The following is a 461,373-nucleotide window of genomic DNA, read 5'->3' on the forward strand; positions in this document are numbered from 1 at the left end:
CGCGGAGGGATGCGCATCGTTCATGCAGCCAGTCTCGGATCGACCGGCTCCCTCGCCGCACCGACACGCCCAGTACGGATCAGCCTGCGGCGCGCCCTGCCGAGCCCGCCTCGAGCGCGTGCTCGATCTCCGGGGTGACGACGGCCGGATCCTCCAGCGTGGTGCAGTGCCCCAGCCGTGGGAACTCCACATAGCGCGGCTCGGTTCCATTGGCGCGCAACAGTTCCACGATCCGACGGGAGGCACTCGGCGGGGTCAGCCGGTCGGAGACGCCCACGAGGACGGTGGTGGGGACCTTCATGTGCGCCAAGCCCGCCGACACGTCGAGGCCGGCCAGGACGCCGGGCGCACGGGTGCGGAAGGGATTGGGGCAGGCGGCGATCAGGGCCTCGGTGAAAGCGGTCTCCGCGCGCGGCGTCGACGCTGCCAGCACCGTGAAACGGAACAGCGGGCCCAGGAACCTGGGGTGCGGCACGGGCATACGGCCCAGCAGATAGTTGAGAAAGCGCTCCCGGCGCGCCCGATCCAGCCCGGGGAAGGGCAGGATCAGGGTGTTCGCCGAGAACCGTTCCGCCACGGTGTCGATGAGCAGCACGGCGCGGGCGTAGCGCTGCACCTGCTCGGGATGCCGTGCCGCCCAGGACATCATGGCGATGCCGCCCAGGCTGTGCCCGGCGATCACGGCCTGCTCACCGGCCGGGACCAATGCGGCCAGCACCTCCGAGAGATCGTCTCCCAGGGCGTCCACGCTGAACTCGCGCGCCCCGTGCGTGCTGCGCCCGAACCCGCGCTGGTCGTACACCATCACGCGGTAGCGATCGGCGAGCTGGTTGATCTGCGGATTCCAGTACTCGATCCGGCACGCGTAACCGTGGATCAGCACGATGCGCGGTGCGCTGCGCGGCCCGTACTCGCGGACATGGATGCGCGCGCCGTCTGCCGTCTCGACGGTGGTGACATCGACCGGCAGCGCCGGATTGCGCAGCAGTCCGGGCGCGGTCGCACCGTGCGCGAAGACGTCCGCGTCACCCGCGATCGGCGGAAACCAGGTCCGGACGATCCGGGCCGGTCGGCCGTCGACGCCGAACTGCGCTCCCAGGCGAGTCCACATCATGGGCAATACGCTCCTTTGCGTATCTCGTCGGCCGCGCATCTCCTCGACGCAGCGGGTGGTGGCTACCGGTACATCTCGTCGATGCTGTCGGCGTATCCGGCGGCGATCGGCTTGCGCTTCAATTTCGTTGTGGGGGTGAGGTAGTCACCGCCCGGCTCCCACACCTCGCCGACCACGGTGAACTTCTTGATCTGCTCGACCCGGGACAGCGTGGCGTTCGCGGCGTCGACGCCCTCCTGGATCGCCGACCGCACAATGGGGTTCGAAGCCAGTTCGGCAATGGATACCGGTAGCCCGTGCCGCTCGGCGAAGGCGGCGGCCGCTTCGGCGTCGAGGCTGCCGATATCCCCGGTGTGCAGCCAGCCGTCGGAATCGATGGCCTCGGCGGTCTTCCCGGGATCCTTGCGATACCCGCGCATGATCATCGGGCCGCGGGCGAGCACCTCGCCGTCGTCGCCGAGCTTGATCTCCGCACCGGGCACCGGCGTGCCCACGGTGCCGAGGCGGTAGCGGCCGGGACGGTTGACGGTCAGCCGCGCAGGCTCGCGGGCGCGCGGAAGCGGGCGCCGTAGCGCTCGGCCAGTTCTTCGGCGCGGGCCAGGAAGGCCGCGTGGCCGCCCGGGTAGCCGGTGACGAACTGCCGGACGCCGCCGGTCCAGGCCGGGAAGCCGATGCCGAAGATGGAGCCGATATTGGCGTCCGCGTCGGAGGCGATGACGCCCTCGTCGAAGCACTTCTGGGTTTCCAGCACCTGGATGAACAGGAGCCGGTCCTGGAGCTCCTGGAACGGGACCGTCAGCTCGCGAGTGGTTTCGTACTCCGTGCGCAGGGTGTCCCAGAGCCGGGTGCGCTTGCCGTCGGCGTAGTCGTAGAAGCCCGCGCCGGCGAGCTTGCCGGTGCGTTCGAAGCGGTCCATGAGGGTCCGGATCACGTCGCGCGCAACGGGAATGGACTCCGCGAGGGCGACGCCCTCGGCCTCGGCGGCCGCGATGGTCTCGTCCATGATCTTGCGGATGGTGCCGAAGGAGAGCTCGTCGGCGACCTGCAGCGGCGCGGCGGGGTACCCGGCCTGGAAACCCGCCTGCTCGATGGTGGCCGGATCGATGCCCTCGGCGAGCATGTTCATGGCCTCCAGCAGCCAGCTGGAGAACACCCGGGTGGTGTAGAAGCCGCGACCGTCATTGACGACGATCGGGTACTTCTTGATCGCCAGGGCGTAGTCGATGACCCGGGCCAGGGTTTCGTCGGAAGTCTTTTCGCCCCTGATGATCTCGATGGGCTGCATGGCTTCCACCGGGGAGAAGAAGTGGATGCCGATGAAGTCCTCCGGCTTGTTCACGCCCTCGGCGAGCCCGGTGATGGGCAGCGAGGAGGTGTTGGAGCCGAGCACCGCGCCGGGTTCGACAATGTCCTGAATCTCTTGGAACACCGTGTTCTTCAGCTCGGTGTTCTCGAAAACGGCCTCGATGACGAAGTCCACGCCCGCGAAGTCGGCCGCGTCCGCGGTCGGGTGGATGCGGTCGAGCAGCGCCTTGGACTTCTCCTCGGTGGTGCGGCCCTTGGCCAGGGCCTTGGCCTCGAGGTTCTCCGAGTACGCCTTGCCCCGCTGTGCGCCCTCCAGCGAAATGTCTTTGAGCACAACGTCTATGCCCGCCTTGGCGGTGACATAGGCGATGCCCGCGCCCATCATGCCCGCGCCGAGAATGCCGACCTTCCCGATCGGCTTCTTCTCGATGCCCTCCGGCCGGGCCGCGCCGCCTTCGACCTGCTGGAGGTCGAAGAAGAACGCCTGGATCATGTTTCGCGCCACCTGGCTCTTGACCAGGGACACGAAGTAGCGCGATTCGATCAGCTGCGCGGTCTCGAAATCGACCTGTGCGCCCTCGAGCGCGGCGGCCATGATGGCGCGCGGCGCGGGCATGTGGTCATTGCCCTCGAGCTGCTTGTGCAGATTCGCCGGGAAGGCGGGCAGGTTGGCGGCGAAGGCCGGGGTGGACGGGGAGCCGCCCGGAATCTTGTAGCCCTTCGCATCCCACGGCTGCACGTTCCGGTCCGGGTTGGCCTTGATCCACGCCTTCGCGGCGGGCACCAATTCCTCTACGCTGCCGACGATTTCATCGATGACGCCGACCTTCAGCGCCTTGGCCGGGTTCATCCGCGCACCGGTGAGCAGGACCTGCATGAGCGCGCCCTGAATACCGAGCAGGCGCACGGTGCGAGCGACACCGCCCGCGCCCGGCAGCACGCCCAGCAGCACTTCGGGCAGGCCGATCTGATTGCCGCGCACGTCCGCCGCGATTCGGTGATGCGTGGCCAGGGCCAGCTCGAGGCCGCCGCCGAGCGCCGCGCCATTGATGGCCGCGACGACCGGCTTGCCGATGGTCTCCAGGCGACGGAGCTGCGCCTTGAGTTCCCCGGCGATGGCGAGTATTTCGGCCGGATCGAGCGGAATCACGTGCTCCAGAAGGACATTCAGGTCCATGCCCGCGAAGAAGGTCTTCTTGGCCGAGGTGATCACCACGCCGGTGATCTCGTCCCGTTCGGCCTCGATGCGGTCCAGCGCCGCGCCCAGCGACGCCTGGAACGCCTCGGTTATGGTGTTGGCCTGCTGGTTCGGATCGTCGAGCGTGAGGGTGACGATGCCGTCCGCGTCGCGGTCCCAGCGAATGGTGTTGTCGCTCTGTGCTTTGTCCGACACGGTTCTCAGACCCTCTCGATGATGGCGGCGACGCCCATGCCACCGGCGACGCACAGCGTGATCAGGCCGTAACGGCCGCCGGTGCGCTCGAGCTCGTCGAGCACGGTGCCGACCAGAATGGAGCCGGTCGCGCCCAGCGGGTGGCCCATGGCGATCGCACCGCCATTGACGTTGTATTTCTCGTCGGGAATCCCGAAGTGCGCCTGCACTTTCAGCGCGACCGCGGCGAATGCCTCGTTCATCTCGAACACGTCGATCTGATCGACGGTCAGCCCCGCCAGCGCGAGAGCCTTGTCCACGGCCGGGATCGGCCCCTCGAACATGAGCACCGGATCGGAGCCACTGGTGGCGTAGGAGACGATGCGCGCCCGGGGCACGAGGCCACTGGCCTCACCGGCCTCCCTGCTACCGATGAGGACCAGGGCCGCGCCGTCCACGATGCCCGAGCTGTTGCCGCCCGTATGCACGTGGTCGATCTTCTCGATGAAGTGATACTTCTGGGTCGCGACGGCATCGAACCCGCCGAACTCGCCGACCATGGCGAAGGCCGGCTGCAGCTTGCCCAGATCGGCGACACTGCTGTTGCGGCGAATGTGCTCGTCGTGATCGAGGATGGTGACGCCGTTGACATCCTTCACCGGCACAACGGATTTGGTGAAGTAGCCGCTGTCCCACGCCGTGGCGGCGCGCTCCTGCGAGCGCACCGCGTAGGCGTCCACATCATCCCGGGTGTACCCCTCGATCGTGGCGAGCAGGTCGCACGCGACACCCTGCGGGATGAAGTAGTTGTCGTAGGCGGTGGCGGCGTCGTAGGCCATTGCCCCACGGTCACTGCCCATTTCGACACGCGACATGGATTCCACGCCGCCCGCGATCACCAGCTCCTCGAAGCCACCGCGCACACTCGAGGCCGCCATGCCGACCGCCGACAGGCCCGACCCGCAGAACCGGTTGATCTGCACGCCCCCGACGGTGTCGGGCAGACCCGCCAGATTCACTGCGGTGCGGGCGATATCCATGCCCTGATCCCCGACGGGGGTTACGCAGCCGAGCACGATATCGGAGATGCGGTGCTCGTCCAGATCCGGAAACCGCACGCGCAGTTCGTCGATGAGCCCGACGACCAGCGAGATCGGCTTCACCCCGTGCAGCGAGCCGCTGCTCTTGCCCTTGCCGCGGGGGGTGCGGATGGCCTCGAAAATATATGCGTCAGTGGTCATTCCGACCCTCCAGCGGTCGAAGAAGCGGGGTTGGGGAGTGCGCCTAGAACGAGCGCGAGATGATTTCCTTCATGATTTCGCTGGTGCCGCCGTAGATGCGGTTCACGCGCGAGCCCACGTACATGTTCGCGATCGGGTACTCCATCATGTAGCCGTAGCCGCCGAACAGCTGCAGGCACTTGTCCACCACCTTGTCGGCGGTCTCGGCCGCGAACAGCTTGGCCATGGAGGCCGTGGCCGGATCGTTCTTCCCGTCGATGTACTGCGCAATCGCGTAGTCGACAAGGGTTTTGATGGCCAGCGCCTCGGTCTTGGCCTCGGCCAGGGTGAAGGCATTGTGCTGGAACTTGCCGATCGGGCGACCGAATGCCTCCCGCTCCTTGGAGTAGCGCATGGCCTCGAGCACGGCGGCCTCGGCCAGCGCCGAGCACAGCGACGCGATGATCAGCCGCTCCCGGGCCAGCTGTTCCATGAGCTGGTAGAAGCCCAGCCCCTCCTGCTCGCCGAGCAGATTCGCCACGGGCACACGCATATCCGAGAAGAACAGTTCCCGGGTGTCCTGCCCGTGCTGACCCATCTTCTCCAGCACCCGGCCGCGTTCGAAGCCCGGCAGATCCTTGGTCTCGGCCACGATCAGCGAGACGCCGGCCGCGCCCTTGGACGGGTCGGTCTTGGCGACGATCACCAGCAGATCGCAGTGAGTGCCGTTGGAAATGAAGGTCTTCGAGCCATTGATGACGTAGTGGTCGCCCTCGCGGATCGCAGTGGTGCGCACCGACTGCAGGTCCGATCCGGTGCCCGGCTCGGTCATGGCGATGGCCAGCACCAGCTCACCGGAGATGATGCCCGGCAGCCACTTCGCCCGCTGCTCCTCGTTGGAGTACTTGTAGATGTAGTGCGCCACGATCGGCGAGTGCACGGAGAAGCCGAACGCATTGTCGTGCGCGTAGATCAGCTCCTCCTGCACCACCGCCTGGTAGCCGAAATCGCCTGCCATACCGCCGAATTCCTCCGGCAGGTCCAGGCCCAGCAGGCCCGCCTCGCCGGCTTTGTTCCAGAATTCGCGGTCCACCATGTGCTGCTTGGACCAGCGCTCCCGGTTCGGCGGGATCTCCTTGGCGAAGAACTCGGCGGCGTGCTTGCGCAGCTCGCGGTGCTGATCGGTCTCCCAGGTGGGGCGGTAGTCGGGGAAGAGTGCGGACATCGGTGTTCTCTACTTTCCGGTGGTCGGGGCGACGACCCCGTTGATCGGGAGGTCGTGTGCGGCCGCGATGGCCTCGAGTTCGGCGATGGTCTTGTCGGCGAAGGCTTTCCGAAAGGCTTCGTGGGTGCCGTCGGCTTCGAAGACGCCGAGCGCGCCCATGAAGAAGTGCGGTTCCACCGCGCCGAGTGCGATGTGCCCGTCGGCGCATTCGTAGATGCCGTAGCCGGGGAACGCGCCGCCGAGAACGGCGTCCGGTCCCATGAGCCGGTAGCGCACGGCATCCCCGGCCCGCGCGGCGGCTTCCTCCAGCGCGACCCGATAGGGCTGTCCCACACCGGTTGTCGCGCGCGCGACCAGTGCCGCGAGCGCGGTGGACACGGCCCGCTCCGCGCCGAGCATGTCGGCGATGGGCACGGTCGGCATCTGCGGCGGAGTCAGCGTGGCATGTACGGCCTGATAGTTCAGGTCATGCCCCGGCACCTCGGGATCCTCGGCGTGCCCGACGATTTCGATGAGCGACAGCTCCGGGAACCGCTGCTGCGGCTGCGCCAGACCGAGTTTGGCGAGCGCGCTCGGCCGCATCGAGGTGATGAGCAGATCCGCGGTGGCCAGCAGCTCGTCGAGCTTGCCCCGATCACCGTCCTGCTTGATGTCGAGGGTGACCACGGTCTGCCGCGCGACCAGCTTCGCGTACCACTCCGGCGCGGCGGCCGCGAGCGGGTCACCGCTGGGCGGCTCGACCTTGGTGACGGTCGCGCCGAGTTCGGCGAGCCGGGCCGCGGCCAGCGGGCCGGGCAGATTCACGGCGAGTGAGACGACCTCGACTCCGGCGAGGGGATGCGTCATTGCTACCTCCATTCCCCAGCGAACGATACAGTTGTATTGCCAGGTTGTCGACTGTAGCAACTACTGGTGCATAAGACCCGCTCGCTACCACGCGGCCTACAATTGCCCGAATATCCGCACGAAACCGAGGGCCGATGCTGAATCCACGCGCCACCAACGACGACCTGACCGCCAAGGCGCGCATTCGCAATGCCGCCATGGATCTGTTCGCCCAGTACGGCGAATCCCGGGTCTCGCTGCGCGCGGTCGCCGCCGAGGCGAGCGTCACCCTCGGCCTGGTGCAGCACCACTTCAAGACCAAGGCCGGCCTGGTCGAGGCCGTCGATCAGCTCATCGTCGACTACTTCGACGCCGCCGTCTCCTCGGTTCCCCCCACCGGCACTCCCGGCGAGGTGGCCGCCGCTCGTGACGAAGCGGTGCGAAAGATGTTGCACGACAACCCCGCCGTGGTGAACTACGTCCGCCGCGTGGTCCTGGAGCCCGGCGAAACCCAGCTGCGCCTGCTCGAATCACTGGTCGAGCTCACCCGCCGCGAGGTCGGCTCCCTGCGCGAAGCGGGCCTGGCCTCCACCACCCGCCGCGAATCCGCGCAGATCGTCGAGGTGCTGGTCCGCCAATTCGGCGAACTGCTCCTCGCCCCCATGATCGACGCCGTCTGGGAGCGGGTGGCCGGACCCGACGACGAAGCCAAACCGCGCCTGTCGATCAACGTCGAAGGCTGACGCACTCCGAAATCCGCGCCGCGCCGCGCCGTGGCCGGCCTCACAATGTCCGCCCAGGTGAGGGTGGGTTGGCGGGATCGAGGAAGATGTCTGCCGAGACATTCGAGTGCGAGGAGAGTTGCAAGTGGAACGCATCGGCGTGATCGGCGGCGGCACCATGGGTGCCGGTATCGCCGAGGTGGCTGCCCGCGCGGGCGGATCGGTCCTGGTCCTGGAACGCGATCAGGAGTCGGCGGACGCGGCCGCGGCGCGCATCGAGAAGTCCCTCGCCCGCGCGGTGAAGTCGGGGCGGCTGGAGCAGGCCGACGCCGACGCGGCCAAGGCGCGGGTCACCGTCACCACGTCGATCGATGATTTCGCCGACCGTGAGCTGGTCATCGAGGCCGCACCGGAGATCGAGTCGCTCAAGGCCGATTTCTTCGCCAAGCTCGACGCCATCGTCTCCCCCGAGACGATCCTGGCCACCAACACCTCCTCCATTCCGGTGATCCGGCTGGCCAATGCCACCGTGAACCCGGGCCGCGTGGTGGGCGTGCACTTCTTCAACCCGGTGCCGGTGCTGCCGCTGGTCGAGATCGTGGTGACGCTGAAGACCGATCGCGCGGTTGTCGACAAGGTTACCTCCTACGCCCGCGACGTGCTGGGCAAGCGCACCATCGAGTCCAAGGATCAGGCCGGGTTCATCGTGAACGCGCTGCTGATTCCGTACCTGTGCAATGCGATTCGCATGTTCGAGACCGGTTTCGCCAGCGCCGAGGACATCGACGAAGGCATGGTCAGCGGCTGCGCGCACCCGATGGGCCCGCTGCGCCTGTGCGACACCGTCGGCCTGGACGTCACCCTCGCGGTCGCCGAATCCCTGTACGCCGAGTTCGGTGAGCCGCAGTACGCGCCGCCGGTGCTGCTGCGCCGCATGGTCGACGCCGGCTACCTGGGCCGCAAGACCGGCCGGGGTTTCTACACCTACTGACGCGCCGACGCCGCGGCGCTACGACGAGGTCCCTGGGAAGGCTTCCCGGGGACCTTCCTCCGCTGTGCGCAGAATCCGCCGGTCGGCGGCCTTATCGGCACGATCGATCTCGTTCTGCTGCCGTAGGTTTCGCTCCTCGGTCCGCATCACCGACGCCTCACTGCGATCGAGCCGCGACGCGCTCGCCGCCAGCAGTTCCCGCGCCCGCGCGATCGCCTCCCGCGCCCGCTGTTCGGTGGCCGGAACCGTGACCCCCTCGGCTCGCTCCCGCCGATCCAGCCGCTGCTCCCGCGCGTTCAGCCTCTGCTCCCGCCGGTCGGCGTCGGATTCCCGCCGATCCGCCTCCCGCTCGCGCTGGTCCGCGACGAATTCGCGCCGATCCGCGCTCCGATCTCGCGCATCGGCCGCGGCCTCCCGCCAATCAGCCATCTCATCCCGCGCATCCGCCGCGGCCCGTCGCTGCTCGAAGGCCACCTCCTGCGCATCGGCCACGGCTTCTCGCTGAATCACCGCCTGCTCTCGCTCCCCCACCTCCTCGACCCGGCGCGAATCCGCTGCCCGCGCCCGAGGATCCGGAGCGTCCGCATCCGATCGCATGCCTGCCACACTTCACCGTACGTCAGATACCCGCCACCGCGTCGGCCCTCGCACCCTCCAATCGCCATCTCGTTGACCGCAGCCGCCAACGGGCGGCGGCGGGGCAGGTGGGGATTTACAGTCCGATGCATGGAATTCGCGGAAAGTCCCGCGCGCGGGGTGGAGTTCCCGCGCGCTACACCCGAGGCGGTCGGGCTGGATCCGGTGGCGGTGCGGGATGCGGTCGCGTTCAGCGAGCGGCGGTCCACCCGGTCGATCCGGATCTACCGGTACGGGCAGCTGGTGGCGACGGGTGAGCGGGACGCTGTGCGGGCGCACGCGGTGCGGCCGGTGTGGAGCGCGTCCAAGAGCATCCTGGCCATGGTGACCGGGCGCGCGGTGACACTCGGGCTGCTCGAATTGGATGATCCGATCGGGCGGTATGTGCCCGAAGCCGATGCGCGGCATCGGGATATCACCGTGCGGAACCTGCTGAATCAGAGCTCGGGGTTGGCCTTCCGGACCATGCGGGAGCTGGCGATTCCGGCATACGACCAGGTGCGCCTGGCATTGACGGCCGAGCCGAAGCACGCGCCCGGAACGTATTTCGAGTATGCGCAGGCGCCGCTGAGTCTGCTCGGGCACGTGGTGGCGCGGGCCGCCGGGACCGATTCGGTGACGTTCGCGCAGCGCGAGCTGTTCACCCCGCTGGGTATCGGGGCGGACCGCTGGCGGGTGGTGAAAGACCGTGCGGGCCACCCCTATTGGGCCGGGCTGGTGTTCGCGACCGCACATGATCTGGCGCGGTTCGGGCACACGCTGCTGCGGGACGGGAAATGGGCCGATGAGGATTTGCTGAGCCCCGATTTCGTGCGCCAGGCCCGGACCCCGGCGCCGACCAATCCCGGCTACGGATTCCTGGTGTGGCTCAATGCATCCATCGACACCATCACCTGCCGCGCCCCCGGACGCTCGATTCTGGATCGCCCGGTCATCGCCTCGGCGCCGGCCGACACCTACCTGTTCTCCGGCATGTTCGACCAGATCGTGGCGATCATTCCGAGTCTGGACATGGTGATCGTGCGCACCGGGCAGGTGCCCAACCGGACCGCCGACATCACCGGAATGATGAGCGTGATCACCGCCGAATGGGCGCACGAGTTCTTCCGCCGCCTGTTCGCCGGGCATGCCGATCCCGCGGTGCCCGCCGACCCGGGTCCCTTCCGAGCCGACGGGCTGCGTCCGCTACTGCGTGGCAGGGGGTGACTGCCGGGTCACCCCGCCTGCCGTTCAGGCCGCGGGCGGGGCGACCGTCGCCCGGGTGGTCCGGGCCGACGGCGGTGGCGTGCTGTTGACCAGGACGCGGTATTGCTGTGGCGGACAACCCTTCCAGCGCCGGAAGGCGCGGATGAAGGCCGCGGGCTCCGCGTAGCCGAGCCGATGACTGATCTGGCCGGTGGTCAGGTCGGTGTGGTGGAGCAGCTGTTCCGCCACCGTCTCGCGCACCTCCTCGAGCAGGGCGCGGAAACAGGTGCCCTCGTCCTGGAGCCGCCGGGACATGGTGCGGGAGCTGATGTACAGCTCGGCGGCCACCGTCGCCTGCACCGACATCTGCCGGGGATCCCGCATGAGCACCTCGCGGACGGTATTGGTCATGTCGCCGCGGGAGGGCCGCCGGGCCAGCCGGCGGCGCAGCAGCATGTCCTGGCACAGCCGCTCGTAGGTGCCGCGCACCCATTCGTCGGCCTGCGGTAGCGGCAGGTCCAGGAAGCCGGCGTTGAACGCCGCCTCGGTGGCCTGGGCCTCGAAAAGCGGGTCCACACCGAAGATTTCGCGATGCCGGGTGAGATCGGACGGCGTGGGATGCCGGAAGGACACCCAGTCGGCCGGGACGCCGAGGCCGAACAGCTCCCGGCCCAGCACCTGCACCGCGGCCATGGTCCGCTCGGTGAAGAACGGCCGCACGTCCTCGGGGATGTCGGTGTCGTCCAGGCGCAGCCGCGCCTGGCCGTCGGCCTCGTACAGGCGCATGGGGCCGACGGCGAAGGCGAGCTCGAGGTAGTCCAGGGCCGTGCGCAGCGCATCCCGCAGGGTGGCGCTGCTCAACAGCGCCAAACCCCAGTTGCCGTACAGGGATACGTGCATGCGGCCGCCCGCCGCCACCCCGAGGCCCGGTTCGTCGCCGAACCGGGCCAGCAGGTTGCGCACCACCGCCAGTTCCTGGCGGGCGGTGATCTCGGTCCGGGGATCGATCACCGCCGACGGCTTCACCCCGGTGCCGGCCAGGCAGGCCGCGACCGGCATCCCCCGCTCCTGCGCCAGCTGGGTCAGCACATGGACGCTGGCCGTGCTGCGGCGCAGGTCCCAGTCGAAACGTGTTGGCGTGCTCATGATCTCAGTTGATGAATCGGAAGCAGGCGCGCTCGCCGCGATCGCCGACGGTGGCCGAGGACAGGCACACCGACTGATAGTCCTTGGCGGGCCGCTCGCTCAGGAAGCCGTAGATGTAGCCGTTGGAGCACATGTTCGCCAGCGGATACACCTCCTGCTCACCGGTTTTCGTCTCGAACACGACCGAGCCCTCGGCGCAGTTGGCGTCGATGAACGGGGCCATGTCGGCCAGCCAGCCCAGCGTGAACACCCGCCATTCGGGGTTGAGCGCCCACACCGCGCCGTCGTAGGTCACCCCCGCCGGGAACTGATTGGTGTGCTTGAAGTCGAATCCGAGCACGTTCACATTGAAATTGAACGGTGGAAGCAGTGGCGGCGCATTGGTTTTCGCGCCGTCACCGGTATCGCCCTGGTCGTTCGGGAACCGGAAACAGGTCTCGGTGCGCTGGGCGTTCGCCGGGTCGGTGCCGGGTGCGGAGACGTCGACGACCCCGCACACCTCGGCGTAGTCACCCGCCGGACGCGGGGCGGCCACCAGGTACGGGAACGGCAGACCGCACGAGGTGCCCACCGGAACCTCGTCCACCGCACCGGTTTTGGCATGGAAGACGAACTTGCCGGTGGCACAGGTGTTGTCCAGCGGTGTCGCGTCGGCGAGCACCCCGATCACCCCGGCATTGATGCCGGGCTGCAGCGTGATGATGTCCCCGTCGAACAGCGCGCCGCTGGGCACCGTGGTGAAGTGGTTGACGCTGGTGCCACCGAAGCTGGTGCCGAAGGACAGCGTGGGTTCCAGCGCCTGGGCGCTGGGAGCGGTGACGCCGACGGCGAGCGCCACGGCGCCTCCCAGCGCGGCCATGGAAATGGTTGTGCGCACTACTCAGCCTCTCTGCGCGGAACGGTTCATGAGCACGGCGACGTCCTCGGACAGGCTGCTCATGGTGAGCAGGTCCGGGTGTCCGTCGTTGTCCAGGTCGGCGACCGCCGACGCCTGCGGGCCCAGGCCGATGGTGTGCTGTTCGGCGTAAGTGAAGCCGCGCCGCCCGTCTCCCGTGAAAATCATTGCGGTGGAAGGGATGTACTGCCCGGCGGCGATATCGTTGACGCCGTCGCCGTCGAAATCGCCGATGGCCACCGTGCACGGGGCGACGGCGGGGCCGACCAGATTCGGCGGGCTGAAGTTGCCGTGCCCGTCGCCGTAGTGGATGCCCGCGCTGAAGCCGGCGATATTGGCCGTCACGAAGTCCAGATTGCCGTCGGAGTCCACATCGGCGAGCTTGAGGTCCTCGCTCGGCAGCGTGGCGAGATTCCAACGCGGAGACTGGAATCCGCCCCGCCGGTCATTGATCATGATCCAGACGCCGGAGGTGGCCAGATCATGGAACGCCAGATCCGGATACCCGTCGTTGTCGAGGTCCCCGGCGAGCACGCTGGCCTTGGAGATGCCGACCCCGTACCACTGCGCCGCGCCGAAGTGCCCCTGCCCGTCACCGCGCATGATGCCCACGCCGCCGGGCACCGGCACCACGGTGTTCACCGCGAGATCCACCGCGCCGTCCTGATCGAAGTCGGCCAGCGCCACACCGAAGGGGATGCCGCCGGTGCGGGTGGTGACATTCGGATTGAAGTCGGTCGAATAGGTCCGGTCCACCCGGAAGACCCCGCGCCCGTCATTGATCAGCACCGCCAGGCTCAGGAAGTCGCCCACCACGAGGTCCGGGCTGCCGTCGCCGTTCAGGTCGGCCGAGGCCACCGCGTTCGCGCCGATCTCGGTGTTCACGAACTGATTTCGCCGCAGCCGCCCGGTGCCGTCACCGAACAGCACGCCGACGCCGTCGACGAGTCCGGTGGCCGCCACATCGGCGAACCCGTCGCCGTTGAAGTCGCCGGTAGCCATGGTCTGCGAGCCCACACCGGGGCCGAGGCCACCCACGTTGTACTGCACCGATTCATGGAAGATGGGATTGGGCCCGCCCGACCCCGACGCGGAGCCGGAGGACAGTGGTTCGGCGCCGGCGGTCGCGGCGACGCCCAGGCCCAGGGTGAGGGCCGCGCCCGCGGCGCACAGGCGCCGCAGGCGAGTGTTGCTGTTGGACAAGGCTTTTCCTCAGTCTTGACGGGTGCAGTCGTACCAGCCGGGGCTGGAGGTCAGGTTCTGCAGGAAGATCTGCGGCCGGATGATCTGCTCGATGGTGGCGCGGTCCGGAATGGTCACGCAGTAGCTGGGCCCGTAGTGCCCCTGCGGCGCGTATTCCGTTGCGACAGCGCGGGACAGCCCGTCGCGCGGCTTGCTCAGGTTGTCGCAGGCGGTCTGGTCGGCGTCGGCGCGGCCGTAGCAGTTGAACCAGCTCATCGTGTAATGCACCGACAGCGCAGGCGATTTCGGGTTGTGCGGCACACCGAGCCAGTTGATGGAGTCACCGTGGCTGCCGGACTCGTAGGTGATGTACATCATCGGATTGGTGGAGCGCGGGTCGCGGCGTTCCATGTCGTAGAGGTCCTTGGTGCCGATCGGACCGTCGGTGGCCTGGAACAGCGGATTCGGGAAGATGATGCCGTACTGGTTCAGGCCCGGAATGTCGATGTCCGCGGTCTGCCACTGCACCGCCGCCGACGCCACGTGCTGGGTGAAGCCCGACATGAGCGAGGCCGCCGAGACCCGGGGCAGCGGACGGCCGTCGTAGCCGCGGCCCTTGTCCTGATAGTTCAGGTAGGAGGACATGCCGATCGAGCCGACCGACTGGCCCCACAGGTTGATGTGCTCGGTGTCGATGGCGTCCAGCCACGGGTTGCGCTTGTTCTCCCCCGCCGGCTCGTAGGCCGGATTGATCCGCACCAGGCGCGGATTCTGCAGGCGGATGATATTTCCGATCTCATTGTTCAGATCGGAGATCGGCAGGATGTCGTCACCGGCGACCCAGCGCGTCACGTCCTGCGCGTCCAGGCAGGAGCCGGGCGCGAAGCAGTTCTCCACCTGCAGGAACGGCGTCAGCAGGTCCAGCGCGTTGCCGTCACTGGCGGGCTGGCCGGCCTGGGCGAAGGTGAAGCTGATGTACCCGTTGCGCGCCGCGCCCTGGGCGTACATGGCCACATCGTTCTGCGATTCCGAGGCTCCCGGGAATCCGATGGTCGCCGGACGCTTCTCGGAACCGGGATTGTCGGGATCGACATCGGCCGGGAAGAAGACCTTGCCCGCCAGCGTGATACCGCGCGCATTGACGATCTGGATCTTCTTGACCGTGCCCAGCTTGAAGGCCACGCCGGAATCGCCAGGGGCACAAGAACCGTCGGCGGTCTCGTACCAGATGCTGCCGTCCGGGTTGTTGCACGGCAGCCGGAATTTCGCCGTCTCGTAGGCCGGATCGTCATAGGTGTCGTCGTGCATGGCGTCGTCGATATCGGCGACGCCGAACAGACCGTTGTTGTTCCAGTCCGGCGTGTATCCCGGGTGCGGCGGAAACCCGAGATTGAACGGCGCGATATGGGTGAGGGCATCCCAGAGTTGCTGGGCGGCGGCGAGCGCTCCGACAGCTCCGTCCGGGGTGTGCCAGGTTTCCGGCTTGCTCAAATTGACGAACGGTTCCGCGAGCCGCCCGACATTGGTGAGAATGCCCGCCTTGACCAGGTATTCGAACTGCCCGGGCGTGAGGAGGTCGGTGAACGTTCCGCTGAAGAGCTCGACGACCTGAGCGAAGACATAGGTGGGATCCGGTGCGGCCGGAGCCGGATAGGGATCCGCGTGTGCCGGGGTCAACCCGGAGGCCGTCACCGATAGCGACAAAGCCGCCCCAACGGTGAACAAAGCGCGTGTAAGACGACGTGGGCGAGGCACCCGACCCTCCTTTGGACCGAACAGCAGCATTCGAGTTAGACCGTAAGAGCGGAATGTGATCGCGGTCATGGCCGCAATCGCCAGAGGATTGATTTCCCGCGCCAGGCCGCGGTCGCGCGGAAACGCCGGTCGCCGCGCGCGCTATTGGCGACACCGGTCAAGTGCACGGCCGCCCATGCCAATGCCTCCGCGACTTTCCGGCCCTAATGTCCGCATCATGAGGTCTCATGTCTTGGTCTGTGCCGCCCTGGTCGCGGGCACGACGTTCGCCGCGGGGCAGGCGGTCGCGGCGCCATCGACCGGGTCGGGTGGCGGGGCGGGTACACAGTTCTCCGGTCCGCACTACTTCGATACCGGTACCGCGCCCTGGGTGACACGGGCGGGAGATGTCAATGGCGACGGCAGGCCGGACATCATCACCGCGAATGCCGGGTCGACCACCATCAACGGCACCACCTACGGTGGGTTGAAGGGTGTTTCGGTGCTGCTGAACACCACCGCGGACGGCGCCGCCGCACCGTCGTTCACCGCGCCGAAGCAGTTCGTCGCGGGCGTGGGCACGCTGTCGGTGGAGCTGGCCGATCTGGACGGCGACGGCGCACCGGAAATCATCACCTCGAATTTCTTCGACACCGGGACCAATGGCGTCTCGATCCTGCGCAATCTGACGCCGGCGGGATCGACCGCCGCCGCCTTCGCGGAGCCGATCAATCTGGCCACCGGCGCGTTCCCGTCGCTGGTGCGAACCCTCGACATCAATGCCGACGGCAAACTCGATCTGGTGACCGGTGATGCCGGTATTCCGTTCGGACTCGGAATCTCGGTGCTGCTCAATACGTCCCAGCCGGGCGGGCCGCTCACCTTCACGCCGCCGACGCAGTTCCTGGGCGGCAGTGTCGCCGAGGGGCTGGCCGTCGGCGACATCAACAATGACGGGCTCGAGGACGTCATCGTCGCCAACACCACCACCAGCAATGTGGCGGTGCTGGTCAACACCACCGCGCCCGGCTCGTTCACCCCGACCTTCAATGTCACCCAGGAATGGGTGGTCACCAGTACCGACGCCCAGCTGGCGGATCTGGACGGCGACGGCCGGCTCGACATGATCGTGTCCCGCACCGCGGGTGGTTTCACCGTTCGCCTCAACCGCACCGCGCCCGGTGCGCCGACCGCCGAATTCGGTGAGGACATTGTCGGCGACCTGGTGGGCGAGGTGACGCGCGCACAGGGCACGATGGGTGTGGTCACCGAAGGCGTCGCCATCGCCGACTTCGACGGCGACGGTATCGCGGATATCGCGGTGAACAACGACTTCCCGATTCCGGGCTATGGCATCAGTGTGTTCACCAACCACACGCAGCCGGGTGCGCGCACGATCAACCTGTCCGGGCCGGACGGATACAACGGCTCGTCCTGGATCATCGGCACCAATTCCATTGCCGCCGCCGATTTCAACGGTGACGGCAAACTGGACCTGGCCACCGGCAATGTGCCGAGCCTGGCCGTCGAGGACAATGTTCTCGTCCACGGCGGCATTTCGGTCCTGCTGAACACCCACCCGTAAGCCGAGAAACCAGAAACGGCCCGCGCTTTCCGGCGCGGGCCGTTTCTCGTTCTGCCGGAACGTGGATCGTCAGGCGTAGGTGTAGTCGCCGATCGGGAAACGGCCCTTCTTCAGGATCGCGCCATTGGCCCCGAACCGAACCAGGGACGGATCACCGTTCGGGTCCAGATAGTAGGTGTTGGACGTGTAGCAGCTGGGATTGATGATGATGCTGTCGCCGGTCAGTTCGGTCATGCGTTCCAGGTATCGGGCATTGGCCGCCTCGGTGACCTCGAAAACCTTTGCGCCGCGCCGTTTCAGCTGTCCGAAAAGGTGCTTCAGATGACCCATCTGTTCTTCGATGGTGTAGAAGTACGACAGGATGTTGAACGAGTAGGGATTGGCCAGGCCCAGGAAATTCGGGAAATGCGGCACGGTGACGCCCTCGTAGGCCTGGAAGCGGTTCTCCCGCCACCATTTCCCGAGATCGCGGCCGTCCCGCCCGATGATCTCGAAGGCCGGGAAGTTGGTCTCCCACAAGCTGAATCCGGTTGCCAGCACCAGGGTGTCGACGACGATCTTGTTGCCGTCGGTGGTGACGACGCCGTCGGATTCGATGCGCGCGATGGAGGTGGTCTCCAGGCGCACGTTCGGACGGTTGAACATAGCGAAGTACAGATTCGAGAACGTGGGCCGCTTGCAGCCGAATTCGTAGTGCGGCTGGAGCTTTCGGCGGACGGCCGGATCACTGACCTGCATGCGCAGGTGCGCGCGGCCGATGGCGGCGGCGGTCTTGTTGAGGAACCGGAACTGCCGGTAGTGCAGCATGCCGGCGATCAGCGTCTGCAGCATCGCGGTATTGGCCACCCGCATGACCCGCTGCGCGGCAGGCGCTTTCGCGAACAGGGTCTGCACCGCCGGCGGGATCGGAGCGTCGATCTTGGGTACCACCCAGATCGGGGTGCGCTGGTACACGGTGAGTTCGGCGGCCGTGCGGGCCAGTTCGGGTGCGAGCTGCACCGAGGTCGCGCCGGTGCCGATCACCGCGATGCGCCGGCCCGCCGGATCGTAGGAGCCGTCCCAGTCCGCGGTGTGGATCACGGTGCCCGCGAAGCTGTCCAGGCCCTCGATATCCGGATTGCGCGGCTGTGACAGGTAGCCGGTCGCGCCGATCAGATAGCGCGCCGTGATCGGTTCGCCCTCGGCGGGCGTGACGACCCAGTACCGGTGCTCGGCGTCCCAGCGCGCGCCCTGCACCGAGACTCCGAACCGCATGTGCCTGCGCAGATCGTATTTGTCCGCGATGTGCTCGGCGTAGCGCTTCAGCTCCGCCCCGGGCGCGAACAGCCGAGACCAGTTCGGATTCGGTTCGAAGGAGAACGAATACGTCACCGAGGCGATGTCCACCGCGATCCCCGGGTACCGGTTCACATGCCAGGTGCCGCCCAGATCCTGCTCGCGGTCCAGAATGAGGATGTCGTCGATGCCCTCGCGCCGCAACTGGATCGCGGCTCCCATCCCGCCGAACCCGGCGCCGACGATCACCACCTCGTGCTGCGGCATACCCATGCGAGTTCCCTCCATCATCATTGATGCAATGCGGCACTTTTCCGCACTCTCGACGGTAGAATTCACCGGTCTCCGCGGGCATTACAGAACTCGCCAGGGAATATGCCGAACCCGCCGCGGCGGTCTCCGACTCTGGCGTCCCGTCCCCTGTTCGGCCTTCGATCTACTCCAGACCGACCGCACGTCCGAGATGCTGGAGATCGCGATGGTGCTGGAGCATCTGCGCTGGGTGGGCCGCAACGCGCCGAAGGCTCTGGGCCGCAAGCCGGTTCGGACCGGGCCGCTGCCGCTCACCAGTTTTCAGCGCGGGCCCGGGCTGGACCGGTTGATCGTGCGGGCCATCCGGCTGGTGTACGGCCGCGGGTAGGTGAGTGCGCCGGAGCGGGCCGATCCCCACTCCGGCGCACCCGGATTCAGGACCGCGTCGCCGTGCCGAATCGGATGGGCTGCGCGGCAACAGCATTGGGGGCGGCGTCCACGAAACTCATGGCGCGTTCGGCCAGGGCGGCGATGGTGAGGCTGGGGTTGACGCCGATATTGGCGGGCAGCGCCGCGCCATCGGCCACGAGCAGGTTCCGGTAGCCGAAGACGCGGTGGCGGGCATCGATCACGCCGTGTTCCGGGTCGGCGGCGATGGCCGCGCCGCCGAGGATGTGCACGGTGCTGGGGATCGAGAAGATCGCTTCGGAGACAGCGGCTTTCACCACGCCGCCGGTGCGCTGGGCGATCCAGTTCGCGGCGCGGTATCCGGCCTCGACATAGGTCGGGATCGGGTTGGCCGGGTCCTGTTCGGTGGTGAGGACCGGGTAGCCGCCGGGCAGCCGGAAACGCACGCGCAGGGCCATGGCGTTGTCGTACGCCTGCATGGTGGTGAGCACGATCGAGCGGGCGGCCGAACCCTTGATGCGGTTCGCCCGGGCGAACCGCACGGGATTGCGCAGCGCGTCGAGCACGAAGCGCAGCGGGCGGGTGCGGCGATTGCCCTGTGTCACAGCCGGTGTCGTGATCAGCGACATGACGTCGCTGTGCGCGCCGTAGGTGGCGGGCTGAATGTGTGTGTCCTGGTCCGGTTCGTAGTCCGACATGACCGCCACGCCGCGCGTGAAGTCGCGGCCGTCGTCGGGGGTGCGGACCACGAGCACGGTTTCGCTATTGGTGCGCACCAGCTCGCCGGTCCGCTCCGACAGGTTGGGCAGGGAGCCGTTTCCCTTGCAGCGCAACAGCAGTCGCACCGTGCCGAGCGCGCCCGCGGCCAGCACCACGCCGCGCGCGGTCACCGTCCGCCGCTCCTGCCGGAACCAGCGGCCGGTGCGCACGGTCGTCACCGCGTAGCCGTCCGCGCCGGACGGATCGTCACCGAGCGGGCGGATATCGATCACCGTGCGTTCCGGCTGAATATCCACGCCGCGGCGTTCGGCGAACCACAGGTAGTTCTTGTCGAGGGTGTTCTTGGCGTCGTACCGGCAGCCGATCAGACAGGAGCCGCAGCGGGTGCAGCCGATCCGGTCGGGGCCGTCCCCGGCGAAGTAGGGATCGGGTGCGGTCTTGCCGGGCTCGCCCAGGAATACCGCGACATTGCTGCGAGTGTGCTTGTCCCCCAGTCCGTTCGACTCCGCGTATTCGCGCAGCAGCAGTCCGGCCGGGGTGTCGGCGTCATACGGCGTGACGCCGAGCATGTGCTCGGCGGTGCGGTAATGCGGATCGAGTTCGGTCTCCCAATCGGCCAGTTCCGCCCACTGCGGGTGGCGCAGGAAGCCCGGCTGCGCCCGGTACAGCGCATTGCCGTAGACCAGCGAACCGCCGCCGACGCCCGCGCCGGTGGCGATCAGCACATCCTTGAACAGCGTGGTCCGGACGATGCCGCGCAGGCCGAGGCGCGGGGCGAAGTAGTACCGGCGGATATCGGACGCACTCTCGGCGTAATCCCCGGCCGCGAACCGGTAGCCCGCCTCCAGGACGGCAACCCGGTGGCCCTTCTCGGCCAGTCGCAACGCGCTCACGCTGCCGCCGAAACCGGAGCCGACGACGATCCAGTCGTAGTCGAACTGATTCACAACACCATTCCTTCTCTCTGCGCCTCAGCGTCGCAGAGAGCGGGTCGTCCGCGGTTGGCCGGAAACGTCAAGGCGTTGATCCCAGCGGCCACTGTTCGCGGCACCCCTGGCGGCCGCCCGGCCTCGGCGTTTTCACTGTCGACCGTGAACGCTCATCGCCCCGCGGAACTCGTCGGCACCTGGAAACTGCTGTCCCTGCGCCAGGAACGCGCCGACGGTTCGACCGCCGAGCCGATGGGCAGCGACCCGCTCGGCTACATCACCTACACCGAGTCCGGATATGTGCAGTGCATCCTCGGCCCGGCGCAGCGCCCCAAGCTGGGTGCGCAACCCGACGAGTTCGCCGCCCGCGACGGCCTGGCCCGGGTTCTGTTCACCGTGCCCAAACTGCCGGGGCTGCTGCGTCTGGGCGTCTCCGCGCTCCAGACGGTGGTGTACGCCGGCACCTGGGAGGTCGAGGGCAACACCGTCATCCACCACGCCGAGCTGGCCGGACTGCCGGACTGGGACGGCACCGATATCGTGCGCGAGTACGAGGTGGAGTCACAGCGCCTGCGCCTGATCGCCCGCTTCCCCACCAACCGTGTCGTCGTCGACTGGCAGCGGGCCTGAACCATGGCCACACCGCGCATCTGGGGCTCGCACGCCCGCCTGACCGGGCCCGGCACCGCGATCCTGCGCCCCACCACCCAGGACGAACTCGTCACCGCGGTGCGCGCCGGCCGCCATCGCCACCTGCGCCCCATCGGTTCCGGGCACAGCTTCAACGACATCGCCTCCGCCCCCGCCGATTCGGCCGCGCTGCTGCTCGACCGGCTGAACCGCGTCCTCGCGGTGCGCCGCTACGACATCGAACGGCCCCGCCCGCCCATGCCCGCCACCGTGGGCACGGTCACCGTCGAGGCGGGCATCACCATCGACGCCCTGCTGCGAGAACTCCAGTCCCGCAACCTGACCCTGGTCAATGTGGGCGCGATCCGGGAACAGACCATCGCCGGAGCCCTCAGCACGGGCACCCACGGCGCGAGCATCCACGTGGGCTCGCTCAGTTCACTCGTGGTGTCCCTCAAGCTCTTACGCGCCGACGGCAGCGTCACGACGGTCACCCGCGACGACGCCGGCCACGCCGATCTCTTCCGCTCGGCCTGCGTGGGCCTGGGAGCTCTCGGCATCCTGCTCGAGGTGGAACTCGAAGTGGTGCAGGCCCTCACCCTGCGCCCGGTGCGCCGCATGCTCACCCTCGACGAGTTCCTCGCCGAGGGCGAAACCATCGCCCGCACCCACCCCTACGCGCGCTTCTACTACTTCCCCTACACCGATCACGTAGAGTGCGTCACCGATATCCCGACGGACGATCCGATTGCCCCGCAAGGCTTTTCCCACTCCCTGCAACGCTGGGTCCGCGGCACGCTGCTCGACCGCCACCTGGCCGGCGCGCTCTTCACCGCCGCCTCCACCGTGCGCCCGCGGCAGTCCATCCCGGCGGCCATCCGGCTGGCCGCCTCCAGCCGCGAATCCGGCACCGGCCCCGCCGACATCTCCTGGCGCTGCCTGACCCTCCCCGACCTGCCACCCCGGCACATCGAGATGGAATGGTCTGTCCCCCTGCAGGATTGGCGTGCGGCCGTGCGGGCCCTGCACACCACCATCGGCCCTCGGCCCACCCCCGCATTCTTGGCGGGCTTCGTCATCTCCCTCCGCTTCGTGGGCAGCGACGGCGACATCCCGCTGAGCAACAACTACCGCCGCGAGAGCCTCACCATCGACATCATGCAGTTCCACGCCCTCGACCCCTACCCGTACTTCGCCGCCACCACCCGAGCCATCCGCACCGCCACCACCGAGGCCCGCCCCCACTGGGGCAAGTACTTCGACCTCACCGCCGCCGACCTCGCACCCCGCTACCCCGAGTTCGAGGTCTTCGAGCAGGTCCGTGCGGCACAGGACCCCGACGACGTCTTCACCAACCCCTGGCTCACGCGCGTCCTCGGCTCCTGAAAGGCGCGTGCTCCTGAAAGAGACGCTGTGCTCCTGGATGATCCGGGCTGGTAGACAGGTGTCATGTGGAGGTCCTGTATCGCGGTGGGTACGGCGATAGGTGTGCTGCTGATCGCCGCCGGTTGCGGCAGGGACTTCGGCCGCGCTGCCTCGGTGCCGGACGAGGATATGACCGTCTCGATGGAATCCGGTGGGCGGCAACGGGAATACGTCGTCCACACGCCATCGCGGCCGGGGAGCGGGAAGCTGCCCGCGGTGCTGATCTTTCACGGTGGCGGTGGATCCCCGGCCGACATGATCGACGGCACCGGGTTCGACGACCTCGCGGATCGGGAGGGGTTCGTCGCGGTCTATCCGGCCGGGTACGAGCACTCGTGGAACGACGGGCGCGGCGAGGACACCAAGGCCGGGGCGGCGGGAGTGGACGATATCGCTTTCGTGAGCGCCGTGATCGATCGGATCATCGCGGAGCACGGCGTCGACCCTGCCCGGATCTATGCCACCGGATTGTCCAACGGCGGCATGTTCACTCAGTTTCTCGGGTGCGCGCTGGCGGGGCGGCTCGCGGCGATCGCACCGGTATCCGGAACCTTGCCGCAGGCCGACGAGCACGGGTGCACACCGGGCGTACCGTTGCCGGTGCTCGAGATTCACGGCACGGCAGACCCGATCGTCCCCTACAACGGTGGTGTGGTGCGGGTGACCGGAGGCCATCGCGGGGGCTCGGGAACCGCACCGGTGTTGTCGGTCGACGCGACGCAGGCACTGTGGCGCGGCCGCAATCGGTGCGACGGCGAGCCGGTGCGGACCAGCCTCCCGCCGCTGACCAACGACGGAACCTCGGTGGTCACGGAGATCTCCGCGAAGTGTGCGGCGGGCAGCAGGGTCGAGCTGTATTCCGTTGTGGGGGGCGGGCATACGTGGCCGGGCCGGGACCAGCGCCTGCCGGAGTCGCTGGTGGGCACGGTGACCCGCCAGTTCGATGCCGCCGAGATCATCTGGCGGTTCTGCAGCGGATTTCAGCGCTGAGCGACGACTTGTTCGATGACCTTCACCGCAACGCCCGCACCGTCCTCCTGCGCGATGCGGGATGCCAGGCGGGCGGCGTTGTCGCGGTAGGAGTCCACGGTGGTCAGTTCCCGTAGAGCCTCGACCAGGGCATCGACCGAGAGTTTCCGGAGCGGGATGGTCGCGGGGCTGACGCCGAGGACGCGCATGCGGTGGGCCCAGAAGCCCTGGTCCGCCTGGCCCGGGACGGCGGCGAAGGGGACACCGGCGCGCAGGCTGGCGGAGGTCGTCCCGGCGCCGGCGTGGTGGATGGCGGCCGAGATGCGGGGGAACAGCCAGTCGTAGGGGACGCTGCCGATGGGGAGGACATTGTCACCGGTGATGTCGAGGTTCAGCCAGCCCGCCTGCACCAGCGCCCGCCCGCCGTAGCGGCGCAGGGCCGTGCTGACGATCTCGGAGAACTCGGCGCGGCGGTCGATGCCCTCGGTGGTGCTGCCGAAACCGACGAAGACCGGAGGCGGGCCGGCGTCGAGGAAGTCCACCAGGTCGGCGGGCGGCTCCCAGCCGACGGGACGCGGGGGCCACCAGTAGCCGGTCACCTCGAGACCCGGACGCCAGTCGGCCGGGCGGGGTGAGACGCTCGGCGAATAGCCGTGCAGGGCAGTCCATCCCGCTTCGGTGCGGCGGCGGCGCAATTCCCTGGCGGAGACCTTGGGCAGGCCCAGGTCGCGACGGAACTCCGCCACGGGTTCGCGGTAGAGGGTGTCGAAGAACCAGGCTCCGGCGTCGGCGGCGAGCCGGTTGCCCAGGCCGCCGAAATGCTTGCCGCCGAAGTGGCTCGGGGCGTGGTCGGCGGTCGCAGACTGCGGGAACAGTCGAAGGCCCAGCGCCGGAATACCTTTGGCCTCCGCCAGCTGGAAACCCGAGTATTCGGCGAGCGGGCTGAGCAGCAGGGCGTCGGCGGGTTCGTCGGCGAGGGCCTCGAGCAGGCCGTTGCCTAGGAAGCGCTGACCTTCGGGCCAGGCCAGCCTGGTCACGTCCGACAGGCCGTGGGCGCTCAGGTCGACCGCGTACGGGTCGGACATGTCGACCTCGATATCGGCTCCCATGAGCCGGTATTCGAGACCGCACTCGGTGACCAGGTCGCGGAACAGGCAGTGGGCGGCCACCACCACCTCGTGGCCGGCGTCGCGCAGACGCAGGCCGACATCCAGTAGTGGGGCCACGTCGCCACGGGTGCCCATGGAGGCGATGACGAACCGGCTCATGCGTGCACTCCCGTCAGGCGGGCTTCGATGGCCCGTACGGCGTGGCCGACACCGTCTTCGGCGTCGATGCGGGTGGCGAGACGAATTGCGTTGCCGCGCAGGGTGCTGTCGGTGGTGGCGCGCCGGATGGCGGTCGCCAGCCGGTCCACGGACAGCCTCCGGTGCGGAATGGTCGCGGCGCTGACGCCGAGAGCCTGTAGCCGCTGCGCCCAGAAAGGCTGGTCCGAATAGACCGGTACGCCGACGGCGGGCACACCCGCGCGCAGGCCCGCGGCGGCGGTGCCCGCGCCGCAGTGATGCACCACGGCCGACATCTGCGGGAACAGCCAATCGTGCGGGACCTCGCCGATGGTCAGCACGTCGTCGGCGGTGACATCCATTCGCAGCCAACCGGATTGGACGATGCCGCGCACTCCCGCCCGGCGCAGCGCCGCACCCACGAGTGCGGAGACCTCGGCGCTGCGGGCGGCGCTGTCGACCATGCTGCCGAAGCCGACGAATACCGGCGCCGGACCATCCGCCAGAAATCGCACGAGCTCGGCGGGCGGCTCCCAGTCGATGGGACGCGGCGGCCACCAGTAGCCGGTGACTTCCAGGCCGGGCCGCCAATCGGCGGGACGAGGCAGAACTTCCGGCGAATAGCCGTGCAGCACGAGCCATTCCGACGCGGTGCGGCGACGCCGCAGTTCCCGGGCGGAGACGGCGGGCAAGCCCAGATCGCGGCGGAAGCCCGCGACGACATCGGCATAGACGCGATCCACGATCCAGGTGCCGAACTCCGCGGCGAGCCGATTACCCGCCCCGCCAAGGGAATACGGCCCCATATTGCTCGGCAGATGAGCGGCGGTCGCGGAGGTCGGCTGGAAACGCAGTCCGACGGCCGGAATCCCCTTGGACTCCGCGAGCTGGAAACCGGCGAACTCGGTCAGCTGCCCGAGCAGCAGCGCATCGGCGGGGACATCGCGCAGGGCCGCGATCATCCCCTCACCCATGGCCCGCACGCCCTGCGGCGACGCGAACGCCCATCCGATGCCGCGCCGATCGGAGATGTCGGTATTGGTCATATCGATGTCGAGATTGGTTGCCATGGGCAGGAATTCGAGCCCGGACCCGATCACCAGATCGGCGAAGACCTCGTGGGCGGCCACCCCGACCTCGTGCCCGGCCGCACGCAATCCCGCCCCGAGCCCGAGCAGCGGCGCGATATCCCCGCGACTGCCGATGGCGGTGATGATCAGCCGGCTCATCGGGCCGCCACCGTCTCGATGATCTCCCGCCACCGGTCCACGATCTCGCGCACCCGCTCGGCCCCCAGCCCGCCATCCGGCGAGTGCACCGAATAGTGCACCTGCTCAACGCCTTCCGGTTTGCTGGTCCCCAGGAACAGACTCATATCGAACATGGTCAGCCGCGCCTGCTCACGCGAATGCGCTCCCGGAATCCACACGCCCACATCACCGAGGAAGTTGAAGTAGAACTTGGGGAAGTTGAAAGTCATGAAACGCGGCCAGCTTTCGGGATGATGCCAGCACAGCAGCGTGAAGTCCTCGGGATGCGCCGGATAGGTGGCGATGGCATCGCGCAGCCGCGTCTCGAGGGTGCCGGGCACCGGCCGCAGCAGCCACGGGTAGTCGTCGGACAGCCACGCCACGGTGCGCGCCAGATCGGTGCCGGGCCGCAGGCGGCTGTAGCGGCCGTGCTTCTGCACCTGGATGGACCGGGCCACCCCGGTCACGTCCTCGATGGCCAAACCCAGTGTGACGAGCAGGATTCGGGTGTAGCTGGCCTCGTACGCGGCGGGCAGGTCCACCAGCAGCCGCTGGGCCGCCGCACCGTCGATGACGCCGTCCAGATGCACCGACTCCGGGGTGACCTCCCGGCTGAACACATTCGGTTCACTGTCGGTGGCGGACAGCCAGTAGTCCAACTCCCCCGCCCGGCTCGGCGCGAGCTCGTCCAGGAACTCGGCCCACTCCGACCCGGTGATGGCTTCAGGCGGCAGCGAAATCGGTTCGCCCGCTTCCCATTGCCGCACATAGGTGGCGACGTCGTCCCACAGCACCCACATGGCCACCCCGTCGATGGCGATGTGGTGAGCGGTGAGCAGCAGAATGCTCACGTCGTACGACCGGGTCAGCAGCACCGCCGTCACGATCTTCCCGGCGGGCGGATCCAGCCGCATATTGTTCTTGATCGACTCCTCTTCCATCAGCGCCACCAGCGCATCGGGTTCGAGGCCCTCGATATCGACCGTGCGCACATCCAGGCGGGCCGGGTCGAGCTCACCGCCCGACTCGGGTTCGATGAGGCACCCGGCGTTCTCGCCGTAGCTGTACCGGCTGCGCAGCGCCTCATGATTGTCGATCAGGGCATTGACCAGCCGCTGCGCATCCTCCAGCCGCATGGCCACCGGCACCGGGCAGGGGATGGTGATGCCGAAGACCGCCGGGTTCGCATCCCAGGTGAGGAATTTCTTCGCGGCGGCGGTCAACCGCCCGGGACGTAGATCTGACATGGCTGTCCTCATGCTCGGTGGATCAGAAGGGAGTGATGTTGAAGGGCCGCTGAGCCGGGGCCAGTGCGGCGTCGAGGGCCCGCACGACACCGGGGGTGATTTCCTCGAGCCGCCCGGCGCGATGCAGTTCCTGCGGGGTGTACGCGCCGAAATAGGCGCTCGCCAGCTCCATCGGCCCGATCCGCAGGTCGGCTCGCGCGGTGTCCGGAGCGGGTTCCCAACTGCCCTGTCCCACAGTGACATCGAGGGTGAACAGGCCCGGCGTCAGACCGTAGGGGTCGACGATCTCGATCACGCCGTGGAAGTCGGCGCGATAGGACCGCACCTGAAAAGCCTTCGCCGCAGCAAGAATCCACATCCACACCCCTGGATCGACCGCAGTGGTCGCCGCTCCGCGCGGATCCTCCAGCAGCAGCGGGGTGGGATCGTCCAGTGCGGTCTCCATGAGAATCTCGGCGTACTCGCCGTGACCGAGCAAGCAGCGCAACAACTCCCGGTGCGCCGCCAGGGTGACCGCGCAGAAATCGCGCACCAGCACGGTGTCGCCGACCAGGTCGTAGAGCACGTACCCATCCGGGTGAACGATGACGCAGGAGCTGTCGTCATAGGTCGCGGGCCAGTAGTGCTCGCCCCGGCTCAGCGCCCCGGGCGTCGCGCGCTGCCACCGGTCGTAGATCTCGCGCAGCAGCTCCCGCGCCGCACCCGGCCGCATCTCCCGCGCCGTCGGCAGCCCGTTCGAGCCGGCCGTCTGCGCCGCGCGCCCCGTCCTCCCCGCTGGAAGCGATTCCGCTACTGCCGCACCGAGTTTCGCTCGCCGCCGGTCGATGCGCAGTCGCCGGGTGTGGCCCGCGACGCCGACATAGCTGTAACTGGCACCGGGGCCGGGCATGGCGGCGAAGACCTCCGCGCCGGATTCCACCGCGATGTACATGGTTTCGGCCTGCAGTTTGGCGTAGAGGCCGCGCTTCTGGTGGGTGGTGGCCACCATCCCCTGCGCACAGGCGGCGACCTTCAGCTGCCCGCCGCCGGGGACCGACACGGACATGCGCACGACTGCCACCGTGCCGACCACGAAGGGCGCATCGGGCTCCGAGACGTCCTCGGCCACTACGACATCCGAAAGCAGGAACTGCCGCTTCCAAGCCTCGAAGTCGGCCGCCCGCACGCCACCGAAAGCACGGTCATAGCAGTCGCGCAGGGCATCCCAGTCGTCCTCGCGCGCCCGGCGCAGGCGGATGCCGTCCACCACCCGCCCCTCCCAGTCCGTCATCAGATCGGAAGTCGTCATGGGCGAGCGCCTTTCGTGAGCGAGCAGCCGGAGGCGGCGGACAGGGCGTCGGAGCGGGTACGGACCTTGTCGAGCGCGGTGAGGATGCCGTCGATGTCGGCCGTATCGCCCAGCAGGACGCTGTGGTGCAGGAGCAGGGTGTGATCCCGGTAGTGGTCTGCCCCGGGGAAATCCCGGCCGGTCATGCGATCCCACGTGGCATCGGGCAGGCGCGCGAAACGCGGCTTCGTCCGGGGGCGCAGCAGGATGCTGCGGTGCAACGGATCTCGCGGCGGATAGACGCGGGTACCCAGCTCGGCGGTCAGTGCGGCGGCAACCGCCTCGACCGGCGCGGCGCCGAAAGCGCCGGGACACACACGGATTCCGTACTCGTAGATGGCCCGTCGATCGACCGGCGCGGGCACGGGCACGGGCGCGAGCCCGGGGATGTCCGCGAGCCCGGCCTCGAGTTCCTTGGCGCGCTGCTCCCGCAGTTCGTTCTGGGCGTCGAGCCGGGGCAGCTGATCCAGCAACACCGCCGCTGTCAGTTCCGACATGCAGTAGTTCGCGCCCATGATCTCACCGCGTTCGACCAGCTCGTACTCGCCGACCCCGGGTACGCCCGGCGTGTAGCCGCGAGAATCCGCGCGCAGCTGAAGCATTCGCTGATAAAGGTGCTGCCGGTCGGTGATCACCGCGCCACCCTCGCCGCCCGCCAGGGTTTTGGCCGCGCCGAGGCTGAACACGCCCGCATTGCCGAAGGTGCCGACCGCACGGCCCGCCCAGCGCGCGCCGTGCGCCTGTGAGCAGTCCTCGATCAGCGGCAGCCCCGTGGCGAGGGTGGCCGCCGGGACATCGTCGAGATCGACGGTGGTGCAGGCGAGATGGACCGCGATCACGGCCCGCGTCCGCGCCGAGAGCCCGTCGCGAATGGATTCGCCGGTGAGGCAGCCGGATTCGGGATCCACATCCACCAGCACCGGTGTCGCACCCACGCGCAGCACCGCCGTGGCCGGAGCCACCCAGGTGACAGCCGGAACGATCACCTCGTCGCCGGGGCCCACGCCCAGTGCTTCCAAAGCGATCACCAGTGCACTCGAGCCGTGGTCGACGCTCACCCCGTAGGCCGCGTCGTGGTAGCGCGCGAACGCCTCACCGAACAGCCGCTCCCGGGATTTGCCGCCGTCGGGGGCGTACCAGCTGACCGACCAGCGCTCGGAGCGCAAGGCGGCGAGCAGTTCTCGCTCGGTGCTCTCGTCGTACTGCGGCCAGCGCGGCCAGGACGCGGCGCGGCGGACCGGTGGGCCGCCATGAATGGCCAGCATGGAACCTCCGTGGTCGTCGGGAACAGCGGGCCGTCAGATCAGCTGTCGCGCGGCGGGATTCGCCGGGCGCGCTGGACGCCGGGCGATCACCTCGAGCGCTTCGCGCAGCTCCGGCAGCGCGACCGGGACCAGCGGCAGGTCACCGGTCATCGCCGGTCGCCCCGGTGCGCGCAGCAGCACGAAGGGCAGGGCGTCCGTGGGCGTTTCGAGGTGGCCGCGCTTGTTGTCGTCGGCGGCGACCCGCAGCACCTGTTCGACGGTCATCCCGGCGGGTAGGCACGGTTCCACGCCCAGCCCGGTCACCAGCTCGTAGTGCAGACTCACGGCATCGTCGGAGAGCCATCCGCGCGCGTGCGAGATGTGCGCGGCCACCAGCATTCCCAGTGCGATGGACGCGCCGTGCGACAGTCCGGCCGCCCCGCGCGCCCGGTGATCACACAGTTCGATGGCATGCCCGGTGGTGTGCCCGTACTCCAGTACCAGTCCCGAGCCGCGTTCGAAGGTGTCGCCCTGCGTCACCGCCGTTTTCGCCGCGATGCTGGCGTCCAGCAGCCACCGCAGCGCCCGGGGCGCGGCCAGGTCGCCGCCCGCGATCACCGCCCGCAACCCGTCGATCGCCTCCGGCTGGATCGCCAGGCAATTCTTCGCCATTTCGCACAGGCCGGAACGCAATTCGCGCACCGGCAGGGTTTCGAAGAATCGCACATCGGTGTACACGGCGGTCGGCGCGTAATAGGTGCCGAGTGCGTTCTTCCCGATCGGGCTGTTTATCGCCTGTTTCAACGACAGCACCGAATCCATGGCGGCAATGGTCGTGGTGGGTACGTGCACCAAGCGCACGCCGCGGAAAAGCAGGCTCGCCATGAGCCCGGCCAGGTTTCCCGGCACCCCGCCGCCGAAGGACACCACCACCGAGCGCCGGGTGGCGCCACCTCGCAACGCTGCGTCCAGATGCCGGGACAGACAGGTCATGGTCTTCATGGACTCGCCCGCGGGATGGGACAGCAGCAGGAACGGCGTGCGCCCGGCCAGGCGCGCAGGCATATCGGCGTACACCTCGCGCACCCGGTCGTCGGTCACGATTATCAGCAGATCGGCATTCAATTCGGCGAGCCGGTCCGCGATTTCCCCGGCGCAGTCCGCGCCGAATTCGTAGGGAAAGGCGGAGTCGCCGATTCGAATGGCACGCGAATGCAGTCCCCCATGTTCCGGCCACATCGAATTCACCTTGCCAATATCGAATGTGAAGTGGCACTTGGCAACTTCTCGGATACCCCAGTCAGATGCTCTCCGCGCAGGCGGCGCCACCGCCCGGAGCCGCACCCGGCACCGCTACCACCGCCAGGGGCACCGAGATGTGAAACACACATTTTCAGTATCTGACCGCAGGCGCGCGATCACTCCGCGTGCCTATCCTCGACAAGACGAGCGAAAGGACACCCGTTGGCAGACAACACCGTTGGCGCACCCTCCGACGGCCCGCTACGCGTCCCCACGCTGGCCGAGTTCATCCGCGACCGCCGCGCCCGCGCCACCACAGCGCACCCGGCCGGTCTCACCCGCAAGGAACTGGCCGAGGCCACCCACGCCAGCCTCGGCTATATCGCCAAGATCGAACAGGGCGAGGCGCTCAATCCCGGTGCGGCCATTCTGGATTCCCTGGCGACGGTTCTGGAGCTGGACCCGGCCGACCGCACGCACCTGTATCACCTGGCCCAGCAACGCCCTTCGGCTCCGGCCGCACCGCCGCTGCGCACCGCCGACCCCACCCTGCGCGCCACCCTGGACGGCCTGCTCCCGCACCTGGCCGCGGTCCTGGACGACGGCTGGCGAATCGTGGACCACAACAGTGCATTCGACGACGCCCTGCCCGGTCTCACCGGCACCGGCCACGTGCTGCGCTGGATGTTCACCGACCCCCGCGCCCGCATAGTGGTCGAGGAGTGGGAACGCGAGGCACATCTGATGGTCGGCCGCTTCCGCGCCTACGCCGCGCTGGCCCGCGACCCCGGCGAGGTGGAAGCGGTGCTGCGCGAGCTCAGCGAGCACCCCGACTTCCGGCGCATGTGGACGGCCGGGCACGTGTGCATCGGCCGCAGCGATCCGGCCTTTCTGCTCCGGAATCCGCGCACCGCAACGATTTTCGAGGTCCGGGTGCAGCGCTACCGCAGCACCGCCCCCGGCCCGGCGCATCAGCTGTTCATCGGGCTGACCGACCAGGCCCCGGTCGGTTGAGGGAGTCCCGCGCCAGGAATGATCGCAGCAGCGCGTTGAATTCGCGCGGATGCGTCAGATTCGGCGTCATGGCCGCACCGTCGATCGCGTGCACCGGCACCCCGAAAGCCGCTGCCAGCTCGGCGGACTCACCGGCATCGGTGTCGTGGTCGCCCGTGCCCCGGATCACGAGCACCGGGCAGCGCACGGCCTCGAGCAGCTCGAGCACCGCATCCCGATTGACCGCGCACTCCCCCGCCCCGCGCAGGCGCGTGCGATCACCGGCCAGCCACCTGTCCCGCCACGGCCGCACCTGCGCCACATCGTTTCCGATGATCAGCGACGACACCGTGCGCGCCACCGGCCCGAACGGCTCCCCGTCCGTCCAGGCCGTGATCACCTCCCGATATCCGGCCCGCCGCTCCGCGGTCAACGCGTTCGCCCCCGACCCGACCAGGATCAGCCCGTCCACCCGCGACTGCGCCAGCAGCGCCATGCGCACCGCGGTGGCCGCCCCGTGCGAAACCCCGCCCACCGTCACCCGATCCAGGCCGAGGGCATCCACCACGGCCCACGCGTCCCGCGCCAGATCCCAATAGCTGAACGGCGTTCCGTCGTCCTCGCTCGGCCCGTGCCCGCGCGAATCGATCAGGATGATCCGATACTTGCGCCCGAACTCCGCCACCTGCGGCTCGAACATCCCCTGATCCAGAAACAGCGTGTGCGCCAGCACGATCGGCGGCCCGCTCCCCCCACTGTCGCTGTAGTGGATCCGTACGCCCCCGCGCGTAACAAACGGCATCTGCTCCGTATTCTTCTGTGTCTCCACGACCGAGCTGTGTCTCCGGCCGAGCTACCACGCTAACTCAGGCCAGTGGTTCACCGAAGGTTTGGCGGCCCATCAGGTAGGTGGCCTCGACCTTCAACTCGCGCAACTGTTCCGGTGGCGTGCTGCGCGGATTGCCGGACAGCACCACCAGATCGGCGAATTTGCCCTGCTCCAGACTGCCGGTGTCGCGATCGAGATGCAATTGCCAAGCGGCATCGATGGTTTGGGCGCGCAGGGCCTCGTCGACCCCGATGCGCTGCTCGGGAGCCAGCACCTGCCCGCTGCCCCTGGCGGTCCGGGTGACGGCGGTGGCGATATTGCCGATCGGATCGGGCGGGGTGACGGTGCCGTCATTGTGGAAGGAGATGCGCACACCGGCGTCGAGCGCCGCCTTGGCCGACATCCAGTGCCCGCCGTACTCCGGCCCGAACAGCTCGTCGACCAGCACATCGCCCCAGTAGTAGACGTGCTCGATGAAAAGGCTGGTGGTGACGCCCATCCGGGCGGCGCGAGCGAACTGGTCGGGCCGCATGGCCCCGACGTGCTCCAGTCGCAGCCGCGCATCGGCGATCGGACTGGCGGCGAGCGCGCGCTCGTACGCGTCGAGCACGCTGTCGATGGCCGCGTCCCCGTGCACATGCGTCGACAGCTGCCAGCGCTGTGCGATGAAAGCCTGTGCCAGCCTGTCGAATTGCTCCGGCGTGTAGTTCATTCCGCCGTGATGGTCCGGGCCGAGACCCATGCGCGCGGTGGTCTCGTCGGTGAGGTACGGAAAGGTGGTGTCGATATTGCCCTGCCACGGTGAGCCGTCCGCCCACAGCTTCATGCCGATCTGCGCGAAGAGCTGGTCGCCGCCAGAATAGCCGCCACCCAGATGCTGTGCCTTCGAAGCCAATTCCGGTGTGCCGATCTCGTATCCGCGCACCCGCAGCTTGCAGTCGGCCTCACCGGAGATCGTCTCGTACAGCTCGGCGAGTGTGGCCGAGTAGGTGTGCTCGCTACAGGTCGCGATGCCCGCCTGCGCCAATTGCCCGTAGGCCCAGCGCATATTGTCGGCCATCTTGGGCGCGAGCACCTTCTCGTACGGCGCGACCAGGGCCAGAATGGCCGGAGTTTCGGCGGCCTCGCCGGTCAGCTGCCCGTCGGCATCGCGCCCGTACTTTCCGCCAGTGGGATCGGGGGTGTCGGCGGTGATCCCGGCCTGTCGCAGCGCAGCCGAATTGGCGTAGGCCGCATGCCCGCTATTGGCCACGATCACCACCGGGTTGTCGGGTGCGCGCTGATCGAGCTGCTGCCGTGTCGGCAGCTCCAGCCCCGGTTGCAGCAGAATATCGATGCCGTACAACAGAATCGGCGTGCCCTTAGGCGTCGTCGCCACGGTGTCGGCGAGTGCGCTCCACACCTGCGCCCCGGTCGGCACGGTGAACGGCCGCACATCCACGGCGGGCGGCGCGAGCGCCGAGGCGATCTGCGAGGGATGGCTGTGCGCCTCCACGAAGGCCGGGAGCAGCGTCCTCCCAGCCAGATCCACTGTCCTCGTGGCGGATCCGCGCAATCCGAGCACATCCGCCTCCGACCCGACCGCCAGAATCCGCCCGCCGGCCACCGCCAGCGCCTCCACCTCCGGAGCGCCACCGGCCACCGGCAGCACCGATCCGCCCCGGAAGATGTAGTCCGCCTTGCCGTTCGAGGATCCGCCCGGCGAGCAGCCCGCCATGGCTGCCGTCGCCGCGAGGGATGCTCCAGTCAGAAAACCACGCCTGCTCACCCGCATTCCCACCCTCTCGACGTGTCGATCAGTGCGGAACCAGCGTGCCGTTCAAATGGTCGTAGGCCACGTAGGCGTGCAGGCGCACGCCGGTGACCAGTGTGTCGTCATCGGCGTAGAAGTGCGGGTTGTGGTTGACGAACAGGCCGCGCCCGCCCGGAACCGGGAAGGGCATGCCGTTCGGGTCGAGTTCGGCGTCCTGTACGCCGAGCGTGACGTAGAGTCCGCCGAACTTGTTCACGAATTCGGAGACGTCGTCGTAGCCGAGGGTTGGGATGCTGGGCACCACCTTGTCGACGCCGACCACCCGCTGGAAGGTGGGCAGGCCCGCGTCCAGCCATGCCTTCGAGTTGTGCACCGCGGGCACGTCCTGGAGGAATTCGACCGTGGCCGAGCAGTTGTAGGCCTGCGCGGTGTGGGTGGCGAGCGTGTCCAGCCGCTTCTGCACCTCGGTCATGTCGTTCTCGACGGCGCAGCGGATGGTGCCCCACAGGGTCACGGTCTGGCCGATGATATTGAACCGGCCCACATCCTCCACATGCCCGATGGTGACCGTCACCGGGTCGAAGGCGCTGATCTGGCGGTAGAGCTGGCCGATGCCGGTCATGACGGCCCCGGCCGCGGGCATGGGGTCGATGCCCATCCACGGGGTGGACCCGTGCACCTGCTGACCGGTGATGGTCAGCTTCACCAGACAGGACGCCCCGAACTGATTGCCGACGCGATACCCGATGTAGCCCTTGGGATACGGCGTGACATGGAAGCCGAAGGCCATGGTCGGCGCGGGATCGTCGAGCGCGCCCGCGTCGAGCATGGCGCGCGCTCCGCCCTTCTCGTCGACCGGCGGCCCCTCCTCGGCGGGCTGGAATACGAAAAGCACTGTGCCGGGCAGCTGTTCGCGCACGCCCGCCAGCACGGTGGCCGCGCCCATGAGCATGGCGGTGTGGCAGTCGTGCCCGCAGGCGTGCGAGACCGGGAACGGCCCGCCCGGATAGTTCTCGTCCACCACGGTCGAGGCGAACGGCACCCCGCACTGGTCCGGCACCGGCAGCGCGTCGATATCGGCGCGCAGCGCGATCACCCGATCCCCCGGTTTGCCGCCACGTAGCACGCCGACCACGCCGTGTCCGGCGATCCCGGTGCGCACCTCGTCGAGCCCGAGCGAGTTCAGGTGATCGGCAATCAGCCTCGCGGTGTTCACCTCGCGGTTCGACAGCTCCGGATACTGGTGCAGATGCTGCCGCCAGGCGATCACCTGCGGCGACACCGCGGTCGCCGCAGCGTCCAGACCGGGGTGGATCGTGCCGTCCGTCATCGGAGCTCCGTTCTGTCGGTCGCTACAACCAGGCCGGATCCAGATCGAGGGTGGTGCGGTCGCCGGAGTCGAGCAGATCGAACATGGGACCGGTGCGCGGCAACTCCCAGCGATAGAAGTATCGAGTAGCTGCGCGTTTGCCATCATAGAACGCGCCGCGCTTGCCGACGGTCACCACAGCCTGCTCCAGCCAGATCCAGGCCAGCACCACATGCCCGGCGGCCTCCAGGTAGACCGCCGAATTGGCCAGCGCCGCGGCCGGGTCGGCCCCCGCCCAGAGGGTGGCGGTGGTCGCGGCGAGCCGGCCGGCGGCGCGGGCCAGCGCGTCGGCGAACTCGGCCAGTTCCCCGTCACCACCGACGCGGGCCGTGGCGGCGGTGCGATGCACGGCCTCCAGCAGCAGGCGCAGCGCCTTGCCGTCCTCGGCGACGACCTGGCGACCCAGCAGATCCAGGCTCTGAATCCCGTGCGTGCCTTCGTGAATCGGGTTCAGTCGATTGTCCCGGTAGTGCTGTTCCACGTCGTAGTCGCGGGTGTAGCCGGCCCCGCCGTGCACCTGGATGGCGAGATCATTGGCGGCCAGGCACCATTGGCTCGGCCAGCTCTTGGCGATCGGCGTCAGAATGCGCAACAGCGTGGCGGCCCGGTCGCGTTCGGAATCATCGGTGGCACTGTGCTGTTCGTCGACCAGGCGGCCACAGTACAGCTCCAGCGCCAGCGCGCCCTCCACATAGGCTTTCTGCGCCAGCAGCATTCGCCGCACATCCGGATGCTCGACGATGGGCACCTGCGGGGCGTTCTGATCGTGGGCGGTGACCGGGCGGCCCTGCGGCCGATTGCGGGCGTACTCGAGCGACTTCAGATAGCCGGTGTACCCCAGTGCGGTGGCGGCCAGGCCGACGCCGATGCGGGCCTCGTTCATGAGGTGGAACATGTAGGACAGGCCCTTGTTCGGCTCGCCCACCAGGTAACCCACCGCACCGGCCGCCCCGTACGGCTCGAACGCTCCGTCGCCGAAAACCGGTGCGGTATTGACGGTTCCGCGCCATCCCAGCTTGTGGTTGATGCCCGCCAGCACCACATCGTTGCGTACGGTCGCCGCGCCCTGCTCGTCGTCCAGATACTTGGGGACGATGAACAGCGACACCCCGCGGCTGCCCGCGGGCGCGCCCGGAATCCGCGCCAGCACCAGATGAATGATGTTGTCCGACAGTTCGTGATCACCGCCGGAGATCCACATCTTGCGCCCGAACAGCCGGTAGGTGCCGTCCTGCTGAGCCACGGCGCTGGTGGTCAGATCCCCGACGCTGGACCCGGCGTGCGGCTCCGACAGCGCCATGGTGCCGAAGTGCCGGCCGTCCAGCATGGGCAGCATGAACCGCTCGATCTGCTCCGGACTCCCGTGCGCGGCGATCAGATTGGCATTGCCGATGGTCAGCAGCGCGTATCCGGCGGTGGCCACGTTCGCGGCGTGGATCCAGGCCATACACGCGGTGTGCACCGTGTACGGCAGCTGCATACCGCCGACCTTCGCGTCCATGGCCGCACCGATCAGGCCCGCGTCGGCGAAGGCGCGCAGCGCCTTCCCCACCTCGGGAATCACATGCACCCGCGTGCCGTCGAAGCGCGGCTCCTCCAGATCGGACGCTCGATTGTGCGGCGCGAAGTACTTGGTGGCCAGATCCCGGCTCAACTCCAGCGCCTGATCGAAGGTCTCCCGCGAATGCTCGGCGTAACGCGCACGCGCGGTCAGGGATTCGACCTCGAGCCACTCGTAGAGCAGGAACTCGAGGTCGCGGGCGGACATGATGAGAGCAGAATTCATGGTTCCTCGCCGGCAGGTCAGCATCGATCACAGGTTGGGCACTACCCCGACCCTATGCCTGCCGCGCGCGCTCAGCCGAGACTGCGCAGGAACAGAGCCAGCTGCCAGCCGCTGTGATCGGGCTGCCCGTCGTTCAGCACGGCGGCGGCGCCGATGGTGTCCACGTGGGTGTAGCCGGGCAGCGACACCACCTGCGCCAGCGCCGGTGTCGGAAACAGTGTCCCGGTGGCGGGCTGGACCGGGCTGTCGCCCGCCCAGGCCACGAAATTCGGCTTCAAGCGCGCCATTCCGTGATACCGCAGCCCGGCCAGATCACCGGTGCGGGTGCCACCGTAGCCCGCGCCGATATCGACCACGAGCCGCAGCGGGAAGTAGGTCTCCCAGTACGCGGTGGGCGCGCCCATGGCCAATTGCCGTGCCACATCCCGGATATCGGCGACCTCGTGATTGGGCGCGGTCCACGGGACACCGGCGACATCGTCGTAATTGCGCCAGGTGTAGAGCGCGCCGCGATCGGTGGGCGCGACGCGGCGCTGATTGCCCGCCGAAACGCGCAGGAAGTTGCCGAGCAGCGGAAGCTGGGTCAGCTCACCGGGATTCGGGAAGGTCTTCTCCTGCACCGGACCACCCGACAGCGCCCCGATCCCCTGCTGGAAGAGCGAGAAGTTCGACGAGTTGTTGTCGATGAGCACGCCGAGCAGCGCCGCGTTGGTGAGGCGGTAGTCGCGAATCGACCCGGAACCGTCGCCGCCATTGCTCGCCCACGCCGCCCAGGTGGGAGCGGCGAAGGTGTTCAGCGTGCCCTCGATATCGGTGTCGCGCGGAAGGTGCGCCAGCAGTTGGCTCTCCCCGTCCGGATCCAGATGCGCGGCCAGCCCGGCCAGACGCAGCAGCATGAACGCCCGGGTGCCCAGCCCCGGCGCGGAACCGAAGGTGCGGGGCAGCACATTCGCGGTGAATCCGGCCTGCACCACCGAATCCAGCGGTCCCACAATGGCATTGGTCAGCGCGGCCAGGAACGGGGTGTTCTGCAGGGCGACCGGGTCCGAGGAGATCATCGAGTCCTGCGCCGCGAACGCCACGCACTGGTCGGCGCCGGGCCGGCCGTCGAACTCCCAATCGGAGAAGAACCCGGTCACCAAGCCGCCCAGCGAGATTCCGGTGCACACGAACTTGCGCTGCCGCACCTCCTGCTGCGGAATCTCGTGCAGCATGAGCTCGTACTGATCGCGCACCACGCGCTCGAGGCCCATGAAGTCCAGCACCCCCAGCTCCGCGGAGGTCTTGAATCCGGGGAACCGCTCGCCGTCGATCGGCATCCCGTTGAAGTAGTAGTCGACCGCGTCGAGATAGTTGCCCGTTTCCAGCGCGCGATCGAACCCGCGCTTCTCGTCCAGGCAACTACTGCGCCGCGCCAGCGCCCAGTACTCGATGTGCTGCCCCTGCGCCTTGGCCGAATGCACGGTATTGAAGGCGACGCTGTCGGAATTGACCGCGCCGCCGTGCAATCCCTGCTGCTGGACGACCACGTGGTCGGCGTCCACCGCGTCGGCGGGCCCGTCGACCGGCCGATACCGCAGATAGCCGATTCGATCGCAGGCCGCCGGATGCGCGGGCGCGGCGGCGGGCAGCGGCAGTGCCAGGCTCACATACGAGGTGACGATGCCGTCCCGCGTCGAGAGCACCTCCTCCTGCCGATCCCCCGCCGCGCTCACCGGCTCGGCCTGCGCGCTTCCCGTTCCGGTCTGCGCCATACCCGCGGCCAGCACAGCGGCCACCGCCGCGCGAACAACCTTGTTCATGCACTGCACGCTGCCAGTCAATGTCCTTGTCAGCCATGGGATATGGCATGAAGAACCACCGTCGTGCCAGGGCAGTGTGCCCAATCAACCGGCCAGGGCGGCGACCATCCACTCAGCCGTGGCGGCATGCCCGAACTGATTGGGATGGAACTGAACTCCTTCGCCGTTGTCGACCGAAGTCCCGTTCACCCAGCGATCCGCCACCGGCGCGCAGACTCCGTGCCCCTCGTACAGCTCATAGGTGCTGACATATTCGGTACCGGCCTGCGCGCGCAGCATGGCGTTCAAGCCCTCGATGACGACAGCACGCGCCCACTCGATGTCCTCGGCCAGCGCCGGCTGCTGCCCCGCGCACTCGGCAGCGTTGTCCGGCAGTATCTTCGGATACCCCACGAGCACGATGCGAGCCTGCGGGGCCCGCGCCCGAATCTCCGACACCAGCGTCGACACCTCGGCCGAGACCTTCGCGAGCCGAGCCGGCATCACACTCTCGAATTGGCTCTTGCACCCCACCGCCGGGTCCGCGCTCCCGGAGGCGAGCACCCCGGCCAGTACGCACGCCGCGACGATATCGGTGAAGCCGACATCATTCCCGCCGACGCCGAGCGTCACCAGCGCCGTATCGGCGGTGACAGCGGACAGTTGGCTGCCGGTGACGGTCTCGGTGGTGGCTCCTCCGCAGGTGACATCGGCGAGGCTGTATCCCAGCCGCCCCGCGATCACATGCGCGTAGTTGCGATCCGACCGCTGACACCCCAGATCGAGAATATTGGAGATTCCGACGCCCGCGGCGAACGAATCCCCCAGGGCGACATACTTTTCGCCGCTTTCGGCGGTGGCGGGAGCGGCGGTGCCGAGGATTCCGGCGGCGGCGATGGCCAGAACGGACAGGCAGTGCTGAAGCTTCACGAACAGTCCTCGTGGTCGAGCTCGAGTGATCCGGCCCAGACCCTAAGGTTCTACCGAGTACTCAGTAGGTAAAGTTACCGGACCGTTACCTATTAGGCGGATGTCCAGCCCTGCGGGAGAGCCGCATCCGCGGTGCCTCGCCGCCCCAACTAGAACAAGTTATAGTTTTTCGTGCCTCGGCAGCGACGTCGGGGGATCATCCGTTCGGAAGGCGGTTGCGAGGATGCGGAGCTGGGACGCCTCGGCCGATGTCGTCATTGTCGGATACGGCGGCGCGGGGGTCAGTGCGGCACTCGCGGCGCGCGCGGGCGGAGCCGAGGTGCTGGCCATCGACCGGTATCTCGGAGGCGGGGCGACCGCACTGTCGGGCGGGATCGTGTACGCGGGCGGCGGAACCTGGGTCCAGCGGGCGGCCGGAGTCGAGGACGACGCCGAGAACATGCTGGCCTATCTGCGCGCCGAGGTCGGGGACGCGGTGAGCGAGCGGACGCTGCGGCAATTCTGCGAGGAATCGGCCGGCATGATCGATTGGCTGTCCGCACACGGTGTTCCGTTCGACGCGTCACTGTGCCCGTACAAGACCTCCTACCCCACCGACGACTACTACCTGTACTACTCGGGCAGCGAAAACTCCGGCGGCTACCGGGAATTGGCGACGCCGAAACAACGCGGGCACCGGGCGCACGGACGCGGCGTCTCGGGGAAGAAGCTGTTCGGGCCGCTCGCGGCGTCGGCGGCGCGGCTGGGCGTCAAGGTCCGGACCGGTACTCGCGCAACGCGACTCGTGGTCGAGGAGGGGCGGGTGATCGGCGTGGAGGCGATCACCCTCGCCGACGCGCCCGCGGCCGTGCAGCGGCGCTTCGCCGCACTGGCCCGCATCTCGGCGAAACCCGGTGTGTACCACCAGGGTTTGCGCCGCGCCGTACAACTGCTGCTCGATCGCATCGAGCGCAAGCACGGCCGGAGCATCCGCATCGAGGCTCGATCCGGTGTCATCCTCACCACCGGCGGATTCATCGCCAATGGTGCGATGGTGGCCCGGCACGCACCGGAATACCCCTGGGCCGAAGGGCTTCCGCTGGGCACCGCCGGTGACGACGGCAGCGGCATCGCCATGGCGGAATCGCTGGGTGCGGCCACCAGCAAGATGAGCACCATCTCCACCTGGCGGTTCATCGCACCGTCCAGCGCCTTCTTCGGCTCGCTCGCCGTCAACTCCCTGGGCGAGCGCATGATCGACGAATCCCGCTACGGCGCGGCCCTGGGCGCGGCCATCGCGACCGCACCGGGCAACCGGGCCTGGCTGCTCGTCGACGCCGAACTCGAAGCCGAGGCGCGCCGCCAGATCGGGCCGCAGTCGGTGTGGTTCCAGCGCATGCAGGGCGAACGCCTGCTGCGGGCCGGACGCCACTCCGGGCGCACCATCGAGGAGGTGGCCGCCCGCGCCGGCATCGAACCCGCGGCGCTGCGCAAGACGGTGGACGCGCACAATCAGGCCATCGCGGAGAACCGGCCGGACCCGCTGGGCAAGCCGGACGACATCCGCCGCCCGATTCACACGGGCCCCTTTGCGCTGCTGGATATTTCGTTCAAGGCGCGGCTCACCTACCCGACGCCCATGCTCACCCTCGGCGGGGTCGTGGTCGACGAGGACACCGGCGCGGTGCGCACCCGGGACGGCGGCGTCATCCCGGGCCTGTACGCCGCCGGTCGCGCGGCCGCGGGCATCTGCTCCAACTCCTATGTGAGCGGGCTGTCGCTGGCGGACTGCGTCTTCTCCGGCCGCCGCGCGGGCGCCCACAGCGCCCAGCTCGCTCGCCCCGCCCGCACCGCCTGAGCCCCTACCAGCCCCCTATCGCCGCCGGGCCCACACCCGCTGCACTGCCGGATCACCCGATTCGGCGGTGCGGCGGGTCCCGGCGGATGTGGCAGCGTGGGCGCCATGAAGACGATCCTGATCACGGGGGCCACATCGGGCATCGGTCTCGAGGCCGCACAGCAGCTCGGCGCGCAGGGCCATCACCTGGTGCTCATCGGCCGCGACCCCGGCAAGCTCGCCGACTCCCGGCAACTGGTCCAGAACGCGGGCGCACCCGAAGTCGACACTCTCGTCTGCGATTTCGGCTCACAGACCTCGGTGCGGAAGCTGGCCGCGGCCATCCAGTCCGATTACGACCGCATCGACGTCCTCGCCAACAATGCCGGCGGCTACTCCAAGGAGCGCGTCGAAACCGAGGACGGCATCGAATCCACGTTCGCGGTCAATCATCTCGGCGGTTTCCTGCTCACCGAGCTGCTGCTGGAGTTCCTCGTCCAGGGCGCCCCCGCGCGGGTCGTGTTCACCTCCTCGGTCATGCACTACAGCGCCACCATGGATTTCGACGATCCGACCTTCCGGCGGAACTACTCGGGCGAAAGGGCCTACAACCGTTCCAAACTGGCGAATGTGCTGTACACGCGCGCTCTGGCACAGCGCCTTTCGGGAACCGCGCTGACCGTCAACTCCTTCCATCCCGGCGCGGTGGCCACCCACATCTGGGACTCCATGCCGTGGTACGGAAAACCCTTGGCGGCCATCGCCAAACAGCTGTTCATGATCTCCCCGGCCGCGGGCGCGCGGACCCTCACACACCTGGCCGTCGCCCCCGAGGTGGCGCATCTGTCCGGACATTACTTCCAGCACAATCGGATCAAGACCCCGTCGCGGCGCGCCCTGGACGACGAGACCGCGCAGCGGCTGTGCGAGATCAGCGCGGAACTGGTCGGCCTGCCCGACAGCTGGCGGGTCGACACCTCCCTGTGAGCGAATCGCTCAGGGCCGAAAGGACTTCGCGCGCAACCGCAGGGCGGTGCGCGCGGCCAGCAGCGTCGAGATGCCGGTCGGATCCTGCGGGTCGTAGCCGGTCAGGTCGGTGATACGGGCCAGCCGGTAGGTCACCGTATTGCGGTGGATGAACAGGGCGCGGGCCACCGCATTGTGGTTGAACTGATTGTCGATGTACGCATCCAGCGTCTCCGACAGCAGCGGCTGATCCGCGAGCGGGGCGAGGATGGCGGCCAGGGTCGGGAGCGCTTCGCTGCCGGAGGCGATGGCGTACTCGAACATCATGTGCTGGCGGTGGCACACGGTTTCGGGCCGGGCCAGGCAGCGCGCGGTCTCGGCCACCGTCCGGGCCTCGGCGTGCGCCGCCGGAATGTCGGCATGTGCGGGCGCGGCGGCCACGCCGATCCAGAACTGCGGATGGGATCTGTTGTCGCGCAGGGATAGTCGCGAGAGCAGGGCACGCACCGGATCGGCCGGATCGGCGGGACGGATGGGCACCAGCGCGGTCCAGCCGCCGCTGTCGCGATGCAGGAAGGTGCCCGACAGCCCGCCTATGCGAGCGCGCAATCCGGTGAGAACGCCGGGGCTGGGGTCGCCCATGCGGATCACGGCGACGAAAAAGCCGTCGGCAATGGGGATTTCGGAGTCCCGGGCCCAGCCGCTCGGATCGCGGCCCGCGAGCAGATCGGCCGCTATCTCGCTCTGCCGGACCAGCAGATCCCAGCGCGGCTGGCGGGCGTCACCCACCAGCGCGCTCGCTATCCGCGAGATCACCAGGCCCGCATGGTTGGTGATCCGCAGCCCGAGTTCCGGAATGAGCGAGTACTCGTCGGCCTCCAGCAGCGGGACCAGCTGCGACCAGAAGAAGGCGATGCCGTGCCGGTAGTTGGCCAGCACCTCCTCGATGGGCATGCCGTCGCGCACCAGCCGCACGGCCCGATCGACCAGCGGCTGGGTATCGGTCTCCGAGAGCTCGACGCCCTCGGAGACCGATCGGAAGAACAGCTCCACATTCAGCTGGACGGCCGGCATGAAGTCGGCGTCCAGCATGGAGTTGGGCAACACGTCGTAGGGCGGCAGCGCGATGTCGAATCCGGCCGCCAGCTCGGCGGCATGCGATCGCATTCGCTCGATCGCCGCCGGCCAGAGCCGTTTCCCGGCGTCCGCGTCGGTCATGCCGGCAAGGGAGATGTGCGTCATCGGACTTCCACCTTTGCTGCGTGCTGTGGCCCCACCCTATGCAGCGGGAGCGTCAGCGGCCAGGGAAGCCCTCGGGCAGCACCTGGTAGTCGGCTTTGAAGGTCGGGCCGGGACCCAGTCCGCGCAGCAGCGCGCTGATCCAGGCCACCGCGGGAATCCACCCGGTCACCGCATTGGTGATGTGCTCGGGCACCGGCACCGTGTAGAAGCGCAGGTCCGCGCCGCGCTCCCAGTAGGAGTTCACGGTCGGCAGCACCGTCGACGGCGGGATGAGCTCGTCCCACATGCCGTGCCACCACAGGATCGGGGTGTCGGGGATGTGGTGGCCGAGGCTGTTGTCCTCGAGCACCTTCAGCACCTCGGGGGCGCTGTCGAGCGACTTGCCCGGCTGGAAGTAGTCGCTGATCGGGCGGTACACGCCCGACATGGCGATGGTGGCGTAGCAGCGGCTCTGGAAATCCTTCACCAGCGTCTGGCCTTCCGCGGTCAGGAAGTCCTCGGGGCGGAAGGCGTCCGGGTATTCGCGGGCCAGCGCCGCCCAGCCCAGCCACATGGTGAAGTTGGAGGTGCCGGCCAGACCCGGCTGCTCCTGGATGGCGTAGCGCGCGATGGCCGTCAGGTCACCGGGGGTGCCGCCGATGGAGGTCCCGAGAATCCGCACGTCCGGGGCGTAGGTGGCGCGCAGTTCGGCCGCGCGGATGGAACCCGAACCGCCGCCGGAGTACCCGTACAGGGCGATCCCGGAATCCGTGAGGCCCAGTCCCGCATCGTTTTTCATGGCGCGCAGGCTGTCCAGCACCATCTTGCCCTCGGCGTAGGTGTTGAACGTATTGAACTTGCCGTCGAAGTCCGGGACGTTGATGGCGAAGCCCTGCATCAGCCAGTAGACGGCGAGCGCCGACTCCTTCATGGTGCCGACCTGCAGCGTGTACGACGGATTGCAGGACGAACTGGTGGAGTCGATGGCCTCCTGGAACGACACCACCGGGCGGGCGCTGCCCTGCCACGGAATGCCGGGCACGATGACGGTCGTGGCGGTCACGATGGGGTTGTCGTGCACATCGTTCGACCGGTACAGCAGCTGCTTGGTGTACACCGGGAACGGAATCCCCAGCAGTCGCGTCTGCACCTCGCGCGAACGCACGATCTGCCCCGGCGCGTACGACTCCAGGTCGGCCGGATCGTCGTACCAGGGATCCTCGGACGGCGTCGGAATCGGCAGCAGGTCGTAGATCTGCGGCTCGGTCGGCAGCTGCGGCAGCTGATTCTGATCCGGCGGGAAACTGGGATAGGGATCGGCCGCGGCCACCCCCGCTCCGCTCATCGCCATGAGCGCCGACATCGTCAGAACGACGAGCGGGCGCACCCGAGACTTGCCCATGTGGTCCTCCAGCATCATTGCTTCGCGTGACCGATCTCACCTGCCCGGTCATTACCGAACAGCTCATCGCATACGAGAGCCGCGCGCTATCGGCAGACCGCCGAGGCTGGAGGCGGGTGCTAGTGCATATGCACTATTCGAGCGACCGGCCGGTCACGCTTCACGGGGAGAGCAGTGGCAGTGTGCCAAACACCGAGGATTTCCGCAGCGAAAAGGCCCCACGTCGGATAGGGCGGGCACTGCTCTCCCACACCCGCACGGTCCCGTCGTAGGACGCGCTGGCCACCCGCCCGTCCGGCAGCGCGGCCAGCCCGCGCACGAAATCGTCATGCCGATGCACGGCCAACCGACCCACACCCCGCCACACCCGGACCGCCCCGTCCTCCCCACCGCTGGCGACCCGCCCATCCGGCAACACCACAACCGCGCACACCGCGCCGATGTGCGCCCGCCACGCCACCCGATCCCGCCACCCGGAAGCCGTTGCCTCCCACCGCCGCAACCAGCCCCCGGCGTCGCCGGTGATCACCGCACCGCCCGTATCGACGGCAAGCGCCCGCAACGCGTACGGCGTCCACGCCGCGTCCTCCATCCCCGAGGCATTCCGCCACCGCAGGCTGCCATCCTCACAAGCCGCGAAAACACGGTCACCGATCGAGGCCAGCCCCCACACCCAACTGCCCACCGCCCATTCGTGGCCGGGCGCGGCGGGCGAGCCTCGCAGGGACCACCACCGAACGTGGCCGTCTGCGCCGCCGCTGAGGATTCGGTTGTCCGGCAGCGCTTTCAGGCTCAGGACAGCGCCGTCGTGACAGCCGACCGTGCGGGGCGTGCCGTGCTGCCATGCGCGGATTGCGCCCGCACGGCAGCCGCTCACCACGATGCCGTCGTCGAGGGCGAGCAGGGCGGTGACCGAGCTGTCGTGGCCGCGCAGAACGTGGTGTGGCGCATAGCCGTTCGGGGTGCGATCCCAGATTCGCACGGTGCGGTCGCGAGACGCGGAGGCCAGCGCGCCGCCGGGTAGGGCCACCACGCTCCAGACGTAGCCGTCGTGGCCGCGCAGGATGTGCTCGGTTGCCGTCGAGCCGGTTTCACCGGTTTCCAGGTCGTCGAGGGCGGCGGTTTCGCGCTCGTAGAGGACGTCGGTGCGCATCACCCACTTGGTGCCCGCGGTGACCGGTTCGCCGGTGTGCCAGAGGGCGTGATCGAATACCACGATGGTGCCGCGTTCGGGGCGGATGTCGCCCAGGACGGGCGAGCGGGGGTCGCCGTTGGCGTGGAATCGGGTTGTGCCGCCGGTGAATTCCGTCTCGTCGTTGAGGTAGATCATGCAGGTGAGGCGGGAGACGACGGTGGCGCTGCGGGCGTGCGCGCCGTCACGGTGGATGCCGAAGCGCTGGCCGTCGCGGTAGCGGCAGTAGCGGAAGCGCTCGTTCAGGCCGTGTAGTCGCCAGACCACGCCGTCGGCTTCGATGCGCTGTGGCAGCAGGGTGCAGATCCGCGCGTAGAGGGCGTCCGCCAAGGCCGGGTCGTCGCGGACCAGGCGGTCGTTGTCCCGATAAGACGGCGGGTAGTGCGCACCGGTGGGACCGAATCCGGCGGCGGTGGCGGTGTCGATGACGCGCGCGCATTCGGCGGCGTCCAGCACCCCGCGCAGCAGAAAGCAGATGCGCCCGCTCGCGTCGCCGATCCCGTTCTCTACCTTGATGATCGGAGCCGCCGGCGGATCTGCAAACATCACCTAGTTCAGCCTGGGGCGGCCGGTGATGTCAACCGCCTGCACGCAGTTCCGGCCAGGTTGCGTAGGGTTTCGCTATGTTCGTGAAGCTGTGCGGCCTGCGCACCGAGCAGGATGTGGCCGTCGCCGTCGAGGCGGGCGCCGACGCCGTGGGATTCGTATTCACCACCAGCCCACGGCAGATTCCCGTCGAAGAAGTCCGGCAGCTGCTCGAGGGCGTCCCGCCGCACGTGCTCTCGGTCGGCGTGGTCCACGGTATTTCCGCGGCCGAGGCCGGCGAACTCGCCGAGGCGGCGGGCGTGGACGCCCTCCAACTGCACGGCGACTACCCCCGCACGGCCTTCGCGGAACTGTCCGGCCTGCGCCTGCTCCGTGCCACCTCCCTCACCCCCGAAACGGACATCCACACCGGCGCCTACGGCGAGGAGTGGCTGCTCCTGGACTCCCCCGTCGCGGGCTCCGGCGAACGCTGGGACCTCGCGGCCCTGCACATCGCCCCACCGACCGGCCAATGGCTGCTCGCGGGCGGCCTGTCCCCCGACAATGTCGCCGAAGCCATCGCGGCCGCGCGCCCCTGGGGCGTCGACGTGTCCAGCGGCGTGGAATCCAGCCGCGGCGTGAAGGATCACGGCCGCATGCGCGAATTCGTCGCCGCAGCACGGGCGCAGCGGTGATACGGGCACAGCCGTGACGGAACGCCGCTGATTGACAGCCGCCCGGCACAGCGAGAACCATTGCGGCATGGCAGGCTTCGATCGCTCGCTCGATCAACTGATCGACACCTACTGTGCGGCGTGGAGTAATCCCGATCCGGCGCATCGGCGCAAGCTCATGGGCGAGGTGCTCACCGAGACGGCCACCTACACCGACCCGACCGTCCACACCGCCGGCATCGCGGAATTGCTCGCCCATATAGACATCGTGCTGGCCCGTCGCCCCGGCGCGACCGTGGTGCGCACCAGCCGCGTCGATACCCATCACGGCCTGGCCCGCTTCTCCTGGCACGTCGTGCAGAGCGATGGCGAGGCGCTGCCCGACGGCCTGGACCTGGTCGAACTCGCCGAGGACGGGCGCATCCAGCGCATCATCGGCTTCTTCGGGCCGCTCTAGCCGTCAGGCGGGCACGTGAGCGGTGGCACGCTGCCAGATGCGGTGGCGGGCAAGCAGTTCGGCGAAGGTCGTGGTGAATTCCTCCAGGGTGTCGCCGCCGTCGGATCCGGCCAGCACCACCCCGTCCGCTTCGGCGAGCTGCCCGTACGGCGGGATGTCATCGGCGAGACGCACGCCGCGCAGCACGGCGGCTCCGCCGCCCAGCGCCCCGATCGGCTTGCCGTGCTTGTACGCCTCCAACAGGAAGTGCAGCACGAACCCGTTGCCGGACAAGGCTTTCGCGGCCTCGTCCCCGCCCGCGACGACGACGGCGTCGTAGAGCACCGAGGCGGTGGTGGGCAGGGCGCGGTCCACCGTCAGATCGCCGCCATCGGCGCCGCGCACCTGCCCACCGTGCGGTGCGAGTACCTCCGGCACCGCATCGCGCTCCATGAACAACGCGCGCAGGCGTTCGACACCGGGCGCGTCCACCCCGTCCTCGGTCAGAATGGCGATCTTGCGGGTCGCGATCGAATCCACCGGCATCGCCAGCTGTGACAGCGCCGGGGAGACCGGCACCTGCTCGGGTTCTCCGGGCGGATTCGGCGGCGGCATACCGAGTTTCGCCGCGACCCGGGTGGCCAGCACCGGATCCACCCGCACCAGATGCTCGAGCACGTGGGCGCGAATGGCGGGCGTCTCGACCTTGCCGAGTTCGAAGCCGAAGGCGTCGACGATATGGTCGGCCTCGGGTGCGGACATGCTGCGCCAGAACATGCGCGGCTGCCGATAGTGGTCGGCGAAACTCTCGGCCCGTTTGCGAACGGCGGTGCCGGACACCGTTTGCGGATAGTGCCGGAAGCCGCCGTCGCCGAGTGCGGGGCAGCCACCGCCGAGGCTGTTGACCGTGTAACTCGCCCGCCCCTGCGGAATCGCGTGCTGCCCGTACCCGTCCTGCTGATGGTTGCGCACCTCGGCGACCGGCCGATTCACCGGCAGCTGGGCGAAATTCGGCCCACCCAGCCGAATCAGCTGGGTGTCGAGATAGGAGAAATTGCGCAGTTGCAGCAGCGGATCGTCGGAGAAGTCGATGCCCGGCACCAGATTCGCGGTGTGGAAGGCGACCTGCTCGGTCTCGGCGAAGAAGTTTTCGGGATTGCGGTCGAGCACCAGCCGACCCACCGGCTGCACCGGAACCTGTTCCTCGGGGACGATTTTCGTGGCGTCCAGCAGGTCGAAGTCGAAGTCGTGTTCGCGTTCCTCCGGAATCAGCTGCACCCCGAGCTCCCACTCCGGATACTGCCCGGCCTCGATGCTCTCCCACAGATCACGCCGGTTGAAATCCGGGTCGCGCCCGGCGATCTGCTGGCATTCGTCCCAGATCAGCGAGTGCACCCCCAGCTTCGGCGTCCAGTGGAATTTGACGAATGTGCTTCGGCCCCCGGCATTCACGAGCCGGAAGGTGTGCACCCCGAACCCCTGCATCATGCGGTAGCTGCGCGGCAGCGCTCGATCCGACATGAGCCACAGAATGGCGTGCAGCGTCTCCGGCTGCATGGCCACGAAATCCCACAGGGTGTCGTGTGCCGACGCCGCCTGTGGAATCTCATTGTGCGGCTCGGGTTTCACCGCGTGCACGAAGTCCGGGAACTTGATGCCGTCCTGAATGAAGAAGACCGGGAAGTTGTTGCCGACCAGATCGTAATTTCCCTGTGCTGTATAGAATTTGGTGGCGAATCCGCGCACGTCGCGCACGGTGTCCGCCGAGCCGCGCGATCCGGCCACGGTGGAGAAGCGCACGAACACCGGCGTCCGCACCTGGGGATCGATCAGGAATTGCGCGACGGTGTGCGCCGACAGCCGGCCGTCATAGGGCTGGAAATACCCGTAGGCCCCGGCCCCGCGCGCGTGCACCACCCGCTCCGGTATCCGCTCATGATCGAAATGCGTGATCTTCTCGCGCGCATGGAAATCCTCCAGCAGGGTCGGCCCCCGCTCCCCTATGCGCAGCGCATTGTCGGTGTCGTCGACTCGGACGCCCTGCTGGGTGGTGAGCCGGCCGTGTTCACGGTCGACCCGGTGGGCTTGCAGCTGTTCCTGTTTGGGATCGCGGTCCGTGCTCATATAACCCTGCCTCCAATCACCGGCACCTGTGCACACACAGCCCGCTTACCCGGTCACTCGAAGCTCAATCGCGTACCACCGGGAACGGCGTAACCTGGAGAGATCCCGTTTGGCGTAGCAGGGGAATGATCATGGCCAAGATGACGATCGATGAATTGCTCGATGTGTTCAAACAGATGACCCTGCTCGAGCTATCGGAATTCCTGAAGGCGTTCGAGGAACAGTTCGGCGTGACGGCGGCGGCGCCGGTGGCCGTCATGCCCGCCGTCGACGCCGGTCCCGCCGAAGCCGCCGAGGAGCAGAGCGAATTCGATGTGATCCTGGAATCCTTCGGGGACAAGAAGATTCAGGTCATCAAGGCCATGCGCGAGGTGATTCCCGGCCTGGGTCTCAAGGAGGCCAAGGATCTGGTCGAAGCCGCGCCCAAGGCGGTGCTGGAGAAGATCGAGCAGGGCCCGGCCGAGACCGCGAAGCTCAAATTGGAGGCGGCCGGCGCCCGCGTCAGCCTGCGTTGAGCTCCACCGCGGCGAGCATGCCGCGCGCGAGCTCTTCCGGATCCGCGCCACCCAGCTCGGAGCCTTCCAGCGCGCCCTCGCGCCACAGTGACGCGAACCCGTGCACCAGCGACCAGGCGGCCAGCCGAGCCGCGCGTTCACCCTGCGTGGAAACACCGAGTTCGCTGACACCGCTGCGCAATTCGCGCCCCGACAGCTCTCGCGCGGCCGCCAGCCGTTCGTCGTCGGCGCGCAGCAGCTCCCGCCGGAACATGACATCGAAGTGTCCGGGATAGCGCCGCGCGAATCGAATGTAGGCGACCGCGACCTCTCGGAAATCGCCTGCGGCGGAGCGTAGTTCGTCGGCGAGCAGCCCGTGCCCCTCGATGGCGAGCTCGGTGAGCAGCCCCTGCCGGTTCCCGAAGTGGTGCGCGGGCGCCGCGTGCGAGACCCCCGCGCGCTGCGCCAGCGCCCGCAGCGAGATCGAGTCCACGCCCTCGGCGGCCACCTGTTCGGCCGCGGCGTGCAGCAGCGTGGCTCGCAGATCCCCGTGGTGATACGCGCTCTTGGTCATGCCCCCAATCCTCGACCACAATCTAGACGTTGACAAGTTTAGCAGGTCACCCTTATCTTGCCAGTGTCAAGATCCACCGCCACCGCTTCAGGAGCCCCTCATGGCACCGCTCATCGTTCTCCTCGTCGTCACCGGCTCGACCCGCCTCGCAGGGTGGCTCGGACTCACCGACTGGCTGGATTCCTGGCCGCACGCCGCCCGCCTCGGCCTGGCCGCCATGTTCCTGCTCACGGCCAGTGCGCACTTCCTGCAGCCGCGCCGCAATGCCCTCATCGCCATGCTGCCGCCGCGGCTGCCCGCACCCGCCGCCCTGGTCACGCTCACCGGCGTACTCGAAACAGCCGGAGCGGTCGGCCTTTTGATCCCGTTCTTCGCACCCGCGGCCGCCCTCTGCCTGGCGGTCCTGATGGTGGTCATGTTCCCGGCCAATGTGCACGCCGCCCGCTCGGGTCAGGGCATCAAGACCATGCCGCTACCGTTGCGCACCGTCGTCCAAATCGTGTTCATCGGGACCTGTGTCCTGGCGGCATTCTGAGAACCTCCGGGCCTCGCGCCCGTCACAATGGACACAGATCGCTACGCCGCGACCGGAATCCGTACGTGCGCAAGGGCAAAGGGGTCGATGCTCATGGCACCGGTCAGCTCCCGTCCCCGCTTCTATCACGCGGCACACCTGGACGCCCTCACCGCCCGGGCCGGACTCTCGGCCCGGGAACGGCTGAGAACCCGGGCCGCCGCGACCGTACTCCCCTTCCACGTCAACGACTACGTGATCGACGAGCTCATCGACTGGGATTCCGCCCCGGACGATCCCATCTACCGGCTCGTCTTCCCACTGCCCGAGCTGCTGCCGGCCGAGTACACCGAACTGCTCGTCCGGCTGCTGCGGCGCAATGCGTCCACCGATGAGATCCACAGCGCCGCAAAGGCAATCCTGCACAAGCTCGACCCGTACCCGATCGGCCGGCCGGATTCGAACATCCCCATGCTGAATGGTGAACGCCTGCACGGGATCGCACACCGATACCCCGAGACCGTGCTGTTCTGCCCGAGCCAGGGCCGCAAGAACTCCGCCCGCGACATCGACCGGCTCACCACCTACCTGCGCGCCCACCCGGCCGTCACCGATGTGCTGCTCACCGGCGGCGACCCCATGGCCCTGTCGGCGGACTCCCTGTCCCGCTGCGTGATTCCGCTGCTGACGGCCCCCGGACTCGGCCACATCGAGTCGATCCGCATCGCCACCCGCTCGCTGGCCCACTGGCCCGCCCGCTTCCTCTCCGCCCCCGATACCGGCGAGCTGCTACGACTGTTCGATCGCATCGTGGACAGCGGCCGGAATCTGGCCATCCTGGCCCGCTTCACCCATCCCCGCGAACTGCGCACCGACCTGGCCGCCCAGGCCGTCCGCCAGCTCCTCGGCACCGGTGCGAGCATCCGCACCCAGGGCCCGATCGTCCACTCGGTCAACGACTCTCCCGAGATCTGGGCCGAAATGTGGCGCACCCAAACCCGAATGGGCATGGTGCCCTACTACGCCTTCGTCGAACGCGAGACCGGTCCGCGCGAATACTTCGAGGTCCCGCTCGTGCGCGCACACCAGATCTTCACCACCGCCTACCGCGCGGTCTCCGGCCTCTGCCGCACCGTGCGCGGCCCGGTCATGTCCACCGGGCCCGGCAAGGTCGTGCTGGACGGCATCCCCCGCATCCACGGCCACCGCTACCTGTCGTTGCGCCTGCTGCAATGCCGGGACCCGGACCTGGTGAACCTGCCGTTCCTGGCCCAATACGACCAGGCCGCGCGTTGGCTCGACGATCTGAGACCCGCATTGGGCACCGCGCATCAGCCGCCCTGGCCCCTGCTGCTCGGCACACAGATCTCACCCCCGCGTAACAATCCGGCCGCATCGTGGTGAGTTCATGGATACGACGCGCTGATCGCCCCGAAAATCGGGAACTCATCTCGCGAGAGATGTGCGTGCAAAGGGGCACAGCGCGTAGGACCGAGGAGGCCGTCATGGACGAGCGAGTTTGTGTCGATTGCTGGCGCCGGGACAATCTCACCTTCGTGCAACGCCTGGACCCGGCCTTCGTGAAGCCCGGACCGGTACACCGGTGCGCCATTCACAAGGCCTACCACGAGCAGCTGCACGGCGAGGGTGGCGGCGAATCCACCCAGCGCGCAGCATGATTCAGCGCTCTGCCGGGATCCGGCCGAGTTCGGCGACCGGCAGGCCGGTGTAGTTCCGCGCGAGTTCGGTTGCCGCCGAACGGGGCTGCGCACGCAGCCGCGCCCGGATCGCGGCGAACCCCTCGCGGCGCAGGAACTCACCGTCCCGCCACACCTCCGCCAGTTCGCTCGCCGCCTCCTGCTCGGGCGTGGCCTGCTGCTGGACGTACAGCTCGCCCGCGTCGTCGCGCAGCACCGCCAGCCGTCCGCGCGCCGAGCGCTTGGTGCCCGAATCGGTGACCGGATCCTTGAAGATGTCGCGCCCCCGCCCGTCGATCTCCACATAGGTGGCCTTCACCGCCGAGGAGAAGGTGTCGCGGGTGACGTACTGATAGGTGTACGACCCGACGCCGAAAACCACTGTGGTGGAGACGAATCCCAGGCTCGCCAGCCGGGCGGTGATGGCGTCGGCGCGATCGTGGGTGATCGAATCGCCGTAGATGACACCGACATGCGGGTCCAGCACCCGGTAGCCGGCCTCGTTCACGGTGCCGCCGAAGGTCTCCCACAGCAGTCGCACCACGCCGCGTCCGGCGGGGCTGTCGTCGATCCCGGTCCCGCACAGAATGGTCTCCGGATCGCCCGAGTCGGGCCGGATCACCAGGGTGCCGTCGCGGCCCATGATGCGCTCGCGCAGGGCGGGCAGGGTTTCGGTCAGCACCCGCCACAGGTCGAAGGTGTCGCTGACCACCGACACGATGCCGTTCGGGTACAGCTCCAGCAGTCGCCGGTAGGTGTCGTCCTCCGATTCCCGGGTGCCCGCGCACATGACCGAATGTTCGGTCGCCGCAACGGAAGCCAGGATCGGCTCGCCCGAGTCGTCGGGGTAGAAGTAGCGGATCCAATCCTCCGACACCAGCGAATCCGAGCCGGTGAACGACAGCAGGTGTGCCGCGCCCGACGCGGCGGCCGCCTCCAGGCCGGGCATGCCGCGGAAGGAGAAGTCGTGGCCTTGGAAGTCCACGGCCGCGCTCGGCGCACCGGTGGCGCGGGCGCGCTCCTCCAGCAGCCGGCGCAGCCGCCAGGCGGTGGTGGCCGAGGTGGACGGTTGCCAGACGGCCGCCGACAGCGCGGTCTCGATGTAGTTGGTCAGCCAGAAGAAGTCCGGGTGGGTGTTCTCCACGGTCAGCACCGGCACCTTGATCGGGACGGCCGTCCCCTCCGGCAGCGAGCGGATCGACAGCGGCAGGTAGCCCAGTGCGTGCAGGGCGCGAATGTGCGCACTGCCAATGACATTCGGTCCCACGACGGCGGTGACGCGGCGCTCGTACTCGGCGCACACCTGCTCGACGTCGGCGGCGAAGAAGCGGCCGAAGGCGTCGGTCAGCACATCCTGGATGAAGGCTTGCAGACCGAAGTGCACGACCTGGCCGACACCGGGGATGCGCGAGGCGCGGTGGGTCAGATTGGAGTACACGCGGGTGGTGCCCGGCGGGTACTGGCGGCGGTGGTCCAGCTTGTAGGCGTCGGTCAGGAACAGGGGGTCGACGATATTGCGAAACATCACAGGATTCCTTGTGTGAGAGCGTGTTCGACGATGTCGGTCACGGAGATCAGGTCGAAGTGGCGGGCGGCGGCCCGCGCGCCGGGATGGGAGTCGGTGGTGTAGATCCGCGCGAAGGGCGCGAGATTGGCGGCCAGGCGGGGGCCGCCGGAGAAGACACCGTGGGTGACCCACAGGTCCACCCGTTCGGCGGCCGAAAATTCGCCTGCCGCAGCCAATCCGGCGAAGGTGCCGCCGCCGTCGCACACATCGTCGACCACGAGGGCGCGCCGACCGGCGACCAGCGCGGGGTCGAACTCGAAACCGCCCAGCTTCCCGGTCGCGGGGTCGCGCCGCTTGCGGCCGTGGCCCACCGGCAGCCCGCCCAGCGCCGCGGCAACCTCGGCCGCCCGGCCGGCCGCGCCTTTGTCGGGGGCGACGACCAGGTCGTAATCGGCCGGTACGGCAGCGGAAACCAGAGTGCCGAGCGGGATTTCGGCCGTCTTGATCCCGGTCAGCTGCTGCTTCGCGAGCTCGGAATGGATATCGGCGTAGATCAGCTCGTCGGCGAAGGCCCCGATGACTGCCGCGTAAACCTTTGCGCCACAGGGCACATCACGATCGGTCCGGGCGGCCGGAGTGTAGGGCATGAGCACCCGTGCCGCGTGTCCGTGATGGCGAACCAGATCGGCCCACATACCCAGGGCCAGCAGGTCGTCCGGGAATCCGCCGCGCACCACCGCGAAGCGCTCGGCGCGCGGGTCGAACTCCGATCCCGGCTTCACGAACCACTCCCCACCCGGGAAGCGCATGAACTCGACATCATCGGGCCGGGCCCCAGAGTCGGTTCGCACCATCGCTTCGATCATGCGACCACCGTAGCATGGTTTTAGTAGATCTGACTAAAACTTTTTTTCAGGCCCTGAGCTGCGACACTGAATCCGGTCGCGATTCCGAATCCAGGGGGAGGAGTTCGACGATGACAGTCGAACAACCCAAGATCGCCCACCTCGGCCTCGGCGAGATCCGACGAGCCCTCATCGGCAGGCGGATCACCGCCACCCAGCTGGTGGCCGAGACGCTCGAAAGGATCGAAGCCGCCCAGGCCACCCTCAATGCGTTCCGGCGCATCCGCCGCGACGCCGCCCTGATCGAGGCGCGCGAGTCCGATCGGCGCATCGCCGCCGGTGCGACCGCTCCCCTGCTGGGCGTTCCCATCGCCATCAAGGACGATGTCGATATCGCCGGTGAGCCAACGGCATTCGGCTGTGGCGGCGAACTGCCGGCCAAGTCGGAGGATTCCGAGGTGGTGCGCAGGCTCCGGGGCGCGGGCGCCATTGTGGTGGGCAAGACCAACACGCCCGAACTCGGCGAGTGGCCGTTCACGCACGGAGATGCCTTCGGGCACACCAGGAATCCGTGGCAGCTCGAGCACACCCCGGGCGGCTCCTCCGGCGGGAGCGCGGCGGCCGTCGCGGCGGGTCTCGTGCCCGCCGCGCTCGGCTCGGACACCGGCGGCTCCATTCGCATCCCGGCCGCCTGGACCAATCTGGTGGGTATCAAGCCTTCTCGCGGCCGGGTGCCCGCGCCTCCGGTCGATGCGTACGGGCTGACCGTCATCGGCCCGCTGGCGCGCACGGTGTCCGATGCCGCTCTCGTCCTGGATGTGCTCGCCGACTCCGGCGAAACCTTCTCCGCCGCAGCCACTCACGATCCCGGATCGCGGCGGATCGCGCTGTCGCTGGCCATCCCGTACACGCCATTCCCGGCGACGCTGTCCCCGCCGGTCCGCACCGCGGTGCAAGCCGTGGCCGAGGCGCTGCGCGACCTCGGGCACCGGGTCACGGCCGCCGATCCCGCCTACGATCCGCGCCTGATCCTGTGCTGGGGCACGCGCTCGGGGCGAGGCATCGCGGAGGCTTTCGACAGTCTCGGGCCCGGAGCCCGCATCGACGCCCACACCCGCTGGAATGTGCGTATGGGCCGCCCGGGAGCACTCGCCGCCCGGGTCGCTCAGCAGCGGGTGGAACCGATCCTGGCGCGGCGCATCGGGCGCATCTTCGACGAGGTGGATCTGATTCTCGCCCCCACCACCGCGACTCCCCCGCCGGCGATCGATGTCATCGACAGCGCAAGCACTTTCACCGCCTATCGCGCGGCCATCGCGACCAGTCCCTACAACTTCCCGTGGAATACCCTGGGCTGGCCCAGCATCGCCGTCCCCGCCGGATTCACCGCCGACGGACTACCTCTCGGCGCTCAGCTCATGGGCGGACCCGACAGCGAAGCGCTGCTCATCTCCGTTGCGGCGCAGCTGGAATCGCGTCTCCAATGGCATCGGCGCCGGCCAGGTTGAGCGCCTCGGCCAGTCGGCGGTGCGAGTCGAGGCGGGCCGCGCGGTCGTACGTGCTGGTGTGGACCAGGATTTCGTCGGCACCGGTGCGATCCACCAGCGATTCGAGTGCGGGCAGGACCACCTCCTCCGGACCGTGGATGTGGCCGCGCATGGACTCATCGAAGATCCGGCGCTGACGGTCGGTCATCGTCAGAGCCTCGATGCGCTCGGGTGGGAGCAGCGGCGGGAACTCACCCTGGGTGCGGGAGTACGCGGCGGACCACGCTTCCGGCATGAGCAGCCGGCGCGACTCCGCCACGGTGTCGGCGACGACCACCGAGCTGGAGACGATCACGTACGGTGCGGCCGACCAGGCGCTGGGCCGGAAGTCGTTGCGGTACCGGGTGATCGACTCGATCATGGCGGCCTCGGTCGGGAAGGCCGCGATCACCAGCGGCAGTCCGAAGCGGGCCGCGCGCGCCGCACCGGAACCGGTGGCCAGCAGGTAGGCCGGAATGTGCAATCCCTCGGCGGGCCAGGCGTGTACGCCGCTGCGGCCCTTGGTGACGAAGTCGAGCAGTTCGCTCAACTGCGCGTCGAAATCCTCGGCGTCGCGCTTGTCATGTCCGAGCGCACGGCGCACCCCGTCGGTGAATCCGACCGAACGCCCCAGACCCATGTCGATGCGCCCCGGATACAGCGACTCCAGCACCCCGAACTGTTCGGCCACCACCAGCGGCTGATGATTCGGCAGCATCACCCCGCCGGTGCCCACCCGAATATGCCGGGTCGCGGCGGCGACGCCCGCGGCCAGCACCGTCGGCGCGGACCCTGCCACGCCCGGGACGCTGTGATGCTCGGACACCCAGAAGCGGTGATACCCCCACTGTTCGGCGAGCTGCCCGAACTCGACGGTTTCGCGCAGGGCTTCGGGATACGCCTGATCCTGTCGCACGCGTGACCGGTCGAGGATGGAGTAGGGGATCGCCTGCGGTGCCGTGCTCATATCTGCTGCCAACGTTCCCGGCGGCGGTTGATTCCACCCGCCCGGCCAGGTCGTTCGCCGCCTCCGGGTGATCTCCCCATAGGCTGCGATCATGGTCGACAGTGATGTGACGCCCGCCGCACTGGGCGCGTCCCCCTTCGGGTCGCGCCTGCTCGGCCCCGCCGACGAGGGTGCGACGACGCGGCGGCTGCGTCTCCAACTGCTGCTGACTGTGCCCCTGCTGCTGGCGAACATGACCGGTGTGGCCGTCGCCGCCGTCCTGATCGGGCTGGTGCTGCCCGGCCCGTCCATCTTCACCCGCGAGCTGGTGCTGCTGAATTTCGTCGCCACCCCGATCTACGTGTGCACCGCGATCGTCGCCGGTTTCGGCTGGGGCACGGTCTGGGGGATGCGCACCCTGCGCTGGGCCACCGACCCCGACCATGTGCCCACCGAGGCCGAGCAGACCGCCGCCACCAGCGTGCCGCGCCGCCTGGTGGTGCACCAGGCCCTGCTGTGGTTCGGCGGCATGGCGGTGCTGACTCCGCTGTACGCCCTGCATGATGCCGCCCTGTCCCCGAAGCTGATCCTGGGCATCGGTTTCAGCGCAATCGTGGTGTGCACCAACAGTTATCTCATCGCCGAGTTCGCCCTGCGCCTGGTGACGGCCCGCGTCCTCACCGCCGCCACCACCCGCCGCCGCCGCGGCCTCGGCGTCTTCGGCCGCTCCCTGCTGGTCTGGATGCTGGGTTCGGTCACCCCCGTGGCCCTGCTCATGACCATCGGCATCCTGGCCCTGGCCGGCATGGACATGAGCATCGACCGCCTGGCCGTGTGCATCCTGTCCCTCGGCGGCGCCGCCCTGGTCTTCGGCCTCATCCTCATGACGCAAACCCTCGCCGCCACCGTCGCCCCCATCCGCGGCGTCCGCAATGCCATGCGCCGCGTCGAGGACGGCGACCTCGACGTGGCGGTCACCGTCTACGACGGCACCGAATTGGGCGAACTCCAAAGCGGTTTCAACCACATGGTCGCCGGCCTGCGTGAACGCGAGAAGATTCGCGACCTCTTCGGCCGCCACGTGGGCGACGACGTGGCCGCGGCCGCGCTGGCGCGCAACCCCGAACTGGGCGGCGAAGAGGTCGAAGCCGCAGCCCTTTTCATCGACATCATCGGCTCCACCACCATGGCCTCCACCCGCCCCGCCCCCGAGATAGTCACCCTCCTCAACGAGTTCTTCGCCATCGTCGTCGACGAGGTGGAACGCCACGGCGGCCTGGTCAACAAGTTCGAAGGCGACGCCGCCCTCGCCATCTTCGGCGCCCCCGCCCCGCACCTCGACGCCTCCGGCGCCGCTCTCTCCGCCGCCCGCGCCATCCACACCCGCCTCGCCACCACCACGAACAAATTCGAAGCAGGCATAGGCGTGGCAGCCGGTCGCATGGTCGCCGGCAACGTAGGCGCCCACCGCCGCTACGAATTCACCGTCATAGGCGACGCCGTCAACGAAGCAGCCCGCCTCTGCGAACTGGCCAAGCAGGACGAATCCCGAGTCCTCGCCTCCGCCACCGCCCTGACCTCCGCCGACCCTCTCGAGGCCGACCACTGGAAACTCGGCGAATCGGTAACCCTCCGAGGCCGTCTCACCGAAACCCACCTGGCCCGCCCCCGCGACTGACCCGGATCGGGGCCTTCGGTCAGCCACCGGTGCCGGGTGGCGGGAATCGGCCGAACCAATAGGTCAATATGTGCACATCTGCGCACTCGTTGTAATGTGGGCGAGGTGCGGACAGGATGGCGGCCCGAGGAGCGCAGATGATCGAAATATTGCGGCACCGGGCGTTCCTGCGATTGTTCGCCGCTCAGGTGGTGGCCCTGGTGGGAACCGGTCTATTGACGGTGGCATTGGGGCTGTTGGCCTTCGAGCTGGCGGGGAGCGATGCCGGGGCGGTGCTGGGGACCGCGTTGGCCATCAAGATGGTGGCTTATGTGGGGGTGGCGCCCGTCATGGCGGCGGTTACGGAGCGGGTGCCCCGGCGGGCGCTGCTCGTGTCGGCGGATGTGGTGCGGGCTGCGATTGCATTGACATTGCCGATGGTGGGAGAGGTTTGGCAGATCTATGTGCTGATTTTTCTCCTGCAAGCCGCCTCGGCCACGTTCACGCCGGCGTTTCAGGCGGTGATTCCGTCGGTGCTCGAGCGGGAAGAGGACTACACGCGGGGGCTGTCGCTGTCGCGGTTGGCGTATGACCTGGAGGCGTTGCTGAGTCCGATGCTGGCGGCCGGACTGCTCACGGTGATGAGCTTTCACATGCTGTTCGTCGGAACCGCGGCCGGGTTCGTGGGATCGGCGTTGCTGGTGGTGGGCACGCGACTGCCGAGGACGATGACGGGTGAGCGGGAGATCCCATTGGGGCACAGGATCACTCGTGGCGTGCGGTTCATGTGGCGGCGGCCGGTGCTGCGGGGGCTGCTGGCCATGAACATGGCGGTCGCGGCGGCTACCGCGCTGGTCATTGTGAATACCGTTGTGTACGTGCGGGATCTGCTCGGCGGAACGAATACCGGGGTGGCGGTGGCGCTGGCCTGCTTCGGGGCGGGGTCCATGGTGGTGGCGATCGCGGTGCCGCGGGTGCTCAGCGCGGTCGGTGATCGGCGGCTCATGCTGACGGGATGCGCGGTGCTGCCGGTCGGGCTGCTCGGGGCGGCGGTCGTTCCCGGGCTGCACGCTACGGCGGCGCTGGGGTGGATGGTGTTGGCGCCGTTGTGGATTGCGCTCGGCGCGGGGACCTCCATGGTGAACACACTGTCGGCGCGCCTGCTCCGCGAGCAGTCCACCGAGGAGAACCGGGCGGCGGTGTTCACGGCGCAGTTCTCGCTGTCGCATGCGTGCTTCCTGCTCACCTACCCGATCGCGGGGTGGGTGGGAGCCGAGAAGGGTCAGCTCGCAGCGGCTTTGGTGTTGGCAGCGCTGGCTGCGGGGGCCGCAGTGACGGCCGCCCGGGTGTGGCCCGCCGGCTACCGGTCGCGAATGGCGGGGGCGGTGGGGACGGCGGGGAGGCAGGCCAGGATGAAGCAGCCGGCGGGCCAGCCCGCGAATGGCGCGGCCAGGGGATGATCCAGGCAGGTCAGGACGGTGCAGCCGGGGTAGGCGGCGCGGCCGAGACCCAGGGCGCCCAGGGCGATCTCGGGGTCGATGAGTTTGCCCAGGTCGGGCAGGGCGTTGGCGTCCGGGGAGGGGACTCGGGGCGCCGTGGGGGTCAGGTCGAAGGCGTCGGCGAGCATGCGGAAGAAGGTTTGCTGGAGTTCGCCGTCGTCTTCGAGGACGCCCTGCACGCCTTGACCGGGAGTGCCGCCGCCCAGGCCGGTCCAGGAGACCAGCAGGTTCAGGTCGGGGATCATGTAGTTGGTTTGCAGGAGCCAGCCGGTCATGGCGGAGATCTCGCCGGGGAAACCGTCGAAATCGCCTGAGCAGCCATTGCTTCCGATGGCCAGCAGGAAGCCGTAGCAGTTCTGGCGTTCGGGGGTGCGGGCCATGGCCAGGTAGTCGGCGGAGATGACGGTGGTGTCGTTCCAGCGGCCCTCGTTGAGGGTGAGCAGGCCGAGTTTGGCGAAGTCGTCGGGCGGCATGAGCAGGTGGGCGTAGCCGTAGGTGTGGCCGGAACGGTCTCGCGCCCAGTGGTAGTCGCCGGACCGGATGCCGAGCGGGCCGAAGACGCGGCGCTGCGCGTAGTCCTGGAAGTCGGCGCCCACGGCCTGCTGGATCACGTAGACCAGCAGGTCCACGGCGCGCTGACTGTAGGTGGGGCCGGTGCCGGGCGGGAAGGCGAACGGCACCGCGAGGGCTTGGGCCACCACATCGGGGTCCACGGGCAGGGTCAGCCCCTCGGCGATCACGGAATTGCGCAATCCCGAAGTCTCGGTGAGCAGATCGCGCACGGTGATGGCGCGATGCTCGATATCGCCGAGGCCGTGCGGCAGGTAGAGGTCGATGGGCGCGTCGATATCGAGCAGCCCGTCGGTGTAGGCCGCGCCCGCGATGAGCGACACGACGCCCTTGGTGGCGCTCCACAGATTCCAGGCGATGCCGCCGTCGCGCTCATGCGTCGGACCGACGGCGACCAGGCAGTTGTTGCGGTAGATCTGGATGTCGAGGCGCTGCCGGGCGGCAGCGAAGGCGACCGCGTCGGCCACCAGCTGCGGATTGAGACCCACCTCCTCGGGGGTGGCGGTCTCCGGCGCGCGACCGCTGGACGGTGCGCACCGCTTCTCACCCCAGGGCGGATCGACGGGATCGGCGAACGCCTGCGGGGCCGCAGCCGCCAGCAGCACAGCCAGCACCGACATCAAGACCCGGAATATCCCCCCGGCGGGTCGCCTCCCTCGCACGAAGGCAGGCTATCAGCCGTTCGCGAATGAAACATGTTGCGCGGCAGGCGGTACTCACGGTCGCAGTTTTTCGGTAGGTTCGGAGTAGTGCAGCCGCCGACGACCGATCGCCTCCGCAGCAGGTGCCGTACGGCGGGCGTGTTCAGCACCGTTCTGCTCGCAGTATTTCTGCTCGCCGGTGGGACGGCACGGGCGGACGGGATGGCGGCGGGGGCCGATCTGATGGTGGCGCAATCACTGGGCGAGCGGGAGCTGACGGTGATCGTGCGGCGGGCCCAGCCGGTGCCCGGCCCACTGCGGGTGGAGATCGTCAGCCACCGGGGATCGCCTGCGGGGCGGCTCACGCTCACCGCCGCCCCCACCGATCGAATCGGCGAGAGCTCCTCGGCCACAGTCGATCTCACCGAACAGCCGGGCATCCACCCGGCCACGCTGCGGGTGGACGGCTCCGGTCCGTGGGAGTTGACGGTCTCCGATGGCCAACGAACGGGCAGGATCCCGTTCCTGGTCGCCGCACCACTGGTAATGCCTTGGGAGCGTGCGGCTTACGGCGGATTCTTCGCCGCCGGTGTGCTGCTGGTGGTGTCGCTCGGCACCGCCCTGGTCTCCAAACGCGGCCGGGTGACGCTGCTGCCCGTCGGCGCGATGGTGGCGGCGGTGGCGGTCGGCGTCACCGGGTCCATCCTGTCCGCGAGCGCACCCCTGCCGCGCGCGGCGGGCAGCCTGATCGATCCGACCTCGGGCAATATCGACGACCCGTACCCCGAGCGGGACCTGCCGCTGACCACGAATTACTCACGGCCACCGGTGAACTGGACGCTGCGGGCGCAGGCGAACGAGGTGACGCTGTCGCTCACCGACGCGGCCACCGGCAGGCCCGTCGACGACCTGCTGGTCAATGACGACGCGCTGTTGCACCTCATGGTGGTCGGCCCGGACGGCGGGTTCTGGCACCGTCATCCGGTGCGCACCGCCCCCGGTGAGTACCGGGTTCTCCTGCCGCTCACAGCATCCGGCGACTACGCCTTCGCCGCCGAGATCGCGCGCCGGGGCGGCGGGACACAGCTGCTGCGCGCGGGGTTGCCGATCACCGCGGTCCCCGTCACCGCTGCTCCGCCCACCGGTACAGGCGAACTCACGACAACCACCCTGCTCGCCGGCAAACCCGGAACGCTCACAGCGCATTTCGGCGGCACCGCCGACCTGCAACCCTGGCTCGGCATGATCGGCCACCTCATCGCCGTGGGCCCCCTCCCCGCCGACACCCCCACCGGCGCCGCCGCGGCCACCGCCCCCATCTGGGTGCACGCCCACGCCATGCCGCCCCCGCCCGCTCCGGGCTCCCAGCCCCCGGACGAGTCCGTGGCCGTCTACGGCCCGGATGTCGCCTTCACCCATACGTTTCCACTGCCGGGCCGCTACCTGGTGTGGGCCCAGGCCGAACGCGGATACGCCGTGCTGACCGTGCCCGCCACGGTCGAAGTCACAGCGGAAGGAACGCCATGACGCTTCGACGGGGAGTCCTCGCGGTCGCGCTCGCCGTGATCGCGGTGATCGTGGCCTGGTGGCTGTGGCCCAGCGCCGCAACACAATCCCCGCGCATGACCGCCGGCCCCTACCTGGTCCGACTGACTGTCAACGACGGCTCGCACACCAGCGGCGGAGCGCACACCGGTGACAATGCCGTCGACCTCGAAATCACCGATCACGCGGGCAATCCCGTGGCTCCGGACCAGGTCGCCGTCGAACCCGCCATGCCGCAGATGGGTCACGCCGTGCCCCCGGCCGCCGCGGAACCGATCACCCCGGGCCGCTACCGCGCGACAGTGAATCTCCCCATGCCCGGCCAATGGGAGATCGCCGTGGACCTGTCCGGCCCCGAAGGCAGCGGCCGCGCGACTTTCGCCGTGCAAGCGAAAGCCGACTGACACCAGCACAGCCAACCCACAGGCAGCCGAACATCCTGCAGGTCAACCGAAAAGAACAGTCAGGAGCAGCCATGGACCTCACTGCCTCCGGCGGGAGCAGCACCACGCGCGTCGCCACCGCCACCCGCGCGAGTATCAAGCCGTGGGTTCCCGCGTCGATCCTGTTCGCCGCCAATATGCTCTGGGCGGTCGGCGCGACCTGGGACATCCAGTGGCACGCCGATGTCGGCCCGGACACCTTCTTCACGGTGCCGCACCTGTTCATCTACGCCAGCGCCGCCGTCGCCGGATTCGCCGCGCTGGCAGTCATTCTCACCACCACTGCGGCCGGGCGCGCGGGCCGCGCGGTTGATCCCGAACTGGGCGGCCCGGGCATCGCCGTCTTCGGCCGCACCTTCACCGCCCCGCTCGGATACCTGGTGGCGAGCCTGGGCGCGGCATCGTTCCTGCTGTACGGCCTGTGGGATCTGTGGTGGCACAGCATCTACGGCTTCGACGCGGTGATCGACTCGCCGCCGCACATCGGCCTGTTCCTGTCCAGCACACTGACCTCGGTGGGCACGGTGATCGTCTTCGCCTCCGCCCGCAGACAAGCGTGGGGTGAGATCGGCGCGCTGGTCTGCCTCGGGCATCTGCTGACCTCGAGTACCGTGACCGCCCTGGCGGTTTCGCAGCTGAATGCCGGGACCGTGCGCTGGACGACCGTGGTCACCGCGTTCATGACCCTCATGCTCCTGATGTCGGGCGCGGCCTTCCGCCGCTTCGGGGCCACCATCGTGGCGGCCACCGCCTCGGCCATGCAGGGCGCGTTCTGGCTGTTCGCCCCGTGGGCCGCGCACGCCTACGCCGACGCGGTGGGATTGCCGGTGCGCGACAATCTGCGCGGCATTCCGGTGACGCCCGCCCTGGTGCCGTTGTGCCTGATCCCGCTGGGCCTGGTCATGGACCTGCTGCTGCGCCGGGCCCGCCCCGCGTCGCGGCTGCTGCCCACGCTGGTGGGCGGTTTCGGCGGCGCGGTGATCGCGCTGTGCGCGCCCTGGCAGACGATTCTCATCTACGGTTCCCGCCCGCTGGTCGTGGACGCCATCGTGTCCACCGCTGCGCTGGCGGCCCTGTTCGGTTGCGTCGGAGGCTATTTCGGCTGGGGCTTCGGCGGCATGCTGCGGCTCACCGCCCCCGGACAGTCCGCCCCGGCGCAGGAGGTGCGCGCGTGAAATCCCGGCTGATGATGGTCACCGCAACGCTTTTCGCGGTGTTCGGCCTGCTGCTGCTCTCGGCCGGCACCGCCGCCGCCTATCAGCCGGTGAGCATCGTGCACACCGAGCGCGTCCAGGCGGGCCCGTACACGCTGACCGTGGGATTCAGCGAATGGCCTTTGCGGGCAATGCAATCCCTGGACTTCACCTTCGCCCCCGACGGCGGCATCGAGGGCAAATCCGGTGTGCTCGAACAGATCCAGCCGGGCGGCCGGATTCGCGACGACGATCCGCTCTCGCGCCATCCCCGCAAGCGTGAGGTCTGGGGACTGGACGTGAGTTCCCTGGACCGGCAGGGCAATTGGACCTTCCGCTTCACCGTGGACGGCCCGCAGGGCAGGGGCGTGGGCGAACTGCGCGACCTGGCGGTACTGGAGCAGCCCGGTCCCCCGATCGCCCTGAGCTGGGCGCTGAGCACCCTGCCGCTGATCGGCCTGGTGGTCTTCCTCGGCTACGCCTGGCGGCGCACCCGAGGCGCGCTCCATTGAACGGGCAGCGAAGCTAGACCCGACTACGCACGGCCAGACCGAGATTGACGATCAGCCGCCGCACCCGCTGCTCGATATCGTCGCGGATGGCCCGGATCTCCTCGATCCCCCGGCCGTGCGGATCGGGCAGCGGCCACATTTCGAAGCGGTGCCCGAACATGAGCGGATCGGTGTCCTCACAGCCCATGTCGATGACCACGTCCGCGGTTTGCAGCAACGCGTCGGTCCACTCCTTCGGGATCGCGCCGGTGATATCGATGCCGCGTTCGGCCATCACCCGCACCACCAGCGGATCGACCTGGGCGGCCGGCTGCGAGCCGCCGGACAGTCCCAGCGCGCGATCACCGACCAGATGATTGAAGAAGGCCACGGCCATCTGCGACCGCCCGGAATTGTGTGTGCACACGAACAGCACCGCCGGTCCGCTCGGCGCGAGGTCGTCGACCTCGTCTCCGATATCGGCCGGCACCGTGCCGACTTGGTGTTCGGTCATGAGCGAACTCCGTCCACCGTCTGCGCCATATTCGGCTTCTCCCCCACGAGCAGGTTCAAGGATATGCCGGACGGGCTGATCCGGCAGGACGAGACCGCCCCGGTGTGTCCTGGCGCACGATTGCGTTCATCGGCCGGTGATTTCATGTTCAAGTCCTGTTTACGATGTCCGAATGCTTGTCGACGACGCGAGAGGGAGCTCGGGCCCACCGGCCGGGCCCGCGGGGACCACAGTGCACCGGCCGCGTCGAATGAAACCGTGGCTGCTCTGGTCCGCCGTTGCCGCAGCGGTATTCGCCCTGGTGGGCGGGGAGATCATGGCCGCGCACCTGCATGCGCTGGGACCCCTGACCAGCCTGTGGCGCGACTACGCGGGCGTCCCCAAATCGGCCACCACGCCGTGGGCCGGATTCCTGCTCGCACTGGTCGGCATCACCAAGCGGGAACGCATCATCGCCGTGTCGGCGGCCGTGTCGCTGGATGTGGTGTACGTCGCTGTCCGCGCGCTGACGGGTGCGAAGTTCACCGTCGGCAATGGTCCGGCCATCGTGCTCACCGTCATGGCGATCACGGTGGCGCTGCGCTGGACCGGGGAGCGCCGGCGTACCGCCCTGCACGCCATCGCGCTCGGGGCGCTGCTCATCCTGGCGACCAAGGTCGGCGAGATCTGGCTGGACATCACCGCGTGGGCGCGGCCCATGGTGCTCGATCCCTATGTGCAGCTGGCCGATCGGGCCCTGGGCAATCCGGCCTGGGTGGTCGGGCACGCGCTGGAGGTCGCCGGACCGGTGCCGCTGGGCATCGTGCGGTGGGTGTATTTCGAGCTGCCGGTGGCCGCGATCGTGGTGGCGGCGTGGCAGCTGCGCAATGTGACCAAGGGCGAGTGGCCGCGGCATTACCTGGTGCGCACCTTTCTGACGCTGGGCCTGGTGGGACCGATCTGGTACGTGCTGTTCCCTGTGGTCGGCCCGATTCTCGCGTTCGGACCGTGGGGCAATGGCTACGAGCTGGCCGATGTGTGGCCGAATGTGGTTCCGCCGGTGCCGTCCTCGGTGGAGGCCATGCCGTTCGACACCATCACGCCGCGCAACTGCATGCCGTCGCTGCACACCGCGTGGGCGCTGTCACTGTTCATCCATTCCCGGCGCGGGCCGCTGTGGCTGCGCTGGGGTGGAACGTTCTGGCTGGTCTGCACGGTCACCGCGACACTGGGTCTGGGCGCGCACTACGGCGTGGATCTGATCGCCGGTGCCGCCCTGTGCCTGACGGTGGAGTCGGCGCTGCGGGATCCGGATCGCGGCTGGGATGCCGCGCGCATCCGGGTGATGGCCATGGGTATCGCGGTGTTCGCGGGCGTCCTGCTGTCCACCCGGTTCCTCGCGCTCACCATGGCCGCCAATCCGATTCCGTTCGGGATCGCATTGCTCGGCGCGCTGGCCGTGCTGAGCTACACCTTCTATGTCACGTGGTTCACGCCGGATCGAGCGCCCCGCCGTGATACCGCACCGATGGATTCCACAGCACCCAGGAATTGATGCCCTGCGCGGCGGCGGCGTCGATCTGGGCGCGCACCTCCGCGTCCCCGTAGGCGACCCCGAGGCTGAAGTCCTGGAGCCACGGCACGACCGTGGCTCCGGTGCCCGCCACCTGCCGGGTGAAGTCCGGCAGCGAGGCGAAGATGATGTCGTAGGGCTGGGCGTTGGGGTTGGAGACGTTGTATTCGCCGTTACCCCAGTGCGACGGATACAGCATGGGCGCAACGTAATCCACGTGCTTGGCCATGGCCGGAATGTCCTGGGCGATCTCGTCCGGCCGGGTGGAGGCGACGCCGAAGACCGCCGCGCTCTGGAACGCGCCCGCACTGCGCACCGGATCGCGGCTCTCACGCAGGAATTCGGCGATGGACAAGCTCGGAGTGCCGGTGAGGCCGGGGAAGACCATGCTCGACAGCGAACCGTCCGGACGGCGGATGTAGTCGTACATGATCTCGTCGAAGCCGAGGTTCGCGGCCTCGACAGCGAGATCGATGTTGTACCGCCGCATTTCGGGGCTGGCGAAGTTGATGAAGGCGATGGCCCCGTAGTGGCTGGAATACGGTCCGCCGGAGGGGTTCTGGACCACCCAGTCGCGGTGCCCGGAGTTCCAGGCCCATTCGCCCATGGTCCGGTCGCGGAAGGCGACGATGCGGCCGATGACGCGCAATCCCATGTCGTGCAGGGTCTTCAGCGCTTCACCGGCCTGGTAGATGCCGGCGGACGCACCCGATTCCCGGGCGAGCGGAACCTGCGAGTCGTAGCCGACCACGCCGTCCTCGTCCTTGATGTCGAGCTGCACGGTGTCGATGCGGCCCTGACGCGCCAGATCCAGCACGCCTTCGCGGAGCGGCTCGTAGGCCCAGGCGTGCGCGGTCACGTGCACGGCCCGGATGCGCGGCACCTGCACGGTCGCGGTCAACGGCAGCGTCGTCTGGTTGCCCGCGGCGTCGGTGGCGACCACCGTGGCGCCGAGCGGGGCCTTCGGCAACGTGAGTTCGAAGACGCCGTCCGCACCCACCTGCGCGGTGGTCCCGTCGGCGGTGACCGTCGTGGCGCCGATCGCCTTGCCGCGCACCGTGACCGGACCGCGATAGGAGTTCAGGGTCGATAACGGATTCACTTCGAGGGAAGGGGGTTCGGTATCGGGGGCGTTCGCCGCCACCCTGTCTCGGACCATCCCGGCGACCACACCTGCCACGACCAGCGCCACCACCGCGACGATCGCCACCAGGATCAGGCGCGATCGACCGGTACGCGGGACCTTTTTCAGCAACGCGCACACCAACTCTCGTTCGAAGTCTCCCCACTATCCACTGCCGGCCCGTCCGCCGGGCGATCTTCACGACTCTTATCCGTAACAGCTTGGACGACAGTAGAGTTCGGCGAATGGCCAAGATCACGGTCACGGCTCTGCGTACTGCCGGGTCGGTACTCCTGTGTGTCCTCACCGCCGGTGCGCTCACCGCCTGCGGTTCCGCCGAGCAGCCGGTCACGGCCGCCACCTCACCGCCACCGGCCACGACGGTCGCGCCCGATCCGGCCGCCGTCGGCGCGAACGAACTCGGCCTGGTCCCGGTCCTGATGTACCACCGAATCGATCGGTCGGGACTCGGCGAGTACGACCAGACCCCGGAGAAATTCCGCGCCGAACTGGACCGCCTGTACCGCGAGAACTACCGCCCGATCACGGTCTCCCAGTACGCATCCGGCGATTTCGACCTGGCCGCGGGCACCCACCCGGTGGTCCTCACCTTCGACGACTCCACCACCAGCCAGGTCTCCTTCACCGCCGACGGTGCGCCCGCCCCCGACACGGCGGTGGCCATTCTCGAGGAGTTCCGCGCGCAGCACCCCGACTTCGGCGCCACCGCAACGTTTTTCGTCAACAACGAGCCCTTCGCCAATGATGCCCGCGCGCTGCCCTGGCTGACCGCACACGGCTACGAGGTCGGCGCGCACACCGCCTCGCACGCCAACCTGGCCCGCCTGGACGGCACCGGCGTACAGCGCGAACTGGTCGAGAACGTCCGCGCCATCACCGCGGCCACCCACCTCCCGGTCCGGACTCTCGCTCTGCCCCTTGGCATTTCACCGACCGATCGCGCCCTGGCCAGCGCCGGGACCTGGGAGGGCACCGCCTACGCCTTCGACGCGGTCATGCTCGTCGGCGCGGAACCGGCCCCCTCCCCCTACGGCCCGGTGGACCTCGCCGCCGTCCCCCGCATCCGCTCCGGCCGCGACGACATCGCCTTCACCTCCGGCTACTGGCTGGACAAACTCGCCGCCGCCCCCGCCGACCGCTACACCTCCGACGGCGATCCGAGCCGAATCTCCTTCCCGCAGAGCCGCACCGCCGAACTGGCCGCCCGCTGGAGCGCCCGCGCCAACGCCTACTGACCTACTCCGGGATGGCCGCGGTCAGCGCGATGTTCACCCAGCTGGGTGCGTCCGGGTCCAGCCGCAGATGCTGCGGCCTCAGTCCGGAGTCCGCCAGGAACATCAACGGCGGCAAGCCCTTCGGGAAGTTGCTGGCATACACGTCGACGCGCAGCCGATGACCGGGTTGCAGGACGGCCTCGATGGGTGTGAGCGCGATGTCCAGGGTCACCGGGACACCGGGAACGGTCTGCTCGCGCCGCTCGATGTCGAGGTAGTAGCGCGGCTCGGTGTAGTCCCCGTTGGGCGAGCGCAGGCTGGTCTCGTCGTCGATCTGCCGCACCGAGGACACCAGCTGGCCGGTGGAGATCTCGCGTGAACTTCCGTCCGGCGCAACGTCGTTGACGGTCGCCACCCAGTAGCCGTCGGCCGCGTCGTGCACGGCGTTGAGGTGCACATTGATCGGGCCGGAGATGGTGGTCGGCTCGGCCACCGGGCTGCTGGTGAAGCTCAGCCCGTCGTGTTCCCAGATCCGGGAGTCATTGCCGCACGCCTCGATGATCGAGGTGACGCCGGCGGAGATGCGGGCGGTGTCCCGGCCGCACAGGCTGAGCAGGCCGGGAGCGACGGTCAGATCGCGCACGCCCGCCTGCAGCGCGGTATGCGACAGGCCGCCGTCGTATCGCGAAGTGGGGCTGGTGCCGGACGGCAGGTCATTGAGGTACATGCGCCGGTAGGTCGCCTCGGTGCGCGGGAAGTCCGGCACGTCGGTCCAGCCGCCGCCCTGCTGTTTCATCACCAGCGGGCTGTATTTCTCGATGCCGTTGTCGATTCCGCGCAGCCAGTGATCGAACCAGGCGCGCTGCAGGACATCCAGGCGCGGCGGCATGCCCGCGTGCCCGAAACCGGCCACGCCGGTCCCCAGGTGGTAGCCGTCACCCATGATCAGTTTCTTCTGTTCGCGCGACAGCGGGATGGCGTCGAAGGTGTCGGTGGGCGTGGTGCCGAAGATGTCGAACCAGGAGCCGACCATGAAGGTCGGCACCTCGATCTTGGAGACGTCGGTCTGCAAGCCTTGGCGGAAGCCGGAATCCGGGTCGACCAGCTGGCGGGTGTAGGCGGTCAGCTGGTCCGGGGTCAGCGCGGTGTATCCGTTGAGCACCATTTCGACCAGCGTCGCCGGATTGGCGATCCGGTCCTGCAGCCACTTCACCTGCTGTGCGGGATCGAACCTGCCGGCGATGAGCGCAGTGATGTCCGGGATCATCTTCAAGGCGTTGACGCCCAGCAGCCAGGGAATCAGGAATCCGACGCCGACCGCGCCACCCGCGCCCGCGATGTCGTTGAAGATGTCGGCGCTGCCCTCGTAGGCGAAGACCGCCTTCAGGCCCGGCGGCTGGTAGGCGGTGGCCTGCAGCGCCGTGATCGCGGTGAAGGAAATGCCCATGGCGCCGACGGTGCCGTCGCTCCAGCCCTGACGGGTGATCCAGTCGATCACCTCGGCGGTGTCCCGCTTCTCGCGATCACCGAAGACCTGCCACGCGCCCTCGGATGTCCCGGTGCCCCGAAGGTCGACCTGCACCAGGGTGTATCCGGCTTCGGCGAGCGCGAAGTCCTGCAGTGCGGCCTCGATCGCACCGGAGTCCGCCTGCCTGGTCATGTCGAAGAGCCCGTCGAGCCCGATGCCCGGCAGGTTCAGCGACCCGATCCAATTCTCCAGCGGCTGTTTGATTCCCAGTTCGTCCGCGGCGTAGAGCAGCGACTGTCCGATGAGCACCGGCAGCTTGCCGTACCCCTGCATCTGCAGGATCACCGGCCGCTGTCCGTCGGCCATGCGCCCGCCCTGCGCGGGATGAATGATGTCGGCCTTGAGCACGGTGCCGTCGCTCATGGTGATCGGCACGGCCAGATCCGGCACGACGCCGGAGTACGGCTGCGGACCGTCCACGGCCGCGGTCCAATTCGCCGCGTAACCGTCACCGTCGATGCCGGTGAATCCGGTGCTCGTCTCCCCTGATGCCGATGGCACCGCGACCAGCGCGCCCACCGTCAGTACGACCGCTGCGGTCAGGCCACGAATGGCCTTGCCGCGCATGAAAATCCCCGACCTCATACGACTCCCGCTCCCTGCCGGCGCCATTACCGGCCGGTAGGACTGTAATCGGGACCACATCCGGTGTGGAAGGCCACCAATGATGAATGGCTGAACCGGTCAATCCGGGACGGCGAAGTGCCGGGCGGCGATGCCGTCCAGCAGCAGGGCGAGACTGTCGGTGAGCAGGCGTTCCAGGTTCAGATCGAGACCGGCCGCGGCGTCGGCGAAGTAGCGGGTGAGGGTGGGGTGGGTGGCGGGATCGATCATCTCGACGGGATCGGCTGCGCCGCTGTCGAACTGCACACTCCCCGGATCGGCCGGATCGGAGCCCTCGGTGCCGAGGTAGCCGCGTTCGGCGCCCGGGAGCAGGGCCAGGCCCTGGACCAGACCGGAGACCGCGAGATAGATGGTCAGCATGGTGTCGCGGTCGAGGCCGGGGTGGTCCAACGCGGAGAACGATCGCTCCAGACTGTCCAGCAGGGCCGGGCCGAGCGGCGGGCGGGTGCGGGCGAGCACCGGCAGCATCCACGGATGTCGTTGGTACAGCTGCCATTCCGCGTGCGCTTCGGCGCCGAGGCGGGCCCGCCAGTCGCCGGTCACCGGTTGCCGCTCATTCTCCGCGAGCACGTATTCCGCCATATCGGCCAGCAGCGCATCGCGATCCGGGAAGCGGCGGTACAGGCCCGCGGTGGCCATGCCGAGTTCGGTGGCGAGGCGGCGCATGGACAGACCGTCGAGACCGCTGCGATCGGCCAGGTCGACGGCGGCCCGGATGATGCCGACCGTGGTGAGCCGCTCCGGACGGGTCGCGCGGCGGGTGGGGACGGCGTCGCGCCGCGCCCGGTAGGCCCGTGCCTGGCAGGCCCGCGAACAGTAGCTACGCCGCCGGCCGCGCGCGGGCTGAGCCATGGCCGCCCCGCAGATCGCACAGGCGGTTCCCGATTTCATCACAACTCCCAGTGTGACGAAATTGTCGTAACCACGCAGCCAGGCCCCTACTTTGGCGTTCGGAACGGTGTTCACTTCAGGAGGTAGTCATGGATACGCAGTTGCTGGTTCGCCGCGCGGAGTCGTCCGAGGCCGACGAGGTGGCCCGGGTGTTCGCGCTCGCCGGGGCCGACGAAGTGGTGACGAGCTGGGTGATGGAGGACGCCGGCGACATCGCCGAGCAGTACCGCGACAAGTACGTGCCCGAGCTGATCGAGAAAGCCCTGCGTGAGGACGAGGTGTGGCTCGCGGGCACCGAGTCCGAGATCTGGGCGGTGTCGCTGTGGCAGCAGGTGAGCTCTCTGGACCGGGCGCACCGGGAAGCCGCCGAGCTGCGCGCGCTCGCCGGACAGTTCCCGGCGGTGCGCCCCTTCCAGCGGATAGCCACCGTGACCGAGGCCGTCACGGCCGCCCACCCGATCGAATTTCCGCACCGCTATCTACATGTCATCGTCACGCTGCCGGAGCACCGCGGAAAGGGTGCGGGCGCGGCCATCATCACCGACCGGATCAAGGCCGAGCCGAGCCTGCCCGCCTACCTGGAGGCGAGCACCGAACGCTCGGCCCGGCTCTATGAGCGCTGCGGATTCGCCCACACCGGCACGCCGATCGTGTTGCCGGACAATGGGCCCACGCTGCGCCCGATGTGGTTTCAGGGCTGATGTGGTTCAGGGCTGACGGGCGGGGTTCCGCCTGACGGCGGGCGATACCCGTTAGGGTGTGGCGGAGTGCGTCACCGCTGGTCGGCGCGCTCCGCCGAGTCCACCACGCTCGTATCCGCCCGGCTCCGAGAGGAGATCGCATGGAGTTCACGCTGCCTCGGAAGAAGACCACGCAACCGCACGAGGACTACGGCTTTTTCGGGCCGGGTTCGGTGACGTGGAAGGTGTGGAGTTACCCGACCTCGCTCTCGATCGGATTCCAGCGCGCGGTGGTCATCGAGGAGCTGGATCCGGCGCTGGTGGCCGCGGTGGACAAGACGCACGACATCTACAAGCGCCCGCGCACCCGCTACGACCGGACGCTGAAGTACTTCGCGCTGGTGGCCTTCGGCGGGTCGCGGGAGACCTCGCAGGCCGCCGATGTGCTGGTCAAGATTCACTCCAAGGCGATCGGCACCGAGCCGTACGGCGGGCAGCCCTATGATGCGAACGATCCGGCCTCACAGCTGTGGATCCATCTGACGGCCTGGCATTCGATTCTCTACGCCTACGAGAAGTACGGCCCGGGACGGCTGAGCCCGGCCGAGGAGGCGCGGTACTGGCAGGAGTGCGCGGTCGCGGCCGAGCTCCAAACCTGTTCTCCCGACGATGTTCCCCGCACCCGCGAGGGCATCCAGGCGTACTTCGACCACATGCGGCCGCAGCTCTCCGGCAGCGAAATCGCCCGCCAGGCAATGAATCACCTGCTGACGGCCGAGGTGATGCTGCCGAGGTTGCCGTTCTTCCTGCGCCCGGTCACCTGGATCGCGGGCCGCTCGCTGCGCGCGGGCACCATCGCCACCATGCCGCTGTGGATGCGGCAGATGTCGGGCCTGCACCAGTCACGGGTGGTGGACGCGCTGGTCCCCTACTGGCTGAAGCTGATATTCCGCGTGGTCCATCTCAGCCGGCGCGCGGAACTTCTTGTCTTGCAGCTGCTTTCGCCGATGACCTTCCCTGTGGTGCGTCCGATTCTGCTGGAGGTGCCGCCGCTGCGGCGCGAGGTGGTGACTCCGGTAGAGGCCCGGGAACGCTACGGCTACGACAAACCCGCCGAGGCACATCTGGCCCTGCGCGCCAGGCAGCATGCTCGCGTGTTCGGCGAGGGCGCCGCCCCGAGTGATATCGGATTGATCGAATCCCAGGACATCCTCGGCAGTTTGGGCTGAGTGCACGACCCCGAAACCATAGGCGATGAGCCATGCTCCCGCAATAGCGGGGTGAATTGGCATATGCCACAAGAATCTTCGGGTGGCACGAAAGCGCCAGCGGTGTAACCTACTGTCCAGTAGCCTGTTTCAGGCTAGCGTCCAGTAGGGCAGCTGGACGGCCCGTCGTCGACGCCGGGCAATCGGGTACGAAGTGTAAGAGGAACCGTTTTGGCGCAGTCGGCTGCACCGGTTATCCGGCGCGCAACCGAGCAAGATATCGACGCGATTGTGAACGTCATAGCGGGAGCGTTCGCAACCGAAGATCCCATCGAAGAGTATGTCTTCCCGTCGGAGGCGATCCGGCACCGCAAATCACCGCGCATGCTGCGCATCATGATCGAGCATCGATTCCTGCCGTCCGGCGGAGCCGCCGTGGCGACACTGGACGACAAGATCGTCGGCGCGGCCCTCTGGTATCCCGCCGGATACCGGAAAAGCCTGTGGCACGAAGCGATTTCGGGACCGAAACTGCTGTGGGCCATGGGGCTGCCGGCCACCCGGAAGGGCATCGCCGTCGATGCCGCCATAGCCGAGGTCTCGCCCCGGGAACCGCATCACCTCCTGGTGTATCTCGGGACGGATCCGTCCCTGCAGCGCGTCGCCGGGGTGGGCCGGGCGCTGTTCCAGTGGCTCACGGCGCTGGGCGATGAACAACAGGTGGGCGTGGGCGGAATCTGCAAGGACGCCAATGTCCCCTATTACGCGGCACTCGGCACCGAGTTGATCCGCAAGATACGCATCGGGCGCGACGGCCCCGAAATGAACTTCGTCTTACGTCAGCCGGTGGCGACCGGGCGCTGACAGGCGCCGAAACGCCAACACTGCATTGCTTTCTCGGGGGGAATCACCAGGCTATTTCTGAGTTGCCGAGGAGCCATCACCATGTCGGATATTGCCACGTCGGGCATTGCTATTGTCGGCATTGGATGCCGTTACGCAGGCGGAATCGATTCCCCGGAATCGTTCTGGGACTTCATCATCAACAAAGGCGACGGCGTCGTCGACATTCCGGCCGACCGCTGGGACTACCGCCGCTACTACGACCCGGACCGGCGCACGCCCGGCCGCATGTACACCAAACGCGGCGCCTTCATGACCGGCGACCCGTGGGCCTTCGACCCCGACTTCTTCGGCATCTCCCCGCGCGAGGCCGCCGCCATGGATCCGCAGCAGCGGCTGGTGCTCGAAGTCGCCTGGGAGGCACTGGATGACGCGGGCATGGCGGGCCGGGTGACCGGCGCGCCGATCGGCGTCTACGTGGGTGCGTTCACCCTGGACCAGCTCGCCGTGTCGAATACCAATGCGGCCCTGCCGTATGTGGACATGCACACCGCCGTCGGCGCCTCCTACACCATGCTCTCGAACCGAATCGCGTTCGCGCTCAATATGGTCGGCCCGGCCATGACGGTGGACACCGCGTGCTCCTCCTCACTGGTCGCGCTGCACCTGGCCTGCCAGGCCCTGGAGGCCGGCGACTGCACGGTCGCGCTGGCCGGCGGCGTCACCATGCTCATGCAGCCGGAACCGTTCGTGTCCATGTGTAAGGGCGGCTTCCTGGCCGCCGACGGGCGCAGCAAGCCCTTCGACGCCTCCGCCGACGGCTACGGGCGCGGTGAGGGCTCGGGCATGGTCGTGCTCAAGAAGCTGGAAGACGCCGAGCGCGACGGGGATCGGGTGTACGCGGTCATCAAGGCGACCGGGTCCAACCAGGACGGGCGCACCAGCGCCATCACCGTGCCGAACGCAGATCTGCAAGAGGCCCTGGCCAAATCGGTGACCGAGCGCGCGGGCATCGCGCCGCACCAGGTCACCTACGTGGAGGCGCACGGCACCGGAACGCCGGTGGGCGATCCCCTGGAGCTGCGCGCCATCGGGCGGGCCTACGGGCAGGTCGAGGGCCGCACCACGCCGGTGGGCGTGGGCTCGGTGAAGGCTCAGCTCGGGCACACCGAGGCGGCCTCCGGCATCGCCAGCATCATCAAATCGGCGCTGGCCGTGTCGAAGCGGACGCTGGCCCCGCAGGGGTGGCTGGAGACGCCGAATCCGGAGATCCCGTTCGACGAACTGGGCATCCGCTTGCAGTTGGAGGCCGAGCCGGTCGGACCCGAGGTCGAGCGAGTCACCATCGCCGTCAATGGTTTCGGCTACGGCGGCACCAATGCGCACGCCATCCTCCAGGAGTACGTGCCGACCTCGGCAACGCCGGACTCCCCGCCCAAACACCATGGTGTGCTGCCGCTTTCGGCGCGCAGCGAGAAGGCCGCCCGCGACCTCGCCCGTGGCTTCGCCGAACTCATCGCCGAGGGCGCGGAACCCGGCCGCCTGGCCGAGGCGGCCTGGACCCGCCGCCACCATCACCAGTTCCGCACCGCGCTGACCTTCGCCGACGACACCGAATTGGTCCAGGCCCTGGTCGAATTCGCCACCGGCACCGGTCGCGGCGCGACCAAGACGGTGGTGCGCAAGGCCCCCGAACCGGTCTTCGTCTTCACCGGCATGGGACCGCAGTGGTGGGCCATGGGCCGCGAACTACTCCAGGCCGGAGGCACTTTCGCCGCCGAGGCCGCGCGCATAGACGCGGTGTTCCGAGAGATCTCCGGCTGGTCCATCGTGGCGGAACTGCTGCGGCCGGAGGAGGAGTCGCGGGTCACCACGACCGCCGTCGCACAGCCCGCCAACTTCCTGGTGCAGGTCTCGCTGTTCGCCCTGCTGGCCGAGCTCGGCATCCACCCGGCCGCCGTGGTCGGGCACAGTGTCGGCGAGGTGTCCGCCGCCTATGTCACCGGCATGCTGTCGCTGCGCGACGCCCTGCTGGTGAGCTACCACCGGGCCCGCTTGCAGGCCACCACCGCGGGTTCCGGCGGCATGCTCGCCGTGGGCTTGTCTCCGGCTGCCGCACTGGAATTGATCGCGGACGACCCGCTGGTCGACATCGCCGCCGTCAACAGCCCGACCGCCGTCACCCTGGCCGGTGCGGTGGACCGGCTCGACGCCATCACCGAAAAACTCACCGCCGACGGCATTTTCGCCAAGCGGCTGTTCGTCGAGGTGCCTTACCACAGCTATCTGATGGAGCCCATCCTCGACGAATTGCGCACGGCCCTGGCCGAGCTGCGGCTCGCCGATCCGCGAATCCCGCTGTGGTCCACCGTCACCGGACAGCGCGTCACGGCAGGCGACTGGGACGCCGAGTACTGGTGCGCCAATGTCCGCCAACCCGTGCGTTTCGCCGATGCCCTCACCGACCTGGTCGGCGCCGGCCACCGCGTCTACCTGGAGGTCGGCCCGCATCCGGTGCTGGGTGCGAACATTCGCGAAATCCTCATCGGCGCAGGCGAGTCCGGAACCTCGGTGCCCACGCTCAACCGTAAGCAGGCCGATGCCGAGAGCATCCGGCAGACCATCGCCGGGCTGTACACGGCGGGCGCGCTCGATATCGACGCCCTGTTCGCCGGGACCGTCACCGCGCACGTGGACCTGCCGCGCTACCCGTGGCAGCGCACCCCGCTGCGCAATGCGAATCCCGTTTTCCAGCAGCGCAAGTACGGCACGCCCGGCGTCTACCCGATGCTCGGCGACCCGGACCTGGACAATCCGTCGAACTCCTGGCGCATCCAGCTCAGCGTCGGCGCCATGCCGTGGCTGGCCGATCACGTGGTCGGCGGCGCGCGCATCCTGCCCGGTGCGGGCTATCTGGACGCGGCCCTGAGCGCGGTCGCGCTGCGCACCGACTCGACGCGCGTGGCGGTGGAGGACATCCGCTTCGTCGCGCCGCTCATCATCGACGAGGGCGCGGCGCCACTGGCCGAACTGCACGTCGAGGAGTCCACCGGCCGCTTCGTCATCCGCTCCCGCGAGCTCGGCGGAGACCTGTGGACCACCCACGCCACCGGTCGCCTCATCACCGGCGCCTTCGATTCCACCAAGGTCGAGGTGCCCGACGTGGACGAGATGCACGCCATCGACCCGGCCGCCTTCTACGCCGGATTGGCCGCGCGCGGACTCGATTACGGCCCGGCCTTCCAGCGCGCCACCGCCGTGCGCATCTCCGGATCCACCGTGGTCGCCACCCTCGACGGCAGCATCGCCCGGGACTCCGGGCACCTGGCCCACCCGGCCGTGGTGGATGCCGCGCTGCAGAGCGTGGCGGCACTGCTCGCCGGCACCGGCGGCGCGGAGGACGGAGCCATGGTGCCGGTCGCCGTGGACGGGGTGCGGGCCTTCGCGCCCATCCCGGATCAGGTGACCGTGGTGGCGCGGCTGTCCACCGAGGGCGATCCCATCGCCGATATCGACCTGCTCGACGGCGAACAGAATGTGGTGCTCCAGCTCATCGGCATGCGCTTCGGCTCCATCGCGCCGGGCCGCAGCGCCATGCAGCGGATGACCGACATCTTCTACGAGGACCGCTGGGAGATGCGGGAACCGGTGGAGCTCGCCGGGCTGCCCGCCGCGGACACCGCGTACACCCTCGTCGTCGAATTCGGTTCGGCGGCAAGCGCACGCGCCCACGCCGTCGCGGCCACCACGCCGCGCTCCGGGATCTTCGTCATCGGTGATCCGCAGCGCACCGACCTGGAAGACGCTGTGCGCGAACAGCTCCGGGCCGCCGCCGCGGTCGACGGAGTCGAGCGCCTGCACATCGCGCTGATCGCCGGCACCGAATACACGGACCTGGACGCCCTGTGGACACTGCGCCGCCTCGCGGTCACCTTCGACGAATTCCTCGACGAGTGGCTGGAACAGCGCGGCGCCGAAATCCCCATGACCGGTGACGGTTCCGTGCACGTCTCGCTCCTCACCGAGCACGCGTACGCGCATCCGGAGGAGGACACCGCGCCCAACCCCGCGCATGCCGCCCTCGCCGGCGCCCGCCGCGTGCTGCTGAACGAGCAGCCGCGCCTGCGCTGGCGGCTGGTGGATCTCGAATCCGAGGTCACCGCTGCCGATCTCGCCGCCGAACTGGCCATTCCGGGCGCGTTCAGCTACGACCACTCCGATGAGGTGTTCCTACGCAACGGCCTGCGCTGGGTGACCGTGGTCGACGCCTCGCTCCAGGGTCGCCTCGACACTCTGGAAGAGGCTGTGCCGCTGGATGATCCGGAGGCCAACTTCACCCTGGAGCTGCCCAAGTCCAAGGCGCTGTCGCGGCTGGGCTGGCGGCGCGTCGCACGGCGCGAGCCGGGGCCGGGCGAGGTCGAGGTGCGCATGCGCGCGATCGGCCTCAACTACAAGGACCCGCTCAAGGTCATCGGCGTGCTCGCCGAGGAGGAGATGGCCGGCACGTTCTTCGGCACCCTGCCGGGTATGGAGGGCGACGGCGTCGTGGTCCGGGTCGGCGCGGACGTGCACGACCTGGCGGTCGGCGACAAGGTCACACTGACCTCCAAGGGCATGATCAGCCGCTTCCACACCACCGACCGCGATCTGATCATCAAGTCCGCCGACGACGCGGAGCCCGGATACTGCACCAGCGGAACGGCTTTCTCCACCGCCGAACACTCGCTGCTGGAACTGGCCCGCGTGCGGGCCGGAGATGTCGTGCTCGTGCACGGCGCGGCCGGCGGCGTCGGTTCGGCGGCGGTGCAGATCGCGAAACTGCACGGCGCCACCGTGATCGGGACCGCGAGCAGCGACGAACGGCGGGCCTATGTGCTGGATCAGGGCGCGGATCACGTCCTCGATTCCCGCTCGCTGAACTTCGCCGACGACGTGCTCGGGCTGACCGACGGCCGGGGCGCGGACGTGGTGATCAGCACCGCGCCGGGTGAGATCCTGCGCCGGAACTTCAAGGCGGTGGCCGAGTTCGGGCGCATCGTGGAGATCGGCAAGGCCGACATCTACAGCGGCGGCGTGCTCGACCTGCGGTACTTCGACAAGAACATCTCCTACCACTCGTTCGACCTGGACCGCATGCTGCGCCTGCGGCGGCGGGAGACCGTCGAGCTCATCACCCGGGTGAACGCCGCCCTGGAGTCGGGCCGGTACCGGCGACTGCCCTTCGAGCTCTACGAAACCGACAACGTGGCACGGGCATTCGAGGATGTGGCGCGCTCGGCGCAACTCGGCCGCATCGCGGTGAGCCTGGAATCGCCTGCCCCGCTGGTGCGTCCGAGCACCGGCACGGTGACCGTCGATCCGGCGGCGCAGTACGTGATCACCGGCGGGTTCGGCGCGTTCGGGCTGGCCGTCGGCCGCTGGCTGGTGGGCAAGGGCGCACGGCGCCTCACCCTGCTCGGCCGCAGCGGCGCGACCACCGACGAGGCCCGGAACCTGGTGTCCGCGTGGGAAACCCAGGGCGTCACCGTGACCACCGAGAGAGTGGACGTCACCGATGCCGAGGCCATGGCCGCGGTCATCACCCGCGCCCACTCCCCCGCGCATCCGCTGCGCGGCGTCTTCCACACCGCCGGCGTGGTCGACGACAAGCGCATCACGGTCATGGACCGCGACAGCCTCGCCTCGGTGTACCGGCCGAAGATCGAGGGCGTGCACGCGCTGCGGCACGGAATCGCCACGGCCGGTGCGGAACTCGACATGTTCGTGCTGTTCTCCTCCGGCAGCGCCATCTTCGGCGGCGTCGGCCAGTACTCCTACACGGCGGCCAACCTCGCCCTGCAGGCCGTCGCCGATGTGGTGGCCCGCGACGGCGGGAAGGTCCTCGCCGTGGGCTGGGGTCACATGGCCGGCGGTATGGCCGCCGACGAGAACGTGGCCCGCTACCTGCGCACCACCGGGTTCGACTCGATCGACATGGACGAGGGCACCGAATTCCTGGAGCAGGCGCTCACCCTGGGCCTGCACCACCAGGCCGCCATCATCCCCATCGACTGGAAGCAGGTCGCGGCCTCGGTGCCGTTCTTCACCCAGACCGGCCGCGTGGAAGCCCGCATCGCCGCTGCTGCGGAAGACGATTCGGCCGCCTCGCACCTCGTGCTCGCCCTGCGCGAACTCGAGGAGCAGCAGCGCAACGACGTGGTCGCGCACATGCTCGCCGAGCAGCTGGCGGCGGTCATGGGCGTGGACGCGGACTCCATCGACCTGACAGTGCCGGTGACCGACCTCGGCCTGGACTCGCTCATGGCCGTGGAATTCGGTGCGCTGGTGGGCAAGTCGCTGGGCGTGGACCTGTCGGCCCTGCGCCTGGGCAGGTCGTTCACCCTGCAGCAGGCAGGCGCCCGCGCCGCCGAGTTCCTGCTCGGCGAACCGGCCGCCGCTGCCGCCGAGGTGACGGCATGAGCGAATCGGCACGCGACCTGGCCCGAAAGCTGCTGTCCGGCAATGGTGGTGGCAGTGTCGGCGGAAGGACCCCGACGCCTGCGGCATCGGTACCGAGCGCAGGAGGGCAGCCGTCCACACCACGCCCGGCGAGCACCGCGGGCTCGGGGCACACGGGCGCCGCAGGACCTCGGTCCAGCACACCGACCGCCGCTGCCATCCGCACGGTGCGGGGCCCCGGTCGGCAGTTCGCCGACCACCCGGATGTCGCCGCGACCGTCCAGAAGCAAGCCGCGATCGCCGCGATCAGCGCGCAATCCGGCCTGGTGAATCCGCTGTTCCTGCCGCGAACCAGTCCCAACGACACGGTGATTCGTGCGCTGGACACCGAGCTGGTCAACTTCAGCGCGTACAACTACCTGGGGCTGTCCAGTCATCCCCGGGTGGTGCAGGCGGCCAAGGACGCGCTCGATCAGTACGGTGCCTCGGCGTCGGCCAGTCGCATTGTCGCGGGCGAGATCCCGCTCTACGGCGAGCTCGAACAGCGGCTGGCGGGTATCTACGATGTCGGCGACGCCATGGTCACCACCAGCGGCTATCTCACCAATGCGGGCGTGATCGGATTCCTGCTGCGGGAGGGCGATGTCGCTATCTGCGACTCGCTCATCCACGGCAGCGTGGTGTCCGGCACCCAGTGGGCGGGCTGCCGCCGGATCAACTTCCGGCACAACGACCCGGAGTCGCTGCGCTCGGTCCTGCGCATGTCCCGCAATGGTTTCGATCGTGCGCTGGTGGTCCTCGAAGGCCACTACAGCATGGACGGCACCGTCGGCCGCGTGGACGAACTGGCCGCCATCGCACGGGAATTCGACTGTGCCGTCATGGTCGACGAAGCGCACTCCTTCGGCGTCTTCGGCGACCACGGCCACGGCATTCGCGAGCACTACGGCATGGCGGGTGCGGAGGTCGACATCTGGATGGGCACGCTGTCCAAAGCCCTGGGCAGCTGCGGCGGTTTCATTGCCGCCGACGCGGATCTCATCGCCGCCATGAAGGCCAGCGCGCCCGGCGTCGCCATGCTGACCGGCGGCCCCGCGCCGTCGACCATCGGCGCGGCGCTCGCGGGCCTGGATGTGCTGGAGGCGGAACCCGAACGGGTACGCCGGCTCTGGCACAACGCCCGCCTGTTCAACGCCGCGCTGCACGAGCGCGGGCTGAATGTCGGCGAGTCCCAGGGCACCCCGATCGTCCCGGTGATCGTGCCGGGCGAGATCCGCGCCGGTTTCGTCTCCGCGACGCTGCTGCAACGCGGAATGTACGCCGGGGCCATTTCCGCCCCGGCCGTCCCGGTGGGCAAGGAGCGCCTGCGCTTCTTCATCACCTCGGAACACACCGAGCAGCAGCTGATCTCGGCTGCCGACCTGCTCGCGGAGACCATCGGCCTGGCCGAGAATCTCCCCGAGCTCGCGGTCGCGGGGTAGCGCAGGGTCAGTGTCCGGGCACGGGCGGAGCCCACTGCCCGTAGGCGTGCGGGAGCGCGATATTCGGTGCTCCCGCACGCTGCACGACTTCGATGAGCTGCCGCTGCCGCTGTTTCAGCCAGCGGTTCGGCGGTCCGCCCTGGTGAATCACCGAGGCGCGGGTGTGGCGGCGAGATCGCCTCGTCACCAGGGTGTTCAGCTCCTCGATCGGAGCGACTCCCTGCGCCGCAACAGTTTTCGCCATCTCCCGGAACCAGGAGCGCTCACTGCGCAGCACCCGGAAGTAGACGAGCAGGAACACCGCGATGTAGATCGCCATCTTCCCGCCGATGCCGAAGGTGTCGAACCCTTCCGGGCTCGGCGCGTCCCAAGCGAAATGCATTGCGGCGCCCAGCAGATAGCAGCCCGCGAATACGCCGAACCGCTTCCCGGCGGACCAGTCCTTGCGGGCGATGGCGAGCACGATGCCGATCCCGGCCAGCGCGGTGAACATCCAGTGTGAGGTGACCCCGACCGCGAAGCGCACCAGCGACACGATGATCGCCGGTCCCGGCCCGCCCTGCGCGGATTGTAGTGCGGCATTGGCGTTGTAGGTGATGTCCTCGGTCACCTGGAATCCCAGGCCCGTGAACCCGCCGAGCAGAAGCCCATGCATGGGCCGGTACAGCAGCGGCCGGGCCAGCCACGCCACCACGAACACGCCCAGCCCCTTGATCCCCTCCTCCACGATGGACGCCGAGATGGGCGCGGCCCAGTTGTTCGCGAACGCGTCCCCGGCCAGGTTCTGAATCGCCCGCATATTGTCGTCATTGGCGTAGATGGCGATGCCCGGTCCGACCAGCGCGCCCCACAGGAATCCGAGGAACAGCGGCACCCGGATGGTCGTCCGCGCCCGCAATCGGTCCAGGTACACCAGCAGTCCGCCGAAGACGAGCAGCGTCAGCAGCGTGATCGGCATCCCCACGATCACATCTCCGAGCGTCAGCGACAGGGTCGAGGCCAGCTGCGCGAGCAGGGCGATCGGCCCGATGATCAGCATTGCCCAGTACACCCAGAACAGCGCCGACCCGGCCCGGAATCCGCTCACTGCTCGGCCTCCAGAGACTCCAGGATCGGCGCGAGTTCCGCAAAGGTGGCGCGGTCACCGGCCAGCGCGAGCGTCACCGCGAGATTCTGCTTGCCCACCACCGCGCACACCCCGGGGTTGTCGGCCCCCCGGCAGGTGAAGCCGTGGAATCCGTGCGGGTTGGCCACCATCCCGCCGTCGAATTCGCCGGTGAAACCCTGGACGTCCAAGACCTTCAACCGCCATTCGGCGGCCTCGCCGAAATCGGTGACCCCGTTGACGACGGTGACGATGAGGACGGTGCGATTCGGGCTCTCCAGCACCGCGGTGGCCGGGTCACCGGTGGTCCGCTGAATCCAGCCGTCCACCCCGGCGAAGGTCACCGAATCCGGCTCCTCCCCCGGCGATTCGAGTTCGATCGCCGTCCCCGCCGGAACCACCGACTCTCGCACCGGCACCCGGCTGGCAATCAGTGTAGGAATCCCCACCAGTGCGGCGACGGCGGCGAGCACCAGCACCGCCTGTTTCCCATCGTGCCCGGTACGCGGCGGCGCCGTCATGCGCATGCTCCTCTCGTCGCCGATACCCATCGGCCGTGGCACTGATCTTCGGCAACGCGGGAAGCGAATACCAGCGACACACCGGCTACTCGTAGAAATCTACGGCGACCGGCCGGGCGTACGCTGCGGAGTTCGCGTACACCCGGCCGGAGGTTCCACCGCAACCTGGGGCAGGGCGCCGCAGGGGACGCGAGGGTGACGGCAGCACCCCTGCGGTGCGGGTTGGTTGCGGCGGAATGTGCCCGGCTACAGCGCGGGGTGCAGGATGCGCGACGCCCCGGGCACGCTCTTTCTCAGTCGGCCGGCACGCGAAGCGCGCCGGCAAGGGTGTGCCAAGCCGGGCCGAGGGCTGCGGCGAAGTCCGGCCAGGTGTGCATGCCGGTGGTCTCCAGCCGCACCGTGACGGGGATACCGAGCTGTGAGAGCCGGGCCGCGAAGCGTTCGGTGCAGGTGCGCGCGCCCGCCTCCAGTGTGGAGCCGCCGCCCGCCATGCGGGCCGCGTCGAAGATATTGGGCGCCTGCGCGATCGCGGCCAGATCGGCCGGACTGGGCAGGCCGGAACCCGCCGACAGGTGAATCACCGTGCCGCGCAGCTGATCCGCGCCGAGGAAGCTGTCGTGCGCCGCCCATTCCGGGGAACCGGGCGGGCCCCACAGATTGACCGTGTCGCCGCCGCGTGAGCCGACCGTCATGCGCGTCACGGCACGACCGAAATCGTCTGCGGTGGAATAGCATCCGCTCAATCCGGCCACAGCCGCATAGCGGCCCGGATGCCGCTGCGCCAGCATCATCGCCCCCTGCGCACCCATGGAGACCCCGGCGATGGCACGCCGCCCCGTCGAGTCGAGATAGTCCTCCACCACGGGCGGCAGTTCGTCGGTGAGGAAGGTTTCCCAGCGGTTGAGCCCCAGCATGGCGTCGTAGTGCTGCCAGTCGGTGTACATGCTGCCGACGCCCCCGCTGGTGATCACCACATCCACCGGTTTACCCGAAAAGAACTCGGCCGCACGGCCTTTGGTGAGCCAGCCGGAGGTTTCCTCGGCCTCCACGCCGTCCAGCAGGTACAGCGTCGGTCGCGGCGCGCTGCCACCGCCGCGCAGCACATCCACCGGGACGACCCGGCGCATGGACGCCGAGGCCACATAGATCCGCTCCCAGTCGCCGTGCCGGGCTTCACTGGCCACCAACGCGGTTCGATCGATGCGAGGATCGATCTCCGGGGCCGGACCGCCTTCCTCCGCTCGCGCCGTGGCCACGGTCGCCACGGCCATGGCCACGACCGCCGATGCGGCACAGATCAGTTCGAAGGTCCAGTTCGGGGCGCGGCGCCGGCCGCGCACTGTCCGGCGCCGCTCCGTGTACACAGGATCACCTCCTCGATCGCGCGGTCAGCAGTTGCCGGTGGCGGTCTCGCCGCGGAAACGCGCTTCGATCCACTGCAGCGCCAGCGGAAGTCCGAGCACGGCCGCCGTGAGATGGTCGGGCACGCCGATGGTCGCCGACTGCACCGGGACCCCGGCCTGGCACCACCGGCGGGTGGTGTTCACGATGGCGTCCACCGGAACCAGGCCGTCGATGGGCGAATGCCATTCGAACACCGGCATATTCGGGGTGCCGTCGAACAGTTCGAGACTGTTCTCCTCCACCACGGCGCGGGCCGCGGCGCTGTCCATCATGGTGGTGGTCTTGGCGAAGTCCAGCGCCCCGCGGCCCGCGCCGGTGGCGATCAGATCATTGGTGCAGCTGTTGGCCATCGCCGTGCGGGCCGCGAGCCCGCGATCGTTGAGCTGCTCGCTGATCGGGAAGCGATCCGGGTACTCCCGTTCCAGTCCGAGCCCCGCCGCCATGGCCAGCCCGAAGACGGGATGCGCACCGAGACCGAGGGTTTCGAGCATCTTCACCAGGTTCATCGGGACTCCGCCCGCCGCCGCACCGGCGATATCCAGTTCGGGCGCATAGCTTTCCGCCATGGCCGCGGCCCAGGCGGTGGCCATGCCGCCGCCGGAGTATCCGGCCATCACCACCGGGCTCGAACTCAACCGCAGATCGTCCATGCGCTGCACGGCGCGAATACCGTCGAGGGTGATCTGTCCACCGAGTTTGGCTGCGCCATACGCGAATTGCGGTCCCAGGTGATCCGGCATGGCAATACTCCAGCCCCGCTGCAGTGCCAGGTTGTAGGCCGGCGCCTCCCGCACCATCAGATTCGGGTCGCTGGTGTAGAGCACATGCGATACCGAGCACTGCGCACCCAGACCGTTGATGATGTGCTGATACGACAGCAGCGGTCCGTTGGGTTGCCGGTTGCGCGGGGCCAGCACGGTCGTGGTGGCCGCGATGGGCTTGCCCTGGGAGTTCGTCGAACGGAATTTCACCAGGGTGATGTCGGTGTCCGGAAAGATCGCCAGCGCGGGCATTGCCTTGCGCTCCAGCACATCTCCGGGCCGGTAGGAACCGATGTCCTCCGGTGCGGTGTAGAACGGGTCCGGATCCGCGACCGGGTACACGGGCGCGGCGTGCACGGCGGGCACGGCCGCGAAAGCCAGCAGGCCGCCGGCCAGCACGGCGGCCGCACACCCCAGGGCGCCGCGCCGATGTCTTCGGATCCTCGAAACCTGCATGATCCCTCTGCCTCCCAGATCTTGCTGTTGGAAAGCAGGCTAGGGAGATTCGCGTCGAAGTTACTCACCGGTTCCCAATGTCCTGACATCTCACACGTGTAACTCACAGTTACTGTGAGATCTCCAGTCCCGCCCGGAAATCTTTCCCGCCGAATATCCGAAACCTACTGTCGAGTAGTCCCCGTTGCCGATCCCGCCGGCCCGGCGCCCCGCGCAAAGATCGACACAGCGGCGCGGGGTGGCAGGAAAGGAGTTCAGGCGAATGAACAGAATCGCCGAAACCGTTGACCAGAACCGCGGAGAAATCCCGACTCGCAGGGTGACCGTCTACTTCGAAGGCCCCGGGCCGGGCGACGACGTAATTCTCGAATACGCCGCGACCAATGCCGAAGCCTGGGAATTCGCCTCCGCCGCTGTGCACTCCGGGCTCGCGGTGACGGTCGACGGCAAGGTGCGGCCGGACCTCCGTCGGCTGCCCTGCCGGAGCCTGTGGCGGTAACCAATGTTGTGAACTGTCACAGGCTCCCTCGGCTCGCACTGTCAGACCGGCACAGAACGAACCGAAACCGGCCGCCCGCGACACCGGACTGACTACCGTTGTCCGTCCGCAGAAATCGTTCGTAGGCGGAAGGAGCGTTCATGGCCGTCGAGAACACCGCGAGGTCCGGTCTCACCTTTTCCGGACAACCCATGTCATCGCCACTCAAGGACGTCTGGGCGCTGTCCCGGCAAATGGTCGGACATTTCGTGGAGAATGTCGCGCCCTGCGGCACGCTGCCCGGCGAGGCCATCTACGGCGATGTCACCACCATCACCCGCACCTGCCTGGAAATCGCGGTCAGCATGCTCGACGGCGAGGATATTCCGGCCAAAATCGGCCGTCTGCAAGAGGCCGCCGCCCAATGGGCGCGCGAGGGCGTTCCCATCGACACCATTCACCATGCGATTCACGAGGGCTTCCAGATCGGATTCGATCTCGTGGTCGACACCGCCGCCGCGAAATATCGAATGTCGAGCGGGCATCCGGCATTCACCATCAGCGGCGAGGATTACGAAAGTCTGGTCGGCGCAGCCAAACTCGTGGTCGCGATGCTCGACCGCATGACCACCGCCGTCTCGCTGGCCTATGTGCGCGAACTGCGCTCGGTGGTCGGCGAGCACCACACCGCCGTGCACACCCTCACCTCCGCCCTGCTCGGCGGGCACCCCACCTCCACCATGGCCCGCGAGTGCGGCATCGAGATCGCCGACTCGTACGCCGTTGTCGCCCTGTCGATTCCGGCGCAGGCCGAGGAATCCGAGCCGGGCCTGGACGGCAAGGTGGTGGCGCGCCGCAAACTGCGCCGGGTACAGGCCGAACTCGCCACCCGCTGCGGCGACGCCGCCCTCTCATTGCTCAGCGTGGACGGCGGCACCATCCTGATCCCCTGCACCACAACGACTTCCCTCGAACTCGAAGACCTGATCGCACAGCTGTCCCGGGCGGCGCGGGTGCCCGTCACCGCGACCGCGGTCACCGCGACGCCGGAGGGCGTCCCCAATGCCGCCGACCAGGCCCACGAACTGCTCGACATGGTGCACCGGCTGGACTGCGTGCCCGGCGTCTACCGCTTCGACGACCTCGCCCTCGAATTCCAGCTCACCCGGCCCGGCCCCGGCCGCGAATACCTCGGCTCCCTGCTGGACCCGCTCGACGAACACCCCGAACTCCTCGAGACCCTGCAACGGCATATCAGCAACAACCTCAATCGTCAGCGCACCGCACGGGTGCTGCACGTGCACACCAATACCGTGGACTATCGCCTCAAACGCATCGGCCAGCTGACCGGCTTCGACCCCGGACAGTCCTCGGGCCTGTGGTATCTGCGCTCGGCCCTGGTCGCCCGCACCTACCGCGCCTGCTGACGATGTGAACCCAGCAGCCGTTTGAGAATCTTCCCGGTCTCCCCGCGCGGTAGATCGTCGATGAAGGCCACGTCGCGCGGCACCGACACCCGCCCCAGCCGGTGCCGGATATAGCTGCGCACCATCTCCGAATCCAGCCCGGCCCCATCCCTTTTCACCACGAACGCCGCCAGCCGCTGTCCGAACTCGTGGTCGGGCACACCCACCACCGCGACCTCGCTCACCTGCGGCAGCTGCGCGAGCGCCTCCTCCACCGGTCGCGGGAAGACGTTCTCGCCACCGGAAATGATCATCTCGTCGTCCCGGCCCGCGATGAAAAGCCGTCCCGTGGCGTCGAGATAGCCGAGATCACCGGTGTCGAGCATGCCGTCGGCCTCGTCCGGCGGCGCGGCATTCACATATCCGTCGAACAGCATGTGATTGGCCACGAAGATCCGCCCCGTCGCCCCCACCGGCACCGGCCGCCGATCCTCGCCCAGCACAGCCAGTTTCGTCCCCAGCGGCGGCCGGCCCGCGGTGGTCGGCGAGATCCGCAGATCCTCCGGCGTGGCGATGGTCGCCCACGACACCTCGGTGGAGCCGTACACGTTGTAGAGAATGTCGCCGAAGGTGTCCAGGAACCGCAGCACGGTCGCACCGGCGAGGGGCGCACCGCAACTGGCCACGATCCGCAGGCTCGAGGTGTCGTAGCGGGCGCGCACGTCCTCGGGCAGATCCAGAATCCGCTGCACCATGGTCGGCACCGCCAGCAGCGTGGTCACCTTGCGCTCGGCGATCAGCCGCAGCGTGTCCTCGGCCTCGAACTGCTCCGGCAGCACGACGGTGGCGCGCAACGCCGTGCCGAGCTGCAGGCCCGCCAGCCCCCAGGTGTGGAACAGCGGACAGGGAATCAGCATGATCTCATTGGTGCGCAGTGGAATTCGAGACATCAGCGCGGCCGCCGCACCGAACCCCTTGGGCTGCGGCCGACGCGCCCCCTTGGGCGTTCCGGTGGTCCCCGAGGTGAGCACGACCAGCCCGCCGGGCCGCAGCGGCTTGTGAAAGTTGTTTTCCCCCAGCGCAATCAGCCGTTCGACCGTGACCTTCCCGGATTCTTCCGTGGGATCGGTGCGGATGCGCGGGATCCCGTCGTGCAGGTATCGCACCAGTTCTTCCAGCTCACCGTCCACGAACAGCGCCGACAGCCGGTCGCGCTGCACGATCTCCTCCAGGTTCCGCCCCGACAGCCCGGCATTGAGCAGCACCACATCGAGCCCGAGTTTGCCCGCGGCAACCATGGTTTCGACCGTGCCGGCGTGATTGCGGGCCAGCAGGCCGACGGTTTCCCCGTGCCCGAGCCCCAGACTCGCCATCCCGCCCGCCAATGCCGTTGTGCGCGCGTCGATCTCGGCGAAGCTGCGGCTGCAGCGGTCGTCCACCACGGCCGCCCGGTCCGGCGAATGCGCCGCCCCCGCCGCATATCCGCCCGCGAGGTTGAAGCCCCAGCGCACCACCCCGCGCAGCTGCCGGACGCCCACATCCGGGCGGGTGGTGATCACCCCGCTGGTGAGCAGCTGCCGCGCCACCCCCATGCGGTGCCGCACCGGTGCGCCCTCGGCATTCACCGCGACCGAATTCCGCGCTCCCCGAGCGATATCCGCGGCGCGGCCGAGCCCTTCCTGCACCCAGCGCACCACGGCGGATCTCGGCAGCGACGCCACCACCGGATGCACCCTGCCGACCGCGAAGCAGGTCACCGTGACCACAGTGCGCTGCTCACCCGCATCACCCGAGGGCGAGCGCAATCGAATGGAGGCGAAGCTGCTACGCGCCCCGCAGTGCAGTTCCAGCCGCTCGTACCAGCGCCCCACCAGGAATCGCACATCCAGCACCCGGATCCCGGCCTCCGGCGTGCCCACCCGGAAGCACACCAGCGGACGGTCGTCGGGCGACTCCAGGGGATCGCACGCGCCGATGCCGGGAAAGATCCGCGGGTAGGTCTGCGGATCGAGTAGCAACGCCCACAGCGTATTTCGCGGGATGGCCAGCTCGGTGACCACATCGATGACATCGGAAACCAACTCAGTGCCACTATCTCTCACGGGCCGGTTCGAAACACTCGGGTCGGCGGATAGCCTCGTTCTAGTCGAAGGGCCGGCGCGCACAGCGGGAAACCGCGCGATCAGGGCAGGTTCACGAAGGGCGGTCGTACAGCGTTATGAAGCACCACAGCGTCTGAAATACCGCAACATCACAATTTGCCGTCCAGCACACCGAATCACCGCGTCACAGGATGCGCGGACTTCCGGAAAACCGAAGGCGTAGTGCCCTTTTCGTCCCGGAACGACCGGTAGAGCTGCCGCTCGGTCGCGAATCCGCAGGCATGCGCCACCGCCGACACCGGCAGCAGCGGATCGCGCACCAGCAGCTCGGCCGCCAGATTCACCCGCATGCGCCGCAGCACCGCGACCGGGCCCTCCTGGAATCCGTCGAAGATGCGATACAGCGCGCGCCGGGACATGGCGCAGCCCTGGGCGATTCGCTCGGCCGTCAACTCCGGATCGGTGCAGTGGCGGCGCATGTACTCGAGCACCCGCTCGCGCGCGTACGCGTCGGCCGAGCGCGGCGGGGGCGCCTCGCCGGCCGCCAGCCGCACCGCGGAGACCAGCAGATCCAGCGCCGGCGCCGAAAGTAGTCGCGCCTGCTCGGGTGCGGTGCGCTGCAGTTCGGTCAGGTCACGGAAGAACCGCGCGATCACGCCGGCCGCGCCGGTGTCGGGTATGGCGATGGCGGTGGGCAGATCGGCTCCGGTCAGCCCGGTGCGCTCGCGCAGGCGGCTCAGCGGCACCTGGACCACCGACATGCCCCAATCCGTGTCGAGGTCGAAAGCGTAGGGACGGGTGCTGTCGTAGAACACCATGGTCCCCGGACGCACCTCGGCCACGCGGTCGTCCTGGTACAGGCGGCCGTGGCCCTTGGTCTGGATGGTGGCGGTCAGGAACTCGTCGTCGGTGCGCGCGATCAGGCTCCTGGTGCGGCGCACGTGCTGGGCGCCGGAGCCGAGCGCCGACACCTCCACATCGCCGTAGCGCCCACGCCGGATCCAGCCGTGGAAATCGTCCTGCGGTTTCGGTGAAACCGCCAGCGGCACATAGAAATCGCTCAGATGCGCTTCCCACTGATCGAACTTCTCTGCCGCCGGCACTTCGGCTGCGGAATTCAACTCGACCTGCTCGACCACCGGGCAAGTCTTCCAGATCCGCAGAGCGAAAGGGTTGCACTTCTGTTAGCCAGGAGTACGCTCAGAAATGAGCACGCTCATTTTCAGATGCTGGCGACCACAGAGTGGAGGTGTCGAATGGCTGCGACGATCCGCACGGCACAGACCCGTCGACGCCTAAGCAAGGTGCATGACAAGCGCACACGCATCTTCGGCGCGGCAGCCACACTCTTCGCCGAACACGGCTTCGAAAAGACCACAACCCAGCAGATCTCCGATCGCGCGGAAATTGCTGCGGGCACACTATTCCGCTACGCGTCATCCAGGGCCGAGCTGCTGCTCATGGTCTACAACGAGGATCTGCGCGCGGCACTCGACCTCGGCGAGCAGAACTCGGCCCGCATCGACGATCCGGTGGCCGCGGTGTGGGCGCTGCTCGAACCGATCCTGGCGGCCGCCGCGCGGAATACCGAGAACACCATCGTCTACCAACGCGAACTGCTGTTCGGCTCGCACGCCGAGCAGTACCGCGCCGAAGGTCTCGCCCTGGTCGACCGGCTCGAGACCGCCATCGCCGCAATCCTCGACCACGCGGCGCACGGGAGCGCTGCCGCCGCGAACTCGACCGCCGCGAACTCGACCACCACGGGCCCGGCCCGGCTGGCGAGCCGCAGCATCTTCGCCGTCCTGCATCTGGCCCTCGCCCAACCTGCCACCGGCGCCCACCCGGGCCACGACGCCCGCGCGGACCTGTACGGGCAGACGGCACAGATCATTGCGGGATTCTGCGCCGGACCAACAAACAAGACCGCACTCACCGACAACAACGGAGCCCCATGACCATCGACATTCGAAAAGTCACTGTGCTCGGCACCGGCGTCCTGGGATCGCAGATCGCATTCCAGACCGCGTTCAGCGGATTCGACGTCACCGCCTACGACATCAGCGCGGAGGCCCTCACCGCCGCCCGCGAACGCTTCGACAACCTCGCCGCCACCTACCGGACCGCCGTGCCCGGCGCGGGCGACGGCAAGGCCGAGCGGACCGCCGCCGCCATCGCGCTGAGTTCCGATCTGGCGCAAGCGGTTCAGGACGCCGACCTGGTGATCGAGGCGGTGCCCGAGGTGCTGTCGCTCAAGCAGGAGACCTACGAGAAACTCGGCAAGCTGGCCCCCGAACGGACCATCTTCGCCACCAACTCCTCCACCCTGCTGCCCAGTGCCATCAAGGATTTCACCGGACGGCCGGACAAGTTCCTGGCGCTGCACTTCGCGAATCAGGTGTGGCACTTCAATACCGCCGAGGTGATGGGCACACCGGATACGGATCCCGCTGTCTTCCAGGCGGTTGTGGAGTTCGCGCAGGCCATCGGCATGGTGCCGATCGAACTGCACAAGGAGAAGGCCGGTTACGTCCTCAACTCGCTGCTGGTGCCACTGCTCAATGCCGGAATAGCGCTCGCCGCAGGCGGTTACGCCGACCCCGAAGCGGTCGACAAGACCTGGCGGATCGGCACCGGCGCACCCTTCGGCCCGTTCCAGGCCCTCGACGTCATCGGACTGACCACGCCCTACAACATCCTCGTCAACGGCGACGAAAAAGCGCAGCAACTCGCGAAGTGGTTGAAGGACAACTACATCGACAAGGGCAAGCTCGGCATCGCTACCGGAGAAGGCTTCTACAAATACTGAGAGGAGACCGATGTACTACAGCAGCGGAAATTACGAGGCATTCGCCCGGCCCCGCAAGCCGGCGGGCGTCGAGAACAAGACGGCCTGGTTCGTCGGAGCCGGCTTGGCATCACTGTCGGGTGCGGCATTCCTCATCCGGGACGGGCAGCTGCCCGGCAACAAGATCACCATCCTGGAGGAGCTGAAGCTCCCCGGCGGCGCGCTCGACGGCATCAAGGAACCCAAGAAGGGCTTCGTGATTCGCGGCGGCCGTGAAATGGAGAACCACTTCGAGTGTCTGTGGGACCTCTTCCGCACCGTGCCGTCCCTCGAGGTCGACGGCAGCGTGCTGGACGAGTTCTACTGGCTCAACAAGGACGATCCGAACTTCTCGCTGGAACGCGCCACCGTGAACCGTGGTCAGAGTGCCCAGACCAAGGACCTGTTCACGCTGAACGACAAGGCGCAGAAGGACATCACCCGCATCTTCCTCGCCACCCGGGAGGAGATGGAGGGCAAGCGCATCAACGAGGTGTTCTCGAAGGACTTCTTCGAGAGCAACTTCTGGATGTACTGGCGCACCATGTTCGCCTTCGAGGACTGGCACAGCGCACTCGAGATGAAGCTGTACCTGCATCGCTTCGTCCACCACATCGGCGGCCTGCCGGACTTCTCGGCACTCAAGTTCACCAAGTACAACCAGTACGAATCGCTGGTGCTACCGCTGTACCGGTGGCTGCTGGACCAGGGCGTGACCTTCAAATTCGACACCACGGTCACCGACGTCGACTTCGACCTCAGCGGAGATCGCAAGCAGGCCACCAGGATTTACTGGGTGTCCGAGGGTGTCGAGGGCGGCGTGGACCTGGGCCCGGACGATCTGGTGCTCATGACCATCGGCTCGCTCACCGAGAACTCCGACGAGGGCGACCACCACACCCCCGCGAAACTGAACGAGGGCCCCGCACCCGCCTGGGATCTGTGGCGGCGAATCGCCGCCAAGGACAAGGCGTTCGGCAATCCCGACGTCTTCGGCGGCCACATTCCGGAGACCAAATGGGAGTCGGCCACCGTCACCACGCTGGATCAGCGCATCCCCGAATACATTCAGAAGATCTGCAAGCGAGATCCCTTCAGCGGCAAGGTCGTCACCGGCGGCATCGTCACCGTGAAGGACTCCAGCTGGCTGCTCAGCTGGACGGTCAACCGGCAGCCGCACTTCAAGCAGCAGCCCAAGGATCAGATCGTGGTCTGGGTGTACTCGCTGTTCGTCGACAAGCCCGGCGACTACGTGAAGAAGACCATGCAGGAGTGCACCGGCGAGGAGATCACCCAGGAATGGCTGTACCACCTGGGCGTCCCCGAGGCCGACATCCCCGAACTGGCCGCCAACGCCGCCAAGACGGTGCCGTGCATGATGCCCTACGTGACGGCATTCTTCATGCCCCGCAAGGCCGGTGACCGCCCGCAGGTGGTGCCCGAGGGCGCGGTGAACTTCGCCTTCATCGGCCAGTTCGCCGAAACCAGCCGCGACTGCATCTTCACCACCGAATACTCGGTGCGCACCGGCATGGAGGCCGCCTACCAGCTGCTCGACATCGAACGCGGCGTGCCGGAGGTCTTCAACTCGACCTACGACGTGCGCACCCTGCTGGCGGCGGCAACCCGCCTGCGCGACGGCGAACCGGTGCACATCCCGGGCCCGGAGATCCTGCGCCGCAAGCTGATCCAGAAGCTCGACTCGACCGAGATCGGTGAACTGCTCACCGAGTACGGCGTGATCGCGGACAAGAAGTAGCCGCGCGAGGTGGCCCGATCCCTCCAGGACCGGGCCACCCCCGCCATCCCGGCGCGCTCTCGGCCGGGATCCACACGATCACACCCGCACAGCCCGAGGCGCCTCCGCCGTAAGATCTTTCAGCGTCGGATACCCATCCACCGCCATGATGAGATCCGCCTCCGCGAGCATCGAACGCAGCACATGCACGATCCCGTCGACACCCCCGAGCGCCAGACCGTACGCATACGGCCGCCCGATCCCGACCGCCGAAGCCCCCAGCGCCAGCGCCTTGATGATGTCGGCCCCGCTGCGCACCCCGGAGTCGAACAACACCGGCACCCCCTGCGACGCCGCCACCACCTCCGGCAGTACATCCAGCGCGGGCAACCCGCCATTCGCCTGGCGCCCACCGTGATTCGAGCAGTAGATGCCGTTCACACCCAGATCCACCGCCCGGCGGGCATCATCCGGATGCTGGATTCCCTTCACGATCAACGGCAGATCCGTGAGCGACCGCAGCCACGGCAGATCGTCCCAGGTGAGCGGATTGCCGAAGACCCCGATCCACTTCAGCACCGCCATCTGCGGATCCTCCTCCGGCGACTTCGCCAGTCCCGCACGGAAAACCGGATCACTGAAATAGTTGGCCAGACAGTGCCCACGCAACTGCGGAAAGTTGCCGGTGGCGAGATCGCGCGGCCGCCACCCCGTGATCCAGGTGTCGAGCGTGACCACGATCCCCTTGTACCCGGCCTGCTCCGCCCGCTGCACCAAACTGGCCGCCAGATCTCGATCGGTGGGCGTGTACAGCTGGAAAAACCCTGGCGTATCACCGAATTCGGCAGCCACATCCTCGAGCGGATCCACCATGAGAGTCGACGCCACCATCGGCACCCCGGTCTTCGCCGCCGCCTTCGCGGTAGCCAGGTCTCCGTGCCCATCCTGCGAACACAACCCGATCACACCGATGGGCGACAGGAAAACCGGTGCGGGCAGCTTCATCCCGAACAACTCGGTGGAAAGATCCCGCTCCTTCGCCCCAACGAACATGCGCGGCACCAGCCCCCACTGCTCGAACGCCGCCACATTGGCATCCTGCGTCCGCTCATCCCCCGCGCCTCCGGCGACATACGACCAGATCGACGGCGGCATGGCGGCCTGCGCCCGCTCCCGCAATTGTTCGAAGGCCACCGGGAAGGCGGGCACCACCCCGCGCAGCCCATTGAAGTAGATCTCGTTCTGAAAGTCGCCGAACGGCATGACGCGCACCCTCCGTGTTCACAACCCGAGCGTTGGGCCCCGGATCTCATCGATACGATGCAGGATCAAGCGATCAATCCCGCCGATCTGCAGGATTCATTCAGAAGAGACGGCCACCATGCAGGATAATAGCGACAGTTCCCGCAGCTCCCGGAACTCCGACTACGTCGGCGCCCCACCCGACAACATCCCACCCGACAACATCCCGCCCGACCACACCCCGGCCGTGACGCTGCTGAGCGAAGACGAACTCGCCCTCATCCACGCCCTGCAACTGCGCCCACGCGCCTCCTGGTCCGAACTCGGCAGCGTCCTCGGCGTGGACCCGGTCACCGCGGCCCGGCGCTGGCAGCGTCTGAGCGGCCGTCACGAAGCCTGGGTCGGCATCTCCCCCGGGCCGCGACTCTTCGACCGCGTCTGCGCCGCCTACATCGACATCGACTGTGCGGCAGGCGAAGCCGGAGCGGTCGCACGTGCGCTGTCCGCGCATCCCCACATGCTCACCATCGAACGCGCCGCCGGCGCCCACCGCCTGCTGGCCACCGTCGCCACCCGCGACCTGGCCGCCATGTCCCGCTACACCCTCGATGTCCTGCCGGTACTCCCCCACGTCACCGGCGTGCACGCTCGCCTGATCACCCACATGTTCACCGAAGGGGGCGATTGGCGCATCGACGCGCTCGCTCCCGACCAACGCACGCAGCTCACCCCGGCACCCGCGAAATCCGCACCCGCTCGCGACCGCTCTCAGATCACCGACACCGATCGAGTGCTTCTGGCCCTGCTCGCCCGTGACGGCCGGGCCACGCACGCGGCCCTCGCCACGGTGCTGGGGATCAGCGCGGCGACGGTCAAACGCCGGATGGACGAGCTCGTTCGGCTGGGCCTGCTGCGCTTCCGGTGCGATTTCGCCCGGCCGCTCGGCGGGTGGCCGGTGGCTGTGACCTTCTGGGCCACCGCGCCTGCCGGCGCAGTGCAACGCATCGGCCAGGCTCTGGTCGCGCTCCCCGAGACGCGGAACTGCGCTGCGGTCAGCGGTACTCATAACCTTGCTTTGCAGGCCAGCCTGCACTCTGTCGCCGATGTGTTGCGGTTCGAGACTCAGTTGGCCGCGAGTCATCCTGAGCTGTCCATCGCCGAACGGGTGGTGAGTTTGCGTCATGACAAGCTGCTCGGGCGGGTGTTGGATCCGCAGGGGCGGTCGATATCGGTTGTCGTGCCTGATATTTGGGGGGAGCCTGGTCGGTACTCGGGGCCTACGTAGCCGAGCCAGGCGCGGAACCGTTCTGCCCCAGCGGGGTTCGGGAGGACAAGAATAAACACGCAGTGCTGGTTGCTTCGCCTGCCGTACCCGACCTTGGCTCCCCCTTCGCCTGCCGCACTCTCACCTCCCTGACGTGGGGCCTGGCCCTGGTTACCTTCAAAGACAGCAAAGACGCGAACACCAAGGGCAGGAACGATCGAGGGTGCGAACAGTAGTTGCCCGCTGCACCTGGGGGTTTCGTTCGTGGGGTCTGTTCGTGTGGGTCGCGGTTTCTCGGGCTCTGTTCTTGCGGGTCTGGGTCGTTGGAGGTAACCAGGGCCAGGCCCCACGTCGAGAAGGTGAGGATGCGGCTCCCAATGGGGGAGCGAAAGTCGGGTACGGCAGGCGTGGTGACCCCACTGCTTTGTCTTGGCTTGTCCTCCCGAACCCCGCTGGGGCAGAAGGGTTCCGAGACCGGCTCGGCGACGTAGGCCCCGAGTACCCGCCCTTGAACCCTCCGAGGATGGCTGCGCGGATTCCGGGTTCGGGCATGGGACAGCCCTGCTAGACCCAGAGATCGCCGGGTCTGCAGGGTGTTTCGCGCTATTCGCCTATTCGATGCCGGGTGCGGGTGGGGCACCGTCGGCAGGGGGTGAGCCCGGGGGCGCCGCATTGTCCCGATTGTCCTGGCGGTTGCAGCGCAGCCGTTTCCGGCGTTGTTGCGCTACCTGTTCGGTGCGGGCCGCGACCCGGATGCGGGCCTGGGCGAGCAGTTCGTCGGCGTGGTGACGGTGATTGACCTTCGGTATGCCGGAGGGGTCGATGTGGGCGGGTGCGATCCAGCCGGTGCGACCCGGGTAGTCCGAATGCTCCGGCATGACAACCGTTTTCCAGCCGTCGGGGCCGTCATGGACCAAGGCGTGGCAGCGGTCGCAGGCCAGGGTCAGATTGGGCAGGTCGGTCAGTCCGCCCTTAGCCCACTCTCGGATGTGGTGTACTGCTGCCAGGGAGGCGGGGGCGTCGCAGCCGGGGCGGGTGCAGCCGCGTTCGGCCGCGATCAAGGCCAGACGTTGGGCGGGGGAAGCCAATCGGTGCTTGGCGCGTCCGAGGAACAGTGGCATCCCGCAGGGGGTGTCGAACAGGGCCAGCAGTGGTGTCGTGGCGGCGGCCATCTTCAACGCGTCCGGGATCGGTACCGTCCCGCCGGTGGCGGTGGTTGCCACGCCTGCGCGTTGCTCGAGTTGGTCGAGGGTCATGGTGATGATCGCTTCCACCGGCAGGCCGCGATGCTGGCCCAGGTCATCGAGGCGGGTGGCGGGGGCGAACAGGGCGACGAGGGCGTCGTGGTTGCGTTGCCCGACGGTGCGGGTGTCGCGGGCCGCGGCCTCGCGCACCACATCGGTGTCGGGTTCTTCGCCGGTGGTGGGGCTGTGGGGGTCGTCGGGGTTGCACATGCCGGGGCGGGCGTATTTCTGCAGGAACGCCGCGAGGTAGGCGCGCAGGGTCGGGTCGATCTCACCCTTCACGCTGGACATGCCGTCGGCGCGCTGGTGGCCCAAGGTGACGGTGCGCATGCGAGCCTGGTCCTCGAGGTCGGTGAGGGTGCCGTCGGGATCCAGGCGAGCCAGGATCGCATTGCCGATGATCGTCAACCGATCAGGGGAGCCCGCCGTGGCGTACTCGGCCAGGATCTGTTCGGCCTGTTCGCGTTTGGCCGCGTCCACCCGGTCGGGGATGCGGTTCATGACGGTGGCGATGTTGCGGATGTGGTCGACCGAGATCAGGCCCTCGGCGTGAGCGGCGGCGGTGTGCGGCAACGGAATCGGGCGCGGGGTGCCGTCGGCGGCCAGCAGTTGGCCGCAGGTGGTGGCGACGCGGGTGCGCATGTAGGCGTCGGCGCTGGACAGGTGCAGGGTTTCCTTGAGGTACAACGGCATCGAGCCCGCCCCGGCCTTCTTGTCGATGCTGCGTTCGCCGAGGTCCACGATCTGCGGGGTGCGGAAGGCGACGAGCTTGCGCATGGCCAGCTCGGTGGCGTGCAGTAGCTGCACGGCCTGTGCGTCGCTGTGGGCGGGCAGGGGCAGTTCGCACAGGGTGTCGACGGCGTCGAGCAGGGCCGCGACCGCCGCGCCGACCTGCTGGTCGGCGGCGGCAGTGTCGAGCCCTTCGATCGAACGCATGTGCTAATTCTAGAGCCCGCCGATCATGACACGCCAGACGAAACATGCCGTGAACTGCAGGTTTTCAGAATCCCGACTTGTCCGACCAGTTCGCTGCGGACCCGCGCCGCCCAGGCGCCAGGGCTGCGATCAGCACCGCACCCGCAAAGGCCGCACAACCCAAGGCGATTGAAGCTTGGTGGAAGCCGTGCATGAAGGCGGATCTGGCGAATTCGGCCAGTGGATCGCCTCCAGGTCCTGCGCGGTCGGCGATTTGGAGTGCGGCGGCGAGGGAGTCCGAGACCGGATCCCGGGCCGATTCAGGGAGTTGCGAGAGGGCGGGGGCGATGCGGCTGGCGTAACCGGCTGCCAGGACACTGCCGCCGATCGCGATGCCCAGGGCTGCGCCGATCTCGCGGGCCGCGTCGTTGACCGCTGCTGCGACGCCGTGCTTTTCGACCGGGGTTCCCGCCACGATGGCGGCGGTGGCCGGGGCGCTGCACAGCCCCATGCCGGTGCTCATGATCAGCAAGGCCCACAGGAGGTTCCAGTAGCTGCTGGAGACATCCAGGCGGGCCACGAGCAGCAAACCGACGCCGACGACGAGCAGTCCGGCAAAGGACACCACGCGGAGTCCGAAACGTGTTGCCAGCCAGGGAGAGAAGAGGGAGACCGCCACCAGGGGCAGCACCATCGGGCCGATTGCCAGGGACGATGCCAGCGGGCTGAGGCCGACGATCAGCTGCAGGTACTGCACGAGCAGCATGAAAACGCCGAAAGAGACCAGGAATTGGACGGTCAGGGAGAGGGTGCCACCGCCGAATCCACGATCCAGGAACAGGCGGACGTCCAGCAGCGGGTGTGCGACTCGCAATTCCACGACGATGAAGACCGCCGCCGCCAGCAGGCCGCCGATCAACGCGCCGATTGTCCACGGCGACAACCACCCTCGGGCCGGGGCCTCCATGGCGGCCACCACCACGAGGCCGACCGCGACCGCACCGGTCACCGCACCCCGGATGTCGAAGGCCGGGTGGTCACCATCCGTGGATTCCGACACGGTGAATCCGGCCGCGAGCAGCAGGGCACCGGCCGCCGCCATCCCGATGAAAACCGTCTGCCACGACCACCACTGCAGGAGCAGACCCGAGCCCAGAATGCCCAGCGCCCCACCGGATCCGGCAACGCCCGCCCACACACCGACGGCCTGGCCGCGCCGATGCTCCGGAAACCCGGCGGTGAGAAGGGACAGCGTGGAGGGCATCACCAGCGCCGCGCCCACGCCCGATACCGCGCGCGCCCCGATCAACCAGAGCGGCCCGTCGAAGAGCAGCGGGACCAGAGAGCCGACGGTGAAGATGCCCAGGCCGACGATCAGCACCAGTCGCCGCCCGAGCCGGTCTCCCAGCGCACCGCCCGGCAGCACCAGACAGGCGAGTGCGAGCGTGTATCCGTCCACCACCCAGGTCAATTGCTGTTGGGTGGCACCGGTTTCGGCGGCGATCTGCGGGAGTGCGGAGTACAGGGCCGCCATGGCGGCGACCACCAGGGCGATCGACAGGCACGAGACGGTGAGCATCCACCGCTGCGCTCGGGACAATCGCGTGGCCGGGGCGGTGGATACCATCGGACCTCCGATGAAACGAAACTATCGGTAGCGCAACGCTACCATCAGTAGCGTTTGTAGAATAGAGCTCCGCCACAGCACTTTTCGAGCACCCGATTCCCGAACACGCGCGCTTCCCACCAGAACGCTCCGAGGAAAGGCCGCCACCCGCCATGGCACCGCCCGGCCGGCACCCGCACGACGACACCGACCCACGCAAGCTGCGCTCCCGCGCCCGCCTTCTCGACGCGGCCACCACTCTGCTGAAATCCGGTGGGGTGCAAGCGGTCACGGTCGACGCGGTCACCCGCCTGTCGAAGGTCGCCCGCACCACGCTCTACCGCAACTTCGACAACTCCGCCGACTTGCTGGCCGCCACCTTCGAGCGCCTGGTTCCCCAGGTCGCCCCGCCCCCGCCGACGGGTCCGCTGCGCGACCAGTTGATCGAACTGCTCACCCGCCAGTCGACGCTCATCGACGAAGCCCCCATGCAGCTCACCACCCTGGCCTGGCTGGCCATGGGCCCGCAGCATCCCTCCGACCAGCCCCGCACCTTCGCCACCCTGCGCGATCGCGTCATCCAGCAGTACCGGCAGCCCTTCGACGAACTGCTCGGCAACCCCGAAATCCATGACGAGCTGGGCGATTTCGACACGACGCTCGCTCTCGCACAACTCATCGGCCCGATGGTCTTCGCCAAACTGACCGGTCTGCGCGCCTTCACCCGCGAGGACTGCTCGCACCTGGTCGACGACTTCCTCACCGCACGACGAACAAGCCAACGGCCACGCTGAGCGAATACCGGAAGGACGGGGAATACCGGCAGGGCGCTTCCAGCACGGCACTCTCGCCTGGTTCCAGCCGTATACGGGCTCAATCCGCGCGTTTGGCGCGGGCGCGACGCTTTCCCTCGTGCATGGCCTGGACTCGGGCGACGGGGATGGTGTGCCCCTCCTCCAGGAGGTCCGCCGGGAGTTTCTGGGGCTCGGGCATTTCCGTCGCCCAGGGGTCCGGGGCGGAGAGCAGACCGGGGACGGTGCGAATGGTGAAGTCCCGCAGATCGATATCGGCAAGATCCGCCCAGGACACCGGGTAGGAGACCGTGGCCCCGGGGCGGATGCGCGGGCTGTAGGCGGCGACCACAGTGGTGCCGCCGGAACGGGTGGAATCAAGGAAGATTTTGCCGCCGCGGTCTTCTCGAATGAAGGCGGTGGTGGCGAGGGCAGGGTCGAGCCGTTCGGCACGCACCGCTATGGCGCGGGTGGCGGCGGCCGCGTCCTCCATCGAGTAACCCGGCTCGATGGGGATGAAGATGTGTAAGCCTTTGGAGCCACTGGTTTTCACCGCACCGGCGAGGCCGTCGGCGGCGAGGGCCTCCCGCACCAGTTCGGCGGCGCGCACGACCAATTGGAAGTCTTCGCCAGGTGGCGGATCGAGGTCGATCACCAGGTGTGTCTGACCGAGCGAGTAGTCCGCCAGCAGCAACGGCACGTGGTATTCGATGGCGCGCTGATTGCCGAACCAGATCAGGGTGCGAATGTCGTCGCACAGGGCGTAGGTGACCTGGCGTTTGGAGGCATCGGCCCAGATGGCTACGCGCTCAACCCATTCGGGCGTGTACTTGGGCAGGTTCTTCTGCATGAACGGCTCTTGGCCGGGCCGCACCCGGACCACCGAGAGCGGGCGGTTTCGCAGGTGGGGGATCATGCGGTCGCCCACGGCTTCGAGATAGTCGATCAGGTCCCGTTTGGTCGCGTCCGCGCCGTCGAACAGCGGGCCGTCCAGGTTGGTCAATTTGACGCCGTCGCGCAGTTCTTCACCGGCCATCGCCTCACCATACGTTCCCGCACCGACAGCCGTGAGCGCTCACGAGACCCGTCAGCGCGCACGAGGCCGGTCAGTGCTCACACGCCCGCCAGACCACGGCCTCGTCGAGCAGACGGGTGCGGACACGGTCGACGTGCGGCCGGGCGGGACCGCCGACCCGGCGAGCGAGGAAGACGGTGTTGATGGGCGCGTCCTCCGGATCCAGCAGGGTGACCACGCCGCCGGCGGCCAGCTCACGGGAGCAGAGGTACCGCGGGAGCACGCTGATTCCGGCTCCGGCGACCACGGCGGACAGGACGGCACGCAGATCTCCGACCACCAGCGCGGGCTCCGCTTCGAGGCGGGTGTCGAAGACGTGCCGCCAATAGCGGCGCAGGATGGGCAGATCTGCGGCATAACTGACCAGAGGGATGCCGGACAGGGCGGTCAGGTCGTGGGCTTGCAGGCGCTCGCGGTCGATACGCGCTGCCAGGGCGGGAGCGGCGACCAGGACGAAATCTTCGTCGGCGAGGGGTTCGGACAGCACGGTCCGGCCGCGCGGGCGGATGGTGGACAGGACCAGATCGAGTTTGCCGATGCGCAGATCGGCCAGCAGGTCGTCGGCCAGGCCGGTGGTGACGGTGAGGCGCACACCCTCGCCGACGAGTGCGGCCAGCGAGGGAAGTGCCAGTGCGGCAAGCAGTTCGGCGGGTCCGCCCAGCAGCACCGGCGGTTCGGCCACGGGGATGCTGTCGGCGGAGGCACCGCCGGTCACGGCGGCCAGGCTGTCCAGCGGGCCGGCGACCCGGGCGGCCAGATCGTGCGCGGCGGGCGTCGGGGTTACGCCGCGCGGCAGGCGTTCGAACAGCGGGCCGCCGAGTTGCCGCTCCAGCGCTTGCAGCTGTGTGGTCACCGTCGGCTGTGACAGACCGGACTGGGCCGCACCTGCGGTGATGGATCCGGCCCGGTAGACGGCCAGAAATGTGCGCAGCTGGGCGAGATCCAGCGATCCATCGGTCTGCCTATAGCTCATATTGCCGATTCTATTGGTCATTTTATGGACGCGTGCCTAGCGTAGGTCCTGCGGACGAACTGACAAAGTGCATACGGAATGTCAGTTCGCCGCTTCCGATCGACTCACGCGAGGAGCATTCGATGGCGAAAATCCTGTTCGTCATGACCGGCGTCGACTACTGGACCCTGGCCGACGGCAGCAAACACCCCACCGGCTACTGGGCCGAGGAGTTCGCCGCACCCTATGAGGCATTCACCGGGGCGGGGCACGAGATCGTCGTCGCGACGCCGGGCGGTGTCACGCCGGCCGTGGACCGGGCCAGCCTGGCGGCCGACGTCAACGGCGGCCCGGAGGGTGCGGAGAAGATCGCCGCGCTGCTGAAGCGGGCCACCGAACTGGCTTCACCCATCCGGCTCGAGGACGTCGCGCTCGGCGACTACGACGCCGTCTACTACCCCGGCGGCCACGGTCCGATGGAAGACCTTGCCGTGAACGCGGATTCGGGCCGCCTGCTCACCGACGCGCTGGCGTCCGGCAAGCCGCTGGGCGTGGTCTGCCACGCCCCGGCCGCGCTGCTGGCCACCACCGGCGCGGACGGCAGCTCACCCTTCGCCGGCTACCGCATCACCGGCTTCACCAATGCCGAAGAGACACAGGCCGGTTGGGCCGACAAGGCGAAGTGGCTGCTACAGGACCGGCTCGAGGCGCTGGGCGCCGACTTCCGTGTGGGCGAGCCGTGGGCTCCGCACATCGAGGTCGACCGCAATCTGTACACCGGCCAGAATCCCGCCTCCTCGGCCCCGCTCGCGACGGAGCTGCTGAAGGCCCTGTGACGTTGAAGGCCCTGTGCCGCTGAAGGCACTGTGCCGCAATGTCATCGACGCACCTATCTGAAAGCCCCTCGGAGACACCGTGAACCGTACTGCGGATGTACTGGACGCGACCCTGCGCTGTCTGCTGCGCTACGGGGCGCGGCGCACCACGATGGACGATATCGCCACCGAGATGGGCGTTTCGCGGTCGGCGGTGTACCAGTACGTCCGCAGCAAGGACGACGCGGTGCGCAAACTCGCCGAGCGTCTGCACGATCGGGCATTCGAGCACGCCCGCGCCGCGGCGGCCGCAGACGCGCCGCTGGCCGATCGGGTGCACGGCATCCTGTCGGCCAAGGTGGAGTTGACGCTGGGGCCGTTCGCCGAATCTCCGCATGCCGCAGAGCTTCTGGATGAGCAGGCGCGGGTCAGCGGAGATATCTGCCGCGCCTTCACCGGCGATCTGCACGGCGTGCTCACCGAGACCCTGGCGGGCGAGTTCGCCATGCCGCCCGGCGACGCCGCGCAGATGCTGCTGGCGCTGACCGTCGGACTGCTGGCGGCCGGGCGCACGGATCTGCTGCGCGCCGCCAGCGAGACCGTGCTCGCGGGCCTGCCCCGACCCGAGAACGCGCAGACCCCGACCGCCGAGGTCGTGAACCTCGAGAACACCGTCCCCGAAAAGTAGAGCTGTCCCCGAAAACGTAAGGAGTGCAACGCAATGCCCGTAACCAGCCGTGAATGGCGTTTGATCGCCCGGCCCGTCGGTACGCCGACAGCCGAGGATTTCGAGTTCGCCACCGTCACCGTCGATGATCCGGGACCGGGACAGGTGCTGGTCCGCAACGACTGGCTGTCGGTGGACCCGTACATGCGCGGGCGCATGAACGACGTGCCCTCCTACATCCCGCCCTTCGTGCTGAACGAGGCCATGACCGGCGGTGCGGTCGGCACCGTCGTCGCGTCGGGCGACGAGCGAATTCCGGTGGGCGCGACCGTTTCCCACTTCTTCGGCTGGCGTGAGTACGCGCTCGTGAACGCCGATACCGCTCAGATGGTCGATCCCGCACTCGCTCCCGCGCAGGCGTACCTCGGGGTGCTGGGCACCACCGGGCTCACCGCCTACGCGGGCCTCACCGAGGTCGCGCCGGTGCGTGAGGGTGATGTCGTGTTCATCTCCGGTGCGGCGGGCGCGGTCGGTTCGGTCGCGGGCCAGATCGCCAAGCAGCTGGGCGCTTCCCGGGTGATCGGCTCGGCCGGCGGCCCGGAGAAGGCGGCGCGACTGCTGTCGGAGTTCGGGTACGACGCCGCCATCGACTACCGGCAGGGCGACCTCTACGCCGACCTCGCCGCGGCCGCGCCGGACGGGATCGACGTGTACTTCGACAATGTCGGCGGCGACCATCTCGACGCCGCACTCGTCACCATGAACCGGGGCGGGCGAATCGCGTTGTGCGGAGCCATCTCCGGCTACAACGAGGTCGGGGGCGCGCCCGGTCCCAGCCATCTGCCGCTGGCCATCGGCAAGCGAATCAACCTGCGCGGCATGATCGTCGGCGATCATCTGCATCTCGCGCCGGAGTGGATCGGCAAGGCCGCCGGCTGGCTGGCCGATGGCAGCCTGCGCACCGAGGAGACCGTCGTCGACGGCATCGACCATGCGCTCGACGCGTTCACCGCCATGATGAAGGGCGCCAACACCGGCAAGATGCTCGTTCATCTGAATCACAACTGACCAGCCCGCGCGACCGTCCGGTTACCGGCTCGACCGCCACCGGTAACCGGCGCGGGTAGCCGAGTTTCCGCTCGTCGAGGGAAAATTCAGCCTTACCCGCCGGAGCGTCCCGAGACCGGGACGCTCCAGAGAACCAGCCAGCTGGGACGGTGCTGTGACAAACCGAGCTGTGACAAACCGAGCCGTGACAACCCGATACGTGACAACCCGATACGTGCGATACGTCGCCCTGGGCGACAGTCAGACCGAAGGCGTCGGCGACGGCGACGATCTCACCGGCCTGCGCGGCTGGGCGGATCGGCTCGCCGAGCGGCTGGCCCGGGTCGAGCCCGGCCTGGAGTACGCGAATCTGGCGGTGCGCGGCAAGACCGCTCGGCAGGTCCGCGCCCAGCAGCTGGACGCGGCGCTGGCGCTGCGGCCCGATCTGGCGACCGTGGTCGCGGGCATGAACGATCTGCTGCGCCCGCGCTACGCGGTCGACGAGGTGATCGAGCAGGTGGAGGCCATGTTCGCGGCGCTCACCGGGCAGGGCGCGGCAGTGGCGACGCTGACGTTTCCCGATGTCGCCCAGGTCATTCCGATCACGCGGCCGATTCGCGGGCGAATCGTCGCGTTCAACGATCGGGTGCGGAAGCTGGCCGAACGGTACGGGGTGATCGTCGCCGAGGTCGGTCCGCAGCCGCTGGTCGCCGATCCGCGGCTGTGGAGCCGGGATCGACTGCACTGTTCGCCGCTGGGGCACGAGCGCATTGCCGACGCCTTCGCGTATTCGCTGGGCCTGCCGGGCAGCAACGAGACCTGGACGCTGCCGCTGACGCCCGCGCTGCCCGCGCGCGGCCTGTTCGATTCGATGCTCGCCGAGGCCGATTGGGTGGCCACCGCGCTGGTGCCGTGGGCGATCCATCGATTGCAGGGCCGGTCCTCCGGCGACTGGCGGGTGCCGAAACGCCCGAATCCGCTTCCGGTGCAGAGCTTCGTCGCCGGGTGAGGCCGCGAATCCCTCCGGTCGCGGGGTGTCGCGCGGGCGGATAGTCGCTGGTAGCGGCATGATCTTCGACGATCTTGCCCACTGCTGTGACTCATCGAGAGGGGTTCTGCCCATGCACGATGGTTCGACACCGCACGACGGTTCGACGCGCATCATTCGCCGGGTCGTCCTGGCCACCGCCGTCCTGGGACTGTGCGGCGCGATTTCCGCGCCCGCCGCCCTGGCCGAGAATTCCCAGCGGATCGTGCTGGACTACTCGAAAGGCAAGTGCAGCAAGACGACTCTGCTGGCGCGCTCCGGCGTCCCCACCACGCTGGAGATCACCACCTCGTCGAACTTCACCGACGACTCGAATTTCGATATGCCCTCGGCGGGGCGGCGCGCGCCGCTGCCGGACACGTATCAGCCGGTGACCACCAAGGTGGATCTCGGCGTGCCGGGGCCGGGTGTGCACCGGTTCAAGGTGACCGGGTCGGCTTGGCCGGGCAGCGTCGGCACCGGATGCGAGGGTGTGCTGCTGATCGCCTGATCGGAGAGGCCCGGCAGGTGACGGGCCTCCCCTTTTCGCGTCTGCTTACAGCGCGCTACTTGCCGTGCGCGCGCAGCTGGTACAGGCCCTCGGTCTCGGCGACGACCACGCCGTTCTCGTCCTTGACGACGGCCTTCAGCGTGAAGTCCGCCTTGCCCTTGATGTCCGCTTCCTCGGTGATGCGGGCGATCTCCTCCGCGGTGAGTTCCGCCTCTGCGGTCACTGCGGTCTTGGCGGGCTTGCGGAAGAAGATGTGCAGGTCTTTGACCAGCGGGTAGTACTTCGCGGCATCGAAGCTGGCGATGGCGATGCCGCCACCGAGGATCTCGGCCACGGTGAAGAGCACGCCGGCGTAGATGACGCCGAAGTGATTGCCGTTGCCTTCCAGCGGGACGCGCGCGGACGCGTATCCGGGCCGGACATCGACGGCTTCGACGCCCATCTTGTGCGCGATCGGAATGGTGTGTTCCAGAGCGCTGTTCACGATCGCGCTCAACGGCGGGGTGGCGTCGTTCGCCATGCGGACCTCCTCGTCCAACTTACTGACAACACGCCAATAGTGTCATGGGCGGCCGCGGGCGTCGACAGCGCGGTAGTGAAACCAGCCACATCCCAGCAAATACACCGGTGACCAGCGCTAGTGTGCAACTTGTGTCTAAGACGTATTCATCTGCCGAGCGGGCCTATCGCGAGGTCAAGGAACGCATCCTGAGCGGGGAAATCCCCGGGGGCGAACTGATCAGCGAGGGCGAGATCGCCACCGCGCTCGGGGTGTCGCGGACGCCGGTGCGCGAGGCGTTCCTGCGGCTCGAGACCGAGGGGTGGATGAAGCTGTACCCGAAGCGCGGGGCGCTGGTGGTGCCGGTGCCCTCGCACGAGGCCGAGCACGTGACACAGGCGCGGTTCCTGGTCGAGACCGGAGCCGTGCGGGCGCTGGCCGAGACCGATCGCGCGGGGCTCATGACGCGGCTGCGGGCGCTGCTGGACAAGCAGCGCGCCCTCGCGGCCGCCGGGGACCTCGACGAATTCGCGGTGGTGGACGCCGATTTCCATCGCGAGTTCGCGATCGCGGCCGGAAACCCTTTGCTGGCAGGGTTCTACGACTCACTGCGGGAACGGCAGCGACGGATGAACAGCGACGCGCTGCGGCGGGGCGCGAAGGACACCGGACGCATTCTCGAACAGCACACCCGCCTGGCCGATCTCATCGAGGCCGGTGACAGCGACGGCTTCGCGGCCGCCCTGGTCGAGCATCTGACCGATGTGCACGGCATCGAATTGAGAGGACTGTGATGGCCGCGCTATCGGCTACGGCTTCCACGACCCCCGGCACAGCGCCCGCGAACAGGGCGGTGCGGCGGCCGGGCACGCACCCGCGCGCATGGTGGGGCGTCGCCGCGGCGATGGTCGCGATCGCCTGGGGCGGAAACGAATTCACGCCGCTGCTGGTGATGTACAAGCGAGACGGCCTGCCGGTCACCACCGTCGATCTGCTGCTGTTCGAGTATGTGCTCGGCATCGTGCCCGCGCTGGTGATCGGCGGACCGCTGTCGGACCGCTACGGCCGGCGGCCGCTCATGCGGCCCGCACCGGTGATCGCGGCGCTCGGCTCGCTGCTGCTGGCCTTCGGATCCGATTCCGTGGCAATGCTTTCCGCCGGTCGGGTGCTGTCCGGTATCGCGCTCGGTCTGGCCATGGCGGTGGGCAGCAGCTGGCTCAAGGAGCTGTCGCAGCCGCCGTACTCGGCTCAGACCGCGCCCGGCACCGGGGCACGCCGGTCCGCCATGTGCCTCACCGGCGGATTCGCGATCGGCGCCGGTATCGCCGGCGTGCTGGCACAGTGGGGGCCGTGGCCGGATTCGCTGGCCTACCTGATCAATGTGACCTTGTGCCTGCTGGCGGCGGCCTGGATGCTGGGCGCACCGGAAACCACCGTGCCGCAGCAGAATCCGGGGCGACTGCGGGATGACCTGAAAGTGCCCGCGGCGGGGCACCGCCGGTTTCTGATGGTGGCACTGCCCCTCGCGATCTGGCTGTTCACCTCCTCCGCGGCGGCGTACGCCATCATGCCGACGCTCATGATGCCGAAGGTGCACGGCGCGCCCATCGCGTTCTCGGCGCTCATCACGGTCATCACGCTGGGCTGCGGTTTCGGCATGCAGACGGTGGCGCGGCGGATCGACCGGCCCGGCACCGTGCGGATCGCGGCGCTCGGCGTGTTCCTGGTGATCTGCGGAATGGCTTTGGCCGCAGCCGCTTCCGCCACGCTGACGCTGTGGCTGACCATTGCCACCGCGATCGCGCTGGGCGCGGGCTTCGGCATCGGCCTGGTGGCCGGGCTGCTGGAGATCGAGCGCATTGCCCGGCCCGACGATCTGGCCGGACTGAACGCGGTGTTCTACGCGGTGGCGTATCTCGGGTTCGGGGTGCCCGCCGTGATGGCCACGCTGCACGACGGGCTCGGGCTCGGATATCCGGTCATGTTCGCGGCGCTGGCGGTCGCGGCGGCGGGCAGTCTGGCGTCAATCGCCCGGTGTGCCCGGGGATAGGTACTTGTCGAAGAAGGCGAAGATGCGCCGCCAGGCATCGCCGGCGGCCATCTCGTTGTAGCCGAGGCCGGTGACACGGATGAGGGCATCACCGGGTAGCTCGTTGGCGAAGGCATGCGTGACACCGGGATACACCTTGATGTCGTGGTCGACGCCGTATTCGGCGAGCACCTGCTCGAGGTGGTTCGCGCGGCCCACATTGATCGGGTCGAGCTTGGCGTAGGTGGCCACCACCGGGCAGGATCCGCGCAGCACGTCGGCGTAATTGCCACGGCCGGAAGGGTAGAAGGGCGCGGCGGCGTCGAATCCCCTGGGCGCCACCAGGAGTGCGAACCCGCCGCCCAGGCAGAATCCGACGACGGCGGTCTTGCCGGTGCAGTCCGGATCGGCCTCGAGCAGGCTCCGGGCCGCCAGGATGTCGCGGATGGCCGGGCCTTCGCGGTTGGTCATGAGGTCGCGCACCACGCCCGGGATGCACCGGATGCGGCCGCGCGCGAACAGGTTCGGGGCGATGGCCAGATAGCCCTGGTCGGCGATGCGGCGGGTGATGCGGCGGATGTCGGCGCCGACGCCGGAGATGTCGTGCAGCACCACCACTCCCGGCCACGGTCCGGGTCCGTCGGGTTTCTCCAGCCAGGCGTCGATCGGTCCGTCGGGAGCGGTCAGTTGGATCGTGCTCATCGTTGAGCCCTTCCGTCTCTGTGTGCAGCCCCACCGCTGCGGCGTCATCGTAACCTGTCTGGGACAATTCGCGCAGGTACGCTCGGATGGAATTCGACCGCGAGAGTTGGAAGGAGTCAGTGGTGCGCTTCGGCATCTTCATCCCCCAGGGCTGGCGGCTGGATCTGGTGGGCATCGAACCCGCCGCGCAGTGGGGTGTCATGCGCGATCTCGCGCAGCGCGCCGACGCCGGCGACGCGTGGGAATCGCTGTGGGTCTACGACCACTTCCACACCGTGCCGATCCCGACCGACGAGGCGACCCACGAGGCGTGGACGCTCATGTCCGCCTTCGCCGCGACCACGTCCCGCATTCGGCTGGGACAGATGTGCACGGCCATCAGCTACCGCAACCCGGCCTATCTGGCCAAGGTGGCGGCCACGGTCGACCTCGTCTCCGGCGGCCGCGTGGAGATGGGCATCGGCGCGGGCTGGTACGAACACGAATGGCGCGCTTACGGATACGGCTTCCCGCGCGCGGGCGAACGGCTGGCGCGACTCGACGAGGGCGTGCAGATCTTCAAGCAGGCGTGGACCACCGGCAAGGCCACGCTGGACGGGAAGCACTACCAGGTCGACGGGGCCATCGTGCGGCCGCTGCCATTGCAGGAGGGCGGGATTCCGATCTGGGTGGCGGGCGGCGGTGAGAAGGTCACGCTGCGGATCGCGGCGAAATACGCGCAGTACACCAACTTCTCCCCCGATCCCGAGGAGTTCACCCGCAAGTCCGATCTGCTGCGCGAGCACTGCGCGGAGGTGGGCACCGATTTCGAGGCCATCACGCGGTCGGCCAATTTCAATACCGTCGTCGGCGCGACCGCCGCGGAGGTGGAGGAGCGGCTGGCCGCCGTCGAGGCTCGGATCACGCCCTACCTCGGCGCGGACGCGGCCCGCACGCATGTGAAGGATATGTTCCGCAGCAGCCCGGCCGTGGGCACCCCGGAGCAGGTCATCGCGAACCTCACGCGACTGCGCGGGCTGGGGCTGGCCTACGGCATCTTCAACTTCCCCGAATCCGCCTACGACCTGACCGGGATCGAGCTCTTCGAGCGCGAGGTCATCCCCGCCCTTCGCTGACCTGCCGAACGGAGCGCGCCGTAGAATCTTGGGAGACTTCTGCGGCGCAACCGATTCGAGCCCGAAACGGGGGGATCTGGACGTGAAGAGGATTGTGCACGGTCTTGCCTTGGCGATCCTGCTCGCGCCGGCAGCCTGTGCCGCCGGGAACGATTCGGCAACCCCGACGACCACCCGCACACCGGTGGCCGAGTCCGGGGCCTTCCTGGGCGAGTGCGGCGGACTCACCGACGACGAGGTCCGGCAGATCACCGGATTCCGCACGCTGGTCCCCTTCGCCCGCAATGGCATCAAATGCCGGTGGGAATCCGATGGCGGCGAGCTGCGGGTCATGTTCACCTGGTATCGCGGCAGTCCCATCGAGCGCGAACGCACCGTAGCCAAGGTGTCGGGCAAGCGGATGGGAGAGCTGGAGATCAACGGGCACACCGGGTTCACCGCCGACGCCAGCGAGCTGTGCCAGGGGGCGGTACAGGACGGGGCCGACTTCTTCCACTGGCTGATCGCGGGGCCGAGCGCGGATTGCGCGGCGCTGCGGACCCTCGCGCGGCTGACGGTCGAACGGGCGGGGAAATGAGGGGGCCGGTGCGCGCGTTCGCGGCGGTGTTCGCGCTGAGCGTCCTCACCGGGTGTGCGGTCGACCTCCCGGGACGCAGCGAGACCAGGGGCGGTTCCCCCACGGCGGCAACACAATTCGATCGGCTGCTGCGGGAATGCGAGGCCGTCACCGAGACCCAGATCATGGAAGCCGTCGGCGGGGCGGGCTTTCCCGAATCGTATTTCCATGGGGCCGTGTGCATGTGGAAGGTTCCGGCCACCGGCGGGATGGTCGATGTCACCTTCGCCTGGTTCGAGAACGGCACCCTCGGCCACGAGCAGCAGACCGCGCGCGAGCTCGGCTACGAGATCACGCCCGTGACAGTCCAAGGCGCGACGGGCTTTTCGCAGCGGCGCCCGGGAACACCGGCCGCCTGCGGTCTGGCGGCCGCCTGGGACGGTGTGATCACCTGGTGGATCCAGGGCACCGCCGACCCCTGCGAAACCGCCCGCACGCTCATGGAACTCACGCTCGAGCGCAACGTCTGACGGGCGGGCCGATCAGCCGAGCCAGGCGCCCGCCGCCACGAAGGCACAGGTGAGCACGAGCAGGATGCCCATGAGCGGAACGACGAACCTGACATAGCGGTCGTAGCGAACCTTCGCCAGCGCGATGCCACCGGTGACCACCGCCGTGGTGGGGGTGATGAGATTGGCCCAGCCGGACGCGGACTGCCAGGCCGTAACCACCAGGGAGCGAGGCACATTCGCGAAATCGGCGAGGGGCGCCATGATCGGCATGGCGAGGGTGGCGTGGCCGGACGTGGAGGGGATGAGGAAGGCCAGCGGGATATTGACGAGGTAGACGGCCACCGCGAAGCCCGCGGACGAGGTGCCGGTGACCACGCCCTCCAGCGCGTGCAGGACCGTGCTGGTGATCTCGCTATTGTTCATGATCACCGTGACGCCGCGAGCCAGCACGATCACGAAACCCGCGCCGACGAAATCGCCGAAGCCCTTGCCGATGGCCTCGGACATGCGGCCCTCCCCCAAGCCGCCGACCATGCCGATGAGGATCGCGCCGAAGAGGAACAGGGCGGTGAGTTCCGGGAAATACCAACCCAATTCCCATTTGTAGGGCTGCGCGTCCGGCCCCTGGAGCACCTCGGACCAGGGGATGACGGCGAAGATCATGAAGGCGAAGGTGATCCCTACCAGCCAGAGGACCAGGGCTTGGCGACGGGAGAGCGGATCCGGTTCGTGGTCTTCGGCTTTCACCTCGCGGTCGCCGGGCTGCCAGCCCGAGAGGGAGCGGTTCGGGTCGGCTTTGACGCGGCGGGCGTACCAGAGGACATAGGCGACCGTGACCGCGGTGCAGACGACGAGCATGGCCACCCGCAGGACGATGCCGTTACCGATGGGGACATCGGCGGCGGAAGAGGCTGTGCCGGTGGCGAAAGGATTGACGGTGGAGCACATGACGCCGACACCCGCACCGAGAATGATCATGCCGACCGCGGTCATGCGGTCGTAGCCCAGTGCCAGGGTGAGCGGGACGAGCAGGGCGTAGAAGCCCAGCGTTTCCTCCGCGAAGCCCTCGATGGTGCCCGCAGTGGCGAACACGGCCATGATGCCGACGATCAGCAGGGCCGAACGGTCGCGCAGTTTGTAGGCCAGCCGGCCGATGCCGGTGTCCAGAGCGCCGGTCGCGAAGGCCACGGTGATGAACGCACCGACCGCCAGCACGAAGAGGAAAACCGCTGCGGCGCCGTACAAATGGCCGGTCAGGTCGGGGCCCACCTGCCCCTTGTCGTCCTGCACGCCGTAGAGGCCATTGATCGGGGCGAGGAACAGATCGCGTACGCGCTCACCGAAACTCTGGGTCTCGTCGAGACGGTGATAGGAGCCGGCGATGGGGCGGCCCTCGGCGTCGGTGTCGTAGCGGCCGGGCGGAATGACGAAGGCGGCCAGCCACACCAGCAGGGTGACGCCGAACAGGATCGTGTAGGTGGACGGAAAGTTCCACTTCCGGCGCTGTGCCGGCAGCGCGTCAGCGTCGGTCACTTGCGCATCCTGTCCGCGAAGAGTTGGAAGAATTCGGCTTCGGCGAGGGCGGTGGCGGCCAGTTCACTCACCAGCACGCGCTCGTTGTAGCCGTGGATATTGGCCTTGCCGTCCTCGGCGCCGAGCATGAGGACCTCGGCGCCCGGATTCGCCTGCGCCATGGCATTGGTCAGCGGGATGGAGCCGCCCATGGCGGAGTCCACCACGTCCGCGCCCCACGCCTTGGCCATGGCCTCGCGCATGGCCGCGTAGGCGGGCCCGCTGGTGCCGGCCGCGAATCCGGAACCGACATCGCCGCCGGTGACGGTCAGCTCGATGCCGAAGGGCTTGACCTTGCGCAGATGGTCGATGACGGCCTGCTGGCCCTCGGCCGGGTCCTGCTCCGGGTGCACGCGGACGTTCAGGTAGGCGCGCGCGTACGGAACCACCGCGGACGCAGCGGTTTTCACCGGCGGGGCGTCCAGGCCAATGATCGTGATGGCGGGGCCGTACCAGATGCGTTCGCCGATGGGGCCGCTGCCCAGCAGGGGCATTCCCGGTTCCATGCCGGTGATTTCGGCGAACTCTTCGTCGGTGTAGTTGGCGCCGGACCATTTGTCGCGGCGCAAACCCTGAACTGCCACATCGCCTTTGGCGTCGTGCAGGGTGGCCAGGCCCGCCATGAGGGCGAGCAGGGCGTCGGGGGCCGCGCCGCCGAACTGGCCGGAGTGCACGGGGGCGGCGAGGGTGCGGACCTCGACGAAGACGTCGGCGACCCCGCGCAGGGCGGTGACCAGGGTCGGGGTGCCGGCGCGAATATTGCCGGCATCGCAGATGAGCAGGGCGTCGGCCTGGAAGAGGTCGGGTTGCTCGGCGGGGTAGTCGTCGAAGGCCGAGCCGTATTCCTCCTGGCCCTCGATGACGATGGTGATGCCGACCGGGGGTTTGCCGCCGTAGGCGCGCAGGGCGCCGATATGGGCCACCACATTGGCCTTGCAGTCGGCCGCGCCGCGGCCGTAGATGGCGCCGTCCTTCTCGGTCGCGGTGAAAGGCGGCGTGTTCCACAGACTCTCGTCGCCGGAGGGCTGGACGTCGTAGTGGCCGTACAGCAGGACGGTCGGCGCGCCTTCCGGAGCGGGGATTCGCCCGTAGATGACAGGGGCGGTATCGGGTAGCCGCAAGACCTGAAGGTCTTCGACGCCGGATTTGCGCAACTCATCAGCAACAAGATCGTGCGCGCGCTGGACATTCTCCTTCGGATAGTCCGGGAACGCGATAGAGGGAATTGCGACAAGCTGCTCGAGCAGGACTTTCAGCTCAGGCAACAAGCCGTCGACAGTGCCACGCAGGTCCGGACGCAGAGACATAGCCCCATCGAACCACTCCCCACCCGCAAATCAGCGAATCTCCAGCGATCGTTTATTCAACAGACACTGACAGCGACCGCAGAATGACCGCGGCGGTCGCGGCCCCATACGCCAGACTCGCCGCACGCGGCCGAGCAGCCGGATAATTCGACCGATGCGTGACGACCACCCCGTGCCCCCAGGCGACCGTGGCATTCGCGACCGTGGCAACGGTATTGCCGCCCGCCTTGGCGGTCAGATCCACGACCACGGCCCCGGCCGCCAGCGCCCCCAGCCCGGCCGCATCGAGCAGCACGGGAGCCCGCCTCCCCCGCCCGGCGGCGCAGACGACCAGGTCAGGGGCGATATCAGCAATAGTCTCCGCCAGCGCGGCAGGACCGGGATTCACCAGGAACCCACCGGCCCCCAGAGCCCGCGCCACCGCCTCCTGCTCGGCCCGATTGCCGATCACGACCGGCGGCTCATCACCGGCCGCGACCGCAGCCGCCACGGCCGCGCGCCCGGCCTGCCCGCAGCCCAGCACAAGCGGCCGAACGCGCCCCGCCCGCACCTGCGCCGCGAGCAGCGCACGCCCTTCGCCGTACGCGACCTCCCCCGCGATCCGGCTCATGGCCGAAAGCGGATCCCAGCCCGCCCCGACCCCACCATTCGACAGCCCCACGTGCAGTGCCGATCTCACGCGTGGCTTGCCCAATTGGAGGCCGATGCACGGTAGGTCATCCGCCACGCTTGCGCGCTCTCGGCAAAGATCCGCACTCGCGGACACACTGCCGGTCGGAAACAGCTCGAAGGCAATCGATTCCACCCCGCGCTCACGCAACCGGGCGATTCGATCCGCGCGATATACGGGATCCTGGAAGCCGTACAGCACCTGACCAGGACGTAGCGGCATCGAATTCAGTTCGTAAGCAGGCGGTTTCACCCAGGCGATGACATCGGCGGCCGTGTAGACCGCCGGCGCGTCCGGGACGATTCGCGCGCCCGCGTTCCGGTAAGCGGCGTCCGTGAAGTCCGCGTGGTGACCTGCGCCCGTTTCGACTACCGCGCTGAGACCTTGTGCTGCAAGGTTTTCGACGTCGGCCGGGGTCAGGGCGACGCGGCGTTCGCCCGTGGCCGTCTCGCGGGGCAGCCCGACGATCACGTGGACTGTCCCGGAGTTGAGATCGCTTGGTTCGGAGGCATTTTCATGAGCCCACCCTCGCCAATTCTGGAATGGCGCGCTCCAGCAGGGCATTCGGGTAGGTCATGCCGGAGCGGAGGCGGGTCAGAAGGTGGTCGAGGCGGTCGAACAGTTCGGCGAGGAGGTGGGGTTGTTCCTGGCCGGCTGCCATGCGGGGGGCGACCACGTTGAAGCGGAGCGCCAGGCGGGGGGAGCCGGTGCGGTCGAGACCCACCGTGTCGATACCCGCAACCGTCAGGAGGAGGTCCTCGAGTTCGGAGCCGGTATGGACGTCCGCCTGCTCCATGAGGTCGGCGTCGAACTCGACGGTGAGGAACATGCCGTCCGAACTGCCAAGGGGACGAAGGAGTTTCGCGCCGTGTCGGATGTTGACGGCCTCGAGTAGGGAGAGGGCTGTCGCCATCCGGTCGCGCAGGAGGAGGCGGTTGCTCACCAGGTAGCCGTCGGAGGTGTGTTCCAGGACGGCACGGACGAGGTGAGTCGTCTCGCGTTGGAAGGCGACGCGCAGGCGGTCTCGGACGGTGTCCAGCCAGACGGCGTTTCCGGTAGTGGCGGCACCGAGCTTACAGGGACCGAATGCGTTGTACGCCTTCGAGTTACCGGTGATCGTCAGCACGCGATCGTGGAGGCGGACAGGGCCGTGCTCGGTGGGTACGGTGATGGCCGCCATGGGGATGTGGTTTTCCACCAGGAGGTCGAACGACATATCGCAGATGACCGGGACGTCCGCCTCGACCAGCACTCGGCCGATCTCGGTCAACTCGTCCACGGTGTAGTCGCCGACCACCGGATTGCCCGGCAGGGTCAGCATGACGCCGCACAGATTCCCTTGCCGCGCATGCTCTTCCAAACAGAGCCGGAGGGTCTTGGGATCGATCTTGAAGGTGTCGTCGGCGGTGGCGGGACTGGAGACCATGCGCAGGCCGTACTTGGCGACGTGGACGCTCGCGCTCTTGTAGTAGCCCTCCGGGCAGACCAGTACGCCGCCCGGTCGCGCGATCGTCGCGACCGCCTCCTCCAGCAGGACCGTGCTGGAGTACGGGCAGACGATGACTTCCTCCACCGGCACCCGCTCCCCCGCAAGCCCGGCGCCGGGTTCGGCGATGCGCCGAAACAGCGTGTCCACAGCCAGCTTTCGCAGTATCGGCGGTTGCCGCTTGTCGTAGAGCCGGCCGTCCCGGTACTCGTCGGGCAGTTCCCGCGAGGTGAGTTCCAGCCAGGCCGCGTTCAGTGCGGCGGTCGCGGCGGCGTCGATGGGCAGCCCGGTTTCCCCGTGATAGGCGTCGATGACGCCCGGGTAGATCCGGCCCTCGGTGCCGGGGAAGCTCGGCTCCGGTCCGAGGAATCCGCGTGCGAGCTTCTTGCGCTCGTCCGAACGGTTCGCCAGGCGCACCGGGTCCGGCAGGCTCAGCAGCCCAGGACGGTCGGTCACCGGGGCGCGCCTTCGACAGGCGACTCCCCGGCCTGCACCCAGGCCCGCCGCAGCGCGGCTCGGAACTCGGTCCGGCAATCGTCCTGCGCGAGACTGCGATACCGCGCCAGGTCCGCGTGCGCGATGACCTCGTCGACCGCGATGGCCATGCCCGCGTTCGCGAGTTTGTAGAGCTGGTCGAATCGCCGGATCGCGAACTGGATGTCGTGCTTCAGCGACGAGAACCTGGTCACGATGCGCTCCCGGCGGGAGTAGGCGTATTCGCCCGTGGCGACGTAACTCTCGTCGACGACCAGCATGCTCTGCGCGTTCGGGGCCAGCTCGCGCGGGACCAGCACGGTCTCCACCCGATTGCGCGCCTGCTGCCAGAGCTTGTCCTCGTAGGGGAACACATCGTCGATACTGTCGATCACGTACAGCCTGCGCACCTCGACGCTGTCGGCGGCCAGCTGCAGGATCTTCTCGTGATAGTCCTCGCCCACATCGCCGCCGATGGTGCCCAGGTCGGCGGTGTGGATGGCGCGCACGGAATTCCGGGCGCGGCCGAGGACGGTGAGCCAGTCGTGGATGGTGTTCCACTCCCAGACCTGGGCGCTGCCCGAGGGGATCTGGGTGAGGACCTCTTCGGCGCGTTCGAGCTGGCGTTCGGCGATCTCGCGCAGCGGCTCGACGGTGTCGCGGGCGGAGGCCGCGTCGACGAGGCTCTGGGCAATGACGAGGACGCGTTCGACTACGGCAGGGTCCTTGCCGAGCAGGATATTGAAGCGCATGCGCAGATCGCTGCCGGCGTCGCCCGCTTCCTGACCGGTGAGCAGTTGCTCGCCGAGGGCGGAGCTGAGGCGTTCGCGGAGGGCGAGAGGCGGTATGCGCTTGCCGTTTTCGATCTGCTGGACGAGGCTGCGGGAGACGCCTACCAGGTCTGCCAGCTCCTGCTGGGTGAGGTCGCGATCCTTGCGGAGTTTGCGGACGCGCTCACCGACGGGCTCGGCGTCCGGCGTCGAGCGAGACATAGTGCGTCTCCCCTCTCGGTTCTGCAGTAGTACGACCACAACGTGTCATGCGGCACCCATACTAAGCACGATGTGTCAAGCATGCCAGGGCACTGGAAAAGGTTTTCTGATTGTGGTCGGCGCGGCGCTGAATCGCTTGTCCGATAGGAGAAAAGCTCCCGCCTCGCACGTTTCATCCGGCTTCTTCGGCACGCTCCGCTGCGTGAATCCCCACCGGGCGTGCCCTGATTCGAGCACATCGACGATATCGAGTGGATATCTAGCTACATCAAATGCTTTGTGATTATTTTGATAGCGCTGTCACGCACAAGATCTCGATGGTTATCACGAGTGGCATTGCCTAGCATTGATGTCACAGCCATCACGTGTGGCCCGGCCTTCAGGAGGTACTCCCATGGCCCTGTTCATTACTCCGTGGTCCATCACCAGCGATGTGACACCCGAGATCTGCACCTGTGCACCGGTTTCCGGCGACTTCTGGGTTTCCAGCTGGCTGTCCGATCGCATTCTCACCCTCGATCAGGCGATCAGCGCGATGACGCTGGACGAGATCCTGAGCGACCCCGACCCCGTGGATGGGGATACGGCCCTGGAACTCGCCGGGTTCAGGGCCGCCGAACTCGGGCTCACCCTCGCGGAAGTCGTTGTGCGACTGGCCGTCCGGGTGGCCCAGCGCGACGAGTATCTCGCGCACCGGCCTTCAGGAATATCGAGAACAGGGAGGTCTCGTGTATTCACACATACCTGCGGTGCCACTGCCGACCGCCGGCTATCGGCGGTCGAGCCTGATCGGGACTGTCACTGCTGACCCGGTACCCATGAAAATGCCGGTGCTGCAATCGTTCTGGTTTCTACTCGCGGCGGGGGCGCTGTTGTGCGAGGGGGCGCGGCCGCTCCCGCGCGCCGCCATGGCGGCGACGCTGGCCGGGATCACGGGGGTGGCCCTGCTGGTGCACATCATGACGCAGTCGCGGTTGCGGCCGCTGGCGCGGGTGGCGGCGGCCCTCGCGCCGGTGCGACTACGGACCGGGCTGCGCATCGGAGTCACCGATGATGCCGGGACGCAATGGGTTCTGCACTTCCTGCCGCTGTTCGGCAGTGATCTGCGGATAGGCGATCCGGCGTTCGCGGAGGGGCACCGGAACCGGCGCGGCGAGTTCCGGGCCATGACCGTCACCAATATCCGGACCGGCGGACGACATATCAGCCGCTGGGCCCTGTCCACGATCACAATGGCCACCTGCGCGGTGGTGATGGCGCTGGTGCTCCTCACTACCACAGGGTGAACCGGTGCCGGTCCGGCATCACCGGAGGGGACGGACCGGCATCGGGGGCACCACGGACGGGTCGGAAAGCACAGCGCGCCTGGCGAATTCGACGGCACCCGTGAGCATGGCATCGGGCCCCAGGACGGCCGGAACGATATCCAGCCGCATGGCCGGAGCCAGTGCTCGCCGCCCCGCCAGCGTCCGATCCATGCTCGGCAGCAGCCACGGAAACCACTGTGCGAGAGTCCCGCCCAGCACGATCTCGTCCACGTCCAGCAGCGCGGAGATCGACATCACCGCCGCCGCCAGCGCCCGTCCCGCGCGCTCCACCGCGGCGGCGGCTGCCTGCTCCCCCGTCTCGAGGGCGGCCACCAGGCGGCCGGATGCCGCCGAAACCCCTTCCCGCCGCGCCACTTCCCCGAGCCCGGCCGCCTCGAACACCGCCTCCGGGCCGGCGTAGCACACCAGGCATCCCCGTGCCCCGCACACGCACTCCGGCCCGTCCCATGCCACCGGCACATGCCCCGGCTCCCCGGCGATCCCGTGACTGCCCGCGTGAATTCGCCCATCCACCACGACCCCGCCACCGATCCCGGTCCCCGCCTCGATCAGCACCAGTCCGCGCCTCGGCCGCGGCCGCGCATGAAACTCCGCCAGCGCCGCCGCATTTCCGTCATTGATCACATCCACCGGACACCCCGGTCCGAGTCGCCCGGCAACCAACTCTCCCAGCCGCACCGGCTGCAACCACCCGAAATCCGCTGCCACCAATACGGTTTGGGCCGCATCGTCGCACACCGGCCCTGCCATGGCGATCACCACCCGCGCCAGTACCGCGTCCGACAGGACGCCCCCGTCATCCCGGCGCGCTTCTCGGCCGGCATCCGCTGACCAGGGCGCCGCCCCGCTCACCTGTGCTCGACGCACCTCGGCCGCGAGCGCATCCGCCATCGCTTCCGGGGTGCCTGGTGCGCAGTCGTGCCGAACCACGCCACGCCACAGCACCGCACCCGCGAGGTCGGCGACCACCGTGCGCAGTTCCTCGGAGGTGATCTGCACCGCGATGGACAGCGCCCGGCCCGGCACGAGTCGCAGCGGCCGCCCGGGTCGCCCACGCCCGCCGCCGCGCTGGGCATCGTCCTCACAGACCAGCCCACGTTCGACCAGATCCGATGACAGCGCCGTGACCGACCCGTGTGCCAATCCGGTCGCGGCGGCCACCTCGGTCCGAGCGCAGGGCCCATGCTCTGCGATATGCCGCAGCACCAGACCGAGATTGCGGCGACGCACGCCCGCCGCATCACCGGGACGATCCGGCGTCACAGCGCGATCCGGCGTCACAGCGCGATCCGGCGCCGCAGCACCGGCTGCGCGGGGACTTGGTTTGCTGGCCACGGGTTCGAGACTATGCTGGCGATCAATTTTTTCAACTGTTGACGTAAATGTTTGATCTGAGGTTTGCCATGTCTGCTGGACAGATCGGTCGCCGGACGCTGCTGCTCGGGGCGGGGGCGTTGGCGCTCGCCACCGCGTGTGCGCCGAGCCGGGCGACACCCACGCCGGAGACAGTGACGACTACCTTGGGGCCGGTGCGTGGGGTGCGGCGCGAGACCGGGTTCGCCTATCTGGGGATTCCGTATGCGCAGGCGCCGGTCGGGGAGTTGCGGTTCGCCGCACCGGCCGCGCCGGTGCGCTGGCAGGAGGCGCTGGACTGCACGGAGTACGGGCCGACCGCGCAGCGGAAGCCGTTGTCGGAGGTGACGGCGATTCCCGAGCCCACGATTCCGGGGGACGGCATCCTGAATCTCAATGTGTTCACGCCCGATCCGTCCAGGCGGGCGAAACTGCCGGTGCTGGTGTGGATTCACGGGGGTGGGTTCGTGGCCGGATGTTCGGCCAGCCCTTGGTACGACGGGGCGTCCTTCAATCGCGACGGGGTGGTCGTGGTGTCGATCGGGTACCGGCTCGGGGTGGAGGGGTTTCTGCACGTCGAGGGGGCGCCCGACAATCGCGCGGTGCTGGATTGGATCGCCGCGCTGACCTGGGTGCGGGACAATATCGAGGCGTTCGGCGGGGATCCGGACAGGGTGACCGTCGCCGGACAGTCGGCGGGTGGCGGTGCGGTGTGGGCGCTCATGGGGACACCTGCGGCGAAAGGGCTTTTCCGGGCGGGCATTTCGGCATCGGGGGCGTTGTCGCAGCCGAATGATCGGGCTACCGGACAGGCCGCGGCGGAATTCTTCACGCGGCGGACCGGGGTGCCCGCGACCGTGGCGGCACTGAAGGATATGGGGAGCATGCAGATTCAGGATCTGCAGGACAAGATGCGGGCGCAGGGGGTCGACAGTCTCACCATTTCGCCATTGGCACTGGCACCGTTCGCGGATGGGGAGCTCATCCCGCAGTCCAGTGCCGAACTGTCGAAATCCGGTGCGGCCATGGATATTCCACTGCTGGTCGGATTCACCCGCGACGAGTTCGGCGCCGCCCTGGGCCCGGGCGTCAGCGATCTGCTGCTGCGTGGGCCGTCGTACAGGGTGGCGGAATCGCATGCGGCGCGGGGCATTCCGACCTGGCTGTACGAGTTCAGCTGGGCCTCGACGGCCGCCGAGTACAGCGGGAGCTCCTTCCACTGCCTGGACGTGCCGTTCGCGTTCGATCTGCTGAACGCGCAGGGCGTCACGGCGGTGGCCGGCGCGAATCCACCGCAGGCGCTGGCCGACGCCATCCACCGGGCGTGGGTGTCGTTCGTCACCGATGGCGATCCGGGGTCGAACTGGCCGCGCTATAGCCTGGATACCCGGCAGACCATGATCTGGTCGGATCCGCCGAGTGTGGCAAACGACCCGTTCGCACCGCAGCGGCCGCTCTGGCTGGCCTGACCGCACGATGGCAAACTGAAGGCAAATATTTTCGATTCCGCAGAAGTCGATGCGAGACGGGTGGTGCTGGATGTTGGGATTCCGCCGGATGGCCGCGCGCGCCTCGGCGGTGGCCGCACTGGGATTGCTCGCCGCGAGCCCACTGCCCGCCGCTGCCGCGCCGGAGGAGGTGGCCGCCGCACCAGGGCGGGCCGAGCTGGGCGGCGGGTCGGGCATCGTGCTGGGATCACGCACCAAGTGCTCGCTGACCACCATCGGGTACGACGGTGCGGGCCGGCTGGTCGGATTCACCGCGGGGCACTGTGCGGAGGCGGGCACCCCGGTGCGGGGTGAACAGTTCCCCGAGGCCGGTGTGGTCGGGGTGGTGGTGACCGCCGACGAGCAACTCGATTACGGCGTCATCCAATTCGATCCGAATCTGGTCGTCCCCCTGCGCACCGTGGGCGGCACCACCATCGCGGGCATCAGCCCGGCGCCGGCGGCCTGGAACGTGGTGTGCCAGAACGGGCGCACCAGCGGGCATGCCTGTGGGGTCGTATGGTCCTCCAGCCCAATGGGATTCATGGAGCAGGCCTGCTCGAGCTACGGCGATTCCGGCGGCCCGGTGACAATCGGCGACCGGCTGGTGGGGCTGGTGTCCGGGCCGCTCATCAATGACACCACCGGTATTCGGTTCAGCTGCTCGGCCGCGGCCAATCCACTGCACACGCCGGTGATCGCCGTCGCCTTCGACGCGATCCGGGCGGCCGTCGATGCCGGGAAGGGCGTCGGGGCGGGGTTCCAGCCGGTCTGAACCCAGGCTCAGGGGCCGCGCGGGACCGGCTTTGCGAGTAGTGCGGTCAACCGGACGGTGAATTCGGCCGTGCGCGGCTCGCTCTCGGGCGGGACGCGATGGGGTTCACACACAATGATCCGCAGGTCGTCGGCATAGTGCGGGGCCGGGATGAGCGGGGCGTCGGCACAGCGATAGCCGAGTCGGAGGAAGACGTGCTCCTGGCCTTGGCGCACGCCCGCCGTACCCCAGATGACGCGACGGGACAGGACCCGGGCCAGGGCTGTCCCCGCCAGGAGCAGATCCGAGGCGAGGCCGTGACGTCGCCACTCCGGAGCGACGAGCAGACGGCCGCCCTCCAGGATGTCGGTGTCGGCACAGGCGAGTTCGGCGCACAGGCTGTCGGCGGTGGTCGCATCGAGTTCGCGAATTCGACTGCACGGCAAGGTTTCCAGCGGCGCGTACCGGCAGCAGCCGATGAGGTCGCCACCGCCCGGCGGACGCAGCAGCAGATGGTGGGCGACGAGATCGTGTGGATCGTCGTCGGTGAAGCTGCCGTCCGGCCGCCGGAAGTCCGGGCGCCGCCCCGCATCCCAGGCGATGCGGCCGCGGAATTCGCGCAGCTCACGCAGGCTCGCCGCGAATCCGGGTTCGGCGTCGAAATCATCACCGCACCAGAAGTACTCGAGAATCGGCGTGGTCATGGCTTCACTCCTCCGCAGGCTCGGGGCAGCACGCGAACAGGTCGTCCAGCAGATCCGCGGCCCGGCGGATATCCACATCGAGCGGACGGTCGGGATCAACCGGAGCGATCGCGGCGCACAGCTCCTCGCTCAGCGCAGCCCCCGCCTCGGAGCGCGGCGCCCGGCCGCCCAGATACCGGGCCTGCCGCAGGGCGAGCGCCAGCGACCCGTGCACCCAGCGCAATCTGCCCGCCTGCTCGTAGGCCGTGAGCGCGGCCTGCGTACCGAAAGGGACTATGTCCTGGTTGTTCTGGTTGGTGGGCAGGCTCTGCATGGCGGCGGGCACGGCGGCGCGGCGCATGGCGACCACGGTGGCGGTGGCCGCGATCTGCACGCCGGTGAGGCCGTGTTCGCGGCCCGGCGCGGCCGAAAGCGACGGCGGCAGACCGGTATTGCGGTGCGGGTCCATGAGCAGATCCAGTTGCCGCTCGGCCAGATTGGCCAGCTGGGTGAGGGCGCTGGAGAGCAGGTCCGCGGCGAAGGCGACGGGCTGCCCGAAGAAGTTGCCGCCGTGCACCACCTCGCCGGTGTCGGGGAAGAAGAGCGGATTGTCGCTCACACCATTGAGATCCGCGGTGACGACCGCGGTGGCATGGCGGACGGAGGTGAGCACGGCCCCTGCCAATTGCGGTACGCAGCGCAGGCTGTAGGGCTCCTGCAGCGGGCGCAGGCCCGAGGGGCGGGCCCCGGCCAGTCGGGTGCGCAGCAGCCGGGCCGCGTCGACCGCGCCCTGGTGGCCGGCGGCCCGGACAAGCGCCTCGGACGCGAATTCCGTTTCCACGCCCAGGATTTCGGCGAGCAGGGCGGTGAGCGCGAGACCGGCCGTCACCGATCGCGCGGCCCGGGCGCAGGCGAATCCGGCGGCCGCGCTGGTCAGTGCGGTGCCATTGACCAGGGCCAGGCCGTCACGACCGGCCAGCGTGAGTGGTGGGAGTCCCACGGCGGACAGCGCCTGCGCGGCGGGTAACCGAATACCGCCGTCGATGATTTCACCCCGGCCCATGAGCGCCCCGATGGCGTGGGCGAGCGGGACCAGGTCGCCGCTGGCGCCGACCGACCCGTATTCGGGGACGACGGGTGCGAGGCCGGTGGTCAGCACCTCGATCAGCGCCGTCACCACTTCAGGTGAAACGCCCGAATTTCCCTGTGCGAGGCTCCATACCCGCGCGAGCAACATGGCTCGCACCAATTCCGGGGCCAGCGGCGGCCCCTGTCCTACCGACAGGAAATCTACGAGTCCCTGGGAATGCCGGGTCATATCCGCGCCCGCGCTGAATCCGACCAGCGCCCCGTATCCCGTGGTGGCCCCGTAAATCGGCCTGCCCGAATGCAATAACTCGTCGACGAACTCCCGGCAATGTCCGATCCGCGCCAGCGCGGATTCGGATAGTTCCACCCGAATCGGACCGCGCGCGGCTTCCAGATCGCGCGCCGTCAATAGACCGGGAAACCGCAGTACACACGCCGAGACCGATGACACCGTCATGACCGTGGTCCCTCTCCCCCGAGCACCATTCACCGAATGTGTGAAAAGTCATCCGAACAGTGATCAACTAACTCGATCATAGCCAGTCACAGGGGATTCGGGTGTAGACCTTGAGAGATGATGGCCACGCAGATCACCGGAAATTCTGAATGGCAACCGGTTCAATTCGATTCCACATGCGAGGACGATCGTGCGGCGGTGGACGCCCTGCGCGCCGCGATTCCGACAATTCGCGTACACGACACAATAGCCGAACAATTGCGCGAACTCATGGCCGCGCGCGACCCCGCGATCGCCCGCGCGCCGGTGGAATGCGAGGCCCGCATCCGCGCCCACCTCGCCGGGAATCCGCCGGAGGAGTACGGCAACTGGATCTGGTATCCATGGGCCGGCGACCTCGTTCATATGTTGCCGGAGAACGAATTTCGCGAAGTTCGCACCGACCGCAATCGATACCTGATCACCGGGGCCGAGCAGCACCGGCTGGCGGGCATGCGCATCGGCGTGGTCGGGCTGTCGGTGGGCAAGGCGGCAGCGCTGACCTTCGCACAGGAAGGCATCGGCGGATCGTTCAAGCTCGCCGATTACGACCGGCTCGGCCTGTCCAATCTCAATCGGCTCTACGCCCGGATCGCCGACCTCGGGGTGGAGAAGTCCGTCATCGCGGCGCGGCACCTGGTCGAGATGGACCCGTATCTACGGATCGAACTGTGCCGCACCGGTATTCACTCCGATGAGGTCGACGAGTTCCTGCTCGGCGGCGGACGGCTGGACCTCGTGATCGAGGAGTGCGACGACCTGCACGTGAAGGTCCTGCTGCGGGAACGCGCTCGGCAGCACGGGATTCCGGTGCTCATGCAGACCAGCGACCGGGGCCTGCTCGATATCGAGCGCTTCGACCTCGACCCGGACCGGCCGATCCTGCACGGGCTGCTCGGCGACACCCGCGCCGCCGACCTGCAATGCCTCTCCGCGCCGGACAAGATCCCCTATGTCCTGGCCATTCTGAACGATCCGAGCCCCCGCGCGGCGGCATCGCTGCCCGAGGTCGGCCACACCATCGGCAGCTGGCCGCAGCTCGCCTCAGGGGTGACGCTCGGTGGCGCGGTGCTGGCGGACACCGCGCGGCGGATCCTGCTCGGCGAGCGGGTCGGATCCGGCCGGTACTACGTCGACGCCGCGCACCTCGTCGCCGATCAGCACCGCATGTATCGCGAACCCTGTTCTTCGGCAGTGGCTTTCAACACCGGCGAGCATCCCGACGATATTCTCGTGCTCCCGCCCGAACCCGCCGGAGACGGCCGTGTCACGGAGTCCGCCATCCGCTGGATGGCAGCCCTGGGCACCCTCGCCCCCTCGGCCCACAATGCCCAGCCCTGGCGCCTGGTCTGGCGGCGGGACGCCGAAACCCTGGAATGCCACCATGATCCGGCGCGCGAGCTGCCCAGCCTGGACTACGACCACACCGCGACGTGGGTCGCCTTCGGCGCGCTGCTCGAGAACATCGAGCTGGCGGCAACGCATCTGGGGCTGCGGGCCGAGCCGAGTTGTTGGCCGCTACCGGCCGATCAGGATCACGTCTGCACCATCGGCTTCCGCACCGGAGCGGCTGCACCGTCGGAGTCCAAAGCGCTGCGGCGGTGGAATCTGTACCCCTACATCACCACTCGCGCCACCAACCGCAGGCGCGGCAGCCATCGCCGCCTGGACGAGGATGTGGCGTCGGTGCTGAGCACCGTGTGCGCGGAGGCCGGGGGCCGTCTCCAATTACTGCACGCCCCAGCCGAACTGGCGGAGATCGGCGCGCTCATCGGTGCGGGCGACCGGCTCTGCCTGCTGAACCGGGACATGCACGCCGACCTGATCCACGGCTACCGGTGGACGCCGGCCGAGGCCCGCGCCCACCCGTACGGAATCGACCTGGCCACAGCCGAACTCACGCCCGGCGAGTACGCGGCCCTGCAGGTGCTGAGCCGCTGGCCGGTGGCCGAGCACCTCGCCGAGATCGGGGGCGGCCGGGCCCTGGAGGACCTGTCCCGAGAAGCGATCACCGGCGCGGCCGCGGTCGGCCTGCTCACCGTCCCCGGAACCGCCCGCGAGTCCTACCTGCACGGCGGCCGGGTCATGCAGCGCCTGTGGCTCACCGCCACCGCGGAAGGCATTGCGCTGCATCCGATGACGGCGCTGCCCTACCTGTTCGCCCGGCTGGAGCGCGGGGCGGGCGTGGGCCTGAGCGAGCCGGAGCGCGATCGGCTGGGCGAGCTGCGCGCCCGCTATAGCGCGCTGTTCGACACCGACGACGACGTGGCCGAGGTGCTGCTTTTCCGCCTCGCCTACGCCGATCAGCCGTCGGCGCGATCGGTGCGGCTGCCGCTGGATCAGGTCCTCACCTTCACCTGAACCGCTCGCGCCCCGTCACCGCGCGGACGACGGGGCGTCCGGTGCCGAGACCGGCTCAGGCCGAACGGGATTCGACCGCGGCCGGTGCGGCCTTGCGGATCCTGCGGTTGAACTGGAGGATGCCGTCCTCCAGCGCGCCCTTGCGCAGCAGCGCCCGGTCGCGGAAGTAGTTGTTGATGACCTGCCAGGGGCCGTTGGTGCCCTGGCGGGGCATGACGCCGTCACCACGCTGGATGTAACCGGAAGTCAGGGCCCCGCCCATGAGCGAGTGCTCGGAGCGGTCACCCGGCTTCGGCACGGCCACAACATGATTGGCGCCGGTCGCCTTCATGTGATTGAGCACCCGGCTGACGTACTCACCGGCCAGGTCGGCCTTGAGCGTCCAGGAGGCGTTGGTGTAGCCGAGCACGACGGCCAGGTTGGGCACATTGCCGAGCAGAATGCCCTTGTAGGCCACCAGATCCCGGGTGGCGAGGGTCTCCCCGTCCACTTCCAGGACCGCCCCGCCGAGCATCTGCACGGTCAAACCCGTCGCGCTGATGATGATGTCGGCTTCGATCTCCTGACCGGAGACCAGGCGGATGCCGGTTTCGGTGAAGGTGTCGATGCGGTCGGTGACGATGGACGCCTCACCCTTGCGCAGCACCTTGAACAGGTCGCCGTTGGGCACCACGCACAGTCGCTGATCCCACGGGTTGTAGGTGGGGGTGAAGTGCTTCATGTCGATGCCGGGGCCGACCTGGGCGCGGACGGCGGCCAGCATGAGCTTGCGCGAGAGCGCCGGGTTGGTGCGGGAGAGCTGGTAGCTGGCCCGCTGCAGGGCGATATTGCGGGCGCGTCCGGCCTTGTATGCGAGGTTCGCGGGCACCCGGGCCAGCTTGAAGCCGACGGCCACCGGATCGTCCGCGGGCAGGGCGGCGATGTAGGTGGGCGAGCGCTGCAGCATGGTGACGTGGGCGGCGTCCTTGCTCATCGCGGGCACCAGGGTGATGGCGGTGGCGCCGGAGCCGATGATCACGACGCGCTTGCCGGTGTAGTCGAGGTCGGCGGGCCAGTGCTGCGGGTGCACGATGCGGCCGCCGAAGTTCTCCTGGCCGGGGAACTTCGGCTGGTAGCCGTTGTCGTAGTCGTAGTAGCCGGTGCAGCCGACGACGAAGTCGGCGGTGTACTGCTCGGTCTCGCCGGTGGTCTCGTTGTCGACCTCGACGGTCCACAGGTTGCGCTCGGTGGACCAGGCGGCCCGGGTCACCTTGCGGCCGAAGCGAATATGGTCGGTGACGCCGTACTCGCGGGCGGTGTCCTCGATGTACTGGCGGATGTGCTTGCCGTCGGCGAGCACCTTGGTGCCGTGCCAGGGCCGGAAGCCGTACCCGAAGGTGTACATGTCCGAGTCGGACCGGATGCCGGGGTAGCGGAACAGGTCCCAGGTGCCGCCGATCGCGGTGCGGCGTTCGAGGATGAGGTAGCTGCGCCCCGTCTTCTCCCGGGTCAGGTGGCAGGCCATGCCGATGCCGGACAGGCCCGCTCCGATGATCAGTACGTCGACATGCCGCGTCATTGAGGTACTCGCTTCGTTCTGTTCCGGCCCGGCTCCGTCGCCGGGGCGCTCGCCGAATATTACGTGTTATTCGCAGTTACGTCTACACGGCGCGCTCAGGCGGCGCGAACCTGGCCCGGACGCTCGGGTTCGGACCGGTAGCGCGTGGTCGGGCCGTCGATGCCGAGCACCTTCCAGACCCGCTTGGCGACCGGGTTCATCAGCCCGATCCGCTTGGCCAGGGTGCGCACATCGCCGTAGTAGGAGGCGAAGGTCTCCTTGGAATCGGGCAGCCCGAACCAGACGTCCTTGCGCACGGAACGCGGAATGCCGAACTCCTGGAAGAAGGCGCGCGGCGGCACCAGAATGGCCCGCCCGCCGATCCACATGACGATCGGAAACGCCAGCGACAGCACGAACTTGCTCAGCGGATCCGACTGCGGCACATGATGTTCCAGGAACTCGTGGGCGAAGGAGATGTGCCGGGCCTCCTCGGCGATGTGAATCGCCATGACACCGCGCATGATCGGATGCACATCCTCGTCGGCGCGCAGAATGGCCTTCTGGATGTGGTCGATGGGCTCCTCGCCGGAGAGCACGGCGGTGAAGAAGAGATTGGGGAACAGCGCGGCCAGCGGCGGCACCACATAGGTGAGGGTCTTGAGCAGGGGATTCATCCCCGGCACATCGCGGCCGATGCGATTGACCATCTCCTGGAACATGAGGGTGTGGTTGCACTCCTCGATGACCTCGTGGGTGCAGTACCGGAATTCGGGATCACCATTGGGCAGCTTGAAGGTGTGCTGCACCATGCCGCCGATGAGCAGGGTCTCGAACTGCAGACCGACCTTGGCGATATTGGCCTGACGCCACAGCCCGATCTCGATCTTGCGATCCTCGGTGAGGCCGATGTACCAGGGGTGACGGCCGAGCATGTCACCGGATTTCGGCAGAATCCAGCGGGGGTCGTCGTCGCGGACCTCGAAATCGGGGTTGTCCCAATCGATGTCGGCGAAGGGATCGAAGTGCTTGTCCACCGATCCCTGCGACAGGAGCAGCAGACGCTCGGCATACTGGCGGGCGAGCGTGACGACGGGATCGATCGCTACGGGTGCTGACGTCATTGTCAGGGCCTCTCCAAGAGTGACACAGCTTACTGATACCCATGGTTACACTAAATAGCGCGCTCGTCAATCACGCGGGGAGGGGCCGGAATCCGGCCCCTCCCAGAGGAGTCCCGCTACGAACCCTGGTGGCTGTGCTGGCCACCACGGGACTTGGCCTCGGTCGGCTGGGCAGCCGCACCCTTCTTGCCGGCCTCGCGCGGATCGGCGCCGTGCTCACTGCCGAAGCTGCCGCTGCTGGCCTTACCACCCTTGCGGGCCTGCTCCTCGGTGTCCGGACGGTTGCCGAACTGCCCGGGGTTCTTGGGATCTGCCATGGCGGATCAATCCTTTCGCAGTAGCTGATCGTTGCCGTGGGCCGCGAAGTGGACCCATTCGTCGCTCTACCCGCCCTCCGCAGGGCTAATCCCCGGGAAACGACTTGCCCACAGCGCGGGGGTATTTGGCATGCTGACCGAGTGAGCGCAGGGGAGATCACGGTGAGTTTCGCGCCGGAGTTGCATGTGTTCGTGGGCGCGCGCCGCCGCGGGCCCGTGCGCATCGACGGCGCGTCGACGCTCGGGCACGTCGTGGAATCACTCGGGGTTCCGCTCACCGAAGTGGGATCGCTGCAGGTCGACGGGAAAACCGTCGGGCCGGGACACATTCCCGCCGAAGGGGAAACGGTCACCGTCGCCGCGATCGTGCGCCCGCAGGTGCTCACCGAACCGGTGCGCTTCCTGCTCGACATCCACCTGGGCACGCTGGCGCGAAGATTGCGACTGCTGGGCGTGGACGCGGCCTACGAGAATCCGGACATCGGCGACGCGGCCCTGGCGACCCGCTCGGCCACCGAGCGGCGGATCATGCTCTCCCGCGATCGCGGACTGCTGCGGCGGCGCGAAATCTACTCGGGGGCCTACATTTACAGCCACCGCCCGCCCGAGCAGCTCGACGACGTGCTGTCCCGCTTCACTCCCCCGCTAGCGCCCTACACCCGCTGCACCGCCTGCAACGGCCTGCTGCGCGCCGCCGAACACGACGATGTCCGCGAGCAACTGCCCACCGGCAACGGACAAACCTACGAATCCCTCGCCCGCTGCGACGACTGCGGCCAAACCTATTGGAAGGGCGCACATCACGCGCGCCTGGACGCCATCGTGGCCGACGCGCTCGCGAAGTTCAGCTGAGGCTGTGTTTTTCCCAGGGGCTCCGCCCCCGGACCCCCGGAATCGGGGGCGCTGCCCCCGGCCGCAGGGTTCTTCCCAGGGGCTCCGCCCCCGGACCCCCGGAATCGGGGGCGCTGCCCCCGGCCGCAGGGTTCTTCCCAGGGGCTCCGCCCCCGGACCCCCGGAATCGGGGGCGCTGCCCCCGGCCCCCGTTACGGCGCGGGGGTTTCTGAGGGCCCCTGTGAAAACTCATCCCCCAGAGATCGGGGGCAGGTGGATGGTCGAAAGCGAGCACCGGTTCGCCATATCCTCGAAAATGGGGCGTGGCCTTCCGGCACGCCCTTCGTTGTGAAGGGGGCACGGATGCCGCGCACCACCCGCATAACCGTCGTGCTGCTCTTCGCCGCCTGGGTTGTGGACTACATCGACCGTACGGTCATCAATTTCGCGTTGGCGCGGATCGGGGATGACCTGCACCTCGATCACACCCAGCAGGGGTTGCTGATCTCCATGTTCTTCGTGGCCTATGCCGCCATCCAGGTGCCCGCGGGATTGCTGGCCGATCGGTTCGGGGCCATGCGGATGGCGGTGATCGGGTTGTTCGCCTGGTCGGTGTTCACCGGATTGACCGCCATCGCATGGTCGTTCACCGCCATGCTGGCCATGCGTTTCCTGTTCGGGCTGGTGCAGGGGGTGTTCCCGGCGGCGGCGATCAAGGCGCTGGCCGAACGCAGCCTGCCCGAACACCGCACCACCGCCACCGGGTGGACCAATGCGTCGAACGCGGTGGGGATCCTGCTGGCCTCCGTGGTGGCCGGGATCCTCATCCCGACCGTCGGGTGGCGGATCATGTTCGCCGTCATCTCGGTGCTCGGCGTGGCCATCATCATCGCGTGGAAGCGGTGGATGCCGGATCCGCTGCCGCAGCCGGAGATCCACATGTCCGAGGCCGCGCCGGCCGCGGCCGAACGCCGGGCGGTGCTGCGCTCGCCCGCACTGCTCGGGTTCGCCGTCATATTCTTCGGCTACGACGCGCTGATCTGGGGCGTGACCGCGTGGATGCCGACCTTTCTACAGGAGGAGCGGGGCATCTCGGTGGGAATGGTGGCGGTGGCCGCGGTTCCGTCCACGCTCGCGGCGGCGGTGGGCGTGGTGCTCGGGGCGCGCATCTCCGACCGGCTGGGCGGGCATCCGCGCGTCATCGTCATCCCCTCCATGGCGGCCACCGCGGTCCTGCTGTTCGTGCTGCCGCGCGTCGAGATCTTCCCGCTATTCGTGATTCTCGGCTCCGGCATGACCTTCATCGCGGGCATGACGCTCATGCCCGCCTTCTCCGTGCCGCTGCGCGCCCTGCCCAGCAGCTACATCGGCGCGGCGTCCGGCATCATCCTGTTCGGTGGCCAGACCGCCGGGGTGCTGAGCCCGCTGGTCTTCGGCGCGGTCACCGATCATGCCTCCTACACAAGGGCTTTCGAGCTCATGGCCGTCGGCCCGGTCCTCGCCATCATCGCCGCGGCGCTGGTGCCGCAGACCGCCGAAGCGTTCCACGCCTCCATCGCACCCCGCATCAAGGCCAAATTTCGGACCGCCCCCGTCAGCTGACCAGTGCGGCGGCGGGGGCGGCGCGACGGCCCGCACCGGTGCCCGCCGCACGGGTGATGGCGGGCAACAGGAACGACAGCAGGGACATGTCCACGGGGAGGTGGGCCAGGGCCATGCGGTTGTGGACGAAGCCGACGGCCAGGCCGGAATCGGGGTCGACCCAGCCTCCGGAGCCGCCCATGCCCAGATGACCGAAGGCGCGCGGAGCGCCGAAGGTGGGGAAGGCGTGATAGCCGAGGTGCCAGGGGGCGAAGCGGTGCGGGTCGGGGCTGGTGCGGGTGAAACGGTCGAGGGCGCTGGCGGTTTCGGGAGAGAGCAGGCGGGTGTCGGCGAGGGCGCCCTGGCCGGCGATGACGGCGTAGACGGTGGCGATCGCCTCGGCGGTGAAAATGCCGGTGGCGGCGCCGTTCTCGGAATGGATCAGGCGAGGTTCGGGGCCGGCCAGGAAATTCTGGGCGCCGGGAATGTGGATGGCGCTGATGGCATTGCTCAGCACGGGGATTCGACTGGCGAGGGCGGTGACGGGTAGACCCACGCGGGTGCCGGTGAAGGTGAGGCTGGAGCCGATGAGCTCGGCGACGGGCGCGCTGTCGCCGGGATGCCCCAGGTACAGACCCGAAAGAGCAAGGGGCTGCGCCAGTTCCGTGCGGTACAGCTCCGACATGGTGTGGCCGGTGACGGCGCGGGCCAGGCCGCCGAGCAGCCAGCCGAAGGTGACGGCGTGGTAGACGGGCAGGCCGCGGGTCCAGTCGGGGGTGGCGGCGGCCAGACGCTGCTCCATGAGCTCGTGGTCGAGGACGTTGCCGGGCTCCACCAGCAGGCGACGCAGGTCGGAGAGACCGGCGCGGTGGGCCAGGACGTCGCGGACGGTAATGGAATGTTTTCCGGCGTCCGCGAATTCGGGCCAGTACTCGGCGACGGGGGTGTCGTAGTCGATGAGGCCGCGGTCGGCCAGGCGGTGGATCACCAGCGCGGTGATGCCCTTGGTGGTGGAGAAGGTGAGGGCGGCGGTGTCGGCGTCCCAGGGGATCTCGCCGGCGGCGTCGGCGGTGCCGGTCCAGATATTGACCACGAGCTCACCGTGCCGGTAGACGGCCAGCGCGCCGCCGGTGCGCAGGTAGCGCGCGAACAGGCGGGCGAAGGCACGGGCCACGGGGGCGAATCGGGGGTCGGCGTAGCCGTCGACTCCGGTTGGGAGAGCGGACATTTCGAGCACCTCTTACTGGTCGAAGGCGATGTGCACGTCGTCGGATTCGGGGAGGGTCTGACAGGCCAGGGTCAATCCGGTACGGAGTTCCTCGTCGATGAGCGCTTCATTCATGAGCATGCGGGTGCGACCGGATTTCACGCTGCACACGCAGGTGCCGCACGCGGATTCGCGGCACACGTAGGGGGCGTCTATGCCGTGGTCGAGCAGGACGTCGAGGAGCTTCTTCGCGCGAGGCCAAGGGAGGGTGTGGGTCCGGCCGTCGATGTCGACCGTCACGGTGGCGGTTTCGGCGGTGGGCCGGGGTGGTGCGGCGGTGGCCGGAACGGCGACGGCGGGTGCGGGGGTGTGATGTTCGAACGGATTGTCGGTGAGCGAGCGGTACTCCTCCTGGCGGATCGCGCGGGCCGGGATGCGCAGCTGCGCCAGGGCGGACTTCACGGTCTCGGCGAAACCGGCTGGGCCGCACAGGTACACGTCATGCTTGCGGTAGGGCCGCGCCCATTCGGTGATGCCACGCGTGGTCGGCAGTCCGCGTTCGGATTCCAGCCAGTGCCGCACCGTGAGCCTGCGCGGGTAGCGGCGCATCAGGTCCTGGAGTTGCCGCCGGAAGATGATCGAGGTCATGTCCCGATTGGCGTACAGCAGAACGACTTTGCCGTTCCCGAGCTGTAGCGCCGATTTCAGGATGGACATGATCGGGGTGATGCCGCTGCCCGCCGCGCACAGCAGGAAATCGCGATTCCAGTTGCGCGGCACGAAGTTCCCGGCGGGCTCCAGCACGGTGACGATGGATCCGGCGGCCACGTTGTCACAGATCCAGTTCGAGGCGTAGCCGTCGACCGTGCGCTTGACCGTCACGGTGGGGCGGTCGTCGCAATGCGGGCTGCTGGACAGCGAATAGCACCGGGCCACCGAGCCGGTGCGCTCGCTCGGCACCTGCAGTGTCAGGAATTGACCGGGCGCGTAGGCGAATCGGCGGGTGAGATCGCTGGGAATGTCGAAGATCAGCGAGACCGCGTCGGCGGTCTCGCTGATGACTTCGCGCACCTTGATCCGGTGAACGCGGCTCATGCGACCCCTCCCCTGCCGGTGAGCCAGGCGCCGGCGGACTGGATGCGATCCATCGAGAAGGGTTGCGTCATGCGGCGATTCACGCCGGGAGCCAGGCGCAGCATGAAGTAGCCCAGCCACGCCTCGGTGCGCACCGGCACCACGGCCAGGTCGTAGCGCACCGCCCGGACCACCGCGCGGGCCACCAGATCCGGGCTCATGGGCGAGAACGGCAGCTGTGCGACCAGTTCCTGGACCTGCGCGGCGATCTGCTTGCCGCGCTCCACCAGGACCGGATCGACGCCGACGGTGGTGGCGTGTTCGCCGATATTGGTATTGATCACGCCGGGGCACACCGCGCTCACGCCGACGCCCTTCGGCGCGAGTTCGAGGCGCAGGCATTCGGTGAGCATCTTCACGCCCGCCTTGGACACCGAATACGCCGACATGACCGGCGTCGGTGTGAAGGCCGCCGCCGAGGCGATGTTCACGATGTGGCCGCGCTTGCCCTCATCGATCATCTGCCGTCCGAACGCCCGGCAGCCGTGGACGACGCCCATGAGGTTGACGCTCAGCTGCTTGTCCCAGTCCTGCGGCTCCAGGTCCAGAAATGCTCCGCTGACCAGGATTCCGGCATTGTTGACCAGGACATCCGGCACACCGAGGTCGGCGTGCACGTCGCGGGCGAAGGACTCCCACGCCCGCGGGTCGGTGACATCGAGCTGCATGGCGACGGCGCGATGCCCGGCGGCCTGGATCTTGGCGACGGTGGCCAGCGCCGCGTCCTTGTCGATATCGGAGACCACGACCTGCGCACCGCTGCGGGCGAATCGAACCGCCACGGCCTGCCCGATGCCGCTGCCGGCCCCGGTGACCACCACCAGTCGCGGATCGATCGAATTGAGTTTCACGACGCCTCCTCCGACAATGCGAGCTCATCCGACGGGACCGGCGCACCCACGGTGTAGCGGTACACGTCGAGATCGAAATGCCGGTTCTGCCAGTACATCTCGCCATGCGTGGACGGGCGGAACGGCGAATCCCCGTGATTGTCGATGTAGTAGGTGTTGGAGCCCTCGCACACCGGGGTGAACAGGAAGTTCTTCTGCTGCCGCGCCAGGCATTTGCGGAAGTACTCCTCGTGCACCTCCTGCCGGATCTCGATCTCGTTGGCGCCCCGGCGTTTCGACTCGGCGATGGCCCGGCTCAGATGCGCGGCGGTGGCCTCGATCATCCAGATGTAGGAACCCAGCACGAAGCCGTAGGGTCCGGTGATGGTGAAGGCATTGGGGAATCCCGGCACCGAGACGCCCTGATAGGACTGATAGCGGTGCTCGTCCCAGAACGTCTCCAGGTCGAGGCCGCCGCGTCCGCGCACAGGGAACGGCGGTATCGCGCCCTTGTCCCACAGCTTGAATCCGGTGGCGCACACGAGCACATCGATCCGATGCTCGTGGCCGTCGGCGGTGACCACGCCGTGTTCGGTGATGCGGTCGATGGATTCGGTGACCAGGCTGACGTCGGTCCGGTTGAACGTCTTCAGGTAGTCGTTGGACATGGACGGCCGCTTGCAACCCAGACCGTAACGAGGCGTGAGCTTTTCGCGCAGTTCCGGATCGTGGACCTGAGCGCGCATCCAGCGCCGGATCGGGATCTCGGCCAGCCGCCTGCCCGCGCCGGTGAGCCAGGGCGGGCCGACCACCATGCCGCTCATGGCCAGCTCGGTGCCGAGATTGCCCGCAACCCGCAGTGCGGAGCGAATCCGGCTGCGGCCCAGGATCTGCCGGCCCAGCCAGCCGATTTCCGCGTCCTGCTTCGGGAACACCCAGATGGGCGTGCGCTGGAAGACCGTCAGGTGCGCGGTCTCCTCGACAATGGCCGGGATCAGTTGCAGCGCGGTGGCTCCCGTGCCGATGACCGCCACCCGCTTGCCGCGCAGGGCCACATCGTGGTCCCACAGGGCGGTGTGCACCAGGGTGCCGCCGAAGTCCTGCAGACCCGGGATGTCCGGCATCTTGGGCCGTTCCAGGCCGCCGATGGCCAGCACCACATAGCGGGCGGTGAGCTCGTGTCCGCCGTCGGTCGCCAAGCGCCACAGGCTGTTCCGCTCGTCGAACTCGGCGCCGACGACGGTGGTGTTCAGCCGCAGCTTGTTCCGCAGGCCGTACTTGTCGACCATGCTCTCCGCGTACTCGCGCAGTTCGGTGCCGGGAGCGAAGATGCGCGACCAGTCACCGCGCTGCTCGTAGGAGAAGCTGTAGATGAACGACGGAATGTCCACCGCCACCCCGGGATAGGTGTTGGCATGCCAGGTGCCGCCGACCCGATCCCACTTGTCCACGATCACGAAGTCGTGGATGCCTTTGCGCTGCAGGGCGATTCCGGTGCCGATGCCGCCGAACCCGGCCCCGACCACGATGACCTCGTGGTCGGGGCGGGTCTCGGCAGGCGCACCCCGCCCGTTCGAGACTGTGCTCATTCGATGTGTCCTCGAATCCGCCTGTGCCGTCGCGTCAACCGATGCGGTCGAGCAGTTCGCCGTCGGAGCCGAACAGCTCCCGCCGCCACTGTTCGAGCAGTTCGGTGGTGTCGATGTCATCGGGGTGGAAGCCCGGCCGCATGTAGGGCCGCATTTCCTTCATGAGCCCCTTCACGATCGGGCCGCGATACAGCGCGATGGACTGCCGCAGCACTTTGAAGGGCCGCCAGCTGCGCGGATCGCTCAGGATCGAAGCGAGCACGCCCAGTGACACCGCCGGAATGGTGAAGTAGTACATCCCCGCCATGACGCCGATGCGCACGATTTCCGGTGCGCCGCTGTGCCGGTAGACGTCGAAGGCGACCGACTTGTGCTCGAGTTCCTCGAAGGCATGCCAGTTGAGCAGGTTCCAGACCTCGGGATCACCCGGAATCGCCTGGATCTCCTCGGTTCCCAGCACGCGCTTGGCCAGCGTCGCCGTGTAGTGCTCGGCGGCGGCGGTCACCGCGAGATGCACCTGGCGGGGCACCAGGTTCTCCACGGTTTCCAAAGCCTTCTCGCGCAAGGCATCCGGGCCGAAGGTGAACAGGCGCACGATCGGGAAGCCGTTCTCGATCAGCTGCTCGTTGAGCCGCCGATGCTGCTGGCCGTGCATGGCCTCCTGGCCGATGAATCCGGCGACCCGCTTCTTGAGCACCGGCTCGTCGATATCGGCGGCGAATTTGCGCACCGAGCGGATGAAGGATTCCTCGCCGGGCGGGAAGGCGCCGGAGAGCACCGCGATGAGGTGGGTGAGGGGAATGTCGTCCTGCACGAAATGATGTGCCATCGGTTCGGGCTGGCCGAACCGGAATCGCATGCGCCGCACCGGAGGAGCAGGCGTCATGGTGGTGCTGTGCTGCCGACCGATCGCCATTGGTCGGTCCTTTCTGGATGGAGTTGTGTTACTTCAGGTGATCGACCAGGACGCCGTTCTCGCCGAAAAGCTCTTCCTGCCAATGGGAGAGCAGCGCATTGGTGTCGATGTGGTCGGGATGGAAGCCGGGCCGCATGTACTGGGCCAGTTCCGGGAGGATGCCGCGGAAGATCGGCCCGGTGAAGAGCCGATACGCCTCGCGGGCGACGCGCAGCGGTTTGCGCCGCGCGACCGGGTCTCGCGCCAGCGCGTACGCGAGCGAGCCATAGGTCAGCGGGAGGGTGAGCCCGAACATGGCCACCATGACGCCGATGCGCACGGCCTCGGTGCCGCCGGCCGCGCGGAAGGCGTCGAAGGCCACGGACTTGTGTTCCAGCTCCTCCAGGGCGTGCCAGTTGAGCAGGTTCCAGAACTCGGGTTCGGCTGGGATGGACTGGATTTCGTCGCTGGTGAGCACGCGCTGCGCAAGTACGGCCGTGTAGTGCTCGGCGGCCGCGGTCATGGCCAGATGCCACAGTGCGGGCAGCCGGTCCTCGATCGCCAGCATGCGCTGCAACTGCTCTTCGGAATCCCACCATTCGATGGGATAGCCCATTTCGACGAGTTTCTCGTTGAGCCGCCGGTGTTCCTGGCCGTGCATGGCCTCCTGGCCGACGAAACCCGAAACGCGTTTCTTGAGAAAGGGATCGGTGATGCGGTCCGCGACGCGGCGGACCGAACGGATGAAGGATTCCTCGCCGGGCGGGAAGCCTCCGGACAGGCCGGCGACGAAGTGGCTGAACACCATGTCGCCGTCCACGAAGTACTTGTCGCCCGAATCATGTTGCTCGACTTCGAATCTGATGCGCCGAGCCTTGGGATAGCTGGAAGTCGTGACTGTCATTGGGACCATCCTTGTGGAACACTCAGTACCTAGTACTGGCTGTTCGATGTAGCCTCAGTGTAGGATTGTCTCAGACAGACGGCAAGGGGGTTGGCCATAACGGATCGAATTACAATCTGGCGCATGGCTTCCCACCCTTCCGACGACCCTCCCGCCGGCCACAAGGGTGATGCCCGCTACGACCGCTGGCACTCCCATCGCACGGCCGTGCGCGCCGAGCTCATCGAGGCCACCATTCGCGCCATCGACGCGCACGGGCCCGAGCTCTCCATCGACGATGTGGTGAAAACCGCTGGTATACCGCGCCCCAAGCTGTATCGGTTCTTCGGCGACAAGGTGGAACTGCTGGCCGCGGTGAGCGGGCAGGTGCAGCAGCTCATCGTCGAACGCGTGACCCCGCACTTCGACCCGCGAGCCTCGGCGCGCGAAGCCATCCGCACCGCGCTGGCGGCCTATATCGATCTGGTCGCCGAGCGGCCCAACCTGTTTCGCTTCATCGTCAGCTCACACGTGGTCACCGCCTTCGGAGCGGCGCGGTTGATCGAGGAGGGGCGGCCACTGTCCGATACGGTCGCCGACTTCCTGGCCGAGGTCCTCCGGATGCGCGGCGCGGACGGCGAGCACGTCGAATACGTCGTCGACGCCATGCTCGGCGCCATCGGGCTCGGCGTGCTGCGCTGGCTCAATGATCCGGTTATCTCCACCAAGGAACTGGCGGAACAGCTTTCGGCCTTCGCGTGGGGCGCGTTCTCCGCGACCGCGCAGGCCCGCGGGCTCACCCTCGACCCGGACGAGCCGCTCGTCGCCCTGCCGGGGCTGCCGGAAATGTCGGAACAGCCCACCAACTGAGAGCTCTAGTTCAACGGTCCCGCATCGCCGCCGGCATCCGACACCTGATAGCCGCGGCGGCCATCCACGGTGATGTAGTAGGTCACCATGCTGTGCGTCCACTCCGGGCTCTGCGTATTCCGCGTGGTCACATCCAGCACGACCACCACCTGGTAGACGTCGTCCTTCTCCGAGTTGGTCTTCGCGCTGACCGGAACCGCCGTCGACTCCCATTTCAGCGGCACCAGGATCTGTTCCAGCTTGGCGCGCGTTCCGTCGTACTTGGCCGCCAGCTCCGGGGTGGCATTGGTCTTCAGCCGGGTCATCCAGCTGTCGGTGTCGCGGTAGTCCACCGTGGCCGCGCCGACCGCGTAGTCGGTGGCCACCTTCTCGGCCTTGGCGGTATCGGCGCGCGCCACCCCGGCGAATCCCGCCACCACACACAGCAACACCATCAGCGCGGTGAGCACCGCGCCCCTGACAGCCGTGGCACTACGCATTCGGTCCCCCATCCGGATCGCACTCGAAGAGCATGATCATCATCCCATGTGCGGTATTTCAGCCCGCCGTCAGTAGTGGTTGCAGGTAGCGCACCGCGTAGTCACGCAATTCCGCTTCGGAGTCCAGCAGCGGCGGGGCGTCCGGGGTGAGCACCAGGGAGTGGATGAGGCGCACGACGGTCGCGGCGTAGAACGCGGCCCGGTCATCGCCCGGCAACCCGAGTTGCGTTCGGGCCGTTTCGGTTTGCGCGGTGACGAAGGCCGTCGCGATCCGTAGGATCTCGCCCGCCTCCAGGGTGAGCCAGACCAGGATCTCCTCGCGGTCGACCGCGAACAGCCGGCGCAGCAGCGGATGGTCGCGCAGCGTCGTGACGGTGACGACGAACCCGCGGGTGTGCCGTTCGAGCGGGTCCTCGATAGCACCGATGCGCGCCTCGATGCGGGCCAGGGTGCGCCGGACCTCGTGCGCGAGGGCGGCCCGCGTGATCTGCTCGCGGCCACCCACCCGGCGGTAGAGCGTGGCGCGATTGACCCCGGCCCGTTTGGCGATGTCGTCGGCGCTGGTACGGCGGATGCCCACCAGGGCGAACTGCTCCAGCGCGGCCTCTTTGATGCGCACGTCGACGGGTTCCACCGGCTCGGCGGCGGTCAGCAGGGCCTGGAGCGACAGGGGCGAATTCAATTCGTGAGCACCTCCGATCGGGAGTCTAGCGAGTGGTGCGACAAGGAGTCATATTCTGTCGCATTCTCTTGCGACAATGCGAGAGATCATGTTGCACTGTCCGGTGTATCAATCCGCAAGGGAGTGGAGCCGCCGACATGACCGATGCCGCACATGTCGAATCCGTGCGATCCGACGCGATCGGGGCCCCACTGGGGCCGGGGTCACTGACCTGGAAGTTCTTCGGGGATCGCCGGGTCAAGCTGTTCCTCGGGCGCTCGGGGGCGCTGCAGAACATGTATCCGGCCGTCGGCGCCGCACTGCAACAGCATTCGAACTTCTTCGACGACCCCTGGGACCGGCTGCTGCGGTCACTGCCGAAGATCGAGGATTCGGTCTACGATCCGCCGGAATCCGGGGCCGCGGCGCGGGTGCGGGACTACCACCGGGACATCAAGGGCGTGGACCATCACGGGGTTGGTGCGCAATGCCTGGACGGCGGTGCCCCGGCGGCTGCGCTACGACAAGCGCGTGTACGACCGCATCGTCGCGGCCGAGCAATCCTGAGCCACGACCGAGAAGTACGGCGCGGGAGGGAATTCCGTCAGGACGCCGCCTCCCCTGCGGCCGTCATCTCGCGGCGCACGGTGGCGGTGATCTCGGAGGCGGTCAGGATCATGGCGACCATGAAGTCGATGAGTTGAGAGCGTTCGACATCCAGGTCGCCGCGCAGCCATTCGGTGAGCAGTTCCAGGCCGCCGTGCGAGATGGTGCGGGCAGCCAGTTCGGCATGGATACCGGAGACCGCCTCGTCGCCGAGCAGTTCGCGGCCCTGATCGAGCATGATCCCGGCCGACACGTCGACGAGTTCGGTTCGGCGGCGGCGCAATTCGTCGGTGGACTGGAATTCGAGGAACATGCGGCGGCGCATGGGGTGGTCGGCCACCGCGGCCACGACGGCCTCGACGACCGCGCGCAGCCGGACTCGGGCGTCGGCGGGTTCGGTGGCGATGACGGCGACCAGTTCGGCCAGGATCTGGGCGCGCTGCTCGTCGACCACATCGTGCAGCAGCTGGTCGGTGTCGGCGTAGCTCTCGTAGAAGTAGCGGTCGTTCAGACCCGCGCGGGCACACAGGGCGCGCACCTTGAGTCCGGCCAGACCCTGCTCGGCGAGCACCTCGACGGCGACCTCGCGCAGGCGCTCCCGGCGCTGTCTACGGCGCTCGTCGGCGCTCAGACCGGCGTAGCGCCCGCGGCTCGATTCAGCATCACGTCCACGCGGTTCCGACACGTCCCCACCTCACCTGTTGCCATGCTGCCGACTTTGGTGAAGACTATCACCAGACTTTTGGTGACGTAGTTCACCAGACGTGCGAAACGCAAACAGGAGGCACGCAATGGCGCGTACCAATGAGCTGTCCGACCCCGGGTTCTTCGCGGAATTCCCGCACAACCTGGGGATCAGGTTCCTCGCCCCGGGCGAGATCCGGCCCACTCCGGAACAGCGTGACGGCTACCGCAAGTACACCCAGATGGGCGATCCGCTGGCCGACGCCGTGGTCGAGATGTTCCGGCGGCTGCCCACGGGGCAGGGGCGGCGCATGTTCGAGATCGCTCTCGAACGCGGCATCGACGCGGTCCCGGACGCGCCCGCGGAGCTGAAAGCCTTTTTCGCACAAGTCGATTCGAAGCCGTACTGGCTGGATCAGGACAAGCTCGATCACGCCGCCCGCGTCTCGGGGCGCGTCGGGCCGTGGGCACTGACGCTGGTGCTGTCCATGATGTCGCTCAATGGCGGATACCTGGCCTCGCGGGCGGACAAGGTGCTGATCGGCACCGGCAATCTGTCGGCCGAGAACATGGCGCCGCGACGCGTCGCCGAAACCACCGTCTGGTGGTACGACGTCACCAAGCCCGGTGGGCTGGGGCGTTTCGAATCCGGGTTCAAGAACTCGCTGCGGGTGCGGATCATGCACGCACAGGTGCGGGCGGGAATGAACCGGCGGCCGGACTGGAACTATGCCGAGTGGGATCGGCCGATCAACCAGTCGCTGCTGGTGGGCACGCTGCTGCTGTTCTCGTGGGCCGTCATCATCGGCTGCCAGGTGCTCGGGTTGCAGTTCTCCAAGAAGGAGAAGGACTCGCTGTATCACCTGTGGCGGTATGTCGGCCATCTGCTCGGGGTCGACCCGGAACTGGTGCCCGCCGGCGAAGCCGACGCCTGGAAGCTCATGTGGCTGCAAGCCGATTACGAGTTCCTGCCCGACGAGGACTCCCGCACGCTGTCGCAGGCGCTGGTCGGGGCCACCGGCGAGATCTACGGGATCACCGGAAACGATCTGCGGTCGCGCCTGCTGCGCTACGCCGTCATCCGGTACGAGACCTCGTACGGCCGGATCATGCTGGGCACCAAGAACTCCGACTTCCTCGGCATGCCGCGCAACCGGTTCTTCATGGCGGCGGTGCTGGCGACCTCGGCACTCAACGCGGTGGCGGAAGTGCCGCGCCGGCTCATCCCGGGCGCCACCGGCGTCAGCGAGCGTGCGGGGCGACGGGTTACCGAACGGCTCGTGCAGCGAGTCACCCGGACCAACAATCCCGACCGCAGCTACGCCCGCCACGATCGGCTCGCCGAAAAGCACGTGGCCTGAACGCCTTCCACTCCCCTGCCTCGAAAGCTCATCCATGTACTTGACCCAGGGGCTGCACCGTGCCGTGCAGCAGTCTCCCGACCGCGTCGCCGTCATCCACGGGACACGCAGCAGGACCTTCACCGAATTGCACGACCGGGTGGCGCGTTTCGCGGGCGCGCTACGGGAACTCGGTGTGCGCGAAGGCGATCGGGTCGCGATCGCCTCGCTGAACTCCGATCGGTATCACGAGTACTTCTTCGCGGTGCCGTGGGCGGACGCGGTGCTCAACCCCATCAATATTCGGTGGAGTCCCGCCGAAATCGCCTACTCCCTGGAGGATTCGGGGACCGGGGTGCTGCTCGTCGACGATGCGTTCGCGCAGGCGGTGCCGGCCATCGAACAGCATTACAGCGGACTGCGGCATGTGGTCTTCATCGGTGACGGGGCGCGGCCGGAGGGAATGCTCGACTACGAGGAGCTGATCGCGGCCTCGACGCCGGTGGAGGACGCCCATCGCGGGGGTTACGCGCTGGCGGGACTGTTCTATACGGGTGGCACCACGGGATTTCCCAAGGGCGTCATGCTCACCCACAACAATCTGCTCACCTCGGCGCTGGGGGCGATGTCGACCGGGGTGCTCCACACGCCGGGCGGGCGGGTGCTGCACGCCGCGCCCATGTTCCATCTCGCGGACTACGCGCTGTGGAATGCGGCGTCGCTGGCGGGCAATACGCACGTCACCGTGCCCATGTTCGAACCGAAGGCGGTGCTGGCGGCCATCGAGCAGCACGGGGTCACCGATACACTGTTGGTGCCCACCATGATTCAGATGCTGGTCGACAGTCCGGCGCTGGCCGAGCACGACACCTCGGGGCTGCGGAAGATGCTGTACGGCGGATCGCCCATCGCGGCAGCGGTTTTGGAGCGGGCCATGAAAGCCTTCCCGAACGTGCGATTCACGCAGGCGTACGGCATGACCGAGGTCGCGCCGGTGGCCACGCTGCTGCTGCCCGAGGACCACATTCTCGAGGGACCGGGGTCCGAGCGGCTCACCTCCGGTGGGCGGGCGGCGCCGCATGCCGAGGTGCGGATCGTCGATGAGTCCGGCCGGGAGGTACCGCGCGGGACGGTCGGCGAAATCATTGTGCGCGGTGCGCATGTCACGCCCGGCTACTGGAACAAGCCGGCCGAGACCGAGGCGGCCGTCCGCGACGGGTGGATGCACACCGGCGACGGCGGGCGCATGGACGCCGACGGGTACGTCTACGTGGTCGACCGGATCAAGGACATGATCGTCACCGGCGGGGAGAACGTGTACTCCACCGAGGTGGAGAACGCCATCGCCAAACATCCGGGGGTCGCGGCGGTCGCGGTGATCGGGCTGCCGGACGAGCAGTGGGGTGAGCGGGTGCACGCGGTCGTGGTGCCAATGCCGGGCAGCAGCCCGACCGCCGAGGAGATCCGGGCGCACACCAAGGAACTCATCGCCGGATACAAGGCCCCGCGCACGGTCGACTTCGCCGAATCGCTGCCGATTTCCGGGGCCGGCAAGATCTTGAAACGCGATCTACGCGCGCTCTACACATCGAAGTGAAAGAAGAACCGCTGATGAGCCTGCCGCCCATCCTGACCGAACGACTGCGCCTGCCCGCGGTCGCCTCGCCCATGTTCATCGTGTCCGGGCCGGAACTGGTGATCGCGCAGTGCAAGGCGGGCGTCGTCGGATCGTTCCCGTCGCTGAATGCCCGTCCGGCAGCACAATTCCGGGAATGGCTGGTGCGGATCAACGAGGAACTGGCCAAGCACGACGCCGACAATCCGGAGCAGCCGGCCGCGCCGTACGCGGTCAACCTCATCGTGCACAAGAGCAATGACCGGCTCGAGGAAGACCTCGCGACCGTCGTCGAATTCCAGGTGCCGATCGTCATCACCTCACTCGGCGCACGGGCCGACGTGAACGAGGCCGTCCACTCCTACGGCGGCATCGTCCTGCACGACGTGATCAACAATGTGTTCGCGCGCAAGGCCGTCGAGCGCGGAGCCGACGGCCTCATCGCGGTCGCGGCGGGCGCGGGCGGGCATGCGGGCGCGCAGTCGCCGTTCGCACTGATCAACGAGATTCGCACCTGGTTCGACGGCCCGCTGCTGCTCTCCGGCTCGATCGGCCACGGCCGCTCCATCCTCGCCGCGCAGGCGGCCGGCGCGGACCTGGCCTACATCGGTTCGGCCTTCATCCCCACCGACGAGGCCAACGCGGTGCCCGGATACAAGCAGATGATCGTCGACTCCACCGCCGCCGACATCGTCTATTCCAGCCGCTTCACCGGCGTCCACGGCAACTACCTGCGCCCCAGCATCGCCGCCGCCGGGCTCGACCCCGACAACCTCGGCGACCGCGATCCGTCGATCATGGACTTCGGCACCGACGAATCCACCGGCACGGAAGCCAAGCCCTGGCGCGACATCTGGGGCTCGGGCCACGGCATCGGCACCATCGACGCGGTGGTCCCGGTCGCCGACGTCGTAGACCGCCTGGCAGCGGAATACGCCGCAGCCAAAGCCCGCCTCCAGCAACTCTGAGAGCCTCTCCCCCGTCATTCCCCACCCCGTCATCCCGGCATGCTTTTGGCCGGGATCCACACAGGCTGAGCACGATTCGCCCGCATGGATCCCGGCCAAAAGCGCGCCGGGATGACGAGAAGTTTCGCGGCCGTCCTCTCGACCACCAGCTACAGGTCCGCAGGCTCTTTTCGGGGTTCGTTGATACTGACGATCGGGAGACGCAGGGCCGCCGGAGCGGTCGTGGGTACGACCGGATTGTTCGGTGCGATCGGTGCGATGCGCCGGTAGGTGGCACCCGGTTCCGGGCGCTGGTCGGGCTCGCCCCTGTTGGGCCACAGGGCGATTGCGCGCTCGGCTTGGGCGGTGATGGTGAGGGACGGGTTCACGCCGAGGTTCGCGGAGATGGTGGAGCCGTCGATGATGTGCAGGCCGGGGTGGCCGTAGAGGCGGTGGTAGGGGTCGACCACGCCGGTTTCGGGGGAGTCGCCTATCGCGCAACCGCCGATGAAGTGACCGGTCATGGGGATGTTGAGGAGGCTGCTGCTGGTGGCGGCAGTGGGGATGCCGTCGATTTTGGCGGCTATGCGGTCGGCTACCTCGTGGCCGGCTGGGATCCAATCCGGGTTGGGTTGGCCCTCACCCTGTTTGGTGGTCATGCGGCGGCCGAAGAGGGTGCGTTTGGTGTAGGTGGTGATGGAATTGTCCACCGACTGCATGACCAGCAGGCCGACGGATTGCTCCGACCAGCGGGCGGGGGTGTGGACGCGCAGGACGTCACGGCGGTTGCGGACCATCGCACGCAGCCAGCCCCGCCAGCGGGGGCCGTCGCCGCTGACCATCAGGGTGGTCATGGGCGACATGGCATTGCTGCCCTTGCCGTAGCGAACCGGCTCGATATGGGTGTCGGGGTCGGGGTGGATGGAGGAGGTGATCGCCACGCCCTTGGTGAAGTCGCTGCCCTTCGCGCGGCTGCGAACCGCGAGCAGCTCTTCGGAATTGGTGCGGGAGAGCGCGCCGAGGCGGTCGGAGATATTGGGCAGCGAACCCCTGTCGCGCAGGCGGTGCAGCAGGCGCTGCGTCCCCAGTGACGCGGCCGCGAAAATCACCTGCTCGGCGGTGAATTCGTGGCGCTGCTTGCGCACCCAGCGGCCGGTGCGCACCGTCTCCACGGCGAAGCCGCCGCCGGAGAGCGGGCGCACATCGGTGACGGTGGTCAGCGGATGCACTGTGGCACCGGCCTTTTCGGCCAGATACAGATAGTTCTTCACCAGGGTGTTCTTGGCATTGTGGCGGCAGCCGGTCATGCATTCACCGCAGTGGGTGCAGGTGCGCCGATCCGGGCCGACGCCGCCGAAGAACGGGTCGGGCACATCCTCGCCCGGCTTGCGTCCGGGACCGCCGAAGAAGACGCCGACCGGAGTGCGCTGATAGGTGTCGGCGATTCCCATTTCCTCGGCGACCTCGAGCAGCACGCGGTCGGTGGGCGTCGTGGCGGGGTTGACCGTCACACCCAGCATGCGTTTGGCCTGGTCGTAATGCGGTGCCAGTTCGGCTTTCCAGTCGGTGATGTGGCCCCACTGGCGGTCGGCGTAGAACTTGTCCGGCGGCTCGTACAGCGTGTTGGCGTACACCAGCGAACCACCGCCGACGCCCGCGCCCGCCATGATGAAGGTGTCCTTCAACAGGGTCAGACGCTGAATTCCGAAGCAGCCCATGGCCGGTGCCCACAGATACTGCCGGGCGCGCCAGGAGGTCTTCGCGAACTCGTCGTCCGCGAAACGGCGGCCCGCCTCCAGAACGCCTACCCGGTAACCCTTTTCGGTCAAGCGCAGGGCGCTCACGCTGCCGCCGAAGCCGGAGCCGATGACGAGGACGTCGTAGTCGAAACGCATGGTGTCTCCTGCTCAGCCGACGCGGGTCAGGCGGTAGTCGGACGGGTTCAGGGTGCGAGTCTCCAAGCGGTAGCCGGTGACCGTCCCCGGCCAGTTGTTGGTGATGCGCCCGCCGGCATCGCGGTACCAGCTGGTGCAGAAACTCCACACCGAACGACCCAGGCGCTCCTGGATTCTCGCGTCGTAGGCGGCTTCCGCCTCGGGCCGCACCTCGAGCACGTGACCGGGGCGCGAAGCCAGCAGTTCGACCGCCTGCCGGATATAGCGGGTCTGGGATTCGATGATGTGCACGATGGAGCCCGCGCCCAGATTGGTGTTCGGGCCGTAGAGCACGAACATATTCGGGAAGCCGGCGACCGTGATGCCCTTGAACGCCCGTGCGCCCCCGGACCATTCGTCGTGCAGCTTGCGACCGCCACCGCCGGTGACCGACATGGGCGACAGGAACTCGGTGCCGTTGAAACCGGTGCCGTAGATGATCACGTCCGCCTCGTGCAGCACGCCGTCGGCGCTGCGCACTCCGGTCGGCGTGATCTCCGCGATGCCGCCGGTTTCGACGTGCACATTCGACCGGGTGAGCGTCGGGTACCAGTCATTGGAGAACAGCGCCCGTTTGCAGCCGGGCGGCGAGTCGGGAATCAACTTGTCGCGCAGGGACTTATCCGTGACCTGCTTGTTCAGGTGTGCGGTGCAGATCTTCTCCACGATGCCGCGCAGGGCCGGGAGGTCGACAATGCTCAGCGACGTCGTCTCACAGACCGCCCACCAGCCGACGCGCTCCACCAGCTGGGTGGGCGGCACATAGCGGAACAGGCTGCGCAGGCGCGGACCGTAGTCGGTGTCCGGCTTGGGCAGGATCCAGGTCGCCGAGCGCTGGAAGACCGTCATCTCCCCGACCTGCGGCGCGATGGCTGGTACGAATTGGATTGCGCTGGCGCCGGTTCCGATGACGGCCACGCGCTTGCCGGTCAGGTCCACCGAGTGGTCCCAGTCGGCGGAGTGGAAGCTCGCGCCCGCGAAGGTGTCGCTGCCCGGAATTTCCGGGATCGCCGGGCGGGACAGCTGCCCGACCGCCGAGATCACCACGTCCGCGGTGAGACTCGCATTGTCGGCGGTGCGCACGGTCCACTGCCCGGTGGCGTCGTCGTATTCGGCGTCGGTAACCTCGCTGCCGAAGCGGATCCGGTCCAGCAGTCCGTGCTTGCGCGCGAGCCGGCGCAGGTAGTCGTGGATCTCGGCCTGCGGCGCGCAGCGCTTGGACCAGTCCGGATTGGGCTCGTAGGAGAACGAGTACAGCGGCGACGGCACATCGCAGGCCGCGCCCGGGTAGGTGTTCTCGCGCCACACCCCGCCCACGTCGTCGCCGCGCTCGAGAATCGTGAAGTTCTCGAAGCCGGCCCGCTTCAACTCCATGGCCATGCCCAGACCGCCGAACCCGGTCCCGATGATCACGATGGCGGGGCTCGTCCGAGTGCCCATCTGCCGCTCTCCTCACCTCGTTGTGCTGCGATCAACGCTACGACCTGCGGTTATGCCAGCGAGAAAGAGCGACGGCCATTAAATCCATACTTTCGGCCATAATCGGAGGCATGAGTACGGTCGAGGAGCCGGAAGTCCGGACCTGGAACTTCCCGCGCGGCACCGCCAGCGTGGCGGTCATGGCCGAGTTCGCCGCCGACCACGGCGTCACGGCCGACCGCATCCTCGCCGGAACCGGCCTCACTCCCCAGCAGCTGATCGATCCCGAAGCGCAGATCCCCGCCGACACCGAACTGACGGTGGTCCGCAACCTGCTCCGCGAACTACCCGAGGTGCCCGCACTGGGCGTCGAGGTGGGCAGCCGCTACCGCATCAGCACCTTCGGCATCTTCGGCTTCGCCTGCGTCACCAGTCCCACACTGCGCGAAGCGATCTCCCTCGCGCTGCGCTACTACCGCCTCGGATTCGCCTTCTGCAGACCGATAGTCGAGACCCGCCCCCGCGAAGTGGTCACCTGGATCCACCACGACACCATCCCCGCCGACGTCCAGCAGTTCCTCACCGAACGCGACATCATCGCCATGCACCGCGTGATGAGCGATCTTCTGGGCTCCCGAGTCGACTTCACCCGAGCCGAATTCGCCTACCCCGCAACAGATCAGACCGACCGCCTGACCTCCCTCTTCGGCGTCCTCCCCACCTTCGACCGGCCCCACACCGTCTTCGGCATCGATCCCGACCTCCTGACCCAACCCCTCCCCCAAGCCAACCAACCCACCTGGGCCGTGTGCGTAGCCCAATGCCGAGACCTGCTGCACCGCCGCAGATCCCGCACCGGCATAGCCGCCGAAGTCCGCGACCGCCTGCTACCCGGCATAGGAGCGACGGGTTTCGCCACCCCCCTCTCCTTCGAGGCCATAGCCCGCGAACTCAACCTCAGCCCCCGCACCCTCCGCCGCCACCTGGATGCCGCAGGCACCAGCTACCGAGCCCTCCTGGACGAAGTCCGCCGCACCCTGGCCGAGGAAATGCTCACCGCCACACCGCTTTCCGTGGACGACATCGCCATCCGCCTCGGCTACGCCGAAGCCACCCCCTTCATCCACGCCTTCAAACGCTGGACCTCCACCACCCCCGCCGCCTACCGGCGCACCCACCGGCGCGACTGAGCTTCACTTTCTCACCCGTTCGGCAAGAGCGATGGCGACAGCCGTCAGCCGCTCCCGCGTCGCCGGATCGGCGACCAGCCCATCCGCCCCGATTCCCTTCTGCAGCACAGTGATTCGCCCGGACACGGACTCCACGATCGAGGCCCCGACATAACCCAGCACCGTCCGCAAGGTGGCGACCGCCGCCTCCCCGCGCCCGTCGAACGCCACATTGATCCAGGCCACCGGCTTGTCGCTCAGGTTCCCGGTGCCCACCGTCCATTCGAGCAGATTCTTCAGGCTGCCCGGAATCATCCCCGCGTACTCGGGCGTACAGAACAGCACCGCGTCGGCGTCGTCGATCTGCTTGCGTAGCGCCTCGACCGCACCCGGCGCGGGCTCATCACCGGGGATGAACGGCGGGATGTCGAGAATGCCCTCGTAGAGCGTGGTCCGGATGCCCTTGGGTGCGTCGGCGGCGATGGTGCGCAGCGCCGAGGTGTTGGTGGAACCGGAACGGGTGCTGCCGGAGATCAACAGCAGGTGCGGGGAAGTGCTCACGCTCAGGTGAACCGGCGTGACCGTGCCCGTATTTCAGCGCCTGGCACGCCAAGCCATCCCACTGACCGGGAATGTCTGTGACAGGAGGTGTCACTCTGTCTCGTTTTGGGTATCGTACTGATCATGAGCGCTGTCCCGGACAGTTGTTAACGCCCGGATTCGATTGCGCGACAACTGGATAGACATGGTTGTGCTAGAAGGGCAGGCAATGATGACTGCGATCACCAACCGCTTCGACGAAGCGGCGGTCGGTGCGGTGGCTCCGGGGCGGCTGCTGTCGGCGGAGCCGATGACCGCATACCTGCTGCCCGGACTGCGACTCCCCGCCCGCGCCTGGCGGATCCGCTACACCTCCACCGACGCGCACGGCGCATCCATCGAGGTCACCGGCACCGTGCTGGTTCCCCGCGAACCGTATCGAGGCGAGGGCTCCCGCCCCCTCATCGGCTTCGCGGTGGGCACCCAGGGCCTGGCCGACAAGATCGCCGCCGCCTCCTGGCAGCTGCGCCGCGGTGTCGAATACGAATCCCTCTTCCTCCGTGCCGCATTGCGCCGCGGCTGGGCGGTCGCCATCACCGACTACCCCGGCCTCGGCAACCCCGGCACCCACCCGTACGTGATGGGCCGCGCCCTCGGCCCGTCGGTCCTCGACTCCATGCGCGCCGCCCGCCGCCTACCCGCCGCCGGCCTGGATCCCGAAGGGCCCCTGGGTATCTACGGCTACTCCGAGGGCGGCTGCGCCGCAGGCTGGGCTCTCCAACTCCAGCCCACCTACGCCCCCGACCTCGAACTCTCCGGCGGCGTAGTGGGTTCCCCGCCCGCCGACATCGTCGACATGGTCGACTTCCTCGACGACACCCCCTACGCCTTCCTCCTCTTCTACGGCGTCATCGGCCTGGACGCGGCGTATCCCGAACTGAACGTCAAGCAGTACCTCAAGCCCCAGGGCAAGGCCCTCGCCGCCCTGTTCCGCCGCACGCACGTCGGCGCGGCAGCCCTGGTCGGCGTCCCCGCGGGCATGATCATCCCCACCACGGTCACCACCTACTGCCACACCCTCCCCTTCGAAGTCCCCGAGGTCCGAGAGCGCCTGATCGAGAACAGGCTCGGCGGAATAGCCCCCGCCACACCGGTTCTCGTGGCGGGCGGCACCTGGGAACAGATCATCCCGCACGCCCAATCCGAACAACTCGCCAAAGACTGGCAGTCCCTCGGCGTAGACGTAACCTGGCTCTCCATGCCCCGCCGCGACCACATCCTCGGCGCCCTCTCCTTCGCCCCACCCGCCCTCCGCTTCCTGGCGGCTCGCTTCGAAGAATCCCGGGCCATCGTCCTCGCCCGAGGAGCCTGACCGCAATTCGTTTGACCCGTCAGCACTGTTCCCGCAGTCTGACGGGCATGGACGAGTTACGCGAAGCCGCAGACGGGTTCGCGGTGGGCAAACTGCACGTAGAAGCCCTGACCATGGTCGCGGCCCAAGCCCTCGCCCGCGGCCTCGACTCCCCCGCACTGGTCGAACTCGCCTGCCTGCACAGCTCGGACACCGCGAACGCACCCGAGCTGTTCCTGACCGCACTGCGCGAACTGGGCCTGAGCGATGCCACCGAGGTCGATTGGCCCCAGCGGGAAGCCGCGGTCCTGCTGCGGTATGCCCGGGAGTCGGCGGCGCGGCTGCTGGGCTGCGACGGTGATCCGTCGACCCACGTCGGTGATATCTCGGGTTTGTTGTGCTTGCTGGCCCATTCGATCGAACGGCCGGACCCGGCAGTCGATGAATTGGCCAGCGACTTCGAGATCCTGCATGCGCTCTGGGATGACAGCGGTTCCGGCTCGGAAGCTCACGTCGAGCAGGCTCGGGTAGCGGCACGGTATCTCCTCGACGGACCGCCGTACCGGTCGATCCATGTGCGCGCTCCTGCGCGGCCCGATGTCGTGGCTCGACGAGGAGGTCTGTGGCGGCGGTTTTCGAAGCGCCGCAGCTGATCTCGTTGGAAGTATGGGGGTAGGTACTCGGACGAATCCGGTACCCCCGGTGGGTATGAGATGGATCACTCGGCTCCAGGCTTCCTTACCTATACCCCCTATAGGTATAGATAGAGCCATCGAAATTCACTGCGGCGCATCACAGGTGAGCCGCTGGATGAAGGAGTGAGTTCCATGTCCACGAGTACGCAAGCCCCACCGGCCTCGCGGCGGTGGATTGCGTTGGCGCTCATTGCGCTTGCGCAGTTCATGGTCATCATGGACACCTCGATCATCGGGGTGGCGTTGCCGGAGATGCAGGAGTCGCTGGGGTTCTCGCAGGAGAATCTGTCTTGGGTGTTCAATGCCTATGTAGTGGTGTTCGGCGGGCTGCTGCTGCTCGGCGGGAAGCTGTCCGACATCGTGGGGGCGCGGAAGATCTTCCAGCTCGGGTGGGGAATTCTCGGGGTCGGGTCGCTGGTGGCGGGGATTGCCTCGTCGGCGACGGTCGAGCTGATCGGGCGGGGTGTGCAGGGGGCGGGGGCCGCGCTTATCGCGCCGTCTGCGTTGACGCTGCTCATGATGCTGTTCGGGAGCAATCCGAAGGAGCTGATGAAGGCGTTCGCGGTGTATGGGGCGGCTGCGCCGGCCGGTGGCACGGCGGGGGTGTTCCTCGGTGGTGTGATTACTGAATATGCGTCTTGGCCTTGGGTTTTCTACATCAATATCCCGATTGCCGCCTTGGCGTTGATCGTTGCTCCGGCGCTGGTGCCGAGTGGCGCGCTGGCTCCGCACGGGTCGGTTGATCTGCTGGGTGCGATCACCGCGACGCTGGGACTGGGTGCTGCTGTGTTCGCGGTGGTTCGGGCTCCGGAGGCCGGGTGGCTGTCGGGCGAGACCTGGGGTGTGCTGGCGCTGGCCGCGATTCTGCTGGGTGCGTTCCTGGCGATTCAGGTGAAGCGGCGGGAACCGCTGATGCCGCTGGCCATCTTCCGGTCGCCGAACCTGGGTGCGGCCAATCTGGCGCAGGTGCTGCTGGGGGCGGCCTGGGTGCCGATGTGGTTCTTCCTGAACCTGTATCTGCAGCAGGTGCTGGGGTATTCGGCCTTCCCGTCGGGTGCGGCGCTGCTGCCGATGACGGCGCTGATCATGGCCGGAATGGTCGCCCTGTCGCCGAAGTTGTTCGCGCGCTTCGGTGCTCGCACCATGATCGTGTCCGGCCTGCTGGTGCTGGCGCTCGGTTTGGTCTGGCTGTCGTTCATTCGGCCGGACGGCAACTTCTGGGTGGATGTGCTGCCCGGATCGCTGATCGCGGCGCTCGGCATGTCGCTGGCGTTCGTACCCTCACTGCAGACCGCGATTTCGGCCGCGCCGCCGGAAGAGGGCGGGCTCGCCTCCGGCATCGTGAACACCAGCTATCAGATCGGATCGGCGCTGGGGCTGGCCGCGGTGACCGCTGTCGCTTCCGCTGCGGGGGCCGAAAAGCTCGGGGACACAGTGGCTCTCACCGATGGATTCGCGGCGGCGTTCCTGACTGCTGCCGGAATCGCGCTGGTGGCCTCCGTGCTGGCCGTGGCGACCTTCCGACGGTCGGCTCGCAGCGTGGAGGAGGTGCCCGCTGGAGTGTAGTTGTCACAGCCTCACGTTCTCAGCCCGTCGCCCGGGTTCCCTTGGGCGGCGGGCTTTTTGCCGTATCAGGCCGCCGCGAACACCGAGCGGATCACCAGCCCGATCTGCGCCACCGCGGAATCGATCGCGCCGAGCGGCTGGAACAGGTGGCTCAGGCACAGGCGCGCAAAGATCTCCAGGTTCGACGCGAGGGCGGCGTCGGCAATCTCTATGTCCGGGTAGCGATCCCGGAACATGACGGTGAGCGCGACGATGGCTCGGCCCAGCACGGGTTCGGGTTCGGTCATCAGGGCGGGGAGCAGGGTGGTGTCGCCCGTGTGGCGGCCGGACAGGACCGCCTTCAGCAGCACATTGTCCGCGCCGGTGCGCAGGACGTATTCGGCGGCGGCGGTCATGCCCTCGATCGGATCCTCGTGCGCCGTCAGCGTTTCCGCGATGCCCGAAAGAAATGTGCTGAGTTCCCGCTCGATCAGCACGTCGGCGAGGGCCTGCCGGGTGCCGATCTCCTTGTAGAGCACCGGCCGGCTGACACCGACGTCCTTGGCCACGCGCGACATGTTCACCGCGCCCCAGCCTTCGGTGCACACGATCACGCGTGCCGCGTCGAGGATGCGCTCGCGCAGCAGCGCCCGCACCTCGGTCTGGAAGTTCGCCACGTCAGCCACCCGGCCGATCTTACATGCGCACTGATTGTGCTCGACTGTTGACAGATTAGAGCAAAGTGTATTCACTGAATACAGATTTGCTCGAAGTGTAAACAAGGAGTTCGACCGTGACCACGGCAAAGACGCCACAGTGGCAGGATCGCAAGCGCTACCTGTGGCTTTTCGGTCTCGTACCGCCCACCGCACTGTTCCTCGCCACGGCCTTCGTCTGGGTCTTCAACACCCTGGGCTGGCAGGCCGTCGCCCCGGTCTGGTGGTGGATCGGGCCACTGCTGGTCTATGTACTGCTGCCGATCCTGGATCGCTTCTTCGGGCCGGACGGGCAGAATCCGCCGGATGAGCTCATGGAGATGCTGGAGAACGACAAGTACTACCGGTACTGCACCTACGCCTACATCCCGTTCCAGCTGGCGAGCCTGGTGTTCGCCGCGTACCTGTGGACGGCCGGTGACCTGTCCTGGCTGGGCATCGACGGCGGGCTGGGCGTGGTCTCCAAGATCGGGCTCGCGCTGAGCATGGGGGTCATGGGCGGCGTCGGCATCAATACCGCGCACGAACTCGGGCACAAGAAGGACGAACTCGAGCGCTGGCTGTCGAAGATCACGCTGGCGCAGACGTTCTACGGGCACTTCTACATCGAGCACAATCGCGGGCATCACGTGCGGGTGGCGACGCCGGAGGATCCGGCCAGTGCACGCTTCGGTGAGACCTTCTGGGCGTTCCTGCCGCGCAGCGTGTGGGGCAGCCTACGGTCGTCGTGGGAGCTGGAGAAGACGCGGTTGCAGCGAATGGGCAAGGGGCCGTGGACGATCCACAATGATGTGCTCAATGCCTGGCTGATGTCGGTGGTGCTGTGGGGCGCACTGGTCGCGGTGTTCGGGCCGGGCGTGCTGCCGTACCTGGTGATTCAGGCCGTGTACGGGTTCGGCCTGCTGGAGACCGTCAACTATCTGGAGCATTACGGGCTGATGCGGCAGAAGACCGCGTCCGGACGGTACGAGCGGTGCACGCCGGAGCACTCGTGGAACTCCGACCACATCGTCACCAATATCTTCCTGTACCACCTGCAGCGGCACAGTGATCATCACGCGAACCCCACCCGGCGGTATCAGACGCTGCGCAGCATGGACGGCGCGCCGAATCTGCCCAGCGGGTACGCCAGCATGATCGGCCTCGCGTACTTCCCGCCGGTGTGGCGCAGAGTGATGGACCATCGCGTGCTCGCGCACTACTCGGGCGACGTGTCGCGGGTGAACATCCAGCCCGGCAAGCGCGCCAAGGTGCTCGCACAGTACGGAGCCCGCTGATGTCCGCCTACCGCTGCCCCATCTGCGACTACCGGTACATCGAAGCCGAAGGCGCTCCGCGCGAGGGCTTTCCGGCGGGGACGCCGTGGTCGGCCGTGCCCGACGACTGGTGCTGCCCGGACTGCGGAGTCCGGGAGAAGGTCGATTTCGAACCCGTCGAATCCACGCAAGGACGCTGAATCATGAACGACTACCGGCTTTTCCGCTGTATCCAATGCGGTTTCGAATATGACGAGGCCGAGGGGTGGCCCGAGGACGGCATCGAGCCGGGCACCCGCTGGGACGATATCCCGGACGACTGGTCCTGCCCGGATTGCGGTGCGGCCAAGGCCGATTTCGCCATGGTCGAGGTCAGCCGGCCGTGACGGAGCGGATCGTCATCGTCGGCGCGGGCGTCACGGGTGCGACGGCCGCGCAGACGCTGCGCAAGGAAGGGTTCGACGGCACGATCACGCTCGTCGGCGACGAAGCCGCGGGGCCGTATCGGCGGCCCGCGGTGTCGAAGGAACTGCTCGCCGGGACGACTCCGGCCGAGAAGTGCCTGATCGAACCCGAATCATATTGGGCGGCACAGGGTATCGATCTGTGTACGCGGACGACCGTGACCGACGTCGAAGACGGGCGAGTTCGGCTGCACACCGGGGAGACCATCGCCTTCGACGCACTGGTGCTGGCCACCGGTGCGCGGGCACGGACGCTGCATCCCGCGCCGGACGCGCCCGTGCACACCCTGCGCGGCATGGATGATGCTGCCGCACTGCGGGATTCGTTTCTTTCGAGCGGATCGCTGCTGGTGATCGGGGCGGGGTTGATCGGCTGCGAGGTGGCCGCCACCGCCCGGCTGCTCGGTGTGGACGTGCGCATCCTGCATGCGGGCACCGCACCGCTGGATCGCGTTCTCCCCCGGTCCGTCTCGGATGTCGTGCGCGGACTGCACACGGAGTACGGGGTGGCGATCGAGGATGATGTCCTGCTCTCGGAGATCGCGAGTACGGCAGGCGGGACGGTCACGGCCACCGCCATCGACGGCCGATCCTGGAGTGCCGGAACAGTTCTCATTGCCATCGGCTCCGCCCCGAACGTCGAGCTCGCGCGTTCGGCAGGGCTCACCGTCGACAACGGCATTGTGGTGGACGAGCAGTACCGCACCTCCCGCCCCGGGATCTTCGCCGCGGGCGATGTGGCCAACCGATTCCACCCCCACCTGGGCCGGCACGAGCGCAGCGAGCACTGGAACAGCGCCCGCTTCGATGGTGTGGCGGTGGCGAAATCGCTGCTGGGGCAACCGGTGCCGGATTTCGAGGCGCCGTGGGGCTGGTCCAGTCAGTACGGCGTGAACATCCAGTTCGCCGGGTGGATGCATCCGCACGACGAGATCGTGGTCCAGGGCTCGCTGCCGGACCGCGATTTCTCGGTGCTGGCCATGCTCGGCGGTGAGCTGGTCGGCGCGGCCGCGATCGGGCGGCCGAAGGATCTCCGTACGGCCCGGCAGCACCTGCACAGCACATTTGCGGGATAATCGCTCTCGTACCTGCGTTCCGGACGTGTGCTCAAAGGAGAGTGCGAGATGGATGTGGGAATCTTCGGGGCCGGACATATCGGGCTGAGCCTGGCCGGACTCTTCGACCGCGCCGGGCACACCGTGCACATTGCCAGCCGGCATCTGGAAGAACTGTCGCGACTGCTGCTGGACCGGCAGCTGCGGCACGCCCGGGCGGAGTCGGTGGAGAAGGTGGCCGAGTCGGCCGAACTGCTCATCGGCGCGGTGCAGTGGACACAGCTGGAGGCGCTCACCGCCGAACTGCCGCCCATCGACGGCAAGGTGTGGATCGATCCGGCCAATCCCATCGCCCGCGAGGCCGACGGGACCGTCACGCTCATCGATACCGGGACGCGGCCGACCAGTGCCATCGTGGCCGATCTGGTGCCGAAGGCGCAGCTGGTGAAGGCCTTCAACAGTTTCACCACGCCCATGTACCGGTCCGGCCCGCTGACCTCGCTGGGCCGGATCGTGGCGCCGCTGGCGGGTGATCATCCGGCGGCGCTGAGCCGGGTGGCCGAGCTGATCAAGACCACCGGGTTCGTGCCGATCGTGGTCGGCAATATCGACGACAGCGTGGTGTTGCAGCCGGGCGGCGCACTGCGCCGCCTCAGCATCCCGCTCATCGCGCCGTAGCGAAACCGGCTAGTCCTTGCGAGCCAAGCCTCCGTAGGCCCCCGACGCCTCCGGATGCTCGCCCACGTCCGCCGGATTGTCCGGCCGCCACAGCGGCAGGTGCACGAGCCCGGGCTCGAGCAGCGTCCAGTCGTGGAAGTACTCGGCGATCCGATCCTTGCCGCGCAGCACGATCTCGGTGGAGGTGCGGCCCGAAAGCTTCTGCGCCTCCAGCACTTCCGGCGGCTGGCCGTCGGCGGTGGCGTGCGTGACGGCCACGTAGCTGCCGGGCGCGCACACCTCGAGCAGTTTGCCGACCGCGCCCACCGGATCGGCCTCGTCGGGCACGAAATGCAGGACGCCCAAGAGCAATACGGCTACGGGGCGACTGAAGTCGAGCAATTCGGTGACCGCCGGATCGGCCAGGATCGCTTCCGGCTCAGCGACATCCGCGTGCACGATGGCCGCGCGCGAATTGCCGTAGAGGATGGCCTGGCTGTGTGCGACCGCCACCGGATCGATGTCGACGTAGACGACCTTGGCTTCCGGATTGCGGGCTTGGGCCACCTCGTGCACATTGCCGACGGTCGGGATGCCGGAGCCCAGATCCAGGAACTGGTCGATGCCGGCGTCGGTCAGGAAGCGCACGCAGCGGCGCAGCAGATCGCGATTGGCGCGCATGGTCTCGGCGACATTGGGGGTGAACTTCTCGATCATGTTCGCCAGCTCGCGATCGATCTCGAAGTTGTGCATGCCGCCGACGAAGTAGTCGTAGACGCGGGATGCGCTGGGGCGATCCAAATCGATGCCCTCGGGCGCCCAACTCGGTCTGGTCATCGGATCCACAGCCCCTCTCGAACCACAAAACACACCGCGCCGCGCCAATGGCGAAGCGCCGCAATGGTATCCCAAATCGTGATGCCGGGGCGGCGTTCGCGGCACCAACCGGTCGGGCTACCATCGACCCTCATGGCGTCGGATCCCGGGGGTGGGCCGGGCCGGGCAGGCCCGCACGCCGACCTGGTCGAACAGTGGGCCGCCGCGCTCGGCAGCGGGACCCGCGATCACGTGGTGCCCATGAGCAGGTCCGAGGCGTATGCCCTGCTGGCCCGGCTGGCGACGGAATTCGCGCAGGTCGCGGCCAATGGCGACCCCGCCGGGCGGGCGGCGGAGCTGGGTGCGGAACTGGCGCGGGCGCACTTCGTGGGGAACGAGGTGCTGGGCCGCAGCGTGGCCGTGCTGGACGCGTATTTCGCCCAGAGCGGCACTATTCCGGCGGATCGGGCAGCGGAGCTGCTGGGCGCGTTCACGACCGGCTACGTCCGCGCGTTCCGGCAGTGGCTGCTGGCCGAGCAGGAGAGTGTGCGGATGGCCGATATCGCGGCCCGGCAGCGCGTGCAGGAGCAGCTGCGCGCGAGTGAGGCGCGGTTCCGGGCGGTGTTCGCACAGGCCGGAATTGGTACCGGTTTGTCCGATATGTCCGGACGCATCATCGAGGTGAATGCCGCCTTCGCGGAAATGCTCGGGTACACCCCGGCCGAAATGTGCGAGCTGTCGGTCACCGACCTCACCCACCCCGAGGACGATCCGGGCATGTGGCCGCTGTACGCGTCGGTGCTGCGCGGCGATGTCGACAATGTGCAGCTGGAGAAGGCGTATCCGGCGAAGGACGGCCGCACCGTCTGGACCAAGATCAATGTCTCGCTCATTCGCGACGACCACGGCACGCCGCAGTACACGCTGATTCTCGTCGAGGACATCTCCGAACAGCGGGCCCTGCGCGAGCGGCTGAACTTCCGGGCCCACCACGACGAACTCACCGGACTGGCCAACCGGTCGCGATTCTTCGACGCGCTCAATGCCGCCTTCCTCGAGCCGGACGCCCGCATCGGGCTCTGCTACCTGGATCTCGACAACTTCAAGGCCGTCAACGACACCTGGGGGCATGCCGCCGGAGACGAACTGCTCGTGCAGGCCGCCGCCCGGCTGGAAGCCTGCGCGACCGCCCCGGGCCAGCTGGCCGCCCGCATCGGCGGCGACGAATTCGTCATCCTGGTGCCGGATTCCGGGACGGATGTGGAGGAGCTCGCGCATCTGGTGCGCAAGTCCTTCGCGCTGCCGTTCGACGTCAACGGGCACCGGCTGACGGTCACCGCCAGCGTCGGCATCGCGGAGGATCTGGCCGGGAACACGACGGCCGACGAACTCGTGCAGGCCGCCGACTACAGCATGTACTGGGCCAAAGCCGCAGGCCGGACGGGCTGAGGCAGGCCGTCACCGCCCCCGCGCGGGGTTCACTACTCGGAATGACGCAGGGCTACAACGCTTTCAGGTTGGATAGCAGTTCGAAGGCGAAGTCGGCGGATTGCCACAGCGCCCGGTTCTCCGCGGCGGTGACCTCGCGCAGCGCCGGATCTTGTAGGGCCAGGCCGTTTCCGAAGATCACCACGTTCGCGCCCAGGTCCGCGGCGACGAGCATGGGCCGGGTCGCCACGCCCTTGCCCGCCAGCAGATCCAGGCCCTCGCCGACGAAGTAGAACCGCCACAGCGGGCCCAGGTCCGCGTCGTAGACCCGCTTGGTGTCGTCGATGATCACGTCGCCGGCATTGGCGATGGCCGCCACGATGGTGAAGTAGTCGCGCGCGTTCTCCGGTGTCGAGCCGACCGCCGCGACCGAGTACGCGAGATCGACGGCCAGGTGCGCGTTGTAGCCCGCCATGGCCGCCCGCGCGCCCGAGATGGCGCAGTCGGCGGCCAGGTCGAAGTAGCGTGTCCACTGCGATTCGACTGTGCCGCCGGTGAATTCGGCGTGCAGGTTGTTGAGGTACCGGCTCAGCAGTTCGAGGCTGATGGCGTGCGCGTACTCGGGGTCGGCGAAGGCCGCCGGGTCGCGCTGCAGCGGCATGACCGCCGCGTGTTCGACGCCGTCGAGGCCGATGCCGAACAGGCCGCGGCGATCCCGGTGCGCGGTGAGGATCTCGGTGATCTCGTGATTGTTGCTGACCGCGGTTTCCAACCGCTGCAGCGAATTTCCCGACAATTGGGAGGTGTCCGAGAGCCGGGCAATGGTCGACAGTTCCGTCTCGGTGAGCGGGGTGCCGCAGACCGTCGAGGGGGCGGTCACCTCCGCCGCCGCCGGATTCGCCCCCGAAACCACCATTACACCGGCGGCTACCGCCGAAAACAGCCCAACCCGGGCAAAATTCCACACGAGCGCAAAGTGTACGAACCGGTCGCTCAGGGATTGGAATTCGAATCGCCGTGTCAGGGGGACTTTGCACCGAATTCCTGTTCGAACCCTGCCATGCGCGTAGGGTCACCGATCTGTCAGAGCAAACTTTCGGCTGATTACCCCTGGTGGAGGACGACATGGCCCCGAGCTCGCTCAGCCCGAGCGGAGACGCCCTGCTCATGGACAGACCCGGCGAGGGTCTGCTGTCCGAACTCGTCGAACACCTACGCCAGAACCGCACGGTCCTGCGCGAAGAATGGGCCCGCCGCATCACCGACGCCAAACTGCTCACCGCCATGAGCCCCGATGAGATCTTCTCCGAGGCCACCTCCGTCTACGACAACTACGTCGACGCACTGGAGACCGGCAGCGTCGAAACGCTGCAGAACTACGCGCGCAATCTGTCCGAGCGCATCATCCCCCGGGGCGTCGAGACCGACGAGGTGCTCGGCATCGTGCTGCTGCTGCGAGATGTGCTGGCGCGCTCGCTGTTCGAGAAGTATCAGAGCAATTTCACGCTGCTGAACCGGGTGCTGGACGCCTACGAACCGGCGGCCAACCGGATTGCCAATACCGTGGGCGTGTCCTTCGTGGAGGAACGCGAACGCATCATCCGCCAGCAGCAGGAGGCCATTCGCGAGCTGTCGACGCCGGTGCTGCAGGTGCGCGAGCAGCTGCTCATCCTGCCCATCATCGGCGTGCTGGATTCGCAGCGCGCCCGGCAGCTGACCGAACAGCTGCTGGGTGCGATCCGGGGCAATCGCGCGAAGGTGGTGGTCATCGACATCACCGGTGTGCCGACCATCGACTCGACGGTCGCCAATCACCTGGTGCAGACCGTCGACGCGTCGGGGCTCATGGGCGCGAGCGTCATCATCACCGGGCTGTCCTCGGAGATCGCGCTCACCCTGGTGGCCATCGGCCTGGATCTGTCCAAGATGAACGCGGTCGGCGATCTGCAGGGCGGGATCGAGGAGGCCGAACGCCTGCTCGGATACGAGGTGAGCCGCACCGCCGCCGATAATTCCTGAGCCTTCGACGACGGTGCGGGACAACCGGATTCGGCGCTAGTCGGTAGCGTCCGGGAACGCCTGCTGGCGATAGCCGCCGCGCAGGGTGCCCTCCACGTACGCCGTCTTGCAGGCCCGCCGCGCGATCTTGCCGCTGGAGGTCCGCGGGATCGACCCGGCGGGCACCAGCAGCAGATCCTGAACGTTGACCCCGTGCCGTTTCGCGATGGCGGCACGCACCGTCTCCGCGATCGGCTCCGGATCCAGTTTGGCTGCGCCCGTTCCCCGTTCGGCCACTATCACCAGCTTCTCGGCATTGTCGGCGTCGGCCACCGAGAAGGCGGCGACGAAGCCCGGACGCAGGGCATTGCTGGATTCCTGCGCCGAGTACTCGAGGTCCTGCGGGTAGTGATTGCGGCCGTCCACAATCACCAGATCCTTGACGCGGCCGGTGATGTAGAGCTCGCCGTCGAGGTAGGAGCCGAAGTCGCCGGTGCGCATCCACCGGGCGTCGGCGGCCGCGCCCTCGGCGTGGCTGCCCTGCGGCAGACGGGAATTCAGCCGATTCTCGAAGGTGGCGACGCTTTCCTCCGGCCGGCCCCAGTAGCCGATGCCCATATTGCCGCCGTGCAGCCAGATCTCGCCGACCTCGCCGTCCGGCTTCTCCGCGCCGGTCTCCGGGTCCACGATGACCGCCCACTGCGACAGCGCCACGTAGCCGCAGGACACCTGCGCCACAGCGTTTTCCGCGTCCGGATCGACCTGGGTCATGCGGCCGGCGTTGAGTTCGGTGCGGTCCACCCAGACCGTGCGGGCCTCGTCGTCGCGCTTGGTGGCGGAGACGAACAGGGTGGCCTCGGCCATGCCGTAGCAGGGTTTGATGGCGGTCTTGGGCAGGCCGTACGGGGCGAAGGCGTCGTTGAACTTCTTCATCGACGTCACCGACACCGGTTCGCTGCCGTTGATCAGGCCGATCACATTGGAGAGGTCGAGCTCCTCCCCCGGCTTGGGCAGGCCGCGCACCGCGGCGTGCTCGAAGGCGAAATTCGGTGCCGCCGCGAAGATCTCGGCACCGTCCTCCTGCGCAGCCAGCTCCTTGATCCAGCGGTAGGGCCGCCGCACGAAGGCGCTGGGCGACATGATGGTGATGTACTTGCCGCCGATGGTCGGCAGGATCACCGTCAGCAGGCCCATGTCGTGGAACAGCGGCAACCAGGTGACGCCGCGGGCCTTTTCGGTGATGCCGATGGCGTCGATCATCTGCAGCAGGTTGGTGCCGACCGCCCGGTGTGTGATCTCCACACCGGCCGGGGTGCGCGTGGAACCCGAGGTGTACTGCAGGTAGGCGATGCTGTCGACCTTGATGTCCGGACGCACCCAGGACACGCCCACGCTGTCCGGAATCGCTTCCACCGCAATGATGCGCGGCCGTTTCGGTGCGGGCAGATCCTTGAACAGCTCCCGCACCCCCGCCGCCGCGGCGGCGACGGTGAGGATGGCCGACGGCTGACAGTCGGCGAGGACCGCGTGCAGCCGGTCCGAGTGACCCTGCTCGTCCGGATCGAACAGCGGCACGGCGATATTGCCGGCATAGACCGCCGCGTACATGGCCACGACGTAGTCGAGCCCCTGCGGCGCAAGGATTGCCACGCGGTCGCCCGGCTGCGTCACCTGCTGCAGCCGGGCGGCCACCGCGCGCAATCGGACGCCGAACTGGTCCCACGTGATGTCGTGGTACTCGCCGTCGCGTTCGCGCGAATAGTCGATAAAGCGGTAGGCGAGCTCGCCTCCATTGGCCTGACTGTGCTTGTCGACCAGGTCGATCATGGTCAGGTTGTCAGGGATCGAGATGTTGCCGTGCTCGTCCAGATAGTCATCGAAGTTCTCGCCGATCATTCCCTATCCTTTTTCAACTCACAGCAGCCGTGGCTGTGTAGTGACACCGAACAAAGATCGACACCGAAAGCCCGAGAGAAGCAGGGCTGCCAGAGATTAGCAGGTGCCGTAATCCCGCGTCACTCAGTACCGGCCGAAGGCCAGGGCGACGTTGTGCCCGCCGAACCCGAAGGAGTTGTTGAGGGCGTAGTCGTAGCGACCGGGACGGGCCTGGCCGTGCACCACGTCGAGATCGATTTCCGGGTCCAGATTGTCCAAATTCAGGGTGGGCGGGACGATTCCGTCGCGTACCGACAAAACGGTGATGACCGATTCCAGCGCACCGACCGCGCCGATGGAATGGCCCAGCGCGGACTTGGGCGCGTACACCGCGGCGTGATTGCCGACCGCCTGATAGATGGCATTCGCCTCGGCGGTGTCACCGATCGGGGTCGCGGTGGCGTGCGCATTGATATGGGAGACATCGGATTTGGCGATTCCGGCGTGCTCCATGGCGCGCGCCATGGCACGGGCCGCGCCGGTGCCCTCCGGGTCCGGGGCGACCAGGTGGAAACCGTCGGAGGTGATGCCCGCGCCCATGATCCGGGCGTGGATGGTCGCGCCGCGCGCCTTGGCGTGCTCCTCGGTCTCGATGACCATGAGCGCGCCCGCCTCGCCGAAAACGAAGCCGTCGCGGTCCTTGTCGAAGGGGCGGGACGCGCCCTTGGGGTCGTGATTGCGGGTGCTCATGGCGCGCATCATGGAGAACCCGGCGATGGGCAGCGCCTGGATGGAGCCCTCCACGCCGCCGGTGACCATCATGTCGGCCTCACCCATGACGATCTTCTGCCAGGCATTGGCAATCGCCTCAGAACCGGACGAACAGGCCGAAACGGGAGTCGTAATGCCCGCTCGCGCACCGAGTTCGGTGCCGACGATGGCCGCCGCGCCATTGGGCATGGTGGTCTGCACGGTCAGCGGCGAAACCTTGCGGTAGCCGCCGTGCGCCAGCTTGTCGCGGGCGATGATGAGCATCTCCGCACCGCCCAGACCGGTGCCGATGGCGACGCCGAGACGGTCCTTGTCCACCTCCGGATTGCCGGCATTGCGCCAGACCTCGCGGCCGAGCACGGTGGCCATCTGCTCCACGTAGGACATGCGACGGCATTCGGCGTGGGTAAGCTGGGAGGTGGGGGTCACCTTGAGGTGGCCGCCGATGCGCACGGGCAGTTGGAAATCGTCGAGGAAGCTGTCCTCCAGGACGTCGATTCCGCTCTCCCCGTTGAGTAGTCCCTTCCAGGTCGAGTCGACGTCACCGGCGATGGACGTGGTGGCGGCCAGCGAGGTCACGACGACGTCGGGAAATTTCCTGCGGTTGGGCGTCTGCATGTTCACTCTCCGTAGCAATGCTCCGGCGAACCCGCTATCGATCCGCGTGGGCTGTCAAGGACTGTTTTGCAACTAGCGAACTGACCCGGCCATGAGACTTCGGCGGGGGATGAGCCAATCTCCGGCGAACTGGGCTAGATTATCCGAGGCGAAGCCGACCAGTCTCCTCATACGACACGCGAGCTTCCCGGATCACCTCACCAGGCCATCGGCCGACATGCATTCTCCAGCACCACGCCAGGCCGTGTTCTGCACAGTTCTGCACCATCATTCCGCAGCGCCGAGCCATTTCGAGGGAGGGCACACCACAGTGGCCAGGAGTCTCACGCAGTTGGAACTGCTCATGGAGCTGGAACCGATTGCCGAGCAGAATGTGAACAGGCATCTATCCATGGCCAAGGACTGGCATCCGCACGACTATGTGCCGTGGGATGACGGTCGCAACTTTGCAGCTATGGACGGTGAAGATTGGGAACTCGGACAATCCCGACTCAGCGAGGTCGCCCGCGCGGCCATGATCACCAATCTGCTCACCGAGGACAATTTGCCCAGCTATCACCGGGAGATCGCGGAGAACTTCTCCCAGGACGGTGCGTGGGGCACCTGGGTCGGGCGCTGGACCGCCGAGGAGAACCGGCACGGCATCGTCATCCGCGACTATCTCGTGGTGACCCGCGGCGTCGACCCGGTGGCGCTGGAACGGGATCGAATGGTGCACATGACCAATGGCTATTCGGCCATGAGCCTGGTGCAGCAGGGCACGGGCAATCAGGCAATTCGGGCGGATGCCGGATTTATGCACTCTGTCGTCTATGTGACATTTCAGGAATTGGCCACTCGCGTTTCTCATCGCAATACCGGCAAAGTGTGCAATGACCCGATTGCGGACCGAATGCTGCAGCGCATCGCCGCGGACGAAAACCTGCACATGATCTTCTATCGCAACATCTGCGAGGCCGCCCTGAACCTGTCGCCGGATCAGGCCCTGGAAGCGATCAGCAATGTGGTGCAGAACTTCCAGATGCCCGGCGCGGGCATGCCCAACTTCCGCCGCAATGGCGTGCTCATGGCCAAGCACGGCATCTACGATCTGCGCCAGCATCTCGAAGAGGTCGTCCTGCCGGTGCTCAAGAAGTGGAACATCATGGAGCGCAGCGACTTCGGGGCGCGCGGCGAGCAGCTGCGGAACGAGCTCGGCGAGTTCATCGAACGCCTGCGCAAGGACGTGGTCCGGTTCGAGGAGCAGCGCGACAAGGCCCTCGCCCGCGAGGCCGCCCGCCGCGACAGCGCCCTCGAGCAACCCGCCATGGCCTGAGCCGCACCCGCTCGGACAGCACTAGAACAACGTCATCGGATCCGTCGGTATGGGATCCGGCAGCGGCGCCAGCTCCGGCACGCGCGCTCGCACCTCACCGTGGAAACGGCGAGCGAGCGTGCGTGCCTTCGCATTGTCCGGGGTGTGCACGAACACCGTCGGCGACCGCCCCTCGCGCAGCCACCCCGCCACCGTCTCGACCCACGGCTGCCACCCCGCCACCGTCCGATCCACATCGTCGCGCCCGTGGTATCGCACGATCGGAAACTCGGTGAGCGCCCGCATTCGCCGAGGCACCCGCGGCTTCTTTCCCGCCGCCTCCCGCTCCGCCGCGCTCTCCGGCGGCGACGCGAACAGCGTGGTGGTGTCGAACGGCACCCACTCCGCGCCCGCCGCGGTCAGCACCGACTCCAATTGCCTTATGGCTCGGTCATTTTCGAAGAATGCCGGATGCCGCACCTCCACCGCCACCCGATGCCGCGACGGCAGCCCCTCCAGCAGATCCGCCAGTGCGCCCAGATCGGTGAACGTCCCCGGCAACTGCACCCACAGCGCGTGCAGCCGACGCCCCAGCGGCTCCACCGCCTCCAGGAAGGCATTCATCTCATCGTCGATACCGCTGAGTCTGCGATCGTGAGTCACAGTGCGCGGCAACTTCATAACGAACCGAAACTCCGGATCAGTCTGCCGCGCCCAGGATTCCACGGTCCGCCGCTGCGGCGTCGCGTAGAACGTCGTATTCCCCTCCACCGCATTGCACCACGACGCATACGACCGCAGCCGCTCCGCCGGAGGCAATGGCTTCTCCTGCCAATCAGGGTGTTGCCACATCGCACATCCCACGTGAAGCCGCATACCCTGCACGCTATCCGACCCTGATCGCACCCCAGTCTCGATGCCCTCCCAATAGGCACAATCCGTCCCCCACCCTCCGCCCCGGGTTGGCGTTGCACTCCGGGGCCGGCATCACCGCTGTCGCCGCCGAGGTTTCACCCATCCAAAGGTCAGTTCGACGGCGCGCTTCCAGTTGTCGTACTCGTCTTCGCGAACCGCGGCGTCCATGCGCGGGATCCATTGGGCGGCGAGACGCCAGTTGTGACGCAGGCCCTCCAGGTCGGGCCAGTAGCCGACGGCCAGCCCCGCCGCGTAGGCGGCGCCGAGGGAAACGGTTTCGGCGACGATCGGGCGCATGACGGGGATGTCGAGGACGTCGGCGATCGTCTGCATCAACAGATTGTCGGAGGTCATGCCGCCGGCTACGCGGAGCGCTGAGGCGTGCAGGCCGGAGTCGGCGTTCATGGCCTCGACCACGTCGCGGGTCTGCCAGGCGGTGGCCTCGAGGACGGCGCGGGCTATGTGCCCCTTGGTGATGTAGGAGGTGAGGCCGATGAGCAGGCCGCGGGCATCGCTGCGCCAGTGCGGGGCGTAGAGGCCGGAGAAGGCGGGGACCAGGTAGCAGCCGCCGTTGTCTTCGACTGTGGCGGCGAGGGTTTCGATCTCGGGAGCGCTGGTGATCAGCCCGATGTTGTCGCGCAGCCACTGGACCAGGGAACCGGTGACGGCGATGGGGCCTTCGAGGGCGTAGACCGGGTCGGGGCCCACCTGGTAGCCGATGGTGGTGAGCAGGCCGTGTTTGGAGCGGATGAGTTCGGTTCCGGTGTTCATGAGCATGAAACCGCCTGTGCCATAGGTGCATTCGGTTTCACCCGGGGCGAAGCAGGTTTGGCCGAAGAGGGCGGCGTGCTGGTCGCCGAGGGCGGCGGCGATGCGGACGCCCGGGGTGACGCGGCGGGCGGTGCCGAAATCGCCTGTGGAGGGCTCGATTCGGGGGAGCATGGCGCGGGGGATGCCGAAGAAGCGCAGGAGTTCGTCGTCCCATTCGAGGGTGGCGAGGTTCATGAGGAGGGTGCGGCCGGCGTTCGTGACGTCGGTGACGTGGACGCCGTGGTCGGCGCCGCCGGTGAGATTCCAGATGAGCCAGGTTTCCATGGTGCCGAACAGGACGTCGCCGCGTTCGGCGCGCTCGCGCAGACCGGGGACATTGTCGAGCAGCCAGCGCAGGCGCGGGGCGGCGAAGTATGTCGCGAGCGGTAGGCCGCACAGGTCCCGGATGCGTTCCGCACCAGGGGTTTCGGTGAATGAGCGCACCAAGTCTTCGGTGCGCACATCCTGCCAGACGATGGCGCGGCCGATAGGGGTGCCGGTGCGGCGGTCCCACACCACGGTGGTCTCCCGCTGATTGGCGATCCCCACCGCCGCCACCTGATCCACGGTGATGCCCGAATCCCGCAGTGCCGCAGGGACGATGCGCTCGACATTGCGCCAGATCTCCAGCGCGTCCTGCTCCACCCAGCCGGGGCGCGGGTAGTGCTGTTTATGCTCGCGCTGCGCCACCCCGGCCAACCGAGCGCGCTGGTCGAACAGGATGCACCGGGTGGAGGTGGTGCCCTGGTCGATGGCGAGCACATAGCGTTGCGTCATCCGAGCCCGCTCTCGTAGTGCATGGAACACCCACTCTCGCGCCGCGCGCGCTCACGATCCGTGCGAAGGCTGAACTCACGGTACGTGAAAATCATTGTGCCCCACCGAGATCCCTCGACACCGCGTGTGCGGCGTCACGCACCTGACCGACCAGGGAAGCGCGCGGGCGCAATTGGCCGTCGCAGAGGCGGTCGATGGGGCCGGTGATGCCGATGGCTCCGACCACCAGGCCGCCACGGCCGCGAACAGGGGCTGCGATACCCGCTTCGTCGGGGCGGAATTCGCCGGTGTCCCCGGCCCATCCGGTGCGGCGCACCTCTGTCAGGGCACGATTCAGCGCCGCTCTGTCAGTGATCGTGCGGTGGGTCAACGCGGGGAGTTCATCTTCGCGCGTCGATGCCGCGAGTTCGGAGTCGTAGGCCAGCAACACTTTTCCTAATGCGGTGGCGTGCGGGGGCAGGATCTCCCCCACTTCCAGGGCCTGTTCGGTGTTGTCGGGGCGGAAGACATGATGCACGACGGTCACGTCGCCGTGGCGCAGGGTGGCGATGCGGACGGATTCTCCGCTGCGGGCCGCCAGCGCGTCGGCCCGGTTGATGGCCCGCGAGCGCAGCTCGTTCGCGTCCATATAGCCGCCACCGAGCTCTCCCATGGCCGGGCCGAGCATGTACTTGCCGCTGACCGGGTCCTGGTCGACGAACCCGACGCCCTGCAGTGTCCGCAGGATCCCGTGTGCCGTCGGCTTGGCGAGGCCGAGCGCGGCGGCGATCTCCCCCACCGCCATGCGACCCGATCCGCGCGCCAGCAATCGCAGCATGGCGGCCGCACGCTCGATCGACTGAATCGGACCCGGCATGTCCGTAACCTACCAGCAAACCGTTCGGCATTGTCGAACGCCGTCCCTGTGCGCGGGAGTAAACCGTTCGTAATGTGTCAGTCGGGCGCAGTGGCACCACCGCCCATCAGGGCAAACGGGCTCAACGAAGAGTTTCCGGAAAGGACCGCGATGACGCAGTACGTCGGAGCCATCGACCAAGGCACGACCTCCACGCGATTCATGGTGTTCGACCACGGGGGCAACGTGGTTGCCCGGCATCAACTCGAACACGAACAGATCATGCCGCAGGCCGGCTGGGTGGAACACAATCCCGACGAGATCTGGGAACGCACGCGCACCGTCATCAAGTCGGCCCTCGCCGGGGCGAATCTCACGGCCGCCGATCTGGCCGCCGTCGGCGTCACCAATCAGCGCGAGACCACCATCGTGTGGGACCGCCGCACCGGACGCCCCTACTACAACGCTATCGTCTGGCAGGACACCCGCACCGACCGCATCATCGCCGAGGTCGAGAAGGCCGGGCACACCGAGCTGATCCGCGAGCGTGCCGGATTGCCGCCCGCCCCTTACTTTTCCGGCGGCAAGCTGAAGTGGATTCTCGAAAACGTCCCGGGTGTGCGGGAAGCCGCCGAACGCGGCGACGCCCTCTTCGGCACCCCGGACAGCTGGATCATCTGGAATCTCACCGGCGGCGCGCGCGGCGGCGAACATGTCACCGACGTCACCAATGCCTCGCGCACCATGCTCATGAACCTCGAAACCCTGGACTGGGACGAGGAATTGCTCGCCATCTTCGGTGTGCCGCGCGCCATGCTGCCGCGCATCTCCCCCTCCTCGAACCCGGAAGGCTTCGGCACCACCAATCCCGACGGCCCGCTCCGGGGCGCGGTGAAGGTCGCCGGTGTGCTCGGCGATCAGCAGGCCGCCACCGTCGGGCAGGTGTGCTTCCGCCCGGGTGAGGCCAAGAACACCTACGGCACAGGGAATTTCCTGATGCTGAATACCGGTACCGAGATTGTGCACTCCAAGCACGGCCTGCTCACCACCGTCGCCTACCAGTTCGGCGACGAGAAGCCGGTGTACGCGCTGGAAGGCTCCATCGCCGTCACCGGATCGGCGGTGCAGTGGTTGCGGGATCAGCTCGGAATCATCTCGGGTGCATCGCAGGTGGAGAACCTGGCCCGCACCGTCAGCGATACGGGTGGTGTGTACTTCGTTCCCGCCTTCTCCGGACTGTTCGCCCCGTACTGGCGCGCGGACGCCCGCGGCGTCATCGTGGGCCTGTCCCGCTACAGCAACAATGCCCACTTGGCCAGGGCCACACTGGAATCCATCTGCTACCAGACCCGTGACGTGGTCGAGGCCATGCAGCAGGACTCCGGAGTCAAGCTCGACACGCTGCGCGTGGACGGCGGCGTCACCGCCAACGAACTGGCCATGCAGATCCAGGCCGACTTCCTCGGCGTGCCGGTCTCGCGGCCGGTGGTCGCCGAAACCACCGCTCTCGGAGCCGCTTACGCGGCCGGGCTGGCGGTCGGCTTCTGGAAGAACACCGACGAACTCGTCGCCAACTGGCACGAAGACAAGAATTGGCAGCCCACGTGGACCGAGGAGCAGCGGCAGAAGGGCTACAGCCGCTGGCTGCGCGCCGTCTCGCGCACCCTCGACTGGGTTGACCTCGACGACTGAAAACACCGATAACAAGGAGTAACTCGTGTCCGCTCAATTGGATCCCGCCTACCGCGCCCGGGCCATCGATGCCCTGGGCGACACCGAGATCGACGTCCTCGTGATCGGTGGTGGCGTGACCGGCGCCGGCGCCGCACTGGACGCCGCCTCGCGTGGACTGTCCGTCGCGCTCGTGGAGGCCCGCGATTTCGCCGCCGGCACCTCGAGCCGGTCCTCCAAACTCATCCACGGTGGCCTGCGCTACCTGGAGCAGCTCGACTTCGCTTTGGTCCGTGAGGCTTTGAAGGAACGCGGCCTGCTGCTGAACAAGCTGGCCCCGCACCTGGTGCGCCCGGTGTCGTTCCTGTTCCCGCTGCAGCACCACGTGTGGGAGCGCGCCTACATCGGCGCCGGGGTGGCCCTGTACGACACCCTCGGCGGCGCGCGCTCGGTGCCCATGCACCGGCACCTGACCCGTTCCAGCGCACTGGGATTGGCGCCCGCGCTCAAGGACGACGCCATGATCGGCGCCATCCGCTACTACGACGCGCAGGTCGACGACGCCCGCCACACCATGATGATCGCCCGCACCGCCGCCCAGCACGGCGCGACCGTGCTCACCCGCACCAAGGTCACCGGCCTGCTGCGGGACGGCGAAAAGGTCGTCGGCGCAAAGGTTCTCGACCAGGAGACCGGGCTCGAGCACACCATCCGCGCCCGCACCGTCATCTCCGCCACCGGCGTGTGGACCGATGACATGATCAAGATGACCGGCGTGGAGTTCCCGTTCCACGTGCGCATGTCGAAGGGCGTGCACATCATGGTCCCGCGCGAGCGGCTGAACATGAACACCGGTCTGATCATGCGCACCGAGAAGTCCGTGCTGTTCGTGATCCCGTGGGCCGAGCACTGGATCATCGGCACCACCGACACCGACTGGGGTCTGGACAAGAACCATCCCACCGCCAGCGCGGCCGATGTGCAGTACATCCTCGACCACGTGAATTCGCTGCTGCGCGAACCGCTCACCCGCGCCGACATCGTCGGCACCTACGCCGGTCTGCGGCCGCTCATGACCGGCGCGAACAAGGAGACCTCCAAGCTGTCGCGCGAGCACGCGGTGGCCGAACCGGCTCCCGGACTGTTCGTCATCGCGGGCGGCAAGTACACCACCTACCGGGTCATGGCCTCCGATGTGGTGGACGCGGCCGCCGAGCGGCTGGGCAGCGATGTCGCGCCGTCGGTCACCGAGAACCTGCCGATCCTCGGTGCGGTCGGCTACGCCGACATGCTCGGTGACATCGCGGGTGTCGCGGCGCGGGCGGATCTGCCGGCCGCGGTGGTCGAGCACCTGCTGGGCCGCTACGGCTCGCTGAGCAACGAGATCTTCGACCTCGTGGCGGCGGCTCCGGAACTGGCGCAGCCGATCGCGGGCGCGGAGGACTACATCGCCGCCGAGGCCGTGTACGCCGTCACCCACGAGGGCGCGCTGCACCTGGACGATCTGCTGACCCGGCGCACCCGCATCTCCATCGAGGTGCCGGACCGCGGCCTGAAGGCGGCCCCGGAGATTGCCGCGCTCATCGCCCCGCACCTGGGCTGGGATGCCGAGCGCACCAATGCGGAGATCAACAAGTATTTCGACCGCGTGCACGCCGAACTGGCCGCCAATGAGGCCAAGGACGACGAGACCGCGAACGCCGCCCGTATGGTCGCGGTGAGCTGATCCCGTAATTCGAGCAGCGCCGTGCCGGAATTGCTTCCGGCGCGGCGCTATTCGTCGTTTCCGAGGGGCTCGCCAGCCAGAAACACGTCCATATTGCGTGTTTCTGAGTGTTTGCTGTACGAAAGACCGTAAAGTCTTTTCTGAATCGCAGCGACCGCCGATCGGAGGCGCATTTCATGGATTTCAGCTCGATATTCCTCAGCGAGGCCCTGGGCACAGGCATCCTCATCCTGCTGGGTGCAGGTGTGGTCGCCAATGTGTTGCTCACCAAGTCGAAAGGGTTCGACGGCGGCTGGCTGCTCATCACCTTCGGATGGGGGCTGGGCGTCTTCGGCGGCGTCTACGTCGCCTACAAATCCGGCGGGCATCTCAATCCGGCCGTCACCATCGGCAATCTCTTCGCCGGAGCCGACGAATACGCGCCCGGCGTCCCGGTGAATTTCACCAATACCCTCGCCTACCTCAGCGGGCAGATGGTCGGCGCATTCGTGGGCGCCTGCCTGGCCTACGCGGTCTACAAGAAGCACTTCGACGCCGAGCCGGACGAGGCCAAGAAGCTCGGCATCTTCGCCACCGGCCCGGCCATCCGCTCCTACGGCTGGAACTTCGTCACCGAGGTGATCGCCACCTTCGTGCTGGTGCTGGTGATCCTGGCCTTCGGCCACACCCCCAGCGGACTGGGCCCGCTGGCCGCGGCCCTGCTGGTGGTCGGCATCGGCGCCTCGCTGGGCGGGCCCACCGGCTACGCCATCAACCCGGCGCGCGACCTCGGCCCCCGCATCGCCTACGCCCTGCTGCCGACCCAGCGGGCGGCGAATGTGCTGCCGCCACAGCGCGTCCCGGCCGATCTCAGCGCGGGCGGCGGTGCGCACCGCCGACTGGCCGAGGATCCCGGCCCGGATCTGCCCGCCAACCGCAAGGACGCCGACTGGCGCTACGCCTGGGTGCCGGTCTTCGGCCCGCTGGCCGGTGGCGCGCTCGCCGGGCTCGCGGCGCAGGCGTTCCTGTAGCGCTCGCCGAATGTCGGTGTCCCTTGCTAGCTTTCGCCTCACATCGAGATCGGCGAAGCACGGAGCAAGGCATGAGCAGCGGGGACACCACCTACCTCGAACTGTCCGAGGACAGCGGTTCGGCACACAAGTTCTACGAGGTCATCGTGGCGGGAACGCAGGTGACCATCCGGTACGGGCGCATCGGCGACGCGGGCACCACCAAGGTGAGCTCCTTCGCCACCGCGGACAAGGCGAAAGCCGCCGCCGCCAAGAAGATCGGCGAGAAGGTGCGCAAGGGGTACGCGGCGGCCGTCATGGGGGCGCGGGCGCCGCGGTCGATCACCCGGCGGGCCATCGTGAGTCAGCGCTCCACCGCCAAATCCGCGCCCGTGCTGTGGACCTTCGATTCGGGGGCGGCCGCGTTCGGCATCTTCGTGGACGAGAATCGGTGCTGGGTGGGCAATGAGAGCGGCGATGTGTTCACGCTGACGCCGGAGGGCACGGTGACCGGCCGGTTCCGGCTGCCGAACTCGGTGAAATGCATTGTGGCCGACGATTTCTGGATCTACGCCGGGTGCGACGACGGGCGCGTGTACGACCTGTCGGGCAAGGTGCCGCGCGCGGCCTACGATATCGCCGCGAATATCGACATCTACTGGCTCGACATCCACGACGGGATTCTCGGCGTCTCCGATGCGCAGGGCGGGCTCACCGTGATCGACCACGAGGAGGAGTCGCTGTGGTCGGTGCGCAGCAAGGGCAACTCCGGCTGGATGGTGCGCATCGACGAAAACGGCGTCTACCACGGGCATTCCAGCGGCGTCACCGCCTATGACCTGGTCAACGGCAATCACCGCTGGCATGTGGGCACCGGCGGGCCGGTCCTGTTCGGCTGGCAGGAAAGCGATTCCGTGTACGCGGGCACCAGCAGCAGCCAGGTGCGCATGGTGGCCAAGGACGGGCAGGCCGAACGCTCCTACCAGTGCGACGCGGCCGTATTCTCCTGTGCCACTTCACCGGACGGGCGCTACGTGTTCGCCGGCGACAATCACTCCTCGGTGTACTGCTTCGACTCCGCCGGGCAGCGACTGTGGAAGCTGGCCACCGGGTGCGGGTCCGCGTACTCCATGCAGTACCACGACGAGAAGCTGTACCTGGTCACCACCAGTGGCGCGCTCGCCTGCCTGGATGTGAGCGAGGCGGCCATCCGGGACGCCGAGCAGGGCGTGCTGCCGCAGACGGTGTCGGTGAAGGCTCCCGAGATCTCGGCGGTAATCCCCAGCGCCACAGTGGAAGTGACCGCGGACGCGGGCGACGGCATCGTGGTGGAATGCGTGCAGGAGGCGGGCAATCTGCGAGTGCACGTGGTCTCCCCCGGCTACCAGCACGGCTGGAATGTGCAGTTCCCCAGGGAGATTCGCCAGGCGGGGGCGCGGTATGTGGTGGACGCGGTGGCCGAGTCGGCGCGCGGCGGGTTCTACCGCGTGCGCGGCGATATCCGCCGCCTGAGCTGATTCGCTAGACGCCGACGCTGGACAGCTCGCCCGGGTTCGCGCCGAATTGCAGGAAATGCTCCGGCGCGACCTCGACGAAGATGGCGCGGCCGGTGGCGACCACGGTGTCGCCGTCGGTCAGCTCGGTGTCGATGAAGAGTTTGCGGCCGTCCCGGGCGGTCAGCCTGGATGTGACCACGAATTCTCGGTGCAGCCGCGCCGGGGCCGTGAAGCTGACGTCCAGTTTCACGGTCACCGCAGGCAGTTTGAGCGGCACCAGGACAGCCCCCGACGCCTCATCGAGAGCGGCGGCGACGATACCGCCGTGCGCGACACCGGGTGCGCCCTGATGCCGGTGATCCAGCAGGAATGTCCCGCGCACCACATCACCTCGGCGCTCGAAGGCTATATGCGGCGAGGCCGGATTGGACGGGCCGCAGCCGAAACAGCCGTGGTGGTGCGGCGGGAACGGCCCCTCCGCGAAAAGCTCACCCAGCGGCAGCGGGGCCTGATCACGATCTCGCTCCATATCTAGAAGTTAACTCAGATTCACACCGGAAGCGAGGGCGGACCGACCGCGCCGCGCCGGGAGGGGGCCGGTGCGGCGCGGTCGTCCTCGGAAAGCGGTCAGCTCTTGCTGCCCGCCGCAGCCTTGCCGGACTTGCTCGAAGCCTTGCCATTGCCGTTGGCGGACTCGGATTTGCCCTTCCCCTTGCCGTTCTTGCCGACGGTCATGACCGAGCTCTCGGTGACCTTCTCGTCGGTGCCCTTGACCGCGCTGTGGTGCAGGGCCTCGATGGTCAGGCCGGAATCATCGGCGTCGATGCGGACCGTGTCGCCGGGGGCCAGCGCACCGTCCAGCAGCTGCCGGGACAGCTTGTTGTCGAGCTCTTTCTGGACGCTGCGCTTGAGCGGCCGCGCACCGAACTCCGGCTGATAGCCGTTGTCCGCCAGCCAGTCCATGGCCTTGTCGGACACGTCCAGGCCGATGTCCTGCGCCTTCAGGCGACGGCGGGTGCCGTCCAGCACCAGGTCGACGATATTGCGCAGCTGCGTCTTGTCGAGCCGGTGGAAGATGATCTGCTCGTCGAGCCGGTTGAGGAATTCCGGGCGGAACTGCTTGCGCAGGCGCTCCTCCAGCTGCGGCGTAATCGAGTCCAGGTCACCGTCTTTCGCCGACAGGATGAGATCGGAGCCGATATTGCTGGTGAGGATGACGATGGTGTTCTTGAAATCGACCGTGCGCCCCTTGGAGTCGGTCACCCGGCCGTCGTCGAGCAGTTGCAGCAGGACATTGAACACGTCCGGGTGCGCCTTCTCCACCTCGTCGAACAGGATCACCGAATACGGTTGGCGGCGAACCTTGTCGGTGAGCTGCGCGGCATCGTCGTAGCCGACGTATCCGGGCGGTGCGCCCACGAGCCTGGAAACCGTGTGCTTCTCCTGGAATTCGCTCATGTCGAAGCGGATGAGCCGGTCCTCATCGCCGAATACCTGCTCCGCCAAGGCTTTCGCGAGTTCGGTCTTGCCGACGCCGGTGGGGCCGAGGAACAGGAACGAGCCGATGGGCCGCCCGGGGTCCTTGAGCCCGGCGCGGGCGCGGCGCACCGCCTCGGCCACGGCGACGATCGCCTCCTCCTGCCCGACGACCCGCTTGTGCAGCGCCGCTTCGAGTTTCAGCAGTTTCTGCCGCTCCTCGGTGGTGAGGTCGGCGACCGGGATGCCGGTCTGGCGCGACACCACCTCGGCGATATCGGTGATCTCGACCGTGGGGATCTCGGTGCGATCCACCTCGTCCGCGGTCTTCTGCTCCAGCTTGGCGATCTCGGCCTTGAGCTTGGTGGCCTTCTCGTAGTCCTCGCCGGCGACCGCGGCGTCCTTCTCGCGATTGAGCCGGGCCAGCTTCTCGTCGAGCTCACGCACCTTGGGATCCGGTGTGCGCGTGCGCAATCGGACGCGCGCACCGGCCTGGTCCACCAGGTCGATGGCCTTGTCCGGCATGAACCGGTCGGTGAGGTAGCGGTCGGAGAGTTCGGCGGCGGCGATCAACGCCTCGTCCAGGTAGCGGACCTGATGGTGTTCCTCGTACACGTCCACCAGCCCGCGCAGGATCTCGATGGTGTCGGTGACCGACGGTTCGGACACCATGACCGGCTGGAAGCGGCGTTCCAGGGCGGCGTCCTTCTCGATGTACTTGCGGTATTCGTCGATGGTGGTCGCGCCGATGGCGTGCAGTTCGCCGCGCGCGAGGGCGGGCTTGAGCATATTGCTCGCATCCATGGAGCCCTCACCGCCGCCGCCCGCGCCGACGATGGTGTGCAGTTCGTCGATGAAGATCACCAATTCGTCGGAGTGCGCGCGCACTTCATCGAGGACCTTGGTGAGCCGCTCCTCGAACTCGCCGCGATACTTGCTGCCCGCGACCATCGAACTGACGTCGAGGGCGATGACGCGGCGGTCGGCCAGGGTGCTGGGCACATCGCCGTTCACGATGCGCTGGGCCAGGCCCTCGACGATGGCGGTCTTGCCGACGCCCGGGTCACCGATGAGCACGGGATTGTTCTTGCGCCGCCGGGACAGGATCTCGACGGTCTGCTCGATCTCGGTGGCGCGGCCCACCACCGGGTCCACCTTGCCGGCGCGCGCCTCGGCGGTGAGGTCGCGGCCGTACTCGTCCAGGGTCGGGGTGTCGCTGGGCTCCCTGTGGCCGGGCGCGGCGGGCAATTTGGCCCCGTTCGCTCCCGAGAGCGCCTGTGCGGCAGTGGTTTCCGGGAGGGCGGCGATGCCCAGCAGAATGTGTTCCGGCCCGATGTAGCTGCTGCCCGCCTCGGCGGCGCTGCGCTGGGCATTGCGCAGGGCGGACTTGGCCGCGGGGCTGAGCTGTAGCGCGTGGCCGCTGCCGGTCGCACCGACCCCGCTGCCCGCGGCGGTCTGCATCTGCTTGCGCAGTTCTTTCGGATCGCGGCCGATCTCGGCGATGATGCTGCGCGCGGGCTCGGTGTCGGCCGCGGCGTAGAGCAGGTGTTCGGGGGTGATCTCGGCATTGCCCCAGTCGTGCGCCGCGGCACGGGCCGAGGCCACCACCTGTTTCGCGCTTTCGCTCAGCAAACGACTCAGGTCGATGCGCTGCACCGGGGGCTGCGCGGTCATGCCCGAGCCGAAGAAACGCTGGAATATGTCGTCGAAGGAGTCGAATGGATCGCGGGAGCCGGGCCAACCCTGGGTCATCTGGTCACCTCGTGGCGTCGGGCGACGCGACGAATCCCGATGACGCTGCACAGGTTCGACGCGTCAGCAAACGAATGGCGAACTCGATGCCACAGTAGTCGGCTCAGCGGCTCCCCGCACCCATGGGCGTGAACGGCGCATAGTCGCGCACATGACCCTCGGTCCACTCCCAGAGCGACTCCGGATCGACCGCCACGCCGCGCTGCAGCAGCAGCCGCCAGCCCCCCTCCTGTTTCTCCCAGATGTCGCCGTCGCGGTCGACGTAGTAGCCGGCGCCTTCGGGTTCGATTCCGGTTTCACCGAATCCCCGGGGGCCGTTTTCGCCGAATACCCGGGGGAAGTCGCGTCGTTGCAACACGTCTCACCACCCCTTTCACAGAGTTGCTTCCACTCGAAAGTATCGAGCACGTCTCTTCCGGTTCACTTCCGGCGGAGTTGCGGGGGCGTCAAATGCTGTTAGCATTGCAAAACACATTGCGTAGCACAGCTTTTCGCGCCGACACGCCAGCGCCTATAACTATCCGACAACGTTTCGGCTAACTTTTGGCATCTTCAACTTTTTGCGAGATAGTGCTCTTCTTGCGGCAAACGACCAGTTTGCTTTCGGCGCGAGGAGGGTGACATGGCAGGTCCCGAGATCAGGGTCCTCGGTCCCCTGCAGTTGACTCTCGACGGCCGCGAACTCCCCCTCGGAACCCCCATGCAGCGGGCCGTGCTCGGCCGTCTCGTCGTCGCCCACGGGCAGGCGGTGAGCACCGAACGCCTGGTGGACGACCTGTGGGCGGGCAGCCCGCCACCCAAGGCGGCCTCGGTGCTGCAGGTGCACATCCACTCCCTGCGCCGGCTCTTCGAACCGGATCGGCCGCGGCGCGCGCCCTCCCGGTTCATCTGGTCCGAATCATCCGGTTACGCGCTGCGGATCCCCGAGAACTCCGTCGACGCCTGGCATTTCGAACAGCGCTTGCGCACCTACCAGGAACTGGTCAGCAATCCCGAGACCCGGCCCGACACCGCGCAGCGCAATTCCCTGCTCGACGCCCTGCTGGCGCGCTGGCACGGCCCGGCGCTCGAAGCCTTCGCCGACGCCGAATGGGCCATCGCGGAAGCCGACCGGCTCACCGATCTGCATCTGACCGCCGTGGAACTGAGCGCCCAGGCCAAACTCGAACTGGGCCGCTCCGGCGAAGTCGTCATCGACCTGCGGCCGCATTTCGAAACACATCCCGGACGCGAGGAACTCGTCCGGCTGCTGGCCCTCGCGCAATATGCGCTCGGGCGGCAATTGGAGGCGCTCACCACAATTCGGCGCTCCCGTGATTTTCTCGGCGGGGAATTCGGCGTGGACCCCGGACCGGCACTGCGCAATCTGGAAACCGCCATTCTGAACCATGCGGTCGACCTCACCCCGGCGCTCCCGAAACCGGCCCGCCCGCCGGGGGGCGCACTGGTCGCCGCGATGGGCGGCGGCATCGCCCCGGCACCCGGAACCCCACGCAGCACCGGATATTTCGCCGAACTGTCGGAACTGCTGACCATTGCCGACACCGCCCGCGGCGGACAGTTGCGGCTGGCCTGGCTATCCGGGGAGGCCGGCATGGGCAAGACCACGCTGGCCGAAACCGTGCTCGCCGCACTGGAAGCGGCCGATTGGACCGTCGCCGCCGGCGCCTGCCCGGATATCGACGGTGCGCCGCCCGCGTGGGCCTGGTCCGAAATCCTTGCCGCGCTCGGTAAGGCGAACGGAAGCGAACCGAGTGGTACCCCCAGCGCGAGGCCGGCCCGGGAAGTCAGCAGCACTGTCCCGCACCTGGACGCCGGCAGGACGATCCCCAACTGGGACATCAGCGGCGCGATCCCGAGCCGAGACATCGGCCGGGCCGGGGCGAGCCGGTACGCCGGCGGAGTCGGCGGGAGCCGGGACATCAGCGGAGCCGGCGAGCTGCCGCCGAGTGGCGCTGAGCCATTCCTGCTGTCCCAGGGTCTAGCGCAGTGGTGCAGGCGCGCAACGGCTTCCGGTCCTGTGGCTCTCCTGCTCGAGAATGTGCACCGCGCGGACACCGCCACCCTGCAGGTGTTGCGGCAGCTGGCGGTCTGGCTGCGCGACGAACCCGTCTTTCTCCTGGTCACGGCGCGGCGCTCGGAAGCGAGGCCCGAAGTGACCGCCACGGGCGCCGCGCTGGCGCAGTACGCGACGGCGTGGATGGATCTACGCGGGCTCGATCCGGAGGGCACACGGCAGGTCGCGCTCGACGCGGGATTGACCACGGTGGACGACGAGCTGCTCCGGCCGCTGCACGAGCGGACGGGCGGGAACCCGCTGTTCGTCCGCGAGCTGGCGAAACTCGTAGCCGCGCAGGGTAGTCCAACCGCGGGTGTGCCCGATGCCGTCCGAGGGTTCGTCGAGGACCGGCTCGCGCGGCTGCCCGCCGGGATTACCGATGTGCTGCAGCAGGTTTCGGTATGGGGCAACGGGGCCGAGCTGGGGCTGGTGAGCATGGCGTGCGGGCTCGAGGAGGACCGGCTCATCGATCTGATCGCCGCAGCGGAGGCCGCGGGCCTGGTGCGGACCGGGCGCGGCGGGAGCATCGTCTTCGCGCACGGAATCGTCAGGGATGCGGTGTATCTCGGCATTCCGAGTCTGCGGCGGGGGCGAATGCACTGGGCCGCACTGGAATTGCTGGTCTGGAATCGGGACGCGTACCCCGTTCCGGCGCGTGATCCGGAGGTGCTGGCCCGGCACGCCATGCTCGGCGCGAGCGCCGAAACCGCGCCGGACGCCATCGAATACGTGCACGCCGCGGCGCGACGGCGCATGGAACGCGGCATGCGGCGCGAGACCGCCCGGCTCATGCGGGCCACGGTGGAACTGCACGAACTCGCCGGGCACGCCACCGAGCACGCCGCGCGGGCGGATCGGATCGCGCTGCTGGACGCGCGCTGCGGGCTCGTCACCGCCCTCGCCTACGACAATCGCGACCGCGACGCCCGGACCGAACTCGGGCTGGCCGTCGCGCTGGCCACCGAACTCGGCGGCGACGAACTCCTGGCCCGGGCACTGACCAGCTGGCAGGCACCGGTCCTCTGGCCGATTCGGGCCTACCGAGAGCCGAACGAACCCATCCGCCAGGCCCTTTCGCGTCTGCTCAGCAAGAACCTGCCGACCGGCACCGGCCGCGCGCCCGCCGAGACCTCCCGCGCCGAGCAGGAGCTCACCGTCCCGCGCGCCACCCTGGTGCGGCTGCTCGTGGCCGCCACCTTCGAAACCGAGCTCGACGAGTACGACACCGCACAGCGGCTGGCACGGCTGGCCCTGGACCTCGCGCGCGAGGTCGGTGAACCGGAACTGCTGTGCGCGGCCATCAATGCGGTGACCTTCTGGGAATCCGACTACGGCCCGGAGTTCGCCGGGCTCGTCACCCAGCTGGAGCTGACCGCGCACCGAGCCGGGCTGCCCGAATACCGGGCGCTGGCACACTATCTCGGCTACCGGGCCGCACTGGCGCACGCGGATCTGCGGCGGGCCGGACGGCTGGTGCGGCTGGCCATGGAATGCGCCGGGGAGGGCCAGTTGCAGCCGCTGCTCGATATGGACAGCTGCTGCGCGGCCATGATGGAGCTGCTGCGCGGGGACATCGACCTGGCCGAGCGGCTCTACGATCGGTTCGCGGTGCGAATCACGCTGGCGGGCAAGGCGAACGAGGTCGAGACGCGGCTGTTCTGCGCCATCGCGCTGGGCTGGGCGCGCGGGGATCTGTCCCGGCTGGTGGATGTGCTCACCAAGAATTGGGCGTCCCTGCCGGGAGTGGCCACCGAACCGTACGCGCTGGCACTGCTGCATGCCGGGCAGGAGGACCGGGCGCGCACCGTCTTCGCGGGACTGGGGCCCGTCGGCAGCGGCTCGTTTCCGGCATTCCGGGCTGCCATGCGGGCCCAGGTGGCCCTCGAACTCGGCGACCGCGACAGCATGCGGGAACTGCTGGAATACCTTTCGGTGCACAGCGGCACCATCATCGGCATCGAAACCGGCGTCGCCGCGTTCGGTCCGATGGATTCGGTGCTCGCCACGCTGTCCGACGCGCTCGGCGACACCGTGGGCGCGAGCCGATATCGGGAACAGGCGCAGCTGTTGCTGGCGCGGATCCGCGCGGATCTGCCCGATACCGGGCACGCGCTGCTGCGCGCCGCGTAGGAAATGCCGTGTAAGACCGAAGGCGGATGAAAAAGACAGGCATCGGCAGCCTCCGGGCTTGCCGATGCCTGTCCTTTTTCTCAGCGAACCAGCTGAGAATTTGCTGCCCGCTATTTCTTGGCGCGCTGGTACGCCTCGACGATCTCGGCCGGGATACGACCGCGCGAGGAGACCTGGTGGCCCTGAGCGCGCGCCCATTCCCGGATCGCGGTGCTCTCTTCCCGGTCCACGGCCGGACGGGTACGGCCGGCGACGACGCCCGCCTTACCGCCGCGCTTGGAACGACCCACCTTGCGGGCCTTCTCGGTCCACGGCTCCAGCGACTCCCGCAGCTTGCCGGCATTCTTGATCGACAGGTCGATCTCGTAATCGGAACCGTCGATCGAGAAAAAGACGGTTTCGTCGGCCTTCGATTCGCCGTCGTAGTCGTCAACCAGAGTTACGGTGACTTTCTTCGCCATGGACTGCCCTTCCACGTAGGTGGTGCCGCTATTCGCCGAAATGCTAATCGCGCGGCTGTTAGGTTTCAAACCAGGCGCGAATCGAATTCGACGAGGTAAGACTATTCTGCTATTACCGCAGAGACCAGACGGTCTTCAGCGCACCCGGAATGCGGACAAGCGCCACCCGGAACGACCGTGCACAATGCGCGCGGCAAGCGCGAAATGCCGTGTTCCCCGGTCGTATCCCGCACAAACCTCGGCGGTTCCGGAATCCGACATGATCACATCGACCCTGGTGAGGGTGGCGACGCCGAGTTCGTGCCCCGGTGCGGTACCCGAGACCGCGAGAGTGCGCACCGCGGCGATCACAGTCGTTTCGGCGAGCGATCCCAACTGCGCCGCCGAACGGCGGCCGTCGAGCACCTCGAGCGCCACCCGCAGCACCGCCCGCGCGAATTGTGCTGCCGCTGCGGCGAGTTCGCGCGAATCGGAGGTTTTCGCAGGCTGCGAAGGCTTTAACGGCTGCGTTTTTCGGGCCACCCGATTCCGGCAGGACGCTGATTGCGACGGCTCGGGGCGCACCTGCGAAGGCGGACACGACCGTGCGTGCGCACGAGCGCGCGAGTCGATCGGGGGCTCCGATTCCGGTGCGGGCAGCAGGAATCCACCGTGGAATCGCCGGGATTGATCCATGGGTGTGAGCCTGGCATGGGGAGCCCCGGCACCGGCCCAGCCGCGCACAACTCGCACCCCCGGCTCCGGAGTGTCCGGCTTGCCCGACGCGCACCGCAGCGCCACCCCGGAAATCCGCGAGGCTATTTCAGCAACGCCAGCCGACCGGCGAAGTCGGTGGGCAGGTACAGCACCGGGCTGGTGGTCCACGGCTGCCCGGACTCCGGATCGTAGACGCTGGGCATGGTCACCCCGGCGGGCGCGAACGCCTCGAAACCGCGCTTGGCGGTGGTGCGGGTGGCCCGCCACAGATGATCCTGGAACGCCACCACGGCGGCCCGGTCGGATGTCAGGGCAGCGCCGCGCAATTCGGCCACCTTGGCCGCGACGCCATCGGTGGACAGGTAGACGAGAGTGCCGTCGGCGGCGCGATCGGGGTCGATGGAGACCACATCGGTCAGACCGTAGCGCGAGCGCAACACCTCGGCTATCTCGGTTTGCGCGTAGACGGGGACGGCTCGATCACCGCGTGCGGCGACGACCGCCGCCGCCAGTTCCTCGTTCACGGGGCCGGGCTCGCCGACCTCGCGGGTCGAATCCAGGCCCGCCGGAATGCGATTGCCGAAGCTGTAGGCCACGATCAGCGTCGCGCTGTCGGCCGGGGCGGTGGGCACCGTCCACAGATCCAGCGGTGACGGCGCGGCGGGCGGGTCCGCGACCGCCGCACCGGTGGCCTGCCAGCTCAGGCAGCCCAGCACCGCGACGGCCGCTGCCGCCATGACTCTCCGCGACGATCCCATGCCGCCGAGTCTAGGCACGCGGTCAGACTCGCTCGAGCGCCTTGTCCGCTCGGACCGGACGCAGGGTCTTGCTCAGACCGGTGCGCATGGTGGTGGCCGTGTCGAGCAGGTAGTTCTGCCGCACCCGCCACGGGTGCCGATCGCCCTGGCGGGGGAAGTCACCGATGCTGCGTTGGATGTAACCCGAGGCCAGATCCAGCAAGGGCCGCTCGGCCAGTGTGCGATCCGGTTGCGGCACGACGGCGGAATAGCCGTTGCGGTCCATGTAGGACAGCACCCGGCAGACCAGGCGCGAGGTCAGGTCGGCGCGCAGGGTCCAGGAGGCATTGGTGTAGCCGATGCAGACCGCGAAATTCGGGACGCCGGTGAGCATGGTGCCCTGCCAGACGTATTCATCCGACAGGGTCACCGGCTTGCCGTCCACCCGCAGCGTGATGCCGCCGAAGGCGAGCAGCTGCAAACCGGTCGCGGTGATCACGATGTCGGCCTCCAGCACCCGGCCCGACTTCAGCCGAATGCCTTCCGGCACAAAGGTTTCGATGTGATCGGTGACCACCTCGGCCTTGCCTTTGCGCATGGCCTTGAAGAAGTCGGCGTCCGGCACCGCGCACAGCCGCTGATCCCACGGGTCGTAGTCGGGCGTGAAGTGCTCGGCGACCAGTTCACGGTCCTTCAGGATGCGTGTGGTCAGGCCCAGCAGCATCTTGCGCGCGGCCTCCGGGCGACGGCGGCAGTACTGGTAGAAGCCGACATTGAACAGAATGTTCTTGGTGCGGATCACGCGGTGCGCCAGCTCCGGCGGCAGCAGTTCGCGAATCCGGTCGGCCAGCTTGTCGCGGCCGGGCACCGCGGAGATCCAGGTGGGGGTGCGCTGCAGCATGGTCACCAGTTCGGCCTGCTCGGCCATGGCCGGAACGAGGGTGACGGCGGTCGCGCCGCTGCCGATGACCACGACCTTCTTGCCGGTGTAATCCAGGTCCTCGGGCCAGAATTGCGGGTGCACGACCTGCCCGGCGAAATCGGCGAGGCCCTCGAATTCCGGGGAGTGGCCCTGGTCGTAGTTGTAGTAACCCGAGCAGGAGTAGAGGAATCCACAGGTGAGCGTGCTGGTTTCGCCGTTCGCGCCCTGGAGGGTGAGGGTCCAGCGTGCGGCGGCGCTATCCCATTCGGCGGCAATCACCTTGGTGCCGTAGCGAATATGGCGGTCGATGCCGTTCTCGGCGGCCGTCTCGGTGATGTAGCGCAGGATCGAGGGGCCGTCGGCAATGGATTTGGCGTCACGCCACGGCTTGAACGGGTAGCCGAGGGTGAACATGTCCGAATCGGAGCGGATGCCGGGATAGCGGAACAGGTCCCAGGTGCCGCCGAGGGTGTCGCGGGCCTCGAGAATCGCGTAACTGCGGCCCGGATGTTCGGTCTGCAGTCGGTAGGCCGCGCCGATGCCGGACAGGCCGGCTCCCACGATCACGACATCCAGATGCTCGGCGGTGGTGCTGTCTGTCCCGGCGCTCATGGTCTCCAGTCTGTTGGGGGCGGCACGCCAGTTCTTGACTCAGCGCGACAATCATTTGATCCTAGGCGACATGTCGGTCATCAGATCCGCCGGACTCCGGGGCTTCCGCGCCACCGTCGCCGAACTGGGCGGCAATGCCGAGGAGCTGGTCGGCGCGTGCGGACTGCCCGTCGCCGCCCTCGATACCGACGACCTGCTGGTGCCCGATCAGGCGGTGGGCGCGGTGCTCGAACTGGCCGCGCAGCGGCTGGACTGCCCGGATCTGGGGCTGCGCATGGCCTACCGGCAGGACCTGGACATGCTGGGACCGCTGGCGCTGGCCATCCGGAATTCGCCGACTCTCGCCGATGTGCTGGCCTGCACCTCGCGCTATCTGTTCGTGCACGCGCGGTCGCTGAGCCTGACCATGGAACCGGATCCGTACGCGGATCGCGGGGTGATCGCGCTGTGCTACGGCGTCACCGCGCCCGGACTGCCGACGCCCGTGCAGGGCACCGATCTCGGACTGGCGTTCGTGCACCGCGCGATTCGGCGCTTGGTCGGCGATCGGTACGGGTTGCGGTCGGTGGAATTGCCGTATCGGCCGCCCGCGACGCTGGCCGCGTACGAGGAATTCTTCGGTGCGCCAGTGCGAATCGAGCGTTCCGCGGCACTGCTGCGGGTGCCCGCCAGTCTGGCCAATCGACCGCTGTCCGGCGGCGACGAGAACCTGCACCGGCTCGCCCTGGCCTTCCTGGCCGAGCAGTCGGGTGGGCCGTCCATCGCGACGGCCCCGCGTGTGCGCACCGCGCTACAGAAGCTGCTCGGCACCACCGCACCCGAAATCGGCTCTGTCGCACGCCTGCTCACCGTGCATCCACGAACCCTGCAGCGGCGCTTGGCCGCCGAGGGCACGTCCTTCGCCGCCCTGCTGGACGATGTGCGGCGGGAAGAGGCGCGGCGCTACCTGACCACCACGGACATGCCCATGAGCCAAGTCGCCTCGCTCATCGGGCTTTCCGAGCAGGCGACCCTGACGCGCTGCTGCCAACGCTGGTGGGGCGTGACGCCTTCCGCGGTTCGCAAGGGTGGCGGCACGGCGCTCTGAAACACGGTGACTCTGAAACGATCAACCTTCGCAGCAAACGCGTGTCGATGCCGCACTACCAGCACCTTCACGCGGAGGATGAGGGGGTGACCGCCGAATGCCCTTCCTGCGCTTGGCCCTCCCCCACTCCCGTCTCCGGGCACCGCTCGGTGCAGTACCTGCGCTGTGTGTGCGGGGAGTGGATGATCACGGTGCACGGGAAGGTCGTCGGCACCGCGGGCGGCAGCAACTTCAGCCGCAAGGACCCGCTCACCGTCATCGCCGGCACGCGGGACTGACCGCTCCGGCAGCCAGCGGCACCGCCCGAAAGCGCCACCGGCCCAACGCAACCGGACCGGACTCAGCGGGGCTGCACGAAGATCCGCACGCCTTCGACCCGGTGGCCGCGCTCGCTGAAATCGAGCTGCGCTATGCCGCGGCCCTCGCGGGTCTCGACCGTGGCGGTGACGTGGCGACCCGCCGCGATGGGCTTGCTCCAGCGCAGACCGCGGGCGCGAGTCGTGAAGTCCTCCAGGGACATCGCGTCGCCGTTCGCCCACTCCAGGCGCGGTACCGACACCAGAGTCGTTCGGGCACCGGCGATATCGGCGCGGCCGACCGCGTCCAGCAGGCGACCGGCGGCCTGTTTGCCCTTCGCGCCCACACCGCGCATGCCCTGCATGAAGCCCAGAGCGCCGCCGACGCCCTGGTTTCCGAGCAGTTGCGGGCCGAGCTTCGCACCGGCCAGCAGGCCCTGCGCGCCGGAACCCATGAGCTGTGCGATCATTCCGGGCAGCTCCCAATGTGCCCGCAGCGCACGGATTTTCACGTCGTCGCCGGTATCCGCCAGGTCGTAGCGCAGATGCATGGGCACGTGCAGGGTGACGCCGGTGGCTGTATCACTCGAAAACATGGTGGTGGCGATGGTGAGATCGCGGAACACCGTCATCCCGCACACCACATCGTGTTCCACGTCGAAGACGATGCCGTTGGGTCCGATGAAGGTGTCGTAGAAGCGGTCGATGGCGGCGCGGCCGATGTTCGGGCGCGAGCCGACCGGGTCTTCCACGGACGCGTTCTCGGCGAAAAGGCCCACCCAGGAAGCCTTGTCGTGCAGGCCGACGGCACGCGGCGAGGCTTCGACGGTCGCCAGCAGTTCGGCGGCGGTGGGGTTCGCGGGCACGGTGTCCTCCAGAGGTCAGTAGCGCGCGCGATGATACCGGCCGCTCCGTACCTCAGGAAGGGGAACAGGGCGACCGGGTATCCGGGTTACTGATTCTCGGGCCTAGTTGTTCTTGGGCATCGGCATGTCGATGCCGGAGACCTCGGTGACCTTCCAGTCCTCCGGGTCGACGGTGACCGTGTAGTAGATGGTGGTCAGCACGCCGTCCGGGTTCTGGGCATTGGTGGAGGTGACATTGAGGTAGACGTTCACCTTGTACGCACCGCCATCGCGGCCGATCACCTGCGCACCCAGCGGGGACGGGCTCGACGTCCACTTCAGCGGGACCAGGATCTCCTGGAGCTTCGAGGAGGACGCGTCGAACTTCTTGGCCAGGCTGTCGGTGGTGTTCGCCTTCAGGCGCTGGGTCCAGGAATTGAAGTCCGCGTAGTTGAGGGTGGCCGCGCCCATCGCGTAATCGGTGGCGACCTGCTCGGCGTGGCGATCGTCGGCGGCCTGAGCCTGCTGATCGCTCAGATCGCCGCGCGCGTTGAGCCACAGCGTGGTGGTGGTGATCAGACCGGCGATCAACAGCACGATCGCCGCCGCCACGGCCAGCGTCGACAGCTTGAGCGAAACCGTCACGCCCGCAGCGGGCTTGGCCGGTTCGGCAGCAGGCTTGGCCAGTTCGACCGCTTCCCGCTCGGGCGCTGCGGTCTCGGTCTTGGTCTCGGAAACGGAGTCAGCGGAAGTCGCTTCGGCTGCCGCCCGTTTCGGATCGGTGTCCTCGGACATCCTGTTTCTCCTTGGTCGGTACTACTTGACGTTCACCTGCACCCGCACCGCACCATCGCTGGTGCTCGCGAGGGCCTGCGAGACGAGGCTGCTGATATTGATCTGTGGCCCCGCCGTGCGTGCCGCGTCCACCAGGGGCTGGAGCTGTGGCGCGAGGGTCTGCAATTCGGGTCCGGCCTGCTGCAACCATTCGGTGAGCTTCGCCAGGAAGGGAGCCAGCCCGTCACCGTCCACGTAGACCTGCGGACCGGGCGCTCGATCCACGAGTCTACCGACCGCGTCGATCAGCTCCTCCAGGGACTGCTCGAAGCGGAGGAAGGCCGGCGCCGCGGCGGCCGTGGCCTCCGGAATGCCCGCCATGTCCGAAGCGGTGGCCTGGAAGCTGTTGAGCAGCTGAGCGATCTTGGGCTCGCGGCTCATGATGGCGGCGGCCAGCAGATCCCCGGCCCGGGTCAGCTGCGGCATGGACGATTCGGTGTCGTCGAAGGCCGCACCCAGGGTGGCGGCCAGCGAGGCCGCGACCTTCGGGTCGAGCTGGTTCATGACCTTGTTGACCAGGCGCGACACCTCGGGAATGGACAGCGGGGACTTGACCGCGGAGGTGTCCAGGCGCTGACCGTCGGTCAGGTACGGGCCGCTGCCGGTGCGCGGGCGGAACTCCACATACGGTTCACCCAGCGCCGAAAGCTGTTCGATGGTGATGACGCTGTCGGTGGGCAGCTTGCGGTCGGCGTCCACCCGGAAGCCGACCTCGATGCCCTGTGCGGTGCCCTCGATGGAGGTCACCTTGCCGACCCGCATGCCGGTGAGCAGAATCGGCGAACCGACGCTCAGACCGCCCGAATTCTTCAGCACCATCGAGGCATTGGTGTACTCGGCGAACGGATCCGCCCGCACCACGCCGAAGGTCAGATAGCTCGCGCCCACCACGGTGACCGCGGCAATGGCGCCCAGCGACGCCACCGAACCCCATCTCATCGCACCGCTCCGATCATGCGCAGGCCGGCGATGATGCTGTCGGCCTGATCGTCCCGGGACACCGAATCGGTCTGCACCGCAGTGACATTCACCTTCGGTCCGGCCTCCAGCCAGGGAATCAGCTTGTCCCGCAACAGGGATACGAACATCGACAGGTTGGACGGCTTGGACAGGTCCAGCGGCTGACCGGACAGGGCCAGCGGCGCGAACGCCTGCACCGCCGCGTCACCGGAATTCGCGAGCGGGCCCAGCCACACCAGCGACGAACCCAATTGCCCCAGGCAGGCGAAGATCTGGGTGACGCCGCGAATCGAGTTGGTGACACCGGTCATGGTGTCCACCGACTCCTGCGACAGCTGATGGTCCAGGAAGTCGATGCGGTCGCGCAGCACCTGCGCGTTCACCCCGAGACCGTTCAGCAGCGAGTCGACCGAGTCCAGATTCGCCGCCAGATCGATGGCATTGCTGCCCGCGTTCTGGGCGATGCGCGCCGTCTCCTTGGGATCGGCGGGCAGCACGGCATTGAAGCGAGCGATGATGTCCTGCAACTGATTCACCGCCCCGCCCTGGGTGAAGGCGGCCAGCGCGGCCATGGTGTCCTCGAGCTGCACCGGCGGACGGGTGTGCTCCTGGGTGATGGTGCCGTCGGCCTGCAGCAGCTTGCCGAAACCGTCGGGCGGCGTGGTGAGCGCCAGGTGGATGTCACCGAGCACGGTGTTCTGCCGCAGTTCGGCCACCGTGGTGGTGGGCAGCTGCACCTTCGACGAAATATCGGCGTCCACAACGACATAGCCGCCGCGGCCGCCGGACTTGCTCGACTCCACCACGCGCACCCCGGCCACCGAGCCGACCTGCGCGCCATTGGCGATGACCTTCGCGCGTGCGGGCAGATTCAGCACGTTCGCGAACTCGATGTGAATGCGGTAGGTCGGTCCGGACACCGTGGTGCCGGGCACCGGCACCGAGGACGGGTCGAAGGCACAGCCGCCGACACCCACCAGAACACCCGCGGCCAGCAGCGCCGCGCCCAGGCGCTTGGTCACGTGAATCCTCATCGCACACCTGCCATTCCGAGCGCCCCCGGCAGGGACATGCCATTGCTCATCATCGATTGCGCGGAATTCGTGAGCACCGGCAGTTTCAACATGATCTCCGACAGCGAGCCCACATTGGCGCGCAGCAGGCGCACCAGCGGCAGGGTGTCGTCCAGCGCCCGCATGATCGGGTCACCGGCAATGGTCACCAGATCGTTGAGCATGGGCAGGGCCTGGCCGAGCCGATCGATCAATTCCGCACCGGGACCGATCAATTCGGTGCTGGCATTGTTCAGCGCCGGAGCCAGGCGCAGCAGCATGGAGCGCAGATCGCCCCAGTGCGCCTCGACCTTCTCACCGACCGAGGCGAAGGCGTCGAAAATGCCTGCCAGATGGCCGATGTCGGCATCGGGCTGGGACAGCGCCGAGCCCAGCTTCTTCACGATCTCGTTGATCTGCGGGCCCGCGCCGACCGTCGCGGCATCCAGTGCGGACAGGCCGTGCTCCAGCGCGTCCGGAGCTTCGGCCTGCTGCAACTGCGCGGACAGGTCCGCCAGCGCCGTCAGGGTTTCGGTGATGCTCTTGGGCGTGAGGGTCTTGGTGATGCAGTCGCCGGGATTCCACGTCGCGGTGTTCTTGCCGCTGAACAGCACCGCCAGATTGCGGTCCGCCACAATGGAATCCGCGACCGTGGTGGCGGCGGCATCGGCGTAGACGGGGTACTCCGCGTCCACCTCGAAGCCGACCTTCACCTTGGCGCCCTCGGATTCGATGGAGGTCACCGTGCCCACCGGGATGCCCCGCATGGTCACCTTGTTGCCCACGTACAGGCCCACCGCGTCCGGCATGAGCGCGCAGTACGCCTGGGTCTTCTTCATGGGATCGAAGTAGAGGAAGTAGCCGACCACGGCCAGCACCACCACGAGTACCGCACCGGCGACCGACATGAACGCCTGCGATCCGAGCATGCGCTTGAGCATCAGCAGTCCTTCCCGGGCACCGGAATGCACACCTGCGGGGCCGCCGCGGCTTGGTCGGTGCCGCCCTCGGCCGGGACCATGAGCTCGGTCAGCTTGGTTTGCAGGCTCTGCGCGGCGGTCAGCGTGGGCGCGAACCGCGTGCCGAGCTGCTCCAGCTGCGAGATCGCGTCCTCCAGTTTGGGTTTCAGCGATTCGTCCCAGGCCGGCTGCGCACCGGCCAGGCGGCCCACCACATCGCTGAGCAGGCGGATGGCCTCGGCCATCTCGGCGTGCTTGTCGTTCAGAATGGTGACCAGCATGTTGGCGTTGTCCATGAGCCGGCCCAGATGGGACTTCGCGCCGTCGTACATGCGCACGTATTCGTCCGCCACCGCAACGGCATTCGACACCTGGGTGCGCTGACGTTCCAGCGCGTCCACATAGGTGTTCACCGTGGCGAGGGTGGTGCGCAGGCTCTCCGGAGCGGCGTCGATGGACCCGGCGAGTGCGGACAGGTTCTGGTTCAGGGTGCTGCCGTCGATCTTGGACAGCGGGGTGGCCGCGTCCTGGAAGGTCTGAACCAGACTGTAGGGCAGGCGAACTCGCTCCATCGGGATGGCGGAGTCACCCAGGGGCTTGTCCCCGGCCGGGAACAGCGCCACATAGTGACCGCCCACGATGGTGAGCATGCGAATGTCGAGCGAGGTCTGATCACCCAGGAACACATTGGAATTCACGGTGAACCGCATGACCACGCGATCCGGCTTCAGGTCGAGGGATTTCACCTCGCCCACCGAGATGCCGGCGATGCGCACATCGTCCCCGGCCTTCACCGACTGCGCCTCGGACAGTTCCGCGGTGTAGGTCTGCTTGCCCAGCGGCAGAATGTAGACCGCGCCCGCGCCGAGCAGCAGCACCAGCACCACCGCCGCGCCGATGATGCCGCGGCGCAGTTCCCGCTTCTTGCGGGTCTCTTCGTCGATGACCTGATCCTTGCGAATCAGCCACCGCGGCAGTCTCATCCGTTGCATATCGCCACCTGCTGTCCCGAGGCGAGCACCTGCACCATGCCCGGCACTTGCGCATTCCCCTTGCTGCACACCGGCTTCCAGCCGCTCGGGCTGGACGGCAGCGCGGCATCGGCGGCGGCCAGCACGGCGGGCAACCGGCCGAACACCTCCACGGCCTCCTTGGCGTCGGGGAAGATCTTGCGGATCAGCGCATCCACATCACTGCCGCTGCTGATGCCGAGCGTGCGCAGCAGATTGTCGATCGGCCGCAGCACCGACGGCGCGGTGGCCGCGAATTGCGCCAGGCCGCCGATGTTCTCGTTCAGCGCCTCGAAGATATTGGTGAGCTGGGCCAGCAGCGGCACCAGATAGTGCACCCGGCCGCTGAGCCGATCCGACAGCTCCGACATATTGCGGATGAGCGTGCCGATCACCTGCTGGCGATTGTCCACATACGAGGCCAGCTTGCCGATGGCGTCCATGGCCGGGCCCACGCCCTGCCCGTCGCCCTCGATCAAAGCGACCATGCTGGCGGAGAACTGGTTGATGGCCTCCGGGGAAATGGTGGCCAGCACCGGCTTCAGACCGTTGAACAGCTGCGTCACGTCGAAAGACGGCACGGTGTGGTCGGTTCCGATGCGCGCGTCCGCCGGCAGGCGGGTGCCCGGCGTGGGCTGCTGCTGCAGATCGATGTACCGCTGACCGGTCAGATTCTGGTACCGGATGGCCAGCTTGGAGTTGTCGTAGATGGGCGCATCGGTCTTGAGCGACAGGCCGACTCGCGCCTGCGCACCCTCCAGCTCGATGCTCTTCACCTTGCCCACCTGCACGCCGTACATGCGCACGTCGTCGCCGACCTTGAGGCCGTTGGCGTCGGCGAACAGCGCGTCGTGCATTTCGGTCTCACCGGCGACCGGCCGCTGAATCGCGGTGATCACCAGCATGAGCACCACCACGATCACGGCGGCGAACAGACCCAGCCGCCAGGCCGCTGCCTTCACACTCATCGCGCACCTCCCAGCAGCGGCACGGCAATGGCGGGCACGCCCTTCAGCTCGAGCTCCACATTCAATCCCTGGCCCGTGAAAGCGGAGTTCAAGCGCTGCAACAGGATTCGCAGTTCGGACTCCGTCTGCGCGGGCTGCGGCACCATCTGCGCCAGCACATTGAGCAGCGGCACCAGCATGTCGGTGGTGCCGGACAGCTGCGTTCCGGCCACGTTCAAGGTGTTCGCGAGCACCGGCAGCAGCTGGCCCGTCACGATCGCGACACCCTGGTCGTAGGACTCCCGATCGGTCTGCAACCGCTCCATGCTGCGGATGAGATCGACCACCTGCACGGTCGCGCCCGCGAACTGGCCGCCGCCGTCGAAGGCCGGGCCGAGCGTGCCGACAAGCTGTGACAGCGGCATCTTCTGGTTGTCGGCGATCACCCGCTGCGCGGTGATGAGCGCCTGCGCCAGCGGTGTCAGCGCCTGGGTGTCGGCGGCGGCCTGCGCGATGACCGAGGCCATCTGCGGGGTCAGCACCGAGCCGCCGACCTGCGACATGCTGCGCAGGATCGAGCCCATGGTGGCGTCGTAGACGTCCTTGCTCTTGCGCCCGGTCAGGTCGATCACCGCACCGGCGCGCAGCGGCGAACCGCCCGCGCCAGTGCGCAATTCGATCTCGCTGATGCCGAACAGGTTGGCCGGCGCGTAGTCCACCAGCAGGCTGTCGTCCAGGCCGAACAGCCGAGAATCGTCCAGCCGCAGGTCGATTCGCTGCGTGCCGCGCGCGTCCGGCGTGATCTCGGTGACCTTGCCGATCACCACGCCATTGGCCCGCACCTCGGTGCCGACCAGCACGCCGTCACCGATCTGCTCGGTGCGCAGCGAGATATCCATGCCCTCGGCGGGTTTGGCGGAGCGGTACAGCGACCACGCGGCCGCCACCACGACCACCAGCGCGATGGCGATCGCGCCCACCGCCATGGACCGCTTCCGGTCCACGGCCACACCCGGCATTCCGTAGTTCGGCATCCCCTACCCCGTGAACGTGATGGCCGAGTTGAATCCCCACAGCCCGAGCGAGAGCACCATGTCCATGGCGATGATCGCGACCGAGCTGGCGCGCACCGCCTTACCGGACGCGATGCCCACACCCTCGGGGCCGCCGGTGGCGAAAAAGCCGTAGTAGCAGTGGATCAGGATGACGACCACCGCGAAGATGGCCACCTTCACCACCGCGGCGATCACATCGAACCCGGCGACGAACTGGAAGAAGTAATGGTCGTACACGCCCGCTGAGGAGCCGTGCACCAGCGTGATCAGGCCGCGACAGGCCGCGTACGACAGGATCAGCGCGATCAGGAAGGTCGGAATGATGGCCACCGCGCCCGCGATGACGCGGGTCGTGACCACGAACGGCACCGACCGCAGCCCGAGCGACTCGATGGCGTCGATCTCCTCGGAGATGCGCATCGACCCGATCTCGGCCGTCATGCGGCAACCCGCCTGTGCGGCAAAGCCGATGGCCGCCGCGATCGGGGCCAGCTCACGCGTGGTGGCGTACGCCGACACCAGACCGGTCACCGGGCCCATGCCCAGCATGTCCAGCGTCGCGAAGGATTCCACCGCCACCGACGCGCCCATGACCAGGCCGAGCACGATCATCATGGGCACGGTCCCGCCGCCCACGATGATGGAGCCGCGACCCCAGGTCATATTGGTGATGGCGCGCATGGTCTCGTCGCGATACCGCTTGAGCGTCAACGGAATCGACGACAGCACCTGCCACACGAACGACAGCACGAAGCCGAGGTTCTCGACCCGGCGCAGAATCAGCCCGCGCTTGCGGTAGAAGCGCGCGAGGAAGCCCAGTCCCTTCGGGACGTACGTAGCGGACATCAAGCCAGCCTTGTCGGCAGAAACATGGCGGTGATCTGGGTCGCCACCAGGTTGACGGTCACGATGGAGACGACCGAGAGCACCACGGCCGCATTGACGGCGTCGGCCACGCCGCGCGGGCCGCCCTTGGCCTCGAGCCCGCGCTGGCAGGCGATGATCACCACGATGAAGCCGAAGATGACGGCCTTCACCAGCGACACCCACACATCGGCGGTGGTGGTGAAGGAGCCGAAGGTGGCCCAGTAGCTGCCGGGCGTCACGCCCTGGCCGCCGATGGCCACCACGTATCCGGCGAGCACGCCCACGAAGATGATGAGCACGTTCAGCAGCGGGGCCACGAACAGCATGGCCACCATGCGCGGGATCACCAGCCGGTGAATCGGGCTGATGCCCATGGTGTTCAGCGCGTCGATCTCCTCGCGGATGGTGCGCGCGCCGAGATCCGCGGCCAGGGCCGCCGCGCCCGCGCCGCCGAGCAGGAAGCCGGTGGCCAGCGGTGCGCCCTGCTTGATGACGCCGAGGCCGCCGGTCGCGCCGAGCAGCGAGTCCGCGCCGAGGGTGTGGATGAGGTTGCCGACCTGGACCGAGACGATCACACCGAATGGAATCGCCATGAGGATGGCCGGAATCGCGGTGACCGTCACCAGCCGCCAGGCCTGGAGGATCGCTTCCTTCCACTGGAACTCGCGGCGCGCGATATCGGTGACGGTGCCGAGCACCGACTCCTGCGCAATACCGGCGGCTCGGCCGAAGGTGCGGAGCGAGGCCACCACGGTGCCGGAGAAGTTGTCGCGGACGATGCGGACGGCACTGTCCTTGCCGACGACGCGGTCCTTGTTCAGGGCCCGCGTCACAGCGGGACTACTTCATCAGGTCGCCGGATCCGGCGGGGGGTGACCAGCTTCAAAACTCTTCTCCGTGATCGGCAACACTGCCTGCCCACCAAGCTAATGGTTACTGGCAGTTACAACAAATCGGGATCGGGTGTGACCGGGACCGCCAAGCTACCAGCGGGTAGATCGGCTGTCGAACCTGATCAGTTCACCATTTCCGCATGTGAAGGCCAGTTCTGGAACTTGTTATCAGAGCCGATTCGCTATCAATATGACGCACGACACGCCGAACACGATTGTTCGTCGACACGCCGCAAAGCGCGCTTAGTAATACCTAACGCCCGATGGAAGTGAACTGTCAGCAACCGAGATTCGGGTGGTCAGATGCACAGGCGATCCACCCATTCGAGGTGCCATCTGCCAGCGGGACGTGTTCACTGGCCGTGTGGATAAGACGGTGTCCGCAGTCGTACACGCCATCGAGGCCGGCGACTGGACCGCATTCGCGAAACTCGTTCACCCCTACGTGCACTGGACCGAGGATGGGACCACCACCCGCGGCCGCACCCGGGTCATGGCGCGGCTGTCCGGTGAACCCGAGACGGACGCGGCCCGCCCGGCACGCTCCTACGAACTGCGCGACGGGCAGGTCTATCGCTGGACCGTCTAAGGGCTGACCGCCAGGAACACGAACGCGGAGAACAGCACCAGATGCACGCCGCCCTGCAGTAGCGTCGCGCGGCCGGGAACCACGGTGAGCGCGCCGACCACCACGGTCAGCGCCAGCAGCACCATCTGCGTCGCGCCCAGGCCGAGCATGAGCGGGCCCTCGATCCAGATCGAGGCCAGCGCCACCGCCGGAATCGTCAGGCCGATGCTCGCCATGGCCGAACCCAGCGCCAGATTCAGGCTGATCTGCACGCGGTCGCGACGCGCCGCCCGCACGGCCGCGATGGTTTCCGGCAGCAGCACCAGCAGGGCGATCACCACACCGACCGCCGAATGCGGCAGACCCGCCGCCTCGATGCCGTCCTCGATGGACGGCGAGACCACCTTGGCCAGTCCGACCACGCCGATCAGCGCGACCAGGAGCAGCAGCAGGCTGAGCAGCGCCTGCTTGGCGGTCGGGCGTTCCTCGTGGTCGTCGTCGCCGACCACCGCGCTCTCCTCGGTGCCCTCGACGGGCAGGAAGTCGTCCGGATGCCGGACCGTCTGGACCATGACGAACACGCCGTAGAGCACCAGCGACGCCACCGCCGCGAAGATCAGCTGATTGGGCGAGAAGACCGGGCCCGGTTCACTCGTGGTGAAGGTCGGCAGCACCAGGCTCAGGGTCGCGAGGGTGGCCACCGTGGCCAGGGCCGCGCCCGTGCCCTCGGCATTGAAGACGGCCACCCGCCGGCGCAGCGCGCCGACCAGCAGGCTCAGGCCGAAGATGCCATTGCAGGTGATCATGACCGCCGCGAAGACGGTGTCGCGGGCCAGCGACGCGGCCTTGTCACCGCTGGACAGCATGAGCGTGACGATCAGGCCGACCTCGATGATGGTGACGGCCACGGCCAGCACCAGCGAACCGAACGGCTCCCCCACCCGATGCGCCACCAGCTCCGCGTGATGCACGGCCGCCAGCACCGCGCCGATCAGGGCCAGGCTCACCAGCACCCCGCCGACCGGTCCCAGATCCCGGCCCCAGGAAACCGCCAGCACAGCGGCGGCCAATAGTGGAACCAGGGCAGACCAGGAGCGCACGAGGAAACCAACCATGCCTTTCATCGTTCCAGCTAACTATCCGCACGGGCCGCAAAAGGAGAGGCATCCCTCCCGTGGCGCGGTCAGCGCATGAGATTCGTGGCATAGGCTGCCGATGTGGAACCGCATCCGCACGAACCGCACACCGAAGGACTCGCCTCCCGGCTGAACTGGCTGCGCGCGGGCGTGCTCGGCGCCAACGACGGCATCGTCTCCACCGCCGGCCTGGTGGTCGGCGTGGCGGCCGCCACCACCGACACCTCGAACATTCTCACCGCCGGCGTCGCCGGGCTCACCGCGGGCGCGATCTCCATGGCAGCGGGCGAGTATGTCTCGGTCAGCACCCAGCGCGACAGCGAGAAAGCCTTGCTGGCCAAGGAGAAGCGCGAACTGCGCGAGGATCCGGAATTCGAGCTGGACGAACTGGCGCAGATCTATCAGGACAAGGGGCTCTCCCCCGAGACGGCGCGCAAGGTGGCCGAGGAACTCACCGAACACGATGCCTTCGCCGCGCACGCAGACGCCGAATTGGGTTTGGACCCGAATGAATTGACCAATCCGTGGCAGGCCGCGGTGTCCTCCGCCATCGCCTTCACCCTCGGCGCGCTGCTGCCGCTGCTGGCCATCCTGCTGCCGCCGGTATCGTGGCGGATTCCGGTCACCTTCGCGGCAGTGCTTGTGGCACTTGCCATTACGGGATCGATCAGCTCGCGGCTGGGTGGCAGCAATCCACGCAAGGCGGTGCTGCGGGTGGTGATCGGTGGTGCGCTCGCCATGGCCGTCACCTACGGAATCGGCCAGCTGGCAGGGGTTTCCGGAATCTGAGCGACGCTATTCGACGGGCGGAACGTCGAAATTCACCTCGGGCGGGGCCACCGGCGTCGGCGCGGAGACCGACGGAATCACCGGCGGCGCAACGGGAATCTCGGCGGCGGGAACCCGGGCCGGAGCGGGCGGGGCGGTCACGACCGGCCCGGCCCCGGGCGGCGGCGACGGCGTCGCGGTGTGGGTGGTCCGAGTGCGGGGTTCGGATCCGATCGTGCTCGGGTGGTCACCGGTGCCGGTGAGCAGCATGCCCGCACCGATGGCCAGGACCATGAGCCCGGAGATCGCCACCACCGCGGCGAGGCTGCGCGGGTTGAGGTCGCCGTCCGGGCCGCTCATATCGGGAGTACCGAGCATGGCTGTCCTCCTTCGGATTCCGGCTACGGGGCGGGCGGCGGGGGCGGGGGCGGCACGAGGAACGGGAGGATCGGGCCGAGGATCTCCGGCAGACCGGGCATGGTCTGGGGCGCCGGGGGCGGGGCGGGAGCTTCGGGCGCCGGTTCCGGGGCAACCTCGACGGGAGCGGCCGGTTCGGGAACGTAGGTCTCCGGCTCCGGGGCCGGCGGAGGTGGCGCGACAGGCGGCGGAGGCGGCGGGGCCACCGGGGATTCGGCCTTGACCGACTGGCTGGTGGTGGAGGCGGGCGCCTGCTCGGGTTCGGAGTCGCCGCCGCCGACGGTGAATCCGGCGCGGAGCGGGCCGCCGATGAGGCCGAAGACGACAGCGAAGGAGAGCACGATCATGACCGCCAGCACGCGCGGGGACATCTCACCCGGCGGGATCACCCCGGGTGTTTCCTCCTCGTGTTTCGCAGCGGGTTTCTCCTCCACTGCGCCGCCGACCGCCAAGGCTGAACTCCTTCGATTCGAGACAGTCGATCCGAAAAGCCCATACTCCAGGCACGCTACACATGTTTGCTGTCATGCGGTGAAAACATTCCGTAAGGGTGATGTTGCAGGTGAATATCCGTTCAGACCGTTTGCGAATAATTCGCTGAAGTCTTGGTCGGGATCTCATACGCCGAAGATGGCGACAGGATCACCCTGGTACCAGATGTTCTCGATGCGGATCCGGCGCATGACCCAGCGCTCGCCGTCGCGCACCAGCTCGACATCGTAGAGATTCTTCAGCAGGGCGAAGGTGTCGTGCTCGGCGGTCAGCAGATGCTGCGCCTCGACCAGCGCGGTGAGCCGGGCGGTGTCGCCGTCGACGACGATGCGCGGATTGGTGACCTGGTGGGTGGTGTCCACGCGACCCTCGAAGCCGGTGAGGATGGTGTCGACGATGAAATCCCGGCCCGTCATGAGCGGGGCCACGCCGCCCCATTTCACCGCGGCGGGCTGGAAGTCCAGTTCGGCGTCCGCGGCGAAGGCGGAGGCGAACAGATCCTTGTCGCCCAGATCCTGGCCGAGACCGAAGCGGTAGAGGGCGTCGGTGATCTCGACGCGGTCTCGGAGTTCACGAACGAGGGCGTCGGCGGCGGTGGCGGACAGGGCGCGGGGCTCGATGATGTACACGGTTTCTCCTGGTGGGTCGATCCTTCGATGACTCCACCTTCGGCGGCCGAGCCGTCATGATCAATGTCGCGCTGTGCAATGATCGTCAAGCCAGAATTAACAATGAAGGTGGAGGGCGGCGCATGCTGGAACGCCATGAGCTGGAGGCGTTTCTCACCCTCGTCGAGGAACTGCACTTCGGGCGCACCGCCGACAAGTTGCACGTGTCGACCGCGCGGGTCAGCCAGACCATCGCGAAACTCGAACGCCGCCTGGGTGTTCCGCTCTTCGAGCGGAGCAGCAGGCAGGTGCGCACCACACCGGCCGGGCGCGATCTGTACGCCGAACTGCGGCCCGCCTGGGATCGCATCGGCGCGGCGGTGCGCCACACCATGGACACCGGGCACGGGCGCACCGGAACACTGGAGGTCGCCTTCGTGGATCCGGCCACCAGCCAGCTGCTCATCCGCGCCGCCGACCTGTTCCGCGCACAATTGCCCGGCTGCGCGGTGCGGCTGCGGGAAGCCCGACCGGCACAGGTGATTCCGTGGCTGCGCGAGGGCGAGGTGGATCTGGTGCTGGATATGACGCCGTTCCCGGTCGACGGGATAACGGCCGGGCCGGTGCTGGTGTCGGAGGCGCGCATGCTGGCCGTGCCCGCGAATCACGCACTGGCACGGCGCCGTTCGATCGGTCCGGCAGAGCTGACGCAGGTCCGCATGCTGCAACTGCCGCCCGAGCTACCCCAGTCGGTACGCGAAACCCGCACCCCGCGAACAACTTCCGACGGCCAGGCGATCCCCGCCGGACCCTCGGCCTCGACCTACAACGAACTGCTCACCATGGTCGGCAGCGGCCACGGCGTATTCCCCGTAGGCGCACACACCCGCCGCTATCACGTCCGGCCGGACGTGGCCTACGTTCCACTGCGCGACGCCGCGCCGGTGCAGTGGGCCCTGCTGTGGCGGACCGGCGCCGAGACCGCCCCGATCCGAGCCTTCGCCCGCGCCGCCGGCACGGCCGCCACCTAGATCAGGAGATCGTGATGACCACCTTGCCGAACGGGTCGCCCTCCTCGAAGTGGCGGAAGGCGTCGACCGCTTGATCGAAGGGGAAGACGCGGTCGATCACCGGACGGACCTGGTGCTCGGCGAGTGCCTGGTTCATGGCCTCGTAGTCGGCGCGGCTGCCTACGGCGGGGCGGCGTAGTGCCCGATAGCCGAAGCCCAGCGGGTCGGGCAACTGGTGCCCGTCCGGTGCCGGGAAGGCTCCGATCAGGGTCACCTGGGCGTTGTAGCCTGCGGAGGCAAGGGATTTCGGCAGGGTGGGCAGGCCGACCGCGTCCACGACGTGCTCCACGCCGTCACCGCCGGTGAGGTCGAGCACCGCGTGCTCCCAGTCGGGGATCTCCTTACGGTCGATCACCTCGTCCGCGCCGATCTTGCGCAGCCGCTCGGCCTTGTCCGCCGAGGAGGTAATCGAAATTACCCTCGCACCAAGCATTTTGGCGTGCTGCACGGCGAAGAGCGCGACCGTGCCGGTGCCGACCGTGAGCACGGTCTCCCCCGGCGCGACCGGAACCGGCTTGGTGACGCCGGACCAGGCCACCAGGCCCGCGGCGGTCAGGCTCGCGGCCTCCTCGTCGGTCAGGTAGGCGGGCACGTGCACCACCGAATCCTCCTCCAGGACAATGTAGTCGGCGAGCCAGCCGTCGAAGTTCGCGCCGTACTGCTCGGCGCTCAGCGCCTGCGTCTGGCGGCCGTCCACCCAGCGCACGAAGTAGGTGCCGGACACCCGGTCACCCAGCGCGGCCCGCGTCACCGCGGCACCCGTGGCGATCACCTCGCCGACGCCGTCCACCAGCGGGACCACGCCGGGACGCAGCGGCAGCGGGTAGGCGCCGGCCAGAAGCATCAGGTCGCGGCGATTGAGCGAGGCCGCCCGCACCCGCACCACCACCTGGTGTGGGCCGGGCTCCGGGACGGGCTGGACGCGGGTGGTCAGGCCGGCCATGCCGCGCAGCGGTTCCACCTGGTAGGCAAGGGCATTCATGATTCGCTCCGGATCTCCGAGGGGTTCGGCGGGATGCGCCGCTGGCAGGAAGTCTGTCCGGGGGCGGTGCGCCGCGCGATTCCCCGCAGGGAATGATCGACCGGCCGCCCGCGTCATTCCCCGCAGGGAATCGCCGAGTGCGCGGCCCGGCGCGACAGTGGAGGTTATGACAGCGATGGCGGTGGCGGCGAACCCGTTCGCACTACAGTTGCGGCACTGGCGCGGACTGCGCCGAATCAGCCAGCTGGACCTGGCGATTCGCGCCGAGACCAGCCAGCGGTACCTGAGCTTCCTGGAGCAGGGGCGCTCACATCCCGGACGGACCATGGTGGTGCGGCTGGCGGAATCCCTGGAGCTGTCGCTGCGGGAGCGCAACAGCCTGCTGCTGGCCGCCGGGTACGCGCCCGCGTTTCCCGAATCTTCCTTGGACGCACCGGAACTCGATGTGGTGCGGAACGCGCTCGACACCATTCTGCAGGGGCATATGCCGTATCCGGCGGTGGTCACCCGGCCCTATGGCATCCAGGTCGCGGCCAATGACGCCTGCCGGCTGCTCATGTCGGGCGTGGCGGCCGAACTGCTGGAACCGCCCGTCAATGTGCTGAGGGTCTCGCTGCACCCGAAGGGCCTGGCGCCGCGGGTGGTGAATCTGCCCGAGTGGGGCCGCCACATCACCGACGGCCTGCGCCGGTACGCCGATCGCAGTCCCGATCCGGCGCTGGACGACCTCATCGCGGAACTGGAGAGCTACCTGCCGCCGGTCGATCCGGGCCCCAATCACGTCGGCTTCGCGGTGCCGCTGCGGCTGCGCACCGAGGACGGCGAGCTGAGCCTGATGACCACCATCAGCACCTTCGCCACGGCCACCGACATCACCCTGTCGGAGTTGCATCTGGAGGCGTTCCTGCCCGCGGACCAGTTCACGGCCGACTATCTGCGCTCCCGCTTCCCCGCCTGATCCCGCCCCGGCTCACCACCGGGGCATTTTTCTGCCCACGGACTACTTGTGGCCGAATACTCGTAGACGTATATTCGTAGACGAGTACAGGAGGTGTCCGCAATGGCCCGCAAACGCAAGATCTCCAATCTGATGGGTCTGGCAGTCCTGTCCACGCTCGCCGTCAATCCCATGCACCGGTACGAGATCGCTGCGAAGTTGCGCAGCTGGGGCAAGGACCGGGACATGGATATCAAATGGGGCTCGCTGTACACGGTCGTCGACAATCTGACCAAGCACGGGTTCCTGGAGATCACCGGCAGCGAACGCGACGGCGCCCGGCCCGAGCGCACCATCTACCGCATCACCGAGGCCGGCCGCGCCGAACTCCTGGACTGGACAAGGGAACTCGTGTCCACCCCGGAGCCCGAACAGCGCCGGTTCCGCGCCGGGCTGTCCGTGCTGGCGGTGCTGTCGCCCGACGAGGTGATCGAACTGCTCGGCCAGCGAATCGCCCTGCTGGACAAGACTATTGCCGATCATCGGGCCCAAATGGCAGCTCTGGAAGGCTCGTTGCCGCGCCTGTTCCTGGTCGAGGACGACTATGAGCTGGCCATGCTGGAGGCCGAAGCCGGTTGGGCGCGCCGCTTCCGGGAGTCCTTGGCGGACGGCAGTTTTCCCGATATCGAGGGCTGGCGCAGCTGGCATTCCACCGGCGTGCTCCCCGACGAGATCGTCGAACTCATGGAGGAGGTGCCACCCCCGGCCGACTGACCACCGACGCGAACCGGGCCCCGACGGGAGTGCTGCAACACCACCGCCGAAGCCCGGGATAACACCGTCTCGAACCTCGTTCGTGCAGGCGAACTCGGCACCGAGTTTGGCAACTACAGGATAACTGCGTTCTCCGCACGCGCACGGGTTCGGGTATCGAATTTCGAATACTCAGGAGAGAACCCATGTCCCACGCACACTCCGCTGTACGCAGCGCGATCATCATCGGCGGCGGCATATCCGGCCCTGTGGCCGCCACCGCACTACATCGAGCGGGCATCGAGGCCCGCGTCTACGAGGCCTATCCTGGCCCGGCCTACGGCATTGGCTCCGTGCTGGCACTGGCCCCCAACGGGGTGGCCGCACTCGACATCATCGGCGCGGCCGACGCGGTACGTGAGATCGCCGTCCCGTTCTCGCATCAGGCGATGGCGGTCGGCAAGAAGATCATTCCGATGCCCGGCCTGCGCGGGGTGGAACCACTCCAGCTGGTCGAGCGCCCGGACCTGCATCGGGTGCTGCACGATGCGGCGGTCGCGGCCGGCGTGCCGTTCGAGTACAACAAGCGCCTGGTCGCGGTGGACGAGCACGAGCACGGCGTCACCGCTCACTTCGCGGACGGCAGTTCGAGCACCGCCGACGTGCTCGTCGGTGCGGACGGAATCCGTTCCACCGTGCGCACTCTCGTCGATCCGCAGGCCCCCGGCCCCACCTTCCTGCGCATGCTGGGCTTCGGCGCGAACGTCGACTGCGAGGTCGACTGCCCGCCCGAGACCATGGTGTTCGCTTTCGGCAAGCGGGCCTACTACCTGTACTGGGCGCTGCCGGACGGACGGATCGGCTGGGGCGCGAATCTGCCCTACGAGCAGTACCTTTCGCTCACCGAGGCGAGGTCGATCCCGGCGCGGGACTGGGTGCGAATCCTGCGCGAGACCTACGCCGACGACGATCCGGGACGGCAGCTCGCGGAGGCGACCACGTCCGAGAACCTCATGACAGCCGGTGCGCTGCACATCATGCCGCCGGTGCCGCACTGGTATCGCGGGCGGCTGGCGCTCACCGGGGATGCCGTACACGCTCCGAGCAACACCTCGGGGCAGGGTGCGTCCATGGCCATCGAGAGTGCCATCGAGCTGGCCCGGTGCCTGCGCGACATCCCCGATCCGGCAGTGGCTTTCGCCACCTACGAAGCCATGCGCCGGCCGCGCGTGGAGGGCGTCGCCGCCCGCGTGGCGAAGATCAACAATGCCAAGGCTGCGGGGCCGATCGCACGCCGGGCCATGCAGCTGGTGATGCCGGTGATGTTCAAGGCAATGGATCCGGAGAAGACGCTGGGCCACGAACAGCGGTTCCGTATCCCGTGGGACGAACCCGTGCGCCCGGTCACGGTGCCCGTCGGCTGACAACCGATCGAGCTGCGGCCCCGTCATCCCCGCGCGCTTTTGGGGGATGACGGGGGCAACTCCGCGACATGAGCGTTGGTGCTCGCAGCGGGGCCGACCCCGGTGCGACACCTGTTATTTGGCGGGCAGCACGTCGGGCCGGTCGGCTTCGTCGAGTAGTTTGGTGGCGAGTTTGTCCAGGGCTTGATCCAGCAGCACTTTGTCGCCCGGATCGGTGAGATCCCAGTCCTCGAGCTGGGTGTCGAGCCAGCGCCGCCAGGCGGTACGCACCTTGTCGACCTCTGCCGCACCCGTCTCGGTGAGGGTCAGCTCGTCGCCGTCGCGGCGCACCAGCCCGTCCCGTTCGGCCTTGTCGTAGACCGGGCCGATCAATTCCGGTGGTACCCAGTGGGTTCGGGCGATGTCCGCGACATTGGCGTGCCCGCGCAGCCGGGTGTACATGCGCACCTGCCCCAGCGCCCAGGCTTCGTCGCGGTCCAGGGAACTGCCCGCGGCGGCGAGGATATCGGGTTCGGGCACCGCGTTGTCGCGCTGTTTGCGCAGCACGTGGGCGACGGCCCGCTCCAGCTGCACCACGCGGTCCGCCGAGTCCGGCATCGAAAAGCCTTCGCCCACATCGGATGCCTCGGCGCGGACACTGTCGCGCAGCTTCACCTGCTTCAGGAACCACGCCACGAGGAAGCCGACGATGGCCACCGGCACCACCCAGCGGAAGACGTGGTCGATGGAGCTCGCGTAGGCGTCGATGATCGGATTCGCCTGCGCCTCCGGCAATTTCCGCAATTCCTCCGGACTCTGCGCCACCTGCGGCGGCACCCCGGTCTCCATGACCGCCGTCTCCAGTTTCGGCGTCAGCTGATTGGTGTACAGCGTGCCGAATATCGCTGTGCCGAAGGCGCTTCCGATGGTGCGGAAGAAGGTGACGCCGGAGGTGGCGGTGCCGAGGTCGGCGTAGGGCACGCTGTTCTGCACCGCGATGGTGAGCACCTGCATGGTGAGGCCGATGCCCAGACCCAGGATCAGCATGTACAGCGACTGTTCCCAGAAGCCGGTGTCCCGGCCCATGGTCGACATCAGGTACAGGCCCACGGCCATGACCGCCGTGCCGACGATCGGGAAGACCTTGTAGTGCCCGGTCCGGCCCACCACGATGCCGGACAGGATCGAGGTGGTGAACAGGCCGACAACCAGTGGCAGCGTGCGCAATCCGGACGCGGTGGCGTTCACGCCCATGACGTACTGGAGGAACGCCGGCAGGAAGGTCATCGCCCCGAGCATGGCGAAACCGACGATGAAGCTGAGGATCGAGCAGACGGTGAACACATTGCTGCGGAACAGCTTCATGGGGATGGTCGGCTCGGTGGCCCGCAGTTCCACCGGAATGAACAGCGCCACCGCGACCGCCGCGGTGATGAACAGGCCGATGATCATCGGTGAGCCCCAGGCGTATTCCTGTCCGCCCCACTCCAGGGCGAGGATCAGGCAGGTGACGCCGACCGCGATGAGCGCCACGCCCAGATAGTCGATGATCGGCTTGGCGGCGGCCTTCACATGCGGAAGGGTGCGCGCCGCGAGCAGAATCATGAAGATGGCCAGCGGCACGTTCACGTAGAAGCACCAGCGCCAGCTGAGGTGATCGGTGAACAGCCCGCCCAGCGTCGGCCCGAGCACCGTGGTGAGGCCGAAGACCGCGCCCAGCGCGCCCTGGTATTTGCCGCGTTCGCGCAGCGGAATGGTGTCGGCGATGAGGGCCATGGAGGTGACCATGAGCCCGCCCGCACCGACGCCCTGAATGCCGCGGGCGATGATCAGCAGCGTCATATCGTGGGCGAGCCCGGCGACGATCGAGCCCAGGATGAAGATGAGGCCGCTGATCTGGAAGACCAGTTTGCGCCCGAACATGTCGCCGAACTTGCCCGCCAGCGCGGTGGCGATGGCCTCGGTGACCAGGTACGAGCTGACCACCCAGGCAATGTGCCCGGCGCCGCCGAGGTCGGCGACGATGGTGGGCAGGGCCGTGGAGACGATGGTCTGATCCAGGGCCGCCATGAGCATGCCGAGCACGACGGTGGCGAACACCAGATTCGTGCGGGCGCGGCTCATGTGCTGCGGCGCGGCGAGATCGGCGGCTGCGCTGGCACCAGTCATCGGCCCAGTATGTGGCGCTCAGCGAACCGAGCTCAGCAACGACACGGCAACCCTGCGGTGGTCCGGGAAGGGTCAGGCGCGGACCGCGTATCCACCGAGCGCGGGCTCGAGCGTGTCGAACGCAGCCTGGGCGTACTCGGTCACGATCGCGGCGATGGCGTCGTTGTCCTCCCCGGCCACGGTGCGGCGCAGGGTTTCCTCGAACAGTGCGCGATGCACGCTGCCCAGCAGCGCGGCGGCGATACGCGGCGTGAAATCGCCTGCGGCGGCCTGCGTTTCCTCGGCGAGCACCTCGGCCAGCCGGTGCTCGCGCTCCTCGTGGAATTCCCGGACGCGAGCGGCCAGAGCCGGGCTGTCGAGCATGAGCCGGCCGAAGGCCGGACCCGCGAAGCCCTGGATGGGATTGCGTTCCGCCAGCCACGCCAGGTAGCCGCGACGCAGGGCGGCGAGCGCCGATTCGCCGGGCTGGCGTTCGCGCACTGTTTGCGCGGTGCTCTCCACGAACGCCTCCGACTGATCCAGCGCGAGGTCCTCCTTGCGCGGGAAGTAGTTCGTGACGGTCATCTTCGCGACGTCGGCGGCCGCGGCGATCTCGGCGATGGTGACGTTGTCGAAGCCGCGCTCCAGGAACAGCCGGGTGGCGGTGTCGGAGATGTTCTGCCTGGTCTGCAGCTTCTTCCGGGCCCGCAGACCCAGCTGCCGGGTGCCGATCTCGGCGGTGCTTGCGCTCATGCGGAAAAGCGTATCTCAATCCGGTCCTAAATTCATTGTTGACATATTTTTAGGTCTGCTCTAAGTTTGTCTTCGTTGCCGCAAGCGACGAGACCCGAGGAGCCGCATGACTGCCACTGTTAGTGACGACGCCATCAAGGACTACCTGCGACTGATCGGGCGCACCGAACTGCTCACCGCCGCCGACGAATACGCCCTCGGCGAGCGCATCGAGGCGGGCGTGCTCGCCCAGCAGCGGCTGGACGAAAGTGCCGCCGCGGGAATCGAACTCAGCGCCACCGAGCGCCGCGCGCTGAGCCTGGCCATCAGCTCCGGGCGGCAGGCCAAGGACCACATGGTCCGGGCCAATCTGCGGCTGGTGGTCTCCATTGCCAAGCGCTACCCCACCCCGACCGGCATGTCGCTGCTGGATCTGACCCAGGAAGGCACCCTCGGACTCATGCGGGCGGTGGACAAGTTCGAGCACCGGCGCGGGCTCAAGTTCTCCACCTACGCCACCTGGTGGATCAAGCAGGCCATCGGGCGCGCGCTGGCCGATCAGAGCCGCACCATCCGCATTCCGGGTCACGTGGTCGAGGTGCTGAACCGGGCCATTCGCACCAAGCGCGTGCTGTCGCAGCAGCTGGGCCGCGACGCCACCGTCGAGGAGCTCGCGGCCGAACTCGAGCTGCCGGTCGAGCAGGTGCGGGAGGTGCTGCGGCATGGGCGCGAACCGATTTCGCTGCACACGCCGGTCGGCGAGGAGGACGGTTCCGAGCTCGGCGAGCTGCTGGCCGACACCGCCCCGGACCCGTCGGTCATGGTCACCGAGGGTGCGCTGCGCGGGCAGCTCGGCATGGTGCTGCGCTCACTGCCCGAGCGGGAGGCGCAGGTCATCGCGTTGCGCTACGGTCTGGACGGCGCGGAGGCGCGCACACTGGAGGAGGTCGGCCGGATCTTCGGCGTCTCGCGGGAGCGGATTCGCCAGATCGAGGCCAAGGCCATGCTGAAGATGCGGCAACCGTCGCGCACCGCCCTGCTCGAGGGCATGCTCTCGTAGCTCACTTCCGCCGGAACTTACTCTGAAGTAAGGTCGAGGGGGAGGATGCGACGGAGCACCTCCCCCGCACCTATTGAGTGAGGTCAGACCATGGCATGGAAGCCGAGCGAAATCCCGGATCAGTCCGGGCGCACCTTCGTGATCACCGGAGCCAATGGCGGGATCGGCGAGCAGACCACCAAGGTGCTCGCGAGCAAGGGCGCCACCGTCGTCATGGCGTGCCGCAATACCGCCAAGGCGCAGGAGGTGGCCGACGGCATCCAGGGGGACGTGCGGGTCGCGGCGCTGGACCTCGCCTCGCTGGCGTCGGTGCGCGAATTCGCGGCGCAGCAGGGCGAATTCGATGTGCTGATCAATAACGCCGGCCTGATGAACATTCCGTTCTCGCGCACCAAGGACGGGTTCGAAACCCAGTGGGGCGTGAACCACCTCGGGCACTACGCGCTCACCGGACTGCTGCTCGACAAGATCAACGACCGGGTGGTGACGCTGGCGTCCATCGCGCACAAGCAGACACCCAAGATGTGGATCGACGATCTCAACTACGAGAACCGGCGCTACCAGCGCAATCTCGCGTACGCACAGTCCAAGCTGTCGAATCTGATGTTCGCGCGGGAACTGCAGCGGCGGCTGAGCGAGGCCGGGTCCAGCAAGCGGTCCTACGGCGTGCACCCGGGCGTCTCCGCCACCGATCTGTTCGCGCGCACCGAGACTCCGCTCGACAAGATCTCCAAGCCGTTCGTGCGGCTCGTCGGGCACTCCCCCGCCCGCGCCGCGCACTCCTCGCTGTTCGCAGCAACCATGCCGGATGCCGATCCCACCGTGTACTGGGGTCCGAACCGGTGGCGCGGCACCCAGGGGCCGGTGGAGGAATCCTCGTCGAGCAGGCTCTCGCAGAACCGTGAGCTGTGGCGGCGGCTGTGGGAGGAATCCGAGCGGCTCACGGGAGTCACGTACAAGTTCTGAGGCGAAGGTGCCGACTGATCTCGTGAGGGCCGGGTAACTCCCCGGGTACGTCCAGAATCGGCTCGGCACCCAACCGCAAGCACGCGTATGGGACTGGCGGCGGCACACGAACCGGGCGCTGAAGGCGCGGAGAGGCGGGTGAGCTACCTTGGAAAGCGTGTCCGCTCCCCAACGCCGCCCGGCCTTGATTCTGTTCGTGGTCGTGGCCTCCGGGGCCTGCTTGGCCCTGGGTTACTGGCAGTGGACGCGCTTCGAATCGACCGGCGGCACGGCGCAGAATCTCGGCTACGCCCTGCAGTGGCCCCTGTTCGCCGGGTTCGTGGTGTGGGCGTACTTCCGCTTCGTTCGGCTGGAGAACAATGCCGAACAGGAAGCCAACCCGCAGGTAGCGGAGGAATCCACACCTCGGCCCAAGCGCCCGAAGGCGGCCGCGCCGAAGGAGATTCCCGCCGGAATCCTGCCCGAACGGCCCAAGGCCGCGACGAACGACGATCCGGAGCTCGCCGAATACAACAAGTACCTGGCCGGATTGCACGCCCACGATATGGATCAGCAGATCCGCGATCACGGGCTCGGCACCAATACCGAAGGGAACGCCGGTTGACCACCCGCGACAACTCCGCCGAAACCCCTGTCGCGACCGGTGACGCCGCGCTCGCGCCCCGCCCGCTCGGTGCCGCCCCGGTCGAGAAGATTCGCAGCGCACTGCTGCGGTACCGGATTCTGGCCTACATCACCGGTATCTGGCTGCTGGTGCTCACCGGCGAGATGATCTACAAGTACCTGCTGCTCGACGACAGCAGCACCGCGCCGCACTGGCTGTTCTACATCGGCCAGGTGCACGGCATCTTCTACATGATCTACCTCGCGTGCACCATCGACCTGGGCATCAAGGCGCGCTGGAAGCCGATGACCACGTTCCTCACCTGCCTCGCGGGCACGATTCCGTTCCTGTCCTTCGTGTTCGAGCACACCCGGACCAAGGAAGTGAAGGCGACCTTCGGGCTCTGAACCCGAGCCGCACAGACAACGCGCCCCCGCCGAGGAATCCGGCGGGGGCGCGGTCGTTTTCGAGAAGAGTTCAGTTCTCGGCGAGAGCCGCCAGCGCCGGCAGCAGCTGGCGCAGGGCGCGGCCGCGATGAGACGCGGCGTCCTTCTCGGCGGGGGTCAGCTCGGCCGAGGTGACCGTGCCGCCGTCCGGGACGAACAGCGGGTCGTAGCCGAAACCGCCGTCGCCCACCGGTTTCCGGTTGATGACGCCCGGCCATTCGCCGCGCACGACCTCTTCGACGCCGTCGGCGACCAGGGCACAGGCGGAGACGAACTGGGCGCCGCGGCGGTCGTCGGGGACGTCACCGAGCTGGGCCAGCAGCAGCTGGTTATTGGCTTCGTCGTCGCCGTGCCGACCGGACCAGCGGGCCGACAGGACACCGGGCATGCCGTTCAAAGCATCCACCGAGATGCCGGAATCGTCTGCGACGCAGGCCAATCCGGTGGCGGCGAAACCGTCGCGGGCCTTGGCGAGGGCGTTGCCCTCGAAGGTGGGCGCGGTTTCGGGAGCCTCCTCGTAGGGCGGGACGTCGTTCAGGCCGACGATCTCGATGCCGGCGATACCGGCCTCATCGAGAATGCGGCGAAGTTCGTTGAGCTTCTTGGCATTCCGGCTGGCGACCAGGACGCGGCGGGTCATCGCTTCTTCGATTCCTCGGGTTCGGGCAGCACGCCCGGGTACGGGAGCGCCAGGGCGGCCTTCTGGATCTCGAAGATCTGCTCGCAGCCCGCCAGCGCGGAGTCGAGCAGCTTGTCGAGGGTGGAGCGCGGGAACGTGGCGCCCTCGCCGGTGCCCTGGATCTCGACCAGGGTGCCGGTGTCGGTGGCGATCACATTCATGTCGACCTCGGCGCGCGAATCCTCCTCATAAGGCAGGTCCAGGCGCACCCGGCCGTCGACCACGCCGACGCTCACGGCGGCGATGGCGCAGGAGATCGGCTGCGGGTCGGTCAGTTTGCCGCCGGCGGCCAGATAGGTGACGGCATCCGACAGCGCCACGTACGCGCCGGTAATGGCGGCGGTGCGGGTGCCGCCGTCGGCCTGCAGCACATCGCAGTCCACGGCGATGGTGTTCTCGCCGATGGTGGACAGGTCGATGCAGGCGCGCAGCGAACGGCCGATGAGACGCGAGATCTCCTGGGTGCGGCCACCGACCTTGCCCTTGACCGACTCACGGCCGGAGCGGGTGTGGGTGGCGGCGGGCAGCATGGCGTATTCGGCTGTGAGCCAGCCCAATCCGGAATCGCGACGCCACGGCGGCACGCCGTCCTGCACGCTCGCGGTGCACATCACCCGGGTCTGCCCGAACTCCACCAGCACCGATCCCGCCGGATGCGTGGTGAATCCACGGGTGATCCGTACCTCGCGGAGTTCGTCATCCGCCCTGCCATCGGCTCGTTTAGACACGCGGACAGCCTAACCGGAGGGGCGGGCAGAGGACTCACACCCCATAGGCGGGCCGCTCGCCCTCGTCACCCCGACCACCAGTCCTCGTCATCCCGGCGCGTTTTTGGCCGGGATCGACACGGATAGCGTGCGTTGCTCTGTGGATCCCGGCCAAAAGCATGCCGGGATGACGGGGAGACTTTCGCCGGGAGGTCAGATTTCGAAGGTCTCGCCGGGAGAGACCGCGTGCACGGGGCCCTTGAACACGGCCTTGGCTTCGGCGATGACGTCCTCGCGGGAGGTCCACGGCGGGATGTGCGTCAGCAGGAGTTCCCCCACTCCGGCTTCGGCGGCGATCATGCCGGCTTCGTGGCCCGATAGGTGGATGCCGGGCGGGCGGTTGGCGGGGTCGTGGGTCCAGGAGGCTTCGGAGAGCAGGACGTCGGCGCCGCGGGCCAGGTCGAAGACCTCGTCGCAGACGGCGGTGTCGCCGGTGTAGACGAGGGTTTTGCCGGCGGCAGTGGTGATGCGCAGGCCGTAGGACTCCGGCGGGTGGAACATGCGGCGGGCCTCGACGGTGTGGCCGGGGCCGAACGGGATCGGCGCGCCGACCGACCACTGGCGCATGTCGATGACGTCGGACCAGTCGTCGGTTTCGCCGCCGATCTCCGCGGAGGCGTTGCCGATTCGCAGCGAGGTGTCGGACGGGCCGTAGACGACGGCCTTGCCGGTCGGCGGGTTCGGGTGGTAGCGACGCCAGACGAGCAGGCCCGGCAGGTCCAGGCAGTGGTCGGCATGCAGGTGGGTGAGGAAGATGTCGACCTCACCGGGATCGAGATACCGCTGCAGGGCGCCCAGCACCCCGGGACCGAAATCGATCACGGTGGGGGTCATGTCCGGGCCGGTGAGCAGGTACCCCGAGGCCGGGGAATCCGGGCCGGACACGCTGCCCGAGCACCCGATGATCGTGAGGCGCATTCCCCCATGCTGCCACGCTGCTGTCTCACTCAAGGAGGGATCCCCCAAATCGCCGACCGTGCCTCGCGTCACCCCGACGACGCGAGACGGCCGGCGTCAGACCCGCGACGATGACGACGTTCATCCCCAGAGAGTACCCACCCGGCAACCAGACCACCCACCGCCCCGAAAAGATGCCCTTGCCAAGAGATTCCGGGCTGTCCCGGCAGCACTCCCCACAGGATCGACCCGTACAGCAACCCCACGACCACGCCGATGCCGATCTGGGTGATGTTCCGCGCGAACCAGCCGCGCGAGATCAGATAGGTGAGCCACCCGAACACCAGCACCGAGGCGCCCACGTGCACCGAGTTCGACGGCCCGATCAGCCAGGTCCCGACCCCGGCGATCACCCACACGATGGCGGTCGCGGCCAGCCCGCGCCCGATCCCGGTCAGCAGCGTGAGCAGGCCGAGGATCAGCACGGGCACGGTATTGCCCATCAGGTGTTCCCAATTGGCATGCAGCACAGGGGCGAACAGGATTCCGTCCAGGCCGTCGGCCTCCCGCGGTTTCACTCCGCCCGCGTAGTCGAGGCTGTGATCGGTGACCGTGTCGACGCCCTCTACCCCGTACAAAAACGCGGTAAACGCGAGAATTATCGCAATCGCCCGCTGCCACAGCAGCTTCAGCGCGCTGCCCCCGCGCGCGGCCACCCCGGGATTCGTCAACTGCCCGCGCATGCGCGCGATCCGATCCGGATCGAACGACGCTCCGACGCCACCGCTCATCGTCAGTACCTCCTCGGGCCCTGAACCCGAGCGTACCGCCCGGCCGCGCCGGACCCGGGAAATGCGGGTTCCGCCCCGGTCACGACCCGGAAATTCGGGGGCAGCGCCCGGGGCCGCGCACGCCCTACCCTCGAGTATGTTCAGACGACGCGCGAAGGATCGGCAGGACCAGCCGACCTCCGAAACGCCTCCGCCGCAAGGGGACAGCCCCGACCCGCCCAAGCGGGCGCGCGCGAAGGAGGTATCCAAGATGGTCGGGAAGATGCGCAAGACCAACGAGCGCAATCGCCCGCGACCGCGCACCGGCTACGACTCGGGCGGCGGCGGCGACGGGTGAGCGCTCAGGCCCAGAGCTGGCCGTCGAGCTTTTCTTCGGCCTCTTCCAAGGTGCCGTCGTACGCGCCCGTGGACAGGTACTTCCAGCCCGCGTCGGCCACCACGAAGGCGATATCGGCGCGCTTGCCCGCCTTCTGCGCCTTCTTGGCCACCCCGAGGGCCGCGTGCAGGATCGCACCGGTGGAGATGCCCGCGAAAATGCCCTCCTCCAGCACCAATTCACGAGTACGGCGCACCGCGTCGTAGGGGCCCACCGAGAAGCGGGAGGTCAGCACCGACTCGTCGTAGAGCTCGGGGACGAAGCCCTCGTCGAGATTGCGCAGGCCGTAGACGAGTTCGCCGTAGCGGGGTTCGGCGGCCACGATCTCGATGTCGGGAAGCTTCTCGCGCAGGAAGCGGCCGGTCCCCATGAGGGTGCCGGTGGTGCCCAGACCCGCCACGAAGTGCGTGATCTCGGGCAGGTCGGCCAGGATCTCCGGGCCGGTGGTCTCGTAGTGCGCGAGCGCGTTGGCCGGATTGCCGTACTGGTAGAGCATCACCCAGTCCGGGTTCTCGGCGGCGATCTGCTTGGCCAGGGCCACAGCCTGATTGGAGCCGCCCGCGGCCGGGGAGTCGATGATCTCGGCGCCGAACATGGTGAGCAGCTGCCGCCGCTCCACCGAGGTGTTCTCCGGCATGACACACACCAGGCGGTAGCCCTTGAGCTTGGCCGCCATGGCCAGCGAGATGCCGGTATTGCCGCTGGTGGGCTCGAGAATCGTGCAGCCCGGCGTCAATCTGCCGTCGGCTTCGGCCTGTTCGATCATGCGCAGCGCCGGACGGTCCTTGATGGAACCGGTCGGATTGCGGTCCTCGAGCTTGGCCCACAGGCGCACGTGGTCGTCGCCGTCCCACTGCGGGGACAGCGTCTTCAATCCGACCAGCGGGGTGTTGCCGAGCGTCGCGATCAGCGACTCGTAGCGCGCCACGGTTAGCGTGCGCCGCCGGCGACCGCCGGAAGAATCGTGACGGTGCCGTCGGCGGGCACCTCGGCCTCGAGGCCGCCCGCGAAGCGCACGTCCTCGTCGTCGATGTAGATGTTCACGTAGCGGTTGAGCTTGCCGTCCTTGAGCAGGCGCTCCTTCAGGCCGGGGTGGCTGGCCTCGAGGTTCTCGATGAGCGCGGCCAGGGTGGCGCCTTCGCCCTGCACCCGCTTCTCACCTCCGGTGAGCGGACGCATGATGGTGGGGATGGACACGGTGACCGGCATGGCGGGGACTCCTTGCTAGATCCGGCGGAAGTTGTTCAGGCGGGGACGATTTCGACGGGTTCCTCGGTGACCACGCCGTCGAGAATCCGGTAGCTGCGCAGTTCGTGGTCCTGCGGATCGCGCGTGGAGATCAGCACGTAGTGCGCGTTCGGTTCGGAGGCGAAGGAGATGTCGGTGCGGCTCGGATACGCCTCGGTCGCGGTGTGCGAGTGATAGATGACCACCGGCTCCTCGTCCGCATCGTCCATCTCGCGCCACAGTTTCAGCTGCTCACCGGAGTCGAACTCGTAGAAGGTGGGCGAGCGGGCGGCATTGATCATGGGAATGAACCGCTCGGGGCGATCGGAGCCCTCGGGACCGGCGATCACGCCACACGCCTCGTCCGGGTGATCGGCGCGCGCGTGCGCGACCATCGCCTCCACCAGGTCGGCCCTGATCACCAGCACTGTACGAGTCCTTCCGCTCACCGCCCGACGCGTCGAAAGTCCGGGCAGTAGAATCGCTGTCGTCAACAGGTGAGGATATTCGGCTATTCCGGGCGTCCGCCGAACAGGTCCGAGTAGGCCGGGATACCGGCGACCGAGGTCGCAGCCAGGATGGCGTCGACGATGGCACGCTCCACGCAGACGGCGGCGGCGGTGCACAGCTGGTCCAGGATCAGCAGGTCCGGCGGAAAAGCCGGGGGCAGCGGGAAATTCGGGGCCGCCTCGGCGGTGCCGGTGGCCAGGGCGAAGAGGGTGTCACCGTCGAGGGGCGAGTGCGCGGGGCGGATGGCACGGGCCAGGCCGTCGTGGGCGGTGGTGGCCAGACGGCGGCAGCCGATGGGATCGAGCGCGGCGTCGGTGGCGACGACGCCGATGGTGGTGTTGAGGACGGTGCCCTTGACCGGCAGCGCATTGGCGGCCGTCAGCTGCTCGGCGGTCGCGGGATGCAGGCCGAAATGCTCAGGGCCGTCGGTGCCCGCACCCCACGGGAGGCCGGTGCGCGGATCGAAGACCGAGCCGACCGGATTCGCAACGATCAAGGCGCCCACGGTGATTCCGGCCGCCGGGCCGTCGGTGAAGCGAATGCTGGCACTGCCGACACCACCCTTGATCGAGCCCGCGCGGGCACCCGCGCCCGCGCCGACCGAGCCGCGCACGAAGTCCGTGCTCGCGTCCTCGGCGGCGAGGAAACCGAAGTCCGGGGTGGGGCGAATGCGCCAGTCCCCCACCGGAAGATCGAAGATCACCGCACCCGGCACGATGGGCACGACCCGGCTGGGGTCGGCCGGGTCCATCGGGATGCCTTCCTTGTGTTCCTCCAGCCAGCGCATGACCCCGTCGGCTGCGGCCAGCCCGTAGGCGCTGCCACCGGTGAGCAGAATCGCATTCGCCTGTCGCACCGTATTACCGGGATCGAGGAGATCGGTCTCGCGGGTGCCGGGTCCACCGCCGCGCACATCCACGGCCGCGACCGCTCCCCCCGGCACGCGCACCACCGTGCACCCGGTGGCCGCCCCGGTGCCGATGGTCGCGTCCGAATCGAGCGCCTGGTGATGGCCGACCAGCACACCACCCACGTCGGTGATCGAATTACGCGGTCCCGCAACACTGTTCACAGCAGCCTCCTCGGCTAAGGCGCCATCGCCTGCAGCAGCGAATCCTGCATCCAGGTGAGCCAGTGGTAGACCTCGAGGCTCGGCGCGCGCGGGTCGTCGTCGTCGAGGTGGTCGGGGGTGTCGGCGTCCACGCCGAGGGCGGTGCCCAGGGCCAGGCGGACGTCGTTGAGGGAGGTGAGCCAGGCGTCGGCCTGTTCGGGGGTGAGGACCACCTTGCCGCCCTGCGGCGGGAGGGTTTCCAGAATGACCAGGCCGGCGGCGACCTTGGTTTCGATGATCTCCGGTTCGTGCAGGCTGCGCAGGGCGCTGTTGAGGTCGGCGCGGTCGGCGTCGGGGGAACCGGGTTCGCTGCGGTGGAAGTCGGGGAGCAGGCGGCGCAGCCGCGGATCCTCCGGCGGGGTGCTGTTGCCCAGTTGTAGCCCGGTGAGGGCGGCGAGGTCGTCCTCGGGTACGTCGCGGGCCCGGTCGGTCAGCAGTCCGGTGACGGCGCCGACCAGCGATCGCAAAATCTCCGCTTCGTGAGCGTCCATTTCCGAGCGTAGTTTCGGCCCGCCCAGGGAGGTCTTTCTGCTCCACTTGCGCACGGGGCTACCGTAGTCGCTCGGTTCAGTCGTCACGCTGCATGGTCGCCCACAGGCCCGCCGCGTGTAGGCGTTGTACGTCGTGTTCCATTTTGTCGCGCGAGCCGGACGACACCACAGCCTTGCCCTCGTTGTGCACCTTCAACATCAGCTCGGTTGCCTTGCCTTTGCTGTAACCGAAGAGCTTCTGGAAGATGTAGGTCACGTAGTGCATGAGGTTGACCGGATCATCCCAAACGACCGTTACCCAGGGCCGATCCTCGGCCTCCAGGATTTCCGTGTACTCGATCGCCTCGGGAGTCGCCTGCGCCGCCGACAGTGTCATGATCGCGCCAGCCGGACCGGCGGCAATCCGGACAGCGTCTTCTGTGCACAGACCCATAACGTCAAGGGTACGACTCGACGCCGAAGAAACAACAGCCCAGGCGACACGCCGGTGGACCTCAGCATAGAAGGCGACGTGCCGAGAGCGGACGGCGCGACCGGACGACACGGCGGTGTGCCTACAGTGGGTTCCGTGAAGATCGCTGACGGAGTGGACAGCACCGCACTGCTGACCGACCAGTACGAACTCACTATGCTCGCCGCGGCGCTGGCCGACGGGTCGGCCAGTCGGCGTTGCACATTCGAGGTATTCGCCCGCAGGTTGCCGCACGGCCGGCGATACGGCGTGGTCGCGGGGACCGGTCGGTTGCTCGCCGCGCTGCGCGAATTCCGTTTCGGGGAGCCGGAACTCACGATCGCCGCGAAATTCCTGGACGCCCGCACCGTCGAGTGGCTGCGCGATTACCGGTTCACCGGGGACATCGACGGCTACCGCGAAGGCGAACTGTACTTCCCCGGCTCCCCCATCGTCACCGTGCGCGGCAGCTTCGCCGAATGCGTGGTGCTGGAGACCCTCATCCTCTCGATCTTCAACCACGACAGCGCCATCGCCTCGGCCGCCGCCCGCATGGTGAGCGCCGCCGGTGGCCGTCGCATGATCGAAATGGGTTCGCGCCGAACGCACGAGCTCGCGGCGCCGTCCAGCGCCCGCGCCGCCTACCTGGCCGGATTCGACGCCACCTCCAATCTGGAGGCCGCGCGCAGCTTCGGCGTGCCGACCGCGGGCACCAGCGCGCACGCCTTCACCCTGCTGCATTCCGGCGCGGACGGCGAACACGAGGCCGAGGCGTTCCGCAGTCAGGTGGCGGCACTCGGCATCGGCACGACCCTGCTGGTGGACACCTTCGACATCACCCGCGGCGTGGCCACCGCCATCGCGGTCGCCGGACCCGAATTGGGCGGCGTGCGCATCGATTCCGGTGACCTGGGCGTGCTGGCCCGGCAGGTGCGCGAGCAGCTGGACACGCTCGGCGCGAAGAACACCAAGATCGTGGTGTCGGGGGATCTGGACGAATACGCCATCGCCTCGCTGCGCGCCGAGCCGGTCGACGCCTACGGCGTCGGCACCTCCCTGGTCACCGGCTCCGGCGCGCCCACCGCGGGCATGGTCTACAAACTCGTCGAGGTCGAGGGCGTTCCGGTGGCTAAACGCAGTTCGCACAAGGAATCTCGCGGTGGCACCAAAAAGGCCATCCGGTTGGCGCGGCGCACGGGGACCATCGTGGAGGAAATCGTCTACCCGGCTTCCGGGCAGCGGCCGGAAACCAATGGCCACGAGGTGCACGAGCTGCAAACCCCGCTGGTCCGCGCGGGTGACGTGGTCGAGGGCCTGCCGACGCTGCGGGAGAGCCGGGAACTGGTGGCGCGCGGGCTGATCAGCCTGCCGTGGGAGGGTTTGAAGCTGTCGGACGGTGATCCGGCGATTCCGACGACTTTCGTGCGCTGACCCGGCGCGCCCGCTCATTGACGACGAGCATGACCGCGGTGACGATCGCCGCAATGGGTAATGCGCTCAGAAGCAGTTGGATCCAGGTCCGGTCGCCCAGCATCAGCCCGACACCGATGTAGACGGCGACACAGACCACGAAAGCCCACAGCGGACCCAGGATTCGCCCCATGGTGTTTCTCCTCAGCACAGCGGTACCGCCGCGTGGACCGGCCGTCGGCCGGGCGGCACAATGCAATACGCGGGCAGCAGCGCAGTAGTTCATTCGCCAGCACCGGGAGGTCTCCCATGAACCGAGCCCTGATCGTGGTCGACGTGCAGAACGATTTCTGCGAAGGCGGATCGCTCGCGGTCGCGGGCGGGGCGGCGGTCGCCGAGCGGATCAGCGAGTACCTCGGCGTCTCCGACTACGACGTCATCGTGGCCACCCGGGATCTGCACATCGATCCCGGCGCGCACTTCTCCGCGCAGCCGGATTACGTCGACACCTGGCCCCCGCACTGCCGCGCCGGGACCCCGGGCGCGGAATTCCATCCGAACCTGGACACCGCCCCGATCGACGAGGTCTTCTCCAAAGGCGCTTACACAGCGGCCTATTCGGGTTTCGAGGGCACCGCCTCCGACGGCAGGACCGCACTCGCCGACTGGCTGCGCGCCCGCGATGTCGACACCGTCGACGTGTGCGGCATAGCCACCGACCACTGCGTCCGCGCCACCGCCCTGGACGCCCGCGGCGCGGGCTTCGACACCCGCGTCCTGCTGGGTCTCACCGCCGCCGTCTCCCCCGCGACCCTGGAAACCGCGCTCGGCAAACTGCGCGCGGCGGGCGTGGAGCTGGCGGGAACCGTCGAGCGCTGAGGCGGCCTGCCGCGAGTCTCACCAGCGGCTTTCAGCCATGCGCCGGTCACACGGCCGCACACGCCATGGATCGCACGCGGCTTGTCGGGGCGGCCCAGTAATGTGGCCGCGTGCCCGAACTTCCTCCCGTCCCGAAGCTATTGGCAACCGCCGTGCAGGCGCTCGGAGGCAAGGAGCGCAAGGGCCAGCAGACCATGTCCGCTGCGGTGGCGCATGCCATCGACACCGGTGAGCATCTCGCGGTGCAGGCGGGGACGGGTACGGGTAAGTCGCTCGCCTATCTGGTGCCGAGCCTGCGGCACGCGGTGAAGACCGGGCGGACCGTCGTGGTGTCGACGGCGACCATCGCGTTGCAGCGGCAGCTGGTGGATCGGGATCTGCCGCGCCTGTCCGAGGCGCTGGCGGAGCCGCTGGGGCGGGTGGCGCAGTTCGCGATTCTCAAGGGGCGCAACAACTATCTGTGCCTGAACAAGGTGAACTCCGCGATTCCGGACGAGCCCGCCGAGGCGGAACTGTTCGACGCCTTCGCCATCTCACGGCTGGGGCGCGAGGTGCAGCGGCTCAACGAGTGGGTGTCGGAGACCGAAACCGGTGATCGCGATGAGCTCGCGCCGGGTGTGAGCGACCGCGCCTGGCGGCAGGTGAGCGTGAGTTCCCGGGAATGCCTGGGCAAATCGCGCTGCCCGTTCGGTCAGGACTGCTTCGCGGAGAAGGCGCGGGCCGAATCCGGGACGGCCGATGTGGTCGTCACCAATCACGCGCTGCTGGCCATCGATGCCATCAGCGGCATCCAGGTGCTGCCCGAACACGATGTGGTGGTCATCGACGAGGCGCACGAACTGGTCGACCGGGTGACGGGTGTGGCCACCGCCGAACTGTCCACCGCCGGCATCAGCGCGGCGGCCAAGCGCTGCGGCAAGCTCATCGACGAGCAGGAGATCGACCGGCTGGAGAGTGCCGCCGAAGCCTGGCACGGCCTGCTCGACGATCTGAATCCCGGCCGCTGGGACCGCATGCCGGACGGGGCCGCCCCGGTGCTGGCGCTCATCCGCGATGCCGCCTGGAATTGCCGCACCGCGCTCAATCCGCAGGGCGGCCAGACCCCGCAGGGTGATCCGGAGACGGCCGCCGCCCGCAATCAGGCTCTTGCGGCCGTCGAGGAGGTGCACGACGCGGTCGTGCGCGTGCTGGAGACCTTCGAGGAATCCGATCCGGCCGCACACCGCGATGTGGTGTGGCTGGCGTCGGAGGATGTGCGCGGGGTCGCGCGCCGCACCCTGCACATGGCCCCGCTGTCGGTGGGCGGGCTGCTGCGCAGCCGCCTGTTCGGTACCGCCACAGTGGTTTTGACCTCGGCCACCCTGCAGATCGGCGGTTCCTTCGACAATCTGGCGGTCACCTGGGGGCTGCCGCCGCAGTCGCCGGGCAAGGTGGATCCGGCATTGGCCAACGGCGCGGAGGCGCCCTCGGATTCCAGTGTCATCCGGTGGAATTCGGTGGACGTGGGCTCGCCCTTCGACCACGCGAAATCCGGAATCCTGTACGTGGCCAAGCATCTTCCCGCGCCGGGCCGCGACGGCCTGCCGCAGTCCTACATGGACGAGATCGAGCGTCTGATCCTCGCCGCCGGCGGGCGCACCCTGGGTTTGTTCTCGTCCATGCGAGCGGCCAAGGCGGCCACCGAGATTCTGCGCGAGCGCCTGGACACCCCGATCCTGTGCCAGGGCGACGACGCCACCGGCGCGCTGGTGAAGAAGTTCGCCGCCGACCCGGAAACCTCACTGTTCGGCACACTTTCGCTGTGGCAGGGCGTGGATGTGCCGGGCCCGTCGCTGAGTTTGGTGATCCTGGACCGTATTCCGTTCCCGCGCCCGGATGATCCGCTGCTGGTGGCGCGGCAGCGGGCGGTGGAATCGCGTGGGGGCAACGGTTTTCTGTCCATCGCGGCGAATCACGCAGCATTGTTGCTGGCGCAGGGAACCGGACGACTTCTGCGCAGTGTGGACGATCGCGGCGTTATCGCTATTCTTGATTCGCGTCTCGCGACCGCTCGCTACGGGGGATATCTCCGCGCCTCGCTGCCGCCGTATTGGGAAACTTCGGATCCCGAGGTGGTGACGAAGGCGCTCGAAAGGCTCACGAATACCGTGGCCTTAAACAAGTAAGCCCGTGTGAAAACAGTCACACGGGTGGTCTGCACTTCCGAACGGAAGTAAATTGGCTTTCGATGCTCCGGTGACCCCCAATTCCCACATCGGATGTATCCGTAGTCCCCGCGCCAAGCCCTGCACGCGGCGCGGGGACCCGAAACTTCTTCTTACAGAGCCCACTTCAGGATGAGCGTGACGACACCCGCTCCCAGGGCGACGGCCACCGCGAGGCCACCCCAGACCAGACCCTGACGCTGCCACGGGCGACCCGCGTCCAGCGAGAAGCGGCCCGGACCGGTGAAGGCCAGCGTGAAGGCCGCGATCGCGAACAGCAGCGCCATTTCGTAGCCGGGCTGCGCGCCGCCGAACAGTCCGTTGGACCAGGTGGCGTTGACCGCATTCACCATGGTGCCCAAGGCGATCGCGGCGGCCAACGGGGTGAGCAGCCCGAGCAGCAGGAGCAGTCCGCCGGTGAGTTCGCTCAGGCCGGCGAGGGTGCCGAACAGCTTGCCGGGGTTGTAGCCCATCTGCTCGAAGGCACCCTGGGTGGCTTCGAGGCCGTAGCCGCCGAACCAGCCGAACAGCTTCTGGGCGCCGTGCGCCGCCAGCAGTCCGCCGAAGCCGACGCGCAGGGCGAGCAGCCCGATGTCGCTGGCGTTCACGCCGTTTGCGGAGGTGGAAGCGTTTGCGGAGGAGTCGGAGAAGGTCTTCTCGAGGGCGTTTGCGGGTGCGGTCATGGCTTTCTCATTCCTCATCGTTCGGTTGCCTGTGGCGCGATCTTGCAAACGGACTGTAGTCCGCATCGCCGCCGACAGTGGGACTCAACTCACCCGGCAAGGACCGTATTCCCCGTGGGACTGCCTTATTCGGCCAAGAACCAGAAGTACGACAGGAAGACCGCCATGAGCACCCACATGACCGGATGCACCTCGCGCACCTTGCCGCGCGCCACCATGACCACCGGGTAGAACAGCAGGCCCATGGCGATGCCGTTGGCGATGGAGAACGTCAGCGGCATGAGCACCACGGTGATGAACGCCGGAACCGCGAATTCCAGCCGCGTCCAGTCGATCTCGCCGAGCGCTCGGGCCATGAGCACACCCACCACGATGAGCGCGGGCGCGGTCACCGCGGGCACCCCCGCCACCACCGCGAACAGCGGGAAGCAGAACATGGCCAGCAGGAACCAGCCCGCCGTGGACACCGCGGTCAATCCCGTGCGTCCACCCGCCGAGACACCGGCCGTGGATTCGACATACGCGGTGGTGGTCGAGGTGCCGATGATGGCGCCGGCCGCGGTGCCGACCGAGTCGGCGGCGAGGGCCTGCCCCGCGCGATCCAGCTTGCCGTCCTTGGTGAGCAGCCCCGCCTGATGCGCCACACCGATCAAAGTGCCGGAGGCGTCGAAGAAGTCGACGAAGAGCATGGTGAGCACGACGATCACCATCTTCTCGTTGGTGAACGCGTTGGGCAGGTGCACGATGGCCTGCCCGAAGGTCTGATCCAGGCCGTGCGGCAGCGCGGTCAGCGACTTCGGCAGTTCCACCAGACCGCAGACGATGCCGACCACGGTGGTGCCGAGGATGCCGTAGAGCACCGCGCCGTGCCACTTGAGCGCCAGGAAGATGACGGTCACCAGCAGGCCGAACAGCGCCAAGAGCGTGGTGCCCTTGTGGAAGTCGCCCAGGTGCACGAAGGTCGCCTCGTTGGCGACCACGATGCCCGCGTTCTTCAGGCCGAGGAAGGCCACGAACATGCCGATGCCGGCGCCGACGGCCAGCTTCATCTGCATGGGGATGGCGTCGATGATCTTCTCGCGCACCTTGGTGATGGCGAGGATGAAGAAGATGATGCCGGACAGCAAGGTGCCCGACAGTGCCTCCTGCCACGGGATGCCCATATTGAGCACGACCGTGTAGGCGAAGAAGGCGTTCAGCCCCATGCCGGGCGCCAGCGCGACCGGGTACTTGGCCCACAGGCCCATGACCAGGGTGCCGACCACGGCGGCCACCGCCGTCGCGGTGAACACGGCCTGCATGGGCATGCCCTTGTCGCCCAGCGCGCCCTGGTCGCCCAGGACCGAGGGGTTGACGGCGAGCACGTAGGACATGGCCAGGAAGGTGATGGTTCCGGCCATGAGCTCGCGTTTCACTGTCGAGCCGTGTTCGCTGATGCCGAAGTACGCGTCGACGCGCCCCTTGGTGCGCGTGAGGACGTCGCTGCTCATGAGTGTGGTGTCTCCAGTCGGCGGGAGGGTAGAAGGTGCCCTGCGCACCGTACTTGTCAGCTTTGCCGGATCTGCAACCGGCCCGGCGAATCGTGGGCAATCGCACGGGCCTGACGGTTGGATTACCTGCGGGTTTCACGCTATCGATCGGCAATTAACCTAATTACTGGCCGGTAATTACGGAGTCTTGACCAATACTGTCTGGGACGTTACAAATACGTAATCTGCCGGATCGTGGGGTGACCGGCCAAGCAGAATTGCACGCCCGTGGTTACTCAAGTCATCGACGCATCCGCAGAGTTCCCGATCGCTCGCAAAGCCTTATGGGATGTGCTCGTCGAGCCGCAGAATTACACCCGCCTGTTCCCCGGCATCGGCGCCGTCGACGAAGTGAACACCGTCGAGGAACATCCGACGCTGAACCTGCGCATCGGCGGGAACGGCATCGAGATCCGCACGCTCGTGGTGCAACTGCGCCTCGGCCGCGATCAGGACAGCTTCGAGATCCACTGCCCGTTCACCCGCAGCTTCGCCGCCGTCCGGCTGCGCGGCGACGGCTCCCGCACCCGGGTCAATGTCACCTACTTCGCGGCCGGGCTGGTGCATCCGCTGGTCGAGCAGCTCCCCAATTCCGCGGTGGTGACCTGGACCGTGGCCGGGCTCCGGCGCGCCGCCGACCTGGTGCTGGACTCCCCGACCTCGCTCATCGTGAACGGCGAGGACTCGATGGTGAAGCTGCAGGCCGGAGTCGCCAAGCAGATGGTGTTCTCCGGCGTCGTGCGCACCTATCGCCCCGATGTCGGGCTGAAACAGCTGGGCAGCATTGCCAAATGGGGCTTCAGCCTGGCCGGCGGGTACGCCGCGGCGGCGGCGCACTCCCCCGACCGCCCGGCGGTCATCGACGATCGGTACGCGAGCACCTTCGCGCAGCTGCACGAACGCACCAATGCGCTGGCGGGCGCGCTGACCACGCTCGGATTCGGGGCGGGCACCGGGATCGGGCTGCTGTGCCGCAACCACACCGGAATGGTCGAATGCATGGTGGCCGCGGGCAAGTCGGGCGCGGACTCCATCCTGCTCAATACCGGCCTGCCCGCCCGGCAGATCGAGGAGATCGCCGAACGGCACCGGATCTCGGCGCTGTTCGTGGACTCCGAATTCGAGCCGCTGGTGCGGTACCTGCCCCCGACACTGCCGCGCTTCCTGACCGACGACCTGCGGCAGCGGCAGGGGCTGACCACCCTCGAAGACCTCATCGCCATGCGCACCAGCCCGCCGCGCAAACCCCCGCGGCCGGGCCGGCTGATCGTGCTGACCTCGGGCACCAGCGGCACCCCGAAGGGCGCGAAACGGCCGCACCCCAAGGGTTTCGGCACCGTCGCGGCGCTGCTGTCCCGCATTCCGTTCGGCGTCAACGAGACCATGCTGATCCCCTCGCCGCTGTTCCACACCTGGGGACTGGCCGCACTGCAGATCTCGACGGCCATTCGCGCCACCGTGGTGCTGTCGGATCGCTTCGACGCCGAGGACTGCCTGCGCCAGATCGCCGAACACAAGGTGACGGCCTTGATCGTGGTGCCGGTCATGGTGAACCGCATCCTGGACCTGCCCACCCACGTGCGCGCCCGCTACGACCTGTCCAGCCTGAAGATCGTGGCCAGTTGCGGTGCGCCGCTGGCGGGTTCGGTCGTGGTGCGGTTCCTCGACACCTTCGGCGACATCCTCTACAACGTGTACGGCTCCACCGAGGTGTCGTGGGCCTCCATCGCCGACCCGCAGGACCTGCGGCTCTCGCCCACCACGGCCGGACGGCCGCCACTGGGCACGAAAATCGGTGTGCTGGGCCAGGATCGGCGGCCGGTGCCGGTCGGCACCGTCGGGCGGATCTTCGTCGGCAATCACATGCTCTTCGACGGCTACACCGACGCCACGCCGCCCGACGAGGCCAACGGCATGCTGGACACCGGCGATATCGGCTACCTGGACGCCTCCGGAAAGCTGTTCGTGGCCGGACGCGACGACGAGATGATCATCTCCGGCGGCGAGAACGTCTTCCCGCGCGCGGTCGAGGAGGCGCTGTCACATCTGCCGCAGGTGAGCGAGGTCGCGGTGGTCGGAGTGCCGGATCACGAATTCGGGCAGCGGCTGGCGGCTTTCGTGGTGAAACGGCCCGGCTCCGGCCTGGATTCGGAGATGGTGCGAAACTACATCCGGCACCGGGTGAGCCGGTTCTCGGTGCCGCGCGACGTGACCTTCCTGGACGCCCTGCCGCGCAATGCGACCGGGAAGATCCTCAAACGCACACTGGTACAGCCGATCTGAGCACGGTTACGGGCTGGGGGTGGCGACCAGCCCGAATTCGGCATCGGTGGCCAGCAGCGGGTGATGCGGCAGGATGCGGATGGTGTAGCCGACCGCACCGGACAGCGGCACCGGGGTTTCCACCTCGAAAACCTCTGTGCCGGACTCGGTTCCGGCGTGCGTCATGGCGATGGCGGTGATGTCGGTGAGGTCGTCGGTGGGTGAGACGCGGCCCAGGACCGCCTGCACGCTCACATCCGCCGGGGCGAGACCGCCCAGATCGATGCGGGCGCGCAGCGACAGGTCCGCGCCGATGACCGGGGTGTCGGGCAGGCCGGAGCTGTCCACCTGGAGGACTTTCACTGCGGGCCAGGCGGATTCGATGCGGCGGCGGTATTCGGCGAGCGCCTTCGCGCCGGCGAAATCATCCCTCGAGACGGCCTGATAGCCGGCCGCCGCCGGGGCGTAGTAGTCGACGGCGTAGTCCCGGACCATGCGGGAGGCGAGGACTTTCGGGCCGAGGGTCTGCAGCGTGTGGCGGACCATTTCCATCCAGCGCACCGGGATGCCGTCGTGATCGCGGTCGTAGAAGCGCGGCAGCACTGCGCGTTCCAGCAGTTCGTAGAGGGCCGACGCCTCCAGATCGTCGCGGCGGGTCTCGTCGCGGACGCCGTCGGCGGTGGGGATGGACCAGCCGTTCTCGCCGTCGTACATCTCGTCCCACCAGCCGTCCCGGATGGACAGGTTGAGGCCGCCGTTGAGCGCCGACTTCATGCCGGAGGTGCCGCAGGCTTCCAGGGGGCGCAGCGGATTGTTCAGCCACACATCGCAACCCCAGTACAGGTAGCGGGCCATGGACATGTCGTAGTCGGGCAGGAAGACGATGCGGTGCCGCACCGCCGGATCGTCGGCGAAGCGCACCACCTGCTGGATGAGCGCCTTGCCGCCCTCGTCGGCGGGATGGGATTTGCCCGCCACCACCAGCTGCACCGGGCGCTCCGGGTCGAGCAGCATGGCGCGCAGACGATCCGGATCGCGCAGCATGAGGGTGAGACGCTTGTAGGTGGGGACGCGGCGGGCGAAGCCGACGGTCAGCACGCGCGGGTCGAAAACCTCGTCGATCCAGCCCAATTCGGCCGGGGCCGCGCCGCGCTCCAGCCAGGACTTGCGCAGGCGACGGCGCACCTCCTGAGTCAGGATGCCGCGCAAGGCGTTTCGGGTCGACCACAGTTCGCTCAGGTCCACATCGCAGAGCCGTTCCCAGCCGCGCGCCTCCTCCACCAGCTCGTCGCCGATGAGTTCGCGGGCCTTGTCGATCCATTCGCGCGCCGCCCAGGTGGGGGCGTGCACGCCATTGGTGACCGAGCCGATCGGCACCTCGGCGGTGTCGAAGCCGGGCCACAGCGGCGCGAACATGTCCCGGCTGACCTCACCGTGCAGCTTCGACACGCCATTGGCGCGCTGGGCGAGTCGCAGGCCGAGGTGAGCCATGTTGAACACCGACGGATCGGTCTCGCGGCCCATGGCGAGAATGCGATCCACCGAAACACCGGGCAGCACAGTGGATTCCCGCTCGCCGTGCGCGCCGCCGAAATAGCGGCGCACCAGGGCGCTCGCGAAGCGGTCGATGCCGGCGGGGACGGGGGTGTGCGTGGTGAACACGGTTCCGGCGCGGACGGCGGTCAGCGCGGAGTCGAAATCCATTCCGGCGGCCATGAATTCACGGATGCGCTCGATGCCGAGGAAACCGGCGTGGCCTTCGTTCATGTGGAAGACGTCCGGATCGGGCAGGCCGTTGGCGCGGGTGTAGGCGCGCACCGCCCGCACCCCGCCGATACCGGCGAGGATCTCCTGCTTGATCCGGTGATCCTGATCGCCGCCGTACAGCCGGTCGGTGACCGCGCGCAGCTCGGGATCATTGTCGGCGATATCGGAATCCAAGAGCAGCAAGGGAATCCGGCCCACCTGCGCGATCCATACCCGCGCCCGCAGCACCCGCCCCTCCGGCATGGCCACATGGATCAGCACCGGCGCGCCGCGCTCTGTGAGCAGGCGCAGCGGCAGTCCCTGTGGATCCAGCGCCGGATAATGCTCCGCCTGCCACCCGTCCGCGGTCAGCGACTGCCGGAAATACCCTGAGCGATACAGCAATCCGACGCCGATGAGCGGCAGCCCCAGATCCGACGCCGCCTTCAGATGATCGCCCGCCAGAATCCCGAGCCCGCCCGAATAATTGGGCAGCACCTCGGTGACCCCGAACTCCATGGAGAAGTACGCGATCCCGCGCGGCCCGCTCTGCTGCTTCTGGAACCACCGCGGCCGCGCCAGATACTCCGCGAGATCAGCCGCCGCCGCATCCACCCGCCGCGTGTACGCCGCATCCGCCGCGAGCTCGTCGAGCCGCTCGGCCGGCACCTCCCCCAGCATCCGCACCGGATCGTGCCCGACCTCGAGCCACAGCGCCGGATCCAGCTCGGCGAACACATCCTGCGTCGGCCCGTGCCAGGACCATCGCAGGTTGGTTGCCAGCTCGGTCAATGCCGAGAGCCGCTCGGGCAGGTGAGCGCGAACAGTGAATCGACGCAGTGCCTTCACCTGCTAGACCCTACCCGGTACCAGCTCACACGAGCGTTTACCGCTACCCGAAGGCGGCACACCGCGAGCAACCGATAACGTGTTCTTATGAGCGAGCAGCAGGTCGAGGCTCTTCCGACCGAACCGTCCGAGGAGCATCACGAGGGCGGGTTCCGGCCGGTGACCGAACTCGGCCGGGACAACTCGATCGGCGGACCCCACTACGGGGAGCTGATCGAGCAGGTACGCGAGCTGATGGACAAGGCCCGGCTGGTCAGTCCGACCGACGCGCTGGCGCAGGATGCGATCGCCACGCTGAAGGAGCTGAACGACAAGCTCGACGCGGCCGTGGTCGACGAATGGTCCGCACCGACCTGGCATCGCACCGATCTGCCGTCGCGGGGCAACATCACGCTGCCGCCGTTCCTGGTGGACTCCGCGAGCCGCGACGGCGTGCACGCGCGGATCACCTTCCGCACCTTCCATCTCGGCGGCAACAATGCCGCGCACGGCGGGCACATCGCGCTCGGGTTCGACGATCTGCTGGGCATGACGGCGGCCGTGCACACCAAGGCCGTCACCCGCACCGGCTATCTGCACGTCGACTACCGGTCCATCACGCCGTTGAACACCGAACTCCAGGTGCACGGGTGGGTCGAGCGCGTCGAGGGTCGCAAGGTGTTCGTGCGCGCCACCCTGCACGACGGCGACCGGCTCTGCGCCGAGGCCAACGGGCTGTTCGTGCTCCTGAAGCCGGGTCAGCAGTAGCGGGCCCGGCACGCGCCACACCTGTCCGGAACGCCGTCGCGGGACGGCACCCGGTAAGTTCGATTCCGTGACCGGCCGCATCGCCATCGATGACACCGCCCCCGCGATTCCCGGCGGCCGGCCGTCGAAAGCCGTGGTCGGTGAGGTCGTTCCGGTGCGGGCCGTCGTCTGGCGCGAGGGCCACGAGGCGGTAGCGGCGACGCTGGCCGTCCGAGCGCCCGGATCGTCACGCACACAGCGCATTCGCATGACGCCCGAGTACGAGCCGGATGTCTTCAATGCCGTGTTCACCCCGACCAAGCCGGGCGCGTGGACCTTCCGCATCGAGGGCTGGAGCGACCCGATCGCCACCTGGCGATCCGGGGTCGAGGCCAAGCTGGCGGTCGGGCAGAGCGCGGTCGATCTCGCCAATGACCTGGAGATCGGGGCGCGGCTGCTGGATCGGGCCGCACAGGCGGTGCCGAAGAAGCAGTGGGAAGTCCTGCGCGCCGCGGCCGTCGCGCTGCGCGGTGACGCGCAACTGCCCGCACGGGTGGCCCCGGCCTTCAGCGCCGAGGTGAGCGAGATCCTGCGCGCGACCCCGTTGCGCGAACTGGTGACCGGCGGACCGCAGCACACCGTGCTGGTCGAACGACAGCGCGCGCTGTACGGCGCCTGGTACGAATTCTTTCCGCGCTCGACCGGCGGCTGGGATGCCGACGGCAAACCGGTGCACGGCACCTTCGCGACCGCCGCCGAGGATCTGCCGCGCATCGCCGCCATGGGATTCGATGTGGTGTATCTGCCGCCCGTCCACCCCATCGGGAAGGTGAATCGCAAGGGGCGCAACAACTCCCTGACCGCCGAGCCCGAAGACGTGGGCTCGCCGTGGGCCATCGGGTCGGACGAGGGCGGGCACGACGCCATCCACCCGCAGCTGGGCACCGAGCGCGACTTCACCGACTTCGTCACCGCCGCACGGGAATTGGGCATGGAGGTGGCGCTCGACCTGGCTCTCCAGTGCGCGCCGGACCATCCGTGGGTGGCGGCGCATCCGGAATGGTTCACCACCCTGCCGGACGGCACCATCGCCTTCGCGGAGAACCCGCCGAAAAAGTATCAGGACATCTACCCGCTCAACTTCGACAATGACCCGGACGGGCTGTACGCCGAGGTGCTGCGCGTGGTGCGGCACTGGATCGGGTTGGGCGTCAAGATATTCCGCGTCGACAACCCGCACACCAAGCCCGCCGACTTCTGGGAGTGGCTGATCGCGCAGGTGCACCGCGACCACCCGGACGTGGTGTTCCTGTCCGAGGCGTTCACCCGCCCGGCCCGGCTCTACGGGCTGGGGCGGCGCGGATTCAGCCAGTCCTACACGTATTTCACCTGGCGCACCAGCAAGTGGGACTTCGTCGAATTCGGCAACGAACTGGCCGCCAAGGCCGACGAGGCGCGGCCGAACCTGTTCGTGAACACCCCCGACATCCTGCACGAGAGCCTCCAGCACGGCGGGCCGGGCATGTTCGCCATCCGCGCCGTGCTGGCCGCGACGCTGGCCCCCACCTGGGGCGTCTACTCCGGATTCGAACTCTTCGAGCATGTGGCCGTGCACGCGGGCAGCGAGGAGTACCTCGACTCGGAGAAGTACGAGCTGCGCCCGCGCCCCTTCACCGCGGCCGCCGCACGCGGAGAATCCCTGGAGCCGTTGATCACTCGCCTCAACGAGATCCGGCGCGCACATCCGGCGCTACAGCAGTTGCGCTGCATCCACTTCCACCACACCGACAGCGACTTCCTGCTCGCCTACTCGAAATTCGATCCCACCACCGGTGACGCCGTGCTGATCGTGGTGAACCTCAATCCTTTCGGACCGGAACAGGGCATGGTGTCGCTCGATCTGCCCGCCATCGGCCGCGAATGGCACGACCGTTTCGTCGTCCACGACGAACTCAGCGGCGAGGAATACCACTGGGGCCAGAGCAATTACGTGCGCCTGGACCCGGCACGGGCGGTGGCGCACATCCTCACCCTGCCGCCGGTCCCCGCCGCCCTGCGCACCGAGCTCGCACACAGACGCTCGTTCCGATGAACCGGCGCGACCTGCTGCTGCTCGCGGCCGGTACCCACCCCGACCCGCACACCGTGCTGGGGGCGCACGAGCATCCGGACGGGACGATCATCCGGGTGCTGCGGCCGCAGGCCGAATCCGTGCACGCCCGGATCGGCGGGACGGACCATCCGCTCGAGAATGTGGGGCACGGGGTATTCGAGGGCGTGGTGCCGTTTCCGGAGCTGTGGGACTACCGGGTGGTCACGTCGTATCCGGGCGGGCAGACCACGGTCGACGCGGACGGCTACCGGTTCCTGCCGACCCTCGGGGACCTGGATCTGCATCTGCTCGGCGAAGGACGGCACGAGCGGCTGTGGGAGGCGCTGGGGGCGCATGTGCGGCGCTACACCACCCTCGACGGGGAGGTGGCCGGGACCTCGTTCGCGGTGTGGGCGCCGAATGCGCGGGGCGTCAGCGTGATCGGCGATTTCGACGGGTGGGGCGGGCACACCGCGCCCATGCGCAGGCTCGGCGATTCCGGGGTGTGGGAGGTGTTCCTACCCGGGGTCGGGGCGGGCACCCGCTACAAGTACCGGGTGCACGGGGCCGACGGGCGCACGGTCGATCACGCCGATCCGATGGCCTTCGGCACCGAAACACCGCCCGCCACAGCGTCCGTCGTCACCGAGAGCGGGCACGAATGGGGTGATCGGCAGTGGGTGGCGGCGCGGGAGGCCCGCGATCCGACCCGCTCGCCCATGAGCGTCTACGAGGTGCACCTGGGTTCCTGGCGGCACGGGCTGCACTATCGGGAACTGGCCGAACAACTCGCCGATTACGTTGCGGAACACGGCTTCACGCATGTCGAACTGCTACCCGTGGCCGAGCATCCGTTCGGCGGCTCCTGGGGATACCAGGTCACCTCCTACTATGCGCCGACCGCGCGCTTCGGCTCCCCCGACGACTTCCGCTGGTTCGTGGATCACCTGCACCGCAAAGGAATCGGCGTCCTTCTCGACTGGGTGCCGGCGCACTTCCCGCGCGACGACTGGGCCCTCGCACGGTTCGACGGCACCGCCCTCTACGAGCACGCCGACCCCCGCCGGGGCGAGCAACTCGACTGGGGCACCTACATTTTCGACTTCGGCCGGCCCGAGGTCCGCAACTTCCTGGTCGCCAACGCGCTGTACTGGATCGAAGAGTTCCACATCGACGGCCTGCGCGTGGACGCCGTCGCCGCCATGCTCTACCTCGACTACTCCCGCCCCGACTGGGAGCCCAATATTCACGGCGGCCGGGAGAACCTGGAGGCGGTGGCCTTCCTTCAGGAAATGAATGCCACTGTGCACAAACATCATCCGGGCGTGGTGACCGTCGCCGAGGAATCCACCACCTGGCCCGGCGTCACCCGCCCCACCGAGGTCGGCGGGCTCGGCTTCACCATGAAATGGAATATGGGCTGGATGCACGACACGCTCGGCTACCTGGCCCACGATCCGGTGCACCGCAGCTGGCACCACAACGAGATCACCTTCTCGCTCACCTACGCGTGGAGCGAGAACTATGTGCTGCCGATCAGCCACGACGAGGTCGTCTACGGCAAGGGCACACTGTGGACGCGCATGCCCGGCGACGATTTCACCAAGGCCGGTGGCGTGCGCGCCCTGCTCGCCTACATGTGGGCGCATCCGGGCAAGCAGCTGCTGTTCATGGGCCAGGAGTTCGGGCAGTTCCGGGAGTGGAACCACGATCGCGGCCTGGACTGGAACGAGCTGGAAAACCCACTGCACCAAGGCATCCGGACGCTGGTACGCGATCTCAACACCGTCTACGCGGCACAACCGGCGCTGTGGAGCCAGGACACCTCACCGGGCGGCTACGCCTGGATCGACGCCGACGACCGCGACAACAACGTCCTGTCGTTCCTGCGCTACGGCAGCGACGGCTCGATCATCGCCTGCCTCTACAACTTCTCCGGCTCCGAACACCGCGATTACCGGGTGGGCCTGCCCGCCGCCGGCGAGTGGCGCGAGATTCTCAATACCGACGCGATCGCCTACGGCGGCAACGGCATCGGCAATCTCGGCGCGGTCACCGCCACCGCCGAACCCTGGCACGGCCGCCCCGCCTCCGCCGTGGTCACGCTGCCGCCCAGCAGCGGCCTGTGGCTCACCCCAACCGACTGAAACATCGCACTGGCCCACCGGTTGCTGCTGCGCACCGGCAGCTACGACGGGCACTGACGAACGGCAACGGGCCCCCGTCCATCCGACGGGGGCCCGTTGCCGCACTTCGAGATTCGGAACTCAGTACAGCGCGGTCGCCAGCTTGCGCCGCGCCGCCACCACGATCGGCTCGGCCGGATCGAAGAGCTCGAACAGCTCCAGCAGATGCGTGCGCACCCGCGTGCGGTCATCGCCGGCGGTGCGCTTCACCTGCGCGATGAGGCGATCGAAGGCCGCATCCGGCTGCTGGTTGAACATCTCCAGATCGGCCGCCGCCAGCGCCGCGTCGATATCGGCCGGATCGGCGTCGGCCTTGGCCAGCGCCGCCGGATCGATCTCCTGCACGCGGGCGATGAACTGTACCTGCCGCAGCGCCGCCTTGGCCTCGGCATTGGCCGGCTCGGCATTCAGGATGGCCTGGTAGGCGGCGATCGCGGTATCGAATTCGCCACGCTCCAAAGCCTCTTCGGCCGCCACGAAACGCGGATCCTCCGGCGCCTGCGGCTCCTCCTCGCCGGCCGCGCCGTCGCCGGACAGCTTGCCGCGCACGGCATCCACCACCGCGGCCAGCCACTGCGTCACCTGCGCCTCGGGCTGGTTACCCGTGAAATCGGCCAGCGGCTGGCCCGCGGCCACCGCGATCACGGTCGGAATGCCCTGCACCCCGAACGCCTGCGCGATGCGCATATTGGCCTCGGCCTCGATGGTGGCCAGATCCCACTCGGTAGTCTGAGAAGCCAAGCGCTCCAACAGCTTCACCAGTTCGATGCTGCCCGGGCTGCGCTGCGAGTACAGCACCACCACAACCGGCACCTGAGTGGAGCGCCGCAGCACCTTGGTCTCGAAATCGGCCTCGGTGACGGCGTGCCCACCGGGCACCTCACCCGGCGCGGCGGCGGGCTGCTTCAGTGCGGACAGATCAACCGCGCCGGACATTGCGGCGGCGACGGCGGCGGAAGGGCGTCGTGCAGGTCGAGTCACGACATCCAGTCTGTCACGAACGCGCGGGGACCGGGTTCACGGCGTCGCTCAGCTCGCCCAACCGGCCCGTGCGAATGGCCCAGCGCTCGAACCACACGGTGAAGAAGGGCGGAATGCTCGCACCCAGGGCCAGCAGCGTGGTGCGGCGGTTCCACTCCAGCTCACGCGCCGCGAGCAGCGTGACGAGCAGGTAGAAGATGAAGACCGCGCCGTGGATCGGGCCGAAGATCTTCACGCCGATGACGATCTGCGGATCTGTCATCACATTCAGCGCGTCGAGCAGCTTCGGAATCCATTTGAACGCCATGCCGACCAGCAGGCCGGCCCAGGAGACCGCCTCTAGCACCGCGAAGAAACGGAAACGTTTGGCCACAGTGCCGAGATCGAGAAAGCCCATGCCGCCCATTGTGCCGTACATCTACGACGCGTTGTCGTGGAGATGCTCACACTCACCATCCCGGCATGCCCCCTCCGTCATCCCGGCATGCCCCCTCCGTCATCCCGGCATGCTTTTGGCCGGGATCCACGCGGGTAAGTGCTGCCCCGACTGTGTGGATCCCGGCCAAGAAGCGCGCCGGGATGACGTGGCGGTCGATCCCGGAATACGCGAGCTACTGCACGCGGACGATGAGCGCGTCACCCTGGCCGCCGCCACCGCACAGCGCGGCCGCACCGACGCCGCCACCGCGACGCTTCAGCTCGAGGGCCAGGTGCAGCACGATGCGCGCGCCCGACATGCCCAGCGGGTGGCCGATGGAGATGGCGCCACCGTTGACGTTCACCTTGTCGGCGTCGATGCCCAGCTTGCGGGTGGAGGCGATGCCGACCGCCGCGAACGCCTCGTTGATCTCGACCAGATCCAGGTCGGCCGGCGAAATGCCTTCCTTCGCACAGGCTTTCGCGATGGCGTTGGCGGGCTGATCCTGCAGGGTCGAGTCCGGACCGGCGACCACGCCGGCCGCGCCGATCTCGGCGATCCAGCTCAGCCCCAGCTCCTCGGCCTTGGCCTTGCTCATCACGACCACGGCGGCCGCGCCGTCGGAGATCTGCGAGGCGGTGCCCGCGGTGATGGTGCCGGTCTTGGAGAAGGCCGGACGCAGCTTGCCCAGCGACTCGACCGTGGTGTCGGCGCGAATGCCCTCGTCCTGCGCGAAGACGATCGGGTCGCCCTTGCGCTGCGGGATGGACACCGGCACGACCTCGTCCTCGAAGACGCCGTTCTTCCAGGCGGCGGCGGCCTTCTGGTGCGAGGCGGCGGCGAAGGCGTCCTGCTCCTCGCGGGTGATGGTGTCGGTGGCATTGCGCTGCTCGGTGAGCGCGCCCATGGCCTGATCGGTGAAGATGTCGTGCAGGCCGTCGTAGGCCATGTGGTCGCGCAGGGTCACGTCGCCGTACTTGAAGCCCTCGCGGCTCTTCTCCAGCATGTGCGGGGCGCGGGTCATGGATTCCTGGCCGCCGGCGACCACGATCTCGTACTCACCGGCGCGAATCAGCTGATCCGCCAATGCAATCGCATTGATGCCGGACAGGCACACCTTGTTCAGGGTGAGGGCCGGGACGTCCATCGGGATGCCCGCGGCGACGGCCGCCTGCCGGGCCGGGATCTGGCCCGCGCCCGCGGTGAGCACCTGGCCCATGATCACGTAATCGACCTGCTCCGGCTGGACGCCGCCCTTCTCCAGGGCCGCCTTGATGGCGAAGCCGCCGAGATCGGAGCCGCTGAAGTCCTTCAGGGAGCCGAGCAGCCGGCCCACCGGGGTGCGCGCGCCGGAGACGATGACGGTGGTGGTCACGTTGAGCCCTCGCTTACGTTGTAATGTCCCTGCTCCGCCAACCTTCGGAGCACTACTCAAAGGTAACCGGTGCGCTGCGGGCAGCCGCCTTCAGGTGCGCGCTACCGTTCCAGTTGTGAGCAACACCGAGAACACCGAATTCATCCCCGCCGAATACGTCACGGCCGTCGATCATGTGGGCATCGCGGTGCCGGATCTCGATTCCGCTGTGGCCTGGTACCGAGACAATCTCGGGATGGTCGAGACGCATCGCGAGATCAACGAAGCGCAGGGCGTTCACGAGGCCATGCTGTCGTTTGCGAGCGCACCGGAAGGCTCGGTCGCCCTGCAGTTGCTGGCACCCTTGAACGAGGCGTCCACGATCGCCAAGTTCATTGATCGAAACGGGCCTGGCCTGCAGCAGCTCGCCTATCGCGTGACCGATATCGATGCTGTCGCCACGTATCTGCGTACACGGGGCTTGCGTTTGCTGTACGAGGCCCCGCGCGCCGGAACCGCTGGTTCCCGCATCAATTTCATCCATCCGAAGGATGCTGGCGGTGTGCTGGTCGAACTCGTGGAACCCTCCGCGAAATCTACCCACTAGTACCGGGATCAGCGAGACTAAAGACCCTGTAACAACATTCGCGGTCGGGTCACCATCGGTGGTCGACAGGCTGTATTTTGTGGGTCATGTCGTCCACTGAGCCCGATCGTAATCGCTTCGTTGCACTGCCCTTTACCGTCGTGCGGAAGGGCTATGACCGTGACGAGGTGCGTAACTACTTCGACCGTTTCGACGCCGAGCTAAGGGTCACCGCCACCGATCGCGATGCCGCCGCAGCCCAGGCCCGCAACCTGGCGGCCCAGCTGGAGGACGCCCGCGACGAGATCGACGAGCTCCGCAAGGAGGTCGACCGGCTGTCCGTGCCGCCGACCACCGCCGAGGGCATGTCGGACCGCATCTCCCGCATGCTGCGCCTGGCTTCCGACGAGGCCTCCGAGGTCCGTGCGCAGGCCCAGGCCGAGGCCGCCGAAATGATTTCGATCGCCGAACAGCAGGCGACCGAAATGCGCGGTAAGTACGAATCGCTCCTCTCCGAGACCAAGGAGAAGCGCGAAGCCCTCGAAATCGAGTTCGAGCAGACCCTCGCCAACGCGCGTTCCGAGTCCGCCAAGATCGTCGAGGCCGCCAACGCCGAGGCCGACCGCCTCACCAAGGAGTCCGAGGCCAAGCGCAAGGCCACGCAGCAGGACTTCGAGGTCACCATGGCCGAGCGCCGCACCAAGCTCACCCGCGCCATGGAGGAGCTCGAGGCCACCTCCCGAGCCGAGGCCGCCCAGCGCATCAAGGACGCCACCGACGAGGCCAACCGCCTCATCACCTCGGCCACCAACACCGCCGACCGCAAGATCGCGCACGCCAAGGAACTGGCCGAAGAAATGCGCGTCCTGCGCGGCCGCGTCCTGGCCCAGCTGCTCGGCATCCGCGGCCAGCTCGACTCCGTCCCGGCCATGCTGGCGGCGGTCAACCGCGAAAGCGAACTGCTCGACGGCGCCCCCGAACAGCGCTCGCTGAACAAGGGCGGCCGCAAGGCCATCACCGACCGCGAGGAAGAGGTCGTCGACGAAGAGCGCGAAAACGCCGACGTCTCGTAGTTAACCGAATCCGACCGGGCGACAACATAATTCATCCGAAGGCCGCTCCCAGCAGGGAGCGGCCTTCCTTATGGGCGGACTAGGAGCCGCCGGAGGAACTGCCGGAGGTGAGAGCGGAGATGACGCTGCAGGCACTGCCACTGCTGGGCCCGCACGGAATCTCGGTCACCACATACTCCGTCGACTTCGAACTCACGACCCGCCCGGAGGCATCGCGCTGTTCCGCGACGACACGGTGCGTCCCCTTGGTGGTCGGGTACCAGCCCATGCTCGCGAAGTTCGCTGTGGGGCTGCAGGAATCGAAGGGAACAGCCTTGGGGACGAGCGGCTGATCGGTGATCAGCGTGCCATTGTCGAACACCCACACGGGCGAGCAATTGTCGGTGACGACCTGGATACTCCAGTCACCGATGCCCAGGACCTCGCCGACGGCGGTCACGCTCACGACGTCCGCGGCGGCCACCGGGGTTCCTGCCCAGGTGGCAGCGATTGCGGCAAAGCTCGCCGCAGCCAAGGCGATTCGGTTCGTTCTCACGACAACTCCCTATGAAATGCAGACGTTTCAGTCCAGGGGAACTGTAGTGAGCGGCGACATCCCCAGCGGCGGGAATCGGCCCCTCATTTCTGGGGGCTCCCGATCACCAGATATCCGCCCACACGGGACGTTCCGGAATGTCGAAGGCGGCGTAGTTGCCGCGCACCAGCAGCGGGATGTGCGTGCCCGCCGGGAACTGCGCCAACAGCGCCTTCGCCGTGGATTCACGCCAATGCGGATACCGATACTCCTTGCGGATCCGGTACTCCTCGCCCGTCTCCGGGTGCGTGAAATCGGCATGGACGCGGACCCGATGCGTATCGGAATAGGGGATGTGACGGCCATCGAACTTCCGGTACCGGACCTCCGACACGGTTCCCAACGTCTTCGCGCCCGCACGGCGCAGGTAATCGCGCCGCTGACGCCAGGCCACACCCAGCAGCAGGATCCACAGCTGGATCGCGACGAACACCCCCGCAAAGCCGGTGATGAGACCGAGCGGCTCGAGATCCAGCCAGACCCCGACCCACCAGCCGGCATTGAAACCCAGCGCGCCGACCAGCAACGCACCCAGCGCGACCGGAATCATCCACAGCAGGGTCTTGCCGCCGACCAGGTTCTTACGGCTCATGACCACTTCCGGGTAATGGTGCGGGTGCGGCGGCCACGCCAGCAGCCGGTGTGCCAGTGCCGGCGGTCGTCCTCGCCGCCATGGGCCTGCCAGGCGACGATGTGCGCGACGCCGGGCATGATCTCCTGATCGCAGCCGGGGCAGCGGTAGCGCTTCACCGCGCGGGTGCCGGGAACCGTTCGTACGACATAGGTTTCGCCGTCGGGGCCGTCCTCGGTGCGGCCGAAGACGTCGCCGATGGGGCGCGGCTCCGACTGGAACCGCGCCGGGTCCTTGGGGCGAGGTTTCCGGCGGGGCATGGTATCGAGGTTAGAACAGGCGGAATTCGTCGCTCTCGGTGCCACGGAGAGCGTCGTAATCCAGGGTCAGGCAGCGGATTCCACGGTCGGTGGCGAGAACTTTGGCCTGGGGCTTGATCTGCTGGGCGGCGAAGACGCCGGCGACGGGGGCCAGGAGGGGGTCGCGGTTGAGCAGTTCGAGGTAGCGGGTCAGCTGTTCGACACCGTCGATCTCGCCGCGGCGTTTGATCTCGACGGCGACCGTCGCACCGTCGGCGTCGCGGCAGAGGATGTCGACCGGGCCGATGGCGGTCATGTACTCACGGCGGATCAATGTGTAACCGGGGCCGAGGGTTTCGATGTGCTCGGCCAGAAGTTCCTGGAGGTGGGCTTCCACGCCGTCCTTCTGGAGGCCGGGATCCACGCCGAGTTCGTGCGAGGAATCGTGCTCGATCTCCTCGATGGTGATGCGGAGTTCCTCGCCGGCCTTGTTGGTGACCACCCACAGGGCTTTCGCTGTCTCCGAATCGCTTTCGCGTTCCTCCAGCCAGCACGGGGGGCTCATCCAGTTCAACGGCTTGTAGGAGCCGCCGTCGGAGTGCACCAGCACCGAACCGTCCGCCTTCGTCAGAATCAGGCGGCGGGCCATCGGCAGATGGGCGGTGAGGCGACCGACGTAGTCCACCTGGCAACGAGCAATCACGAGGCGCATTCGAATCACCCTAGCGGTAGGGCTGTCCGACAACTCCGAAGGGGGACAACCAAATACGGACGAAATAGTCGTAGAACGCAGAAACCCCCTGACCGAGGTCAGGGGGTTTCGCGAATGATGTTCCGGCGGTGTCCTACTCTCCCACACCCTGTCGAGTGCAGTACCATCGGCGCAGGTGGCCTTAGCTTCCGGGTTCGGAATGGGACCGGGCGTTTCCCCACCGCTATAGCCGCCGTAACTCTATGAAACTAAGGGGGTTTCCGGGGGTGTAACCCCCGCTGAAACTCCCCACCGTCGTCGAGGGTGAACCCTCAACACACGGTGTGTGTTGTTTCAGATACCGCACAGTGGACGCGTAGCTTCTTTGTTGGTAAGTCCTCGGCCTATTAGTACCGGTCACCTGCACCAGTTACCTGGCTTCCAGTTCCGGCCTATCAACCCGATGGTCTGTCGGGGGCCTTACCCCATCAAGTGGGTGAGAAACCTCATCTTGGAACAGGCTTCCCGCTTAGATGCTTTCAGCGGTTATCCCTTCCGAACGTAGCAAACCAGCCGTGCTCCTGGCGGAACAACTGGCACACCAGAGGTTCGTCCGTCCCGGTCCTCTCGTACTAGGGACAGCCTTCCTCAAGTTTCTGACGCGCGCGGCGGATAGAGACCGAACTGTCTCACGACGTTCTAAACCCAGCTCGCGTGCCGCTTTAATGGGCGAACAGCCCAACCCTTGGGACCTACTCCAGCCCCAGGATGCGACGAGCCGACATCGAGGTGCCAAACCATCCCGTCGATATGGACTCTTGGGGAAGATCAGCCTGTTATCCCCGGGGTACCTTTTATCCGTTGAGCGACACCGCTTCCACTTGCCGGTGCCGGATCACTAGTCCCGACTTTCGTCCCTGCTCGACCTGTCGGTCTCACAGTCAAGCTCCCTTGTGCACTTGCACTCGACACCTGATTGCCAACCAGGCTGAGGGAACCTTTGGGCGCCTCCGTTACATTTTGGGAGGCAACCGCCCCAGTTAAACTACCCACCAGGCACTGTCCCTGAACCCGATCAGGGTCCGAGGTTAGAGGTCCAATACGATCAGAGTGGTATTTCAACGACGACTCCACAAACACTGGCGTGTCTGCTTCACAGTCTCCCACCTATCCTACACAAACCGTACCGAACACCAATACCAAGCTATAGTGAAGGTCCCGGGGTCTTTTCGTCCTGCCGCGCGTAACGAGCATCTTTACTCGTACTGCAATTTCGCCGAGTCTGTGGTTGAGACAGCAGAGAAGTCGTTACGCCATTCGTGCAGGTCGGAACTTACCCGACAAGGAATTTCGCTACCTTAGGATGGTTATAGTTACCACCGCCGTTTACCGGGGCTTAAATTCTCAGCTTCGCGCCGAAGCGCTAACCGGTCCTCTTAACCTTCCGGCACCGGGCAGGCGTCAGTCCGTATACATCGTCTTACGACTTCGCACGGACCTGTGTTTTTAGTAAACAGTCGCTTCTCTCTGGTCTCTGCGACCTCACTCAGCTCGATCCGCAAGGGATGTCACCAAGCAAGGTCCCCCTTCTCCCGAAGTTACGGGGGCATTTTGCCGAGTTCCTTAACCACAGTTATCTCGATCGCCTTGGTATTCTCTACCTGACCACCTGTGTCGGTTTGGGGTACGGGCCGTGTATCAACTCACTAGAGGCTTTTCTCGGCAGCATAGGATCACTGAATTCGCCTCAATCGGCTACGCATCACCTCTCAGGCTGTATGCGGTGCGGATTTGCCTACACCACGCCCTACAGGCTTACACCAGGTATTCCATCACCTGGCCCAGCTACCTTCCTGCGTCACCCCATCGCTTGACTACTACAGCCAGGGTCGTATGCAGCCACTTCCGGCCTCCCGAAGGAGGTCCATCCGCTTTTGGATACTTAGCACAACTGATTCGCCATTGGGCGCGGATACACGGGTACGGGAATATCAACCCGTTGTCCATCGACTACGCCTGTCGGCCTCGCCTTAGGTCCCGACTCACCCTGGGCGGATTAACCTGGCCCAGGAACCCTTGGTCATTCGGCGGACGAGTTTCTCACTCGTCTTTCGCTACTCATGCCTGCATTCTCACTCGCGCAGCCTCCACGGCTGGATCACTCCGCCGCTTCCCTGGCTACACGACGCTCCCCTACCCATCCACACTCCTGGCCCGAAGGCGGGATAATGTGTGAATGCCGCGGCTTCGGCGGTGTACTTGAGCCCCGCTACATTGTCGGCGCAGGATCACTTGACCAGTGAGCTATTACGCACTCTTTCAAGGGTGGCTGCTTCTAAGCCAACCTCCTGGTTGTCTTCGCGACCCCACATCCTTTTCCACTTAGTACACGCTTAGGGGCCTTAGCCGGCGATCTGGGCTGTTTCCCTCTCGACTATGAAGCTTATCCCCCACAGTCTCACTGCCGCGCTCTCACTCACCGGCATTCGGAGTTTGGCTGACTTCGGTAAGCTTGTGGGCCCCCTAGGCCATCCAGTAGCTCTACCTCCGGTGAGAAACACGCGACGCTGCACCTAAATGCATTTCGGGGAGAACCAGCTATCACGGAGTTTGATTGGCCTTTCACCCCTACCCACAGCTCATCCCCTCAGTTTTCAACCTAAGTGGGTTCGGGCCTCCACGACGTCTTACCGTCGCTTCACCCTGGCCATGGGTAGATCACTCCGCTTCGGGTCCATAGTGTGCGACTCACTCGCCCTATTCGGACTCGCTTTCGCTACGGCTCCCCCACACGGGTTAACCTCGCCACACACCGATGACTCGCAGGCTCATTCTTCAAAAGGCACGCCATCACCCCACAATGAGGGCTCTGACGGATTGTAAGCGCACGGTTTCAGGTACTATTTCACTCCCCTCCCGGGGTACTTTTCACCTTTCCCTCACGGTACTAGTCCGCTATCGGTCACCAGGTAGTATTCAGGCTTATCGGGTGGTCCCGACAGATTCACAGCAGATTTCACGGGCCCGCTGCTACTCGGGTGCCTACTACGGAAGCCAAGATGTTTTCGTCTACAGGACTCTCACCCTCTACGGTTGGCCGTCCCAGACCAATTCGACTAACAACTTGGTTTCTTACTCCCGCTAGACTCGGCAGAATCTAGAAAGTAGGTCCCACAACCCCGACTATGCAACGACTGCCGTCTATCACACATAATCGGTTTAGCCTCTTCCGCTTTCGCTCGCCACTACTCACGGAATCACTGTTGTTTTCTCTTCCTGTGGGTACTGAGATGTTTCACTTCCCCACGTTCCCTCCACACGCCCTATATATTCAGGCGCGGGTAACACGACATCACTCGTGCTGGGTTTCCCCATTCGGAAATCCTCGGATCTCAGCTCGGTTGACAGCTCCCCGAGGCTTATCGCAGCCTCCTACGTCCTTCATCGGCTCCTGGTGCCAAGGCATCCACCGTACGCTCTTACACACTTACTAACAAAGATGCTCGCGTCCACTGTGCAGTTCTCAAACAACACACCCACTCAGATTTGATTTCAGGACCTCTCCGGCAAGCCGGCGGTTTCTCAGAAGATCCGAGCGGATCGTTTTTTGCCTGGAAAGAACGTCTGTTCTTTCAGGACCCAACAGTGTGTCGATATATCAACCGCGAAGAAAGACTTGGCTTTCTCCGTATGCGGGAGAGGTTGTCAGTGTTCCACCCATGAGCTCCAGCCGGACTACGTGTGAGTCCGAAACTGTCTCTGCCAGAACCACTCTCACCTGTGTGAGGCGTTTCTGGAGAAGTGCTCCTTAGAAAGGAGGTGATCCAGCCGCACCTTCCGGTACGGCTACCTTGTTACGACTTCGTCCCAATCGCCAATCCCACCTTCGACAGCTCCCTCCACAAGGGTTAGGCCACTGGCTTCGGGTGTTACCGACTTTCATGACGTGACGGGCGGTGTGTACAAGGCCCGGGAACGTATTCACCGCAGCGTTGCTGATCTGCGATTACTAGCGACTCCAACTTCACGGGGTCGAGTTGCAGACCCCGATCCGAACTGAGACCGGCTTTAAGGGATTCGCTCCACCTCACGGTATCGCAGCCCTCTGTACCGGCCATTGTAGCATGTGTGAAGCCCTGGACATAAGGGGCATGATGACTTGACGTCGTCCCCACCTTCCTCCGAGTTGACCCCGGCAGTCTCTCACGAGTCCCCGCCATTACGCGCTGGCAACATAAGATAAGGGTTGCGCTCGTTGCGGGACTTAACCCAACATCTCACGACACGAGCTGACGACAGCCATGCACCACCTGTACACCGACCACAAGGGGGGCCATATCTCTATGGCTTTCCGGTGTATGTCAAACCCAGGTAAGGTTCTTCGCGTTGCATCGAATTAATCCACATGCTCCGCCGCTTGTGCGGGCCCCCGTCAATTCCTTTGAGTTTTAGCCTTGCGGCCGTACTCCCCAGGCGGGGTACTTAATGCGTTAGCTACGGCACGGATCCCGTGGAAGGAAACCCACACCTAGTACCCACCGTTTACGGCGTGGACTACCAGGGTATCTAATCCTGTTCGCTACCCACGCTTTCGCTTCTCAGCGTCAGTTACTTCCCAGAGACCCGCCTTCGCCACCGGTGTTCCTCCTGATATCTGCGCATTTCACCGCTACACCAGGAATTCCAGTCTCCCCTGAAGTACTCTAGTCTGCCCGTATCGACTGCAGGCTCGCGGTTGAGCCGCGAGTTTTCACAATCGACGTGACAGACCGCCTACAAGCTCTTTACGCCCAGTAATTCCGGACAACGCTCGCACCCTACGTATTACCGCGGCTGCTGGCACGTAGTTGGCCGGTGCTTCTTCTACAGGTACCGTCACTTGCGCTTCGTCCCTGTCGAAAGAGGTTTACAACCCGAAGGCCGTCATCCCTCACGCGGCGTCGCTGCATCAGGCTTTCGCCCATTGTGCAATATTCCCCACTGCTGCCTCCCGTAGGAGTCTGGGCCGTGTCTCAGTCCCAGTGTGGCCGGTCGCCCTCTCAGGCCGGCTACCCGTCGTCGCCTTGGTAGGCCATTACCCCACCAACAAGCTGATAGGCCGCGGGCCCATCTCGCACCAGTAAACCTTTCCAACACCAAGCATGCACTCGGTGCTCATATCCGGTATTAGACCCAGTTTCCCAGGCTTATCCCAGAGTGCGAGGCAGATCACCCACGTGTTACTCACCCGTTCGCCGCTCGTGTACCCCGAAGGGCCTTACCGCTCGACTTGCATGTGTTAAGCACGCCGCCAGCGTTCGTCCTGAGCCAGGATCAAACTCTCCGTTGAAGACTCTCAACCACACTCCGAAGAGTGCAATCAGAAGTAAACGTGAGTCCGAAAACCCAGCAAAATAAACGCCAGCTCGGAAATTAAGCTGACTAAATGTTCGACACCCACACGGGGGGCGGATGCCGAAACCAATAAATTATTGGCACTGACATTCATCGACACACTATTGAGTTCTCAAAGAACACACGCACAAACGAACTCCCGGGCGCTTGTCCCGCTCGTTCGTGAGGCAACTTTTTACAGCTTAGCCCAGCCATCGCAGCAGAACCAAATCCGCTGATCAGGGTGGAACCAGTGTGATCATCAGGCGCTCCTCGTCCAACCTCGTTTCCCAGGCCCTTGGGGCTCCGGGTCGGTGTCCGTGTCGCTCTGACCTGGAATAAGTTACGTGGTGCGACGAAGCGAAGTCAAATCGGCTGGTCAGACCGCATGAATCCGGTCTTTTACCCATATTCGGACCATCCGATGGCGCACCCTATGTGGCATGTACGTCAGCGGTTGGTCCATCACGAGCGCCGTCGTCGACGAGTTCGCGGAAAGAATCCCCGGCGAACACGAAACCGTGTGGCGCGTCAGCTGGCTGCCGGGCCGGCTCCTCACCAGAGACCAGGCGATCGCGGCCATCGAATTGGTGGAACTGCTCTACGACGCCGACCGCGCGAACGACAGGGGAATCCAGACCGCCATCGCCGTCGCCGCCGGGGTCCTCGGCATCCGGCCCATCGACGCGGCGGCCACACTCTCCGAACGACACCCCAACCGGTGAAAGACCGCGGGCCGGTCCACCTGTGCAGGTGGACCAGCCCGATCGGGTGAACCGCGACGCGCTCAGAGGCCGGCGCGCTCGATGAACGCCAGGGCCGACGCCTTGTCCTTCATGTTCGTCACCGCCACATAGAGCTTGGTGTCCGGATTGAAGTACTCGACCGTGCCGCTCGAACTCTTCTCGTCGAAACGGATCAGCTTGCCGCCCTTCTCGGTGAGACGATCCGGGAACTTGCTGCGCCAGAGGCCCGGCAGCTTGCTCGGGTCGGTACTGATGTGCGCCATCACCAGCGGATCCTTCGCACGGTCCAGCAGACCTGAGACCAGCGCATCCGACGACAGGATCGAAAACTCGGCACCCGTGGTGAAGACATCATCGTCGGTGTACCCCGGAGTCTTGGTGCGGGCGAAGTTCGGGGACACGGCGGTTCGCAGTGCGGCGGGCATCGCGTCCACGATCGGCTTCGCGTCCGCCGGGATCGGAGTGGTCGACGCGGCGGCGGTGGTCGACTTCGTGGTCGATTTGGTGGTCGACGGCGCGGTGGTGGTCGGTGCGGCGGTCGCCGGGACCAACTGGGTCGCGTTCGCGGTCGTCGCGGCCGCGGGCGCGGGATCATCGCCACCGCCTAGAGCGACCACGAGCCCGATCACCACGACCAGCACCACCGCCACCGCCACACCGCCCAGCACGATCGGCGACTGCCACGCGGGCTTGCCCGGCGGCGTCGGCTGCGGCTGCCCCCACTGTTGCGGAGTCTGCCCCGACCACGGCTGACCCGGCTGCTGCGGGGAGGGCTGCGGTTGCCCGGACCGGAATTGCGCCTGCTGCGGCTGACCGAACTGCGGCTGGCCCGGCTGCGAGTGGCCGAACTGCCCCGCACCGGGCTGCGGCGGGACCTGGCCGAATTGGGGCTGACCCGGCTGCGACTGACCGAAGTGCGGCTGGCCGGGAGCGGCCTGACCGAACTGCGGCTGAGCAGGAGCGGCCTGACCAGGATGAGGTTGACCGAACTGCGGTCCGGCCGGCTGACTCTGCCACGGCCGGCTCTGCCCCTGTGAGGGCTGGGACGGCTCCGAAGGCTGCCAGGACTGCTCGGGCCGCGGTTGCCCCTGGTGCGGGGCAGGGTGGCCGCCCTGTGGCGAAAATACTTGTGTCGCTGGGGAATCCTGCGAAAGAGGTGGCTGCGAGACCGGTTGTCCGGCGGGGGCTGCCGAGCCGGGTCGCGGCGGGCTGGGCGGCGTACCCGGCGGCGGTGCCACATGCGGCGGCAGTTGCAGAGTGGGATGCGGGTCCTGATCCTGCGGAGGATTCGGCTGCTGCGGTGGAATGCCCGCGCCCGGCTGCTGATGTGGCGGATTTGTCATGCGTTCTCTCCCCGACCTCGGTGAGCCGAACTCCCCGGATCGGCCCGCGCTGGCGAGCGTACCGACCGGTAGCGAAGGTTTCATGGTGCACCCTCCACTACCGGCCGCATCACCTACTTTCGTCCGGGACCTCGGCGGAACAAGAACAGGGCCAGAACCAGCAGCCAACAGCTCCACAGGATGTAGCCGAGGAAGTTGAGCTGTTGAACGCCCGGCACCCCCAGCGGAACCAGCAGACCCGTGAGGATCGCGCACGCGGTGGCGTACCCGAGAACGGCGAACCAGCGTGGGAATCCACGGCCGTGCAGGCAGCGGGCGACGATCACCGTCCACACCGCCGTGAACAGGTATCCGCCCATTTCACCGAGCGCCGTACCCAGCAGGCGATTCGAGAGCTCGAATGCCGAAGTGGCGGAACCACTCTCAGCTTCCGACAGCGCGAGCTCGGCAAGACCCGGGACCAGCAGCGGCCAGCGCAACAGTCCGATCGCCTGCACCAGACCGGCAGCGACACCCGCTCGCACGGCCCATCGCATCAACGGCGAATCATCCAGGCGGCCGAGCAGGACCGCGATCGGCACGAAAAGCAGAGCACCCAGAGCCAGCAGCGCGAACCACGTGACGACAGCACCCTGATGCTCACGGAACAGCGCCAGCACTTCACCACTCGGCCTCGACAGCACATCGGGATAGTCGAAAACGCTTCCTAGACCGGAGAATCCGGCGTTCATCAGCACGACGGCCGCCACCAGCAGCAACGCCGCGATCCGAGCGGGGAGCCGGGTCGGGGTCATGACCGGGCCGTTCTAGTCGCGTGCCGCGAGGGTGGCGCGCACGGCATCCTCGGTCGGGGTGGGCTGAATGCCGAAACGGTTCGTGGCGGCCGTCGAGTCGACCACGAACGGGCGGTCGAACTGGTAGCGGAGTTCACGGATTTCGCGGGCGTCCGCGTTGAACAGGCCGGCTGCCCACAATACGGCGGACGGCATGCGCTTCACCTGGGCGGGTTTCGCGTCCGCGAGCTTCGCCGTGAGTTCGGCCAGGGCGCGCACCGACATCGGGGGCGGGGTGGGGACGTGCCAGGGTCGACCCCAGGCGGAATCGTCGTCGGCGACGGCCAGCAGGGTGCGGGCCACATCCCCGATGGCGGTCCAGCTGTGCGGGACGTCCGGATCGCCGGGGTAGAGGGCGGTCTTTCCCGCGGCGACGGCGGGCAGGACGGTGGCGGTGAAGGTCGAGTTCGCGCCGGCTCCGAGATAGTCCGAACCGCGCACCTCGGCGGTGCGGATGCGACCGGCCTCGTGTGCGGCCAGGGCCTCGGTCCAGAGTGCGGCCCGCACCCGGCCCTTCGACGAATTCGGCTGCAACGCAGTAGATTCGGTGACGGATCCGTCGAATTCGCCGTAGCCGTACAGATTTCCGACGGTGAGCAGCACCGCACCGGAGGTTTCGGCCGCCCGGATCGCTGCGTGGATGAGCGGCGGGAAGCCGGTAGCCCAGCGGTTGTAGGGCAGTCCGGCGCACTGGTGGATGACGGTCGCGCCCGCCGCATGCTCCGCGAGGGCAGCCGCATCGGTGGCGTCGACGGCGAGGCGGGTGATGCGGGCGTGGTGCGGTCCGGATCCGCTCCGGGTGAGGAGGCGGACGTCGTCGCCCCGCTCGGCCAGGAGAAGTGCGGTGGCCGTTCCGACGGGTCCGGCTCCGATGACGACGTGCAGGGACATGAGGTCCTCGATCCTGTCAGGTGTTCCGCTTCGAGAACAGTGTTCTCGCGACACGTCGACAGTAGATCCCGAGGTGAAACCCTGTCAAGAACAGTGTTCTTGTTACGAGTCACCGTTCTCGAAACGATTACTTGTTCTCTACACTGCGAACATGTCCGCCTCCTCCCTGCGCGCCCGCGTCCGCACCGAAATGGTCGAAGAGATCAAATCGACGGCCCGCAAACGCCTGGCGGTGGACGGGGCAAACCTCTCGCTGCGCGGCGTCGCCCGCGACATGGGCATAGTCGCCTCCGCCCTCTACCGCTACTTCCCCAGCCGCGACGACCTGCTCACCGCCCTCATCCTCGACGCCTACCGATCCCTCGGCGCCGCGGCCACTTCCGCCGCCGCAGCCGCCCCCGACTCCGACGACCGCACCAAATGGCTGGCTGCCTGCACCGCAGTCCGCGACTGGGCCCTCACCCACCCCACCGAATACGGCCTCCTCTACGGCAATCCGGTCCCCGGCTACGCCGCCCCCCAGGACACCATCGCCCCCGCCTCGGCCGTGGTCCTGCTCCTCGCCGACATCGCGACCACCGCTTCGACCGCCGGACGCCTCGACCCGCCACCCCTGACCACACCGCTCCCCGCACCGGTCCGCACGGACCTCCGCACCCTCATCGACCAGCGCGCCGCGATCAACCCACACACCGCCGACCTCCCCGAAGAAGTCCTCGACCGCGTATTCGCCGCCTGGACACAACTTTTCGGCCTCATCTCCTTCGAAATCTTCGGCCGCCTCGAAGGCACCATCGAATCCCGCACCGACTACTTCACCCACCACATGACCCTCATGGCCGACCTCGTCGGCCTGCGTGACCGCACACATTAGGCAGATCGCAAGCGTCGCTTAAGGGCAATGCCGGAGATTTTCCGCAGCGAAATGATCATGAATCGAGCAGCGGAGGCAGTCGATGAACCAGCCCGTCGGACCGATCGGCCGCCCGGCGTATGCCGTCCCGGCAGCGCAGTACGCGCCGATGACACCGCCAGGTCAAGCGGGACTCGTGACCGGCTTGTGCGCGGCGGCCTTCGCGGCCGGGCTCGGCGCGATGGCCGGATGGGGCAGCTATTCGGCCTTCTCGGTGTTCATGAGCTTCTCGAGCGAGATCCGCGCCCGCGTCGGCATTCAGAGTTGGATGGTGTTCCAGCCGCCCGCCGCGGCGCTTCTGCTGATCGGCGCGATCCTCCTGCTGTGCCGGTTGACCGCCGGGCGAGTCATGGTCATCGCCGGCTGCGCGGCTCTGGTTGCCCAGCAGGTCTGGAGCACCGCCGATTACCTGGTGGACAGCACCACCGTGGACGGGTCGCTGGTCGTCTTCTTGCTCATGCTGTCCGGCCCGCCGATTGCCACGGCGATCCTGGCCGGGGTGCCGCCGACCGGGAAGTGGATTCGTACGCGCCGCTCCGTCGCGAATCCAGTTGCGCCACAGCCATATCTGCCGCGCTGACCACTGCGTCCGGCAGAACGCCCGTACTACGCGCCGGAGCCCGGCCACCTCGCGGTGGCCGGGCTCCGTCTTGTCAAAACCGTTGCCGGAAGGCTGGACTCAGAAGTCCATGCCGCCCATGCCGCCGGTCGGGTCGCCCGCGGGGGCGGCCTTCTCCGGCTTGTCGGCGACGACGGCCTCGGTGGTGAGGAAGAGCGCCGCGATGGAGGCGGCGTTCTGCAGCGCCGAGCGGGTGACCTTGACCGGGTCGGCGACGCCGGCGGCCAGCAGGTCGACGTACTCGCCCGAGTCGGCGTTCAGGCCGTGGCCGGCGGGAAGGTTCGAGACCTTCTCGGCGACGACGCCGGGCTCGAGGCCGGCGTTGAAGGCGATCTGCTTCAGCGGGGCGGAGAGGGCGACGCGGACGATGTTCGCGCCGGTGGCCTCGTCACCGGTCAGGGACAGGGCGTCCAGGGCCGGAGCCGACTGCAGCAGGGCCACGCCACCACCGGCGACGATGCCCTCTTCGACGGCAGCCTTCGCGTTGCGGACGGCGTCCTCGATGCGGTGCTTGCGCTCCTTGAGCTCGACCTCGGTCGCAGCGCCGGCCTTGATGACCGCAACACCGCCGGCCAGCTTGGCCAGACGCTCCTGCAGCTTCTCACGGTCGTAGTCCGAGTCCGAGTTCTCGATCTCGGTGCGGATCTGCGCCACGCGGCCCTTGATGGCCTCCGGGTCGCCCGCGCCCTCGACGATGGTGGTCTCGTCCTTGGTGATGACGACCTTGCGGGCGGTGCCCAGCAGCTCCAGACCGGCGGTCTCCAGGGAGAGGCCGACCTCTTCGCTGATGACCTCGCCACCGGTGAGGATGGCGATGTCGGCCAGCATGGCCTTGCGGCGGTCACCGAAGCCCGGCGCCTTCACGGCGATGGACTTGAAGGTGCCGCGGATCTTGTTCACGACCAGGGTCGAAAGCGCTTCGCCCTCAACGTCTTCCGCGATGATCAGCAGCGGCTTGCCGGCCTGGATGACCTTCTCCAGCAGCGGCAGCAGGTCCTTGACGGTCGAGATCTTCGAACCGACGAGCAGGATGTACGGATCCTCGAGGACCGCTTCCTGACGCTCCGGGTCGGTCACGAAGTAACCGGAGATGTAGCCCTTGTCGAAGCGCATGCCCTCGGTCAGCTCCAGCTGGAGGCCGAAGGTGTTGCTCTCCTCGACGGTGATGACGCCTTCCTTGCCGACCTTGTCCATGGCCTCGGCGATCAGCTCACCGATGGACGAGTCGCCCGCCGAGATACCGGCGGTGGCAGCGATCTGCTCCTTGGTCTCGACCTCCTTGGCGGTGTCGAGCAGCTTGGCGGTGACGGCCTCGACGGCCTTCTCGATGCCGCGCTTCAGACCCAGCGGGTTCGCGCCGGCGGCAACGTTGCGCAGGCCCTCACGGACGAGCGCCTGAGCCAGAACGGTGGCGGTGGTGGTGCCGTCGCCCGCGACGTCGTCGGTCTTCTTGGCGACTTCCTTGACGAGCTCGGCACCGATCTTCTCGTACGGGTCCTCGAGCTCGATCTCCTTGGCGATGGAGACACCGTCGTTGGTGATGGTGGGGGCGCCCCACTTCTTCTCCAGAACGACGTTGCGGCCCTTCGGGCCCAGCGTCACCTTGACAGCGTCGGCGAGGGCGTTGAGGCCCCGCTCGAGACCGCGGCGGGCCTCTTCGTCGTACGCAATTGTCTTGGCCATTGCGTTGAGATCCTCCAGATCAGGGTTGACACGATCTGGCCAGGCTCGGTGCCCGCGACGGACGACCAGGGGTGTGTGGCTCCCGGCCTCACCGTTCTGACCTAGCACTCACAGGTCTGGAGTGCCAAAGCCATTTCTAGCACTCGGGGATACCGAGTGCAAGGTCGGATCAGCGGACCAAGCGATCGTCAACGCGCAGCAAGAGAGCGATCAAGGCGTCGGTGCGGCGTTCCTCGGGGGTGCGGGGCTCGCCGTGGTCGATGTTCACCAACTCGGCGTCTTGGAGGAGAAGTTCCGCTTCTATGCGCATGAGGGCGCGGATGAAGGGTGGAGCGACATCGGGTGGGAGGTCGCCGTTGACTATGAACCCGCCGTCGGGGGCGTCCTCGGTGGAGACATAGGACAGCGCGCGCAGCAGATCTGCGCGCGTTTCCCCCGCAACTAGGTCGGAACCCTCGGTACCCGCCATGCGGTCATCGTATCGGTCATATGGTCGACTCCGGCGCAGCCGGGGCCGCAAAACTATTGCGGGTCCGCAGACTTCGAGGTCAGAGAGGCCAAGAGGGTCGCAATATCGGACGACACGGACTCCTTGTCGAGGCCGAGACCGGAGAGCAGGCCGGAGCCGTCCTCCTGATCGAGCAGGGCCAGCAGCAGATGTTCGGTGCCCACGTAGTTGTGGCCGAGACGCAGGGCCTCCCGGAAGGTCAGTTCCAGCGCCTTGCGGGACTGGGCGTCGAACGGGATGAGCGCCGGGATGTCCGTGGCGGTGGCGGGCAGGGCGGCCTGCGCGACGCGGCGGACGGCGTCGACGGAGATGCCGTGGCCGGTGATGACATGCACCGCAAGAGAATCCGGCTCGCTGAGCAGGCCGAGGATCAGGTGCGCGGGAGTGATCTCGGCATTGCCGCCGTTCCTGGCCTCCTCCTGCGCGGCCACCACCACCGCGCGGGCACGCGGGGTGAAGCGGGCGAAACCGGCACTCGGATCGAGCGCGGCGGATTCGGCGTCGGCGGGGGTTTTGGGGACGAAACGCTTCTGGGCGGCCTGCTTGGTCACGCCCATACTGCCGCCGATCTCGGTCCAGGAGGCGCCGGAGCGGCGGGCCTGGTCCACGAAATGGCCGATCAGGTGGTCGGAGAGTTCGCCGAGGTGATTGGCGACGACCACCGCATCGGAGAGCTGGTCGAGCGCGTTGTCGGGACGGGCCTTCTTGATGCCTTCGATCAGGTCGTCGAGGCGAAGTGAGTGCGTCATGCGTCAACGATAGGTTGACTATTTCGGCATCGTCAACGGATAGTTGACGTCTGTTCGTACGCTCGGAGCGAACGACTAGCGGTTTACGGCCGCACGAACCTCCGACACCACCCGATCCGGGTCCTCGACCTGCAGCACCAGCTTCGAGTACTTGCCACTATCGGACAGCGAGATCACCACCGAGCGCTGCGGATCCCGCACATCCCAGAAGATCTTCTCGCCCTGATGCAGATAGGTGCCGGCCGTGATCACCTTCGGGATGTAGGTGCCGGGGAAGCGAATCCCCTTGGGCCGCGCGGCATATTCGGGATCCAACTCGATGCCGCGGACCTGGCTCAGCGGAATCGTCAAGCGGCCCTTCAAGGCCCAGACCTTCTCCCATCCGGGGAGCTCGACCACCAGATTCCTGCCGTCGACGGTCACCACGGCCATGCCAGCCTCCTCGAATCCGCGAGACCGGGCCGGGAAGCCCGGTCGCTACCGATCATCCCCGAACCCGGCCGCCGCATCGCGCAGCGCCACCACACCGAACCGTCACAGCGGGTCAGTGCGACGCCCACTCGGTGCTTTTGACGATCATTTCCTTGAACCACGCACCGGTGCGGCCGGTGAACACCGTGCCCGTCATCGAATCGTCGGCCTTCACACGCTGGAAGACGGCATCACGCCGGCCGAGACTGATGCACTGGGCGATGTAGGTGCCCTTGTACGGCGCGGGCTGCTTTCCGCGCAGCCGCGTGGCGAGCGCCCTGCCCGCGTACTGACCGGCCGGAATGGCGGTGGCGCAGGCCATGCGCATTTCGCGGCCGTCGACACCGTGCATGACCGCGGCATCGCCGATGGCGTACACCTCGGGGTGCGAGGTCGACCGCAACTCGCCGTCCACCAGGACCCGGCCACGGGCATCGACGGCCAGACCCGAGCGGGCCGCCACCTCGGACACCACGAAACCGGTTGTCCACAGCACTGTTTCGGCGGGGATGCGCGCACCGTCGACGAGTTCGAGGCCGTCCGGGTGCACCTGCGCGACCTTGCCCGTCAGCACCTGGACGCCGAGGCGGGCCAGGGTCGAACGGATGTGAGCCCGCGCCTTCTCCGACAGCCAGGCGCCCGGCTCCTCCGAACCCACCAGCAGGACGGTCAGATCCGGCCGTGCCTCGGCGAGTTCGGCCGCGGTCTCGATGCCGGTCGCGCCACTGCCGACCACGGCCACCCGGCCCGACAGCTCCGGAATCCGGCGGGTGTCCTCCAAAGTGGCCACGGACTGGGCGAATTCGACCGCGCCCGGCACCTGGCTGCGATCGGCTGCACTGCCCAGCGCGTAGATCAGCGAGTCGTATGCCAGCGCACGACCGTCATCGAGCCGCACCCGACGTTCGGCCGGATCGATATCGGTCACGCGAGCCTGGACGAACTCGATTCCCTTGGCCTCCAGCGTCTCCCGCAGATCCCACTGCGCCACCCGCTGACCGACAGCGGTCTGATGCAGCCGGACCCGCTGCACGAACTCCGGCCGCGCGTTCACCACGGTGACCCGCGCGCCGCGCGCCTTGGCGGCCCGCTTCGCCGCCGACATACCCGCATAGCCCGCGCCCAGCACGACGATTCGATGTTCAGCGGTCATGAGAGTGGCTCCTTTTCGATTGCCTGTGCCCTCTAGACCGGACAGACCCCGGATCCCTGACAGCTCCGAGATGTGTGCTGCGCCACAGCACCTCCGAAGGAGGTGGAGGAGGAGGTGGGGGCTAAGCCCCCAAACCCCCATAGGGCTGCGCCCGGCCAACCACCCGGGAACGCAGGGGCCAACCTCCGAAACCTCGGGGCACGCGATCAACACCCGACACCCAGGCCGCGCGATCAACACCCGACACCCAGACCGCGCAAACAACACCCGACACCCAGACCGCGCAAACAACACCCCAAGAACCAGAGCGCACGGCCAACACCCCCAAGAACCGGCGCGCGGCCAACACCCCCAAGAACCGGCGCGCGGCCAGCACCCGACACCTCGGGGCGCGCAGCCACTCCCGAAACCTCGGGGCGGCGTCGGGCTATGTTCCCGGGGCCTCAGCGCGGCGGAAGAGGGCCAGTTTGTCGGGGTTCACCTGGAGGTGGAGGGTGTGCAGGAGGTCGTTGGTGGTTTCGATGGCGGCCACCAGGATCGGGGTGCCGTGGACGCGGGCCACGATGGCGGGGGCGCCGTTGACTTCCTCGATGGTGATCTCCAGGCCGTCGACCTGGTGGGTGAAGAGCCAGATGAGGTAGCGGGCGACCTTGTTGGCGCCTTCGACAGCGCGGCGGGCCGCGCGGACATTGGCGCCGCCGTCGGCGGTGGAGGTGATGTCGGAGGTGAACATGGCTTCCAGACCGGCCACGTCGCCGGAGCGGGCGGCGGTGAGGAATTTGTCCAGCAGGGCGCGGGCGTGCGCGGGGGCCGGGTCGAAGCGGGGGCGGTCCATGCGCACGCGCTGGGCGGCGCGGCGGTAGAGCTGCTGGGAATTGGCCTCGGTGAGGTCGAGCATGTCGGCTATTTCCTTGTGCGCGTAGCCGAAAGCCTCCCGGAGAACGAAAACCGCGCGCTCGGCAGCGGTCAGGCGTTCGAGCAGCGTCAGGAAGGCGATGGAGACCAGCTCGCGCTGCTCGGCCGACTCGAGCGGGCCGAGTTCACCATGGGCGGTGGGGACCGGCTCCGGAAGCCAAGGGCCGACATAGGTTTCGCGGCGGGCGCGGGCGGAATCCAGCCAGGTGCGGCACTGGTTGACCACGACCGTGGTCAACCAGGCCTCCGGGGAACGGATGTCGTCGCGAGCCGTGGCATCCCAGCGCAGGTAGGACTCCTGCACGGCGTCCTCGGCCTCGCTCGCCGAACCGAGCATGCGGTAGGCGAGCGCGAACAGGCGCGGCCGATGCCGTTCGAATTCCATCAACCCGTCGGAATCCATCCGTCGTCCACCCGCCCTCACGCAACATAGTCGTCCGGCGAGATTACGCCTGCGCGATGCGCGGACAGCAGTCACTATCCACACGCCACCGACCATGCGGCGCGAAACCAACGGCGATCCAATGGATCACCAATGAGGGGAACGAACTCTTTCCGATTCTCAGGGGCTTCGCCCCCGAACCCCAAAGGGCGGGATTCGCCCCGAGGTTCGGAAGCGGGTTCGCTCCGGACCTGTGGGGGGTGCCGGGGTTACTCCGCGCTTCTACTTCGGGGCGACTCGGATGGCTACGGCTACGGGGGTGTCGACGTAGCTGGTGGAGAGGCAGACGAGTTTGGCGGTGCCGAGGGCGGCGTTGGGGTTGCCCTCCAGGATGGAGCCGGGGTGGGCGGCGAGGACCTGGTCAATGACCGCGCGCTCGGTGGATTCGTCGAGCTGGCGGAAGTCGCCGCAGGTGGTGTTGGCGCCGTCGGGGGCGGTGGTGCGCTTGGGGGCGGTGTCGGCGGCGGGGGCGCCGGACGGGGGTTCGACGGGGGCGGCGGCGGTGGTGGACGCGCTGGTCGGTGCGGCTGCCGCGGTGGTCGTGGTGTCGCGGTGCGCGCCGTGGGCCGAGGTGGAGTCGTCCTGCCCGCACGCCGCGAGCGCCAACACCATCGCACCTGCTGCGACGGCGACGATCGAAGTTCGTTTCATAACCGTGCTTTCCGAGCTTCCCGAGAGTGTCCGAGCGCCGGACCGGCCCGGCGCTCGCAGCACTGTACCGGGCGCAGCCGGACTGCGGGAGGAGACCAACAAACAGGACGGTCGCTACAGAACCTGCGGCTGCGAACTCTCCGCAATCACGACCCGACGCACCGAGCCGCCGCGGGAGCTTCGACCACGCCGCCGTGCGGACTAGTGGATGTGTTCCTGCCAGTCCGCCGGCACCCGATCACGCGGGCCGGGCACCGTCTGATCCAGTGGATGATGGTGCGGCGCGGCCAATTCCGGGCCCTCGCCGTACATCTCACCGGACTCGTAGTTGTAGAACCAGGACTCCCCCGGCTCGTAACTCTGAATGAACGGGTGGCCGGTCTCCTTGGCGTGATGGGTGGCGTGCTGCGACGGCGACGTATCGCAGCAACCCACATGCCCGCACTGGGCGCAGCGGCGCAGATGCACCCACCAGCCCTGGGCCGCTTCACATTCCGTGCAGCCGGGCCCGCTGGGCGCCACGGTCGTATCGATTCCGGGGATCTGCTCCGACATCACTGGCCTCCCGTATCAGTTGGTGACACTGGCGGTTTCGCCCGCCACGACATTGTCCAGCGGCAGCCGGACGATGAACCGGGTGTTGCCCGGCTCGGACTCCACCCGGATGTCACCGTGGTGCTTGTTCACCACGATGCGGAAGGAGATGTCCAGGCCCAGCCCGGTGCCCTCGCCCACCGGTTTGGTGGTGAAGAACGGTTCGAAGATGCGGGTGCGGATCTCCTCCGGCACGCCCGCGCCGGTATCGCAGATTTCCACTGCGGCACAGTCGTTTTCCTTGTAAGTGCGGACCGTGAGCGTGCCGTGCCCGTTCATGGCGGCAATGGCATTGTCGATCAGATTGGTCCACACCTGGTTGAGTTCGGCCGCGTAGCAGGGGACGGTCGGCAGCGTGCGGTCGTACTCCTTGACGATCTGGATGTCGTCGCCGATCTTGCGGCCCAGCATGACCAGCGTGCTGTCCAGCAGTTCGTGGATGTCCACGACCTGGAAGGGCGCGCGGTCCATCTGCGAATACTGCTTGGCGGCGTTCACCAGTGACGAGATGCGCGTGGTCGAGTCGGTGATCTCGTTCATGAGCAACTCGGTCTCGACCGTGTAGTTGAGCCAGCGGATGGCGCCCTCGAAAATGGCTCCGTCGCAACCGGTCAGCGAACCGTGCACCTTTTCCAGCCAGTCGATGTCCAGGCCGGCCTGGACGAAAGTCGGTGCGATGTCCCAGCCGGTGCCGATGCCGTGGCTCTCCAGCCAGTCGCCGAGTTCGTCCTCGCGGTCGGACGCCTCCAGGGAGGTGAGCGCCGGAGCCTTGGCCACCTGCGCGGCGGCCTCCTCCTGGAACTGCACCATGACCTCGAGGGTCGCGGAGTCGAACTTGCCGTGCGCCATCATCTTCAGCTTGTGCCGCATGCCGGCCACCCGCTCGCGCAGTGCGGAGGTGGCGCGAGAAGCGGCGGCGGCCGGATTGTTCAGCTCGTGAGTGAGACCCGCCGAGAGCGAACCCAGTGCCAGCAGCCGCTCCCGCTGGCTCACGCGCTCATTGATATTGCGGTTGCCGAAGAAGACTCCCTCGAGCAGGTGCAGCGCCATGGGGAACCAGGTAGCCATCATCTGCGCGAAGCACGCCGCGTCGAGCACGAAGAACTTCGACGGCTTCGTTACGTAGAACGAACCGCTATAGGTCTGTTCGACCTTGTCGCCCAGGTAGGCCGTCCACGCACCGGCGTAGACGCCGCGCTGCGCGGTGCGGACCAGCTCGATCTCCTCGCCCGCGGACAGCTTGGTCAGCCGGCATTCGCCATCCATGAGGATGTAGAAGCAGGTGGCCGGGTCGCCCTCGCGGAACACCAGTCCGGGCTCGAAGTGCTCGACCCGGCCGTCCTTGCACAGCCACGCCAGCTGTTCGTCGTCGAGCTTCTCGAACAGGAACAGCTGGCGCAGTTCGTTCGGGTCACAGATCAGTGAGGTGACCGGGCTCTTCTCGAGGGTCATGCCGTACTCCTACTGCTTGGCCAGGTAGCGGTGGACGAGCATGACGGCCATGGCGCCCTCGCCGACCGCCGACGCGACGCGCTTGGCCGATTCCGCTCGTACGTCACCCGCCACGAACACGCCGGGGACGCTGGTTTCCAGATGCTGGGGCGGACGGGGTAGCTCCCATCCGGCCGGGCGCTCGCCGTCGACCATGAGGTCGGGTCCGGCCAGCACGTATCCGGCGTCGTCACGCGTCACCAGCCCGTCGAGCCAGTCGGTTTCCGGGGCGGCGCCGATGAACAGGAACAAACGTTCGGCGTCGACCTTTTCTTCCTGACCGGTCTCGTTGTTCCGCAGCACAATGCGCTCCAGATGATCGTCGCCGTCGGCCGCGATCACCTCGGTGCGGGTGTGCACCTTGATGTTCGGAATCTGCTCGATCTGCTGAATCAGGTAGTGCGACATGGAGTCCACCAGCGAGCCCGCCCGCACCAGAATGTGCACGGTGCGCGCCTGCCGGGACAGGAACACCGCCGCCTGGCCCGCGGAGTTCGCGCCGCCGACGATGTAGACGTCCTTGTCCGCGCAGTCGGAAGCCTCGGTCATGGCCGAGCCGTAGTAGACGCCGCGGCCGGTGAAGTCGTCCACGCCGGGGGCGGGGTGGTGGCGGTAGTTGACGCCGGTCGCGATCAGCACGGAATGCGCGGAGATGCTGCCGCCGTCGCCGAATTTCACGACGCGCGCGGAACCGCAGGCCTCGAGCCCGACCACCTCGCGGGCGGTGATGAGCTCGGCCCCGAACTTGACGGCCTGCCGCCGCGCCCGGTCGGCCAGCTGCGCACCCGAGAGCCCGTCCGGGAAGCCGAGGTAGTTCTCGATGCGCGAGCTCTGCCCGGCCTGCCCGCCGGTGGCCGTGCGTTCCACCAGGACCGTGCGCAAACCCTCCGACGCGCCGTAAACCGCCGCGCCGAGACCGGCCGGGCCGCCGCCGACCACGATCAGGTCGTAGAAGTCGCCGGAGGGGTCGATGGAAAGGCCCACGCCCGCAGCCAGTTCGGCGTCGCTCGGCCCGATGAGCACCTCGCCGGAGGGGTTGATGATGACCGGGCACTGATCCTCGGTCGCGCCCGCAGCCGCGAGCAGTCGCGCGCCCTCGGGCTCGTCGAACTGGTACCAGCGGTAGGGCAGCTGATTGCGCGCCAGGAACTCCCGCACCTCGGAGCATCGGGCCGACCAGCGATGCCCGACCACCTTGGTCTCGTGCACGGGCCGGTGCTCGTCGCTCTTCCACGCGTCCAGCAGGGCGTCGACGACCGGATACAGCTTCTCCTCCGGCGGATCCCAGGGCTTGAGCAGGTAGTGGTCGAGATCCACCACATTGATGGCCTCGATGGCGGCATTGGTGTCGGCGTAGGCGGTGAGCAGTACCCGCCGGGCATAGGGGTGCAGGTCCATGGCCTGCTCCAGGAATTCGACGCCGTTCATACCGGGCATGCGGTAGTCGGCAATGAGGACCGCGACCGGCTGACCACGCAGTTTCATCTCCCGCAGGGCGTCGAGTGCGTCAGCGCCCGACTCCGCCCGCAGAATCCGGTAGTCCGCCCCGTAGCGACGGCGCAGGTCGCGAACCACGGCGCGGGAGACGCCGGGATCGTCGTCGACGCTGAGGATGGCCGGCTTGGCGGCAGCTGCTGAAGTCACCTAACGAGTATGAAGCGCTTGGCAAATGCCGGCCCGCGCGCTGCACTTCTCGCACGCCCTGTTCACCCTCGGTTCAAATCCGATGATGTTCAACCAGATCCAGTTCGCTGGGAGTGAGTAGTCGTTCGAGTCGTTCCTCGTCGGCTCCTGTGCCCTTGCGCCGGGACCGGTCGGTCCGGGAGGGAGAGTGGGTGCCGTCGCCCGGCCCGTCGGAAGGAAGGAGCGGGACCGCGGTGGTCTTGCGGTGCAGGAGCGAGCGCAGTTTCACGGCCGATCACCTCACGTTTCGCTCGGAAGCTGGTGGCTGTGTCTGTTGCTTCGTCTATCCCCTATTGTGCTCCGGCCATTACATTTGCCGCCGCGGCAACGCCGGAATGTGATCTAGATGATTTTCAGTGCTGCCGACTAGGCTTGCACGGTACCGACAGTCACATCACCGGAGGCGACGTTGCCGAAGAACCTGGAAGCCAGCATTGACATCGCCGCGCCGCCGGAAAAAGTCTGGAATGTCGTTTCCGATCTGAAGCGTATGCCCGAATTCAGCCCGCAGTGCATCCGCATGCAGCCGCTCGGATCGGTGCGCACCGGCACCTGGACCATCAACCTGAACAAGGACGGCGCCAAGGTGTGGCCGACCACCTCGCGCATCGTGCGGTTCGAGCCGAATCGGGCCCTGGCCTTCCGCATGACCGAGAACCGCACCATCTGGAGCTTCACCCTCGAACCCACGGCCACCGGCACCAAGGTCACGCAGCGTCGGGACGTGGTCGGCCAGGTGCCGTGGATCATCCGCAAGATGATCGACACCAGCCTCGGCGGGGAACAGAACTTCGAGACCGGGCTCGAGCAGGGCATGAACGAGACCCTCGGCAAGATCAAGCGAGTCGTCGAAGCCTGATCTGCGTGTTCACGGGCGGTCACGCCGACCGGTAAGTAGGTTCGCATCATGCGACGACTTACAGGTATCTGTGCCGCGGCCGCCGGTGTCGCGCTGCTGCTCACCGGCTGCGGTTCTTCCGACTCCGATTCAGACCGAACGGTTTCCGTGGTGGGGACCGGAAAGGTCCAGGGCACACCGGATGTGCTCCAGGCCGACCTCGGCGCGGAAGTGACCGCCGCCGATGTGTCCACCGCGGTCGACGGCGCGAATGCCAAGGCCAGGGCCATGACCGACGCCATGGTCACCGCCGGGGCCAAGCGCGAGGACATCCGCACCAATGACGTGTCGGTGTATCCGAGCTACGGGCCGGACGGCAACAACATCACCGGCTACAAGGCGTCGAACTCGGTGCACGTGGTGGTGCGGGAGCTGCCGAAGGCGTCGAGCATTCTCGATGCCGCCGTCAAGGCGGGCGGCAACGACACTCGCCTCAGCTCGGTGTCCTTCGCACTGGACGACGACTCCAAGCTGGTCACCGACGCGCGCGCCCGGGCCTTCGAGGACGCCAAGGCCCGCGCACAGCAGTACGCGGACCTGGCCGGTCTGAAGCTGGGCAGCGTCAAGACCATCAGCGAGACGTCGAGCGGCAACAGCGGACCGGTGCTCAAGGAATCCGCGCCCGCCGCCGCCGATTTCGCCCTCGAACCCGGGCAGCAGACGGTGACCTTCACCGTCGACGCCACCTGGAATCTGAACTAGCTCTTCCAGTTCGGCAGCGTGACCACCTGGGCCGCGTAGGACAGGCCCGCACCGAAGGCGATGAGCAGGGCGGTGCCGCCGGGTTTGGCGTCGCCCTTGCGCATCATGGCCTCCATGGCCAGCGGAATCGAGGCGGCCGAGGTGTTTCCGGTCTCCTCGATGTCATTGGCGAGCGCGCAGTGCTCCGGGAGTTTCAGCACCCGGGCCATGATCTCGATGATGCGGCCGTTGGCCTGGTGCGGGACCATGGCGTCGAGATCGTCGGGGGTGAGGCCGGCGACCTCGATGGCGTCGCGGCACACCTTCTCCAGAGAGTGTGCGGCCCAGCGGAATACGGCCGTGCCCTCCATGGCGAGATACGGGCGGACCGCTTCGAGGCCCTTCTCCTCGATCTCGTCGAAGAATTCGATCCAGTCCTTGTCCTGGCGGATGGCGTGGTGCTGGGTGCCGTCCGAACCCCAGACGGTGGGGCCGATGCCGGGTTCGTCGGAGGGGCCCACGATGACCGCACCCGCGCCGTCGGCGAACAGGAAGGCGGTGCCGCGATCCTTCGGATTGATCGTGTCGGTGAGTCTCTCCACGCCGATGACCAGCACATGTCTGGCCGTGCCGCCCTTCACCAGATCCGAGGCCAGGGCCAGCGCGTGGCAGAAGCCGGCGCAGCCCGCGGAGATGTCGAAGGCGGCGACTCCGTTGAGGCCGAGTTCGGTGGCGATCTGCGGGGCGCCCGCGGGGGTGAGCAGCAGCCAGGTGGAGGTGGCGACGATGACGCAGTCGATCTGTTCGGCGTCTATCTCGGCGGCCTCGATGGCGTCGCGGGCCGCGGCGGCGCTCATGCTGATGATGGTCTCGTCCTTCGACGCGAAGCGGCGCGTGCGGATGCCGGAGCGGGTCCGGATCCATTCGTCGCTGGAGTCGATGGGCCCGGCGACCTCATCATTGGTGACTACTCGCGCCGGGCGGTACACGCCGAGGCCGAGAATTGCTGTGTGCTCTACCCCATTGATCGAGGCAATTCGAGCAGCCATGGTGCTTCTCCTATGTACTGCGCGCCGAACGTGGCCTTCATCGGGTTCCTCACCCCCCACGGCCCGATGACGCCGCAGACATGAGGCCCCCTCATATTAATGACGAAAGCCTCTCACGCGTGTGGCTTCGCTCACAATCTGGGGGTATTGCCCGGTTTGTCACCCTTGCGTCGGCTAGCGGAACCGAACGGTTCACATGCGCGCAAGGCAACCGAGACCGCGAGGACCACACCGTGTTCCCGTAAGGTGTGACGCGGTCCCCGACCACACCTGCCCGCGCATGAAAGAGGAGCTTGTGGCCCGCCGTCCCACCCCGCCCGGCACCCCCGAACAGACCGGCCTCGGCCACGTCGCCGACCTGGTCCGCTCCGCCATCCCGCCGCTGCATCCGGCCGGCCTGCCCTTCGTGGCGGCCCCGCTGGCCGTCGCGGCCCTGGGCTACCGGCGAAAGTGGCTGCGCCGCACGGGATTGCTCGCGGCCGCGGCCACCGCCACCTTCTTCCGGCACCCGCACCGGGTGCCGCCGAACCGCGCCGGAGTCGTGGTCGCGCCCGCCGACGGTGAGGTCGCCCTCGTCGACACGGCCGTGCCGCCCGCCGAACTCGGCCTGGGCGATCAGCCGGTGCCGCGCGTCAGCATCTTCCTGTCCGTGCTGGACGTGCACGTACAGCGCGTCCCGGTGAGCGGCATCGTCACCGAGGTCATCTACAAGAAGGGCCAGTTCCTCTCCGCGGATCTGCCCGAGGCCAGTGACGCCAACGAGCGCAACACCATGGTCATCGAGACCGAGGACGGACGGAAGTTCGCGGTCGTGCAGATCGCCGGACTGCTCGCCCGCCGCATCATCTGCGAGGCGAAGGTCGGCGACAAGCTGACCATCGGCGACACCTACGGCCTCATCCGGTTCGGTTCGCGCGTGGACACCTACTTCCCGGCCGGAACCAAGCTGCTCGTCACCCCGGGGCAGCGGACCATCGGCGCGGAAACGGTGCTGGCCGAACTGGATTCATGATGGAGCAACTCGCGCCCGCTCCCGTCGCCGCGCGCCGCCGCAATCGCACCATCCGGCTGCTGCCGAGCATGGTGACCATTCTCGGGTTGTGCTCGGGTCTCTCGGCGGTCAAGTTCGCGATCGAGAATCAGCTGGGTTTCGCGCTGGCGCTGGTCGGCGCCGCGGCCGTGTTCGACATGCTCGACGGTCGCATCGCCCGCATGCTGGACGCCACCACCAAAATGGGCGCGGAACTGGACTCGCTGTCCGACGCCATCGCCTTCGGTGTCGCACCCGCGCTCGTGCTGTACGTGACCTTCCTGCACGCCGACAGCGTCGGCTGGATCATCGCGCTCATGTTCGCGGTGTGCATGGTGCTGCGCCTCGCCCGGTTCAACACCCTCATGGACGACGATTCGCGACCGGACTGGCAGCGCGAGTACTTCGTGGGCGTGCCGGCTCCGGCGGGTGCGCTCATCGTGCTGCTGCCCATCGCACTGTTCGAGCAGTTCGGCGATGGCTGGTGGGTCGGTTTTCCGGCCGTCGCGATCTGGACGGTGCTGACCGGTCTGCTGTGCGTGAGCACGCTGCCGACACTGGCCATCAAGTCGGTGTCGGTCGCGCCGCGCACCGCGCCGATCTGGCTGGTGCTGGTGGCCCTGGCCGCCGCGCTGCTGGTCACCTACCCGCTGATCCTGATGATGGCGCTGGTCGGGATCTACCTGGCGCACATCCCCTTTGCCGTGCATTCGGCACGCTGGGTGGCCGCTCGACCGGAGACCTGGAACCACAAGCCTGCCGAACGGCGCGCACAGCGCCGGGCACAGCGCCGCCAGCGCCCCATCGGCGGCCGGGTTGCCCGGGTGTCCTCGGCTCGCCTGCGCCTGCGCCGCCCCGGCGGACGCTAGGGATACTCGCACGACCCGGCTGGAGCCGCGCGGTTCATCGAGAACCGCGCGGCTCCAGCCGTATTCGGTGGGCGGATGTCCGAATCAGGGGCGCGAACACGAGGTTGTGGCCGGTTCTCGCACATAGTCGGGCCGCTGCGGGGGTGGCTGCGGGCACAATGGTGGGCGTGCCGGAACTCCCGTTGACCGCTCGCCTCAATCTTTCGGCCGCCGATGCCCGCCGGGGCGTGGTGCGGTTGCATCCGGAGACGCTCACGGCGCTGGGACTGCGCAAGCAGGACGGGGTGATGCTGCGGGGGGCGCGGGAGACCACCGCGGTGGTGGCCGAGTCACGGACGATCATGCCGGGTGAGGTGTGGCTGGACGAGGTGACACTGTCCAATGCGGGCGTGCGGCCGGATTCGCCGGTGCGGGTATCGCCCGCGGATGTGCAGCCGGCCCGGCGGATCGCGGTGATGGGGTCGGCGTCGGTGCAGGGGACCGTGCCGCCGCCGACATTGCGGCGGGCGCTGCTCCGGAAGATCGTCACGGTGAGCGACGCGGTATCGCTGTCGCCACAGGATGTGGAGCCGCGCATCAGCAGTTCCACTGTGACGCGGGAACTTTCGCGCACGATCGGCTTCGGCTGGACCAACGAGCTGCTGAAGGTGACGGCGACGGAACCGTCCGGGCCGGTCACCGTCAGCTCGAACACGATCGTGGAGTGGGGCCTGGGTATTTCCGCGAGCCCCTCACACACGTCCGGCGACCTCGCACCCGTGGCCGCGCCCGCGACCGCTCCCGCCCGATTGCCCACTCCCACAGACCTTTCGGCCGCCGCCGCGGCGCACGATCGGGAGGCCGCGCCGGAATCGGCTGTGGCCGTGGCCGATCTGGCGGGCGTGCAGGCGCAGGCCGGGAAGCTCACGGAATGGCTGCAACTCGCACTGAACCGGCCGGACCTGCTGAAAACCCTTGGGGCGCCGTCGCATCTCGGCGTGCTGATCACGGGGCCGGCCGGGGTCGGCAAGGCGACCCTGGCCCGCGCGGTGGTGGCGCAGCGGCGCTTGATCGAATTGGATGGCCCGTCCATCGGCGCCACCGAGGGCGGCAGCCGGTTGCGCGAGGTCAATACGGCCGTGTCGGCGATCTGCGACGGTGGTGGCGGGGTGCTGCTGATCACCGATATCGACGCGCTGCTGCCCGCCGAGGCGGAACCGGTGGCCACCCTCATCCTGGATCAGTTGCGTGCCGCGGTCGCGACCAAAGGGGTCGCCATGCTGGTGACGACGTCGAATCCGGCCGGGGTGGATCCCCGGCTGCGCGGGCCGGATCTGTGCGATCGGGAAGTGTCGCTGCCGCTGCCCACCGCCGCGGTCCGGGCGGCGCTGTTGGAGCGACTGGTGCGACCGGCACCGACCGAGGGCCTGAGAATCGATGAGATCGCCGCGCGCACACCCGGATTCGTGGTGTCGGATCTCGCAGCGCTGGTGCGCGAGGCAGCCCTGCGGGCCGCGTTGCGGGCGTTGCGCGCGGAGGACGATCCGGAACTCCCCGAGGGCGAGCGGCGCGAGCAGTCGAAACCGGTCCTGACACAGGCGGATCTGCTGGGCGCGCTCGAGGTCATCCGCCCGCTGTCGCGGTCCGGTTCGGAGGAATTGGCCGTCGGCGGTGTGAGTCTCGAGGACGTCGGCGACATGGTGGAAACCAAGCAGGCGCTCACCGAGGCGGTGCTGTGGCCGCTGCAGCATCCGGATTCGTTCGCGCGGCTGGGGATCGATCCGCCGCGCGGGGTGCTGCTCTACGGGCCGCCCGGATGCGGGAAGACCTTCCTGGTGCGCGCACTGGCGAACACCGGTCAGTTGAGCGTGCACGCCGTGAAAGGGGCCGAACTGCTGGACAAGTGGGTCGGTTCGTCCGAGCGCGCGGTGCGGGAGCTGTTCCAGCGCGCCCGCGATTCCGCGCCCTCGCTGATCTTCCTCGACGAGATCGACGCGCTCGCGCCGCGCCGCGGGCAGGCCACCGACGCGGGCGTCACCGACCGCATCGTGGCCACCCTGCTCACCGAGATGGACGGCGTGGAACCGCTGCGCAATGTGGTCGTGGTGGGCGCGACCAACCGCCCGGACCTGATCGATCCGGCGCTGACCCGGCCCGGCCGGCTCGAGCGCTTGGTCTTCGTGCCGCCGCCGGATGCCGCCGCGCGGGCCGAAATCCTGCGCACCGCAGCCAAGTCCGTTCTGCTCGCCAAGGAGGTCCGGCTCCGGAAACTGGCCGCGGAGCTGGAGGGCTATTCGGCCGCGGACTGTGCCGCACTGCTGCGAGAGGCCGCGCTGGCCGCCATGCGCCGGGATATCGACGCCGACGTGGTGACGGCCGCCGATGTGGCGACCGCCCGCAAAGCGGTTCGGCCGTCGCTGGATCCGGTGCAGGTCGAGACGCTGCGGCTGTACGCGGCACAGCGCGCCGGGTCCGCGCAGAACGGCACGGCCTCCGGGTACGTGTGAGCGAATGGCGCCTCGGCCGATGTGCGATGGCTTCCGGCCACGAGCACACCGGGATGGCGAGGTGATCGAGCCGTCGGTGCCGCTCACCATGTGCCCGGACCGTGCACTGGGCCCGGTGCAATCGGCGCGGTGGCCTTCGGCAATCCGGCGTCAGGCGTCGATTAACCGACAGCACTGAGCCAGCAAACTAGATAAGTCAGGCGAGTCGGACCGATCGGACTCCTTTTCGACGGTAGTTTCAGCCAGGTGAGGTCGTATCAGGTAGCCCTCGAGACGATCACGGCACTGGTCGCGACAACCGTTGCGGGACTGTCGCTGGCCATGCCCATCGACTTCGGCTGGACGTCTCAGACCTCCGCCCTGCAACTGGATCTGCTCGCGTACAGCCTGCCGCGAGCCGTCGCGGCGGGCGTACTCGTCGCCATGATCGTGGCCGTCTTGCTCACCACGCTGGGCAGTGTCGTCATGGCGTGGGGTACCGCGCTGGTCGCGCTGCTGGTGCTGCTGGTGAATCATCTGGTCGGGCATTCCGCGAACCCGACGGATTCGCTGGCCACCATGAACTTCATCGATTCGCTCTCCGGCGGCGCGGCCATGGGTGCGCTGGGCGCGGCGGTGCTGCATCACCGGCTGGCCGCCTACGGGTGGACGCTGGGCGCACTGGTGAGCCTGCTGCTCGGGTCGGTGAATCCGCTGCCGCACATCGGCGAGATGATCGGCGACTATCCCGATACCTGGCAGGCCGCGGATATGCCGCCGGTGTGGATGGTGGAACTGGCCGTGGCGCTGGTGCTCATCGGCACCCTGCTGAACCGCAATCGCCCTCCGGCCGCACGACTTTCGATCGAGCTGCCGCTGGCGCCGATCCTCGCGGGCGTGGTGGTCGTGCTGGTGACGCTGGTGAGCGCGGAATGGCTGGCCCGGCACGGCGACAGCCTCGCCGATCTGGGCCTGGCCGTGGTGACGACGGTGACGACGGCGCTCATCGCCGCCATGCTGCTGCCGCGCCGGGACGGCGAGCTGGTGCTGGTGGCGGTGGCGATCAGCGCGGTGGGTTCGGCGACCATCGCGGCCGAGCTGCCGGCCTGGTCGATTCCGGTGCTGGTCGCGATCGCCGCGGCCGGAATGTGGTACGGCGAGCGGCATCCCGCGCCCATGGCGGGTGTGCTGGCGCTCATGGTGCTCGGCCTCGTCACGGCGTTCACCGCCGACACCGACTGGGCCTTGCTCATCGTGGGCAGCGGAGCGCTCCTGGCTTGGCTGGCCGGATACGGTCTGTCGGCCGCGAAACCGCGCTATGTGCCGAGCCGGGTGCTGGGCACCATGCTGCTGTTCGTGCCGTCGGCGGTGCTGGGTCTGCGCGACTACGTGGCCCGCGGGCACTACGCCATGCAGGACGGCAGCCAGGCGATCGTGTGCACGGTGACCACCGAGGACACCTCGGCCCCGGCATGGACGTCGGTGTTGATCGCGGCCGGTTGCGCGGGCGGACTGTATCTGCTGCGCCGCAGCCGCCCCGCCCCGGCGACCAAACCTTCCACCCCCGAAACGGGAAGCGCGGCAACGGAATAGGCCGACCCATCCGCATACGACGATGGGTCTCCACCACCGGGACGCAGGGATCTACGCGGGAACGGACTCTTCGACCGGGGCCGGCGCGGGCCGGCGCGCGAACCAGGTGCGGTAGAAGGCGGTCACGTAGGCGGCGAACAGGCCGACGATGACAATGCCTGCGGGAACCGGGAATTCGGCCATTTCCACGGCCAGGTAGCGGTAGGACAGCAGCAGCACGGCCAGCAGCGCGAAACCCGCGCCGACGAGTTGGATGCGGGTGCGATCCCACCCGCGTTCGGGAGCCCGCAGCGCGGATTCCACGGCCATGCAGAGCACCGCACCCGCCACCAGATCGACCCCGTAGTGGTACCCGAAGCCGAGCGTCGCGGTCAGTGTGGCCGCGAGCCAGAACGCCCCCGCCCACCGCAGCAGTCGCGGTGCGGGCGACCCGTCATTGTCGCGCCGCGAATGAATGAACACGGTGAGCGCCCACGCGGTGTGCATGGACGGCATGCAGTTGCGCGGCGTCACATTGTCGAAAGCCATTGCGGCCGGATGCGTATCGAGCGGCGGAATGATCTGCGGCCAGTAGTTGCCCACCTGCAACCCGTGCCCGTCCGCGCCGAACGCGAACATGGGCCCCACCACCGGGAAGATCACGTAGACGACCGGCCCGAGCAGCCCGAGCACCAGGAATGTCCGCACCAGATAGTGGCTCGGCCACTGCCCGCGCGTCACCACATGCCGCAACTGCCACACCGCGACCACCATCGCCATCACCGGCAGTTCGATGTACACCCAGTGCAGCACCCCGTACACGACCGGCCCCGCCGCATCGACGAGCCGGCCCATCACCCACGACGGCTCCCCCAGCGCATGATCGGCCAGCAGCACGTACTGGTCGAGCACGGTTGGCCGCGCGATCACGGTGATGTGCAGCCACACATCCCCCACCTTGGTCGCCAGAATCAGGAGCGCCCCAAGCGCGGCCGCGTGCAACGCATTTCGCCGCTGCACCCCGTCCCACCGGAACACCGCCCACATCGCGAGGGCGGTGAGCGCGATGGTCGGCCCGCTTCCCAGCGTCGGCGTCGCGCCGTCGAGCAGCCGCACCCCGGCGAAAACCGCATCGACCCCCAGCGCCAGCCCGAGCGTGATGAACCGCCACCGCCAGGTCAAACCGACCAGCGCCAGCGCCAGCCCCGCCCAGGGCACGGTCACCGATTTCGGCGTCCCGGTGAAGTCGTGCCACGTACTGACCAGCGGTCCCTCGAACCCATTGCGCGAAGCGAAGATCTGCAAACCGAGCAAGAGCACCGGCACGGCCGCGACGGCCGCCCCCACCCGCACTCCACGAGCCGTCACCAGGTCCCTGCCCCGGCGTGTGGCACCTACGGGTTCGGGTCGCCGGTTATCGAGAAGCACCCAGCCATAGTAAACGCCGCATGAACGCAACCCCCGCGGCCAGTTGAACGCAACCCCTGCCCCAAGTTGAACAGCCCCCGCTCAGCACAATATCCCCGCCGACCAGCGACAACAGGAATCACACCGCCGCAAACTTCCGGCTGCGGCCCACTCCGGTCGGAGCCCTGTGCGTTAGAGGCCCGACAGAGCCCTCCGGTGGTTCGAAGCCCGACAACCCTCCGGTGGTTCGAGACCCGACAACCCTCCGGTGGTTCGAGACCCGACAACCCTCCGGTGGTTCGAGACCCGACAACCCTCCGGGGGTTCGAGGCCGGGCGCAGCCCTATGGGGGTTTGGGGGCTCAGCCCCCACTCCCCCTTTCACCGGGGTTCGGGGGCGAAGCCCCCGAGAACCTACTGGTCGAGTTCCTTGACCAGGGAGTCGACGACGGCGACGAGGTCGCCTTGCGCCGCGGCCGCCACGCGGCGCTGCCGCTGGTAGGAAGCCCCGCGCGCCGGAATGTCGGCCACCATGCGCAGTTCGTTCTCGCAGCCGAGCATTTTGGCGGTGGGTTCGAGGCGGTTGAGCAGATCGGTGAGGTCGTCGGTGACGAGACGCTCGTTGCTGTCGGCGTCGGTGATGATGATGGCGTCGAGGCCGTAGCGCGCCGCCCGCCACTTGTTCTCCTGGACATGCCACGGGGGTAGTGGAGTGGGCAGGGTTTCACCGGCTTCCACGCGGTGGTCGAGGTCGACCATGAGGCAGTGGATGAGGGCGACGATGGCGGAAAGTTCGGTGCGGGTGGGGGTTCCGTCGCAGATGCGGACCTCGATGGTGCCCCATTTGGGGGCGGGGCGGATGTCCCAGTGCATGCCGCCGAGTTGTTCGAAGACCCCGGTTTTCGTCTGATCGTGGACGTAGGACTCGAATTGGGTCCAGTTGTCGAACTGGAACGGGAGTCCGGCGGTGGGCAGCTGCTGGAACATGAGTGCGCGGTTGCTCGCGTATCCGGTGTCGACGCCGGCCCACATGGGTGAGGAGGCGGACAGTGCCAGCAGGTGCGGGTAGAACGGCAGCAGACCGTTCAGGATGGGAAAAACCTTGTCGGGGTGCGAGATTCCGACGTGGACGTGCACGCCCCAGATGAGCATCTGGCGTCCCCACCACTGGGTGCGCTCGATGAGTTCGTCGTAGTGCGGGCTGCGGGTGAGCTGCTGGGTGGACCACTGCGCGAAGGGATGTGTTCCGGCGCAGAACAAGTCGACGCCGAGCGGGTCGGCGGCGCGGCGCACCGCGTCCATGGTGTCGTGCAGTTCGTCGACGACCTCGCCGACGCTGTCGTGCTTCCCGGACACGATCTCGACGGTGTTCTTCAGCAGCTCCTTGGTGATCTGCGGGGTGCCGTCCCAGGCGCGCAGATCACCGCAGGCTTCGAAAACCGCTGCGGCGGTGTTGGACAGGTCGCGCGTGTTCTTGTCGACCAGCGCGACTTCCCATTCCACGCCGAGCGTGGGCCGGGGCGAACTGTTGAAGAGGACCTTCGAAATGCCTGCCCCGGCCATGGCTCACCTTGTGGGTTAGGAGATGACGCCGCAGGCCACCCGGCCGCCGGCGTCACCGGTCGCCTGAGTGTCGGCGTCCGGCCCGGTGGCGCCGCCGGGCTGGGAGTAGCGGCTCGGAATATTGCCGAAGTTGTCCGCGCCCGCGTGGATGATCAGGGCCTTGCCCTTGATTTCGTCCAGCGTCACGGCATCGGTGGTGGTGACCAGCTTGGCGCTGCCGTCGGTGCGCACCTCGAGCGAGGTGAGATCGCCGCTGGCAGGGTGCTTCTGGGCGCCGACCTGGAGGTGGCCGCCCGCGGAGAGGAAGTCGCCGGGGTTGCCGCCGGTGGGAGCGACGGAGTTCGGCTTGCATTCGCCGACCTCGTGGATGTGCAGGCCGTGGAAGCCCGGGGTGAGGCCGTTGGCCTCGAGGGTGACCTCGAGGTGGCCGCCGACCTTGCCGAAGGTGGCCGTGCCGACCAGCTTGCCGTTGGAGTCCTTCAGCTGCGCGCTGACGGATTCGGTGGGCGGGTTGGTCATGCCCTGTTCGCCGCCGTGTCCGGTGGTGAAGCCGGCCGGCGCGGGGGAGCTCGTGAAGACAGGCGGGGTCGTCCCCTTGACGTCACTCGATTCCTGGCTGTTCGAGCAGCCTGCGAGGCCGAGGGCCGCGACCGCGAGCAACGGGGTCACAGTCCGCCAGGACGGGCGACGAGTTGTGGACGGGGCCATTCGGAGAACTCCTTTACGAGTCCGATGTTAACGGGCAAGCCGAGTGAACATGGTTACTACTCGGTCAAGATGATGCCAGAGGCACAACCCCGTCACGCGGAGGGGCTGTCCGGGGTGTTCACTGGCCCGCGAGAATCACGATCACGCCGGCCGGCGCGTCCTGGATTCCGGGGAACCGGGGTTCGGCGCCGCAACCGAGTTCATTGGCGATGGCCTGCGCCAGCGCTTGCTCTTTGGGTGAACTGCCGTAGTACACCGTGGTATTCGGGATCACTCCGCTGCTGTAGTTCGCGGATTCAGTGACGTTGTACCCACTGGCGCTGAGTTGACCCGCGGTCTTGGCGGCGAGTCCGGCGATATTGCTGTTGTTGTAAACCCTTACGGGAACCGATTTGTCGACGCCGGCGGTGGTGGTGGGCGGTGTCGTGGTGGTGGGCGCGACGCTGGTGGAGGGCGGCGGCGTGGTGACCGGTGCGGTCGAAATCACCTGTGCCGCAGTGGTGGTCGTCACAGCAGCGGTGGTGGCGGTATCGGATTCACCCTGCGCGTCGGAGGAGTCCGAACTCGACAGGGACATCGCTCCCAGCCCGGCGAATACGATGGCCAGGGCGATGAGGACCATCGCCAGCGCACGCAGCGGCGGGCCCCCGGACGGCGAATTCGGATTGCTCACGGGCTCGAGCCTACTGCTCACACTTGGAATCCGAGACGACGTGCGGCCCTGGTCTTCTGGCGGCTGGCGCGCAGGCGGCGCAGGCGCTTGACGAGCATGGGGTCGGCGGCCAGCGCCTCGGGCTTGTCGACGACGGCGTTGAGGACCTGGTAGTAGCGCGTGGGCGACAGATCGAACAGCTCGCGGATGGCTTCTTCCTTGGCGCCGGCGTACTTCCACCATTTGCGCTCGAAGTCGAGGATGTCCAGCTCACGGCGGGAGAGGCCGTGTGCGCCGTCTTCCGCGGGGGCCGTGACGCTCGCGTCGGCTGGGCCGTCCTCGCTTGCGGAAATATCCCGTGCCGCTGCGCTGTCCATAGTGCTCCTCGCCGAGTTGGAACCAGACGATGATGGTGCTTGTGCGTCCGCCGATCATTCAACCACGCGCGGGAGACTTCCCGACGCGTACCGCTCGGCGTGTTTCGATGATCCGACTCGGCGTGTCGCCGCTGGATCCAAACGTCCGGTTTACGTGAAAAGTGTGCCTGGTGACACTGGCAACGGGCAGCCGACCGCCGCCCGCAACCACCCAGTAGGCTCTTGACCATGGCTATTCTCCCGATCGTCATCGTCGGCGACCCGGTTCTGCACAACCCGACGAATCCCGTGACGGACTCCCCGGAGTCGGAGAAGCTGGCGACACTGATCGCGGACATGTACGAAACCATGGACGCCGCACACGGAGTCGGCCTGGCCGCCAATCAGGTCGGGGTGGCGCTGCGCCTGTTCGTCTACGACTGCCCCGACGAACAGCCCGACGGCAGCATGGTGCGCCGCCGCGGCTGCGTGATCAATCCGGTGCTGGAAACCTCGAAGATTCCCGAGACCATGCCCGATCCGGACGACGACGAAGAGGGCTGTCTATCGGTCCCGGGCGAGCAGTACCCGACCGGCCGCGCCGACTGGGCGCGGGTCACCGGCACCGACGAGCACGGGAATGCGGTCGATATCGAGGGCAACGGCTTCTTCGCCCGCATGCTCCAGCACGAGACCGGGCACCTCGACGGCTTCCTGTACACCGATGTGCTGGTGGGCCGCAATGCCCGCGCCGCCAAGAAGGCCATCAAGCGCAACGGCTGGGGCACACCGGGTTTGAGCTGGGTGCCGGGCACGGTCCCGGATCCGTTCGGGCATGACGACTGACCCCGACGAGACCAGCGGTGCGGCGCTGCCGCCGATCGGACGCCGGGTGGTGGTGCGCTACCGCCTGCCCGAGGGCTATCCGCAACCGCTGACCGATGTGATCGGCGAACTGGTGGCCACCGATCCGCTCACCGTGCGCACCGCCGACGGCCAGGTGGTGTCGGTGGCCCGCGATCGGGTGGTGGCGTGGAAGGCGCTGGGGCCCCGGCCGATTCGCACCAGTGAGATCCGCGCCCTGGAGGCCGCGGCCGCCGACGGCTGGCCGGGCACCCAGCGCGCCTGGATCGACGGCTGGCTGCTGCGCGCCGGCGCGGGCTACACCGGTCGCGCCAATTCCGCTGTGCCGCTGGGCGGTTCGGAGGGTCCGGCGCTGGCCACCGGCGACACCCTGCACCGCATCGGCGAGTGGTACACCGCGCACGGCCTGCCGCTGCAACTACTGCTGCCGGACCGGCTCGCGCCGGTGCCGCAGGGCTGGCGCACCTGGAACGAAACCCTGGTGCTGGCAGCGGAAATCGAGAGTCTGCCGCTGCCGGAGGGCCCGCCCATGGTGCGGTTCGCCGCCGAGCCCGACGGCGCGTGGCTGTCGCTGCACCGGCATCGCGGCGGGGACACCGAGATCGGTTCGACGCCGGTCGTCGAGGTGCTCACCGCCGTGCGCGACGGCGAATTGGCGTTCGCCACAGTGGGTTTGCCGACGCCGCTGGCCATCGGCCGGGCCGCCGTCACCACCGCGCCGGACGGCCGCCGCTGGGTCGGGCTGACCTGCGTCGCGGTCGCGACCGGGCATCGCCGGCACGGGCTGGGCTCGCTGCTGTGCGCGGAGATGGTCCGCTGGGGGCGCTCGCGCGGTGCGACGCATGCCTATGTGCAGGTGGAGGCGGGCAACGAGGCGGCGGTGGGGCTGTATCGGGAGATGGGTTTCCTCGACCACCACAGTTACCGCTACGCGGCCCCGTGACCGGGCTTCGTGTCCTGAATACCGCTGATTCCGAAAGGTTTTCCCGTGCGTCTCGCGACCTGGAACGTGAATTCGATTCGCACCCGGCAGGATCGGGTGCTCGCCTGGCTGGACCGCGCCGATATCGACGTGCTGGCCATGCAGGAGACCAAGTGCAAGGACGAGCAGTTCCCGTTCGAGGCTTTCGAGGCGGCGGGCTACGAGGTCGCGCATGTGGGGCACAGCCAGTGGAACGGGGTGGCCATCGCCTCACGGGTGGGTCTCGAGGCTGTCGAGGTGGCCTTCCCGGAGCAGCCCGGATTCGACAAGAACGCCGGTGACACACTGCTGAGCACGCCGGTCGTGGAGGCTCGGGCGCTGGGCGCGACGTGTGGCGGCGTGCGGGTGTGGAGCCTGTACGTACCCAACGGCCGCGCGCTGGCCGATCCGCACTACACCTACAAGCTGGAATGGCTGGCGGCCCTGCGCACCGCGGGCACCGACTGGCTGGCGCAGGACCCGGACGCACAGATCGCACTGGTGGGTGACTGGAATATCGCCCCCACCGACGACGACGTCTGGTCGCCGGAGTTCTTCGAGGGCAAAACCCATGTCTCCCAACCGGAACGGGACGCCTTCACCGCCTTCGAGAAGACCGGTTTCACCGATGTCATGCGCCCGCTGCACCCGGGCCCCGGCGTCTACACCTACTGGGATTACACGCAGCTCCGTTTCCCTCGCAAGGAGGGCATGCGCATCGATTTCATCCTCGGCTCCCCCGCCCTGGCGGCCCGCGTGACCGACGCCAATGTCGACCGCGAGGAGCGTAAAGGCAAGGGCGCTAGCGACCACGCACCGGTGGTGGCGGTCCTCGCGGACTGAGTCCGATCGGTCCTTTCGTTTTCCCGTTGACAGACAAAGCTAATACCATTAGCTTTGTGGCTACACGAGTTAGCCGCAAAGCTTCAGGAGTTCGACATGACCGAGTACCTCGCCCTCGACGGTGGACAGATCGCCTACGAGGTGGCCGGAACCGGCCCGCTGGTGGTGCTCTCGCACGGCATCGGCGACCACCGCCAGGTCTTCCGTTTCCTCGCCCCGCAGCTGGTGGCGGCGGGCTATCGCGTCGCCTCCGCCGATATGCGCGGCCACGGCGAATCCAGCATGAACTGGACCTCGCACGATGGCAGCCAAGCGATTTCGCGCACCGATGTGGCGGGCGATCTGCTGGCCCTCATCCGCCACCTCGGCGGCCCGGCCGTCATCATCGGCCACTCGCTGTCCGGCGGCGCGGCCACCATCGCCGCCGCGCAGTCCCCCGACCTGGTCACGGGCGTCATCGAACTCGGCCCCTTCACCAAGACGCAGAAGCTCGCCATGGGCGCGTTCTTCACGAACAAGCGCTACAGCAAGGGCATGACGCGACTGCTGGGCACGATGATCTTCAAGAGCCTCGGCATCTGGATGAAGTACCTGGATGTCGCCTATCCGATCAAGCCCGCCGACTACCCGGAGTACATGGCCGCACTCTCGGAAAAGCTCCAGGAGCCCGGCCGTTTCGCGGAATTCATGAAGACCGGCAAGTCGACTCCGGCCGACGCCGAAGCGCAGCTGCCCAATCTGCACCGCCCGGCCCTGATCATCATGGGCGCCCTGGATCCCGACTTCGCCGACCCGTTGGCCGAGGCCGAGGCCGCCGTCGCGCTCATGCCCGCGGGCATCGGCAGCGTGGCTCTCGTCGAGGGCGCGGGCCACTACCCACACGCCGAAAACCCGGACCGGGTGGCCGAATTGACGCTGGCTTTCCTGAAGGAGCACGCGGTTGCCTAGGGCGGGGCTCAGCAAGGCGGAGGTGATCCGGGCGGGCGCGGAGCTGGCCGACGAGGCCGGTTACGACAAGCTCGCCATGGCCCCGCTGGCGCAGCGGCTGGGCGTGAAGACCCCCTCGCTGTACAAGCATGTGGCGAGCCTGGCCGACCTGCAGCACGGTATCGCGACGCTGGCGCTCACCGAGCTGGACCGCGCGACTCGCGATGCCATGCACGGACTTTCGGGCCGGGCGGCACTGGAAGCCTTCGCCCGCTCCTTCCGCGCCTACGTGCTCGGCCACCCCGGCCGCTACGCCGCCACCATCGGGGCCGCCCCGGCCGACGCGGACGATCCGATGCGGGAAACCAGTGCGCGCATGGTGGATTCGATGGTGGTGGTGCTGCGCGGCTACGGCATCCCGGACGACGAGATGGATCATGCCCTGCGCACGCTGCGCACCATGATCCACGGGTTCGCCACCTTGCAGGCGAGCGACGGTTTCCAGTGGACCGGAGATCCCGAGGTCAGTTTCGAGTGGATGCTCCGCTTCATGGACAGCGGCTTGCGCGCACAGCTGAAAAGCTAAGCGGGACGGGTTTTTATGGCGTCCCGGGATATGAAGACGTCATAGTTGCCCGCCGTGGCGATGACCGCGTTGCCGTAGGCGGAGCGCACGAACGGCTTGGTGTACCAGGACTCCGACTTCATATCGTCGAAGAAGTCGCCGTCGCCGCCATTGAGGAAGATGTGATTCTGCTTGGTGGCGATGCCGTCCAGCCGCTGCCCGTAGAGCCGGGTGATCTTGTATCCGGAGTTGAACCCGAGGGCGTTGACCCAGGGTTCCAGCTCCACGATATTGGCCTGCAGCACCCACAGGTCGCCTTCGACCTTGTAGTTGAGCTTCTGTTCGTCGTGGCTCTTGTCGCCGAAGAGCGTGAGTTCGACGTCGAGCATATGTTCTTGTCCCGCAATGGGAGTGGCGACGATGTGCGCCGCCTTCACCTCCCCGGTCAAACCGAGGAAAGCCTGTAGCAGCGTGGTGATCCAGAGGATCACCACCGCCACCAGAACCAGCGAGACAGCGGCCATGCCACGCCCGGCGATGACCCGCCATCCCACTTTGCGCGCCTTGAGTACAGCCGTGACCAGCAGCGCCAGCGCGATAACGCCGAGCGCTATCAGCACCACCTGGATCCAGCCGAATGTCACCGGGAAAACCATGCGGTAGTTGTACCCGGTGTGACCTGTACAACACCGCAGGTCGCGGCCTCGCCGGGCGTGTCATACCGGCGTGCCCCTACGGACACGCCGGTATCGAATCAGAACGCGGCTTCGTCCAGCTTCATGATGTCGTTGTCGAGGTTCTCGACGACATTGCGGACGCCGGCGAGCAGCGGCAGCTTGTTCTTGGCGAACCAGGAGGCGATGCCGACCTTGCCGGTGTAGAAGTTCTTGTCCTTGTCGGCGGCACCGGCGTCCAGGGCCGCCTGGGCGATGGCGGCCTGCTCCAGCAGTCGCCAGGCGATGACGAGATCGCCGGTGGCGTACAGGAACCGGACCGAGCCGAGGCCGACCTTGTAGAGCTCCTCGACGTTCTGCTGCGAGGCCATCAGGTAGCCGGTGAGCGCCGCCGCCATGCCCTGCACGTCGGCCAGGGCCGCACCGAGCAGTCCGCGCTCGACCTTGAACTGGTCCGGCCCGCCGTCGACGAACTTCTGGATGAGCCCGGCGACGTGCGCCAGCGCCACGCCCTTGTCTCGAATGATCTTGCGGAAGAAGAAGTCCTGCGCCTGGATGGCGGTGGTGCCCTCGTACAGCGAGTCGATCTTGCAGTCGCGGATGTACTGCTCGATCGGGTAGTCCTGCAGGTAGCCCGAACCGCCCAGGGTCTGCAGCGATTCGGTGAGGCTCTCGTACGCCCGGTCGGAGCCGCAGCCCTTCACGATGGGCAGCAGCAGGTCGTTGACCTTCTCCGCGAGGGTGTGGTCGACGCCCCAGTTGGCTTCCGCCACATCGGCGTTCTGGTACGAGGCGCAGTACATGTACAGCGCGCGCAGGCCCTCGGCGTACGCCTTCTGGGTGGCCAGCGAGCGACGCACGTCCGGGTGGTGGGTGATGGTCACGCGCGGCGCGGCCTTGTCGGTCATCTGGGTCAGATCCGCACCCTGCACGCGCTGCTTGGCGTACTCGAGCGCGTTCAGGTAGCCGGTGGACAGCGCGCCGGTGGCCTTGGTGCCCACCATCATTCGCGCGTTCTCGATGACCTTGAACATCTGCGCGATGCCGTTGTGCACGTCGCCGACGAGGTAGCCGACGGCCGGAATGTCGCCACCGAAGGTGATCTCACAGGTGGGCGAGGACTTGATGCCCATCTTGTGCTCGACGCCGGTGACCAGCGCGCCGTTCTTCTCGCCGATCGCCATGGTCTCGGGGTCGAAGTGGAAGCGCGGCACGATGAACAGCGACAGGCCCTTGGTGCCGGGGCCGGCGCCTTCGGGGCGGGCCAGCACCAGGTGGAAGATGTTGTCGGCGGTGTCGCCGACGTCGCCGCCGGAGATGAAGCGCTTGACGCCTTCGATGTGCCAGGTGCCGTCGGCCTGCTGGATGGCCTTGGTGCGGCCCATGCCGACGTCGGAGCCGGCGTCGGGCTCGGTGAGCACCATCGTTCCGCCCCAGCGGTTTTCCCACGCGTAGGCGGCCCAGCGCTTCTGCTGCTCGTTGCCCTCGTCGAAGATGACCTTGTGCATGAGCGGGCCCATGTTGAAGAAGCTGGCCGAGTTGTTGGCGGCCACGATCATTTCCTGGATGGCCCAGATGAGCGCGTTGGGCGCGGGGACGCCGCCCATGTCCTCGGACATGCCGAGGCCGGAGTAGCCGGCGTCGTTGACCGCGGCGACGGTCTTCTTCAGCGATTCCGGGACGGTGATGGTGTGCTGGTCCGGGATGAATTCGACCGGGTGCCGGTCGGCCTCCACGAAGGATTCTGCGACCGGCCCTTCGGCGAGGCGCTTGGCCTCGTTGAGCATTTCGCGAGCGGTGTCGCCGTCCAGGTCGCCGTAGGCGCCCTTGTCCAGCAGTTCCCCGATTCCCAGTACCTCGAACAAGTTGAACTCGATGTCTCGCAGGTTCGCCTTGTAATGGGACACGGAAGGGCCTCCTCAGCCGAAGTCGATGATCAGAGTGGAGTTTGCCGTACGGTTGTCCGGTTACGCCAGCGTAGGGACGAGGCCGCCCGGTCAGGGGCGGCAAAGCCACAATCGGTCGCCTGACCACATAACTGTCGGGTGTAAAGCTAACCGGGATTCGGGTCCGCCCGGTTCCACATCAGGCCGTCGCGGAGTTGCTGCCGCTGTCGGTTCGCGCCGCCCGGCCGTAGCGCCGCTTGGCCTCGGCGGGCGTGACGGTGACCGGATTGTCCGGGATTCCGGCGGCCATGTGTTCCTTCAGCAGACGACCGGTCATCGGGCCGATGAAGTTCTTGGCCACCTTCTGCTTGCGACCGTCGTTCTTCAGCACCGCCATGGCCGCGCGCACCGCGGGCGGATAGGCGGCGTCGAGGAAGCCGGGCTGATCGAATCCGCCCGTGACGCGCATCCATTCGGGCAGCGTGGCAATGGCGGCCGGGGCCACCAGGCGGCTGCCGGACCACAGTTTCACGCCCTTCTCCGACGGCGTGTAGAGCAGGTAGTGCATGCCCTCCCGCGCCCGCTCGGAGACGCACAGCTTGGGCCGCATCGCGGCGAAGTACTCGCGCACCTCGGCCCGCGAGGTGGGCACGTCGGCCGGTTTGCAGGTCTGCAGTTCGGCGGCGATCACGCACTCCTGCCAGTACCGCTTCTCCTCGGCGGGCGTGAGCGGACCCGGACCGTACATCTCGTAGCACTTGAGCACCGAATGCCAGCCGGTCACGTGGATCCACAGCTGCGAGTCGGGATTGTTTGCGCTGTACCGCTTTCCGCTGATCGGCTCGATGCCGGTGGCCTTGGCGTGCACCGTCATGAGGTGCTCGGACGCCTCGATGGCCATGCGGCTGTCGGCCACGGCGGCAATGAGGAAGTAGGCGAAGGTGTGGTCGAGCCGCCCGGTCGGGTCGCTGTAGATGCCGCCGACATCGGCGACGGCCGCGGTGAGGTCCGGGTCGAAGTGCTCGAGCACGACCGAACGCTGGAATCCGATGAGCGCGGTGGGCGCGGTCCAGACCTTCCAGGTGGGTGAGTCCGGCCCGAAGAAGCCGTAGTCGACCTGGCGGATGGTGCGGGCAGGCGCGTCGAATTGCGGACGCGAGGGTGCTGCCGTCATCGTCTGCTCCTTTGCAGTGATGGCGCGGGCCGTGGCGGAGGCCCTTTCATTCACGAATGTAGCATTTAGCGTTTCCGCTGGCACGCAGCGCCTCCCCCGTCATCCCGGCATGCTTTTGGCCGGGATCCACACGATGGCGCGCCTGTACTGCCTGTGTGGATTCCGGCCAAAAGCGCGCCGGAATGACGAGGGGGCCACAGCTCAGCTCAGGGGTTCATCTCGTAAACGCCCGCGAGACCGCAGGCCTGGGTGAGCACCCGCTCGAAGCGCTGCGCGTCGGCGACCGGGCGGCGCACCAGCTGCAGTGCCAGCGCCTGCTGCGCCTTGGTGGCGGTGGGCTTGGCGTTCAAGCCGACCGCGTGCTTGGAGAATTCGCGCACGAAGACGTCGAAAAGCTGGTCCAGGACCGGGATTTCGGTGCCGTCCTTTTCCGCCTGCTCCAGAATCAGCTGCGCGTACGGCAGCAGTGTGAACAGCTCGCCGAGCGCGAACAGGAAGTCCACGTCCTGCTGCTGCGCCTTGGTCGGCGTGGCGGCGGCCAGCAGCGTCTTGAGCCCGAGCGCCTGCTCCAGGAACACCGCCACGTTCGGAATGTGGCGGTGCCGCTCGAACACCGGCCGCCAGTCCGCGAAGCGAATGCGCCCCAGCCCGCTGGTCGGCCCCTGCCGGAACAGGAACTCGTCATCGGCGGCATCGCGCCGGGTGGGCACGGGAGCGTAAGTGGCGCTTGCCAATTCGCCACGCAGCTTGGGCACGACCGCACCGGCGCGCGGCGCGAGCCGGCGACTGGTCCAGCTCAGCGCCTCCGAGGCGGCCTTGACCGCACCCGCGGGCGCGCCGCCGGGCACGTAGCGCAGCGCCGCCAAACCGGCATCGGAGGGATGGAACATGTAGTTGGGCATGAACTTCAGCGACAGCGCCATGTTCACGTGCACGGTGCCCTCGAGGCGCGGCAGCCCGAACATGCCGACCATGGCCATCGGGAAGTACATGTCGTTCTCGAAGCCGCGCGCGGCGATCACATCGGCCAGATCCTCGTAGATCTTCTGCCCCTGCCGGGTGACCGACATCTTCTCGATGGCGCTGACCAGCAGGTAGCGCCGGTCGTTCGGGCCCGCCGAGCGCATGTAGTCGATGGCGCGCTCGCTGTAGAGCTTCATGCCGATCAATCGCGCGTAGCTGTCCGCGAGAATCGTGCGCACCTGCGGGAACTCGGTCACCTTGTGCCCGAACAGCACTCGGTTCTCGGCGTGCGTGACGGCCTCGTACATGGCGTGTTCGCACGCGCCGACCGCGCCGAAGCCGAGGTTGAACTTGCCGACGTTCACGGTGTTCATGGCGGCGTCGAAGGCGGCCCGCCCGGTGTGCAGGATGTCGTCCTCGGCGACCGGGTACTTGTCGAGATCGAATGCGGCGACGTACATCTGGGAGTCGACGACGTTCTTGCGCAGCTTGTAGTTCTTGTGCCGCGAGTCGGCGGCGAAGAACAGGTAGCCGGAGTACTCCTCCTCGGTCATCTTCCGCTGGAAGTCGGCGGAGTCGATGATCGGCTTGTCGGCGCGGCGGCCGAAGACCGAGACCATGGCGGCCTGATTGCCGTTGCCGATGTAGTACTTGCCGCCGGTGGCGCTGAATCCGCCGCGCGCCTTGGGCTCGAGGATCATGTCGGTGGAGTAGATGTCCGCGCCGTGCGCCTGCTCGGACAGCCCGAAGGCGAAGATCTCGCCGGAGTCCAGGGCTGCGGCGGCGCGCTGCTTGGCGGCCTTGTTGTGGCTCTGCCAGATCGGCCCGAGGCCGAGGATGGTGACCTGCCAGACGTACCAGTACTGCATGCCGTAGAAGCCGAGGATCTTGCTCATCATGGCGATGCGCGCGGTGTCCCAGCGCTTGTGCGGGTCGCCGTTGGCCTCGGCGGCCGGGGTCAGGAAGGTGGCGAACACCCGCTCGCTCTTGATGAAGTCGAGGAATTCCGCGTACCAGACCCGATCGCGGCTCTCCTCGAGCAGGCGCTTCTTGCCGTGCGTCTCGAACCAGGTGACGGTGGCGCGCAGCAGTCGCGCGGTCTCGGCGTCGAACTCGCTGAATTCACAGGTCTTCGGGTTGAACAGGGTGCTGGTCATCTCGCTCGCGTCTCCTCCGGCCGGGGGCGTTCGATGTGGCTCCACCGGGCATTTCGTTCGTGACTGTAGCATTTTCATTCGTGACTGTAGGAAATGATCTTGGAACCTGCCCGGAGCAGGAAATTCACATACCGGGCCGTCCCCCGCGACCAACCGCGTAGCCGGGCGCGAGCGCTGCTATCGTCGGTGCGCATGGGCACCGATTCGGCTGTACGACCCCGGCAGCGCGCGCGACATCTCGGTCCCGAACGCCGCCGCCCGCAGGTGCTCGACACCGCGCTCCAGATCGCCGTCGAGAACGGCATCGCGGCCATCACCATCGCCGCCGTGGCCGACCGCATGAAGGTGACCCGGCCGGTTGTCTACGCCTGCTTCGCCGATCGGGTGGAACTCATCGACGCGCTCATCCGGCGCGAAGAAGAGCACATGATCAAGGGCGTCTTCGAAACCCTGCCGCGCCGCCGCGTGGAAGCCGACGAGGCCGTCTTCATCGAGGGCTTCCGCGCCCTGCTGCACACCGTCGCCGAGCGGCCCGACACCTGGCGCCTGCTCTACGGCAATCCCGATCCCGCCGTGGCGGATTCGTTCGGGCGCGGCCGGGTACTGGCCGTGGAACTGTGCACCCGCCGCCTGCGCCCCACCCTGAAGGCGTGGAGCACCGCCGACGCCGAACGCAAACTACCCGTCCTGGTGGAGCTGTGGGTGTCCGCCGGTGAGGGCGCGGCCCGCACCCTGCTCTCCGGCGAGGGCGACTGGACACCGGACGATCTCGGCGAATTCGTCGGCGCGGCCGTGTATCGCGCCCTGCGCTACGCGTAATACCCACCTCGGCGGTTATCCGGTGGCTACGATGGGAACCGGGCCCATCAGTCAGCGGGAGGCCGGCGATGACGTTCTATCGACAGGTGGGGGCGGTGCCGCCGAAGCGGCATACCCAGCACCGTGACCAGCAGGGAAAGCTCTATTACGAAGAGCTGATGGGAGAAGAGGGCTTCTCCGGCGATTCCTCACTGCTCTATCACCGCGGATTGCCACCAGCCATTGTGGATTCGACGGTGTGGGTCCTGCCCGAGCAGCGGACCTACCCGAATCATCCACTGCGACACCGGCATTTGAAGCTGCACGAGCTGTTCCCGGGCGAGCGGTACCAGGACACCGACATGGTGACCGGCCGCCGCCTGCTGCTCGGAAACTCCGACGTACGAATTTCCTACGTGGTTGCTGGAACCCCATCGCCGTTGTACCGCAATGCCATCGGCGATGAACTGGTGTACATCGAGTCAGGTTCCGGGCGGGTGGAGACCGTCTTCGGTGTGCTGTCTGTACATCAAGGTCATCAGGTGCTGCTGCCGCGCGCCACCACCCACCGCTGGCTGCCCGATAGCCCGGAACCGTTGCGCGCCTACATCATCGAGGGCTCCGGGCACATCACGCCGCCGAAGCGCTACCTGTCGAAGTACGGCCAGCTGCTCGAACACTCCCCCTACTGCGAACGCGACCTGCACGGCCCCACCGAACCGTTCCAGGCCGAGGGCACCGATGTCGAGGTGCTGGTGAAGCATCGCCCGGCCGGTGAAATCGTCGGCACCAGCATGGTTTACGCCACGCACCCCTTCGATGTGGTCGGCTGGGACGGCTGCCTGTACCCGTTCACCTTCGATATCGCCGACTTCGAACCCATCACCGGCCGCGTGCACCAGCCGCCGCCCGCGCATCAGGCGTTCGAGGGCAACAACTTCGTCGTCTGCAATTTCGTCCCGCGCAAGGTGGACTACCACCCGCTGTCGATCCCGGTGCCCTATTACCACTCCAATGTGGACTCCGACGAGATCATGTTCTACTGCGGCGGAAACTACGAGGCGCGCAAGGGTTCCGGCATCGCCCAGGGTTCGGTGTCGGTGCATCCGGGCGGATACGCGCACGGTCCCCAACCCGGGGCATACGAACGCAGTATCGGCATCGAATACTTCGATGAACTCGCGGTCATGGTCGACACCTTTCACCCGCTCCAACTGGGTGAGGGCGCACTGGCCTGCGAGGACGACAAGTACGCGTGGACCTGGTCGGGTCGTGGGCCTTCCGAAGGATGGATATGAGCAGTCGTGTGCGTATCGAAGTCCCCGAGGATTCCGGATTCGGCCCGACCCATCTGCCCTACTGTGTGTTCCGCCCGCGCGGCGGCGAGCCGCGGGTCGGCGCGCGGCTGGGCGACAGCATCATCGATCTGGCCGTGGCCCTCGATGATCCGATGTTCGCGCAACCCAGCCTGAACGCCTTCATGACGCAGGGCCCGCAGTGCTGGCGGGAGGTGCGCGAACTGGTGCACGCCGCCGCCGAGACCGAATTGCCAGCGGCGGCAGTGCATTCGGTGCGCGCCGTCCAGCTCGACCTGCCCGTGGAGATCGGCGACTACGTCGATTTCTATGCCAGCCTCGACCACGCCACCGCCATGGGCCGCATGCTGCGCCCGGACGGTGAACCGCTGCTGCCGAACTGGAAACACCTCCCGGTGGGCTATCACGGCCGTGCGGGCACCGTGGTGGTGTCCGGCACGGCAATCACCCGCCCGCACGGTCAGCTCCGAACCGCCTCCGGCGCACCGGAATTCGGCCCGACCCGCCGCCTGGACATCGAGGCCGAACTCGGCTTCCTGGTCGGCTCCGGCTCACCCCTCGGCACGCCGTTGCGCACCGGCGATTTCGCCGAGCACATCTTCGGCGTGGCCCTGGTCAACGACTGGTCCGCCCGCGACATCCAGGGCTGGGAGGCGCAACCGCTCGGCCCCTTCCTCGGCAAATCTTTCGCGACCACCCTCTCCGCCTGGGTGACGCCCTTGGACGCCCTGGCCGCGGCCCGCATTCCACTGCCCGCGCAGGATCCCGCGCCCCTGCCCTATCTTCAGGACAGCGCCCCCTGGAGTCTCGACATCGATCTCGGCGTGGAATGGAACGGTCAGATCGTCTCCACTCCCCCGTTCCGCCGCATGTACTGGTCCCCCGCGCAGATGCTCGCGCACATGACCGTCAACGGCGCGTCCACCCGCACCGGCGACCTGTTCGCCTCCGGCACCATCTCCGGCCCCGAACGCCACGAACGCGGTTCGCTCATGGAACTGACCTGGGCCGGAACCGACCCGGTGGACCTGAACGGCGACAAGCGCACCTTCCTGGAGGACGGCGACGAAATCGCCATCACCGCATCCGCCCCGGCCGTGGGCGGCGGCCGCCTCACCCTGGGCGAGGTGCGCGGTCGAATAACCCGGCAATAGCCGCTGGGCATGGCCATGACCATCGTCACGGTCGATCCACCCGGAAGTTTCGAACCGATACCGTTCCGAAAGTCGTAGAACTTCGGAGGGTGGTCGCCAATGTTGCCGAGACTTGCCCGGTTCGCCATGGCGCGCCCGCGCGCCGTGCTGGTGGCCGCGCTGTTGCTGATGATCATCTTCGGCGGCTTCGGCGCGACGGCCAAGTCGCACATGGTCGGCGGCGGCTACCTGACCCCGGAGCTGGAGTCGGTGCAGGCCAACGATTTCATCGAGGATCACTTCCCCGGCGGCAATCCCAACTTCATCGTCATGATCAGCTCCGACGCCGGGGTGAACTCCCCCCAGGCGCGGGCCGAGGCCGAGCGGGTCGAGGACCTGCTCGGCAGCGACGCGAACGTGACCGGCGTGCAGTCCTACTGGACCAGCGTCACCGCCCGCCCGGACCTCGCCACCGCGCTGCGCAGCAAGGATTCCCAGCGCGGCCTGATCATGGCCACCGTGCTCGGCAACGACAACGAGGTCCAGAACCGCGCCGTGGTGCTCAGCGAGGAGCTCAATGGCGACCGCGACGGCGTGCAGGTGCGCGTCGGCGGCATGGCGGGCACCTTCGCCGATATCAACCATCAGGTCGAGAAGGACCTGATCCTGGCCGAGGCCATCGCGGTGCCGATCTCCGGCATCCTGCTGGTGCTGGTCTTCGGCAGCGTGATCGCGGCCGCGCTGCCACTCATGGTGGGGCTGTTCGCGATTGCCGCCACCCTGGGCATTCTGCGGCTCATGACGCTGTTCATGGACGTGTCGATCTTCGCCCTGAACATGACGAGCGCGCTGGGTCTGGCCCTCGCGATCGACTACAGCCTCTTCATCGTCAGCCGCTATCGCGAGGAGCTCGGCAACGGCCTGGATCCCCGCGCGGCCATCCTGCGGTCGGTGCAGACCGCCGGCCGCACCGTGGTGTTCTCCGGCCTGACCGTGGCGCTGGCGCTGGCCGCGCTGGCGGTGTTCCCGCAGCCGTTCTTCAAGTCCTTCGCGTACGCGGGCGTGGCGGTCGTCGGCGCGGCCGTGGGTGCATCGATTCTGCTGCTGCCCGCCGCGCTGGTGCTGCTGGGCGACAAGGTGAATGCCTGGGACCTGCGCAAACCCTTGCGCCGCATGCTGGGCCGCGGCGAGCCGACGGCGGTGCGGCCGGAAGACAGCGGCTGGTATCGCCTGGTCACCTGGGTCATGCGGCGCCCGCTGCCGGTCTCGCTGGTCACCATCGTGATTCTGCTGCTGCTCGGAACTCCGTTCCTGTCGGCGCATTTCGGCACCCCGGACGATCGGATGATCGGCACGTTCGCCTCCAGCCGTCAGGTGGGTGACGCGCTGCGCGAGGATTTCGACGCCAATATGGGGTCGAGCGCCGTGATCGTGCTGCCCGGTTTCCACGGCGCGCAGAGTGAGATCGGCACGTACGCGGCACAGTTGGCGAAGGTGCCGGGTGTGCCCGCGGTGCTGTCGAGCGACGGCGTGTACGCCAATACTGCGGACGGCGTGCGCAAGGTGGCCGTGGGTGTGTCGCAGATGGCCGGACCGGATGGGGCATACCTGTCGGTCGGCACCAAGGAAGCGCCCTTCACCGACGCGGGCAAGGAGCAGCTCGCCGCCCTGCGCGCCGTCCCCGCCCCCGGCGAGGCGCTCTTCGGTGGCGCGGCGGCCCTGAATCAGGACACCAACGAGTCCGTCACCTCGCGACTTCACTTGGCGGCGGCCCTGATCGCCGTCATCACCCTGATCCTGCTGTTCCTGTTCACCGGCAGCGTGATCCTCCCGATCAAGGCGCTCATCCTCAATGTCCTGTCGCTGACGGCCACCTTCGGCGCCATGATCTGGATCTTCCAGGAGGGCCACCTCGACGGCCTGCTGAACTTCACCCCGACCGGCAGCATCGACCTGTTCATGCCGATCCTCATGTTCTGCCTGGCCTTCGGCATGTCCATGGACTACGAGGTCTTCCTGCTCTCCCGCATTCGCGAGGAGTGGCTGGCCTCGGATCGCAGCGCGGAGGCCAATACCCGGTCCGTCGCCCTGGGTGTCGCGCGCACCGGCCGCATCTTCACCGCCGCCGCCGGCCTCATGGCGGTGGTGCTGCTGGCGGTGGCCACCTCGCAGGTGACGGCCATGAAGCTGTTCGGCATCGGCCTGGCGCTGGCGGTGGTCTCCGATGCCACCGTCATCCGCGGCCTGCTCGCCCCCGCCCTCATGCGCCTGATGAGCACCGCCAACTGGTGGGCTCCGAAACCCCTTGCCGCCCTGCACAAGCGGATCGGCCTGGAAGAGGAACCCGCCGAGAACCCGCGCCCGGAAGCCGATCCGGAGCCGGTTCTGCTCGCCAAATAAGTTGTCGGTTCTGTACAAGACGGCTGCACTCCCGCCGCCATACGCTGATGCCAACAGCTCTTCAGAAGGAGAAAACACATGGCACGCGAACTGGTGTACACGGGATTCATGTCGCTCGACGGCGTCGTCGATTCGCCCGGCGGCAAGGAGGAGGGCCACCGCAGCGGCGGCTGGGTGATGGACACCGAGTTCGTCCCCGAGGCGTACTCGCTCAAGGGCGAGGAGCTCGCCGACCACACGGCTCTGCTGTTCGGCCGCCGCAGCTACGAGGCGTTCGCCCCGTTCTGGAAGGACTCCGACGATCACGCCGCCTACAAGGATCTGCCCAAGTACGTCCTGTCGAGCAGCCTGAAGGAGGAAGAGCTGGTCGAGGGCTGGGGCGAGACCACCATCCTGCGCTCGCTCGAGGACATCGCCGCACTGAAGCAGACCGAGGGCGGCGCCATCTTCATTCACGGCAGCGCCGAAATGGCCCGCAATCTGGCGGACGCCGACCTGATCGACCGCTACAACCTGCTGATCTTCCCGGTCCTGCTGGGCGCGGGCAAGACCCTGTTCAGCCGCGCGGACCGCGACAAGCAGCAGCTGCGCCTGCGGGAGTCGGCGAGCTACTCCAACGGCGTCACGAAGGCGATCTACGAAGTCCTGCGCTGACCCAGATCCAGGGCGATCGCACCGCCGCCGCGTTCGCGGAGCTCACCGGCGGTGCGCCCGACGTACTGACGCAGCGCGCGGGCCAGATGAGGTTCGTCGTAGTACCCCAGTTTCTCCACCACATCACCGGATTGCTCACCCGCGCTCAGCAGTAGCGCCGCCTCGCGGGCGCGGGAAATCTGGCGCACCGCTCCCTGCGTGAGACCGGTCGCCGCCTTGAAGCGGCGTTCCAGGGTGCGTTCGGAGGCCGCCGGATCGTGCCCGCGCACCACGTCGGCGACCAGCGGATCCAGCACCAGGACCCCGTCCCGCACCAGCCGTTCGACGAGCGCCTCGGCATCGTCGGAATGCGGTGTCTCCCAGTGCGTTCCGGCCAGCCAGAAGCTTCGATCGGTGACGTCGGGCAGGGCGATCCCGCTGTCCACCAGGGTGGGCGGGGCCACCACCCGCAGCGAGGTGCCGACCGCGAACTGGATGCCGGTGAAGTCCGCGCCCTCGGGCACCGGCGCGGTGCCGCAACGGCTTTCGGGCCCGGTGATGCTCGCGTACGCCGTGCCCCGCTGCTCCCAGAACACCAGACCCCACGTCTCGACGGCCACCGAGGTCATATCGGTGACCCGGTCGCTGCGGCAGGTCCACACGGAATCGATCCACGGCGAATCCGATTCCCGGGTCTCGAATCGCAGTTCCGTCATACCGGTCCGATCAGGCGAAGGTGCTCACACGCCCCGCGACCACCACGGTGACGAAGTGGTTCAGGTCCTCGATGAGGGTGTCCACCGCCTCCTGTGTCCCGGGTTCGTCGTAACGGTAGAGCCAGTCGGCGACAAGTTCGAACATGCCGCCGATGGTGGCGAGGCTGAGCGCCAGCCCCTTCCGCTTGTCACCGCTCGGATCCGGTTGCGGCCACTGCTGATTCAGGAAGGCGGCGGCCCATCGGCGGTTACTGCGGCGCTGTGCCTCCACGGCGGGTGAGATGCCGCCCGCCTCCCCGAAGGTCACCTTGGCCAGCCGCGCGTCGTCGGCGATGGCGTGCACGAACGCGGCGATCAGCGCGTGCATGCGCTCCAGCCACTCCTGTCCGGCGGTCGCCGCGGCGACCTCGGCCACGCGTTGCTGGATCCCCTCGGTGATCTGGGTGAGCAGCGCGGTGTAGCACGCCTCTTTGCTCTCGAAGTGGTCGTAGAAGCCTTTGGTGCCGACGTACGCCTGCTGGCAGATCTGCTCGATCGACGTTCCCGAATAGCTTTGCCGGGCAAAAAGTTCGGTGGCGGCGGCGAGCAGCTGACGGCGGCGCTGTGCGCTGCGCTCGTCCGCATCGAGGCCGCGGATGCGACGCCGTGCGGGTGTCCGATCTGGCGCCGCGGCTGGTTTGCTGCGGGTCATGCCAAGACCTTAACCGGCGGCGGACGCCGCCGCCGACCCTGTCCAGCGGGTTCGGGGGCGTGGGCCCCGGAACGCCCCGGCGAGTTTGAAAAAGGCATCTTGTTGGCAATCGTATGCCGTGTTGTAATCGCTGTCACGTCGATGAGGAAGGGAACAGACGTGGCAATCAATGGGGATCGCCGACGACGGGGATGGCGGCGGTTCACCGCCGCAGCCCTCGCGACGGCCGTAGCGGCAGGCGCCGCCGTGCTGGTGGGGACCACCGCGGCACCGGTTTCCGCTGCACCGCAACCGCTGAACGTGGATGCGTTCTATCAAGCGCCCGAAGGTTTCGAAGCGGCCGCACCGGGCGCGATTCTGCGCTCGCGGGAAGTGCAGCTGGCAGTGCTGACGGTCCTGCCGGTGCATGTCCGCTCGTGGCAGTTGCTGTACCGCACCACCGATTTATTCGGGCAGCCGACGGTCGCGGCCACCACGGTCGCGATTCCGCAGGGCGCCAACACTTCTCACAGCAGGCCGCTGGTGTCGCACCAGTTCTTCTACGACAGCACCGCGCCGCACTGCGCGCCCTCGTACGTGCTGCAACAGGGTGGCGGGCTCCCGGCTCTCGAAGGCATCCATTCCACGGTCGAATACCTGGAACTCGCGGCCTCGATCAGCCAGGGCTACGCGATCAATGTGCCCGACTACGAAGGCATGGACGGGCATCTGGCGGTCGCCAAGGAACCCGGCTACATGATTCTGGACAGCATCCGCGCGGCCGAGAGTTTCGAGCCGCTCGGCCTGGACGGCGCGAATACGCCCGTGGCGCTGTGGGGTTACTCCGGCGGCGGCATGGGCACCGGCTGGGCCGCGGAGGTGCAGCCGGCCTACGCGCCGGAACTGAACATCAAGGGCATGGCCATGGGCGCGCCGGTCACGGACGTGGAATCGCTGCTGCACGTGAACGGTTCGATGTTCGCCAGCCTGATCGGCGTAGGCATGGCGTCGCTGCGCAATGCCTACCCGAAGTTCGCCGAAACCACCGACCGCTACCTGACCCCGGAGGGTCGCGCGATCATGGAGCGCACCGAGAGCCAGTGCCTGGTGCGCAATGTGTTCGGCCTGATGTTCACCGACTATCAACGCATGCTGACCATTCCGATCGCCGACTACCTGGCGATTCCGGAGATCTCGGAGGTCTTCGACTCGACGATCATGGGCAGCACCGCCCCCACCGCGCCGATGATGGTCTACCAGGGCGTCTTCGACGAAGCCGTGCCGTGGTACATCAACGACCGCCTGGTGCAGCAGTGGTGTGACGGCGGCGCGTCGGTCTACTACAAGCGGGATCACCTCAGCGAGCATCTGACGCTGACCACCCTCGGCATGGCCGATGCCTTCAATTGGATCAAGGGGCGTATCAACGACAATGGTCCCGCGCCCGTGGGTTGCCGCACCGACAATGTGGTCACCATGCTCGGCAGCGTCGACGCGCTCGTGACCAATGCCGAGATCCAGTTGAATGCTGTGTTCGGCGCGCTCGGCTGGCCGATCGGCCCGCAGGAGAAGTAGCCGCGCCGCTGTCACACCGATGAGATCGGTGGCGATGCATCGTCTGCATGAATGTCCACACCGACCCGGCAGGAGCCCGTCATGCAGAAGATCGTCACCAATCTCTGGTTCGACACCCAGGCAGAGGAAGCCGCCCAGTTCTACTGCTCGCTCTTCGAGGATTCCAAGATCACCGAAGTGGTCCCCTACTCCGAGGCCGGACCGCGCGAGGCCGGGCTGACCATGCTGGTCGAATTCGAGCTCAACGGCCAGCATTTCACCGCCATCAACGGCGGCGGCGACTACCACTACACGCACGCCATGTCCCTGCTGGTGAACTGTGACGACCAGGAGGAGGTCGACCGCCTGTGGGCGGCCCTGCTCGCCGACGGCGGCCAGGAGATCGAATGCGGCTGGCTCACCGACAAATTCGGCGTCCCCTGGCAGATCTTCCCCCTCGAGGCGGGCGAACTGCTCACCGGTCCCGACCCGGAGGGCCGGGTGCGCGCCAGCCGCGCCATGTACGGCATGAAGAAGATCGATGTGCAGGCCATGCGCGACGCCTACGCGGGAAAGACCTTCTGAATCTTCCATCCGGTTTGCGCGGTTATTCGCCGGGTGTGTCCGGACCGCCATCGCGGAATCCGGACACCCGGTAAGGTCGCTGGCGGAAATATTCATATGCCACGGGGGCTCGCACCAGCGGGCTGAGAGGACGGCTAGCCCATCGCGGGCGGTTAGGGCTGTCGACCGTATGAACCTGACCGGGTAATGCCGGCGTAGGGAAGGATTCACAATGTCATCAAGTCGTGTCGTGTCCAATGGCGGTTCCGCCCCGGTAGACACCGTGACAACTGGTCCTATTCAGGGCAGCGTCAAGCACTACGAGCAGGTCGAGGCCGACGGCACGACCCTGCGGATTCCGGTGCGGCGCATCAACCTGACCAATGGCGAGCACTTCGACGTGTACGACACGTCGGGCCCGTACACCGATTCCGAAGCCACCATCGACCTCGAGGGCGGGCTGCCCAAGTTGCGCGACGAGTGGGCCAAGCCGGAGATCGACGGCCCGCGCACCCAGCTGGCGTGGGCGCGGGCGGGCATCGTCACCAAGGAAATGCACTACATCGCGGCGCGCGAGGGCGTGTCGCCGGAGCTGGTGCGCGAGGAGGTCGCCGCCGGCCGCGCGGTGATCCCCGCCAACCACAAGCACCCCGAATCCGAGCCGATGATCATCGGCAAGAAGTTCGCGGTGAAGATCAACGCCAATATCGGCAATTCGGCCGTGAGCTCCTCCATCGCCGAAGAAGTCGAGAAGATGGTGTGGGCCACCCGCTGGGGCGCCGACACCATCATGGACCTGTCCACCGGCAAGAACATTCACGAGACCCGCGAGTGGATCCTGCGGAACTCGCCGGTCCCGGTCGGCACCGTGCCCATGTACCAGGCCCTCGAGAAGGTCAACGGCGATCCCACCAAGCTCACCTGGGAGATCTACCGCGACACCGTCATCGAGCAGGCCGAGCAGGGCGTCGACTACATGACCGTGCACGCGGGCGTGCTGCTGCGCTACATCCCGCTGACCGCCAAGCGCGTCACCGGCATCGTCTCGCGCGGCGGCTCGATCATGGCGGCCTGGTGTCTGGCGCACCATCAGGAATCGTTCCTGTACACCAACTTCCGTGAACTCTGCGAGATCCTGGCCAAGTACGACATCACCTTCTCCCTCGGTGACGGCCTGCGCCCGGGTTCCATCGCGGACGCCAACGACGAGGCGCAGTTCGCCGAACTGACCACCCTCGGCGAGCTCACGAAGATCGCGAAATCCTATGGCGTGCAGGTGATGATCGAGGGCCCCGGCCACGTGCCCATGCACAAGATCGTCGAGAACGTGAAGCTGGAGGAGGAGCTCTGCGAGGAGGCCCCCTTCTACACCCTCGGCCCGCTGGCCACCGATATCGCGCCCGCCTACGACCACATCACCTCGGCCATCGGCGCGGCCATCATCGCGCAGGCGGGCACCGCCATGCTCTGCTACGTGACGCCCAAGGAGCACCTGGGCCTGCCCAACCGCGACGACGTGAAGGTCGGCGTCATCACCTACAAGATCGCCGCCCACTCCGCCGATCTGGCCAAGCAGCACCCCCGCGCCCAGGAGCGCGACGACGCACTCTCCAAGGCGCGCTTCGAATTCCGCTGGGTCGACCAGTTCAACCTGTCCCTGGACCCCGACACCGCGCGGGAATACCACGACGAAACCCTCCCCGCGGAGCCCGCCAAGACCGCCCACTTCTGCTCCATGTGCGGCCCGAAGTTCTGCTCCATGCGCATCTCCGCTGACGTGCGCGAGTACGCCGAGAAGCAGGGCCTCACCGACGTGCAGGCCATCGAGGCCGGCATGGCGGAGAAGTCCGCCGAGTTCGCCACCACCGGAAACCAGGTCTACCTGCCGGTCGTGAACTAGCTTCGGGTAATCCTCGGCCCCGCTTCCAACCGGAAGCGGGGCCGAATCACACCGGGCGCGCAGTCGACTACGACTTCGCTCCCGGTGGTTGAATTGCTGTCGTGTCCAACCCGCTTCGCCCCCAAGCCATCGCCCTGCTGAGGCAACTTTCCGGTGGTCAGCCGGACCGATTCCTATGGAGCGAGCTGTGGAACGAGCTCTATCACCTCCACAGCGAGGAGGACGCATGTGCCGCGCTCCCCGCACTTGCGCACGCGGCAGCGACGGGAACGCCAGAGACCCGATCCGAAGCCATCACGCTGGCGAGCGGAGTCCTGAACAATGCCGGCGGCGTCGAGGAGGTTCGCCAGTACGGCGCCGCAATCTCATTGTTGCTGAACGTGGTTCACGACAGTCTGACGACGGTCCCCGGCAAAGACGATATTGCCCCAGCAGATTTCATCTGCCGACTGCAATCCATGCTGGCCTTCGAGGATGAGACAGTGTGGGCCCAGAAACTGGATTGCCTGATCGAAGAGGAACTCGAACTCGATTGCCCGACATGCGGTACCACGATCCACATGTGCTTAGGCAGAGACGGAACATTCACCTGCACAGTCGATTACGGCCTCGGCAATTCAGGGCACGCTCCGCTGATCCCGGCAGCCCCACACCACCTGACCGGCCTGGGCGCCCGCCTGTATCAACTCGCGATGACCGCACGGCAACCTGCAACCGCGCGACAGATCACCGCGCTCTTCGGTCACGCCACGTGCTCGCCGGACGGCCATCAGTTCGTCCCCGCCGAGGTCACCGGCTACGAGTGGGCCCTCTAACCGGGTAGCACGACCAGCGGCATTTCTGGTGCGTTCACCCTGCATGCAGCATCAGATTGTCAAGGAAGTGCGAACCCCCATCAGCGATAGGGGCAACGCCCTATCAAGACCAGCTCCCCGCCCTCGACGCCCGCATCGCGTTGCAAGAGCACGATGCCGGCGCACGGAGTTCTACGACGACCCAGCAACACCCGAGCCGAACGGCCTCGTGGTCGCGGCTTCGGCCGTGGTGTGCGACGGTCAGGGGCGAATCCTGCTGCAAAGGCGCGCCGACAGCGGCTTGTGGGCGCTGCCGGGTGGGGGCATGGAGATGACCGACAGTCTGCCCGGCTGTGCTGTGCGGGAGGTCAAGGAGGAGGCCGGTCTCGACGTCGAAATCACTGGGCTCGTCGGTACTTACACGATCCCCGTCACGTCATCGCCTACAGCGATGGAGAGGTTCGACGGCAGTTCAACGTGTGCTTCCGGGCTCGGGTCGTCAGCGGGGATCTGGCCATCTCCGATGAATCCATCGAACTTCGGTTCGTCGACCCAGTCGAACTCGGCGATCTCGACATGCATCACACCCAGCGGCTCAGGCTCACTCACTTCCTGGAAGGGCGGGCGACGCCTTACCTCGGTTGAGAGCTGGCACGGGGCCCGCTTCCAGGAGGATGCGGGCCCCGTGAAACATGCTGGCGTGCAGTCGGATTACGACTTCAGCTGGGTCAGGTCGTACAGGGTTATGCCGTCCACTCTCTGGGCGGTGTAGTGCTCCTTGACCCACTGGGTGATCAGGGTGCTCTCCAGGGTTTCGGTGCTGCCGGGGCGCTGCATGCCCTGGCCTCCGCCGATGAAGTAGTGGATCTTGCCTTCCTGCACGTACTTCTGAACTGGGCCAAAGTTGGTGAGGGGTCGGTGCCGTTGAAGCCGCCAATCGGCATGACCGGAAGTTGGGTGGCCAGCTGGAATCCGGCTGCGCTGTTGGCGCTTACGGGTTGCGGCTACCCAGGTGTAGTTGTCGCCGTTGGCGAGGAGCATCGCGTTCACTCGGTCGCTCGGCTTGCTGGCCATCAGGTCTATCTTCCGGTCGTCAACTAGCCCCAGGCTGATCATCGGGCCCGCTTCTACCCGGAAGCAGGCCCGAATCATACTGGCGCACAGCCGACTACGCCTCTGCGTCCCGCACCGGATAGTCGATGATGACCACACCGCCGGTGGCGTAGTTGGCGACATCGTCGGCCAGCCGCCTGCCGTGCTGCGAGGCCCGCGCCGCGGCCATGGCGGCGGCATCGGCGAAATCGCCTTCGAAGATCGCGAAATACGACGCTTCCCCGTTGGTCGCCGCCACATCGAAGCTGTAGCGCCACGCAAGCAGGCCGGGCCAATCCCTGACCAGCGGGAGGTGCTTGGACACGTAGTAGTCGCGGAAGTGATCGGGGTCGGCGGGCTCGGGGTACAGAACTACCAGCTTGTGCATGATTGCCTCCCGGTGCGTGAGTGCGGTATCCGGCGCCGCGCTCGATCGAATCGCTATATGCGCAGGTTAGGGCTCGATGCGCGGTCGAGGGAAAGACCGGAACGGGATAGACTCAGAACGGATCGTTATCAATCGAGGGGGGCGTGTGGCACCGGATACGGTGAGCCTGCGGTACTTCCTGGTGCTGGCGCAGGAGTTGAACTTCACCCGCGCGGCCGCCCGTATCGGCATCGCACAGCCCGCACTCAGCGCCCGAATGCGCCGACTGGAGGCGGAACTCGGGACAACCCTGCTGATTCGCAATACGCGAAGCGTCGAATTGACCACGGCCGGTATGGCTTTGGCAGAGTCCGCGCCACCCGCACTGGCCGCGCTGGACCGCGCATGGGACACCGCCCGGCGTGCGGGAACCGGTGAACTGGGCACGCTGCGCATCGGATACAGCCTCAGCACCGGGGCCGAGACGGCACCGGCCCTGGTGGACAAGCTCATTCGCAGCAGCCCCGGACTCGAGGTCAGCGCCGTCCCGATGACGACACCGGAAATCTCCCCCGCCGTCGCCGACGGCCGCATCGACGCGGGCATCACCCGCGGTGAACAACCAGGTCGCGGCATACGCCGTTTCCTCCTGCGACGCGAGCGCATCGGAGTCCAACTGGCTCAACATCATCCGCTCGCCGAACACCCGGAAATCGACATCGCCGACGCCGCCGCCTATCCCCTGAGACTGCCCGACCGCACAGCCAATCCCGTGATCCACGATCAGCTCTCCGCACTCTTCCGCGGCCCCCGCCTGACCCCCCGATTCCACACCCCCGCAATCTCCTTCGACCCATCCCAGCGCGACCTGCGCGACGGACTCACCCTCGCCCCGGCCAGCGAAATCGCACTCACGACACAAGCGGCCGGCCTCACCTGGCGACCCCTGCGAGGCGCACCCACCTTGACCATCCACCTGGTCCTCCCCCGCGTGCAGTCACCACTGCACCACCGCATCCGCGCCATCGCCAAAACCTTGGCGCACGAACTGCATTGGCTGCCGGACTGACGCCGACCGGGTGGACGAGCCGCGCGAGGACAACTTCGCCGCGCCGAACAGCGCGACATTCGGCAATACAGTGCGATCGGCCAAGCCCGGATGGCAACGGCCGGTGGATCTTCCGACGTGCCGATCTGTCCCGTTCCATCAACGCACTCAGCGGCAGACGAGTGAGATCTGAACGAGCTCGGTCAGAAACCGTCGAGGCCGAGGACTTTCGCACGATAGACGAGCGCATCCATCGCCCAGTGAATGCTCGGCCTGACCTCTGGCTCCGCGGCGTCACGCACCGCCTTGACCGCTTCGATTCGACGTCCCTCCTGCAGCAATCGATCGAACTCGGCACGAGCTTCGGCAGGCAACTGCGGCCACTCAGCACGCACCACGCACTTACTGCACACTTCGGAAAACCGGGATCTCAGATACGTCTGCAGCACACCGCATTCCACACACGGGGACGAGATGTACTGCTTCGAGCAAGCAGGACACAGCACCGCAAGTCCAGGTTCGGCCGCAGTTCCGGCTGCTCCGCATATCCAGCAATCGAGTCGCACGACTTCAGTCTCTGCTGTCGACCGCGAACCGGCACAGCCAATTTATCTTCGTCCGCTCCGCGCCGACGGCACCGACCAGTGCGACACGCGGCATGACGAAATTCGATCCGTACTGGCTGAGCTCCCGGCTGAGGCGGCCGAGCGGTTGATCGAGAGTTGGCGAGCCTCCAGGGCACAGACCTGATCAGCGGGGCCCGCTGCTGGAAGCGGGCCCCGTGAAACATGCTGGTGTGCAGTTGGATTACGACTTGGGCTGGGTCAGGTCGTAGAGGGTTATGCCGTCGACTTCGTGGGCGGTGTAGTGCTCCTTGACCCACTGGGTGATCAGGGTGCTCTCCAGGGTTTCGGTGCTGCCGGGGCGCTGTAGGCCCTGGCGTCCGCCGATGAAGTAGTGGATCTTGCCTTCCTGGACGTACTTCTGGAATTGGGCGAGGGTGGGGGATGGGTCGGTGCCGTTGAAGCCGCCGATCGGCATGACCGGGAGCTGGGTGGCCAGCTGGAATCCGGCTGCGCTGTTGGCGCTCACGGTGGCCGCGACCCAGGTGTACTTGTCGCCGTCGGCGAGGAGCATGCCGTTCACTCGGTCGCTGGGACGGCTGGCCATCATGACGCCGCCGGCCGTTGTGCCGTTGGTGTCCTTGCCTGCGTCGCCCGTGCCGGTGGGGCCGGTCGCTGGTGCGGCCGGGGCCGTGGTGGGGGCGGTCGTGGTCGGAGCTGTGGTTGTCGCTCCGGTTCCGGTCTGGCCGTTCGGGTTTCCGCCGGGCACGCAGTTCGCCGGTGCGCCGGGCGGCGGGCCGCCGTTCGGGGGTGCTCCGGCACCCGGGGGCGGGCCACCGGGGCCGCCGTTGGGCGGTGCGCCGTTGGGCGGCGGCGGGCAGTTGGCCTGTCCGGCGTTCGGCTGGCCGGTGACGGGTGCCGGCGTCGTCGGCGCTGTCGTGGTCGGTGCCGTCGTCGTAACCGGTTGGCCCTGACCGTTTCCAGCGTTCTCCGTTCGGTTGCCGTCCGGTCCGCCCTTCGGGCCGCCGCCGGGGGCCATGCCGCGCACGCTCGGACCGGCGGAGGGGATCGGGCCCTCGGCGGCATTCGTCAGCGTGTCCGCGCTGTAGGCGAAGGGGGCGGCGAGGCCGGCCAGCACTGCGAGAGTGGCTGTGGCGAGGCCGAATTTGCGGGAGGTGTGCACCAGCACTGCGAGGGTGGCGGTGATTCCCGCCACCAGGATCACCCAGCGCAGCCAGGGCAGGAAGGATTCGCTGCGGGACAGCAGGATCCAAGCCATGACGGTGGTCGCGCCCAGGGCGAGTGCCAATGTCAGCCGGACCCAGAGCTTTTCGCGTTCTCGCCAGAGCAGGGTGCCGCCCGCCGCGACCAGCACGGCGATCGCCGGAGCCAGGGCCACCGTGTAGTACTGGTGGAAGATGCCCTTCATGAAGCTGAAGACCAGCGCGGTCACAGCCAGCCAGCCGCCCCACAGGAGCAGCGTCGCCCGCTGCTGATCGGTGCGAGCCGCCTTGCCGCGCAACACGAGCGCGCCGAGTAGCAGGATCACCGCCGCCGGAATCAGCCAGGCGATCTGACCGCCCTGTGCGGGTTCGAACAGCCGGGTCGGGCCGGGCTTGCCCCAGAGAATATTGCTGACTCCGCCGCCGCCACCGGGTGTGCCCGCCGCACCGGCGGTATCCGCGCTACCGGCGGCTCCGCCCATTTCCGGACCGACGCTGCCCTTCTCATTGCCGGTGAGCCGCCCGAAGCCGTTGTAGCCGAGCGTCAGCTCGATGATCGAGTTGTGCTGGGAGCCACCGAAGTACGGCCGGTCATCCACCGGCCACAGCACCGCGATGAGCACCCACCAGCCCGCACCGACCAGCACCGCGGCTCCGGCCGCGAACAACTGCGCAATACGCTTGCCGAGCGCGGGCGGCCCGGCGAACAGGTAGGTGAGCGCCAGCGCCGGCACCACCAGCAGCACCTGCAATTGCTTTGCCAGGAAACCCAATCCGATGAACAGCCCGGTGAGCACCAGCCACCGCCAGCGTCCATCGGCGAGTGCCCGGGTCATGGCCCACGCGGCGGCGACCATGAACAGCACCAGCATGGCGTCCGGATTGTTGAACCGGAACATCAGTGTCGCAACGGGAGTCACCGCCAGCACGAGTCCGGCCAGCAGCCCGGCCGCAGCCCCGAAATTGCGGCGCACCGTAGCCCACAGCAGCGCAACCGATCCCACGCCCATCAACACCTGCGGTGCGAGCATGCTCCAGCTGTGCAACCCGAATGCCCTGACCGACAAGGCCATCGGCCACAGCGACAGCGGCGTCTTGTCGACGGTGATGGAGTTCGCGCCGTCCGAGGAGCCGAAGAAGAAGGCTTTCCACGACACCGACCCGGCCTGCACCGCGGCCGAATAGAAGGGGTTGGCCCAATTGTTGGCCGACAGGTTCCAGAACCAGGCGGCCGCGGTGCCGATCAGCAGCACCGCCAGCGCCACGTATTCCCAGCGCCCGGAACGGTTTTCCGGTTCGGGCGGAGCAGGCGAGACGGGCCGGGGCTCGGTCAGGGTCGCTGTCATCGAGTACCTCCGGTTTCTGCCAGTTCACGGCCGCGCGGCGCATTGCGGAACACCCAGCGCAGGCCGACGAAGCGCATGAGGGTGGTGACGAGGTTGGCGGTCACCAGCACGAGGAGCTGCAAGTGCACCTCCGCGCCGGGCCACCAGTGGTGCAGGGTGTAGAGCGAACCGCTGGTGAGCAGCAGCCCGAACCCGAAGATCAGCAGACCCTGGAAGTGATGCGAGACGGCCTGCGCGGACCCGCGCACGCCGAAGGTGAAGGCGCGGTTGGCCGCGGTATTGCCGATCGCGGTGAGCAGCAGCGCCAGGAAGTTGGCCGCCTGCGGACCCGTGATCGGTTGCAGCACAACATAGAGCGCCAGGTAGGCGAGCGTGCACCCGATGCCGACGATGGCGAAGCGCACCAGCTGCCCGACCATGCCCAGCGGCACGCCCTCGACCAGTGGTTCGCGGCCGATGGCGGCGCGCAGTTCGTTGATGGGCAGTTGCCCGGTGGCCAGTGCCGTGCCGACCCGCCAGATTCCCCGCAGGTCCTTGCGCGCGGTGTCGAGGATGTCGACGCGGCTGTCCGGATCGTCGATCCAGTCCACCGGCACCTCGTGAATGCGCAGCCCGGTGCGTTCGGCGAGCACCAGCAGTTCGGTGTCGAAGAACCATTCGCCGTCTTCCACCAGCGGCAGCAGCACTCGCGCCACCTCGGTGCGCATGGCCTTGAATCCGCATTGCGCGTCGGAGAACTTGGCCTGCAGCGAGGTTCGCAGAATCAGGTTGTAGCCGCGCGAGATCAGTTCGCGCTTCATGCCGCGCACCACTCGCGAGGAGGATGCCAGGCGGGTGCCGATGGCCAGATCGGAGTGCCCGGAGACCAGCGGAGCGATCAACGGCAGCAGTGCGTTCAGGTCCGTCGAAAGGTCGACGTCCATGTACGCGACCACCTGGGCGTCGGAGTCCTGCCACACCGTGCGCAGCGCGCGGCCGCGGCCCTTGCGGTCCAGGTGCACGACCCGCACGCCGTCGAGCTCGGCCGCCAGCTGCCCGGCGACGAGCATGGTGTCATCGGTGGATGCGTTGTCGGCGATGGTGATTCGCGCGGAGAACGGGAAGTTCCCGTGCAAGAATTCGTGCAGTCGCCGCACGCACGGGCCGAGATCGCGTTCCTCGTTGTAGACGGGCACGACCACGTCGACAACAGGGGCGAGCACGGCCTCGGCTGGTTTCGCCGCCACATCGGCGGTCGCGATGTCGATCATGTCCCCCACGGTCGTGCAATACTCTGGGCCATCCCTGCGTCGACGCTGGGAGGTTCCTGGGAGCCGAGGCTATGCGTTCACCGGTCCGGTGTGCAATCGCCATAGCGGCGAGACCGGCCCGTGTCCCGCGCCCAGGTCGTAGGACGCCTCGAGGCAGCGATAGGTCCATTCCTTGGCGAAGGCCACGGCATCCGGTACCGAATATCCGTGTGCGAGTGCGCAGGTGATGGCCGCGGCCAGGGTGTCGCCACCGCCGTGATCGTTGCCGGTGGACAGGCGCGGAGCAGGCAGTTCGTGGAATGTGTCGCCGTCGTAGAGCAGGTCGGTGCTCTGCTCGGACGAGCGCAGGTGCCCGCCCTTCACGATGGCCCACCGCGGGCCGAGCGCGTGCAGTGCCTCGGCGGCCTTGCGCGCGGACTGCTCGTCGTCAACGTCGATGCCGGTGAGAAGTCGCACTTCGTCCAGGTTCGGCGTGACCACGGTGGCCAGCGGGATCAGCGTGTGCCGCACCGCGTCCAGGGCTTCGGCGTGCAGCAGCGCGTCACCGTGCATGGAGGCCGCGACCGGGTCCACCACGAGGGGAATGCTGCCGTCGCGTCCGATGCCGACCTCGCGGCAGACCCCCGCCACCGCCTCGATGATGGCCGTCGATGCCAGCATGCCGGTCTTGGCTGCCCCGATTCCGATGTCCCCCACCACGGTTCGCACCTGATCAGCCACGATGTGCGGCGGAATCTCGTGAAAACCGCTCACGCCCAAGGTGTTCTGGACGGTCACGGCCGCGACGGCGACGCACGCGTGCACGCCGCACATGGCCATGGTGCGCGAGTCGGCCTGGATGCCCGCGCCGCCGCCGGAGTCGGTGCCCGCGATGGTGAGCGCACGCACCGGGGTCGAGCCGTTCGGAGCAAGCGGTAGGTATTCCACGTCCGCGACCCTACCCGGGCGGGGTGACGCCCGTCGCAGCCCTTCGTGCGCGGTCGAAACACGAGATCAGGACCCGAACATCAAGTGTTAATGAAAACCGTTACCATTAGCTGGTGACTTCAGCCCCGAACGATGCCCGCCTGCCCGTGACCGTGCTGTCCGGGTTCCTCGGCGCCGGCAAGACGACCCTGCTCAACCACATCCTCGCCAACCGTGACGGCCGCCGGGTGGCGGTCATCGTCAATGACATGAGCGAGGTGAATATCGACGCCGCACTCGTGGCCGGCCAGGGACACCTGGATCGGACCGAGGAGAAGCTGGTCGAACTCACCAACGGCTGCATCTGCTGCACGCTGCGCGAGGACCTCATCGAATCGGTGGGCAAGCTGGCGCGGGAGGGTCGATTCGATCAGCTGGTGATCGAATCGACCGGCATCTCGGAGCCGATGCCGGTGGCCGCGACCTTCGAATGGGAATTCGAGGACGGATTCGTGCTCGGCGAGATCGCGAAACTCGACACCATGGTGACCGTGGTCGACGCCTCCACCTTCCTGGCCGAGGTGGTGAAGGGGCAGGCGCTCGCCGAGCGGAATATGCAAGCGGCGGAAGGGGATGCGCGCACCATCGCCGATCTGCTCGTTGATCAGGTGGAGTTCGCGAATGTGCTGGTGCTCAACAAGACCGATCTGGTGAGCGCGAATGCCCTTGGGAGCGTGGAGGCTACGATCCGGCGGTTGAATCCCACCGCCAAGATCGTGCGTTCCGCGCACGGGGTGGTCGAGTTGGACCAGGTGCTCGGCACCGGCCTCTACAACCCGGATATCGCCGCCCAATTCGACGGCTGGGAGGACGAGCTCGCGGGCGGCCACACCCCGGAGACCGAGGAATACGGCATCAGCAGCCTGACCTTCACCGCCGATCGCCCCTTCCATCCGGAGCGGCTGGAATCCGCTCTGGCGCAACTGCAAAGGCTGCTGCGCAGTAAGGGCTTCTTCTGGCTGGCGACCCGGCCGGACCTGGCGGCGATCTGGTCCCAGGCCGGTCCCAACCTGACTTTCGAAGCGGGCGCGTACTGGACCGCGCTGGATATGCCGCCCGGGCAGGAGATCGTCTTCATCGGCGTGAAGCTGGATCGCCCGCATGTGCGGGACCTACTGAATTCCGCCCTGCTCACCGATGCCGAGATGGAAGCCGGGCCGCAGTCCTGGCTGCGGTACCCGGATCCCTTCCCGTCCTGGGGTGAGACGCACGAACACGCTTGAACCGGAACTCAATTCGAGATGCCGGGGGTGCGGCGCATGTAGGTCGAATCGGTGAGCTGCTCGAGCAGGAAGGCCGCGATGTCGGCGCGAGAGATCTTCAGCTTCAAGCCTTTCGCGTCGGGGGCGACATTGCGCTGGTACGCGCCGGTGGCCGGATCATCGGTGAAGGCCGCCGGCCGCACGATGGTCCAGTCCAGGTCACTCGCCAGCACATGGGACTCCTGCTGCACGTGATCGGCGTACGCCTGCCGCAGCAGCAGGCCGAAGAACACGTACTTCCACAGGAAGTTGAGGTTGCCGCGGGAGTCGCCGACACCCAGGGAGGACATGACGATCAGGCGCTTCACACCCGTCCTGCTCATGGCCTCCATGACGGTGCGGGTGCCCTCGGCGCGGATGACGCCCTTGCGGCCATTGCCGAGCGTCACGATGACGGCGTCCTGGCCGCTGACCGCCCGCTCCACCGCGGCCGGGTCGAGCACATCGCCCTGCACGACCCGCAGCCGCTGATTCGTGATGGCCAGATTCCCGGCCGAGCGAGTGAGCGCGGTGACCTCGTGGCCCTGGGCGAGAGCCTGCTCGACCACCTGACGGCCGACGGTTCCGGTGGCTCCGAAGATCGCGATTCGCATTGCATTTCTCCTAGCTGATCTGCTGAAACTTGTTGTTTCGAAGGTGATTTCAGTCTGTCAACCCAGAGCGGCGGGAACCATCGTCGTGCGTCTCGCGGACATGCGCGAGACGCTGATCCGAATCTCGCCGCCATGCGCGAGCGTCCATAACGGCCGATGGCCCGCCCTTTCCAGGGCGGGCCCTATTCCTTCAGCGGATCTGCGCGAAGAACTGGCGGATATCGTCGATCAGCACCTGCGGAGCTTCGTGTGCCGCGTAGTGTCCGGCGGCGTCGTTCGGACCGCCGGTGACCGAGCCCGCGTCGTAGGCGTTCCAGCTCACGATGTTCTTGTGGTCCCGCTCGGCGAACCGGCGAATCGACTGGAAATCGCCCTTGAACATGGCCAGCGCGGTCGGCACCGTGGTCGGCTCCTGCGGGTGCTCGGCGGTGTGCGCGTCCTCGTAGTAGAACCGCAGCGCGGAGCCGGAGGTACCGGTCAGCCAGTAGATCGCCACATTGCCGATGATGAAATCGTTGTCCAGGCTCTCGCCGAACAGCTGAGAGTTCCAGCCCAGCAAGCCGACCGGCGAATCGGCCAGCGCGTACGCGATGGTCTGCGGTTGCTGGCTGTGCAGGATGTTGAAGGACATCTTGTTCTCGTGGAACCACTGCAGATGCTGCAGCGCGGCCATGTCCTCCGCCGACATGCCCTCGAATTCGGCCGGGTCGCCGGACGGGAACGAGAACAGCTGGGTCACATGCACACCGATCACCTTGTCGGGGGCGATGCGGCCCATTTCGGGGGAGACCATCGAGCCGCCGTCATTGCCGATCGCGCCGTACTGCTCGTAGCCGAGCCGGCTCATCAGCTCGACCCACGCCTGCGCGGTGCGGTAGCGGCTCCAGCCGGTGCTGCGGGTGGGGCCGGAGAATCCGAAGCCGGGCAGCGACGGAATGACCAGGTGGAAGGCCGGATCCGCGGCCGACTCCGGGTTGGTCAGCGGCTCGATGACATCGAGGTATTCCAGGATCGAGCCCGGCCAGCCGTGGGTGAGGATCACCGGGGTGGCGTCTTCGCGGGGCGACTCGATGTGCAGGAAGTGGATGTCCTCGCCGTCGATCTCGGTGGTGAACTGCGGGTAGGTGTTCAGCTTGGCCTCGAGGGCCCGCCAGTCGAAGCTCTCCAGCCAGTACTGGGCGAGGGTCCGCACCCGGTCGCCCGGAACGCCATACGAATCGCCGACGCCCGCAAGCTCGTTCGGGTACAGGGTGCGGCGCAGGCGGTCGGACAGATCGTCGAGCTGCGCCTGCGGGACGTCGATGCGGAACGGGCGGATCGCGGTGTTGGCGGTGGCGTTCATGTCTGACTCCTCATCCGGAACGGAATGTTTCGTTCTGTTCTAACCATAACGGAACAGATCATTCCGTTCAAGTGCTATTCTGGAGTCATGAGCAAGACAGCCGAAACCCCAGCTCAGCGCGCACTGCCCGGCCGCAAGGCCCAGGCCGCCCGCAATGACGAGCTCATCCTGGCCGCCGCCCGGGACGTGTTCCTCGCCGAACCGAAGGCCCCCATCTCCGCGGTGGCGGAGAAGGCCGGCGTGGGCATCAGCGCGCTGTACCGCCGCTACCCGAGCAAGGAGGCGCTGCTGCGCACCCTCTGCTACGACGGTCTGCGCCGCTACAACACCGAAACCGAAGCGGCCCTGGAGAATCCGGACGACTGGCAGGCACTGGTGGAGTTCCTGCGGCGGGTGGTCGACGCGGACGTCCACTCGCTCACCGTCCATCTGGCGGGCACCTTCACCCCGGACGAATCGATCCTGCCCGAGGTCATGCGCGCCGCCGAGTTGAACGACGAAATCCTGCGCCGCGCACAGCGATCCGGCCGACTCCGGGACACCGTCACCGTGCAGGACTTCGGCCTCATCCTGGAATCCTGCGCCGCCATCCTGCTGCCCGACCCCGCCCGCACCGCCGAACTGCGCCGCCGCGTCCTGGCCCTGCTCATAGACGGCCTCGCGACCACCGGGGAGCTGCCGGGCCCTCCTCCGGCCCCGGACGAATTCGCCTACCGATGGCAACCGCGCGGATAATCCACGATGAGTTTCACGGCATCGGACCGTCCCTGTTCGTGAGGTATCTGCCTATCCGGAAGGAACCGCTGTGAACTGGACTCTCGAAGTGGTCATCGTCCCCGTCACCGATATCGACCGCGCCAAGGACTTCTACAGCCGGCAACTGGGATTCAACGTCGACCACGACACACGGATCGGCGACGACATCCGCATCGTGCAGCTGACCCCGCCGGGCTCCGGCTGCTCGATCGTGATCGGCAAGGGCGCGGTCCCGCACATGGAACCGGGCTCGATCAAGGGCCTGCAACTCGTGGTGCCCGACATCAACCAGGCCCACAAGGAGCTGGTCGAGCGCGGCGTGAACGTCACCGACGTACAGGTACTCGGCGAAAACCCGTCACCCACACCCGACCCCCTCGACAATGTCGGCTTCGTCTTCTTCGACGACCCCGACGGCAACAGCTGGGGGGTGCAGCAGATTTCCTCCCGCGCGACAACTCGCTAGCTTCGTACGTACATTGCCCGTACATCGGACGCTACAACGAACTCCCTGTGAGGTCACGCGATGAGCACCAAGAACGAGCGATTCGAAATCAGGCTTGCCCGGATGTAACCCTGCATGGTCAGGGTCTCGGCGCCGAACTGCTCGTCGACGCGACCGCGAAGATGATGGGCGCGGCGCAAGCCCGGTCGCCTGGTTATGAAGATGTCGACCGCACTGCAGCAGTTCGGGATCAGCTGACCACAACGCAGGCGACGCCCAGAGGCACGAAACACGACCTGATCATGTGGGTCGCGTCCTACTCTGAAAGCATTCTCCACCAGTGCGTTTCAGGGACGTCCCATGGACAAGCCACAGCAGTTGAGTTTCGAGCGCCGGGAAGCGTTCTGGCGCAGTGTCGGATGGCGGCCGGATCTGCCCGATGGGGAGCGGGAGGCCATCGAACGCTGTTGGGATGATGAATCCATAGAACTGGCAGAGGTTTTCGGCTTCTAACCCGCAGTGGTGTGCGCGTGCAACGCCGAATGCAGGGTGTGTGCCCACTGCTGCACGACCTTCTTGCGGCGTAGGGAGTCGTCGGTGAGGACGTCTGCCAGGCCCAGGCCGCGAGCCATGTCGAGGGTGGCCTGGACGAGGTGGTGCGCGACCGGGTCGGAGTCGTCGACGCCCAGGGCGTCTACGGCCAGGCGGTGCTGGGTGCGGCCGAAGCGGGCTTCCATGGGGACGATGAGTTCGCGGAGTGCGGGATCGGCGGCGGCGTGGGTCCACACCTGGAGGGCCGCTCGGAAGAAGGGGGTGGTGTAGCCCTCGACCAAGGCGGTGACGACCGCTTCGGTGCGGCCGACTCCTTCGGCTATGCCGCCGAGGGATTTCGCCTCGGCCATCGCCTGAACCATGCGGGTGTCGAACATGTAGTCCAGAGCCGCGGTGATCAGGTCTTCGCGGGTGGGGAAGTGGTGTTGGGCCGCGCCTCGCGACACCCCGGCGCGTTCGGCGACCACGGCTACCGTGGCGGCTGCCCAGCCCATCTCGGCCAGGCAGTCGATGGTCGCCTCCAGCAGCCGCTGCCGGGTGGCCCGGCTGCGGTCCTGCTTGGGTTCGTTGGGTGTCGCCATGTCCGTTATTCTGCCCAGCTCGGTGGACGCTTCTGCAGGAAGGCCGTCATACCCTCGATCACCTCGGCGGTGCCGAAGAAGCTGCCGGAGCGTTTGGCCAGGGTTTCGGCATTGCGATCGACCTCGGCGAGGGTGGCCGCGTTGACCAGTCGCTTGCTTTCGGCGAGGCCCTGCGGGGAGCTCTTGCGCAGGGCCGCGCACAGGCGCGCCACCTCGGCGGCGGGGTCGTCGGCGGCGACGGTGATCAGGCCGATGTGTTCGGCCTCGGCCGCGTCGAAGGTCTCACCGGTCTGGAAGTAGCGGGCCGCGGCGCGGGAGGTCATGCGCGGCAACAGGGTCAGGGAGATGACGAAGGGGGCCAGGCCGAGCCGCGCCTCGGTGAGCGCGAAACTGCTGCCCCGTCCGGCGACCACCAGATCGCACGCGGCGACGATGCCCATGCCACCCGCGCGCACATTGCCGTCGATCTGCGCCACAACGGGTTTCGGCAGGTCCAGGATGTCGCGCAGGACCCGCACCATCCACTGGGTGCGGATGCCCGCGGCCTCGGCGGGGTCGGCGGCGACCGCCTCCCGCAGGTCCGCGCCCGCACAGAAGGTGTTGCCGGTGTGCGTCAGGACCACCCCGCGCACGGCCGGGTCGGCCGCCGCTCGCTCGAGCCCCTGCAGCAGCTCGGTCACCAGCTTCGAGGACAGGGCGTTGCGGTTGTGCGGGGAGTCCAGGGTGAGGACGGCGAAACCGTCGCGCACCTCGTAGCGCACGTAGGGGGCGGCCTCTGCCGAGGTTGCCGCGTCGCTCATCGAATACTCCTGCTGCTGTGGGGATTTCGCATGAAATGCCGCGCGGAGAGTCCGGGTCCGCGCGGCGGGGTTCGCATCAACCTCGCCGCGCGGCCCGGCGGCGCGTGGCGGGTCCGCGCCCCGTGGCCACACGCCGCCGTCATGGTCAGTACGACCTGGGCAGGCCCAGCGAATGCTGGGACACGAAATTGAGGATCATCTCGCGGCTGACCGGGGCCACGCGGGCGATGCGGGAGGCCGCGAGCATGCCCGCGAGACCCACATCGGAGGTGAGGCCGGAACCGCCGTGCGTCTGGATGGCCTGGTCGAGAGCCTTGATACTGGCTTCGGCCGCAGCGTATTTCGACATATTGGCGGCTTCGGCGGCGCCGAAGTCGTCACCGGAGTCGTAGAGGAACGCGGCCTTCTGCATCATGAGCTTGGCCAGTTCCAGTTCGATCTTCACCTGGGCCAGGGGGTGCGAGATGCCCTGGTGCGCACCGATCGGCACGCCCTTCCACACCGCGCGCTCCTTGGCGTAGGAGACGGCCTGGTCGATGGCGTAGCGGCCCATGCCGACCGCCATGGCCGCGCCCATGATGCGCTCGGGGTTCAGGCCCGCGAACAGCTGGGCGATGGCCGCGTCCTCCTGCCCGACCAGGGCATTCGCGGGCAGTCGCACGTCGTCGAGGAACAGCGTGAACTGGTTGTCCGGCTCGATGATGTCCATCTCCTGCTTCGTCTTCACGAAGCCGGGAGCGTCCACCGGGACGATGAAGAGAGCCGGCTGCAGGTTGCCGGTCTTGGCGTTCTCGGTGCGCGCCACGATGAGCACCGCATCGGCCTGGTCCACGCCGGAGATGAAGATCTTGCGGCCGTTGAGGATCCAGTCGTCACCGTCACGGCGGGCCGTGGTGGTGATCTTGTGCGAGTTGGAACCGGCATCGGGTTCGGTGATTCCGAAGACCATCTTGGCCGAGCCGTCGGCCAGCTTGGTCAGCCAGTGTTCCTTCTGCGCCTCGGTGCCGTACTTGGTGATGATGGTGCCGCAGATGGCCGGGGACACCACCATGAGCAGCAGCCCGCAGCCCTGCGCGGCCAGTTCCTCCTGCACCAGCGCCAGCTCGTAGATGCCCGCGCCGCCACCGCCGTACTCCTCGGGCAGGTTCACGCCCAGGAAGCCGAGTTTGCCTGCCTCGTTCCACAATTCGTCGAACGGCTCATTGCGGCGCGCCTTGGGACCGGCGTAGTCGCGGAAGTTGTACTTGGCGGCCAGTTTGGCCACCGCCGCCCGCAGCGCCTTCTGCTCGTCGGTCTCGATGTACCCCATTGTCATCTCCTGTTATTCGCTGTCCTCGGACTGCACGACGGCAAGTACGAAGCCCACGTCCACCTGCTGGCCGGCAGTGACGTTGAGTTCGGTGAGCAGGCCCGCGGCGGGGGCGGCGATGGTGTGCTCCATCTTCATCGCCTCCAGCCACAGGATCGGCTGTCCCTTCTCGACATGGGAGCCGACCTCCGCGCCGAGCCGGATGACCGCGCCCGGCATGGGCGCGAGCAGTGAACCCTCGGCCACCTGATCGGCCGGATCCTCGAAGCGTGGCAGGCGGCGCAGCGCCACCGGGCCGAGCGGGGAGTCCACGGCGACGTGATCGCCGTAGCGGGCCACCTGGAAGCGGCGGCGCACCTTGCCGCGCTCGCCCGGCACCAGCAGCGTCACCGAATCCGGTGTGGCTTCCAGCAATTCGAGGCCGTCCAGCCCCTCCGGGGATTCGACGGTCAGGCCCGCGCGCGCGAGGCGGTAGCGCACGTCGTGCTTGCCGCTGACCTTGCTCTCGTAGGACTTGGACTGCGCCTGCGAGGGCAGGTTCCGCCAGCCGCTGGGCAGGCCCCGCCCGACCCGCGCGGACGCCCGATTGGCGGCCGCGTCGGCGAGCGCCGCCGCGACCAGCGACAGCTTCTCGCCGTCCTCGGAAACCAATGGCGCGGAAAGGCTTTCCAGACCGTGCGTGGCGAAGAACGCAGTATCGGTATCGCCCGCGAGGAAAGCCGGATGCCGCAGCACCCGCACCAGCAGATCCCGGTTGGTGACCAGGCCGTGAATCTTGGCGCGCTGCAACGCCGAAGCCAGCAGATGCGCTGCCTCGTCGCGGGTTTCGGCGAACGAGATGACCTTCGACAGCATCGGGTCGTAGTGCACGCCCACCACCGACCCGTCCACCACACCGGTGTCCAGTCGCACGCCGGGCTCGCTCCGAACGGTGAATTCGCCCAGGGTGCCCGGGATTTCGAGCTTGTGCACGGTGCCGCTCTGCGGCTGCCAGTCGTGCGCCGGATCCTCGGCGTACAACCGCACCTCGATGGAGTGACCGCGCATCCCGGGCTGAGTGGCGGGCAGCGGACGGCCCGCCGCGACCTGCAACTGCAAGCGCACCAGATCCAGTCCCGTGACCTGCTCGGTGACCGGATGTTCCACCTGCAGACGGGTATTCATCTCCAGGAAGAAGAAGTCGCCCTTCTCGTCGGCCAGGAATTCGACGGTGCCCGCGCCCTCGTAGCCGATGGCCTCCGAGGCGAGCCGCGCCGCCTCGAACAGCCGCGCCCGCATGCCGTCGATCTTCTCGACCAGCGGGGACGGAGCCTCTTCGACGACCTTCTGATGGCGGCGCTGAATCGAGCACTCACGCTCACCGACCGCCCACACCGTGCCCTGCGTGTCGGCCATGACCTGCACCTCGATGTGCCGGCCGGTCTCCAGATAGCGCTCACAGAACACGGTCGGATCACCGAAGGCGGACTGCGCTTCCCGCTGCGCCGCCTCGATCTGATCGTTCAGGTCGGCCACATCGCGCACCACGCGCATCCCGCGACCGCCACCACCGGCGGACGCCTTGATGAGCACCGGCAGCATGTCGGCGGTGACCTCGGCCGGATCCAGCTGCTTCAGCACCGGGACGCCGGCGGCGTCCATCATCTTCTTGGACTCGACCTTGGAGCCCATCTGCTCGATGGCGCTCACCGGCGGGCCGATCCAGGTCAGACCGGCTTCCTGCACGGCACGCGCGAATTCGGCGTTCTCCGAGAGGAATCCGTAGCCGGGGTGGATCGCGTCGGCACCGGCGGCCAAGGCCGCCTCGATGATCAGTTCACCGCGCAGGTAGGTCTCGCCAGGAGTGTTGCCCGGCAACCGGATTGCCGCGTCCGCCTCCGCCACATGCGGGGCATTGGCGTCGGCATCCGAGTACACCGCAGTGGTAGCGATACCCATCCGACGGCAGGTCGCGAACACCCGCCGCGCGATCTCACCACGGTTTGCGACCAGAACGTTCGTGATCTCCATACCTGGCCTCACATCCGGAAGACGCCGAAGCCCTCGGCGCCCTTGATCGGGGAATTGTGGATGGCGGACAAGGCCATTCCCAATACCGTGCGGGTGTCGCGCGGGTCGATGACGCCGTCGTCGTACAGGCGGCCCGACATGAACATGGGCAGCGATTCGGCCTCGATCTGCGCCTCGATCATGGCGCGTAGCCCCGCGTCCTGCTCCTCGTTGAACGGGATCCCCCGTGCCTCATTGGCCGCGCGACCGACGATGGAGATGACGCCCGCCAGCTGTGCACCGCCCATGACGGCGGATTTCGCACTCGGCCAGGCGAATACGAACCGCGGATCGTAGGCGCGACCGCACATGCCGTAGTGGCCCGCACCGTAGGACGCGCCCATGAGCAGCGAAATGTGCGGCACCTTCGAGTTCGAGACGGCATTGATCATCATCGCGCCGTGCTTGATGATGCCCTTCTGCTCGTACTCCTTGCCGACCATGTAACCGGTCGTGTTGTGCAGGAACAGCAGTGGCGTGTTGGACTGGTTGGCCAGCTGGATGAACTGGGCCGCCTTCTGCGCCTCCTCGGAGAACAGCACACCGCGGGCATTGGCCAGAATGCCGACCGGATACCCGTGCAGCTCAGCCCATCCCGTCACCAGGCTGGAGCCGTACAGCGGCTTGAACTCGTCGAAATCCGACCCGTCCACCACGCGGGCGATGACCTCACGCGGGTCGAATGGGATCTTGAGGTCACCCGGCACGATGCCGAGCAGTTCCTCCTGGTCGTACAGCGGTTCGATGATCTGATCGATCGGCCGCGCCGCCGGGCCCTTCTTCTGCCAGTTCAGGCGCTTGACAATGGAGCGGCCGAGCCGGATGGCGTCCTGTTCGTCCACGGCCAGGTAGTCGGCGAGACCCGAAGTGCGGGCGTGCATTTCGGCGCCGCCGAGCGACTCGTCGTCGGACTCCTCACCGGTGGCCATCTTGACCAGCGGCGGGCCGCCCAGGAACACCTTGGAGCGCTCCTTGATCATGACCGTGTAGTCGGACATGCCGGGGATGTACGCGCCACCGGCGGTCGAGTTGCCGAAAACCAGTGCGATGGTGGGGATTCCGGCGGCAGACAGCCGGGTCAGATCCCGGAACATGCGCCCGCCGGGGACGAAGACCTCTTTCTGCGTCGGCAGATCCGCGCCACCGGACTCCACCAGGCCGATCACCGGCAGCCGGTTCTCCAGCGCGATGTCGTTCATGCGCAGGTTCTTCCGCAGCGTCCACGGATTCGAGGTGCCGCCCTTGACCGTCGGATCCGGCGCCACGATCATGCACTCGACGCCTTCGACCACGCCGATACCGGCGATGATGCTCGCGCCCACGTGGAAGTCGCTGCCCCAGGCGGCCAGCGGCGCCAGCTCCAGGAACGGCGAATCCTCGTCGATGAGCAGTTCGATGCGCTCACGCGCGGTCAGCTTGCCGCGCTTGCGATGCCGCGCCATCTTGTCCGGGCCGCCGCCCGCGATGTTCTTGGCGTACTCGGCCTCGACCTCGGCGAGCTTGGCCGTCATGGCCTCGGCGGCGGCCTGATAGTCCGCCGAATTCGGGTCTACGGAAGTGCGCAGAATACTCAAGACTGGAACCCCAATCGCTTGGCCGCGAGGCTGGTCAGGATTTCGTTGGTGCCGCCGCCGATACCGAGGATGCGCACATCCCGGTAGTGCCGCTCCACTTCGGACTCACGCATGTAGCCGAGGCCGCCGAACAGCTGAACCGCTTGGTGGGCAACCCATTCGGCGGTTTCCACGGCGGTGTTCTTGGCGAAGCACACCTCGGCGATCAGATCGGTTTCGCCGTTCGCCGCCCGCTCCACCACGTGGTGGGTGTAGACGCGGGCGACATCGATACGGCGCGCCATCTCCGACAGCGTGTTCTGCACAGCCTGGCGGGAAATGAGCGGGCGGCCGAAAGTCTCACGGTCGCGGCACCATTGCAGCGTCAGGTCCAGGCAGCGCTGCGCGTGCCCGTACGCCTGCGCGGCCAGGCCCACCCGCTCGCTCACGAAAGCAGCGGCGATCTGCGCGAATCCGGAGTTCTCCGGGCCGACCAGATTCGAAACCGGCACGCGCACATCGACATACGAGAGTTCAGCGGTGTCGGAGGCCAGCCAGCCCATCTTCTCCAGCTTGCGGCTGACGGTGAAGCCGGGTGTGCCCTTCTCGACGACCAGCAGCGAAACACCGGCCGCGCCAGGGCCGCCGGTGCGCACGGCCGTCACCACGTAGTCGGCGCGGACGCCGGAGGTGATGAAGGTCTTTGCCCCGTTCACCACGAACTCGTCGCCGTCCCGCACGGCACTGGTGGTGAGGTGCCCGACATCCGAGCCGCCGCCGGGTTCGGTAATGGCCAGGGACCCGATCTTCTCGCCCGCGAGGGTCGGCTTCACCCAGCGGTCGATGTGGTCGGCATTGCCCGAGGCGATAATGTGCGGCACCGCGATACCGCAGGTGAACAGCGAGGAGAACAGGCCGCCCGAGCCGCCCGCGTAGTGCATCTCCTCGCACACGATCGCGGCGTCGATACCGTCACCACCGGATCCGCCGACGGCCTCCGGGAACTGGATGCCCAGCAGCCCCAGCGCCCCGGCCTTCTTGTGCAGGTCGCGCGGGATCTCACCCTGCCGCTCCCAGTCGTCGAGGTGCGGGAGCACCTCGCGCTCGACGAAACCCCGTACGGTGGCGCGCAATTCGCGCCGCTCGGGGGTCGTCCACGGATTCACGTATCCGGTCATGACAGCAACTCCACGGGGATATCGATGTGCCGGGACCGCAGCCATTCGCCGAGCCCCTTCGCCTGCGGATCGAAACGCGCCTGATAGGCCACGCCCTGACCCAGAATGCCTTCGACAATGAAGTTCACGGCCCGCAGATTCGGCAGCACATGCCGGGTGATGGGCAGTTTCGCGGTTTCCGGCAGCAGCAGGCGCAATTCGTCGACGGTCAGCGCGTGCACCAGCCAGCGCCACTGCTCGTCGGTGCGCACCCAGACGCCGATATTGGCATTGCCGCCCTTGTCGCCGGAGCGGGCCAGCGCGATCGTGCCCAGCGGCACGCGCTTGGTCTCGCCACGCGGAAGCGGCTGCGGCAGTGCGGGTTCGGTGACCTCGGCCAGCGCGAGGGTGGTTTCCGACGGCGCGATCTCGGTGCGGGTACCGTCCGGCAGCACCACCGTGTGCGGCACCTGCGCCGCATCCACATACCCCGGCGTGAACACGCCGTACGGTCCACCGTTGCCCGGCAATGAGGTCAGCGAGAAGCCCGGGAAGCTGGCCAGCGCCAGTTCCACCGCCACATTCGCGAAGCCTCGCCCCACCTTGTTCGGATCGGAATCGCGTGCGACACAGCGCAACAGCGCGCTGGCCTGCTCCTCGGTCTCGGCGTCGGGCCGGTCCAGACGCGACAGCGTCCACTCCAGCTCGGCGGGCCGCACCGGCAGCCACGATTCCAGCTGCTGTTGCGCCAGTTGGGCTTTCGCCTCGATATCGAGGCCGGTGAGCACGAAGACCATCTCGTTGCGGAAGCCGCCGATGGTATTGAGCGACACCTTCAGCTGCGGCGGCGGGGCCTCCCCGCGCACGCCGCTGATGAGCACCCGATCCGGGCCCTCCTGGCTGAGCTCGATGGTGTCCAACCGCGTGGTCACATCCGGGCCGGCGTAGCGCGCGCCCTGGATCTCGTACATGAGCTGGGCTTCCACCGTGTCCACGGTGACCGCTCCCCCGGTGCCCGCGTGCTTGGTGATGACGCTGCTGCCGTCCCGCCGCACCTCCGCGATGGGGAAGCCGGGCCGCCTCATGTCCGCGATCTCGGTGAAGAACGCGAAGTTGCCGCCCGTGGCCTGCGTCGAGCATTCGATCACGTGCCCCGCCACCACGGCCCCGGCCAGCTGATCGAAATCCGCTCGGCCCCAGCCGAAGTGGGCCGCAGCCGGTCCGACCACCAGCGCGGCGTCGGTGACCCGGCCGGTCACCACGATGTCCGCGCCCGCGTTCAGGGCTTCCGCGATGCCCCACGCGCCCAGGTAGGCGTTGGCGGTGAGCGGTGCGCCCAGGCCGAGCTCACCGGCCCGCGCCACCAGGTCGTCACCGGTCACATACGCGATCTTCGGTGCGAGCCCGAGCTTTTCGGCCACCTGCCCGAGGCGCTCGGCCAGTCCGGCGGGATTCAGGCCGCCCGCATTGGCGACGATCCGCACCTTCTGCTCCAGCGCGAGGCCGAGACAGTCCTCGATCTGCTTCACGAAGGTCTTGGCGTAGCCGAGGTTCACGTCCTTCATGCGGTCCCGGCCCAGGATCAGCATGGTGAGCTCGGCCAGATAGTCGCCGGTGAGCACGTCGAGCTGCCCGCCCTCGAGCATCTCGCGCATGGCGCTGAGCCGATCGCCGTAAAAGCCCGAACAGTTGCCGATCCGGAGGACGTCCGGGTTCTCGGCGAGCTGACTCATCAGTGGGCCTCCCTGTGCACCCGAGTCCGCGCAGCCTCTCTGCTGCGGTCGGTTACAGGGTCACATCACCCTCGGAAAAAATCAAGCCTGCGCGCTTGTTTATTGCTCAATGGCTAACTCACAGATAACAGTTGTCGGCGGGAGCCCTCATGCCATCGCACAAGGTCGGACAAGGCAAGATGTGCCCGGTGTCCGATGTCACCATCATTCTGCTGCTCGCCCTGGCCGGATTCCTGCTCGGCGGGGCCTACTCGACGTGGAAAACGTCACGTCCCGTGGCCATAGGACTACTCGCCTGCGGCATCCTCGCAGCCGTAGGCGCATTCCTCTGGTGGAAATGACAACTCTCGTCGCTCTCAGGGGCTTCGCCCCCGAACCCCCTCGAGACTTCGGGCTTCGCCCTGAACCCCTTGAGACTTCGGGGAGTCAGCGCTGAACCCCTACTCCGCTTCCAGGCGGAAGATGCGCAGGTCCTCGGGGACGCCGCTGAGCGGGCTCGCGAAGAAGCTGCGACGATACGGCTTGACGCCGAAACCGAGCTCCTCCAATGTCTCCGGCTTCAGGGCGTCGAGCGTGGCATTGGAGAGCATGGTGTTGCCGTTGCCGCCGGCCTCCATCATGCGGGCCGCGATCGTCACGTCCACACCCAGCCAGTCGCCGCCGATCTCGCGCGGGCTGCCGGTGTGCAGGCCCATGCGCATCTGCGGGCGGTAACCGTCCAGGCTGACGCCGGACAGGTTCTCCTTGGCCGCCACGGCCGCGCGGACGGCCCGGTCGGCGGACGGGAACACGGCCATGACGCCGTCGCCCATGCGTTTCACGACCTGGCCGCCGCGATCGACGATGGGCGGTTCGATGGCCTTCGCGACCCGGCGCAGCAGTTCCAGGGTGGCCTCGTCGCCCGCGGCGAGCGACCAGCTGGAGAAGGCCACCAGGTCGGTGAACATGATGGTGATCTCCTGGCTGCCGCGGCCCTTGCCGACCCGCTCCAGCATGGCCTGCCAGACCTGCAGCGCACCCAGGCCCAATTCGCGTGCGGCGCTGGGCGAATCGCCCACCAGCTTGTCGGCGGCGCGAGCCACGGCCCGCACCCCGCCGGGACCGGACACCGACAGCGGATCCCCGAACGCCGGATCACCGGGCAGGTTCTCGCGGGCCTTGCGGATGGCGCCGATGATGTCGCCGCGCTGGTTGGCGGCGTTCACGAGGGCCGACAGCTGACCCGGGAAACGTCCGCGACGACGGCCCTGCTCGAGCTCGGAATCGAGGTCGGCGGGGGTCAGCGGGATGACGACGTCCGGATCGATGCGGGGTTCTTCACGTTCAGCCCGGGATTCGCGGCCGGCGCGGGATCCGCGTGACCGGCCACCGTTCGCAGGCTGCGACCGGGTGCGATCGTTCCCCAGCCCTTCTGTGCGGTTGGCGTCGGACGCACGCTCACCGCCGTCAGAGGGTCGTTCGCTCACGCCCAGAGCGTATCCCAGCTCTTGATCCACGGATGGATGAATTGTTGCCACCTGACACCTTCCGATCGGTACGAGCGGCCACATCATTGAGCCCGCCGATGCTCGAGGTTTTTTGGTTGCTGGCTAGATGCTACCGACCCTTCAAGGAGTCGGCCAGGCGCTTCCAAGTGGAAACGAGATTGTTCACGCAGAGTTCTCACGTCCCCATACCCCACCTATGACATCGGCCCGATACGGGAATCCGTATCGGGCCGATGTGTGCCGCCGGGCCGGGCAGTGGCCGACGGCTCCCCGGGCAGGGTCTAGGCGTCGCGCTGGTTGACCACGTACAACGCGGCTCCGAAAACAATGGCGACGAAAACGGTGAAGTAGATCAGGCCGCCCCACTGACCCCAGTGCCACGGCAGTTCGTCACTCGCCGTACCGAGGAAACGGCCCGCGTTCTGGAACGGCAGCAGCACCTGGAGCTGACGACCCTTCTCGCCGAAGGCCGCCGCCATCGGCTCCAGCACCACCGGCCACACCAGCAGCAGCGACAGCGCACCCGCCGACTGCCGGATGAGCGCGCCCACACCGACCGCCAGGAACACCACCAGCACGATGAAGATCGGCACCGCGTAGAAGATGTGCAGGTTGCCATTGGTCAGGCTCAGGCTGTCGCTGAAGCGGTTGTCCAGGATGCCCTTGAAGATGAAGAAGCTCAGGAAGGTCAGCACCGCGCACAGCACCGCCGACAGCGCGGCCATCAGACCGGCCTTGGCCAGCAGCACCGTCGTCCGGTGCGGGGTGGCCAGGAACGACGCCTTGATGGTGCCGAAGCGGTATTCGCTGGTCACCGCCAGCGTCGCCATGATCATGATCATCAGGTAGCCGAAGCCCGGCATACCCTGCGACAGGCCCGTAATGCCGATGCCCGACAGCGAATTCGCGGTTTCGTCACCCGTGGCATCCGGGTCCTGCGACGAATTCGCGATGGCCGCGAAGGCCAGGGCCAGACCGAGCGCGAACACCGCGGTCAGCGCGGCACACCACCACGGCGAACGAGTCGAGGTGAGTTTGATTCGTTCCGATGCGAGCACTCCCATCAGAGCGCACCTCCCATCACGTCGTCGAAACCGGCTCCGGCACCGTGGTATTGGACCGCACCACCCGTCATCCGCATGAACGCCTCCTCCAGCGACGCGCGCTGCGGGGACAGTTCGAACAGCGTGATGTCATTGGCGCCGGCCAGTTTTCCGACCGCGTCACTGGTGACACCGGCCACCACGAGCGCCTGCCGACCCTCCGGATCGGCGCCCTCCTCGCGCACGGTCATACCGCTGGAGGTGAGCAGGCTGCGCAGCTGATCCAGCTGCGGACTGCGCACGCGCACAGACTGTTCCGAAGCCTTCTCGATGAAGTCCTTGGTCGTCGTATCGGCGATGAGGCGACCGCGGCCGATCACCACCAGATGCTCGGCGGTCTGCGCCATCTCCGACAGCAGGTGGCTCGACACCAGCACGGTGCGGCCCTCCGCGGCCAGACGCTGCATGAAACGGCGGATCCAGAGAATGCCCTCCGGGTCCAGACCGTTCACCGGCTCGTCGAACAGCAGCACGCCCGGATCGCCGAGCAGGGCGCCCGCCAGGCCGAGGCGCTGCGACATGCCGAGCGAGAAACCGCCCGCGTTCTTCCCGGCCACCTCGGACAGGCCGACCAGGCGCAGCACCTCCTCCACGCGGGACGCGGGGATGTCGTTGGACGCGGCCATCCAGCGCAGGTGTGAGCGCGCGGAACGATTGGGATGCACCCACTTCGCGTCCAGCAGCGCGCCGACCTTGGTCAGCGGCTTGTCCAGGTCGTGGTACGGCTTGCCGTCGATGAGCGCCGAACCGGAGGTCGGCGTGTCCAACCCCAGGATCATGCGCATGGTGGTCGACTTGCCGGCGCCGTTCGGGCCGAGAAAGCCGGTCACCTGCCCCGGACGGACCGTGAACGACAGATCCGACACCGCGACGGTCTGGCCGTAATGTTTGGTCAGGCCCCTCAGTTCGATCATGGGCACCAGTCTTCCCCACAAACCCGGTCGCGACCATCACTCAGAGGTCGCGGTTTGCGTCATCCCGCAGGATTAGAAACTCTCCTAACCTCTCAGGGGCTTCGCCCCCGAACCCCAGGGACCGGAGCGGGGCTATGCCCCGAACCCCAGCGGTCGAGCGTTCGGCTCACCCCTACTTACGAATGACGGGGATCTGTGGTTCAGAGCGACGGGGACGACGCCTGCGCCCAGAAGCGCTTGGGGATGCGGCCGGCCTGGCGGGCCTGCCAACCGGCCTCGACGGCGTGGGCCATGGCCTTGGCCATCAGCGCGGGCTGCCGGGCGCGGGTCACCGCGGTCGCGAGCAGGACGGCCGAGCAGCCGAGTTCCATGGCGAGGGCAGCGTCGCTGGCGGTGCCGATGCCCGCGTCGAGGATGACGGGGACCTTCGCGTCGGCGACGATCATCTCGATATTGTGCGGATTGCCGATGCCCAGGCCGGTGCCGATGGGGGAACCCAGGGGCATGACGGCGGCGCAACCGGCATCCTCGAGGCGACGGGCCAGGACCGGGTCGTCGGTGGTGTAGGGCAGGACGGTGAAACCGTCGTCCACCAATTGCTCTGCGGCGCTGACCAATTCGATCGCATCCGGGAGCAGGGTGCGCTCGTCGGCGATGACTTCCAGCTTCACCCAGTCGGTTTCGAGGGCCTCGCGGGCCAGCTGGGCGGTGAGGACGGCCTCGGCGGCGGTGCGGCAGCCGGCCGTATTGGGCAGCGGGGCGATCTCCAGGCGCTTGAGCAGGTCCAGGACGCCGGTGCCGCCTGCCGCGTCGACGCGGCGCATGGCGACGGTGGTGAGTTCGGTGCCGGAGGCGACCAGGGCCTCCTCGAGGATCGAAAGGCTCTCCGCGCCACCGGTTCCCATGATCAGGCGGGAACCGAAGGAGCGGCCCGCGATCACCAGCGGGGACATGTCGCTAGCCACCCTGCACCGCCGTCAGCACCTCGATCTCCCAGCCGCGGCCGACCGGCTCGTCCCACTGGGACTTCGGGTACAGCGCGCCGTCCACGGCCACCGCCACGCCCTGACACGGGAGGTTCAGCTGCTCCAGGACCTCACGCAGGGTGGGTGGCTCGGCGAAGCTGTGCTCCGCGCCGTTCACCGTGATGGCGGTCGGGATGGTCATCGAAGTCCTCCTGCGGAAATCGTTGCGGCGGAAGAAAAACGGCCCGGGTCGGCGGCCGCGGCCGCCGGCAGGGCGTTGCCCGCCAGCAGGGCCAGCACTGCATCGGCGGTCACCGGGACGCCGAGAATGCCATTGCGGCCGTGGCCGGTCGCGGCGATCACACGATCGTCGAGCGCGCCGATGAGCGGCAGATTGTCGGGCGAACCCGGACGGGAACCGGCAATGGCCTCCGCGAACTCGTACTCGCCGATGCCCGGAAACACCGCCTCGGCATCGGTGATGAGGTCACGCACCCCGGCCACGGTGACGGCGGTGTCGAACCCCGCCTCGTATTGTGTGGCACCCAGCACGATCCCGTCACGCCTCGGCACAAGATATATAGGACGGCCGTGCACCCGCGCCCGGATCACCCGGCGCGGCGGCTGCGGCGCACTCGGCCTGCGGCGCAAGCGCAGAATCTCACCCTTCACCGGCCGCACCGGCAACCCCGGCCACAGCTCGGCGGAGGCCGCACCGGCGGCGAGCACAATCCGATCCTGCGTCAATTCGTCCAGGGCGCTTACCTTTTCGGCCCGCAACTCGACCCCCGCCGCGATGGCAGCCTGCCGCAAAGCGTCGACCAGGGCGCGATTGTCGACCGCCGGTTCGGCCGGTGACAGCAGCGCGGCCCGAATACTCCGCCCCAGCCCCGGTTCGACCTCCCGCACCCCGGCACGGTCCAGCAGCCGCAATTCGTAGTCGCGCGCGTCCGCCCCCTCGGGACGCAGCAACTCGTGCGGATTCACGAACTCGGCGATGGTGCGCAGATCGACCGCGTCGGCACCATCCAACGCCACCGTCAGGGTCTGGTCGGCCGTGAACAGTTCGGCCCCGGTGAGCACGTGCAGCCGGGTCGCGAACTCCGGCCAGCGGGCCAGCGAAGCGGCCCCGAATTCGAGTGCGGCGTCCTCCCCCGGCCACCCCTCCGACAGCGGGGCGAGCATGCCGCCCGCCACCCAGGAGGCCCCCGACCCCACCGCCGGATCGAACAGCGTGACCGCCCAGCCCGATTCGGCAGCCCGCCACGCCACCGACAGCCCGATCACACCGCCGCCGACGACGGCCAGAGTCCGCATTACGTCCACCTCACTCCTGCTTGCGACTACCCACGGTAGCGCGGTAGCCGAGGGCGATCCGACCCAGCCCAGGTCACGGCCACCTGCGGCGACCGCACCTCGGATTGGCGGGCCATCGTGGCGCGACTACCGTCGGAGGGGTGCAACTCTCCCACCCGAACCGGCCTGTGCCCCCGCGCGAGCGCCTCGCGTCCGCGCGCCTGTACCTGTGCACCGACGCGCGCCGGGAGAAGGGCGACCTCGCCGCCTTCGCCGAAGCCGCCCTGGCCGGCGGCGTCGACATCATCCAGCTGCGGGACAAGGGCTCGGCCGGAGAGAAAGAGTTCGGCCCCCTCGAGCCGAAGGCCGAACTCGGCGCGCTGGCCGAACTGAAGGCCGCCGCCCGCCGCCACGGCGCCCTGTTCGCGGTGAACGACCGCGCCGACATCGCCCTCGCGGCAGGCGCGGATGTCCTGCATCTCGGCCAGAACGACCTCCCGCCCTGGTACGCCCGCCGCATCCTCGGCCCCGATGTCGTCATCGGCCGCTCCACCCACAACCGGAACCAAGCCGGTCTGGCCGCCATCGATGAGCACATCGACTACTTCTGCACCGGCCCCATCTGGGCCACCCCCACCAAACCCGGCCGCCAAGCCGCCGGCCTCGAGCTGATCCGCTCCACCGCCGACGCCCACACCAAACGCCCCTGGTTCGCCATCGGCGGCATCGACGATCAGCGTCTGCCGGAGGTCCTGTCCGCAGGTGCGACTCGCGTCGTCGTGGTCCGGGCGATCACCGCGGCACACGACCCGGAAGCAGCGGCACGCGCACTCAAGCAGCGAATTCTCGACAACGTCGCCCCGTAACGAGACTGCCTGCGTTAGCATTTGCTCGTCACTCAGTGACGGTTGTTGCGACGCGGACCGCTGGTTAGAGCGGTCCACGCCATGGGTCACTCTCGATCCAGCAGCAACCGGACCAGATGGAAGAGAGCCCCAGCTACTGCGGCGATGGCCCGGACGGCCGCCCAGTTGACTGGGGTTTTCCTCTTACCGCTCACGATATCCGCTGGCGCAGGGCCATTTTGGCGTGTCGCGCTATCTACTTCGCAGTAAATCTGCTGGTCTGTAATCTCTTACGATCCGGCGAGTGAGTCCAGACGGACGGGGATCCCGTTCAGGTTTGCCATGCCTGATAGGCGTTCTACGTCTTCGAGATTCGTGGACATCAGGTCGTTGACGTTCGGGCCGCCTGCGGCGTTGGCTCGGTGCCACCCGCCGTTGTGGCCCCAGCCGTGCGGGATGGCGATGGTGCCCGCTGTCAGATCTTCGGTCAGGTGGGCGGTGGTGTGGATGGTGCCGTGGGGGGAGGTTATGCGGCAGGGGTCGCCATCCGAGATGCCTGCCAGGGCTGCGTCTTTGGGGTTGATGTGGGCGGCGTGGGCGCGGTTGCCGCGCATGAGGGGTTCGGCGTTGTGCATCCAGGAGTTGTGGGATTTGAGCTCGCGCAGGCCGATCGCACGCAGCGGGTAGGTGGGATCGGTGGGGCGGTCGGCGAGGGACGCCAGTTCGGTCAGGATTTCGGGCGGGGCGAGCTGGACCCGGTTGTTTTTGTGCTGCACCACTTTTCGGAGTACGCCGGTGGCGATGCCGTCGGCGAGGACCAGGCCGTGCGGGTGGCGGCGGAGTTTGCCGAGACTGAGGCCGCCGGGGCGGAGGCCGAAGCGGTCGCCGTAGGGGCCGGTGCGCAGGGCCAGGTCGGCCAGCAGGGGCGGGGTGGGGCGGAGCGCACTGCCGCCGGGAACGCGGCGGCGCAGGGCGCTCAGCAGTCGGGCCGCGGGGCGGGCGGGGCCGAAGGCGAAGGGCTGCACGCCGATTCGGGTGGCTATGGCGTCGATGATCTGCCATTCCTCGCGGGCCTCGCCGTACGGTTCGAGAACCCGCTCGGTGTATTGGGTGTACGGGGTCGGGGACAGGGCGGTGAACGGGAGGGGGATGTCGTCGCGTTCCAGGAAGGTGGTGGCGGGCAGGATGTAGTCGGCGGCGCGGTTGGTGTCGTTGACGTACAGGTCTATGGACACGAACAGGTCGAGTTGGGCCAGGGCGGAAGACAATTCGGCGGGGTTGGGGACCGAGGAGACCGGGTTGCCCGCGGAGGTGAACAGGGCGCGCAGTTGCCCGGGGCCGGGGGTGGTGATCTCCTTGGCCATGACGGCGGCCGGGAAGGTGCCCAGGACATCCGGGAAATCGCCTATGCGGGAACGGGTTTTGCCGTAGCCGATCAGGCCCAGGCGCGCATTGAGTTCGGAGACGGCCACCAGTTCCTTGCCGAAGACCGAGCCGCCGGGGGCGTCGAGGTTGCCGGTCACCAGGGCGAGGGCGTCGATGAGGAAGGCGACCAGGGTGGCGTGGCGGCCCAGGCAGGTGCCGGTGCGGCCGTAGACGGCGGCGGAACCGGCGCGGGCGAGGTCACGAGCGAGGGTCCGAACACTGTCGGGGTCCAGGCCGGTGATCGGGGCCGTGGCCTCGGGGGTGAAACGCTGGACGGCATCCCGTAATTCGCGCGCTCCGGAGGCTTGGCGTTGCAGCGCGGCCTGGTCCTCCAGGCCCTCGGCGAAGATCACCTGCAGCAGCGACGCGAGCAGCCAAGCGTCACCGTCCGGGCGGATGCCGACATGCTCGAAGAGGCGGGCGGTCTCGGTGCGGCGCGGGTCCACGACCACGACGCGGCCGCCGCGTTTGGGAATCGCGGTGAGCTTCTCCCGGATTCGCGGGACGCTCATCGCACTGCCGTGCGAGACAAGGGGGTTCGCGCCGAGCATCAGCAGGAATTCGGTGCGGTCCAGATCGGGCACCGGGACCGAGGTGAGTGAACCGTAGAGCAGGTGGCTGGCCACAAAACGGTTGTTGATGTCCTGCGAGCCGGCGGAATACACGTGCCGCAGCCGCGCCGCCATCTGGAATCCAACTATCCACAAGGTGTGTGAATAGGAGAAGGAGGACGGATTGCCGAAATACCAGCCGAGGCTTTCCCTTCCGTGCTCGCGGAAGATGCCGCGCAGGCGTGCGCCGATATCGTCGAGCGCTTCCTCCCAGGAGACGCGCTCGAATCCGGTTCCGTTGCGCCGCAAGGGATACAGCACGCGGTCCGGATCGTTCTGGATGTCGGTGAACGCGATGCCCTTCGGACACGCGTTGCCACGCGAGAGCGGATGGTCCTTGTCGGCGCGCAGCTGCACCAGCCTGCCGTCCTCGACGGTGGCGATCAGTCCGCACAGCGGTTCGCAGATCCGGCAGTAGGTGGGGATTTCGCGCGGGCTCACGCCCTCAAGACAACACCTGCGCCAGAGTGAGCAACAACACATTTCCGGCCAAATCGGTCTCGTCCGAGACGGATTCCCCCGCCGCGATGCGTGCGGTGTGGCCGTTGCCGAGGCCGCCCGCCTGCAACCACAGGAACCCGCGATCCGCCAGATCGACGGTGCGCGGCAACGCCGCCGCCACCGCCTCGGCATCCACCACGCCGTCCAGATTCACCCGCGTCGGAATCGCCCGCAGCGTCGGCCAGGCGAGCGCGAATCCGGGGTGCAGCTGCCGGGCGTCCACCTCGTCCTCGGGCACCCACGCCAACTCGGTGCTCTCCGGATTGCCGCGGGTGCGCAGCCGGGTAGCGGTGTCGGCAACGACCGTGGTGTAGGTCCAGCCGCTGGGCGCGGTCGCGGTCACCCGGGAGCCGCGCACCCGGATGGCGTCGGCCTGGATCCCGGCCTCCTCCTCGGCCTCCCGGACGGCCGCGTGCACGCTGGTCTCGTGACTGTCCAGGGCTCCGCCGGGCAGCGCCCAGGTGCCGCCCTGATGGCTCCACGCCGCCCGATGCTGCAGCAGCACGGCCGAGCCGCCGCCGGCCAGCGGGGCGCGCAGCAACAATCCGGCAGCCCCGAAACGACCCCACTGGCGGGTGCCGTCGGGACTCTCGGCCCAACCGTCCCCGTCACCACGCATACTTCGCATCCCATCGTCGAGAAATCCCCGTTCCGCAAGGTTCCGCGGGACCGGCGCCCCCGAACCCCCTGGAACGGGGCACGCCGCGCCTCCGGCGGGTGTTCCCGCGTCACGGCATCGGTACGTCCACAATAAGCTCAACCGATATCGACCAGTCGGTCGTTCGGTCTGGTGAGTGGGAGGTGAACATGGCTCGCACCGAGGAGTTGCGGCTCGAGGAGTTGTCGCCGCGCGTCGCGGCGGCCACCCTCCGCGACCGCTTCGACACCGCCGAACTGCGGCTGTTCGCCCGCTCGTCACCGGCCAAACTCATTGCCATCGGACTGCTGCTGCTGGGTTTGTGCGTGGCGGCCGGGGCGGTCACGGCGACGGCGGTGACCGATCGGCAACACGCGCTCGACGTGCTGCTGGATCAGGCCGAGCCGGACGCGTATTCGGCGCAGCGGCTCTACACCTCGCTGTCGGTGGCCGATGCCTCGGCGGGCACGGCGTTCATCTCCGGCGGCCTCGAACCGAAAGCGGTGCGCGACCGGTACACGCAGGCCCTCGGCGAGGCGGCCGCGGAACTGGTGACGCAATCCGATCGCAGCGGCGGCGAGGACACGCATCTGCGCACCGGGATTGCCACCGGCCTCCCCGTCTACTCCGGACTCGTGGAGACCGCGCGCACCAACAATCGCCTCGGCGAACCGGTCGGCGCCGCCTACCTCAGCGAGGCGTCCAATCTCATGCAGTCGACCATGCTGCCGATGGCGCACGAACTGCAGGAGCATCGGGCCGCGGCCATCACCGAAACCCAGCGCAATCATGTGCGCCCGCCGTGGCCGGCCATCGTGCTGCCGCTGCTGGCGGTGGCGGCGCTGACGGTGGCGCAGGTGTTCCTGTTCCGGCACTGGAACCGGGTGCTCAATGCCGGGCTGCTGCTGGCCACCGCCACGATGGTGGTGCTGCTGTCGTGGACGGTCGTCGCGGGTTTCATCTCGGCGGTCGACACCACCCGCGCCCGCGACGACGGCAGCGTGCCGACCTCGTACCTGACCGAGAGCCGAATCCTGGTGCAGCAGGCGCGCACCGCGGAAACCCTCAAGCTGGTGCGCCGGGATATGGGCACCGCCTACGACCAGACCTACGACCAGGCCACCGAGCGGCTGCGCGAGATCCTTGCCGAGTACCCGTCGGACGCGCCCGGGGCCAAGGATGTCGCCACCGCCACCGCCGCCCTGGACCGCTGGCGCGGTGCGCATCAGCGGATGAACGACGCGCTCTCGCGGGGCGACTTCATCGGGGCGGGCGCGGTCGCCACCGGGTCGGGGGCCAATGAGGCCACCGCACAGGTCGACGCCCTGGATCGGGCACTGGCCGACGGCATCGGAGACACTCGATACGAGTTGCGCGCCAACACCTCACACGCCGCACGCACCCTGGATCTGCTGGCGCCGGGCGCGCTGGTGTTGAGCACCGCGGCCGCCGTACTCATCGCGGCGGGACTGTGGCCGCGACTACGGGAGTACCGATGAGCTCCCGAAGACGTTTGCTACCAGCCGCTTTCGCGATGTTCGCGCTGGCGTTCACCGCCGGATGCGGGGACACCTCGCCACCGCCCGCACCCTCCACCCGGGTGCCCAGTTACATCGAACCGCCGCTACCCTCGGGAGCCATTGCGGCGCAGACGCATTCGTCGCTGCCGCCCGACGAGCCGGCCTGCTCGGATCCGACCGCGAGCCTGCGGCCCAACGGAACACGGACCGGACCCGACCTCGATGCGATCCGCACCCGTGGACGCCTGATCGTGGGACTCGATCCGGGCAGCAATCTCTTCAGCTTCCGCGACCCGACCACCGGCACGCTGGACGGCTTCGATGTCGACATCGCCAAGGAGATCGCCCGCGACCTGCTCGGCAATCCGAACGCCATCGAATACCGCATACTCGGTTCCGCCGACCGCGAGCGCGCGCTACAGGAGCGCACCGTCGATGTGGTGGTCAAGACCATGACCATCAATTGTGAACGGCGGCAACGGGTCAGCTTCTCCACCTCGTACCTGGAGGCGCATCAGCGGGTGCTGACCGTGCACGGCTCCGGCATCGGCGGGCTCAACGATCTGGCGGGCAAACGGGTGTGCGTGGTGCGCGGCACCACCTCGCTGGACCGCATCCGGCGCGAACAGCCCGCCGCGTCCATACTCACCGTGCCCAGCTGGGCCGACTGCCTGGTGGTGCTGCAACAGCGGCAGGTGGATGCCGTCAGCACCGACGACACCGTGCTGGCCGGGCTCGCCGTGCAGGATCCGCTGACCGAAGTGGTCGGCCCGAACCTGAGCACCGAGCAGTACGGCATCGGCATGCCCAAGGGCGCCGACGATCTGGTCCGCTTCGTCAACGGCGTGCTGGAACGCATCCGCTCCGACGGCACGTGGAATCGCCTCTACACCGAGTGGCTGGCCGACGAACTGGGGCAGGCCGCCGTCCCGCCCCCGGCAAGGTACCAGGACTGACCATGAGCCGACACCCAGACCCCCAGCCCCCGCCCCGCGGCGCCGACGAACCCCCGTCCCACGCGGAATCCGACGCGAATCCCGCTGCCCCGGAAGCGACTTCGGCCTGGTTCCGCGACACGCCATCGACACCCGGGGACGAACCCGCGCCCGACTATGTGCGACCGGAACCGACCTCCACCTTCTACCGCCCCGCACCGGAGCAGCCGGAGGCCACCCGGACTCCGGACGAAACCGGAGCGGCGACACAGTTCACGCGGCGGACCGAGGAGAACGGCAGCACCGAATACGTCTGGCGGACAGATGATCACGGCGCCACCGAACAGACATCGCGGCACGCAGATCACGGCGCGACCGAGCAGACACACCGGCACGCCGATCTCGACGGCACCGCGCACTTCGTCCGCGAGCACGAGTTCGGCGGGACCGGGCCGCTCCCGCGCAGCGATCTCTCCGATCGCACCGGTCCGCTCCCCCGCGGCGAGCTACCCGGGGACACCGGCCCCCGCAGATCTCGATCCGAAACCGGTTCCGACAGTACGGATTCGGACGTCCCGACGCCGACGCGGCCGTCGCAGCGGACCGCCCGCTTGGCCCGCACGCGGCCGGTGGTGCGGCGGCTGGGGGCCGGGCTGGTGCCGATTCCGGCGGTCGAGCCGGTGGACCCGGAGCAGGCGGTGCTGGCGGATCCCGTTGTGGCGGAAGGCCGCCGGTTCTGCTGGCGATGCGGCAAGCCGGTCGGCCGGGCCACCCCGACCCGGGTGTCGGCCACCGTCGGCGTGTGCGAGATCTGCGGTGCGCCTTACGATTTCCGGCCATCGCTGTATTCCGGTGACGTGGTGGCCGGGCAGTACGAGATCCAAGGCTGTATCGCGCACGGCGGGCTCGGGTGGATCTACCTGGCCATCGACCGGAATGTGAGCGACCGGTGGGTGGTGCTCAAGGGCCTGCTCCACGCCGGTGACGCCGAAGCGCAGGCGGTGGCCCTGGCGGAGCGGCAATTCCTGGCCGAGGTCGTGCATCCGAGCATCGTGAAGATCCACAATTTCGTGGAGCATCCCGGCCCGGACGGGACGCCCATCGGTTACATCGTCATGGAGTACGTGGGCGGGCATTCACTGCGCGACCTGCTCGACAATTACCCGCGACCGGAGCGCATGCCGGTCACCGAGGCCATCGCCTATGTGCTGGAAGTACTTCCGGCCCTGGACTATCTGCATTCGGTGGGGCTGGCCTACAACGATCTCAAGCCGGACAACATCATGGTGACCACCGACCGGGTGGAGCTCATCGACCTGGGCGCGGTCGCGCAATTCGAGGCGTACGGAAACCTGTACGGCACCAGGGGTTTCCAAGCGCCGGAGATCGCGCGCACCGGGCCCACGGTGGCCTCGGACATCTATACGGTCGGGCGCACGATCGCCGTGCTCACCCTGGACATGCCCATGCAGCGCGGCGCGTACGTCGACGGCATCCCGGACGCGTCCACCCAGCCGGTGCTGGCGCGGCACGAGTTCTATCACCGGCTGCTGCTGGCCGCCACCGATCCGGACCCGGACCGCCGCTTCCCGTCCGCTCGGCTGTTCGCCAGCCAGCTCACCGGCGTGCTGCGCGAGATCCTCGCCGTCGAGACCGGCAGCGAACATCCGCAGCTGTCCACGCTTTTCAGCCCGCCGCGCAGCAGCTTCGGCACCGACGAGCTGATCGCGCAGACCGACGGGCTCATCGACGGCATCGCCCGCGACACCCTGCTGGATCCCCGGGCGGTGGTGGCCGCGCTGCCGGTGCCGATCATCGATCCGGCCGACCCGTCCGCACCCCTGCTGGCCGGCGCCGCACATCCGGAACCCCGGCACGCCCTCGACGAACTCCGGCACGCCCGTCAGCGCGCCGCCGCCGAACCCGGTGGCGCGCCGGAGACTTTCGAGCTCGAGGTGACCCTCGCCGAGGCCCGCGCCCACCTGGATCTGGACGAACCGGCCGCCGCCCGCATTCTGCTGGACCGGCTCGCCGAGACCCCCGATCCGCCCGCACCGGACTGGCGCACCGACTGGTATCTCGGCATGACCGAGCTGCTCGAACTCGACTTCGAACGCGCCTTCGGCCGCTTCGATGCCGTCCTGAATCGCATTCCCGGCGAGATCGCCCCCAAGCTGGCGCTCGCCGCCACCGCGGAACTCATTCTCCAGCACTGGGATTCACCCGACCCCGAACAGTGGCGCGGCTACGCCGAGAAGTACTACGACACGGTCTGGCGCACCGACCGCGGCGTGGTCTCCGCCGCCTTCGGCCTGGCCCGCCAGCTGGCCGCCGCCGGCGACACCACCGCCGCGGTGCACGCCCTGGATGAGGTCCCGCCCGCCTCCCGCCACTACTCCGAAGCTCGCATGACGGCCATCCTCATGCTGCTCACCAGCGCCCCGATGGCCGAACTCGACGAGGCCACCCTGCACGTGGCCGCAGCCCGCGTCCAAGCCCTCCCGCCCGGCGAGACCCGCGCCGCCCAGCTGCGTGTCCTGGTCCTCGGCACCGCCCTCGGCTGGCTGCAGGCCGGCAACACCCCGAAAACCACCGCCGCCAAACTCTTTACCGCACCCTTCACCGACCGCGACCTGCGCGGCGGCATCGAAACCGGCCTCCGTGGCCTGGCCCGCTACGCCCCCGACCGCACCCACCGCTACGCCCTGGTCGACCTGGCCAACGCCGTCCGCGCCAAATCCTGGTTCTGAGCAAACACACACCCGCCGCCACTCCAGTTGCATCACACAGCGGTTCGCGGCCGTCTCGATTCTGGACTGACGGAGCGGGGGAGCGAAGCGGAGGGCAAATTAGACAGAGCACACAAAAACCCGTGTCGCGCTGCGGTGACCTTCGGGGGCAGCCGAAAGGTCTGCGGGATCGGCGAGGGAAGTTTCGATCCCTACCGCAGCTGTGCGTTTCGCGACACGGGTTCCGGTGGACCGGAGGAACCGGGTCCGGGGATCACCATGCCAAGGGCATCGTGACGATTTCGTGAAGGGTGTTCAGCCGACGAGTGCGGCGGCCGCGCGCGCGATGGCCAGTTCCTCGTTGGTGGGGACCACCAGGACGGCCACCTCGGCGTCGTCGGGCGAGATGCGGCGGGCGGACCGGTCTTTCGCGGTATTGCGTGCCGCGTCGACCCGGATGCCGTAGCGCTCCAGGTCTTTCAGCGCCGCCGCCCGGACCTTGGCGTCGTTCTCGCCGACCCCGGCGGTGAAGGTGATGGCGTCCACCCGGCCGAGTTCCACCAGGTACGCGCCGATGTAGCGGCGTAGCCGGTGGATGTAGACGTCGAAGGCGAGTTGCGCTGCGGCGTCTCCGGTTTCGATGAGCTGACCGAGTTCGCGGAAGTCGTTGACACCGGACAGGCCCTTGATTCCGGAGTTGCGGTTGAGCAGGGCGTCCACGTCGTCGACGTTCATGTCGGCGGTGCGGATCAGGTGGAAGAGGATGCCGGGGTCCAGATCACCGGAGCGGGTGCCCATGACCAGGCCCTCCAGCGGGGTGAGGCCCATGGTGGTGTCGACGGCCCGGTCCCCGCGAATCGCGGAGGCGGAAGCGCCGTTGCCCAGGTGCAGCACGATCTGGTTCACGTCGGCGCGGTCGCGGCCGAGGAACTTCGCCACCTGACCGGACACGTAGTCGTGTGAGGTGCCGTGGAAGCCGTACTTGCGGACACCGTGCGCGGCAGCGACTTTCGCGTCGACGGCGTAGGTTTTCGCGGCGTCCGGCAGGTGATGGAAGAACGCGGTGTCGAACACCGCCACCTGCGGGATGTCCGGCAGCAGCCCGCGCGCGCTCTCGATGCCCACCACATTCGCCGGATTGTGCAGCGGCGCAAGGGAGGACAGGTCGGCGATGGTACGAACCACCTCGTCGGTGATCAGCGTGGGCTCGTAGAAGACCTCGCCGCCGTGCACCACCCGGTGACCGACCGCGCCCAGGTTCTCGTCCGCGAGGTCGTGCCCGCTCTCGGTGAACAGGTCGAACACCAGGCGCAATCCGGCCGCGTGGTCGGGCACCGCGCCATCGTGCGTGAAAGTCTTTCCGTCACTTTTGTGTTCGATGGTGGGCGAGCCGTCGGCGACCGGTTCGCCGATGCGCTGCACCACCCCGGACGCCACCACATCCGCCGAATTCGCGTCCAGCAGCTGGTATTTGATCGACGAGGATCCCGAGTTGATGACGAGAACCTTCACAGTGCCTCCTGCTGCGCCTGAATGGCGGTGATGGCCACGGTGTTCACGATGTCGGCGACCAGCGCGCCGCGCGACAGGTCGTTGACCGGCTTGCGCAGACCCTGCAGCACCGGGCCGATGGCGACCGCGCCGGCACTGCGCTGCACGGCCTTGTAGGTGTTGTTACCCGTATTCAGGTCGGGGAAAATGAAGACCGTCGCCCGGCCCGCCACCTCGGAATTCGGCAGCTTGGTGCTGGCCACGGTGGGCTCGATGGCCGCGTCGTACTGGATCGGCCCCTCCACCAGCAATTCCGGCGAGCGTTCGTGCACCAGCTTGGTGGCGGTGCGCACCTTGTCCACATCCGCGCCGGACCCGGATTCGCCCGTCGAGTAGGACAGCATGGCCACCTTCGGATCGATGCCGAACTGGGCGGCGGTGCGCGCCGAGGAGATCGCGATATCGGCCAGCTGCTCGGAGGTCGGATCCGGCACGACGGCGCAATCGCCGTACACCAGAACACGATCCGCGAGACACATGAGGAACACACTCGACACCGTGGAGACGCCCGGCTGGGTCTTGATGATCTCGAAGGAGGGCCGGATGGTGTGCGCGGTGGTGTGCGCGGCGCCCGACACCATGCCGTCGGCGACGCCCATCTGCACCATCATGGTGCCGAAATACGAGATGTCGGTCAGGTATTCGCGGGCGCGGTCGACCGTCATGCCCTTGTGGGCGCGCAGCCGCGCGTACTCCTCGGCGAATTCGTCACGCAGCGGGCAGGTTCGGGGATCGAGCACCTCGGCGGCGTCGATGTTCACACCCAGTTCGGCGGCGCGGCCGCGCACGGTCGCCTCGTCACCGAGAATGGTGAGATCGGCGATCTTGCGCTGCAGCACCCGGCCGGCGGCGCGCAGAATGCGGTCGTCGTCGCCCTCGGGCAGCACGATGCGCTTGCGATCACCCCGCGCCCGCTCGATCAACTGGTATTCGAACATCTGCGGCGTGACCACGCTGGGGATCGGAACTTCGATCTGCCGCAACAGTTCCCGCGCGTCCACCCGCTCCTCCATGAGCGCCAGCGCGGTATCCACCTTGCGGATGCTGGACAGCGAAACCCGCCCGCGGGTGCGGGATACGGCCTTGGCGGTCTCGAAGGTGCCGAGATTGGTGGACAGGATGGGCAGCTTCGGCTTCAGCCCCTCCATGAGGCGTTCGATGGTCGGCTTCGGGCGCATGCCGCCGTTCATGATGATGCCCGCCAGCGACGGAAAACCCGCTGCCTCATGGGCATTCACGAGCGCCAGCAGCACATCCGAGCGGTCACCGGGGGCGATGACCGCCATGCCCTCACCCAGACGCTCCAGAATGTGCTCGATGGTCATGGACCCGACGATCACTTCCAGGGCCTCGCGCTGCATGAGTTCCGGGTCGCCACTGTAGATCTCACCGTGGATGGCCTCGCACAGCTCCTCCATGGTGGGCGCGGTCAGCAACGGCACCTCGGGCAGCGCCCACGCCGGCACGCCGCCGACCTTCAAGGCGTCGGCGTCTTCGTCCAGCAGGGCGGGTTCGCAGCGGTTGGCGATGACGGCCACCAGCTTGGCGTGCTCGGAGTTCAGCTCATTGGCGCACAGCTCGACCAGGTGGCTCAGATCATTGGGCGACCGGCCCGCCCCGCGCACCACCAGCAACACCGGCGCGCCCAGGTTCACGGCGATGCGGGCGTTGTAGCGGAGCTCGCTCGGGCTGGCCACATCCGTGTAGTCGCTGCCCAGAATGAGCACGGCGTCGCAGTGCTTGGCCATGTCGTGATAGCGCATCACGATCTCGGAGATCGCGGCGTCCGGATCGGCGTGCACCTGCTCGTAGTTGACGCCGATGGCCTGCTCGTAGTCCACATCCGCGGTGGAATGCTCCAGCAGCAGTTCCAGGATGTAGTCGCGCTCGGTGGCCGAGCGGGTGATGGGCCGGAACACGCCCACCCGCGGGGTGGTGGCGGCCAGCATCTGGAGAACGCCGAGCGCCACCGTGGACTTGCCGGTGTCGCCCTCCGAGGACGCGATGTACACACTGGAAACCGGGGTGGCAGCCATGGTCGAAAGCGTACCGATAGGACTTATGTCCCACCGTGCTCAGTGCACCGATGCGCGTTTCATCACAGGGATAGCCAAGGGTCTGCCATAGGCTCCCCGCATGATCGGAGCCTCCGGACTCGACTGGGGACACGAGGCTCTGCGCAGCCTCTGGTGGATCACCAAAGCCTTCGCCATCACCGCGGCCCTGTTCCTGGCGGGCACCGCGGCGCTCGTCCGGTTCACCGAGTGGGGCCGGATGTTCTGGCGCATCACCGGCGGCTACTTCACCGGGCGGCAGAGCTGGCCCGCATGGGGCCTGTTCGCCGTCGTGCTGCTGCTGGCCGTGTACAGCGTGCGCATGACCGTGCTGGTCACCTACGTCTACAACGACCTGTTCACCTCGCTCCAGTTCGGTGTGCAGGCGCTGGTGGACGGCAGCGCGGGACCGGACACCGCGCACGCGCGCGAGCTGTTCTGGCGGGCGCTGACCGTGTTCGGCATCCTGTCGACCATCACCGTGACCATGGGCGTGGTCAGCTACTGGTTGCAGCAGGCTTTCCAAATCCATTGGTGGACATGGCTGAACACGCGTTACCTGGACGATTGGATGGCGGGCAAGGCGTACTACCGGACCCGGTTCATCGACAAGAGCATCGACAATGCCGACCAGCGCATCCAGCAGGACGTGTACGACTTCGTCGAAGGGTCGTACTCGCTGATCTTCGGCGGCTCGGTCGGGCCGTACACGGTGAGCGCCAATGGCGTGATCGGCAGCGGGCTCACCCTGGTGTCGTTCACGCCGATCCTGTGGCGGCTGTCCGGGCCGCTCGACGTCTTCGGCGTGACCGTGCCCAAGGCGCTGGTGTTCGCGGCGTTCATCTGGATCGCGCTGGCCACCGTGGTCGCGTTCTGGGTGGCGAATCCGCTGATCAAACTGAACTTCTGGTTCCAGCGGCGCACCGCCGACTACCGTTTCGCGCTGGTGCGGCTGCGGGAGAACGCCGAGAACGTGGCCTTCTACAACGGTGAGCGGCAGGAGCGCAGCGGGCTGAACCTGCGGTTCTCGGCGGTCATCGCGAACGCGTGGGCGCGGGTGTACCGGCTGCTGCGGTTCTTCGGGTGGAATCTGGTGACGCAGCAGGTGGGCGGCATCTTCACGATTCTGCTGCTGGGGCCGCGTGTGTTCGCCGGCACCACCACGATCGGCGATCTGCAGCAGGCGTCGAGCGCGTTCTCCCAGGTGCAGAACGCACTGTCCATGCCGCAGATGTCGTATGCGGCGTTCACCTACTACCGGGCCACGCTCATCCGGCTCGACGGGCTGCTCGAGGCCGACCGCAAGGGGCGGGAACTGCCTTCGCTCGCAACAGATTCCGCTGTCGACGGGCTGGAACTCGATGCGGTGCAGGTGCGCAAGCCGGACGGGACCGTGCTGGTGGACGACCTGCGACTGACGCTGAAACCCGGCGACGCCCTCGTCATCAAGGGTGATTCCGGCGTCGGGAAGACCACCCTGCTGCGCAGCATCGGTGAATTGTGGCCGTACACCACAGGATCGGTGCGACGGCCACTCGGGAACGACACACTGTTCCTGTCGCAGCGGCCGTATCTGCCGCTCGGGGATCTGCGCAGCGTCATCGCCTATCCGGCGCCGGCGAGCACCCTGGACGACGACTCGGTACGCGAGACGCTGCTCGAGGTCAACCTCGGGCATCTGATCGAGCGATTGGATGAAGAAACCGATTGGGCGTCAACGCTTTCCCCCGGTGAACAGCAGCGCGTCGGCTTCGCCCGCATTCTGCTGCTGCAACCCAAGCTGGCCTTCCTGGACGAGGCCACCTCCTCCGTCGACGAGGGCCTCGAATACACGCTCTACCACCTGGTGCGCACCAAGGCGCCGGACACCGTGCTGGTCAGCGTGGCGCATCGCAGCACGGTGGATCGGCATCACACTCAGCTACTGCACCTGGAAGGCGGTGGCGCGTGGACGCTTTCGCCCACCAAGGTGGTGGATCGGGCGTGATCAGGCCAGGGCGCGCAGGCGCGGGGCCAGGTCCCGCTCGAACAGTTCCAGGAAACGCTTCTGGTCGTGGCCCGGCGCGTGGAAGACCAGGTGGTTCAGGCCGGCGTCGGTGTACTGCTTGATCTGCTCGACGGCCTGGTCCGGGTCGCTGGCCACGATCCAGCGCTTGGCGATCTGCTCGATGGGCAGGGCGTCGGCGGCGGCCTCCATCTCGATCGGGTCGGTGATGGAGTGCTTCTGCTCGGCGGTCAGCGACAGCGGGGCCCAGAAGCGCGTATTCTCCAGCGCCAGTTCGGGATCGGTGTCGTAGGAGATCTTGATCTCGATCATGCGGTCGATGTCCTCGACGGTGCGGCCGACCTTGGCCGCGCCCTCGGCCACCGCGGGCATGAGCTTCTCGGTGTAGAGATCCATGCCCTTGCCGGAGGTGCAGATGAAACCGTCGCCGGCGCGACCGGCGTAGCGGGCCACCAACGGGCCGCCGGCGGCGATGTAGACGGGGATGCCGCCCTTCGGGACGTCGTAGATCGACGCGCCGACGGTCTTGTAGTACTCGCCGTCGAAGTCGACGCGGTCACCGGTCCACAGGGCGCGCATGAGGTCGACGGATTCGCGCAGGCGGGCGAAACGCTCCTTGAATTCCGGCCATTCGCCGGTGAAGCCGGTGGCGATCTCGTTCAGCGCCTCGCCGGTGCCGACGCCGAGCATGATGCGGTCGGGGTACAGGCAGCCCATGGTGGCGAACGCCTGCGCGATGACCGCGGGGTTGTAGCGGAAGGTCGGGGTCAGCACCGAGGTGCCGAGCTGGATGCGCTGCGTGCGCTCGCCCACCGCGGCCATCCAGGCCAGCGAGAAGGGGGCGTGCCCGCCATTGTGCCGCCACGGCTGGAAGTGGTCGCTCACGGTCGCGCTGTCCATGCCGTGTTCCTCGGCCAGCACCGCGATCTCCACCAGTTCGCGCGGACCGAACTGTTCCGCCGACGCCTTGTATCCGAGCTTGAGGTTCTTCACCTGCGCCACTCCTGTCGCTGTTTGCGCTGTGTCGTACTACTTCGCACCATATGCCCGGAGCGGGGGACGGTGTGGCGAGGGTCGCTCAGAGAACCGACCGGATGGCTTCACACAGCCCCGAGTGACGCGACAGCAAACTAGACTCGGCGAACGTGACCACCACCAATGAGCCGATCCTGTCCTACCTCACCGATATGGATGGCGTGCTGGTGCACGAGAACCACCTGATCCCGGGAGCCGACAAGTTCCTCGCCGAACTGCGCGACAACGAGATCCCGTTCCTGGTGCTCACCAACAACTCCATCTACACCGCCCGCGACCTGCAGGCACGCCTGCGGCACAGCGGACTCGACATCCCCGTCGAATCCATCTGGACCTCCGCGCTGGCCACCGCCACCTTCCTCAACGACCAGCGACCCGGCGGAACCGCCTATGTCGTAGGCGAATCCGGGCTCACCACCGCCCTGCACGAAATCGGCTACGTCCTCACCGACAGCGATCCGGACTACGTGGTGCTGGGCGAAACCCGCACCTACTCGTTCGAGGCCATCACCACCGCCATCCGGCTGATCTCGGCGGGCGCGCGCTTCATCGCCACCAACCCGGATGCCACCGGACCGTCGCGCGAAGGCATCCTGCCCGCAACAGGTTCGGTCGCCGCGCTCATCACCCGGGCCACCGGCAAGGAGCCGTACTACGTCGGCAAACCCAACTCGCTCATGATGCGCTCGGCCCTGCGACGCATCGGCGCACACTCGCAGTCCTCGGTCATGATCGGCGACCGTATGGACACCGACGTCATCTCCGGCCTCGAAGCGGGGATGCGCACCATTCTCGTGACGAGCGGAATTTCAGGCCGCACCACCGCCGAAGACTTTCCGTTCCGGCCCACCATGATCGTGGATTCCGTAGCGGATCTGGTCGGTCACACGCGCGCACCCTTTGACCGCTGACCTCCCCCGTCATTCCGGCGCGCTTTTAGCCGGAATCCACACGGGCAGTTGATGAGCCGCCTGGGATGACGAGGGGATGCCATGGCGGGATGACGGGGGTTACTCCGCCTCGAGCCGCTCCAGTGCCGCCGACAGCGTGGTCAGCGCCTCGGCGATGCGGGCGAGCTGCTCCTCCCCCAGCTCGGCGGTCAGTCGCGCCGCCATCTTCGCGTGCTGCGGATCGATACGTTTCACGGCGTCGTTACCCGCCTCGGTGATGGCGACCAGCTTCGCGCGCCGATGCGCGGGGTTGGGCCGGTACTCCGCAAGTCCCTTGTCCACCAGCAGATCCGCGATGCGCTGCACGCTCTGCCGGGTGATGCCCATCGCGCGGGCGATGCCCGCCACCGGCAGCGGCTCGTGCAGCACCGCACCGAGCACCTGCCACCACGCGGCGGTGATCCCCGCCGGTTTGGCCAATTCCTCAGCGATGGTGAGGAATTGGCCGTTCAGCTTGAACGACGTTATCGCCGCGGTCGCGAACAGCTCCTGCTCGCGGTTCACGCCCGCTGCTCTTCGTACTCGGCCAGCGCGTAGAACCCCGCCGGATCGTTCTCCCCGTAGAGCTTGTACCAGGCTTCCAGCACCTGCGGCTCGTAGATGTCCAAGCGCGCGAAGATCTCTCGCGCGAAATCCACCGGCCGCGTCCCCGTGGCCGTGATCAGATCCCCGTCGGTGACCGCCGTCTCGTGCACATAGTGCTCGCCGCCCGAATATCCGCTGAAGCCAAGGTAATTCGGATCATTGCTGGTGTGCGACCGCGAATCCAGCAGCCCCGCCGCCGCGAGCCCGAACGTGGCCCCGCAGATCGCCGCCACCGGCACCCCGGCCGCCAGGAATTCCGCCGCCTTCGCCGAAAAGTCCTTCAGCGCACCGGTTTCCCAGATATCGGATCCCGGCAGGATCAGCATCGCACTGTCTTCCGGCGACAGCTCGGAGAGCACGACATCCGGCACCACCCGCATGCCACCCGCCGAAACAACAGGCTCGGCGCTGATTCCAACAGTCCGGACCTGCCACGTACCCGGCTCCCGATGCCACAGTGCGCGATTGATGTGCGCGGTGGCGTGCCCCGGCTCCCAGTCGGCGAAGGTGTCGTAAACGGCCAGGTGCACTGTCTTCATCGTCATGACAGTATCCTGTCATATTTGACAGCACGCTGTCAATCATTCGTCGGTTCTCCACCCGTCTCGGGCCGCGCCTCCATGCTGACCTTGTCGAAGAACACCGTGTGCGCGATGAACGCCCCGAACCCGCTCGCCAGCAACACCACCCCCGCCACCCACGAGATATGCCAGAACGCCGCCGCCACCCCCACACAGCCACTCCCCAACCCGATGCTCTTCGCAATCGACGGCAGCAGACTGGAAGTCGGATAACCCGCGGACGGCCAGTCATCGATCAACGCCACGATCGCCAAATGCGGCAACGCCACCGCGAACGCGATCACCGCAATGGTCGCCGACCAGTTCAGCGGCCCAGCCGTGAGGAACGGCTGAATGACCACCACCCCGATGGCGATCAACCCGGTGGCCATCAGCGTCTCCTGCCGCACCCACGCGGCCTTACGCTCCGGTGTCTCCTGCTCGAACCACTCGTCGTCTCCCTTCACGTCCTCCATCGTGGAGTGCGAAGTAGGCCGAACAGCGTATTTGAGTCAGCGAGTTCCCCTGCCTACGAACCGGGCGGTTGACCTGCGGATATATTCCGCGAAACGCCGAAAACCCCTCAGCGCCAACGGCTATCGTGGGCGACACCTCTCTCCGAGGGACGGCGGATTGGTCTACGCCGTGTCCAGGAAGGAGGTGTGGATTGAATGAATGATCCGGAAAGGAAAACCCCGGTCAACTGGGCGTCCGTTCGCGCGACCGCCGCAGTAGCCGGGGCTCTCATCCAGGTGGTCAGGTTGATTCTGGACCTGCTCCATACGGACCGGTAATCCACGGGCCAGGCCGCTCTAGCCAGCGGCTTGGCCCTCACCAACCATCACCCGAGGTGACGTCCTAACCATACATCCCACGGGATATGGGATGCACAAATATCAGGGCAATAGAGATTCCGCTTATCGATTGCCCTTACCGCTCAGCTCAGTGCGCGGTCCAAGTCGCCGAGCAGGTCCTCGATGTCTTCGAGGCCGATGGAGATGCGGACTACGCCGTCGGTGATGCCCACTGCCGCACGGCCTTCCGGGCCCATGGCGCGGTGGGTGGTGGTGGCCGGGTGGGTGATGAGGGTCTTGGCGTCACCGAGGTTGTTGGAGATGTCGATGATGCGGAGGCCGTTGAGGACCTCGAAGGCGCGCTTCTTGGCTTCGCCTTCGGGGGCCTTGAGTTCGAAGGTGACTACCGTTCCGCCGCCGGACATTTGGGACTGGGCGAGGTCGTACTGGGGGTGCGACTTCAGGAACGGGTACTTCACCCAGGCCACGGCGGGGTGCTGTTCCAGGAACTCGGCGATGCGCAGGGCCGAGGCGTTGGACTGGCGGACGCGCAGGGGCATCGTCTCCAGGCCCTTCAGCAACGTCCAGGCATTGAAGGGGCTCAGGGCCGGGCCCGTGTGGCGCATAAGGTTTTTGACGGGGCCGTCGATGTAGTCCTGGGGGCCGAGGATGGCGCCGCCGAGGACGCGGCCCTGGCCGTCGATGTGCTTGGTGCCGGAGTAGACCAGGACGTCCGCGCCCAAGTCGAAGCCGCGCTGCAGCAGCGGGGTGGCGAAGACGTTGTCCAGCACCACCTTCGCGCCGGCGGCGTGGGCCAGCTCGGTGACCTTGCGCACGTCCACGAGGGACTGCATCGGGTTGGACGGGGTTTCGAAGAAGACGGCCTGGGTGGGGACGGACAGGGCCTGCTCCCACTGGTCCAGGTCCTCGCCGTCGACGAAGACCGTCTCGACACCCCAGCGCGGCAGGATCTCGTTCGCGACCACGAAACAGGAGCCGAACAGGCTGCGAGCGGCGACCAGGCGGTCACCCGCGCCGAGCAGCGCGCCCAGGGCGGTGAACACCGCGGACATGCCCGAGGCCGTGGCGAAAGCCGCTTCCGCGCCGTCGATCAGGCGCAGGCGCTCCTCGAACATGGCGACCGTGGGATTGCCGTAGCGGGAGTAGACGAAATGCTCGATGTCGCCGGTGAAGGACGCTTCCGCGGCCTCGGCGCTCTCGTAGACGAAACCGGAGTTCAGGAACAGCGCCTCGGAGGTCTCCTCGAAACCGGAGCGCCGGATGCCGCCGCGCACGCCGAGCGTGGCCGGGCCGACGCCCTCGGGCAGCGGCCGGTCGAACGAACCACCAGTGATCACGACTGCCTCCACGGAAGTCCGTCCGCGCGCCAGCCGGTCTGGCCGCGATGACCCTGCGCGTCGAGCGCGCCTTCGAAACCTTCGACGACATTGAAGGACGGAGCGAAACCGGCCGCAGTGGCGGCGGTGGCCGCGCCGATGGACCGCTGACCCGAACGGCAGATGAAGATGACCGGGGCCTCCGACGCCGAATCACGGTCGGCGAGGACGTTCCTCAGCTGGTCCACGAACCGCGAGTTCGGGCCGCCGGTGAAGTCCACCCATTCGATCAGCGCGGTCGGGCGGCCGATGCCGCTGGTGTCGGGCACCCCGACGAACCGCCATTCGGCCTCGGTGCGCACATCGACCAGCACCGCATCCGGATTGTCGCGCAACAGTTCCCACGCCTGCTTCGGCGTGATGTCACCCGCGTAGCTCACTCGAACCTCCTGTGAATCCGCACTTGCCGCACCACGAATTTTCCAGCGGTGCGGGCCAGGTCGTCACCCGGAGCACCCCACCGCGGAGGAGGGTTGCCGACCAGCCAGCCGGGGCTTCACGCTGGTACTCATGACCTGGGTTGAGATTGCCCGGACCAATGCCCGACTGTCAATTCTTTCCCCAGGGGCTCTGCCCCCGGACCCCGGAATCGGAGGCTCTGCCCCCGGCCCCCGTCGACCGGGATCACGATCAGGAATTGCAGACCAGCCAGCGGTTGTCGGTCTTGCTGAAATGCCAGGTCGAGGTGGATTCGACGCCGTCGGTGCGGGTGGTGACCTGCGCGGTGGCCTGATCCCCGTTCAGCTGCGCGTCGGTGAGCCGCACGAATTCGTATGTGGCGGCCTGTTCTCCGGCCGGCGGCTGCAATGGCGACCGCTTCTGATCGAACCCCGGGCAGGCCGTGCGCGGATCGAGTACGTCGGTGCCACTGCGGGATTGGGTGAAGGTGCTGGCAGCGACGGCCAGGCGGTCGCTATCTGTGACATTCTTCTCAACCGGCGACACCAGCGCGGCAATAACAATTCCGATGATTACAACCACGATGACGCCCGCCGCCACCAGGAATGGCAGCAGAGTCCGCGTCTCACCCTGATCGATCCGTACCGGCTGGTCATCGACGTCGCTCATGGGTAGATCATGCCTGGTCGACCGGGGTGTTCCGGCCGCGACACCGGGTACACGCGCGGGGTGGGCATTCCCACAGTTCACCGCACCGCGCGGGAGGGTGGTCCACCTCACCGATAGAATCACCACAATTCCCGCGCGAGAGCGGGAATAGCAACACCACGCAGCAACGCTGCAGCGTCGGGGGTTACCAGAGTGAACGGGACCACCCGAGCCAGGGCGTCAACTTAGCCTAAGCTAAGACAGACGGCTAAGTACTGACGGCAAGATAGTTTCGACCCAAAGGGTGCGCGTAAGAATGACCGAACAGAGTGCAGCGACCCGCCCGCTCCGCATTGCGATCGTGGGCGCGGGCCCGGCCGGCATCTACGCCGCCGACGCGTTGATGAAATCCGACGCGGACGTGAGCATCGACCTCTACGAGCGGATGCCCGCCCCGTTCGGCCTCATCCGCTACGGCGTCGCTCCCGACCACCCTCGCATCAAGGGCATCATCACCGCCCTGCACAAGGTGCTCGACAAGCCGCAGGTGCGCCTGCTCGGCAATATCGACTACGGCGTCGACATCAACCTCGAGGACCTGCGGCGCTTCTACGACGCCATCATCTTCTCCACCGGCGCCAATGCCGACCGCGCGCTGGAGATCCCGGGCATCGGCCTCGACGGCTCCTACGGCGCGGCCGACTTCGTCTCCTGGTACGACGGCCACCCGGACGTCCCGCGCACCTGGCCGCTGGACGCCAAGAAGGTCGCCGTGCTCGGCGTCGGCAACGTCGCCCTCGACGTGGCGCGCGTGCTCGCCAAGACCGGCGACGAACTGCTGCCGACCGAGATCCCGCCGAACGTCTACGAGGGCCTCAAGGGCAACCAGGCCCTGGAAGTGCACGTGTTCGGCCGCCGCGGTCCCGCGCAGGCCAAGTTCACCCCCCTGGAACTGCGCGAGCTCGACCACTCGCCGACCATCGAGGTCATCGTCGACCCCGAGGACATCGACTACGACGAAGGCTCCGAGGCCGCGCGCCGCCACTCCAAGCAGGTCGACATGATCTGCAATACCTTGGAGCAGTGGGCGATTCGCGATATCGGCAACCGCCCGCACAAGCTGTACCTGCACTTCTTCGAATCCCCGTCCGAGGTCATCGGCGACGCCGACGGCAAGGTCGTCGGCCTGCGCACCGAGCGCACCTCGCTCGACGGCACCGGCAACTGCAAGGGCACCGGCGAGTTCAAGGACTGGGACGTGCAGGCCGTGTACCGCGCGGTCGGCTATCTGTCGCAGAACATCCCGCAGCTGCCCTTCGACGATCAGGCCGGCACCGTGCCCAACGAGGCCGGACGCGTGCTCGTGAACGAGGACGCCGACGGCGCGGACCGGTTCATGCCGCAGACCTACGTTACCGGCTGGATCAAGCGCGGCCCCGTCGGCCTCATCGGCCACACCAAGGGCGACGCCAACGAGACCATCGCCTGCCTGCTCGACGACGCCGCCGGCTTCATCCCGGCCGCCGAACCCGAGCTGGACGCCGTCACCGCGTTCCTGGAGGAGAAGGGCATCCCCTTCACCACCTGGGCCGGCTGGTACCGCCTCGACGCCCACGAGCGGGCGCTGGGCGAGCCGGAGGGCCGCGAGCGCGTCAAGGTCGTGGAGCGCGAGGACATGCTGCGCGCGTCCGAGCCGGACAAGGTTTCCAACCAGTCCTGACCTGGCGTAATCCACCAGGCGGACAAGGTTTTCCGCACTTGTCACCGTTCTGAGGCATGCTGATCACGTGTTCGATGCCCATGTCCATCTCATCGATCCGCGGTTCCCGCTGATCGAGAACGAGGGCTACCTGCCCGACCCGTACACCATCGCCGATTACAAGCGGCGCATGTCGCGCTTCGACATCGACGGTGGTGCGGTGGTCAGCGGCTCCTTCCAGGGCACGGATCAGACGTATCTACGCGCGGCGCTGGCCGAGCTCGGGGACGGCTGGGTCGGCGTCACCAATCTCTCGCCGGAGACGCCGGACGACGAGATCGTGGATCTCAACTTCGCGGGCGTACGGGCGATCCGGTTCAACCTGAAGCGGGCGGGTGGCGACATCGTCGGGCTGACCATGCTGGCGCTGCGGGCCTGGGAGATCGCGCGCTGGCATGTGGAGCTCTACATCGACGGATCCATGCTCGGGTCGCTGGAGCCGGTGATCACCAAATTGCCGAAGCTGTCCATCGACCATATGGGCGGGTCCGACGAATGCCTGCCCTACCTGCTGAATCTGGTGGATCGCGGGGCCAAGGTGAAGGCGTCCGGGTTCGGGCGGGTGTCCATGGATGTGGGCTCGGCGCTGCGCAAGATCCACACTGTGAATCCCGAAGCGCTGATGTTCGGCACGGACCTGCCGGGGACGCGGGCCGGGCGGCCGTTCCTCGATTCCGATGTCGAGCTGATCTCGGATGCGGTGGGGTCGGATCTGCATCGGGTGCTCGAAGACAATGCGCGTGCCTTCTACGGGCTGCCCGCCAAGGAACGCCACTTCGAGGATCCGAATCCGACTCTGCGCCTTGACTCTTCGCAGGCGCCGACGCTGCGGCTGCGCCGTTCGGAACTACCGCTGCCGCCTCCGCCGACCCTGCCGCTGCCGCGCATCGACCGTTAGATCGCGATGGCGGCGGCGAGCCAGACCCCGGACGCCAGCAGCGCGCCGAACAGTTCGATAAGTATCGACAGCCCAACGCCTTTCAGCGCCTCGACGGTGGAGGGCCAGGCGGCCTGATGGTTGCCGAGCCGCTGTAGCTCCGAAACGTACACGCCGAGAACGAATCCCAGCAGCAGGCCGATCACCGGTATTACGAAGAAGCCGATGATGCCGAGCACCGCGCCGAGCACGATCGAGCGCGTGGGCACCCCGGCCTCCTGCATCTTGCGACCCGGCCAGGTGTATTTCACCACCCCGCTGATCACGAGAAACGTTGCGCAGACCGCGAATACGGTCCAGGCGGTGGTCCCGCCGGTGACGAAGGCCCAGACGCCGATGGCGACCAGGATCAACAGCACCCCGGGCAGCACCGGCACGATGACGCCCACCAGTCCGATCACAATCGCGAGGCCGACCATGACCTCACCCGCTGCGCTCACTTCGGCTCCTCCGCTCGGTTCGTCACCGATTCTCGCTATTTTCCCAGGGGGCGCAGCCCCCGCCCCCGTTACGAGGTGGTCCGGCATCGGGTCGTGATCCGATGCCGGACGCACGGCGGATCAGCCCTGAGAGCCGGTGTGCAGCGCGGTGAGCAGGCGCGTCATCCCGCCCTGTTCGTCGGTGTCACAGGGGCCGTCGACAGCCGCGTCGGCGCCGCTGCCGGTATTGCCGGTGAGCACGTCGTGCAGGATGACGTACCCCAGGCCAACCGCTGCGGATCCCAGATCGGCGGCCGCGGAGCCGGTTCCGTCGTACACCACCACCTCTCGCCCGCCCTCACACTGGATGACCCGGGAACTCCCGGTGTCGGCGGTGTCGGTCAGCGGCAGTCCCTCGGCGTGGGCGGGTGCGGTCGATACGGCGAGGGCGGCGGTGGCGAGAAGGCCGATGGCGAGAGCCCGTTTCATGGTGGTTCCTAACGAAAAGCGGTGGTGCGTAAGGGACCCCGGACGTCGAGGCCCATCGCCATTTCGCCACACTATGAAATGCTGTAGTTTCATATAGGGGGGATTGTGACCGCGATCACTATGCTTCAGCACAATTCGACCGAGCCCCACGGGTGTGAGGGCATCCCGCTCGCAGTTATTGTCATACTGTCAACACCGGTGTGTGAGCCGGTGCGCAGGATTCGACGATGAACCGAGGTAGGGCGTGAGCACTCCATCCACCGCCAAGCAGGGCCCGCTCGCGGGCATTCGAGTGGTCGAACTGGCCGGCATCGGCCCCGGTCCGCACGCGGCACTGCTGCTCGCCGACCTCGGCGCGGATGTGGTGCGGGTGCAGCGGGCCGGCCAGTTCCCCGGCTTCATGGAGCGCCCGCAGTGGCGTGGCCGCACCATCGTCGAAGCCAACCTGAAGGATCCCGCGGACATCGAGAAGGTGCTCGGCCTCGTCGAGAAGGCCGACGTGCTGCTCGAAGGCTTCCGCCCCGGCGTCACCGAGCGCATGGGCCTGGGCCCCGACGTTGCGCTGGAACGCAATCCGAAGCTCGTCTACGGCCGCATGACCGGCTGGGGCCAGTACGGCCCGCTCGCCGACCGCGCCGGCCACGACATCAACTACATCTCCCTCACCGGCGTCCTGAACGCCATCGGCCGCAAGGGCGAACGCCCCGTCCCGCCGCTGAACATGGTCGGCGACTTCGGCGGCGGCTCCATGTTCCTCGTCTTCGGCATCCTCGCCGCGTTGGTCGAACGCCAGACCTCCGGCAAGGGCCAGGTCATCGACGCCGCCATGATCGACGGCGCGCTGGCCCTCTCCCACATGATCTGGGGCATGAAGGGCATGGGCCTGTGGTCCGACGAGCGCGGCACCAACCTCCTCGACACCGGCATGGCCTTCTACGACACCTACGAAACCGCCGACGGCAAATACATGGCAGTCGGCTGCATCGAGCCCCAGTTCTACGCCGAATTCCTGAAGGGCCTCGAAATCGACCCCGAGGGCCTCCCCCACCAACTCGACCCCGCCGGCCAGGACCAACTCCGAAAGCTCTTCGCCGACAAGTTCAAAACCAAAACCCGCGACGAATGGTGGGCCATCTTCGAACCCACCGACGCCTGCACCACCCCCGTCCTCACCTTCACCGAGGCCGAACAAAACCCCCACATCCAAGCCCGCACCGGCTTGATCGACATCGACGGCGTCGTTCAGCACGCCCCGGCTCCCCGCTTCTCCCGCACCCCGGGCGGGATCCCGACCCCGCCGCCCAACGAGGGCACCCCGATCGAGCAGGTGTGGGCGGACTGACAGGAACTTCTCAGCAATGCGCAGCGGCGGCATCCGATCGGATGCCGCCGCTGCTGTTTCACCCGCGCGATGTGGATAACCGCAGATCAATATGGGCAATCACACGCCGGGATCACAGCTACGAACTTGAGTGGCAAACCGGTGGCGGTTAGCCTCCGAAGGTCGGGACGTGGGCACAAAGGGGGGTGAGCATCGTGAACTGGGCTACTCGCTTGGACAGCATCGAGGAAGAGCATCGGGCAGCTGTCCAACGCTTCGAAAACCGGATTCACGAGATCGATGAGCGGGTCCGCGCGGCTCTGCTCGCCGTCGATGAATCCGAATCCGATGAGCCCGACCGGCATGCGACCGCAGAACGGGACCTCCTGCTGCGTCAGGATGCGCTCGCTCGCGCGGTATCCCAGCAGCCGGGGAACAGACAGGTATACGTCCTGCCCCCGGATTGGACCGACGAGGACGAGGCAAGGTGGCGGGAATGACGACGAGCTGGCTCGATATGAACCCGGAAGGGGTTCGGCAGCAAGCGGATTCGTTCCAGTCGGCGAAGGATCTGCTTTCGGGCGCCGCCGGGTCCTGGAAGGACATGATCAATCCGGGTGGCATCGGCACCAACAACGATCTCGGGTGGAACTACGCAACGCAGGCGAAAGCCCTCGCGACCGGGTTCACGCACGTCCAGACCGTCGTGTCGAACTGGGCCAAGGCCTGCGAGGCATTCGAGAACGCTCTGCGGCACAGCGCCGACACCGTGCAGGCGACGAACGATCAGTTCGCCGGCGACATCGCCGGTATCTCGTTCAACGGCACCGGTGAGCTGACCATCGGCGGGAAGTGATCGTGGTCGACGAATCCACAATCGGTCTGGGTGCGGGCGATCCGAGTGCCTGGATCACCATCGGCGGCGGGCCGGAGTCGACGGCGCTATGGGCCGGTTACGGCAAGCACACGGCGCTCGACGTCAATGTCAACTCGCAGATCAGCGGCCGATACAACCCGGACCATGACGTCGACGACATCCTCACCGAAGGCAAAGAAGGTCTGACCTGGTTCAATCTGGTCCGCGATCGGTACAAGCTCACGGGGCGCGCAGCACCCGCCGATGTACCGGCTTTGACGAGCGCAAACGGCATGAACGAGCTCTATTACAAGCAAGACGGCATGCATGTTGACCGCCTCTTCGGTGCCGGACAGCGAATCGAGGCGACCCTCCCGCGGATCAGCCAGGCCCGCGACGCTCATCAGCAGGCAACTCAGCAGCTGAGTGGAGCGTGGCAGGGCGAGTCGGGAGAGGGCGCACGGACCAAGCTGGGCAAGCTGTCGACCTGGTCCGATGACGCTTACGAGGGCCTGGCGAGTTTGCCGGGCACCATCGGTGGTGCTGTCCACGGGGTGAAGACCTGCGTGCAGCGAAAAGCGGACGCGTTCAAGAAGCTCGCTGGAGTCCACCGAATCAACGGTGTCGACATGACCAACAGCGACAGCGGCGGCGAAGGCATCAACAATCGCAACAGCGACGACGCGGCCAGCAACAACGACGACGTATCGCTGATCATCCTCTACGCCGCCCGCCGAGGTATCGGTGACGATGCCCGGGAGCGGATCAAGGCGCTCGCAGAATCGGGAATCTTCGGCCCGGTCACCCTTCCGCGGTACAGCACCAGCCTCCGCGGTAGCGAAACGAACAGCAAGGGCGCCGTCGGCCCGACCGTTTTCGACAACGCGGTGCAACCTCTTTGTGAGCGGTGGCGGCAGGAGTTCTGCGAGAGCGCGGAGGGTTACTTCCGGGCCTACTCCGGCCTGTGCAAATCGACCGACACAGCGGTCGAGCAGTACCTGCAGGTTGCCATCGACGCGCTGAACGAAGTCGGCAGCATGGATCAGCCGCCCGCCCCGGAAGGAAATCCCGCCAACCCCGGATATGTGTCCCCGGGAACCACATCACCAGGCGGGACATCGCCGGGAGGGACTTCGCCGGTCGACACGACTGCCGCCGGAGTGAATCCCGTGGTCACCGCGCCGACGGACGGCAACCCGGTGACGAACAACCCGAATACCGGCAATCCGGTGACGACGAATCCGTCGACTGCGAACGTGTCCACTGTGCTGTCCGGGCTTTCCAGCCTGCTCAGCAAGGGAGCCGAAACGGTTCAATCCGCGAGCACCGCCTTGCAGAGTCTGACCACCCAGAACACCACTGGCGCAACGACAACCACGGGTACCGGCACCACGACGAATCCGGTCAGCTTCACGCTCGGTGGGAGCACGCTGTCGCTGGCGCAGACTTCCGCTGGGGCACTCACGGCGACTCTTACCGGCGCCGATGGCAAGGCGCAGAAGTACACGTTGGGGATCAAGGACGGGTTGCCCTATCTGACTTACGACGCGACTTCGAATACCGATGGTGAGGACACCGAAACCGCTCCCGCAGCGACGAATTCGCAGGAAACGGCGGCCGCCGGTGTGAGCGGCTCGGCCGATACGTCCACGAGCAGCGTGTCGACGTCGGCGGCGTCTTCGTCCGGAATGACTATGGGGACGATGCCCGCCATGGGTGGCATGGGCGCGGCGGGCGGTGGCGGCGGCTCGGCCGAGCCCGAACACCGCCCCAGCAGCATCGCACCGCCGAAACCGTTGTGGGACACGAAATCCGACCAAAAAGACGAAGCCCTTCGCACCCCTGTCGGGCGGGATGTCGACACCGGCGAGATGCCGTTCGACATCACGGTGGAGGCGCCGGCCGCGGTCGAACCGGTGAGCCGGCCCGCACCGGCGGTCCGCACGGACGGCGTGAAGATCGAGATCGATATGGGTGGACGGTGACCACCCGCCCGCGGATGCCGCAGCTGATCACGGAGAGGAACGGCGATGAATCTGAGTAGCTTGGCCAAGCGGCAGAAGCTGGACATCTCCATCTATCCGGGCGCTGATGTCGCGGTGCTGCCGAAACCGGCCGCGGCGGATTTCGACTGGGCGGCAGCGAATCCCGGCAAGTGGCAGTACTTCGTCGATCCCACGGCCGACAAGGCGACGGCCGGTCCGGCGAACGTGATCGGTGGCTGGCGCGCCGATGAGGCGGGCGGGATCTCCGAGACGTGGCTGAACCCCGATTTCGTGCCGACCGCGCAGTACGCGAAGCGGGAAATCACGACCGGGCTCGAGTTGGTGATCTGGCGAATGGACTACGGGTTCAGCAATCTCGGTCAGTTCATGGACACTCTGCTGCGCAGCGAGTTGATCATCGTGCTGCCTGCCGACGACCCCCTCGGCGAGCGCGGCTGGCCGCTCCTGCAGGCGCCGACCCGGGCCGCGGTGGTGGTCTACACCTCGGAGGGACACCTGCCCAACGACACGAATCCTTGGCTGCGCCGGAAGGTGCCCGGACGAGAAGTACTCGAATACGTCTGCGGGCAGGAACATCTGGACCTGGTGATCAACCCCGAGAGCAGGACCATCTTCGAGCTGCAAGGACCGCACCTCGCCGACTGGTGGCAGCAATTGCGGGAAGCCCAGCGCACCGACGCGACACCGCAGGAAGGGCGGTAGCCGATATGGAGCAGTGGGAACGGGATCAGATCCGGGAGGCCAATGCGCATCTGCGCCTCGCACTCGACGGCATTCAGGCCGATTTCGACCGCGAGATGGCCGAATTGGCCGACGTACAGCGAAAACTCGCGATGATGAAGGTGCACGCGACAACGCCGAACAACCTCGCGCGGGTGACGGTGAACGCCTCCGGTCAGGTCACCGAGGTGACGCTGGCCGATGACGCCTTTCTGCGCAGCACCCCCAAACAGCTTGCGGCCGAACTGAATGCCGCCATCCACGGCGCGGTCGAGGCGGCCGGGTCCGCGCGCGACCAACTGCTGGAGCCGATCACGATGATCGTGAACGGCATGCCTGATCTCGACCAACTGGTACCGGGCGCCCCCAGCCTGCGCGAATTGCGAAACCAGTTGTCCGAGAACGAGAAGGGCGTGTGAGCGTGGGCAGCATATGGGCCGATCCGGACCGGTTGCGCGCGGTGACGCCGCAGTTCGCGCAACTGGGCGAAGACGTGCACACGGCGCTGACCGCGCTCCGGGCGGGCATCGAAGCCGAAGGTCGCTGCTGGGGCTCGGATACACCCGGCAAGCAGTTCGAAAAGCATTATCCGCAGGGCGACGGCGAAGGCAGCATCAACCAATTCCTCGGCGTCCTGGCCGGTTTGGAGACCGCGCTGAAGAACACCGGTGACAAGATCGCCACCACCGCCAACACCCTGCAGACGCAGGATCAGCAGCGCGCCGACCAGTTCAAACAGGTGTAGACCGGTGACTCTGGGGTTTCCGCAGCTCCCCGGCGTACTGGGCTGGCTGCAAGACTTCCTGATCGGGCACTGGCCCGAGGGCGACGAGGACGCCATGCGTCGGGTGGCGCAGCACTGGTCCGATGCGGCGGACGCGCTGGAGAAGCTTCAGCAGCCCGCCGACCTGACCATGAACGCCGCGCTCGCCGCCATCGACGGCAAGATCGGCGACGCCATGTCGTCGTACTGGCAGCAGCTCGTCGGCGGTGACGGCAGCGACCTGAAGAAGATCATCGGCAACTGTGAGAGCTACGCGAAACAGCTCGAACAGGGCGCCACCGATATCGAATACACAAAGCTCACCATCTACGTATCGGTCGGGACGATCGTGGCGATGGCGTTCATCCCCGGCGTCGGGTGGGCGGTCGATGCGGTGGCGGCCAATGCGGTGCGGCTCGCCGTAAGGATGGCGGTGCAGCAGTTGATCGCCCGGCTCGGTGTCCGGGGCGCGGCCTACGCGGCCGAACGGGCCGCCGTCGCGGCCATCGCGAAAGCGAGCGGAACGGTGGTGCGGCAGACACTGCCCGAGCTCATCGCCAAACAGGCGTTGATCGGCGCGGCACTCGGTGGCGGCACGGACGCGGCTGTTCAGGGCATTCAGTTCGGGATGGGGACCCGCGACGACTTCAACTTCCAGTCGTTGTTCCTCTCGACCGGTGCGGGCGCGGTCGCTGGTTCGATCGCGGGCACTCTGGGCGAGCGCGCGGCCATCTCCCTGACGCCGCGGCTGGCCGAAACCAATGCTGCCGCTTCGGTTATCGCGATGGGCGCCGCCCAGGTCCCCGGCAATGTGCTGGGCAATGCGGCGGCCGCGACCACTATGGCGGCCGCCACCGGCAACCCGATCGACATGCATGCCGTCGCGCACGGGGCGGGCGGCGGGCTGATTTCCAAACCCGCTGGGCCGCACGGCGGTTCGACGGTGGAGGCAGGCGGACAGGGTGGGACCTCGGCCGGGAACGGCATTCCGGCGGTCAAGGACACCACCGTGCACGCCGTCGATCAGCCCGTGGTTACGGTCTCCGCGGCAGCGACCACGGCTCCCGTCGTCGATTCCGCACCGCACTCCACGCTTCCGGCCGGACACGGGAATCCTGTTGTCGCACACCCGGATTCCCCCTCGAGTGGGCAACCTGTGGCCGCCGCGTCCAATCCGGCGCATCAGGGCGGGGCAGGTCAGCCGGTGGTGGGAGACCGCGGGGTCACGGGAGCGGGTGCGCCCACGACAACCGCTCCCGACCGCGCCCCTGGCGCTGCGACCACGACGCACGGTGGCGGTACGCCGGCACCGGACCGGAACCTGCCCGCGGGCGCGACCCGCATGCCCGCCGACAATGTCGGACGACCCGAAATCACCTCTCGGCCCGAAACTTCGGCGCGCCCGGAAACGCAGTCGCCGGCCACTCGCGCCGAGACACCAGCACGTTCCGGCGAAAAGTCTTTCGGCACAGGGGAACAGCCCGGAAGAAGCCCGGAATCCCCGGCAACCGGAAAGCCCGGCGAACCCACCCACGGCGTGAACCCAGAACACGTCCGTACGCCTGCCGAAGAGGGTGGTCCGGCAGGCGATCGAGACACCGGGGACGGTGAGAGCCCGGCATCGCACAGCCGGAACGCGGACGAAGGCGGCGAACCCCCTGCCTCGAACGACCACACCGGCCATCCGGTCGATTCCCGGCCGGAGCCCGGCGCGCCCGACGACACGACCGGCCACGAGGCGCCCGGCCTGCCGGAGCACCCGCACGAGCCACTGGAGCTGACCGATCACGATCGGAAGCTCATCGACAAGTTCGCGGACAAGCACGGATTGTCCGCCGAAGAAGTCGTCCGCGGCATCGAAACCGGCAAGCTGGAATTGGGCTCCTATGCGATCTGGCCCAAGCCACCGGACGCGGTCCCGACTCCGGACAAACTCACCGCCGAGTACCTCAACCAGGTCATCGACCAGCTGCGTGAGAATCCGCTGGAGCGGCAGCGCTACACCAGCGCCGAACCGGAATCGTTCCGGGCGGGCTGCCCCGATACCGAATTGCCCGGCAGCCTGACCCGTTCGATGCCCGAGCATGCCCTCGACAACTCCGTCTCACCCATCGACTCGGACCGGATCGAGGTCAATCACGAGAGCGACGGCCTGTCGCCGATGTGGCGGGACCAGAGTGCGGGCGACGCGTATCTCGACCCGAAAAACGCTCTGTTCCGGATGGATTCGCGCGGCACCGAAATCTTCGAGCACGGCTTCGCGCCCCGCGATCCGGCGAACCTGAACATCAGCGCGCACGTGGGTGACGCCGGGAGCGGCCGGCCGGACGGTTTCGTCTCCCTGTCCCGCAGCGCCGAACACACCGTTCTGCGCGACCAGTTCCAGCTCTCCGGCAACGACCTCGCCCGGCTCGCCGCCGAAGGCAAGGTGGAGCGACTCCCCGACGGCACATACCGCCAGATGCGCTACATGCACGAGCTGTACACCCCGCACGGCATCGACGTGGACGCCACCTACCACGACGCCACCGCGCACAGCCGCTACAACACCGGCGGCCACCAGGAAGCCGAGATCCTCGCCCCCGGAGGCATTTCCGGCGACTCCGTCTACCGAACCTGGCCGCGCGAAACCATCTACGACCCGAACGGCAACATCCTGTCGTCTCGCGTCGGCGAACCCATCCACAACCCGGACTTCGCGCACCTGAACAATTCCCGCTTCGCCGAATCGCACGAGCGGGGCGGCGTTGCCGACGAATCGCATTCGCAGGCACCGCGCGATCGGGCGGTACCGGAAGAATTGGCGACGCCCGAACGGCTCGTAACCGACAGGGACGGCTCCGGGTCGTTGCCGGAGCACGGCACGGCTCCGAAGGACGACGGCCATCCGGATAGCCCGGTGCCCGCTCCGGATACGGCGCATCGGGTACGTCAGGACGCTCAGCCGGAGAATGACGGCACCGCCCCTGTATCGAGCGCGCCTCGCTCGGAAAATCCTCCGGTGCAGACAGTTCCGGATTATTCCGCCCCGTTGTCACCGCACACGAACCTGCCGCCCACGCAGCACGCACCGCATGCTCCCGACGTGGCACCGGTGGCGCAGTCACCAGTACACACGGCGCACGAGCAGTCGCCACAGCCTGCACCTCGCACGAATCCGGTGGAACACGCACCACACCAACCGGATTCCCGTGCACCGGAGCAACGAGCGCCGCGACCTGACCAGCAATCCGCTCAACAATCCCCGCACGCCCAGCAGCAGGCACCGCACGAACGTGGCCCGGTTGAAGCAGTGCCGGCGAGAACCACGGCGCACCCGGATGGGCTTGGTACACACCCGAATTCACCGCAGCCGCGCACGGTATCGCCCCACGAGGTGCGGCAGGCGAATCAGATCCGCCAGGTACGCGAGTGGTATCGCACCCAGCCTCCGGAGGGCGGCCGAGTCACCCCGGTGCCCATCGACCACAGCCCGAACGGCAAGCCCGCCTACGACTTCCACCGCCACCCGGACGCCCACGGCGGCCCCATCGCGGTGACGTCGATCAAGGTGCACGTCACCTTCGACGGCACCGTCACCCCCGAACACGTTGCGCGCGTATGGGAACACGCCCAACTGGCCACCGACCTCGCCTTCAACCACGGCCAGCGCCTACTGTCCGGTGACCGGGTCATGGTGGACCTGGTCCACACCTCGGACCCGTCCACCGCACACCTGAACATCCACGTCACCGACGCCCCTGGCCCATGGCATCCGAACAGCCATCCGGACGCGATGGCGCAGCAGTTGCGCGAGCACCTCGGCCTGTTCGCCGAGCCCGACCGAAGCGGGTTCGGGCCGGAGGAGATTCGTCAGCTCAGTAATGACATCGCCAAGGCGAATACTCCTGCCGCGCTCGACGGTCTGCGGGACACGCGTTCGTTCGGCCGCGAGCAACTGCAGCAGGTCGAGAAGCCGGAATACCAGCACGCCGTGGAAGATGCGTTGCGCGACGGCAACCGTTTCCTGGTCGGGGCGGACCCGCGCGATAATCCGTACGGCAGGCTGATCAATGACGGTGGGCCGGAGCAACCGGGACGCAGCAACGACTGCCTGGACAACTCGCTGGCCGCCCTGTCCTCGTTCAACGGCCGTCCGGAGGTGGCCGCCCCACGCTGGCCGGATCGGCTGCCCGACGGCAGCATCGACAATCGCAGTGGCGAGCGTGGTGGCCTGCAACGCGCGGCCGAGTGGATCGGCGGCGAGGTTCAGAGCTACAACGACGGCCGCCCCGTCAAAGACCAGTTCCAGGCGCTGCACAACTGGATCGAGCAGCTGGGCCCCGGTTCGTCGGCCCTCGTCTACAACCAGTGGCACGCAGTCGATTCCGCCGTGCAACCGCTCTTCCACGAGAACGGGACGCCGAAGATCGACGGCGCGCACGCCACCGTCGTCGTCTACCCACGCGACGCGTCCGGCCCGGTCTGGTGGGACCCGCAACTGAGCCGTTTCTCCGACACGCCACCGTCATACTTGGCCGACCGTTCGGCCCACATGGAGTTCATGACCGTCGACCCGCAGGGAGGACCTCACGGTGCCGGAACCGCTCCACACCACGAACCAGCTGGTGCAGTACCTGGCCGAGATCTTCCCGGGCCAGGAGTTCGAGACGATCTCGATCGAGCACGGCTGGGTGTGCCGCCCGAAACTCACCCCCGAGCAGATCGCCCGGAACCAGGATCTGGGCCTGGCGAATTACGTGGTGAACAAGAACACGGGGGTGGTGACCGCGCACCCGAGCCTGCACCCACTCACGATCGGGGAGATGTACGACGAGGCGATCCGGGCGGGCCAACCGATCGGCAGACAGATCTACCCACCCCTGCAGAGCGTGAACATCCAACGACTCCAGGAAGATTCGACCACGATCCGGTACCTGGTGCGAATCGAATCGACAGCACAACCGGACCCGATCACGGAATACCAGCTGACCATCGACAAGAACACCCTCGCGTACCAGCCGACAGCACCCATGGCAGCGAACGTGGTGTCGTGGACGGACTGGCGCCGGAGTCAGGACGGCCACTGGCCGAGCCAGGGGATGTTCCAGGAGTAGGACCGGATCGGACCGCCGATGCGGACCGCGACCTGGATTCCGATGGAAGTGAGTTCGGCGCGGAAGTGGATACCTCCACACCGGAGTATCAGCGGACTCGTGAGGCGGACTTCGATCACCTCGTCGACCGGAATCAGGACCTGCGTCAGAGCGGGCTCGAAGCAGTTCGCGAGCTGAACAACGGATCCGATCCCGCAGCGGATGGTGTACGACGACCTGACGGACGCACGATCACGACTCTGCTTTACCGGATGGATTCCGGCAGCGCCGGTGAGGAATTCGGGTACAGCGGGGACGGCCACGATTGGCCTCCTGCGAACGAGACCCATGCACTTCCCAAGGAAGAATATCGACTCTTCGAATCCAAGGAGGTCGCGCTCTACAACCCTCGCGACGAGGGCAACGGTCCCAGCATCAAACCACGATTGCACGACTCGGAAGTCAAACTGCTGGAGGAGCTTTCCCGGCGGCATCTCGAGGAGCTGAGCGGCTTGGATCGCGAGGCCGTCGATGACGCTATCCGGAAATCGGTTCGAAAGATCGCAGGATGGGACCGTCGCGGATTCCCGGAAATCCCTGACGGCCCCGAAGGCGATACGCTGCGGCAACGTCAGCGCATAGCCGATGAGATCTACGAAGATATGCGTGAATATCCTCGCTACCCCCAAGGGTTGGAAGGTGAGGCCATGCGGGCGCGGCACCGCATCGTCGAGGCGGTCCGGCTTCTCAACGAGGCTGCCGCGTCGGCGGCGTCGAACGCCGGAAGGCAGCATGTTCCGTTTACGGTGCATGACATATCGGGCGATGTGCGAATGGTCGTAGACCTTCCCGCCGGCCGCGACTATCCGCCGGCCGAGCAGATCTGCGGGTCGTGCCAGGACGTCATCGTCGCCTATCAGGAAGCTTTCCCCGGAATACGCATCGAGGTTCGCAATCTGAAGCACGAGGAGTTGTGGAATGAGTAGCGAGGAGCCCAGCGTGACAACGGGGGTCGACGAGGTGTTCGACCGCCTGGTCTCCGAGGGGTTGAACCCAGCTCGAATGGCCGGCGCGAGCGATAGCGAAATCAACAGCTGGGCATCGGAACAAGGCGTCTCGACCATTCCTGCCGGAGTACGTGAATCCCTCCGATTGATCGGCTCCGAGCCCGGCCTGTGGTTCGCCGGTAGCTCGTTCGGTGTGCGTACGGTTACCGGCGCCGCGAAGCGGCATGCGCTGGCCACCATCACGAATCTGCCTGAAACACAGTTGGATTCCAACGGCATGCTGGTCCTGGTCGAGCACCAGGCATACGAGTACCACGTGATCGACGGTGCGGATCTGTCCGAGCCCGATCCACCGGTGTGGCTTGTTACCGAGAACCGGTCGGCGGTCCCGTACTGGCCATCGGTCACTGCCTGGTTCGAGTACGGGGCACCGAAGGTGGCCGATTACAGGTTCCGGCTCAAATCGATGCGCAAACGGGGCAAGCACACCGACCCTATCTGGTTGAGCTACTTCAATTTCGACGATCAGAGCTCACCGGACAGGTAAGGACCGTCATCACGACGACGCCGGTCGCTCGAATCATTGGACTCCGAAACCGATCCCGAAGACCCGACCTATTTCGGCACGCCGACCCCCCCACCGGCATCGAGAACCATTTCGAACCCGACGGTCGCCCATCCGGTGTCTGGACTCGGTACGAAACCTGATCGGGCCGACGCAGGGCTACCGGCCCCGCCGAGAGGGCGGCATTCGAGGACGCCGCCCCACCGTGACGCCGGAGTTCAGGCTTCCGGTTCGACCAGTTGGATGTCGAGTTCGATGGCGATCTTGTCGGAGAGCATGGCGTTGGGGAGGCCGGGGGCTACGTCGAAGTCGCTGCGCTTGATGGTGCCGGTGGCGAAGAAGCCGGCGTGGTTCTTGTTGTCCTGGGGGAAGACCTGGACGCCGCCCCATTCGACGGTGAGGGTGACGGGCTTGGTGATGCCGGCGATGGTGGCCTCGCCGGTCACTTCGAATTCTTCGGCGAGGGCTACCGGTTCGGGGACGCGGAAGGTGAGGTGGGGGCGGTTGGCGGTGTCGAGGATGTCGGCGCTGCGGACGTGGTTGTCGCGGTGCTCATTGCCGGTGTCGAACGAGTCGAAGTAGATGGTGGCCTCGATGGCGGCCTGGCCGGACTCGTTCACGACGAAGGCGGTGTCGAAGCGGTTGAAGCGGCCGCGGACCTTGGAGATGCCCAGGTGCTTGACGGTGAAGCTGACCGAGGAGTGGTTGGTGTCGAGGGTCCAGGCGCCGGGAGCGAGCAGGTTCTGGGTGGAAGTCGTCATAGCGAGAACGGTAAGTGGACCGGAGTCCGGTTAACCACACCTTCTTGATCCTGGCACTGGCAGGGCGAGGATAAGAGAACGGGGAGAGGGCACCATGGTGGAGTGTCACGATCCGAATTCGCCGAGTTCCTCATCGCCAGACGCGGGCAGTTGCAGCCCGAGGACGTCGGGCTGCCGAGTGGGCGCCGGCGGCGCACGCCGGGGCTGCGGCGCGAAGAGGTGGCCGCACTGGCGGGGGTGAGCGTGGACTACCTGGCTCGGCTCGAACAGGGGCGAGACACCAATCCATCCATGGCCGTGCTGGGCGCGCTGTCGGATGCGTTGCGGCTCAACGAGATCGAACGGCATCACTTCGGCAGGCTGGCACTCGGGATGGCGGAGGCGAGCAACTGCCCGTCGGCGGGCCAGGCGCGGGAAGAGGTGACCGAGACGCTGCGCGCGGTCATCGACGCACTGCATCCCACACCGGCATTCGTGGTCGGACGATGGATGAACGTGCTCGCCTGGAATCCGGCCTGGCGGGATTTCGCCGAACCACTCGGACTTTTCGACGACGCGGCGCACGGGAACTTCGCCTACTATCTGTTCGCTCGGCCGGACGCCCAGAAATACTTCCTGAACTGGGATGATGCCGCCGACACCGCAGTCTCGGCACTGCGGGCCGCACAGACCCGCTTCATCGACGACCGGGTGCTCGAATCCCAGATCGCGACACTCCAGCAAATGCCGGAGTTCGCACGCCGATGGCGGGAGCACCGGCTCACCGACTTCCGGTCGGCCCTGCTGCGCATCGACCATCCCGTCCGCGGTGAAGTCGAGGTAGAGCTGGAAACACTGGATCCGGCCGCCGATCAGAGCGTCATGGTGTGGCTGGTGGACCGGCGCGCCGCCCGCGCTCCCGGACTGCGGCTGGTCAACGAACAGCCACGACTGGTGAACGAGTAGCAATCATTCTGCGAATCCGAGTCTCGGGCCTTTCGTTTCCCCTGCTCACGAGGGGTGACAGAACTATTGTTAGACCATGGCTCGGAATTGGCCGATGGTCGAACGCGAGAACGAGCTCGAATCGATACGGTCGGCGCTGACCGGCGACGATTTCGTCGGCGCGGTTCTCACCGGTGACGCGGGGGTCGGCAAGACCACCCTCGCACGTCAGGCGACCGCCGCCGTCGGCGGGAACATCCGATGGGTCGCGGGCACCGAATCCGCCCGCAGCATCCCGCTCGGCGTGTTCGCGCACATGGTGGGGGTGTACACCGCGCACGACCCGGTGACCTTCATGGCCGCCGCGCGCGAAGCCCTGCTCGCGGACGGGCACACCATCATCGGCGTCGACGACGCACATCTGCTCGATCAGCTGTCGGCGACCCTGCTGCTGCAGCTGGCCATCGACAAGGCCGCGCACATCGTCGCCACCGTACGCAGCGGGGTACCGGTGCCGGACGCGGTGACCTCGCTCTGGAAAGACGGGCATCTGCTGCGAATCGACCTGTCGCCCTTCACCCAACGGCAGAGCGTCGAACTCGTGGAATCCATGCTCGGCGGACAACTGGAGGGCTTCACCGCCAACCTCATGTGGGAATCCTCCGGAGGGAACGCGCTTTTCCTGCGACACCTCGTGGAGGGTGCGCTGGAAGCGGGCACGCTGCGGCAGGTCAACGGGGTGTGGCAGTTGCGCGGACGCGCCGCCGTCACCTCGGAACTGGCTGCGCTGCTGGAGGATCGGGTCGAACAGCTGCCCGAATCCGTGCTGCGGGTGCTGGAACTGCTCACCTTCTGCGAACCCATCGACCTGGACGTGCTGTGTGAACTCGCGGGCGAGGAAGCCGTCGAGATGGCCGAATCACGCGGCGTCATAAGGATTGTGGAGAACAGCCACCAGCTGCTGGTGCGGTACAACCATCCACTGTTCGGCGAGGTTATCCGGCGGCGGCTGGGCATCGCGTCGGCGCGGCGGCTGCGCGGGCGGCTGTACTCGTCGCTGAAGGAACGTCGGATCAACTCCGCCTCCGACCGCATTCGTTTGGCCGAATTGGCTTTGGACAGTGACAAATCCGCGGATCTGGAACTGTTCGAGGCGGCAGCGGCCGACGCCATCGGATTGGCGAATCTGCCCCTGGGAGAACGCTTCGCGCGAGCGGCCGTGGAGCGACGCGGCGGGGTCGAAGCCGCCGACCTGCTGGCTCGCGCGCTGCTCTGGCAGGGGCATCGCATCGAGGCCGAACGCACGCTCGCCGCCTTCGACCCGGACCGGATGAACGAGGTGCAGCTGGCGCGTTGGGGCGGCACCCGCGTAGCGAATCTCTTTTGGTCCATGGGCGATTCGGATCGCGCCGACGAAGTGCTGGACTCGGTGCGCAGCCGGGTGAAACACCCCAAGATCTCGATCATTCTCGACGGGCTGGCCTCCGCGTGCGCCGTCCACGAGAACCGCCTCGACGAAGCGTTCGCGCTGGCCGAACCCGTCATGGAGACCGAAGGCGCGCCGCCGTGGGCGGTGTGGTGGGCGGCCTTCGGCGGCGGACTCGCCTTGGCGCTCATGGGACGTGGCGATGCCGCGCGACAGTACGCGGAGCGCGGGCGGGCGGTGGAATCGCACATCGACGGGCTCAACCGGTTCATGTCCCAGCACGCGGAAGTCCTGGCGCTCACCTTCACCGGGGATTTCGACGCCGCAAGGCATTGCGCCAGTGGACCTTACGCGTACTCGTCGCCCGGACAGTATGTGGCGTGGGGGATGAACAAGATCCTGCACGGCACCGTCGACGTGGCGCAGGGGCGATTCCCGCAGGGCATCGACAATCTGGAGCAGGCGATCGCCGCCTTGACCGCAGAAGGCGCCGCATCGTGGATGATTCCGGCGAGACTCCGTCTGGCGGAAGCATATTCGGCACTGGGCCGGACCGCCGACGCCGCCGAATCCATTGCCGCGGCCATCGAGCGGGGCGGGCGGCACAGCGCCGTCTACGATCCGCAGCTCGAGATCGCCAAAGCGTGGCAGGCGGCCGCCGAAGGCATGGTGAGCCCGGCCATTCGGATCGCCCTCGGGGCGGCGGATGCGGCGGCGCGTTCGCGTCAGCACGCCATCGAAGCGATCGCGTTGCATGCCGCGGCGCGGTTCGGTGATCAGACCGTGGCGGGGCGGTTGGCCGATCTGGCCGCGCGGGTGGATGGGCGGCTGGTGCAGGCGCAGGCCCGGCACGCGGTGGCCGTCGCGGCGCACGACGGGCCCGGATTGGATTCCGCCGCAGCGGAATTCGAGCAGATCGGAGCGCTGTTGTCGGCGGCCGACGCCGCCGCGCAGGCCGCGTCCGCGCACGAGCGGGCCGGGGATCGGCGGCGGCTGCTCGAATCCGCGGCCACCGCGAATCGTCTCGCGGCGGCCTGCGGTGGGGCCAGCACGCCGGCACTGCGGCAATCCGCGCAACCGCTGCCGCTCACCTCGCGGGAGCGGGAGATCGCGAGCCTGGTGGCGGCCGGCCTGTCGAACCGGCAGATCGCGGACCGGCTCACGGTTTCGGTGCGGACCGTCGAGGGGCACCTCTATCGCGCCTGCATCAAGCTCGATGTCACCGACCGGGAGGCGCTGGCCGAACTCATGCGCGGAGGGTCATCTTTCGGCAAACCCGAGAGCTGAGCGGGACGTATCGACGAAACCCTCCTGAACAGTTATTTCTCCCTGTCCCACCTGGAGCCTTCCGCGGGTATGCAACCGCTCACATCCACTTGAGTTGTTAAGCATCCTTTCAGCTAACATCCCTGCTCAGGACCCCCGAAGATCCGGGGATCACCAGTTCCAATCCTGATGAGGGTGGTGTTTCGACGTGGGCCGTCGGCATGCAGAAATGAAGACCGGCGTGTCCCGACACGCCCTCCGACCGGCCATCGGCGCCCTGCCCCTGGCAATCGCCATCGCCTGCGCGGCCGTCGCCAACGCGGCACCCCATCAACCCGGCGTCACCGACACCCCGTCGGCCCCCGACCAAGCCCTCTCCACCCCACGCCAGCCCGGCACCACCACCGCCCCCTCGGCCCCGCAGGCCGACTACGCGGTCCCGGAGAACCGGCGCGCCATCCCAGCCGAGACCGAACCCGCCCCGGCCGTCGACTGGCAGAACCTGCACGCCCCCGAATACGTCGAGCCCGTCGCTCCGATCGCACCCCCACCACGCACCGTCCGCATCGGCGAGTTCAGCACCCCGGCCCCGAACGAGGTGCCGGACGACATCCTCAATCCGGTGAACGACGGTGCAGCCCAAGTCGAAGCGACCATTGCCACCAATCTGCAGTCTGTCGGCATCAACCCGAGCCGCTCGGACAAGATCGCCGCATTGACCGCGGGAGGCGCCGGGATCGGTGCCGTCAGCGCCGGTCTCGTCGGCGCGGGCGTTGGTCTCGTCGGCGGCGGCCTGATCGGTGCCGGCATCGGGGCCGCAATCGGGGCGGGCATCGGCCTCGGAGTCGGTGTCGCCACGGTCGGCGGCGCCACTGCGGCCGGCATTGTCGCCGGCATCCCCACCGGTGGCATCGCCTCGATCCCCGCAGCCGCGATGGGGCTCGGGGCCTTCGTTCCAGCCGCAGCCGGATTCGCAGGCGGTGGCGCGCTCATCGGTATGGGTGTTGGCGCGATTGCCGGTGCCGCCATAGGCGCGGCCGTGGTCGGTATTCCGTCCATGGTCGTCGGCGGCGCACTGGGAGGCGCGGCGGGCTTCGGCATCGGAAGTGTCGTCTAGCCGGACAATGTTGCGCCACAGCCTGATACACGCACAGCGGAATCCGGCGCGAAGGGCCCGGGTCGCGCCCGAATCGACCCAAGGATCTGGGCCGAGTCGTCGGCCGACGCCAAACTTCATGATCGACAGAGTCATCCGAGCCGGGTGGCTGGACGAATCACGGTTATGAGTCCTCGGACAGGGGCGCTCGCGTTGGTCGAAATCGACTGGCGTGAGCGCCTTCTCACACCAGTGACCAATCAGCAATCGCGACGGCTATCCGCAGCGACGGCATAATTTCGCCTTCGATCAGCGCCTTTGCGGGACAGGCAGCTCCAGCGTGGAGAAATGTGCACCATCTCACATCGACTTGAGTTGTGTAGCGTCCCATCAGCTAACATCCCTGCTCAAAGGGACCCGCTGTGGTCCGGGGGATCGACAGAATCAATCTGATGAGGGTGGTGTTTCGACGTGGGTCGTCGGCATCGAGAACTGAAAACCGGCGCGCCCCGACGCGCCCTCGTGCTGGGAGCGATCCCGCTGGCTCTGGCCGTCGCCTGCTCCAACGCGACCGAACAGCAGAGCGCGGTCACCCCGACCACAGCGCCCATCGCCAGCGGCAACACCACGGCACCGAACACTCCGGCTGCCCCGGCGACCCCGCCCGCCGACCACGCGGCCCCGCCCGCTCCCGGCGTGGCCCCGAACGCTCCGACCGCGCCCAACGGCCCGATCGCCCAGCAGCCCGCCATCACGGTCCAGCCGGGTGTCGCCACCCCGCCCCGCGACCAGCCGGCCGCCCAGCAGCACGGCCCCATCCAGCCCGGCGTGACCACCCCGCCAGCCCCGAAGGCGGACTACGTTGTCCCGCCGAACTTCCGGCCCATCCCCAATGCCGAGGTGGCCCCGGCAGTCGACTTCAGCAACCTGCACGCCCCTACGGTCGTCACTCCGGTCGCCCCGATCGCACCGCCGCCGCGCACCCTGCGACTCGGCAACTACACCTCGCCCGTTCCGGACGACGTACCGGACAACGTGCTCGACACCGTGAACGTCACCGCCGCCAACGGTGAAGCGGCACTTGCCACCACGCTCAATTCAGTCGGCGTCAACCCGAGCCGCTCGGACAAGATCGCGGCAGGCACGATTGCGGGCACCGCGGCAGGCGTTGTCGCCGGCGCTGCCGTCGCCGGTGTGCCCGCGGCTCTGGTCGGAGGCGCCGTGGGTGCCGCGATCGGCCTGCCCATCGGTACGGCCGTGGGCCTGGGTCTCGGTACGGCAAGCATCGCGATCGCCCCCTGGCTCGCCCCGATCGACGTGGTCGGCGGCGGTATCGGCGGCGCACTGATCGGTGCGGGCGTCGGCGCTGCCATCGGGGCTGCGGCACTCGGCGTTCCGGCCGCGGTCATCGGTGGCGCGGTCGGTGGCGCTGCGGGATTCGCCGGCGGCGCATTCCTCGGAGGTGCACTGTGAAATTGATTGGGAATTCAGCTCTCGCTCGCGCGGTGGTACCTGAGCGGCGCTGTTGCCGCATGCGCGATCATCAGCGCGCCCGCCGCATCGGCGACACCGCCGGTCGCCACCCCGGAACCCGGAGGAGTGATCCGCATGGATCCCGCCCCGGGCGAGTGGTGGAACTGCGGTGGCTGGAGTCTGCAGGCCCCCTTCGTCGGATCCGATCCGATGACCGGTTTCTCGACCGGGCGTCCGCTCTACCTGCGCTTCGCGCCGGGCGCCGACGTGTGGGTCTTCTGCACCGGTTCCAGTGCGCCGTTCTACTACTGGGGTCCGATCGTCAAGGCCGGAGAGTAGTCGAGCGCATAGAGCCCCTCGGCGACAGAACGAAGGCGTCCGCACCGGAATCGTTGGTGCGGGCGCTTTTTCGCGTGCGAGGGGGTTACATGGCGCTGAGGGAGCGGGCGTAGTTGACCTGGTGCATGACCATGGGGAAGGTGTGCTGGTTCTGGACGGGGATCATGGCGGAGTGGAAGCGGCCTTCGCTGGCTACCGTCACCTGGATGTAGCCAGCGATGACCTGCTCCTTGATGAGGAGGAAGAGCAGGCCGAGGCCGCAGGCCAGGGAGAAGATGATGGCCAGCACCACGGCGTAGGGGGGCATGCGCTCGGTGGTGTGGGACATGTCGGTGGCCGTCCAGATGGAGCCGCGCAGGGGGAAGGTGCCCGAGGGGGTGATCACCGAAGTGTCGGTGACCGCTATGTCGCCGATGGCCACGAGGAAACCGCCGGGTGCCGGGGCATACGCCGGTTGGGCGAAATCCGGCTGGGTGTAGGCGGGTTGGGCGTAATCGGGCTGGGGATAGGGCTGTTGGGGATATGGTCCCGAGCCGGGGTGCGGCAGGTGGCCGGGGGCCATCTGGGTGGGCTGGTCGTAGGGAGTGCCGGGCCAGGTGTCGGCGGGACCGTATTGGGGTGAACCGTCCATTGGCTGGCTTTTCTGGAATGGGTCGGTCACGCTTCGGTCCTCCCTGTGCAACGCGAGCCGTGCGCTCGCGCCCCTCCCGATGACCACCGAATTTTATGCCACTTCGGTTACACGGTTCACCGGGAAATTCAGAAGAGGGTGGGTTCGCCGAAGCCGGGGGTGCGTTCTATTTCGAGTAGTCGCAGCTTGGTGTTGATGCCGCCGGGAGCGGAGAAACCGTGCAGGGCGTGGTCTGCGGCGAGGACGCGGTGGCAGGGGACGATGAGGGGAATCGGGTTGCGGCCCAGGGATTGTCCGACGGCCTGGGCGGCGCCCGGAGCGCCTATGCGGTCGGCGACGGCGCCGTAGCTGAGGGTGTGGCCGGGCGGGATGGCGCGAGCGATGGTGTAGACGGCGCGGTCGAAATCGTTGATCGCGCTGGTGTCCAAGGGAATCCAGCGCAGGTCGTCGAGCTCGCCGGTGAGGTGGGCCTGGATCTTCTCGATGGCCCGGGTGATGGCGGGGGTGGGCACGGCCTCACGGAAGTCGAGCATGCGGTGGCGGCGCAGGATGTGGGTGCGGGTGGCGGACCGGACCGGCTCGGGGAGTGCGAACCGCACCACCCCGGTGGCGCTCCAGGCGATGGCGCAGGCGCCGATCGCGGTGTCGAAGAGCGCCGCCGAGGCGTGCGGGCGGGGCGGGGCGGACATAGGGCCAGTGTGCACGCGGGGACCGACAAGTCCAGTGGATTCAGTCCAGTTTCTCAGAACTGGACTGTTTCCTCGCGGCACGGGATATTGGCCAGGTCGGGGAAGCGGGGCGCGCGGCGCTGCACCGGGGCGGACGAGCGCACGGGAGCGGCCGCGTCCTGATGGGCGCGAGCCGCGGCGAGGTCCGAATATTGGCGGGCCACTTCATAATCCGCGACCGACCAGTCCGACATGGGGGCGTGCGGGCGGTAACGCTCCAGCAGGATGCCCCAGCGTTCGCCGGGCTTGGGAGCGAACAGGTAGACGACAGCGGCGAAGCCGGCGACCACCGCGAAGGAGGCGAGTAGAGCGATCATGAACCCATAGTGGCCCGGTCCAGGACTTGAAGAAAATATCCAGTGCCCCGATACTGGCCTGTATGGCGATACGAGTGATCGGCGCGGCCAGCCTGACCCGCGACCTGGGACGGTGGCGGCACGACGAACCCGGCGCTGCGGCGGACAGCAATCGGCGGCCTTCCCGGCCCGCGTATGTTGCGCTCGCGGAGAGCATTCGGCTCCTCATCCACGACGGCCGCGCACCGCTGGGCGTGGCGCTGCCCAGCGAACGGGATTTGGCCACCACCCTCGCGGTCAGCCGCACCACCGTCACCTCCGCGTACGCGCTGCTGCGCGAACACGGGTATCTGATCAGCCGGCAGGGCTCCCGCAGCACCGTGGCACTGCCGCCCACGATCGTGCACGACGGCACCAAACCGGCCCGCAGCCTGCTGGCCATGATGGCGCAGCCCGAGGTGCCGACCATCGACATGACCTTCGCCGCCATGTCCGCGCCCGCCGAGATGACCGACGCGTATTCCTTTGCCCTGCAAGGTCTTCCAACCTATCTGGGCACGCACGGCATGGACCCCGTCGGCATGCTCATGCTGCGCGAGGCGCTGGCCCGCCGCTACACCGAGCGCGGCCTGCCCACCGATCCGGAGCAGATTCTGGTGACTCTCGGTGCGCAGCACGGACTTCGGCTGCTGCTGAACGTGCTCACCACGCCCGCCGAGCGCGTGCTCATCGAACACCCCTCCTACCCCAATGCCATCGAGGCCATCCGCGATGTGGGCGCCCGGCCGGTCCCGGTGCCCATGCTCCCGGACGGCTGGGATCTGGCCGGAATCCGCAGTGCCGCAAGGCAAACCGCCGCCAGCGTCGCCTACATGGTGCCCGACTACAACAACCCCACCGGCCTGCTGCTGGACGCCGAGGGCCGCGCCGAACTGGCCTCCATCGCCCGCGACACCCGCATGACCGTCATCGTCGACGAATCCATGGTGGATCTGCACCTCACCGACGGCGAAATCATGCCTCCCGCAGCCTCTTTCGCCCGCAACTCGGAGATAGTCACCATCGGCTCGGCCTCGAAATCCTTCTGGGGCGGCCTGCGCGTGGGCTGGATCCGCGCGAACCAGTCACTCATCACCAAACTGCTCGGCACCCGCTCCACCGTCGACCTCGGCACCCCGGTCATGGATCAGCTGGCCACGGTCTATCTGCTGCAGAACGAGACCGAAATCCTCACCACCAGAAGGCACCAGCTGCGCTCCCGGCGCGCGGCGCTACTCGAAGCCATTGCCGAGGAGCTGCCCGAATGGCGGGTCTCCCCCGGCGCGGGCGGCATGTCCCTGTGGGCCCAACTCCCCGCCCCGGTATCGACGGCTCTCGCCGCCACCGCCCCCAACCACGGCGTATTACTCGCCGCCGGACCACGTTTCGGCGTTCAGGGCGCATTCGAACGCTTCATCCGCCTCCCCTTCACCCACGAGGAACCCGACATCCGCGTGGCCGTGAAGTCCATCGCCGCCGCCTACGCCGCCCTGACCCCACACGCGGCAGACCCCCTCGCTCCACTGGCCCCGCTGTATTGAGGACCGACCACCCTCGACAAACAAACCATTGGGCAATGAATTACGAAGCGGCGGTACCGATTTCGGTACCGCCGCTTTGTTCGTGTCGGTAACCGAGCCGAGGCGCTACTTCGACAGGATGTCGTGGCGGACGATGGTCTGGTCGCGGCCGGGGCCGACGCCGATGCAGGAGACCCGCGCGCCTGAAAGCTCTTCCAGGCGCTTCACGTACGCCTGGGCGTTCACCGGCAACTCTTCGAAGGTGCGGCAGCCGGAGATGTCCTCCCACCAGCCGGGCATCTCTTCGTAGATGGGCTTGGCGTGGTGGAAATCGGTTTGCGTGGTGGGCATTTCGTCCACACGCTTGCCGTCGATCTCGTAGGCGACGCAGATCGGGATGGTGTCCAGGCTGGAGAGGACGTCCAGCTTGGTGAGGAAGTAGTCGGTGATGCCGTTGACGCGGGTGGCGTAGCGGCCGATCACGGCGTCGAACCAGCCGGTGCGGCGGGCGCGGCCGGTGGTGACGCCGACCTCGCCGCCGGTCTTGGCCAGGTATTCGCCCGAGTTGTCGAACAGCTCGGTCGGGAACGGGCCGGAGCCGACGCGGGTGGTGTACGCCTTGAGGATGCCGAGCACGGTGGTGATCTTGTTGGGGCCGACGCCCGCGCCCACCGCCGCGCCGCCCGAGGTCGGGTTGGAGGAGGTCACGTACGGGTAGGTGCCGTGGTCGACGTCCAGCAGGGTGCCCTGCGAACCTTCGAGCAGCACGATCTCGCCGCGCTCGAGCGCCTCGTTGAGCAGCAGGCGGGAATCGGCGATGCGGTGCTTGAAGCCCTCGGCCTTGGTGAGCACCTCGTCCACCACCTGCGCGGGATCCAGCGCCCGGCGGTTGTAGATCTTCACCAGCACCTGGTTCTTGAATTCCAGTGCGGCCTCGACCTTCTGGGTGAGGATCTTCTCGTCCAGCACATCGGCCACGCGGACGCCGACGCGGGCGACCTTGTCCTGGTAGCAGGGGCCGATGCCGCGGCCGGTGGTGCCGATCTTCTTGTTGCCGAGGAAGCGTTCGGTGACCTTATCGATGGCCACGTGGTACGGCATGATCAGGTGCGCGTCGGCCGAGAGCAGCAGGCGGGAGGTGTCCACGCCGCGCTCTTCCAGACCGCCGAGTTCGGCCAGCAGCACGCCCGGATCGACGACCACGCCATTGCCGATGACGTTGGTCACATCGGGGGTGAGAATGCCGGAGGGGATGAGGTGCAGCGCGAACTTGTCGCCGTTGGGCAGCACCACGGTGTGACCCGCATTGTTTCCGCCCTGGTAGCGGACAACCCATTGGACCCGGTCACCGAGCAGGTCGGTTGCTTTGCCCTTGCCCTCGTCGCCCCACTGGGCGCCGATCAGCACGATTGCCGGCATCTTGGAGTCTCCTACGGGTTCGACGCGCAGCACCGGTGATGCTGCAGCTACCCGCCGTCAGAAGGCGGTGGCCGGAGGCACAGTCTAGTAGATGCTCGAATACCACCTGGTTCGCGACCCGGGCACGGGACGAATGCGGCGTAACGGCTAGGCATCGAGCGAAGCGCGGCAAATAAGACAGAGCTATGGTGGCACGGGGAGTCGGACCGGGCAGGGTCCGCCGGAACAGACGCAGTGAGGCGATCGTGTTGGCGTGTCAGAGGAGGGTGTACCGCAGTTGAGTACCCATGTTCTCCGCTGCGACGGCGCACCCGTTCCGATCGCGCTCGCCTCTCTTCCCACCACCCAGACCTCGGCCATACCGGACCCGAACGCGCTGGACGAACTGCTGCCCGTCATGGCCGCCGACAGTTTGCCGCGCCTCATCGTGCTCGGTGAGGACGCCGGACTGGCCGCCGTGCTCACCCACCTCATGCGCACCGAGCGACTCAATGTGGAGATCGGGTTCGTGCCCGTCGACCGCACCTACGGGTCCCGCGCCTACGAGACCGGCACCGGCAATGCTGCCGCCAAACGCGCCCTCGAGGGCAAGGCCATGGAAACCCCGCTCATCCGCGACGACACCGGCAAGGTGCTCATCGGCCGCGCCACCCTCACCGGCCCGCGCGGTGAGAAGCTGGAAGGCGAAGCGTACGTGGACGACACGCGGCTGTTCACCGGAAAAGTGGCAGCCCTGCACGTTTCGCCCACACTGGAGATGCCGGGCCTGCACGCCACCGTGGTGCGCGGCCTGCGCAAGAAGAAGTGGGTCGAAGGCCGGGCCATGCAGCTGGGCACCCGTGGCGCGATCGTCACCCGCGACGGCGTCACCACCGACAAACCGGTGCGACGCTCCACCTTCTACCGCCATCACGAACCCTGGCTACTGGTCCGCTGAGGAGCATCCATGACCTTCCCGCAGGTGGGGCGCGCGCACGGCGCGGTGCGACCGAGTCCGGTGTTCCTCCTCGTCGTGCTGATCGCGGTCGCGGGCGGCGCACTCGCCTGGGATTCCGCCGAATGGGAGTCGTGGCAGGCCAAACTCGGCGTCTTCATCATGGTCGTGGCGGGCTGGATCGTGTCGGTCTGCCTGCACGAGTTCGCGCACGCGTACGTGGCGTGGCGTGCCGGCGACCGCGATGTGGAGGTGCGCGGGTACCTCACCCTGAACCCCCTCAAGTACTCGCATCCCCTCCTATCGATCGGGCTACCGGTGGTGTTCATCGCGCTCGGCGGATTCGCTCTCCCCGGTGGCGCGGTATACGTGCACTCGCACAACTTCAGCCCCCGCACCCAGCGAATCCTGAGTGGCGCCGGCCCGGCCGTGAACGCAGTGCTCGCGATCCTGCTGCTGGTCCTCATCCGGGTGTTCGGCGAATCGGCGGAGTACTCGAACATGCCGTTCTGGTTCGGGCTGAGTTTCCTTGCGTTCCTGCAGATCACCGCGACCGTGCTGAACCTGATCCCGGTGCCCGGAACAGACGGGTACGGGATTCTGGAGCCGTCGCTGAGCTATCAGACGCGACGGTCGATGGATCAGATCAAGCCGTACGGCGTGCTGCTGCTGGTGGCGGTGCTGTTCTTCGTTCCGCAGGTGAATCAGGCATTCTTCAACGGCATCTACGCGCTGTTCACGCTGTCCGGGGTGCCGGAGTGGTGGTCGGTGAACGGGAGCATCCTGACGCGGTTCTGGAGCTGAGCGTCCATCGGGGAAGAGTAAGGCCGGGTTTACCCCTCGCGAACCCGGCCATGCATCGAAATTAGAGCGGCGCAAAGGAATACACCCGAGTAGCGCACTACTCGAAAGATCGATGAATCCGCGCGGGGGATGCCCTCAATCGATGGGGGTGACGTAGGGGTGCGGGACGGTCGGCGGTAGCAGGGCCATTGCCGAGAGGCGGCGGACACCGCACACCTGCATCAGATCGACCACGATGGAACGCAGCTGCGCGAAGACCACGTGCGCGGAGATGCCGGAGCCGTCGACCAGATCCTTGGTGGCGCCCTTGCCGACCTTGCGCAGCACGCGTGACGCTTCCGCTGGATCGGGCTGTTCGTCCGGGTCGGCGAGCATCATGCGGCGCACCACATCGACTGCCTGACCGAGCTTCTCGACTTCTTGGATCAGGCGCGGATCGAGCACCTCGTCGTCGCGGACGGAGCTGAGGGCGCGGCGCAGCAGGACTCGCGTATTGCGGATCGCATTGTCGAGGGGGTCGGCGGCGGCCTGCAGCCGGGCCAGGCGTTTGCGCGAGTTCCAGTACATCGGGGAGATCAGGATGATCTCGGAACCGCCCGCCAGGGAGTTGCGGAGCGAGTCGATGGCGGGCTGCGTGCCGCGCACCGATTCGAGCGCCGTCTTGATCTTGTCGGCGTCGTGTTCGAGCAGGCCGTCCGCGCATTCGGTGAGTGACTTGCCCATGACGGCGAGAATGTCGGCCGCCTGCTGCCGCGCCCGGCGCACCGGATGCAGCGGAAGCGCCGCCACCACAACGATTCCCACCAGACCGCCGACCAGCGCGTCCACCATGCGCAGGCTCGCGCCGCCGGAATGCGGGGGCAGCAGGGTCGCCACCAGGACCGCGGAACTGGCCGCCTGCATGGTGATCACCGGGCCGCCGTCCAGGAAGACGGCGGTGCTCATGGCCACCAGCACCAGCACCATGATCTGCCAGGCACCGGTGCCCACCTGCGAGACGAACAGGTCGCCGATGCCGATGCCGACCGCCACTCCGACGATCAGCTCGACCGCGCGGCGCAGGCGGGCGCCGAAGGAGACGCCGATGGAGATCATGGCGGCCATCGGCGCGAAGAACGGTTGCGCGTGCCCGATCACATGATGGGCGAGGAACCAGGCCAGGCCCGCGCCGATCGCGCACTGCACGATCGGCAGCAGTGAGGAGCGCACCCGTTTACCCGCCTTGCGCAGGCGGGAACCGACGCTCTCCTTGGCAGCGTCGAAGGTGTCGGCTAGGCCGCTGGTCAAATCAGTCGAGGCCGAGTTCGGCGGCGGCGCGCGGGTCGCAGTCCTCGAGCAGGTCCAGGCAGCGGGCGAACTCGTCGGTCTCGCCGATGGCCTTGGCGGCCTTGGCCAGGGCGCCGACGCTGCGCAGGAATCCCTGGTTGCCCTCGTGGCTCCACGGGACCGGGCCGAAACCCTTCCAGCCGTTGCGGCGCAACAGGTCCAGGCCGCGGTGGTAGCCGGTGCGGGCGAACGCGTACGCGGAAATGATGTCGTGATTGACGGGTTCCTCGGCGGCCGCGCCGCGCTCCAGGGCGGCTTCCGCGAGGTGGGCCCAGGCGATGGAGGCGGTCGGGTGCGCGGCGGCCACCAGGACCGGATCCTGCTTGTTGAGCAACGCCTCCTCGGCGTCGAGGTTTTCCGGAAGCAGTACCGGCTGCGGCCCGAGCAGATCACCGAAGGAGGTCATGCCGATCATTGTGCACCGAGTCTCGAATTGCTAAGTAGGCTGACTGGTCGAATCACAGTTCCGCCGAAGCGAGGGGTAGCGCGTGTCCGACTCGAACGACGACCAGCAGCCACAGAGCCCTGCCCACCCGGCTGCTCCGGGCACCCCGGACGCCGCGAGCACCACGCCTGCCGACCCGAGCGCCACCGCCGCCACCGAGGTCATCCGTCCCGGTGCGAAACCCGCAGCCGCCCAACCCAACCCACAGGGCCGCCCCGGCTTCGCCACCATCAGCTACGAGCCGCCCCAGGGCGGTAAGCGCGGCCCCGGATCCGCCCCGCAGGACGCCTCCGCCTTCGAAGCGACAGTCCGCTACGGCACGGACCAACCCGGCAGCGCGGGCCGATCCGGCGGAACAGGTCAGTCCAGCGGTGCAGCCCAGCCCGGCCCGGCCCAGTCGACTCCGGATGCCGAGGCCACCACCAAGTTCCAGTCGGTCCCCTCGGTCTCGCGCCCCGGCACCCCGCAGGACGCCACCACTCCGATCGCTCCCGGCTCCCGTCCGGGCACCCCGGCGGACCCGGTCCGCCCGGCAGGCGCGGCAGGCGCATCCGGCGCCGCCCCCACCGATATCACCGCCCCCGGCTCCACCAACCGCGACGACACCGGCGCTTTCACCGCCGGCAAGGGCGGCACCGCACCCCAAAACCAGCCCGCCCCAGCAGGATCCGGACCGGCCCCAGCGCCGGGCGGTCAACCCGCCGCGCAACCGCAAGGCCGGTCCGGGGATACGACGGTGGGCCAGGACCGTTCCGGCGGTGCACAGCCCAGTGGCGGTCGTACCGATGCGGATGGCCCGCAGAGCAATTCGCCGTCGGAGACGAATCGAGCAGGCGGCGAACAACCCGGTGGGAATCCGGTGAGCGGTGGGCGATCCGGTTCGTCCGCGACGGACGCCGCAGGTGACGCCTCGGGAGCCGAGCAGGGCGACGGCCCTCGCGCGGACGGCCCGGTGGATGCGGAAACTGTTGCCATACAGCAGGTTCCGGGTTCCGGCGATGCCACGACCGTGATGCCGGCCGTTTCGCCTACACAAGCCACCGAGAAGATCCGGACTTCGCCGCAGCAGGGGGCGCGGCCGATGAGCAAGCCGCCGGTGACGCCTCGGATCAATGCCGGGCCGCGGAATGTCGCGCCCGGCGGGCCCGGTCAGGGGCCGGGTGCGCCGGGTCAAGGTCCGGGCGGACCGGGTCAGGCACCGGGTCGGCCGGGACCGGGGGCGGCTGGTCCGGGCGCACCGGCGCAGGGCCCGGGTGGCCCCGGGCGGCCGGGTCAGGGGCCGGGCGCGGCAGGCGGGCCCGGCGGGCCGGGGCGACCCGGTGGGCCGGGGGTTCCGCCGGGACGACCGGGTGCACCGCAGCAAGGACCGGGTGCGCCTGGCGATGCGAATGTGGAGGACACGCACCCGTCTCCGGAGGGGCGGCCGTCCGCGCCGCCGCGGTTGGGGTCTGCGCAGTCGCCTGCCGACGTGCAGCCCACCGTGCCCGAGAAGACGACGCGCGGGCCTCGGGCCGTGCCGGGCGCGGGGCGTCCGGGTGCGGGCGGCCCGCAGGGACCCGGCGGACCGGGAGCGCCACAGGGTGGACGCCCGGTCGGCGCACCACCGCAGGGACCGGGGCTCACCGGGCCCGGTGGCGCGGGAAAGGCTGGGCCGCAAGGTGGTCCGATGGGGGCCGGGCCGGTGCAGCAGGGACCGGGCGCACCGCACAGCGGTGGACCTCAGGGCGCGGGACAAGGCGAGCCGCAGGGCGGTGGGCCGGCACTCGGTAAGAGCGGCTCGCAGGCCGGGGCCGCTGCTGGGCCGGCGCTCGGCAAGGCTGGAGCGCCTGCCGGTGGAGCTGCGGCGGGACCGAATCGGACCGGCGGAGCGAGTGGCCCTGCCGGTGGGCCGGGCCAGAATGCCGGTGCGGGTGGGCCTCTCGCTGGGCTGGCCGGAGCCGGGCAGGCGGGCTCTGCCGCAGGACAAGGCGGTGCTCCCGCAGGTCAAGGCGGCGCTGCTGGCGGTCAAGGTGGTGCTGCTGGCGTTCAAGGTGGTGCTGTTGCGGGACAGGGTGGTGCTGCCGCGGGAGCGGGTGGTGTTGGGCAGGGGCGGACTCTTGCTCAGCCGCAACGGGTTCCGGCTGCGGGTGAGGCGAATGCGGGAACCGCGGGGGCCGAGGCGAAGGCCGGTGGGGGCGCCAATAAGAAGTTGCTGCTGGTGATTGCTGCCGCGGTGGTGGCGGTGCTGGTGGTGGGTGGCGTGATTTTCGCGGTGGCGAAGGGGAGCACGGACAATTCACCGCAGGGGCAGGTGAAGCGGGCTATTGCCACGTATACGGATGCACTGGCCGCAGGGGATTTGGAGGCGTTGCGCGGGATTACCTGTGGGACGCAGCACGACTTCTATCAGAATATTTCGGCGGAGCAGTTCGCCGGGGTTTATCAGACGTCGAAGGAGCAGAAGAGTATTCCGGTGGTGAAGAGCGTGGATGCCGTTCAGATCACCGGGGATACGGCGTTGGCGCAGGCGACCGTGTATACCGAAGCCGATCCGGGGAAGCAGTCGGCGCGGACGTTCGATCTGCGCAATACCGATGGCGGTTGGAAGGTGTGCGACCCGGCTACCGGGTAGCCGGGTAAACGTTCGAATCCCCCCGGGCGATGAACTGTCCGGGGGGATTGGTGTGTTCGTGGTTACCCCGCGATGAACGTCACATAAATCTGGTCAATGGTCCGACACGCCGGTAGCATGGCGCGGATTGTCTGGGCCAGCCACGACGGCTTGTCGATGCCATGGCGGCTCTTCGCCGCTTTGCCGTGTCGGCACGGAACTGGCGCGAGCCCACCAGGTTTCGATTGCAGGGAGCTGAACACCATGCCGGAAACGGCAGAGGCCACGACGGCCACCGCCACCGAACTGGTCGGCAGACACTTCCGTGTCCGTGATCACTACGACGTGGGCCGCGAGAAGATCCGCGAATTCGCGCGCGCCGTGCGCAACAACCATCCGGCCCATCACATCGAGGCCGACGCCATGAAGCTCGGCTACGAGGGCCTCATCGCCTCGCCGACCTTCGCGTCGGTGATCGGCGCGGCCACCACCCGCTCGCTCATCGGCACGGTCCTCACCGAGTACGACGTGTCGCAGACCCTGCACACCGATCAGGTCTTCGAGTTCCTGCGCCCGATCGTGGCCGGGGACCGCCTGGCGGTGGATGTGGTGGTCGAGCAGATTCGCTCGTTCGGCGACAACGACTTCATCACCGTGAAGGTGACGTTGAACGACGTGCTGGGCCTGCCGGTGCTGGTGTCCACCACCACGATCGTGGCCCGCAAGGGTGTCGAGATCGATCCGTCGGCCGTGGAGACGGTGGCGGGCGTGGTCATGCACGGCCACATCTCCGATGCCGGCGAGTCCGCGGTGGCCGACCCCACCGGGCTCGTGCTGCTGTCGCCGGACGAGGTCACCGAGTTCCTGGCGCCGGCTCCGGCCCGCCCGGTGCACACCGTGCCCACCGCGGCCGGTGTCGCCGCGGGTGACGAGCTGCCCGCGGTCACCATGCCGGTCACGCGCGGCGATCTGGTGAACTACGCGGGCGTCTCCGGCGACCCGAACCCCATTCACTTCAGCGATGCGGCGGCCAAGCTGGTCGGCCTGCCGACGGTGGTCGCGCACGGCATGCTCACCATGGGCCTGACCGCCAGCTACCTCACCTCCTGGCTGGGCGACCCGTCCGCGCTGAGCAAGTTCAGCGTGCGTTTCTCCGGCTACGTGCCGGTGGAGCCGACCGCGCCGACCATGGTGGAGTTCACCGGCAAGGTGAAGTCCGCGGATGCCGAGCGGGGCACGGCCACCATCGTGCTGGGCGCCACCTCCGAGGGCAAGAAGCTGTTCGGCCGCGCGGTGGCCGAGGTCCGGCTGTCCTGATCCGGCGAAAACCGAAGGCGACGGCTCACTCCACGCGCGCGCCCATCAGGTAGACGTTGTAGTCGCTCCAGGTGGACATGGTGAAGTACAGGTCGTTGCCTTCGGACCACGGATGGATGAAACCGCCGTAGAGCTCCGGGAATTGGAGAGCGCTGACCGTCGGAGTGCCCGGCGACCAGACTCCCTGCGGCGAATCCGATTCGCGCACAACGATGGCCGCCTGCGAGGTGTCGAGATAGCTCATCTGCCAGCGCTTCCGGGCCGCGTCGTAGCGCACGGAGAGCTCACCGGCCGGACCCTCGACCACCGGGGTGGCGGCGTGATGCCCACCGACGGCGGTCCATTCACCGTCGCTCCAGTACTGGTAGGCGGTGGGATTGAGCACCTGCTCCTTAGGCACCCGTGCGAGCCCGACCGCCGCCAGCCGCGTGCTCGGCGTGCCGAACATGTACACGTAGTCGCCCTCCGGCACCATGGCGCTCACCTGGAAACTGGTGATCCCGAAGATGTTGTCCCACTTGGCATGCGGGTCCTTGATCCAGTTCTCGCCGCCGTCGTCGGAATAGGCGATGCCGCCGTAGTTGGTGAAGAAGGTGCCGGGCACGCTGTTCCAGGTCCGGATGGACATGTAGCTCATGTACTGCCGGTCGCCGAGCGCGAAACCGGAGGTCGGGATCGTGGTGATCTCGACATTGTCCAGCTTCTTGCTGCCGAGCAATTCGGCTGCGTGGCAACGACTGTCGGTCACCATGCGATCGAAGGTGACGCCGTCGGCGAGATTGCGGTCGCTGCTGAAGGCGAGCAGGTTGGAGCGCCAGTCGTCGCCGAACCCGCCCGGCGGATGGAAGTTCGCGCCGACCGTGTCGCCGAAGGCGATGGCAACCTCCCCGGGCTTGCTCTCCCAGAAGATGCCGAGGTCGGTGCCCTGCACCTGCCAGCGCTTGTCGGTGCGGTTGATCGAGTGCGCCCCGGTCAGTTTCGCGATCTCACGCACCTGCGACACCACGGGCGCGGGCCGGGCCGGGGATTGCGGCGCGGGCTCGGTGATCGGGTTCGCGGGTTCGGGTCCGGGCGGCACCGGTTCCGGATTCGGGTTGGGGAACGCGAAATTGAACGGTTGCGGTCGCAGGATCAACCGTGGAATCCCCAGCTGTTCGAAGACGCTGGGCGGGGTGGGCGGCCCGTCGGTGAGGTCCGGGCACGGGTTGACGCACGGGTCAGCGGGCAGTTCCATCCGCACGCGGTTCGTGCTCACCTTGGCCGGTCCGGGATCGACGGTGACGGCCGGATAGTTGACCGGCACCTCGAGGGTTTTCGGAACCAGTGATTCGTGGACGGGTTTCGGGTCGGTGAGGCAGGGTCCGGCGCCGGAAACCCCTTTGGCCGGACCGGGATCCGCGACTGCGACCGATCCGTCCGAACCTACGAGCACACCTGCTCCGAAGACCGCCACTCCTGCAGCTGCCAGCAGCCGCTTGGCCATGCATCAACCCTCTCGACAATCGGGCTCATCGGACACATCCGGCGCAGACCCTACCCCGGGCGGACGGCAAACCCGCGGCACTCGCCGGTTTTCCACCGAATCGATAACTCGCGCCGGGCGGGTCGGTCAGCGTAGGGCCTGGAAGATCAACAGGGTGGAGCCGATCCGGATGGCGTCGCCGTCGGCGAGCACCGCGCCGCTCTCGATGGGCTCCTCGTTGATGAACACGCCGTTGGCCGAATGCAGGTCCTTGATGAGCAGCCCGGCCCGGCTGGGCGTGATGTGCGCGTGGTATCGGCTGGCCTTGGGGTCGTCGAGCACCAGGTCGTTGTCGGTCATGCGGCCGATCTTCATGCCGCCCACGCCGATCGGCACGGTGCGCCCGTCCGGCATCCGCAGCTGCCCGGCGCGCACGGCGCGCGGCATCTCGGTGACGGTCTCGGTCATGGCCTTGGCAATGCGCTCGACCTCGGCGATCTGCGCGGTCTGCAACGGCTCCTGCCGCAGCACCCGCTGTTCGAGGGCGATCAGGGCCGGACCCGGATCGATGCCGAGCTGATCGGCGAGCACGGTGCGCACCCGCCGGCAGGCGTCGAGCGCGTCGGCCTGCCGCCCGGATAGATACAGCGCGGTAATGAGCTGCACCCACAGCGGTTCCCGCAGCGGATGCGCATTGGTCATCGACACCAGTTCGCCGACCACCGAAGACGCCCGCCCGCAAGCGATTTCGGCGTCGATGCGCGCAGCGGCGACGAGCAGCCGCTCCTCGTCCATGGCGGTGGCGAAGGTTTCGGCGAACGAGAGCCCGGACAGATCGTCCAGCGCGCGCCCGCTCCATTCGGCGAGCGCTTCGCCGTACAGCCGCGCCGCACCCTCGTGATTACCGATCGCGGCGGCTTCCTGCCCCGATCGGCGAATGGTCTCGAACCGTCCGAGATCGCAACGCGCGTCGTCGATTTCGAGCCGATACCCGGACGATTCCGTGCGTAGCAGCGCCACCGGATCGACTCCGGCCGTGCGCAGGGTGCGGCGGATGTTCGACACGAACACCTGCAGGCTCGCCTGATACGAGTCCGGTGGATCGTCGTTCCAGACGATGTCGGCGAGCGCCTGCGAAGACACAGCCCGCCGCCGATTGACGGTCAGCGCTGCCAGCAGGGCACGCGGCTTCGGGCCACCGACCGGCACAGACCGGCCGGCGACCAGCAATTGCACGGGGCCGAGGACCCGTACATCGACACTCATGGCCACCTCGAGGACGCTTGGCGGCGCGCACCACCGCAACTCTCCACACGGGATCCCAGGAAGTTCACAGGTTCCCGGTGTACGAGCTTACTTGGCGCTGATCGAACGGCCCGCCGACTTCAGGTCGTTGCAGGCTTCGAGGACGCGCGCGGCCATGGAGGTCTCGGCCTTCTTCAGGTAGGAGCGCGGGTCGTAGACCTTCTTGTTGCCGACCTCGCCGTCGATCTTGAGCACGCCGTCGTAGTTGCCGAACATGTGGCCGGCGACCGGGCGGGTGAAGGCGTACTGGGTGTCGGTGTCGACGTTCATCTTGACGACGCCGAAGTTCAGCGAGTCCTCGATCTCGGACTTGAGCGAGCCGGAACCGCCGTGGAAGACGAAGTCGAACGGCTGCGCACCCGCGGCCAGACCCAGCTTGGCGGCCGCGACACGCTGGCCCTCGGCGAGCACCTCGGGCTTGAGGACGACATTGCCCGGCTTGTAGACGCCGTGCACGTTGCCGAAGGTGGCGGCGAGCAGGTACTTGCCGTTCTCGCCCGCGCCGAGCGCGTCGATGGTCTTCTCGAAGTCCTCCGGCGAGGTGTACAGCTTGTCGTTGATCTCGGCCTCGACGCCGTCCTCTTCACCGCCGACGACGCCGATCTCGACCTCGAGGATGATGTTGGCGGCGTGCGCCTGCTTCAGCAGTTCCTTCGCGATCTCGAGGTTCTCGTCGATCGGGATGGCGGAGCCGTCCCACATGTGCGACTGGAACAGCGGGTTCTGACCGTTCTTCACGCGCTCGGCCGAGATGGCCAGCAGCGGGCGCACGAAGGTGTCGAGCTTGTCCTTGGGGCAGTGGTCGGTGTGCAGCGCGATGGTCACGTCGTAGCGCGCGGCAACGACATTCGCGAATTCGGCGAGCGCGACCGCGCCGGTGACCATGTCCTTCACACCCAGACCGGAACCGAATTCCGCACCGCCGGTGGAGAACTGAATGATGCCGTCGCTACCCGCGTCCGCGAAGCCCTTGATGGCCGCGTTGATCGTCTCCGAGGACGTGCAGTTGATCGCGGGAAACGCGAAGTGGTTCTCCTTGGCCCGAGCAATCATCTCGGCGTAGATCTCCGGAGTCGCGATGGGCACAATGACCTCCACGTTGTGTGAACTGCGTACAACAAAATTCTGTCAGGCCACACGATAGGCCAAACCCGTTTCCGGTCGAAGCAATGCCCTCCAATCCCTGACAAGTCGGTGAGGTGTTCACCAACAACTCTGTGAGGTTCCAATGACGTTGGGTGTGATGCGGGCAGGACCGGTACTGTGGTGGCCGTGACCTTGCTGGCCGCTACCGACACCGTGACGACCCTGGCGACTCCGCAGTTCTTGGACCCCATGTATCTCCTGACGGAGTCGTGGCTGAAGAACGCGGTGCTGCCAGCCATTCTGGTCATCGTCTTCATCGAGACCGGTTTGCTGTTCCCACTGCTGCCCGGCGATTCGCTGCTGTTCACCGGTGGTCTGCTGTCGGCTCAGCACAATCCGCCGGTATCGGTGTGGATCCTGGTGCCGGCGGTCGTGCTGACGGCCTTCGCCGGCGATCAGTGCGCGTACTGGATCGGCCGCAAGGGTTTCGGGCCCGCGCTGTATCACCGTGAGGACGGGCGTTTCTTCAAGAAGAAGTACGTCACCGAATCGCACGCCTTCTTCGAGAAGTGGGGTCCGGGCGCGATCATCCTGGCCCGTTTCGTGCCCATCGCGCGCACCTTCGTGCCGGTGCTGGCCGGTGTGTCGGCGATGAGCTACCGCAAGTACGTGTCCTTCGACATCGTGGGCGCCATCCTGTGGGGTGGCGGCGTCACCGTGCTGGGCTACTTCCTCGGCAATGTGGCCTTCATTCGCGACAATGTCGAGGCCATCTTCCTGCTGATCGTGTTCGTGTCGATCCTGCCGGGCATCATCGCCGTCGCGAAGAACCTGCTGCACCGCGGGACCAAGCCGGAGGCGGAGCTGGCCGCCACGTCGAACGAGCCGAATCGCTGAGTCCCCGGTGTCCAGCGCCCCGCTAACTCTCGCCTTCAGCAGCTTCGGGCCGCTCGAGACGGCCGGTCCGGTGCTCGTCTGGACGGTCGTGCTCACCTTCGTGTTCCTGGAGTGCGCGTTCATCATCGGGCTGTTCCTGCCCGGTGACTCGATGCTGATCACCGCCGGTGTGGTGCTGGCCTCGCAGGTCAATGGCGAGGGTCACGTGTGGGCGCTGTCGCTGGGCACCATGATCGCGGCCATTGCCGGTAATCAGGTCGGCTATGTCGTCGGTGAGCGCACCGGACATCACCTGGTGGCGCGCAAGAACGGCAAATACATCAATACCGCGAATCTGGCGCGGGTGACCGAACTGCTGCAACGGCACGGGTTCCTGGCCGTGCTGGTGGCGCGGTGGATTCCGTGGGTGCGGACGCTGTGCCCGCTGGTCGCGGGTGCGGCGGGGATGGATCACCGCAAGTACACGATCGCGTCGACCATCGGGGCGATCATCTGGGCGCCGGTGCTGCTGCTGATCGGGTATTACGCGGGCAGTTTCATCGAGGACATGTCGTGGCTGATGCCGGCGGTGATCGGCACGCTGGTCGTGGGCCTGGTGCTGGGCACGATCATCGGGATTCGGCAGTACCGGCTGGAAATGTCGCGTCCCGCCGAGGATTTCGACGTGGAAACCGCAGAGGCGCCGAGCCCGGCGAACCGGCAGGGGTAGTGCTCAGAGCCCGGCGGCAGTGATTTCTAGAGCCCGGCGGCCGTGACGGTGTGCGCGGCCTCCATGAGTTTCCAGCCCGAAAGCTGAACGGACAGGTCGCGTTCCGGGGTCCGGGAGGCGGTGACCGAACCGCCCGCGGTGAGATGGCCCGCGCCGGAGATGCCGGGTAATCGGGCGGGTTGCCGCCAATCCGGGCCGAACAGCGGCTCACCCTCGACCTCTAGTCGATGCTCCCAGGCCGCGGTCGCGGAATTGCGGACGATGGCGGCGGCCTTGCGCCGCGCCTGCTCGTGCACATCCTCGTCGCCCGGCAGCATGATCGCGGTGAGGGCCAGATAGCGGATGAGAATCCCGTTGAACAGTCCGCCGTCGCCCCCGCCACCGCCGACGACCACGCCGCCCACCACCATGTGCTCCTCGATGGCGTCGAGCAGCCGCAGTGCGCGTTCGATATGCCGGGGCTCACCGGTGTGCACGGCGAGTTCGGTTTCCAGTCCGAGCACCACGCCCTGGCAGTAGCTGTACACCGGCTTCTCGATTTCCCCGCCCGGCAGATGGATTCCGTCGAAGATCAGGCCGGTTTCCTTGTCGCGCAGGGTGTTGTCGAGCCAGTCGGCGATCTCCTGCGCCCGCGCGTATCGGCCCAGGCGCGCCATGGCGATGCCGACCGGGCCATTGGCGGGGGCATTGTAGAAATCCGAGCCCTTCCGCCACGGCATGCCGCCACCGGCCTCCGGCGCCCACCCGTTGTACAACTCCTTGTCCAGCGCCAGCAGCCCGCCGCGCACCTCCTCGATCCCCTGCGTGCGCTCCGCCCGCTCCAATGAGATTGCGAGCCAGGCCATATCGTCGTAGTAGCGGTTCGTCCATCCGGTGATGTTCCGCATCCGGATCCCCCGCGCCAGCGCCCCGATCCGCCGCCGCCGCACCGGCGTGGGCGCCCGATTCGCCGCATCCACCGCACAATCCACCAGATGCGCCTGCCACCAGTAATGCCAGGACGCGAACCCGCGCTCCCGCTTGGTGGCCGGCCAGCCCACCACCCCCAGCGCCGTCCCGGGCAGCGCCCACAGCGCCCGCACATGCCGGGACACGATCCCCGACTCCGCCAGATCGGCCCGCTCCGCCCACAGGGCAGCCGTCGGCTCGATATTGCGCCCGGTCCGCGAAGTCATAGCCCTTATCGTGCCAGTCCGAATACTCCCCTACGGGCTGATTTGTTACCTCTTCGAGTTCTGCGAGGAAATCGAGGGTCTCACCAGGCTGCGGAGAGGTCGGCGTGCTGGCGGATCCAGGCGTGCATGGCGATGCCCGCGGCGACGCCCGCGTTGATGCTTCGGGTGGAACCGAATTGGGCGATGGAGACCGTGAGGAGAGCGGCGTCCTTGGCGGCTGCGGTGACGCCGGGGCCCTCCTGGCCGAACAGCAGCAGGCAGTTGCGGGGGAGGTCGGCGGTTTCCAGGGGGACCGAGCCGGGGACATTGTCGACGGCGACGACGGTGAGGTCGTGGGCTGCCGCGTAGGCGAGCAGGTCGGTGATGTCGGGGTGGTGCTCGATGTGCTGGTAGCGGTCGGTGACCATGGCGCCGCGGCGATTCCAGCGCTTGCGGCCGACAATGTGGACGGCCGCGGCGGCGAAGGCATTGGCGGTGCGGACCACGGTGCCGATGTTCGCGTCGTGACCGAAGTTCTCGATGGCCACGTGGAAGGGGTGCCGGCGGCTGTCGATATCGGCGACGATCGCCTCGCGGGTCCAGTAGCGGTAGGCGTCGACCACATTGCGGCGGTCGCCGTGCTCGAGCAATTGCGGATCGAGCCGGGGATCGTCGGGTGGTTCGGTGCCGAATTCGTCCCGCCAGGGTCCGACACCGTGCGGATGCTCACCCCATTCGGTGGGTCCGGGGGCGAGCTCGTCGTCGGCGGGGGCGGAATTCACTCGGGTCATCGTAGTGGCGATGTGGAACGCACCCGATCAGTAGCTGCTGCTGCTCTCGAAGCCGCCGAGAATCCCGATCCCCAGAATGACGACGAGGAACAGCACACCCGCGGCGAGCAGGCAGGAGGAGATGATGCCGCAGATCAATCCGGCCTGCACCATGCCCTCCCCGCCGATCGCGCCGTGCGATTCCGCGATCTCCCGCCGCGCCCTGGTGCCCATGGTCCAGGCGACCGGCCCCAGCACGATCGGGAGAACGCAGATGAAACTGCCGACAATGCTGATGATGCCCAGCACCATGATGGTGACGGCCTGTGGATGGTCCGGCGGCCGCACCGGGTAGACCGGATAGCCGGGATAGCCTTGGGGTGGGTAGCTCACGGCAGCATCGTATTTCGCCTGGCAGACGGTGGCGAGCGAGATTGCCCGCAGGCAGCGAGGTAGTGCCTGCCACACCCCGGATTCGCGGGTCTGCTCGATCGCGATCCGGCCATGCCCCCGACAACGATGGAGTTATGAGCGACAAGGCAGGCGATCCCACCCGGATCCTCGGAGACCAGAGCGCATCGACAGGCGAACCGACCCTGATTCTCGAAGCTGAAGGCTCCGGCGACGACCCGACCCTCACTCTCCGAGCCGAGGGCGGCACCGGCGGTGACCCGACCCTGGCCATCGACCGGCCAGGGTCGACATCCCGCCGGGCCGGGGAGAGTGCGCTGCGCACGATTCTGCTGGCTCCGGTGCGGGCACGCGCCTGGAAGGATCTCGGCTATGTGATCGCGGCCTTCGTGCTGGGCTGTGCGGCCGTCTGCTATCTGTTCTTCGCGGTCGGCGGCGGGCTGTACATCTCGATCTTCCTCATCGGTATTCCCATCCTGGCCTTCGTCATTCTGGGCGGCCGGGTGTGGGGACACATCTATCGCTGGCTGGCCCGGGTCCTGCTGGACGCGAATCTGCCCGAGCCACCGCCCTTCTCGCCGCGTCGCGGCTTCTGGGGCTGGCTGCGGAGTGCGTTCACCGATCTGACCTCCTGGCGGGCGCTGGCCTATCTGGTCATCCAGGGCATCCTGGGCGTGGCGGCCGGTTATATCGTGCTGACGGTCGTGGCCATGGTGGTGTTCATCGCCATCTCCCCCATCCCGTGGGCGCTCTTCCATCCGATCAATGTGGATGACCAAGGGGTGGAGCATCATTCGCTGTTCCAGTTCGGCAGCTGGTACATCGAGACGTGGCCGAGCGTGCTGGCGTTCGCGGCGGCGGGCATCGTGCTGTGCTTCGCGCTGCCGTGGCTGCTGCGCGCTCTGTGCCTGCTGCATCTGCTGCTGTCGTCGCTGCTGCTGACTCCCACCGATCGGGATCGCCGCGTGACGGAGTTGCAGGAGAGCCGCCGCGCCGCGGTGGAGGATTCGGCGGCCACGCTGCGCCGACTGGAGCGGGATCTGCACGACGGCACGCAGGCGCGGCTGGTCAGCATTGCCATGGCGCTGGGCCGTGCCGAGGAGCGCATCGCCGCCGGCGCGGATGCGAGTGACCTGATCGCCCAGGCCCGTTCGGGTTCCAAGGAAGCGTTGACCGAATTGCGGGAACTGGTGCGCGGCATCCACCCGCCGGCCCTGGATCTGGGACTCGAGGCCGCCCTGGAGACCCTCGCCGCCCGCTGCGCGCTCCCGGTGGAGCTGCGGGTCATGCTGCCGCACCGTCCGAGCCAGGCCATCGAGGCCATCGCGTATTTCTCGGTGGCGGAACTGCTGACCAATGCGGTGAAGCATTCGGGTGCGGATCGGGTGTGGGTGGCGGTGCTGCCGTCGGGTGCGGATTCGCTCGCGGTGAGCGTGCGCGACAACGGGCACGGCGGTGCGCTGCAACCCATCCAGCCGAATGGGGAAACCGTTGTGGCGGGCGGTCTTTCGGGCTTGTCGGCGCGAGCGCGCGCGGTGGACGGCTCGCTCCTCGTGGACAGCCCGTTCGGCGGCCCGACCGTGGTCACCCTGGTGTTGCCGATCGCCGGACCGAAGTGAGGTTTCCCGTGCCCGAATCGAATTCGACCGTCCTGCGGGTGGTGATCGCCGAGGACAATGCCATTCTGCGGGACGGTCTGACCGCCCTGCTGACCGAGCGCGGCCACGAGGTGGTGGCCACCGTCAGCGACGCGACCGGTCTGTCCGCAGTGGTGGCCGAGTACCGCCCCGATGTCGCCGTGGTGGATGTGCGCATGCCGCCCACCTTCACCGACGAGGGCCTGATCGCCGCGCTGGAACTGCGCCGCAGTCATCCGGGCACGGGCGTGCTGGTGTTCTCACAGTGGATCGAAACCCGCTATGCCACAGAGCTTCTCGCCTCCGGCGCGGGCGGCGTCGGCTATCTGCTGAAGGACCGCGTGGCCGATATCGGCGATTTCGTGGATGCCCTGCACCGGGTCGCCACCGGTGGCACGGCCCTGGACCCGGAGGTGGTGAGCCAGCTGATGGGTGCGGCGCGGCAACAGGATTCACTCACCCGGCTGACCCCGCGCGAACGCGAGGTGCTGGAGTTGATGGCCCAGGGCCTGTCCAATTCGGCTCTGGCGGAAGCCCTCAGCGTGACCGAGCGCGCGGTGGAGAAGCACATCGGCAATATCTTCACCAAACTCGATCTTCCCCCGTCGGATCTGCATCATCGGCGGGTGCTGGCGGTTCTTCGCTTGAAGGGGTGAAACATCGCTGCGCGGTTGCCGACCGTGGAAGACTGGTCGTATGCGTCGGTTGAGACCCGCGGAAGCACTGAAATCGGTTGCGTCCTGGCCGGATCACCTGTTGACGCTGTCGGAATGGTCGCAGTTGCCGGAAGACAGCCGGTACTGCCGAGAACTGGTCGACGGCGTGCTGGTGGTTGCGCCGCAGCCGCCGCGGCATCAGCTGGCGGTGTGGCGGCTGGCCGCGCAGCTGGAGCCGGTGCTGCCCGCGCCGCTGGCCGCCCTGGCGCGCATCGAGCTGATCGTGGACGAGGGCACGCCGCCGACCGTGCGGGTGCCGGATGTGCTGGTGGTGGGTGGTGCGGCGGGGGCCGCGCACGCGGCGCGAGTGCGGCCGGCGGATGTGGTGGCGGCGATCGAGCTGGTGTCGCCGGGGTCGCGGCGCACGGATCGGGTGATGAAGTTCGCCGAGTACGCGGAGATCGGGATCGAGCACTACTGGCTGCTGGATCCGGGGGATGCGGTGCGGCTCAATACCTATCGGTTGGACGGGACGCGATACGAACCGACCGGTGAGTACACCGGGCAGCCGTCCCTCGATCTGAACGGCACCACCGTCACACTCGATCTCGAAGCGCTCACGGCCTTGCGCTCCACGGTCTGAACCAGTCACCCGCCACCACATTCCGGCCTATCCTGGAATTCCGGAAAAGCCGTGGTGGAGGGTGTCATGAACCACGCGCGCACAGCTCGCACGGTGCTCGGAGTGCTCGCCGCGTACCTCATCGCACTCTGCCTCTGGCTCATCTGCCTGGTCCCGCACACCCCGCCCGGCACGCTGCCGCTGCAATTGCTCGTGCTGGTCGGCCTGTTCGGCAGCTTCCTCGGCATCGGCCTGCTGCTCGCCCAGGGCACCACGCTCTCCGACCGCCGCCTGCTCCGCCACGGACACGAAGGCTGGGCGAATATCGAAGCCGTGCATCCGCTGCGGCGCACCGATCACTGCACCGAACTCACCGAAATAGACCTCGAACTGGTGGTGCCCGGGTCGGAGACCTTCCACGGCAGCATCGTCTTCGAGGTGGAACCACTGCAACGCCCGAAATTCGCTGTGGGCAAGACACTCTCGATCCGCGTCGACCCGCACAACCGCGACAGGATCATCCTCTGCCTGTGAGCCGCACCCTCACAGCTCGAGAACCCTTCGTCATCCCGGCGCGCTTTTGGCCGGGATCCACACAGGTGGTTGATGAGCTGCGCGGTGGATCCCGGCCAAAAACATGCCGGGATGGCGGGGCTGGAATATGCCGGGATGACGGGGCTGGAATATGCCGGGATGACCGGGAGCACGCTCGGATGATGGGGCCGGGTTTTGCCCGCTTTGCCCGTAGCATCACCCGTTATGACCACCGCTGACGTGACGCCGGACGATCGCAAGGAGGCGCCGCTGCTGCTCGACACCGAGCCGCCGCGCACCCTGAGTTTCAGCGATCAGGCCGCGTTCTGGCTGAATCTTGGCGTCAGCCTGATCGGATTCAGCGGGGCCGCGGTCGTGCTGATGCCGTCCGGCGAACCACCGGGTTTGCCGATCGCGGGAGCGTTGCTGGCCACCCTGCTGGGCACCGTCGCCGGTATCGCCATGGTGGCGGGCACCGGGGCGGTGGGCACGAAGACCGGGGCGCCGGCCATGGCGGTGCTGCGCGGATTGTTCGGCACCCGGCTGTCCTATCTGCCGACCGTCGCCAATATCGTGCAGTGCGTCGGCTGGGGCGTGTACGAGTTGACCGTTATCGCCCTGGGTGTTTCGGCCCTCACCCACGACCGGGTGCCGCATGCCGTGGTGATCATCGCGGCGGGCGTGCTGACCACCGTCATGTCCATCTGGCCGCTGCGGGTGCTGCACATTCTGCGCAAGTACGTGTCGGTGGCGGTGGGAATCGCGCTGGTGTACTTCACGATTCAGCTGCTGCGCAATCCCGTGCCGGAACCGGTGAACACCGATTGGAGCCAGTTCTTCCCCGCGGTCGACTCCACCCTCGCGGTGTCGGTGTCCTTCGTGCCGCTGGCCGCCGACTACACCCGGCACTCCCGATCGGCGCGCACGGCGGCCGGGGCCACCGTGGCCGGCTACTCGGTGGCCCAATTCTGGTGCTACCTGCTCGGCATCATCGCGATCCTGCAGGCGGGCGGAGACGCGAGCCGCATCTTCGACACCTTCCTCGGCGTGGCGGCGGGCTGGGTGTTCTTCGCGGTGCTGGTGCTGCGCGAGACGGATCAGTCCTTCGCCAATGTGTATTCGACGGCCATGTCGATGCAGAATCTGCTGCCGCGCGTGGATCGACGGCTGCTGGCAGGCGCGGTGGGTGTGCTCGTCACCGGATTGGCTCTGCCCGTCCGGGATTTCAGCGGCTATGCCAATTTCCTGGTGCTGATCGGTTCGGTGTTCGTGCCGTTGGCCGCGGTGCTCATCGTCGACTACTTCTTCGGCGAGGGCCGCCGCCGCTGGGACCTCACCCAGAACTCCCCGGCCCGCCCGCTCATGCTGCTGCCGTGGGCCTTCGGCTTCGTGACGTATCAGCTGTTCAATCCGGGATACATCGACTGGTGGCGGAACTTCTGGCTGAACGTGCGCGACGCCATCGGACTGGAGCCGGGGTGGTGGTCGTCGGCGTCGCTGTTCGCCTTCCTGGTGGCAGCGGCCCTGACCGCCGTGCTGGTCGTGATCGAGCGCCGGAAGGGCTGAAACCATGGCGGACGAGCGGGTTTTCGGCATGGGTTCGGATCCGCTGGTCGAACCGGACTGGCCGCCACTGACACCGCAGGAGATCGCGGACCTCCTCGGAGTTGAGGCGAGCATCGAATGGCGCAGTCCCCGACCGCTTTCCGCCACCGCGCGCGTACGGCGCACAGACGGCAAGGATGTGATCGTCAAACGCCTCCCGAGCACGCTGCGCGACGCCGCCGCCCTCGAGGAGGAGCACGGCTTCATGAATCATCTGCGCGGCAGGGGGATTCCCGTCCCGGAGGTGCTGCTCACCCGCGAGCACGGCGACTTCACCTACGAGGTACAGGAACTCGGCACCGGGGAGGATCTGTACCGGGGGGCTTTCTCCTGGTCCCCGTATCATTCACGCGCACAGGCGGAATCCGCGGGGCGCATGCTGGCGCAACTGCATCTGGCAGCCGCCGGTTACGACGCCCCGGCTCGCCCGCCGCACCCGCTGCTCGCGAGCTTCACGATTTTCTCCGGCATGGAACCCCTGGCGGCTGTGGAGCGGTTCGCCGCGGTCCGCCCCGAACTCGCGCTGTTCCTCACCGAACGCGAGTGGCGCGCCGACATCGAACGCGTCCACCTGCCGTTCCACGCGGGACTGTACGGCTTCCTCGACGGCATCCCGCCGCTGTGGACCCACAATGACTGGCACGGCACCAACCTGCTGTGGGAGCACGAAACCCCCTCCGCTGTCATAGATTTCGGACTCTGCGACCGCACGACCGCGATCCACGACGTGGCCATGGCGATCGAACGCAGTGCCGTCGACTGGATCTCCCTGCGCGGCGGCGGCCCGGCGAACGTCCGCGTCGACCAGGTCGACGCCCTGCTGCGCGGTTACGAATCCGTGCGCCCGCTGCAGGATCTGGAATCCCTGGCGCTGCCCGAACTACTGCCCCTGGTCCACGCCGAATACGAGCTCTCCGAAATCGACTATTTCCTGAGCGTCGTCCCCGGCGGCAATCAGGAGAACGCCGAAATCGCCTACCGGGACTACTTTCTCGGCCACACCGAATGGTGGGCGGCCGAGGGCGCGGCGCTGATCACCCACCTGCGCCAGCGCTGACCCCCTCGGCGGGAGGTCAGCGGTGGGCGCGCGGATCCGCCAGCAGATACTGCGCGGCGGCGTAGGTGCCGAGGATGACGCCCTCCGTCACCCGGCGTGAGCGCGGACTGTGCGCGAAGATGCGCCGCAGCACGATCAAACCGTCCGACAGTGTGAACAGCAGCGCGCCGACGCCGAGGCGGCTCTTGGCGTCGGCGTTCGGAATATTCAGCCCACCAACGTTTTTCGCCGAGGGAGCCAGACCCGGGTCGGAAGCCAGCGTTGCCGCCGTGCCCAGGGTCGCCCCGTAGGCGGTGAGCGGCAGGGCCACAGTCGGGGCCTTGAAGCGCATCAGCGTGGCCGCGCCGAGCCAGGCGGCCACCCGCTGGCCCGCGATGGCGGGCCGGGGCCGCGCTCCGCGCCGCCACCACAGCCACGAATACCCGCTCTGCATGACGGCGAAAGACGTTGCGCCCGCGACCAATCGGCGATCGTTGTCCGGTTCGATGAGCAGCACGTCACCGACGGTGGCGGCGGCCAGCGAGCCGAGCAGCACGGTGCGGTCGGCGGGCGCGAGATCCGCGCCGTTCACCGTCACGTCCGCAGCGAGCAGCGGCATCATCAAAGGCTTTGCGACCCACTGCAGTTTGTCGTGTCCGGTCACAGCGCCGAACACCGTCAAGGCCGCCGCTCCGACGTAGGCCGCACGGAATGGCCTGGGCCGCTTCACCATCGAATATCCGTTCCGAAAGCTCAGAAGCTGGGTTCCGCCGGGGCCGGCGGCAGCACCGCGACCTGGCCGGCGTAGGACAGGCCCGCGCCGAAGCCGAGCAGCAGCGCCAGCTGTCCGCCCTTGGCCTTGCCGGTGGCCAGCATCTCCTCCATGGCCAGCGGAATCGAGGCGGCCGACGTATTGCCGGTGTTCTCGATGTCGTTGGCCATGGGCAGGTCGTCGGCGAGCCCGAGGTTCTTCTTCATGAGCTCGTTGATGCGCGCATTGGCCTGATGCGGGATGAACACCTCGATGTCCTCCTTGGCCACACCCGACACCTCGATGGCGCTGGACAGCGCACGCGGCAGCGTGACCGCCGCCCAGCGGAAGACCTTGGGGCCCTCCATGTGCAGCGACATGCGCCCGACGGCTTCGACGGCCGGGTCGGTGCCCTGCAGGCGCTGCGCCTTGTTCATGAATTCCAGGAAGTCGACGTCCTGGGCGATGGCTTCGGCGTTCTCGCCGTCGGAGCCCCACACGGTCGGCGAGATGCCGTTCTCCTCGCTCGGCCCGACCACGACCGCGCCCGCCCCGTCACCGAAGATCATGGCGGTGCCGCGGTCGGTCGGGTCGAGGCCGACGGTCATGGTTTCCGCGCCGATGACCAGGATGTATTCGGCCGAGCCGGAGCGGATCATGTCGGCGGCGACACCCAGGCCGTAGCCGAAACCGCCGCAGCCGGAGGTGAGGTCGAAGGCCGGGATGCCGTTGATGCCGAGATCCGAGGCGATGGTGGGAGCGCCGTGCGGGGTGAGTTTCAGCCAGCTGGAGGTGCAGAGGATGAGCGCGCCGATCTTGGACCGGTCGATGCCGGTGTTCTTCAGCGCGCGGTCACCCGCGGCCACCGCCATGGTGCGCAGCGTCTCGTCGCCGGAGATCCAGCGCCGGTTGTTGATGCCGGTGCGGTCGAAGATCCACTCGGGGGTGGAGTCGAGGACCTCGCACACCTCGGCGTTGCTCACGATGCGTTGCGGCCGGTAGGCACCGATGCCGAGCATCGCAACATTCTGAATACCCTTGTTGATTGCAATGCTCACCACTGGTGACTCACACGACCCTTCACAACACCTTTGTCGGACGTAAGACCAGCACACAGGCTAACCCAGAGCAAGGGTTCAGCCCAGGGCCATATGTACTTCACCCGCAAGTAGCCTGCCAGAGCTCGTACCGTGGCAGTTTCTGCGGGCTCAGCCCAGCGACAGATCCTTGAGCCCGAGGATGGACCGGTACTCCAGGCCCTCGGCCGCGATGACGCCGTCCGCGCCGGTCTCGCGGTCGACCACGGTCGCCACGCCCACCACGATCGCGCCCGCGTCACGCAGTGCGCGCACGGCGGTGACCGGCGAGTTTCCGGTGGTGGTGGTGTCTTCCACGACGAGCACCCGCTTGCCCACGATGTCCGGGCCCTCGATCTGACGCTGCATGCCGTGCGACTTGGCGGCCTTGCGGACCACGAAGGCGTCGATGGGCCGGCCGGGTGCGTGCATGACGGCCGCGGCCACCGGGTCGGCGCCCATGGTGAGCCCGCCCACCGCGTCGAAGTCCCAGTCGGCGACCAGTTCACGTAGCAGCTTGCCGATCAGCGGCGCGGCCTCGTGGTGCAGGGTGGCCCGGCGCAGGTCCACGTAGTAGTCGGCTTCCTTGCCCGAGGACAGGGTGACGCGGCCGTGTACGACGGCGAGCGCGCGCACCAGTTCGGCCAGTCTGTCCCGGTCTGTCGTGGATACCTGGGTCATTTCTGTCTTCTACGTCCTTCCGCGTGCATTGAACAGGCCCCTGTTGAGGCGGGCCGCGACGGACCTGGGGAGGAGTCCGGCGACCGCAGCGATCGCTTTGTACTGCAGGCCGGGCACGCTGATCACCCGGTCCCTATCCAGATCTCTGAGCGATCCGGCCACCACCTCGTCCACGGTGAGCCACAGTGGCTTCGGCAGTGATTCCGTCTCGATTCCGGCTCGCTCATGGAATTCGGTGCGGACCAATCCGGGGCAGAGAGCCTGCACCCGGACACCGGTCCCGGCCAGCCCGCCCGCCAGCCCTTCGGAAAAGGATACGACGTACGCCTTGGAGGCCGAGTAGGTCGATCCTCGCCCGGAGACGAGCCCGGCCATGCTGGCCACATTCACGATGGTGCCCTTGGCGGCATGCACCATGGGTGGCAGCGCGGCCCGGGTGAGCTGCACGACAGAGGTTACGTTCACGTCGAGCTGGGCTTGCAGCTCTCCGGGCTCGAGCTTCCAGAATTCACCCGAAGTTCCGAATCCGGCGTTGTTGACCAGGAATTCGACACCCTGCGCGGCGCGGGCCGCCACCTCGTCGCGATCGTCGGGCTCGGCCAGATCGGCCCGCAGGATTTCCGCGCGCGCCCCGAACCGGACCTCCACATCGTGGGCGAGAGCCTCCAGACGCTCCTTGTTCCGCGCCACCAGCACCAGGTCGTAGCCGAGCGAAGCCAGCCGGGTCGCGTACGCCAGGCCGATCCCCGAGGTGGGTCCGGTGACCAACGCCACGGGGCGGTGCGCACCGGGCAGACGTGAAACTGGAGAACTCTCGGTCATAGATCGACACCTAACCCTCGCCGAACATGAACACGGCCCACGCCGTTGTCGGCCTACTCTACGTGCCCGCCAAACCCGCGACGTGGCAACGGCTCCCGAAGACTCGAGAGCAGCGACCGCCTGCCACCGCGCCACGCAGGGCGTAGACATTCGTCATCCCGGCGCGCTTTTGGCCGGGATGACGGTGGTTCAGTTGGCCGCAGTGTCCGGCTCAGCGGGGTGTCGGTCCCTGGTAAGGGCGGAAGCCGGGGTGGAAGGGCCCGCCGGGCGGGGCGCTGCGGCCTTGGTCCTTGCGCCAGCCCTCTTCGGGTTCGCGGTCGGGGTCGTCGTCGCGCGGGTCGTCCTCGTCGCGCCAGTCGTCTTCCCGGTCGCGTGGGGCGCGGTCCGGGTCGTCGTCCTCGTCGGCCCAGTCGTCGTCTTCGGGGGCGGGTGGCCAGTTGCGGCGCGGGCGGTTGCGCGGGTCGGGGACGACTTTCAGTGCGGGACGCCAGTTTTCGGTCTCGCCCTCGCCTTCGCCGTCCCCGGCGATGTCGTTGACGAGGGGGCTGTAGTCCTCGTCCTCGTCGTCGCGGGGGCGCGAAGCCGGTTGGCGGCCTTCGGTTTCGGAGTAGTCGCCGGGTTCGTCGTAGCCGTCGTAGTCGTCGTCCTCGGGCACCGGGCGGGAGCTGCCGGGTTCGGGCAGTTCGTCGCGGGCGCGTTCGGAGCTGATGACCGGCGGCAGCACGTGCAGCAGGCCGGACAGCCGCAGCACCGCGTCGATGGCCATCTCCCAGTCCTTGGAGACGGAACCGACATGCAGCATGCCGAGCGTCCAGTTGCCTTCACTCCAGAGCTGCTGCACCTCGTCCGGCAGCGACTCGATGAACGCCACCATGCGCTGATCGACGGCATGCCGGGCGATATCCGGATTGGTGGCGAACACGACCCGGTCACCGATCGCGCCGAGCAGCTCCAGATCGTGATCCTTGGGCGGCGCGGCGGTTTTCAGCCGCAGGTCGATGTCGATGTCGGAGCCGATCTGCCGGCGCACCGCGACCAGGGTGGCGGCGTCCTCCAGGTCGAACAGCACGAACTTCTCGCCCTTGCGGTTGCCCGACACCACGTCGACCGCCGAGAGGTAGCCGAGCTTGGCCAGCGCCCCGCGCCGCCAGGTGGAGGCGAGCGCCGGTTCCACCGACACATACGTGTAGCCCTGGGATTTCGCCCAGACCTGGCGTACGTGCCCAGTCCGCTGCCGTTGCAGCCGATCGAAATACAGCAGCACGATCGCACCAACCAGCGCGATCGCCGCCAACCCGAACCATATTGCCGTCATCGCCGCCTACCCTATCCAAGCTGTGTCTAATTTGCCCTCCGCTACGCTCCGGGCCGTTCGTGGCCCCTGAAGTCTCGGTTCTTCCCTCCTCCGCTCCTCCGCTTCGCTCCCCCGCTCCGTCAGTCCAGAACCGAGACGGGCCACGAACTTTGGGCGGATGTGGCTCATCGGGTTCCGCCTGGCAGGGAGGTGCTGATGATGATCTTCGCCTGAATGGATCCGTCGGCTGCCTTGTCGCCCTGGACCATAACCATCTCACCCACGGGCAGGTCCGCCACCTTCGTACTGCCCAGCGAGATCACCTGGGTGGAGTCGTCGGTCTTCACCGTGACCGAGGTGCCCGACAGCGAGGTGAGGGTGAGCGTCTTGCCGTCATTGGCGGCGACGGTGCCCAGAGTCGCACCGAGCGAATCGATTTCACCGAGGCCGGGGATCTCCGGGATCCCGCTGGGTAGTGGCTGCGAGGAATTGCCGGGCAGGTTCGGCATCACGAAGGTGGTGCGGGCGGTGGTGGTCGAGGACGCGGTGTCCGACGAATCCTTGTCCGCCAGTAGCGCTCCGATGAGCACACCCGCGACGGCGACCAGCACGATCACCGCGAGGCCGAGCACCACCCATTTCGTGGTGTTCTTCCGCGGCGGCTGCGGACCGGGCTGCCCGGCGGGTGGGTATCCGCCGGGACCACCGGGCCCGCCCGGATACCCGGGCTGCCCTGAATACCCGGATGCCCCATAGGCTCCCGCGGGCCCGGCACCGTAGGCCCCGGCTCCCGGATCGTTCGGATAGCTCGCGGTGGGCGGATAGCCGGGTCCGCTCTCAAAGGTCGCGGTCGGCTGATAGCCCGGCGGGGTCCCGTAGGCGGCGGTCGGCTGATACCCGCCCTGCTGCTCACCCGGTGGCGGCGTGTAGCCGCCACCGTTCTCGTATCCACCCCAGTGCGTGTCGGGTGGCGGCATGACCCGGGTGGCGTCGGGTCCGGGTGGCTGCCCGAAGTATTCGGTCGGCGAGTGGTCGCCCGGCGGGTTCAGCGCGGCCTCGCCGTAGTTGATCGACTGGGTCTGCCCGTAGGCTTCGCCCGCATCCGAGGTGTATCCGGTCTGCCCTTCGGCAGGCCCTGCCTTCTCGGTCGGCCCGTCCGCCGGTTCGGGTTCGGGCCGCCGCGACCAAGGATCGCTCGGATTAGTCATGGCCTCCAGATTAGGCCGCTCGCTCCGCTCGAGCCGCGAACTCGACCGAGCGGTGTGATTGTTTGCTGCCCGCGAGCACGCCGGAAACGCCCGAATATTGCGGACGGCCCCCGAAGACCAGTGTCTTCGGGGGCCGCCGCCCATCGGTTCGAGCTCTACCGGGTCATCGTCCGACGATGAGGGTGTCGCCGTTCGGGCTGACGTTCACCTTCACCGTGTCGCCGTCCTGCACCTCGCCCGCCAGCAGTTCCTTGGCGAGGGTGTCGCCGATGGCCTGCTGGATGAGCCGCCGCAGCGGACGCGCGCCGTAGGCCGGGTCGTAGCCGCGCACCGCGAGCCAGAACCGCGCCGAATCGCTCACCTCCAGCGTCAGCCGTCGTGCGGCGAGCCGCTTCTGCAGCTGGTTGAGCTGGATATCGACGATCGACTCCAGTTCCTCCTCGTCGAGCGCGTGGAACATGACCACATCGTCGAGCCGGTTCAGGAACTCCGGCTTGAACGCCGAACGCACCGCGTTCATGACGAAGTCCTTGTCACCGCCCGCACCCAGATTGGAGGTCAGGATGAGGATGGTGTTGCGGAAGTCGACCGTGCGCCCCTGGCTGTCGGTGAGCCGGCCTTCGTCGAGCACCTGCAGCAGGATGTCGAACACATCCGGATGCGCCTTCTCGATCTCGTCGAACAGCACCACCGTGTACGGCCGCCGGCGGACGGCCTCGGTGAGCTGACCGCCCTGGTCGTAGCCGACATAGCCGGGCGGCGCGCCGACCAGCCGGGCCACCGAGTGCTTCTCGGAGTACTCGCTCATGTCGATGCGCACCATGGCGCGTTCGTCGTCGAACAGGAAGTCCGCCAACGCCTTCGCCAGCTCGGTCTTACCGACACCGGTCGGTCCGACGAACATGAAGGATCCGGTCGGCCGGTTGGGATCGGCCACGCCGGCCCGCGCCCGCCGCACGGCGTCCGACACCGCCTGGATGGGCTCCTTCTGCCCGACCACGCGCTTGCCGAGTTCCTCCTCCATGCGCAGCAGCTTCTGGGTTTCGCCTTCCATCAGGCGACCCACCGGAATTCCGGTCCACGCGCCCACGACTTCGGCGATGTCGTCGGGCCCGACCTCCTCCTTGAGCATGACCTCACCGTCGGAGGCGCTGCCGGCCTTCTGCTCGGCGGCGGCGAGCTCCTTCTCCAACTGGGGAATTCGCCCGTACCGCAGTTCGGCGGCCTTGCCCAGATCGCCGTCGCGTTCGGCGCGCTCGGATTCGCCCTTGAGCGCTTCCAGCTGTTCCTTGATGCCGCGCACCGAATCGATGGCGTGCTTCTCGTTCTGCCACCGGGTGGTGAGCTGGGTGAGCCGTTCCCGGTCGTCGGCGAGCTCGCGCTGGAGCTTCTCCAGCCGCTGCTTGGAAGCCTCGTCGGTCTCCTTCTTCAGCGCCATCTCCTCGATCTCGAGCCGGCGCACGGCGCGTTCCACCTCGTCGATTTCGACTGGGCGGGAATCGATTTCCATGCGCAGCCGCGAGGCCGACTCGTCCACCAGGTCGATGGCCTTGTCGGGCAGGAACCGCGAGGTGATGTAGCGATCCGACAGCGTGGCGGCGGCGACCAGCGCGGAGTCGGTGATGCGCACGCCGTGGTGCACCTCGTACCGCTCCTTGAGCCCGCGCAGGATGCCGATGGTGTCCTCCACCGACGGTTCGCCGACCAGCACCTGCTGAAAACGCCGCTCCAGGGCGGGGTCCTTCTCGATGTGCTGGCGGTATTCGTCGAGCGTGGTCGCGCCGACGAGCCGCAGCTCGCCGCGCGCCAGCATGGGCTTGATCATGTTCCCGGCGTCCATGGCGGATTCACCGGTCGCGCCCGCGCCGACGATGGTGTGCAGCTCGTCGATGAACGTGATGATCTGTCCCGCACTGGATTTGATCTCCTCCAGCACGGCCTTCAACCGCTCCTCGAACTCGCCGCGGTACTTCGCGCCCGCGACCATGGCGCCCAGGTCGAGGGAGACGAGTCGCTTGCCGCGCAAGGATTCCGGCACGTCACCGGCGATGATGCGCTGCGCCAGGCCCTCGACGATGGCGGTCTTGCCCACGCCGGGTTCGCCGATGAGCACCGGGTTGTTCTTGGTGCGGCGGCTCAGAACCTGGACGACACGGCGGATTTCGGTGTCGCGCCCGATGACGGGGTCGAGTTTGCCGTCGCGGGCGGCGGCGGTGAGGTCGGTGGAGTACTTCTCCAGCGCCTGGTACGAGCCTTCCGGGTCGGCGGTGGTGACGCGGGTGTTGCCGCGCACGGCGGGCAGCGCGTCGCGCAGGGCGTCGGCGGTCGCGCCGTACTTCAGCAGCAGTTGCTGCACGTCGGAGTCGCCGCTCGCGATGCCGATGAGCAGGATTTCGGCGGAGACGTATTCGTCGCCGAGTTCGGTGGCCAGTCGTTGCGCGGCGGTGACCGCGGCGAGGGCCTCGCGCCCGAGCTGCGGGGTGGACGACGCGCCGGACGCGCGCGGCAGCCGGTCGACGATGTCCTGGGCCTCGCGTCGAACCGTTGCCGGATCCACTGCGACGGCCTTCAGGAGAGGGGCGGCGATGCCGTCGGTCTGATCCAGCAACGCCACCAGCAAGTGCGCCGGACGGATCTCCGGATTGCCCGCGGCGGAGGCCGCTTGCAGGGCGGCGGTCAGGGCCGCCTGGGTCTTGGTGGTGGGATTGAACGAGTCCACATGCACCTTCCTACTAGTCGTTGCTCAGTCCAACGCGACAAGAGTTGAGTCTGTTCCGCTCAAGTCTGACGAGTTTCCGATGATTCGACCAGAGGCACAAAGTCACCGTCCAAATTACGCGCACCCGGCCGCGCGCATACGATGACCGGGATCGTTCGTTGATGCATCACACAGCTCGTAGGGACACCCGACGAATGGAGCAGCCCATGCGCGCGATCGTGGTACGAGAGTTCGGCGGCAAGCCCGAATCCGCCGAGATGCCCACCCCGGAGGCCGGACCCGGACAGCTCCGCATCGCCCTGGAGGCGGCCGGAGTGAACCCGTACGACCAGAAGGTCATCGACGGCGCGCTGAAAGACGCCTTCCCGTCGGACTTCCCGTTCATCCCCGGCCTCGACGGCGCGGGCACCATCTCGCAGATCGGCGCGGGCGTGGACGGATTCGAGATCGGCGAGCGCGTGGTGGGCAAGTTCCTGGTGCCGCCGCTGGGGCACGGCACCTTCGCCGAATACATCGTGGTGCCGCCGGACAGCGCGCTGGCCAAGGTGCCCGACGAGGTCACCGCCATTCAGGCGGCGGCCCTGCCCACGGCCGGGATCACGGCCCTGGATCTGATCAACGCCTCCGGGCTGAGCCGGGGACAGACCGCGCTGGTGGTCGGCGCGGCCGGCGGGGTCGGCTCCTATCTGGTGCAGCTCGCCGCGCTGACCGGGGCCGACGTGATCGCCTCCGCCCGGCCCGACGACACCGATCGCATGATCCGGCTGGGCGCGACCGAGGTGGTGAACTACGGCCGCGTCCCGGTCACCGACTCCCCCACCCGGCAGGAGGACACCCAGCTGTCGATCGCCGATTCGGTGCGCATGACCCGCTCGAGCATCGACGTCCTCTTCGATCTGGTCTCCCCGCCCCCGGGTTTCGCCGAGAATCTGAGCCTCGTCCGCGATGGCGGCGCTGCGTTCAGCACCGTCGGCTCGGCCTTCGACGCCGACCTGCAAACCCGTGGCATCACCGGCGGCAACTTCGTATCCTCCGGCGGCGCAAAGGAATTGCGGGAACTGCTGCGCCGGGTCGGCAATGGTGACCTGGTCGTTCCGCTGGATGCCACCCCGCCGTTGGACGCCGCCGCGGCCGCGCTCGGCGCCCGGGGCGCGCGCGGCAAAACAGTGCTGGTCATCTGAACCCGGAGTTACGGAAATCGATCCGCCTCGGCTATATCCGTGCGACCACCGTTTTTTCAGGGATACTTGACCCGGAGGATCGCCGGCAACCAGGCGAGTCCCAGGTAGCAGCACCTCCGGTGCCTGTTGAGTCGAAAGGAATGCTCGACGTCGTGGATGCGCGTTCGGCAGCGCTGGTCCGCGCAAACTTCCGGACAGTCGTCGAGGCCCCGCACGGGCCCGAACGACTGATCAGCGCGTTCTACGGTCATCTATTCGCAGAGATCCCGGCCCTGCGGGAATTGTTCCCGTCCGCCATGGACATGCAGCCCAAACGGCTGGTCACAGCCATCCAGTTCGTCCTGGACAATCTGGAGGACTGGGACCGTGCGCAACGCTTCCTGGAGCAGCTGGCGCGTGACCACCGCAAGTACGGGGTGGAGGCGGCGCACTACGACATGGCCGGGCGCGCCCTGCTGGCCGCGTTCCGCAGCTACAACGGTGTGCACTGGAATCGGGCGCTGGAGTTCGGCTGGCGCGACATCACCATCCTGATCTCGGCCTCCATGGCCATCGGCGCGAATTCCGATAAGTCGCAACCGTTCTGGGAAGCGACCGTGGTGGGGCACCGGCGGGTGGTGGACGATCTGGCGATCGTGCGGTTGCAGTCGGATACGCCGATCCCGTATCAGGCGGGACAGTATGTGCCGGTGGCGATTCCGCAGCGGCCCAAGATGTGGCGCTACCTGTCGCCCGCGATTCCCACGAACCCGTACGGCGAGATCGAATTCCATGTGCGCAAGGTGCGCACCGGCTGGGTGAGCCCGGCCATCGTGAACGAGACCCAGGTGGGCGACCGCTGGATGATCGCGGCGCCGCTGGGTGGCCTGCACGTGGATCTGCGCAGCCGCCGCGATGTGCTCATGATCAGCTCCGGCACCGGTATCGCGCCGATTCGCGCGCAGCTCATCGAGATGGGGCGGCGCGGCATCAATCCGCGGGTGCATCTGTTCATGGGCGGGCGCTACCCGTGCGATCTCTACGATGTCGAGAACATGTGGCAGCTCTCGCAATCCAATCCGTGGCTGACCGTGGTGCCGGTGTGCGAGAACGAATCCAATCCGTGGTGGCATCCGTATCCGCCCGCCGAAACGCCGTTCGGCATGCATCGGCGGTTGATCGGTAACCTGGGCGCGGTGGTGGCCAGTTTCGGCGCGTGGGCGGACCGGCAGATTCAGATCGCCGGTTCAGCGCGCATGATCGCCGACACCCGGCAGGCCCTGCTCGCGGTGGGAACGCCGGAGTCGGCCATCCAGTCCGATCCGGTGTGATCGACCGGAAGTTGTTGCAGCACAGGTTCTTCGAAGGAGTTTGCGGTGACGATCGGCCCCGATGACACCGGCGCGCTCGCCCTGGGCGAGTCGACGGAATGGACCGCCACCGTGGTCGGCGCGCACCGCCTCCGCGAGGACACCACGGTGGTGCGCCTCATCGGCGAGTTCGTCCCCTTCGCCCCCGGGCAGTCGGTGGAGGTGCGAACTCCGCAGCACCCCACCATGATTCGCCGCCTGTACTCCGCCCTGCCGCCGTCTCTCGACGGCAAGCTGGAGTTCCACATTCGCACGATCCCCGGCGGCTGGTGCAGCGGCTCCCTGGTCGCCGACACCCGTCCCGGCGACGAATGGCGCATCACCTCCCCCGCCGGCTGGCTCGCGATCGACGAGGACGCCACGGATGTGGTGCTGATCGCCGACGGGGTCGGCCTGGCCCCCATGCGTTCCCTGCTGCTGGATCTGGCCCGGCGGCCCGAGCCGCCCGCCACGCATCTGTTCGTGGGCGCGCGCTACCCGCGCGACCTGTACGCCTCCGACATGCTGTACCTGCTGACCGGCGAACTACCGTGGCTCACGGTGATTCCCGTGGTCGAGGACGAGGAGGATCCGGACCGCACCGACATGTGGTACGAGTCCTGCCGCGTCGACATCGGGTTCCATCCCGAGGAAATGCTGCACGGCTCCATCGCGGATATCCCGCATCGGTTCGGCCCGCTCGACCACCATCAGATCCTGGTCTGCGGTGCGTCCGCTCCGGTGCAGAGAACCGTCGAGAACCTCGTGGCGACCGGCACTCCGCCGGAATCCATTCGTTACGAAGGCTTTTAGCCGGCCTGCTCAGAAGAGCGGGTCGTGGCGGATGTTCTTGGTGGGCGTGCCCGCCGCCATGAGGCGGAACTTGGTGGTCTGCACCATGGAGGGGGCGCCGACGATCTGCACGTCGCGGTCGGTCCAGGAGCCTGCTGCCGCAACAACTTTGCCGATCTGACCGACCTGGCGGGGCTGGAGGCTGGTGTAGTCCTTCGGCGATTCGGACGGGTCTTCGAAGTGCCACCAGGGGTTTTCATTGGATTCGGTGACCGGGTGGACGGTGAGCCACTTGTTGGCCTGGGCGAGCTGGCTCAGCACTTCGAGGTCGTAGAGATCGCACGGGTAGTGGCCGCCGACGAACAGATCCACCTTCGGATTGGAGCGGCGCTGCGTCATGGCCATCAATTGCGCTCGCAGCGGGGCGATTCCGGTGCCGCAGCCGATCATGAGGAGTTTGCGGCGGGTATTGCGGGGGACGCCGAGGCCGCCGAGCGGCGACCCGATGAGCCATTGTTCGCCGACGCGGGTATGCCCGACCATGGCGGGCGACACCCAGCCGCCGGTGACGCCGCGAATGTGGAATTCGATCTCGCCGGTGGAGTTGGCGGGGATGGCCGGGGAAAGGTAGCGCCACATGCGCGGCCGGGCCGGGATCTGCACCGACATGTATTGCCCCGCAGCGTATTGAATGGGCTGGTCCAGTTTCAGCCGCACCACGGCGAGGTTGCGTAGCACCTCACGGTGTTCGATGACGGTACCGGTCCACACGGGCGGCGTGGATTCCTTGTCGGCAGCGCCGATCATGGTGTCGGAGATGACGCCGATGCCTTCGTCCCAGGCCCGGTCCACTTCGTCGGTCCACAGTTCGGTGCCGGCATACGCCTGCAAGGCGGACTTCAACGATTTCCCCACGGCCGCATAGTGTTCCGCGACCACTCCGTACTTGCGATGGTCGCGCCCGAGCTGGGCGAGGAACGGCAGCAGCTTGTCGGGTTCCTCCAGCCGGTCCACCACATAGGCGATGGCCTTCACCAGCCGATCGCGTTGCGCGTCGAGCGCGGCCGGAAAGAAATCGCGAACCTGTGGATATTCCGTGAAGAGGATGGCGTAGAACGAGCGGGCGAGTTTCTCGGGGCCACCGTCCTCCGCAGCAACCGCCTTGAACGTCGTTCTTATCAATGCGACGGTCCGCGAATCCATTTGTGTCACAACCCCATTTCGCACTCGAACACAGGCAGGGCCGTCGAGTGCAGTGCTGCGGGACACTCGACAGCAGCCGTTGCTCAGCAAGTGTAGGCGAGGTTAGCCAGCTACGGAACGGCTCGTTTCAACAACACGCACTAAATTCCTCTAAAACCAGCCAAAGCCAGGCAAATCCGACCGAAAACCAACTGTTCACCTGGAACACGCCGCCCAACACGGGTTTTCAGCCATCTGTTGTGCGGCATTCGTTTTGCAAGACTCAACAAAGTAGCGATCCCACCGCAACCCCGCCCGCTCCCAAATCCCCTCCAGCATACGGACAAATCACCCAACTGAAGTATTTCACCAACCGGGCGGTCCGTATTTACCAAACCTACCGACCGACCTCAATTCGCGATTCCCGCCGCCGCAATTCGACTTCCAATTGCTCGGCCGCCCGCGCGACCGCAGCATCCAACCGGCGAACAGCCCGATCGCTGTGGCACGCAACGGCCAACAAGGCCGTCACCTCACCGGCCCCATTCCGGATCACCGCGGCCGCAGTGCTCATCCCGAGCACCGATTGCTCGTTCTCATGCATGCGACCCAGGTCGTGCGCGCGAACCAGCGACTCACCCAGCCGCCGCCGATCGACGAGCGAATACCGTGTCTGCGGCACAATTTCGCGGGCCAGGTGCGCCCCCTGAATCCCCGTGAATCACACAGATATTCAGATTAGGACCGCAGGGTCCGAGCCACAGGCATAGAGGGCTCACCGCCGCCGGGATGCAGGCATCCCCACGTCTCGGAGCGGCGCAGCCGACCCTGAGAGTGGGGGCGGTCGGCCACCGCACTCGGCTCACTCAGTGAGCTGTCGTCATTGCCCGCCCCCTCCGCACTGCCGAATCCTGAATCCGATTCTCGAGTAGCCCGCTACTCTCCCGTCCCCGCGCGGCAGCCCTGATTCTGCTGCATGACAACCGATCACAGGAGCCCCCATGGATGCCTTACGCAAGCGCGACCGGAACCGCACCCGTATACGAATTTCGGCGGCCGCCGCGGCGGGTCTGCTCGCCACCGTCATGTTCTCGGGCCCGGCGGGCGCGAAACCGGCCCCCGATGAATGGAATTGCGAGCAGGTCACCGCGGGTGGCGACCAACTGTGCCTGCACCTCAACCAGTTCATCGGCTGGTGGACGGGGTTCAATGCCGAGTATCGCCGGGTCGCCGATCAAGGACCGCCCGCCGAGAATGTCGAAATCTCTTGGGCGAGAACAGATTCCAAGAAATGGAAGACGTGCGATGCGACGAATGTCTGCTGGATGGTCGAACCGCCGACCCCGAACATGCCCGCCCAGGGTGTGACTACCTTCCCCGCGCAGGTCGCCGGCTGGGGTGGGGTCGTCGCCGTGGATGCCGCCGCCGACCTGCCGAGCTTCAGCTGCATCGCGATACAGGCCACCCTGTCCTCCAGCTACTACGTGAATCCGATCCGCACCGATGTCGTCGCCGTCTGCCGCGACAACTGACCCACTCGATCCACCCCGAAACACCAGGAGCAAAGCATGTTCCGTCCGCGCAACGTGATCGCCGCCGTCTTCGCCGGCGCAACCCTCGCAGCTCTGGCCCCCACCGCCGCCGCCGACGTCAGCGTCTCCGGGTCCGGCCTGTCGAGCTCCAGACCTGTGGTCGGATGCGCCTCCACCCTCACCGCGTCCGGTTACGGTAGCCAGATCGGTAGGGGCACCGTGCATTTCACCATCTGGGTCGAGTCGACCGGCAGCACCGAGGTCTCCGGCGATTCCGAGATCGACTCATCCGGAAACGCCCGGATCGACTGGACGCCACGCAGTGCGGCCCGCTATGTGATCAGCACACAATTCCAGCCGTACCTCCCCATCGGTCTGCCCTTCCCGCCGACGCACGACGAAGTTACCGTGTCCCAGGGCCTCAACCTCGGGTCCGTCTGCCTGCCGACGGGGAGTTGATCCGGATGAACGCCCTTCGACGCCTGCCTGCGTCGGCGGCCGCGCTGATGATCTGCATGACGGCCGGCGGAACACTGGCCGCCGCTGCCCACGCGGACACGTCATTGACCGTGTCGGTGCCGGGCCTCGGGTCGGTCAGCGCGGTGGGTCGCGGATGTACGACCACGGTGACCGCGAAGGCCACGGAGCCGTACCTGCCGTTGCCCCTGGAATTGCGATTCCTGGAGGACGAGAACTTCTTGGGCAGCAGCGTGACCGATGCCGAGGGAAACGCACGATTCGATTGGACCCCGGCCTTTTCGGGCGTCCACCGCATCACCGCGCTGTACTACGCCTGGACGGCCAAGGGACCGGTTCAGGTCCGAGCGGATACGAGCGTGCTGGTCGTCGAGGCATTGAGTACCGGATCGACGTGCAGCTGAAGCCTGGAGATCGATGAACGACAAAGGCAGCGGCCCGGATTCGGGTCGCTGCCTTCCTGGTGCCTGTCCGGTTCACACCGGGTGGGGCACGGTTACTGCTGTCGGCGGTTGCGGGGTTGCCAGACCACGAGGGCCGTACTGCGTTGGGGTGGAGTGAGATCCGGGCGGTAGCCCGCGCGGAGGCGGTCCACCTCGGACGCCAGTTCGGCGACTCGCTGCTGGAGTTCCTCGACCTGGTTGGTGAGTTCGATGATCCGTTTGATGCCGGCGAGGTTGACGCCCTCGTCCTGGGACAGGCGCTGCACCTCGCGGAGCAGCTCCACGTCCCGGTCGGAGTAGCGCCGGCCGCCGCCGGACGTGCGTTGGGGCGATACCAGGCCCAGGCGGTCGTAGGTGCGCAGCGTCTGGGCGTGCATGCCCGCCAGCTGTGCGGCCACCGAGATCAGGAAGTATTGCGCCTCGGCCTTCTTGGGATCGGAACTCATTTACGCACCTGCCCATCCAGCGCGTGGATCGAAGCCACTGGTCTTCTCCGCTTCGGCGTAGCGCCGCAGCGCTTCGGAAGCATTGTCGTCCAGCTTCTGCGGAACCGCGACCTTGACCGTGACCAGCAGGTCACCGGCGCCGCCGTCGCGCTTGGCGACACCGCGTCCGCGCACCCGCAGGGTGCGGCCGTCGGCGGTACCCGGGGGCACCTTGACGCCGACGCGGCCGTCCAGGGTGGGGACGGAAACCGTTGTGCCCAAAACCAGTTCGCTGTAGCTGACCGGCAGCACCAGGGTGAGGTCGTCGCCGTTGCGGCCGAAGACCTTGTCCTGGCTGACGTGCACGGTGACGTACAGGTCACCGGGCGGTGCGCCGCGCAGCCCCGCCTCACCCTGTCCGGCGAGCCGGATCCGTTGCCCGTCACGTACTCCCGGGGGAATGCGCACGGTGATGGTGCGGGTGCGGTTCTGGATGCCGGAGCCCCGGCAGTCCGGGCACGGATCGTCGATGATCGATCCGGTGCCCCGGCAGTCGTCGCAGGGTTCGCTGAATCCGAACGCGCCCTGGTTCCGGCTGACCACGCCGGATCCATTGCAGTGCGGGCAGACTCGCGGCGAGGTGCCGGGTTTCGCACCGCTGCCGTGGCAGGTGGTGCAGGCGGCCGGGCTGGTCATGCGCAGCGGAACCGTCACGCCCTGAGCGGCTTCGCGGAAGCCGAGGGTCGTCTCGGTCTCCACGTCGCTGCCGCGCCGCGGTCGCGACGAGGCCCGGGCGCCGCCCCGGTTGAACAGGCCGCCGAGCAGGTCGCCGAGGCCGCCGTCGGCGGCATTGGCGGTGCCGCCGCCGAAGATGTCGCCCAGGTTGAAGTCCTGGGTGAAACCGCCGGTCTGACCGTAGCCGCCGCCGGGCGAGAACCCGCCGCGACCGAAACCGCCACTGGCGAAGAGCCGGCGCGCTTCGTCGTATTCCTTGCGCTTCTCGGGATCCGAGAGCACCGAATGCGCTTCGCTGACCGCCTTGAACCGCTCCTCGGCCTTGGTGTCACCCGGGTTCTTGTCCGGATGCAGGTCGCGGGCCAGTTTGCGGTATGCCTTCTTGACCTCGTCCTGCGTCGCGCTGGAGGAAATACCCAGCTCCTTGTAGAAGTCCTTCTCGAGCCACTCCCGGTTCACCGGGCATCTCCTCCTCTCGCGGTGTTATCCGTTGTTACTGGCATCCGGGCCAGCGTTCGAAGAATCCGATTGCCCCGCAATCGAATCCGCTACCCCGTCGGTGACGCCGACCAGCGCGTGGCGCAGGACGCGATCGCCGAAGCGGTAGCCCTTGCGCATCACCATGCCCAGCACCGGGTTGTGCCCGGAGCCTTCGTGCTGCACGGCCTCGTGCAGCGTGGGGTCGAAAGCCTCACCCTCGCTGCCGAATTCCTCCAGGCCCTGCTTCTGCAGCGCGGTGACCAGCTTGTCCGCGACGCCCTTGAGGGGTCCGGAGTCGAGGTCGCCGTGCAGGCGGGCGCGGTCGAGATCGTCGAGCACGGGCAGCAGTTCGCTGACGACCTGCGCCTTGGCGGTGTCGATGGTGGCCTTGCGGTCCCGTTCGACGCGCCGCCGGTAGTTGGCGTATTCGGCGGTCAGGCGCTGCAGATCGGCGGTGCGCTCGGCCAGTTCGGCCGTGATCGTGTCGGCGATGGCGTCCGCGCTGTCGGGAGCTCCATCAGGCCCGAGGGCCGCGGCGGAGTCCTCCGCCGCGGCCTCGAAAACCTCACCCGTGGGCTCGAAGCGCCCCTCGAACGCAGCCGGATCGATGACCGGTTCCTGTTCCGGGTTCTGGTTCGTCACTTCTTCTCAGGCTCCTCGACAACCTCGGCGTCGACGACGGTGTCATCGGAATCCGGTGCGCCCGAACCATTCGCGGACTGCGCGCCCTCGGCGGCCGACGCGTCGTAGATGGCCTGGCCCAGCGCCTGCGACTCGGTGGCGAGCTTCTCCACCGCGGCCTTGATGGCCGCGATGTCGGTGCCCTTGAGCGCCTCGTTGGCCTCGGCGATGGCCGCCTCGACCTTCGACTTGATGTCGGCCGGGACCTTGTCCTCGTTGTCCTTGATGAACTTCTCGGTCTGGTGCACCAGCGACTCGGCCTGGTTGCGGGTCTCGGCCTCTTCCCGGCGGGTCTTGTCCTCCGAGGCGTGCGCCTCGGCGTCCTTGATCATCCGGTCGATCTCCTCCTTGGACAGGCCGGAGCCGTCCTGGATCTTGATCGTGTTCTCCTTGCCGGTGCCCTTGTCCTTGGCGGTGACGTGGACGATGCCGTTGGCGTCGATGTCGAAGGTGACCTCGATCTGCGGCACGCCGCGCGGGGCCGGCGGGATGCCGGTCAGCTCGAAGGAGCCGAGCAGCTTGTTGTGCGAGGCGATCTCGCGCTCACCCTGGTAGACCTGGATCTGCACGGACGGCTGGTTGTCGTCGGCCGTGGTGAAGGTCTCCGACCGCTTGGTCGGGATGGTGGTGTTGCGCTCGATGAGCTTGGTCATCACGCCGCCCTTGGTCTCGATGCCCAGCGACAGCGGGGTGACATCGAGCAGCAGGACGTCCTTGACCTCACCCTTGAGCACACCGGCCTGCAGGGCGGCGCCGACGGCGACGACCTCGTCCGGGTTCACGCCCTTGTTCGGCTCGCGGCCGCCGGTCAGTTCCTTGACCAGCTCGGAGACGGCGGGCATACGGGTCGAACCACCAACCAGCACAACGTGGTCGATCTCGCCGACGGAGATGCCGGCGTCCTTGATGACCGACTGGAACGGCTTGCGGGTGCGGTCCAGCAGATCGGAGGTGATCTTCTGGAACTCGGCGCGGGTCAGCTGCTCGTCGAGGAACAGCGGGTTCTTGTCCGCGTCCACGGTGATGTAGGGCAGGTTGATCGAGGTCGACTGCGAGGACGACAGTTCGATCTTGGCCTTCTCCGCGGCCTCACGCAGGCGCTGCATGGCCATCTTGTCCTTGGTCAGGTCGATGCCCGAGGACGCCTTGAACTTGTCGACCAGCCAGGACACGACGCGCTCGTCCCAGTCGTCGCCACCGAGGTGGTTGTCACCGGAGGTCGCGCGGACCTCGACGACGCCCTCGCCGATCTCCAGCAGGGACACGTCGAAGGTGCCGCCGCCGAGGTCGAAGACGAGGATGGTCTGCTCTTTGTCGCCCTTGTCGAGGCCGTACGCCAGCGCGGCCGCGGTGGGCTCGTTGACGATGCGGAGCACGTTCAGGCCCGCGATCTGCCCGGCCTCCTTGGTGGCCTGGCGCTGCGCGTCCTCGAAGTAGGCGGGGACGGTGATGACCGCGTCGGTGATCTCCTCACCGAGGTACGCCTCGGCGTCGCGCTTCAGCTTCATGAGCGTGCGCGCGGAGATCTCCTGCGGGGTGTACTTCTTGCCGTCGATCTCGACGTTCCAGTCCTCACCCATGTGCCGCTTGACCGACTTGATGGTGCGGTCGACGTTGGTGACGGCCTGGTTCTTCGCCGGCTGACCGACGAGCACCTCTCCGTTCTTCGCGAACGCGACGACGGACGGGGTGGTGCGCGATCCTTCCGAGTTGGCGACGACGACCGGCTCTCCGCCTTCGAGAACGGCGATAACCGAGTTCGTGGTCCCGAGGTCGATACCGACCGCACGAGCCATGGTGAATCCTCCTAGTTGACTTACCTGCTGATGTGTCAGGACCCTGCGCCCCTGACACTGCATGGAGCACGGTCCCCAGCAACACTGAGCGTGGTCGGCTCAATCCTGCACCCGGTTCGCTCCGAGTGCAACTCGAACTTGAGTCGCTTCCACTCAACCTTGCACTGACTGGACCAACTAGCCAGGTCGGAGATCTATTCCGGAATCCGGGAAAAACTTTCGGGAGGGCTGTGCGGCCATTCTCCTCCCCGCCCGGCGAGCCTGATCAGCGGGCGAGGAGGTGTCGGCTCAGCGCTGGACCGGATGGACCGCCAGCGGCTCGCCGGTCGTGCTGACCTCCAGGAAGCCGCCATTGGCCGAGGTGTCGGCGTAGATGCGCACGACCGCGTCCTCGCCCTGCTCGTGCTCGATGATCACGTGACTGAGCCCGGCGCCGGGCGCGCCGACCGTCTCCGGGGCCCCCGCCAGCAGCCGGGCCAGCGCCGGAACATCGAGGGTGGCCAGATCGATCGGCACCACATCGCTCGCGCGCGAGGACGTGCTGTAGGACCCGAAACCCTTGCGGTCGTAGCGAAGTCGTTCACTCTGGGTGCCCGCCGCCCGCTCCACCAGCACATAGCCGGGATAGAGGGAGACCTCGTCGACCATGGTGTCGCCGAAGTGGGCCCGATACGCCTCGATGAAGGCCGCCAGCCCGGGACCGGTGGTCGGATCGGGCAGCGCCACACCGGGATCCGCGACCCGGCCGACACACCCGCCGAGCGCTCCCAGCAGCGCCGCCACCAGAACGACGGCCGCCGCGGCCTGCCAGCGCCGCGACGGCGCGCGCCGATCCGGCCGCACCACGGGCGCGTCCGCGAGATTGCGGGGAATCTGCAGGTCGCCCAACAGCTTGTCCAGATCGCCGAAGGTGCTCGCGCGCATGGCCGCCGCGGTGCGCTGGGCGTGCTCGGCCGCGGTCAGCTCACCTTCGTCGCGGGCCGCGTCGAGCAGGGCGCAGGCGTCCACACGGTCGGTGTCGCGGACGCGAATACCGCTGTGCCGATTGTCGATTCGTCGCCGGAACTCGGTCATCGCCCTGCCCTAACCCTGGAATTCCGAGATCCGCAGGACCGCGCCCGCCGGGCTCACCTCGAGGTAGCCGCGCTCCTCGGCGGTATTGCTTACGTAGATGCGCACGATCGAGACGGTGCCGCCGCCTCGCGTGGGCGAGGCGGTCTCGAGGTCGAAGATGAGGTGGCTCACCGTGCCGCCCGGCACCTTCACCGTGGCGGGCGCGTCCGCGAGCAGCCGCCCCAGCGCGGCCGCGTCCACCGCGGCCAGATCGAAGACCGGCGTATCGGTCTTACGGGTGACCGGTTCCTTGCTGCCGCGATCGAATCCGCCGCGGTACTGGTAGTCGACCTGCCGGTTGGGCTGCCCCGGCACCATCCGCGTCAACGAGCCGTAGTCGGGGAACAGCGAGAGCTCATCGACCTGCGCGTCACCGAACTTGGCGCGATACACGTCGCGGAAATGCGTGAACCCTTCCGCCGTGAGCAGATTCGGCGTGGCCACCACGCGGGGTTCGATCACGCCCAGGTCCACGGCGGGCCGCACCTCCGACGCCGGAGCCGTCCGGTCCACCGAGAGGAAGCCCCCGACCGCCGCCATCGTCGCGACCACGGCGACCGCGCCCGCGAACCAATGCCTGCGGTGCGGCTGCGGTGGCCTGGGCGCGCCGGGCGCATCGGCGGGCCGTTGCAGATCCGCGGTGAGATCGGCCAGCTCACCCAAAGTCTTGGCCGCCCCGGCGAGTTCGGTGAGCGCCCGATGATCGTCCGCCGACAGCTGCCCGTCCCCGCGCGCCGCGTCCAGCACCGCACACGTGGCCGCCCGATCCCTGTCCCGCGCCCGGACCTCCCCCGGATACTCCGCCCGGCTCCCGCGCGTCCGCTTCGATTCCGCCTGCGGCAGCCCCAGATCCGCGGTCCCCGGCGACTCCTGCAAATCGGCCACCAGCCGATGCAGTTCCCCCAGCGTCTCGGCCTTCCCGGCCCGCTCCGACCGCTGGTGATACTCCGCGTTCCCGAGCTGCCCTTCCGCATAGGCCGCGTCGAGCCGCGCCCGAGTATTCACCCGATCGATATCCCGCGCCCGCACCCGTCCGGCCGCGCCCGAAAACCCCGCCGATCCGGGCGACTTCGAAACCACGGAAAGATCGTAAGCGCCGGTCCGGCATTCCGGTCCGGTTCACCGGGCAGCGGTCAGGATCTCCTCGGCCAAGTCGTGGTCGAGGGTGACTCGGACCAGGGCTGCGGCCAGGTCGGCGTCGTGGCCGTCGGGGTTGAGGCGGGCGAGGCCGGCGGGGTCGGTGGGGAGGTCGAGTTGTTCGGCGCCGCGCCGGGCGCGTTCGTCGAAGTGGGGGCGGATCCAGGTCCAGGTGTCCTGGACTTCGCGCAGGAAGATGTCCGCGCCGATCGGGCCGATGCCGTGGAACTGCTGGAGTAGGTCGGCTACCCGGCTGGATTCGCGGTTGGCTTCGGCGGCGAGTTTGCGCAGGTCACCCTGGTAGTAGTCGAGGATCATGGCCGCGTTCGCGCCGAGGCGGGTGGCGGTGGATTCGTCGTAGCGGCGGTAGCGGGCGCGGCCGAGGGCGTCGACGAGTTCCTGCCAGTCGGCGTCCGCGATGCGTTGCGCGGTGTTGTACCCGGAGGTGACGAGCTCTCTCGTGGCCGCCACCGCGAGGTCGGCGGAGATGCGGGTGCTCAATAGTTGAGCGAGCATCAGCAGCTGGAACAGGGGTGCGGGTTTGTCGGCCAGGCGGATGCCGGCCTCCTCCGCGTAACTGGTTCCGGCGCGTGCGAGTAGCGCGTGGACGACATCCTGTCTTGTCATGTGGCACCTGCCCTTCGGCCACTGTGCGCGTACCCGGTACGGCGCTTCTCACACCCGGATTCAGTCGAGCAGCGGGAAACGGCCGGAGCCGAGGATGCCGGCGATGGCGTCCATCCGGGCTTGCGGCGCCGCGTAATCCGGGTGCGCGCCGATCACCGCCGCCGCGTCGTGCAGCCGCACCATCTGCTGCTCCGCCGCTTCGACGCTGCGGCCGCCGGGGGTCACCGGGTGGGCGGCGAAGGCGGGTCGGCGGGGATCGACGCGACCGAGTTGGAGGGCCTTGTCGACGCGGCGCGAACATTTGCAGAAGGCTTCCGGATCGGCCAGCCCGCAGGTCTTGGTGAGGAAGTTCCCGAGCCGTTTCTTGGCTCGCTCCAACCGTTTCCGGAAGGCGGCGGGCGTGGTCTCGGTGATCCACGCGGCTTCGGCGGAGCTCAGCTCGAAGACGTCGGCGAGCACGAACGCGACCCGTTCGTCCCGGGCCAGGCACTGCAGCATGGCCTGACTGCAGTTCAAGCGCACCTCGTGGGTGAGCAGCGTGCCCTCCGGGCCCCGGTAATCCTGTTCCGCCAGACCGTCTTTCAAGCCCTCCCCGAATTGGTCGAGGCTGAGCTGCGCAGTCTCCTGCGGAGTCTTGCGCCGCAGGTTCAGCAGGTGGTTGACCCCGACCCGGTACGCCCAGGTGAGCAGGCGCGCCTCGCCCCGCCAGGTGTCCAGGTTCTCGACCACGCGCAGCAGGATCTCCTGCATGGCGTCCTCGGCGTCGGCGGGCCGCCACACCATGCGCAGGGCCAGCCGATAGATCGGATCCTGCAGCAGCAGAACGACTTCGCCGACAGCGGTCCGGTCTCCGGCCACCGCCCGTGCGACGAGCTCTCGCTCGACCGCCAGCGCTTGCTGATCGAGCACCCCGGGCGCTACGGCCGGTTCGAGCGTCCCGGACGCTGCGTCGTCGGCCGATTGCGATTCCGTCTGTTCCAGCTGCACGCCGCCCAGCATCGGCGCGCAACAGGCAACGTGCAAGCGGAAATTCGCCACCGGCAGCGGAAAGGGATCGGGGGCGAGGTGTGCACCTCGCCCCCGATCAGCCCTGCCACGGCCGTTTCAGATTACCGGTCGAGCACCGCCGGGGAGTCTCCTGCCGCGCGATTTCCCGGTCAGGCGACGGGCGCACCGAGTAGCGCGTGCCGCCGGATCCAGTCGGCGACCGCCGCGCCGATCGCATCGGGCTGATCCTCCGGGCAGTGATGCCCGGCCGGCCCGATGTGCACGATCTCGGTGGCGGCGAATGTGCTTGCCGCCCAGTCCATCACCTCCGGCGCGCCGAGCCCGACCCCGTCCTCGACGGCCATGACGAGCTTGGGCAGCGGCGATTCCGCCATCCACCGGTCGTAGTTCTCGATGATGGCGACCACGTCGGCCGGTTCTCCGCCGAGCGGGAATTCGCGCGGCCACACCAGCATCGGCTTGCGCGATGCCGGCGTCGGGTAGGGCTTGCGGTATTCCTCGAGCGCCGACAGCGACAGGCCGCGGGTGGAGGCCGGCAGGTTGAATTCGATGAACATGTTCTGTTCGAGCACCAGCTTCTCGCCTTCCTCGGAGCGGAAGCGGCGGAACAGTTCCGCGCCCTGCGGCGGCATATCGGACCATTCCATCGGCCGCAGGAAGGTCTCGGTCACGGCGATGCCGCGCACCCGTTCGGGATGCCGTGCTGCCCAGTGCATTCCGAGCGCGCCACCCCAGTCGTGGCCGACGATGACGACCTGGTCCAGGCCGAGCGCGTCGAACCAGGCGTCGAGGTAGCGGGCGTGGTCGACGAACCGGTAGTCGCTGTCGGGCTTGCCGGATTCGCCCATGCCGATGAGATCCGGTGCCAGCGCCCGGGTTTCGCCGGACACGTGCGGAATCACATTGCGCCAGATGAACGAGGAGGTCGGGTTGCCGTGCAGGAACACCACGGGGATCTCGCCCGTGCCGGTGTCGGTGTAGTTGATGAACGAGTCAAGGATGTCGATGGTCGGCATGGCCGGTGTCCTTCCGTGTGAACTGCTTTCACCGGGTTGGACACGGGAAACCGGGGGTTGTGACAGCGCGGTGCTGTGACGTGCCTCACTCCGGCGGGCGGCAGTCCTGAGCCTTGACCTGATCGGTCAGTCCGGGATGGACGCCGGGCGTCAGACCGTTCCCGGCCGCGGCCCGCTGCAACAGCGTGACCAGCGTGGATCGATCTCCCGGCGAGAGTGATTCGAGCAGTTCGTCGTTCAGCCCGGAGACGATCTTCTCCGCCTCGGCCAGCAGTTCCTCCGCGGCGGGCAGCAGATGCACCGCATGTGCGCGCCGATCCACCGGATGCCTGCGCCTTTGCGCGAACCCCCGCTTCTCCAGGTCGTCCACGAGCCCGACCATCACATTGCGGTGGATGCCCAGCGCCTCGCACAGCTGCTGCTGCGAGAGCCCGTCATTGGCCCGCAGGATCCGCAGCATCCCGAACTGCGCGGGCCGGATGCCGAGCGGCGCGAGCAGTTCCGTGAATCGATACGCGACGTGAGATCCCAACTGCCCCAACAGGAATGCGGGATGGTCGGACAGCGGCGGGTATTCGGGAGCTGCGTCGGTCACCCCACCAGCCTACATGAACGCACCAACCAGGATTGCCATCTTGATTGATAATCACTTCATGTGCATAGTTTGAGGAGTCGCACCACCCGCACCGAATCGAAGAGAGACCGTCGTGGAAACCGACACCACCCCAACAACTCTCGACCCGCGCCGCTGGATCGCCTTCGCAGTGGTCCTCGCCGCCGGGTTCATGGACCTGCTCGACGTCACCATCGTCAATGTGGCCGTACCGAGCATCCAGAACGACCTGCACGCCGAGTATTCGCAGATCGAATGGATCATCGCCGCCTATGTGCTGTCCTTCGCGGCGGTCCTCATCACCGGCGGCCGGCTCGGCGACATCTACGGCCGCAAGAACCTCTTCCTGCTGGGCATGGCGGGTTTCACGCTCGCCTCCGCCGCCTGCGGGCTGAGCACCGACCCGACCATGCTCATCGCCTCCCGCTTCGTACAGGGCGCCATGGCCGGGCTCATGGTGCCGCAGATTCTCGCCATCATCCGCATCACCTTCCCGAAGGAGGAGCGCGCCAAGGCGATTGCCGTGTACAGCGGTGTCGGCGGCTCCGCGTCGGCGGTCGGCCTGTCACTGGGCGGGCTGCTGGTGCAGTGGGATCTGTTCGAGCTGGGCTGGCGGCCGATCTTCCTGGTGAATATCCCGGTCGGCATTGCCGCGCTGATCGCGGCGAGCATCGTCATGCGTGATTCCCGCTCGGTCAACCCGCCGCGCCTGGATCTGATCGGCATGGCACTGGCGGTGTCCGCGGTGCTGCTGCTGGTGTATCCGCTCAACGAGGGTCGCCGACTCGATTGGCCCGCATGGACTTTCGCCATGATCGCCGCGGCTTTCGCGACCTTCGCGGCATTCCTGTTCTATGAGCGCCGCCGCGCCCGCACGGTTGGCTCACCGCTCATCGACCTGGACCTGTTCCGCTCCCGCCCGTTCACGGTCGGACTGGCGAGCTGGCTGCTGTTCTGGATCGGCTTCGGCGGATTCTTCCTGGTGTGGACGCTTTTCATGCAGGCGGGCCTGGGCTGGTCGCCCATGCGGGCCGGGCTCACCTCCGTATTCTTCGCGGTCGGCGCGGGTGTGGGCGCGGGCATCTCGGTGAGCGTGCTGGCGCCGCGCTTCGGCAAATGGGTGCTGGTGGCGGGCGGACTCGTCACCGCCATCGGCTTCGCGGTGTACGGAGCCATGGCGACCGGCTACGAATCCGGGTTCGCCTCATGGCAAATGGTGCTGCCACTGATCCTGACCGGCATCGGCTTCGGCATCGTGGTCGCGCCGACCATCGACATGCTGCTCGGGCAGATCCCCGACCGGGAGGCGGGCGCGGCGTCCGGCCTGCTCAATACCGGACAGCAGCTGGGCATGGCGCTCGGCGTGGCGCTGGTCGGCATCGTGTTCTTCGCACAGCTGGACGATGATTCGGCGCGCGGAGTGAACGCGGTGGCGGAGCAGACCCGCACCGAGCTGTCCACGCTCGGCCTCCCGGAGGCGGCGCAGGCGGAGATCCTCGCGAACTTCCGGGCCTGCGTACAGGATCGGTCCGCGGAGGTGGATCCGTCGGTGGTGCCGGACAGTTGCCGCAGCACCGGTGGCGAGTCGCCGGTCGCGGCGACGCTCACGGACGCGGGCCTGGAAGCCAATGCGATCAACTTCTCGCACACGTTCAACTACACGCTGTGGTGGGGAATCGGCCTGATGGCGCTGGTGTGCCTCGGATTCCTGGCGCTACCCGGGGACACGCGACTGGAACAGCACGAGGTCGACGTTCCCGAAGAAGACCTGGCCATCGTTTGACACGAGGGCGATCCGCCCATCGATCCGAAAGTCTCGCCGTCATTCCGGCGCGCTTTCGGCCGGAATCCACCACGCTGGTGTGTATCCCGGCCACAAGCGTGCCGGGATGACGAGGCTGCCACGGCAGGATTAGGAGTCACCATGCGCGCCACGGTCTGCACCAAGGGCGAATTCCGGGTCGAGGAACGTCCGGCCCCCACACCGGGTCCCGGTCAGCTGCTGGTGAATGTGACCCGCTGCGGCATCTGCGGCTCCGACCTGCACGCGCGCACGCACGGCGACGAGATGGCCGACCTCGCCGCCGCCACCGGCTATCAGCACTTCATGCGCTCCGAACAGAGCGTCGTGCTCGGCCACGAATTCACCGGCGAGGTAGTCGATTACGGCCCCGGCACCCGCCGCCGCTGGCGGCCCGGCACCCCCGTGGTGGCCATGCCGATCCTGCGCCACGGCCGCGAACCGCACCTGACCGGCCTGTCCGTGGCCGCCCCCGGCGGTTACGCCGAACAGGTCCTGGTGCAGGAGTCGGTGACCTTCCCGGTCCCCAACGGTCTCTCCCCCGACCACGCCGCCCTGACCGAACCCATGGCGGTGGCCTGGCACGCCGTCCGCAGGGGCCGCGTCGGCAAGAACCGCACCGCCTTCGTGATCGGTTGCGGGCCAATCGGTCTCGCTGTCATCACCATGCTGAAGGCTTCCGGTGTCCGCACCGTCGTGGCCAGCGACTTCTCACTCCGCCGCCGCGAACTGGCCGCACGGTGCGGCGCGGACGTGGTCGTGGACCCCGGCGTCGACGATCCCTGGACGGCTTCCCCGCGCAAGCCCCGCATCAGCGGCGCCACCGACCTGCTGAACCTCGCCTTCGACGGCATGGAACGCCTGCGCCGCATCCCGAATCTCCCCTGGCACTACCTCTTCCGCGCCGCCCACACCTTCAACCAGGGCCCCAATTCCCCGGTGGTTTTCGAATGCGTCGGCGTCCCAGGCATTCTCGATCAGATCCTGACCGCCGCCCCGCCCATGTCCCGCGTGGTCGTGGTCGGCGTCTGCATGCAACCCGACACCATCCACCCCGCCCTCGCCATCAACAAGGAAATCGAACTCCGCTTCGTCCTCGGCTACGACCCGGGCGAGTTCCGCGACACCCTGCACATGCTCGCCGACGGCAAGGTCGACCCGTCGCCGCTGATCACCGGCACCGTCGGACTGGACGGCATCGACGCCGCCTTCACCGCCCTGGCTTCCCCCGACCATCACGCCAAGATCCTCATCGACCCGAAAAGCACCGTCAGCGCACTGCCGTAGCGTGACCCCTGCCACATGATTTGACTTGCATTCCCATAGGCAATCAGTCTGTTTGCTGAAAGTTGCCTATCGGGGATGTCTGTCATGCGCTATCTCACCGGAATTGCCCGGACCTGCACTGTTACCGCCGCCGCGGCCCTCGTCGCGCTGGGTTGCTCCGGCACCGCCTCAGCCGATGCCCTGCCACCGGTCCAGCCGGTCTGGCCCTTCGGGCCGGCCTCGGAGGTCGGCCGAGCCATCGGCGACACCATGAACTGCCAGATCCACTACCGCGTCTGGGCGGAGACCGATCCGGCGGGACGCCCACGGCACACCCGGGTCAACGTTCAGGCGATCGGCATGGACGCGTTGCCCGGCTTCCCGCAGGACGCCACCTGCAATCAGTGGATTGTCCTCACGGTCACCGGGGGCGACGGCGACCGCCTGGGCCCGATCCCGATGTTCCAGCAGCACTTCTATGTGCGCGCCAGCCAGGAAGGCGGCACAGCCGACAGCATGGACATCGATCTGACGAGCGTCAACGCGGCACCGGGCCGGGTCGTGCTCGCCACCGGTGCAATGTCACGTCCCTCCGGTTACATCCCGTTCTGGAATTGGGGACCGGAAAAGAACCTCGCCAACCAGTACTGGGTGCAGTAGCGCAGATCTCCGGCCTCAGAACGCCGAGCGGCAGCGAATGGCATGGCCTTTGCCTACGACCGCGGGCGAATGGGAGAGATTCGGGCCAGGGGCGTGGTCGGAGGCTCGTGGAGGATTTCGAGCAGTCCCTCGGCGCTGCGGGCGGCGGTGAGGCAGGCGTTGGCGGTGAACTGGTCGGCCAGTGGGTGCCGCGCTCGGGCGCGCCACTTGTGTACTGCCGCAAGGGCTTCCTCACGCTGGGTGGGAATGTCCGTGTGAGCGGACAGACCGAGGCGCAGATAGGTGGCCACGCCCGCACCGCCGATCAGCCGGTGCAATTCGCCGAGATCATCTGTGGGAAGCGGTAATTCGTCCGAACGTAGCCGACCCAGCAACCGCAGTTCCGCGAAGCTGTGCACATCGGCCAGCAGCGTCCGCACCCGCGGCAGCAGCGTGTCGGCGGCTGTTCCAGGGTTGGTGGCGAGGATTCGCGCCAGCGCCGTCAGCGCCGAATGCGCCTTCAATTCGTCCGCGCGTTGCGCGAACTGCACATCCAGCACCCGCCGCAGCTCCTCCAGCCCACTGCGCTGCACGAGTTCGGTTGCCAGCGACTCCGAATCGCGCACGCCGAGCCGAATCAGCGTGACCGCCAACCGAATCCCGAACAATCCGAACCGCGCCGCCAGGTGTCCCCGCATCTCCGGCGGCACGGGCAACGGCAGGTCCGCCCGAGCGAATCGATCCGCCGACAGCAGCGCCGCCGTCAACTCCTGCACAGGCACCGTAGCCAACGCCTCGAACGCCGCATACTCCCGCTGCCGCAGCGTGGCCGCCGCGAACGCCAGCAATCCCGCCACCGGAATCACCGACTGGCACAACCCGGTTCGCTCGAGCTCCCCCGAAAACCGCGCCGCCACATCCCGAGCCGAATGCAGCGCATCGATCCGCCCCGCCCCGATCTCGTCCGCGCGGGAAACCACCCCGATGACGCCCAGCGGCCCAGGGCCTCCCACACCGCCCCCGGCCGATCGACCCATCGCGCGCGAGCCGAAGGCACCATGCGCTCCTCCATGATCGGCAGCGGAACCGTGATTGGCAGACCCGGGACCATGACCGCCCGTCGGTCGCGTGCGATATGCGCCCGACGCACCGCCGGCATCCAATGGCCCGCCACGTTCCGCGCCGGAGCCGATCCGCTCGAGGAAGTCGATGTCGGCGGCGTCGAGTCGGCGCAGGAGGTAGACGACAGCGTCGGCGCTGGGCAGGGCCGCTCCGCCGCCCTCGGGGGTGAGCAGTCGAGAAGTCCGCGCGGAGACGTCCCGTGAGAGCGAGGAGATGCCGGGGGTGTCGATGATCGTGGTCTGCGCCAGCTCCGCGGACGGCCATTCCACCTCGAGGTGGTCGACCTCCCGTGGCACGCCCGCATTCCACCGCAGCCCGGACAGGTCGAAGGTGAGCCCGTGCGCGCCCGGCAGCCCGTCGGCCCCGCGTCCGCGCCGCACCACCACATCGGCCCGCGCCCCATCCCCCGAATACGCGGTCACGCGCGGCGCGGCACCGTTCCGGTACCAGGTCACCATCCGCGTGCACTCGGTCGCATCCGTGGGCGCGATATCCTGCCCCACCAGCGCATTCAACAGGGTCGACTTCCCCGCTTTGAGCTGCCCCGCCAGCGCAACCCGCAGCGGCTGATCCAACCGCCGCGCACATTCGTCCAGCTGTGCCCGCACGCGCGGCTGATCCCCGAAGGCGCGGCGCGCAGCGGCGACCAACCCGCGAGTCTCGGGCACCAGCCCGTACCCCGCCGAGTCATAGTTCATCGGCTCGCCATTCCGCACTCCACACCTCCACGCATCGCATGGCATTCGCACCGGACCCGCGCCGCGTTAGCACCCGGGACGGTTCTCACACGTCTATCGCAGGCGACAGCGGATGCGTCTCGCACCGGAACCCGGCGCTGAATACCGCAACGGCACTCGGCTCATCCTCCGTCATCCCGGCATGCTTTCGGCCGGGATCCACCGCTGTGATGCCGCACCAGATCGTGTGGATTCCAGCGGCGAGCGGGTCCACCGCCCGAGCGCGCGTACTGACGCGATCCCGCGGTGATGCCCACGGCGGAGTCCGGTCCGAGCAGACATTGTGCGGCGCTCTGCTGCCGGAATGGCGGATTCGGCGCGAAATGTGGAGGCTCAGGCCGGTTCTCCCGGACTCCGCTGGATCGCGGGGAAGCTGCGGTGGTCGGGTTGTGGGGCGGCCAGCGCCTGGGCACGGACGCCCTCGATGCCGAGCATGGCGTCGGCGTGGCGGCGCAGTTCGGCCACGGTGCGGAGGCGGCGTTCGAGTTCGGTGGCGCGCTGGGTGCGGTGGGTGGATTCGAGGGTGGCGGCTTCCTGGGCGGCGCGCAGGGATTCGTCGAGGGAGCGGAGGGTGCGGTCGGCGACGGCGGTGAAGTGGTCGCGCAGGAGGCGGTGGATGCGGTGCAGGCGGTCCTTGGTCTCCTTGCCGGTGTGGAAGGCGACGTCGTCGACGTAGCGGCGGACGGCAGTCTTGGCGTCGGCGCGGCGTTTGGCCAGGCGGGCCTGCTTGTCGTCGCGGAAAGCCTTGCCGCCGAGGAGGACTCCCGCGCCGAGGGACAGCGGGTTGATCAGGGAGAGCCCGGCCAGCGTGCCGACCAGGCCGACCATGACCACGCCGCCGTAGGAGCCGCGCACGCCCACCAGCAGTTTGTGGCCGAATCCGAGGTCTGGTTCGAGGTCGGACAGGGTGCAGGAGCCCGCGCGAGACGCATTGCCGTCCAAGGATTCCCGCACATCGGGCAGATCCACCGCGCCGATTTCGGTGAAATGGGTGGCGACCTTCTCGGCGAGCTTCACCGCGCGATTGCGGGTCCACAGCAGGTTGTCACCGACCGCGGTGCCGACCGTGGTGGTGAGCCAGTCCTCGATGGTGTCCCAGTGCCGGCCGGGATCATGGTCGTCGATCCACTCCTCCGCCTCGTGGGAGATGGTGCGCAGCCGATTCCGCAGATCGTGATCCACGTCCCCGGCCAGATCGGTGACCCCGTCGCCGAGCGTCTGCTGCCACACCGCGGTGCGCCGATGCAGTTGCTCCGCAGCGGTTTTCGCGGATTGCAGTTCCCGGATGGCGGCCGCACCGCGCTCGGGGTCGCGCAGCGCCACCAGCTCACTGCCGAGCGCCAGCGCCAAATGCTCTGCGGCGGAGCTGATGTCGAGGGCCACGGTGCGCGCCACTTCGGCCTGATCCCGCGCCACCACCTGATCGCGCAGGAACTGGAACACCAGCCCGAATCCGGATTCGCGCCCGAGCTGCTCGTCCTGCAACCGCATCGCATGCGTGCGCAGCAGCGCGGACACCGGAATCATCGGCACCTCGACACCGGCCTTGCGCAGGTGATTCTGGTTGGCGTCGAACACCTGCCGCCAGTGCGGATACAGATCGACCTTGCTGAGCAGCACCGCCACCGCCGGGCACAGCTCCCGCACCTGCCGCAGTAACTCCACCTCCGGATCGGTGAGCTCGGTCGAGGCGTCGGTGACCATCAGCACCGCGTCGGCGGCCGGCACATTCCCGAGGACCGCTGCGCCACCAGCGCTTCCGTGCGCGCCGAGGCCGGGCGTATCCAGCACCACGATTCCGTCGCCGAGCAGCCGGTTCGGCAGTTCGATCTCGACGCGCAGCACCGGCCGTCCCTGTGCCTCCGGAATCCGCTGCGTGACTGCCCCGGCCTGTTCGAAAGGCACTGCCACCCGCGATGTTTCACCATCTCCGGCGGCAACCACGAGCGCGGCTCGCGCCTGCTCGCCGTGAGCGAGGGTGGCCGTGACGGTGGTGGTCACATCGTCCCCCACCGCACACACGTCCTGGTTGATCAGGGCATTCACGAACTGACTCTTGCCCTGATTCCCCAGCCCGGCCACCACGATCCGCCGCCGGGGATCCCGCACCCGTCCCGCGAGCGTCTCCAACCGCCCCACGAGATCCCCGCGTTCCGAAGCCCGCGCCACCGCAATGGTTTCCGACAACACCGCCAGCAGCGGATTCCCCGACACAGCTCTCACCAGCCTCTATCCACAGCCGCCCCCATCAGGAGTGCAGCATGTCCCCGATGACGTCCCCGCCGGCGTAGCTCCCCAGCTCGGCCCCGCCGCTCACCCCGCCGTCGCCGAACAGGCCCGCATCCAGTCCGCCGCCCTGCACCCCGGCCCCGAACGCCTGCGAAACATCTACCCCCGCCCAAGGATTCGCCACTCCCCCAACCCCCACGGATGCATCGACCCCACTGCCGGCCTGTGCACCGGCCCCCGACCCGAGCCCCACCTCGACCCCGTCGACCGCATGGACCCCGGCATCCACCCCACCGGTGACAGCCTCCCCCACCCCGGTGAGTCCCGCATTCACCCCACCACCGAGTCCGGTTGTGGCATCGACCACACCGCCGAGCCCGGTCTCCAGACCCGACCCGACCTGCGCGCCGGCGCCCACCGCACCGTCGACGGCACCGGAAAGCCCCGCGTCGAGCCCGCTTCCGACCTGACCGCCGATGCCGATGGCACCGTCGACTCCGCTCGAAACCCCGCCCGTCAGTTCAGTTCCCAGCCCGGTGGTCAAACCGGTCGCCGCATCGAGCCCTCCGGAGAGCCCTGCGTCCAACCCGTTGCCAACCTGCGCACCAGCGCCGACCGCGCCATCCACCGCACCGGAAAGGCTCGTGCCCAGGCCGGTTCCCAGCTGGGTGCCCGCACCGGCGGTGCCGTCGATCGCACCGGAGAGGCCACTGTTCAGACCCGCGCCGAGCTGTGCGCCGGTGCCGATCGCGGTGTTCATCGCGCCGGAAAGCCCTGTCTCCAAGCCGCTTCCGAGCTGCACGCCCGCGCCCACCGTGCCATCGACGGCACCATCGAGACCGGTTTGCAGACCCGCGCCCGCGTGAGTGCCGGCGTTCAGGGCCGCGTCGATGCCGGTGGAAAGTCCGGCGCCGAGGGTGGTGCCGAGGTCGGTGCCGGTCTGGATGCCGCCGTTCAGGCCGGCGGTGAGGGCCGCGCCCGCCTGGGTGGCGGCGTCCACGGCCGCGTCGAGGCCGGCTTGGATGCCCAGGCCGGATTCGAGGCCGGTGGTGAGGGTGGAGGTGAGGTCGGCGGCGGCCTGGGTGCCGATGACGCCGCCGAGGTTGGCCTCGAGGCCGGTGGTGGCGTCGGTGGCGGCCGTGAGGCCCGCGCCGAGGCCCGAGGACAGGTCGGCTCCGAGGGAGGTGGCGGCGCCGACGGCTGCCCCGATGCCGGTGGAGAGGCCCAGTTCCAGGCCGGTTCCGGCGCCGCCGCCGACACCGATCTCGGAGGCGGTGGTGGCGTTGACCGCGACACCGGTGGTTCCGGCCACGGCGGTTCCGGCGGTGCCGTTGATCGCGGTCGAACCGTTCAGTCCGGCAGCACCGTTCACACCGGTCGCACCGTTCACTCCTGCCGCACCGTTGAGTCCGGTGGCGGCGTTCACTTCCGCACCGCCCGCGGCGATGATGGCCGACAGCTGCGAACCGCCCGCTACCAGTGCGGATTCCGCGACCATGGGTGCGACGGCGGCAATGTCCTCGGGGGTGACGGCGGCGAGTCCGGCGTCGGCGAGCGCCTGCCCGGGGTTGGCGCAGTAGTCGGCCGCGGCGTCGTGATCCCGCAGCAGGTTGAGGATGAACTCGAGAATTGCGTTGGGGCTCATAGCGAATCATCTCCTGGATGGGCGGGCCCCGATGACCCGCGCTGCTCGAATTGCCTTTCACGTTAGGAACGCGACGCGTTACGCCGAAACGGGGTGAACTCCCCCGTGTTGCGGCGGCGGGTGATTGGGGGCGGGGTGGGCATTAGGGGAATTTCCCCGTACCTCCCGGAGAACCGGTAACGAGGACCCCCCAGCAACCGACAGGTTCCATGGGCCAACCGGCCCACACGTCGTTTTTCGACAAATCGGACTAAACGAGCTTTCACGCGGCACGCGTTTCACACCCGACGCGTGTTTCGAATGACAGGGGATCTCGAATGAGTCAGGGGCTGGCGCTCGGCATCACCGTCGGGTCGTCGAATACCGTCGCCGTGACGACTTCGGGGGGACACAGCACCACACACCTCCGGCCGAGCGCACTCGGACCGGAGCAGGAACTGCCGGAGAGTTTCCTGTCCCGGGTCGGGGACCCCGTGGGCATCCGGACCAGAGACGGATCCGCTGTTCGCGCAGCGGATCTCGTGGCCGCGGCGATCGGCCGGGTAGTGGACGACCTCGACGCCGCCGCGGCCACGATCGCCTGCTATCCGGCGTGGTGGGCGCAGCACACGGTGGAGGTGCAGCGCGCCGCGCTCACCGCAGCCGGACTGGACGGTGTGGCGTTGGTTCCGGAACCGGCCGCCGCCATGCGCTGGCTGCAGGAGGTGCACGAGTCCAGCCACGACGGCGCGATGGTCGTATACGACTTGGGCGCAACCGGTTTGACTGTTTCGGTGGCGCGCACGGGTGCCATGTCGGGACTGCTCGGCGAACCCGTGCGTTCCACCGAGGTGGCCGGCGCGGAATTCGATCTGCTCGCCATGCGCTATGTTCTCGCCTTCGCCGTCGGCGAAAATGATTTCGATCCATTCGACCCTCGAGTGGAACAAGAATTGGCGGAACTTCGGGTTCGCTGCAAAATTGCGAAAGAAACTCTTTCCAAACAAACCGCGACGGTGATCCCCGTCCGCCTGCCCGATCTCGGCCCGGTGGACGTGCGCCTGGTCCGCGACGAACTCGAAGACCTCGTCCGCAACCCCCTGCTCACCTCCACCGATCTGGTGCGTGAGGCCGTCCGCCGCGCCGGCCTCACCATCGCCGAACTGGACGGCATCCTGCTCACCGGCGGCGGCGCGTCCATCCCGCTGGTCACCGAACTGCTCTCCACCGAATTCGGCATCCCCGTCGCGGCCGCCGCCGACCCCGCACATCTGAGCGCGCACGGCGCGGCGCTGCTGGCCGCCGACCTGCTCACCGACGCCACCCCCACCGAACCGCACCCCAGCGTGATCAGCCCACTGGCCGGGCTGGCCCGCCCGGGCATTCCGCCTCGGCTCGAGCCCGAAAACACCAGCGGCTCGGCAGGTTTCGGCAAGGACATCGCACCGGAGGAGACCGCACCGGCCGTACCGCATGCCGAACCGCCCACCCGCGACGCGGCCCCCGCCGAGCAGCACACGAACCCGCCGTCCGAATCCGATCCACCCGAACGGCGAAGCGCGCCTTCGCTACCCGTGGTCGACGATCGCCCGAGCGGCTTCGCGCACTGGCGGCGCGTGGCGGTGATCGGCGCGGTCACCGTGGCCGTGGCCGCGCTGGCCACCGGCACGCTGGCCATGGGCACCGGCGTGCAATCCGCGCCCCCGGAATCCCCGACACCGCACGCGCCGTCGACAACCATTGCCGCACTGGATAATTCGGACTCCGCCGGGGCGACCACCGGCCACGCCGCGCCCGTCGCCGGTACGGCCCCGTCGACCGTGGTCCGCCCGAACGGCGCGAATCCCGCACCGGGAGCGTCGAATCCGGCATCGAATCCGGCATCGGACCCGACGGTCGCCGCCGCCGAGAGTCAGCCCTCCGAAGCCGCCGCCCCACCGGGCCAACCCGCTGCCACCACGCCACCGCAGGCCGCCGCCCCGCAACCGCAGCTACCGGCCTACCAGCAACCCGACGTGCAGCTGCCGACGGTCCCGTCCCTGCCCGCGGGCCCGCTGGGCGGCACGGCCGACCGAATCGGTGACGCGGTCCCGACGGTCCCGAATCAGAGTCAGATCCTTCCCCACACCGGTGGCTGAGAGTTGGGTATGTAGTGATAGGCAACACCCCCGTCGCGCTCGACTCCCTCCCGTGCGCACGAGAAATCTTCCGGGACCTGGATTCCCCCGACTCCACGCCCCCGCTCTACCTCATCCGCGGCCGCTCCGGCACCGGCAAATCCACCCTGCTCGCAGCCATCCGAACCCGCCTGCAACTGCGCGGCGTCACGATCACCGACCGCCCGAACGACCTTGCGGTCCCCGGTGATCCGGCGCTCGGATCCCCCGCCGGCGACATCGCCCGCTCGGCTGTGCCCGGTCTTCGGCATTCCGGCCCGCATTCGACCGGAACCGAGCCCACCGCAGGCGATCCCGTGACCGACCGCGCCGCGTCGGCGGAGGGCTCGGCCTCCCGTGCGAACTCGGTCTCGAACGGCGCGGCGGCGGTGAGCGCCCGGGTCGCCCAGCACGCTGTGGCACTGGTGGTCGACGACGCCCACACCCTCGGCTCGGCGGATTTCGAAATGCTCTGCGCCGCAGTGGAGTCGGGTATGTGCACGGTGATCATCGCCACCCTCCCGCGCCCGCACGACGGGAGACTGCGCGCGCTGGCGGATCTGGTGGCCCGCCGTGGTCGCCTGGTCGACCTGCGGCCCCTGGGCGTGAACGAGATCGCCCCGTTCGCACGGGAGTTGGGGATGATGGTGCCGCGCGGGCTGGCGCAGCACATTCATCGCCAGACCGACGGCATCCACGGCGGCGTGGTGGCGGCGCTGACCGCCGCCTGCGCGACCCGCCTGGATGCCGGGATGACCGCCGTCGACGCCGCCGTGACGGCATGGGCCCGCACCCGGCTCGCCGACGCCGATCCCGACTTGCTCGACACCTTCGTGGTGGCGGCCATCGGCGCGGGCCTGGACGCCAGTGAACTGAGTGAGGTGCTGGAGGTATCCCTCACCGCCGCACAGGATCTGGTGGACCGCGCCCGCTCGGGCGCGCTGATCACGGATGCGGATCTCCTGCTCTCCCCCGCCGTGGCCCCGCTGCGCACCCTGGTCGGCGACCGCCGTTTCCTGGCGGTGCAGCGCAAACTCCTGCACGCTCGCCTGGACGCGGGCCTGCTTCGCGATCACACCGCCGTGCTGCTGGCCGAATCCGGTGTTCGCGACCCTCGCCTCGCCGAATTCCTGTGCACCACAGCCGAAAAAGCGGGCGATGACGCAGTCCGCCACTATGCGGCGGCAGCCGCCGCCGGCGCCGATCGCACGGTGATCGCCGTCCGGTGGGCCGATGCGGCGGCTCGAGCGGGCGATCGCGACACCGCCATCCGCCTCGCCGAACCCGCCCTGGCCCGCCCGGACACCCCACCGGCGGAACTGGCTGCGGCCGTACGCATCTGCGCCGGCGTCTGGACCCGCCGTGGCCACGCCGAGCGCGCCGCCCAGCTCTACACCTGGCTCGGTCCACACCGAGTCGGCCCGGACTGGGCCCTGGCCGCCACCGTCCTCTATCTCTCCGGTGACCGCGACACCGCCCGCACCCTGTCCGTCTCCGCCTCCCAATGGCCCCCGACAGAGGCGACGACCCGCGCCACCCTCATCGCGGAAGCTCTGGCCGACTCGACCGTAGGCGTGCCCGGCCCCGTCGTCGCGTCGACCGCAACCGTCGCATCGAACGCAGCCGTTCCCAACGGCTCCGACGCGGCGCCGACCATGGGTCACGCCGTTCCAGCACCTGCCGCCTCGGGCACGGCGCGGACGGCTGTGGACCACCCCCGCACGGACTCGACCTCGGGCACCACCGCCGACCGCATCGCCGCGAACGGGGACGCTGGTCCGATCGCCGCCTCGCACACCGGAACCGGCTCGACCGCGGGCGCTTTCGCTGCGATGCCCGGCGCAGGCGACCCCCGGCGCAGTGCGGCGGTGGCGGCGGCGTCGGCGCTGATCCGGGCCGCGCATTCGGGTGTCGCGCCCGGGGAGAACGGCGGGGATCGGTTCCTGCCGTGCTCGGCGGTGTCGATCGCGACGCTGCTGTGCCTGAGCATGGGCGAACCACGCAGGGCCGCAGACGCTTTGCGCGGGTCCGCGCGGGATCCACAGCTTCTGGTGCTGGCGGCGTGGGTGGCCATGCTGGGCGGGGACGAGCAGTCCGCGGCGGCGATCGTCGCGGATATCGATGTGCGGCAGCTGGATCCACGTGATCGGCTGCTGGCGCACGGGGTGATCGTGGGGCTGGCTCGGCGCAGCGGGGACCACACCGCGCTGACGCTGGCCTGGCAGGCCGCGTATCCGCTGTTCGACGAGGTGGGCGCGGATCTGCTGGCGCTCTTGCCGATCGGTGAACTGTGGCTGGCGGGGATTCGCCTCGAGGATGAGGGGCGGGTGACGGCGCTCGTGCGCGCCGCGGCGGAACTGCTGCGGCAGCTCGGCGAGCCACCCGCGTGGGCGAATGCCTTCCACTGGTACGCGATTCAGGCCGCCATCGCCCACGAGAGTCCGAATGATCTACTGCCGCATGCCTATCGGTTGAAGGCGGCGGCCGAGGCCGGAGATCCGCAGGCGGCAGCGCTCGCCGATGCCGGCCGCACCTGGGTGCTGGTGCTGCGCGGCCAGGTGGTGCGCGATCAGGTCGAGGCGGCCGTGCGGCGCCTGGCTGCCCTGGGCCTCATCTGGGACGCGGCGCGCCTGGCCAGTGAGGCGGCGCTGGCCGCCGCGGACGCCGCGACCGCCACCGCCCTGTTGAAACTGGCCCGCACGGTCCGCGCCCAGGCCCGCCCGCCGGAGAGCGCGGTGGTCCGTTCACCGGCCCCGGCGGACCCGGCGCCGCGCCCGGAGCCGCTCACCGATACCGTGCTGAGTGAACGTGAGCGTGAGGTGGCCGAACTGGTACTGCTCGGTTTGACCTACCGGGAGATCGGCGCTCGCCTCTACATCTCCGCGAAGACGGTGGAGCACCATGTGGCGCGGATAAGACGTCGAATCGGTGCGGGCTCGCGTTCGGAGTTATTGTCAATGCTCCGCGCCATGGGCCACGGTTCACTTCTCGTGTGATCATCGGTGTGGGGAGAAACCTGACGCACCGAGTGAGGTAACGAGGATGGCCACTGGGGTGGGCCTGCGCATAGCCGACGACGAATGCGTCGTGGCTGTCGTGACCGGCGATGACGCCACACTCCCGGTGCACTACATCGTGCGCGAGTCGATCCTGCACATGTCCGAGGACGGCGACGCCGAACTGGGCGGCGAACCACCGGAAGGCCATTCGCACTCGATCGGCGGTTTCGTCTCCGCGGTGGGCGATCCGGCCGGCATGCCGGTGGACGACGGTGAGGCGTATCGCGCCGAGGACCTGATGGCCACGGCCGCGTTCTGCCTGATCAACCTGGCCGCCGAGCTGCTGAACGGCCCGGCCGAGTTCTATGCCGCGCATCCGGCCACCTGGCCCGAGGCCAATGTTCGCGCGCTACGCGAGGCCCTGGATTATCTGGGCCTGAAGTCCGTCGTCCTGGTGAGCGAACGGGATCTCCCGCAGCCCGACGCCGACACCGGAAAGTCCTACGCCTACAACGCCGCCCGCGCGGCCCTGGCGGCGGTGCTGGCCACGCCCGCCGGCCTCACCCCGCCCGACCCGACGGCCTCGACGGAGAACGCCGCCGACGTCACCGATGTGCTGCCCGCCCTGTCCTCGGTCGCACCGCTGGCGCAGGCGTATTCGGCGGCCTTCCCGGCCGCCACCACCGCCGAGCCCGCGATCGCCGAACCGGTCGCGATCGAGCCCAGAAGATCGCCGTCGCGCGCCAATAGGGGCCCGTACCTGATCGCCGCGGCGGCCGCCCTGATCGGTTTGCTCCTCGGTGGCCTCGGAGTCGCGACCGTGTTGCGGCAGGAGGACGACACCCCGCCTCCGCGCGGCGAGGTCCGCTCCCAGCCGTCGCTGACCGAGAGCGCCCCGCCGCCCACTCCGGTGGCCCCGCCGGTCGCGTCGCCGCTCGAGCAGGAGCCGATTACCGAGGCTCCGGTCATCACCACCACGGTCGAACCGCCGCCCCCGACCACCGTGGAGACCCCGCCGCCGACCACCCGGCCGAGTACGCCGACGACGACCTATCAGGCGCCGACGACCACCAACCGGTATCCGCAGATCCCCACCTTCGAGATTCCGGGCCCGCCGGTCCTGCAGGACCCGTGGGGCCGTACTCCGCGCTGATTTCGTAGAGACCTTCGGGGGTTCTTGCCCTAAAGTGATGCGCTGACCGATGTTCCGCAAAGTAACCGGATCGTCGGTCTGCTGGTGCACTACGAAGGGACTCCATGCGCAAGTTCATGGCGCGCCGCGCCGCGGTCAAGGCAGCCACCGTCGCTTTCGCTTCGGCCGTCTTCGTGAGTCCCCTGCTACCAACGGTTTCCGCGTCCGCCGACCCGATCCAGCTGGCCGCGGAGAATCTGCCGGCCGAACTGGTCCAGGCCATCGCGCGCGATCTGAAGATGACTCCCGCCGAGTACCTGGACCGCGCCGCGAAGGCCCAGCAATTGCGGGAATACGCCAGCGAATTCCGCACCGAACGCCCCGACGAATTCGCGGGCGCCTGGCTCGGCACCGACGGCAAACCGGTCATGGCGGTGACGTCCCTGGACGCGGCGCGCATTGCCGCGGAGGACGGTTACCAAACGCGCCTGGCTCCGATCAGCGCCGAGAATCTGGAAATTTCACTCACCCAGCTGAATTCGTGGATCGCCGAACTGCCCTTCGATCTGTCGAGTGCGATCAATTCGGTGGCCATCGACTTCCTCAACAGTCAGCTGGTGCTGAGTGTGGCCAACACTCCGGCCGGCCATCTGCTGAACCTGCCCACGCTGCTCGCCAATATCAAGGTGATGCTGTCGCCGAACAGCGGCGGCCCGGTGGAGCGCCGGCCCATGGGCGGCGACACCTACATCAGCGCCCCGACCACGCTCGATGACTCCGCGCTGCAGAGCGTCGATGTGTGCTCGTTCGGTTTCAATGCCACCGACAGTGCGGGCAATCCCCTGAATATCAGTGCCGGGCACTGCAATCCGAATCTCGGCAAGTCCAACGACCAAGCCGAGGTCTACCTGCCGAACGTGCGCGCGCTGGCCGCCAGCCCGCAGGTCGGCACGTTCGTGACCTCACGGCTGGGCGGTGCGGCCGCCCTCGACTATGCGGTCATCAAGCTCAATGACGCCGCGGTGCGCAATGGCATGGATCAGCCGAATGTGCGCGGCGCCAACGGAACCACGCTCACCATCACCGGTATCGCGAATCCGGTGACGGGCGCGCCGGTGTGCAAGTCGGGCCAATCGTCCACGTTCACTTGCGGTTTCGTGGTGGCGGATCGGGTGGAGACGCAGCTGTACACCACCGAGGGCCAGTCCAAGACGGTGCGCGGTTTCGCCAGCAGCGCCTGCACGCTGGGCGGCGATTCCGGTGGCGCGATCGTCTCGGGCACGCTCGCGCTGGGTATCACGAGTGGTTCGAATGCGGCCGACGCGCCGAATTGCAACGAGGCCAATGCCGCGCTGGCGCAGTACGGTGGCACCGCGACCCTCGGAATTCCGATCACCGCGATCCTGTCCGATATCGACGCCAACTCCGGCGGCGGACTGGGCAGTGGGATCCAGGTCCGGACCCGGCCGAACGCCGGCTGAGCGGACTCGGGAGAAGGCGTCGGCAGGGCGCCTCCGGAAACTCGGCGCGACACGTTTCGATCTTGAACCCGACACGCCGATTGTTTGCGCAGGGAATACCCAATCGTCACCCTGCAATAAGTAGGCATAACGGGCTCGACACCATATAGTCCTGGGCATGCTCCTGCCACGTATGCGCAATACCTCGCCGACCGCGGCCGGTCCGCGGTCCCTTGTTCGTAGAGCAGCGATCGCAGCGGCCGCGCTGCTGGTCGCAGGTCCTATGGCGGCGAGTGCGCACGCGGAGCCCGCGGCGCCGAACCTGCCCGCCGAACTGATCGCCGCCATCACGCGCGATCTCAAGATCTCCCCCGCCGACTACCTGCAGCGCTCCGAGCTGGCCCAGCAGGTGGCGGCCTTCTCCACCACCGCGCAGCGCCAGTACCCGGATCTGTTCGCCGGCGCCTGGCTCGACGAGGCCGGCAAGGCCATCGTCGCCCTGGCCGACGGCCCCGGCATCGACGCGGCCCGCAAGGCCGTGCAGGACGCGGGCTACACGGTCAAGGATGTCGCCAAGAGCGAATCCACCCTGCGCAGTGAGAAGAACGCCTTCCTGAAGTGGATGGAGGGCCAGCCCGCCGAGGTGTCCGGCCAGATTCGCGGCGTGGCCATCGACACCGTCAACAACACCCTCGCGGTGCGGGCGGACCAGATCGGCCTCCAGCTACCCGGTTTCGCGAACTCGGCACGCGTCATCGTGATGGCGGCCCCGCCGGTCGCCGGTGAAACCGTCGACATCCCCAAGGCCGACGCCATCGCCTCCACCGGCACCGGCGCGATCGCCGCGGGCGACGCCTACGCCTCGGTGGCCGGCCGCATGTCGCTGCGCTGCTCGATGGGCTTCAACGGCCTCGATCACGACAACTACGTCGTGAACATCACCGCGGGCCACTGCAACCCGAACATCGCGGCCACCAATGGCGGCGAGAACTCCCCCGGCGTGTTCGAGCTGGTGAACGACAAGGTCGGTCAGCAGCTGGGCCGCTTCGAGAAGTCGGTGCTGGGCAACCAGGACTACTCGATCGTGCGCGTCTTCGACACCACCGGTGATCGTTTCGAGAACAACCTGGTGCGCGTGCCGAACGCCGCGCCGATCGGCATCACGGGCGTGGCGATTCCGGTCGTCGGCGCTCCCGTCTGCAAGTCCGGTTCGCGGACCGGTTTCTCCTGCGGCACCGTGAACGCGGTGGACCAGACCGTCCAGGTCGGTGACCGGCTGCTCACCCAGTCCTTCTCCGCCAATATCTGCGCCCTGCCCGGCGACAGCGGCGGCCCGATCGTGACCGGCACCCTGGCCCTGGGCATCTCCAGCGCCTCGTCGGTCGCCGACTACCCGATCTGCGAGATCCCCAACCTGATCGGCCTGCTGACCGGCAACCAGCCGCAGCTGTTCGCCCAGCCGGTGAGCGTGGTGCTCTCCGACAACCCGGGTCTGCGCCTGTTCGGCAAGTGATCCCCGGCAGGTAGTACGGAGCCTTCGAAAAGGCCGGTAGCTCAACAGCTACCGGCCTTTTGGTATGCAGGGCAACCTCATCCCTGCCACAAGGGGTGTAATCCGCTGAGGCAGCGCTGAGGCGGCAAACGGACCCGAAGTGGTTGGCGCAAGGCGTATGCCGGGCGCCGCCGTGTCCGGCATCCTGGGAGTATGTGTTTGGTGTTGGCCGGGTGGCAGGCACACCCGGAGTATCGGTTGATCATCGCCGCGAACCGGGACGAGTTCTTCACGCGCCCAACGGAATCGCTGCGGGAATGGCCCGAAGCGCCGGGCCTGCTGGCGGGCCGGGATCTGGGCGCGGGCAGCGGCGTTCCGGGCACCTGGCTGGGATTGGCGCAGGACGCGCAGCGCTTCGCGACGGTGACGAATGTGCGCGGCAAGAACGAGAACCGCACCGACGCCCGTTCGCGCGGGGCGCTACTCATGGACTTCCTGCACGGCGACATGAGCCCGGAGAAGTTCGTCCGCGACGCCGCCGCCGAGCCGGACGACTACAACGGCTACAACGTGCTGGCCTCGGATCTGGAGACGCTGTGGTGGCACAGCAATCGCAGCGAACTCGCGCCGCGCGAACTGGCGCCGGGCTTCCACGGCATCTCGAACGGGGCGCTGGTGGGGTCACTGGCCCCCGAGGGTGACGAAATACACACGGGCACTGCGACTCCCGCCTGGCCAAAAGTCCGCGAGGGCGTGCGCGGGCTGCGCGCGGTGGTCGCCTCCGACCCCGCGAATGTGGCGGGCTACCTGAAAGTGCTGTCCGACCGCACCCGCGCCGGCTTCGCCGAACTTCCCGACACCGGCCTCGGCAAGCTTCACGAGCGCACGGCCTCGTCCCGATTCGTCTCGCACCCCTTACACGGAACTCGTTGCAGCACAGTCCTACTGGTCCGTGAGGACGGCAGCTTCCGGATGACCGAACGCACCTGGTCCCGCTTCGGCCGCCGCAAGGGCACGGTGTCGTTCGAGGGCGTGCTGGATCTGCCCGCCTGAAAAACGACATCGGCCCGCCCCCGACGAGCAGGGCGGGCCGATGAGGTTGGTACAGCTGGTGGCTTACTTGCCGCCGTTGGCCCACTTGGAGGTGCCGGGATCGGCCTGCAGCGTCTGCATCAGCTCGATGCCGGCGGCCAGCAGGGTCGGGCCACCCACCGCGATGGTGCCGAGGATGCCGCCGATGGTGGCGCCGGTCGGCAGACCGACGATGCAACCGACGATGACGCCGATCAGGCCCAGCGCGCAACCGACGATCGCACCGATGGCGGTGCCGACGAAGGCGCCGATGGCGGTGGCGAGGCTGAACTGGCTGCCGAAGTTGGACATGGCGGCCTGGTTCTCGGACGGCGAAGCGATGTCCTTCACCTGCGCGTTGACGACCGGGTCGTTGGTCTGCAGGTTCACACCGAAGGTCTGGTCGGCGACCGGCTTGTATTCAGCCGGAGCGACCGGGGTGATCTCGAGCACCTTGCCGTCGTTCTTGAGCTCGGACTTCACCGGGATCTCGACGCCGGCGATGGAGTACTCGAGCGGGAAGGAGATCACGGTGGCACCCGAGATGTCCTTCACGTTCACCAGCGACGGCAGCTTCTCCGGAGCAACGCCGTCCTCGGTGACCTCCGCCTTCTGCTCGACGACCTCGAAGGTGCCGTTCTTGAGCGTGGAGACGATCGTCTTGTCGACGAGCTTGGTGGAGTAGTTGATCCCCGCATCCTCGGCGGGAGCAGCAGGTTCAGCGTGCGCGACCGTCGTCCCGATGGTCATTGCGCCGATGACCAGGGCAGCCGCCGCAGTGGTGCTGCGAAACTTCATTCGGTTTTCCAATCCATCATCAGGTATCCGCTGTGGCACCTCCGCCTCGCGAGGCCCAGGCTTCCCTCAGGCCGACCACGCGCGAACGGTTCCTCCCCGAGCAATGTGAAGGTGCACACAGCTATTCGGACAGCGTGAGCTTAGTCCAAGCGAACTTCAGAAGCGAGATTGCTTTCATCCGGAATGTCGGACCCGAAGTACAAGTAAGCCTGCCCTTTGTTGGGGTTCTGATTTGCCGGGATTTACAGTGCGGGAAAGCTCTGGACAGCTAAGTTACCGACGGGTAACTTACTGTCCGTTAGGATACGAGCCAATCAGGGCAGACCAGGCTGCCCGCGAGAAGGTTCGTTGAACCGGAGAAAGGTCGGCGACATGAATGCCCTGACAGTGACGCTGGGCGCGATTGGAGCGACGCTCAGTCTTTTGTGTTGGGCGTCGTTCATCGGAGGTGCGAGCAAGATTGCTCGTTCCGTCATGGTCGGCCAGTCCGCGCCGGATCGGTGGCGGCCCTTCTTCCCGCGCTTCAAGACGATGGTGATCGAGTTCCTCGCGCACACGCGCATGAACAAGTTCCGCACCGTCGGCTGGGCGCACTGGCTGGTCATGATCGGCTTCCTCGCCGGCATGATCCTGTTCTTCGAGGCGTACGGCCAGACCTTCAACCCGGAGTTCCACTGGCCGATCATCGGCAACTGGTGGATCTACCACCTGATGGACGAGATCCTCGGCATCGGCACCGTGGTCGGCATCGTCACGCTGATCATCATTCGCCAGCTGAACCATCCCCGTGTGCCCGAACGCCTTTCGCGTTTCAGCGGCTCGAAGTTCGGTCCCGCCTACACGATCGAGTCCATCGTCCTCGTCGAGGGCCTGGGCATGATCCTGGTCAAGGCCGGCAAGATCGCCACCTACCACCACTCCAACGCGAGCAGCGACTTCTTCACCATGCAGGTCGCCAAGCTGCTGCCGGTGAGCCCGACGCTCATCTCCATCTTCGCGTTCTTCAAGCTCATGTCCGGCAGCCTCTTCCTGCTGCTGGTCGGCCGCAATCTGACGTGGGGTGTGGCCTGGCACCGCTTCGCCGCCTTCCCCAATATCTACTTCAAGCGTGAGGCCGACGGCGACGTCGCCCTGGGCGCGCTGAAGCCGATGATGTCCAAGGGCAAGCCGATCGACATGGAGACGGCCGACCCCGACAACGACACCTTCGGCGTCGGCAAGTTCGAGGACTTCTCCTGGAAGGACATCCTCGACGTCACCACCTGCACCGAGTGCGGTCGCTGCCAGTCCCAGTGCCCCGCGTGGAACACCGGCAAGCCGCTGTCGCCGAAGCTGCTGATCATGTCGCTGCGTGACCACGGCTACGCCAAGGCCCCGTACCTGCTGGCCGGTGGCCGCAAGGACATGGGCGGCGACGAGATCGGTCTGGTGGACGCCGAGGGCAAGCCGAACGAGCGTGCGCTGAACCAGATTTCGGAGGCCGCCCGCGCCGAGGCCGAGCGCCCGCTGGTCGGCGGCGAGGATGTCAACGGCATCATCGACCCCGAGGTGCTGTGGTCCTGCACCACCTGTGGCGCGTGTGTCGAGCAGTGCCCCGTGGACATCGAGCACGTCGACCACATCATCGACATGCGCCGCTACCAGGTGCTCATCGAGTCGGAGTTCCCCTCCGAGCTCGCGGGCCTGTTCAAGAACCTGGAGAACAAGGGCAACCCCTGGGGCCAGAACGCCAAGGACCGCCTGAACTGGATCTCCGAGCTGGACTTCGACATTCCGGTCTTCGGCCAGGACGCCGACTCCTTCGACGGCTATGAATACCTCTTCTGGGTCGGCTGCGCCGGCGCCTACGAGGACCGCGCCAAGAAGACCACCAAGGCCGTCGCCGAGCTGTTGGCCACCGCCGGTGTGAAGTTCATGGTTCTCGGCCAGGAAGAGACCTGCACCGGTGACTCGGCTCGCCGCGCGGGCAACGAGTTCCTGTTCCAGCAGCTGGCCATGCAGAACATCGAACTGCTGAACTCGGTCTTCGAGGGCGTCGAACAGTCGAAGAAGAAGATCGTCGTCACCTGCGCCCACTGCTTCAACGCGTTGAACAACGAGTACCCGCAGGTCGGCGGCACCTACGAGGTCGTCCACCACACCCAGCTGCTGAACCGCCTGGTGCGGGCAAAGTCGCTGATCCCGGTCTCCCCGGTCGCACAGAACGTGACCTACCACGACCCGTGCTACCTGGGTCGCCACAACAAGATCTACAACGCGCCTCGTGAGCTGATGGCGGCATCGGGCTCGACCCTGGTCGAAATGCCCCGCCACGGTGAACGTTCCATGTGCTGTGGCGCCGGTGGCGCCCGCATGTGGATGGAAGAGCAGCTCGGCAAGCGCATCAATGTCGACCGCGTCGACGAGGCCCTGGACACGTTGAAGGGCGGCAACGAGCCGTCCATGATCGCGACGGGTTGCCCCTTCTGCCGCGTCATGCTCACCGACGGAGTCACCGCCCGCAAGGACGGCGGCGAGGTCGGCCAGGGCGTCGAGGTCGTCGATGTCGCCCAGCTCATGCTGCAGTCCATCGATCGCATCGAGCCGTCCCAGCTGTCGGAGAACCTGAAGGTCGTCCAGCAGCCGAAGGTCGTTGAGCCGGAACCGGTTTCCGAACCGGAGCCGGTCAAGGCCGAGGCTGCCGTGGCCGAGGCCCCGGCCGAGCCGAAGGCCGCACCGGCCGGCGGCGGCCTGGGCATGAAGGGTGGCCTCAAGCCGCCCGGCGGCGGCAAGGGCTTGGCCATGAAGGGCGGCCTGAAGGCTCCGGGCGCGAAGGCCGCGGCTCCGGCCGAAACCGCTGCTCCTGCAGAGGCTTCCGCGGAGGCACCGGCCGCCGCTCCGACCGCCAAGCCCGGTGGGCTCGGTATGAAGGGTGGCCTGAAGGCGCCGGGCGGCAAGGGTCTCGCCATGAAGGGCGCGGCCAAGGCTCCGGGCGCGAAGCCGGCCGCCGACGCCGCTCCGGCCGAAAGCGCCGCTCCGGCAGCAGCTTCCGCCGAAGCCCCGGCCACCGAGCCCGCCACTCCGGCCGCGAAGCCGGGCGGTCTCGCCATGAAGGGCGGCCTCAAGGCCCCCGGCGGCAAGGGTCTCGCCATGAAGGGCGCCGCCAAGGCCCCGGGCGCCAAGCCCGCCGCCGAGGCTGCTCCGGCCGCCCCCGCTCCGGCGGAATCGGCTCCGGCAGAAGCCGCTTCGGCTCCCGCAACCTCGACCCCCGCCGAGGCGAGCGAAGCGAAGCCGTCCATCGCCCCGAAGGGCCTGGCCATGAAGTCCGGCCTGAAGCGCCCCGGCCCGAAGGCTCCGGGCAACGCTGCCCCCGCAGCCCCGGCTGCCCCGGCAGCCGAAGCCCCTGCGCCCCAGGCTGATCCGGCCCCCGCCGCCGAGGCTCCGGCCGACCCGGCCCCGGCTCCGTCCGCGGAAGGCAACGGCTCCGACAGCAACGGCACCACCGCCAAGCCCCCGACCGCCAAGCCCGGCGGCCTCGGCTTCAAGGGCGGCGCCAAGGCCCCCGGCCGCAAGAGCTAACCAGCTCCGGCGGTAACAGCCGAACAACCAAAAGAAGGGCCCCGGATCCACCAGGATCCGGGGCCCTTCTCATTGCTCCGTCAGCTCACCGCCCGATAGCCGAAATCCGTTCCACCCCAGGCCGGAACGAGAACCGCCGCCGATTGAAGTCCCAGAACCGATAGAGCGGCCACTGCAGGGTGTGCGTGGCCCAAGCGCACGAGACGATGAACTTGTCCACAGCCCGCGGCTGAGCCCCGTGATCGCGGAGCGTGCGTAGCCCCACCATCTGAAACTCCCACTGCTTCCGTGGACTGGTCCGCCGCCGCCGAGCCGAGGTCTGCGCCCGCATGTTCACCAGCTGATCGATCCGCAACCCCTTCTTCAACAAGCAGATTGCGAGATCCAAATCCTCTGCGACATCGGCCCGAACCTGCGTGTCCTCCCGAACCTGCTCCCAGGCTTCCCGCCGAATCGCCATATTCGGCCCATACATGTTCCCGACCCGGCCACCCATCTGTCCGGCCCGAATCATCAACCACTGCCCCGACTTCAGGAAGAACCCGATCGGCGAATCGTGATACGTACACAGCCCGGTCACCGCAGCCGTCTCCGGATTCTCCGCAAGGAAGTCCCGGATCGTCACCGCCCAGTCCGCGGCCACAATCGTGTCCGCATCGGTCCGAGCGATGATCTCCCCCCGAGCCTTGTCGAACCCAGCATTCCGAGCCGACGGTATCCCCCGCTGCGGCTGATGAATCAACTCCACCTGCGGATAAGCCTCAGCAATGTGCCGCACCACCTCCGCAGTCCCATCCTCGGACCCGTTGTCCACCACGATGATCTCGTCAACGCCGTCCTGCGCCACCAGCCGCCGCAGCGTTTCCTCGATCACCCCGGCCTCGTTGAGAACCGGAATCACAACCGACAACAGCGGCCCAGATCGATCCGCCATAGAACGTACCCCCGACTATCCATGCTCCATCTTCCGCTGCAATTGTCGCCCGACCCAGACACACCGCAACCCACAAGTTCTGGTGTCACACAAACTTCACACCGCGCCAATGAACGTCAGAAGAGGAATGCCGAACACCCGGCATCGCGAAGGCAACACAACGAAAACTCACGATGAATAACCACAGCCGCCCTGCGATCACGAAGAGGCGGATCGCCCCGGCACCCGCAGCATCGAACGCCTCGAACCCAACCCGCCGTCTTCCATCAACCGAAACTCGGTCAGCCGCCACGGAATCTCATCGGCGAGACTGCCATCTATTTATCTATCCAACTGTACTCGACCCTGTCATTCAACACGAAGATTCGACCAGCTTCCTACGTCTGGAGGAAATCGCGAAAGTCCGTTAGCGCCTGCATGAATTCAATCTCAGGCAGAGTGACCGCATCGAACTGCTCATACAGCGACGCCACTGTAACCGTGTCGACATCGCTGAGATAGACGTGGGTTGCGTTGAACGCCAACCCCACCGGATTTTCCGGGTATGCAGCTTTGATCCCCTTCCAATCACCCATCATGATCTGCACCGTATCCAGGTCGTGCATATCATCGAAGAAATCCGATAGAGCGAAGAGAATCTCCTGCGAATAACCTTCATTCTCGGCAATGACAAATCCGTCCTCGTCGAAATGAAATATCCATCCACGCAACTCATCCGACATATGATTCATCCTCCAGGAAAGAAGGTCGACAGCTTGCCTCTTGCAAGCAGACCAACAACTCTTACACCTTTGTAAACAACCTTGACCTTGCCACGCTTCGGCGTCGCCTCCAAAAGAAGGCGACCGGCCTCAACTACATCCTGCACCGTCCAGCCCCGAGGGAAGAAGGTATGGGTGATACCCGCCTTTTCCAGCCATTGGCCAGTTCCATCGCGCATGGTCACCTTCGCATTGACTGCGCCATCTGGGCGGGTTCGGAGTGTGCGAGGCATGATCGCACGGTCGGGCATGGCCTCGTCCAGCAGATGCCAGCCTTGTGGCATAGCGCCTTTTACCTCACCGAATAGAACATGCTCCAATGCCTCACCAGGTACCCCCGAGCGCTGAGCCAGTTGATCGGCGACCTCAGTTCGCAATCCCGGCGGCACACTTGACGCGGGACGCTCGCCCAGAATGAGGGCCTCCGCGATCCCACCGGGGTCCTCCGGGTCAAAACGACCGCTCCCATGACCGCCCGGCCCTTTACCTGGGGGACCGGAGGTGCCGGAACCGCCCGAACCACGCGGGTTTCCCGCACCTCCAACATTCGCCGGAGAACCGGCCGAACCGCGCGGCATACCCGCTCCGCCGGCACCATTTGGAGTGCTCGCCCTGACAACCTGCCCTCCGGAACGGCTGACCGCCGTCACCGCTTGACGGTCGGCGGCTGCGATCATCGTGGTCACCTCAGCCTCGAAGATGACCTTCCTAACCTGCGCGGCGATACTCGCGTCTGTACGCACCAAGCTGTTGGTGCGGGCCGCAGCCGGAACCTGGGTGGGCATGTGCGGTGCCGGTGCGCCGACCTGTCCGAGACGAGGGAACATCGTGTGCGAGCTCGCAGCGGAAACGGCTGGGCCACTTTTCAATCCGCGCATGATGGCGGGGGGCACGGTGGTTGCCTCACGCGCATGCGGCCAGAAAGCGATCGAACGCGGCTGTCCCGCAATACCTTTCGACGTTGCTGGTACCGCGGGCTTCGGCGCCGCCGGCAACGCTACGGCCGGTGCGGCGGAACCGGGCACCATTCGCGTCGGGAGAGATCCGACTGGTGGAGTTGCCGCGGATTGGAAGAAGTCGCCGACTCGGATCCTGGGAGCTGCCCTGAGTGCCCCGATGGCACCGCTGATTGCCCGGCCGGCGATACTCGGGCCCACTATCAACGCGACATCGAGAGCCGTGCGCCACAAGTGGTCGCCGATGGTCAGCATTTCGCCGGGTCGGGTTGCCCACCACATATGGTTTGCGTCGCCGACGAGAAGACCGCGGTCACCCGCCACCTTGTAGTATTTGTAGTTGTTCGGCGCACCCGCAGGAACCGGTATTTCCTTATAGTCGTACAGGGTGGAATCTGCCCACTGGACTTTCCTGTCCCGCACAGAACCATCTGCATAATCTCGATTGCTTGTATGCGCTATACCCGTACCGACGTCCGGCGGCAGAATAAACTCTCCAGATTTTGTGAACCGGAGAATGACACCGTCGACGAAAACCATCTTGTTGCCGTCGAGGTCTGTGATCTGCCCATCAGGGTGCCGGTCGAAAACGAGCGTCTGACCCAGTTTCTCCAGCGGTATGGATACGCGTTCGACCTGATTCGGACCCGCGAACGATGCCATGACGAGGTTGTTCTTTCCGTCATGGACTATGGTGACCAGAGCATTCGGATCGGCATTCAGAGAATCCAGAACCTTGATCAACTGCGCTCTCGCAAAAAGCCCCGGATCATCCTTCAATTTGTCGGGGCTCATTGTCGTATACTTGGATGTGAAATACTTGTTGAAGTCGTCTCTGGCCTTCGAGCGGGCATCCGCCAAAGACATGCCGACAATTCTCTGGTCGGGATTGGCAGAAGAGAAGGAGAGCAGGTCGCCATTCCGCGCGAACTCTTCGGTCGCGATCGTATTTCCGGACGAATCGAGCATCGTGTAGAGGCTCTTTCCATCGGCGCCGGGTGAAATTTCCCAGCGACCGCGATCGTCGAGCTCGTACCCGTAACCGTTGCTGTCCAGCTCGCGGACCACCCATGGCGTACTGAATTCCGGGTTTCCCGGGCGGTATGCCTTGGTAGCAGAGCCACCCGGCGTGATCGTGGTCTCGTGATAGGTGACGCCGTCAGGTTGCTTCTCTACGACTGTGCGTACCGGTGTCCCATCCGGACTCACGCCGTCGGTGACCCAGTTGCCTTTGCCGTCTCCGATCGTTACCGAGGTAGCGCCGGTCGCCGGATCGCCACCGGGCGGCACCGTGTAGGTGGTCTGGTTGGTGCCGCCCGCGGGAATGAACGTGAATGAATGCGAACCATCAGGGAAGGCAGTCCAGACGTACGTGCCGTCCGCCTCGGCCCTGGCGCGAACCTCGACCGGCCCGTTCTCGGTCTGCACCGTGCTGTCGATCGTTTGCCCGCCACTGCCGACAACGACCTCGCTCGTCGTGTTCGGGGCGCTCTGCCAGGGCTGACCTTCGGCGGGAACCGCCACCGGGGCTGGCGCCGGAACCACCGGCTGCGCCTGCTGACCTGGCGAAGCGGGAATTGGACCGTCCTGCTTCGGTTTCTGGTCGACCGGCTGCACTTCCGGCATATTCGGTTGAGCCGGAGCCGGAGCCGGATTCGGCTGCGATGGCAACGGTCCGTCGATCGGCTTGGCAACCTGTGGTTGCTGGTGCGTCGATGGTTGAGTCGGGGGTGCAGGCAATGGATCCTGTGCGGGTACTGGCTCGCTCGGGGCGGCCGGGATGCCGTCGTAGTACATGGACGGACCGCTGACAGGAGATGCCTGGCGCGAGATTTCGGAGACGCCGGCCCTCAGGGATTGGACGTTGCGGACTCGCGCGTACGTCTGCACCACAGACGCTGCGGTCTGTCCGTCGTGATTGATGATTTGACCGCCTGCTGCGGAATTGCCTTCTACGCCATCTGGTTTCAGACTGGACAGCCATCCGCCCTGCCTAGAAACCCAGGCGGGTGCGGCAAGTTTCTCGGTCGGAGAACTCGGCATTGGACCTCGTCCGCCTTTCGAATCCGGGCATAAAAAATCCCCATCCCGGTGCGGGATGGGGATCTGGAACGGGTGCCGACGACTGAGGTCAGCGGGTGACGTTGCGTATTACGACTTCTTGGAAAGTGCTCTGGCGCTTTCCTTCATGCGAATCCCTTTGTTGATGCGGGCGATACGCATGGCAGTGGTCCTGTCACCTACGTTGTTGAAGGTGTAGGTGTTGCCGCCCTTGCCAGCACGGACCGAGGCGTTGGAGGATGCAGCGGGTTTTCCGGGGCTCCAGGCGGGAACCGGCTGTGATCTCGTGGTGGCCATGGTGGACCCCTATCGCTCCAGGCGGGCGAGGCGGGTGCGGATGTCGGCCAGGGCGTCGACCACGGTGAGGTTGTCCAGTTGCGGCCAGCCGGCGTATTCGCCTGTGTCGCGCTGGGATTGGCCGCAGAGCTGTTCGCGGATGTCCTTCACGTCACTGCCGATCGGGCCGCAGAAACCGGCGATGAAATCTTGGATTTGTTTGACTTCTGCTGCGCTCATGGGTGCGTCCTCTTCGTCGATGAGGGCCTGGACATCGCGGCGGAAGGCGGCCATGTCGATGCCGGCGGGGTCGATCTTGCCTTCGGTGCTGTATTCGCGGTGGGCGACGCAGTCGGCGGCGGTGCGGTCGAGGCGGCGCAGGATGGCCGCGCAGCCGCGTTTGTAGGCGTCGAGTTGTGCTGGGGTCCAGTCGGTTCCGTCTCCTCGGGAGACGGCCTCGATGCCGATGGTGTGGTAGTTGGCGTTGTTGGCAGGCCAGCCGGGCCAGGAGCCGCGGCCGGCGTGCCAGCAGACGCCGGCGGCGATGACACGGTAGGTGCCGTCTCGTTCCAGGACCAGCTGGGCCAGTGGGCCTTCGAGGTCTGGGCGTCCGTACTGGACTATTCGCCAGTCGTTTTCGCCGCCGCCCGCGGTGTGGTGGCAGAGCACGCCGCGGATGTCGGCGAAGTCGCCGTGGCCGCGGGCGCGCCAGCCCTCGTGTTCGATGACTCGCAGGCCCGCTTCGCGCAGGATGTCCGCGAGCCAGATGGGGTCACCTGTCCATGACATGGTGAAACCTCCTGCGGTTCAGCTGATTCGGACGAAGGTGCCGGTTCCGGCCTGGATGGTCGATTCCCAGCCGGAGAACGAGGCGGTGCACTGGGCCTGGACGGTGATGAGGTCGCCGTCCTTGAGATCCGCTGTGCCGGAGATGATCAGGACACCCGAGGTGCCGCTCACCGGCCCCGACGTCGCGACCTGCACCCCGTTGACCATCAGTTGGGCCTGCTGGGACGGGTTGCTGGAGCCGCCGGCGAAGGTCACGTTCGCGACCAGTGAGGCACCGGCTTTCGCGCCCTGAACCTTGAGGGCATTACCGACGAGCACCGAACCGGGATATCCGGCGGTGTCGGCGGTCCAGTCGGGGACCTCGGTCATGGCGGCGGTCATTTTTCGGGTGCCGTTCTTGGTCATTCCCGAGGCCAGGAAGTACTGGCCGCTGATGAACAGGTGCGGCATCAGGCGTTCCTTTCGGTGGTGGGCGACGAATGATCAGGTGATGCGGACATAGGCGGCGGCACCGGCGGCGATGGTCGGGTTCTGGGAGGCGAACGACCACTCACCCTGCACCTGCAGGGTGAGGACATCGCCGGTTGCCACCGTGTACGTGCCGGATGCAGTCACCGTTGTCGTGACCACCTCGGGGCAGGTCTTCGCGACTCCGGTGACGGCCACGGTGGTGTTGTTGACCATCAGCCGCAGCGTGACATCGGAATCGAGGGTCGCGTGCCCGGTGAACGGCACCGACGCCTCCACGGTGGCACCGACCTTGCCGTTCTGGACGACCAGCCCGTCCCCGGACACCGCCGACCCCGGGTACTGCGGGTCGGCGATCCATCCGGTGATGGTCTTCCAGGAGGTGTCCATGCCCGCCCAGGCGGTGTTGTCCTTCTTCATCACCGAAGGTCCGAGAGATTCTCCGCCGCCGATGAACAGAAGGGACATCAGGCAGTCACGCCCTTCAGGCTCGCCTGGAGTCCCTTGCCCGCCGGATTGTCCGCAGTGGTGACATGGACGGTGATTCGTTCGCCCGCCGCGAAAGACCAAGGGCCACCGGCGGTTACCGTCGTATCGAGGGCGTGGTTGGCGGCGGCGATGGTGGCGGCGGTGCCCGCGATCGCCGTGCCGTTTCGCCGCAGCTCGACAACGAGGTTGCCGGTCCCCGCGGTCTCGCCGCGGTAGGTGATCGAACTGATGGTGAGGTTGCGCTCGATGCGCAGGCCCTCGGGCATCACATTTCCGGGACCGGTCGCCCGATTTCCGGTGTGCGACTTGAACGCGATGTCGTAGACCTGCCCTGCGGCCGTCGGTGTACGAGCGTCGGTCAGGCGCGCGTCAGAGGTGGCGACGGCGGCGAGGGTGGTGCGCGCGGCGGCGGCATCGGATGCGGTCAGCAGCGCGCGGCCGGTCGCGGTCGAATCGGAAATCCCTGCGGCCGTGTGTGTATGGGCTGTCGGGGTACGCGCGTCCGAGAGGCGCGGATCGTCGCCCGCGACGGCGGTGGTGGCCGTGCTGCCGATGGTCGGCGCGAACGTTGTGGGCTTACCGGTGATGCCGGTCCAGTCGGTGGTGCCGGCGGGCCCACGAATGACGATGCCCTGACCATTGGGCGTCCATC

General features: G+C 67.6%; 411 protein-coding genes, 3 rRNA genes, 2 pseudogenes and 2 riboswitches (2 of these 418 cut by a window edge). Of the genes and pseudogenes, 182 read left to right on the forward strand and 234 right to left on the reverse strand.

Going from position 1 to position 461,373, the window contains the following annotated elements; translation table 11 throughout:
- The 7 genes and pseudogenes from H0264_RS36000 to H0264_RS36030 form a co-directional block, all read right to left on the reverse strand.
- A protein-coding gene (locus H0264_RS36000) for a threonine/serine exporter family protein (RefSeq protein ID WP_181581659.1) crosses the window boundary here: on the reverse strand, window positions 1-24 show its 5' portion. It extends 1,236 nt beyond the left edge of the window; only the first 24 of its 1,260 coding nucleotides appear in the window; its start codon is at window positions 22-24; its stop codon lies beyond the left edge, outside the window.
- 55 nt (window positions 25-79) lie between these two features.
- A complete protein-coding gene (locus H0264_RS36005; RefSeq protein ID WP_181581660.1) occupies window positions 80-1,114 on the reverse strand; it encodes an alpha/beta fold hydrolase in 1,035 nt (344 codons plus the stop codon).
- A gap of 62 nt (window positions 1,115-1,176) precedes the next feature.
- Window positions 1,177-1,644 (reverse strand): annotated as a pseudogene (locus H0264_RS36010) (long-chain fatty acid--CoA ligase); the annotation flags it as partial.
- Window positions 1,644-3,812, reverse strand: a complete 2,169-nt coding sequence (locus tag H0264_RS36015) for a 3-hydroxyacyl-CoA dehydrogenase NAD-binding domain-containing protein (protein ID WP_181581661.1) — start codon at window positions 3,810-3,812, stop codon at window positions 1,644-1,646. The gene H0264_RS36015 and the pseudogene H0264_RS36010, both read right to left, overlap by 1 nt.
- A gap of 5 nt (window positions 3,813-3,817) precedes the next feature.
- Entirely contained in the window at window positions 3,818-5,032 is a 1,215-nt protein-coding gene (locus tag H0264_RS36020; RefSeq protein ID WP_181581662.1) for an acetyl-CoA C-acetyltransferase, read from the reverse strand.
- 43 nt (window positions 5,033-5,075) lie between these two features.
- Entirely contained in the window at window positions 5,076-6,236 is a 1,161-nt protein-coding gene (locus H0264_RS36025) for an acyl-CoA dehydrogenase family protein (protein WP_181581663.1), read from the reverse strand.
- A 9-nt stretch (window positions 6,237-6,245) separates the two neighbouring features.
- Complete coding sequence (locus tag H0264_RS36030; RefSeq protein WP_181581664.1) at window positions 6,246-7,082, reverse strand: CoA transferase; 837 nt, start codon at window positions 7,080-7,082, stop codon at window positions 6,246-6,248.
- A 134-nt stretch (window positions 7,083-7,216) separates the two neighbouring features.
- Here H0264_RS36030 and H0264_RS36035 point away from each other — a divergent pair, with 134 nt between their 5' ends.
- Entirely contained in the window at window positions 7,217-7,804 is a 588-nt protein-coding gene (locus H0264_RS36035; protein WP_181581665.1) for a TetR/AcrR family transcriptional regulator, read from the forward strand.
- 124 nt (window positions 7,805-7,928) lie between these two features.
- Entirely contained in the window at window positions 7,929-8,774 is an 846-nt protein-coding gene (locus tag H0264_RS36040; RefSeq protein ID WP_181581666.1) for a 3-hydroxybutyryl-CoA dehydrogenase, read from the forward strand.
- Between the two features lie 18 nt (window positions 8,775-8,792).
- Here H0264_RS36040 and H0264_RS36045 read toward each other — a convergent pair whose 3' ends face one another.
- On the reverse strand, window positions 8,793-9,371 hold the full coding sequence (locus H0264_RS36045; RefSeq protein ID WP_181581667.1) for a hypothetical protein: 579 nt from the start codon (window positions 9,369-9,371) through the stop codon (window positions 8,793-8,795).
- A 129-nt stretch (window positions 9,372-9,500) separates the two neighbouring features.
- On the opposite strand from H0264_RS36045, the gene H0264_RS36050 reads away from it, so the two are divergent.
- On the forward strand, window positions 9,501-10,616 hold the full coding sequence (locus tag H0264_RS36050; protein WP_181581668.1) for a serine hydrolase domain-containing protein: 1,116 nt from the start codon (window positions 9,501-9,503) through the stop codon (window positions 10,614-10,616).
- A 24-nt stretch (window positions 10,617-10,640) separates the two neighbouring features.
- Here H0264_RS36050 and H0264_RS36055 read toward each other — a convergent pair whose 3' ends face one another.
- Genes H0264_RS36055 through H0264_RS36070 form a run of 4 tightly spaced genes read right to left on the reverse strand, consistent with a single transcriptional unit; the run spans window position 10,641 to window position 15,522 of the window.
- Window positions 10,641-11,741 (reverse strand): AraC family transcriptional regulator, encoded by a 1,101-nt coding sequence (locus H0264_RS36055; protein ID WP_181581669.1) that lies wholly within the window; start codon window positions 11,739-11,741, stop codon window positions 10,641-10,643.
- Window positions 11,742-11,745: 4 nt separating this feature from the next.
- Entirely contained in the window at window positions 11,746-12,618 is an 873-nt protein-coding gene (locus tag H0264_RS36060) for a hypothetical protein (protein ID WP_181581670.1), read from the reverse strand.
- 3 nt (window positions 12,619-12,621) lie between these two features.
- The gene (locus H0264_RS36065; RefSeq protein WP_181581671.1) at window positions 12,622-13,839 is read right to left on the reverse strand and encodes an FG-GAP repeat domain-containing protein; all 1,218 of its coding nucleotides are present in this window, start codon (window positions 13,837-13,839) and stop codon (window positions 12,622-12,624) included.
- A gap of 9 nt (window positions 13,840-13,848) precedes the next feature.
- Window positions 13,849-15,522: an alpha/beta hydrolase family protein gene (locus H0264_RS36070; protein WP_181581672.1), complete on the reverse strand. Its 1,674-nt coding sequence runs from the start codon at window positions 15,520-15,522 to the stop codon at window positions 13,849-13,851.
- Between the two features lie 268 nt (window positions 15,523-15,790).
- Here H0264_RS36070 and H0264_RS36075 point away from each other — a divergent pair, with 268 nt between their 5' ends.
- Window positions 15,791-17,137, forward strand: a complete 1,347-nt coding sequence (locus tag H0264_RS36075) for an FG-GAP repeat domain-containing protein (RefSeq protein ID WP_181581673.1) — start codon at window positions 15,791-15,793, stop codon at window positions 17,135-17,137.
- 69 nt (window positions 17,138-17,206) lie between these two features.
- On the opposite strand, the gene H0264_RS36080 is transcribed toward H0264_RS36075, so the two are convergent.
- Complete coding sequence (locus tag H0264_RS36080) at window positions 17,207-18,685, reverse strand: flavin-containing monooxygenase (protein WP_181581674.1); 1,479 nt, start codon at window positions 18,683-18,685, stop codon at window positions 17,207-17,209.
- 205 nt (window positions 18,686-18,890) lie between these two features.
- Here H0264_RS36080 and H0264_RS36085 point away from each other — a divergent pair, with 205 nt between their 5' ends.
- Window positions 18,891-19,052 (forward strand): hypothetical protein, encoded by a 162-nt coding sequence (locus H0264_RS36085; protein WP_181581675.1) that lies wholly within the window; start codon window positions 18,891-18,893, stop codon window positions 19,050-19,052.
- A 46-nt stretch (window positions 19,053-19,098) separates the two neighbouring features.
- Here H0264_RS36085 and H0264_RS36090 read toward each other — a convergent pair whose 3' ends face one another.
- Window positions 19,099-20,739 carry a GMC oxidoreductase gene (locus H0264_RS36090; protein WP_181581676.1) on the reverse strand — a complete coding sequence of 547 codons (1,641 nt, stop codon included), beginning with the start codon at window positions 20,737-20,739 and terminating at the stop codon, window positions 19,099-19,101.
- Window positions 20,740-20,883: 144 nt separating this feature from the next.
- On the opposite strand from H0264_RS36090, the gene H0264_RS36095 reads away from it, so the two are divergent.
- The 3 genes from H0264_RS36095 (at window position 20,884) to H0264_RS36105 (ending at window position 23,766) form a co-directional block, all read left to right on the forward strand.
- Window positions 20,884-21,351: a lipocalin-like domain-containing protein gene (locus H0264_RS36095; protein WP_181581677.1), complete on the forward strand. Its 468-nt coding sequence runs from the start codon at window positions 20,884-20,886 to the stop codon at window positions 21,349-21,351.
- A 3-nt stretch (window positions 21,352-21,354) separates the two neighbouring features.
- The gene (locus H0264_RS36100; protein WP_181581678.1) at window positions 21,355-22,737 is read left to right on the forward strand and encodes a D-arabinono-1,4-lactone oxidase; all 1,383 of its coding nucleotides are present in this window, start codon (window positions 21,355-21,357) and stop codon (window positions 22,735-22,737) included.
- A gap of 84 nt (window positions 22,738-22,821) precedes the next feature.
- Window positions 22,822-23,766 carry an extracellular catalytic domain type 1 short-chain-length polyhydroxyalkanoate depolymerase gene (locus H0264_RS36105; protein ID WP_244976052.1) on the forward strand — a complete coding sequence of 315 codons (945 nt, stop codon included), beginning with the start codon at window positions 22,822-22,824 and terminating at the stop codon, window positions 23,764-23,766.
- Here H0264_RS36105 and H0264_RS36110 read toward each other — a convergent pair.
- The 6 genes from H0264_RS36110 to H0264_RS36135 are packed head-to-tail and all read right to left on the reverse strand — an operon-like array spanning window position 23,757 to window position 31,338.
- Window positions 23,757-25,013 carry a glycosyltransferase gene (locus H0264_RS36110; protein ID WP_181581680.1) on the reverse strand — a complete coding sequence of 419 codons (1,257 nt, stop codon included), beginning with the start codon at window positions 25,011-25,013 and terminating at the stop codon, window positions 23,757-23,759. The genes H0264_RS36105 and H0264_RS36110 overlap by 10 nt on opposite strands.
- On the reverse strand, window positions 25,010-26,260 hold the full coding sequence (locus tag H0264_RS36115; protein WP_181581681.1) for a glycosyltransferase: 1,251 nt from the start codon (window positions 26,258-26,260) through the stop codon (window positions 25,010-25,012). The genes H0264_RS36110 and H0264_RS36115 overlap by 4 nt, the downstream gene beginning before the upstream one ends.
- On the reverse strand, window positions 26,257-27,528 hold the full coding sequence (locus H0264_RS36120) for a condensation domain-containing protein (protein ID WP_181581682.1): 1,272 nt from the start codon (window positions 27,526-27,528) through the stop codon (window positions 26,257-26,259). The genes H0264_RS36115 and H0264_RS36120 overlap by 4 nt, the downstream gene beginning before the upstream one ends.
- A 22-nt stretch (window positions 27,529-27,550) precedes the next feature.
- Window positions 27,551-28,816 carry a GNAT family N-acetyltransferase gene (locus H0264_RS36125; protein ID WP_181581683.1) on the reverse strand — a complete coding sequence of 422 codons (1,266 nt, stop codon included), beginning with the start codon at window positions 28,814-28,816 and terminating at the stop codon, window positions 27,551-27,553.
- Window positions 28,813-30,120, reverse strand: coding sequence for a DegT/DnrJ/EryC1/StrS family aminotransferase (locus H0264_RS36130; RefSeq protein WP_181581684.1), 1,308 nt, complete (start codon window positions 30,118-30,120; stop codon window positions 28,813-28,815). The genes H0264_RS36125 and H0264_RS36130 overlap by 4 nt, the downstream gene beginning before the upstream one ends.
- A 33-nt stretch (window positions 30,121-30,153) precedes the next feature.
- Window positions 30,154-31,338, reverse strand: a complete 1,185-nt coding sequence (locus H0264_RS36135) for a 2-deoxy-scyllo-inosose synthase (protein WP_181581685.1) — start codon at window positions 31,336-31,338, stop codon at window positions 30,154-30,156.
- Between the two features lie 225 nt (window positions 31,339-31,563).
- Between H0264_RS36135 and H0264_RS36140 the strand changes: the two genes are divergently transcribed.
- Window positions 31,564-32,355, forward strand: coding sequence for a helix-turn-helix transcriptional regulator (locus tag H0264_RS36140; RefSeq protein WP_181581686.1), 792 nt, complete (start codon window positions 31,564-31,566; stop codon window positions 32,353-32,355).
- On the opposite strand, the gene H0264_RS36145 is transcribed toward H0264_RS36140, so the two are convergent.
- The 6 genes from H0264_RS36145 to H0264_RS36170 all read right to left on the reverse strand — a co-directional run bounded on the left by H0264_RS36145 (window position 32,321) and on the right by H0264_RS36170 (window position 40,782).
- Window positions 32,321-33,136, reverse strand: coding sequence for an alpha/beta fold hydrolase (locus H0264_RS36145; RefSeq protein WP_181581687.1), 816 nt, complete (start codon window positions 33,134-33,136; stop codon window positions 32,321-32,323). The two genes, H0264_RS36140 and H0264_RS36145, sit on opposite strands and share 35 nt — an antisense overlap.
- A gap of 64 nt (window positions 33,137-33,200) precedes the next feature.
- Window positions 33,201-34,937: an amidohydrolase gene (locus H0264_RS36150; RefSeq protein ID WP_181581688.1), complete on the reverse strand. Its 1,737-nt coding sequence runs from the start codon at window positions 34,935-34,937 to the stop codon at window positions 33,201-33,203.
- Window positions 34,938-34,959: 22 nt separating this feature from the next.
- Window positions 34,960-36,246, reverse strand: coding sequence for a M20 metallopeptidase family protein (locus H0264_RS36155; protein ID WP_181581689.1), 1,287 nt, complete (start codon window positions 36,244-36,246; stop codon window positions 34,960-34,962).
- 22 nt (window positions 36,247-36,268) lie between these two features.
- Window positions 36,269-38,071, reverse strand: a complete 1,803-nt coding sequence (locus tag H0264_RS36160) for an acyl-CoA dehydrogenase (protein WP_181581690.1) — start codon at window positions 38,069-38,071, stop codon at window positions 36,269-36,271.
- Window positions 38,072-38,142: 71 nt separating this feature from the next.
- Entirely contained in the window at window positions 38,143-39,873 is a 1,731-nt protein-coding gene (locus H0264_RS36165) for a hypothetical protein (protein ID WP_181581691.1), read from the reverse strand.
- 84 nt (window positions 39,874-39,957) lie between these two features.
- Window positions 39,958-40,782 (reverse strand): SGNH/GDSL hydrolase family protein, encoded by an 825-nt coding sequence (locus H0264_RS36170; RefSeq protein ID WP_181581692.1) that lies wholly within the window; start codon window positions 40,780-40,782, stop codon window positions 39,958-39,960.
- 223 nt (window positions 40,783-41,005) lie between these two features.
- Here H0264_RS36170 and H0264_RS36175 point away from each other — a divergent pair, with 223 nt between their 5' ends.
- Both H0264_RS36175 and H0264_RS36180 read left to right on the forward strand, forming a co-directional pair.
- The gene (locus tag H0264_RS36175; RefSeq protein ID WP_181581693.1) at window positions 41,006-42,619 is read left to right on the forward strand and encodes an FAD-binding protein; all 1,614 of its coding nucleotides are present in this window, start codon (window positions 41,006-41,008) and stop codon (window positions 42,617-42,619) included.
- A 105-nt stretch (window positions 42,620-42,724) separates the two neighbouring features.
- The gene (locus tag H0264_RS36180) at window positions 42,725-43,585 is read left to right on the forward strand and encodes an SDR family NAD(P)-dependent oxidoreductase (protein ID WP_181581694.1); all 861 of its coding nucleotides are present in this window, start codon (window positions 42,725-42,727) and stop codon (window positions 43,583-43,585) included.
- A gap of 9 nt (window positions 43,586-43,594) precedes the next feature.
- Here the strand turns inward: H0264_RS36180 and H0264_RS36185 are convergent, their stop codons facing one another.
- The 3 genes from H0264_RS36185 to H0264_RS36195 all read right to left on the reverse strand — a co-directional run bounded on the left by H0264_RS36185 (window position 43,595) and on the right by H0264_RS36195 (window position 47,925).
- The gene (locus tag H0264_RS36185) at window positions 43,595-44,806 is read right to left on the reverse strand and encodes a PucR family transcriptional regulator (RefSeq protein ID WP_181581695.1); all 1,212 of its coding nucleotides are present in this window, start codon (window positions 44,804-44,806) and stop codon (window positions 43,595-43,597) included.
- A gap of 52 nt (window positions 44,807-44,858) precedes the next feature.
- Window positions 44,859-46,187, reverse strand: coding sequence for a lipase family protein (locus H0264_RS36190; RefSeq protein ID WP_231084317.1), 1,329 nt, complete (start codon window positions 46,185-46,187; stop codon window positions 44,859-44,861).
- Window positions 46,188-46,347: 160 nt separating this feature from the next.
- A complete protein-coding gene (locus tag H0264_RS36195; protein ID WP_244976315.1) occupies window positions 46,348-47,925 on the reverse strand; it encodes a 2OG-Fe(II) oxygenase in 1,578 nt (525 codons plus the stop codon).
- 77 nt (window positions 47,926-48,002) lie between these two features.
- Here H0264_RS36195 and H0264_RS36200 point away from each other — a divergent pair, with 77 nt between their 5' ends.
- Together H0264_RS36200 and H0264_RS36205 are read left to right on the forward strand one after the other, a co-directional pair.
- Window positions 48,003-48,599, forward strand: coding sequence for a phosphoribosylanthranilate isomerase (locus H0264_RS36200; RefSeq protein ID WP_181581698.1), 597 nt, complete (start codon window positions 48,003-48,005; stop codon window positions 48,597-48,599).
- A gap of 67 nt (window positions 48,600-48,666) precedes the next feature.
- The gene (locus H0264_RS36205; RefSeq protein WP_181581699.1) at window positions 48,667-49,035 is read left to right on the forward strand and encodes a nuclear transport factor 2 family protein; all 369 of its coding nucleotides are present in this window, start codon (window positions 48,667-48,669) and stop codon (window positions 49,033-49,035) included.
- A 3-nt stretch (window positions 49,036-49,038) separates the two neighbouring features.
- Here the strand turns inward: H0264_RS36205 and H0264_RS36210 are convergent, their stop codons facing one another.
- A complete protein-coding gene (locus H0264_RS36210; protein ID WP_181581700.1) occupies window positions 49,039-51,138 on the reverse strand; it encodes a catalase in 2,100 nt (699 codons plus the stop codon).
- 131 nt (window positions 51,139-51,269) lie between these two features.
- On the opposite strand from H0264_RS36210, the gene rplL reads away from it, so the two are divergent.
- The gene (gene rplL / locus H0264_RS36215) at window positions 51,270-51,653 is read left to right on the forward strand and encodes a 50S ribosomal protein L7/L12 (RefSeq protein ID WP_181581701.1); all 384 of its coding nucleotides are present in this window, start codon (window positions 51,270-51,272) and stop codon (window positions 51,651-51,653) included.
- Here the strand turns inward: rplL and H0264_RS36220 are convergent.
- Window positions 51,640-52,206, reverse strand: a complete 567-nt coding sequence (locus H0264_RS36220) for a TetR/AcrR family transcriptional regulator (protein ID WP_181581702.1) — start codon at window positions 52,204-52,206, stop codon at window positions 51,640-51,642. The genes rplL and H0264_RS36220 overlap by 14 nt on opposite strands.
- Before the next feature lie 100 nt (window positions 52,207-52,306).
- On the opposite strand from H0264_RS36220, the gene H0264_RS36225 reads away from it, so the two are divergent.
- The 3 genes from H0264_RS36225 to H0264_RS36235 all read left to right on the forward strand — a co-directional run bounded on the left by H0264_RS36225 (window position 52,307) and on the right by H0264_RS36235 (window position 54,399).
- Window positions 52,307-52,741: a DoxX family protein gene (locus tag H0264_RS36225; protein ID WP_181581703.1), complete on the forward strand. Its 435-nt coding sequence runs from the start codon at window positions 52,307-52,309 to the stop codon at window positions 52,739-52,741.
- Between the two features lie 93 nt (window positions 52,742-52,834).
- Window positions 52,835-54,124, forward strand: a complete 1,290-nt coding sequence (locus tag H0264_RS36230; protein WP_220139912.1) for a KamA family radical SAM protein — start codon at window positions 52,835-52,837, stop codon at window positions 54,122-54,124.
- Window positions 54,125-54,225: 101 nt separating this feature from the next.
- Window positions 54,226-54,399 (forward strand): hypothetical protein, encoded by a 174-nt coding sequence (locus H0264_RS36235; protein ID WP_181581705.1) that lies wholly within the window; start codon window positions 54,226-54,228, stop codon window positions 54,397-54,399.
- Window position 54,400: 1 nt separating this feature from the next.
- Here H0264_RS36235 and H0264_RS36240 read toward each other — a convergent pair whose 3' ends face one another.
- Together H0264_RS36240 and H0264_RS36245 are read right to left on the reverse strand one after the other, a co-directional pair.
- Window positions 54,401-55,942: a nicotinate phosphoribosyltransferase gene (locus H0264_RS36240; RefSeq protein ID WP_181586092.1), complete on the reverse strand. Its 1,542-nt coding sequence runs from the start codon at window positions 55,940-55,942 to the stop codon at window positions 54,401-54,403.
- Window positions 55,942-56,790, reverse strand: coding sequence for a phosphoribosyltransferase family protein (locus H0264_RS36245; RefSeq protein WP_181581706.1), 849 nt, complete (start codon window positions 56,788-56,790; stop codon window positions 55,942-55,944). Before H0264_RS36245 ends, H0264_RS36240 begins: the two co-directional genes overlap by 1 nt.
- Before the next feature lie 110 nt (window positions 56,791-56,900).
- Between H0264_RS36245 and H0264_RS36250 the strand changes: the two genes are divergently transcribed.
- Window positions 56,901-58,277, forward strand: a complete 1,377-nt coding sequence (locus H0264_RS36250) for an amidase (protein ID WP_181581707.1) — start codon at window positions 56,901-56,903, stop codon at window positions 58,275-58,277.
- Here H0264_RS36250 and H0264_RS36255 read toward each other — a convergent pair.
- On the reverse strand, window positions 58,216-59,262 hold the full coding sequence (locus tag H0264_RS36255) for an LLM class flavin-dependent oxidoreductase (RefSeq protein ID WP_181581708.1): 1,047 nt from the start codon (window positions 59,260-59,262) through the stop codon (window positions 58,216-58,218). The genes H0264_RS36250 and H0264_RS36255 overlap by 62 nt on opposite strands.
- 91 nt (window positions 59,263-59,353) lie before the next feature.
- Here H0264_RS36255 and H0264_RS36260 point away from each other — a divergent pair, with 91 nt between their 5' ends.
- A complete protein-coding gene (locus tag H0264_RS36260; RefSeq protein ID WP_181581709.1) occupies window positions 59,354-60,919 on the forward strand; it encodes an adenylate/guanylate cyclase domain-containing protein in 1,566 nt (521 codons plus the stop codon).
- Window positions 60,920-61,056: 137 nt separating this feature from the next.
- A complete protein-coding gene (locus H0264_RS36265; RefSeq protein WP_181581710.1) occupies window positions 61,057-62,358 on the forward strand; it encodes an MFS transporter in 1,302 nt (433 codons plus the stop codon).
- Here H0264_RS36265 and H0264_RS36270 read toward each other — a convergent pair.
- Window positions 62,259-63,587, reverse strand: a complete 1,329-nt coding sequence (locus H0264_RS36270) for a serine hydrolase domain-containing protein (RefSeq protein WP_181581711.1) — start codon at window positions 63,585-63,587, stop codon at window positions 62,259-62,261. The genes H0264_RS36265 and H0264_RS36270 overlap by 100 nt on opposite strands.
- A 180-nt stretch (window positions 63,588-63,767) precedes the next feature.
- On the opposite strand from H0264_RS36270, the gene H0264_RS36275 reads away from it, so the two are divergent.
- The 4 genes from H0264_RS36275 to H0264_RS36290 all read left to right on the forward strand — a co-directional run bounded on the left by H0264_RS36275 (window position 63,768) and on the right by H0264_RS36290 (window position 67,301).
- Window positions 63,768-65,135, forward strand: a complete 1,368-nt coding sequence (locus H0264_RS36275) for a hypothetical protein (protein WP_181581712.1) — start codon at window positions 63,768-63,770, stop codon at window positions 65,133-65,135.
- Window positions 65,132-65,557 carry a FixH family protein gene (locus tag H0264_RS36280; RefSeq protein ID WP_181581713.1) on the forward strand — a complete coding sequence of 142 codons (426 nt, stop codon included), beginning with the start codon at window positions 65,132-65,134 and terminating at the stop codon, window positions 65,555-65,557. Before H0264_RS36275 ends, H0264_RS36280 begins: the two co-directional genes overlap by 4 nt.
- A 71-nt stretch (window positions 65,558-65,628) precedes the next feature.
- The gene (locus H0264_RS36285) at window positions 65,629-66,771 is read left to right on the forward strand and encodes a hypothetical protein (RefSeq protein WP_181581714.1); all 1,143 of its coding nucleotides are present in this window, start codon (window positions 65,629-65,631) and stop codon (window positions 66,769-66,771) included.
- 11 nt (window positions 66,772-66,782) lie between these two features.
- Complete coding sequence (locus tag H0264_RS36290) at window positions 66,783-67,301, forward strand: hypothetical protein (protein WP_181586093.1); 519 nt, start codon at window positions 66,783-66,785, stop codon at window positions 67,299-67,301.
- A gap of 13 nt (window positions 67,302-67,314) precedes the next feature.
- Here H0264_RS36290 and H0264_RS36295 read toward each other — a convergent pair whose 3' ends face one another.
- Window positions 67,315-67,794, reverse strand: coding sequence for an arsenate reductase ArsC (locus H0264_RS36295; RefSeq protein WP_181581715.1), 480 nt, complete (start codon window positions 67,792-67,794; stop codon window positions 67,315-67,317).
- Between the two features lie 250 nt (window positions 67,795-68,044).
- Here H0264_RS36295 and H0264_RS36300 point away from each other — a divergent pair, with 250 nt between their 5' ends.
- Complete coding sequence (locus H0264_RS36300) at window positions 68,045-69,328, forward strand: DUF5933 domain-containing protein (RefSeq protein WP_181581716.1); 1,284 nt, start codon at window positions 68,045-68,047, stop codon at window positions 69,326-69,328.
- On the opposite strand, the gene H0264_RS36305 is transcribed toward H0264_RS36300, so the two are convergent.
- Window positions 69,264-70,601, reverse strand: coding sequence for a putative glycoside hydrolase (locus H0264_RS36305; protein WP_244976053.1), 1,338 nt, complete (start codon window positions 70,599-70,601; stop codon window positions 69,264-69,266). The genes H0264_RS36300 and H0264_RS36305 overlap by 65 nt on opposite strands.
- Window positions 70,602-70,714: 113 nt before the next feature.
- Between H0264_RS36305 and H0264_RS39125 the strand changes: the two genes are divergently transcribed.
- Complete coding sequence (locus tag H0264_RS39125; RefSeq protein WP_181581717.1) at window positions 70,715-71,725, forward strand: polysaccharide deacetylase family protein; 1,011 nt, start codon at window positions 70,715-70,717, stop codon at window positions 71,723-71,725.
- A 1-nt stretch (window position 71,726) separates the two neighbouring features.
- Here H0264_RS39125 and H0264_RS36315 read toward each other — a convergent pair whose 3' ends face one another.
- Both H0264_RS36315 and H0264_RS36320 read right to left on the reverse strand, forming a co-directional pair.
- On the reverse strand, window positions 71,727-73,817 hold the full coding sequence (locus H0264_RS36315; RefSeq protein ID WP_244976054.1) for a CocE/NonD family hydrolase: 2,091 nt from the start codon (window positions 73,815-73,817) through the stop codon (window positions 71,727-71,729).
- Between the two features lie 99 nt (window positions 73,818-73,916).
- A complete protein-coding gene (locus H0264_RS36320) occupies window positions 73,917-74,747 on the reverse strand; it encodes a TetR/AcrR family transcriptional regulator (RefSeq protein ID WP_181581718.1) in 831 nt (276 codons plus the stop codon).
- 89 nt (window positions 74,748-74,836) lie between these two features.
- Here H0264_RS36320 and H0264_RS36325 point away from each other — a divergent pair, with 89 nt between their 5' ends.
- From H0264_RS36325 to H0264_RS36345, 5 genes are all read left to right on the forward strand, one after another.
- Window positions 74,837-75,448, forward strand: a complete 612-nt coding sequence (locus tag H0264_RS36325) for a GNAT family N-acetyltransferase (RefSeq protein WP_181581719.1) — start codon at window positions 74,837-74,839, stop codon at window positions 75,446-75,448.
- Window positions 75,449-75,588: 140 nt separating this feature from the next.
- Window positions 75,589-76,656, forward strand: coding sequence for an oxygenase MpaB family protein (locus tag H0264_RS36330; RefSeq protein ID WP_181581720.1), 1,068 nt, complete (start codon window positions 75,589-75,591; stop codon window positions 76,654-76,656).
- Window positions 76,657-76,926: 270 nt separating this feature from the next.
- Complete coding sequence (locus H0264_RS36335; RefSeq protein WP_244976055.1) at window positions 76,927-77,499, forward strand: GNAT family N-acetyltransferase; 573 nt, start codon at window positions 76,927-76,929, stop codon at window positions 77,497-77,499.
- A gap of 81 nt (window positions 77,500-77,580) precedes the next feature.
- On the forward strand, window positions 77,581-83,937 hold the full coding sequence (locus tag H0264_RS36340) for a type I polyketide synthase (RefSeq protein ID WP_181581721.1): 6,357 nt from the start codon (window positions 77,581-77,583) through the stop codon (window positions 83,935-83,937).
- A complete protein-coding gene (locus tag H0264_RS36345) occupies window positions 83,934-85,397 on the forward strand; it encodes an aminotransferase class I/II-fold pyridoxal phosphate-dependent enzyme (protein WP_181581722.1) in 1,464 nt (487 codons plus the stop codon). Before H0264_RS36340 ends, H0264_RS36345 begins: the two co-directional genes overlap by 4 nt.
- A gap of 7 nt (window positions 85,398-85,404) precedes the next feature.
- Here the strand turns inward: H0264_RS36345 and H0264_RS36350 are convergent, their stop codons facing one another.
- From H0264_RS36350 to H0264_RS36365, 4 genes are all read right to left on the reverse strand, one after another.
- Window positions 85,405-86,484 carry a PrsW family intramembrane metalloprotease gene (locus H0264_RS36350; protein WP_181581723.1) on the reverse strand — a complete coding sequence of 360 codons (1,080 nt, stop codon included), beginning with the start codon at window positions 86,482-86,484 and terminating at the stop codon, window positions 85,405-85,407.
- Window positions 86,481-87,023, reverse strand: coding sequence for a hypothetical protein (locus H0264_RS36355; protein WP_181581724.1), 543 nt, complete (start codon window positions 87,021-87,023; stop codon window positions 86,481-86,483). Before H0264_RS36355 ends, H0264_RS36350 begins: the two co-directional genes overlap by 4 nt.
- Before the next feature lie 293 nt (window positions 87,024-87,316).
- Window positions 87,317-88,387: an alpha/beta hydrolase gene (locus tag H0264_RS36360; protein ID WP_231084298.1), complete on the reverse strand. Its 1,071-nt coding sequence runs from the start codon at window positions 88,385-88,387 to the stop codon at window positions 87,317-87,319.
- Window positions 88,388-88,411: 24 nt separating this feature from the next.
- A complete protein-coding gene (locus H0264_RS36365) occupies window positions 88,412-89,644 on the reverse strand; it encodes a lipase family protein (RefSeq protein WP_181581725.1) in 1,233 nt (410 codons plus the stop codon).
- A gap of 262 nt (window positions 89,645-89,906) precedes the next feature.
- Between H0264_RS36365 and H0264_RS36370 the strand changes: the two genes are divergently transcribed.
- Window positions 89,907-90,143: a hypothetical protein gene (locus H0264_RS36370; protein ID WP_181581726.1), complete on the forward strand. Its 237-nt coding sequence runs from the start codon at window positions 89,907-89,909 to the stop codon at window positions 90,141-90,143.
- A gap of 140 nt (window positions 90,144-90,283) precedes the next feature.
- Window positions 90,284-91,549, forward strand: a complete 1,266-nt coding sequence (locus H0264_RS36375) for a PucR family transcriptional regulator (RefSeq protein WP_181581727.1) — start codon at window positions 90,284-90,286, stop codon at window positions 91,547-91,549.
- Here the strand turns inward: H0264_RS36375 and H0264_RS36380 are convergent.
- Entirely contained in the window at window positions 91,534-93,609 is a 2,076-nt protein-coding gene (locus H0264_RS36380; RefSeq protein WP_181581728.1) for an AMP-binding protein, read from the reverse strand. The genes H0264_RS36375 and H0264_RS36380 overlap by 16 nt on opposite strands.
- 197 nt (window positions 93,610-93,806) lie before the next feature.
- On the reverse strand, window positions 93,807-94,769 hold the full coding sequence (locus H0264_RS36385; protein WP_181581729.1) for an AraC-like ligand-binding domain-containing protein: 963 nt from the start codon (window positions 94,767-94,769) through the stop codon (window positions 93,807-93,809).
- A 117-nt stretch (window positions 94,770-94,886) separates the two neighbouring features.
- Here H0264_RS36385 and H0264_RS36390 point away from each other — a divergent pair, with 117 nt between their 5' ends.
- Genes H0264_RS36390 through H0264_RS36400 form a run of 3 tightly spaced genes read left to right on the forward strand, consistent with a single transcriptional unit; the run spans window position 94,887 to window position 98,216 of the window.
- Window positions 94,887-95,588 carry a TetR/AcrR family transcriptional regulator gene (locus H0264_RS36390; RefSeq protein WP_244976056.1) on the forward strand — a complete coding sequence of 234 codons (702 nt, stop codon included), beginning with the start codon at window positions 94,887-94,889 and terminating at the stop codon, window positions 95,586-95,588.
- The gene (locus H0264_RS36395) at window positions 95,585-96,439 is read left to right on the forward strand and encodes a 3-hydroxyacyl-CoA dehydrogenase (RefSeq protein WP_181581730.1); all 855 of its coding nucleotides are present in this window, start codon (window positions 95,585-95,587) and stop codon (window positions 96,437-96,439) included. The genes H0264_RS36390 and H0264_RS36395 overlap by 4 nt, the downstream gene beginning before the upstream one ends.
- Before the next feature lie 10 nt (window positions 96,440-96,449).
- Entirely contained in the window at window positions 96,450-98,216 is a 1,767-nt protein-coding gene (locus H0264_RS36400; protein ID WP_181581731.1) for an oleate hydratase, read from the forward strand.
- Window positions 98,217-98,294: 78 nt separating this feature from the next.
- Here H0264_RS36400 and H0264_RS36405 read toward each other — a convergent pair whose 3' ends face one another.
- The gene (locus H0264_RS36405) at window positions 98,295-99,458 is read right to left on the reverse strand and encodes a lactate 2-monooxygenase (protein ID WP_181581732.1); all 1,164 of its coding nucleotides are present in this window, start codon (window positions 99,456-99,458) and stop codon (window positions 98,295-98,297) included.
- Window positions 99,459-99,576: 118 nt separating this feature from the next.
- Here H0264_RS36405 and H0264_RS36410 point away from each other — a divergent pair, with 118 nt between their 5' ends.
- Window positions 99,577-100,722, forward strand: coding sequence for an Lrp/AsnC family transcriptional regulator (locus tag H0264_RS36410; RefSeq protein ID WP_181581733.1), 1,146 nt, complete (start codon window positions 99,577-99,579; stop codon window positions 100,720-100,722).
- Window positions 100,723-101,312: 590 nt separating this feature from the next.
- Here the strand turns inward: H0264_RS36410 and H0264_RS36415 are convergent.
- Window positions 101,313-102,881, reverse strand: a complete 1,569-nt coding sequence (locus H0264_RS36415) for an HNH endonuclease signature motif containing protein (RefSeq protein ID WP_181581734.1) — start codon at window positions 102,879-102,881, stop codon at window positions 101,313-101,315.
- Window positions 102,882-102,945: 64 nt separating this feature from the next.
- Complete coding sequence (locus H0264_RS36420) at window positions 102,946-104,487, reverse strand: MFS transporter (protein ID WP_181581735.1); 1,542 nt, start codon at window positions 104,485-104,487, stop codon at window positions 102,946-102,948.
- Window positions 104,488-104,639: 152 nt separating this feature from the next.
- Here H0264_RS36420 and H0264_RS36425 point away from each other — a divergent pair, with 152 nt between their 5' ends.
- Entirely contained in the window at window positions 104,640-105,260 is a 621-nt protein-coding gene (locus tag H0264_RS36425; protein ID WP_181581736.1) for a TetR/AcrR family transcriptional regulator, read from the forward strand.
- Window positions 105,261-105,339: 79 nt separating this feature from the next.
- On the opposite strand, the gene ligD is transcribed toward H0264_RS36425, so the two are convergent.
- Together ligD and H0264_RS36435 are read right to left on the reverse strand one after the other, a co-directional pair.
- Window positions 105,340-106,293, reverse strand: coding sequence for a non-homologous end-joining DNA ligase (gene ligD, locus H0264_RS36430; protein ID WP_181581737.1), 954 nt, complete (start codon window positions 106,291-106,293; stop codon window positions 105,340-105,342).
- A 70-nt stretch (window positions 106,294-106,363) separates the two neighbouring features.
- Complete coding sequence (locus H0264_RS36435) at window positions 106,364-107,305, reverse strand: LysR family transcriptional regulator (protein WP_181581738.1); 942 nt, start codon at window positions 107,303-107,305, stop codon at window positions 106,364-106,366.
- A 122-nt stretch (window positions 107,306-107,427) separates the two neighbouring features.
- Here H0264_RS36435 and H0264_RS36440 point away from each other — a divergent pair, with 122 nt between their 5' ends.
- The 5 genes from H0264_RS36440 (at window position 107,428) to H0264_RS36460 (ending at window position 111,351) form a co-directional block, all read left to right on the forward strand.
- Window positions 107,428-108,120 carry a type 1 glutamine amidotransferase domain-containing protein gene (locus H0264_RS36440; RefSeq protein WP_181581739.1) on the forward strand — a complete coding sequence of 231 codons (693 nt, stop codon included), beginning with the start codon at window positions 107,428-107,430 and terminating at the stop codon, window positions 108,118-108,120.
- Between the two features lie 79 nt (window positions 108,121-108,199).
- On the forward strand, window positions 108,200-108,787 hold the full coding sequence (locus H0264_RS36445) for a TetR/AcrR family transcriptional regulator (protein ID WP_181581740.1): 588 nt from the start codon (window positions 108,200-108,202) through the stop codon (window positions 108,785-108,787).
- Window positions 108,788-108,820: 33 nt separating this feature from the next.
- On the forward strand, window positions 108,821-109,834 hold the full coding sequence (locus H0264_RS36450) for an NADP-dependent oxidoreductase (RefSeq protein WP_181581741.1): 1,014 nt from the start codon (window positions 108,821-108,823) through the stop codon (window positions 109,832-109,834).
- Between the two features lie 199 nt (window positions 109,835-110,033).
- Window positions 110,034-110,822 (forward strand): SGNH/GDSL hydrolase family protein, encoded by a 789-nt coding sequence (locus tag H0264_RS36455; protein WP_181581742.1) that lies wholly within the window; start codon window positions 110,034-110,036, stop codon window positions 110,820-110,822.
- A gap of 112 nt (window positions 110,823-110,934) precedes the next feature.
- Window positions 110,935-111,351 (forward strand): hypothetical protein, encoded by a 417-nt coding sequence (locus H0264_RS36460; protein WP_181581743.1) that lies wholly within the window; start codon window positions 110,935-110,937, stop codon window positions 111,349-111,351.
- A gap of 55 nt (window positions 111,352-111,406) precedes the next feature.
- On the opposite strand, the gene H0264_RS36465 is transcribed toward H0264_RS36460, so the two are convergent.
- Window positions 111,407-111,871, reverse strand: coding sequence for a PaaI family thioesterase (locus H0264_RS36465; protein WP_181581744.1), 465 nt, complete (start codon window positions 111,869-111,871; stop codon window positions 111,407-111,409).
- Between the two features lie 131 nt (window positions 111,872-112,002).
- Between H0264_RS36465 and H0264_RS36470 the strand changes: the two genes are divergently transcribed.
- Together H0264_RS36470 and H0264_RS36475 are read left to right on the forward strand one after the other, a co-directional pair.
- Window positions 112,003-112,644 (forward strand): GntR family transcriptional regulator, encoded by a 642-nt coding sequence (locus H0264_RS36470; protein ID WP_244976057.1) that lies wholly within the window; start codon window positions 112,003-112,005, stop codon window positions 112,642-112,644.
- Window positions 112,644-113,900, forward strand: coding sequence for an MFS transporter (locus tag H0264_RS36475; protein WP_181581746.1), 1,257 nt, complete (start codon window positions 112,644-112,646; stop codon window positions 113,898-113,900). The genes H0264_RS36470 and H0264_RS36475 overlap by 1 nt, the downstream gene beginning before the upstream one ends.
- On the opposite strand, the gene H0264_RS36480 is transcribed toward H0264_RS36475, so the two are convergent.
- On the reverse strand, window positions 113,874-114,581 hold the full coding sequence (locus H0264_RS36480; RefSeq protein ID WP_181581747.1) for a dienelactone hydrolase family protein: 708 nt from the start codon (window positions 114,579-114,581) through the stop codon (window positions 113,874-113,876). The two genes, H0264_RS36475 and H0264_RS36480, sit on opposite strands and share 27 nt — an antisense overlap.
- Window positions 114,582-114,703: 122 nt before the next feature.
- On the opposite strand from H0264_RS36480, the gene H0264_RS36485 reads away from it, so the two are divergent.
- The 3 genes from H0264_RS36485 to H0264_RS36495 all read left to right on the forward strand — a co-directional run bounded on the left by H0264_RS36485 (window position 114,704) and on the right by H0264_RS36495 (window position 116,782).
- Entirely contained in the window at window positions 114,704-115,696 is a 993-nt protein-coding gene (locus H0264_RS36485) for an LLM class F420-dependent oxidoreductase (protein WP_181581748.1), read from the forward strand.
- A gap of 82 nt (window positions 115,697-115,778) precedes the next feature.
- Window positions 115,779-116,273: a DUF3558 domain-containing protein gene (locus tag H0264_RS36490; protein ID WP_231084285.1), complete on the forward strand. Its 495-nt coding sequence runs from the start codon at window positions 115,779-115,781 to the stop codon at window positions 116,271-116,273.
- An 8-nt stretch (window positions 116,274-116,281) separates the two neighbouring features.
- Window positions 116,282-116,782: a DUF3558 domain-containing protein gene (locus H0264_RS36495; protein ID WP_231084284.1), complete on the forward strand. Its 501-nt coding sequence runs from the start codon at window positions 116,282-116,284 to the stop codon at window positions 116,780-116,782.
- A gap of 12 nt (window positions 116,783-116,794) precedes the next feature.
- On the opposite strand, the gene H0264_RS36500 is transcribed toward H0264_RS36495, so the two are convergent.
- The 5 genes from H0264_RS36500 to H0264_RS36520 are packed head-to-tail and all read right to left on the reverse strand — an operon-like array spanning window position 116,795 to window position 123,265.
- A complete protein-coding gene (locus H0264_RS36500) occupies window positions 116,795-118,297 on the reverse strand; it encodes a YfcC family protein (RefSeq protein ID WP_181581750.1) in 1,503 nt (500 codons plus the stop codon).
- Window positions 118,294-119,643 carry a M20/M25/M40 family metallo-hydrolase gene (locus H0264_RS36505; protein ID WP_181581751.1) on the reverse strand — a complete coding sequence of 450 codons (1,350 nt, stop codon included), beginning with the start codon at window positions 119,641-119,643 and terminating at the stop codon, window positions 118,294-118,296. The genes H0264_RS36500 and H0264_RS36505 overlap by 4 nt, the downstream gene beginning before the upstream one ends.
- A gap of 52 nt (window positions 119,644-119,695) precedes the next feature.
- Window positions 119,696-120,784, reverse strand: a complete 1,089-nt coding sequence (locus H0264_RS36510; protein ID WP_181581752.1) for a hypothetical protein — start codon at window positions 120,782-120,784, stop codon at window positions 119,696-119,698.
- A 43-nt stretch (window positions 120,785-120,827) separates the two neighbouring features.
- Window positions 120,828-122,255: an aminotransferase class I/II-fold pyridoxal phosphate-dependent enzyme gene (locus H0264_RS36515; protein WP_181581753.1), complete on the reverse strand. Its 1,428-nt coding sequence runs from the start codon at window positions 122,253-122,255 to the stop codon at window positions 120,828-120,830.
- Window positions 122,252-123,265, reverse strand: a complete 1,014-nt coding sequence (locus tag H0264_RS36520; RefSeq protein ID WP_181581754.1) for a helix-turn-helix domain-containing protein — start codon at window positions 123,263-123,265, stop codon at window positions 122,252-122,254. Before H0264_RS36520 ends, H0264_RS36515 begins: the two co-directional genes overlap by 4 nt.
- A 394-nt stretch (window positions 123,266-123,659) precedes the next feature.
- On the opposite strand from H0264_RS36520, the gene H0264_RS36525 reads away from it, so the two are divergent.
- Window positions 123,660-124,073, forward strand: coding sequence for a hypothetical protein (locus H0264_RS36525; protein ID WP_181581755.1), 414 nt, complete (start codon window positions 123,660-123,662; stop codon window positions 124,071-124,073).
- Between the two features lie 10 nt (window positions 124,074-124,083).
- Entirely contained in the window at window positions 124,084-124,551 is a 468-nt protein-coding gene (locus H0264_RS36530; RefSeq protein WP_181581756.1) for a hypothetical protein, read from the forward strand.
- A gap of 18 nt (window positions 124,552-124,569) precedes the next feature.
- Here the strand turns inward: H0264_RS36530 and H0264_RS36535 are convergent, their stop codons facing one another.
- Window positions 124,570-125,928: an ROK family transcriptional regulator gene (locus tag H0264_RS36535; RefSeq protein ID WP_220139913.1), complete on the reverse strand. Its 1,359-nt coding sequence runs from the start codon at window positions 125,926-125,928 to the stop codon at window positions 124,570-124,572.
- A gap of 68 nt (window positions 125,929-125,996) precedes the next feature.
- Here H0264_RS36535 and H0264_RS36540 point away from each other — a divergent pair, with 68 nt between their 5' ends.
- Window positions 125,997-127,415: a carboxylesterase/lipase family protein gene (locus H0264_RS36540; RefSeq protein WP_181581757.1), complete on the forward strand. Its 1,419-nt coding sequence runs from the start codon at window positions 125,997-125,999 to the stop codon at window positions 127,413-127,415.
- Between the two features lie 70 nt (window positions 127,416-127,485).
- A complete protein-coding gene (locus H0264_RS36545) occupies window positions 127,486-128,208 on the forward strand; it encodes a S1 family peptidase (RefSeq protein WP_231084280.1) in 723 nt (240 codons plus the stop codon).
- 8 nt (window positions 128,209-128,216) lie between these two features.
- On the opposite strand, the gene H0264_RS36550 is transcribed toward H0264_RS36545, so the two are convergent.
- Complete coding sequence (locus H0264_RS36550; RefSeq protein ID WP_181581758.1) at window positions 128,217-128,891, reverse strand: GNAT family N-acetyltransferase; 675 nt, start codon at window positions 128,889-128,891, stop codon at window positions 128,217-128,219.
- A 4-nt stretch (window positions 128,892-128,895) separates the two neighbouring features.
- A complete protein-coding gene (locus H0264_RS36555; RefSeq protein WP_181581759.1) occupies window positions 128,896-130,416 on the reverse strand; it encodes an HAL/PAL/TAL family ammonia-lyase in 1,521 nt (506 codons plus the stop codon).
- Window positions 130,417-130,536: 120 nt separating this feature from the next.
- Between H0264_RS36555 and H0264_RS36560 the strand changes: the two genes are divergently transcribed.
- Entirely contained in the window at window positions 130,537-132,816 is a 2,280-nt protein-coding gene (locus H0264_RS36560) for an Rv1355c family protein (protein ID WP_244976316.1), read from the forward strand.
- A 55-nt stretch (window positions 132,817-132,871) separates the two neighbouring features.
- Here H0264_RS36560 and H0264_RS36565 read toward each other — a convergent pair whose 3' ends face one another.
- The 3 genes from H0264_RS36565 to H0264_RS36575 form a co-directional block, all read right to left on the reverse strand.
- Entirely contained in the window at window positions 132,872-134,374 is a 1,503-nt protein-coding gene (locus tag H0264_RS36565; RefSeq protein ID WP_181581761.1) for a flavin-containing monooxygenase, read from the reverse strand.
- Between the two features lie 95 nt (window positions 134,375-134,469).
- Entirely contained in the window at window positions 134,470-135,477 is a 1,008-nt protein-coding gene (locus tag H0264_RS36570) for an AurF N-oxygenase family protein (RefSeq protein WP_181581762.1), read from the reverse strand.
- A gap of 116 nt (window positions 135,478-135,593) precedes the next feature.
- Window positions 135,594-135,794, reverse strand: coding sequence for a hypothetical protein (locus tag H0264_RS36575; RefSeq protein ID WP_181581763.1), 201 nt, complete (start codon window positions 135,792-135,794; stop codon window positions 135,594-135,596).
- A gap of 141 nt (window positions 135,795-135,935) precedes the next feature.
- Here H0264_RS36575 and H0264_RS36580 point away from each other — a divergent pair, with 141 nt between their 5' ends.
- Window positions 135,936-136,646 carry a Mut7-C RNAse domain-containing protein gene (locus H0264_RS36580; protein WP_181581764.1) on the forward strand — a complete coding sequence of 237 codons (711 nt, stop codon included), beginning with the start codon at window positions 135,936-135,938 and terminating at the stop codon, window positions 136,644-136,646.
- Between the two features lie 342 nt (window positions 136,647-136,988).
- On the forward strand, window positions 136,989-138,227 hold the full coding sequence (locus tag H0264_RS36585) for an MFS transporter (protein ID WP_181581765.1): 1,239 nt from the start codon (window positions 136,989-136,991) through the stop codon (window positions 138,225-138,227).
- On the opposite strand, the gene H0264_RS36590 is transcribed toward H0264_RS36585, so the two are convergent.
- The 6 genes from H0264_RS36590 to H0264_RS36615 are packed head-to-tail and all read right to left on the reverse strand — an operon-like array spanning window position 138,220 to window position 144,765.
- Window positions 138,220-139,434, reverse strand: a complete 1,215-nt coding sequence (locus H0264_RS36590; RefSeq protein WP_181581766.1) for a serine hydrolase domain-containing protein — start codon at window positions 139,432-139,434, stop codon at window positions 138,220-138,222. The genes H0264_RS36585 and H0264_RS36590 overlap by 8 nt on opposite strands.
- A gap of 12 nt (window positions 139,435-139,446) precedes the next feature.
- Window positions 139,447-140,508 (reverse strand): ferredoxin--NADP reductase, encoded by a 1,062-nt coding sequence (locus H0264_RS36595; protein WP_181581767.1) that lies wholly within the window; start codon window positions 140,506-140,508, stop codon window positions 139,447-139,449.
- Window positions 140,505-141,398 carry an SDR family NAD(P)-dependent oxidoreductase gene (locus tag H0264_RS36600; RefSeq protein ID WP_181581768.1) on the reverse strand — a complete coding sequence of 298 codons (894 nt, stop codon included), beginning with the start codon at window positions 141,396-141,398 and terminating at the stop codon, window positions 140,505-140,507. Before H0264_RS36600 ends, H0264_RS36595 begins: the two co-directional genes overlap by 4 nt.
- Window positions 141,395-142,966 carry a flavin-containing monooxygenase gene (locus tag H0264_RS36605; protein WP_181581769.1) on the reverse strand — a complete coding sequence of 524 codons (1,572 nt, stop codon included), beginning with the start codon at window positions 142,964-142,966 and terminating at the stop codon, window positions 141,395-141,397. The genes H0264_RS36600 and H0264_RS36605 overlap by 4 nt, the downstream gene beginning before the upstream one ends.
- A 34-nt stretch (window positions 142,967-143,000) precedes the next feature.
- Window positions 143,001-143,882: a metal-dependent hydrolase gene (locus tag H0264_RS36610; protein WP_181581770.1), complete on the reverse strand. Its 882-nt coding sequence runs from the start codon at window positions 143,880-143,882 to the stop codon at window positions 143,001-143,003.
- A gap of 28 nt (window positions 143,883-143,910) precedes the next feature.
- Window positions 143,911-144,765, reverse strand: a complete 855-nt coding sequence (locus tag H0264_RS36615) for a metal-dependent hydrolase (protein ID WP_231084274.1) — start codon at window positions 144,763-144,765, stop codon at window positions 143,911-143,913.
- Between the two features lie 123 nt (window positions 144,766-144,888).
- Between H0264_RS36615 and H0264_RS36620 the strand changes: the two genes are divergently transcribed.
- Entirely contained in the window at window positions 144,889-145,614 is a 726-nt protein-coding gene (locus H0264_RS36620) for a TetR/AcrR family transcriptional regulator (protein WP_181581772.1), read from the forward strand.
- A 5-nt stretch (window positions 145,615-145,619) separates the two neighbouring features.
- On the opposite strand, the gene H0264_RS36625 is transcribed toward H0264_RS36620, so the two are convergent.
- Window positions 145,620-146,093, reverse strand: a complete 474-nt coding sequence (locus tag H0264_RS36625) for a hypothetical protein (protein WP_181581773.1) — start codon at window positions 146,091-146,093, stop codon at window positions 145,620-145,622.
- Window positions 146,094-146,151: 58 nt separating this feature from the next.
- The gene (locus tag H0264_RS36630) at window positions 146,152-146,775 is read right to left on the reverse strand and encodes a TetR/AcrR family transcriptional regulator (protein ID WP_181581774.1); all 624 of its coding nucleotides are present in this window, start codon (window positions 146,773-146,775) and stop codon (window positions 146,152-146,154) included.
- A 137-nt stretch (window positions 146,776-146,912) separates the two neighbouring features.
- Here H0264_RS36630 and H0264_RS36635 point away from each other — a divergent pair, with 137 nt between their 5' ends.
- Complete coding sequence (locus H0264_RS36635; RefSeq protein ID WP_181581775.1) at window positions 146,913-147,458, forward strand: oxygenase MpaB family protein; 546 nt, start codon at window positions 146,913-146,915, stop codon at window positions 147,456-147,458.
- On the opposite strand, the gene H0264_RS36640 is transcribed toward H0264_RS36635, so the two are convergent.
- On the reverse strand, window positions 147,359-148,045 hold the full coding sequence (locus H0264_RS36640; protein WP_181581776.1) for a TetR/AcrR family transcriptional regulator: 687 nt from the start codon (window positions 148,043-148,045) through the stop codon (window positions 147,359-147,361). The two genes, H0264_RS36635 and H0264_RS36640, sit on opposite strands and share 100 nt — an antisense overlap.
- 106 nt (window positions 148,046-148,151) lie before the next feature.
- Between H0264_RS36640 and H0264_RS36645 the strand changes: the two genes are divergently transcribed.
- From H0264_RS36645 to H0264_RS36655, 3 genes are read left to right on the forward strand one after another with little or no spacing between them, the layout of a single operon-like run.
- Entirely contained in the window at window positions 148,152-149,405 is a 1,254-nt protein-coding gene (locus H0264_RS36645; RefSeq protein ID WP_181581777.1) for an oxygenase MpaB family protein, read from the forward strand.
- Between the two features lie 34 nt (window positions 149,406-149,439).
- Entirely contained in the window at window positions 149,440-150,981 is a 1,542-nt protein-coding gene (locus H0264_RS36650; protein WP_181581778.1) for an acyl-CoA synthetase, read from the forward strand.
- 14 nt (window positions 150,982-150,995) lie between these two features.
- Window positions 150,996-151,967 (forward strand): NAD(P)H-dependent flavin oxidoreductase, encoded by a 972-nt coding sequence (locus H0264_RS36655; RefSeq protein WP_181581779.1) that lies wholly within the window; start codon window positions 150,996-150,998, stop codon window positions 151,965-151,967.
- Between the two features lie 149 nt (window positions 151,968-152,116).
- Here the strand turns inward: H0264_RS36655 and H0264_RS36660 are convergent, their stop codons facing one another.
- Both H0264_RS36660 and H0264_RS36665 read right to left on the reverse strand, forming a co-directional pair.
- A complete protein-coding gene (locus tag H0264_RS36660) occupies window positions 152,117-153,841 on the reverse strand; it encodes a GMC oxidoreductase (RefSeq protein WP_181581780.1) in 1,725 nt (574 codons plus the stop codon).
- Between the two features lie 12 nt (window positions 153,842-153,853).
- Entirely contained in the window at window positions 153,854-155,320 is a 1,467-nt protein-coding gene (locus H0264_RS36665) for a flavin-containing monooxygenase (protein WP_181581781.1), read from the reverse strand.
- Window positions 155,321-155,430: 110 nt separating this feature from the next.
- Between H0264_RS36665 and H0264_RS36670 the strand changes: the two genes are divergently transcribed.
- Window positions 155,431-156,489: an AraC family transcriptional regulator gene (locus H0264_RS36670; protein ID WP_181581782.1), complete on the forward strand. Its 1,059-nt coding sequence runs from the start codon at window positions 155,431-155,433 to the stop codon at window positions 156,487-156,489.
- A 3-nt stretch (window positions 156,490-156,492) separates the two neighbouring features.
- Here H0264_RS36670 and H0264_RS36675 read toward each other — a convergent pair whose 3' ends face one another.
- Window positions 156,493-157,029, reverse strand: coding sequence for an NADPH-dependent FMN reductase (locus H0264_RS36675; protein ID WP_181581783.1), 537 nt, complete (start codon window positions 157,027-157,029; stop codon window positions 156,493-156,495).
- Between the two features lie 208 nt (window positions 157,030-157,237).
- Here H0264_RS36675 and H0264_RS36680 point away from each other — a divergent pair, with 208 nt between their 5' ends.
- From H0264_RS36680 to H0264_RS36690, 3 genes are all read left to right on the forward strand, one after another.
- The gene (locus tag H0264_RS36680) at window positions 157,238-158,380 is read left to right on the forward strand and encodes a lipase family protein (protein ID WP_244976058.1); all 1,143 of its coding nucleotides are present in this window, start codon (window positions 157,238-157,240) and stop codon (window positions 158,378-158,380) included.
- 47 nt (window positions 158,381-158,427) lie between these two features.
- Window positions 158,428-159,012: a hypothetical protein gene (locus H0264_RS36685; RefSeq protein WP_181581784.1), complete on the forward strand. Its 585-nt coding sequence runs from the start codon at window positions 158,428-158,430 to the stop codon at window positions 159,010-159,012.
- A 174-nt stretch (window positions 159,013-159,186) separates the two neighbouring features.
- Complete coding sequence (locus H0264_RS36690) at window positions 159,187-160,620, forward strand: MFS transporter (RefSeq protein ID WP_181581785.1); 1,434 nt, start codon at window positions 159,187-159,189, stop codon at window positions 160,618-160,620.
- Between the two features lie 65 nt (window positions 160,621-160,685).
- On the opposite strand, the gene H0264_RS36695 is transcribed toward H0264_RS36690, so the two are convergent.
- Window positions 160,686-161,285 carry a TetR family transcriptional regulator gene (locus H0264_RS36695; protein WP_231084265.1) on the reverse strand — a complete coding sequence of 200 codons (600 nt, stop codon included), beginning with the start codon at window positions 161,283-161,285 and terminating at the stop codon, window positions 160,686-160,688.
- A 107-nt stretch (window positions 161,286-161,392) separates the two neighbouring features.
- Here H0264_RS36695 and H0264_RS36700 point away from each other — a divergent pair, with 107 nt between their 5' ends.
- The 5 genes from H0264_RS36700 to H0264_RS36720 are packed head-to-tail and all read left to right on the forward strand — an operon-like array spanning window position 161,393 to window position 164,768.
- Window positions 161,393-162,592, forward strand: a complete 1,200-nt coding sequence (locus tag H0264_RS36700) for an alkane 1-monooxygenase (protein WP_181581786.1) — start codon at window positions 161,393-161,395, stop codon at window positions 162,590-162,592.
- Window positions 162,592-162,771: a rubredoxin gene (locus H0264_RS36705; protein WP_181581787.1), complete on the forward strand. Its 180-nt coding sequence runs from the start codon at window positions 162,592-162,594 to the stop codon at window positions 162,769-162,771. The genes H0264_RS36700 and H0264_RS36705 overlap by 1 nt, the downstream gene beginning before the upstream one ends.
- A 3-nt stretch (window positions 162,772-162,774) precedes the next feature.
- Window positions 162,775-162,957 carry a rubredoxin gene (locus H0264_RS36710; protein WP_181581788.1) on the forward strand — a complete coding sequence of 61 codons (183 nt, stop codon included), beginning with the start codon at window positions 162,775-162,777 and terminating at the stop codon, window positions 162,955-162,957.
- Window positions 162,954-164,111, forward strand: coding sequence for an NAD(P)/FAD-dependent oxidoreductase (locus H0264_RS36715; RefSeq protein ID WP_181581789.1), 1,158 nt, complete (start codon window positions 162,954-162,956; stop codon window positions 164,109-164,111). The genes H0264_RS36710 and H0264_RS36715 overlap by 4 nt, the downstream gene beginning before the upstream one ends.
- 48 nt (window positions 164,112-164,159) lie before the next feature.
- Window positions 164,160-164,768 (forward strand): NADPH-dependent F420 reductase, encoded by a 609-nt coding sequence (locus H0264_RS36720; protein ID WP_181581790.1) that lies wholly within the window; start codon window positions 164,160-164,162, stop codon window positions 164,766-164,768.
- Between the two features lie 9 nt (window positions 164,769-164,777).
- Here the strand turns inward: H0264_RS36720 and H0264_RS36725 are convergent, their stop codons facing one another.
- Entirely contained in the window at window positions 164,778-165,584 is an 807-nt protein-coding gene (locus tag H0264_RS36725) for an SAM-dependent methyltransferase (protein ID WP_181581791.1), read from the reverse strand.
- Window positions 165,585-165,716: 132 nt separating this feature from the next.
- Between H0264_RS36725 and H0264_RS36730 the strand changes: the two genes are divergently transcribed.
- Entirely contained in the window at window positions 165,717-167,012 is a 1,296-nt protein-coding gene (locus H0264_RS36730) for a GGDEF domain-containing protein (RefSeq protein ID WP_181581792.1), read from the forward strand.
- 52 nt (window positions 167,013-167,064) lie between these two features.
- Here H0264_RS36730 and H0264_RS36735 read toward each other — a convergent pair whose 3' ends face one another.
- Complete coding sequence (locus H0264_RS36735; protein ID WP_181581793.1) at window positions 167,065-167,907, reverse strand: DUF5995 family protein; 843 nt, start codon at window positions 167,905-167,907, stop codon at window positions 167,065-167,067.
- A 209-nt stretch (window positions 167,908-168,116) separates the two neighbouring features.
- On the opposite strand from H0264_RS36735, the gene H0264_RS36740 reads away from it, so the two are divergent.
- Window positions 168,117-169,010, forward strand: coding sequence for an STAS domain-containing protein (locus tag H0264_RS36740; RefSeq protein ID WP_181581794.1), 894 nt, complete (start codon window positions 168,117-168,119; stop codon window positions 169,008-169,010).
- Window positions 169,011-169,046: 36 nt separating this feature from the next.
- On the opposite strand, the gene fadD32 is transcribed toward H0264_RS36740, so the two are convergent.
- Window positions 169,047-170,882, reverse strand: coding sequence for a long-chain-fatty-acid--AMP ligase FadD32 (fadD32, locus tag H0264_RS36745; RefSeq protein WP_276314015.1), 1,836 nt, complete (start codon window positions 170,880-170,882; stop codon window positions 169,047-169,049).
- A gap of 126 nt (window positions 170,883-171,008) precedes the next feature.
- Complete coding sequence (locus tag H0264_RS36750) at window positions 171,009-172,253, reverse strand: KasA/KasB family beta-ketoacyl-ACP synthase (RefSeq protein ID WP_181581796.1); 1,245 nt, start codon at window positions 172,251-172,253, stop codon at window positions 171,009-171,011.
- Window positions 172,254-172,563: 310 nt separating this feature from the next.
- On the opposite strand from H0264_RS36750, the gene H0264_RS36755 reads away from it, so the two are divergent.
- Complete coding sequence (locus tag H0264_RS36755) at window positions 172,564-173,568, forward strand: acyl-ACP desaturase (RefSeq protein WP_181581797.1); 1,005 nt, start codon at window positions 172,564-172,566, stop codon at window positions 173,566-173,568.
- A gap of 21 nt (window positions 173,569-173,589) precedes the next feature.
- Here H0264_RS36755 and H0264_RS36760 read toward each other — a convergent pair whose 3' ends face one another.
- The 3 genes from H0264_RS36760 to H0264_RS36770 form a co-directional block, all read right to left on the reverse strand.
- Window positions 173,590-174,423, reverse strand: a complete 834-nt coding sequence (locus H0264_RS36760; protein ID WP_181581798.1) for a DUF72 domain-containing protein — start codon at window positions 174,421-174,423, stop codon at window positions 173,590-173,592.
- A 111-nt stretch (window positions 174,424-174,534) separates the two neighbouring features.
- Entirely contained in the window at window positions 174,535-176,049 is a 1,515-nt protein-coding gene (glpK, locus tag H0264_RS36765) for a glycerol kinase GlpK (protein WP_181581799.1), read from the reverse strand.
- A gap of 91 nt (window positions 176,050-176,140) precedes the next feature.
- Entirely contained in the window at window positions 176,141-176,905 is a 765-nt protein-coding gene (locus H0264_RS36770) for an IclR family transcriptional regulator (protein ID WP_181581800.1), read from the reverse strand.
- A 150-nt stretch (window positions 176,906-177,055) separates the two neighbouring features.
- Between H0264_RS36770 and glpK (H0264_RS36775) the strand changes: the two genes are divergently transcribed.
- The 4 genes from glpK (H0264_RS36775) (at window position 177,056) to H0264_RS36790 (ending at window position 182,787) form a co-directional block, all read left to right on the forward strand.
- Window positions 177,056-178,576, forward strand: coding sequence for a glycerol kinase GlpK (gene glpK, locus H0264_RS36775; RefSeq protein WP_181581801.1), 1,521 nt, complete (start codon window positions 177,056-177,058; stop codon window positions 178,574-178,576).
- 25 nt (window positions 178,577-178,601) lie between these two features.
- Entirely contained in the window at window positions 178,602-180,281 is a 1,680-nt protein-coding gene (gene glpD / locus H0264_RS36780) for a glycerol-3-phosphate dehydrogenase (protein ID WP_181581802.1), read from the forward strand.
- Window positions 180,282-180,457: 176 nt separating this feature from the next.
- Window positions 180,458-181,291 carry an MIP/aquaporin family protein gene (locus H0264_RS36785; RefSeq protein ID WP_181581803.1) on the forward strand — a complete coding sequence of 278 codons (834 nt, stop codon included), beginning with the start codon at window positions 180,458-180,460 and terminating at the stop codon, window positions 181,289-181,291.
- A 71-nt stretch (window positions 181,292-181,362) separates the two neighbouring features.
- Window positions 181,363-182,787 (forward strand): WGR domain-containing protein, encoded by a 1,425-nt coding sequence (locus H0264_RS36790; RefSeq protein ID WP_181581804.1) that lies wholly within the window; start codon window positions 181,363-181,365, stop codon window positions 182,785-182,787.
- A gap of 4 nt (window positions 182,788-182,791) precedes the next feature.
- Here the strand turns inward: H0264_RS36790 and H0264_RS36795 are convergent, their stop codons facing one another.
- The 3 genes from H0264_RS36795 to H0264_RS36805 all read right to left on the reverse strand — a co-directional run bounded on the left by H0264_RS36795 (window position 182,792) and on the right by H0264_RS36805 (window position 186,352).
- Complete coding sequence (locus H0264_RS36795) at window positions 182,792-183,295, reverse strand: PaaI family thioesterase (RefSeq protein ID WP_181581805.1); 504 nt, start codon at window positions 183,293-183,295, stop codon at window positions 182,792-182,794.
- Window positions 183,296-183,393: 98 nt separating this feature from the next.
- Window positions 183,394-185,994 (reverse strand): ATP-dependent Clp protease ATP-binding subunit, encoded by a 2,601-nt coding sequence (locus tag H0264_RS36800; RefSeq protein ID WP_181581806.1) that lies wholly within the window; start codon window positions 185,992-185,994, stop codon window positions 183,394-183,396.
- Between the two features lie 103 nt (window positions 185,995-186,097).
- Window positions 186,098-186,352: a hypothetical protein gene (locus tag H0264_RS36805; RefSeq protein WP_181581807.1), complete on the reverse strand. Its 255-nt coding sequence runs from the start codon at window positions 186,350-186,352 to the stop codon at window positions 186,098-186,100.
- Window positions 186,353-186,616: 264 nt separating this feature from the next.
- Here H0264_RS36805 and H0264_RS36810 point away from each other — a divergent pair, with 264 nt between their 5' ends.
- Window positions 186,617-190,183 carry an ATP-binding protein gene (locus H0264_RS36810; RefSeq protein ID WP_181581808.1) on the forward strand — a complete coding sequence of 1,189 codons (3,567 nt, stop codon included), beginning with the start codon at window positions 186,617-186,619 and terminating at the stop codon, window positions 190,181-190,183.
- Between the two features lie 110 nt (window positions 190,184-190,293).
- Here H0264_RS36810 and H0264_RS36815 read toward each other — a convergent pair whose 3' ends face one another.
- The 4 genes from H0264_RS36815 to H0264_RS36830 all read right to left on the reverse strand — a co-directional run bounded on the left by H0264_RS36815 (window position 190,294) and on the right by H0264_RS36830 (window position 193,611).
- Window positions 190,294-190,644 (reverse strand): histone-like nucleoid-structuring protein Lsr2, encoded by a 351-nt coding sequence (locus H0264_RS36815; protein ID WP_181581809.1) that lies wholly within the window; start codon window positions 190,642-190,644, stop codon window positions 190,294-190,296.
- A gap of 135 nt (window positions 190,645-190,779) precedes the next feature.
- Window positions 190,780-191,166, reverse strand: a complete 387-nt coding sequence (locus tag H0264_RS36820; protein WP_181581810.1) for an Rv3235 family protein — start codon at window positions 191,164-191,166, stop codon at window positions 190,780-190,782.
- A gap of 275 nt (window positions 191,167-191,441) precedes the next feature.
- On the reverse strand, window positions 191,442-192,098 hold the full coding sequence (locus H0264_RS36825) for a hypothetical protein (RefSeq protein ID WP_244976059.1): 657 nt from the start codon (window positions 192,096-192,098) through the stop codon (window positions 191,442-191,444).
- Window positions 192,099-192,120: 22 nt separating this feature from the next.
- Window positions 192,121-193,611 (reverse strand): flavin-containing monooxygenase, encoded by a 1,491-nt coding sequence (locus tag H0264_RS36830; RefSeq protein WP_181581811.1) that lies wholly within the window; start codon window positions 193,609-193,611, stop codon window positions 192,121-192,123.
- Window positions 193,612-193,681: 70 nt separating this feature from the next.
- Between H0264_RS36830 and H0264_RS36835 the strand changes: the two genes are divergently transcribed.
- Together H0264_RS36835 and H0264_RS36840 are read left to right on the forward strand one after the other, a co-directional pair.
- Window positions 193,682-194,698 (forward strand): AraC family transcriptional regulator, encoded by a 1,017-nt coding sequence (locus H0264_RS36835; RefSeq protein WP_181581812.1) that lies wholly within the window; start codon window positions 193,682-193,684, stop codon window positions 194,696-194,698.
- Window positions 194,699-194,784: 86 nt separating this feature from the next.
- Window positions 194,785-194,976, forward strand: coding sequence for a hypothetical protein (locus H0264_RS36840; RefSeq protein ID WP_231084255.1), 192 nt, complete (start codon window positions 194,785-194,787; stop codon window positions 194,974-194,976).
- A gap of 62 nt (window positions 194,977-195,038) precedes the next feature.
- Here H0264_RS36840 and H0264_RS36845 read toward each other — a convergent pair whose 3' ends face one another.
- The 10 genes from H0264_RS36845 to H0264_RS36890 form a co-directional block, all read right to left on the reverse strand.
- The gene (locus H0264_RS36845) at window positions 195,039-195,860 is read right to left on the reverse strand and encodes a nuclear transport factor 2 family protein (RefSeq protein WP_181581814.1); all 822 of its coding nucleotides are present in this window, start codon (window positions 195,858-195,860) and stop codon (window positions 195,039-195,041) included.
- Between the two features lie 102 nt (window positions 195,861-195,962).
- Window positions 195,963-196,634: a hypothetical protein gene (locus tag H0264_RS36850; protein ID WP_181581815.1), complete on the reverse strand. Its 672-nt coding sequence runs from the start codon at window positions 196,632-196,634 to the stop codon at window positions 195,963-195,965.
- A 21-nt stretch (window positions 196,635-196,655) separates the two neighbouring features.
- Window positions 196,656-197,612, reverse strand: a complete 957-nt coding sequence (locus tag H0264_RS36855) for an MlaD family protein (protein ID WP_181581816.1) — start codon at window positions 197,610-197,612, stop codon at window positions 196,656-196,658.
- Entirely contained in the window at window positions 197,609-198,655 is a 1,047-nt protein-coding gene (locus tag H0264_RS36860) for an MlaD family protein (RefSeq protein WP_231084254.1), read from the reverse strand. Before H0264_RS36860 ends, H0264_RS36855 begins: the two co-directional genes overlap by 4 nt.
- Before the next feature lie 8 nt (window positions 198,656-198,663).
- Window positions 198,664-199,626, reverse strand: coding sequence for an MlaD family protein (locus tag H0264_RS36865; RefSeq protein ID WP_181581818.1), 963 nt, complete (start codon window positions 199,624-199,626; stop codon window positions 198,664-198,666).
- Window positions 199,626-200,636 (reverse strand): MlaD family protein, encoded by a 1,011-nt coding sequence (locus tag H0264_RS36870; protein ID WP_181581819.1) that lies wholly within the window; start codon window positions 200,634-200,636, stop codon window positions 199,626-199,628. The genes H0264_RS36865 and H0264_RS36870 overlap by 1 nt, the downstream gene beginning before the upstream one ends.
- Window positions 200,624-201,622, reverse strand: coding sequence for an MlaD family protein (locus H0264_RS36875; RefSeq protein WP_181581820.1), 999 nt, complete (start codon window positions 201,620-201,622; stop codon window positions 200,624-200,626). Before H0264_RS36875 ends, H0264_RS36870 begins: the two co-directional genes overlap by 13 nt.
- A complete protein-coding gene (locus tag H0264_RS36880; RefSeq protein WP_181581821.1) occupies window positions 201,619-202,635 on the reverse strand; it encodes an MlaD family protein in 1,017 nt (338 codons plus the stop codon). Before H0264_RS36880 ends, H0264_RS36875 begins: the two co-directional genes overlap by 4 nt.
- A gap of 3 nt (window positions 202,636-202,638) precedes the next feature.
- On the reverse strand, window positions 202,639-203,502 hold the full coding sequence (locus H0264_RS36885) for an ABC transporter permease (RefSeq protein WP_181581822.1): 864 nt from the start codon (window positions 203,500-203,502) through the stop codon (window positions 202,639-202,641).
- On the reverse strand, window positions 203,502-204,356 hold the full coding sequence (locus H0264_RS36890) for an ABC transporter permease (protein WP_231084252.1): 855 nt from the start codon (window positions 204,354-204,356) through the stop codon (window positions 203,502-203,504). The genes H0264_RS36885 and H0264_RS36890 overlap by 1 nt, the downstream gene beginning before the upstream one ends.
- A gap of 436 nt (window positions 204,357-204,792) precedes the next feature.
- Here H0264_RS36890 and H0264_RS36895 point away from each other — a divergent pair, with 436 nt between their 5' ends.
- Entirely contained in the window at window positions 204,793-205,005 is a 213-nt protein-coding gene (locus tag H0264_RS36895; RefSeq protein ID WP_231084251.1) for a nuclear transport factor 2 family protein, read from the forward strand.
- Here H0264_RS36895 and H0264_RS36900 read toward each other — a convergent pair.
- Window positions 205,002-206,108 carry a calcium:cation antiporter gene (locus H0264_RS36900; RefSeq protein ID WP_181581824.1) on the reverse strand — a complete coding sequence of 369 codons (1,107 nt, stop codon included), beginning with the start codon at window positions 206,106-206,108 and terminating at the stop codon, window positions 205,002-205,004. The two genes, H0264_RS36895 and H0264_RS36900, sit on opposite strands and share 4 nt — an antisense overlap.
- A gap of 93 nt (window positions 206,109-206,201) precedes the next feature.
- On the opposite strand from H0264_RS36900, the gene H0264_RS36905 reads away from it, so the two are divergent.
- On the forward strand, window positions 206,202-206,909 hold the full coding sequence (locus H0264_RS36905; protein WP_181581825.1) for a VIT1/CCC1 transporter family protein: 708 nt from the start codon (window positions 206,202-206,204) through the stop codon (window positions 206,907-206,909).
- Between the two features lie 6 nt (window positions 206,910-206,915).
- On the opposite strand, the gene H0264_RS36910 is transcribed toward H0264_RS36905, so the two are convergent.
- From H0264_RS36910 to H0264_RS36920, 3 genes are all read right to left on the reverse strand, one after another.
- Window positions 206,916-207,266, reverse strand: a complete 351-nt coding sequence (locus H0264_RS36910; protein WP_181581826.1) for a hypothetical protein — start codon at window positions 207,264-207,266, stop codon at window positions 206,916-206,918.
- Window positions 207,267-207,289: 23 nt separating this feature from the next.
- On the reverse strand, window positions 207,290-207,757 hold the full coding sequence (locus H0264_RS36915; RefSeq protein ID WP_181581827.1) for a hypothetical protein: 468 nt from the start codon (window positions 207,755-207,757) through the stop codon (window positions 207,290-207,292).
- A gap of 165 nt (window positions 207,758-207,922) precedes the next feature.
- Window positions 207,923-208,426: a nuclear transport factor 2 family protein gene (locus tag H0264_RS36920; RefSeq protein ID WP_220139916.1), complete on the reverse strand. Its 504-nt coding sequence runs from the start codon at window positions 208,424-208,426 to the stop codon at window positions 207,923-207,925.
- Window positions 208,427-208,548: 122 nt separating this feature from the next.
- Between H0264_RS36920 and H0264_RS36925 the strand changes: the two genes are divergently transcribed.
- Window positions 208,549-209,436, forward strand: coding sequence for a LysR family transcriptional regulator (locus H0264_RS36925; protein ID WP_181581828.1), 888 nt, complete (start codon window positions 208,549-208,551; stop codon window positions 209,434-209,436).
- 1 nt (window position 209,437) lies between these two features.
- Here the strand turns inward: H0264_RS36925 and H0264_RS36930 are convergent, their stop codons facing one another.
- Complete coding sequence (locus tag H0264_RS36930; RefSeq protein ID WP_244976061.1) at window positions 209,438-210,457, reverse strand: zinc-dependent alcohol dehydrogenase family protein; 1,020 nt, start codon at window positions 210,455-210,457, stop codon at window positions 209,438-209,440.
- Window positions 210,458-210,623: 166 nt separating this feature from the next.
- Here H0264_RS36930 and H0264_RS36935 point away from each other — a divergent pair, with 166 nt between their 5' ends.
- From H0264_RS36935 to H0264_RS36945, 3 genes are all read left to right on the forward strand, one after another.
- Complete coding sequence (locus H0264_RS36935) at window positions 210,624-211,415, forward strand: helix-turn-helix domain-containing protein (RefSeq protein ID WP_220139917.1); 792 nt, start codon at window positions 210,624-210,626, stop codon at window positions 211,413-211,415.
- A gap of 102 nt (window positions 211,416-211,517) precedes the next feature.
- Window positions 211,518-212,168 (forward strand): PadR family transcriptional regulator, encoded by a 651-nt coding sequence (locus H0264_RS36940; RefSeq protein ID WP_181581829.1) that lies wholly within the window; start codon window positions 211,518-211,520, stop codon window positions 212,166-212,168.
- A gap of 185 nt (window positions 212,169-212,353) precedes the next feature.
- A complete protein-coding gene (locus tag H0264_RS36945; RefSeq protein WP_181581830.1) occupies window positions 212,354-213,571 on the forward strand; it encodes an FAD-dependent monooxygenase in 1,218 nt (405 codons plus the stop codon).
- A gap of 114 nt (window positions 213,572-213,685) precedes the next feature.
- Here H0264_RS36945 and H0264_RS36950 read toward each other — a convergent pair whose 3' ends face one another.
- Both H0264_RS36950 and H0264_RS36955 read right to left on the reverse strand, forming a co-directional pair.
- Entirely contained in the window at window positions 213,686-215,719 is a 2,034-nt protein-coding gene (locus tag H0264_RS36950) for an MDR family MFS transporter (RefSeq protein WP_420832018.1), read from the reverse strand.
- A gap of 72 nt (window positions 215,720-215,791) precedes the next feature.
- Window positions 215,792-216,451: a TetR/AcrR family transcriptional regulator gene (locus tag H0264_RS36955; RefSeq protein ID WP_181581831.1), complete on the reverse strand. Its 660-nt coding sequence runs from the start codon at window positions 216,449-216,451 to the stop codon at window positions 215,792-215,794.
- A 106-nt stretch (window positions 216,452-216,557) separates the two neighbouring features.
- Between H0264_RS36955 and H0264_RS36960 the strand changes: the two genes are divergently transcribed.
- From H0264_RS36960 to H0264_RS36975, 4 genes are all read left to right on the forward strand, one after another.
- Window positions 216,558-217,490, forward strand: coding sequence for a sigma-70 family RNA polymerase sigma factor (locus tag H0264_RS36960; RefSeq protein ID WP_181581832.1), 933 nt, complete (start codon window positions 216,558-216,560; stop codon window positions 217,488-217,490).
- Window positions 217,491-217,580: 90 nt separating this feature from the next.
- On the forward strand, window positions 217,581-218,456 hold the full coding sequence (locus tag H0264_RS36965; protein WP_181581833.1) for an oxidoreductase: 876 nt from the start codon (window positions 217,581-217,583) through the stop codon (window positions 218,454-218,456).
- A 148-nt stretch (window positions 218,457-218,604) separates the two neighbouring features.
- Window positions 218,605-219,060: a transcriptional regulator gene (locus H0264_RS36970; protein WP_181581834.1), complete on the forward strand. Its 456-nt coding sequence runs from the start codon at window positions 218,605-218,607 to the stop codon at window positions 219,058-219,060.
- On the forward strand, window positions 219,057-219,467 hold the full coding sequence (locus H0264_RS36975; protein WP_181581835.1) for a DUF3817 domain-containing protein: 411 nt from the start codon (window positions 219,057-219,059) through the stop codon (window positions 219,465-219,467). The genes H0264_RS36970 and H0264_RS36975 overlap by 4 nt, the downstream gene beginning before the upstream one ends.
- 70 nt (window positions 219,468-219,537) lie before the next feature.
- Here H0264_RS36975 and H0264_RS36980 read toward each other — a convergent pair whose 3' ends face one another.
- The 4 genes from H0264_RS36980 to H0264_RS36995 all read right to left on the reverse strand — a co-directional run bounded on the left by H0264_RS36980 (window position 219,538) and on the right by H0264_RS36995 (window position 222,592).
- Window positions 219,538-220,146 (reverse strand): non-canonical purine NTP pyrophosphatase, encoded by a 609-nt coding sequence (locus H0264_RS36980; RefSeq protein WP_181581836.1) that lies wholly within the window; start codon window positions 220,144-220,146, stop codon window positions 219,538-219,540.
- Window positions 220,143-220,913, reverse strand: coding sequence for a ribonuclease PH (rph, locus tag H0264_RS36985; protein WP_181581837.1), 771 nt, complete (start codon window positions 220,911-220,913; stop codon window positions 220,143-220,145). The genes H0264_RS36980 and rph overlap by 4 nt, the downstream gene beginning before the upstream one ends.
- 192 nt (window positions 220,914-221,105) lie before the next feature.
- Window positions 221,106-221,870 carry a cyclic nucleotide-degrading phosphodiesterase gene (locus H0264_RS36990; RefSeq protein ID WP_181586110.1) on the reverse strand — a complete coding sequence of 255 codons (765 nt, stop codon included), beginning with the start codon at window positions 221,868-221,870 and terminating at the stop codon, window positions 221,106-221,108.
- Between the two features lie 68 nt (window positions 221,871-221,938).
- Window positions 221,939-222,592: a rhomboid family intramembrane serine protease gene (locus H0264_RS36995; protein ID WP_181581838.1), complete on the reverse strand. Its 654-nt coding sequence runs from the start codon at window positions 222,590-222,592 to the stop codon at window positions 221,939-221,941.
- 184 nt (window positions 222,593-222,776) lie between these two features.
- Between H0264_RS36995 and H0264_RS37000 the strand changes: the two genes are divergently transcribed.
- The gene (locus tag H0264_RS37000; RefSeq protein ID WP_181581839.1) at window positions 222,777-222,977 is read left to right on the forward strand and encodes a hypothetical protein; all 201 of its coding nucleotides are present in this window, start codon (window positions 222,777-222,779) and stop codon (window positions 222,975-222,977) included.
- A 4-nt stretch (window positions 222,978-222,981) separates the two neighbouring features.
- Here the strand turns inward: H0264_RS37000 and H0264_RS37005 are convergent, their stop codons facing one another.
- From H0264_RS37005 to clpS, 6 genes are all read right to left on the reverse strand, one after another.
- Window positions 222,982-223,944 (reverse strand): PLP-dependent cysteine synthase family protein, encoded by a 963-nt coding sequence (locus H0264_RS37005; protein ID WP_181581840.1) that lies wholly within the window; start codon window positions 223,942-223,944, stop codon window positions 222,982-222,984.
- Between the two features lie 2 nt (window positions 223,945-223,946).
- Window positions 223,947-224,225: a MoaD/ThiS family protein gene (locus H0264_RS37010; RefSeq protein WP_181581841.1), complete on the reverse strand. Its 279-nt coding sequence runs from the start codon at window positions 224,223-224,225 to the stop codon at window positions 223,947-223,949.
- 35 nt (window positions 224,226-224,260) lie between these two features.
- The gene (locus H0264_RS37015; RefSeq protein ID WP_181581842.1) at window positions 224,261-224,671 is read right to left on the reverse strand and encodes a M67 family metallopeptidase; all 411 of its coding nucleotides are present in this window, start codon (window positions 224,669-224,671) and stop codon (window positions 224,261-224,263) included.
- An 83-nt stretch (window positions 224,672-224,754) separates the two neighbouring features.
- Entirely contained in the window at window positions 224,755-225,825 is a 1,071-nt protein-coding gene (locus H0264_RS37020) for a P1 family peptidase (protein WP_181581843.1), read from the reverse strand.
- 14 nt (window positions 225,826-225,839) lie between these two features.
- On the reverse strand, window positions 225,840-226,409 hold the full coding sequence (gene aosR, locus H0264_RS37025; protein ID WP_181581844.1) for an oxidative stress transcriptional regulator AosR: 570 nt from the start codon (window positions 226,407-226,409) through the stop codon (window positions 225,840-225,842).
- Between the two features lie 22 nt (window positions 226,410-226,431).
- Window positions 226,432-226,788, reverse strand: a complete 357-nt coding sequence (gene clpS, locus H0264_RS37030; RefSeq protein ID WP_181581845.1) for an ATP-dependent Clp protease adapter ClpS — start codon at window positions 226,786-226,788, stop codon at window positions 226,432-226,434.
- Window positions 226,789-226,923: 135 nt separating this feature from the next.
- On the opposite strand from clpS, the gene H0264_RS37035 reads away from it, so the two are divergent.
- From H0264_RS37035 to H0264_RS37045, 3 genes are all read left to right on the forward strand, one after another.
- Window positions 226,924-228,237, forward strand: a complete 1,314-nt coding sequence (locus tag H0264_RS37035) for a nicotinate phosphoribosyltransferase (protein WP_181581846.1) — start codon at window positions 226,924-226,926, stop codon at window positions 228,235-228,237.
- 288 nt (window positions 228,238-228,525) lie between these two features.
- A complete protein-coding gene (locus H0264_RS37040; RefSeq protein WP_181581847.1) occupies window positions 228,526-229,095 on the forward strand; it encodes a nicotinamidase in 570 nt (189 codons plus the stop codon).
- A gap of 110 nt (window positions 229,096-229,205) precedes the next feature.
- Window positions 229,206-231,260 carry an ATP-dependent DNA helicase gene (locus H0264_RS37045; protein ID WP_181581848.1) on the forward strand — a complete coding sequence of 685 codons (2,055 nt, stop codon included), beginning with the start codon at window positions 229,206-229,208 and terminating at the stop codon, window positions 231,258-231,260.
- A 152-nt stretch (window positions 231,261-231,412) separates the two neighbouring features.
- Here H0264_RS37045 and H0264_RS37050 read toward each other — a convergent pair whose 3' ends face one another.
- On the reverse strand, window positions 231,413-231,982 hold the full coding sequence (locus tag H0264_RS37050) for a DoxX family protein (protein WP_181581849.1): 570 nt from the start codon (window positions 231,980-231,982) through the stop codon (window positions 231,413-231,415).
- Window positions 231,983-232,107: 125 nt separating this feature from the next.
- Window positions 232,108-233,472 carry an NCS2 family permease gene (locus H0264_RS37055; protein ID WP_181581850.1) on the reverse strand — a complete coding sequence of 455 codons (1,365 nt, stop codon included), beginning with the start codon at window positions 233,470-233,472 and terminating at the stop codon, window positions 232,108-232,110.
- Window positions 233,473-233,739: 267 nt separating this feature from the next.
- On the opposite strand from H0264_RS37055, the gene H0264_RS37060 reads away from it, so the two are divergent.
- The gene (locus H0264_RS37060; protein ID WP_181581851.1) at window positions 233,740-235,794 is read left to right on the forward strand and encodes an AMP-binding protein; all 2,055 of its coding nucleotides are present in this window, start codon (window positions 233,740-233,742) and stop codon (window positions 235,792-235,794) included.
- Between the two features lie 6 nt (window positions 235,795-235,800).
- On the opposite strand, the gene glgP is transcribed toward H0264_RS37060, so the two are convergent.
- Entirely contained in the window at window positions 235,801-238,368 is a 2,568-nt protein-coding gene (gene glgP, locus H0264_RS37065; RefSeq protein WP_181581852.1) for an alpha-glucan family phosphorylase, read from the reverse strand.
- Between the two features lie 87 nt (window positions 238,369-238,455).
- Here glgP and H0264_RS37070 point away from each other — a divergent pair, with 87 nt between their 5' ends.
- From H0264_RS37070 to glgB, 3 genes are all read left to right on the forward strand, one after another.
- On the forward strand, window positions 238,456-239,115 hold the full coding sequence (locus H0264_RS37070; protein ID WP_181581853.1) for a PaaI family thioesterase: 660 nt from the start codon (window positions 238,456-238,458) through the stop codon (window positions 239,113-239,115).
- A gap of 67 nt (window positions 239,116-239,182) precedes the next feature.
- The gene (locus H0264_RS37075) at window positions 239,183-241,186 is read left to right on the forward strand and encodes an alpha-1,4-glucan--maltose-1-phosphate maltosyltransferase (RefSeq protein ID WP_181581854.1); all 2,004 of its coding nucleotides are present in this window, start codon (window positions 239,183-239,185) and stop codon (window positions 241,184-241,186) included.
- Entirely contained in the window at window positions 241,183-243,333 is a 2,151-nt protein-coding gene (glgB, locus tag H0264_RS37080) for a 1,4-alpha-glucan branching protein GlgB (RefSeq protein ID WP_181581855.1), read from the forward strand. The genes H0264_RS37075 and glgB overlap by 4 nt, the downstream gene beginning before the upstream one ends.
- A 120-nt stretch (window positions 243,334-243,453) precedes the next feature.
- Here the strand turns inward: glgB and H0264_RS37085 are convergent, their stop codons facing one another.
- The 3 genes from H0264_RS37085 to H0264_RS37095 form a co-directional block, all read right to left on the reverse strand.
- Window positions 243,454-244,308, reverse strand: a complete 855-nt coding sequence (locus H0264_RS37085; protein WP_181586112.1) for a tetratricopeptide repeat protein — start codon at window positions 244,306-244,308, stop codon at window positions 243,454-243,456.
- Between the two features lie 58 nt (window positions 244,309-244,366).
- A complete protein-coding gene (locus tag H0264_RS37090; RefSeq protein WP_181586111.1) occupies window positions 244,367-244,759 on the reverse strand; it encodes a DUF3817 domain-containing protein in 393 nt (130 codons plus the stop codon).
- A gap of 205 nt (window positions 244,760-244,964) precedes the next feature.
- On the reverse strand, window positions 244,965-246,146 hold the full coding sequence (locus tag H0264_RS37095) for an acetyl-CoA C-acetyltransferase (protein ID WP_181581856.1): 1,182 nt from the start codon (window positions 246,144-246,146) through the stop codon (window positions 244,965-244,967).
- 115 nt (window positions 246,147-246,261) lie between these two features.
- Here H0264_RS37095 and mce point away from each other — a divergent pair, with 115 nt between their 5' ends.
- Window positions 246,262-246,732: a methylmalonyl-CoA epimerase gene (gene mce / locus H0264_RS37100; RefSeq protein ID WP_231084241.1), complete on the forward strand. Its 471-nt coding sequence runs from the start codon at window positions 246,262-246,264 to the stop codon at window positions 246,730-246,732.
- An 86-nt stretch (window positions 246,733-246,818) separates the two neighbouring features.
- Window positions 246,819-247,784, forward strand: coding sequence for a coiled-coil domain-containing protein (locus H0264_RS37105; RefSeq protein ID WP_181581858.1), 966 nt, complete (start codon window positions 246,819-246,821; stop codon window positions 247,782-247,784).
- Window positions 247,785-247,863: 79 nt separating this feature from the next.
- Here H0264_RS37105 and H0264_RS37110 read toward each other — a convergent pair whose 3' ends face one another.
- The 7 genes from H0264_RS37110 to H0264_RS37140 all read right to left on the reverse strand — a co-directional run bounded on the left by H0264_RS37110 (window position 247,864) and on the right by H0264_RS37140 (window position 255,248).
- Window positions 247,864-248,319 carry a hypothetical protein gene (locus H0264_RS37110; RefSeq protein ID WP_181581859.1) on the reverse strand — a complete coding sequence of 152 codons (456 nt, stop codon included), beginning with the start codon at window positions 248,317-248,319 and terminating at the stop codon, window positions 247,864-247,866.
- A gap of 103 nt (window positions 248,320-248,422) precedes the next feature.
- Complete coding sequence (locus H0264_RS37115) at window positions 248,423-248,950, reverse strand: hypothetical protein (protein ID WP_181581860.1); 528 nt, start codon at window positions 248,948-248,950, stop codon at window positions 248,423-248,425.
- Window positions 248,947-249,249, reverse strand: a complete 303-nt coding sequence (locus tag H0264_RS37120; protein WP_181581861.1) for an ATP/GTP-binding protein — start codon at window positions 249,247-249,249, stop codon at window positions 248,947-248,949. Before H0264_RS37120 ends, H0264_RS37115 begins: the two co-directional genes overlap by 4 nt.
- 10 nt (window positions 249,250-249,259) lie before the next feature.
- Window positions 249,260-249,940: an endonuclease NucS gene (gene nucS / locus H0264_RS37125; protein ID WP_181581862.1), complete on the reverse strand. Its 681-nt coding sequence runs from the start codon at window positions 249,938-249,940 to the stop codon at window positions 249,260-249,262.
- A gap of 120 nt (window positions 249,941-250,060) precedes the next feature.
- Window positions 250,061-250,177, reverse strand: a 5S ribosomal RNA gene (rrf, locus tag H0264_RS37130).
- 129 nt (window positions 250,178-250,306) lie between these two features.
- A 23S ribosomal RNA gene (locus tag H0264_RS37135) occupies window positions 250,307-253,412 on the reverse strand.
- Window positions 253,413-253,731: 319 nt separating this feature from the next.
- A 16S ribosomal RNA gene (locus H0264_RS37140) occupies window positions 253,732-255,248 on the reverse strand.
- The 16S, 23S and 5S rRNA genes sit together here, the layout of an rRNA operon.
- A 487-nt stretch (window positions 255,249-255,735) precedes the next feature.
- On the opposite strand from H0264_RS37140, the gene H0264_RS37145 reads away from it, so the two are divergent.
- Window positions 255,736-256,017, forward strand: coding sequence for a hypothetical protein (locus tag H0264_RS37145; protein WP_181581863.1), 282 nt, complete (start codon window positions 255,736-255,738; stop codon window positions 256,015-256,017).
- Between the two features lie 62 nt (window positions 256,018-256,079).
- Here H0264_RS37145 and H0264_RS37150 read toward each other — a convergent pair whose 3' ends face one another.
- Window positions 256,080-256,706 (reverse strand): hypothetical protein, encoded by a 627-nt coding sequence (locus tag H0264_RS37150; protein WP_181581864.1) that lies wholly within the window; start codon window positions 256,704-256,706, stop codon window positions 256,080-256,082.
- A gap of 111 nt (window positions 256,707-256,817) precedes the next feature.
- Between H0264_RS37150 and H0264_RS37155 the strand changes: the two genes are divergently transcribed.
- Entirely contained in the window at window positions 256,818-257,075 is a 258-nt protein-coding gene (locus H0264_RS37155) for a hypothetical protein (RefSeq protein ID WP_181581865.1), read from the forward strand.
- A 419-nt stretch (window positions 257,076-257,494) separates the two neighbouring features.
- Here the strand turns inward: H0264_RS37155 and H0264_RS37160 are convergent, their stop codons facing one another.
- Both H0264_RS37160 and H0264_RS37165 read right to left on the reverse strand, forming a co-directional pair.
- Window positions 257,495-258,175 carry a DUF4386 domain-containing protein gene (locus tag H0264_RS37160; protein ID WP_181581866.1) on the reverse strand — a complete coding sequence of 227 codons (681 nt, stop codon included), beginning with the start codon at window positions 258,173-258,175 and terminating at the stop codon, window positions 257,495-257,497.
- 12 nt (window positions 258,176-258,187) lie between these two features.
- Window positions 258,188-259,105, reverse strand: a complete 918-nt coding sequence (locus tag H0264_RS37165) for an NAD-dependent epimerase/dehydratase family protein (protein ID WP_181581867.1) — start codon at window positions 259,103-259,105, stop codon at window positions 258,188-258,190.
- Window positions 259,106-259,256: 151 nt separating this feature from the next.
- On the opposite strand from H0264_RS37165, the gene H0264_RS37170 reads away from it, so the two are divergent.
- Complete coding sequence (locus tag H0264_RS37170; RefSeq protein WP_181581868.1) at window positions 259,257-259,979, forward strand: TetR/AcrR family transcriptional regulator; 723 nt, start codon at window positions 259,257-259,259, stop codon at window positions 259,977-259,979.
- Window positions 259,980-260,061: 82 nt separating this feature from the next.
- Window positions 260,062-260,598, forward strand: a complete 537-nt coding sequence (locus tag H0264_RS37175; RefSeq protein WP_181581869.1) for a hypothetical protein — start codon at window positions 260,062-260,064, stop codon at window positions 260,596-260,598.
- Between the two features lie 99 nt (window positions 260,599-260,697).
- Here the strand turns inward: H0264_RS37175 and groL are convergent, their stop codons facing one another.
- The 11 genes from groL to H0264_RS37230 all read right to left on the reverse strand — a co-directional run bounded on the left by groL (window position 260,698) and on the right by H0264_RS37230 (window position 271,206).
- Entirely contained in the window at window positions 260,698-262,320 is a 1,623-nt protein-coding gene (gene groL, locus H0264_RS37180; RefSeq protein ID WP_181581870.1) for a chaperonin GroEL, read from the reverse strand.
- A 169-nt stretch (window positions 262,321-262,489) separates the two neighbouring features.
- Window positions 262,490-262,789 (reverse strand): hypothetical protein, encoded by a 300-nt coding sequence (locus H0264_RS37185; RefSeq protein ID WP_181581871.1) that lies wholly within the window; start codon window positions 262,787-262,789, stop codon window positions 262,490-262,492.
- Between the two features lie 53 nt (window positions 262,790-262,842).
- The gene (locus tag H0264_RS37190; RefSeq protein ID WP_181581872.1) at window positions 262,843-263,577 is read right to left on the reverse strand and encodes a Clp protease N-terminal domain-containing protein; all 735 of its coding nucleotides are present in this window, start codon (window positions 263,575-263,577) and stop codon (window positions 262,843-262,845) included.
- 75 nt (window positions 263,578-263,652) lie between these two features.
- A complete protein-coding gene (locus tag H0264_RS37195) occupies window positions 263,653-264,009 on the reverse strand; it encodes a hypothetical protein (protein WP_181581873.1) in 357 nt (118 codons plus the stop codon).
- 112 nt (window positions 264,010-264,121) lie between these two features.
- The gene (locus tag H0264_RS37200) at window positions 264,122-265,201 is read right to left on the reverse strand and encodes an NAD(P)/FAD-dependent oxidoreductase (protein ID WP_181581874.1); all 1,080 of its coding nucleotides are present in this window, start codon (window positions 265,199-265,201) and stop codon (window positions 264,122-264,124) included.
- Between the two features lie 427 nt (window positions 265,202-265,628).
- The gene (locus H0264_RS37205; protein WP_181581875.1) at window positions 265,629-266,519 is read right to left on the reverse strand and encodes an RNA polymerase sigma-70 factor; all 891 of its coding nucleotides are present in this window, start codon (window positions 266,517-266,519) and stop codon (window positions 265,629-265,631) included.
- A gap of 261 nt (window positions 266,520-266,780) precedes the next feature.
- Window positions 266,781-267,209: a hypothetical protein gene (locus H0264_RS37210; RefSeq protein ID WP_181581876.1), complete on the reverse strand. Its 429-nt coding sequence runs from the start codon at window positions 267,207-267,209 to the stop codon at window positions 266,781-266,783.
- A 201-nt stretch (window positions 267,210-267,410) separates the two neighbouring features.
- Window positions 267,411-267,764, reverse strand: coding sequence for a UBP-type zinc finger domain-containing protein (locus H0264_RS37215; RefSeq protein WP_181581877.1), 354 nt, complete (start codon window positions 267,762-267,764; stop codon window positions 267,411-267,413).
- A gap of 15 nt (window positions 267,765-267,779) precedes the next feature.
- Window positions 267,780-269,255 carry an ATP-binding protein gene (locus H0264_RS37220; RefSeq protein WP_181581878.1) on the reverse strand — a complete coding sequence of 492 codons (1,476 nt, stop codon included), beginning with the start codon at window positions 269,253-269,255 and terminating at the stop codon, window positions 267,780-267,782.
- Window positions 269,256-269,264: 9 nt separating this feature from the next.
- On the reverse strand, window positions 269,265-270,938 hold the full coding sequence (locus H0264_RS37225; RefSeq protein ID WP_181581879.1) for an NAD(P)/FAD-dependent oxidoreductase: 1,674 nt from the start codon (window positions 270,936-270,938) through the stop codon (window positions 269,265-269,267).
- Window positions 270,939-271,011: 73 nt separating this feature from the next.
- Window positions 271,012-271,206 carry a hypothetical protein gene (locus tag H0264_RS37230; RefSeq protein WP_181581880.1) on the reverse strand — a complete coding sequence of 65 codons (195 nt, stop codon included), beginning with the start codon at window positions 271,204-271,206 and terminating at the stop codon, window positions 271,012-271,014.
- A gap of 180 nt (window positions 271,207-271,386) precedes the next feature.
- Here H0264_RS37230 and H0264_RS37235 point away from each other — a divergent pair, with 180 nt between their 5' ends.
- Entirely contained in the window at window positions 271,387-271,836 is a 450-nt protein-coding gene (locus tag H0264_RS37235) for an SRPBCC family protein (protein WP_181581881.1), read from the forward strand.
- 48 nt (window positions 271,837-271,884) lie between these two features.
- Window positions 271,885-272,577 (forward strand): SIMPL domain-containing protein, encoded by a 693-nt coding sequence (locus H0264_RS37240; protein WP_181581882.1) that lies wholly within the window; start codon window positions 271,885-271,887, stop codon window positions 272,575-272,577.
- Here H0264_RS37240 and H0264_RS37245 read toward each other — a convergent pair.
- Complete coding sequence (locus tag H0264_RS37245; protein WP_181581883.1) at window positions 272,574-273,605, reverse strand: beta-ketoacyl-ACP synthase III; 1,032 nt, start codon at window positions 273,603-273,605, stop codon at window positions 272,574-272,576. The two genes, H0264_RS37240 and H0264_RS37245, sit on opposite strands and share 4 nt — an antisense overlap.
- Before the next feature lie 295 nt (window positions 273,606-273,900).
- Here H0264_RS37245 and H0264_RS37250 point away from each other — a divergent pair, with 295 nt between their 5' ends.
- The 4 genes from H0264_RS37250 (at window position 273,901) to H0264_RS37265 (ending at window position 279,562) form a co-directional block, all read left to right on the forward strand.
- Window positions 273,901-274,617 carry a phosphatidylserine decarboxylase gene (locus H0264_RS37250; protein ID WP_181586113.1) on the forward strand — a complete coding sequence of 239 codons (717 nt, stop codon included), beginning with the start codon at window positions 273,901-273,903 and terminating at the stop codon, window positions 274,615-274,617.
- Entirely contained in the window at window positions 274,617-275,504 is an 888-nt protein-coding gene (pssA, locus tag H0264_RS37255) for a CDP-diacylglycerol--serine O-phosphatidyltransferase (protein ID WP_181586114.1), read from the forward strand. Before H0264_RS37250 ends, pssA begins: the two co-directional genes overlap by 1 nt.
- Before the next feature lie 158 nt (window positions 275,505-275,662).
- Window positions 275,663-277,990 (forward strand): AAA family ATPase, encoded by a 2,328-nt coding sequence (locus tag H0264_RS37260; RefSeq protein WP_420832131.1) that lies wholly within the window; start codon window positions 275,663-275,665, stop codon window positions 277,988-277,990.
- Window positions 277,991-278,236: 246 nt separating this feature from the next.
- Window positions 278,237-279,562, forward strand: a complete 1,326-nt coding sequence (locus tag H0264_RS37265; RefSeq protein WP_181581884.1) for a hypothetical protein — start codon at window positions 278,237-278,239, stop codon at window positions 279,560-279,562.
- Window positions 279,563-279,613: 51 nt separating this feature from the next.
- Here H0264_RS37265 and H0264_RS37270 read toward each other — a convergent pair whose 3' ends face one another.
- The 5 genes from H0264_RS37270 to H0264_RS37290 all read right to left on the reverse strand — a co-directional run bounded on the left by H0264_RS37270 (window position 279,614) and on the right by H0264_RS37290 (window position 284,247).
- Complete coding sequence (locus H0264_RS37270) at window positions 279,614-280,912, reverse strand: phosphatase PAP2 family protein (RefSeq protein WP_420832132.1); 1,299 nt, start codon at window positions 280,910-280,912, stop codon at window positions 279,614-279,616.
- A gap of 449 nt (window positions 280,913-281,361) precedes the next feature.
- The gene (locus H0264_RS37275) at window positions 281,362-282,510 is read right to left on the reverse strand and encodes a glutamate--cysteine ligase (protein ID WP_181581886.1); all 1,149 of its coding nucleotides are present in this window, start codon (window positions 282,508-282,510) and stop codon (window positions 281,362-281,364) included.
- Between the two features lie 15 nt (window positions 282,511-282,525).
- Window positions 282,526-283,218, reverse strand: coding sequence for a superoxide dismutase[Cu-Zn] (gene sodC / locus H0264_RS37280; protein WP_181581887.1), 693 nt, complete (start codon window positions 283,216-283,218; stop codon window positions 282,526-282,528).
- Between the two features lie 118 nt (window positions 283,219-283,336).
- Window positions 283,337-283,891, reverse strand: a complete 555-nt coding sequence (locus H0264_RS37285; protein ID WP_244976062.1) for a LytR C-terminal domain-containing protein — start codon at window positions 283,889-283,891, stop codon at window positions 283,337-283,339.
- A 17-nt stretch (window positions 283,892-283,908) separates the two neighbouring features.
- Complete coding sequence (locus H0264_RS37290; RefSeq protein WP_181581888.1) at window positions 283,909-284,247, reverse strand: DUF3263 domain-containing protein; 339 nt, start codon at window positions 284,245-284,247, stop codon at window positions 283,909-283,911.
- A gap of 228 nt (window positions 284,248-284,475) precedes the next feature.
- On the opposite strand from H0264_RS37290, the gene H0264_RS37295 reads away from it, so the two are divergent.
- From H0264_RS37295 to H0264_RS37315, 5 genes are all read left to right on the forward strand, one after another.
- Window positions 284,476-285,072 (forward strand): peptide deformylase, encoded by a 597-nt coding sequence (locus H0264_RS37295; RefSeq protein ID WP_181581889.1) that lies wholly within the window; start codon window positions 284,476-284,478, stop codon window positions 285,070-285,072.
- A complete protein-coding gene (locus tag H0264_RS37300; RefSeq protein WP_181581890.1) occupies window positions 285,062-286,033 on the forward strand; it encodes an N-acetylglutamate synthase, CG3035 family in 972 nt (323 codons plus the stop codon). Before H0264_RS37295 ends, H0264_RS37300 begins: the two co-directional genes overlap by 11 nt.
- 45 nt (window positions 286,034-286,078) lie before the next feature.
- Entirely contained in the window at window positions 286,079-286,894 is an 816-nt protein-coding gene (locus tag H0264_RS37305) for an exodeoxyribonuclease III (protein ID WP_181581891.1), read from the forward strand.
- A 96-nt stretch (window positions 286,895-286,990) separates the two neighbouring features.
- Complete coding sequence (locus H0264_RS37310; protein WP_181581892.1) at window positions 286,991-287,842, forward strand: alpha/beta fold hydrolase; 852 nt, start codon at window positions 286,991-286,993, stop codon at window positions 287,840-287,842.
- The gene (locus H0264_RS37315; RefSeq protein WP_220139918.1) at window positions 287,835-288,407 is read left to right on the forward strand and encodes a TetR/AcrR family transcriptional regulator; all 573 of its coding nucleotides are present in this window, start codon (window positions 287,835-287,837) and stop codon (window positions 288,405-288,407) included. The genes H0264_RS37310 and H0264_RS37315 overlap by 8 nt, the downstream gene beginning before the upstream one ends.
- Here H0264_RS37315 and H0264_RS37320 read toward each other — a convergent pair.
- The 4 genes from H0264_RS37320 to H0264_RS37335 form a co-directional block, all read right to left on the reverse strand.
- Window positions 288,404-289,042 carry a hypothetical protein gene (locus H0264_RS37320; RefSeq protein ID WP_181581893.1) on the reverse strand — a complete coding sequence of 213 codons (639 nt, stop codon included), beginning with the start codon at window positions 289,040-289,042 and terminating at the stop codon, window positions 288,404-288,406. The genes H0264_RS37315 and H0264_RS37320 overlap by 4 nt on opposite strands.
- 98 nt (window positions 289,043-289,140) lie before the next feature.
- The gene (locus H0264_RS37325) at window positions 289,141-290,967 is read right to left on the reverse strand and encodes an acyl-CoA dehydrogenase (RefSeq protein ID WP_181581894.1); all 1,827 of its coding nucleotides are present in this window, start codon (window positions 290,965-290,967) and stop codon (window positions 289,141-289,143) included.
- Between the two features lie 178 nt (window positions 290,968-291,145).
- On the reverse strand, window positions 291,146-292,120 hold the full coding sequence (locus H0264_RS37330) for an oxygenase MpaB family protein (RefSeq protein WP_181581895.1): 975 nt from the start codon (window positions 292,118-292,120) through the stop codon (window positions 291,146-291,148).
- Window positions 292,121-292,326: 206 nt separating this feature from the next.
- On the reverse strand, window positions 292,327-294,240 hold the full coding sequence (locus H0264_RS37335) for an acyl-CoA dehydrogenase family protein (protein ID WP_181581896.1): 1,914 nt from the start codon (window positions 294,238-294,240) through the stop codon (window positions 292,327-292,329).
- A 192-nt stretch (window positions 294,241-294,432) separates the two neighbouring features.
- Between H0264_RS37335 and H0264_RS37340 the strand changes: the two genes are divergently transcribed.
- The 5 genes from H0264_RS37340 (at window position 294,433) to H0264_RS37360 (ending at window position 300,541) form a co-directional block, all read left to right on the forward strand.
- Window positions 294,433-295,059: a TetR/AcrR family transcriptional regulator gene (locus tag H0264_RS37340; protein ID WP_181581897.1), complete on the forward strand. Its 627-nt coding sequence runs from the start codon at window positions 294,433-294,435 to the stop codon at window positions 295,057-295,059.
- Window positions 295,060-295,127: 68 nt separating this feature from the next.
- Window positions 295,128-296,336, forward strand: a complete 1,209-nt coding sequence (locus H0264_RS37345) for a homogentisate 1,2-dioxygenase (protein ID WP_181581898.1) — start codon at window positions 295,128-295,130, stop codon at window positions 296,334-296,336.
- Window positions 296,333-297,508: a fumarylacetoacetase gene (fahA, locus tag H0264_RS37350; RefSeq protein WP_181581899.1), complete on the forward strand. Its 1,176-nt coding sequence runs from the start codon at window positions 296,333-296,335 to the stop codon at window positions 297,506-297,508. Before H0264_RS37345 ends, fahA begins: the two co-directional genes overlap by 4 nt.
- Window positions 297,509-297,607: 99 nt before the next feature.
- Window positions 297,608-299,887: an MMPL family transporter gene (locus tag H0264_RS37355; protein WP_181581900.1), complete on the forward strand. Its 2,280-nt coding sequence runs from the start codon at window positions 297,608-297,610 to the stop codon at window positions 299,885-299,887.
- Window positions 299,888-299,965: 78 nt separating this feature from the next.
- Window positions 299,966-300,541 (forward strand): dihydrofolate reductase family protein, encoded by a 576-nt coding sequence (locus tag H0264_RS37360; protein WP_181581901.1) that lies wholly within the window; start codon window positions 299,966-299,968, stop codon window positions 300,539-300,541.
- Here the strand turns inward: H0264_RS37360 and H0264_RS37365 are convergent.
- Both H0264_RS37365 and H0264_RS37370 read right to left on the reverse strand, forming a co-directional pair.
- Window positions 300,523-301,236 (reverse strand): helix-turn-helix domain-containing protein, encoded by a 714-nt coding sequence (locus H0264_RS37365; protein WP_181581902.1) that lies wholly within the window; start codon window positions 301,234-301,236, stop codon window positions 300,523-300,525. The genes H0264_RS37360 and H0264_RS37365 overlap by 19 nt on opposite strands.
- 10 nt (window positions 301,237-301,246) lie before the next feature.
- Window positions 301,247-301,927 carry a TetR/AcrR family transcriptional regulator gene (locus H0264_RS37370; protein WP_181581903.1) on the reverse strand — a complete coding sequence of 227 codons (681 nt, stop codon included), beginning with the start codon at window positions 301,925-301,927 and terminating at the stop codon, window positions 301,247-301,249.
- Window positions 301,928-302,086: 159 nt separating this feature from the next.
- Between H0264_RS37370 and H0264_RS37375 the strand changes: the two genes are divergently transcribed.
- The 5 genes and pseudogenes from H0264_RS37375 (at window position 302,087) to H0264_RS37395 (ending at window position 307,363) form a co-directional block, all read left to right on the forward strand.
- On the forward strand, window positions 302,087-303,481 hold the full coding sequence (locus tag H0264_RS37375) for a lipase family protein (protein ID WP_181581904.1): 1,395 nt from the start codon (window positions 302,087-302,089) through the stop codon (window positions 303,479-303,481).
- A gap of 51 nt (window positions 303,482-303,532) precedes the next feature.
- Window positions 303,533-304,045: a VOC family protein gene (locus H0264_RS37380; protein ID WP_420832019.1), complete on the forward strand. Its 513-nt coding sequence runs from the start codon at window positions 303,533-303,535 to the stop codon at window positions 304,043-304,045.
- A 91-nt stretch (window positions 304,046-304,136) separates the two neighbouring features.
- Window positions 304,137-304,263: riboswitch (TPP riboswitch) on the forward strand.
- On the forward strand, window positions 304,257-305,924 hold the full coding sequence (gene thiC, locus H0264_RS37385; RefSeq protein ID WP_231083620.1) for a phosphomethylpyrimidine synthase ThiC: 1,668 nt from the start codon (window positions 304,257-304,259) through the stop codon (window positions 305,922-305,924). (Overlaps the previous riboswitch by 7 nt.)
- Window positions 305,925-306,025: 101 nt before the next feature.
- Window positions 306,026-306,739 (forward strand): hypothetical protein, encoded by a 714-nt coding sequence (locus tag H0264_RS37390; RefSeq protein WP_181581905.1) that lies wholly within the window; start codon window positions 306,026-306,028, stop codon window positions 306,737-306,739.
- 208 nt (window positions 306,740-306,947) lie between these two features.
- A pseudogene (locus H0264_RS37395) lies at window positions 306,948-307,363 on the forward strand (NUDIX domain-containing protein).
- Between the two features lie 66 nt (window positions 307,364-307,429).
- Here H0264_RS37395 and H0264_RS37400 read toward each other — a convergent pair.
- Both H0264_RS37400 and H0264_RS37405 read right to left on the reverse strand, forming a co-directional pair.
- A complete protein-coding gene (locus tag H0264_RS37400; RefSeq protein WP_181581906.1) occupies window positions 307,430-307,834 on the reverse strand; it encodes a mannosyltransferase YkcB-related protein in 405 nt (134 codons plus the stop codon).
- A 52-nt stretch (window positions 307,835-307,886) separates the two neighbouring features.
- Window positions 307,887-308,198, reverse strand: coding sequence for an EthD family reductase (locus H0264_RS37405; RefSeq protein ID WP_181581907.1), 312 nt, complete (start codon window positions 308,196-308,198; stop codon window positions 307,887-307,889).
- 145 nt (window positions 308,199-308,343) lie between these two features.
- Here H0264_RS37405 and H0264_RS37410 point away from each other — a divergent pair, with 145 nt between their 5' ends.
- Window positions 308,344-309,246 carry a LysR family transcriptional regulator gene (locus H0264_RS37410; protein WP_181581908.1) on the forward strand — a complete coding sequence of 301 codons (903 nt, stop codon included), beginning with the start codon at window positions 308,344-308,346 and terminating at the stop codon, window positions 309,244-309,246.
- A 182-nt stretch (window positions 309,247-309,428) separates the two neighbouring features.
- Here H0264_RS37410 and H0264_RS37415 read toward each other — a convergent pair whose 3' ends face one another.
- From H0264_RS37415 to thiD, 4 genes are all read right to left on the reverse strand, one after another.
- A complete protein-coding gene (locus tag H0264_RS37415) occupies window positions 309,429-309,623 on the reverse strand; it encodes a hypothetical protein (RefSeq protein WP_181581909.1) in 195 nt (64 codons plus the stop codon).
- 409 nt (window positions 309,624-310,032) lie between these two features.
- Window positions 310,033-312,357, reverse strand: a complete 2,325-nt coding sequence (locus H0264_RS37420; RefSeq protein ID WP_181581910.1) for a glycosyltransferase family 39 protein — start codon at window positions 312,355-312,357, stop codon at window positions 310,033-310,035.
- A complete protein-coding gene (locus H0264_RS37425; RefSeq protein ID WP_181581911.1) occupies window positions 312,354-313,607 on the reverse strand; it encodes a bifunctional glycosyltransferase family 2/GtrA family protein in 1,254 nt (417 codons plus the stop codon). Before H0264_RS37425 ends, H0264_RS37420 begins: the two co-directional genes overlap by 4 nt.
- Window positions 313,608-313,676: 69 nt before the next feature.
- Window positions 313,677-314,534, reverse strand: a complete 858-nt coding sequence (gene thiD / locus H0264_RS37430) for a bifunctional hydroxymethylpyrimidine kinase/phosphomethylpyrimidine kinase (protein WP_181581912.1) — start codon at window positions 314,532-314,534, stop codon at window positions 313,677-313,679.
- A gap of 113 nt (window positions 314,535-314,647) precedes the next feature.
- On the opposite strand from thiD, the gene H0264_RS37435 reads away from it, so the two are divergent.
- Window positions 314,648-315,796, forward strand: coding sequence for a GTP-binding protein (locus tag H0264_RS37435; RefSeq protein WP_181581913.1), 1,149 nt, complete (start codon window positions 314,648-314,650; stop codon window positions 315,794-315,796).
- Window positions 315,797-315,804: 8 nt separating this feature from the next.
- On the opposite strand, the gene H0264_RS37440 is transcribed toward H0264_RS37435, so the two are convergent.
- Together H0264_RS37440 and H0264_RS37445 are read right to left on the reverse strand one after the other, a co-directional pair.
- Complete coding sequence (locus H0264_RS37440; protein WP_181581914.1) at window positions 315,805-316,428, reverse strand: NAD(P)-dependent oxidoreductase; 624 nt, start codon at window positions 316,426-316,428, stop codon at window positions 315,805-315,807.
- A gap of 190 nt (window positions 316,429-316,618) precedes the next feature.
- Complete coding sequence (locus tag H0264_RS37445; RefSeq protein WP_181581915.1) at window positions 316,619-317,770, reverse strand: epoxide hydrolase family protein; 1,152 nt, start codon at window positions 317,768-317,770, stop codon at window positions 316,619-316,621.
- A gap of 87 nt (window positions 317,771-317,857) precedes the next feature.
- Here H0264_RS37445 and H0264_RS37450 point away from each other — a divergent pair, with 87 nt between their 5' ends.
- The 3 genes from H0264_RS37450 (at window position 317,858) to H0264_RS37460 (ending at window position 319,484) form a co-directional block, all read left to right on the forward strand.
- Window positions 317,858-318,505 carry a TetR/AcrR family transcriptional regulator gene (locus tag H0264_RS37450; protein ID WP_181581916.1) on the forward strand — a complete coding sequence of 216 codons (648 nt, stop codon included), beginning with the start codon at window positions 317,858-317,860 and terminating at the stop codon, window positions 318,503-318,505.
- Window positions 318,506-318,575: 70 nt separating this feature from the next.
- Window positions 318,576-318,992 carry a VOC family protein gene (locus tag H0264_RS37455; protein WP_181581917.1) on the forward strand — a complete coding sequence of 139 codons (417 nt, stop codon included), beginning with the start codon at window positions 318,576-318,578 and terminating at the stop codon, window positions 318,990-318,992.
- Window positions 318,993-319,331: 339 nt separating this feature from the next.
- On the forward strand, window positions 319,332-319,484 hold the full coding sequence (locus H0264_RS37460) for a hypothetical protein (protein ID WP_181581918.1): 153 nt from the start codon (window positions 319,332-319,334) through the stop codon (window positions 319,482-319,484).
- On the opposite strand, the gene H0264_RS37465 is transcribed toward H0264_RS37460, so the two are convergent.
- The 7 genes from H0264_RS37465 to H0264_RS37495 all read right to left on the reverse strand — a co-directional run bounded on the left by H0264_RS37465 (window position 319,481) and on the right by H0264_RS37495 (window position 328,705).
- Window positions 319,481-320,104 carry a TetR/AcrR family transcriptional regulator gene (locus tag H0264_RS37465; RefSeq protein WP_181581919.1) on the reverse strand — a complete coding sequence of 208 codons (624 nt, stop codon included), beginning with the start codon at window positions 320,102-320,104 and terminating at the stop codon, window positions 319,481-319,483. The genes H0264_RS37460 and H0264_RS37465 overlap by 4 nt on opposite strands.
- Window positions 320,105-320,109: 5 nt before the next feature.
- On the reverse strand, window positions 320,110-320,904 hold the full coding sequence (locus H0264_RS37470) for an enoyl-CoA hydratase family protein (protein ID WP_181581920.1): 795 nt from the start codon (window positions 320,902-320,904) through the stop codon (window positions 320,110-320,112).
- Window positions 320,905-321,049: 145 nt separating this feature from the next.
- Complete coding sequence (locus H0264_RS37475) at window positions 321,050-322,213, reverse strand: acyl-CoA dehydrogenase family protein (protein ID WP_181581921.1); 1,164 nt, start codon at window positions 322,211-322,213, stop codon at window positions 321,050-321,052.
- Window positions 322,214-322,225: 12 nt separating this feature from the next.
- Window positions 322,226-324,223, reverse strand: coding sequence for an ATP-binding protein (locus H0264_RS37480; protein WP_181581922.1), 1,998 nt, complete (start codon window positions 324,221-324,223; stop codon window positions 322,226-322,228).
- Window positions 324,224-324,231: 8 nt separating this feature from the next.
- Window positions 324,232-325,836, reverse strand: coding sequence for an acyl-CoA carboxylase subunit beta (locus H0264_RS37485; RefSeq protein WP_181581923.1), 1,605 nt, complete (start codon window positions 325,834-325,836; stop codon window positions 324,232-324,234).
- Window positions 325,833-326,993: an acyl-CoA dehydrogenase family protein gene (locus tag H0264_RS37490; RefSeq protein ID WP_420832020.1), complete on the reverse strand. Its 1,161-nt coding sequence runs from the start codon at window positions 326,991-326,993 to the stop codon at window positions 325,833-325,835. The genes H0264_RS37485 and H0264_RS37490 overlap by 4 nt, the downstream gene beginning before the upstream one ends.
- On the reverse strand, window positions 326,990-328,705 hold the full coding sequence (locus tag H0264_RS37495; protein ID WP_181581924.1) for an acyclic terpene utilization AtuA family protein: 1,716 nt from the start codon (window positions 328,703-328,705) through the stop codon (window positions 326,990-326,992). The genes H0264_RS37490 and H0264_RS37495 overlap by 4 nt, the downstream gene beginning before the upstream one ends.
- A gap of 149 nt (window positions 328,706-328,854) precedes the next feature.
- Between H0264_RS37495 and H0264_RS37500 the strand changes: the two genes are divergently transcribed.
- Window positions 328,855-329,046: a hypothetical protein gene (locus tag H0264_RS37500; RefSeq protein WP_181586139.1), complete on the forward strand. Its 192-nt coding sequence runs from the start codon at window positions 328,855-328,857 to the stop codon at window positions 329,044-329,046.
- A 99-nt stretch (window positions 329,047-329,145) separates the two neighbouring features.
- Here H0264_RS37500 and H0264_RS37505 read toward each other — a convergent pair whose 3' ends face one another.
- From H0264_RS37505 to thiO, 6 genes are all read right to left on the reverse strand, one after another.
- The gene (locus H0264_RS37505; RefSeq protein ID WP_420832133.1) at window positions 329,146-329,910 is read right to left on the reverse strand and encodes an adenylate/guanylate cyclase domain-containing protein; all 765 of its coding nucleotides are present in this window, start codon (window positions 329,908-329,910) and stop codon (window positions 329,146-329,148) included.
- A 563-nt stretch (window positions 329,911-330,473) separates the two neighbouring features.
- On the reverse strand, window positions 330,474-331,256 hold the full coding sequence (locus H0264_RS37510) for an ABC transporter permease (RefSeq protein ID WP_181581925.1): 783 nt from the start codon (window positions 331,254-331,256) through the stop codon (window positions 330,474-330,476).
- Window positions 331,256-332,209, reverse strand: a complete 954-nt coding sequence (locus H0264_RS37515; RefSeq protein ID WP_181581926.1) for an ABC transporter ATP-binding protein — start codon at window positions 332,207-332,209, stop codon at window positions 331,256-331,258. Before H0264_RS37515 ends, H0264_RS37510 begins: the two co-directional genes overlap by 1 nt.
- 200 nt (window positions 332,210-332,409) lie before the next feature.
- A complete protein-coding gene (gene thiG, locus H0264_RS37520) occupies window positions 332,410-333,162 on the reverse strand; it encodes a thiazole synthase (RefSeq protein WP_181581927.1) in 753 nt (250 codons plus the stop codon).
- 4 nt (window positions 333,163-333,166) lie between these two features.
- Window positions 333,167-333,376, reverse strand: a complete 210-nt coding sequence (thiS, locus tag H0264_RS37525; RefSeq protein ID WP_181581928.1) for a sulfur carrier protein ThiS — start codon at window positions 333,374-333,376, stop codon at window positions 333,167-333,169.
- On the reverse strand, window positions 333,373-334,491 hold the full coding sequence (gene thiO / locus H0264_RS37530; protein ID WP_181581929.1) for a glycine oxidase ThiO: 1,119 nt from the start codon (window positions 334,489-334,491) through the stop codon (window positions 333,373-333,375). Before thiO ends, thiS begins: the two co-directional genes overlap by 4 nt.
- 140 nt (window positions 334,492-334,631) lie before the next feature.
- On the opposite strand from thiO, the gene thiE reads away from it, so the two are divergent.
- A complete protein-coding gene (gene thiE / locus H0264_RS37535; RefSeq protein WP_181581930.1) occupies window positions 334,632-335,336 on the forward strand; it encodes a thiamine phosphate synthase in 705 nt (234 codons plus the stop codon).
- Window positions 335,337-335,605: 269 nt separating this feature from the next.
- On the opposite strand, the gene H0264_RS37540 is transcribed toward thiE, so the two are convergent.
- Together H0264_RS37540 and H0264_RS37545 are read right to left on the reverse strand one after the other, a co-directional pair.
- The gene (locus tag H0264_RS37540; protein ID WP_244976063.1) at window positions 335,606-337,792 is read right to left on the reverse strand and encodes a molybdopterin-dependent oxidoreductase; all 2,187 of its coding nucleotides are present in this window, start codon (window positions 337,790-337,792) and stop codon (window positions 335,606-335,608) included.
- Window positions 337,793-337,796: 4 nt separating this feature from the next.
- A complete protein-coding gene (locus H0264_RS37545; protein WP_181581932.1) occupies window positions 337,797-338,471 on the reverse strand; it encodes an NUDIX domain-containing protein in 675 nt (224 codons plus the stop codon).
- Between the two features lie 188 nt (window positions 338,472-338,659).
- Here H0264_RS37545 and H0264_RS37550 point away from each other — a divergent pair, with 188 nt between their 5' ends.
- The 3 genes from H0264_RS37550 to H0264_RS37560 are packed head-to-tail and all read left to right on the forward strand — an operon-like array spanning window position 338,660 to window position 343,694.
- Window positions 338,660-339,988: a hypothetical protein gene (locus H0264_RS37550; protein ID WP_181581933.1), complete on the forward strand. Its 1,329-nt coding sequence runs from the start codon at window positions 338,660-338,662 to the stop codon at window positions 339,986-339,988.
- On the forward strand, window positions 339,985-340,965 hold the full coding sequence (locus tag H0264_RS37555; RefSeq protein ID WP_181581934.1) for a glutamate ABC transporter substrate-binding protein: 981 nt from the start codon (window positions 339,985-339,987) through the stop codon (window positions 340,963-340,965). The genes H0264_RS37550 and H0264_RS37555 overlap by 4 nt, the downstream gene beginning before the upstream one ends.
- Window positions 340,966-340,967: 2 nt before the next feature.
- Window positions 340,968-343,694: a serine/threonine-protein kinase gene (locus H0264_RS37560; protein WP_181581935.1), complete on the forward strand. Its 2,727-nt coding sequence runs from the start codon at window positions 340,968-340,970 to the stop codon at window positions 343,692-343,694.
- Between the two features lie 294 nt (window positions 343,695-343,988).
- Here the strand turns inward: H0264_RS37560 and H0264_RS37565 are convergent, their stop codons facing one another.
- Entirely contained in the window at window positions 343,989-345,185 is a 1,197-nt protein-coding gene (locus H0264_RS37565) for an acetate kinase (RefSeq protein WP_181581936.1), read from the reverse strand.
- Window positions 345,182-347,260, reverse strand: coding sequence for a phosphate acetyltransferase (pta, locus tag H0264_RS37570; RefSeq protein ID WP_181581937.1), 2,079 nt, complete (start codon window positions 347,258-347,260; stop codon window positions 345,182-345,184). The genes H0264_RS37565 and pta overlap by 4 nt, the downstream gene beginning before the upstream one ends.
- Window positions 347,261-347,360: 100 nt before the next feature.
- On the opposite strand from pta, the gene H0264_RS37575 reads away from it, so the two are divergent.
- Window positions 347,361-349,265 (forward strand): ABC transporter ATP-binding protein/permease, encoded by a 1,905-nt coding sequence (locus tag H0264_RS37575; RefSeq protein WP_181581938.1) that lies wholly within the window; start codon window positions 347,361-347,363, stop codon window positions 349,263-349,265.
- Here the strand turns inward: H0264_RS37575 and fgd are convergent, their stop codons facing one another.
- Window positions 349,266-350,276, reverse strand: a complete 1,011-nt coding sequence (fgd, locus tag H0264_RS37580; RefSeq protein ID WP_181581939.1) for a glucose-6-phosphate dehydrogenase (coenzyme-F420) — start codon at window positions 350,274-350,276, stop codon at window positions 349,266-349,268.
- A gap of 194 nt (window positions 350,277-350,470) precedes the next feature.
- On the opposite strand from fgd, the gene H0264_RS37585 reads away from it, so the two are divergent.
- Window positions 350,471-351,229, forward strand: coding sequence for an HAD-IIA family hydrolase (locus H0264_RS37585; RefSeq protein ID WP_420832134.1), 759 nt, complete (start codon window positions 350,471-350,473; stop codon window positions 351,227-351,229).
- A gap of 99 nt (window positions 351,230-351,328) precedes the next feature.
- Here the strand turns inward: H0264_RS37585 and H0264_RS37590 are convergent, their stop codons facing one another.
- The 6 genes from H0264_RS37590 to H0264_RS37615 form a co-directional block, all read right to left on the reverse strand.
- On the reverse strand, window positions 351,329-351,772 hold the full coding sequence (locus tag H0264_RS37590) for a MarR family winged helix-turn-helix transcriptional regulator (protein ID WP_181581941.1): 444 nt from the start codon (window positions 351,770-351,772) through the stop codon (window positions 351,329-351,331).
- Complete coding sequence (locus H0264_RS37595; protein ID WP_420832135.1) at window positions 351,769-352,392, reverse strand: type 1 glutamine amidotransferase family protein; 624 nt, start codon at window positions 352,390-352,392, stop codon at window positions 351,769-351,771. The genes H0264_RS37590 and H0264_RS37595 overlap by 4 nt, the downstream gene beginning before the upstream one ends.
- 38 nt (window positions 352,393-352,430) lie before the next feature.
- The gene (locus tag H0264_RS37600; protein WP_181581943.1) at window positions 352,431-352,880 is read right to left on the reverse strand and encodes a hypothetical protein; all 450 of its coding nucleotides are present in this window, start codon (window positions 352,878-352,880) and stop codon (window positions 352,431-352,433) included.
- A 470-nt stretch (window positions 352,881-353,350) separates the two neighbouring features.
- Window positions 353,351-354,565, reverse strand: coding sequence for an O-succinylhomoserine sulfhydrylase (locus H0264_RS37605; protein ID WP_181581944.1), 1,215 nt, complete (start codon window positions 354,563-354,565; stop codon window positions 353,351-353,353).
- Entirely contained in the window at window positions 354,562-354,984 is a 423-nt protein-coding gene (locus H0264_RS37610) for a rhodanese-like domain-containing protein (RefSeq protein WP_181581945.1), read from the reverse strand. Before H0264_RS37610 ends, H0264_RS37605 begins: the two co-directional genes overlap by 4 nt.
- Window positions 354,985-354,998: 14 nt before the next feature.
- Window positions 354,999-355,120, reverse strand: a riboswitch (SAM riboswitch).
- A 114-nt stretch (window positions 355,121-355,234) separates the two neighbouring features.
- Complete coding sequence (locus tag H0264_RS37615; protein WP_181581946.1) at window positions 355,235-355,672, reverse strand: Rv0361 family membrane protein; 438 nt, start codon at window positions 355,670-355,672, stop codon at window positions 355,235-355,237.
- Window positions 355,673-355,967: 295 nt separating this feature from the next.
- On the opposite strand from H0264_RS37615, the gene H0264_RS37620 reads away from it, so the two are divergent.
- Complete coding sequence (locus H0264_RS37620) at window positions 355,968-357,371, forward strand: FAD-dependent oxidoreductase (protein WP_181581947.1); 1,404 nt, start codon at window positions 355,968-355,970, stop codon at window positions 357,369-357,371.
- 67 nt (window positions 357,372-357,438) lie between these two features.
- Window positions 357,439-358,308, forward strand: a complete 870-nt coding sequence (locus tag H0264_RS37625; RefSeq protein ID WP_181581948.1) for an amidohydrolase family protein — start codon at window positions 357,439-357,441, stop codon at window positions 358,306-358,308.
- On the opposite strand, the gene H0264_RS37630 is transcribed toward H0264_RS37625, so the two are convergent.
- Together H0264_RS37630 and H0264_RS37635 are read right to left on the reverse strand one after the other, a co-directional pair.
- Window positions 358,305-358,766: a DUF456 domain-containing protein gene (locus H0264_RS37630; RefSeq protein ID WP_420832136.1), complete on the reverse strand. Its 462-nt coding sequence runs from the start codon at window positions 358,764-358,766 to the stop codon at window positions 358,305-358,307. The two genes, H0264_RS37625 and H0264_RS37630, sit on opposite strands and share 4 nt — an antisense overlap.
- Window positions 358,767-358,907: 141 nt before the next feature.
- Window positions 358,908-359,255 (reverse strand): hypothetical protein, encoded by a 348-nt coding sequence (locus tag H0264_RS37635; protein ID WP_181581950.1) that lies wholly within the window; start codon window positions 359,253-359,255, stop codon window positions 358,908-358,910.
- A 244-nt stretch (window positions 359,256-359,499) separates the two neighbouring features.
- On the opposite strand from H0264_RS37635, the gene H0264_RS37640 reads away from it, so the two are divergent.
- From H0264_RS37640 to H0264_RS37680, 9 genes are all read left to right on the forward strand, one after another.
- The gene (locus H0264_RS37640) at window positions 359,500-360,597 is read left to right on the forward strand and encodes a CaiB/BaiF CoA transferase family protein (RefSeq protein ID WP_181581951.1); all 1,098 of its coding nucleotides are present in this window, start codon (window positions 359,500-359,502) and stop codon (window positions 360,595-360,597) included.
- Window positions 360,598-360,791: 194 nt separating this feature from the next.
- On the forward strand, window positions 360,792-361,076 hold the full coding sequence (locus tag H0264_RS37645) for a hypothetical protein (protein ID WP_181581952.1): 285 nt from the start codon (window positions 360,792-360,794) through the stop codon (window positions 361,074-361,076).
- The gene (locus H0264_RS37650) at window positions 361,073-361,432 is read left to right on the forward strand and encodes a hypothetical protein (RefSeq protein WP_181581953.1); all 360 of its coding nucleotides are present in this window, start codon (window positions 361,073-361,075) and stop codon (window positions 361,430-361,432) included. Before H0264_RS37645 ends, H0264_RS37650 begins: the two co-directional genes overlap by 4 nt.
- The gene (locus tag H0264_RS37655) at window positions 361,429-363,417 is read left to right on the forward strand and encodes a hypothetical protein (protein WP_181581954.1); all 1,989 of its coding nucleotides are present in this window, start codon (window positions 361,429-361,431) and stop codon (window positions 363,415-363,417) included. The genes H0264_RS37650 and H0264_RS37655 overlap by 4 nt, the downstream gene beginning before the upstream one ends.
- A 45-nt stretch (window positions 363,418-363,462) precedes the next feature.
- Complete coding sequence (locus tag H0264_RS37660; protein ID WP_181581955.1) at window positions 363,463-364,140, forward strand: SseB family protein; 678 nt, start codon at window positions 363,463-363,465, stop codon at window positions 364,138-364,140.
- Between the two features lie 5 nt (window positions 364,141-364,145).
- Window positions 364,146-364,577, forward strand: coding sequence for a YbaB/EbfC family nucleoid-associated protein (locus H0264_RS37665; RefSeq protein WP_181581956.1), 432 nt, complete (start codon window positions 364,146-364,148; stop codon window positions 364,575-364,577).
- Between the two features lie 2 nt (window positions 364,578-364,579).
- Window positions 364,580-364,903 carry a WXG100 family type VII secretion target gene (locus H0264_RS37670; RefSeq protein WP_181581957.1) on the forward strand — a complete coding sequence of 108 codons (324 nt, stop codon included), beginning with the start codon at window positions 364,580-364,582 and terminating at the stop codon, window positions 364,901-364,903.
- Between the two features lie 4 nt (window positions 364,904-364,907).
- Complete coding sequence (locus H0264_RS37675; protein WP_181581958.1) at window positions 364,908-370,982, forward strand: toxin glutamine deamidase domain-containing protein; 6,075 nt, start codon at window positions 364,908-364,910, stop codon at window positions 370,980-370,982.
- Window positions 370,975-371,550, forward strand: coding sequence for an SMI1/KNR4 family protein (locus H0264_RS37680; RefSeq protein ID WP_181581959.1), 576 nt, complete (start codon window positions 370,975-370,977; stop codon window positions 371,548-371,550). Before H0264_RS37675 ends, H0264_RS37680 begins: the two co-directional genes overlap by 8 nt.
- A 236-nt stretch (window positions 371,551-371,786) precedes the next feature.
- Here H0264_RS37680 and H0264_RS37685 read toward each other — a convergent pair whose 3' ends face one another.
- Window positions 371,787-372,329: a YceI family protein gene (locus H0264_RS37685; protein ID WP_181581960.1), complete on the reverse strand. Its 543-nt coding sequence runs from the start codon at window positions 372,327-372,329 to the stop codon at window positions 371,787-371,789.
- Between the two features lie 102 nt (window positions 372,330-372,431).
- Here H0264_RS37685 and H0264_RS37690 point away from each other — a divergent pair, with 102 nt between their 5' ends.
- From H0264_RS37690 to H0264_RS37705, 4 genes are all read left to right on the forward strand, one after another.
- Window positions 372,432-373,274, forward strand: coding sequence for a helix-turn-helix domain-containing protein (locus H0264_RS37690; protein WP_181581961.1), 843 nt, complete (start codon window positions 372,432-372,434; stop codon window positions 373,272-373,274).
- A gap of 76 nt (window positions 373,275-373,350) precedes the next feature.
- Window positions 373,351-375,966, forward strand: coding sequence for a helix-turn-helix transcriptional regulator (locus H0264_RS37695; protein ID WP_181581962.1), 2,616 nt, complete (start codon window positions 373,351-373,353; stop codon window positions 375,964-375,966).
- Between the two features lie 220 nt (window positions 375,967-376,186).
- The gene (locus tag H0264_RS37700) at window positions 376,187-377,062 is read left to right on the forward strand and encodes a hypothetical protein (RefSeq protein ID WP_181581963.1); all 876 of its coding nucleotides are present in this window, start codon (window positions 376,187-376,189) and stop codon (window positions 377,060-377,062) included.
- A gap of 450 nt (window positions 377,063-377,512) precedes the next feature.
- Window positions 377,513-378,514, forward strand: coding sequence for a hypothetical protein (locus H0264_RS37705; RefSeq protein WP_181581964.1), 1,002 nt, complete (start codon window positions 377,513-377,515; stop codon window positions 378,512-378,514).
- A gap of 14 nt (window positions 378,515-378,528) precedes the next feature.
- Here H0264_RS37705 and H0264_RS39130 read toward each other — a convergent pair whose 3' ends face one another.
- On the reverse strand, window positions 378,529-378,651 hold the full coding sequence (locus H0264_RS39130; RefSeq protein ID WP_276514525.1) for a hypothetical protein: 123 nt from the start codon (window positions 378,649-378,651) through the stop codon (window positions 378,529-378,531).
- Between H0264_RS39130 and H0264_RS37710 the strand changes: the two genes are divergently transcribed.
- The gene (locus H0264_RS37710) at window positions 378,650-378,853 is read left to right on the forward strand and encodes a hypothetical protein (RefSeq protein ID WP_181581965.1); all 204 of its coding nucleotides are present in this window, start codon (window positions 378,650-378,652) and stop codon (window positions 378,851-378,853) included. The genes H0264_RS39130 and H0264_RS37710 overlap by 2 nt on opposite strands.
- Before the next feature lie 85 nt (window positions 378,854-378,938).
- Here H0264_RS37710 and H0264_RS37715 read toward each other — a convergent pair whose 3' ends face one another.
- The 3 genes from H0264_RS37715 to H0264_RS37725 all read right to left on the reverse strand — a co-directional run bounded on the left by H0264_RS37715 (window position 378,939) and on the right by H0264_RS37725 (window position 380,529).
- Window positions 378,939-379,514 (reverse strand): hypothetical protein, encoded by a 576-nt coding sequence (locus tag H0264_RS37715; protein WP_181581966.1) that lies wholly within the window; start codon window positions 379,512-379,514, stop codon window positions 378,939-378,941.
- A 98-nt stretch (window positions 379,515-379,612) separates the two neighbouring features.
- Window positions 379,613-380,173: a methylated-DNA--[protein]-cysteine S-methyltransferase gene (locus tag H0264_RS37720; RefSeq protein WP_181581967.1), complete on the reverse strand. Its 561-nt coding sequence runs from the start codon at window positions 380,171-380,173 to the stop codon at window positions 379,613-379,615.
- 53 nt (window positions 380,174-380,226) lie between these two features.
- Window positions 380,227-380,529, reverse strand: coding sequence for a hypothetical protein (locus tag H0264_RS37725; RefSeq protein ID WP_181581968.1), 303 nt, complete (start codon window positions 380,527-380,529; stop codon window positions 380,227-380,229).
- A gap of 62 nt (window positions 380,530-380,591) precedes the next feature.
- Between H0264_RS37725 and yczR the strand changes: the two genes are divergently transcribed.
- Complete coding sequence (gene yczR, locus H0264_RS37730) at window positions 380,592-382,088, forward strand: MocR-like transcription factor YczR (RefSeq protein WP_181581969.1); 1,497 nt, start codon at window positions 380,592-380,594, stop codon at window positions 382,086-382,088.
- A 105-nt stretch (window positions 382,089-382,193) separates the two neighbouring features.
- Here yczR and H0264_RS37735 read toward each other — a convergent pair whose 3' ends face one another.
- A complete protein-coding gene (locus H0264_RS37735) occupies window positions 382,194-383,486 on the reverse strand; it encodes an adenylosuccinate synthase (RefSeq protein WP_181581970.1) in 1,293 nt (430 codons plus the stop codon).
- Between the two features lie 277 nt (window positions 383,487-383,763).
- Between H0264_RS37735 and H0264_RS37740 the strand changes: the two genes are divergently transcribed.
- Both H0264_RS37740 and H0264_RS37745 read left to right on the forward strand, forming a co-directional pair.
- Complete coding sequence (locus H0264_RS37740; protein ID WP_181581971.1) at window positions 383,764-384,423, forward strand: hypothetical protein; 660 nt, start codon at window positions 383,764-383,766, stop codon at window positions 384,421-384,423.
- 9 nt (window positions 384,424-384,432) lie between these two features.
- Complete coding sequence (locus H0264_RS37745) at window positions 384,433-385,224, forward strand: site-2 protease family protein (RefSeq protein WP_181581972.1); 792 nt, start codon at window positions 384,433-384,435, stop codon at window positions 385,222-385,224.
- A 135-nt stretch (window positions 385,225-385,359) separates the two neighbouring features.
- Here H0264_RS37745 and H0264_RS37750 read toward each other — a convergent pair whose 3' ends face one another.
- Both H0264_RS37750 and H0264_RS37755 read right to left on the reverse strand, forming a co-directional pair.
- The gene (locus H0264_RS37750; protein ID WP_181581973.1) at window positions 385,360-386,511 is read right to left on the reverse strand and encodes an FUSC family protein; all 1,152 of its coding nucleotides are present in this window, start codon (window positions 386,509-386,511) and stop codon (window positions 385,360-385,362) included.
- 1 nt (window position 386,512) lies between these two features.
- Complete coding sequence (locus H0264_RS37755) at window positions 386,513-386,956, reverse strand: DUF3151 domain-containing protein (protein ID WP_181581974.1); 444 nt, start codon at window positions 386,954-386,956, stop codon at window positions 386,513-386,515.
- Between the two features lie 1,910 nt (window positions 386,957-388,866).
- On the opposite strand from H0264_RS37755, the gene H0264_RS39135 reads away from it, so the two are divergent.
- The 3 genes from H0264_RS39135 (at window position 388,867) to H0264_RS37770 (ending at window position 390,902) form a co-directional block, all read left to right on the forward strand.
- Window positions 388,867-389,196 (forward strand): hypothetical protein, encoded by a 330-nt coding sequence (locus tag H0264_RS39135; RefSeq protein ID WP_181581975.1) that lies wholly within the window; start codon window positions 388,867-388,869, stop codon window positions 389,194-389,196.
- Window positions 389,193-389,606: an Rv0361 family membrane protein gene (locus H0264_RS37765; RefSeq protein ID WP_476703703.1), complete on the forward strand. Its 414-nt coding sequence runs from the start codon at window positions 389,193-389,195 to the stop codon at window positions 389,604-389,606. Before H0264_RS39135 ends, H0264_RS37765 begins: the two co-directional genes overlap by 4 nt.
- A 243-nt stretch (window positions 389,607-389,849) precedes the next feature.
- Window positions 389,850-390,902 (forward strand): fused (3R)-hydroxyacyl-ACP dehydratase subunits HadA/HadB, encoded by a 1,053-nt coding sequence (locus tag H0264_RS37770; RefSeq protein WP_181581977.1) that lies wholly within the window; start codon window positions 389,850-389,852, stop codon window positions 390,900-390,902.
- 25 nt (window positions 390,903-390,927) lie between these two features.
- Here H0264_RS37770 and H0264_RS37775 read toward each other — a convergent pair whose 3' ends face one another.
- From H0264_RS37775 to fbaA, 3 genes are all read right to left on the reverse strand, one after another.
- On the reverse strand, window positions 390,928-392,385 hold the full coding sequence (locus H0264_RS37775) for a DUF4185 domain-containing protein (RefSeq protein WP_181581978.1): 1,458 nt from the start codon (window positions 392,383-392,385) through the stop codon (window positions 390,928-390,930).
- Window positions 392,386-392,511: 126 nt separating this feature from the next.
- On the reverse strand, window positions 392,512-393,630 hold the full coding sequence (locus H0264_RS37780) for a BTAD domain-containing putative transcriptional regulator (RefSeq protein ID WP_181581979.1): 1,119 nt from the start codon (window positions 393,628-393,630) through the stop codon (window positions 392,512-392,514).
- An 87-nt stretch (window positions 393,631-393,717) separates the two neighbouring features.
- Window positions 393,718-394,755 (reverse strand): class II fructose-bisphosphate aldolase, encoded by a 1,038-nt coding sequence (fbaA, locus tag H0264_RS37785; RefSeq protein WP_181581980.1) that lies wholly within the window; start codon window positions 394,753-394,755, stop codon window positions 393,718-393,720.
- Window positions 394,756-395,004: 249 nt separating this feature from the next.
- Here fbaA and H0264_RS37790 point away from each other — a divergent pair, with 249 nt between their 5' ends.
- Together H0264_RS37790 and H0264_RS37795 are read left to right on the forward strand one after the other, a co-directional pair.
- Window positions 395,005-395,652, forward strand: a complete 648-nt coding sequence (locus tag H0264_RS37790) for a DedA family protein (protein WP_181586122.1) — start codon at window positions 395,005-395,007, stop codon at window positions 395,650-395,652.
- 7 nt (window positions 395,653-395,659) lie between these two features.
- Window positions 395,660-396,361: a DedA family protein gene (locus tag H0264_RS37795; RefSeq protein ID WP_181581981.1), complete on the forward strand. Its 702-nt coding sequence runs from the start codon at window positions 395,660-395,662 to the stop codon at window positions 396,359-396,361.
- A 26-nt stretch (window positions 396,362-396,387) separates the two neighbouring features.
- On the opposite strand, the gene H0264_RS37800 is transcribed toward H0264_RS37795, so the two are convergent.
- From H0264_RS37800 to H0264_RS37810, 3 genes are all read right to left on the reverse strand, one after another.
- On the reverse strand, window positions 396,388-397,536 hold the full coding sequence (locus tag H0264_RS37800) for a glycoside hydrolase family 76 protein (RefSeq protein WP_181581982.1): 1,149 nt from the start codon (window positions 397,534-397,536) through the stop codon (window positions 396,388-396,390).
- A gap of 80 nt (window positions 397,537-397,616) precedes the next feature.
- On the reverse strand, window positions 397,617-398,306 hold the full coding sequence (locus H0264_RS37805; protein ID WP_181581983.1) for a TrmH family RNA methyltransferase: 690 nt from the start codon (window positions 398,304-398,306) through the stop codon (window positions 397,617-397,619).
- A gap of 27 nt (window positions 398,307-398,333) precedes the next feature.
- Window positions 398,334-398,678, reverse strand: a complete 345-nt coding sequence (locus H0264_RS37810; RefSeq protein WP_181581984.1) for a DUF4190 domain-containing protein — start codon at window positions 398,676-398,678, stop codon at window positions 398,334-398,336.
- A 134-nt stretch (window positions 398,679-398,812) separates the two neighbouring features.
- Here H0264_RS37810 and H0264_RS37815 point away from each other — a divergent pair, with 134 nt between their 5' ends.
- From H0264_RS37815 to H0264_RS37840, 6 genes are all read left to right on the forward strand, one after another.
- On the forward strand, window positions 398,813-400,315 hold the full coding sequence (locus H0264_RS37815) for a sensor histidine kinase (protein ID WP_181581985.1): 1,503 nt from the start codon (window positions 398,813-398,815) through the stop codon (window positions 400,313-400,315).
- 32 nt (window positions 400,316-400,347) lie between these two features.
- Entirely contained in the window at window positions 400,348-400,989 is a 642-nt protein-coding gene (locus tag H0264_RS37820) for a response regulator transcription factor (protein ID WP_181586123.1), read from the forward strand.
- 40 nt (window positions 400,990-401,029) lie between these two features.
- On the forward strand, window positions 401,030-401,632 hold the full coding sequence (locus tag H0264_RS37825) for a Uma2 family endonuclease (RefSeq protein WP_181581986.1): 603 nt from the start codon (window positions 401,030-401,032) through the stop codon (window positions 401,630-401,632).
- A gap of 66 nt (window positions 401,633-401,698) precedes the next feature.
- A complete protein-coding gene (locus H0264_RS37830) occupies window positions 401,699-402,145 on the forward strand; it encodes a hypothetical protein (RefSeq protein ID WP_181581987.1) in 447 nt (148 codons plus the stop codon).
- Between the two features lie 225 nt (window positions 402,146-402,370).
- The gene (locus H0264_RS37835; RefSeq protein WP_181581988.1) at window positions 402,371-403,711 is read left to right on the forward strand and encodes a purine-cytosine permease family protein; all 1,341 of its coding nucleotides are present in this window, start codon (window positions 402,371-402,373) and stop codon (window positions 403,709-403,711) included.
- A gap of 4 nt (window positions 403,712-403,715) precedes the next feature.
- A complete protein-coding gene (locus H0264_RS37840; protein WP_220139920.1) occupies window positions 403,716-404,807 on the forward strand; it encodes a phosphotransferase enzyme family protein in 1,092 nt (363 codons plus the stop codon).
- A 16-nt stretch (window positions 404,808-404,823) separates the two neighbouring features.
- Here H0264_RS37840 and H0264_RS37845 read toward each other — a convergent pair whose 3' ends face one another.
- From H0264_RS37845 to clpB, 7 genes are all read right to left on the reverse strand, one after another.
- The gene (locus H0264_RS37845; RefSeq protein ID WP_181581989.1) at window positions 404,824-405,519 is read right to left on the reverse strand and encodes a lysoplasmalogenase; all 696 of its coding nucleotides are present in this window, start codon (window positions 405,517-405,519) and stop codon (window positions 404,824-404,826) included.
- Window positions 405,520-405,539: 20 nt separating this feature from the next.
- Entirely contained in the window at window positions 405,540-406,598 is a 1,059-nt protein-coding gene (locus H0264_RS37850; RefSeq protein ID WP_181581990.1) for a beta-ketoacyl-ACP synthase 3, read from the reverse strand.
- Window positions 406,599-406,745: 147 nt separating this feature from the next.
- Window positions 406,746-407,294, reverse strand: coding sequence for an orotate phosphoribosyltransferase (gene pyrE / locus H0264_RS37855; RefSeq protein ID WP_181581991.1), 549 nt, complete (start codon window positions 407,292-407,294; stop codon window positions 406,746-406,748).
- A gap of 9 nt (window positions 407,295-407,303) precedes the next feature.
- On the reverse strand, window positions 407,304-408,116 hold the full coding sequence (locus H0264_RS37860) for an SDR family NAD(P)-dependent oxidoreductase (protein WP_181581992.1): 813 nt from the start codon (window positions 408,114-408,116) through the stop codon (window positions 407,304-407,306).
- 211 nt (window positions 408,117-408,327) lie between these two features.
- Window positions 408,328-409,431: a type III secretion system chaperone family protein gene (locus H0264_RS37865; protein ID WP_231083655.1), complete on the reverse strand. Its 1,104-nt coding sequence runs from the start codon at window positions 409,429-409,431 to the stop codon at window positions 408,328-408,330.
- A 164-nt stretch (window positions 409,432-409,595) separates the two neighbouring features.
- Window positions 409,596-410,618: a DUF5666 domain-containing protein gene (locus H0264_RS37870; protein WP_181581993.1), complete on the reverse strand. Its 1,023-nt coding sequence runs from the start codon at window positions 410,616-410,618 to the stop codon at window positions 409,596-409,598.
- 163 nt (window positions 410,619-410,781) lie between these two features.
- Window positions 410,782-413,337, reverse strand: coding sequence for an ATP-dependent chaperone ClpB (gene clpB, locus H0264_RS37875; protein ID WP_181581994.1), 2,556 nt, complete (start codon window positions 413,335-413,337; stop codon window positions 410,782-410,784).
- A gap of 206 nt (window positions 413,338-413,543) precedes the next feature.
- Here clpB and H0264_RS37880 point away from each other — a divergent pair, with 206 nt between their 5' ends.
- The 3 genes from H0264_RS37880 (at window position 413,544) to H0264_RS37890 (ending at window position 416,659) form a co-directional block, all read left to right on the forward strand.
- The gene (locus H0264_RS37880) at window positions 413,544-414,518 is read left to right on the forward strand and encodes an NADP-dependent oxidoreductase (protein WP_181581995.1); all 975 of its coding nucleotides are present in this window, start codon (window positions 413,544-413,546) and stop codon (window positions 414,516-414,518) included.
- Between the two features lie 152 nt (window positions 414,519-414,670).
- Window positions 414,671-415,828, forward strand: a complete 1,158-nt coding sequence (locus H0264_RS37885) for an FAD-binding oxidoreductase (protein WP_181581996.1) — start codon at window positions 414,671-414,673, stop codon at window positions 415,826-415,828.
- 45 nt (window positions 415,829-415,873) lie between these two features.
- A complete protein-coding gene (locus tag H0264_RS37890; protein WP_181581997.1) occupies window positions 415,874-416,659 on the forward strand; it encodes an FAD-binding oxidoreductase in 786 nt (261 codons plus the stop codon).
- A gap of 9 nt (window positions 416,660-416,668) precedes the next feature.
- Here H0264_RS37890 and H0264_RS37895 read toward each other — a convergent pair whose 3' ends face one another.
- On the reverse strand, window positions 416,669-417,841 hold the full coding sequence (locus H0264_RS37895) for a globin domain-containing protein (protein ID WP_181581998.1): 1,173 nt from the start codon (window positions 417,839-417,841) through the stop codon (window positions 416,669-416,671).
- Between the two features lie 980 nt (window positions 417,842-418,821).
- Here H0264_RS37895 and H0264_RS37905 point away from each other — a divergent pair.
- Genes H0264_RS37905 through H0264_RS37915 form a run of 3 tightly spaced genes read left to right on the forward strand, consistent with a single transcriptional unit; the run spans window position 418,822 to window position 420,233 of the window.
- Window positions 418,822-419,352: a hypothetical protein gene (locus tag H0264_RS37905; protein ID WP_181582000.1), complete on the forward strand. Its 531-nt coding sequence runs from the start codon at window positions 418,822-418,824 to the stop codon at window positions 419,350-419,352.
- Window positions 419,353-419,388: 36 nt separating this feature from the next.
- Window positions 419,389-419,811: a hypothetical protein gene (locus tag H0264_RS37910; protein ID WP_181582001.1), complete on the forward strand. Its 423-nt coding sequence runs from the start codon at window positions 419,389-419,391 to the stop codon at window positions 419,809-419,811.
- Between the two features lie 5 nt (window positions 419,812-419,816).
- Complete coding sequence (locus H0264_RS37915; protein ID WP_181582002.1) at window positions 419,817-420,233, forward strand: hypothetical protein; 417 nt, start codon at window positions 419,817-419,819, stop codon at window positions 420,231-420,233.
- A gap of 92 nt (window positions 420,234-420,325) precedes the next feature.
- Here the strand turns inward: H0264_RS37915 and H0264_RS37920 are convergent, their stop codons facing one another.
- The 10 genes from H0264_RS37920 to H0264_RS37970 form a co-directional block, all read right to left on the reverse strand.
- On the reverse strand, window positions 420,326-420,718 hold the full coding sequence (locus tag H0264_RS37920) for a heat shock protein transcriptional repressor HspR (RefSeq protein WP_181582003.1): 393 nt from the start codon (window positions 420,716-420,718) through the stop codon (window positions 420,326-420,328).
- Window positions 420,719-421,891, reverse strand: a complete 1,173-nt coding sequence (gene dnaJ, locus H0264_RS37925) for a molecular chaperone DnaJ (protein WP_181582004.1) — start codon at window positions 421,889-421,891, stop codon at window positions 420,719-420,721.
- Window positions 421,892-421,915: 24 nt separating this feature from the next.
- On the reverse strand, window positions 421,916-422,554 hold the full coding sequence (gene grpE, locus H0264_RS37930) for a nucleotide exchange factor GrpE (RefSeq protein ID WP_181582005.1): 639 nt from the start codon (window positions 422,552-422,554) through the stop codon (window positions 421,916-421,918).
- Window positions 422,551-424,389: a molecular chaperone DnaK gene (gene dnaK, locus H0264_RS37935; RefSeq protein ID WP_181582006.1), complete on the reverse strand. Its 1,839-nt coding sequence runs from the start codon at window positions 424,387-424,389 to the stop codon at window positions 422,551-422,553. The genes grpE and dnaK overlap by 4 nt, the downstream gene beginning before the upstream one ends.
- Window positions 424,390-424,677: 288 nt before the next feature.
- Window positions 424,678-425,463: a DUF1707 SHOCT-like domain-containing protein gene (locus tag H0264_RS37940; protein ID WP_181582007.1), complete on the reverse strand. Its 786-nt coding sequence runs from the start codon at window positions 425,461-425,463 to the stop codon at window positions 424,678-424,680.
- 9 nt (window positions 425,464-425,472) lie between these two features.
- Window positions 425,473-426,582: a DUF1707 SHOCT-like domain-containing protein gene (locus tag H0264_RS37945; protein ID WP_244976064.1), complete on the reverse strand. Its 1,110-nt coding sequence runs from the start codon at window positions 426,580-426,582 to the stop codon at window positions 425,473-425,475.
- 39 nt (window positions 426,583-426,621) lie between these two features.
- A complete protein-coding gene (locus H0264_RS37955) occupies window positions 426,622-427,266 on the reverse strand; it encodes an endonuclease (RefSeq protein ID WP_181582008.1) in 645 nt (214 codons plus the stop codon).
- Window positions 427,267-427,326: 60 nt separating this feature from the next.
- The gene (locus H0264_RS37960; RefSeq protein ID WP_231083661.1) at window positions 427,327-428,253 is read right to left on the reverse strand and encodes an RNA polymerase sigma factor; all 927 of its coding nucleotides are present in this window, start codon (window positions 428,251-428,253) and stop codon (window positions 427,327-427,329) included.
- A gap of 170 nt (window positions 428,254-428,423) precedes the next feature.
- Window positions 428,424-429,290 carry a haloalkane dehalogenase gene (locus H0264_RS37965; RefSeq protein WP_181582009.1) on the reverse strand — a complete coding sequence of 289 codons (867 nt, stop codon included), beginning with the start codon at window positions 429,288-429,290 and terminating at the stop codon, window positions 428,424-428,426.
- A gap of 85 nt (window positions 429,291-429,375) precedes the next feature.
- Window positions 429,376-429,885 carry a MarR family winged helix-turn-helix transcriptional regulator gene (locus H0264_RS37970; RefSeq protein ID WP_220139921.1) on the reverse strand — a complete coding sequence of 170 codons (510 nt, stop codon included), beginning with the start codon at window positions 429,883-429,885 and terminating at the stop codon, window positions 429,376-429,378.
- A gap of 112 nt (window positions 429,886-429,997) precedes the next feature.
- On the opposite strand from H0264_RS37970, the gene H0264_RS37975 reads away from it, so the two are divergent.
- The 3 genes from H0264_RS37975 to H0264_RS37985 all read left to right on the forward strand — a co-directional run bounded on the left by H0264_RS37975 (window position 429,998) and on the right by H0264_RS37985 (window position 433,630).
- Window positions 429,998-431,686 carry an MFS transporter gene (locus H0264_RS37975; protein WP_244976065.1) on the forward strand — a complete coding sequence of 563 codons (1,689 nt, stop codon included), beginning with the start codon at window positions 429,998-430,000 and terminating at the stop codon, window positions 431,684-431,686.
- A gap of 141 nt (window positions 431,687-431,827) precedes the next feature.
- Window positions 431,828-432,991, forward strand: a complete 1,164-nt coding sequence (locus tag H0264_RS37980) for a zinc-binding dehydrogenase (RefSeq protein WP_181582010.1) — start codon at window positions 431,828-431,830, stop codon at window positions 432,989-432,991.
- 75 nt (window positions 432,992-433,066) lie between these two features.
- Window positions 433,067-433,630, forward strand: coding sequence for a hypothetical protein (locus H0264_RS37985; protein WP_181582011.1), 564 nt, complete (start codon window positions 433,067-433,069; stop codon window positions 433,628-433,630).
- A gap of 53 nt (window positions 433,631-433,683) precedes the next feature.
- On the opposite strand, the gene H0264_RS38910 is transcribed toward H0264_RS37985, so the two are convergent.
- The 3 genes from H0264_RS38910 to H0264_RS38005 form a co-directional block, all read right to left on the reverse strand.
- Window positions 433,684-435,429, reverse strand: a complete 1,746-nt coding sequence (locus tag H0264_RS38910) for a dynamin family protein (protein ID WP_244976066.1) — start codon at window positions 435,427-435,429, stop codon at window positions 433,684-433,686.
- Window positions 435,430-435,801: 372 nt separating this feature from the next.
- On the reverse strand, window positions 435,802-437,691 hold the full coding sequence (locus H0264_RS38000; protein ID WP_244976067.1) for a dynamin family protein: 1,890 nt from the start codon (window positions 437,689-437,691) through the stop codon (window positions 435,802-435,804).
- Between the two features lie 25 nt (window positions 437,692-437,716).
- Window positions 437,717-439,342, reverse strand: a complete 1,626-nt coding sequence (locus H0264_RS38005; RefSeq protein WP_181582012.1) for an IniB N-terminal domain-containing protein — start codon at window positions 439,340-439,342, stop codon at window positions 437,717-437,719.
- 317 nt (window positions 439,343-439,659) lie between these two features.
- Here H0264_RS38005 and H0264_RS38010 point away from each other — a divergent pair, with 317 nt between their 5' ends.
- The 6 genes from H0264_RS38010 (at window position 439,660) to H0264_RS38035 (ending at window position 449,613) form a co-directional block, all read left to right on the forward strand.
- Window positions 439,660-441,459: an Hsp70 family protein gene (locus tag H0264_RS38010; protein ID WP_181582013.1), complete on the forward strand. Its 1,800-nt coding sequence runs from the start codon at window positions 439,660-439,662 to the stop codon at window positions 441,457-441,459.
- Between the two features lie 14 nt (window positions 441,460-441,473).
- The gene (locus tag H0264_RS39140; RefSeq protein ID WP_181582014.1) at window positions 441,474-444,473 is read left to right on the forward strand and encodes a LuxR C-terminal-related transcriptional regulator; all 3,000 of its coding nucleotides are present in this window, start codon (window positions 441,474-441,476) and stop codon (window positions 444,471-444,473) included.
- Between the two features lie 46 nt (window positions 444,474-444,519).
- A complete protein-coding gene (locus tag H0264_RS38020) occupies window positions 444,520-445,629 on the forward strand; it encodes a hypothetical protein (RefSeq protein ID WP_244976068.1) in 1,110 nt (369 codons plus the stop codon).
- A gap of 104 nt (window positions 445,630-445,733) precedes the next feature.
- Entirely contained in the window at window positions 445,734-447,089 is a 1,356-nt protein-coding gene (locus H0264_RS38025; RefSeq protein WP_181582015.1) for a S1 family peptidase, read from the forward strand.
- 157 nt (window positions 447,090-447,246) lie between these two features.
- Complete coding sequence (locus H0264_RS38030; RefSeq protein WP_231083670.1) at window positions 447,247-448,581, forward strand: S1 family peptidase; 1,335 nt, start codon at window positions 447,247-447,249, stop codon at window positions 448,579-448,581.
- Window positions 448,582-448,773: 192 nt separating this feature from the next.
- Window positions 448,774-449,613: an NRDE family protein gene (locus H0264_RS38035; RefSeq protein ID WP_181582016.1), complete on the forward strand. Its 840-nt coding sequence runs from the start codon at window positions 448,774-448,776 to the stop codon at window positions 449,611-449,613.
- A gap of 63 nt (window positions 449,614-449,676) precedes the next feature.
- Here H0264_RS38035 and H0264_RS38040 read toward each other — a convergent pair whose 3' ends face one another.
- Complete coding sequence (locus tag H0264_RS38040) at window positions 449,677-450,429, reverse strand: DUF8020 domain-containing protein (RefSeq protein WP_181582017.1); 753 nt, start codon at window positions 450,427-450,429, stop codon at window positions 449,677-449,679.
- Between the two features lie 372 nt (window positions 450,430-450,801).
- Between H0264_RS38040 and H0264_RS38045 the strand changes: the two genes are divergently transcribed.
- Window positions 450,802-453,987: a (Fe-S)-binding protein gene (locus H0264_RS38045; RefSeq protein WP_181582018.1), complete on the forward strand. Its 3,186-nt coding sequence runs from the start codon at window positions 450,802-450,804 to the stop codon at window positions 453,985-453,987.
- Between the two features lie 85 nt (window positions 453,988-454,072).
- Here H0264_RS38045 and H0264_RS38050 read toward each other — a convergent pair whose 3' ends face one another.
- From H0264_RS38050 to H0264_RS38085, 8 genes are all read right to left on the reverse strand, one after another.
- On the reverse strand, window positions 454,073-454,921 hold the full coding sequence (locus H0264_RS38050; RefSeq protein WP_181582019.1) for a glycosyltransferase family 2 protein: 849 nt from the start codon (window positions 454,919-454,921) through the stop codon (window positions 454,073-454,075).
- 377 nt (window positions 454,922-455,298) lie between these two features.
- Window positions 455,299-455,643: a hypothetical protein gene (locus H0264_RS38055; protein ID WP_181582020.1), complete on the reverse strand. Its 345-nt coding sequence runs from the start codon at window positions 455,641-455,643 to the stop codon at window positions 455,299-455,301.
- 5 nt (window positions 455,644-455,648) lie between these two features.
- Window positions 455,649-458,681, reverse strand: coding sequence for an EndoU domain-containing protein (locus tag H0264_RS38060; RefSeq protein ID WP_181582021.1), 3,033 nt, complete (start codon window positions 458,679-458,681; stop codon window positions 455,649-455,651).
- 108 nt (window positions 458,682-458,789) lie between these two features.
- Entirely contained in the window at window positions 458,790-458,996 is a 207-nt protein-coding gene (locus tag H0264_RS38065) for a hypothetical protein (RefSeq protein ID WP_181582022.1), read from the reverse strand.
- 9 nt (window positions 458,997-459,005) lie between these two features.
- Window positions 459,006-459,764 carry a peptidoglycan recognition protein family protein gene (locus tag H0264_RS38070; RefSeq protein ID WP_220139922.1) on the reverse strand — a complete coding sequence of 253 codons (759 nt, stop codon included), beginning with the start codon at window positions 459,762-459,764 and terminating at the stop codon, window positions 459,006-459,008.
- Window positions 459,765-459,782: 18 nt separating this feature from the next.
- A complete protein-coding gene (locus H0264_RS38075; RefSeq protein ID WP_181582023.1) occupies window positions 459,783-460,214 on the reverse strand; it encodes a hypothetical protein in 432 nt (143 codons plus the stop codon).
- 33 nt (window positions 460,215-460,247) lie between these two features.
- Window positions 460,248-460,652, reverse strand: a complete 405-nt coding sequence (locus tag H0264_RS38080; protein WP_181582024.1) for a hypothetical protein — start codon at window positions 460,650-460,652, stop codon at window positions 460,248-460,250.
- A 47-nt stretch (window positions 460,653-460,699) separates the two neighbouring features.
- A protein-coding gene (locus tag H0264_RS38085; protein ID WP_181582025.1) for a hypothetical protein crosses the window boundary here: on the reverse strand, window positions 460,700-461,373 show its 3' portion. It continues 619 nt past the right edge of the window; 674 of the gene's 1,293 nt are visible here — the last part of the coding sequence; its start codon lies off the right edge, out of view; its stop codon occupies window positions 460,700-460,702.

This window comes from Nocardia huaxiensis (assembly GCF_013744875.1).
Lineage (GTDB): Bacteria > Actinomycetota > Actinomycetes > Mycobacteriales > Mycobacteriaceae > Nocardia > Nocardia huaxiensis.

Bases quoted from the DNA above. Each gene is read 5' to 3' on its own strand.
- H0264_RS36005 (WP_181581660.1), bottom strand. From the start codon at position 1,114: ATGATGTGGACTCGCCTGGGAGCGCAGTTCGGCGTCGACGGCCGACCG.
- H0264_RS36020 (WP_181581662.1), bottom strand. From the start codon at position 5,032: ATGACCACTGACGCATATATTTTCGAGGCCATCCGCACCCCCCGCGGC.
- H0264_RS36025 (WP_181581663.1), bottom strand. From the start codon at position 6,236: ATGTCCGCACTCTTCCCCGACTACCGCCCCACCTGGGAGACCGATCAG.
- H0264_RS36030 (WP_181581664.1), bottom strand. From the start codon at position 7,082: ATGACGCATCCCCTCGCCGGAGTCGAGGTCGTCTCACTCGCCGTGAAT.
- H0264_RS36035 (WP_181581665.1), top strand. From the start codon at position 7,217: ATGCTGAATCCACGCGCCACCAACGACGACCTGACCGCCAAGGCGCGC.
- H0264_RS36045 (WP_181581667.1), bottom strand. From the start codon at position 9,371: ATGCGATCGGATGCGGACGCTCCGGATCCTCGGGCGCGGGCAGCGGAT.
- H0264_RS36050 (WP_181581668.1), top strand. From the start codon at position 9,501: ATGGAATTCGCGGAAAGTCCCGCGCGCGGGGTGGAGTTCCCGCGCGCT.
- H0264_RS36055 (WP_181581669.1), bottom strand. From the start codon at position 11,741: ATGAGCACGCCAACACGTTTCGACTGGGACCTGCGCCGCAGCACGGCC.
- H0264_RS36075 (WP_181581673.1), top strand. From the start codon at position 15,791: ATGAGGTCTCATGTCTTGGTCTGTGCCGCCCTGGTCGCGGGCACGACG.
- H0264_RS36080 (WP_181581674.1), bottom strand. From the start codon at position 18,685: ATGGGTATGCCGCAGCACGAGGTGGTGATCGTCGGCGCCGGGTTCGGC.
- H0264_RS36085 (WP_181581675.1), top strand. From the start codon at position 18,891: ATGGTGCTGGAGCATCTGCGCTGGGTGGGCCGCAACGCGCCGAAGGCT.
- H0264_RS36100 (WP_181581678.1), top strand. From the start codon at position 21,355: ATGGCCACACCGCGCATCTGGGGCTCGCACGCCCGCCTGACCGGGCCC.
- H0264_RS36110 (WP_181581680.1), bottom strand. From the start codon at position 25,013: ATGAGCCGGTTCGTCATCGCCTCCATGGGCACCCGTGGCGACGTGGCC.
- H0264_RS36115 (WP_181581681.1), bottom strand. From the start codon at position 26,260: ATGAGCCGGCTGATCATCACCGCCATCGGCAGTCGCGGGGATATCGCG.
- H0264_RS36120 (WP_181581682.1), bottom strand. From the start codon at position 27,528: ATGTCAGATCTACGTCCCGGGCGGTTGACCGCCGCCGCGAAGAAATTC.
- H0264_RS36125 (WP_181581683.1), bottom strand. From the start codon at position 28,816: ATGACGACTTCCGATCTGATGACGGACTGGGAGGGGCGGGTGGTGGAC.
- H0264_RS36130 (WP_181581684.1), bottom strand. From the start codon at position 30,120: ATGCTGGCCATTCATGGCGGCCCACCGGTCCGCCGCGCCGCGTCCTGG.
- H0264_RS36135 (WP_181581685.1), bottom strand. From the start codon at position 31,338: ATGTGGCCGGAACATGGGGGACTGCATTCGCGTGCCATTCGAATCGGC.
- H0264_RS36145 (WP_181581687.1), bottom strand. From the start codon at position 33,136: ATGCCGTTTGTTACGCGCGGGGGCGTACGGATCCACTACAGCGACAGT.
- H0264_RS36150 (WP_181581688.1), bottom strand. From the start codon at position 34,937: ATGCGGGTGAGCAGGCGTGGTTTTCTGACTGGAGCATCCCTCGCGGCG.
- H0264_RS36155 (WP_181581689.1), bottom strand. From the start codon at position 36,246: ATGACGGACGGCACGATCCACCCCGGTCTGGACGCTGCGGCGACCGCG.
- H0264_RS36160 (WP_181581690.1), bottom strand. From the start codon at position 38,071: ATGAATTCTGCTCTCATCATGTCCGCCCGCGACCTCGAGTTCCTGCTC.
- H0264_RS36165 (WP_181581691.1), bottom strand. From the start codon at position 39,873: ATGAACAAGGTTGTTCGCGCGGCGGTGGCCGCTGTGCTGGCCGCGGGT.
- H0264_RS36175 (WP_181581693.1), top strand. From the start codon at position 41,006: ATGCGGAGCTGGGACGCCTCGGCCGATGTCGTCATTGTCGGATACGGC.
- H0264_RS36180 (WP_181581694.1), top strand. From the start codon at position 42,725: ATGAAGACGATCCTGATCACGGGGGCCACATCGGGCATCGGTCTCGAG.
- H0264_RS36185 (WP_181581695.1), bottom strand. From the start codon at position 44,806: ATGACGCACATCTCCCTTGCCGGCATGACCGACGCGGACGCCGGGAAA.
- H0264_RS36190 (WP_231084317.1), bottom strand. From the start codon at position 46,187: ATGGGCAAGTCTCGGGTGCGCCCGCTCGTCGTTCTGACGATGTCGGCG.
- H0264_RS36195 (WP_244976315.1), bottom strand. From the start codon at position 47,925: ATGTTTGCAGATCCGCCGGCGGCTCCGATCATCAAGGTAGAGAACGGG.
- H0264_RS36200 (WP_181581698.1), top strand. From the start codon at position 48,003: ATGTTCGTGAAGCTGTGCGGCCTGCGCACCGAGCAGGATGTGGCCGTC.
- H0264_RS36205 (WP_181581699.1), top strand. From the start codon at position 48,667: ATGGCAGGCTTCGATCGCTCGCTCGATCAACTGATCGACACCTACTGT.
- H0264_RS36210 (WP_181581700.1), bottom strand. From the start codon at position 51,138: ATGAGCACGGACCGCGATCCCAAACAGGAACAGCTGCAAGCCCACCGG.
- rplL (WP_181581701.1), top strand. From the start codon at position 51,270: ATGGCCAAGATGACGATCGATGAATTGCTCGATGTGTTCAAACAGATG.
- H0264_RS36220 (WP_181581702.1), bottom strand. From the start codon at position 52,206: ATGACCAAGAGCGCGTATCACCACGGGGATCTGCGAGCCACGCTGCTG.
- H0264_RS36225 (WP_181581703.1), top strand. From the start codon at position 52,307: ATGGCACCGCTCATCGTTCTCCTCGTCGTCACCGGCTCGACCCGCCTC.
- H0264_RS36230 (WP_220139912.1), top strand. From the start codon at position 52,835: ATGGCACCGGTCAGCTCCCGTCCCCGCTTCTATCACGCGGCACACCTG.
- H0264_RS36235 (WP_181581705.1), top strand. From the start codon at position 54,226: ATGGACGAGCGAGTTTGTGTCGATTGCTGGCGCCGGGACAATCTCACC.
- H0264_RS36240 (WP_181586092.1), bottom strand. From the start codon at position 55,942: ATGTTTCGCAATATCGTCGACCCCCTGTTCCTGACCGACGCCTACAAG.
- H0264_RS36245 (WP_181581706.1), bottom strand. From the start codon at position 56,790: ATGATCGAAGCGATGGTGCGAACCGACTCTGGGGCCCGGCCCGATGAT.
- H0264_RS36250 (WP_181581707.1), top strand. From the start codon at position 56,901: ATGACAGTCGAACAACCCAAGATCGCCCACCTCGGCCTCGGCGAGATC.
- H0264_RS36255 (WP_181581708.1), bottom strand. From the start codon at position 59,262: ATGAGCACGGCACCGCAGGCGATCCCCTACTCCATCCTCGACCGGTCA.
- H0264_RS36260 (WP_181581709.1), top strand. From the start codon at position 59,354: ATGGTCGACAGTGATGTGACGCCCGCCGCACTGGGCGCGTCCCCCTTC.
- H0264_RS36265 (WP_181581710.1), top strand. From the start codon at position 61,057: ATGATCGAAATATTGCGGCACCGGGCGTTCCTGCGATTGTTCGCCGCT.
- H0264_RS36270 (WP_181581711.1), bottom strand. From the start codon at position 63,587: ATGTCGGTGCTGGCTGTGCTGCTGGCGGCTGCGGCCCCGCAGGCGTTC.
- H0264_RS36280 (WP_181581713.1), top strand. From the start codon at position 65,132: ATGACGCTTCGACGGGGAGTCCTCGCGGTCGCGCTCGCCGTGATCGCG.
- H0264_RS36285 (WP_181581714.1), top strand. From the start codon at position 65,629: ATGGACCTCACTGCCTCCGGCGGGAGCAGCACCACGCGCGTCGCCACC.
- H0264_RS36290 (WP_181586093.1), top strand. From the start codon at position 66,783: ATGATGGTCACCGCAACGCTTTTCGCGGTGTTCGGCCTGCTGCTGCTC.
- H0264_RS36295 (WP_181581715.1), bottom strand. From the start codon at position 67,794: ATGACCGAACACCAAGTCGGCACGGTGCCGGCCGATATCGGAGACGAG.
- H0264_RS36300 (WP_181581716.1), top strand. From the start codon at position 68,045: ATGAAACCGTGGCTGCTCTGGTCCGCCGTTGCCGCAGCGGTATTCGCC.
- H0264_RS39125 (WP_181581717.1), top strand. From the start codon at position 70,715: ATGGCCAAGATCACGGTCACGGCTCTGCGTACTGCCGGGTCGGTACTC.
- H0264_RS36315 (WP_244976054.1), bottom strand. From the start codon at position 73,817: ATGAGGTCGGGGATTTTCATGCGCGGCAAGGCCATTCGTGGCCTGACC.
- H0264_RS36320 (WP_181581718.1), bottom strand. From the start codon at position 74,747: ATGAAATCGGGAACCGCCTGTGCGATCTGCGGGGCGGCCATGGCTCAG.
- H0264_RS36325 (WP_181581719.1), top strand. From the start codon at position 74,837: ATGGATACGCAGTTGCTGGTTCGCCGCGCGGAGTCGTCCGAGGCCGAC.
- H0264_RS36330 (WP_181581720.1), top strand. From the start codon at position 75,589: ATGGAGTTCACGCTGCCTCGGAAGAAGACCACGCAACCGCACGAGGAC.
- H0264_RS36340 (WP_181581721.1), top strand. From the start codon at position 77,581: ATGTCGGATATTGCCACGTCGGGCATTGCTATTGTCGGCATTGGATGC.
- H0264_RS36345 (WP_181581722.1), top strand. From the start codon at position 83,934: ATGAGCGAATCGGCACGCGACCTGGCCCGAAAGCTGCTGTCCGGCAAT.
- H0264_RS36355 (WP_181581724.1), bottom strand. From the start codon at position 87,023: ATGACGGCGCCGCCGCGTACCGGGCACGATGGGAAACAGGCGGTGCTG.
- H0264_RS36365 (WP_181581725.1), bottom strand. From the start codon at position 89,644: ATGCAGGTTTCGAGGATCCGAAGACATCGGCGCGGCGCCCTGGGGTGT.
- H0264_RS36370 (WP_181581726.1), top strand. From the start codon at position 89,907: ATGAACAGAATCGCCGAAACCGTTGACCAGAACCGCGGAGAAATCCCG.
- H0264_RS36375 (WP_181581727.1), top strand. From the start codon at position 90,284: ATGGCCGTCGAGAACACCGCGAGGTCCGGTCTCACCTTTTCCGGACAA.
- H0264_RS36390 (WP_244976056.1), top strand. From the start codon at position 94,887: ATGGCTGCGACGATCCGCACGGCACAGACCCGTCGACGCCTAAGCAAG.
- H0264_RS36395 (WP_181581730.1), top strand. From the start codon at position 95,585: ATGACCATCGACATTCGAAAAGTCACTGTGCTCGGCACCGGCGTCCTG.
- H0264_RS36400 (WP_181581731.1), top strand. From the start codon at position 96,450: ATGTACTACAGCAGCGGAAATTACGAGGCATTCGCCCGGCCCCGCAAG.
- H0264_RS36405 (WP_181581732.1), bottom strand. From the start codon at position 99,458: ATGCCGTTCGGCGACTTTCAGAACGAGATCTACTTCAATGGGCTGCGC.
- H0264_RS36410 (WP_181581733.1), top strand. From the start codon at position 99,577: ATGCAGGATAATAGCGACAGTTCCCGCAGCTCCCGGAACTCCGACTAC.
- H0264_RS36415 (WP_181581734.1), bottom strand. From the start codon at position 102,881: ATGCGTTCGATCGAAGGGCTCGACACTGCCGCCGCCGACCAGCAGGTC.
- H0264_RS36420 (WP_181581735.1), bottom strand. From the start codon at position 104,487: ATGGTATCCACCGCCCCGGCCACGCGATTGTCCCGAGCGCAGCGGTGG.
- H0264_RS36425 (WP_181581736.1), top strand. From the start codon at position 104,640: ATGGCACCGCCCGGCCGGCACCCGCACGACGACACCGACCCACGCAAG.
- ligD (WP_181581737.1), bottom strand. From the start codon at position 106,293: ATGGCCGGTGAAGAACTGCGCGACGGCGTCAAATTGACCAACCTGGAC.
- H0264_RS36435 (WP_181581738.1), bottom strand. From the start codon at position 107,305: ATGAGCTATAGGCAGACCGATGGATCGCTGGATCTCGCCCAGCTGCGC.
- H0264_RS36440 (WP_181581739.1), top strand. From the start codon at position 107,428: ATGGCGAAAATCCTGTTCGTCATGACCGGCGTCGACTACTGGACCCTG.
- H0264_RS36450 (WP_181581741.1), top strand. From the start codon at position 108,821: ATGCCCGTAACCAGCCGTGAATGGCGTTTGATCGCCCGGCCCGTCGGT.
- H0264_RS36460 (WP_181581743.1), top strand. From the start codon at position 110,935: ATGCACGATGGTTCGACACCGCACGACGGTTCGACGCGCATCATTCGC.
- H0264_RS36465 (WP_181581744.1), bottom strand. From the start codon at position 111,871: ATGGCGAACGACGCCACCCCGCCGTTGAGCGCGATCGTGAACAGCGCT.
- H0264_RS36475 (WP_181581746.1), top strand. From the start codon at position 112,644: ATGGCCGCGCTATCGGCTACGGCTTCCACGACCCCCGGCACAGCGCCC.
- H0264_RS36480 (WP_181581747.1), bottom strand. From the start codon at position 114,581: ATGAGCACGATCCAACTGACCGCTCCCGACGGACCGATCGACGCCTGG.
- H0264_RS36505 (WP_181581751.1), bottom strand. From the start codon at position 119,643: ATGTCTCTGCGTCCGGACCTGCGTGGCACTGTCGACGGCTTGTTGCCT.
- H0264_RS36520 (WP_181581754.1), bottom strand. From the start codon at position 123,265: ATGTCTCGCTCGACGCCGGACGCCGAGCCCGTCGGTGAGCGCGTCCGC.
- H0264_RS36525 (WP_181581755.1), top strand. From the start codon at position 123,660: ATGGCCCTGTTCATTACTCCGTGGTCCATCACCAGCGATGTGACACCC.
- H0264_RS36530 (WP_181581756.1), top strand. From the start codon at position 124,084: ATGAAAATGCCGGTGCTGCAATCGTTCTGGTTTCTACTCGCGGCGGGG.
- H0264_RS36540 (WP_181581757.1), top strand. From the start codon at position 125,997: ATGTCTGCTGGACAGATCGGTCGCCGGACGCTGCTGCTCGGGGCGGGG.
- H0264_RS36545 (WP_231084280.1), top strand. From the start codon at position 127,486: ATGTTGGGATTCCGCCGGATGGCCGCGCGCGCCTCGGCGGTGGCCGCA.
- H0264_RS36550 (WP_181581758.1), bottom strand. From the start codon at position 128,891: ATGACCACGCCGATTCTCGAGTACTTCTGGTGCGGTGATGATTTCGAC.
- H0264_RS36555 (WP_181581759.1), bottom strand. From the start codon at position 130,416: ATGACGGTGTCATCGGTCTCGGCGTGTGTACTGCGGTTTCCCGGTCTA.
- H0264_RS36560 (WP_244976316.1), top strand. From the start codon at position 130,537: ATGGCCACGCAGATCACCGGAAATTCTGAATGGCAACCGGTTCAATTC.
- H0264_RS36565 (WP_181581761.1), bottom strand. From the start codon at position 134,374: ATGACGCGGCATGTCGACGTACTGATCATCGGAGCGGGCCTGTCCGGC.
- H0264_RS36570 (WP_181581762.1), bottom strand. From the start codon at position 135,477: ATGACGTCAGCACCCGTAGCGATCGATCCCGTCGTCACGCTCGCCCGC.
- H0264_RS36575 (WP_181581763.1), bottom strand. From the start codon at position 135,794: ATGGCAGATCCCAAGAACCCCGGGCAGTTCGGCAACCGTCCGGACACC.
- H0264_RS36585 (WP_181581765.1), top strand. From the start codon at position 136,989: ATGCCGCGCACCACCCGCATAACCGTCGTGCTGCTCTTCGCCGCCTGG.
- H0264_RS36590 (WP_181581766.1), bottom strand. From the start codon at position 139,434: ATGTCCGCTCTCCCAACCGGAGTCGACGGCTACGCCGACCCCCGATTC.
- H0264_RS36595 (WP_181581767.1), bottom strand. From the start codon at position 140,508: ATGAGCCGCGTTCACCGGATCAAGGTGCGCGAAGTCATCAGCGAGACC.
- H0264_RS36605 (WP_181581769.1), bottom strand. From the start codon at position 142,966: ATGAGCACAGTCTCGAACGGGCGGGGTGCGCCTGCCGAGACCCGCCCC.
- H0264_RS36610 (WP_181581770.1), bottom strand. From the start codon at position 143,882: ATGGCGATCGGTCGGCAGCACAGCACCACCATGACGCCTGCTCCTCCG.
- H0264_RS36615 (WP_231084274.1), bottom strand. From the start codon at position 144,765: ATGACAGTCACGACTTCCAGCTATCCCAAGGCTCGGCGCATCAGATTC.
- H0264_RS36620 (WP_181581772.1), top strand. From the start codon at position 144,889: ATGGCTTCCCACCCTTCCGACGACCCTCCCGCCGGCCACAAGGGTGAT.
- H0264_RS36625 (WP_181581773.1), bottom strand. From the start codon at position 146,093: ATGCGTAGTGCCACGGCTGTCAGGGGCGCGGTGCTCACCGCGCTGATG.
- H0264_RS36635 (WP_181581775.1), top strand. From the start codon at position 146,913: ATGACCGATGCCGCACATGTCGAATCCGTGCGATCCGACGCGATCGGG.
- H0264_RS36645 (WP_181581777.1), top strand. From the start codon at position 148,152: ATGGCGCGTACCAATGAGCTGTCCGACCCCGGGTTCTTCGCGGAATTC.
- H0264_RS36650 (WP_181581778.1), top strand. From the start codon at position 149,440: ATGTACTTGACCCAGGGGCTGCACCGTGCCGTGCAGCAGTCTCCCGAC.
- H0264_RS36655 (WP_181581779.1), top strand. From the start codon at position 150,996: ATGAGCCTGCCGCCCATCCTGACCGAACGACTGCGCCTGCCCGCGGTC.
- H0264_RS36660 (WP_181581780.1), bottom strand. From the start codon at position 153,841: ATGCGTTTCGACTACGACGTCCTCGTCATCGGCTCCGGCTTCGGCGGC.
- H0264_RS36665 (WP_181581781.1), bottom strand. From the start codon at position 155,320: ATGGGCACTCGGACGAGCCCCGCCATCGTGATCATCGGGACCGGGTTC.
- H0264_RS36670 (WP_181581782.1), top strand. From the start codon at position 155,431: ATGAGTACGGTCGAGGAGCCGGAAGTCCGGACCTGGAACTTCCCGCGC.
- H0264_RS36680 (WP_244976058.1), top strand. From the start codon at position 157,238: ATGATGACTGCGATCACCAACCGCTTCGACGAAGCGGCGGTCGGTGCG.
- H0264_RS36685 (WP_181581784.1), top strand. From the start codon at position 158,428: ATGGACGAGTTACGCGAAGCCGCAGACGGGTTCGCGGTGGGCAAACTG.
- H0264_RS36690 (WP_181581785.1), top strand. From the start codon at position 159,187: ATGTCCACGAGTACGCAAGCCCCACCGGCCTCGCGGCGGTGGATTGCG.
- H0264_RS36705 (WP_181581787.1), top strand. From the start codon at position 162,592: ATGTCCGCCTACCGCTGCCCCATCTGCGACTACCGGTACATCGAAGCC.
- H0264_RS36710 (WP_181581788.1), top strand. From the start codon at position 162,775: ATGAACGACTACCGGCTTTTCCGCTGTATCCAATGCGGTTTCGAATAT.
- H0264_RS36720 (WP_181581790.1), top strand. From the start codon at position 164,160: ATGGATGTGGGAATCTTCGGGGCCGGACATATCGGGCTGAGCCTGGCC.
- H0264_RS36725 (WP_181581791.1), bottom strand. From the start codon at position 165,584: ATGACCAGACCGAGTTGGGCGCCCGAGGGCATCGATTTGGATCGCCCC.
- H0264_RS36730 (WP_181581792.1), top strand. From the start codon at position 165,717: ATGGCGTCGGATCCCGGGGGTGGGCCGGGCCGGGCAGGCCCGCACGCC.
- H0264_RS36735 (WP_181581793.1), bottom strand. From the start codon at position 167,907: ATGGTGGTTTCGGGGGCGAATCCGGCGGCGGCGGAGGTGACCGCCCCC.
- H0264_RS36740 (WP_181581794.1), top strand. From the start codon at position 168,117: ATGGCCCCGAGCTCGCTCAGCCCGAGCGGAGACGCCCTGCTCATGGAC.
- H0264_RS36750 (WP_181581796.1), bottom strand. From the start codon at position 172,253: ATGCAGACGCCCAACCGCAGGAAATTTCCCGACGTCGTCGTGACCTCG.
- H0264_RS36760 (WP_181581798.1), bottom strand. From the start codon at position 174,423: ATGCGGCTTCACGTGGGATGTGCGATGTGGCAACACCCTGATTGGCAG.
- glpK (WP_181581799.1), bottom strand. From the start codon at position 176,049: ATGACGCAACGCTATGTGCTCGCCATCGACCAGGGCACCACCTCCACC.
- H0264_RS36770 (WP_181581800.1), bottom strand. From the start codon at position 176,905: ATGCCGGGTCCGATTCAGTCGATCGAGCGTGCGGCCGCCATGCTGCGA.
- glpK (WP_181581801.1), top strand. From the start codon at position 177,056: ATGACGCAGTACGTCGGAGCCATCGACCAAGGCACGACCTCCACGCGA.
- H0264_RS36785 (WP_181581803.1), top strand. From the start codon at position 180,458: ATGGATTTCAGCTCGATATTCCTCAGCGAGGCCCTGGGCACAGGCATC.
- H0264_RS36790 (WP_181581804.1), top strand. From the start codon at position 181,363: ATGAGCAGCGGGGACACCACCTACCTCGAACTGTCCGAGGACAGCGGT.
- H0264_RS36795 (WP_181581805.1), bottom strand. From the start codon at position 183,295: ATGGAGCGAGATCGTGATCAGGCCCCGCTGCCGCTGGGTGAGCTTTTC.
- H0264_RS36800 (WP_181581806.1), bottom strand. From the start codon at position 185,994: ATGACCCAGGGTTGGCCCGGCTCCCGCGATCCATTCGACTCCTTCGAC.
- H0264_RS36810 (WP_181581808.1), top strand. From the start codon at position 186,617: ATGGCAGGTCCCGAGATCAGGGTCCTCGGTCCCCTGCAGTTGACTCTC.
- H0264_RS36815 (WP_181581809.1), bottom strand. From the start codon at position 190,644: ATGGCGAAGAAAGTCACCGTAACTCTGGTTGACGACTACGACGGCGAA.
- H0264_RS36825 (WP_244976059.1), bottom strand. From the start codon at position 192,098: ATGGGATCGTCGCGGAGAGTCATGGCGGCAGCGGCCGTCGCGGTGCTG.
- H0264_RS36830 (WP_181581811.1), bottom strand. From the start codon at position 193,611: ATGAGCGCCGGGACAGACAGCACCACCGCCGAGCATCTGGATGTCGTG.
- H0264_RS36835 (WP_181581812.1), top strand. From the start codon at position 193,682: ATGTCGGTCATCAGATCCGCCGGACTCCGGGGCTTCCGCGCCACCGTC.
- H0264_RS36850 (WP_181581815.1), bottom strand. From the start codon at position 196,634: ATGTCCGAGGACACCGATCCGAAACGGGCGGCAGCCGAAGCGACTTCC.
- H0264_RS36855 (WP_181581816.1), bottom strand. From the start codon at position 197,612: ATGAGATGGGGTTCGGTGGCGTCGCTGGGCGCCATTGCCGCGGTCACC.
- H0264_RS36865 (WP_181581818.1), bottom strand. From the start codon at position 199,626: ATGCTCAAGCGCATGCTCGGATCGCAGGCGTTCATGTCGGTCGCCGGT.
- H0264_RS36870 (WP_181581819.1), bottom strand. From the start codon at position 200,636: ATGCAACGGATGAGACTGCCGCGGTGGCTGATTCGCAAGGATCAGGTC.
- H0264_RS36875 (WP_181581820.1), bottom strand. From the start codon at position 201,622: ATGAGTGTGAAGGCAGCGGCCTGGCGGCTGGGTCTGTTCGCCGCCGTG.
- H0264_RS36880 (WP_181581821.1), bottom strand. From the start codon at position 202,635: ATGCCGAACTACGGAATGCCGGGTGTGGCCGTGGACCGGAAGCGGTCC.
- H0264_RS36885 (WP_181581822.1), bottom strand. From the start codon at position 203,502: ATGTCCGCTACGTACGTCCCGAAGGGACTGGGCTTCCTCGCGCGCTTC.
- H0264_RS36900 (WP_181581824.1), bottom strand. From the start codon at position 206,108: ATGAAAGGCATGGTTGGTTTCCTCGTGCGCTCCTGGTCTGCCCTGGTT.
- H0264_RS36910 (WP_181581826.1), bottom strand. From the start codon at position 207,266: ATGCTCGGTACTCCCGATATGAGCGGCCCGGACGGCGACCTCAACCCG.
- H0264_RS36925 (WP_181581828.1), top strand. From the start codon at position 208,549: ATGCTGGAACGCCATGAGCTGGAGGCGTTTCTCACCCTCGTCGAGGAA.
- H0264_RS36930 (WP_244976061.1), bottom strand. From the start codon at position 210,457: ATGAATGCCCTTGCCTACCAGGTGGAACCGCTGCGCGGCATGGCCGGC.
- H0264_RS36935 (WP_220139917.1), top strand. From the start codon at position 210,624: ATGACAGCGATGGCGGTGGCGGCGAACCCGTTCGCACTACAGTTGCGG.
- H0264_RS36940 (WP_181581829.1), top strand. From the start codon at position 211,518: ATGGCCCGCAAACGCAAGATCTCCAATCTGATGGGTCTGGCAGTCCTG.
- H0264_RS36945 (WP_181581830.1), top strand. From the start codon at position 212,354: ATGTCCCACGCACACTCCGCTGTACGCAGCGCGATCATCATCGGCGGC.
- H0264_RS36950 (WP_420832018.1), bottom strand. From the start codon at position 215,719: ATGACTGGTGCCAGCGCAGCCGCCGATCTCGCCGCGCCGCAGCACATG.
- H0264_RS36955 (WP_181581831.1), bottom strand. From the start codon at position 216,451: ATGAGCGCAAGCACCGCCGAGATCGGCACCCGGCAGCTGGGTCTGCGG.
- H0264_RS36960 (WP_181581832.1), top strand. From the start codon at position 216,558: ATGACTGCCACTGTTAGTGACGACGCCATCAAGGACTACCTGCGACTG.
- H0264_RS36965 (WP_181581833.1), top strand. From the start codon at position 217,581: ATGGCATGGAAGCCGAGCGAAATCCCGGATCAGTCCGGGCGCACCTTC.
- H0264_RS36980 (WP_181581836.1), bottom strand. From the start codon at position 220,146: ATGACCCGCCGCGTCCTGGTCGCCAGCCGGAATGCCAAGAAGCTCAAC.
- H0264_RS36990 (WP_181586110.1), bottom strand. From the start codon at position 221,870: ATGCGCCTCACGATCATCGGGTGCTCGGGCAGCGTGTCCGGCCCGGAT.
- H0264_RS36995 (WP_181581838.1), bottom strand. From the start codon at position 222,592: ATGCGCGGGCAGTTGACGAATCCCGGGGTGGCCGCGCGCGGGGGCAGC.
- H0264_RS37000 (WP_181581839.1), top strand. From the start codon at position 222,777: ATGTTCAGACGACGCGCGAAGGATCGGCAGGACCAGCCGACCTCCGAA.
- H0264_RS37010 (WP_181581841.1), bottom strand. From the start codon at position 224,225: ATGCCGGTCACCGTGTCCATCCCCACCATCATGCGTCCGCTCACCGGA.
- clpS (WP_181581845.1), bottom strand. From the start codon at position 226,788: ATGGGTCTGTGCACAGAAGACGCTGTCCGGATTGCCGCCGGTCCGGCT.
- H0264_RS37040 (WP_181581847.1), top strand. From the start codon at position 228,526: ATGAACCGAGCCCTGATCGTGGTCGACGTGCAGAACGATTTCTGCGAA.
- H0264_RS37050 (WP_181581849.1), bottom strand. From the start codon at position 231,982: ATGACCGCACCCGCAAACGCCCTCGAGAAGACCTTCTCCGACTCCTCC.
- H0264_RS37055 (WP_181581850.1), bottom strand. From the start codon at position 233,472: ATGAGCAGCGACGTCCTCACGCGCACCAAGGGGCGCGTCGACGCGTAC.
- H0264_RS37070 (WP_181581853.1), top strand. From the start codon at position 238,456: ATGAGCGAGCAGCAGGTCGAGGCTCTTCCGACCGAACCGTCCGAGGAG.
- glgB (WP_181581855.1), top strand. From the start codon at position 241,183: ATGAACCGGCGCGACCTGCTGCTGCTCGCGGCCGGTACCCACCCCGAC.
- H0264_RS37085 (WP_181586112.1), bottom strand. From the start codon at position 244,308: ATGTCCGGCGCGGTTGATCTGTCCGCACTGAAGCAGCCCGCCGCCGCG.
- H0264_RS37090 (WP_181586111.1), bottom strand. From the start codon at position 244,759: ATGGGCGGCATGGGCTTTCTCGATCTCGGCACTGTGGCCAAACGTTTC.
- H0264_RS37105 (WP_181581858.1), top strand. From the start codon at position 246,819: ATGTCGTCCACTGAGCCCGATCGTAATCGCTTCGTTGCACTGCCCTTT.
- H0264_RS37115 (WP_181581860.1), bottom strand. From the start codon at position 248,950: ATGAGCCGTAAGAACCTGGTCGGCGGCAAGACCCTGCTGTGGATGATT.
- H0264_RS37120 (WP_181581861.1), bottom strand. From the start codon at position 249,249: ATGCCCCGCCGGAAACCTCGCCCCAAGGACCCGGCGCGGTTCCAGTCG.
- nucS (WP_181581862.1), bottom strand. From the start codon at position 249,940: ATGCGCCTCGTGATTGCTCGTTGCCAGGTGGACTACGTCGGTCGCCTC.
- H0264_RS37145 (WP_181581863.1), top strand. From the start codon at position 255,736: ATGTACGTCAGCGGTTGGTCCATCACGAGCGCCGTCGTCGACGAGTTC.
- H0264_RS37160 (WP_181581866.1), bottom strand. From the start codon at position 258,175: ATGACCCCGACCCGGCTCCCCGCTCGGATCGCGGCGTTGCTGCTGGTG.
- H0264_RS37165 (WP_181581867.1), bottom strand. From the start codon at position 259,105: ATGTCCCTGCACGTCGTCATCGGAGCCGGACCCGTCGGAACGGCCACC.
- H0264_RS37170 (WP_181581868.1), top strand. From the start codon at position 259,257: ATGTCCGCCTCCTCCCTGCGCGCCCGCGTCCGCACCGAAATGGTCGAA.
- H0264_RS37175 (WP_181581869.1), top strand. From the start codon at position 260,062: ATGAACCAGCCCGTCGGACCGATCGGCCGCCCGGCGTATGCCGTCCCG.
- groL (WP_181581870.1), bottom strand. From the start codon at position 262,320: ATGGCCAAGACAATTGCGTACGACGAAGAGGCCCGCCGCGGTCTCGAG.
- H0264_RS37185 (WP_181581871.1), bottom strand. From the start codon at position 262,789: ATGGCGGGTACCGAGGGTTCCGACCTAGTTGCGGGGGAAACGCGCGCA.
- H0264_RS37190 (WP_181581872.1), bottom strand. From the start codon at position 263,577: ATGACGCACTCACTTCGCCTCGACGACCTGATCGAAGGCATCAAGAAG.
- H0264_RS37195 (WP_181581873.1), bottom strand. From the start codon at position 264,009: ATGGCCGTGGTGACCGTCGACGGCAGGAATCTGGTGGTCGAGCTCCCC.
- H0264_RS37200 (WP_181581874.1), bottom strand. From the start codon at position 265,201: ATGACCGCTGAACATCGAATCGTCGTGCTGGGCGCGGGCTATGCGGGT.
- H0264_RS37205 (WP_181581875.1), bottom strand. From the start codon at position 266,519: ATGGATTCCGACGGGTTGATGGAATTCGAACGGCATCGGCCGCGCCTG.
- H0264_RS37210 (WP_181581876.1), bottom strand. From the start codon at position 267,209: ATGAAACGAACTTCGATCGTCGCCGTCGCAGCAGGTGCGATGGTGTTG.
- H0264_RS37215 (WP_181581877.1), bottom strand. From the start codon at position 267,764: ATGTCGGAGCAGATCCCCGGAATCGATACGACCGTGGCGCCCAGCGGG.
- H0264_RS37220 (WP_181581878.1), bottom strand. From the start codon at position 269,255: ATGACCCTCGAGAAGAGCCCGGTCACCTCACTGATCTGTGACCCGAAC.
- H0264_RS37240 (WP_181581882.1), top strand. From the start codon at position 271,885: ATGCGACGACTTACAGGTATCTGTGCCGCGGCCGCCGGTGTCGCGCTG.
- H0264_RS37245 (WP_181581883.1), bottom strand. From the start codon at position 273,605: ATGGCTGCTCGAATTGCCTCGATCAATGGGGTAGAGCACACAGCAATT.
- pssA (WP_181586114.1), top strand. From the start codon at position 274,617: ATGGAGCAACTCGCGCCCGCTCCCGTCGCCGCGCGCCGCCGCAATCGC.
- H0264_RS37260 (WP_420832131.1), top strand. From the start codon at position 275,663: ATGGTGGGCGTGCCGGAACTCCCGTTGACCGCTCGCCTCAATCTTTCG.
- H0264_RS37275 (WP_181581886.1), bottom strand. From the start codon at position 282,510: ATGGCCGGGGCAGGCATTTCGAAGGTCCTCTTCAACAGTTCGCCCCGG.
- sodC (WP_181581887.1), bottom strand. From the start codon at position 283,218: ATGGCCCCGTCCACAACTCGTCGCCCGTCCTGGCGGACTGTGACCCCG.
- H0264_RS37290 (WP_181581888.1), bottom strand. From the start codon at position 284,247: ATGGACAGCGCAGCGGCACGGGATATTTCCGCAAGCGAGGACGGCCCA.
- H0264_RS37295 (WP_181581889.1), top strand. From the start codon at position 284,476: ATGGCTATTCTCCCGATCGTCATCGTCGGCGACCCGGTTCTGCACAAC.
- H0264_RS37300 (WP_181581890.1), top strand. From the start codon at position 285,062: ATGACGACTGACCCCGACGAGACCAGCGGTGCGGCGCTGCCGCCGATC.
- H0264_RS37310 (WP_181581892.1), top strand. From the start codon at position 286,991: ATGACCGAGTACCTCGCCCTCGACGGTGGACAGATCGCCTACGAGGTG.
- H0264_RS37320 (WP_181581893.1), bottom strand. From the start codon at position 289,042: ATGGTTTTCCCGGTGACATTCGGCTGGATCCAGGTGGTGCTGATAGCG.
- H0264_RS37330 (WP_181581895.1), bottom strand. From the start codon at position 292,120: ATGACGGCAGCACCCTCGCGTCCGCAATTCGACGCGCCTGCCCGCACC.
- H0264_RS37335 (WP_181581896.1), bottom strand. From the start codon at position 294,240: ATGACCAGCACCCTGTTCAACCCGAAGACCTGTGAATTCAGCGAGTTC.
- H0264_RS37340 (WP_181581897.1), top strand. From the start codon at position 294,433: ATGGGCACCGATTCGGCTGTACGACCCCGGCAGCGCGCGCGACATCTC.
- H0264_RS37345 (WP_181581898.1), top strand. From the start codon at position 295,128: ATGACGTTCTATCGACAGGTGGGGGCGGTGCCGCCGAAGCGGCATACC.
- fahA (WP_181581899.1), top strand. From the start codon at position 296,333: ATGAGCAGTCGTGTGCGTATCGAAGTCCCCGAGGATTCCGGATTCGGC.
- H0264_RS37355 (WP_181581900.1), top strand. From the start codon at position 297,608: ATGTTGCCGAGACTTGCCCGGTTCGCCATGGCGCGCCCGCGCGCCGTG.
- H0264_RS37360 (WP_181581901.1), top strand. From the start codon at position 299,966: ATGGCACGCGAACTGGTGTACACGGGATTCATGTCGCTCGACGGCGTC.
- H0264_RS37365 (WP_181581902.1), bottom strand. From the start codon at position 301,236: ATGACGGAACTGCGATTCGAGACCCGGGAATCGGATTCGCCGTGGATC.
- H0264_RS37370 (WP_181581903.1), bottom strand. From the start codon at position 301,927: ATGACCCGCAGCAAACCAGCCGCGGCGCCAGATCGGACACCCGCACGG.
- H0264_RS37380 (WP_420832019.1), top strand. From the start codon at position 303,533: ATGTCCACACCGACCCGGCAGGAGCCCGTCATGCAGAAGATCGTCACC.
- thiC (WP_231083620.1), top strand. From the start codon at position 304,257: ATGTCATCAAGTCGTGTCGTGTCCAATGGCGGTTCCGCCCCGGTAGAC.
- H0264_RS37400 (WP_181581906.1), bottom strand. From the start codon at position 307,834: ATGATCAGCCTGGGGCTAGTTGACGACCGGAAGATAGACCTGATGGCC.
- H0264_RS37405 (WP_181581907.1), bottom strand. From the start codon at position 308,198: ATGCACAAGCTGGTAGTTCTGTACCCCGAGCCCGCCGACCCCGATCAC.
- H0264_RS37420 (WP_181581910.1), bottom strand. From the start codon at position 312,357: ATGACAGCGACCCTGACCGAGCCCCGGCCCGTCTCGCCTGCTCCGCCC.
- H0264_RS37425 (WP_181581911.1), bottom strand. From the start codon at position 313,607: ATGATCGACATCGCGACCGCCGATGTGGCGGCGAAACCAGCCGAGGCC.
- H0264_RS37440 (WP_181581914.1), bottom strand. From the start codon at position 316,428: ATGCGAATCGCGATCTTCGGAGCCACCGGAACCGTCGGCCGTCAGGTG.
- H0264_RS37445 (WP_181581915.1), bottom strand. From the start codon at position 317,770: ATGAACGCCACCGCCAACACCGCGATCCGCCCGTTCCGCATCGACGTC.
- H0264_RS37450 (WP_181581916.1), top strand. From the start codon at position 317,858: ATGAGCAAGACAGCCGAAACCCCAGCTCAGCGCGCACTGCCCGGCCGC.
- H0264_RS37460 (WP_181581918.1), top strand. From the start codon at position 319,332: ATGGACAAGCCACAGCAGTTGAGTTTCGAGCGCCGGGAAGCGTTCTGG.
- H0264_RS37465 (WP_181581919.1), bottom strand. From the start codon at position 320,104: ATGGCGACACCCAACGAACCCAAGCAGGACCGCAGCCGGGCCACCCGG.
- H0264_RS37470 (WP_181581920.1), bottom strand. From the start codon at position 320,904: ATGAGCGACGCGGCAACCTCGGCAGAGGCCGCCCCCTACGTGCGCTAC.
- H0264_RS37475 (WP_181581921.1), bottom strand. From the start codon at position 322,213: ATGGGGTACATCGAGACCGACGAGCAGAAGGCGCTGCGGGCGGCGGTG.
- H0264_RS37480 (WP_181581922.1), bottom strand. From the start codon at position 324,223: ATGGAGATCACGAACGTTCTGGTCGCAAACCGTGGTGAGATCGCGCGG.
- H0264_RS37490 (WP_420832020.1), bottom strand. From the start codon at position 326,993: ATGACCGGATACGTGAATCCGTGGACGACCCCCGAGCGGCGCGAATTG.
- H0264_RS37495 (WP_181581924.1), bottom strand. From the start codon at position 328,705: ATGAGTCAGCTCGCCGAGAACCCGGACGTCCTCCGGATCGGCAACTGT.
- H0264_RS37500 (WP_181586139.1), top strand. From the start codon at position 328,855: ATGCCATCGCACAAGGTCGGACAAGGCAAGATGTGCCCGGTGTCCGAT.
- H0264_RS37510 (WP_181581925.1), bottom strand. From the start codon at position 331,256: ATGGGAGTGCTCGCATCGGAACGAATCAAACTCACCTCGACTCGTTCG.
- H0264_RS37515 (WP_181581926.1), bottom strand. From the start codon at position 332,209: ATGATCGAACTGAGGGGCCTGACCAAACATTACGGCCAGACCGTCGCG.
- thiG (WP_181581927.1), bottom strand. From the start codon at position 333,162: ATGTCCCCGCTGGTGATCGCGGGCCGCTCCTTCGGTTCCCGCCTGATC.
- thiS (WP_181581928.1), bottom strand. From the start codon at position 333,376: ATGACCATCCCGACCGCCATCACGGTGAACGGCGCGGAGCACAGCTTC.
- thiO (WP_181581929.1), bottom strand. From the start codon at position 334,491: ATGCGGACTCTGGCCGTCGTCGGCGGCGGTGTGATCGGGCTGTCGGTG.
- H0264_RS37545 (WP_181581932.1), bottom strand. From the start codon at position 338,471: ATGCGTGGTGACGGGGACGGTTGGGCCGAGAGTCCCGACGGCACCCGC.
- H0264_RS37550 (WP_181581933.1), top strand. From the start codon at position 338,660: ATGGCTCGCACCGAGGAGTTGCGGCTCGAGGAGTTGTCGCCGCGCGTC.
- H0264_RS37555 (WP_181581934.1), top strand. From the start codon at position 339,985: ATGAGCTCCCGAAGACGTTTGCTACCAGCCGCTTTCGCGATGTTCGCG.
- H0264_RS37560 (WP_181581935.1), top strand. From the start codon at position 340,968: ATGAGCCGACACCCAGACCCCCAGCCCCCGCCCCGCGGCGCCGACGAA.
- pta (WP_181581937.1), bottom strand. From the start codon at position 347,260: ATGGCTGCCACCCCGGTTTCCAGTGTGTACATCGCGTCCTCGGAGGGC.
- H0264_RS37575 (WP_181581938.1), top strand. From the start codon at position 347,361: ATGATCGGAGCCTCCGGACTCGACTGGGGACACGAGGCTCTGCGCAGC.
- H0264_RS37585 (WP_420832134.1), top strand. From the start codon at position 350,471: ATGGATGGCGTGCTGGTGCACGAGAACCACCTGATCCCGGGAGCCGAC.
- H0264_RS37595 (WP_420832135.1), bottom strand. From the start codon at position 352,392: ATGAAGACAGTGCACCTGGCCGTTTACGACACCTTCGCCGACTGGGAG.
- H0264_RS37615 (WP_181581946.1), bottom strand. From the start codon at position 355,672: ATGAGCGACGTCGATGACCAGCCGGTACGGATCGATCAGGGTGAGACG.
- H0264_RS37620 (WP_181581947.1), top strand. From the start codon at position 355,968: ATGACCGAACAGAGTGCAGCGACCCGCCCGCTCCGCATTGCGATCGTG.
- H0264_RS37630 (WP_420832136.1), bottom strand. From the start codon at position 358,766: ATGGTCGGCCTCGCGATTGTGATCGGACTGGTGGGCGTCATCGTGCCG.
- H0264_RS37635 (WP_181581950.1), bottom strand. From the start codon at position 359,255: ATGAAACGGGCTCTCGCCATCGGCCTTCTCGCCACCGCCGCCCTCGCC.
- H0264_RS37650 (WP_181581953.1), top strand. From the start codon at position 361,073: ATGACGACGAGCTGGCTCGATATGAACCCGGAAGGGGTTCGGCAGCAA.
- H0264_RS37660 (WP_181581955.1), top strand. From the start codon at position 363,463: ATGAATCTGAGTAGCTTGGCCAAGCGGCAGAAGCTGGACATCTCCATC.
- H0264_RS37665 (WP_181581956.1), top strand. From the start codon at position 364,146: ATGGAGCAGTGGGAACGGGATCAGATCCGGGAGGCCAATGCGCATCTG.
- H0264_RS37680 (WP_181581959.1), top strand. From the start codon at position 370,975: ATGAGTAGCGAGGAGCCCAGCGTGACAACGGGGGTCGACGAGGTGTTC.
- H0264_RS37685 (WP_181581960.1), bottom strand. From the start codon at position 372,329: ATGACGACTTCCACCCAGAACCTGCTCGCTCCCGGCGCCTGGACCCTC.
- H0264_RS37695 (WP_181581962.1), top strand. From the start codon at position 373,351: ATGGCTCGGAATTGGCCGATGGTCGAACGCGAGAACGAGCTCGAATCG.
- H0264_RS37710 (WP_181581965.1), top strand. From the start codon at position 378,650: ATGGATCCCGCCCCGGGCGAGTGGTGGAACTGCGGTGGCTGGAGTCTG.
- H0264_RS39130 (WP_276514525.1), bottom strand. From the start codon at position 378,651: ATGCGGATCACTCCTCCGGGTTCCGGGGTGGCGACCGGCGGTGTCGCC.
- H0264_RS37720 (WP_181581967.1), bottom strand. From the start codon at position 380,173: ATGTCCGCCCCGCCCCGCCCGCACGCCTCGGCGGCGCTCTTCGACACC.
- H0264_RS37725 (WP_181581968.1), bottom strand. From the start codon at position 380,529: ATGATCGCTCTACTCGCCTCCTTCGCGGTGGTCGCCGGCTTCGCCGCT.
- yczR (WP_181581969.1), top strand. From the start codon at position 380,592: ATGGCGATACGAGTGATCGGCGCGGCCAGCCTGACCCGCGACCTGGGA.
- H0264_RS37735 (WP_181581970.1), bottom strand. From the start codon at position 383,486: ATGCCGGCAATCGTGCTGATCGGCGCCCAGTGGGGCGACGAGGGCAAG.
- H0264_RS37745 (WP_181581972.1), top strand. From the start codon at position 384,433: ATGACCTTCCCGCAGGTGGGGCGCGCGCACGGCGCGGTGCGACCGAGT.
- H0264_RS37755 (WP_181581974.1), bottom strand. From the start codon at position 386,956: ATGACCTCCTTCGGTGATCTGCTCGGGCCGCAGCCGGTACTGCTTCCG.
- H0264_RS37770 (WP_181581977.1), top strand. From the start codon at position 389,850: ATGCCGGAAACGGCAGAGGCCACGACGGCCACCGCCACCGAACTGGTC.
- H0264_RS37775 (WP_181581978.1), bottom strand. From the start codon at position 392,385: ATGGCCAAGCGGCTGCTGGCAGCTGCAGGAGTGGCGGTCTTCGGAGCA.
- H0264_RS37780 (WP_181581979.1), bottom strand. From the start codon at position 393,630: ATGAGTGTCGATGTACGGGTCCTCGGCCCCGTGCAATTGCTGGTCGCC.
- H0264_RS37790 (WP_181586122.1), top strand. From the start codon at position 395,005: ATGTATCTCCTGACGGAGTCGTGGCTGAAGAACGCGGTGCTGCCAGCC.
- H0264_RS37800 (WP_181581982.1), bottom strand. From the start codon at position 397,536: ATGACTTCGCGGACCGGGCGCAATATCGAGCCGACGGCTGCCCTGTGG.
- H0264_RS37805 (WP_181581983.1), bottom strand. From the start codon at position 398,306: ATGACCCGAGTGAATTCCGCCCCCGCCGACGACGAGCTCGCCCCCGGA.
- H0264_RS37815 (WP_181581985.1), top strand. From the start codon at position 398,813: ATGAGCGACAAGGCAGGCGATCCCACCCGGATCCTCGGAGACCAGAGC.
- H0264_RS37825 (WP_181581986.1), top strand. From the start codon at position 401,030: ATGCGTCGGTTGAGACCCGCGGAAGCACTGAAATCGGTTGCGTCCTGG.
- H0264_RS37830 (WP_181581987.1), top strand. From the start codon at position 401,699: ATGAACCACGCGCGCACAGCTCGCACGGTGCTCGGAGTGCTCGCCGCG.
- H0264_RS37835 (WP_181581988.1), top strand. From the start codon at position 402,371: ATGACCACCGCTGACGTGACGCCGGACGATCGCAAGGAGGCGCCGCTG.
- H0264_RS37840 (WP_220139920.1), top strand. From the start codon at position 403,716: ATGGCGGACGAGCGGGTTTTCGGCATGGGTTCGGATCCGCTGGTCGAA.
- H0264_RS37845 (WP_181581989.1), bottom strand. From the start codon at position 405,519: ATGGTGAAGCGGCCCAGGCCATTCCGTGCGGCCTACGTCGGAGCGGCG.
- pyrE (WP_181581991.1), bottom strand. From the start codon at position 407,294: ATGACCCAGGTATCCACGACAGACCGGGACAGACTGGCCGAACTGGTG.
- H0264_RS37860 (WP_181581992.1), bottom strand. From the start codon at position 408,116: ATGACCGAGAGTTCTCCAGTTTCACGTCTGCCCGGTGCGCACCGCCCC.
- H0264_RS37865 (WP_231083655.1), bottom strand. From the start codon at position 409,431: ATGACGGCAATATGGTTCGGGTTGGCGGCGATCGCGCTGGTTGGTGCG.
- H0264_RS37870 (WP_181581993.1), bottom strand. From the start codon at position 410,618: ATGACTAATCCGAGCGATCCTTGGTCGCGGCGGCCCGAACCCGAACCG.
- H0264_RS37880 (WP_181581995.1), top strand. From the start codon at position 413,544: ATGCGCGCGATCGTGGTACGAGAGTTCGGCGGCAAGCCCGAATCCGCC.
- H0264_RS37895 (WP_181581998.1), bottom strand. From the start codon at position 417,841: ATGGATTCGCGGACCGTCGCATTGATAAGAACGACGTTCAAGGCGGTT.
- H0264_RS37905 (WP_181582000.1), top strand. From the start codon at position 418,822: ATGGATGCCTTACGCAAGCGCGACCGGAACCGCACCCGTATACGAATT.
- H0264_RS37910 (WP_181582001.1), top strand. From the start codon at position 419,389: ATGTTCCGTCCGCGCAACGTGATCGCCGCCGTCTTCGCCGGCGCAACC.
- H0264_RS37915 (WP_181582002.1), top strand. From the start codon at position 419,817: ATGAACGCCCTTCGACGCCTGCCTGCGTCGGCGGCCGCGCTGATGATC.
- H0264_RS37920 (WP_181582003.1), bottom strand. From the start codon at position 420,718: ATGAGTTCCGATCCCAAGAAGGCCGAGGCGCAATACTTCCTGATCTCG.
- dnaK (WP_181582006.1), bottom strand. From the start codon at position 424,389: ATGGCTCGTGCGGTCGGTATCGACCTCGGGACCACGAACTCGGTTATC.
- H0264_RS37940 (WP_181582007.1), bottom strand. From the start codon at position 425,463: ATGACCGAGTTCCGGCGACGAATCGACAATCGGCACAGCGGTATTCGC.
- H0264_RS37955 (WP_181582008.1), bottom strand. From the start codon at position 427,266: ATGACAAGACAGGATGTCGTCCACGCGCTACTCGCACGCGCCGGAACC.
- H0264_RS37965 (WP_181582009.1), bottom strand. From the start codon at position 429,290: ATGCCGACCATCGACATCCTTGACTCGTTCATCAACTACACCGACACC.
- H0264_RS37980 (WP_181582010.1), top strand. From the start codon at position 431,828: ATGCGCGCCACGGTCTGCACCAAGGGCGAATTCCGGGTCGAGGAACGT.
- H0264_RS37985 (WP_181582011.1), top strand. From the start codon at position 433,067: ATGTCTGTCATGCGCTATCTCACCGGAATTGCCCGGACCTGCACTGTT.
- H0264_RS38910 (WP_244976066.1), bottom strand. From the start codon at position 435,429: ATGAACTATGACTCGGCGGGGTACGGGCTGGTGCCCGAGACTCGCGGG.
- H0264_RS38005 (WP_181582012.1), bottom strand. From the start codon at position 439,342: ATGAGCCCCAACGCAATTCTCGAGTTCATCCTCAACCTGCTGCGGGAT.
- H0264_RS38010 (WP_181582013.1), top strand. From the start codon at position 439,660: ATGAGTCAGGGGCTGGCGCTCGGCATCACCGTCGGGTCGTCGAATACC.
- H0264_RS38020 (WP_244976068.1), top strand. From the start codon at position 444,520: ATGGCCACTGGGGTGGGCCTGCGCATAGCCGACGACGAATGCGTCGTG.
- H0264_RS38025 (WP_181582015.1), top strand. From the start codon at position 445,734: ATGCGCAAGTTCATGGCGCGCCGCGCCGCGGTCAAGGCAGCCACCGTC.
- H0264_RS38030 (WP_231083670.1), top strand. From the start codon at position 447,247: ATGCTCCTGCCACGTATGCGCAATACCTCGCCGACCGCGGCCGGTCCG.
- H0264_RS38035 (WP_181582016.1), top strand. From the start codon at position 448,774: ATGTGTTTGGTGTTGGCCGGGTGGCAGGCACACCCGGAGTATCGGTTG.
- H0264_RS38040 (WP_181582017.1), bottom strand. From the start codon at position 450,429: ATGAAGTTTCGCAGCACCACTGCGGCGGCTGCCCTGGTCATCGGCGCA.
- H0264_RS38045 (WP_181582018.1), top strand. From the start codon at position 450,802: ATGAATGCCCTGACAGTGACGCTGGGCGCGATTGGAGCGACGCTCAGT.
- H0264_RS38050 (WP_181582019.1), bottom strand. From the start codon at position 454,921: ATGGCGGATCGATCTGGGCCGCTGTTGTCGGTTGTGATTCCGGTTCTC.
- H0264_RS38055 (WP_181582020.1), bottom strand. From the start codon at position 455,643: ATGTCGGATGAGTTGCGTGGATGGATATTTCATTTCGACGAGGACGGA.
- H0264_RS38060 (WP_181582021.1), bottom strand. From the start codon at position 458,681: ATGCCGAGTTCTCCGACCGAGAAACTTGCCGCACCCGCCTGGGTTTCT.
- H0264_RS38065 (WP_181582022.1), bottom strand. From the start codon at position 458,996: ATGGCCACCACGAGATCACAGCCGGTTCCCGCCTGGAGCCCCGGAAAA.
- H0264_RS38070 (WP_220139922.1), bottom strand. From the start codon at position 459,764: ATGTCATGGACAGGTGACCCCATCTGGCTCGCGGACATCCTGCGCGAA.
- H0264_RS38075 (WP_181582023.1), bottom strand. From the start codon at position 460,214: ATGCCGCACCTGTTCATCAGCGGCCAGTACTTCCTGGCCTCGGGAATG.
- H0264_RS38080 (WP_181582024.1), bottom strand. From the start codon at position 460,652: ATGAAGAAGGACAACACCGCCTGGGCGGGCATGGACACCTCCTGGAAG.